Origin of the sequence: Stenotrophomonas sp. MMGLT7, assembly GCF_021168555.1 — a bacterium.
In the GTDB taxonomy this organism is placed as follows: Bacteria; Pseudomonadota; Gammaproteobacteria; order Xanthomonadales; family Xanthomonadaceae; genus MMGLT7.
In genome coordinates this window covers 111,744-568,909 of sequence record NZ_JAJOZS010000001.1, presented here as the reverse complement: position 1 = coordinate 568,909, position 457,166 = coordinate 111,744, and the positions used below count along the sequence as shown (strand labels likewise).

Sequence of the window (457,166 nt, the reverse complement as noted above, 5' to 3'; positions counted from 1 at the left end):
GGAATGTGCCAGCGTTTCGTTCGAAACCAGCTGGTTCAACCATGCCTCGCGCGCGGCGATCGCGCGGCTGGGGGCGAAGCAGGACGGCGTGCTGCGGGCGCACAAGCGCCACGCCGACGGCAGCCTGCGCGATACCGTGGTCTTTTCCATCCTCGCCGCGGAATGGCCGGCGGCCAAGCGCCACCTGCAGTTCCGCCTGGAGTCGCATTCATGAGCAAACGCTTCACCCTGGGCATCGTCGGTGCGCGCGGCCATACCGGCGCCGAGCTGATCCGGCTGGTCGCCGACCATCCCGACATCGGGCTGGCCTTCGTGTCTTCGCGCGAGCTGGCCGGCCAGCGCGTGGCCGAGTACAGCGACGCCTACGCCGGGCCGCTGCGCTACGAGAACCTCGATCCGGCCGCGGTCGCCGCCAAGGGCGCCGACGCGGTGATCCTGGCGCTGCCCAACGGCAAGGCCGCCGACTACGTGGCGGCGCTGGACGCGGCCGCGCCGCAGACGCTGGTCGTGGACCTGTCGGCCGACTACCGCTTCGATCCGGCCTGGTACTACGGCATGCCGGAACTGACCCGCGACCGCTACACCGGCCAGAGGCGCATCAGCAACCCGGGCTGCTACGCCACCGCCATGCAACTGGCGATCGCGCCGCTGCTGGACCAGCTGGCCGGGCCGCCGCAGTGCTTCGGCGTATCCGGCTACTCGGGCGCCGGCACCACGCCCTCGGACAAGAACAATCCCGAACTGCTGCGCGACAACCTGATGCCGTACGCGCTGACCAACCACGTGCACGAGCGCGAGGTGTCGCTGCACCTGGGCGTGCCGGTGGAGTTCATGCCGCACGTGGCCGCGCATTTCCGCGGCATCACCATGACCGTGAACCTGTGGCTGCGGCAGCCGTCCACGCGCGAGGCGGTGATGCAGCGCTACCGCCAGCGCTATGCCGGCGAGCCGCTGGTCGAGGTGGTGGACGAGGCGCCGTGGGTCAGCCGCATCGCCGGCCGCCACGGCGTGCAGGTCGGCGGCTTCACCATGGGCCCGGACAACAAACGCGTGGTGGTGGTGGCCACGCTGGACAACCTGCTCAAGGGCGCGGCCACGCAGGCGCTGCAGAACCTCAACCGCGCCCTGGGGCTGGACGAACTGACCGCGATCCCGCATTGACTTTCAGGGATTCGGGATTCGGGATTCGTAAAAGCAACTCCTGCCAGTCGCGGCATACCCGCTTTTGCCAATCCCCAATCCCCAATCCCCAATCCCGAATCCCCCTTCCCCGAGACCTCCGGCAATGAGCAACCTCCTCTGGCAGAAACCCGGCGTCGCGGTAGACGCCAAGATCCAGGCCTTCCTGGCCGGCGACGACGTGATCCTGGATCGCGAGTTCTTCCTGCACGACATCGCCGCCAGCAAGGCGCACGCCGAAGGGCTGCAGCACATCGGCATCCTCTCGGCCGACGAGCTGGCCGGCCTGTTGCGCGAGCTGGATGCGCTGGCCGCGGACTTCCGCAGCGGCGCCTTCGTGCTCGACGAGCGCTACGAGGACTGCCACTCGGCGATCGAGTCGCGCCTGACCGAACGCCTGGGCGATGCCGGCCGCAAGATCCACACCGGCCGCAGCCGCAACGACCAGATCCTGGTGGCCACGCGGCTGTGGCTGAAGCAGAAACTGGCGCGGGTGGCGGAGCTGTCGCGCGAGATCGCCCGGGTCGCACTCGATCGCGCCCAGGCCGAAAGCGCGCTGCCGCTTCCCGGCTATACCCACATCCAGCGCGCCGTGGTGTCCTCGGCCGGCATGTGGTGGGCCGGCTGGGCCGAGGCCTTCATCGACGATGCCATCCGCGCCACCGACACGCTGAAGCTGGTGGATGCCAACCCGCTGGGCACCGCCGCCGGCTACGGCGTCAACCTCAGGCTGGATCGCGAACACACCACCGCCGCGCTCGGCTTCGCGCGCATGCAGGTCAGCCCGATCTACGCCCAGCTCTCGCGCGGCAAGTTCGAGCTGGCGGCGCTGGAGGCGCTCGGCAGCGCCACCCTGGACCTGCGCCGCATCGCCTGGGACCTGTCGCTGTACACCAGCGCCGAGTTCGGCTTCGTCGCGCTACCGGCGCAGTACACCACCGGCAGCTCGATCATGCCCAACAAGCGCAACCCGGACGTGATCGAGCTGATGCGCGCCGCCCACGCCAGCGTCGCCGCCGCGCGTACCGAGATCGAGCAGCTGCTGTCGCTGCCCTCGGGCTACCAGCGCGACCTGCAGTCCAGCAAGGGCGCCATCGTCCACGGCTTCGGCCGCGGGCTGGCGGCGCTGGAACTGCTGCCGACGCTGCTGTCCAACCTGGACTGGCGCGAGGACCGGCTGCGCGCGGCGATCGACTCGGGCATGTACGCCACCGACGTGGCGGTGGAGGCGGCCGTGGCCGGGGTGCCGTTCCGCGAGGCCTACAGGGCCGCCGCCGCCGGTGCCGAGCATGCCGGCGACGGCCGCACCCCGGAAGGCAGCCTGGCCGCCCGCGTCTCGCCCGGCGCGGCCGCCGACCTGCGGCTGGACGCGCTGCGCGCGCGCTGGCAGGCGCTGGCATGATCCGGCTCGTCTGAAATGGCATCGTCGTCTCCGTGGAGGGCCTGTCTCCGCGAAGGCCTGTCCCTTGATCACACAAGCGGAAACAGCCTGTTCCCTTCTCCCGCTTGCGGGGGAAGGTGGCGCGCAGCGCCGGATGGGGGAGCTTTTGCTGTTGCTGTTGCTTTCCCATGCTCCAAACAGCCCCCATCCGCCCTTCGGGCACCTTCCACCCCGAGGGTGCCCAGCCCCGCAAGCGGGAGAAGGGAACGGCCTGTGATCGAGACAGGCCTGCGCGGAAGCGACGAGCACAGGGAACTGCGGCGGCGAACCATCCCCAAGAAGGACATATCACGATGACACACTACCTGGTCCTGGCCATGCGCAAGCCCGACTTCGACGACGCCGTGGTCGCTCCGCACCGGGCCTTCCTCGACGACCTGCGAGGGCGCGGCCTGCTGGAGATCACCGGCGGCTTCAGCGACGGCAGCGGCGGCGCCTACGTGCTGAAGAACGTGGCCAGCCTGGCCGAGGCGCGGGCGATCGCCGCGGCCGATCCGCTGGCGCTCCACGGCAGTTCCGATCTTGTCGTCCACGAATGGAACACCCGCTGATGAAGCATCGGTCGATGCAGCAGGCGCCGCTGCGATGAACGCCCAGCTCCCGGCGGCATTCGCCGAGCAGCCGCTGCCGCCGTGGCGGCGCGCCGTGCTCAAGGTCGGCAGCAGCCTGCTGGCGGCCGACGGCGGCGGGCTGTCGCCGCGCTTCGCGCTGGGGCTGGCGCAGTTCGTCTCCTCCAGCCTGCTGTCCGGGCGCGAGGTGGTGGTGGTGTCCTCCGGCGCGGTGGCGGCCGGGCGCGCGATCGTGCCGAAGGCGGCCGAGGCCGGCGCCGCCATCGCCGCGCGCCAGGCGCTGGCCGCGCTCGGGCAGGCGCAGCTGATCGCGCTGTGGCAGCGCTTCTTCGAACGGCCGGTGGCGCAGGTGCTGCTGACCCACGACGACCTGCGCAACCGCCGCCGCTACCTCAACGCCCGCGCCACCCTCAACGAACTGCTGCGGCTGGGCACGCTGCCGGTGGTCAACGAGAACGACACCGTGTCGGTGGACGAGCTCAAGCTCGGCGACAACGACAACCTGGCCGCCATCGTCGCCGCCCTGGTGGATGCCGACGCGCTGTTCATCGCCACCGACATCGATGGCCTGTACACCGCCGATCCGCGCGTGGACGCGCGGGCGCGGCCGCTGGACGAGGTGGCCGCGCTCACGCCCGACATACTGGCGATGGCCGGCGGCAGCGGCAGCCGCGCCGGCACCGGCGGCATGCGCACCAAGCTGGAAGCCGCGGCCAAGGCCGGTGCCGCCGGCATCGATACCTACCTATTCAACGGCCGCAGCGCCGACGTGGTGCGGGCGCTGGCGCACGACCGCCTGCGCGGCACCCGCATCCATGCCGCGCACAGCCGCATCGCCGCGCGCAAGTACTGGCTGCGGCATGCGCCGGTGGAGCCGGGCGCGATCGTGGTCGACGCCGGGGCGATGCGTGCGCTGCTGGAGAAGGGCGCCTCGCTGCTGCCCGGTGGCGTGGCCGGCGCCGAGGGCGAGTTCCGCCGCGGCGACATGGTCGAGGTGGTATGCCGCGATGCCGGCGGCGAGCGCCGCATCGCCCACGGCATCAGCCAGTACTCGGCGCAGGACGTGCGCCGCATCGCCCGCCACCACTCGCGCGACATCGAGGCGGTGCTGGGGTACAACTATGGCGAGAACGTGATTCACCGCGATGACCTGGTGCTGTTGTGAGGACGGGATTGGGGATTCGGGATTGGGGATTCGCAAAAGCTGGTTGTGTCCCGACCTTGAAGATCTAGCCTTTCCCGAATCCCGAATCCCGAATCCCGAATCCCGAATCCCGAATCCCGAATCCCGAATCCCGAATCCCGAATCCCGAATCCCGAATCCCCAATCCCCAATCCCCAATCCCCAATCCCCAATCCCCAATCCCCAATCCCCAATCCCCAATCCCGCCCTATGACCGACATCAAGACCCTCGCCCTGCAATGCCGTGACGCCGCCCAGGTGCTGGCGCAGCTGTCGGCCGCCGACAAGCGGGCGCTGCTGCAGGCAATGGCGGCGGCGCTGGAGGCGGACGAGGCCGCGATCCTCGCGGCCAATGCGCGCGACCTCGACGCCGCGCGCGGCAAGGGCGTGGGCAGCGCGATGCAGGACCGGCTGGCGCTGGATCCCAAGCGGCTGGCCGGCGTCGCCGCGGCACTGCGCGAGGTCGCGGCGTTGCCCGATCCGGTCGGGCAGGTCACCCGCGACGACGTGCGTCCCAACGGCATCCGCGTGCGCAAGGTACGCGTGCCGCTGGGCGTGATCGCGATGATCTACGAGGCCCGGCCCAACGTCACCGCCGACGCTGCGGCGCTGTGCATCAAGGCCGGCAACGGGGTGATCCTGCGCGGCGGCTCGGAGGCGATCCATTCCAATACCGCGATCGCCGCTGCGCTCAAGCGCGCGCTGGCGGCGGCTGGGGTGCCCGAGGCGGCGCTGACCCTGGTCACCGACCTGCGCCGCGAGACCATGCTGGAACTGCTGCAGTTGAACGACATCGTCGACCTGGCGATCCCGCGCGGCGGCGAGGGCCTGATCCGCTTCGTCGCCGAGCATGCGCGGGTTCCGGTGATCAAGCACTACAAGGGCGTGTGCCACCTGTTCGTCGATGCCAGCGCCGACGTGGCGCTGGCGACCCGGCTGCTGGTGGACGGCAAGGTATCGCGGCCGGCGGCGTGCAACTCGCTGGAGACGCTGCTGGTGCATCGCGACGTGGCCGCGGATTTCCTGCCCGGCGCCATCGCCGCGCTGCGCGGGCACGGCGTGGAAGTGCGCGGCGACGAGGCCACGCGCGCGCTGGTGGCCGACGTCGCGCCGGCCGGCGACGACGACTACGCCGCCGAGTTCCTCGACCTGGTGATCGCGGTGCGGGTGGTGGACGACCTGCAGCAGGCGATCGCGCATATCCGCCACTACGGCTCCGACCACACCGAGGTCATCGCCACCAACGATGCCGCCAGTGCCGATGCGTTCGTGCAGGCGCTGCGCTCGGCGGTGGTGCTGGTCAACGCCTCCTCGCGCTTCTCCGACGGCGGCGAGCTGGGCCTGGGCGCGGAGATCGGCATCTCCACCACGCGCCTGCACGCCTATGGGCCGATGGGCCTGGAGGCGCTCACCGTCGAGCGTTTCGTCGTGCACGGGGAAGGACAGACCCGCAACATCCCCTAGCTCGGGGCCACGCCCATCGCCCGGGTCGGGTCGGCTTGCGCCGCGTCTGCAGGAACGACTGTAGGGGCGGTGTAGGAGCGACTTCAGTCGCGCAGGGGCTTACCGGGAAGGCCCCTCCCCACGGAAGTCGCGCCGACACCCCACCTACACAGGCAGCGGCGCTGTAAAGTCTGACGTCTGTTTCCTGGAGCCCGTCGATGCGCCTTCCTTGCCTCTGTCTCGCCCTTTTGCTGTCGCTTGCGTTCGCCGATGCGGGCGCACAGACCGCGCCGACGACGCCGGACATCTCCGGCAAGCCGTTCGTCGCGCCGGAGCAGGACTTCGACTACGACAAGCGCGAGGTGATGATTCCGATGCGCGACGGGGTCAAGCTCTACACCGTCGTCGTCGTGCCCAAGGGCGCGCGCCGCGCGCCGATCCTGCTCACCCGCACGCCCTACGATGCGGCCGGCAACGCCTCGCGCAACTACTCGGGCAAGCGCAGCGCGATCCTGCCGGTGGGCGACGAGGTGTTCGTCGAGGACGGCTACATCCGCGTCTACCAGGACGTGCGCGGCAAGCACGGCTCGGAAGGCGAGTACGTGATGAACCGGCCGCTGCGCGGCCCGCTCAACGACACCGAGGTGGACCATTCCACCGATGCCTGGGACACCATCGACTGGCTGGTCAAGCACGTGCCCGAGAGCAACGGCAAGGTCGGCATGATCGGCTCGTCCTATCCCGGCTTCACCGTGGTGATGGCGCTGGTGAACCCGCATCCGGCGCTCAAGGCCGCCGCGCCGCAGAGCCCGATGATCGACGGCTGGATGGGCGACGACTGGTTCAGCTACGGCGCCTTCCGCCAGACCATGCTCGACTACTTCGTCGGCCAGACCTCCAAGCGCGGGCGCGGCGGCAAGGTCGCGCACGGCGGGCTGGACGACTACGCCAACTTCCTGCGCGCCGGCTCGGCCGGCGGCTTCGCGCGCCAGGCCGGCCTGGAGCAGCTGCCGTTCTGGCACAAGGTCTCCGAGCACCCGGCCTACGACGCGTTCTGGCAGGGCCAGGCGCTGGACCGGATCATGGCCGCGCAGCCGCTCAAGGTGCCGACGATGTGGATCCAGGGCCTGTGGGACCAGGAGGACATGTGGGGCGCCATCCACACCTACGCGGCGATGGAGCCCAAGGACCGCGGCAACGACCGCAACTTCCTGGTCATGGGCCCGTGGCGCCACAGCCAGGTCAACTACGACGGCAGCCGCCTCGGCGCACTGGCGTGGGACGGCGACACCGCCTACAAGTTCCGCCGCGACGTGCTCAAGCCGTTCTTCGACCAGTACCTCAAGGACGGAGCGCCCAGGGCCGACACCCCGCCGGTGCTGATCTACAATACCGCGCTGGATCGCTGGGACCGCTACCAGGCCTGGCCGCAGAGCTGCGAGAAGGGCTGCAGCGCGAAGGCCAGGCCGCTGTACCTGGCCCCGGGCTCGGGACTGTCGTTCGCCGCGCCGGGCGGGCAGGGCAGCAGCCCGTACGAGGAATACGTCTCCGATCCGGCCAAGCCGGTGCCGTACCGGCCGCGGCCGATCGACCCGGCCGACCGCGCCGGCTGGCAGGCCTGGCTGGTCGGGGACCAGCGCTTCGTCGATGGCCGCCCCGACGTGCTCACCTTCGTCAGCGAGCCGCTGACCGAACCGCTGCGCGTGGCCGGGATTCCCCAGGCCAACCTGTTCGCCTCCACCAGCGGCAGCGACAGCGACTGGGTGGTCAAGCTGATCGACGTCTACCCGGACGAGTACCCGGCGCGGCCGGAGATGGGCGGCTACCAGCTGCCGCTGTCGCTGACGATGTTCCGCGGCCGCTACCGCGAGAGCTTCGAGCATCCCAAGGCGATCGCGGCGGACAAGCCGCTGCCGTACCGCTTCGGCATGCCGGCGGTGAACCACGTGTTCCTGCCCGGGCACCGGATCATGGTGCAGGTGCAGTCCACGCTGTTCCCGCTGTACGACCGCAACCCGCAGACCTTCGTGCCCAACATCTTCTTCGCCAGGCCGGAGGACTACCGCAAGGCGACGCAGCGGATCTGGCATGCGCCGCAGGCGGCCAGCTACATCGAGCTGCCGGTGATGTGATGCCGCCGGCCCGCGACCCGTGCCGCCATGAAAGGCGGCATCGGCGCGGCGCCGGTCGCCGGGTCGTTCATGCCTGGTTTGGACGGGGGATTCGGCGGGTCGATGCGGCTTGCCGGCCGCCCCGTGCAGGCCTGCCAACGCCCACCGACACGCGGTCTGCCGCCTGACATCGGCGATTCCCGGTGCGCGGCCCTGGCCGCGGCCCGACGCCGTCGCCCGCCTCGCGGCAGTCCGTGCGTCCCGCCGCCGGGCCTTGACCTCGCCGGCGAGCGCCCTAAGGTGAAAACGATGGGCGTGAGAGACGGCAGGATAGACGCGGCCAAGTTCGTGCTGGTCGTGATGGTGGTGATCGGTCACGTCGTCGAGCGTGGCCAGGTGGATCCTGGGCAGCTGGTGTATCGATGGATCTACCTGTTCCACATGCCGGCCTTCATCTTCCTCTCGGGCCTGGTCAGTTCCGAGCTGGTCGATGGCCGTCGCGGCGGGCGGCTGGCGGCCTTGGTGGTGTTGCCTTACCTGTTCCACCAGGGCATGGCCCAGGGCCTGGATGCGTGGCTGTCCGGCCGCGCGTTCGGGTATGCGCCGGGCACGCCCTACTGGGCGCTGTGGTACCTGATGAGCCTGTGCTTATGGCGCCTCGCACTGCCGGTGGCGATGGGCACCGGCGCGCCGCTGCTGCTCGCCTGCGTTGCCGGCCTGGGCGCCGGTTTCGTGGCCGATTTCGGCTACGCCTGGTCGTCGTCGCGGACGCTGGTGTTCTTCCCCTTCTTCGTCCTCGGCCACCTGTACGCCCGGCAGGGCGGGGTGCGGCTGCCGGGGCAGTCGCTGCTGCTCGGTGGCGCCGGATTGGCCGGAGTCGCGGTGATCGCCCTCCTTTGCCGGGATGTGCCGCTGGCCTGGCTGTATGGCGCCGAGCCGTACGCGACGTTCGCGGCGTCGGCACCGGCCGGGATGCTGCTGCGGGCGCTGCAGCTGATCGCCGGCGTGATCGGCGCGTTCTCGCTGTTCGCGCTGGTGCCGGCCGCCGCCCCGCTGGTGAAGCTGGGCCGGCACACCATGGCGATCTTCATCATCCACATCTACCTGTTGATGCTGATGCAGGCCGGCGGCTGGCTGGATCGGCTGCAGCAGCTGGCGGACCTGCCGGCGGCCCTGGCCGTGGTGGCCCTGGCCACGGCGGTCAGCCTGGTCGCGGTGGCCTTCGGCAGGCTGGTGCCGTGGGTCTTCGATTTCAGCTGGCTGCTCGATGCGCTCGGCCGGCTCGCACAGGGACGTGCCGGCCGGCGGGCGCAATCGCCGCACAGCGGTTCGAGGTAGGTCGCGCGGCACGTGCCGGCGCGGCGACGGCGGACGATGGGAGCGCCGCTTGCGGTGCCCCCGCGAAGCGGAGCCGGCCGCGTCCCGTCGCGGCTCATGGTTGGCATGTCGGGCAGCGTTGCGGTCGAGCAAGCAGCGGCGCTTCCCGCACTCGGATGCACCGGACCACGCCTCTCGTGCAATCGCCGCTCGCGCCTGAGCGGGAACGGCGACAGCGCAGCGATGTGGCCCAGGTGTCCTAGAACGTATGCTCCGGCCCGGGGAAGGTGCCGGCCTCGACATCGGCCGCGTAGGCACGCGCCGCCTGCTGGAGCAGGCCATGCATGTCGGCATACTGCTTGACGAAGCGGGGCAGGCGGCCGCTGCGCAGGCCGGCCATGTCCTGCCAGACCAGCACCTGCGCATCGCAGCCGTTGCCTGCGCCGATGCCGACGGTGGGAATGGACAGCGCTGCGGTGATCTGCGCCGCCACGTCGCCGGGGACCATTTCCATCACCAGGCCGAATGCGCCGGCGGCCTCGAGCGCGAGGGAGTCGTCGACCAGGCGCTTGGCGTTGTCTCCCTTGCCCTGCACCCGGTAGCCGCCGAGCTGATGCTCGGACTGCGGCGTGAAGCCGATGTGCGCCATCACCGGGATGCCGTTGCTCGCCAGCTTCTCGACCTGCGCAAGCATCTCGGCGCCGCCCTCCAGCTTCACCGCATGCGCGCCGCCTTCCTTCATGAAGCGGACCGCCGTGTGGAAGCACTGTTCCGGGGAGGCCTGGTAGGAGCCGAACGGAAGGTCGGCGATCACCAGCGAGCGGCGGGTCGAACGCGACACCGCGCGCACCAGCGGGATCAGCTCGTCAACGGTTACCGGAATCGAGGTCTCGTAGCCGTAGACGTTGTTGGACGCCGAATCGCCGACCAGCAGCACGGGGATCCCCGCCTCCTCGAAGATCGCGGCGGTGTACATGTCGTAGGTGGTGAGCATGGCCCACTTCTGCCCACGCTCCTTCATCTGCCGCAGGTGCGGGATGCGCACCTTGGCTCCGGGAGCGATGGCGGCGGGGCCGTTGCCGTACGGTGCGGGTTGTTCGTTCATGGTCGTCTTCGATGGATGGATGTTCGGTTTCAGCGGATGAGTGGCCGGCGCGCGGGGGCGCGGCGATCGCACCATTATCGCGCCGTATGCGCGTTGGCCGAGCGTTGCGGCAGCAGCCTACGCGGCGCGGCGCGGCGCAAAGCACCCGGTCGCGATCGCCGATGAGGCCTGCAGCAACGGCGGCCGCCGGCTTTGGCCAGGGATCATGCCGCTGCCGCCTGCGTCCCGGCGTGCTTCACGCGCGCCGCCTGCGGGTTCCTGCCGGCGGTGGAGGGGTTCGGCGCGCAGGGCCGTTCTGCGTCAGCGGGTAGCCGGCAAAGGGTTTCACGTCTTCCATCAGGAAGCTGGAGACCACCTTCTCCACGCCGAAATCGTGTTCCGTCATCTCCCGCAGGATGCGTTTCCAGTCGTGGATGTCGCTGACCACGACCCGCAGCATGTAGTCGTAATGCCCGCTGATGCGCAGCGATTCCACGATCTCCGGCGTGTTCCTGGCCCACGTGTCGAAATCCACGAAGCGGCCCACCGAATGCCGCTCGAAGGACAGCTGCGCGATCACGATGGTGGCGGCGCGGATCCGGTCGATCGCGACATGGGCGCGGTACCCGGTGATCAGGCCCCTTGCCTCCAGGTCGCGGATCCGGCGCAGGCAGGCGCTGGGCGACAGCGCCACCCGCTCGGCCAGCAGCCGGTTCTTGATCTGGGCGTCCTCCTGCAGGGCCTGCAGGATCTTCAGGTCGATCCGATCGAGCGAATCCTTGTGGGCCATGTCGTGAACTCGGGCGCAGCGCGTTCCCGGAAGTGTCGCCCGCGCGTGTGCATGCGACAACAGCCTGTGCGCAGCGAGGACCGGCGGCGCGGCGGAAACGCGCGTGGCGTATTCACGCGTGGAAACGTCCTGCCGGCGCGTTTGCATGCGTCGCGACGCCCGATTGTTGCGCCATCGGTCGGGATTTCCTTTCAAAAACATGCGGATAGGAGAACTCGCGGCGACCGCGGCGCCACTGGACAGCGCACGCGTGTCGGCTTTTCATGAAAGGGACGGAGCCGGACGGAGCGGCGGGGCGGCCGCAGACGCCTGGCGTGCCGGCGGAACGCCGCCCGAGGGCAGCGGGCGGCGCCGCGCGACGGGGTTGCATGGCGATGGCTCGCCGGTAGCGACAGAACCTTGGCCGTCGTTGCGGCATGCGCTGGAATGGCGGGTGCTGTTGGTGGTCCTCGACCGGAATGGTGTGGAACGCGCGGGCGGTAGCGGCCGCGGACATCGCTGCCGCAGGAAGCAGGCAGCCTGGTGGCGCCCGGCACAGGCAGGACGACCATGCGCCGGGCAGGCATAGAGGAGAGAAGCCTTCGTGATCCTCGACGATCGCACCATCGAAGAAATGCTTGGCTGTGCCGGGCGGCCGGCGGAAGTGACCCGCTGGCGCAGTACGGCGGTACATGAGGGCTGGCGCGAACCGCTGGTTTCCGGGCAGGGATTCCGGCATCGCTACGACGAAGCGATGGGCGACGGCGGCTGGGTGTTCCACCAGCTCAACGACGCCTTGTCGATGGCGCTCGTCGATTTCCGTGCCGCGCGGCCGCTGTCGCGGCTGCACCGCCACGACGACCACCTGGTGTTCTGCGCCTGGATCGAGGGGCGAAGCACGATTTCCGCCGGCGGCGGCCTGGCCGACGAGGAGCTCGCGCACGGGTTCTGCACGTTCTATGGCCTGCCCAGCGGCGAGGCCGTGCGCACCGTGTACGAACCGAACCGGCCCTTGCGCTGGGTCTCGATCTTCCTGCGGCGCGACCGCGTCAAGGAGGTGCTCGGCCTGGACGCGGCCGCGTTGCCGGCGATCTTCCGCGACTACATCCTCCAGCGTACGCCCACCGGCCTGCGCCACGTGCCGCTGGGCAACGTCGCCAGCATCGCGGCCACCCAGGCCTTCGAGTGCACCTACCAGGGCGAACTGCGGCGGCTTTACCTGATCGCCAAGGCGATCGAGATCGTATGCGCGGTGATCCAGTCGCACGTGGAAGACGACGATGCCGACGGCCCGGCGCTGCGGCGCGCCGATGTCGAGAAGATCGGCTTGGCCAGGCAGGTCATCGAGCAGAACCTCGACGATCCGCTGAGCGTGTCCGAACTCGCGGCCGTGGTGGGCATGACGGTCAAGAAGCTGCAGCACGGGTTCCAGCTGCTGTACCGCGGCAGCGTGGGGCAGGTCTACAAGCAGGTCAGGCTGTCGCGGGCGATGGTGCTGGTGAGGAAGAGCGACAAGCCGATGATCGACATCGCGATCGAATGCGGCTACGAATGTCCCGGCAGTTTCACCCGGGCGTTCAAGCTGGCGTTTGGCTCGTGCCCGACGCTGGTCCGGGCCACGGCGACGCGCGGCGTGCCGGTGGCGGAACGGCCGCATGGCCGGGCCGCGCATGCACCGGCATCCGCCGACGAGGCGCTGGTGAACTAGCCGCGCAGGGCCGCCCGCTGCCTTGCCGGGGAGGGGCGGGCCTGCGGCCGGCATCGTCCCTGCGCCATGATCGATGCATCGATCTTCCATCCATCATCTTCGAGAAGCCGCATGACCCCGAGGCATTCGATCATCGCCATCGCCCTTGCCGCCTGGGCCGTCACGGTGGACGCGTCCGCGTCTGCCTTGCCGGTACCCGATGGCGAACATGCCGTGGGCATGGCCAGGGCGGAATTCGTAGACCCGTCGCGCACACTCGATGCCAGTGACCCGGCCAGCGGACCGCGGCGGCTGCCGGCGACCGTGTGGTATCCCGCGGATGCGCCGGCCGCGGGCGAGGGCGCCGCCTACCTGGAGGACGCCGTCGCCGCCACCACGTTGCCGGCCATCGCCCGCAACTTCGGCTATGCCGGGGACGAACTGCACGGCGTCGCCGCCGCACGCACGGCGGTGCGCCCGGGCGCGCCGCCGGCGCGGGACCGGCGGGGGTTCCCGGTGGTGGTGTACAGCCACGGCCTGTTCCTGTACCCGGAGCAGAACAGCGCGCTCGCCGCGCGTCTGGCGAGCCATGGCTACATCGTCGTGTCGATCGCGCACCCCGGCGATGCGGCGGACGTCCGCCTGCAGGATGGACGCGTGGCGGCGACCCGCATCGGCGGCACGGACGACGATCCGCGCTTCGCCGAGGCCTGGAAGGTCCTGGCCGGAGGCGCCGACCTGGCCGTGCGCCGCGAAGCGCTCGACGTCTATGCGGAGGCGTTCCCCGGCACGCGCATCGGCCGCTCCTTCGCGCAGTGGCGCGACGACACCCTGGCCGTCGCCGCCGCCATCCTCGACCGCAGCGAACCGGGCCCCCTGCGCGAGGTGCTGGCGAGCGCGGACCGTGGACGTCTCGTCTTCGCCGGCATGTCGTTCGGCGGCGCCACCGCGGCCACCAGCTGCCGCCTGGTGGCCGCCTGCCGGGCGGCGGTCAACCTCGATGGGCAGAACTTCGACCCGGCGCTCTACGACCGCCCGGTGGAACGGCCGTTGCTGCTCATGCTCAGCGACTGGCCGCGCTATGGCCTGCTCGAAGGGCAGCCGCGGGAAGCGGACTTCAGTCCGAACGACCTCGCCTACGAACTGTGGAAGGACGCGGGCGAGGACGCCGAGGTGGTGCGCGTGCGCCTGCAGGGCAGCCGCCACCTGGGATTCACCGACCTCGTCGCCCTGCTGGACGGTCCCAAGCGGCAGGAACGGGTGGGCGAGATCGAGGGCGAGGTGGCGCTGTCGGCGACCGGCGACCTGGTCCTCGCCTTCCTCGACACCTACGTGCGCGGCGCCGATGCCGCCGGCATCGAGCGCGCGATCGGGCGTCATCCCGCGCTCGTGCGCCACGTGCCGCAGCGCATGAGGCGCTGGGCCGGCGAGACGGACCCGGCGCGGTAGCTGCGGGAGCGTTGCCGCGATCGGTGCGAACGTCCGTGGATCCGTGCCGTCGCGTCCGGTGGTCCGGAGGACTGCCGGGATGGGCAAGCCGGGATGGGGCGCTCCTTCTTCCGCAGGAGCGACCGTAGGAGCGACTTCAGTCGCGATGAGGCTCTACCGGTAAGGCCCATCGCGACTGAAGTCGCTCCTACAGTTACCCCTGTTGCTGCGCCAACGGACCTGCATCGATTCGAGATCGTCGCTGCGTACTCAGAATCGCCAGTTCAGGTTGAGGGCGTACTCGCGCGGCGCGCCGTAGTAGCTGACCGAATACAGGCTGCCGATGTACTTCTCGTCGGTGATGTTGTTGAGGTTGGCGCGCAGCGTGAGGTCGGGTGTGATGTCCCAGGCCGCGAAGGCGTTGAGCACCGCGTAGCCGCCCTGGCGCACCAGGTAGCCGCTGTAGCTGTCGGTGTTGGAGATCCTGCTCTGCCAGCGGCCGCCGACGCCGAGCGACAGCGCCGTGTAGCCGGGCACGCGCGTACTGAGCATCAGGTTGGCGGTGCGGCGCGGCACCCAGGCGTAGGTGTCGCTGCCGTCGTCGCCGTCCATCTTCAGCTGGGTGTAGCCGAACAGGAGCTCGGCATGCTCGCCGAGCTTTCCGCTCGCCTCGAACTCGAAGCCCTTCGACTCGATGTCGACGCCGGTGTAGTAGCCGAAGGCGTAGCCGTCCATGAACCGGGTGCCGCCGTAGGTGGCCAGCCCCTCCTGCCGGGCACTGAACCAGGCCAGCGTGGTCAGCAGGCGCCGGTCCAGCCATTCGGCCTTGACGCCGGCCTCGTAGTTCACGCCCTTGCTCGGATCGAGATAGCCGCGATCGTAGCCGACCTGCTCCTGCGGCTGGAAGATGTACGAGTAGTTGACGTAGCCGAGCACGGTGTCGGTGAAGTCGAAGGTCAGGCCGGCGTAGGGGGCGAGGTTGCGCTCGGTCTGGTCGAAGGACACGTCCGTGTTGTCGACGCCGTCGCGCTGGTACTCGGCCCAGTTGAAGCCGACGATGGCCTTGAAGCGCTCGCTCAGCGACAGCCGCGCCGCGCCGAACACGCGCGTCAGCCGCTGGTTCAACGTGGTGTAGACGGTGCGTGCGCCCCACGCCGGCTCGGGGATGGCGTCGCCGGCATAAGGGAAGCCGGGCAGTGCGCGGAAGGCGGGGCCGCCGAAGTCGGTCGGGTTGTACCATTCCGTTCCCTCGCTCCTGGCCGTACTCGCCCCGAGCATCGCCTCGTGCTCGCGGCCGAACAGGTCGAAGTGGCCATTGAGGGTGATGTCGCCCAGGTGCGCGGTCGTCCTGTACGGGCTCTTGTAGGCCCAGCCGACGAGGCCCGCGCCGGTCGCCGGGTCCAGGCCGGTGGGGGAGTAGGCCATGAACAGCTGGGAGTCGTGGTCGTAGAGGCGGTAGTTGTAGGACGCCTTCAGTTGCCAGCGGTCGCCGAGCCGGTGGCTGTAGTCGACGAAGCCGGCATGGGTGGTCGAGTTCCAGTACGTCCAGTCCTGTGTGGTCGAGGCGCTGCGGTCCCATCCGATCTGGCTGCCGTCGCTGGCCGAGAAGGTCAGCGCCCCCCACATGTTGCCGCTGGTGTCGGCCTTCTGCCAGGAATAGCCGAGCGCCAGCGTGCCGTTCTCGCCGACCTGGCCGTCGACCACGCCATAGAAGTAGCTGCGGTCGCTCTCGAAGCCGCGCAGGTAGGAGTCGCTGTCCTCGCGCGCGGCCACCACGCGGCCGGCCCAGGTGCCGTCCTCGGTGAACGGCGTCGAGTAGTCGGCCTCGAAGCGGCGGCGGTTGTCCGAGCCGAAGGTGATGCCGGCCTGCCCCTGCGCCTGGTTGGTGGGGCGCTTGCGCACGTAGTTGATCGTGCCCGAGGCGTTGCCGACGCCGGTGAGCAGGCCGTTGGCGCCGCGGATCACTTCCAGCTTCTCGAAGCCGAAGGCGTCCATGGCGTTGGTGACCACGCCCCAGCCGTTGGGCAGGCCCACGCCGTCGATCTGCGTGTTCTTGATCTCGAAGCCGCGGGCGAGGAAGTGCGTGAGGTTGGTCGAGACCTGCTCGACCTGGATGCCGGTGGCCAGGCGCAGGGCGTCGTTGAGGCTGTCGGCGCCGAACTGGTCCATCTGCTCCTTGCTCACCACGCTGATCGACTGCGGGGTCTCCTTGATGTCCAGGTCGAGGTTGGTCGCGCCGTTGCTGACGCGGCTGGCGCGCTGGCCGACCACCAGCACCTTGTCCAGGTCGGTGGCCTGCGTGGAGGCGGACGTGCCGGTGCTCTGCGCATGCGCGCCCGTGGCGGCCAGCAGGCCCGCGGTCAGCAGGGAAAGGGAGGGCAAGCCTGTTGCGCGTTGACAAGAAGTGGTCATGGGATTCCTGGGGCGAATGGCTGGCGGGCGTTGCAGGAAGGGCGAAGCTGGGCGAGGCGGAACCAGGCCGGCTGCGGACGCGGGCCGGCACCGCGGCTCCGTCCCTGGTGCTGTCCCGGGCCGGCACCGCTGGCGGCCCCGCATGGCGGCGGACGACGCCGGGCGCGCGGGGGAGGCCGCGGCTGTCACGTTCGAGCGGGCAGGCGGGTCCGTGTGATCCTCGCGTTCCCGGGCATCCCGGACGGCGAGTGCGCGCCTGCCTGCTTGACGATGAACTTGACGCAGCCGGCGCGGGCTTGCTTAGCGGATCGGAGTGGGTCCTTATCCATTCGATGCCGGCGGCCGCGCACCGGCCTCGCACGCGGCGATGTCGCCGCGCAGATGCCGTGCCGCCATGGCGAAGCCGAACACCGACACGACCGAACCGGCCATCGCCGCGAGCATGGCGTAGCGCAGCGAGTCCTCGCCCAGCGCCGGCCTCCACAGGTCGCTGGCCATGCCGACGAATTGCGGGCCCAGGCCGAGGCCGACGATGTTGTCGATCAGGATCAGGGTCGCGACCGCGGTCGCACGGCTGCGCAACGGCACCAGCCGCTGGACGATGGTGATCGTCGGGCCGATGAAAGCGGCGGTCAGCGACAGCGGCACCACCGCGGCCGCCAGTGCGATGCCGGTGTCGTTCGCGAGGAAGCACAGCGGCGCCAGCGGCAGCGGCGCCAGGGCCGCGATCGCCGGCACGTAGGAATACCAGCGTTGGTCGTTGCGCCCGAGGCGGTCGGCGAAGTGGCCCGCGGCATAGGTCGCCAGGCCGCCGCATACGCCCATGATCAGGGCCATGGCGATGCCGATGCCGCTGGTGGACATGCCATGGCTGCGGGCGAGGAACAGCGGGAAGAAGCTCCCCAGCGCGTAGGCGGTGAAGCAGGTCGAACATGCGCCGAGCGCGGTGTAGCGGAATGCGCGGCTGCGCCACAGCTGCCGCATCACCGTGGCGAGGGCGGGCGCGTCCGAGTGCGGCGCGGCGCCATCGTTGCCGCCGCGCGGCGGGTCGCGCACCGTCGCCAGCAGCACCACGGTCAGCGCCAGGCCGGGCAGGCCGGCGACGATGAAGGCCACGCGCCAGCCCCAGGCCTGGGCGATCGCGCCGCCGGCAGCGAACGCGACGAGCACGCCGAGGTTGGCGCCGGTGGCGTAGATGGCCTGTGCCCGTCCGCGCCGTTGCGGTGGATACAGGTCGGTGATCATGGTCTGCGAGGCCGGACCGGTGCCGGCTTCGCCCACCCCGGTCAGGATGCGGGCCACCGCCAGTTGCCAGAACTGGGCCACCAGGCCGCAGGCGATCGTCATCGCCGAGAACAGCGCCAGCGAGGCCGCGATCAGCCGGCGGCGGTTGACCCGGTCGGCCAGCAACGCCAGCGGCAGGCCCATCGTCGCGTAGAAGAAGGCGAACGTCGGGCCCACCAGCAGGCCGAGGAAGGTGTCCGACAGGTCGAACTCCGCCTTCACCTGCGGCAGCAGGATCGCCATGACCTGGCGATCGATGAAGTTCACCAGGTAGATCGAGGTGAGGACGCCGAGGGTCCAGTTGCGGCCGCCGACGAAGCGGCCGGTGCTGTCGGCGCTCACGTGCGCAGTTCCTCGACCAGGCGGTCCATGAACGCTTCGGCCGCTTCGAGCTGGCGGGTCTCGATGTATTCGTCCGGCTGGTGGGCCTGGGCGATCCGGCCCGGGCCGCAGATCACGGTCGGCAGTCCGGCGCGTTCGAACAACCCCGCCTCGGCGACATAGGCGGCGACCTCGCGCTCGGTCGTGCCGGCCAGTCGCGACACCAGCTCCAGCGCGGGTGCGTTGCCGGCCCCGGTCAGCGGCGGCACGTCGGACAGGATCTCGGTGGCGATGCCGCAGTCCGGGAAGCGCGCGCGGATCGCCGATTGCAGTTGCCGGGCGTAGGCGTCCACCTCGTCGTACACCGCGCGCGCTTCGCCGGGCGATGCCGAGCGGATGTCCCAGACGAAGGAGCACTCCCGGGCGAGGATGTTCGGCGCGGTGCCGCCGTGGACCAGGCCGATCGTGACCGTGGCATGCGGCGGCTCGAAGCCGGTCGCGGCCGCCGGGGCCGCGGCCAGGCGGTCGGCGATCTCGACGATCCGTCCCATCAGCCGCGTTGCCACGATGTTCGCGCTGACCCCGAGATGGGTCTGGCTCGAATGCGCCTCGTGGCCGAGCACGGTGGTGCGCAGGCCCATGATGCCCTTGTGGCGGTCCACGATCCGCATGCCGGTCGGTTCGCCGACGATCGCCAGGGCCGGCCGCGGTACCTTGGCCAGGAGCGCCTCGATCAGCGACGGCGCGCCGAGCAGGCCCACTTCCTCGTCGTAGGACAGCGCGAAATGGACCGGCCGTCGGAGCCCGGCGGCGAGCATCGCCGGCACCCGCGACAGGCCGGCGGCGAGGAAGCCCTTCATGTCCGCCGTGCCGCGGCCGTGCAGCCGGCCGTCGCGCTCGTGCAGCGTCCAGGGGTCGGTGCTCCAGGCCTGCCCGTCGACCGGCACGACGTCGGTGTGCCCGGACAGCACCACGCCGCCGGCGACCTCGGGACCGATGGAGAACAACAGGTTCGCCTTCCCGCCCGCCGCGTCCGCGACCCGCATCGAGCGCACGCCCAGCGCATCGAGCCATGCCTCGACCGCCTCGACCAGGGCGAGGTTGGAATGGCGCGACGTGGTGTCGAAGGCGACCAGCCGCGCGAGCCATTCGCGCGCGCTGGGGGAGGCGGCGGAGTCGATGGTGGCCAAGGTCCGTCCTGTCGCTGGGGAGTTCCCCGAGCCTAGCCGCGCGCCGCCGCGATGGACATGCCGATCGGGACGCCGGCTTAGCCGAAACATGCCCGCTCCGGGCGCGGCAGCGGCGGCCCAGGCGCCGCGCACGGACGCGTGGCCAGGGCGGACGGGCCCGTTCGGCACAGTCGGGGAGCGGGATGGCGAAGCGGCCGGCCTGGGGCGTGGACAGCATGGGGCCGCGATGCCCGATCGACCGCGCTGGCCAGCCCATGGCGTGGCCTCGCCCGTCGTCCGAGCTTCGTCGCCTTCTTCCCAATGCATCCGGATCATGTCCCATCCTTCCCCGTTCCAGCCGCTTTCCCCGCGTGACGTCGCCGACCTCGTCGCGGAACAGCCGCTCGCCTGGATCGTCTCCGGCCCGGCCGGCGCGCTGTCGGCCACGCCGCTGCCGGTCCAGCTCGAGTGCGACCCGGATGGGCGCCCGCTGCGCCTGCTCGGGCACTTCGCCCGCAGCAACCCGCACTGGCCGGCGTTCGCCGAACATCCGCGCGCCAGCGTGCTGCTGATCGGCCCGCACGGCTACGTCTCGCCGTCCTGGTTCGGCGATCGCAGCCGCGCGCCGACCTGGAACTACGCCGCGGCCGTGTTCGAGGTGGACATCGAACTGCGCGATTCGCAAGGGGATGCCGAACGGCTGCTGCGCGGCCTGGTCGGCGACATGGAGCAGGGGCGTCCCGGCGCATGGCGGATCGAGGAGATGGGGGAGCGCTACTTCGCGTTGCGCCAGGGCATCGTCGGTTTCCATGCGCACGTCCGCAGCGTCCGTGCCACCTTCAAGCTGGGCCAGGACGAGCGCGACGACGTGTTCGACGACATCCTGCGCGGGCTCTGGAGCACGGGACACCATGGCCTGGCCGCGTGGATGCGTCGATTCGACGGAGGCCGCGGTGCCGACGCCATCGCGGCCATCGCGCCGCGTGCCAGGCCGATCGATCCGGAAATCGCCGGCTTCATCGACAGCGTGATCGCCGAAGGCCGGCGGATCACCGCGGGCCGCACGCTGGACTGGCCGGCCCGCCGCGAGATCGTGGAACAGGTGCGCCGCCCCTGGCGCGAAGGCGGCCCGGCGATCGCGCGCAGCGCGGAAATCCTTGCCGATACCCGCCACGGACCGGTTCGCCTGCGCATCCACGATCCCGCGCCCGGCACCTCCAAGCCGACGCTTGGCTACCTGCATGGCGGGGGCTGGGCGATGTTCAGCCTGGACACCCACGACCGCGTGATGCGCGAGCTGGCGGCGCGTGCCGGTGTCGCCGTGGTCGGCATCGACTATGCGCTGTCGCCCGAGGCGCGCTACCCGGTGGCACTGGAACAGGTGGTCGACGTGGTCCGCTGGCTGCAGCGGCACGGTGCGGCGCACGGGCTCGACGCGGGCCGGCTGGCGCTCGGCGGCGACTCGGCCGGCGGCAACCTGAGCACGGGCGCCGTACTGAAGCTGCGCGACCTTGGCGAGGGGCACCGCGTCGGCGCCGTCCTGAGCTACTACGCCGGCTTCGCGCCCGACTGCTCGCCGCATTCGCGCCGCCGCTACGGCACCGACCAGGACATGCTGACCGCCGGCGAGGTCGATGCGTTCTGGAACCACTACCTCTCCCGGCCCGCCGATCGCGACGATCCCTATGTCCACGGCCTGCTTGCGGAACTGGAAGGGCTGCCCCCGTACTTCATCGGCGTCGGCGAGTGCGATGTGCTGAGCGAGCAGAACATGGCGATGGCCGGCAAGCTGCTCGCATCCGGCGTGAGCGTCGATGTGAAGCTGTACCGCGGCGCGCCGCACAGCTTCATCGAGGCGGTGTCGGTGTCGTCCATCGCCCGGCAGGCGCTGGACGATGGCGCCGCGTTCCTGTGCCGTGTGTTCGGCCTTGCCCCCGTGGTTTCCGCAGCCGCTGGCTGAGCCAGTCCGCCGGGATGCACCGGGGACACATTGGCGAAGGGGAGGAGCCATCGCCGCGATCCCGGGCTGGCGTCGCGGCCGGGGCAGCGGCGACGGCCGGGCGGGCACGCACCGGCGCGCCGGCAGGAGGGGCGTGCATCCGATCGCCGCCGTGCGGCAACGAAAAAGCCGGCGCAAGGCCGGCTTCTTCGTAAATCGTTGAATCTGTTGGTCGGGGAGACAGGATTCGAACCTGCGACCTCTACGTCCCGAACGTAGCGCTCTACCAGACTGAGCTACACCCCGAAGGAGCCGCACATGATACGGGGTCGATCATGCGTCGGCAAGTTCCAGACGAGAAAAATTTCAGTCCGGGTAGCGGGCGTTCTGTTCGCGCGCCTCGAACCACATGCCGTTGAGGATCGCGGCCAGCGAGGCCAGGCCGGTACCCAGAATCCAGGCGAAGTACCACATGGTCAATCTCCTTTGATCTGTATGCAGCTCCGTCTGCAGGAGCCCGCGCATCCATGCGCGGGATTCGAATGACGATCAGAATGACGATCAGTAGGCGTTGGGGTTTTCGCCCATCTCGCCGGCGGTGACCTTGCCCTTGAGCACGCGGAACACCCACGTGGTGTAGGCCAGGATGATCGGCAGGAAGACGATCGTGCACAGCAGCATGATCCACAGCGTCAGGTGGCTGCTGGAGGCATCCCACAGGGTCAGGCTGGAGCCCGGCTGGCTGGAGGAGGGCAGCAGGAACGGGAAGATCGCGAAGCCGACGGTGAAGATGATGCCGGCGATGGCCAGGCCCGAGCAGATGAACGCCAGTCCGCCGCGGCGCTTGACCAGCAGCACCGCGCTGAGCAGCAGGCCGAGCACGCCGACGACCGGTGCCAGGATGGTCAGCGGCATGGTCTGGTAGTTGTGCAGCCAGCCCCCGGCCGCACCGATCTGCGCCGTCTTCAGCAGCGGGTTGGTTTCGGCATCGGTCGCCGCCATGGAGGTGACCTCGTAGCCGGGCAGGCCCAGCGCCACCCACACCCCGCCCAGTGCGAACAGCACCACCGCCACGATCGCCGAGATGCTGCCGTAGCGGGCGGCGCGGTCGGCCACCGGGCCGTCGAGCTTGATCACCAGCATCGCCGCGCCGTGGGCCACCAGCATGGCCACGCTGAGCAGGCCGGCCAGCAGCGCGAACGGCATCAGCAGCCCGAAGAAGTTGCCGGTGTAGAAGATGCGCATGCTGTCGTCGAAGTGGAACGGCACGCCCAGCACCACGTTGCCCACCGCCACGCCCATGATCAGCGCCGGGATGAAGCCGCCGACGAACAGCGCCCAGTCCCAGTTGTTGCGCCAGCGCGGGCTGGTCAGCTTGCCGCGGTACTTGAAGCCGACCGGCCGCAGGATCAGCGCGAACAGGATCACGAACATCGCCAGGTAGAACCCGGAGAAGCTCACCGCGTACAGCGGCGGCCAGGCGGCGAAGATCGCGCCGCCGCCCAGGATCAGCCACACCTGGTTGCCTTCCCATACCGGGCCGATGGTGTTGACCACCAGCCGGCGTTCCTCGTCGTTCCTGGCCACGAACGGCAGCAGGGTGCCGACGCCGAGGTCGAAGCCGTCCATCACGGCGAAACCGATCAGCAGTACGCCGAGCAGCAGCCACCAGATCACGCGCAGCGTGGTGTAGTCGAGCAGAATGAAGTCCATGTTGGTTCTCCTGGCGGCCGGTTACGGCTGGCCGCCGGCCAGTGCGTCGTTGACGGGGGCAGTGCGCAGCTGCGGCTGTGGCTGCGAGGGCAGCGGCGGTGCCAGTTCGTCCGGGCCCTTGCGGATGGACCTGAGCATCAGCTTGATCTCGATGATCAGCAGCGTGGTGTAGATCGCCACGAAGCCGGCCAGCGACAGCAGGATCTCATGCAGGGCCAGGCCCGAGGCCGCGTAGAAGGTCGGCAGCACGCCGTCCACCGCCCACGGCTGGCGGCCGTACTCGGCCACGAACCAGCCGCACTCGATGGCGATCCACGGCGCCGGCAGCGTCCACAGCGCCAGCTTGAGGAACCAGCGCTTGTCCTCGAAGTTGTGCCTGCAGGAGAAGTAGAACGACACCGCGAAGAAGGCGATCAGGTAGAAGCCCAGGCCGGCCATGACGCGGAAGGTCCAGAACAGCGGCAGCACACGGGGCACCGTGTCCAGCGCGGCCTTGGAGATCTCCTCCGGGGTGGCGTTGAGGACGTCGTCGCGGTAGCGCTTGAGCAGCAGGGCATGGCCCAGGTCCTGCCAGTGGCGGTCGAACACCTCGCGTGCCTCGGTGTCCTGCTTGTCGGCGCGCAGGCGCTGCAGCGCGCCGTAGGCCAGCTGGCCGCCGCGGATGCGGTGCTCGGCGCGGTCCACCAGCTCCAGGATGCCGGGGATCGGCTGGTTCAGCGAGCGCGTGGCGATCAGGCCCATCAGGTAGGGGATCTTGATCGCGTAGTCGTTCTTGCCGGTCTCCTGGTTGGGGATGCCGAAGGCGGTGAAGTCGGCAGGCGCCTGCTCGGTCTCCCACATCGCCTCGATCGCGGCCAGCTTCATCTTCTGGTGCTCGCTGGCGGCGTAGCCGCTCTCGTCGCCCAGCACCACCACCGACAGCGAGGACAGCAGGCCGAACGCGGCCGCCACCGCGAACGAGCGGCGGGCGATGTCGCGGTTCTTGCCGCGCAGCAGGTAGAACGCGCTGATCGACATCACGAACACCGCGCCGGTCACGTAGCCGGCGCTGACGGTATGCACGAACTTGGCCTGCGCCACCGGGTTGAGCAGCACCGCGGCGAAGTCGACCACCTCCATGCGCATGGTTTCGGGGTTGAACACCGCACCCACCGGGAACTGCATCCAGCCGTTGGCGATCAGGATCCACAATGCCGACAGGTTGCTGCCCAGGGCCACCAGCCAGGTCACCGTCAGGTGCTGCACCTTGGACAGCCGTCCCCAGCCGAAGAAGAACAGGCCGATGAAGGTCGCTTCCAGGAAGAACGCCATCAGCCCCTCGATGGCCAGCGGCGCGCCGAAGATGTCGCCGACGTAGTGACTGTAGTACGACCAGTTCATGCCGAACTGGAACTCCATGACGATGCCGGTACCGACACCCATGGCGAAGTTGATGCCGAACAGCACGCCCCAGAAGACGGTCATGCGGCGCCAGACATCCTTGCCGGTCATCACATACACGCTCTCCATGATGGCGAGCAGGAAGGACAACCCGAGGGTAAGAGGGACGAAGAGGAAGTGGTACATCGCGGTCAGTGCGAACTGCAGCCGCGACAGTTCAACGACTGTCGAGTCGATCATGGCTGTTACCTTGGGTTAAGGCCTACGGTGGGTGGAGCGCATCATCGGCGCTGATGCTGCGCCCGGCCTTGATCCAGATCAATGGTAAACGCCCCTTTGCCGCCGATACTGCGACGATAGGTCGCGTATGGCCCGTCGAAAATGAAAAGATGATGCCGTCGCCCATCGCTATCGGAACCTGCATTTGAGCCCGCCCGAGGAAACGCCGGAACTTCGACGCCAACGCGCGCAGTGGCTTGCAGGTCTGGGGTGGCGTGCGGCGGGCCGGCGACGCCTGGCCGGCCTGGCCATCGCGCTGTCCGGCGCCCTGCTGATCGGGCAGGCGGCGGCGATCGCCTGGCTGGTGCAGGCCTTGCTGGTGGAGCGGCGCCCGCTGGACCAGTGCGTGGCCGCGTTCGTCGCGCTGGCCGCGGTGATGGTGCTGCGCAGCATGCTCGGCGCCGCCTGGCAGTCGGCGGCCGGCGACGTCGCCGATGCCGCGCGCCTGGAATTGCGCCGCCGGGTCTACCGGCAGCTGCTGGGCAAGGGGCCGCTGTGGCTGCGCGGCCAGCGTACCGGCGAGCTGGGCGAGCTGCTGCTTGCCCATGGCGATGCGCTGGAGGGCTACTACTCCGGCTACCAGCCGGCGCGCACCGAGATCATGGTGGTGCCGTTGCTGATCATCGTCGCGGTGGCCTGGGCGAACTGGGTGGTGGCGGTGATCTTCGTCATGACCGCGCCGCTGGTGCCGCTGTTCATGATGCTGGTGGGCTGGGGCGCGGAGGCGGCCGGGCGCCGGCAGTTGCGCGAGATGGCGCGCATGGGCGGGCATTTCGCCGATCGCCTGAAGGGACTGGGCCTGCTGCGCCTGTACGGGCGCGGCGAGGCCGAGCTGGAAGGGGTGGAGCGCGCCGCCGAAGGCGTGCGCGAGGGCTCGCTGCGGGTGCTGCGCATCGCCTTCCTGTCCTCGACCGTGCTGGAATTCTTCGCCTCGGTGAGCGTGGCCATGGTGGCGCTGTACCTGGGCCTGAGCTACCTGGGCATGATCTCGCTGGTGACGATCATGCCGACGCTGGGCATCGGCGTGTTCTGCCTGCTGCTGGCGCCGGAGTTCTATGCGCCGTTGCGGCGGCTGGCCGCGCACTACCACGACCGTGCCAACGCGCTGGCGGCCGCGGCGGAGATCGAGCGGCTGCTGGGGGCGCTGCCGGTGGCCGAGGGCGCGCCGTCGCCGCCGGTGCCGGCCACCGCGATCGAACTGGAGCCGGCCCAGCTGCACGCGCCGCTGCTGGCCGCCCGCGACCTGTGGCTGCGCCCGCAAGGCGCCGGCCACGACGTGGTGCAGGACCTGTCCTTCGAGCTGCAGTCCGGACAGCGGCTGGCGCTGGTCGGTCCCAGTGGCAGCGGCAAGAGCACGCTGCTGGAGGCCATCGCCGGCTGGCTGCCGCCGCGCCAGGGCAGCCTGGTGCACCGCCCGGACCTGCGCATCGGCTATGCCGGACAGCGCCCCTACCTGTTCCAGGGGACGATCGCCGAAAACCTGCGCCTGGCCGACCCGCAGGTCAGCGACGCGCGCCTGCAGGCGGTGGCCGAGGCCGCGCAGGTGATGCGCTTCGCCCGGCGCCTGCCGCACGGGCTGGACACGCAGATCGGCGAGCGCGGCTTCGGCCTGTCGGGTGGCGAGGCACGGCGCATCGGCCTGGCGCGGCTGCTGCTGCGCGACCCCGAGCTGCTGCTGCTCGACGAGCCCACCGCCTTCCTCGACGCCGATACCGAAGCCGACCTGTTGGCCGCGCTGGCGGTATTCGCGCGCGGCCGCAGCGTGATCGTGGCGACCCACAGCCCGGTGGTGATGCGCTGGGCGGATACCGAGCTGCGTCTGGCGGCCGTCGCCGCGGCCGACGCGGCGAAGGAGGTGCCGGCATGAGCACGCGCGATGGGCTGGCCGGTGTCTTCCTGCGCCACCGCCGGCGCCTGCTAGCCTCGGCGGCATTGGTGCTGGCGACGATGCTGGCCGGAGTGGGCCTGCTCGGCCTGTCCGGCGGCTTCCTCACCGCCGCGGCGCTGGCCGGCGCCGCCGGCATGGCGGCCGGCTTCAACTTCTTCTCGCCTTCCGGCGGCATCCGTGCGCTGACCTTCGCGCGCATCGTGTCGCGCTACGGCGAGAAGCTGATCGGCCACGACGCCACCTTGCGCATCGCCCGCGACCTGCGGGTGTGGTTCTTCCGCCGCGCGCTGCCGCTGGCGCCGGCCAAGCTGGGCGCGACCCGCACCGGCGAGCTGCTGGCACGGCTGATGGGCGACATCGGCGAGGTCGATGGCCTGACCGTGCGCGCGCTGGCACCGCTGGCCGCGCTGGCCGGCATCGGCCTGGTCGGCATCGGCGCCGCGGCCGTGATCCATTGGCCCGCGGCGGTGCTGCTGGCGCTGCTGGCGCTGGCTATCGGCTTCGCCGTGCCGGCGCTGGTGGCGGCGAGCGGGCAACTGCGCGAGCGCGAGCGCGCCGCGCGTCGCACCGAACTGCGCACGCTCGCCTACGAGGGCCTGGAAGGCGCCGCCGACCTGCAATCGCTCGACGCCCAGCCGGCGTGGATCGCGCAGGTGGACGCGGCGGCGGTGGCGCTGGCGGCGACCGACCGCCGCCAGCGTCGCCGCCTGGTCGCCGGCCAGGCGGTGCACGCGCTGCTGGCGGCCGTCGGCCTGCTGGGCATGCTGTGGCTGGCGCTGTCGGCGGCCGCGCGGGGGATCATCGAGCCGGCGATGGCGGCCGTGCTGGTGTTCATGACCATCGGCCTGCTGGAGGTGTGGGCCGGCGCCGGCCTGGCCTGGCAGTCGCTGCAGTCCGGGCGGGTGGCCGCGCGGCGCCTGCAGCAGATCGCCGGGCAGTCGCCTGGCGTGGCCGACCCGTTGCGACCGGTACCGCTGCCCGCAACCGGCGCGGTGCGTTTCGAGCAGGTGACGTTCGCCTGGCCCGGCAGCACGCGCAAGCTGCTCGACGGCCTGGACCTGGAGATCGCGCCGGGCGAGCGGGTGGCCATCCATGGCGACAGCGGCTGCGGCAAGACCACGCTGTCGTCGCTGCTGCTGCGGCTGTGGGACCCGCAAGCGGGCATCGTGCGCTACGGCGGCGTGGACCTGCGCCAGGCGGCCCAGGCCGATTGGCACCGGCACCTGGCCTGGCTGCCGCAGGGCGCGCCGGTATTCGCCGGCAGCGTGCGCGAGAACCTGCGCATCGGCGACCCGGCGGCCAGCGACGAGGCGATGTGGCAGGTGCTGGCCGAGGTCAGGCTCGACGGCTGGGGACGCCAGCTCGGCGGCCTGGATGCCTGGGTCGGCGAGAACGGCGCGACCATGTCGGCCGGGCAGGCGCGGCGGCTGGCACTGGCGCGGGCGCTGCTGCGCAACGCGCCGCTGATGGTGCTGGACGAGCCCACCGAAGGCCTGGACGTGGACACCGCGCAGGCGCTGATGACCGACCTCGCCACCGCGCTGGGCGATCGCAGCCTGCTGCTGATCAGCCACGACGAACTGCCCGCGGGCGTGGTGCATCGCAACTACCGGCTGCAGGGCGGCAGGCTGGCGGAAATGCCGCTTGCCTGACGTAGCCGCGGCGGACACAATCGCCTCGTGCACCGGACTTGGGGAAGGCCGATGAAATGGGGAATGCCGCTGCTGGCGGTGACGTTGTTGCTGTCGGCCACGGCGTCCGCGGCGGAAGGGGAACAGGCGCGGCCTGTGGCCTTCTGGACGCATGCCAAGGCGGAGCTGGACGCTGCCGGGCATGTCACGATCACCAGCCTGGACGAGCGTCTGCCGGAGGAGCTGCGTGGTTCCATCGCAAGACAGGCGTCGCAATGGCACTTCGAGCCGGCGCGCCGGGACGGCATTGCGGTTGCGGGCACGACCTATCTAACGATGAAGGCCTGCCTGGCTCCCGCGGCGGACGGCAACGTGCGCCTGGCGCTGAGCTATCGAAGCAACGGCCCCCGGCTTGATGTGCAGTCGGCGCCGGCGTATCCGACGGAGGCCTTCAGGGCGGGGATCAGTGCGAGCCTGGTCGCCCGTTACCGCGTACGTGCCGATGGTCGCGCCGAGTTGCAGGACATCCAGCATCGCCGGCGTCTCCCGGCCACTTACCGCCGGTTGTTCGATGCCTCGGCCAAGCAGTGGCTGGCGCAGATACGCTACCTGCCGGAACAGGTCGAAGGCCAGCCGGTTTCCACGCAGATGGAGACACCGCTGGAATTTACCATTGGCCCGGCGGCCGGTTCGATGGCACAGGCCGATCGCCTGTTTCAGAAGGAGCAGGAGCAAAGGCAGGCTCGCGAGGCGCAATCGCCCGAGTGCCTGGCCGCCGGCCAGGCGCTGCCCGAGGTGCCGGTCGCCCTGGATTCACCGATCCGGGTATCTGCCGGCAGCTGATCGCAGCGGTGTACCCGGTGGCGACGTGCCGGTGTAGACAATCTCCGCAGCAGTCCTGCGCGGCGGGATTCACAGCGTGGCGAGAAAATCCCCCACCGCCGGGCCGAAGCGCTCGAAATCCACCAGGAACGCGTCGTGGCCCTGGTGCGAATCCAGGCCGATGAAGCGGGCGTCGGCGCCGCCGCGGGCCAGGCCCTCGGCGATCTGCTGCTGCTGCTCGACCGGGAACAGGATGTCGGTGCTGGCGCCGAGGGCCAGCGCCTTGTCCACGTCGATCAGCGCCAGTCCGGCCAGTACGTCGCCGTCGGCGTACTCGGCCAGGTCGAACCAGTCCATCGAGCGGCTCAGGTACAGGTAGCAGTTGGGGTCGAAGCGGCGCACGAAGCGGCGCGCGTGGCCTTCCAGGTAGCTCTCGACCTGGAATTCCAGGCCGAACGGGTCGTCGTCGGCCTGATCAGAATCCAGCCGCACGCGGCCGAAGCGGCCGTCCCATTCCAGCGCGGAGCGATAGGTGATCACGCCCAGCTTGCGCGCCATGCGCATGCCCGATTCCGGATAGGTGGCCTCGTCGTAGCGGCCGCCGTTCCAGTTCGGGTCCAGCCGGATCGCCTCGCGCTGCAGCGAGCGGATGGCGATGGAGAACGGCAGCGCCTGCGCGCTGCCGGAGATGTTGATGTGGCTGCGCGCCACGCCGGGATGGCGCAGCAGGAAGGCCAGCGCGGTCATGCCGCCCATCGAGTTGCCGATGATGCAGGCCAGTTGCTCGATGCCGAGCGCGCGCACCACTTCGCGCGCGGCGTCGGCCACGTCCTCGATCGACAGTTCCGGGAACTCCAGCCGGTAGGGCTCGCCGGTGGCCGGGTCGGTCGAGGCCGGGCCGGTGGAACCCTTGCAGCTGCCCAGCGAGTTCACGCAGACCACGAACCAGCGGTCGGTGTCGATCGGCTTGCCCGGTCCGAGCATCCTTTCCCACCAGCCCGGCTCCGGGTTGCCGGCATGGCTGGCGGCATGCGCGTCGGGCGACAGCCCGGTGACGATCAGGATGGCGTTGTCGCGTGTGGGGGCGAGTTCGCCCCAGGTTTCGTAGGCGATGCGCGCGCCGTGCAGGGCGCCGCCGCGCTTCATCGGGAACGGCGAGGGCAGCGGCAGGAAAAGGCTGCCGGGTGGGATGAATTCGGTCATCGGCGGATTCTACCGGGCCGGCCGGCACGGAGTGGGGCGGCTGGCGGCACGGCTCATGCTCGGAAAGATTGAATCCGTTGTCCCCGCGAAGGAGGGAACCCCGTGACTTTCGCGGCGAGCGGCCAGCGACGGAATCCCACGGTAGCCCATCCTTCAAGGCACGGGTGCCGGATTCTCACCTTCACCACCGCATTCCGGGTTCTCCCTTCTCCCGCTTGCGGGGGAAGGGGGCGCGCAGCGCCGGATGGGGGTGCTTTTGCTTGGCTTCTCGATGCTCCAGACTGCCCCCATCCGCCCTTCGGGCACCTTCCCCCGCAAGCGGGGGAAGGAACTGCTGTCTACTCCTGCCCGTCAGGCGGGATCAACGCGCCTCCGCGCCCAGCACCAGCCGCACCGCCTCCTGTGCCGGCAGCGCCACGCGTAGCGGTGCCGTCTCGATGTCGCCTGGCTGCCGCTGCGCGCCGCCGCTGGCGGAAATGCGCGCCAGCACCTCGACCTCCGTCAACGCGGACAGCTTCTGCGTCGGCATCGGGCTGTCGGCGTCGTCGAGCGTCACCTGCAGCGGCAGCTCGCCCAGCGTGTGCCTCTCCACGGCGACCGGCATCGGTGGGCCGCCGGGGATGCGGGCGATGACGAAGACGCTGGCGTCGGCCGGCAACGCGTCGCGCCCAAAGCCCGGGGCGAGCGCGACGTCCACTTTCAGTCCGTTGCCAGGGGAGGGGGCGGAAGCGGCCGGCAGCGGCGCCAGGCCGGCATCGGCGCGGGCGGCATCGATCTGCGGCCGCAGCGCTTCGGCGGTGGCCGAGTCCACCCGTGGCAGCAGCGCCTCCCACGTCGCGGCCGCGGCGGCGGCGTCGCCGCGCTGGCGCTGGGCGATGCCCAGGAACCACGCCGCGCGCTCGCTGTCCGGCGCCAGCGACAGCGCGTGCTGCAGCCAGGCGACGGCCTGGTCGTCGAAGCGGTGCTGCGGGTCGGCCTGGGCGCGGACCTGCGCGGCCTCGACCAGCCAGGCCGGGTTGTCCGGTGCCAGCGCGACCGCACGTGCGTAGGCCTGCGCGGCGTCGGGCAGCCGCCCCAGCGAGGCCTGCGAGCGGCCCAGCAGGGCCCAGCCGTCGGCGCGCAACGGGTCGCGCGCCAGCGCAGCCTGTAACTGGGCGACGCCTTCCTCCAGGTTGCGCGGCGCGGTGGTGGCCGTGCGCGGGTCCATCGCCTGCGGCGTGCCCACCGCCAGGTACAGCAGCGGCGTGGCCAGCGTCGCCAGCGCCACCAGGGCGGTGTAGGTGCGCCGCGAACCGCCACGCCACAGCGGCCACAGCAGCGCGCCGACCACCAGCAATGCGGCGAGCGCGGCCAGCAGCGGCGCCAGCGTGCTCACCATTCCTGTTCCTCGTCCGGCGCCGTCGTCGTCGCGGCATCGCGGCCGCGGCGGCGGACCACCACCACCAGCACCGCCGCTCCGGCCGCCAGCAGCAGGCCGGGACCGAACCACAGCAGCCAGGTGCGCGATTCCACCTGCGGCCGGTACAGCACGAACTCGCCATAGCGCTCGACCAGGAACTGCTTGATCTGCGCGTCGCTCCTGCCCTGCTGCATCAGCGCCAGCACCTCGCGGCGCAGGTCGTGGGCGATCAGTGCATTGGAGTCTGCCAGCGACTGGTTCTGGCACTGCACGCAGCGCAGCTCGGAGGCCAGCACGTGGAAGCGGGCCTCCTCGGCGGCGTCGCGGAACCGCAGCGGCGCCGGATCGACGGCCGGCTGTGCGGTGGCCGCGCCGGCGGCCGCGAGCAGCAGGCAGGCCAGCCAGCGCAGCTTCATTGCGGCGCGGCCCGGTGCGGGACGATGCCGGCGTCGTGTTCGGCCTTGGCCAGCGCCGGCAGCAGCTGCCGCTCGATGATCTCGTCGGTCACCGCGCCGCTGTACTTCCAGCGGACGATGCCCTGGGCGTCGACCAGGAAGGTCTCCGGCGCGGCGGTGATGCCCCAGTCGATCGCGCTGCGGCCGTCCTGGTCGGCCACCACCAGGATGTAGGGATTGCCCAGCTTCTCCAGCCAGTCCAGCGCGTCGGCGCGCTCGTCCTTCCAGTTGTAGCCGATCACCCGCACCCGCTTGGTCAGGGCGAAGCGGCTCAGCACCGGGTGCTCGTCGCGGCAGGCCGGGCACCAGCTGCCCCAGACGTTGAGCACGTAGGGCGCGCCGCGCAGGTCGCTGGCGTGCACGGTGATCGACGGGTCGTGCAGCAGCGGCAGTGCGAATTCCGGCGCGGGCTTGCCGATCAAGGGCGAGGGCAGGGCGTCGCGGTCGGGACGGCCTGAGCGCAGCACGCCCCAGGCCAGCAGGACCAGCAGGGCCAGCAGCGCCACGGCGCCGGCGACGAGGGCGGTGCGCGACAGGCGGCGCGGGGAGGGTGTGGACATCAGGGGGTCTCCGGTAGCCGACGGAAGCGCCGGTCGGCGGCGGCGACGAATCCGCCCAGTGCCATCAGCAGCGCACCGAGCCAGATCCAGCGGACAAAGGGTTTGACATGCACGCGCACCGCCCAGGCGCCATCGCCCAGCGGCTCGCCCAGGGCGACGTAGACATCGCCGAACAGGCCGGGCCGGATGCCGGCCTCGGTCATCACCTGGCCGCCGCTGGCATAGGCGCGCTTTTCCGGATGCAGCAGCGCGATGGCCTTGCCGTCGCGCAGGACCTGCACATGGCCGCGGTCGGAAAGATAGTTCGGGCCGCGGGTCTCGTCCACGCCCTCGAAGCGGAAATCGTAGCGTCCCGCGGCCAGCGTCTGCCCCGGTGCCAGCGCGACCTCGCGCTGCACGCTTTGCGCTTCCACCAGCAGCGCGCCGACGACGAATACCGCGATGCCGCCATGGGCCAGCATCATGCCCAGCATCTCCGCGGTCAGCGGCCGCGGCGCGGCCTGGCCGCCGCCGCTGCGCAGCCGGCTCCAGGCGAAGCGCGCGGTGCCCAGCGCCACCCACAGCGCGGCGGCCACGCCCAGCGCGGTCTTCCATGGCCCTTGCGGCGCGGCGAACCAGGCGGCGACGCCGCCGAGCACGGCCAGTCCCGCCCACGGCGCCAGCATCGCCAGCAGCCGCGAGGGCTGGTCGCGCTGCCAGCGGGTCAGCGGCCCGAACGGCAGCAGCATCACCAGTGGCGCCATCAGCAGCACGAACAGGGTGCCGAAGTACGGCGGCCCGACCGATATCTTGCCCAGCCCCAGCGCGTCGGCCAGCAGCGGGTACAGCGTGCCCAGCAGCACCATCGCGCAGGCGCAGGCCAGCAGCAGGTTGTTGGCCAGCAGCAGGGTCTCGCGCGAGGCGGGGGCGAAGCCGCGGCGCGGGTCGTCGCGGCGTTCCAGCCCCGGCGCGCGCCAGGCGTACAGCGCCAGCGAGCCGCCCACCACCAGCGCCAGGAAGATCAGGATGAACACGCCGCGCGAGGGATCGGCGGCGAACGAATGCACGCTGGTCAACACGCCCGAGCGCACCAGGAAGGTGCCCAGCAGCGACAGCGAGAACGCGGCGATGGCCAGCAGCAGGGTCCAGCCGGCGAAGCTGCCGCGCTTCTCGGTGACCGCCTGCGAGTGCAGCAGCGCCGCGCCGACCAGCCAGGGCATGAAGCTGGCGTTCTCCACCGGATCCCAGAACCACCAGCCGCCCCAGCCCAGTTCGTAGTAGGCCCACCAGCTGCCCAGGGCGATGCCCAGCGTCAGCAGCGCCCAGGCGACGTTGGTCCAGGGGCGCGTCCAGCGCAGCCAGCGCGCATCGACGCGGCCATCGAGCAGGGCGGCGATGGCGAAGGCGAACGGCACCACGAAACCGACATAGCCGGCGTAGAGCATCGGCGGATGGATCACCAGCCCCGGGTCCTGCAGCAGCGGGTTGAGGTCGTGGCCCTCGGCCGGCGCCGGCAGCAGCCGCGCGAACGGGTTGGAGGTGAAGATCAGGAAGGCCAGGAAGCCGACGCTGACCAGCGCCATGGTGCCCAGCACCCGCGCCAGCACCTGCGCCGGCAGCGCACGCGAGAACAGCGCCACCGCGCCGGACCACAGCGCCAGGATCAGCGTCCACAGCAGCAGCGATCCCTCGTGCGCGCCCCACACCGCCGAGTAGCGGTACATCAGCGGCAGCAGCGAGTTGGAGTTCTCGGCCACGTAGCGCAGCGAGAAGTCCTGCACCAGGAAGGCATGGGTGAGCACGGCGAAGGCGCCGGCCACCAGCGCCAGCTGGGTCCAGGCGGCCGGGCGCGCCACCGCCATCCACGCCGCCTCGCCGCGCCGGGCGCCGGCCAGCGGCAAGACCGCCTGCGCCAGCGCCACCAGCAGCGCCAGGATCAGCAGCAGATTGCCGAGTTCAGGGAGCATGGGGCGAGAAGCCGGGATTGGGGATGACCAGCCATTCGGCTGTGGAAAGCGGGGAGTCGGGATTGGGGAAGGCAAATGCGAAAAGCCGCAGCGTCGCGCCTTTCACGAATCCCCAATCCCCAACCCCGAATCCCCGCTTCACTGCGCCACCGGCACGTCATGCTTGAGGTGCGCGGCGCCCATCTTGTCGGCCACTTCCTTGGGCATGTAGGTCTCGTCGTGCTTGGCCAGCACGTCCTCGGCCACGAAGATGCCGTCCTGCATGCGGCCGGTGGCGACCACCGCCTGGCCCTCGCGGAACAGGTCCGGCAGGATCCGGTCGTAGACCACCGGCAGCTGCGCATCGCCGTCGTCGACGCGGAAATGTGCCCGCAGCGAGCCGCTGGCGCGGTGGAACGAGCCCTTCTCGACCATGCCGCCGAGGCGGAAGCGGGCGTGGCCGCCGGCGTCGCCGCGCAGCACTTCCGAGGGCGTGTACAGGTAGGCGACGTTGCGCTGCAGCGCCATCGCCACCAGCGTGGTGGCCAGTCCGGCGGCCAGCACCAGGGCCAGCACCAGCCACAGGCGTCGGCGCCGCTGCGGGTTCATCGCACCAGCTCCGTGTCCGTGGGCGCCGGCCGCCGCCCGCGCACGCGGCGGCCGCGCTGGCGCGCCGCGCGCAGGGCGCGGCGGATCTGCAGCCGCGTCGAGACGAAGTCCCAGGCCAGCACCGCCACGAACACCGCGTAGGCGCCGATGACGTAGGGCAGGTAGCTCATCGGCGTTCCCCTGCCAGCGCCGCCACCCAGTCCTTGCCGGCTTCGCGGCGCAGGTTGTCGGCGCGGGCACGCGCCAGCAGCGAACCGGCGAACCAGAACTTGGTGGCGACGACCATCAGCCACAGCGGCAGCAGCATGCTGGGGTCTATGCTCGACTGGCCGAACAGGCGGATGGTCTGGCCCTGGTGCAGCGAGTTCCACCACACCACCGACCAGCGGATCACCGGCAGCAGCGCCACCCCGACGATGGCCAGCAGTCCGGCCGCGCGGGCGGCGTTGCGGCGGTCGTCGATCACCTGGTACAGGCCGATCACGCCAAGGTACAGGAACAGCAGGATCAGCTCGGTGGTCAGGCGCGGGTCCCAGTCCCACCAGGTGCCCCACATCGGCTTGCCCCAGATGCTGCCGGTGGCCAGCGTGATCAGGGTGAAGGCCGCGCCGATCGGTGCACAGGCCATGGCCAGGATCTCGCACAGCTTGATCCGCCACACCAGCGCGATCGCCGCGTACAGCGCCATCAGCCCGAACACGAACAGGCTCATCCACGCGCTCGGCACGTGGATGTAGAGGATGCGGAAGCTGTCGCCCTGCTGGTAGTCGGCCGGCACCACGAACAGTGCCTGCCACAGGCCCAGGCCGAACAGCACCAGCGCGGCGGCGTAGCACCACGGCGCCCAGCGCGCCGCGAACCGCTCGAAGTACGGCGGCGAACCGAGCAGGTGGAACCAGCGGACGACGGGATTCATTCTTCAGTGGCTAGCGGGAGCGGGCGGGCCGATGGCGTTGAGGAGTCGGTCGAACGAGGGCATCAACTCAGTGAAATCCGGATCGCGGCGGCGGTGGCCAACGGGGCCAGCACCAGTGCGACCACCAGCCCGGCGCCGAGCAGCAGCAGCGCGCCGGAGGCGTCCAGGCCCTGCGCGCTGGCGGCGACGCTGCCGGCACCGAACACCAGCACCGGCACGTACAGCGGCAACGCCAGCAACGCCACGAGGATACCAGAGCGCCGGGTGTTGACCGTCAGTGCCGCCACCACCGCGCCGAGCAGGCTCAGCAGCGGCGTTCCCAGCGCCAGCGAGGCCAGCAGCACCGGCAGTTGCGCATGCGGCAGGTGCAGCAATTCGCCCAGCAGCGGCGCCGCCACGATCAGCGGCAGCGCGGTCACCGCCCAGTGCAGCAGCACCCGTACCAGCACCAGCCAGGCCAGCGGCACCGGCGCCAGCAGCCACTGTTCCAGCGAGCCGTCCTCTGCATCGCCGCGGAACATCGAGTCCAGCGCCAGCAGCCCGGCCAGCAGCACCGCCACCCACAGCGCCGCGGCGGCGACGGCGGCCAGCTGCCGCGGCTCGCGCCCCAGGGCGAGCGCGAACAGCACCACGATCAGCAGCGCGAACAGCAGCGGTTGCAACGCGTCGCCGCGTCGCCGCCAGACCAGCCGCAGGTCCTGCGCCGCCAGCGCGCGGGTGGCCTGCCACAGCGAAGGCGTAGGCGAGGGGATGCTCATGCCGCCGCCTCCAGCGTCAGCAGGCGGGTGCGCACCGGCGGCGCGGCGTAGGCGCCGTGCGTGGTCACCAGCGCGGCGCCGCCGCTGCGCAGGTGCGCGGAGATCATCCGGTTCACCAGGGTGATGCCTTCCAGGTCCAGGTTGGCGTAGGGCTCGTCCAGCAGCCACAGCGGCGCCGGCGACAGCCACAGGCGGGCCAGGCCCAGGCGCTTCTTCTGCCCCGCCGACAGCTGGCGCACCAGTGCCTGCTCGTAGCCGGCCAGGCCGGCGATGGCCAGCGCGCCGCCGGGCATCTGCCGCGCGCGGCGCCCGTGCAGGCCGCACAGGAAATGCAGGTTCTCCAGCGTGGTCAGGTCGGCCTTGAGTGCCGGCAGGTGGCCCAGGTAGGCGATGAAGCGCTGGCGGTCGCCGCGCAGCAGCGGATGCCCGTCCATCTCCAGCACGCCGGTTTCCAGGTGCAGCAGCCCGGCCAGCACCCGCAGCAGGGTGGTCTTGCCGGCACCGTTGTCGCCCTGCACCAGCAACGCCTCGCCGGCATCGATGTGGAAGTCGAGCGGGCCGAACACCGGCTCGTCGTTGCGCGAGAAGGCCAGCCCGCGTGCGGCGAGCAGCGGCGGAGCGGAGGACAGCGGATCGTTCATGGCGGGCGCCCGTTGGCGCGGGGAGAGAAAGCTGGCGGGCAGGGCGCGCATTGTATCGGCCCGGCGGCGGGCCGGCGTGTGTGCCACCTGGAGATTTCCCTTCTCCCGCTTGCGGGGGAAGGTGCCCGAAGGGCGGATGGGGGCTGTTTGCCGCATAGGAAAGTCACAGCAAAAGCCCCCATCCGGCGCTACGCGCCACCTTCCACCCCGAGGGGGCCCAGCCCCGCAAGCGGGAGAAGGGAGTGGTAGTGCTATCCCTGCGCCGCAACCGTCCCGGCCGCCGCGGGAACGCTGTTTTGCGGCGCGCATGCCGCCGCCCCGCCAGGGTTTGCGTACACTCGTCCACCCGTTGTCCGATCCTCGCCCGATGCAACCACAGACCAAGCTGCCCAAGGTGGGCACCACCATCTTCACCGTGATGTCGCAACTGGCCGCCGAGCACGGCGCGGTCAACCTGGGGCAGGGATTCCCGGACTTCCCGGTGCCGCAGCGGCTCATCGACGAGCTCGACCGCGCCATGCGCGCCGGCCACAACCAGTATCCGCCGATGACCGGCGTGGCGGCACTGCGCCAGGCCATCGCCGAGAAGTCGCTGCGCGTGTACGGCGCCCAGGTGGACCCGGACACCGAGATCACCGTCACCAGCGGCGCCACCGAGGCGCTGTTCAACGCCATCCACGCGGTGGTGCGGCCCGGCGAGGAAGTGATCGTGCTCGACCCGGCCTACGACAGCTACGAGCCGGCGATCGAGCTGGCCGGCGCGCGCACCGTGCACGTGCCGCTGGACCCGCAGACCTTCGCCGTCGACTGGGGGCGGGTGCAGGCGGCGATCACCCCGCGCACGCGGCTGCTGCTGATCAACAGCCCGCACAATCCCACCGGCGCGATGCTCGCCCACGACGACCTGGTGGCCATCGCCGACCTGCTGCGCGGCACCGACATCTTCCTGCTCTCCGACGAGGTCTACGAGCACATCGTCTACGACGGCGCGCGCCACGAGTCGGTGCTGTGCCATCCCGAGCTGCGCGAGCGCGCCTTCGTCGTCTCCAGCTTCGGCAAGACCTACCACTGCACCGGCTGGAAGATCGGCTACGCCATCGCCCCGCCGGCGTTGAGCGCGGAGTTCCGCAAGGTCCACCAGTACAACACCTTCACCAGCTTCGGCCCGGCCCAGCACGCGTTCGCGGCGATGATCCGCGACGAGCCGGAGCACTACGAGCAGCTGGGCGCGTTCTACCAGGCCAAGCGCGACGCATTCCGCCAGCAGCTGCTGGGCACCCGGCTGCGGCCGCTGCCGGTGGCCGGCGGCTACTTCCAGCTGGTGGACTACTCGGACATCAGCGACCTGCCCGATGCAGAGTTCGCCGTATGGCTGACCCGGGTCCACGGCGTGGCGGCGATCCCGCTGTCGCCGTTCTACGAGACCCCGCCTGCCGGCCAGCGCCTGGTCCGGCTGTGCTTCGCCAAGAACCAGGGCACGCTGGACGCGGCGATCGAGCGGTTGCGGCGGCTCTGATGAGTGGTGGGATTGGGGATTGGGGATTCGCAGAAGCGGTTGTTTCCTGGCGTTGAAGCGTTAGCCTTCCCGAATCCCGAATCCCGAATCCCGAATCCCGAATCCCCAATCCCCAATCCCCAATCCCCAATCCCCAATCCCCAATCCCCAATCCCCAATCCCATGCACGACCTCCGCATCTCGCTAGTCCAAGGCGACACCCGCTGGCACGATCCGGCCGGCAACCGCGAGCACTACGCCGGGTTGCTGGCGCCGTTGGCCGGCACCACCGACTTGGTGATCCTGCCGGAGACCTTCACCAGCGGCTTCTCCAACGACGCCATCGGCAAGGCCGAGGGCATGGACGGCCCCACCGTGGCGTGGATCGGCCAGCAGGCGCGCGCGCTCGGTGCGGCGGTGACCGGCAGCGTGCAGTTGCGCACGGCGGAAGGCGTGTTCAACCGGCTGCTGTGGGCCACGCCCGATGGCGGCCTGCAGCACTACGACAAGCGCCACCTGTTCCGCCACGCCGGCGAGCACGAGCGCTACGCCGCCGGCCGCGAGCGGCTGACGGTGGAATGGAAGGGCTGGAGGATCAATCCGCAGGTCTGCTACGACCTGCGCTTCCCGGTGTTCTGCCGCAACCGCTACGACGTGGAGCGGCCGGGGCAGCTTGACTTCGACCTGCAGATATTCGTCGCCAACTGGCCCTCGGTGCGCGCCTGGCCGTGGAAGACGCTGCTGCGCGCGCGCGCCATCGAGAACCTGTGCTACGTGGCGGCGGTCAACCGCGTCGGCGTGGACGGCAACGGCCTGCATTACGCCGGCGACAGTGCGGTGATCGACTTCCTCGGCCATCCGCAGGTGGAGATCCGCGAGCGCGAGCAGGTGGTCACCACCACCATCTCCGCCGCGGCGCTGGCCGAGCACCGCGAACGCTTCCCGGCGATGCTCGATGCCGATGCATTCGAGCTGGGACGCGCCAACGCCGATCGCTGAACGCGGACGTACCGGCCGTCGCCGTGTTGTCGCCGGCTGCACGCCGGTATTGCTAGTTTCTCCGCCAGTTCAGGAGGATCGACAATGACCAAGACACTCATCATGGCCGCCATGCTGGCCGCCGCCGGTATCGCCGCCCCGCAGGCCAACGCCGCCAATCCGGTGGCCTCCGGCCCGATCGGCTGCGACCTGCACTTCAACCTGTCCGGCTGGTCGGTGATCTACAAGACCGCATCGGGCACCGGCACCATCGTCTGCGACAACGGCACCCGCATCCCGGTCAAGATCTCGGCCAAGGGCGGTGGCCTGACGGTGGGCAAGTCGAAGATCGTCAACGGCCGTGGCCGCTTCAGCGGCTCGCGCGCGGGCGAAGACCTGCTCGGCACCTACGCCGGCGCCGAGGCGCACGCCGGCCTGGCCAAGTCCAGCACCGCGCAGGTGATGACCAAGGGCGACATCTCGCTGTCGCTGGCCGGCACCGGCGAGGGCGTGGACCTGGGCATCGGCTTCGGCGCGTTCACCATCGAACGCCGCTGAGCCGACCCGCCAGCAACACCAAGGACGGCCGCAGCGATGCGGCCGTTTCTTTTAGGTGGCTGTCTATGATCGGTGCGGATGCTTGTCGCAGCCGCGCTAAGCGAAGTGCACTCGTGTCATCGGGTTGCGGTTTCGCCAGCGATTCACCATGTGGTTCCTGCCAGCCGCGAGTGGCGAAGATCTTCCCGGGCCCGGAGGGCGCCGCCCATGGAGGGGCGGCCTGCCGTGATCGAGCATGTTCCGACCGAGCCACGGAGGACGAGCCGGAAAATCCCGATAGACCGTCAGACGAAGGCTCTTGGCCTTGCAGGGAAAGCGTTCTTCCTTTGGTTCCGTTTCTCTTGGCGCTTTCCAAAAGGGTGAACCCGGCCGCGACAGCGGACGGAAGCTTTTGCTTCCCCTTTTTCTCGACAGTCAGGGGACTCTACGCTCCGATGACGCAGGTCAGCCGCATCGGGCCGGCCTGCGATGCCTCGCGCCCGGAATCAGCGGCTGCGGTTGCCACCACCCGGCGGGCGCCGGTTGCCGCCGGCCGGCCGGGCCGGGCCACCGGCTCCGCGCGGACCCGACGGACGCGGGCCGCGATTGCCGGCCGGACGGCCGGCCGGCTTGGCGCCGTAGGGCGAGAACCCGGGATTGGCGTGGTCGGACGGGAACACCGGGGCGTTGCCCGGATGCCCGTAGGGATGCGACTTGCGCTGCTGGCCCTGCGCGCCGCCAGCGGCAGCGCCGCGACCGGCCGGCTTGGGCTTGCCGTACGGGCGCGCCTGGCCCTGGCCGGCGCCGCGAGCGCCCGGGCCGGCGTTGCGATGGCCGCTGGGGCCGGTGCTCACGCCCTCGGGCACGTACCAGCTGCGGAAGGCGGCGGGGTTGCCCTCGGGCAGCGCGCGGTCGCCCTTGGGCTTGCGCTGCTTGAACGGCTTCTGCGACTGCTTGGCCGCGGCTTCGCCGCTGACCGTTAGCCCGCCCTTGAAGCCGCCCTTGCCACGGCCGCGGCCGCGGTCCTCGCGGAAGTTGTCGAAGCGGCGCAGCTCGCGGCCTTCGTCGGCGGCGGTGGTCTGGCCGTTGACGTAGGCGTTGCTGCGGTTGCCGTCGCGCGACACGCGCACGGTGGTCTTGGCGGCCCGGCGCTGGCCGATCACCGGCTGCAGCGTCAGTGCCGACGGAGTGCCTTCCTCCAGCTTCAACGCGGTGCGCAGCGCCTCGACCTGGGCGACGGGCAGCTCGACCGAGTGGCCGCGCAGCAATTCGCGCGGCAGCGACACGTCGCCGTAGCGGGTGCGCTTGAGCCGGCTGACCTGGCAGCCCTGCGATTCCCACAGCCGGCGCACCTCGCGGTTGCGGCCTTCCTTGACCACCACGCGGAACCAGTCGTGCGAGTCGGTGCCGCCGATGCGCTCGATCTCGTCGAACTTGGCCGGGCCGTCCTCCAGCGCGACGCCGCGGGCGAGGCGGTCGACCAGGCTGTCCGGCACGCGCTCCTCGCCCTCGGGGGCGCGCACGCGCGCCACGTACTCGCGTGCGACCTCGAAGGAGGGATGCATCATCGCGTTGGCCAGCTCGCCGTCGGTGGTCAGCAGCAGCAGGCCGGTGGTGTTGATGTCGAGGCGGCCGATGGCAATCCAGCGCGCGCCCTTCAGCGCGGGCAGCGACTCGAACACGGTGGGACGGCCTTCCGGGTCCTCGCGCGTGGTCACTTCGCCTTCGGGCTTGTTGTAGACCAGCACGCGGGCCGGCTCGCTCAGCGCGCTGGCGACGAAGCTGCGGCCGTCCAGCTCGACGCGGTCGCCGCTCTTGACCGACATGCCGGTCTGCGCGATCTCGCCGTTGACCTTGACCAGGCCGTCGGCGATGCGCTGCTCCAGCGCGCGGCGCGAACCCAGGCCGGCCTGGGCCAGCACCTTGTGCAGGCGCTCCTCCAGCTTCGGGTGCTCCGGCGCGGCATCGCGCTTGAGCGAGAGCTTGTTCAGGGACAGCTTGCGGGGGGTGTCACTCATTTACTTGGCTCCGGCCGGCAGCGTTTGCTCGCCGGCCTCAGGGTGGATATCGGTTTCGTCGTCGGCCGCGTCTGCCGGTGTGGCGTCGCTGCCTTCGTCGTGTTCATGCACATCTGCCGCAGGTTCTCCCGGTGCGGCTTCGGGTTCGTCCTCGCGGACGTCGTTGTCGTGGCCGGTGTCGCCGGCGGGCGGCTCGTCCGCGGCGGCCGCTTCCGTGTCGTCCGTACCGGTATCGTCTTGCGGCTCCGGCTCCGGCTCCGGCTCCGGCTGTCCGTCGGCCGCGGCGCCCGCCGCGATCCGGCCGGCCGGCTGGCCATCGCTGTCCAGCGGCAGCTGCGGCTCCAGTTCGCCGATGTCCTTGAGTTCGGACAGCGGCGGCAGGTCGTCGAGCCGGCGCAGGCCGAAGTAGTCCAGGAAGCCCTTGGTGGTGCCGAACAGCGCCGGCCGGCCCGGCACGTCGCGATGGCCCACCACGCGGATCCATTCGCGTTCTTCCAGGGCCTGGATGATGTTGCTGCTGACCGCAACGCCGCGTACCTGCTCGATCTCGCCGCGGGTGATCGGCTGGCGGTAGGCGATCAGCGCCAGCGTCTCCAGGGTGGCGCGGGTGTAGCGGGTCTTGCGCTCGGTCCACAGCCGCGCCACCCAGGGGTGCACGTCGGCGGCGACCTGGTAGCGGAAGCCGGAGGCCACTTCCACCAGTTCCACGCCGCGGCCTTCGCAGGCCTCGCGCAGCTGCTGCAGCGCCTGCTCGATGCTGCCCGGCGGGGCGGGCTGGTCTTCCGGGAACAGCCCGTACAGCTGTGCCAGCGTCAGCGGCTGGCTGGAGGCCAGCAATGCGGCCTCGACGATGCGGTTGATGAGCGTTTGATCCATGCGGTCCTGCGGCTCAGGTGGGGTCGTTGGCGGCGTCGCCGTCGTCGAACTCGCTGGAGAAGTGCAGCGGTTCGTTGGTGTTGCCCAGCGCCAGCGACTTGACGTATATCGGCGCCAGCGGTGCTTCCTGGACGATGTCCAACAGTTGCTCCTTGGCCAGTTCCAGCATCGCCAGGAAGGTGACCAGCACGCCGAGCTTGCCCTCCTCGGCGGTGAACAGCGACTCGAAGCGGTGGAAGCTGCCGTCCTCCAGCCGCCCCAGCACGTCGCCCATGCGCTGGCGCACGCTCAGGGCCTCGCGCTTGATGGCGTGGCCGCTGAACAGCTCGGCGCGCTTGAGCACGTCGTACAGCGCCAGCAGCATCTCCTTCAATTCCACCGGCGGCGGCAGCTTGACCGCGGCGCGGTCGGGCACGAAGGCCTGCACCGGCGCGGTGTCGCGCTCCAGCCGGGGCAGGGCGTCGATGTCCTCGGCGGCCTGCTTGAAGCGTTCGTACTCCTGCAGCCGGCGTACCAGTTCGGCGCGCGGGTCGGCCTCCTCGCCTTCCTCGCTCGGCGGCCGCGGCAGCAGCATGCGCGACTTGATCTCGGCCAGGATCGCGGCCATCACCAGGTACTCGGCCGCCAGTTCGAAGCGCAGCTCCTGCATCACGTTGATGTAGTCCACGTACTGCCGGGTAATCTCGGCCACGGGGATGTCGAGGATGTCCAGGTTCTGCCGGCGGATCAGGTACAGCAGCAGGTCCAGCGGGCCCTCGAAGGCATCAAGGATGACTTCCAGCGCGTCCGGCGGGATGTACAGGTCCTGCGGAATCTGCAGCACCGGCTGCCCATGCACCACCGCCAGCGGCATTTCCTGCTGCTGCGGCGCATTGGACTGGCTTGGCGGATTCGCGTCTTGCGCGAGTTCGGATGTCATCGGTTCGACGTCAGGGGTGCTGCGGTAGCCGGAAACCGCCCCGGAGGCTTCCGGCGGCGCATCGGGCGATCTTCGTTGCTTCCATCCCGAGTGGAATGGGTTCCCACATCAACAAACATGCGCACCGCACGGGTCATGCGGTCGCGGAACAGCGAGAAGGTGGTCTGCGCGTCACGGGTGGGGGCAGCGAATCGATCGTCGGGGTGGGCTGTACGCCATGTGGCCGACGGGCCGCTGCAAATCCGGTTGCGCGAATATGACCAAGGGTAATGCCTGCGGGCGGGCGGTGTCCAGCGGCCGCGCGATAGAATCGTTGCGGCATTCATTCTCAACACCGGCAAAGGAGCAGACGACGTGTGGTACGTGATCGAGGGTTATGACGGACAGGATGTGCTGGACGCGCGCCGCGAGGCGCGGGCGGCGCACCTGGCGCGGCTGCATGCGCTGCAGGATGCAGGACGCCTGCTGCTGGCCGGGCCGTGTCCGGCGATCGACGCCGAGGATCCGGGCGCGGCGGGCTTCAGCGGCAGCGTGGTGGTGGCCGAGTTCGAGTCGCTGGAGGCGGCGCGCACCTGGGCCGATGCCGATCCCTACCTGTCTGCCGGGGTCTACGTGAGAGTGCAGGTAAGGCCGTTCCGCAAGGTCCTGCCATGACCGCGGCCGATCCCGGCACGCGGGTGGAGCGCATCCGCCAGGCACTGCAGGCGGCGTTCTCGCCGGTGGCGCTGGAGGTCGTGGACGACAGTCATCGCCACGCCGGCCATGCCGGGGCACGCGATGGGCGCGGGCACTTCAACGTGGCGATCGTCAGCCCGGCGTTCGCCGGCATGTCGCCGCTGGCCCGGCATCGCGCGGTATACGCCGCGCTGGGGGAAATGATGCAGAGCGACATCCACGCCCTGTCCATCCACGCCGAGCCGCCGCCCGCCAGCTGACGCGTCCCAGTGTCGCAGCGCCGGTTTTCCTGTCGCACGTCAGGGCGTTGCACCTCGGGTTTGACGTAAGATGCGCGCAATTTGACGTTGTGCGGCAGCTTGATTCTCCCCGTATTCCCGCTTCGAACCATTGAAGGGACAGGGTTTTCATATACCCCGAAGGTAGGGGTTCCGATCGCGCATGTAAGCGTTTACAGTCCGCGTCGTTCCTGTTCGCTACCGTGGAGGGCGGCGGTGTGAGGAAAGCGGGAGTCACCATCAAGGACGTGGCGCGCGAGGCGCGTGTCTCAGTCGCCACGGTGTCGCGGGCCATGAACGGCCACGAGAACGTGGCCGAGGCCGTGCGCCTGCATGTCATGGCCGTGGCCGAGCGCCTGCGCTATACCCCGCATGCCGCCGCGCGCAGCCTGAGCAGCCGCAGTACCCAGACCATCGGCGTGGTGCTGCCGGAGCTGCATGGCGAATTCTTCTCCGAACTGATCCGCGGCATCGAGACGGCGGCGCGGGCGCACGACTGGCACCTGCTGGTGTCCAGCTACCATGGCGCGCCGGAAGCGCAGGGCCGCGCGCTGCGCTCGATGCGCGGGCGCGTGGACGGCCTGCTGGTGCTTTCGCCGTATGCGGACCAGCCCGGCTTCCTCACCGACAACCTGCCGCAGTCGCTGCCGGCGGTGCTGATCAACACCCAGCTCGACGAGGGAGCCAGCTATCCGGTGCTGAGCGTGGACAACCATGCCGGCGCGGTGGCGATGACCGCGCACCTGCTGGCGCTCGGGCACCGCGACATCGCCTTCATCGGCGGGCCGGAGATCAACTTCGATGCGCGCGAGCGCCGCCGCGGCTTCCGCGAAGTGATCGCCGGCCATGCCGGCGAGGGCGCGCGGGGACGCGAACTGGCGGGCGATTTCACCGAGGCCTCCGGCCACCGCGCCGGCCAGGAGCTGCTCGCATCCGGCGACCTGCCCGATGCCGTGTTCGCCGCCAACGACATGATGGCGCTGGGCTGCCTGTTCGCTCTCACCCATGCCGGCAAGCGCGTGCCGCACGACGTGGCGCTTGCCGGATTCGACGACATCCCGCTGGCGCGTCTCGTTGATCCGCCGTTGACGACCATGCGGGTCAATATCGCCGACCTCGGCGAACAGGCCATGCGCCGACTGCTGGAGCTGATCCAACACGATTCCACCGAAGGCGAGCGCCGCGACCTGATGCCCGAACTGATCGTGCGGTCATCGAGTGCCGCGCACGTCCCCGCCGCGAGCCGGCCCTGACCATACCCAGAGCGGCGCAGCCGCCGAACCCTACCTCCAACGATTCATGGCCAATGCCTGGCCGACCACCCGAGCAACCGCAACATGAAATGCAAGCCACTACCCTGGGAGGGGAATGTCATGAACCACGATGAAAACTCGAATCACCGCAGACATCCCGCCCGCCGATTGCTGAGCTGCGCCCTGGCCAGCTGCCTGCTGCTGGGCGCGGCGCCTGCCTTCGCGCAGAGCACCGCGGCCACCATCCGCGGCCAGGTCAGCCTCGATTCGGCGCCGGCCGCGGCCGCCACCGTCACCGCCACCAACCTCGCCACCGGCCTGACCCGCAGCGTGCAGTCCGGCGCCAACGGCAACTACTCCGTCGCCGGCCTGCCGCCGGGCAGCTACCGCATCGACGTCAGCGCCGACGGCAAGACCCGCTCGCAGAACGTGACCGTGCAGGTCGGCCAGGTCGCCACGCTCGACCTGGGCGTGGGCGGCGTGGCCGAGACCGGCGCGACCGGCCCTGCCACCACGCTGGATACGGTGCAGGTCCTGGCCCCGACGGTGGTGGAGACCAAGACCTCGGAAGTGGCCGCCTACGTGAGCACGCGCCAGATTGAGGCGTTGCCGCAGACCTCGCGCAACTTCCTGGCTTTCGCCGACACCGTGCCGGGCATGCGCTTCGAGACCAATCCGAGCGATGGCTCCACCAAGCTGCAATCGGGCGCGCAGAGTTCGAGCAACATCAATGTCTTCATCGATGGCGTCGGCCAGAAGAACTATGTGCTGCAGGGCGGCATCACCGGCCAGGATTCAAGCCGCGGCAACCCGTTCCCGCAGCTGGCGATCGGCGAGTACAAGGTCATCACCTCCAACTACAAGGCCGAGTACGACCAGCTGAGCAGCGCCGCGGTTTCCGCGGTGACCCGTTCCGGCACCAACGAGTTCCACGGCAGCTTCTTCTGGGATTACAGCAACACCGACCTGCGTGCGACCAAGGAAAGCGAGAAGACCCAGGGCCAGAAGGAACGCTCCAAGGACGAGCAGTACGGTTTCGCGTTCGGCGGCCCCATCGTCAAGGACGTTGCCCACTTCTTCGTGACCTACGAGGGCAAGGACTATACGTCGCCCAAGGACGTGTTCCCGGGGCAGGGCTACGACGTCTCCGAGCTGCCGGCGTTCCTGCAGTCGTCGGTGCGCAACAGCACCGTGCCGTTCCACGAGGACCTGTACTTCGGCAAGATCGACTGGTCGATCAACCAGGACAACCTGCTCGAGCTGACGGTCAAGCGCCGCGAGGAGAAGGGTCTGGGCAACGTCGGCGACCAGAACACCGAGTCGTATGCGACCGACACCAGGGTGAACGAGACCCGCATCGACCTGCGCTGGCAGCTGACGGCCGGTGACTGGCTCAACGACGCCCATGTGACCTACGAGAAGGCCTTCTGGGCGATGGAGCCCAACAGCTTCGGCAATGGCTACGTGCTGACCGACGGCACCAGCAATACCGGGAATCTGATCCTCGCGACCGGCTCCGGCTCGGGCGGCTACCAGGACAAGGGCCAGGACGGCTATTCGTTCCAGAACGACCTGACCTTCTCCGGCTGGGACAACCACACGCTGAAGATGGGCGTGAAGTACAAGCAGGTGAAGCTCAATACGCTGGAGCAGCAGCCCTACAACCCTCAGTACTACTACGACATCAACGAAAGCACCGAGATTCCGTACTACATCAGCTTCGCTTCCGGCTTCAGCGGCACCAGCGGCGGCCAGCTGGAGTCCAAGAGCAAGCAGTTCGGCATCTATATCCAGGACGACTGGCAGGTCACCGACAGGCTGACGCTGAACCTGGGTCTGCGCTGGGACTACGAGAAGACGCCCAGCTACCTGGATGCGGTGACCGACCCGGACGTGGTGGCGGCCATCTACAGCCAGGATCCCAACGCCGCCGCAGGCCAGACCTACGCCGACACGCTGGCGCTGGGCGGCATCAATATCTCCGACTACATCAGCACTGGAAGCAATCGCAAGGCTTTCAAGGATGCCTGGCAGCCGCGCCTGGGATTCTCCTATGACCTTTCGGGCGACGAGCGCCACGTGCTGTTCGGCGGCGCGGGCCGTTCCTACGACCGCAACCTGTTCGACTACCTGGCGCTGGAGCAGACCAAGGCGACCTTCGGCAGCTATGGCTACCAGGTCGACACGGCCCTCCATTCCTGCACGGTCGGCAGCGGCAGGTGCTTGGCCTGGGACGAATCGCTGCGTGACCAGGCCACGCTCGAGGCGCTGGTGGCGGGCAACTCGGCAACCGGACGCGAGGTCGACCTGCTGGCGAACAATCTGAAGGTCCCGTATTCGGACCAGTTCAGCATCGGTATCCGCGATACCTTCCAGATGTTCGGGTACGACTGGAACAGCTCGGTGACGCTGCAGCGCATCGTTTCCAAGGACGGCTTCGCCTACCTGCTGGGCAACCGGCTCCCGGATGGCAGCTTCTTCGCCGATGGCACGATCTCCGGGTCGCCCTGGGGCTACGGCATCCCGGGCTACGGTTCGCTGATCCTGGGGACGAACGGAATCGAGACGCGCAACAACTCGCTGCTGGTCGGGTTGGAAAAGCCCTATACCTCGTCTTCGCCGTGGAGCCTGAACGTGGCCTACACCTACAGCGACGCCAAGGAGAACCGCCAGTTCGGCGAACACTATGCGCTGGACTACGCGACGCTGGCCGACTACGGCTGGTTCACCTCCGGCGGGCTTGCGCGTCATCGGCTGGTCGTCAGCGGGGTGGCCGACGGCCCCTGGGACACCACGTTCTCCGGGAAGCTGACGCTGGCCACGCCCGAGTACTACTACACCACCTACTGCCCGAACGACGACAACACGCAGTGCCGCATCCGCCAGTACCATCCGGATCACGCGCTTGGCTTCAAGCAGCTGGATCTGGCGGCGCAGAAGGTGTGGGACACCGGTTCCAACCTGAAGCTGAAGATGCGGCTGGACCTGCTCAACGTCTTCAACTGGAAGAATTTCGACAGCTACAGCGTGGACTGGGATGCGGACAGCTACACAGGCTACAACCAGTACGTCACCCGCACGGCCAAGCTGTCGCTGGGGCTGGACTGGTAAGCCGCCCGGACCGCACCTCCGATGCCGCCGCCTAGGCGGCGGCATCGCGCCCGCGACATGCCCACCGGGCATGCGTTTGCGGACATCGCAGGCGTGGCGCATTGCTACGTTATTATGTAATCGTTTCCACGGGGTCCGATCCTGATGGCTTTCCGATCCACCCGCTTGTTTCCCATGTTGCTGGCCCTCGCCGGCATGTTCGTGCTGGCGTCTTGCCAGGATCGCCAGCCGTCGCAGGAAAGCAGAAAGATCCAGGTGATCCTCATCGAAGCCGAGCTTCCCCCCAGGCCGGTAAAGCCCGAGCTGCCACCGCTGTTCTCCGACATCGAGCGGCGTACCTTCCAGTTCTTCTGGGATACCACCAACGAGGTCAACGGGCTCACCCCCGACCGTTTCCCGTCGCGGCCGTTCGCATCCATCGCCTCGGTGGGCTTCGCCCTGACCGCTTACCCGATCGGGATCGAGAACGGCTGGGTCAGCCGCAACCAGGCGGTGGACCGCACCCTGACCACGCTGCGCTTCTTCCGCGACCTGCCGATGGGGCCGCAGCGCACCGGCAGGGCCGGCTACCGCGGTTTCTACTACCACTTCCTGGACATGCAGGACGGTCGCCGCTACGACAGCTGGGTGGAGCTTTCCAGCGTGGACACCGCGCTGCTGCTGATGGGCGTGCTGTTCGCGCAGTCCTACTACGACGGCGACGATGCGCGCGAGAAGGAGATCCGCCAGATCGCCGACACCCTGTACCGGCGCGTGGACTGGACCTGGCTGCAGCAGCGCAAGCCGCTGATCTCGATGGGCTGGTTCCCGGAAAGCGGCTTCATCGAGCACGACTGGATGGGCTACAACGAGGCGATGATGACCTACATCCTCGCCCTGGGCTCGCCGACGCACCCGGTCAGCCCCGATGCCTGGACGGTGTGGACGCGCACCTACAATAACGACTGGGGCGTGTACCAGGGGCAGGAGTACCTGTCCTTCGGCCCGCTGTTCGGCCACCAGTACAGCCATGTCTGGATCGATTTCCGCGACATCCAGGACCAGTACATGCGCGAGCGCGGCATCGACTACTTCCTCAACAGCCGCCGCGCCGCGCTGGCCCAGCGCGACTACGCCATCGACAACCCGAAGCAGTGGAAGGGCTACGGCGAGAACGTCTGGGGCCTGACCGCCAGCGACGGCCCGCAGAACACCCAGCAGGCCTACCGCGGCGAGATGCGCGAGTTCCGCCACTATTCCTCGCGCGGCGCGGGCCTGCGCGAGAACTTCGACGACGGCACCATCGCGCCTACCGCGGCGGTGTCCTCGATCGTGTTCGCGCCGGAGGTGGTGATCCCGGCCACGCAGGAGATGCACAAGCGCTTCGGCGACTACATCTACTCCAGCTACGGCTTCCTGGACTCGTTCAATCCCAGCTTCGACTACGACATCCCGCTCAAGACCGGGCGGCTGGTGCCGGGCAAGGGCTGGGTGGCCAGCGACTACATCGCCATCGACCAGGGGCCGATCCTGACGATGATCGCCAACTACCGCAACGAGTTCGTCTGGAACGTGATGAAGAAGAACCGCTACGTCCGCCGCGGCCTGGAACGGGCCGGCTTCAGCGGCGGCTGGCTGACCCCGGAAGGCGAGGAGCCGCCGCTGCCGCAGAAGGACGAGCAGGCCGCCGCGGCGCGCGCGATCGGCATCGCGGAGTCGCGCGCTGCCGCCGCCGAAGCGCAGCAGAACGTCCAGCAGCGGCAGAAGCCGGAATAGGCATGCGCAGCCTGAGAACGATGCTGCTGACCGTCCTGTGCCTGGGGGCGGCGGGATGCGGGCGTCCGTCGCCCGGCGAGACCATCCGCTTCTGGGCCATGGGCCGTGAGGCGGAGGTGGTGACCGAACTGGTCGCCGATTTCGAGAAAGAGAACCCGGGCATCCGCGTCGACGTGCAGAACATCCCGATGACGGCCGCGCACGAGAAGCTGCTGACCGCCTTCGCCGCCGATGGACTGCCGGACGTGTGCCAGCTGGGCAACACCTGGCTGCCGGAGATGGCGGTGCTCGACACGCTGGAGCCGCTGCAGCCCTACGTGGCGCGTTCGCAGGTGGTCGACCCGGCCGACTATTTCCCCGGGGTCTGGGACACCAACGTCGTCGACGGCACGCTCTACGGCGTGCCCTGGTACGTGGACACGCGCCTGCTGTTCTACCGCAAGGACATCCTGCGCGAGGCCGGCTACGCCGAGCCGCCGAAGACCTGGGCGGAGATGGAGCAGGTGCTGGCAGCGGTCAAGCGCCACGTCGGCCGCGACCGCTACGCGATCCTGATGCCGCTCAACGAGTTCGAGCAGCAGCTCTCCTTCGCGCTGCAGCAGGACGACCCGCTGCTGCGCGACAACGACAACTACGGCAACTTCCGCAGTCCCGGCTTCCGCAAGGCGCTGGCGTTCTACGACAACATGTACCAGCAGGGCTGGGCGCCCAAGGTGTCCGAGGCGCAGATCTCCAACGTCTGGTACGAGTTCTTCAACGGCTACTACGCCTTCTACCTGTCCGGCCCCTGGAACGTGCGCGAGTTCCGCCTGCGCCAGCCGGCAGGCATGGACGGCAAGTGGGGCACCGCGCCGCTGCCCGGGCCGGACGGTCCCGGCGCAGGCATCGCCGGCGGTTCCAGCCTGGTGATCTTCAGGTCGTCCGAGCACAAGCAGGCGGCGTGGAAGCTGATCGAGTACCTGTCGCGGCCGCAGGTGCAGGCGCGCTTCCACGCGATCATCGGCGACCTGCCGCCGCGGCGCAGTACCTGGAAGTATCCTTCGCTGATGGACGACGAGCTGGCGCGCGCGTTCGGCGACCAGCTGGAGCGGGTGAAGGCCACGCCCAAGGTGCTGGAGTGGGAGCGGATCGTGCAGGAGATGCGCCTGGTGACCGAGCGGGTGGTGCGTGGCGGCGAAACCCAGGAGCAGGCCGTGCAGGAACTGGACAAGCGCGTCGACGAGATCCTGGCCAAGCGCCGCTGGATCTACCGGCAGGAGCACGGCCAGCCGGCCGTGGATGACAGGCAGTCCGCCGCCGCGGCGGCCGGAGGCGTGCGATGAAGCGCGGCTCCCTGGCCGGCTGGATCTTCGCCGCGCCGGCACTGCTGGTGATCGGCATGTTCTTCGGCGTGCCGGTGCTGGCGGCGCTGGTGCTGAGCCTGACCGACTTCGACCTGTACGCGCTGGCCGACAGCAGCCATCTGCGCTTCGTCGGCCTGGGCAACTATCTGGAACTGCTGCGGACGCCGTTGTTCTGGAAGTCGCTGTGGAACACCACCTACTTCGTCATCGTCGGCGTGCCGCTCTCGATCGCGGTGTCGCTGGGCGCGGCGCTGCTGCTCAATGCCAAGGCCGCGCGCTTCAAGCCGCTGTTCCGCACCGCGCTGTTCGCACCGGTGGTGACCACGCTGGTGGCGGTGGCGGTGATCTGGCGCTACCTGTTCCACATCAAGTACGGCCTGGTGAACTGGGCGCTGGGCCACGTCGGCATCTCGCCGATCGACTGGCTCGGCGATCCCAACTGGGCCATGCCGACGATCATGCTGTTCGCGGTATGGAAGAACTTCGGCTACAACATGGTGATCCTGCTGGCAGGCCTGCAGGGCATCCCGCAGGACCTGTACGAGGCCGCGCGCATCGATGGCGCGTCCAGGTGGAAGCAGTTCCTGCACATCACCCTGCCGCTGCTGGGGCCGGTGCTGATGCTGGTCGGGGTGATCACCATCTCCGGCTATTTCCAGCTGTTCGCCGAGCCCTACGTGATGACCCGCGGCGACCCGCTGCAGAGCACCGTCAGCGTGCTGTACTTCATGTTCGAGGAAGGCTTCAAGTGGTGGAACCTGGGGCGCGCCTCGGCGGTGGCGTTCCTGTTGTTCCTGATCATCCTGGCGGTGACCACCGTCATGCTGCGCTTCGGTCGCAGGAAGGGGCTGGTATGAGCCGCGGACATGCCTATCGGGAGCCGGGGCAGTCGCGCTGGAGCGGGTGGCTGGTGAACGGCGCGCTGCTGGCGTTGTCGCTGGTCAGCCTGGCACCGCTGCTGTGGATGCTGTCGGTGTCGTTCATGCCGACCGGCGAGGCCAGCCGCTTCCCGCCGCCGCTGCTGCCCTCGGCGACGACGCTGGACAACTACCGCGAGCTGCTGGCGCGTACCGGCATGGCGCGCAACTTCGCCAACAGCCTGCTGGTGTCGCTGTCGATCACGCTCGGCTCGCTGCTGGTCAACACGATGGCCGGCTACGCCTTCGCCAAGCTGCGCTTCGCCGGCAGGGAACGCATCTTCCAGGTGCTGCTGGCGGCGCTGGTGATCCCGGCGCAGGTGGCGATGCTGCCGCTGTTCCTGCTGATGAAGCAGCTGCACCTGGTCAACAGCTTCGGCGGGGTGATCGTGCCGGCGCTGGCCACGGTGTTCGGCATCTTCCTGGTGCGGCAGTACGCGCGCAGCATCCCCGACGAACTGCTGGAGGCGGCGCGCATCGATGGCGCCGGCGAGTTGCGGATCTTCTTCCAGATCGTGCTGCCGATGCTCAAGCCGGTGCTGGTGACGCTGACCATCTTCACCTTCATGGCCTCGTGGAACGACTTCATGTGGCCGCTGATCGTGCTGACCGACCAGGAGCACTACACCCTGCCGGTGGCACTGGCCACGCTCTCGCGCGAGCACATCATGGACGTGGAACTGATGATGGCCGGCGCTGTGGTGACGGTGATCCCGGTGCTGGCCTTGTTCCTGCTGCTGCAGCGCTACTACATCCAGGGCCTGCTGCTGGGGAGCGTGAAGGGGTGAGGGCGTACGCTGGCCCAGAAGCAAAGGCTTCCGTCCGCTGCGCGGCCGGGTTCATTTCTTTTGGAAAGCGCCAAAAGCAACGGAACCCAAGAAAAACGCTTTCCCTGCAAGGTCACGAGCCTACGCGTGAAGGGCTATCGGGATTTTCCGACTCGCCCTCCGTGGCTCGGTCGGAACATGCTCGATCACGACCAGAACGCTCTGACGTTGCCCCCTCCCTTGCGAAGCGGGGGAGGGTTGGGGAGGGGGGCGTTGCCGTCCTCCTTGGCTGGATGCGACTGCCGGGGAATCAGGTGGGAGCCTGCGAGCCGATGGTTCACGCTTCCGTGAACGCCCGGCCGCGCCGCAGCGACTAGGCGCCTGCGGCGATGAACGAGTCGCCACGTGCCCGGATGTGACCGCGCAAGGCCGGCATCTGCAAGAATCGATGACAGCACCAGCAACACCCGGAAACGACCGGATGGACAGGAAGGCGAAGACGATGCGATCGACCAGGTACAAGCATTGGAGGAGGTGGCAGCCGATCGCGCTGCTGTCGGCATGGGCCCCGGCCGCATTTGCCGCCGCACCGGCCATGCTCGACGACTTCAACGACGCCTCGGCCTGGGAGGTGGTGGTTTCCAACCAGGTCAGCGGCCAGCTGCGCCAGGCCGGCGGCAGCGGCGGCGGCCGCGGGCTGTGCCTGGACTACGATTTCAACGGCGTATCCGGCTATGCCGGCATCCGCCGCAGGCTGCCGCTCCAGTATCCGGACAACTACCAGTTCAGCTTCGACATCCGCGGCGATTCGCCCGCCAACGACCTGCAGTTCAAGCTGATCGACGACAGCGGCGACAACGTGTGGTGGGTCAACCGGCCCGGCTACGCGTTTCCCAAGAACTGGACCCCGGTGCGCTACCGCAAGCGGCAGATCGACAAGGCCTGGGGGCCGGATCCGGACAAGACGCTGCGCAGCAGCGCGCAGGTGGAGTTCACCGTCTACAACAAGGTCGGCGGCAAGGGTTCGGTGTGCTTCGACCGGCTGGCGCTGCAGGCGTTGCCGCCGCCGGACGACTCGCCCTACACCGCGCTGGCCAGCACCGATACCGCGCCGGCGCTGGAGCAGCGCATCGCCGACGGCAAGCCGGAGACCTTCTGGCTCAGCGCCGGGGTCAAGCAGCAGACGGTGACGCTGGACCTGGGCAAGGCGCGCGAGTTCGGCGGCGTCGTCATGCAATGGGTGCCGGGGCTGGAGGCCTCGCGCTACACGGTGAGCGGTTCGATCGACGGGCGCAGCTGGCGCAAGCTGCGCGAGGTCGTCGCCGGCGCCGGCGGCACCGACTGGCTGGCATTGCCGGACAGCGAGGCGCGCTACCTGCGCTTCGACCTGGCCGGAGGGCCCAACTGGCGCTACGGCATCAAGGAGATCGAGCTGCAGCCGCTGGCCTTTGCCGATACCCCCAACGACTTCGTCAAGTCGGTCGCGGCGCAGCAGCCGCGCGGGCTGTTCCCGCGCGGGTTCAGCGGCGAACAGCCGTACTGGACCATCGTCGGCCTGGACGGCGGCAGCGAACAGGGCCTGCTCGGCGAGGACGGCGCGATCGAGGTGGCACGCGGCGGCTTCAGCATCGAGCCGTTCGTGCTGCTGGACAACAAGCAGCGCATCAGCTGGGCCGACGTCAGCAGCGAACAGACCCTGCTGGACGACTACCTGCCCATTCCCAGCGTCAACTGGCACCACCAGCAGCTGGACCTGAAGGTCACCGCGTTCGTGCAGGGCCAGCCGCAGCAGGCCCAGCTGGTGGCGCGCTACCGGCTGGAGAACACCGACAAGCAGCCGCACGACTACACCCTGGCGCTGGCGGTGCAGCCGTTCCAGGTCAATCCGCCGAGCCAGTTCCTCAACACCGTCGGCGGGGTCAGCCGCATCAACGCGATCGCGCTCGACGGCGGCCGCGTGGACGTCAACGGCAAGCCGCGGGTGTTCGCCGTGCAGCCGCCGGACGAGGGCTTCGCCAGCGCGTTCGACAGCGAAATGGCCACGATGCACCTGGGCCGGGGCACGCTGCCCGACCGGCGCAGCGTCGAGGATGCCACCGGGCTGGCGTCGGGCATGCTGCTGTACCGCTGGCGGCTGGAGCCCGGCCAGTCGCGCGAGGTGGCGCTGGTGGTGCCGCAGACCGGCAGCGCGCAGCCGCCCGCCGGCTTCGATGCCGAGCAGGCGCAGCAGCAGGTGGCGCAGATGTGGCGCGGCAAGCTCGACCGCGTGCGCCTGCAGGTGCCGGGCGAGGGCAAGCCGCTGGCCGATACCCTGCGCACGGCGCTGGCGCACATGCTGATCTCGCGCGTCGGCCCGCGCCTGCAGCCGGGCACGCGCTCGTACTCGCGCAGCTGGATCCGCGACGGCGCGATGATCTCCGAGGGCCTGCTGCGGCTGGGGCGCGAGGACGCGGTGCGCGAGTACCTGCAGTGGTACGCGCCGTTCCAGTTCGCCGACGGCATGGTGCCATGCTGCGTGGATGATCGCGGCAGCGACCCGGTGCCCGAGAACGACAGCCACGGCGAGCTGATCTTCAACATCGCCGAGTACTGGCGCTACACCGGCGACCGCGCCTTCCTCGAAGGCATGTGGCCGCACGTGCAGGGCGCCTACGAGTACATGGAGCGGTTGCGGCTGAGCGAGCGCACCGAGGCCAACCGCGCGCTCAACGCCGCCTTCTACGGGATGATGCCGGCCTCGATCAGCCACGAGGGCTATTCGGCCAAGCCGATGCACTCGTACTGGGACAACTTCTGGGCGCTGCGCGGCTACAAGGACGCGCTGGCGATCGCGCAGGCGCTGGACCAGCCCGAGCAGGCCGAGCGCATGCTCGTCTCGCTGCAGGAGTTCCGCCAGGACCTGGCCGACTCGCTGGCCGCGGCCACCCAGGCCCATGGCATCGGCTACCTGCCAGGCTCGGCCGAGCTGGGCGACTTCGACCCGACCTCGACCACCATCGCGCTGGCGCCGGGCGGCGAGCAGGGCAGGCTGCCGCAGGCGCTGCTGGAAACCACCTTCGAGCGCTACTGGCAGCAGTTCGAGCAGCGCCGCGACGGCAGCCGGGAGTGGAAGGACTACACCCCGTACGAATGGCGCAACGTATCGGCGTTCGTGCGGCTGGGCTGGCGCGACCGCGCCTGGGACGCGGCGCAGTTCTTCTTCAAGGACCGCGAGCCGCAGGCCTGGAACCAGTGGGCCGAGGTGGTCTCGCACACGCCGCGGCAGCCGTTCTTCCTGGGCGACCTGCCGCATGCCTGGGTAGCCTCCGACTTCGTGCGCTCGGCGCTGGACATGTTCGCCTACGAGCGCGAGAGCGACGAAAGCCTGGTGCTGGCCGCCGGCCTGCCGGCGCGCTGGTTCGACGGCGCCGGCGTGGCGATCCGCGACCTGCGCACGCCCTACGGGCGGCTGGGCTACTCGATCCAGCGCAACGAGCGCGTGCTGACGCTGACGGTCGCCGCCGGCCTGCTGCCACCGCCCGGCGGGCTGGTGCTGCCATGGCCGTACCCGGGCCGGCCGGGCCGGGCGCAGGTCAACGGCGAAACGGTGGACTGGCAGAACGGCGAACTGCGCATCGGCCAGGTGCCGGCGACGGTGGTCATCGACCTGCCGGCTGCGGCCCTGCGCCGCGGAGGCAAGGACTGAGATGGGCGGCGGCGATCCGGTCGCGCGCAACCGCGGCGCACGGCCATCGCGCGGGTGGTGGCGGGCGACGGCGTGGATGCTGGCCGGGTGGCTGGCGCTGGGCGGCCTTGCGACGCCGGCGGCCGCCCAGGACATGGCCCTGGTGACGCTGAACCTGCACCACGATCGCAACGACTGGCCGGGCCGGCGCGAGTACATCGCCCGCGAACTGGAGGCGCTGCAGCCGGACGTGGTCGCGCTGCAGGAAGTGCTCGAGCACGAGGGCCTGCCCAACCAGGCCGCGTGGCTGGCGCAGCGGCTGGGCTACGACTACGAGTTCGCCTCGGTCGACCCCATCGGCGCGCCCAAGCGCTACGGCAACGCGCTGCTGACCCGCCGCCCGATCCTGGCGCGGCGGCAGCGCTGGCTGCAGCCGCTGGACGACTACCGGATGGCGGCGCAGCTGCGCATCGACATCGACGGCCGGCCGGTCAACGTCTACGTCACCCACCTCAACGAACGCGCCGACGCCCATGGTCGCAGCACGCGCACGCGCCAGGTCGCCGACCTGCTGCGCTTCGTCGCCGACACCGCGGGCCAGGAGCCGGTGGTGATTGCCGGCGATTTCAACAGCAGCGCCGACGCCGACGACCTGCAGGCGCTGCGCAGCGGGTATGGCGACGGCTATGGCAGCGTGCACCGCGACAGCCGCGACGGCACCCTCAACATGGAGATCTACCAGAAGCCGGCCAGGATCGACCACGTGTTCTTCCAGCAGCGGTGGCTGCTGGCGCGCGAGGCGCGGATCATCTTCACCCAGCCGGACGCGCAGGGGCGCTGGGCATCGGACCACTACGGGGTATGGACGCGGCTGCAGTTCGCGCCGGCGGAAGGCCGGCAAGCCGCGGACGCAGGACGCTAGGGCGGTTTCATCCACGCATTCTGCCGGAGCACGCTCCGGATCTCCTTCCCCCGCGTGCGGGGGAAGGTGCCCGAAGGGCGGATGGGGGCCGTCTGGAGCATGGGAAAGCCACAGCAAAAGCACCCCATCCGGCGCTGCGCGCCACCTTCCCCCCCCGCACGCGGGAGAAGGGAGCTGGAACAGCTCTACGCCCCGCGGGCCTGCCGCACGATGGCCGCGGCCGCGGCCGCGCTGGCCTTCACCTGGTCCCAGCGGCCTTCGGCCAGCCAGTTCCTCGGCACCATCCACGAGCCGCCGACGCAGACCACGTTGGGCTGGGCGAGATAGTCGGCGGCATTGGCCTCGCTGATGCCGCCGGTGGGACACAGCTTCAGTTCCGCCAGCGGTCCGGCCAGGCCCTTGACCATGGCCAGCCCGCCCACCGCGGCGGCCGGGAACAGCTTGCACACGCGGAAGCCCTGCGCGGCCAGCGACAGCAGTTCGGTCGGCGTGGCGGCGCCGGGCACGGCCGGGATCGGCGCATCGCCGAGCAGCGTCGCCAGCGCCGGCGGGGTGCCGGGGGTGACCAGGAAATCGGCGCCGGCGTCGATCGCCTGCAGCATCTGCAGCTCGCTGAGCACGGTGCCGGCGCCGATGACGATGTGCGGCAGCGCGCGCTTGAGCTCGGTCAGCGCCTCGATCGCCACCGGCGTGCGCAGGGTCAGCTCGATCGCCGGCAGCCCGCCTTCGAGCAGGGCGTCGGCCACGCGATGGGCCTGTTCCACGGTATCGACGGTGACCACCGGCAGGATGCCGGCGTCGTGCAGCAGTCTTTCGGCCTGGTTCTGGTGTTCGGCGAGGGTCATGGCGTTCTCGGGATTCGGGATTGGGAATTCGGGATTCGAAAAGGCGGGTTCGGGCGATCCGGATCGGGACGAAGCGCTCCTGCCAATCCCCAATCCCGAATCCCCGATCCCGGCCTCTCAGGCATCCTTGGCCTCGTGCGGCGCCTGGGCGGCATCCGGATCGCCGCCGAGCTCGTACTCGGCATCGTATTCCCAGATGCCGCCGTCGGCGGCGGGCGGGCCGCAGGAGATGGACAGGGCGCCCTGGTCGGCCGGGCCGACCACCAGGCGGTTCATCGCGAACAGGTTGCGGCCCAGGTCGTTGCCGGCCGGGGCGGTGTTGGGCGCCAGCTCGCGTGCGGCCCACTCGGCCGCATCGACCAGCACCTCCAGGGTGCCGGCCTCGCCGTCCAGGCGCACGATGTCGCCCTCGCGGACGCGTGCGATCGGGCCGCCGCGCGCCGCTTCCGGGGTGACATGGATCGCCGCCGGGATCTTGCCCGAGGCGCCGGACAGGCGGCCGTCGGTGACCAGCGCCACGCGCCGGCCCTGGTTCTGCAGCAGGCCCAGCAGCGGCGCCAGCGAGTGCAGCTCGGGCATGCCGTCCGCGCGCGGGCCCTGGTAGCGCACCACGGCGACGAAGTCCTGCGGCAGCACGCCGGCGGCGTGCAGCTTGTTGAGCACCTGCGGCGCATCGACCACCACCGCCGGGGCCTCGATGAAGCGGTACTGCGGCTTGACCGCCGACAGCTTGATCAGCGCGCGGCCGAGGTTGCCGTGCAGCAGCCGCAGGCCGCCCTGGGCCTCGAACGGGTTGCCGGCCGGGCGCACCACCGCCTCGTCGCCGCTGGCGTCGGCGGCCGGCGCCCAGCCCAGTGCCGATCCGGCCAGGCGCGGCTCGTTCGCGTAGGCGCGCATGCCGTCCGGCGAGATGGTGGCCAGGTCGTCGTGCATCAGCCCGGCGTCCATCAGTTCGCGGAACACGAACGGCGTACCGCCGGCGGCGGCGAAGCGGTTCACGTCGGCCTCGCCGTTGGGATACACGCGCGCCAGCAGCGGCACCACCTGCGAGAGCTTGTCCATGTCGTCCCAGGTCAGGACGATGCCGGCCGAGCGCGCCACCGCGATCCAGTGGATGGTGTGGTTGGTGGAGCCGCCGGTGGCCATCAGCGCGACGATGGCGTTGACGATGGCGCGCTCGTCGATCAGCCGGCCGATCGGGCGGAAGTCCTCGCCGAGCGCGGTCATCGACAGCGCGCGCTCGACGGCGCCGCGGGTCAGCGCCTCGCGCAGCGGCGTATCCGGGTTGACGAAGGAGGAGCCGGGCAGCTGCAGGCCCATCGCCTCCAGCAGCACCTGGTTGGAGTTGGCGGTGCCGTAGAAGGTGCAGGTGCCGGGCGCGTGGTAGGAGGCCGATTCGGCGGCCAGCAGCTCGGCGCGGGTGGCTTCGCCGGCGGCGTAGCGTTCGCGGACTTCGGCCTTCTGCTTGTTGGGGATGCCCGGGGTCATCGGGCCGGACGGGATGAACACCGCCGGCAGGTGGCCGAAGGCCAGCGCGCCGATCAGCAGGCCGGGCACGATCTTGTCGCAGATGCCCAGGTAGACGGCGGCGTCGAACATGTCGTGGCTCAGGCCGACGGCGGTGGCCTGGGCGATCACGTCGCGCGAGAACAGCGACAGCTCCATGCCGGCGCGGCCCTGGGTGACGCCGTCGCACATCGCCGGCACGCCGCCGGCGACCTGGGCGGTGGCGCCGACGCTGCGGGCGATGTCGCGGATCAGCTGCGGATAGCCCTCGTACGGCTGGTGCGCCGAGAGCATGTCGTTGTAGGCGGTGACGATGCCCAGGTTGGGCGTGGCGGCGCCGCGCAGCCGGCCCTTGTCGGTCGGGCCGCAGGCGGCGAAGGCGTGGGCCAGGTTGCCGCAGCTCAGGCGCGTGCGCGACGGGCCGTCGCGCATCGCGGCCTCGATGCCGGCCAGGTAGGCCGCGCGCGACGGTGCGCTGCGCCGGCGGATGCGTTCGGTGACGGCTTGGATATCGGGATGCAGGCTCATTGGCGTTCGGCTATGAGGGAAACGGGATTGGGCATTGGGGATTGGGGACTAGGGAAAGCGGCTCTAACGAATCCCCAATCCCGAATCCCCAATCCCGGCTCTACGCGCACCAGTGCACGCGCAGTTGCGGGCCGGGCAGGTCCATTGCCACGCGGATCGGGTACTCCATCGGGTCGTGGCCGTCGAGCGCGGCTTCCAGCACCTCCAGCTTGTCCTTGCCGCGCAGCAGCAGCATGCGGTTGTCCGCACGCGCCAGGCCGGCCGGGGTGAGGGTGATGCGCAGCGGCCACTTGTTGGCGCCGGCGCAGCCGGTGGCGTCCAGCGAGGCATACAGGAGCTGGCTGGACATCACCTTCGGCAGGCTCAGCGAGCCGGGGAACAGCGATGCGGTATGGCCGTCGCCGCCCATGCCGAGCACCGCCAGGCACGGCGCCGCGGCGTGCTGGGCGTGCACGTTGGCGGCATGCACGCATTCGGCCAGCGGCAGCCCGGGGCGCACCAGCGGCTCGAAGTGCGCACCGTCGATGTGCCGCATCAGGCTGTTGCGCACCAGCCAGGCGTTGCTGTCGCTGTCGTCGGGGGAGAGCCAGCGCTCGTCCACCAGGCCGACCTCGAGCCTGGACCAGTCCAGTTGCTCGTTGTCGGCCAGCGTTTCGTAGACCGGCCTGGGCGTGGTGCCGCCGGACAGCAGCAGGCGCGCGTGGCCGCTGCGCTGGATCTCCTTGCCGAGCAGGGCGGCGATCTCGGCCGCCACGCCTTCGGTCCAGTCCTCCGCATCGCGGTAGCGGACCAGGGAAATGCGCGAGCCGGTGTGTGCCGAAGAGAGAGGTGGCGACGGGGTCATGGTCAGAAGCCTCCTTCCTGGTTGCGCGCCAGGTCCACGGCATAGCCCGCGGCGCCGAGCAGCCCGGGATGGGGATGCACCACCGCCATGGAGGGCACCCGCGACATGTTGGGCGAGAACCGGCCCTTGTTCTCGAAGCGCTGGCGGAAGCCGGAATGCTGTAGCGAGTCCAGCATGCGCGGCACCAGCCCGCCGGTCAGGAACACGCCGTCCCAGCCGCCCTGCACCAGCACCAGGTCGCCGGCGATGGCGCCGAACACGGCGCAGAACACGTCCACCGTGCGCATCGCCAGCAGGTCGCCCTGGGCGGCGCGGGCGGTGATGTCCACCGGCTGCAGCGAGCCGGGATCGAAGCCGGCGATCTCGCTCAGGGCGCGGTGGATGTTGACCAGGCCGGGGCCGCACACCAGCCGTTCGTTGGAGACTCGGCCGTACTGCAGCGACAGCACCTGCAGGATCTGGATCTCCTCCGGCGTGCCCGGCGGGAAGCTGGCGTGGCCGCCCTCGGTCTCCAGCGGGTAGCAGCGGCCGTCGCGGATCACCAGCCCGCCCACGCCCAGGCCGGTGCCCGGTCCGATCACGCTGTAGTTGCGCGGCTGGTCCAGCGGTGCCGGCGACCATTCGGCGCCGCCCACCTGCACCACGTCCTGCGCCTGCAGCAGGCCGATCGCCATGGCCTGGGCGGCGAAGTCGTTGATCAGCACGACCTGCTCGAAGCCCAGCATCGAGCAGGTGCGCGAGCGCGAGATCACCCACGGATGGTTGGTGATCCGGGCCTCGTCGCCATCGACCCGGCCGGCCACCGCGAACACGCCATGGCGGGTGGTCTCGCCGGTCTGGTCGAGGTAGTGCTGGGCGGCGTGGCCGAGGGAGGGGAAGTCGACCACGGCGAATTCGCGCACGCTGTCGATCAGCAGCGGGTTGGCCGCGGTGACGTCGGCCAGCGCGAAGCGGGCATTGGTGCCGCCGATGTCGGCGATCAGGACGGGGTGAGTGTCGTTGCTCATGCCGGTCTGTACCCGTCGTGCTTGCCGACCTCGAACGCGGTGGGCAGGAACGGACGCGCCTGCTCCGGCCCCCAGCTGCCGGCGGGATAGGGCTGCAGCGGCAGCTGCGCCTGCTGCCAGGCATCGCTGACGCTGTCGATCCAGGCCCACGCCGCCTCCACCTCGTCGTCGCGCACGAACAGCGCCGGGTTGCCGTTGAAGGCGTCCAGCAGCAGGCGCTCGTAGGCGATGCGGCGATGCAGGCCGGTCGGCACCGACAGCTCCAGCTCCAGCGGCTGCAGTTCCAGCGCGCCCCATTCCGGGCCGGCCAGGCTGCTCATCAGTCCCAGCTCGATGTTCTCCTGCGGCTGCAGCTGGAAGGTGAGGCGGTTGGGCGTGGCGGTGGCGCGGTCCGGGCGCTCGAACAGCCAGTGCGTGACCGGCTTGAGGGTGACGACGATGCGGGTGGAGCGCTCGGCCATGCGCTTGCCGGTGCACAGGTGGAACGGCACCCCGGCCCAGCGCCAGTTGTCGATGTGCGCGGTGACGGCGACGAAGGTCTCGATCCCGCTGTCGTCCGGCGGCTGGTAGCCCTGCACCGGCTCGCCGTTGATGGTGCCGGCGGTGTAGCGGCCGCGCACGCTGTCGTGGGCGGCGTGCGCGGCATCGAGCGGCCGCAGCGCGCGCAGCACCTTGACCTTCTCGTCGCGGATGCGGTCGGCCTCCAGCGAGGCCGGCGGCTCCATCGCCACCAGGCACAGCAGCTGCAGGATATGGCTCTGCAACATGTCGCGCAGGGCGCCGGAGCGGGCGTAGTAGGCGTTGCGGCCGTCCACGCCCTCGCTCTCGGCCACCAGGATCTCGACCGACTCGATGTGGTTGCGGTTCCACACCGCCTCCAGCAGGGTGTTGCCGAAGCGCAGCGCCAGCAGGTTCTGCACCGCCGCCTTGCCCAGGTAGTGGTCGAGCCGGAACACCCGCTCCTCGTCGATCAGCTCGGCGATCGCGTCGAGGATCTCGCGCGCGCTGTGCGAGTCGTGGCCGATGGGCTTTTCCAGCATCAGCCGGTGCGGCGCGGCCAACGCGCCGCCCAGGGCCAGGCCGCGGCAGGTGCTGATGTACAGCGCCGGCGGGATGGCCAGGTAGCTGACGCAGCGCCGGTCCGCCAGCTCGCGCACCGCCGCGGCGATCGACTCGGGACTGCGCAGGTCGACCGAACGGTAGTCGACGCGTTCCAGCAGCGATCGGACCAGTTCCTCGCCGGCCTGCGGCATGGCCTGCTTCAGGCGCGGCCCGAGGATGGCGTGGAAGGCGGCGGTGTCGTGCCCGGACAGCGCCATCGCGCGGACCTTGAAGTCCTCGGGCAGCAATCCGTCGCCAAGCAGCCGCAGCAGCGAGGGGAACAGGTAGCGCTGCGCTAGGTCGCCGGTGGCGCCGAACAGCAGGAGGGTGTTGTGCATGGACCGCGTATCGGTTTCTGGTGACATCGTTGTCAGGGGTGTTGTCGTTGGCTTATCGAGTGTAAGCGAGGTTGTCGTGCGCTGGGCGCAAGCTGCGCGCAGCTTGCGAGAGGGCCGGCGAGGGGGGAGGGAGAGGATCGAGCGGTATCCGGGGGATGCCTGCTGAAAACGCTTACATGGCACAATAGCCTACAGTAGTCGCTGGCGCCGGCGTTTCCCGCCGCCGCCGGCACAGGTTGCCATCGGGAGGGCCGGCGGCAGCATCTCCCGCCGGCCGGAATCCAGATACATGGCAAACGTACAGCTCGACAATCTCCGCAAGGTCTACGACAACGGCCAGGTCGCCGTGCACGACGCCAGCTTCGAGGTCGCCGACGGCGAGCTGATGGTTCTGGTGGGGCCTTCCGGCTGCGGCAAGTCCACGCTGCTGCGCATGATCGCCGGGCTGGAGGAGATCAGCGGCGGCACCCTGAGCATCGGTGGCCGGGTGGTCAACGACGTGGCGCCGAAGGATCGCGACATCGCCATGGTGTTCCAGAGCTACGCGCTCTATCCGCACATGACCGTGGCCGAGAACCTCGCCTTCGGGCTCAAGCTGCGCGGCTGCCCGCGGCCGGTGATCGAGCAGCGCATCGCCAACGCGGCGCAGGTGCTGGGGCTGGAATCGATGCTGGGCAAGCTGCCGCGCGCGCTGTCGGGCGGCCAGCGCCAGCGCGTGGCGCTGGGACGGGCGATGGTGCGCGAGTCGTCGGTGTTCCTGCTCGACGAGCCGCTGTCCAACCTCGACGCCAAGCTGCGCCACAGCGTGCGCACCGAGATCGCGCAGCTGCACCGCAAGCTCGGCACCACGATGATCTACGTCACCCACGACCAGGTCGAGGCGATGACCCTGGGCCAGCGCATCGTGGTGCTCAACGAAGGCAGCATCCAGCAGATCGACACGCCGATGGCGCTGTACGAACGGCCGCTCAACCTGTTCGTGGCCGGCTTCCTCGGCAGCCCGGCGATGAACATGCTGGAAGGACGGCTGGAGCGCGCTGAGGGATGGCAGCTGCTGCTCGACGGCGACGTACGCATCCCGCTGGGCGATGCGCGCCTGCCGGACGCCTGGGCCGGGCGGCGGTCGACGGTCGGGGTGCGGCCGGAGCACCTGCAGCCTGCCGTGGCCGGCCAGGCGGGCTTCGCGGCGCGGATCGAGGTGATCGAGCCGGTCGGCAACGAGATCTTCGTCAACCTGTCGCTGGGCGAACAGCCGCTGGTGATGCGGGTGTCGCCGCGCGCGTTGCCGGCGGTCGGCGACAGCATCGAGGTGGCGGTGGATGCCGCCGCGCTGCATTTCTTCGATCCGGAGACCGGCCTGCGCCTGGAACAGGATTGAACGCCGGTCCGCGTGCCGGATAGGGCAGGGCGCTCGGCTCGATTGGCAATCGCATGTGCGCATATGTATGCGGATCGTTTGGCAATCGCATGTGCGCATATGTAGGTAGGAGCGACTTCGGTCGCGATGGGGCTTTCTCGATAAAGCCCCATCGCGACTGAAGTCGCTCCTACAGGTCGCTGCGCGCGGCTCGCTCGCCGGCCGCGTCTCAGCGCGCGAGGCCGGCGAGCACCGGGATTGTCGTGGCCGCGGCGCCGTCCACCACCAGGTCTCCGGCTTTCCTCTCCAGCGGCAGCACTGCCAGCGCCAGCGTTCCGGCTGCGCTGGCCACCGTGCCGATGACCTTGCCGGCTACGCTGACCTGGCTGCCGGCAGCCGCGGCCGCACTTTGTACCTGCAGCAACTGGGTGGCGCGCTTGGCCTTGCCGAGGAAATGCGTGCGCGCCACGATCTCCTGCCCGGGATAGCAGCCCTTGTGGGTGCTGTAGGCGGACAGGCGGTCCAGCCCCAGCTGCTGCGGCGTCCATTGCTCGCGCTGCGATTCTTCCAGGCGCGGCAGGCCGAGCCGCAGATCGGACTGGCGCCATGTGCCGGCGAAATCGCCCGAAGCGCCCTGTCGTGGCGCGCCGGCGACGATCCTCAATGCACGCGGCATGGCGTCCACGCCCACGTCCAGCTCCCAGCCCTGTTCGATCGCGGCCGCCGCCGCGCCGGCGGCTCGTTCCGGTTGCGCCAGGCGCGCGCTTGCTGCCAGGTCGGCGCGGACCTCGATCGCGAGCTTGCGCCGGAACACGAAACGCTTCAGCTGCGCGGCCATCCACTCCGCCGCGCCGTCGGGCAGCAGCATCAGCAACTCGTCCTCACGCGTGCGCAACAGCGCGAAGATCGCGATCACGCGGCCCTTCGCGGTCAGCCAGCTGCTCCACTGCCAGTGCATGACGGGCAGCGCCGCGACGTCGCTGGAAAACTGCGCCTGGGCGAAGGCGACTGCGTCCGGACCGTGCAGGCCGACCGCCTGCAGTCCGTCCAGGGCAAGGAACGGTGGGGCATCAAGGTGTGACATATTGTCATCCGCTGCACTGCGGGATTACACTTTCGAGGTTGTTGAGACCCATGATGATAGGCCAAACAACCCCAACACCCGAGCCCGATTCCGATACGCAGCGTCGCGACGATCGCAAGACCGAGCACACGCCTGCCCCCAAGGAAATCGGCGGACGCGGCGGACCGGAGCCGACGCGGTATGGTGACTGGGAAAAAAACGGACGCTGCATCGATTTCTGATCAGCATTGAGCCAATGCGGCCTGCGGCCGCCCAGCCGAGACAACGAGCCCAGCGAATGGCGACCCGAGAACGTCCTCTCTCCCCGCACCTTCAGGTGTATCGCTGGCAGATACAGATGGCCACCTCGATCCTGCATCGAGGCACCGGCATCGTTCTGTCCCTTGGCGCCCTGGTCATCGCTGCAGGCCTGCTTGCGCTGATGCTCGGCCCCGACCACTGGAACTGCTTCGCCGCGCTGGCCGGCGCCTGGTACGGGCAGGTGTTCCTGTTCGGCTGGAGCTGGTGCTTCGCCTACCACCTGTGCAACGGCATCCGCCACATCGTGCAGGACTTCGGCCATGGCTTCAGCATTCCCGCCTTCGTTCGCAGCGGCTGGCTGTCGGTGATCGGCAGCCTGGCGATCACCGCCGCGATCTGGATCTACGTGCTGGCCGGAGGTGGCGCATGAGCAGGTACCGTACCCCGCTGAAGGACGTGCGCGGACTGGGCACGGCCAAGGCCGGCACCGAGCACTTCGTGCTGCAGCGCCTGACCGCGACCGCGCTGGTGTTCCTGACGATCTGGTTCCTGGTGTTCGTGCTGGGCCTGATCGGCAGCGACTACGCCGGCGCCAGCGCCGCGGTGGCCAAGCCGTGGAACGCCATCCTGCTCGTGGGCTTCCTGGTGGCGATGTTCTGGCACGCGCAGCTCGGCCTGCAGGTCGTGCTGGAGGACTACATCCACAATTCGCTCCTTGCCCTGGCACTGCAGGTCACGGTGAAGTTCGTCGCCGTCGTCGGCGCGCTCGCCGGCGTCTTCGCGGTGGTCCGCATCGCGCTTGGCGGCGCCTGACGCTTCAGGCGTCCCTATAGGAATCCAGCTTAGATGTCCGCATACAAGATCACCGAACACAAGTACGACATGGTCGTGGTGGGCGCCGGCGGCGCCGGCCTGCGCGCGACCTTCGGCCTGGCCCAGAAGGGCCTGCAGACGGTGTGCATCACCAAGGTCTTCCCGACCCGTTCGCACACCGTCGCCGCGCAGGGCGGCATCTCCGCCGCGCTCGGCAACATGGGCGAGGACGACTGGCGCTACCACTTCTACGACACCATCAAGGGCTCGGACTGGCTGGGCGACCAGGACGCGATCGAGTACATGTGCCGCGAGGCGATCCCGGCGATCATCGAGCTGGAGCACTACGGCGTGCCGTTCTCGCGCACCGAGGAAGGCAAGATCTACCAGCGCCCGTTCGGCGGCATGACCACCAAGTTCGGCGAGGGCCCGCCCGCGCAGCGCACCTGCGCGGCGGCCGACCGCACCGGCCACGCCATGCTGCACACGCTGTACCAGCAGTCGCTGGCACACAACGCGCGCTTCATGATCGAGTACTTCGCGCTCGACCTGATCTTCGACGAGGAGGGCGTGTGCCGCGGCGTGCTGGCGCTGGACATGGCCGAGGGCACGCTGCACCTGTTCCGCGCCCACGGCGTGGTGCTGGCCACCGGCGGCTACGGCCGCGCCTACTTCAGCGCGACGTCCGCGCATACCTGTACCGGCGACGGCGGCGGCCTGGTGATGCGCGCCGGCCTGCCGATGCAGGACATGGAGTTCGTGCAGTTCCATCCCACCGGCATCTACGGCGCCGGCTGCCTGATCACCGAGGGCGTGCGCGGCGAGGGCGGCATCCTGCGCAACAGCGACGGCGAGCGCTTCATGGAGCGCTACGCGCCGCACTACAAGGACCTGGCCTCGCGCGACGTGGTCAGTCGCTCGATGACCATCGAGATCCGCGAGGGCCGCGGCGTCGGCGAGCACAAGGACCACATCCTGCTCGACCTGACCCACCTGGGGCCGGAGGTGATCCACGAGAAGCTGCCCGGCATCGCCGAGAGCGCGCGCATCTTCGCAGGCGTGGACGTGACCACGCAGCCGATCCCGGTGATCCCGACCGTGCACTACAACATGGGCGGCATCCCGACCAACTACCACGGCGAGGTGGTGCGCAAGGTCGGCGACGACCCCAATGCGGTGGTGCCCGGCCTGTACGCGGTGGGCGAAGCGGCCTGCGTGTCGGTGCACGGCGCCAACCGCCTGGGCTCGAACTCGCTGCTGGACCTGGTGGTGTTCGGGCGCGCGGTGGCCAACCGCTGCGCCGAGACGATCAAGCCCAACCAGTCGCACAAGGTGCTGCCGTCCGACACCTGCGACCAGGCGCTGGCGCGGCTGGACAAGCTGCGCAACGCCAACGGCTCGACCCCGACGGCGGTCATCCGCGACAAGATGCAGCGCACCATGCAGGCCGACGCGGCGGTGTTCCGCACCAGCAAGACGCTCAAGGAAGGCTGCGAGAAGATGGCCGACATCTTCGCCATGTACGAGGACGTCAAGGTCTCCGACCGTTCGCTGGTATGGAACTCGGACCTGATCGAGACCTACGAGCTGAACAACCTGCTGCTCAACGCGGTGGCGACGATCAACTCGGCCGAGCAGCGCCACGAGAGCCGCGGCGCCCACGCCCACGAGGACTATCCCGACCGCGACGACGTCAACTGGCAGAAGCACACGCTGGTGTCGGTGGACGAGAAGGGCAACTGCAGCTTCGACTACCGGCCGGTGCACATGTACACGCTCACCAAGGACGTGGACGTGGTGCCGCCCAAGCCGCGCGTGTACTGACCAAAGCCGGGATTGGGGATTCGTAATTCGGGATTCGCGCAAGCGGTTCCTCCTGCACGAATCCCGAATCCCCAATCCCAAATCCCGGATTTAAAGCCATGGCAGAGTTCACCCTCCCCAAGAATTCCAAGATCGGCAAGGGCAAGCATTACCCTGCCAAGGGCGCCACCAACGTGCGCACCTTCAAGATCTACCGCTGGAGTCCGGACGACGACCAGAACCCGCGTACGGACACCTACGAGATCGACCTGGACAAGTGCGGGCCGATGGTCCTGGACGCGCTGATCAAGATCAAGAACGAGATCGACTCGACCCTGACCTTCCGCCGTTCCTGCCGCGAGGGCATCTGCGGTTCGTGCGCGATGAACATCGACGGCACCAACACGCTGGCCTGCACCCGCGCGATCAGCGACTGCAAGAAGGCCGAGGTGCCGATCTACCCGCTGCCGCACATGGAAGTGGTCAAGGACCTGGTGCCGGACCTGACCCATTTCTACGCGCAGTACGCCTCGATCAAGCCGTGGATCCGCACCCAGACCCCGGCGCCGCCGGATCGCGAGCGGCTGCAGTCGCCGGAGGACCGCAAGCAGCTCGACGGCCTGTACGAGTGCATCCTGTGCGCGTGCTGCTCGACCAGCTGCCCGAGCTACTGGTGGAACGGCGAGCGCTACCTCGGCCCGGCGATCCTGCTGCAGGCCTACCGCTGGATCGTCGATTCGCGCGACGAGGACACCGGCGCGCGCCTGGACGACCTGGAAGACCCGTTCAAGCTGTATCGTTGCCACACCATCATGAACTGCGCGCGGACCTGCCCGAAGGGCCTGAACCCGGCGCTGGCGATCGCCGAGATCAAGAAGCTGATGATGGCGCGCCGCGCCTGACCGGCGACCCGGCCGAGCCGTCCGGCGACGGCCTCGACGCAGCGGCACCGGCCCGATGGCGCGGTGCCGCTGTCGTTTCCGGGCCACGGCGTCTGGCGACCGCTTTGCTTACCGGAAGACAAGAGAAATGGACCAGATCACCGAGCTGAAGAAACTGCGCTGGCGCTGTCGCCGCGGCATGCGCGAGCTGGACCAGCTGTTCGGGCGCTACCTGGACCGGCGCTGGGCGCAGGCTCCCGACTCCGAGCGGGCGGTTTTCCTACGGCTTCTGGATTGCGAGGACGATAAGTTGTGGCGCTGGTTCATGGGCTACGAGGCCTGTCCCGATGCGCAACTGCAGGAACTCATCGCCGACATCGGCGCCATGCCGGCTTGAATGGCGGCCGTCGCGCTGGCTGCTGGCGGCGCTGTCGGCGATGACGCTGCTCGCGCCGGTGTCGCTGTGGCTGTCGGCGCTGCCGCGGCCGGCGGCGTGCCTGCTGGCACCGCCGGCGCTGGCCTGGGGCGCGTGGCTGCTGCTGCGCGAATCGCGGCGGCCCAGGTGCGAGCTGGTGATCCCGGCCGGCGCACAGCCGGCGTCGGTCGCCGGTAGCGGGGTCGCCGACCTGCAGGTGCGCTGGCGCGGCCCCGTCGCCTTCGTCGGCTGGCGCCGGGCCGATGGCCGGCGCGGACGGCTGGTGTTCTGGCCGGACACCCTTCCGTCGCCGGCGCGACGTGAACTCCGTCTGGCTGTCGCCGCACGCCGCGCTTCGTCGCGGGCGCCAGCGGTGGCACCATAGCGCATCGGTTCCAGCGGTCCCTCCATGTTCAAACCCATTCCTGTCGCCATCGGCCTGCGCTATCTGCGTGCCAAACGGCGCAACGGCTTCATCTCCTTCATCTCGATGGCATCGATCCTGGGCATCGCCCTGGGCGTGATGGTGCTGATCACCACGCTGGCGGTGATGAGCGGCTTCCAGAAGGAGATCCGCGACCGCCTGCTGCAGATGGCCGCCCATGCCACGGTCAGCGCCGAGGGCGCGCCGATGCACGACTGGCAGCACGCGGTGCAGGTGGCGATGAGCGATGCGCGCGTGGCCGGCGCCGCGCCCTACATCGAGATCCAGGGCATGCTCAGCGGTCCCCGGGTGCAGGGGGCGATGGTGCAGGGCATCCTGCCGTCGGAGGAATCCAAGGTCTCGGTGATCGCGCAGAAGATGAAGCAGGGCAGCATCGACAGCCTGACGCCGGGGTCGTTCCATATCGTGCTCGGGCAGGAACTGGCGCTGTGGCTCGGCGTGCGCGTCGGCGACAGCGTGGTGGTGACCCTGGCCGACATACAGGGCACGCCGGTGGGGGCGATGCCGCGGCTCAAGCGCTTCACCGTCAGCGGCATCTTCGAGGCCGGCTACAACGAGATCGACCGCGGCCTGGCGGTGGTCAACATGGACGACCTGCAGCGCGTGCTGAAGATGGACGGCGTCACCGGCGTGCGGCTGAAGCTGCACGACATGGACCGCGCCTTCGAGGTCGCCCGCGACCTGGCGCTGAACCTGCAGGGCGCCTACCGCGTCAGCGACTGGACCCAGGAGAACGCCAACCTGTACCACTCGCTGAAGATGGAGAAGACGGTGATGGGCATCCTGCTGTCGCTGATCATCGCCATGGGCGCGTTCAACCTGGTGTCCTCGCAGGTGATGCTGGTGACCGACAAGCAGGCCGACATCGCCATCCTGCGCACGCTGGGCCTGTCGCCGGGCGGGGTGATGCAGGTGTTCATGGTGCAGGGCACGCTGATCGGGGTGATCGGCACCGTGCTGGGGGTGGTCGGCGGCATCGTGCTGACGCTGAACCTGGAGCGCATCCTCGAACTGATCGAGTCGATCTTCAACGTCCAGCTGCTGCCGGAGGACGTGTACTACATCACCGGCCTGCCGACCGACATGCAGACGCCCGACGTGGTGGCGATCACCATCGTCGCCTTGCTGATGAGCTTCCTTGCCACCTTGTACCCGGCCTGGCGTGCGGCGCGCACCCAGCCGGCGGAGGCTCTGCGCTATGAGTGAAGGCCGGGAACCGGGAATGGGAAACAGGGAATCGGACGTGCAGGAACGCAAGCAGGCCGATGCGGTCATCCGCGCCGAACGGCTGGGCAAGACCTACGCCGAGGGCAAGTTGAAGACGCCGGTGTTCGATGGCCTCGATTTGAGCGTGGCGGCGGGCGAGACCGTGGCCATCGTCGGCGCCTCCGGCGCGGGCAAGAGCACGCTGCTGCACCTGCTCGGGGGCCTGGACGTGCCTACCGCCGGCGAGGTGTTCGTCACCGGCCAGCGCATGTCGGCGCTGAGCGATGGCGCGCGCGGGCGCCTGCGCAACAGCGCGCTGGGCTTCGTCTACCAGTTCCACCACCTGCTGCCGGAGTTCACCGCGCTGGAGAACGTGATGATGCCGGTGCTGCTCGGCGGCGCCGACATCGCGCAGGCGACCACCCGGGCGCGCGCGCTGCTGGAGGCGGTGGGCCTGTCGCACCGGCTGGAGCACAAGCCGGGCGAGCTGTCCGGCGGCGAGCGCCAGCGTGCCGCGGTGGCGCGCGCGCTGGTCAACAATCCGGCCTGCGTGCTCGGCGACGAACCGACCGGCAACCTGGACGACAAGACCGCCGAGACCGTGTTCGGGCTGATGCTGGAGCTCAACCGCGCCCACCGCACCAGCCTGGTCCTGGTCACCCACGACCGCAGCCTGGCGCGGCGCCTGGACCGCGTGCTGGAACTCCACCAGGGCCGTCTGCGGGTCCTGGCCAGGGACGCGGTATAGCCGCCTGTACGGGCGATTGCACGAGCGGCCGGATCGTACGAGCGACCGTAGGAGCGACTTCAGTCGCGATCGGGCTCTACCGGTAAGGCCTCATCGCGACTGAAGTCGCTCCTACGGTTGTTCCAACAAGTCGTTCCAACAGGTCGTTCGCGAGGCAGGTCGTTCCCGGGACAGGTCGTTCCCCGGGGCAGGTCGTTCACATGGTTCGTCCACATGGGCCGGGCGGGGCCGGGCGAAGCGGCGCAGTGCGCTGCCTTTGATTGAGGTCAATGCGACCCTGCGACGCAGACGCGAGCATGCTGCCCCATGGACGACTCACCCCCTTCTCCGGCCGATGCGCTGACCTGGCATTTCGACGCCGAACTGCTCCGCCGCTACGATCGCCCGGGCCCGCGCTACACCTCGTATCCGACCGCGCCGCATTTCCATGACGGCTTCGGGGTGGCCGACCTGGAGCGCGCGGCGCGGCTCAGCCGGCAGGCCCACCCGCTGCGGCGGCTGTCGCTGTACGTGCACGTTCCCTACTGCCGCAATCCCTGCTTCTACTGTGGCTGCAACCGGATCATCACCCGCGATGCGCGCCGCGGCCTGACCTACCTGGAGCGGGTGCTGAGCGAGGCCGAGCTCGTCGCCCCGCTGTTCGCCGGGCGCGAGGTGGTGCAGCTGCACCTGGGAGGCGGCACCCCGAACTTCCTGGCGCCGCCGCTGCTGGCGGAACTGCTCGAGGGCCTGGCCCGGAACTTCCACTTCAGCCAGGCGCTCGAGCGCGATTTCTCGATCGAACTCGATCCGCGCACGGTGAACCCCGACGACATCGGCCGCCTGGCCGAGATGGGATTCAACCGGGCGAGCCTGGGCGTCCAGGATTTCGATCCGTCGGTGCAGCAGGCGATCAATCGCGAGCAGGGCGTCGAGCAGACGCTGGCGATCATCGAGGCCTGCCGCCGCCACGGCATGCGCTCGGTCAACGTCGACCTCATCTACGGGCTGCCCAGGCAGGGGCTGGAAGGGTTCGGGCGCACGCTCGACACGGTGATGCAGGTGCGTCCGGACCGGCTGGCGGTCTACGGGTACGCGCACCTGCCGCACATGTTCAAGGCGCAGCGGCAGATCTGCGATGCCGACCTGCCGGACGCCGAGACCAAGCTGGCGCTGCTGGGCCTGGCGGTCCACAAGCTCTCCCATGCCGGCTACCAGTACATCGGCATGGACCACTTCGCCTTGCCCGGGGACGACCTGGCCGTGGCCCAGCGCAACGGCGGCCTGCACCGCAATTTCATGGGCTACACCACGCACGCCGATACCGACCTGGTCGGCCTGGGGGTGAGCGCCATCAGCCACGTCGGCGACAGCTACAGCCAGAATCCGCGCGACCTGCCGGCGTGGGAAGATGCGCTGGACGCGGGCCGGCTGCCGGTCTGGCGCGGGCTGCTGCTCAGCGAGGACGACCAGGTGCGGGCCGACCTGATCCAGCAGTTGATGTGCCAGGGGCGGGTGGATACCCATGCGTTCGGGCGCGCGCACGGCATCGACTTCGCCGGCTACTTCGCGCAGGAACTGCAGGACCTGCAGCAGCTCCGGCACGACGGCCTGGTGCAGTGCCGGGACGGCGTGATCAGTGCGACCGTGCAGGGCAGGCCGCTGCTGCGCCTGATCGCGATGTGCTTCGACAGCTACCTGCGCGAGCCGGTGCAGCCGGCGCGCTATTCCAGGGCGATCTGAGCCCCTGTCCAACGTCTCCCGCAGGAGGACCTGTAGGAGCGACTTCAGTCGCGATGGGCTTCACCGGTAAAGCCTCTCGCGACTGAAGTCGCTCCTACAACGGACTCTTGATGGAGCCGGGGACTACAGCTCGGCCAGGCCGGGCGGGTTGGTCTCCGAGCGCGGCACCGCTTCCTCGGTCAGGTTCCAGCGCTGCAGCACCTTGGCGTAGGTGCCGTTGTCGATCTGGCTGTTGATCGCGCGGGTGATGGCCTCGGCCAGGCCGCTGCCCTTGCGCGTGGTCACCGAGATCGCCGCGGACTGCGGCCAGCCGCCGGGGAACAGCCCGACCCGGCGCACCTTGCCGTCGCGCGCGGCGTAGGCGCCGGTGGCGTTGGGCTCGAAGCTGACGTCGGCGCGCCCGGTGATGACCGCCAGCCGCCCGACCACCGAGTCGTCGAAGTACTGGTACTCCACCGGCGGAAGCCCCGCGGCGATGTTCTGCGCATCCCAGTGGCGCAGGATCTGGTCCTGGTTGGTGCTGGCGCCGACCACCACCTTCAGCCCGGCCACGTCCCTGGGCTGCTTGATCTCCTTGATCGGGCCATCGGTGCGGGTGTAGATGCCCAGCAGGTCGTAGCGGTAGCTGGAGAAGTCGAACTTCTGCTTGCGTTCCTCGGTGACGGTGACGTTGGAGATCACCGCGTCGTACTTTCCCGATTCCAGGCCCAGCGGCCAGTCGGCCCAGGCCACGGCCACCAGGTTCAGGCGCAGGCCCAGGGCGTCGGCGATCAGCCGCGCGATGTCCGGCTCGACCCCGATCACGGTGTTGCCGTCGGCAGCGTAGTCGCCCAGCGGCAACGCGCCGGGGTGGGTGGCGATGGTCAGCGCCCCCGGGGTGACGAACTTGAAGTCCGCCGGCAGCAGGGCGATCGCGGCCGGATCCCGGTCGGCGTGGATCGGCGGCACGTCGGCGGCGTCGGGCTTGGGCGCGGCACCGGGGGCATCGCGGTGCTGGCGCGAGTACAGGATGGCGGCGACGCCGGCGGCGAGCACCAGGACGATGACGGCGATGTTGAAGGTGCGGCGGCGGGGGGCGGTCATGCGGGAATCCTTGTGGGGTGGTCCGGGGGCGACTCGTACGGGGATACGGATTCGTGGCCGGGAGATCCGCAGGAGCGACTTCGGTCGCGATGGGCTTTACCGGTAGAGCCCCATCGCGACCGAAGTCGCTCCCGCGGGTCGCTCCTGCACGAGGCTGGTAGGCCTACAGCACCTTGGCCAGGAACTCGGCGGTGCGCGGATGCGTCGGCCGGGCGAACAGCTGCTGCGGCGGGCCGGCCTCGACGATCCGTCCCTGCTCCATGAACACCACGGTGTCGGCGATGCGGCGGGCGAAGCCGATCTCGTGGGTGACGATGACCAGGGTGGTGCCCGAGCGCGCCAGTTCCTCGATCACCGCCAGCACCTCGTTGACCAGCTCCGGGTCCAGCGCCGAGGTCGGCTCGTCGAACAGCAGCACCTTCGGCCGCAGCGCCAGCGCGCGCGCGATCGCCACGCGCTGCTGCTGGCCGCCGGAGAGCTGGCGCGGATAGGCGCCGGCCTTGTCGGCCAGCCCGACCCGGGCCAGCAGCGCATGGGCCTGGCGTTCGGCGTCGGCGCGGCTGGCGCCGCGTACCGCGATCGGCGCCTCGATCACGTTCTCCAGCACGGTCAGGTGCGGGAACAGGTTGAAGTTCTGGAACACCATGCCGATGTCGGCGCGGCGGCGGCGGATCTCGGCCTCGCGCAGTTCGTGCAGGACGTCGCCATCGCGGCGGTAGCCGACCAGTTCGCCGTCCACGGCGACGAAGCCGGCATCCACGCGCTCGAGGTGGTTGATGGTGCGCAGCAGGGTGGACTTGCCGGCGCCGGACGGGCCGATGATCGCGGTGACGCTGCCGGCCGGCAGGTGCAGGCTGACGTCGTCGAGCACGCGGTTGTCGCCGTAGTGCTTGGTGACGCCGTGGATCGCCACCGTGCCGCCGCGGCCGCCGAAGCCGGAGTCGGCGCCATCGGTGGCGACCGACGCCGGTGCCGCCGGCGCGGCGGGCGGGCGCCGCCGCGGCCACGGCAGCAGCCGCCCCGGCTGCTCGCGCAGCGCGCCGCGGGCGAAGCGCCGCTCGATGCGGATCTGCGCCAGCGACAGCAGGGTCAGGATCACCAGGTACCAGACCGTGGCCACCATCAGCAGCGGCACCACCTCCAGGTTGCGGCGGTAGATCACCTGGACGGTGTAGAACAGCTCCGGCAGCGCCAGGATGTAGACCACCGAGGTGGCCTTGGCGAGGTTGATGATGTCGTTGAAGGCGCCCGGCAGGATGGTGCGCATCGCCTGCGGCAGCACGATGCGGCGGACCTGGCGCGTGCGCGGCAGGCCCAGTGCCGCCGAGGCCTCGAACTGGCCCTGGTCCACCGAGAGGATGCCGCCGCGGATGATCTCGGCCGAGAACGCGGCCTGGTTCAGCGACAGCCCCAGCACCGCGGCGGTGAACTGGCTGATCAGCTGCGTGGTCGGGTAGGAGAACAGGGTGATGCCGGTGAACGGCACGTCCAGGCGGATGGTCGAGTACAGGTAGCCCAGGTTGTTGAGCAACAGCAGCAGCACCAGCAGCGGGATCGAGCGGAACAGCCACACGTAGCCCCACGACACGCCCGCCAGCAGCGGCGAGCCGGACACCCGCGCCAGCGCCAGCGCGGTGCCGATCAGGAAGCCGATCAGCGTGCCCAGCGCGGTCAGCAGCAGGGTGCGGCCGAGCCCGGCCAGCACCGGTTCGGCGAAGAACCACTCGGCGAACACGTCCCAGCCCCAGCGCGGGTTGCCGAGCACCGATTGCAGCACCGCCAGGATCAGCAGCAGGGCGACCACGGTACCGATCGCCTGCAGCGGATGCCGCGCCGGCACGATGCGCAGTCCGGCCGGCGTGGTGGCGGGCGCGGCGCCGGCGCGCGGGAGCTCGGGGAGGGTGCGGCTGTTCATGGCGTGCGTGCCTCGAGGGGGGATTGCCGCGCGGCGGCCTGCGGCGGCGTCTGCAGGCGCTTTTCGAATGGCAGGTGGACCACGGTCTCCGGATCGGCGTCCGGGTCGAACAGGGCGGTGTAGCCATGGCTCAGGTACAGGCCGACCGCCTCGGGCTGGCGGAAGCCGGTGGTCAGGTAGACGCGCGCGTAGCCCTGGCGCGCGGCCTGGCCCTCCAGTTCGACCAGCACGCGCCGGGCGATTCCCTGCCGGCGCAGCAGCGGGTGGGTCCAGATGCGCTTGAACTCGGCCGTGCCCGGGTCGCGGTGACGCATGAAGGCGCCGCCGCCGATGGCCTGGCCGTCGCGCAGCAGCAGCACGAAGGCGCCGTCGGGCGGGGCGAAGGCGGCGGGCGGGTAGCGCGTCAGCTCGTCGCGCGCGCTGCCGCCGATGCGGCGGATCACGTCGCGGTAGCGGTTGCCGTACTCCTGTTCCAGCCCGTCGAACAGCGGCTGCGCCAGCGGGTCCAGCACCGAGGTGTAGACGAAGCGCTCGCTCATGCCGGCGCTCCGGCGGCCTGCCGCGCAGCGTCCGGCTCGGCCAGGAAGGTCTCGGCCAGCCGCGCCCAGTAGCTGGCGGCCGGGGCGATGACGGCGTCGTCGAACACGTAGCGCGGGCTGTGCAGCGGCGCGCTGTCGCCATTGCCGACGAACACGAAGCTGCCCGGGCGGCGCTGCAGCAGGAACGCGAAGTCCTCGCTGGCGGTGCGCGGCGCCAGCCCCGCCACCACGCCGTCGCTGCCGAACTGCGCCAGCGCCACCTCGCGCGCGAACGCGGTCTCGGCGGCGTGGTTGAGCACGCTGGGGAAGCCGAGCGGGAAATCGATCTCGACGCCGGCGCCGAAGCCGGCGGCGACCGCTTCGGCCAGCGCCGGGATGCGCCGGCGCAGCGCCTGGCGCACCTCGGGCAGGAACGCGCGCGCGGTCAGCTTCAGCTCGACGCTGTCCGGGATCACGTTGGCGGCCTGGCCGCCGTGGATCGAGCCGACCGTCACCACCGCCATCTCGCGCGGATCGACGTTGCGCGAGACCAGGCTCTGCAGCGCGGTGACGATGTGGGCGGCGGTGAGCACCGGATCGACGCCGGTGTGCGGCTCGGCGCCGTGCCCGCCCTTGCCGGTCACGCGGATCCGCGCCCAGTCCACCGAGGCCATCGCCGGGCCGTCGACGAAGCCGAAGCGCCCGGCCGGCACCCCCGGCCAGTTGTGCAGGCCGAAGATCGCATCGACCGGGAAACGCTCGAACAGGCCGTCGTCGAGCATCCGGGTGGCGCCCTGGCCGATCTCCTCGGCCGGCTGGAACACCAGGTGCACGGTGCCGTCGAAGCGTCCGTGCCTGGCGAGATAGTGCGCGGCCGCCAGCAGGATGGTGGTGTGGCCGTCGTGGCCGCAGGCGTGCATCAGGCCGCGGGTCTGGCTGGCGTAGGCCAGGCCGGAGTCCTCGCTGATCGGCAGCGCGTCGAAGTCGGCGCGGATGCCGAGCCGGCGCCCGCCGTCGCCGCGGCGCAGGGTCGCGACCACGCCGGTACCGCCGATGCCGGTGGCGACCTCGAAGCCCCAGTCCGACAGCAGGCCGGCGATGCGCGCGCTGGTGCGATGCTCCTCGAACGCCAGTTCCGGGTGCCGGTGGAAGTCGTGGCGCAATGCGATCGCCTGCTCCTCGGCGAACGCGGCGATCTGCGGCAGCACCCCGGCGGCGGTGGAGGGGATCTTCGGCAATGCGCTCATCGCGGCACCCCCATCAGCCGGCCTTGCGCGGCGCGGCGGGTGCGGCGGCGTAGCGGCTTTGCTTGCGCGGCAGCCCGAGGTGGTCGCGCAGGGTGCTGCCCTCCAGCTCGCGGCGGTAGTAGCCGCGCGCCTCCAGCACCGGCAGCACGTGCTCGACGAAGTCGTCCAGGCCCTGCGCCTGCACCGGGAAGCCGAGGATGAAGCCATCGCTGGCGCCGGCGTCGAACCAGCGGATCAGCTCGTCGGCGACCTGCTCGCCGGTGCCGATGAACTGCGGCCGCGGACTGACCGATTCCTGCGCCACCTGGCGCAGGGTCAGGCCGCGCTCGCGGGCGTCGCGCTTGATCTTGTCGGTGGTGGACTTGAAGCTGTTGGCGCCGATCCCGCCCAGTTCCGGGAACGGCGCGTCCAGCGGGTACTGGCCGAAATCGTGGTGGTCGAAGAAGCGGCCCAGGTAGGCCAGCGCCTCGTCGATGTCGGCCAGTTCGGCGATCTGCCGGTACTTGGCCTCGGCCTCCTCGGCGCTGCGGCCGACGATCGGGCCGATGCCGGGGAGGATCTTCACGTCGCCGGCGCTGCGCCCGTGCGCGATCGCCGCGTTCTTGACCTTCTGGGTGAAGGCGCGGGTCTCCTCCAGCGACGGGGCGTGGGTGAACACGGCGTCGGCGTACTTGCCGGCCAGGCCGATGCCGTCGTCGGAGGAGCCGGCCTGGAAGATCACCGGCTGGCCCTGTGGCGAGCGCTGGATGTTCAGCGGGCCCTCGACCTGGAAGAAGCGGCCCTTGTGGTCGAGGCGGCGGAACTTGCCCTTGTCGAAGAACTCGCCGCTGGCGCGATCGCGCGGGAAGGCATCGTCGTCCCAGGAGTCCCACAGCCCCTGTGCCACTTCCAGGTACTCGTCGGCGATGCGGTAGCGCAGCGCGTGGTCCGGGTGCGGGCGGCCGTAGTTGCGCCCCGAACCTTCCAGCGGCGAGGTCACCACGTTCCAGCCGGCGCGGCCACCGCTGATCAGGTCCAGCGAGGCGAACTGGCGCGCGACCGTGAACGGGTCGCTGTAGGAGGTGGAGACGGTGCCGGCCAGGCCGATCTTCGAGGTCGCCGTGGCCAGCGCCGACAGGATGGTCAGCGGCTCGAAGCGGTTGAGGAAGTGCGGGATCGACTTCTCGTTGATGTACAGCCCGTCGGCGACGAAGGCGAAGGCGATGCCGTTGGCCTCGGCCTTGCGCGCCACGTCGATGTAGAACTGCAGGTTGACGCTGGCATCGGCCGGGTTGGACGGATGCTTCCAGGCGTTCATGTGGCCGCCCGGGCCGTGCAGCATGATGCCGAAGGGGATGGGTCGGGGCGTGGTGCTCATCGGAAAATCCTCTTGGGTTCGATCGGGGCCTGCGCGGCGTTCACTGTTCTCGTCATCCCCGCGAATGCCGGAAACCGGGGACGTTGGTGCGGACTGCGACCAGGTTCCCTTCTCCCGCTTGCGGGGCTGGGCACCCCCGCAAGCGGGAGAAGGCCTGGGGAATTCCGAATGTGCCGAAGGAACAGGCTTGCCCGGAGGCGGCGCGGTCGCGATGGCCAACGCCGCCGCGCATCGCGTTCACGCCGCTGCCGCCGCATGCGGCGCGGGCGCGAGCAGCTGCAGCGACGCCAGGCGCGCGGCGAAATCGGCCACCGGCGCGTCGATCACGAATTCCTCCACACCGAAGCGCCGGTGCAGCAGGTCGAGCTGCCCGCGCACGTAGTCGCCGTTGCCGGACAGCACGCTGGGGCGGGTCTCCTCCAGCCGGTAGTCGCTAACCCCGGCCTGGCGCGCATATTCGGCGGCGGCCTCGGGGCTGGGCAGGTTGACGCTCTGGCCGTCGCCCAGGTGCAGCTTGTAGACGCGCAGCGTGCTGACATGGCGGGCGGCGGCCTCGGCGCTGTCGGCGGCGAACGCCACCACCGCCAGCAGCGGGGCCAGCGCACTGCCGCGCCGGTAGGCATCGAAGGCGCGCTCGATGTGGGCGTGGTCGCCGTCGAAGTGGCCGGCGTAGACGAAGCGCCAGCCCAGCTGCGCGGCCAGTTCGGCGCTGTCGGTGCTGGCGCCGAGCAGGAAGCGCTGCGGGCCCTGCTCGGGCAGCGGCGTGGCCACCGCGTCCGCATGCGCATGCCCGGCCGGCAGCGTGCCGGACAGGAAGCCGTCCAGGTCCGCCACCTGCCGGGCGAAATCCAGGGGGCTGCTGCGGCCGTAGGCCAGCGCCCGGGTGGACGCCAGCAGCCCGCCCGGAGCCTTGCCCACGCCCAGGTCCACCCGGTCCGGGGCCAGGTTGGCCAGCAGGTTGAACACCTCGGCGACCTTGTACGGCGCGTAGTGGCGCAGCATCACCCCGCCGGTGCCGACGCGGATGCGGCGGGTCTGCGCCAGCACGAAGGCGGCCAGCACCTCCGGCGCCGAACTGGCGAGTTGCGGCGCGGCATGGTGCTCGGCGAACCAGTAGCGGTGGTAGCCGAGCCGCTCGGCGTGCTGCGCCAGCGCGACGCTGTCGCGCAGCGCGTGGGCGGCGCTGCCGCCGTGGGCGATGTAGCTCTTGTCGAGGACGCTTAGCAGGTAACCCATGGTGCTGTTCCAGTCGGGGAGGGGGAGCGTGGTGCCTGCCGGCCTGCCGTCATCGGCCAGCGCGGCAGCACCCGGCTCATGGATGCGGCACCGGGGTGCCGTAGAGTTCGGACAGCGTGGCGAGGATGCGGTCGCTGCCGGACACGTACTGGCGCGATGCGTGCTCGCCGCTGGCGTGCGGGCTGCTGATGCCGGACGGCAGCACCAGCTTGGGCAGCGACTGGTCGCTGTCGCCGACGATCCCGATGACCTCGCGGCGCGGGCGCGGGAAGCCGACGTGGCGGATGTCCAGGCGCTCGCGCAGCTCCGCGACGCCGGCGATCACGCCTTCCAGCAAGGCGCTGTGGCGGCAGAAGAAGCGCTGCCCGCGAAGGTCGGGATCCTCGAATTCGTGTTCGAGCAGGAAGAGGATCGGCTTGGAGGTTTTCTTGTCCGGCATGGGAGCCACGCATCCTGGGAAACGGTGGTGAATCGGGAAAGGCGTGATTGCGATCGTATGCAACGCGCTCCACGCCATCGCACCGGAACTCGACAATGTGCGGTCACATCCGGCCAGGAAAATGCTTGTTGGGTATAACGAAACTCCCCTGGGTTATCGCGGCCGCAACGCGGGGAGCATCGCCGCGGGCCGGGGCCGGGAGTGTCGCCGCGAGGGAAGCCGGAGGCATGGCCGCGCTGGCCTGCCGGCCGGCCTTCAGGCGGCCGGCGCCGCGCCGGGCTTCCAGCCCAGTGCCGGGGCGATGCGCCGGACGAAGTCGCTGATGATCTGCCGGTACTGCGGATAGGTGAACTCGTAGGGCAGTTCCAGCCGCAGCTCGCGCACCTCGGGCAGCACCGGGTCGGCCAGCAGGCGCTCGACGATCTGCTCGGAACTGCCCACCAGGTCCGGCGCGAACAGGGTGCGGCGTTCGCCCTGCGGCGCCAGCGTGCGTGCGTGGCGACCGGCGGCGAACTGCAGGTAGTGCGCGCGGGTGGCCGCGTCGGCGCCGTCCAGCGGCACGATCACCCGGCCCAGGGCGATGCGCGGCGGTCGCGGCTGCTGCCAGTGCCGGCGGTACAGGTCCAGGTGCGCGCGCTGCACCTGGTGGAAGTCGTCGCCGTTCTCGCCGCTGTTGAGGTTGCCGATCAGCAGGTTGAAGCCGTTGCGGCCGGCCCACTCCACCGAGCGGTTGGAACCGCCGCCGTACCAGAGCCGGTCCACCAGGCCGGGCGCGAATGGCTGCAGGCGCGCCCGGTACTGGCCGGCGGCGTTGCTGGCGAACGCGTCTTCGCCGCCGATCGGTTCGCCGCGCAGGTTGTCGGCCAGGCGCAGCGCACGCGCGTGCGAGAAGTCGATGGTGGACGGGTCGCCGTCGAACAGGCGCGGGCCGAGCAGCGCGCCGAACGGCGGCGAGCCGACGCTGACGCCGACGTTGAGGCGGCCGTGCGCGAGTACGTCCACCAGCGACAGGTCCTCGGCCAGGCGGAACGGGTTCTCGTAGCCGAGCTGGATCACCGCGCTGCCCAGTTCGATGCGCCGGGTACGCTGGCTGGCGGCGGCCAGGAACGGCGCCGCCGCGCCGATGCCCGGCTCCAGGTGGCGCTGGCGCACCCAGGCACCGTCGTAGCCGAGCGCCTCGCCGTGGGCGATCAGGTCCAGGGCCTGTTCCAGGCCCTCGGCCGGGCGCTCGGGGGCGAAGTTGCCGGGGGTGAGGAAGGCGATGCGGTCGATCTGGATGGGGGCCATGCGCGTCTCCGCCGCCGCCTGCATCGCGGCGCCTCGCTTGGTTTGCTCAGGCGATCCGGCGCAGGCTGGGCACCCGCACCGCGCCCAGCACGGTGGCCGCGCGCTCGGCGGCCAGGGCGATGCGGTCGCGCAGCAGCGGGCTGGCGATGCGCTCGCCGTCGAAGTCGGCCGGGGTGGCGTAGACGCCGATCGGCAGGGTCAGCGCCTGCAGGAAGCTGAACAGCGGGCGCAGCTGATGGTCGATCACCAGCGCATGGCGTTCGCTGCCGCCGGTGGCGGCCAGCAGCACCGGCGTATCGACCAACGCCTCGATCTCGACCAGGTCGAACAGGTGCTTGAACAGGCCCGGGTAGGAGCCGCGGAAGACCGGCGCGGCGGCCAGCACCAGGTCGGCCGATTCGATGCGCCGCAGCTGTTGCTCGACCTCGGCGGGCAGTTCGTCGCGGGCCAGTGCGCCACCCAGCGGGCGGGCGATGCGGCCCAGTTCCACGACATGGCTGTCCAGCGCCAGATGGTGCCTCAGCTGTTCGAGGATGGCCCGGGCCAGCAGCAGGGTGCGCGAGGAAGGCGAGGTGCTGCCGATCACGGCGACGACTTTCAGCGGAGTGGGCATGGCGGTTCCAGGAGCGGGGTGGGCTAAGGTGGGAGACCGGCGGTCGCGTATCTCCCGCAACGCATGCCTGGCCACGGGGGCCGTGCATGCGTGCCGTGCGAACAACGCCTATTCAAGGTCCTCTCGCCGTCGCCGGCCATTGTCATCGCGACAGCGGCTGGCAACATCGCGCCAGCCACATGAACTTTGGGAATCTGCAAAGAACCGTTACGCCGTGTCGCGGCAGCTGGCCGGGGTCGGGCGTCCAGGCCGAACAGGCCTGCTCGCGGCAGGTCCCTCGTCCCGGCGAGGCAACGGACACCCGCCGCCGATCGGGTTCGTGCTACGGCAGCGGCTGCGACAGCAGCGCGTGCAGCGTGCGCACGCCTTCGAGGTAGTTGCCGATGCGCATGTTCTCGTCGGCCACATGCTGGTTGTTGTCGGCGTTGACCAGCGGGACCAGCAGGATCGGTGCGCCAAGGCCCTCGGCCAGCGGCTGGCTGGGCACGCCGCCGCCCATCAGCGGGATGCGCACCGGCTCCTGCCCGGACCCGGCGCGTACCGCCGCCTGCGCCCATTGCCCGATCGGGGCGTCCAGCGGCGTCTGCAGCGCCTCGCCGCCAGCGCCGGCGTGGATCGATGCCAGCAGCGGATAGCGCGCGCGTTGTTCGGGCGTCGGCTCGCCTTCGACCAGGTGGTAGCCCTGCGCCTGCACGTAGGCGCGCACCAGTTCCACCTGCCGTTGCGGCGGCGGCGTGCCGGGCACGGTGCGCAGGTCGAGGCTGGCCGCGGCGCTGGCGGGGATGACGGTGCGGCGGCTGTCGATCGCGCCGGCACTCATCGCGTTGATGTTGAGCGTGGGGTAGTTCATCGCTTCCTGGTAGTTGGCGCCGACCTGCTCGGCGGCGGCGATGCCGATGCGTCCGCGGATCTCGCCGGCATCGTCGGGGACCGCGGCCAGCACCGCGCGATCCGGCGCCACCCCGTCGTAGAAGCCGGGGATGAGCACGCGTCCCTGCGCGTCCTTCATCCCGGCCAGCAGCCGCGCCAGGGCGAACGCCGGATTGGGGGCGTAGTTGCCGTAGTGGCCGCTGTGCAGTTCCTCGCGCGCGCCGTAGACGGTCAGCAGCAGGCCGGTGCCGCCACGGTGGCCGAACACCAGGGTCGGGCGGTTGCTGCGATGCATCGGCCCGTCCAGCATCACCACCGCGTCGGCCTGCAGCAGCGCGCGGTTGCGCGCCACCACCTGCGCCAGCGAGGGCGACCCGGATTCCTCGCGCGAATCGAGGATGACCTTGACGTTGATCGCCGGCTCGCGTCCCTGCGCGCGCAGCGAGTCCATCGCCGCCAGCAGCATCACGATCGGCGCCTTGTCGTCGGCCGCCGAGCGCGCGAACACGCGCCATTCCGGGTCAGGCGCCCCGGCCTGCAGCAATCGTTGCAGCGGCAGTTCCCGCCAGCCGCCGTCGGCATCGCGCTGCTTGAGCACCGGCGTGAACGGATCGCGCTGGCTCCATTGCTGCGGGAACACCGCCTGCCCGTCCATGTGCGCGTAGAACAGCACGGTCTTGCGCTGCGGCGCGGGGTGCGGCCATTGCGCGAACACCATCGGCGCATCGTCGGCGGCGAGCAACTGCGCCTGGAAGCCATGGCCGGCGAAGGCGTCGCGCGCCCATTCCGCGTTGCGTGCGATCTCGGCGCTGCTGCGGGCGGCGACGTTCGGCAGGCGCAGGAACTCCAGCCACTGCGGCAACGATGCGCGTGCGGCCTGCGCGATCGCGTCGTCGTTCGTGGCCGCCTGCCGGGCCGACGCGGGCGAGGCGAGAAGCACGAGGCACAACAGCGTGCCGAGCACGCGATGCGGTTTGTGTGGGGCGGTATGGCAGGTGGCGTTCATGGCGGCATTGCTCTCCCGGATATTGTTCGAAGCCTCCCGTAGGAGCGACTTCAGTCGCGATGGGGCTTTCCCGGCAAAGCCCCACTGAAGTCGCTCCTACGGTCGTCCATGCCGTTCCCGTGCCGCAGTGATCGATCGGCATGTCCCGCGCATATCGGGATATTGCACCCCGGCGCGCTCAGAACCGATAGTTGATCCGCCCGTACCAGTAGCCGCCGACGGTGCCGAGCACGTCGCCGTACTCGTAGGTGGAGGTATAGCTGGCGCGGTCGCTGGCGCTGCGGTAGCGCTCGGGCACCTTGCGGGTGCGCTTGTCGAACAGGTTGTTCACGCCCAGGTCCGCGCTCCAGCCGCCGCCGAAGTCGTAGCTGCCGCCGATGTTGGTGACCAGCACCGGGGCGAGCTGGTACTTGTAGCCATTGGTCAGGCGCTTGATCGGGCCGTGGTAGGTGAAATCCAGGTTCAGCGCCCACGGCCCCCGGTTCCAGCCGATCCCGGCGACCTGGGTGTACTTCGGCGTGCGGTGGCGCAGCGCGTACTCGCTGGATTCGGTCAGCAGGTCGATGTTGGGCAGCCCCTGCAGCACCGCCGGAACCTCGCGGACCCGGGTGATGTCGGTCTTGCCGACATTGGCGGCGTAGTTCCAGCGCAGCCGGCCCCAGCGGGTGTCCCGGCCGCCTTCCAGCGTCAGCTCCAGGCCGCGGGTGCGGGTGTCGCCGATATTGGTGAAGTAGCTGACGTAGTAGGCCTCGCCATCGAGGATGGAGATGCCGGCGCCGGCCAGCAGTGCGTCGATGGTGGCCTGCTGCGCCGCGCTCAGCGGCGTGCCGTTGTAGTCGGTGACGTTGTCCGGGTCGAGCGCGTTGTAGCCGATCTGGCTGGACTGGCCGAGCTGGTTGCGGATGTCGATCTGGTACAAGTCCAGTGCCGCGTGGAAGTCCCGTGCCGGGTCGAGGGTGAAGCCGACGCTGTAGTTGCGGGCCTTCTCCGGCTTCAGGTCGCTGGCTCCCAGCGTCCGCGCCGCGGCCGAGTCCACCCGCGCCACCAGCGTCGTGCCGCACGGGCAGTTGCCGGTCACCTGGTAGTACTGCGCGCCCAGGCCGGGGGCGTGGAAGCCGTTGCTGACGGTGGCGCGCACGCCGAACGCGTCGTTGAAGTCGAAGCGGGTGGACAGGCGCCCGGTGGAGACGTCGCCGAAGTCGGAGTGGTCCTCCCGGCGCGCGGCCGCATCGAGGAACCAGCGCCGGGTCAGGTTGGCCGAGGCGCCGACATAGGCGGCCTTGCTGTTGCGGGTGGCATCGACCGCGTCGGCGGGCGCGTAGCCGACGAAGGCGGCGGCGCCGTAGCCGGTGTACGACTCCCACTGGCCCGGCGCGCGGCGGTACTGCTCGTGCTGGTATTCCAGGCCGAGGCTGAGGTCCAGCGGCGAGGCGAGGCGGGCGATGTCGAACGAGCGGCGCAGGTCGAGGTTGTCGATCAGCTGCCGGTAGTCGACCTTGCCGTCGTAGAAATCGGTGGGCGCGCCGGGATAGTCCAGCGAGAAGTTGGCCGAGTCGTTGGTGTAGGTGCGGATGGTGTCGCGGTTCCAGGTGACGCTGAAATCGTAGTCCCAGCCGCCAAGCAGGCCCTTGACGCCGGCGCTGCCGGTGTACTGCTGTTCCTTGGTCTCCAGTACCGGGGAGAAGCCGTCCGGCCATACCGCCAGCACGCCAGGCGCATCGTAGGTGCCGAAGATCGTGGCCGGCAGGCGGAAGTTCTGGATGGCGCTGGCGGTGCGGTCGCTGGCGGTCGCGGTGACGTAGAAATCGGCGTTCTCGCCGAGGCCGTGGCCGGCGTTCAACGCGAGCGACTTCAGCGCGTAGTCGGTGGAACTGTAGATCTGGTTGGCCCTGGCATCGCGGCCGGCTTCGGCGGGGTGGACGCCGGCGCCGGCCGGCAGGCTGTTGTAGGTGCCCAGCGCGACCAGGTTGCCGTCGGCATCGACCGCCGGGTAGCTGAGGTAGCCGTCCGCGTAGGTCCGCGGGCGGATCGCGCTGTGCTGGCGGCTGCCTTCCGCCGACAGGTTGACGAAGCCGTCGCCGCCCCAGGGCAGGCCGAGGTTGGCGCGCGCGGTGGTGCGGCTGCCGTCGCCGTCGAAGCTCTGCCCGCTCTCGATCGAGGCGCCGCCGCCGCTGGCCTGCGACCTGAGGATGACGTTGATGACGCCGGCGATGGCATCGGAGCCGTAGATCGCCGAGGCGCCATCGCGCAGCACCTCGACGTGGTCGATCGCCGCGACCGGGATCAGCCCGAGGTCGGCCCAGGAGTGCCCCGGGAAACCGCCGCCGTTGGCGCCGCTGACGTAGGCGCTGGCATTGCGGCGCTTGCCGTTGACCAGCACCAGGGTGTAGCCGGGCGAGAGATTGCGCAGCTGGTAGCCGCGGATCAGGCTCTCCTGGTCGCTCTGGTAGCCGCCGACCTGGCTCAGCGACGGCAGCGTGCGCTGCAGCGCCTCCAGCAGCGTGGCCTGGCCGCTGGCGGCCAGGTCCTGGGCCGAGATCACATCGATCGGGGTGGAACTGTTCTTGACCGTGCGGGTGCTGGAGCGCGAGCCGGTCACCAGCACGGTGTCGAGCGTGGAGGCACCTGCGGCGGCGGCATCGGGCTGGGCCGCCGAGGCCGCCGGCACGGCGAGCATGCCGGCGATCAGCACTGCCAGCGGAAGGCGACGCGGGAGAACGGGAGGGGCGCTGCGGCGGAGGACTGCGGTCGGGGTCATCGGGCGGGTTGCTCTCGCACTTGCTTTCGGGGAGCCCCATTCAAGTTTGTCCGGAGCGGAGCGGCCATCGCCGATCGCGACAGCCGCTGGCAACATCGCGCCAGGCACATGAATTATCGGAATGTGCAAACAGCCAAGCCTGTCGTGGCGGCGCGGGCGGAGCGGCGGCATCGCGGCGGTAGTATCCGGAGCATGTCCAGTCCAGCCAATGCGTCCAGCGCCTCTGCGCTCGTGGTGATCGTCGCCTACGAACATCTCGGGCTTTTCGAATTCGGCTGTGCGGTCGGCATGTTCGCGTCGGTGCGCCCGGAGCTCGAGGTGGACTGGTACCGCAGCGCGGTCTGCGCGTGCGAACCGGGTGCGCTCAAGGCGCTGGGCGGAGTGCGGGTCGAGGCGCCGCACGGGCTGGAGCTGATCGACGAGGCCGACATCGTGGTGATCCCGGGATGGCGCAACCCGGAGGAGCGCCCGCCGCAGGCGCTGCTGGACAAGCTGCGCGGCGCCCATGCGCGCGGCGCGCGGCTGGCATCGATCTGTTCCGGCGCGTTCGTGCTGGCATGGGCCGGCCTGCTCGACGGCCGCGGCGCCACCACGCACTGGCGCCTGACCGACCTGCTGGCCAGCCGTTTCCCGAAAGTGCAGGTGCGGGCCAACGTGCTGTACGTGGACACCGGCCAGATCATCACCTCGGCCGGCTCGGCCACCGGCATGGACATGATGCTGCACATGGTGCGCAAGGACTACGGCACCCGCGTCGCCAACCTGGTGGCGCAGCGGCTGGTGCTGGCGCCGTGGCGCGACGGCGATCGCAGCCAGATCGTGACCCGGGCGATCCCGCACGGCGAGCCGAGCCGGCTGGCACGGCTGATGGAATGGATCCGCGACAACCTCGACCAGGAGCACACGCTCAAGTCGCTTGCCGAGCGCGCATTGCTGAGCCAGCGCACGCTGCAGCGCCAGTTCCTGGAGGCCACCGGGCTGTCGCCGATCGACTGGGTGATCCACGAGCGCGTGGTCTATGCCAAGGAACTGCTGGAGACCACCGACCGGCCGCTGCAATGGATCTCCGAGCAGGCCGGGTTCGGCTCGCAGGAATCGTTCCGCCGGCACTTCCGCGCGCTCGCCGGCTCCAGTCCGGCCGCCTACCGGGCGACGCTGCGGATCGGCTGACGTGGCGGCGCGGCAACGCCGCCATCCGATAACGCCGCCATCCGATGCCGCCGCCATCCGATGCCGTCATCTCCGTAGGAGCGACTTCATTCGCGATGGGGCTTTACCGGTACAGCCCTCGCGACTGGAGTCGCTCCTACGGCCGTCGCGACGGCGCATCGTCCGCGGTGGCGCCGTCCCCGGCTGGGCGGGGACGGCGCGTGGTTGGTGCCCGAGGCCGGAATCGAACCGGCATGACCGCGAGGTCGAGGGATTTTCTTGCCACTTCGGCTTTCGCCGCCGGCGCCTGCGCCGTTCGTGGTCTGGAGCACGCCTTCACCCTAGCCGCGAGGCCGTAGGTGCCCGCCGTCTGCTCTCTACACCTTCCCGGCCGCTACCGCACCGGGCTTGGCTCGGCGTTGGCTCGGATGCCAGGGCATCCAGGGCGTTCGCCGACTTTGACGGGCTTCACCTCGGGGGTTTCCCCCGGAGGGCTCAAATCGTTCAAGTCCCTTGTGTCTACCAGTTTCACCACTCGGGCATTGCGATAGCGTGCCTGATCGCGGCGCGGATGGGAATGCCCGCAGCGGCCGCAGGCCGGCCGCGTGCGGCAATCGGCGCACCGCCGCGGGCGCCTGCCGCTATCGGCCAGCTGCGCACGGCGACTATCATGCGGGCCATTCGCCGCCCGTGCGGCCGAAGGATACAAGGACAGCAATGGCGCTTTCTCTACGCGACGATCCGACCGGGCCGCGCATCGCGGTGATCGGCCAGGGATACGTCGGGTTGCCGCTGGCGGTGGAGTTCGGCAAGTCGCTCGATACCCTGGGCTTCGACATCGATGCCGCGCGCATCGCCGAACTGGAGTCCGGCCACGACCACACCCTGGAACTGGACGATGCCGAGCTGGCGTCCGCCGCGCACCTGCGCTACAGCGCCGACGTCGCCGAACTGGGCGATCGCAACGTCTACATCGTCACCGTGCCCACGCCGATCGACGCGCACGAGCAGCCGGACCTGCAGCCGCTGCGCAGCGCCACCGCGCTGGTCGCCGGCGCGCTCAAGCGCGGCGACCTGGTGGTCTACGAATCCACCGTCTATCCGGGCACCACCGAGGAAGTCTGCGTGCCGTTGCTGGAGCAGGGCTCGGGGCTGCGCTTCAACCAGGACTTCTTCTGCGGCTACAGCCCCGAGCGGATCAACCCGGGCGATCGCCAGCGGCGCCTGGTGGACATCCGCAAGATCACCTCCGGCTCCACGCCCGAGGCGGCCGCCGCCGTGGACGCGCTGTATGCCGGCATCATCGTCGCCGGCACCTGGCCGGCACCGTCGATCCGCGTGGCCGAGGCGGCCAAGGTGGTGGAGAACATCCAGCGCGACGTCAACATCGCGCTGGTCAACGAGCTGGCGCTGATCTTCGACCGCCTGGGCATCGATACCCAGGACGTGCTGGAAGCGGCCGGCACCAAGTGGAACTTCCTGCCGTTCCGGCCCGGGCTGGTGGGAGGGCACTGCATCGGCGTGGACCCGTACTACCTGCTGCACAAGTCCGAGAGCGTGGGCTACCACCCGGACCTGATCCACACCGCGCGGCAGGTGAACAACCGCGTCGGCAGCCACGTCGCCGCGAAGGTGCAGTCCCTGCTTTCCGACAAGGGCGTGGCCATGGAGCAGGCGGCGATCCTGGTGCTGGGCGTCACCTTCAAGGAGAACTGCCCGGACCTGCGCAACAGCCGTGCGCTGGACCTGGTGCAGGCCTTCGCCCAGGCCGGTGCCAGTGTGCACGCCTGCGATCCCTGGGCCGATGCCGATCTGGCCGCGCGCCTGAGCGGTGGCGCGCTGCGGCTGGAGCCGCAGGCCGGGCACTACGACGCCGTCGTGCTCGCCGTTGCCCACCAGCAGTTCCGCGAGCTGACGGCGGCGCAGATCCGCGCCCTTGGCAAGCCCGGCGCGGTGATCTACGACGTCAAGTCGGTGTGGCCGCGCGAGGTGGTGGACGCCAGGTTGTGAGGACCTGCCTGCCTCCTCGGCGCAGGGGCGGTGTCAACCGCTCCGCCGCCGAGGTGATCGGCGGCAACGAATCTGTCGAACCTGTTGTAGGAGCGACTTCAGTCGCGAGGGCTCTACCGGTAAGGCCTCATCGCGACTGAAGTCGCTCCTACAGTCGCTCCTATAGTTGTTCCTACGGCCGCCCGTACATGTCTTCGCATCGTCTCATCGCTGCGCGAAGGCGCCCGACAGCCACTCCACCGCACCGTTGCCGGCGCGCAGTCCGCTGGCGAAGCAGGCGGTCAGCAGGTAGCCGCCGGTAGGCGCCTCCCAGTCCAGCATCTCGCCGGCGCAGAACACGCCGGGCAGGGCGCGCAGCATCAGCGCCTCGTCCAGCTCTTCCAGGCGCACGCCGCCGGCGCTGCTGATCGCCTCGGCGACGGGGCGGGGGCGCTGCAGTCGCAGCCGCAGCTGCTTGAGCGTATCGACCACCGCCTCGATGTCCTGGCCGGCGTCCCTGCCGAGCCGCTCGAACACCAGTGCCGCCTTGACCGCCGACACGCCGGCCTGGCGGCGCAGGTGCTCGCCGAAGCTGCGGCCGTGGCGCGGCTTGCGCAGGTCGGCGAGCAGGCGCTGGCGCTCGCGTCCCGGCACCAGGTCCAGTTCCAGCGTCGCCTCGCCGTCGCGCTCGATGGCCTCGCGCAGGTCGGCCGAGGCGGCGTACACCAGGCTGCCTTCGATGCCGCTGGCGGTCAGCACGCATTCGCCCTGCTGCACGTGCACCTGGCCGTCGCCCGTGCGCCAGCGGGCGAGCACCGGCTTGAGCGGCGCGCCGGCATGCTGGCGCGCCAGGTGTTCGCTCCAGCCGATGTCGAAGCCGCAGTTGGCCGGCCGCAGCCGTGCCACCTCGATGCCGCGCGCGTGCAGCAGCGGCTGCCAGGCACCGTCGGAGCCCAGCTGCGGCCAGCTGGCGCCACCGAGCGCCAGCACCACGGCATCGGCCCGGGCGACGTGCTCGCCGTCGGGCGTGGCGAAGCGCAGCCCGCCGTCCTCGCTCCAGCCCTGCCAGCGGTGCAGCACGTGGAAGTCCACCCCGGATTCGCGCAGGCGCCTGACCCAGCCGCGCAGCAGCGGCGCGGCCTTGCGGTCGCCGGGGAAGATCCTTCCCGAGCTGCCGACGTAGGTGTCCACCCCCAGCCCGCGCGCCCATTGCCGCAGCGCGTCGGCATCGAAGTCGGCCAGCCAGCGCGACACCTCGGCCGCGCGCTCGCGATAGCGCGAGACGAACAGTTCGAACGGATCGGAGTGGGTGAGGTTCAGCCCGCCCTTGCCGGCGATCAGGAACTTGCGTCCCACCGAGCCCTTGCCCTCGTACACGTCCACCGCCAGCCCGGCGCCGCGCGCGGCCTCTGCGGCCATCAGCCCGGCCGGGCCGCCGCCGATCACCGCGACGCGGCGCGGCGCGGGAGAACTCGAATCCATGCGGGCGAGGATCAGTGCGGCTCGATGCCGAGCAGCTCGACATCGAACACCAGCGATGCGTTGGGCGGGATCGCGCCGCCGGCGCCGCGCGCGCCATAGCCGTAGTCGGGCGGAAGCATCAACGTGCGCTTGCCGCCCACGCGCATGCCGGCCACGCCCTGGTCCCAGCCGCGGATGACCTGGCCGCCGCCGAGCACGAAGCTGAAGGGCTGGCCGCGGTCGAGCGAGCTGTCGAACTTGCCGCCGTGCTTGTCGGCGGCGTTCTCGTCGTACAGCCAGCCGGTGTAGTGCACGCTCACCTTCTGCCCGGCGCTGGCCTCGGCACCGTCGCCGACGCGCGTGTCGATCTTCTCGAAGGCGGAGATGCTGCCGCCGGGCGGCGGGCCGGGGGGCTGGCAGGCGGCCAACAGGCCAAGGGCGATGATCGACAGCAGGCGGCGCATGCGGAGTTCCGGTCGGACAGGGCGTGCAAGATTACCGCAGGCGACACGCCCCGGCGTCCTGCCTCTATCATCGTGCGATGGCGAAACTGCTGCTCAACCTGCGCAACGTGCCGGCCGACGAACTGGAGCAGGTCTGCTCCCTGCTCGACTCGCACCGGATCGGCCACTACCGCACGCGTCCGAGTCCATGGGGCATATCCTCCGGCGGCGTGTGGCTCGAAGACGACGGCGACTATCCACGGGCGCGGCGCGTGCTCGACGGCTATCAGCTGCAGCGCCGGCAAGCGGCACGCAGCGAGCGCGAGGCCGCCCTGCGCGAAGGCCGCGCTGAGACCTTCGCCACGCTGCTGCGGCGCCGGCCGCTGTACGTGCTGGCGACGCTGCTGGGCATGGTCTTGATCGTCGCGCTGGTGCTCGGCCTGCCGTTCCTGATCCTGGCGCGCTGAGGCCGCCGCCCGCGGTGTCCTAGAATGTGCGGATGATCGTCAACGCCGCCGCCTACCATTTCGTCACCGTCTCCGATCCCGACGCGCTCGCGGCCCGGCTCGAGGACATGGCCGGGGCCGCGCGGCTGCGCGGCACCGTGCTGGTGGCCGGCGAGGGCATCAACCTGTTCCTGGCCGGCCCGGAGCAGGGCATCGAGGACTTCTTCGCGCAGCTCCGCCAGGACTCGCGCTTTGCCGACATCCGCGTCAAGTACAGCCACAGCGGCGCGGTCCCGTTCGCCACGTTGAAGGTGAAGGTGAAGCCTGAGATCATCAGCTTCCGCCGCGAACATGCCGATCCGCGCGGCCGCCGGGCGCCGCTGGTGGACCCGCCGACGCTGCGGCGCTGGCTGCGGCAGGGCCATGACGACCAGGGCCGGCGCGTGGTGATGCTCGACACTCGCAACCGCCAGGAGGTCGAGTACGGCACCTTCGCCGGCGCGCTGACGCTGCCGATCGCCAGGTTCACCGAGCTGCCGCAGGCGCTGCAGCCGCACCGCGATGGCCTGCGCGACGCCACCGTGGTGAGCTTCTGCACCGGCGGCATCCGCTGCGAGAAGGCCGCGTTGTGGATGCAGGCCGAGGGTATGGACAACGTGCTGCAGCTCGACGGCGGCATCCTTGGCTACTTCGAGCAGGTCGGCGGCGAAGGCTACCGGGGCCGCTGCTTCGTGTTCGACCAACGGGTGGCGCTGGATCCGCAACTGCAGCCACTGGTCGATGCGGCGCAGCCGGACTGAGCGGACCCGTTCGGAAAAGCCTGACGCCACGTCCGTCGATCTCCCGATGGCCGGGCCGCGCGGCATGGTGCATCGTTGCGGTCACGCCCGGGGACGTGTGGCAGATCCCGTCACCCGGGCGCAGCGGGAAAGGGGTATCGTCGGTTTCGATTGCAAGCGGCTGTGTGCCCGGTAACGGCATGGGAGCGTTGTCCGGGTTGTCCTGAATTGTTCGCGCGGCTAGGCTGGCGCCGCCGCATTGTCTGATGGGGTGACACGGATGACTGTGAGGGTGTTCCTGGTCGATGACCATGCGCTGGTGCGCACCGGCATGAAGATGATCCTTTCCGGCGAGACCGACATCGAGGTGGTCGGCGAGGCGGATTCGGGCGAGGCGGCGCTGCCGCAGATCCGCAGGCTCAAGCCGGACGTGGTGTTGTGCGACCTGCATCTTCCCGGCGTCAGCGGGCTGGAGGTGACCGAGCGGATCCTGCGCGGCGGCGATGGCACGCGCGTGGTCATCGTCTCGGTGCACGAGGACGGCCCCTTGCCCCGGCGGCTGCTGGAAGTGGGCGCTTCCGGCTACGTCGGCAAGGGCGGCGATGCGCAGGAACTGCTGCGCGCGGTACGCGATGTCGCCCTGGGGCGGCGCTACCTGGGCAGCAACATCGCACAGAACATCGCCCTGGCCAATCTCAAGGGCGAGGGATCGCCGTTCGACGCGCTGTCGCCGCGCGAGCTGGAAGTGGCCCTGCTGCTCACCCAGGGATTGCGCCAGGAGGACATCGCCAGGCGCCTGTGCCTGAGTGCCAAGACCATCAACACGCACAAGGCGCGCCTGTTCGAGAAGGTCGGCATCCAGGACAACATCGCCCTGGCACGGCTGGCGACGCAGTACGGCCTGCTGGATCCCGCGCGGCCGATGAACTGATACCCGCGCCGGACCGGCGCGCACCTGGGGATGGGGCGGGCCACCGCCGTCGTAAGGGGACAACGGCAGCCTCGATGGCTTCCGGGGGGAGGACGCCATGTCATGACCGGCGCTGTTGCCACAACCCTGGACGGCGGCTCGAGCCGGATCCCGGGACTTCGCGATGGTGCCGCATCGGGGGAGCATGCGGTGCCAGTCCCTGCGCAGCGAATGCAGGTGCAAGAGGGGCGGGGAAAAGTCTTGTTCGCGTCGGATGATGCTGCCTGCAGCGGCTGCGAAGGCGGGCCACGGCGTGACCCAAGCATGTGCGGTGCACCCGGGTCATCGACCGTACCGGAAGCGTTGCGTTTGCCCGGGATGCGGGTCTGCATCGGCAACCCGCCTACTTCCCCTCGGCACGGTCGGGGAAAAAAAGACCTGATCAGCGCTAACCGTCAGTTGTGGTGCCAAATCGACCGGCGTTCCCGCGAACGCGCATGCTGTCCGGGGAAAACTCAGGATCGGACAGTTGTCGGCTGAAGTGGCGTGGCTCGCGCTCGGAAGAATGGAACGCGTCGTCCCCGCGCAAGCGGGGACCCAGCGACTTGCGCGGTGAGATCAATCAGCTACGCAATCTCCCGGTAGCTCCACCTTTCAATGCACAGGCACTGGATCCCCGCTTGCGCGGGGACGACCAGCACGCGGATGGGCGGCCCACGGTCCGGGTCCCGCCGTCGCCAGCGAGGTCGCAAGGCTGCTGCCGCAAGCCTTCGCCGGCCAGGCAGGAAAAACTTCCCCAGTAGTACGCGAAAGCGGGGACCCCGCGACTCGAGCCTGTGCCGCGGCAAGGCACTGGATCCCCGCTTTGGCGGGGATGACGCCTGGTGGAAATGGAGGGGCTGACGCTCGACGCCAATCAAAAAAAAAGAAGCGGCCATCGGCCGCTTCTTTTCATTGCGATCCAGCCTGGCGATCAGCCGGCCTTTTCCTTGTGCTCTTCGTCCTTGCGCTTTTCGTCATCCGGACCATGGCCGTGGTCCTGCCTTTCGGCGGCCTCGGCCTCTGCCCCGGGATCCGCAGGGCCGGTGGCGACGAACAGGCCGGGTTCCGCAGCCACGGGTTCCAGGCTCGCTTCGGTCTTCTGCGCCGGTTCGTCGTCGTTCGCCTCGACCGCGGGCACGGAAGGCGCCTGCTGTTCCGGCTGGATGGTCGCGCTTGCGGGTGCCGCCGCCTCCTGCGGTTCGGTCACGGGCAGGGCGTCGAGCAGGTTGGTCTGCACCGGGATGGCCGGCTTGACCACTTCCGTCTCCGCAGCGGCTTGCGCGACTTCCGCGACCGGCTCCGCCGCCACTTCCACGGCGGGTGAGGCGGGCGCGGGCGCCTGGTCGTCGACGCGTTCGGCGCTGACATCGGCCGGCGCGGCGGCAGGCGTATCGGCCAGTGGCGCTGCAGCCGTGTCGACGGCCGCGACCGGTTCGGCCTGGGCCACGTTCGGCGCTTTCTCGACGGCAACCGGCTTCGGAGCCTCGGAAGCCTCCTGTTCCGGCGCAGCTACTTCCGCGGCGGTTGCGACGCTGGCTGCGGCCTGCTTCCTGTGCGGCCTGGCGTGCTGCGGCTTCGCTGCCTCGGCGTGCGGCCTGGCCTGCGCGGCGGGAGCCTGCTCGGCGGGACGGCTGCCATCGGAAGCCGCGGCCTCGTCGTCGAAGTCGAACTCCGGCTGGCTGCGGCGCGGCGCGCTGGCCTCGGCATCGCCCGTATCCGGCTCGCCGTCGCTGTCGGCATCCGCATCATCGGCGGCGCCGAGCGTGCCGGCATCGGTCTCGGCCTGGGCGTTCTCGCCGGCACCGCGACGACGGCGACGACCGCCGCGACGGCCACGGCGGCGACGGCCTCCGGCTTCGCCGCCGGCATCGGTGGCCGCATCCTCGGGGTTCTGCTCCGGGACTTCGGCCGCCTGCAGCGGCTGGTTCGTGTCCTCGGCCTGCAGCGGCTGTTCCTTCTCCTTCGCCGGCTCCTTCGCCGGCGCCGCATCCACCTGGGCGTGCTCGACGGCGGCAACGACCGCGGTCGCGGCCACGGCTGCGGTGGCGGGCACGGTGGCAACTGCCGTATCCGGCTGGGCCGGAGCCGCCTTGGCGATGTCGTCCTGCGGCTGGCGCGGGGCGCGCTGCGGCTTCTCGGCACCACCGTCCTGGGCCACGTTCTGTTGCTGCCGCGGCGGACGCGGCGGCTTGGGGGCCTTGGGCTGCTGCTGGCCCTTGGGCTCCTGGCGCTGCTTGGGCTGCTGCGGACCGGCCGCGGCAGCCTGACCTCCGTTACCGTTGCCGCCGCCGGGGCGACGGTCCTCGCGGCGCTCCTTGCCGCGGTTCTGCGAACCGGCCTGGCGGTCGTTGCGGCGGCCGTTGCGCTCGCCGCGCTCGTTGCGGCGGTTGCTGCTGCCATTGCCATCCTGCGGGCGCGGGCGCTGTTCCTGGCTGTCGGGCGCGGCCACCGGCTCGGGAGTGCCGAAGATGCGCTTGAGCCAGCCCACCACGCCGCCGGCTGCGGCGGGGGCCGCGACCGGCGCGGCGGCGACCGGCGCAGGTGCCACCGGTTCCGGTGCCTCCTCGCGCAGCGGCGCGGGCGCGCTGTGCTTGACCTGGGTGACCGCCGGGGCCGGCGGGATGTTGAGCTGGGCCTTGGTCAGGGCGTGCACCGGCAGCTTGCGCGGGGTTCCGCGCTGGTAGCTGGGCTTGCTGCTTTCCTCGCCGAGCTCGTTCTCGCGCAGGCGGGTGACCTCGTAGTGCGGGGTCTGCAGCTGCTCGTCGGCGACGATGACGATCGGCGCGTCGTGGCGCTTCTCGATCTCGCTGAGCGCACGGCGCTTCTCGTTGAGCAGGTAGTTGGCGATCTCCACCGGGGCCTGCACCAGCACCTGCCCGGTGTTCTCCTTCATCGCGTGCTCCTCGGCGACGCGGATGATCGACAGCGACAGCGACTCGATGCTGCGCATGCGGCCCTGGCCCTCGCAGCGCGGGCACACGATCTGGCTGGACTCGCCCAGGCTCGGGCGCAGGCGCTGGCGGCTCATCTCCAGCAGGCCGAAGCGCGAGATGCGGCCGATCTGCACCCGCGCGCGGTCGTACTTGAGCGCGTTCTGCAGGCGGTTCTCGACCTCGCGCTGGTGCTTGGACGAGGTCATGTCGATGAAGTCGATCACCACCAGCCCGCCCAGGTCGCGCAGGCGCAGCTGGCGTGCCACTTCCTCGGCGGCCTCCAGGTTGGTCTGGAACGCGGTTTCCTCGATGTCGCCGCCCTTGGTGGCGCGCGCCGAGTTGACGTCGACCGCGGTCAGCGCCTCGGTCTGGTCGACGACGATGGCGCCGCCGGAGGGCAGGCGCACCTCGCGCTCGTAGACCGCCTCGATCTGCGACTCGATCTGGAAGCGGTTGAACAGCGGGATGTCGTCGCGGTACATCTTCAGCTTGCGCAGGCTCTGCGGCATCACCTGCTGCATGAACTCCTGGGCGGTGGCGTACAGCTCGTCGGTGTCGACCAGGATCTCGCCGATGTCGGCGCGCAGGTAGTCGCGCAGGGCGCGCACGATCAGCCGCGACTCCTGGTAGATCAGGAACGGCGCCGGCTTGCTCAGCGCGGCCTCGGCGATGGCGCGCCAGATGCTCAGCAGGTAGTCCAGGTCCCACTGCAGTTCCTCGGCATCGCGGCCGACGCCGGCGGTACGGATGATCACCCCCATGTCGTCGGGGATGTTCAGCTTGTCCATCGCCTCCTTCAGCGCGGCGCGGTCGTCGCCCTCGATCCGGCGCGAGACGCCGCCGGCGGTGGGCGAGTTGGGCATCAGCACCATGTAGCGGCCGGCCAGCGAGATGAACGTGGTCAGGGCGGCGCCCTTGTTGCCGCGCTCCTCCTTGTCCACCTGCACCACCACTTCCTGGCCCTCGCGCAGCAGCTCGCGGATGCCGGCCTTGTGGGCGTCGACGCCGGCCTGGTAGTAGTCGCGGGAGATTTCCTTCAGCGGCAGGAAGCCATGGCGGTCGGCGCCGTAGTCGACGAAGGCGGCTTCGAGGGAGGGTTCGAGCCGGGTGATGCGGCCCTTGTAGATGTTGGACTTCTTCTGTTCCTTGGACGGCTGTTCGATGTCGATGTCGTACAGGTTCTGGCCGTCCACGATGGCCACGCGCAGTTCTTCGGCCTGCGTGGCGTTGATCAGCATTCGCTTCATTGTGATGCGTTCCTCGCGCGCTGCTACCGCGCGGAACGCCATGGCGTATCGCCTCTGGTCACGGTTCGCCGCCCTTCGCGCGATGCGCGGTCAGGGCGGTTTGGGTTTCCAGCGCTACGACACCACGGCAAGCCGCGGGAGCGCTCTCTGTTCATGTTTTTGGGGTGTTACGGGCCGGCGGCAGCTTCCAGCCAGGCTGGGGCGCCGCACGGGACGTGTTCAGCGCGGACGCTTGCGGCGTCCGGCGATGGCCGGGCATGCCGGTGAGCCGCTAACATGGCCGCCCCGGGGGCGGTGGTCGCGCACTGTGCCGGAATCGAAGGAAGACCGGGCTTCTGGCCTGTGGCAACTTCCAACGAAATCAAACCCTTATCTCGCCCGCCGAGTGTAACAGAATAAAGAGCCCGATGACCGAACCCACCCCTCCCAGCAATCCCCGGTCCGGCAAGGTTCCGGTTCGCATCGTCAAGGTTCCCGACGATCGCGGCGGCCAGCGCCTGGACAACTTCCTGCTGGGCCAGCTCAAGGGGGCGCCGCGCAGCCTGGTGTACAAGCTGGTGCGCAGCGGCCAGGTGCGGGTCAACGGCGGCCGCGCCAAGGCCGAGCGCAAGCTCGAGGCCGGCGACGAGGTGCGGGTGCCGCCGGTCCACCTGAACGAGGAGGCCGAGAAGGCGGGGCCGCCCCAGGCCTTCCTGGCGAAGCTGGAAGCCGCCATCGTTTACGAAGATGAACGGTTGTTGGCGCTGAACAAGCCGTCCGGCGTGGCCAGCCACGGCGGCAGCGGCATCAGCTTCGGCGCCATCGAGACCCTGCGCGCGCTGCGCCCGAACCAGAGCCTGGAGCTGGTGCACCGGCTCGACCGCGACACCTCCGGCCTGCTGGTGGTGGCCAAGAAGCGCTCGGCGCTGACCGAACTGCAGGCGCTGCTGCGCGAGGGCCACGGCGCCGGCATCGCCAAGCGCTACCTGACCCTGCTGGTCGGGCGCATGCCCGACGGGGTGATGTCGGTGGATGCGCCTCTGCTGGTGGGATTGCGCCAGGGCGGCGAGCGCCATGTGCAGGTGAATGCCATCGGCAAGCCGTCGCTCAGCCATTTCCGCGTGCTGGAACGGCGCGGCGGGCATTCGTACTGCGAGGTGCGGATCGAGAGCGGGCGCACCCACCAGATCCGCGTGCATGCCCAGCACATCGGCCATCCGGTGGCGGGCGACGACAAGTACGGCGATCCGGAGGTCAACAAGCGCCTGCGCGGGCAGATCGGCCTGAAGCGGTTGTTCCTGCACGCCGCCTCGCTGGAATTCGCGCTCGACGGGGGCAGGTCGCCCTATCTGCTCAACGCGCCGCTGGCGCCGGAGCTGTCCGAGGCGCTGGACAGGCTCTAGGGGCGGGATCGGGGATTCGGGATTGGGGAATGGACAGAAGCCACGCGCCTTTGCGAATCCCCAATCCCGAATCCCCAATCCCGGCCCATCACCACTTGAACATCACCAGGCTCAGCGCCAGCGTCGCCATGCCGGTGACCAGGCCGTAGACGGTCTCGTGGCCGCGTGCGTAGCGCTTGGCCGCCGGCAGCAGTTCGTCCAGCGCCAGGAACACCATCACCCCGGCTATAAGGCCGAACACCAGCCCGAACACCGCATTGGACAGCACCCCGGCCAGGGCGACGTAGCCGATCACCGCGCCGATCGGCTCGGCCAGCCCGGACAGCAGGCTGGCGCCGAACGCATAGAGCTTGTTGTGGGTGGCGAAGTACACCGGCACGGCGATGGCGATGCCTTCGGGAATGTTGTGGATGGCGATGGCGAAGGCCAGCGGCATGCCCACCGAGGGGCTCTCCAGCGTGGCGAAGAAGGTCGCCAGCCCTTCGGGGAAGTTGTGCGCGGTCACCGCCACCGCGGTGAGCAGGCCGACGCGGCGCAGGTAGCCCTGGCTGCCCTTGTGGAACAGCGGGTCGCCCGGATCCAGGCTTTCGTGCGGGTTGGGGATGAAATGGTCGATGGCCACGATCAGCAGGACCCCGCCGAGGAAGGCCAGGGTGCCGAAGGTGAAGCCCAGCCTGTCGCCGTAGTCCAGTGCGAACGAGGCGATGGCCTTGTTGAGGATCTCCGACAGCGAAACGTAGACCATGGCGCCGCCGGCGAAGGCCAGCCCGAAGGCCAGCAGGCGCGGGTCGGGACGCTTGGAGAACAGCACCATCAGGCTGCCCAGCGCGGTCGCCAGGCCGGCGGCGAGGCTCACGCCCAGTGCGATCAGCACGCCGTGGTTGAAGAGATCGGACATGCTGCGGTTCCGGATCGTGATGGAGGGGCGGGAGCCTGCCGGCGGGTAGAGCCCCGCCATGCGCCCCGCCGGGGGCGCATGGTGTCAGGTCGTGGTCAAGGCAGTGCCGCGATCAGCCGCCGCGGCGGTTGCGCTCGTCCAGGGAGAAGCATTCGTCGGGGCGCGGCTCGGGCGGGTTGAAGGTCACCGGCACCTGGATCTTCTGCTCCACCGGCTTGCCGTTGCGGGTGGCGGCGTTGAACAGCCAGTCGTGCACGCGGGTCTGCGCGGCCTGGTCCAGCGCCGGCTGGCCACTGCTGGTCTGCACCTGCACGCTGGTCGGCTTGCCCTCGATACCGACTACCACGTCGAGCACCACCGTGCCGCCGGTGCCGGCGCAGGCCAGCTCGACCGGGTAGTTCGGCGGCGGCGTGTTCACCGCGCCCACCTGGGTCGGCGCTGCGGCCGGCGCCGTGTCGGCCGGGGCATCGGATTTGCCGCAGCCGGCGAGCGGCAGGGCCAGGATGGCGCACAGGGGCAGCAGGAGACGGGTTTTCATGGCATCACTCCGTGAGGGCAGAGGCTTTGGCGGCGCAGATGAAGTCGTTCTCGCTCAGGCCGCCGGCGTCGTGGGTGGAATAGCGCACCACCACGTGGTCGTAGTGCACGCCGAGGTCGGGATGGTGATCCTCGCGATGTGCAGTCCACGCCAACGCGTTCACGAAGGCCATCGTCTCGTGGTAGTTGCCGAAGCGGAACGTGCGGCTGATCGCCGCACCGTCCTCCACGAGTTCCCAGCCCGGCACCTGCGGCAGCAGTTCTGCCAGGCGGGCGCCGCTCAGGCGCGATTCGCGGCCCTTGCAAGGCAGACAGTGAGCCTGGACCAGCGGAATGAGATCGGTCATGCGGTCCTCCCGGGGGCGGCCCCAGGGTGGGGCGGCGCGATGGTTGCGGCGAGCGGTTGCGGTTGCAGTGAGCGGTTAACATCCAAGTGGCTAGAATAACCCGCATGATCCAGATATCCGACCGCGCCCAGACGCATTTTCGCCGCCTGATCGAACGCGAGGCCGTGCCCGGCATGGGCGTGCGCCTGAGCGCCGTCGATCCGGGAACGCCGCGCGCCGACGCGCGCCTGGAATTCGCCGAGCCGGCCGACCTGGCCGGCGACGAGTGGGCGGTGGACTGCGAGGGCTTCACCCTCTACATCCACGCGGCCAGCGTGCCGTGGCTGGACGGGGCGGAGATCGACTTCGTGACCCAGGCCACCGGCAGCCAGCAGCTGACCATCAAGGCGCCGAAGATCAAGGGCGAGGCGCCCGGCGAGGCGGCGTCGCTGGTCGAGCGCGTGCACTGGGTGGTGGAGAACGAGATCAACCCGCAGCTGGCCTCCCATGGCGGCCGCGTGGCGGTGCAGGAAGTCGCGGCCGACGGCACCGTGCTGCTGCGCTTCGGCGGCGGCTGCCAGGGTTGCGGCATGGCCGACGTCACCCTCAAGCAGGGCATCGAGAAGACCCTGATGGGCCGCGTCCCCGGCGTGACCGCGGTGCGCGACGCCACCGACCACGACCGCGGCGCGGCGCCCTACATCCCCCGCGACAGCGCGGCCTGACCCCCGCCTTTCGCCGGTGACCGCCCGGGCCGAAGACATCCTGCAGGCGCTGCTGGCCCGCCGCCCCGCGCCGCTGCTGGAACGCCGGACCGGCCTGCCTCATGGCTGGGCGATCTGGCTGGATTCGTTGCGGCCGGTCCAGGTGCCGTTCGATGGCAACGAGGTGGCGCGGGAGATGGCATCGCACGCGCCGGCCGGGCGCGAGCGCGGTTCGGGAGCGGTGCTGGGGTTCTGGCAGGCCTTTCGCCGGCTGTGGTGGCAAGGATGGGAGCCGGCACCGGCCGACCAGCGCGGACTGCGCCGGCTGGCCGCGCTGGCCAGTTTCCTGCTGCACGTGTTGCTGGCGCTGGCACTGCTGTGGATCGCGCACGTCCACTGGGCGGTGCCGCCCGACGATGCAGACGATTCCGGCCAGAGCGGACGCATGCAACTGCGGTTCGTCGGCCGCGGCACGCAGCAGGAGCAGGGCGGCGGCCAGGGCGAGGCCCCGCCCGCAGCCGCCACCGGCGCCGCGGCGCGGCGGCAGGCCGTCCCGCGCAGTGCCGCTCCGGCGCAAGCGCAGCCGGGGCCGGCCGCACCTTCTCCCGAGCCGCCGGCCGATACGCCTGCGCCGGAGTCGCCGGTCGCCGAGCAGCCGCCGACGGCCGCCGCCGCGCCGCAGCCCTTGCAGGTGACCGAGGCTCCGGTACCGACCTCGGACTTCGTGCTGCCGCCGCCACCCGCGATGCGCGCCGCGCCCGCGGTCGTGCCCGCGCCGGCGACGACGCAGCTGCAGGTGATCGAGCGCGAGGTGCGGCCGGTCGAGGATGCGCCGCCTGCACCGCCACGCATCCAGCCGCGCGAGGTCGTCGTGCCGGCCCCGTCGGTGGCGACCGAAGTGCGCGAGCGCGAAGTGACAACCGTGCCGCGCGCCGACGTGCAGGTGCCGCAGGTACGCCAGCGCGAGCCGGAAACGGCGCTGCGCATGCCCGAGCTCGAGGTGCGCCAGGCGGAACTGCCGGCGCCGGAGATTGCGTCCACGTCCACTTCCACGTCCGCGTCCGCGGCGGCCGATAGTGCCGAGGCCGCCGCTTCCCCCGCATCGGCCCAGGCTGCGCCGGCGGCTCCGGGCAGCACGCCGGCGGCCTCGGCAGGCAGTGGCAGTGGCCAGGCCCCCGCGCCTCCTTCCGTTGCGCCGGGCGCGCCGGGCACGGCATCGGCCCCGGGCCAGGCCGGTCCGCGTGCGGTCGATCGCAGCGGCGGCTGGGACAGCGCGGCCCGCGCCGACGACTGGGGCGCGGCCGCCCGCAGCCAGCGGGGCGATGCCGGCGCGTCGGCGCGGCAGGGCGAGGGCCTGTTCGATGCGGACGGCCGCGCGCGCGTCCCGGGTGCGGGCCAGGCCGGAAGCGGCTCGCAGGGCCGTGGCGCGCCCGGCGGCGGCGCCGATACCTGGACGCGCGACCGCATCGCCGAGTCCGGTACCTGGCTCAAGCGTCCGCCCTACGACTACACCCCGACCAGCCTGGACCGCTACTGGGTGCCGAACGAGTCGCTGCTGGAAGAGTGGGTGCGCAAGGGCATCAAGAAGATCGAGATCCCGATCCCCGGCACCAGCGCCCGCATCAGCTGCGTGGTGTCGCTACTGCAGTTCGGCGGCGGCTGCGGCCTGACCAATCCGAACATGAACGAGCAGCCGGCCACGGCGCGGCCGCCGCCGGACGTCCCGTTCAAGAAGGAGCTGCAGGAAGACAACGGCAGTGAGCGCTGAGGGTGGGGATTCGGGATTGGGGATTGGGGATTCGAGAAAGCGGGAGCCAGGCTTTTGCCAATCCCGAATCCCCAATCCCCGATCCCGGCCTCACTTGACCCCCTGCAGGTCGCGCAGCTGCGAGGACTGCGAGGCGAAGTACGCGGCCAGGTCGGCGATGTCCTGGTCGCTGAGCGCGGCGGCCTGCGGCGTCATCAGCGGATGCTGGCGATCGCCGGATCGATAGGCCTGCAGCGCATGGGCGAGGTAGTCGCCGTACTGGCCGCCGATCTTCGGGTAGGTCGGGTCCAGCGGCTTGTTGCCGTCTGCGCCATGGCAGTCGACGCAGCTCTGGCCGCTGGCCTGGCCCTTGACCTGCGCGCGCTGCTGGCCCTGGGCGACGCGCCCGGCGGGCAGGCCGGCCGAGGACGAGGCCGGGCGGTCGCCGCCGGCATCGTGCGATTCCTCTTGCGATGGGCTGCAGGCCGCCAGCCCCAGGGCGGCGAACAGGACGAGGACGGGACGCGACAGGTACGCGACGTTCGACATGGCGTGTCCCTTACTTGAGATTGGAGAGGTAGGCGGCGAGGTCGGCGATGTCCTGCTCGGAGAAGCTCTGCGCCTGTGCCTGCATGGTCGGGTGCCGGCGCTTGTTCTGCCGGTACTCGGTGAGCGCCTGGGTCAGGTACTGCGCCGACTGGCCGCCGATCCGGGGCACCCGGTAGCTGGGGTAGGCGTTCTTGTAGCCGGTGATGCCGTGGCAGCCCTGGCAGGTGTAGGCCAGGACGCGGCCGTTGTCGAAGTTGCCGGTGACGGCGGGGGCAGGAGCGGGAGCGGCGAGCGCCGGGGGCGTGGGAGCGGCGATGGCGTCCCACGGCGCCAGCGACATGACCAGGGCGAGACAAGCGGCTAGCGGCTGCGTGCGCATGGTTTCGTGTCCGGAATGTAGGGCCGTTCCGGCGTGGGGGGAACACGGAACGGGACCGAGTATAGCCGCGCCCCCGGCCGCGCATAAACGCGCGCTGCGGCATGCCCGTGCAGGCGCGGCATGACCTTTGGCGCATGGATCTATCGTTATGGTGGGGTAGTTTCCTACAACACCTGATCACGAGCGCCATTACCATGCAGATGCCGCCATCTTCCTTTCCCGCCGGCCGTGGCCGCGCTGCGTACGCCGCGCTGCTGCTCGCCGCCGCGCTGCTTCTGGGAGGCTGCAAGTCCGGCGATGCCCAGCCCAAGGATGCCGCCGCCAGTGCCGCGCAGAACGCTGCAGAAGCGGTGCCGGTGGAGGTGGCCAGGGCGTCGCGCCGCACGGTGGCGGCCAGCTACACCGGCACCGCGGCGCTGGAGCCGCGCGCTGAGTCGCAGGTGGTGGCCAAGACCTCCGGGGTGGCACTGGCGGTGCTGGTGGAGGAAGGGCAGCCGGTGGCCGCCGGCCAGCCGCTGGTGCGGCTGGACCCGGACCGGGCGCGGCTGGCGGTGGCGCAGAGCGAGGCGCAGCTGCGCAAGCTGGAGAACAGCTACCGCCGCGCGCAGCAGCTGATCGGCCAGCAGCTGATCAGCAGCGCCGACGTGGACCAGCTCAAGTACGACCTGGACAACGCCCGCGCGCAGTACCGGCTGGCGACGCTGGAGCTGTCCTATACCACGGTGGTGGCGCCGATCGCGGGCGTGATCGCCTCGCGCTCGATCAAGACCGGCAACTTCGTGCAGATCAACACGCCGATCTTCCGCATCGTCGACGACTCGCGCCTGGAGGCCGCGCTCAACGTGCCCGAGCGCGAGCTGGCCACGCTCAAGCCGGGGCAGCCGGTGACGCTGCTGGCCGACGCGCTGCCGGGCCGCTCCTTCGCCGGGCGGGTCGACCGGGTGGCGCCGGTGGTGGACTCGGGCAGCGGCACCTTCCGCGTGGTGTGCGCCTTCGACGAGGATGCGCAGGCATTGCAGCCGGGCATGTTCGGCCGCATCCGCATCGACTACGACCAGCGCGCCGACGCGCTGGTGGTGCCGCGGCTGGCGCTGCTGGACGACGGCGAGCCGGCGGTGTTCCGGGTGCGCGAGGGCAAGGTCGGCCGCGTGCAGGTGAAGCTGGGCTATGCCGAAGGGCCATGGGTGGAGATCCGCGACGGCCTGGCCGAGGGCGACCAGGTGGTCACTGCCGGCAAGGTCGCGCTGCGCGACGGCTCGGCGGTGCAGGTGATCGGCCAGCCGCTGCCGGCCAAGGCGGTAGCGGCGGCGGAAGGCGCGAAGGCGGGCGGCCGATGAGCGGCGCCGGCCTGCCCTCCGGGCACGGCGAGGCGCCGCCGCCGGCGCGCGGCGGACTGGTCGAGTTCGCCACCCGCCGCCGCGTCACCATCGCCATGATCACGGTGACGCTGCTGCTGTTCGGCTTCATCGCTCTGGGCAACCTCAAGGTCAACCTGCTGCCGGACCTGAGCTATCCCACGCTGACCGTGCGCACCGAGTACACCGGCGCGGCGCCGGCCGAGATCGAGACGCTGATCACCGAGCCGGTGGAGGAAGCGGTGGGCGTGGTCAAGAACCTGCGCAAGCTCAAGTCGGTCTCTCGCACCGGCCAGAGCGACGTGGTGCTGGAGTTCGCCTGGGGCACCGACATGGACCAGGCCGGGCTGGAGGTGCGCGACAAGATGGAGGCGCTGGAACTGCCGCTGGAAGCCAAGGCGCCGGTACTGCTGCGCTTCAACCCGTCCACCGAGCCGATCATGCGCCTGCTGCTGTCGAGCACGTCGGCCGCGGCCGGCGACGCCGACGCGGTGCGCGAGCTGACCCTGCTGCGCCGCTACGCCGACGAGGACCTGAAGAAGAAGCTCGAACCGGTGGCCGGGGTGGCCGCGGTCAAGGTCGGCGGCGGGCTGGAGGACGAGATCCAGGTCGACATCGACCAGCAGAAGCTGGCCCAGCTCAACCTGCCGATCGACAACGTCGTCACCCGGCTCAAGGAGGAGAACGTCAATATCTCCGGCGGCCGACTGGAGGAGGGCTCGCAGCGCTACCTGGTGCGCACGGTCAATCAGTTCGCCGACGTCGAGGAGATAGGCAACCTGCTGGTCACCACCCAGGGCGGCAACGGCAACGCCGCCGAAGCGGCGCTGCAGCAGATGTACGCGATCGCCGCGGCCACCGGCTCGCAGGCGGCGATCGCCGCAGCGGCCTCGGCGCAGAGCGCGTCCTCGTCCAGCACCGCCAGCATCGCCGGCGGCATGCCGGTGCGGCTGCGCGACGTGGCGCAGGTACGCCAGGGTTTCAAGGAACGCGAGGCGATCATCCGCCTGGGCGGGCGCGAGGCGGTGGAACTGGCCGTCTACAAGGAGGGCGACGCCAACACCGTGGCCACCGCGGCGGCGCTGCGCAAGCGGCTGGAGCAGATCGAGGCGCAGATCCCCGGCGACGTCGAGCTGACCACGCTGGAGGACCAGTCGCGCTTCATCGAGCACGCCATCGCCGACGTCAAGAAGGACGCGGTGATCGGCGGCGTGCTGGCGATCCTCATCATCTTCCTGTTCCTGCGCGATGGCTGGAGCACCTTCGTCATCAGCCTGTCGTTGCCGGTGTCGATCGTGGCCACGTTCTTCTTCATGGGCCAGCTGGGGCTGAGCCTGAACGTGATGTCGCTCGGCGGACTGGCGCTGGCCACCGGGCTGGTGGTGGACGACTCGATCGTGGTGCTGGAGAGCATCGCCAAGGCGCGCGAGCGCGGACTCGGGATTCTTGATGCGGCCATCGCCGGCACCCGCGAGGTCAGCATGGCGGTGGTGGCCTCCACCCTGACCACGATCGCGGTGTTCCTGCCGCTGGTGTTCGTCGAGGGCATCGCCGGGCAGCTGTTCCGCGACCAGGCGCTGACCGTGGCCATCGCCATCGCGATCTCGCTGGCGGTGTCGATGACGCTGATCCCGATGCTCAGCTCGCTCAAGGGACGGCCGCCGCTGGCCTTCCCCGAGGAACCGCCGCATCCGCAATGGCAGCCGCGCCAGCGCTGGCTCAAGCCGGTGGCGGCCGGGCGTCGCGGCCTGGGGACGGCGCTGCGCGGCATGTTCTTCGGCGCCACCTGGCTGCTGGTGCGGCTGTGGCGTGCGCTGGTGGCGGTGGTGGCGCCGGCGATGCGCAAGGCCAGCGACATCGCCATGGCGCCGTATGCCCGCGCCGAGCGCGGCTATCTCAAGTTGCTGCCGGCGGCGCTGCGGCGGCCGTGGCTGGTGCTGGGCTGCGCCGCCGCCGCGTTCGCCGCGACCCTGCTGGCGCTGCCGACGCTGGGCGTGGACCTGATCCCGCAGCTGGCGCAGGACCGCTTCGAGATGACGGTGAAGCTGCCGCCGGGTACCCCGCTGCGGCAGACCGACGCGCTGGTGCGCGAGCTGCAGCTGGCGCACGCCAAGGACGCCGGCATCGCCTCGCTGTACGGCGTGTCCGGCAGCGGCACGCGGCTGGACGCCAATCCCACCGAGAGCGGCGAGAACATCGGCAAGCTCACCGTGGTGATGGCCAACGGCGGCAGCGCCAGGGTCGAGGCCGAGCAGACCGAGAAGCTGCGCGCGAGCATGCGCAGCCATCCCGGCGCGCAGGTGGACTTCGCCCGGCCGGCGCTGTTCTCCTTCTCCACGCCGCTGGAGATCGAGCTGCATGGCCAGGACATGGAGGGCTTGCAGGCGGCCGGACAGAAGCTGGCGGCGCTGCTGCGCGGCAATGCGCACTACGCCGACGTCAAGTCCACGGTGGAGCAGGGCTTCCCCGAGGTGCAGATCCGCTTCGACCAGGAACGCGCCGGCGCGCTGGGGCTGACCACGCGGCAGATCGCCGACGTGGTGGTGAAGAAGGTGCGCGGCGACGTCGCCACCCGCTACAGCTTCCGCGACCGCAAGATCGACGTGCTGGTGCGCGCGCAGGAAAGCGACCGCGCCAGCGTCGATGCCATCCGCCGGCTGGTGGTCAATCCCGGCAGCAGCCGGCCGGTGACGCTGGAATCGGTGGCCGAGGTGGTCGCCACCAGCGGCCCCAGCGAGATCCACCGCGCCGACCAGGCCCGGGTGGCGGTGGTGTCGGCCAACCTGCGCGGCATCGACCTGGGCGGCGCCATGGCCGAGGTGCAGGCGATGGTCGCCGCCGATCCGCTCGGCGCCGGCATCGGCATGCACATCGGCGGCCAGGGCGAGGAACTGGCCAGCTCGGTGAAGTCGCTGCTGTTCGCCTTCGGCCTGGCGATCTTCCTGGTCTACCTGGTGATGGCCTCGCAGTTCGAGTCGCTGCTGCACCCGTTCGTGATCCTGTTCACCATCCCGCTGGCGCTGGTGGGCGCGGTGCTGGCGCTGCTGCTGACCGGCAAGCCGGTGTCGGTGGTGGTGTTCATCGGCCTGATCCTGCTGGTGGGGCTGGTGACCAAGAACGCCATCATCCTGATCGACAAGGTCAACCAGCTGCGCGAGGCCGGGGTGGCCAAGCACGAGGCGCTGGTGGAGGGCGCGCGCTCGCGCCTGCGGCCGATCGTCATGACCACGCTGTGCACGCTGTTCGGCTTCCTGCCGCTGGCGGTGGCGATGGGCGAGGGCGCCGAGGTGCGCGCGCCGATGGCGATCACCGTGATCGGCGGCCTGCTGGTGTCCACGCTGCTGACGCTGCTGGTGATCCCGGTGGTGTACGACCGCCTGGACCGCCGTGCCGATGCCTGGTACGCCGAGCGCGGCCGCCGCGCCGCGCGCCGCTTCGCCGCCGCCGCCGGACAGGCGCCGGGCGCACTGGAGTCGGCATGAACGTCGCCGAGTTCAGCATCCGCCGCCCGGTCACCACCATCATGTGCTTCGTGTCGATGATGGCGATCGGGCTGATCGCCGCGTTCCGGCTGCCGCTGGAGGCGCTGCCGGACATCTCCGCGCCGTTCCTGTTCGTGCAGCTGCCCTACGGCGGCTCCACCCCGGACGAGGTCGAGCGCAACCTGGTGCGTCCGGCCGAGGAGGCGCTGGCGACGATGACCGGCATCAAGCGCATGCGCTCGGTGGCCAATGCCAGCGGCGCCAGCATCTTCCTCGAGTTCTCCGACTGGGACCGCGATATCGCCATCGCCGCCTCCGACGCGCGCGAGCGGCTGGACGCCATCCGCGACCAACTGCCCGACGACCTGCAGCGCTACCACGTGTTCAAGTGGTCCAGCAGCGACCAGCCGGTGCTCAAGGTGCGACTGGCCGGCGGCAGCGACCTGACCGGCGCCTACGACATGCTCGACCGCGAGTTCAAGCGCCGGCTCGAGCGCATTCCCGGCGTGGCCAAGGTGGAGATCTCCGGCGCGCCGCCGAACGAGGTGGAGATCGCCATCGCCCCGGACCGGCTGGTGGCCCACGGCCTGGCCCTCAACGACCTCAAGGAACGGCTGGCCAAGCTCAACTTCTCGGTCTCGGCCGGGCAGATCGACGACCACGGCCAGCGCGTGCGCATCCAGCCGGTGGGCGAGCTGCGCGACCTGCAGGAACTGCGCGAGCTGGTGATCGACGCCAAGGGCCTGCGCCTGGGCGATGTCGCCGACATCCGCTTCAAGCCCACGCGCATGGACTACGGCCGCCGCCTGGACGGGCGCCCGGCCATCGGCCTGGACATCTACAAGGAGCGTAACGCCAACCTGGTGGAGGTCTCGCGCGCGGCGCTGGCCGAGGTCGAGCAGATCCGCCGGCAGCCGGCGCTGGGCGACGTGCAGGTCAAGGTGATCGACAACCAGGGCAAGGCGGTGACCTCCTCCCTGGCCGAACTGGCCGAGGCCGGCGCGGTGGGCCTGCTGCTGTCGGTGACGGTGCTGTTTTTCTTCCTGCGGCACTGGCCCTCGACGCTGATGGTGACGCTGGCCATCCCGATCTGCTTCGTCATCACCCTGGGCTTCATGTACTTCGCCGGAGTCAGCCTCAACATCCTGACGATGATGGGCCTGCTGCTGGCGGTGGGCATGCTGGTGGACAACGCCGTGGTGGTGGTGGAGAGCATCTACCAGGAGCGCGAGCGCATGCCCGACCGGCCCGCGCAGGCCTCGCTGGTGGGCACCCGCAACGTCGCCATCGCGCTCAGCGCCGGCACCCTGTGCCACTGCATCGTGTTCGTGCCAAACCTGTTCGGCGAGACCAACGACATCAGCATCTTCATGGAGCAGATCGCCATCACCATCTCGGTGTCGCTGCTGGCCTCGTGGCTGGTGGCGGTGAGCCTGATCCCGATGCTGTCGGCGCGGATGAAGACGCCGGCGCTGGTGCGCTCGGAGACCGGCGCGATCGCGCGGCTGCAGCGCGGCTACGCGCGCCTGCTGGCGTGGTCGCTGGCCCACCGCGGCTGGAGCGTGGCCGGGATCGTGCTGGTCACCGCGCTGAGCCTGGTGCCGATGAAGCTGACCAAGGTCGACATGTTCGGCGGCGACGGCGGCAGCGAGGCGCGCATCGGCTACCAGTGGAAGGGCTCCTATACCCGCGAGCAGATGTCCGACGAGGTCGGCAAGGTCGAGGACTACCTGCAGGCCAACCGCGAGCGCTTCCACATCGTCCAGGTCTATTCGTACTTCAGCGAGCTGGAGGGCGGCGCCACCGTGATCACCTTCGATGCCGCAAGGATCGACAACCTGCCGGGCCTGCTGGACCAGCTGCGCAAGGACCTGCCGCGCTCGGCCCGCGCTGACCTCAGCGTCGGCAACCAGGGCGGGCAGGGCGGCGCGCAGGGCGTGCAGGTGCAACTGGTGGGCGATTCGCCGCAGACGCTGCAGGAGATCGCCCGCGAGGTGGTGCCGGTGCTGGCGCGCAACAGCCGGTTGCGCGACGTGCGCGTCGACAGCGGCGACCGCACCAGCGAGCTGGCAGTGCGGGTGGACCGCGAACGCGCGGCCGCGTTCGGCTTCAGCGCCGAGCAGGTCGCCGGCTTCGTCGGCCTGGCGCTGCGCGGCTCGCCGCTGCGCGAGTTCCGCCGCGGCGACAACGAGGTGCCGGTATGGGTGCGCTTCGCCGGCGCCGAGCAGACCTCGCCGGAGGACCTGGCCGGCTTCACCGTGCGCACCGACGATGGCCGCAACGTGCCGCTGCTGAGCCTGGTGGACGTGTCGATCCGCCCGGCCGCCAGCCAGGTCAACCGCACCAACCGCCAGACCACGCTCACCCTCAGGGCCAACCTGGGCGACAAGGTGACCGCGCCCGAGGCGCGCAAAGCCATGCAGGACACGCTCGAGGCGATGAGCTTCCCGGCCGGCTACCACTACAGCTTCGATGGCGGCGACTACCAGGACGACAACGCGGCGATGCAGCAGATGCTGTTCAACCTGGTGATCGCGCTGGTGATGATCTACGTGGTGATGGCGGCGGTGTTCGAGTCGCTGCTGTTCCCGGCGGCGATCATGAGCGGGGTGGTGTTCTCGATCTTCGGCGTGTTCTGGCTGTTCTGGATCACCGGCACCGCGTTCGGGATCATGGCCTTCATCGGCATCCTGGTGCTGATGGGCGTGGTGGTGAACAACGGCATCGTCATGATCGAGCACATCAACAACCTGCGCCGGCGCGGCATGGGCCGCAGCCAGGCGCTGGTGGAAGGCTCGCGCGAGCGGCTGCGGCCGATCATGATGACCATGGGCACCGCGATCCTGGCGATGGTGCCGATCTCGCTGACCACCACGCAGATGTTCGGCGACGGCCCGCCGTACTACCCGATGGCGCGCGCCATCGCCGGCGGGCTGGCGTTCTCCACCGTGGTCAGCCTGCTGTTCCTGCCGACGATCTACGCGATCCTGGACGACCTGAGCACCGGCACCGCGCGGATCGTACGCCGCGCACGCGGGGCGGTGGCCGCGCCGGCAATGTAGGCGTGGCACGCCTACGCCGTTTCTACACCGCTCCTGCGCAGGAGTCGTCGGCACGACAGGCCGGGGCCACGCCCCGGACGACTCATGAACCCCGGGGCCGCGCCTCGGCCGCGACCTGCGCCGTGGTCAGCCGTGCAGCTTGCCGAAGATGCGGAAGCCCGCCAGCCATACGCCCAGTATGCTGCCGAGGTTGGTCAGCAGGAACGTCAGCACCACCCGCGAGACGCGGTTGCGGTACCAGCCGCGCAGCGTCTGCGCATCGTCGCGCAGCGCCAGGAAGTCGCCGTAGGCCGGCTTGCGCATGTTCACCTCCACCAGCGCGGCGAACGCGCCGGTGGGGATGCTCAACCGGAACGGCTTGAACGGCGCCACCACGATCGCGGTGAGGATGCTCAGCGGGTGCGAGCCGGCGGCCAGGCAGCCCAGCCCGGCCAGCCCGCCGGTGTACAGCGCCCACACGCCCAGCAGCTCGGTGCCCACGCCGAGGCCGCCGCGCCAGAAACCCAGCGCGATGCCGCACAGGATCACCGCCATCAGCCCCAGGGTGAACCAGGGGATGTTCTTCTTCGGCTTGACGTACTCCAAAGATTCGCGCAGCGGGCCAGCCGCCTCGGTATCGTGCTCGAGGTGCCTGGCCAGCCCGGCCAGGTGGCCGGCGCCGACCACCGCCAGGACGTTGCGCACGCCGTCGGCGCCGGGCGGCACGTGCTCCTCGCGCAGCCGCGTGGCCATGTACTGGTCGCGCTCGGCGATGATGGTCTGGTACAGCGCCGGGCTCTCGCTGGCGAAGTCGCCGAAGCTCGATTCGAGCATGTCGCCCTGCTTGAGCTTCTCGATCTCGTCCGCGCCGACCTCCTCGGAGGCGAACAGCCCGCCCAGCAGCGCCGCGCCGAGCTTGACCTTGCCGAAGAAGCCCAGCCGGCCGGCGGCGCGCTTGAAGGTCAGCCCGACCTCGCGGTCGATCAGGTGCACCGGCAGGCCGCGTTCGCGCGCGGCCTCGACCGCGCGCTTGAGCTCGGCCCCCGGCTCGATGCCGAGCTGCTCGGCCAGCCGCCGCTGGTAGGCGGCCAGCGCCAGGTTGGCCGCGAACAGCGCCACCCGGCCCTTGCGGATCACCTGCACCAGGTCGAGCCTGGCCAGTGCGTCCGGATCGCTCAGCGCCTGCAGCCGCTGGGCGTCCAGTTCCACCGCCACCGCGTCGTAGTCGCCGCTGGCGATGGCGTGCTCGACCGCCGCCACGCTGGCCTGGGACACGTGCGCGGTGCCGAGCAGGGTGTAGCGCACGCCGTCGCGCTCGACCACGCGGATGGGCTGTCCGGCCAACGCCTCGGGCGCGGCCGGGGAAACGGGGGAATCGGTCATCGGTTCGTTGGTTCGGAAGGGGGGTGTGCGGCGCCGTCGCCGAGCGCGCGCTGCATCTGCACGGTGTCCAGCCAGCGGCCATGCTTCCAGGCCAGGGCGGGGAACACCCCGATCAGGGTGAAGCCGAGGCGTTCGTGCAGCTTGATCGAGGCGGTATTGGCGGGCTCGCCGATCACCGCCACCATCTGCCGGTAGCCGCGTGCCTCGCATTCGGCGATCAGGCGCAGCATCAGCGCCTTGCCGACGCCGCGGCCCTGGGCGGCATCGGCGACGTAGACCGAGTTCTCCACGGTCCACTGGTAGGCGATGCGCGAGCGATAGCTGCCGGCGTAGGCGTAGCCGACCACCTGGCCGTTCAGTTCGGCGGCCAGGTACGGATAGCCGGCGGCCAGCACGCGGCGCATGCGCTCCGCCATCTCGGCCTCGTCCGGCACCTCGTACTCGTAGGTGTTGACCCGCTCGCGCACTTCCACGGCGTAGATCGCGGCGATGGCGGGGACGTCGGCCTCGGTGGCCGGGCGGATCAGCAAGGACATGGACAGGGGCCTCAGTCGATGTAGCGCTTGAGCAGGTCGCCGTAGGCGTCGATGCGGCGATCGCGCAGGAATGGCCAGATCCGCCGCACCTGCTCGCTGCGGCCCAGGTCGACCTCGCACGCCAGCACGGTGGCGTCCGGTCCCGCCTCGGCGATGAATTCGCCCTGCGGCCCGAGCACGTGGCTGTTGCCCCAGAAATCGATGCCGGCCGCACCCAGCGGCGAAGCTTCGTGGCCGATGCGGTTGCAGCTGAGCACCGGCAGGCCGTTGGCCACGGCGTGGCCGCGATGGCTCAGCACCCACGCATCGCGCTGGCGGTCCTTCTCGGCCTGGCCGTCCTGCGGGTCCCAGCCGATCGCGGTCGGGTAGAGCAGCAGTTCGGCGCCGGCCAGCGCCATCAGCCGCGCCGCCTCCGGATACCACTGGTCCCAGCACACCAGCACGCCGAGACGGCCCACCGAGGTGTCGATCGGCCGGAAGCCGATGTCGCCCGGAGTGAAGTAGAACTTCTCGTAGAAGCCCGGATCGTCGGGGATGTGCATCTTGCGGTACTTGCCGAGCAGGGTTCCGTCCTTTTCCAGCACCACCGCGGTGTTGTGGTAAAGGCCGGCGGCGCGGCGCTCGAACAGCGAGCCGACGATCACCACGCCGTGCCGGGCGGCCAGCGCGCCGAGGCGCTCGGTGCTGCGGCCGGGGATCGGCTCGGCCAGGTCGAACTCGTCGACCGACTCGTGCTGGCAGAAGTACGCGCCGTTGTGCAGTTCCTGCAGCAGCACCAGCCGCGCGCCCTGGGCGGCGGCCTCGGCCACGCGCGCTTCGATCACGGCCAGGTTGGCCTCGGCATCACCGTGGTTGCGCTCCTGGATCAGGGCGACGGGGAGGGTGCGTTGGGTCATGGGGATGGAATGGAAGGCGTGAAAGCGGGCATGTTACCGCGCGCAACCTCTACGCCCGCTGTAGAAGGCCCGGTAGAGCCGGGCCTGTGCTTGCATCCCCATTCGGGGAACTCGGCCGGGGTGTTCCCGGTGCCGCCCCAGCCGGGGGGATGCAAGCACAGGCTCGGATCTACTGGGAGCGGCGGACTCAGGCCGTGGCCAGCAGTCCGACGGGAAGCTGCATGGTCAGGCAGTGCAGGCTGCCGTTCTGCCAGATCAGCGGCCGGCACGGCACCTGCACGATCTCGCGGCCGGGAAAGGCCTCGGCCAGCACGGCGCGGGCCTGTTCGTCGGCCGGGTCGCCGTAGCCGGGCATCAGCACCGCGCCATTGACGATCAGGAAGTTCGCGTACGAGGCGGCCAGCCGGCGGCTGTTTCCCTGTTCATCGGTGTCGAGCACCGGCTGCGGCCACGGCAGCGGGAACAACCGGTAGGGCGCGCCGTCGCGGGTGCGCAGCGCCGCCAGCTCGCGGCCCATCGCCTGCAGCTCGGCATGGTGCGAGTCGGCCGCGTCGTCGCAGGCCTGGTAGACGATGGCATCGGTCGCGGCGAAGCGGGCGAGGGTGTCGATGTGGGCGTCGGTGTCGTCGCCCTCCAGGTAGCCGTGGTCGAGCCACAGCACGCGGTCCTGGGCCAGCCAGTCGGCCAGCCTGGCGCTCAGGTCCTCGCGCGAGGCGTGCGGATGGCGCTCGTGCAGGCATTGCCAGGTGGTGAGCAGGGTGCCATCGCCATCGGTGTCGATGGCGCCACCCTCCAGCGCGAAATCGATGCTGTGCACCTGCGCGTCGGCGAACAGCCCGGCCTCGGCGAGCGTGGCGACCAGGCGGTCGTCGCGGCTGGCCTCGAACTTGCCGCCCCAGCCGGTGAAGCGGAAATCCAGCAGCCGGAAGCCGCCATCGGCGCGCCCGAGCGAGATCGGGCCGGAGTCGCGCAGCCAGGTATCGTCGTACTCGGCAACGACGAAGCGCACGCGCGCCATGTCCACCCGCGCCGAACGCAGCCGTGCCTCGGCATAGATCTGCAGGTCGTCGTCGGCCACGCAGATCACCAGCGGCTCGAAACGGGTGATCGCCGCGGCCAGCGCCACGTAGGTGTCCTCGACCTCGGCCAGCCGTGCCGCCCAGTCGGTCTCGGCGTGCGGCCAGGCGACCAGGATCGCGGATTGGGGCTCCCATTCGGCGGGGAAACGGAATCTGTCGGTCATCGCCAACGAATACTCACGGTAATGCCCGGCCAATGCCGGGCTGTTCATTCAAATCCCCGCACAGTGACGTGCGGGCTCTTGCGAAGGGATTCGCACCTGCGGGCTGTTGCGAGGGACTCGCATCAGAGCGGCTTGGGCCCGATCTCGCCGGCATGGGCCTGGTTGGCCACCACGTCGATCACCTTCTGGCGCTCGAAGTACACGGTGAACTCCGGGTACACCCAGCGGTCGATGGCCGGCCACTGGCGCTTCTGCCCGCCGCGCGGATCGAGTTTCTGCTGCGGGGCGCCGAAGCGTGATTCGACCTCGGCCATGCTCAGCCCGCGTGCCGGCACGGCGGCGGGCCTTTCCTTGACGCGCTGGACCAGCAGCGTTTCCGCCGAGGCGGCGTGGCCGGCCAGCATCAGCACCAAGGCCACGGCAAACGGACGAAGCTTCATGTCGGCGACTCCCCAGGATCCAGGATGCGATTACAACAAAAAAGCCAACGGAAAACCGCCGCGCAGGTCATGGCGTGGCGATCGTCCAGCGGCCGCGATGTCGCGGAGGCGGACGTACCCGCGATGCCCGGAAACGAAAAAACCGCCCAAGGGCGGTTTCTCCGGGTCTTGCCGCTCGCGGGCTGGGATCAGCGCTGGCGAGCCTTGAAACGCGGGTTCGACTTGCAGATCACGAAGACCTTGCCGCGGCGGCGGACCACCTTGCAGTCGCGGTGACGGGTCTTCGCCGACTTCAGGGAGGACAGGACTTTCATGACACACCTCGGGCGTAAACTGTGGATTCGGACGGGCGACGAGGTCTGGGTTTGCCAGCCAGGGCGCATTAAGCCGGCGATTATAGCGCCGCTTTCGCGCCAGGTTCAAGCACCCCTGCGGGATACCTGCAGGCGGGCGCTACAATGCCCGATTCACGCCTGGAAGGAATGCGCATGTCCGAGTTGTCGCCCGTGTTGACCATCGATGGCCCTTCTGGGGCCGGCAAGGGGACCGTCAGCCGGATCGTCGCACGCCACCTGGGCTGGCATTACCTGGATTCGGGCGCGCTGTACCGTGCCGTGGGCGTGGCGGCCAGCTGGGCGAACCTGGACATCTCCGACGCCGCGGCGCTGGTGCGCTGCACCTTCGACACCCACGTCGAATTCGTCGAGTCGGCGTCCCGCGGGATGCGGGTGATGCTCAACGGCGTGGACGCCACCGACGAGCTGCGTCTGGAGACGACCGGCGCGGTGGCCTCGGCGATCGCTGCAATCCCCGAGGTCCGCGCGGCGCTGAAGGAGCGCCAGCGCGCCTTCCGCCGCCCGCCGGGGCTGGTGGCCGACGGCCGCGACATGGGCACGGTGATCTTCCCCGATGCCCCGTACAAGGTGTTCCTCACCGCCAGTGCCGAGGAGCGGGCCGAAAGACGGCATAAGCAGTTGAAGGAAAAAGGGGTTTCGGTTATATTCTCGGACCTGCTGCGCGAGATCATGGCCCGTGACGCCCGCGATGCCCAGCGTGCCGTGGCGCCCCTGAAGCCGGCCGAAGACGCCGTCCTCGTCGACACCACGGGCATGGGCATCGATCAGGTCGTGGCGTGCGTGCTGGAACTGCTGCCCACGGCGGCGGATTGAGCCGTGGCAGGGAGGGGGTGGTTTCGACCGCCTCTTGAAGGATGGTAGTTGCAGGAAAATCGTAGTTGCAAAGGCTCCGTTGCGCATCCGCGCAGCGGTTTTCCCACTTCACACCCCGGCTCTTTCGAGGGTCGACTAACAGGGTGGGCAGTATGCGGTCGGCAATGAGCAGGCCCGCTGTCCGTGTGTTCAACCGAGTATCTATCACATGACCGAATCTTTTGCCGAACTGTTCGAAGCCAGCCAGGCCAACCTGGCCAAGCTGAAGCCCGGCGCCATCGTCACCGGTACCGTCGTGGAAGTCCGCGGCGACGTCGTGGTGATCAACGCCGGCCTGAAGTCCGAAGGCATCGTGCCGATCGAGCAGTTCCGTAACGACGCCGGCGAGATCGACGTCGCCGAAGGCGACCAGGTCAAGGTCGCCCTCGACTCCATCGAGAACGGCTTCGGCGAGACCGTGCTGTCGCGCGAGAAGGCCAAGCGCGCGATGGTGTGGGACGAGTTGGAAGAGGCGTTGGAAAAGAACGAGACCATCACCGGCCGCATCAGCGGCAAGGTCAAGGGTGGTTTCACCGTGGACATCAAGGATGTCCGCGCGTTCCTGCCCGGTTCGCTGGTGGACGTGCGCCCGGTGCGCGACCCCGCCTACCTGGAAGGCAAGGAGCTGGAGTTCAAGCTGATCAAGCTGGACCGCAAGCGCAACAATGTCGTGGTCTCCCGCCGTGCGGTGGTCGAGAGCGAGCATTCGGAAGAGCGCGAGCAGCTGATGGAGAAGCTGCAGGAAGGCGCGATCCTCAAGGGCGTGGTCAAGAACCTGACCGACTACGGCGCGTTCGTGGACCTGGGCGGCATCGACGGCCTGCTGCACATCACCGACATGGCCTGGAAGCGCGTGCGCCATCCGTCCGAGGTGGTCAACGTCGGCGACGAGCTGGACGTGCGCGTGCTCAAGTTCGACCGCGAGCGCAACCGCGTCAGCCTGGGCCTGAAGCAGCTGGGCGAGGATCCGTGGGACAACATCGCCCGCCGCTACCCGGCCAACAGCCGCGTGTTCGGCAAGGTCTCCAACGTCACCGACTACGGCGCGTTCGTCGAGATCGAGCCGGGCGTCGAGGGCCTGGTGCACGTGTCCGAGATGGACTGGACCAACAAGAACGTCAACCCGTCCAAGGTCGTGCAGGTCGGCGACGAGGTCGAGGTCATGGTCCTGGACGTGGACGAGGAGCGTCGCCGCATCTCGCTGGGCATGAAGCAGGTCGCCGCCAACCCGTGGGAGACCTTCGCCGCGATCCACAAGAAGAACGACAAGGTGTCCGGCCAGATCAAGTCGATCACCGACTTCGGCATCTTCATCGGCCTGGACGGCGGCATCGACGGCCTGGTGCACCTGTCCGACATCAGCTGGAACACCACCGGCGAGGACGTGGTCCGCAACTTCAAGAAGGGCGACACCCTCGAGGCCGTCGTGCTGGCGGTCGATCCGGAGCGCGAGCGCATCAGCCTGGGCGTCAAGCAGCTCGAGCAGGATCCGTTCGGCCAGTACATGGCTTCGCACCCGAAGGGCTCGAAGGTCGAAGGCACGGTCACCGAGGTCGACGCCAAGGGCGCCACGGTCGAGCTGGCCGACGGCATCGAGGGCTACGTGGCCGCGCGCGACATCGCCAACGAGCGTGTCGACGACGCGTCCCAGCACCTGAAGGTGGGCGACAAGATCGAGGCCAAGTTCGTGGGCATGGACCGCAAGGGCCGTACCCTGCAGCTGTCGATCAAGGCCAAGGACGACGCCGAGATGCGCGAAGTGCTGGAGGAATACCAGTCCGCTTCGGGCGGCACCACCCAGCTGGGCGCGCTGCTGCGTGCGCAGCTAAACGGCAACAAGTCCGAGTAATCGTTGCCGATCCGCCAGGCGGCCCGGGGAATCCCGGGCCGCTTCGGCCTGTCCCACCTCCCAGAATTTCCCATGACCAAGTCAGAGCTGATCGAAATCCTTGCGCGTCGTCAGGCGCACCTGAAGGCGGACGATGTGGATCTGGCGGTCAAGTCGCTGCTCGAGATGATGGGCGGCGCGCTTTCCTCCGGGGATCGGATCGAGATCCGCGGCTTCGGAAGCTTCTCCCTGCATTACCGTCCCCCGCGGCTCGGACGCAACCCCAAGACGGGCGAGTCCGTGGCGCTAGCGGGCAAGCATGTCCCGCATTTCAAGCCGGGCAAGGAACTGCGCGAGCGCGTCAGCGACATCGTGCCGGTCGAAAGCGACCCGGCCTGAGGTCACTCGGACGCACCCTGAGCCCGATCGCGGGCCAGTCGGCTAAGCTTGCAATCCCCGTTGTCGGAGTCGTGCCATGAACCTTTTTCGTCTTCTGGTGCTGCTGGCGTTCCTGCTGGTCGGCCTGGTCATCGGTGCATTGAATTCCGAGCGCCTGGTGATCGACCTCGGCGTCACCAGCATCACCACCAGTTCCGGTATCGCCATCATCGTCTCGCTGCTCGCCGGCGCGGTGCTCGGCGCGGCGATCGTGCTGGCCGGGGTGGTGGTCCCGCTGTATGGCCGCTTGCGGCAGGCCAACAAGCTGGCGCGTACCGCGCCGGCCGACGTCAAGCCGGCCGTGGTGGTCCCGCCGCCGCGGGATGGAGTCTGATCCCGATGGAATTCCTGAACGAGTGGTTCTGGTTCTTCCTGTTCCTGCCCCTGGCCGCGCTCAGCGGCTGGGTGATCGGGCGCAGGGGAGGGCAGCGGCATGGCGACAACCAGGTCAGCCGCCTGTCCAGCACCTACTTCCGTGGCCTGAACTACCTGCTCAACGAGCAGCCCGACAAGGCCATCGAGCTGTTCCTGCACATCGCCGAGCTGGACAAGGAGACCTTCGAGACACAGGTCGCGCTCGGGCACCTGTTCCGCCGCCGCGGCGAGGTCGATCGGGCGATCCGCTTGCACCAGGGGCTGGTACAGCGTACCGACCTCAGCGACCAGCAGAAGGTGATCGCGCTGCTGGCGCTGGGCGAGGATTACATGAAGTCGGGGCTGCTGGACCGCGCCGAGACCGTGTTCACCGACCTGGCCAAGATCGACCAGCGCGCACCGCAGGCGCTCAAGCACCTGATCGGCATCTACCAGGCCGAGCGCGACTGGGAAAAGGCCATCGACAATGCCACCCGCTTCGAGGAGGTCACCGGCGAGCCGATGGGCAAGCTGATCGGCCAGTTCGAGTGCGAGCTGGCCGACCGCTACCGCGGTGCCGGCAAGCCCGACCTGGCGCGGCAGGCGGTGGCCCGCGCCTACCAGGCCGACGCGACCTCGGTGCGCGCGGGCATCCTGGAGGGCCGCATCGAGGTGGATGCCGGCAACGCAGAGGCGGCGGTGCGCGCCTTCGAGCGAGCCGCCCGCCACGATCCGGACTACCTGCCGGAGATCCTGCCGGCGATGATGGACTGCTATCGCAAGATCGGCGACCAGGCCGGCGCGCGCGCCTTCCTGTCCGAGATGGCCGAGCACTACCGCGGCATCGCCCCGGTGCTGGCGCTGACCCAGTTGATGGAAGAGCAGGAGGGCGTGGGGCCGGCGCGCTCCTACCTGGCCCGCCAGCTCAAGGACCGGCCCTCGGTCCGCGGCGAGTCCGCGCTGATCGACCTGACCCTGGCCGAAGGGGCGGATCCGTCGGCCACGCTGCAGGATCTTCGCCACATCACCGACCAGTTGCTGGTGCGCAACCCCAGCTACCGCTGCACGCGCTGCGGCTTCGGCGCGCGTACCCACCATTGGCAATGCCCCAGCTGCAAGGAGTGGGGGACGGTCAAGCCGCTGCTCAACTACGCGGTGGTGTGATGTGATGCCGGTGTGGGCCGCGTGGATCGCGCTGCCGTTGTTCGGCGGCGCCGCCGGAACCTGGCTGGCCCGCCGCTACGCGTTGCGCCGGAACCTGCTGGACCAGCCGGGGCTGCGGCGCAACCACCAGGTCGCCACGCCGCGCGGGGGCGGGGTGGCGATCGTGGCGGTGCTGCTGGCGGCGTGCGCGTGGCTGGCCGTGGCCTGGCCCGGGCAGCGGCTGCCGCTGGCCGGTTTCGCGACAGGCCTGGCCCTCGTCGCCGGCATCGGCTGGTGGGACGACCATCGGCCGCTGTCGCCCTGGTTGCGGCTGGCCGTCCACATGCTGGCGGGCGCATTCCTGGCCGCCGTCGTCCTGATGCAGGGCGGATCCTGGCTGGCCGCCGTGCTGGCGTGGGGGCTGGCCGTGTCCATGACCAACATCTGGAACTTCATGGACGGCATCAACGGGCTGGCGGCCAGCCAGGCCGCGCTTTGCCTGCTGCCGCTGGCGATCGTGCTGGGCGGGCCGTGGCAATTGCTGTGCCTGGCTGCGATGTCCGCGATCCTGGGCTTCCTGCCGTTCAACTTCCCCCGTGCGCGGATCTTTCTCGGCGACGTGGGGAGCGGGGCATTGGGATTCGCCCTGGCCTGGATGCTGGCTGAAGGATTCATCGCCAACGCTTCGCCGTGGCCGCTGCTGATGCCGTTCGCGGCCTTCTTCGTCGACGCCGGCCTTACCCTGCTTTCGCGGTTGCTGAAGGGCGAGCAGTGGTGGAAACCGCATTCACAGCATGTCTACCAGCGGCTGTTGCAATGTGGCCACGGTCATCCAGGCGTGACTTCGTGGTACGGCGCATTTACGATTGCCGCGGTCGGACTGTGCTGGTTGTCAATGCACGCCACAGGGAACAGGGGCTGGGTGGTCGCGTGGTTCATCTTCACGTCGGTAGCCTGGTGGGTAGTACGCAATGGATGTGCGAAGCACATAGGGCAACACTAGAGTGGCCAAAAGATTCCGGCACGCATTGACCGTGCAAACGATTCCGCGGGTTGCCGTGGTCCTGCATGACCTGTTCATGGTCTGGTTGTGCTGGCAGCTGCTGCACGCGGCGCGCTACTCCATGCTCAGCCAGCCGCACCCGCTGCCGCTGTGGAATACCGACACCACGCTGGTGCTGGTGGCCCAGGGCCTGGTCTTCTGGCGCATGGGCCTGTACCGCGGGCTCTGGCGCTTCGCCAGCGTTCCCGACCTGTGGAACATCTTCAAGTCGTGCCTGCTCGGGTTGCTGGCCATCGTCGTCGTGCTCGCCTACAAGCGCTTCGACGGCGTGCCGCTGTCGGTTCTGGCGGCCTATCCGCTCGCGCTCGCGGCGTTCCTGGGCGGTCCGCGACTGCTGTACCGGGCGTGGAAGGACTATCAGCTGGCCAGCATCGGCCAGCTTTCGCAGCGCGTGCTCGTGCTCGGTGCCGGCAGTTCGGCGGAAATGCTGGTGCGCGACCTGCGCCGGTCGGGCGTGTACCGGCCGGTCGGCCTGCTCGACGACGCCGCCCACCTGGCCGGCGCCAACATCCATGGCGTCCCGGTACTGGGACGGCTGGACCATGCCTCGGTCATCGCCAAGGAGACGAGCGCCAACCTGCTGGTGATCGCCATTCCTTCGCTCGATGCGGCGGGGATGCAGCGGGTGCTGGCGATCTGCGAGGCCACCGGGCTGCCGTTCCGCACCGTGCCGCGCCTGACCGACGTGCTCGAAGGGCATTCGCTGCCGGGCGAGCTCCGCGAGGTCGCCATCGAGGACCTGCTGAACCGCAAGCCGGTCACGCCGAACTGGAAGCTGATGCGCGAATGGCTCTCGGGCAGGACCGTGCTGGTGACCGGCGCGGGCGGCTCGATCGGCTCGGAGGTGTGCCGCCAATGCGCGCGCCAAGGGACTACCAAGATCGTCCTGCTGGAGATCGACGAACTCGCGCTGCTGACGATCCATGCCGACCTGCGCCGGGCCTTTCCCGACCTGGAGATCGAGTGCGTGCTCGGCGACTGCGGCGACCCGGCGGTGGTGCGGCACGCCCTGCGCATTTCCGCGCCCGACGCGGTGTTCCACGCGGCCGCCTACAAGCAGGTGCCGCTGCTGGAGAGCCAGCTGCGCGAGGCGGTGCGCAACAACCTGCTGGCGACCGAGAACGTCGCGCGCATCTGCGGGGAAGTGGGCGTGGAGACCTTCGTGCTGATCTCCACCGACAAGGCGGTCGAGCCGGTCAACGTGCTGGGCGCCACCAAGCGCTACGCGGAGATGATCTGCCAGAGCCTGGCCGCCGGTTCCACCGGCACCCGCTACGTGACGGTCCGCTTCGGCAACGTGCTCGATTCGGCCGGCAGCGTGGTGCCGCTGTTCCGCGAACAGATCCGCCAGGGCGGGCCGGTCACAGTGACCGATCCCGAGGTCAGCCGCTACTTCATGACGATACCGGAAGCCTGCCAGTTGATCGTGCAGGCCGCGGCCCTGGCCGCGCCGGGCGCCGTCTATACCCTGGACATGGGCGCGCCGGTGCTCATCCGCCTGCTGGCCGAGCAGATGATCCGGCTGGCCGGCAAGCGCCCGGGCAAGGACATCGCCATCGTCTACACCGGCCTGCGCCCGGGCGAGAAGCTGCACGAGACGCTGTTCTACGCCGACGAGGACTGCAAGACCACCTCCCATCCCAAGGTGTTCGAAGCCGGCGTACGGCCGTTTTCGCACGAGCAGGTGCTGCAGAGCATCCCGCGCCTGCGCGAGGCGGTGGCGCGCTACGACCTGCCGGCGCTGTCGCTTATCCTCCAGTCGACGATGCCGGACTTTTCGCCGCTTCAACCGGACGGACACGTCAGATCGGCTACCGTGGTTCCCTTTCCTGCAAGAGAGGCTAGAAGACACTGATGAGCAAACGTATTCGCAAGGCGGTTTTCCCGGTCGCAGGCCTGGGAACCCGGTTTCTCCCTGCAACCAAGACGGTGCCCAAGGAAATGCTGCCGATCATCGACCGGCCGCTGATCCAGTATGCCGTCGACGAGGCGATCGAGGCGGGGTGCGATACGCTGATCTTCGTGACCAATCGCTACAAGCACGCGGTTGCCGACTACTTCGACAAGGCCTACGAACTGGAGCAGAAGCTCGAGCGCGCCGGCAAGATCGAGCAGCTCGAACTGGTGCGGCACGTGCTGCCGCATGGCGTGCGCGCGGTGTTCGTGACCCAGACCGAGGCATTGGGGCTGGGGCACGCGGTGCTCTGTGCCAAGGCCATCGTCGGCGACGAGCCGTTCGCGGTGCTGTTGCCGGACGACCTGATCTGGAACCGCGGGGACGGCGCGCTCAAGCAGATGGCCGATGCGGCGGAGAAGAGCGGGGCCAGCATGATCGCGGTGGAGGACGTTCCCCGCGACCAGACCGGGAGCTACGGCATCGTGGCGACCGAGGCGTTCAACGGGCAGCAGGGAAGGATCTCCGCCATCGTCGAGAAGCCCGATCCCGCCGACGCCCCGAGCACGCTGGCCGTGGTCGGCCGCTACGTGCTGAGCCCGACCGTCTTCGACCTGCTCGAGAGCACCACGCCGGGCGCCGGTGGCGAGATCCAGCTCACCGATGCCATCGCCCGCCTGCTCAAGCAGGAACCGGTGGATGCGTTCCGTTTTGCCGGGACGCGTTTCGACTGCGGCACCCATATCGGCCTGATCGAGGCGACGATCCGCTATGCCCTCGACCACGAGAAGCTGAGCGAGGCTGCCCGCAAGATGATCCAGGATGCGCTGGACGAGGTCCCGCCGGCGGCGGCCTGATCCGCGCGCACACCTGGAACGGTCCGGCCAGCCGGATGGGCATCGGTCCATCCGGCCGGCCGGCTTACGGCCCCGGGACAGCGGTATCGGGGCGGCGGAGCTGCCGCAGCGATGATGCCGCCGGAACTCGAGCAGGTGGAGGAGCCGGCGCCGCTGCCCACGCCGCCAACCGTCCTCGCGGCCTCGCACGACGCCGCGCGATTGGGTACCATTCGGCCATCACCGTTCACCGGACAAGGTGGCCCGCGACAATCGCCGGCCGAGCGTGCGACATGAGCACTACCTCCTTCCACTGCTGACACGCAGCACGAGACGTCCTGTCCCAGGCGCCTTCGTGGCGCTTATTTTCTGTCCGCCCTGAACAAGGGCCCGGCCCGCCCGCGGCCGGACTTCCCAATGCAACAGCGCTGGCCCCCGGCCAGATATCGAGTTCTTCCTGCCCATGATCACCATCACGCTCCCCGACGGCAGCCGCCGTGAGTTCGAAAACCCCGTTTCCGTCATGCAGCTTGCGCAGTCTATCGGCGCCGGCCTGGCCAAGGCCACCGTGGCCGGCGAGGTGGACGGCCGGCTGGTCGATGCCAGCGACGTCATCGACCACGATGCCGGCGTCCGCATCATCACTCCCAAGGACGAAGAGGGCGTGGAGATCATCCGCCACTCCTGCGCGCACCTGGTCGGCCATGCGGTCAAGCAGTTGTACCCGGACGCGAAGATGGTGATCGGGCCGGTCATCGCCGAGGGCTTCTACTACGACATCTACAGCGAGACGCCCTTCACGCCGGAGGACATGGCCGCGATCGAGCAGCGCATGCGCGAGCTGATCGACCAGGACTACGACGTGGTCAAGAAGATGACCCCGCGCGAGGAGGTCATCCGCATCTTCCAGCAGCGCCACGAGGACTACAAGCTGCGGCTGATCGCCGACATGCCCGAGGACGTCAAGGCGATGGGGATGTACTACCACCAGGAATACGTGGACATGTGCCGCGGCCCGCACGTGCCCAACACCCGCTTCCTCAAGGCGTTCAAGCTCACGCGGATCTCCGGCGCCTACTGGCGCGGCGACGCCAGCAACGAGCAGCTGCAGCGCATCTACGGCACCGCTTGGGCGGACAGGAAACAGCTCGACGCCTACATCAAGCGCGTCGAGGAGGCGGAGAAGCGCGACCACCGCCGCATCGGCAAGCAGCAGGACCTGTTCCACCTGCAGGACGAGGCGCCGGGGCTGGTGTTCTGGCACCCGAAGGGCTGGTCGATCTGGCAGGTGGTCGAGCAGTACATGCGCCGCGTCTACCGCGACAGCGGCTATGGCGAGGTGCGCTGCCCGCAGATCCTGGACGTGTCGCTGTGGCAGAAGTCCGGCCACTGGGACAACTACCAGGAGAACATGTTCTTCACCGAGTCGGAGAAGCGCACCTACGCGGTCAAGCCGATGAACTGCCCCGGCCACATCCAGGTGTTCAACCAGGGCCTGCACAGCTACCGCGACCTGCCGGTCCGCTACGGCGAGTTCGGTTCGTGCCATCGCAACGAGCCCTCCGGTGCGCTGCACGGCATCCTGCGCGTGCGCGGCTTCACCCAGGACGACGGCCACATCTTCTGCACCGAGGACCAGATCGAGTCCGAGGTCACCGCCTTCCACCAGCAGGCGCTGAAGGTGTACGCGGATTTCGGCTTCGATGCCGACAACATCCAGATCATGATCGCGCTGCGCCCGGAAAAGCGCCTGGGCGACGATGCCACCTGGGACAAGGCCGAGGACGCGCTGCGCTCGGCATTGCGCCACTGCGGGGTGGCCTGGAAGGAGTTGCCGGGCGAGGGCGCCTTCTACGGCCCCAAGATCGAGTACCACCTCAAGGATGCCATCGGCCGCACCTGGCAGCTGGGTACCGTGCAGGTCGATTTCATGATGCCGCAGCGCCTGGGCGCCGAGTACGTGGACGAGAACAGCCAGCGCCGGCATCCGGTCATGCTGCATCGTGCCATCGTCGGCTCGATGGAGCGCTTCATCGGCATCCTGATCGAGCATTACGCCGGCGCCTTCCCGCTGTGGCTGGCGCCGCAGCAGCTGGTGGTGATGAACATCACCGACGCCCAGGCCGATCATGCCGAGGCGGTGCGGAAAACCCTTGCGAATCAAGGCTTCCGGGTTTCCGCCGATTTGCGGAACGAGAAGATCGGCTATAAGATTCGCGAGCATACGCTCCAGCGGGTACCTTACCTGCTGGTGGTCGGTGACCGTGAGAAGGAAAACGGCGCCGTCGCCGTGCGCACGCGATCGGGGGAGGACCTGGGGACGATGTCGATTCCCGCTCTTGTCGAGCATCTGCGTGCCGAACTGGCCGTGTAAGCCTGTCCCGGCCTTTCCGCTGATCCGGAAGGGCCGGTTCGATTCCCCTGGGAGATTGCAATATCAGTACACCTGACAACAAACAGAACCGCAGGAACCATGAAATCCGCGTGCCGCGCGTCCGCGTGATCGGCAGCGACGGAGAGATGGTCGGCGTGCTGTCGCGCGACGAAGCGCTTTCGATGGCAGAGGAGGAGGGCCTGGATCTGGTCGAGATCCAGCCGCAGGCCGATCCGCCGGTCTGCAAGATCATGGACTTCGGCAAGTTCAAGTTCGAGCAGCAGAAGAAGGCCAACGAGGCCAAGAAGAAGACCCGCCAGGTCGAGATCAAGGAAGTCAAGTTCCGTCCCGTCACCGACGAGGGCGACTACCAGATCAAGCTGCGCAAGATGCGCGGGTTCCTGGAGGATGGCGACAAGATCAAGGTCAACATCCGCTTCCGCGGTCGCGAGATGAGCCACCAGGAGCTGGGGCGCGAGATGGCTGCGCGCATCGAGGCCGACCTGGGCGAGGACATCGTCATCGAGTCGCGTCCGCGCCTGGAAGGGCGGCAGATGGTGATGATGATCGCGCCGAAGAAGAAGTAGTCCGCGTTGCCCGGCCGGCGGCCGGGCTTCCATGACGGGGCCGGGAGGCGTGTTCCGCTCCAGGCCCTGCTTCCTGTCTGCGGCTTGTCCGCGGCGGCCGTCTTCGTCGCCCCGGATTTCGTGCCGGGCACGGGGCCGCGTGTGCGCCCAGGGCCTCGTGGCGGGAGCGAAGTGGATGATTTGCAAGGCGTTGCCGGTGCGGGCATAATACGCGCCCGGTTCTGCCGGGTAGCCGGTGTTCCGGCACAGGACAGGCTTGATCCTTTCGAGGCAGGCTTAAGAGCAGGCGAGGGCATGGACGGAAAGCGTGGCGAAGGCCACCGCCCTGGTCAGTGACAAAAACCATCCAAGGACATTGCAATGCCCAAGATCAAGACCAACCGGGCGGCGGCGAAGCGTTTCTTCAAGACCGCCTCCGGCAAGTACAAGGCTGGCCACGCCAACCGTAGCCACATCCTCACCAAGAAGTCGACCAAGCGGAAGCGCAACCTGCGGCAGACGAACCATGTTCGTGCCGAGGACGCGGGCCGTCTGGACCGCATGCTTCCCTATCTCTGAGGACTGAACCATGGCACGAGTAAAGCGTGGCGTGCAGGCGCGCCGCCGTCACAAGAAAATCCTGACCCTGGCGAAGGGCTACTACAATGCCCGCCGCAAGGTCTTCCGCGTCGCCAAGCAGGCGGTCATCAAGGCGCAGCAGTACGCCTACATCGGCCGCAAGCAGAAGAAGCGCAATTTCCGTTCGCTGTGGATCACCCGCATCAATGCGGCTGCCCGCATCAACGGCCTGAGCTACAGCCGTTTCATGAACGGCCTGCTCAAGGCCGGCATCACCCTGGACCGCAAGGTGCTGGCCGACATCGCCGTGCACGACGCGGCGGGTTTTGCCGCGCTGGCCGAGAAGGCGAAGGGCGCGCTGGCGGCATAATGCAGGTCCCTCTGCAGCGGCCCGCACATCCATGTGCGGGCTGTTGAAGAAAAGCAGAGAGGTTGCAGACATGCAGGGGAAGGGCGCGAGTCCTTCCCCTTTGTTTTTTGCGGTGGCGGTTTCAGGCACCGGTATGCGGCGACACCGGACCGCCACAATGGGGCTGAACAATGAGTGATGTCGAATCCCTGACGCGTCAGGCGCTCGCGGACATTTCGTCGGCGCAGGCGCCGGAGGCGTTGGAATCGCTGCGGGTATCGCTGCTGGGCAAGAACGGCAGCATCACGTCACAGCTCAAGCAGCTGGGGGCCCTGCCTGCCGAACAGCGCAAGGCGGCAGGCGAGGCGATCAACCGCGCGCGCGACGCCGTGTCCACGGCGCTGGCCGAGCGCCGGGCGGTGCTGGATGCCGAGGCGCTGGACAAGCGCCTGGCCGGCGAACGCATCGACGTGACGCTTCCCGGCCACCTGGCCGAACGCGGCGGGCTGCATCCGGTGACGCGTACGCTCGAGCGCATCGTCGAGATCTTCGCCCGGCTCGGCTACGAGCTGTCCGACGGCCCCGAGATCGAGGACGACTGGCACAACTTCGAGGCACTGAACTTCCCGCCGCACCATCCGGCGCGGGCGATGCACGACACCTTCTATTTCGGCGACGGCCGCCTGCTGCGCACGCATACCTCCGGGGTGCAGGTGCGCTACATGGGCGACCACCGCCCGCCGCTGCGCATGATCGCCGCCGGCAAGGTCTACCGCAGCGACAGCGACCAGACCCATTCGCCGATGTTCCACCAGGTCGAGGGCCTGCTGGTGGACGAGCACGCCACCTTCGCCGACCTCAAGGGCACGCTGAGCGAGTTCGTGCGCGCGTTCTTCGAGCGCGACTTCCAGATGCGCTTCCGCCCCAGCTACTTCCCGTTCGTGGAGCCGGGTGCCGAGGTCGACATCGGCTGGCAGCAGCCCGACGGCAGCATGCGCTGGCTCGAGGTGCTGGGCTGCGGCATGGTCCATCCCAACGTGCTGCGCAGTGCCGGAGTGGATCCGGAACGCTATGGCGGCTTCGCCTTCGGCCTGGGCGTGGAGCGCTTCGCGATGCTGCGCTACGGGGTCAACGACCTGCGCGCCTTCTTCGAGAACGACGTGCGTTTCCTCAGGCAGTTTGCTTGAGCCGTGGGATCGGGGATTCGGGATTGGGGATTCGTCAAGGCGATCCCGACCCGGGGACCTGATCCTGGCGCGAATCGGCCTTATCGAATCCCCAATCCCGAATCCCAAATCCCGGCACCACGATGAAATTCTCTGAAAACTGGCTGCGCAGTCACGTCCCCACCCAGGCCTCCCGCGACGAACTGGTGGCCACGATGACCGCCATCGGCCTGGAGGTCGAGGACGTCGAGGTGCTGGGCGAGACGCTGCAGGGGGTGGTGGTGGCGCGCATCGTCGAGGCGGTGCGCCACCCCGAGGCCGACCGCCTGCAGGTGTGCAAGGTGGATGCCGGGCAGGGCGAGCTGCTGCAGATCGTGTGCGGCGCGCCCAACGCGCGCGCCGGACTGGTGGCTCCGCTGGCGCTGGTCGGTGCGCAGGTCGGCGAGTTGAGGATCAAGCCGGCGCGGCTGCGCGGGGTGGAGTCCAGCGGCATGCTGTGCTCGGCACGCGAGCTGGGCCTGGACAGCGACGCCTCCGGCCTGCTGGAACTGCCGGCCGATGCGCCGGTGGGCCAGCCGCTGGCCGAGTACCTGGGCCTGCCCGACGCCAGCATCGAGATCAAGCTCACGCCCAACCGCGCCGACTGCTTCAGCGTGCGCGGCATCGCCTTCGACGTGGCGGCGGCGTGCGGCAGCGAGGTGGTGCCGTTCGACGCGGCGCCGGTGCCTGCCGCGATCGCCAACACGCTGCCGGTGCGGCTGGATGCCGGCTCACGGGCGCCGCGCTATTGCGGGCGGGTGATCGAGGGCGTGGACGCCGCCGCGGCGACGCCTGTGTGGATGGCCGAGCGGCTGCGCCGTGGCGGCATCCGCCCGGTCTCGCTGCTGGTGGACGTCACCCAGTACGTGATGCTCGAACTCGGGCAGCCGATGCATGCCTACGATCGCGCCACCCTGCAGGGGCCGGTGGGCGTGCGCCAGGCGCGCGCAGGCGAGCAGGTGAAGCTGCTCGATGGCCGCGACGCGCTGCTCGACGAGGGATTCCTGGTGATCACCGATGCCGACCGCGCGGTGGCGCTGGCCGGCATCATGGGCGGGCACGACACCCGCGTCACCGATGCCACCACCCAGGTGTTCCTGGAGGCGGCCTACTTCGCGCCCGCCGCGATCATGGGGCAGGGCCGCAAGCTGGGCCTGCACACCGATGCCAGCCACCGCTTCGAGCGTGGCGTGGACCCGGCGCTGGCGCCGGTCGCCATCGAGGTGGCGACCCGGCTGGTGCTGGAGCTGGCCGGCGGCAAGGCCGGGCCGGTGGAGATCGTCGAGCTGCCCGAGTACCTGCCCGAGCCGTCGCCGATCGTGCTGCGGCGCGCGCGCATCCTCCGCGTGCTCGGCATCGAGATCGCCGATGCCGAGGTCGAGCGCATCCTGCGCGCGCTAGGGATGCAGGTCGACGCGCTGGCCGAGGGCTGGCGGGTGGTGGCGCCCAGCCGCCGCTTCGACGTGGCGATCGAGGAGGACCTGATCGAGGAACTGGCGCGCATCCACGGCTACGAACGGATCCCGACCACGCTGCCGGGCGGGGCAACCCGCATCGCCATGCCCACCGAGACGCGGCTGGACGAGGCGACCGTCCGCCGCCAGCTGGTGGCGCGCGACCTGCTGGAGACGATCAACTACGCCTTCGTCGATGCCGCCGTGCTGCGCAGGTGGCAGCTGGATTCGGCGCTGGTGGAGCTGGCCAATCCGCTCAGCGCGGAACTGGCGGTGATGCGCCCCTCGCTGCTGCCGGGCCTGGTGGCGGCGCTGGCGCGCAACGTGGCGCGCCAGGCCGGCCGCGTGCGCCTGTTCGAACTGGGCAAGGTGTTCGCATTGGAACGTCCGGCCATGGATGGCCGGGTTCTTGCGGAGCGATCCGCATCTGCCGGCGCGGCGCCCATCGAGACCCTGCGCATTGCCGCCGCGGTGTGCGGCGATGCGGTCGCGCCGCAGTGGGGCGAGCCGACGCGCAAGGTGGACTTCCACGATCTGAAGGGCGACCTGGCGTCGCTGGCCGCCGCGTCCGGCGCCGAGCTGGAGTACCGGCCGTCGGCGCCCGGGTTCGCCCATCCGGGGCGCTCGGCCGACATCTATCGCGACGGGACCAGGATCGGCTGGATCGGCCAGTTGCATCCGGGCCTGGCGCGCGTGCTGGAACTGGACGTGGACGTGGTGGCCTTCGAGCTGGACCTGCTGCCGTTGAGCGAGCGTGCACTGCCGCGGGCCGCCGAGCTTTCGCGCTATCCGTCGGTGCGCCGCGATCTGGCATTCGTGGTGCCGGAGGCGGTGTCCTGGGCCGCGCTTTCGGCCAGCGTGCGCCAGGCCGCCGGTCCGGTGCTGCGCGAGGTCCGGCTGTTCGACCGCTATGTCGGCACCGGCGTAGAACCGGGCTTCAAGAGTCTGGCTATGGGCTTGATTTTGCAGGACAACTCGCGCACCCTGACCGACCGCGACGTGGATTCCGTGGTGACCGAGGTGGTGGCGTTCGTCGAGCGCGAGCACGGCGCCAGGATCCGCGGTTGAGACGGATGAAAAAGCGGTTTTCGAGGAATGGGCAGGCATGGCGTTGACCAAAGCGGAGATGGCGGAACGGCTGTTCGACGAGGTCGGTCTGAACAAGCGTGAGGCCAAGGAGTTCGTCGACGCGTTCTTCGACGTGCTGCGCGAAGCGTTGGAGCAGGGGCGCCAGGTCAAGTTGTCCGGCTTCGGTAATTTCGACCTGCGCCGCAAGAACCAGCGGCCGGGTCGCAATCCCAAGACCGGCGAGGAAATTCCGATTTCCGCCCGCACGGTGGTGACCTTCCGCCCGGGCCAGAAACTGAAGGAGCGGGTGGAAGCCTATGCTGGATCCGGGCAGTAATCGCGAGCTTCCGCCGATCCCGGCGAAGCGCTACTTCACCATCGGTGAGGTCAGCGAGCTGTGCGACGTCAAGCCGCACGTGCTGCGCTACTGGGAGACCGAGTTCCCCAGCCTGGAGCCGGTCAAGCGCCGCGGCAACCGCCGCTACTACCAGCGCCACGACGTGCTGATGGTGCGGCAGATCCGCAGCCTGCTGTACGAACAGGGCTACACCATCGGCGGCGCGCGCCTGCGGCTGGAGGGCGATGGCGCCCGCCAGGAGTCGGCGCTGAGCAACCAGATCATCAAGCAGGTGCGCATGGAGCTGGAAGAGGTCCTGCAGCTGTTGCGGCGTTGATCCCGGATCGCTAGGAAAGCACGCGGCAAACCGGCTATAATCGCCGCCCGTCCACGCGACGGGGATCCACCTCTCGGGGTATAGCGCAGCCTGGTAGCGCACTTGTCTGGGGGACAAGTGGTCGTCGGTTCAAATCCGGCTACCCCGACCAATTCATCCTTCCGTGGCCTCTTCCATGGAATGACAAAGGACCCCGGGAGACCGGGGTTTTTTGTTGCCCGGCCGCCTCGTTTCCGGTCCGTGCCGCCTGCCCGCGGAAGGTTGCCGGCCAGGCCCCGTGGACCCTGGTTTCTTCGGTCCGGCCAGGTCGGCCATCCCGATCATGCGCGAAATCCCTGGTGGATCCTCAAGAACGAAGCTCTTTCGGGAGCAGGCGGGACGCGAGAGCAAGACCAAACAGGGCGAAACCGGTCCTTGGGCACGTGCCCGATCCTCTCAAGGAGGCGACGGTTCCATGATCGGGCATCGATGGTACTTTGGACCTGAGCGCCGCCTCGGCGATTCCGTGCCCATTCTCGCTGCAACCATGCCTTCCCCAATGCTTCCCATCGACGAAGACGATCTTGCCGAAATGAGGCGGCACAATCGAAGGCTGGCCCTGGCCCCCCGTTTCGGCATCCGCAACCGGTTCGCGCCGATGCTGATCCAGTCGCTCTTGCGGCTTTCGCAACTTGGAAGCGATCGCACGGCGAGGAAAGCCGGCCTGTCGGTCGAGCAACGACGCATCAGCAGCGGCGACAACGAGGTCGGCGTGCGCGTGCTTCGTCCCGGCGGCAGCGTGCGGGGCGTCGTGCTGGACATCCATGGCGGCGGATGGGCGATCGGCAATGCGCGAATGAACGATGCGCTGAATGCCGCGATGATCCGAGCGTGCGAGGTGGCCGTGGTCTCGGTGGACTACCGGCTCGCGGGGCGGGCGCCGATCCGGGAGATCATGGGGGACTGCCTGGCCGCGGCGCGCTGGCTGCTGGATGGTGGCATCGCCGAGTACCGGGACCTTCCGGTCGTCGTCGTGGGCGAATCCGCCGGCGGCCACCTCGCGGCGGCTACGCTTCTGCAACTGAAGCGATGGCCCGGCCTGTTCAACAGGCTGGCCGGCGCGGTGCTCTATTACGGCGTCTACGATCTGGCGGGCAGCGCCAGCGTCAGGCGCGCAGGGGCGGACACGCTCGTGCTCGACGGGCCCGGCATGGCCGCCGGCCTGCAGGGCCTGACACCGGGAATGAGCGCCGCCGAGCGCCGCCAGCCTCCGCTGTCGCCCCTTTATGGCGACCTCGATGGCTTTCCCCCGGCATTGATGTTCGTCGGCGAACGCGACCCGCTGCTGGACGATACGCTGCAGTTAGCGGAGCGGTGGCGCGAGGTGTCCGAGGTCGAGCTGCATGTCCTCCCGGAGGCGCCTCACGGTTTCATCCACTTCCGCACTGGCATGGCCGCCAAGGTGCTGGCCGCCGCCCATGACTGGATCCGGGCGCGGCTCGACGAGACCCGCTGATGGGCGACCAGCTCGCGGCGTGTCCGGCCTGTGCGGCTTCCCCGTCTCGTTCTACCCAGCCCGGAGTCCTGCAGCTGTCGATGCATGGCACGGTTTTCAATGCCGCCCGCAGTTTCGCGAACAGGGCGGCGAGGGCGGGAAAGGTGCCAGATCGGTACGGGAACTCGGTTTCCTGGGCCGCCGGACGCGCTTGCGGCCCGAATCCGGAAGAGGCCCGGAGCGGCGCGCATGGCGGATGATGGTATTGGCTGAAACCTTCATGCGTCATCTTGTCGCGGGTGGCATGATGGCCCTGCCGGGCAGCGATTCCCCCGTTGCCCGCCTGCCGGGCGCGTGTACCGCTAACTCCCCAGACAGCCGGGTACATCCCAACGCGCTGACGCCCCGAAAGGGCATCGTCGAGACCGGCCCCTGTGGTGTTCACGGCCTTGCCTCGTTTCCGCGCCGGCCACAGACCGGCAACTCATGGCTTAGCATCGACGCATGTCCATCGACGCCGACGACATCGTCCAGCAGCTGCGATTGCAGCCACATCCGGAAGGCGGCCATTTCCGCCGCATCTATGAATCCACCGCACGGGTCCAGGCACTCGGCCGCGAACGCCCGGCATTGACCGCGATCCAGTACCTGCTCGAAGCCGGGCAGGTCAGCCAGTGGCACCGCATCGATGCCGAGGAGTGCTGGCATTGGCAGCGCGGCGGCGCGATCGAGTTGCGGACCTGCGACCCGGCGACCGCGCGATTCCATGCGGTGGTGCTGGGCAGCAACGCACAGGCCATGCACGTGGTGCCGACCGGCGTATGGCAGTCGGCGCGCCCGCTCGGCGGATGGTCCCTGGTGGCATGCACGGTCTCGCCCGGCTTCGTGTGGGAGGGCTTCGAACTGCTGCAGCCCGGAAGCGAGTGGGCGGCGCGGCTGGCCGCGTTTCCTGCCGGCGGCGCGACGGCGAACCCCTAGCAGCGTGGGCGGCAGAGGTCGTCCGCGCCGAAGGCCAGCCCGAAGCCGGGAACGCCTTTGCGGTACCTGATGGCGTCGAGTGTCAGCCCCTGCATTTCTACCAGACGTCATTCCCGCGAAAGCGCACTGCTGTCCGGAGAAAACTCAGGATCGGACAGTCGTCGGCTGGAAGTGGCGTGGCTCACTTTCGCAAGAATTGAACGTCGTCCCCGCGCAGGCGGGGATCCAGTGCGTGTGCCTTGAAAGGTGGAGCTACCGCGAGATTGCGTGGCTGATTGATCTCACCGCGCAAGTCGCTGGGTCCCCGCCTGTGCGGGGACGACGAGCACACGGATGGCGGCCCACGGTCCGAGCCCGCTGTTGCCGGCAAGCTCGCAAGGCTTCTGCCGCAAGCCTTCGCCGGCCGGACAGGAAAACTTCCCCCAGGCAGTGGTACGCGAAAGCGGGGATCCAGTGCCTTGCCGCAGCACAGGCTCACGTCGTCTGGCCCCCGCTTTACCAGCCATTCGGCCGTGGAAAGACACTTCGCGGGGACGATGGTCGATTGGGCACGACAACTGACTGTTGGCGCTAATCGGGTTCGGCATGGCGAACTCTGCCTGCGGAGCCGCCCGCTGGCAGAAGAATGCCTGCTGCTGGCGTAGGGAGCGTCGCCGCCAAGCGCGGCGGCGGCGCGGCGCCCGGATCAGCTCGCCGCGGCGACCGCCGGTTCGCTGGACGAGCGCGGCCAGCGCGCCTGGATCGCCGCGCGGATGCCGGCTGCGTCCAGGCCGGCCTCGGCCAGCAGGTCCTCGCGGCTGGCGTGGTGCTGGAAGGCGTCGGGCAGCCCGAGGTGCAGCACCGGCAGCAGCACGCCCTCGGCGTCGAGCAGCTCGGACACCCCCGAGCCGGCACCGCCGGCCACGACGTTGTCCTCGAGGGTAACGAAGCCCTCGTGGCTCATGGCCAGCGACAGGATCATGTCGCGGTCCAGCGGCTTCACGTAGCGCATGTTGACCACGGTCAGGCCCAGTTCGCGGCCGACCTGCTCGGCCGGGGCGACCATGGCGCCGAAGGCCAGCAGGGCCAGGCGGCTGCCGCCCTGGCGCAGCTGCGCCTTGCCGATCGGCAGCACGTCCAGCGAATCGCCGGCGGCGATCCCGGGGCCGGTGCCGCGCGGGTAGCGCACCGCGGCAGGGCCCTGGTACTCGAAGCCGGTGCTGAGCATCTGCCGGCACTCGGCTTCGTCGGCCGGGGCCATCACCACCATGTTCGGCACGCAGCGCAGGAAGCTGAGGTCGAGGTTGCCGGCGTGGGTGGCGCCGTCCGGGCCGACCACGCCGCCGCGGTCGATCGCGAACAGCACGTCCAGTTCCTGCAGCGCCACGTCGTGCACCAGCTGGTCGTAGGCGCGCTGCAGGAAGGTGGAGTAGATCGCCACCACCGGCTTGGCGCCATGGATGGCCATGCCGGCGGCCAGGGTCACCGCGTGCTGCTCGGCGATGGCGACGTCGAAATAGCGCTGCGGGTATTCCTTGGAAAAGCGCACCAGCCCGGAACCCTCGCGCATGGCCGGGGTGATGCCCATCAGCCGCGGTTCGGCCGCGGCCATGTCGCACATCCAGTCGCTGAAGACGTCGGTGTAGGTGGGCTTCTTCGCCCCGGCCTTGGCCACCAGGCCCAGTGAGGGATCGAACGGGCCGACCGCGTGGTAGCCGATCTGGTCGTCCTCGGCCAGTTCGTAGCCCTTGCCCTTGGTGGTGATCACGTGCAGCAGCTGCGGGCCCTTGAGGGTCTTGAGGGTCTTGAGCGCACCGAGCAGCGCGGGCAGGTCGTGGCCGTCGATCGGGCCCGTGTAGTGGAAGCCCATCTGCTCGAACAGCGTGGACGGCACGAACATGCCTTTCCAGTGTTCTTCCCAGCGGCTGACGAAGCGCGCGGTGGGGTTGTTCTTCTTGTCGCCGAGGATCTTCTTGCCGCCCTCGCGCAGTGCGTTGAGGGTGCGGCTGCCGGACATGCGCCCGAGCATCTTGGTCACCCCGCCGACCGCCTCGGAGATCGACATGCGGTTGTCGTTGAGGATCACCAGCAGGTTCGGCTGCGGCTCCATGCCGCCGGCGTGGTTGAGCGCCTCGTAGGCCATGCCGGCGGTCATCGCACCGTCGCCGATCACCGCGACCACCTTGCGCTCGTCGCCGGCGCGCTGCAGCGCGATCGCCATGCCCAGCGCAGCGGAGATCGAGGTGGAGGAATGGCCGACGCCGAAGGTGTCGTAGTCGCTCTCCTCGCGCTTGGGGAACGGCGCCACGCCGTCCTTCTGCTTGACCGTGTGGATCTGGTCGCGGCGGCCGGTGAGGATCTTGTGCGGATAGGTCTGGTGGCCGACGTCCCACACCAACTGGTCGTGCGGGGTCTGGAACAGGTAGTGCAGGGCGACCGTCAGCTCGATCACGCCCAGCCCAGCGGCGAAATGGCCGCCGCTCTTGCCGACCGACTCGATCAGGTAGGCACGCAGTTCGGCGGCGATGGCGTCTAGCTCGCCCTCGTCGAACTCGCGCAGGTCGTCCGGGGTCTGGATGTGCGCAAGGCGCGGATAGCGGGCGGAGTCGATCATGGGCATGCCGTTTTTGCTGAAACGGCATTTTCCTCCCCATGGAGGAAGCGGGCAAGCAAGCCCGTTCAGCTATCGGCGCGGCGCGCGTCCAGCGTTGCGCCGCCGGCCATCGCCAGCTTGGAGCGCTTGGGCAGCTGCGCCTTCAGGAACGCCATCTGGTCGGCGAGGATATTGCGGTTGGACAGGATCAGGTGCTCGACCCAGCTGGGCCGGTAGGGCACCGCCAGCAGTGGCATGTTGGCCTGCTGCGGGGTGCGGTTGGCCTTGCGCGAGTTGCAGTGGAAACAGGCGGTGACCACGTTTTCCCAGACGTCGCGGCCGCCCTTGGAGATGGGCATCACGTGGTCGCGGGTGAGGTGGGGCCGGCTGAACTGTTGCCCACAGTACAGGCACAGCTGCATGTCGCGGGCGAACAGGGCGGTGTTGTTGAGCGTGGGCGTGGGGTCGAGCGCGCGCGAGCGCGCCTGGCCGCGGGCGGCGATGATCGGGTGCAGCTCCAGCGTGCTGCGGTGGCCGGTCAGCCGCGACAGGCCGCCGTGCACCTGCAGGCAGGGCTCGCCCAGGGTCCAGGCCACCGCGTCGCGGGCGTACAGGCAGGCGGCGTCCTGCCAGTTGATCCAGTCCAGGACGCGGCCATGCGCATCCAGCGACAACAGCCGTACCGGGCTGGTCGAAGGCGAGAGCAGGGGGGACGCGGGGGAGAACGGGGCTGATGCAGCACCCGTATCGATCAGACCAATCGGTGTTGTGTCTGTCTCCATCGGGAAAACAGCTTATACCCGAATGGTGACGATTTGGGTACCGGAGCGAATGCCTCGTCCGCGCACGGCCCCGCCGGGTTCGCGGGCGACGATGCGGGCGGTCCCGGCGGCGGCTTTGGCTGGCGACTGCGATGTCCCGGTCCAGTTGTCGCCACCGCGAAGGCGGGGGCCAGCGACTTGAGCGTGTGCCGCGGCTAGGCGCCGGGTCCCCGCCTTCGCGGGGACGACGGCCGGCTGGGTAGGGCAACTGACCGTCAGCGCTGTCGAGAAAACGAAAAACGGAGCCTAGCCGGGTGCGCCGAAGTGGGCGTCGGCCATGGCCATCAGCGCTGCGGCGCCGCTGTCGATGCTGGCTGCGTGGGCGAGCGTGCGCGGCAGGACGCGGGCGAAGTAGAAGCGCGCGGTCTCGCGCTTGGCCTGCTTGAGTGCCTCGCCGTGGCTGGACGCGTCGGCCGCGGCCACGCTGCGCGCCCACCAGTAGGCCAGCACCACGTAGCCGGAGTAGAACAGGTAGTCGTAGCTGGCCGCGCCGATCTCCTCCGGGTCCTGCGCCGCGCGCTGCAGGATGCGCTCGGTCAGCTGTGCCCATTCGCCGGCCTTCGCGCGCAGCGGGCCGATGAACTCGGCCAGCGCCGCGTCGCCCTCGTGGGCCCTGGCGAAGTCCTCGACCTGCGCCAGGAACAGCTTGAGCCCGGCGCCGTGGCTGGCCGCGGTCTTGCGCCCGATCAGGTCCAGTGCCTGGATGCCGGTGGTGCCCTCGTAGAGGGTGGTGATGCGTGCATCGCGCGCCAGCTGCTCCATGCCGTGCTCGCGGATGTAGCCATGGCCGCCGAAGCACTGCAGCGCGTTGTAGGTGTTCTCGATGCTCCACTCGGTCTGGCAGGCCTTGGAGATCGGGGTGAGGAAGCTGACCAGCGTGTCGGCCTGCTCGCGTTCGGCAGGGTCCGGCGAATGGTGGGCGATGTCGACCAGGGTGGCGGCATGCAGCGCCAGCAAGCGGCTGCCCTCGACCAGCGACTTGATCGTCAGCAGCATGCGCCGCACGTCCGGCTGCACGATGATCGGGTCGGCCGGCTTGTCCGGGTGCCTGGGGCCGGACAGAGAGCGCGACTGCAGGCGCTCGCGGGCGTAGCGCAGCGCGTTCTGGTAGGCGCGCTCGGACAGGCCGATGCCCTGCAGGCCGACGCCGAGGCGGGCGGTGTTCATCATGGTGAACATCGCCTGCAGGCCCTTGTGCGGCCTGCCCACCAGGTAGCCTTCGGCACCATCGAAGTTCATCACGCAGGTGACCGAGCCCTTGATCCCCATCTTGTGCTCGATCGAGCCGCAGCGCACCGCGTTGCGCTCGCCGACGCTGCCGTCGCGCGCCACCTTGTACTTGGGCACGACGAACAGCGAGATGCCCTTGGCGCCGGCCGGCGCGTCCGGCAGCTTGGCCAGCACCAGGTGGACGATGTTGTCGGTGAGGTCGTGCTCGCCGGCGGTGATGAAGATCTTGGTGCCGGTGATCGAGCAGGTCCCGTCCGCGCCGGGCTCGGCGCGGGTCTTGAGCAGGCCCAGGTCGGTGCCGCAATGCGGCTCGGTCAGGCACATGGTGCCGGTCCAGCGGCCCTCGACCAGCGGCTTGAGGAACACCTCCTGCTGCCACGGCTCGCCATGCTGCTTCAGCGCCTCGATCGCACCGTGCGAGAGCAGCGGGAAGTTGCCCCAGGCCAGGTTGGCGGCGTTGATCATCTCGTTGAGCGGCACGCCCAGCGTGTGCGGCAGGCCCTGTCCGCCGAACTCGGCCGCGCTGGTCAGCCCGGTCCAGCCGCCCTCGACGAACTGCTCGAAGGCCTGCCTGAAGCCCGGCGGCGTGGTCACCGCGGCGGTGGCGGGGGCGAAGCTGCAGCCGATCTCGTCGCCGATGGCGTTGAGCGGGGCCAGCACGGTGCCGGTGAAGCGGGCGGCCTCGTCCAGCACCGCGTCGATCACGTCGGCGCTGGCGTCGGCCAGGCCGAGGCGGGCGAACAGCGGCTCCACGTCGAGCACGTCGTACAGGGCGAAGCGGATGTCGGCAAGCGGGGCGGAGTAGCTGCTGCTCACGGGAACGCTCTCAGTCGCGGCGGCGCCGCGGATGGGGAAGGACGGAAGGACTGCGGGTTCAGCGCAACACGCCGTCGAGCCCCGGGGCCGGGGTCAGCGTGTTGCGGGTATCGACCTCGAACGTGCGCTGCTTCTTGTCCTGCGGGGTCGCGGAGATCGTGCCTTCGAGCCGATAGCCGATCGAGCGGCGTCCGGCCAGCGCGTCGGCCAGCACGATGCGGGCGGCCGACGAGGGCTGCACCGGCAGCGCGACCACGTCGGCCGACTCCGGGCCGATGGTCAGCGCCGGCGCCAGCTTCAGCGTGCCGGCCTGCTGGTCGGCCAGCGTGGCCTTGAGCTCGATGCCGTCGAAGCGCATGGGGATGCTGCTGTAGTTCTGCAGGCGCAGTTCCAGCTGCCAGCTGCCGTCGGCCCTGACCGTGAGCTGCTGGATGCTGGCGGCGGGCTCGGACACGCGCTTGACCATGCCGTGGCCGCAGGCGCCCAGCAGCAGGATCGACAGCACGAGCAGGGAACGGAGGATCGGGATTCGATGGCGCATGGCACTTCCTTGGAACGTGATCGCGGCGAAGAATACTACGGCGTATGGCAACCCGGGCCATGCTGCGGGAGCGGCGGCGGGCGCCGGGGCAGCGGGTACGGGCAGCATCAAAATGGGAGCGGCAATGGAATCGATGTACCTCGTGGTGGCCCTGGGCGCGGTGGTGGCGGGCTTCGTGCAGGGCCTGTCCGGCTTCGCCTTCGGGCTGGTGGCGATGTCGTTCTGGGCGTGGGCGCTGGACCCGCGATTGGCGGCCACGCTGTCGGTGTTCGGCGCCCTGCTGGGACAGGTCGTGGCGGCGGTCACGGTGCGGCGCGGCTTCGACCTCAAGCGCCTGTTGCCGTTCGTGCTCGGCGGGCTGGCGGGCATCCCGCTGGGCGTGGCGCTGCTTCCCCACCTCGACATGGACCGGTTCAAGGCCGTCCTCGGTGCGTTGCTGGTGCTGTGGTGTCCGGCGATGCTGCTGGCCCGGCGCCTGCCGAGGATCAGCGCCGGCGGCCGCGTCGCCGACGGCGCCGTCGGCCTGGCCGGCGGTGTCCTGGGCGGTATCGGCGGCTTCACCGGCACGCTGCCCACGCTATGGTGCACGCTGCGCGGCTACGACAAGGACAGCCAGCGCGCCGTGATCCAGAACTTCAACCTGTCCATGCTGCTGGTGACGATGGGCACATACCTGGCCACCGGCATCGTCACGCGCGAGATGCTGCCGTTGTTCGCGGTGGTGGCCCCGGCCATGCTGGTGCCCACGCTGCTCGGCGCCAGGCTGTACAAGGGCATCAGCGAGGCCCGCTTCCGGCAGATCGTGCTGGGCCTGCTCACGGCTTCCGGCGCCGGCTTGCTTGCCTCTTCGGTTCCGCGGTTGCTGGAGCGCATGGCCTGACCGGGGGGACGCGGGCAGGGGGATCGCGGGCCTGGGGCGGGCGCTCGACCGAGCCGGTGCCGGCGGGATGGCGGGCCTTGCCGCGGCGGCGCGGAGGCCGCCGCGGAAGCGGGCCGGGAAAAAGTTGGCCAGGGAGTGGCGGAACCCCGATGCTCGTGCATCTGACTTCATCGAGGGGACCTGCTTCGCTTCCATCCACAACTCGCAATGGGGTAAAGACTAAATGCGTCCATCCAAACCGCTGCCTCTGACCCGGGCCATCCGCAATGGCCTGGCTGCCGCGACGCTCTGCCTGGCGCTGCCCGCAGTGGCGCAGCAGGCCAGCTTCGACATCGAGGCCGGCCGCATCGAGGACGTGCTGCCGGTGTTCGCGCGGCAGGCCGGCATCCAGATCATCGCGCCGGCGAACGACGGCCGCGAGCGCCAGGTCCGGGTGGACGCGCTGAAGGGGCAGATGCCCACCCGGCAGGCGTTGCATCGCCTGCTGGAAGGCACCGGGCTGTCGGTGGCCGCCGACGATGGCCGCACCGTCACGCTGCGCGCCAGCGGGCCGCTGCTGGCCTCGCGCGCGGGCCTGGTCGGGATGGCGCCGGCGCAGGCGGCCGAGCCGGAACCGCCGGCCGCGGTGGCGCCGGCCGCAGCGAATTCCTCGCAGCAGGTGAGCACGCTCGACCAGGTGTCGGTGGTGGGCACCCAGATCAAGGGCGGCAGCGCCTCGACGCTGCTGCCGGTCACCACGCTGGACACGCAGCAGATCGAGGCCATCGGTGCGGTGTCCGGCGACGACCTCTACCGCGCCATCCCGCAGATGGGCGACGTGAGCTTCAGCGGCACCAACGGCGGCAACAGCTCCAACTACGCGCGCGGCGACATCGCCTCGGTCAACCTGCGCGGCCTGGGCGTGGGCAACACGCTGGTGCTGATCAACGGCCGCCGCACCGTGGTGCACCCGACCAGCCAGGCCGACGACCAGCTGGTGCCGGTGCTGACCTACAACGCCAACGCCATCCCGGTGGACAACCTGTCGCGGGTGGAAGTGCTGCTGGACGGCGCGGCGGCGATCTACGGCACCGACGCGGTGGCCGGCGTGGTCAACAACGTGCTGCGCGACGACGTCGACGGCGGCAGCATCAGCGTGCAGCGCGGCGTGGGCGAGGGCACCGACCAGCGCGACTTCCGCATCAACGGCCTGGTCGGCAAGAACAGCAAGGACCTGCGCGGCAACGTCTCGCTGGCCTTCAGCTACTACCAGACCACCGGGCTGAACTCGCTGGACCAGGACTGGACCGGCAGCGCCGACCGCCGCCCGGATTTCGTCGGCACCGGTTTCGAGGGCTACAGCACGCTGGACAACCGCAGCACCACCAGCAGCTGGGGCAACTTCACCACCGGCACCCGGGTGACGCAGGACGGCAGTGCGATCACCAGCGCGGCCGGCGCCTTCCACGTGCAGCCGGACAGCAACGCCGCCTGCGCCAGCGACATCGCCGACGGCCTGTGCATCGGCACCGGCGCCAAGGCCACCGCGGGCGCGGACCGCAACCTGCGCTCGGACGCGCAGACGCAATGGCCGCTGTCGGTGCGGCCGGACGTGCACCGGCTCAACCTGTTCCTGACCTCCAAGTACGACCTGGACAACGGCATCACCTTCTTCAGCGAGCTGGGCCTGTACCGCTCCGAGTCCAGCAGCCTGCAGAGTCCGGTCAACAGCATCAGCTCGCTGCCGGTGACGGTGCCGGCGTCCAACTACTGGAATCCGTTCGGCGCCACCTACCTGTCCGACGGCACGCTCAACCCCAACCGGCTGTCCGGGCTGAACGTCGGTGCCGACGGCGTGCCGGTGACGATCTCCAGCTACGCCTTCGAGCGGCCGACCCGGATCGAGGTGACCAACACCCAGCTGCGCGGCCTGGTGGGCCTGCGCGGGCAGGCGCTGGGATTCGACTGGGAAAGCGCGCTGCTGTACTCCTCGGCCAAGGTGCGCGACGAGCAGGACGCGGTGAGCATGACCCTGTTCCAGCAGGCCCTGGCCGACGGCAGCGCCAGCGCCTACAACCCGTTCTGCGGCGGCTGCAACGACAGCGAGGCGCTCGACGGCTTCTACGTCAAGGCCAAGCGCAAGACCGAGACCACGCTGGCGCTGTGGGACTTCAAGGTGTCGCGCGCGGACCTGCTGTCGACCTGGGCCGGCGACATCGGCATGGCCGCCGGCGTGGAAGTGCGCAAGGAGACCCAGCGCGACAACCGCGACGAGCGCGTGGACGGCAGCCTGACCTACACCGACAGCGTCACCGGGATCGGCTACGACAGCGACATGTACGGCGTCAGCCCGAACCCGGATACCTACGGCGAGCGTACCGTGGGCGGGCTGTTCGCCGAGTTCTCGGTGCCGCTGGTGTCGCCGGCGATGGAGGTGCCGCTGGTGCGCTCGCTGGATCTGCAGATTGCCGGGCGCGCCGAGCACTACGACGATTTCGGCAGCGTGGCCAAGCCCAAGCTGGCGCTGGGCTGGGAACTGTTCGACGGCTTCAGCCTGCGCGCGTCCTGGGCCAAGGGCTTCCGCGCGCCGAACCTGGAGCAGGTGAACGCCTCGGTGATCACCCGTTCCAACAGCCGCACCGACTACATCCAGTGCGAGGCCGACCTGCGCAACGGCAGCATCGGCAGCTTCTCGGACTGCTCGCGCAGCGCCTCGACCTCGGCGCGCCGCGCCGGCAATCCCGACCTGAAGCCGGAGACCTCGGAGAACTTCAGCGCCGGCGCGGTCTGGCAGCCGCGCTTCATCCCCGAGCGGTTCGGCCGCCTCACCCTGTCGATGGACTACTACAAGTACGAGCAGCAGGACATCATCGGCCTGTTCGGCGAGGGCAACGCGCTGATCCTGGACTACGCGATGCGGGTGCAGGGATCGAGCAATCCCAACGTGGTGCGCGCCGAGCCCACGCTGGACGACATCGCCCGCTACGAAGGCACCGGGCTGGCGCCGGCCGGGCGCGTGCTGTACGTGAACGACCAGTACGTCAACCTGCAGCCGCAGACCGTGCGCGGCGTCGACCTGGGCTTCAACTGGAGGTCGCCGCAGACCCGCTACGGCCGCTTCAACCTGGCGCTCAACGCCACCCACCTGATCGAGTTCTACCGCGACGTCTCGCCCGATATCGCGGTGCTGATCGCCGCGCGCGATGCCGGCGTCATCGATGCCTCCACCTACATCGCCGGCGGCGGCAACCTGATCGGCCAGGACGGCAAGCCGGAGTGGAAGGGGTCGGCGACGCTGACCTGGAACCACCGCGGGCTCACCGTCGGCGGCAGCGCCCGCTACGTGGGCCGCTTCACCGACACCGGCCTGAGCGATGCCGACGGCAACTACTGGCAGGTCAAGGCGCAGACGCTGGGCAACGCCTTCGTCAGGTACGACTTCGGCGACGAGGGCTGGTACGGCGGCTACTCGCTCAAGCTGGGGGTGAACAACCTGGCCGGGCGGCGCCCGCCGATCTCCTCGGACACCTATGGCTACGTGTCCTCGGTGTACCAGCCGTATCCGCGCTACTGGTACCTCAACGTGACCAAGGCGTTCTGATGGCGGCGGCGTTGCCACCGCGGCGCGGCCATGGCCGGGAGGGGCCGGCATGAGCGCGGCGTTGCCGTCGGGCCGCGCCGCCTGGCTGGCCGAGCACGTGCTGCCGTTCGAGCCGGAGCTGCGGTACTGGCTGGCGCGGCGGGTGCCGCTGCGGCAGGACGTGGAGGACGTGGTGCAGGAGACCTACGCGATCCTGGCCGGCCTGCCCGACGTCTCGCACGTGCGCCAGCCGCGCGCCTACCTGTACACGGTGGCGCAGTCGGTGGTGCTGCAGCAGCTGCGGCGCGCGCAGGTGGTCTCGATCGAGGCGATGGGCGACATCGAGCAGCTGCAACTGCCTGGCGAGGATGCCTCGCCGGAGCGTCAGGCCTCGTCGCGGCAGGAACTGCGGCGGGTTTGGGAGCTGATCGGGCAACTGCCGGACAAATGCCGGCAGGCATTCCTGCTGCGGCGGGTGGAAGGCTGCTCGCAGCGGGAGATCGCCGAGCGCATGCGCATCAGCGAGAACACGGTAGAGAAACATATCTGCAAGGGCATCAGGTTATTGATGGACGCGATGAAGACGGATGCCGCAATGGACGACATGCAGGCGGGCGCACGGGCGCCGAGGGACGGACGACATGCAGGCAGGCGATAACAACGGCATCGACAGCCGCGCCGCGCAGTGGACCGCGCGCGAGGACCGGGCGCCGCTGTCGGCGGCGGAACTGGCCGAGCGCGACGCCTGGCTGGGCGCCGACCCGCGCCATTTCGGCGCCTATGCGCGCGCCCACGCGGTGTTCGCGCGGACCGGTCGCGCCCGCGCGCTGGCGCCCGCTGCCGGTACCGCCGCGGCGCCGGTGCCGCGGCGTGCGGCGCGGCGGGTGCTGGGCTGGGGCATGGGGCTGGCGGCGGTGCTGTCGCTGGCGGCGCTGGGCCTGCAGCGGCTGGCCGACGACACGCGCGACTACGGCACCGGCCGCGGCGAGGTGCTGCGGGTGGCGCTGGAGGACGGCTCGGCCGTGACCCTGGATTCGGACACCCTGGTGCGGGTGAAGTACGGCCGCGACCGCCGCGACGTCTCGCTGCTGCGCGGCGAGGCGCTGTTCGACGTGGCCAAGGATCGCCAGCGCCCGTTCGTCGTGCGCGCGGCCGACACCTCCGTCACCGCGGTCGGCACCAGTTTCGCGGTGAGCCTGCTGCAGCGCCGCCACAGCGGCGTGGAGGTACTGGTGCGCGAAGGCACGGTGGACGTGGCCGACACCGGCGGCGGCGTCGCGCCGGCACGGCTGATGGCCAACTACCGCGCGCTCTCCGACCGTGGCCGCGGCATCCGCGTCGAACCGGTGCAACAGGCCGACGTGCACCAGGCGCTGGCCTGGCGCGAGGGCATGCTCGCGTTCAACGGCGACACCCTGTCGGTGGCCGCGGCGCAGTTCCTGCGCTACAGCGACGTGCGCATCGTCATCGACGATCCGCGCATCGGGGGCCGCCGCATCGTCGGCCTATACTCGGCCACCGACCCGGCCGGTTTCGCCCGCAGCGTGGCCGTGAGCCTGGGGCTGGTGGTCGAGCGGCAGGGCAACGTCATCCGCCTGCTGGAACCGCCGCAGGCGGCCTCGCCCACCCGCGCCTCGGACCATGCGGCCGAGCCCGCCGCTGCCCCCCATTCCCTGCAGTAGGAGATCCGATGAACGAGCTGCCGTCCCTGTCCACGCCGCGCGTGCGCCTGCTGCGCCGGCTGTGGCCGTGCCTGTTGCTGGCGCTGCTGCTGCACGTCGCCGTCGCTAGCGCCGCGCCGCTGCTGATCCGCGGTGCGACCGTGTTCGACGGCACCGGGCGGGCGCCCTATGCCGCCGATGTGCTGGTCGACGACGCCGGCCGCATCGCCAAGGTCGCACCGGGCCTGCCGCGCGAGAAGGGCGTGCAGGTGGTCGATGCGCGCGGGCTGGCGCTGCTGCCCGGCCTGTTCGACCTGCACACCCACTGGACGCCCAACTTCAAGCCGTCGGCGCTGCCGCAGATCGCCAATGCCTACCTGGCCCATGGCGTGACCACGGTGAACGATTTCCACCAGGCGCCGGAGGCCTATGCACCGCGGCGCGCCTGGCTGCAGACGATCGATGCGCCCAGCGTGCGCTTCACCGCGCGCATCAGCACGCCGCTGGGCCACGGTGCCGACTGGGCCGACGAGGCCACCACGCGCTGGGTCAACTCGCCGGAGGCCGCGCGTGTCGCGGTGCGCGAGGTGGCGGCCTACCGTCCCGACCTGATCAAGGTGTTCAACGACGGCTGGCGCTACAACAACGCCCCGGACAACAGCAGCATGGACGAGCCGACGCTGACCGCGCTGGTGGACGAGGCGCACCGGAACGGCCTGCGCGTGTATACCCATACCGTCACCCTGGCGCGGGGCAAGCAGGCCGCGCGCGCCGGCGTGGACGTGATCGCCCACAGCATGCTCGACGCCCGCGCCGACGACGAGCTGGTCGCGCTGATGCGCCAGCACGGCACCTACTACGCGCCGACACTGGCGGTTTACGAGCCGCTCAAGCCCGGGCAGAAGCCGCCGGCCGATGCCGACGACCCGGTGCTGCGCCAGCGCCGGGCCAACTTCGCCAACGCCCTGGCCAACGTCGCCGCGCTGCATCGCGGCGGCGTGCCGGTCGCGCTCGGTACCGACGCCGGCATGCCCGGCACCCCGCACGGCGAGGCCACGCTGCACGAGCTGGAACTGCTGGTGCGCGCCGGCCTCACCCCGGCCGAGGCGCTGCAGGCGGGCACCGCGACCAGCGCCCGCGCGGCGGGACTGGACGATCGCGGCACGCTCGAGCCGGGCAAGCGCGCCGACCTGCTGCTGGTCTCCGGCCGGCCCTGGCAGGACATCGGCGACATCCGCAACGTCCGCCGCGTGTTCGTGGCCGGCAAGCAGATGTACGGCCCCGGCACGCGGGTGCCGCCGGGCAATCGCGAGACCTCGCTGCCGCCGCAGGCAGTGGCGGCGCTGGTCGACGATTTCGAACGCGGCGATGGCCGCACCGCCCTCGATACCCTGCGGACCGACGAGGCCGACGGCGGCAACGACCGTACCGTGCAGGTCACCGAGGTCGTCGACCGCGAGGGCGGCGGACGCGCGCTGTCGATGCAGGCGCGGCTGTCGTACAAGCCCGATGCCTATGCCGGGGTGGTGCTGCCGCTGACGCGCGGATCGGTGGCGCCGGCGGACCTGCGCGGCTATCGCGGCGTGCGCTTCGACGTGCGCGGCGACGTCTCGCGGCTGCGGGTCGAGTTCCGCGGCCTGGACAACCGCCGCTGGAGCACCGAGGTGGCCTCCGGCCCGGCGTGGCGCACGATCGAGATCCCGTTCGCGCAGCTGCAGGGGCAGCCGCCGTACCGGCAGCAGGGACCGGGCCCCGCCTGGCGCGGCGACGACGTGCTGCAGGCGCTGTTCGTCGCCCAGGGCGAGGCCGGCGACAAGGTCTGGTTCGAACTCGACGACGTGCGGTTCTACTGATGGCGGCCGCACGGGTGCACCGGGGCGGCGGTATCGGTCCGCGCATCGGGCTGCTGGCCGTCTGCGCCGCATGGCTGGCCGCGCCGGCGGCGTTCGCGGCCGAGCCTGCCGCCGCGCCCGCCCGCGACCGGCAGGTGCTGGCGGCGGTGGACGCCTATGCCGGCCAGCAGGCGCGGATCGTGCAGGCGCTGTGGGCGCAGCCCGAGCTGGGCTACCTGGAGACGCAGTCGTCGCACCTGCTGCAGCAGCGCCTGCGCGAGGCCGGCTTCCAGGTGCAGGCCGGCGTTGCCGGCATCCCGACCGCCTTCGTCGCGCGCGCCGGCCAGCGCGGCAAGGGCCCGGTGATCGCGCTGCTGGCGGAGATGGACGCGCTGCCGGGCATGGCGCAGGCGGCGCAGCCCGAGCGCATGCCGATCGCCGGCCAGGACGCCGGCCAGGCCTGCGGGCACAACCTGTTCGCCGCCGCCGCGGTGGGCGCGGCGCAGGCCATCGCCACCTGGCTGCGCCAGAGCGGCAGCGACGGCGAGATCCGCGTCTACGGCACGCCGGCGGAGGAGGGCGGCTCGGGCAAGGTCTACATGACCCGCGCCGGCCTGTTCGACGACGTCGATGTGGTCCTGCACTGGCACCCGGCCGACGCCAACTCTGCCGCGCAGGGCACCAGCCTTGCCAACATCAGCGGCAAGTTCCGCTTCCACGGCCGCGCCGCGCATGCGGCGATCTCGCCCGAACGCGGCCGCTCCGCGCTCGACGGCGTGGAAGCGCTGGACTACATGGCCAACATGATGCGCGAGCACGTGCCCGACGGCACCCGCATCCACTACGCCATCACCGACGGCGGCCGCGCCCCCAACGTGGTGCCCGATCGCGCCGAGGTCTACTACTACGTGCGCCACACCGACCCGGCGGTGGTGCGCGACGTGTTCGAGCGCATCGGCAAGGCGGCCGAGGGCGCCGCCCTGGGCACCGGCACGCGCGTGGAGTTCGAGCAGACCGGCGGCGTGTTCGCGCTGCTGCCCAACGACACCCTGGGACGGGTGGTGGATGCCGCGCTGCGCGAGGTCGGCGGGGTGGCCTACTCGCCGGCCGAGCAGGCGTTCGCCGAGCGCCTGCAGCAGAGCCTGGAGCGGCGGCCGCCATTGCAGCAGGCCGCCGCCATCGAGCCGTATGGCGTCGATGGCCGGGGCGGGGCATCGACCGATGTCGGCGACGTCAGCTGGAACGTGCCGACCGCGGGATTCAGCGTCGCCACCTGGGTCCCGGGCACGCCGGCGCACAGCTGGCAGGCGGTGGCCGCCTCCGGGGCCGCGGTCGGCGAGAACGGCGCGTTGAACGCGGCGCGCGTGCTGGCCCTGGCCGCGACCGCGCTGTATCGCTCTCCGCAGACCGTGGCGCAGGCGCGGCAGGAGTTCGAGCGCCGCCGCGGGCCGGACTTCCGCTACCGCCCGTTGCTGGAACGCGATACGCCGCCGCTGGACTACCGGCGCGTAGAGGAGCGTTGAGCCGCATTGCCGCAGGCCGGTTCAGGCCCCGCGCCTGACGGCCGCGAGATCCCGGCCGCCGCGTGGGCCGGGATCGCCGAGGGGAGGGCGCCCGAGGTCTTTCACGTCTGCGCAACCCGGGCGTAGGGAGCATGGGGACCGATCCAGATGCCGAGCAGGAGAGCAGCATGGGCGAAACCCCGCAACAACGCCGTCCCGCCGATACGGAGAAGATCTCGCTGACCGAGGAATGGGAGCTGAAGTGGTGGGCGAAGGAACTCGGCGCCTCGCCGGAGAACCTCAAGGCCGCGGTCGAGGCGGTGGGCAATGCCACCACCCAGGTCCGCCAGTACCTCAATCCGAATCCCTGATGGCGGCCCTGGCGAACGATGATGCAGTGATCCCGCCATCGCTGCCGCCATGACCACGCGCACGGCCCTGCTGGTCGTGGACATGATCGGCCGTTTCGATTTCGAGGAGGGGCCGGCGCTGCGCCGGCGGGCGTTGCCGATGGCACGCCGGCTGGCGAGGGCCGTCGCCGACCACCGCCGCCGCGGCCAGCCGGTGATCTACGCCAACGACAATTTCCAGGACTGGCAGATGGATTTCCGCCAGCTGCTGGAGCAGTGCCTGCGCCCCGGCTCGGCGGGCGCGGCGATCGCGGCGCTGCTCAAGCCCGAGCGCGGCGACTACTTCGTACTCAAGCCCAAGCATTCGGCATTCCTGGCCAGCCCGTTGCCGGTGCTGCTGGACAAGCTGAAGGTGCGGACCCTGGTCGTGGCCGGCGTGGCCACCGACTCCTGCGTGCTGGCCACGGCGCTGGACGCCAACATGCGCGAGTTCGAGGTGCACGTGCCCAGCGACTGCACCGCGGCGGCCACGCTCGATCGCCACCGCCGTGCCCTGGCGCTGCTGCGCGCGTCCTCGGCGGCGAGGACCGACCCGCTCCTCGCCTGATCCCGGGCGATCGCGAGGCCGGGCGGAATGATTCACGGGCAATCGAAGCATACCGGCGTGGTCCATCCTGGGCACGGCCGCTGGCCTTGCCCGGGTCACGGGATTTCCGGCGCCGATCCGCCGTCTCCGGATCCAACGCGGACGCGCCCAACGAAAAAGGGCCTGCATCGCTGTAAGCCCTATGGATTCAATGGTGGCCGGGGACGGAATCGAACCGCCTACACGGGGATTTTCAATCCCTGAAATGAAGTTTTGGGAAGGCCCGGAAAAACTGGTTGTCCGGTAAAGAAAACCCAGTAACGGCGCGGTTTTTGTTGACTATAAGGGGACATAGGGGTACATAGGCGGTACACGGCTACTGCATGAGTTGCCGGACAACTGCCGGACAAAAATAGCCTCTATGGCCAAGCTCCATTTCACCGATGCCGCCATCCGTGCCTTGCCTCCGTCGGCCGGTGCCAACCGCATCGACTACGCCGAGAACGATGTCCGCGGCTTCGCCATCCAGACGACCTACACCGGCGCCAAGCGCTTCCTGCTGGTCTACGTGGCCAAGGCCACCGGCCGGGAGCGCCGCCTGGTGCTGGGCGAGTTCGGTCCAGCCCCGAAGCTGTCGGTCAGTGCGGCCCGTAAGCTGGCAGCCGAGAAGCGGGCGATGGTCGATCTTGGCCGCGACCCCTGGCTGGAAGCAAAGGAGACACGTGCCAAGGCCGAGGAGCAGGCCGAACGACAGGCCGCAAGCTTCGGCAACCTCCTGGGCGCCTACGTCGAGTACCTGAAGGCTGGAGGCAAGGCCAGTTGGCGAGACGTGGAGCGGGCGATCGAGCGGCACATCACCCCTAGGAAGAAGCTGGCCGGAAAGCCGGCCGAAGGGATCTCCGTGGACGACGTGATGCCGGTCTTCCACGCGCTCGCGAAGGAAGGGAAGCTGCGCGAAGCCGAGAAGCTAAGGGCCTACGTGCGCGCCGCATACACCGCCGCTCGCAAAGCAAGAAACGACGCGACGTTGTACGCCTTCTCCGGCTTCAGAATCCACGCCAATCCGCTGCTGGACTTGGACGTCAGCCGGCCCAAGGACGCGGTGGAGAAGGCCGCCGCGGCTGCCAAGGAACGCAAGTGGGCATTGTCCGAGGCACAGCTGCAGGCGTACTGGCGCAGGATCGCTGCGGACGAGACCACCACCGGGGCGCTGCTGCGCCTGCATCTGCTCACCGGTGGCCAGCGTGTCGAGCAACTGGCACGCGCCACGACATCCGACTACGACCGGGACGCCAAGACCCTCACCCTGCGCGATACGAAAGGCCGCCGGGCTGTTGCCCACGAGCACATCGTCCCCCTATTGCCCGACGCCCAGAAGGCGCTGGCGGCGCTCCAGGGCGATGCAGGGGCCTTCCTGGTCAGCCTGGACGGTGGCGCCGCGCCCGTGAGCTACCACAAGGCATGGGAGGCCTTGCAAGCCGTCTCGCGCCAGATGAGGAAGGCCGGCGAGGTGGATCGGCTGTTCACCCCGGGCACCATCCGCAAGACCGTGGAAACGCGCCTGGCGGCGAAGGGAGTATCCGACGAGGTGCTGGCCCGGCTGCTATCGCATGGCCTCGGCGGGCTACAGGCGCGGCATTACAACGCCCATCGCTACGACGAGGAGAAGCGCGCCGCGTTGAAGAAGCTGCGCGCGCTGTGCGAGCAGCCCAAGGGCAAAGTGATCCCGTTCAAGAAATCCGGCTGATGCCGGTATCAAACGGCGCGGCCGAGTGCAGCAACACTCGGCCACGCCTTCCACAACCGAAAGGAGACTTCGACCATGGCAAGTGAAAGTGTATCAACCAGGCCCAACACCGAATCCGGAAGCCCGCACGATCTGTGGCTGATGCAAGAGATGCTTACCGTTGGCCTTACTCGAGATAGCAAAGGCTTCCCACCGGAAGCCGATCATTGCGTCGAAATTAATCGCATGATCCAAGGTCTTGCCCGCGCCGCGAGATCCGTCGTCTATCAGGCAGGAACGGACACGACGCAGGACGCCCAATTCGCCATGCAGCCGATTGACGAGATCGCAGCCGCGATCATTCTGTTGTCGCAGCTATCCGAGGCTGTTCGTATAGAAGCATCGAAGGGGAACTGACCATGACGACCGATATGACGATGCCCGCGAGTGGCAATGCCTTCGTACAGCAAAAGGGTGATTCGCACTCTCCCGTGATCCAACCTGGTGAATGGGTTGAGATCGACCCGGACGTGACAATGTTCAATGGCTCAGGAGTCTACCTGACAGACTGGAAGCACTTTGAGCCCAGGCCGAACTACCCGCGGCGATGCCCGCAACTGCGCCGTCTTGCTTACATCGATGGAGAGCTTCATTCCGTGCCATACAATCCCGTCATTCCATCTTTCAAGGTCAATGTCGATGACCTGCTGATTGGCGGAAAAGCTGTGGGGTACTGACCATGACACTTTCAAAGATGGAAATGGCCGCGCTTGCCTCGGAACTGACAGCTGTCATCGATTCAATGCCACCACAGCCGGTGGAACTCGTGCTGGCGACAGGCCAAATTTTTTCTGTGGAAGCGCTGAACTTGGCTCGCATTTACGACAATGCCACCAACGGTCAGAGAGATGCACTGAACCAGATTGCAAGTGCGTTCCAGGTTGTTCGGAACCACCGAGAAGGAAGCTGATAGTGGCTGCCAAGAAGCCCACGAAGAAAGCCCCCGCTGAGGCGGGGGTCATGCGAGTTTCGCTACGAGATCACCTTCCTCGCATGCGGTCGCGTCTTGAGCTATTACCAGCTATTCCAGAACGCCAGCGCGCCATCGATCTTGTGGACTTCATCGAGTCACACTGGGAGCAGTACGGGAATATGGACCAGCGCAAGACCCAGATCTTGGGTTGTGCGCTTTTTGTGGGTGAAGTAGAGCATCTGGTGAGGATCGATGCACTCCTGGCCGCCGATCACGACCGACGGCAGAGGCAGGCGGCGGGCGGGAAAAACAAGAGCGTTCCCATGTGGCATTCACGATGCGTAAGCATGGCCAGATCGTATCTGGCCACCGGTACTGAGCGGCACGAACTCGCAGGAAAGCTCAGCCGTAACTTCCATCGCGATCCCAAGACAATCCGAGCAGTCTTGAAAAAAGCGGGCATCAGGTAGTTGACTTCCGGATGTGGATTGAACCTGCAGGCACCCCATCAATGAGGTGCCTATGCAAGGCCAAACGCTGTTATCTGCTCGGCTCACCACTGCGGAGCTGGCGTCCGAACTGAATCGGTCCCCCGAGACCGTCACCCGCTGGCGCCGACTGCGCATCGGGCCGCCATACCTTCGCATCCAAGGTCGCGTTCTCTACGACCGCGCCACCGTCGAGAAGTGGTTGCAGGACCAGAGCGTCCAGGTAGGTGCCGAATGAGCCAGGCGCCAGATGCTCAAGCTGCGTTTGCGGCCAAGGTCCAGGAACTTGCACAGGACATCGCCGATCCGCGGCGCGCCACGACGTTGAAAGCGATGGCGGCCACACCGGCGGGCCGGGAGGAGCTGCAGCATCGCCTGGCCGAGTTTCGCCGCTGGAACGCGGATGCCGCGCTTGTGGCCCGCAGCAGCGCCAAGGTTATAGCCGCCTTCGAGAAGGCCCTGCGTGGGCGCCGCTGGGGGATCCGTGCATGATGGCCCAGACACAACGAAGCCCGGCTGACGGGCCGGGCTCCAACAGCGCTTGGGGAAGCGGACTGCCAAGGAATCCTAGCGAGGTTGCGGCGCGACTGCAACGCCGGCTATCGGCATTCTCGTTGGCGATGAACGTCGTATGCCGGGAAGTGGAAGCCGTGCAGCGGATGGTTTCCACGCTGTCAGCCGGCTTCGACCTTTCGGATGACGATCGCCATGAACTCGACCGGATTGCCTTGCGGCTGTTTGATGCAGCAGAGGTGCTCGGCGCATGAGCGAGGCCGAAGAGGCCGCCGTAGCGTCGCGGCTTGGCGTCGTAGACCTGGCAGGCTTCATGCAGGCCAGCCCGTCGTCGATCGGCTACGCACTACACCCCATCGTGCCGCGCGCGGTGGTCACGCTGCTGGCCGGCCACGGCGGTGCCGGCAAGAGTAGCTGTGCCCTCATCCTCGCCGCCCACGGCGCCTGCGGCGAGTCCTGGCTGGGCATCCACCCCGATGGCCAGGTCCGCACCGTGTTCCTGTCTCTGGAAGACCCTGGCGACCTGGTGCGCTACCGACTCCGGCGCATCGTCGAAGCCTACCGTCTCACTCCCGCCATGATCGAGGCGAACTTGAAGATCCTCGACGGCACCGGCGGCGATGCCTCGCTGGTGGTCGAGACGAACGACTACGGTGTTCGGCACTTATCGGCCACGCCCCTCCTGGCCGAGCTGGAGGCCGCCTGCGCCAATGCTGACCTGATCATCGTGGACAACGCTAGCGACGCCTACAGCGGCAACGAGAATGAGCGGCGCAGCGTCCGTACCTTCCTGCGCCACCTGACCGACATCGCGCGCAGGAATGAGGCCGGAATGGTCCTGCTGGCCCACATCGACAAGCAGGCCGCGCGCACCGGCAGCAACGGCAACACCTACAGCGGCTCCACCGCCTGGCACAACTCCGCTCGCAGCCGCTTGGCGCTGCTGGTGCAGGAGGACGGTGGTGTCGAGCTGGTCCACGAAAAGAACAACCTGGGCAAGTGTGCCGATCCCATCCACCTGCAGTGGAACGAGCAGGGTGTGCTGGTGCCGGCCAGCAGACTCGAATATGAGCAAGCTGCATCCGACGACTGCGAAGCCGCGCTCCTGGTGCTGCTGGAGGCTCGGGAAGTTGAAGTCAAGGTCAAGACCAGCACGGTCGGATCCGTTACTGCTTGGCACTCGGTCCAACACCTCGCCGTGGCCGCAGAGGCGTTCCCCAGAGACAAGGGAGGCAACCGCCGCTTCCATACCGCCTTGGCCTCGCTGGCCAAGGATGGGCTGATCGTCAAAGAGACCTATCGGGACCAGAACAGAAATCAGCGAGAGGCGTGGCATTTGACGCAGACGGGCGTTAACCGCGCTCAGGAAGTGCGCTGCGCTGTCCCCCCATACCCCCCAGCGCATTCAACGCGCGGCTGATGCCGCGTTGAATATGCATTGGCTAATTCGACGCACATTCAACGCATTCAACGAAGCACTGGGTAGAGGTCGGGAGGGAAAGTTCAATCGAACCGACCCCGGACACCGGCCGCCTAACCTTTTTTTTGCATCGTCAATTCGGAAATTCCAATTTTGTGAGAAGCCAATGACCAATCAAACCTTGAAGATCGCGCTGACCAAGCGCGCGCTGGCAAAGCAATTGATGCGTGCTGGTACACCGAAACGCGAAGCCGAGCAGGTGGCCGCACGTCTGCCGCAGAAAAACCGCTGGAAGAAGTTGCCGCTGCATGTCCGCGCGGAGATTGCTTGGAAAGCTGTGACCATCCCGGAGGCATCGCGATGACCAACACGACTGAACGCATCGACCGTGTCGCGCGCGCCTTCAACGCCGCTGCGGCTGACCTGGCCGAGGCCATGCTGGCCGAGCTGCAGGCGGCTGATCCTGTTCTGGCCGCAAAGGTCGCGCAGGCGCTGGAGCAAGGCGAGCGCATGCTGGTGGCTTGGGAGATCAACCCGGCAGCACCGGCGATCTGGTGGTCCACGATCGACGACTACCAACACCTGAAGCGGATCATGACGCTCCCGGGCGCGGTGCCGGTGAAGCATTGAGCAACGCGGCGCGCCAGCTGGAGCTTGGTCAGGCCTCGCCACGCTGCGAGGTCTGCGGCGTCCCGGTCTCGATCAAGCCCACGGGGCGTCCGCGGCAGTACTGCAGCAATCGGTGCCGGCAGAAGGCAGCCAGGTCGCGGCACATCATCCAGATCCTGGTGAGCATCGAGCGCATGAAGGCCGATCTGGGAATCGAGATAGCGATCGACTGGTCGGACGAAGACCATCGCGTGGCGTAACGAAACGCCTGGAATCGCGTAACGAAAGCATTCCAAGAATTCCTGTGTCGCGGTCAACTGTGTCGGCACCACGACATGGGCTTCGAACATGGCCGAAGAGAGTTTCACCGATCAGCACATACGCCGAGGGCTTGAAGCGCACGGCGTCAACAATCAGCAAATCAATATGGTCCTGGCTGCGCATGCGCGCCTTCGTGCTCAGGACGAGAATGGGAGAACACCACGCATGAGTCAGGACATCCAGAGCATCAACGCCAGCCTCCAGGAGGTTGGCAAGAACATCAAGGCCTACAAGGAAAGCACCGAGGCACAGGTGGGTGAATTCTCTGCTCGCCTTGGCACCGTAGAGCAGATGGTCGCCAAGATCGAGCAGGAGGGGCCGCGTGGCGCCGGCGGTGGTTTCGGTGGCCCGAGCATCGGCGCTTCCGCGCTCGAGCGGATCCACGACGACGGTGGTTTCCAGGCTGCCTCCGAGCAGGCCGCACGCGGCATGAAGGTCAGCCGCTTCGATGCCCGGGTGAACGTCGATGGTTCTATCCGCGCTGCACTGACCAACACCGGCCGCGGCGGTTCCGGCGATACCGCATATCCGACCTGGAGCGAGCGCCGTCCGGACATCTACGGCCCGGTGATCCCGGCCCCGCGCCTGCTGGACGTTCTCCCCAGTCGCCCGACCAGCTCGGACAAGGTGGAGTTCATCCAGTTGGCGGTGACCGGCGATGCCGCTGAGCAGGAGACCGAGGGCGACCTGAAAGCCGAGCTGGACTTCGATGGAGAGAAGCTGGAGGCCGAGATCGTCACCATCGCCGGCTGGACGGCGGCCTCCAAGCAGGTACTGGCCGATGCCGCCGGCTTGCAGGCTGCCATCGACAGGACGATCCGCCTGAAGGTGCTGAGCCGGCTGGAGAACCGCCTCATCAACGGCACTGGCGGCAGCGGCAAGATCAACGGCCTGCTGAATCAGGCAACCACCTTCCTGCCCACCATCGGCACCAGCGCCGCGGACATCATCGGCGAAGGCCTGATGCGGTTGCAGAACAGCGGCTACGCGCCGAACCTGGTGGTGCTCAACCCGCTGGACTTCTTCAGCGACATCCAGATCGTGAAGAACCCGACCACCGGCGAGTACATGTTCGGCGATCCCGCCAGCCCGCAGGGGCCGAACCTGTGGAACACCACGATCGTCCGCACGCCGGCGATGCCGCAGGGGCAGGGCCTGGTACTGGACACTGCGGTGACCACGGTGCTGGACCGCGAGCAGATGAGCATCGCGCTGAGCAACAGCCATGCGGACTTCTTCATCCGCAACCTGATCGCCATCCTGGGTGAACTGCGTGCCGGCCTGGAGGTGCTCGATCCCGGTGCGATCTACAAGTTCGAGCTGCCGGCTCCTGCCAGCGGTCCTTGATTCGGTGTAGTAGCTGGCTGCGGTGCACCGAAGGACCTCCTTTACATCCGCACCAGTCTGGACAAGCCGCGAGTGTCCAGGTGAGGAAACAACGACGGCCGCCGGGGCGTGCAACCTGGCCAAGGGGTCTAGATCGCTTGGGCAGCTTGAGATGGGGTTCGCAGCATGAAGGGGTATGCGAAATCTTCAAACCGCTTCGAGCCCGGACACCGGCCGCCCCCTCACGCAGAGATTTTTTCCCAGTTGGAAAAATTCAAATTGGCGGAGAAATCGACAGGAAACACCTGTTTTTCAGCTGTGATCAGACGATTTGATTTGCTGAAAAAGCGGCCCTGGATGGGATTTATGGACAGAAATCGAAATTTCGCCGGCGGCCTCCGTCGGCCATAGGAGACACCATGGCTACAGCCGGATCGATCGTGATCGACCTGCTCCTCCGCACGGGGAGTTTCCAGACCGACACCGCGCGCGCCGAGAAGTCGATGCGCTCGATGAAGCTCACGGCGCAGGACGTGGGTAAGGCCGTCGGCAACGCACTGGCCATCGTGGGATCGGCGGCGGCGGCCGGTGGCGCTGCAGTGGCCGCCATGACGGCTGAGGTGATGCGCAGCACCCAGGAGCTGGATCGCTTGGCCCAACTGGCGAACACCAGCTTCACCGCCTTCCAGGGATGGGCGGCCGGCGCGCAGTCGGTGGGTGTGGCCCATGACAAGCTGGCCGACGTGCTGAAGGACGTGCAGGACAAAGTCGGCGACTTCCTCCAGACCGGAGGCGGCCCTCTGAAGGACTTCTTCGACAACATCGCGCCGAGAGTAGGCCTGACGGCCGACCAGCTTAAGCGCATGTCCGGTGCCGATGCACTGGGAGCCTATTTCAACGCGCTGGAGAAGGCCAATCTGTCGCAGAGCGAGATGGTCTTCTACATGGAGGCCATCGCCTCCGACTCGTCGCGCTTGATCCCGCTGCTCAAGAACGGCAGCGCCGGATTCCGGGAGTGGGCGGACGAGGCCCAGCGCATGGGAGCGATCATCGACGACGACACGGCGACAGCTATCCGCAGCCTGCAGCGGGACACGACGAAGCTGGATCTGCTGTTCGACGGATTGAAGGTCCAGATTGCTAAGGGGGTGGTGCCGGCGCTGGATGAGCTGACCAGCCTGCTGAAGGACGACCAGAATCTGAAGGCGCTACAGGACACCGCTGATGGCATTGCAGCGATCGCGCGCGCGGCGCTCGAGGCCACTAGCGCCATCGCCCAGTTGACCGGCAAGTACACGGGCTGGCTGCGGAGCAAGGGCTTCGTGCCCGTAGACCAAGATGATTCAATCGCCGATCTGACGGCGCGCCGGGACGCGCTGCAGCAGATGGCCGATCGCTGGACTGGCGTACTGGGCGGCGAGGAAACACGGCAGAAGGTCTTGGACGAGGTGGACAAGATCAACGGTTGGTTGAAAGCCGCTCCGTTCCGCACCAGCGTCAAGGTCAACCTGATCGAGAATGGCGAGGCCCTGCCGGACTCTGTGCTGGCGCCGCGCGCCTATGAGGCGGCTGCGAAGGCCACGAAACCAAGCAAAGCGCCCAGGGAAAAGGAGGTGGACCTGGAGAGGCTGCGGGATCAGATCCTGGCAACGGATGACCTCGACCGCGCAATGATCGCAGCGGACGCGACCGCGCTGCAGTGGGGCGACCGCATCGACGACATGGTGGCGCAGATGTCTGGGCCGGCAGCAGTCGCACTGCTGGATTACACCCGCGGCGTTCAGGAGGCGAATGCCGCGCTCAGGACAGGCGTCATCTCGCAGGAGGACCACAACCGCTACGTGGCTGCGATGTCCGAGCAGTATGCGAAGGCATCCGAAGCTGCGGAGAAGGCCGGGGGAGCGATGTCCACCTATGCCGACCAGGCAGCGCGGAACATGCAGGACTCGTTCGCCGATTTCTTGTTCCGCCCATTCGATGAAGGCCTGTCGGGACTGATCAAGAACTTCGCAGAGACGCTTGAGAAGATGGCGGCGCAAGCTGCATCGGCCAAGGTGTTTCAGATGATCGGAAGCTGGGCGAGCAGCTACACCGGAGCTGGTTCTGGCTGGATCAACGCGATCGGCAGCTTGATCGGCGGCAAGCGCGCAGCGGGCGGCCCCGTATGGGGGGGGGGCATGTTCGAGGTGGGCGAGGGAGGCCGCCCTGAGCTGCTCAAGGACGCCAGCGGGAAGACCTACCTGATCCCCGGCAACAACGGCCGGGTCAGCCCCGTGACCTCCGGAGTATCCGCTGGCGACATCGCGGGCAACGCAAGCATCGGTGGGGATACCTTCCAACTGCAGTTCAACGTCAACGGAAGCATGACGGACCGTGAGCGGGCGATGATGGAGCAGGCGACGAAGCGGGCGATCGTCCAGGCCAAGCGCGAGATCGCCACGGAGCTGGCGACCGGCCGCGGCAACGTGTCGAAGGGCTTGTCTGCTGGCTGGACTACCAAGCGGCAGGTGGCGTGATGGTTATCTTCGGATGACCGGCTCACGCCGGACAACTGTCGGACAAAGAAAAAGGCGCCGCGAGGCGCCTTCGTCGTAACTGCTTGAAATATATGGTGGCCGGGGACGGAATCGAACCGCCGACACGGGGATTTTCAATCCCCTGCTCTACCAACTGAGCTACCCGGCCACTGCGCAACTCGGTGTGACCGGTGCGAGGACGCGCATGATAACGATGCCTCCGGATTTGGGCAAGCGTTTGCCGCCGCCGATCAGTCGGAGGACCGCAGGCAGGTGCCGTCGCGTCGGTGGGCGCGGACGCATCGGTAGGATTTTTCCTACAAGGGGATGGCGGGCACCCCGACTGCGCTGCGGCGCTCGGCGATGCACCATCGCCCTCAGCTTGCGCACAGGCCCGCCGGCCGGCCCGCGACGCGGATAGGGAGAGAGCGGGAAACACGGAGACCACCATGGAACGGTTGCTCATCCACATCGAACGTACCGTCAGCGGCTGGCAGGTGAACGAGTCCGGCCGCACCCGCTACTCGTCCTTCGTCAGGGAGCAGGCGCTCGAGGCCGCCGACAGCATCGCGCTGGGCCGCCACTTCAGCACCGGCACCCCCGTCGCGGTGGTCATGGACGTGGGCGCGCGCGAGTCGGTGCTGCTGTTCCAGCACGGCTGACCGGTTCCCGCGCAAGGCTGCCGGGCGCGGAACCTTCACGCCGGGCGCCCGCACGTTGCATAAGCTTGCCGCAGCTTTTCTGCCGCGGGAGTGGCGACGATGCGTCATCTGCAACTGGCCTTGCTGTGCCTGATCTTCCTTGCCGCCGCTCCGGCCCGCGCGGCCACCGATGTCGTTTCCGTGCCGGAGCTGGACATCGGGCGCTATGCCGGGCAGTGGCACGAGATCGCGCGCCTGCCGATGTCGTTCCAGAACAAGTGCGTCGGCGACGTCACCGCGTCCTATACCCTGCGCAGCGACGGCCTGGTGGGCGTGCACAACGCCTGCCGCGTGGCCGGCGGCGGCATCGAGTCGGCCGAGGGCAGGGCGCGGCGCATCCCGGGCAAGCCGGGCCAGCTGGAGGTGAGCTTCGTCCCGCAGTGGCTGACATGGCTGCCCCTGGTCTGGGCCGACTACTGGGTCATCGCGCTGGACCCGGACTACCAGTGGGCGGTGGTTGGGGACCCGAAGCGCAAGTACCTGTGGATCCTCTCGCGCTCGCCCTCCATGGACCGCGCGCTGTTCGGGCAGCTCAGGCAGCGGGCCGAGGCGATGGGCTACGATCTCGACGCGCTGATCGTGTCCGCTCCGGTGCAGTAGCCGCGCCGGCGGCGCGTGTTCGGCGGCGGTTTCGCCAGCCGGTCGCATCATGCCGGCACGGCATTCACCAGGAGAAGACCATGAAGACCTGCTTGACGGCGATGGCAATGGCGGCGGCGCTGGTGGCCTGCGCCACCGGTACGGGGCTGTCGGATACGGATCGGCTGGCGCTGTATCGCGCGCATGCCGGCGAGCCGGTGAAGGACTTCCAGTACTTCAACAGCCTCAACGGCTGGACCGAGCTTGGAGACAGCGCGCTGGCGGTGTGGACCAAGCCCTCGGAAGCCTATCTGCTGGAGCTGTCCGGGTCCTGCCTGGACCTGAGCTATTCGCCGGCGATCTCCATCAGCAACCAGTTCGGCCGGGTGGCGGCGCGCTTCGACAGCGTGCGGGTGATCGGGGCCGGGCCGGGGCCGCACATTCCCTGCCGCATCCAGACCATCCGCCCGCTCGACGTGAAGGCCATCAGGGCCTCGGAGAAGGAACTGCGCGAAGCGCGCGTGCAGGAACGCGAGGCCGGCGCCACCGAGTGAGTGGCGTCTCCGGTTGCGGGAGTGCCTGGCACACCGGGAGCCTTGCGTTCCAGGCATTCGCCGTCCCAGCGACGGAACTTCGTACGACCGTGGTGCGCCTGCGCCGGGACGGCGCGTTCAGGCGTCCGGGGCGACGTAGCCGGCGGGCTTCTCGGCGTCGCCGGCGAACAGGAACTTCTGCAGCTCCGCCTCGAGGAAGGCGCGGTGCTTGGGATCGCGCGGCGACAGCCGGTTCTCGTTGATCAGCATGGTCTGGTGCGCCAGCCACGCCGCCCAGCCGGCCTTGCCGATGTGCGCGAACACGCGCTTGCCCAGTTCGCCGGGATAGGGGACGAAATCCAGGCCTTCGGTTTCGCGTTGCTGGTACTGGCAGAAGACGGTGCGGGACATGGCGGTTCCTGTGCGGGGCGCGGTCAGAGGTTGTCGAGCAGCTTGCGGATGGGCGCCGGCAGGCCGAGGGTGGGCAGCTGCGCGCGGGCGATCCAGCGCAGCGCGTCATTGTCGCGTACCGCATCGCGCAGGGCGACCTTGCGCAGCCGCATCGGCTGCAGGTGCAGGCGGTAGTGGCTGAAGGTGTGGACGATGAGCGGCATCGCCTCGGCGTCGTCGAAGTCGCGGCCCTCGGTCTCGCGTGCCAGCCAGTGGCGCAGCTCGGTCTCGGTGTCGGCCTGCGGCAGCGTCCACAGCGAGGCCCAGATGCCGGTCGGCGGCCGCCGCTGCAGCAGGATCTCGCCGGCGGCGTTCTCCAGCAGCAGGGCGATGGCCTCGCGCTCGGGCAGGACCTTGCCCGGCCTGGGCGTGGGCAGGGCGTCGGTGAGGCCGTCGCGCCGCGCCACGCAGGCGTCCTGCAGCGGGCACAGCACGCAGGCCGGATTGGCGCGGGTGCACAGGGTGGCGCCGAAGTCCATCTGCGCCTGGGTGTAGTCGGCCAGGCGCCCGCCCGGCGGCTCCTGTACGTGGGCCTCGGCCAGCGCCCACAACTGCTTCTCGATCGCCGGCAGGCCGGGGTAGCCGGCGATGCCGTGGTAGCGCGTCAGTACGCGCTTGACGTTGCCGTCGAGGATGGGCGCGCGATCGTTCCAGGCCTGGCTGAGGATGGCGCCGGCGGTGCTGCGGCCGATGCCGGGAAGCGCGTGCAGCGCGTCGAAGTCGTGCGGCAGGTCGCCGCCATGCCGCTCCACGCACAGCCGCGCCGCCGCATGCAGGTTGCGGGCACGGGCGTAGTAGCCCAGCCCGGCCCAGTGCGCCATCACCGCGTCGGTGGAGGCGGCGGCGAGGTCGGGCAGGGTGGGGAACGCCGCGACGAAGCGCTGGAAGTACGGGATGACCGTCGCCACCTGGGTCTGCTGCAGCATGATCTCCGACAGCCATACCCGGTACGGCGTGCGCGGATGCTGCCACGGCAGGTCGTGGCGACCGTGGCGGTCGAACCAGGCCAGCAGGCGGGCGGCGAAGGTGTCGGGAGGCTGGCTCATGCTGGCTTGGAGACGTAGGGGAGCGCCATCGAGCGCCGCTGTGCGCGGTAGGGCGCTGTAGGAGCGACTTCAGTCGCGATAGGGCTTTCCCGGTAAAGCCCCATCGCGACTGAAGTCGCTCCTACGGGGAGGCGAGGGCGAAGGCGTGTGGTTCAGGCGCCCAGAGCCTCCGGCAGCAGCGCATCGACGAAGGCTTCCGGGTCGAACACGCGCAGGTCCTCTGGTCGCTCGCCGATGCCGGCGTAGCGGATGGGGATGCCGAACTCGCGCGCCAGCGCGAACACCACGCCGCCCTTGGCGGTGCCGTCGAGCTTGGTCACCACCAGCCCGGTGACGCCGGCCACGGCATGGAACTGGCGCAGCTGCGACAGCGCGTTCTGCCCGGTGGTGCCGTCGATCACCATCAGCACCTCGTGCGGCGCGGCCGGGTCGATCTTGCCGAGCACGCGGCGGATCTTGCCGAGTTCGTTCATCAGCCCGGTCTGGGTGTGCAGGCGGCCGGCGGTGTCGGCGATCAGCACCTCGGTGCCGCGCGCCTTGGCGGCCTGCAGCGCGTCGAAGGCGACCGAGGCGGCATCGGCGTTCTGGCCCTGGGCGACCACCGCCACCCCGTTGCGCTGGCCCCACGCCTGCAACTGCGCCACCGCGGCAGCGCGGAAGGTGTCGCCGGCGGCCAGCATCAGGCTGTGGCCCTCGTCCTTGAAGCGCTTGGCCAGCTTGCCGATGGTGGTGGTCTTGCCGACGCCGTTGACGCCGACGGTGAGCACCACGAAGGGCTTGGCGGCGCGGTCGATGACCAGCGGCCGGGCTATCGGCTGCAGGATCGCGATCAGGTCGGCGCGCAGCGCGGTCAGCAGGGCGTTGGCATCGGTGAACTCGCGCGCCTTCATGCGCTTGCGCAGGTCCTCGACCAGCGCGGTGGTGGCCGGCACGCCGACATCGGCGGTGATCAGCGCGGTCTCGATCTCGTCGAGCAGGTCGTCGTCGAGCTTGGGGTTGCGCGAGAACAGGCCGCCGAAGCTGCGGGCGAAGCTGCTGTTGCGCAGGCGCTCGCGCCAGCCGGTCTTGCCGGCCGCGGCGGCGGGTGCGACTGAGGCGTCGTCGGCTTCCGGAACCGCGGCCGGCGCGGGATCGGCGATCGCGGCGATCGCCGGCGGCGGCTCGGGCGCTGGCGCGGGTGCCGGTTCGGGCAGCGATTGCAGCGCGGTCGGCGGCGGTGGCGGTGCGGTCTCGGCAGCGGCGTCCGGGAGCGCGGCGATGCCCTGGGCGACGCCGGCGGGCTCGGCGACCTGCGGCGCGAGCGGCTCGGCCGGCGCTTCGGGCGCCTGCTGCGGTGCCGGCGCGGGCGCTGGGGTAGAGGCGTCGGCCGGCGCCTGCGGGAAGGCCGCGGCCAGTTCTTCGACGCTGTAGCGCTGCTGGGGCTTGGCGACCTCGCCCGAGGTTTCGTGGGGCTTCTTGCGGCGGAAAATACTGAGCATGAAGGGCGATCTGCTGAGAGGGCGACATGCTAACACCGCACCCGCCCGAGCCTTGACGCGCCGACGACGGCGGATGCGCCGGAAGGCGAATCCCCACGACGTCCTGCTGCCTCCTTCATTGCATTTGGGAATTCAGGGATCCCCTTCTCCCGCTTGCGGGGGAAGGTGGCGCGCAGCGCCGGATGGGGGGCTTTTGCTGTTGCTTCCCGATGTTGCAGACAGCCCCCATCCGCCCTTCGGGCACCTTCCCCCGCAAGCGGGAGAAGGGAAATTGCGGGGATGCCGGCGATCATGCCGAATGCGGCATCGGCGGCTTCCGCTCCAGCCGAGCTTGCTCGGCTGGAGCGTTCCCGGTGAAGCCCCAGCCGAGCAGGCTCGGCTCTACTGGCCCTTGAGCGCGCGGTAGTCGCGCGGGGTCATGCCGACGGTGGCCTTGAACTGGCGTGCGAACGCGCTCTGGTCGGCGAAGCCGCAATGCTGGCCGATGCTGGCGATGCTGTCGTCGCCGTGCAGCAGGCGCATCGCCGATTCGATCCGCAGCTTGGTCAGCAGTTGCTGCGGGGTGACCTGGAACACGCGGCGGAAATGCCGCTCCAGCTGCGCCACCGACAGCCCGGCCAGGTCGGCCAGGGTCTGCACGCGCACGTTCTCGCCGAAGTTGGCCTGCATGTACTCCATCACCTGGCTCAGGCGCTCGTAGGCCGAGTGCTTGCTGTCCGGCTGGCCGAGGTCGCGCGAGATGCCGATCACGCCGGTCACCTCGTCGTCCTCGCACAGCGGGCGCTTGAAGGTCAGGCACCAGCCGGGCAGGCGGTTGGAATACAGGTGCACCTCCAGCTGGTTGTCGATGATCTCCCCGCACAGCACCCGGCGGTCCTGCATCAGGTAGCTGCCGCCCAGCGGCAGCGGGAACACGTCCAGCGGCGAGCATCCGATCACGTCGTTGCGATGCTTGCGGCCCAGCCGGCGCACCAGCGTCAGGTTGCAGTGGGTGTAGCGTCCCTCCCTGTCCTTGATGAAGAACACCACGTCCGGCAGGGCGTCGAACAGGGTCTGCATCTCTTGCGCGGGAAGGCTGGGGTTCATCGGCATCCGGACCTGGGCTGGCGGGGCGGGCGAGCGTTGCGGGAGGCACATTTCTGCTGCGCGGCAAGGGGCATTGCGCTACGTGGGAAGGGGCGGGGAGCGTGGGTGGCAGAAGCCGTCCGAGCTCCCGGGCTGCAGCGATCGTAGCGCAAAGCTGCGGCCGCCAAACACGCCCGGGTTTGTGCCGATTTCCGCATCGACCGCCGGCATTCGGCGCTATTCGCGCTTCTCACGCGGATGGGAGCATGGGCAATGCAGACGATTGCCGTGATCGATTCCCACACCGCAGGCGAACCGACCCGCGTGGTCGTATCCGGCTTTCCCGACCTCGGCGAGGGCGACCTGGCCCGCTGCCGCGAGCGCTTCCGTGCCGAATTCGACCACTGGCGCAGCGCCATTGCCTGCGAGCCGCGCGGCTCGGACACGATGGTCGGGGCGCTGCTGCTGCCGGCACGCGATCCGGCGGCCTGCACCGGGGTGATCTTCTTCAACAACGTCGGTTATCTCGGCATGTGCGGCCACGGCACCATCGGCGTGGTGCGCACGCTGGCCGAACTGGGCCGGATCGGCAGTGGGCGGCACCGGATCGAGACGCCGGTCGGCACGGTCGGGGTGGAACTGGCCGGCGACGGGCGCGTATCCGTCGACAACGTCGAGAGCTACCGCCATGCCCGCGACGTCGAAGTGCAGGTGCCGGGCCACGGCACGGTGCGCGGCGACGTGGCCTGGGGCGGCAACTGGTTCTACATCACCGAACAGGCGCCGTGCGCACTGGAGTTGGCCAACCAGCGCGAGCTGAGCGCCTACACCGAGGCGGTGCGGCTGGCGCTGGAGGCGGCCGGCATCGCCGGCGAGGGTGGCGGCGAGATCGACCACATCGAGGTCAACGGCCCCGCCCCGGACGGCAGCGGGCAGGCGCGCAACTTCGTGCTGTGCCCGGGGCTGGCCTACGACCGTTCGCCATGCGGTACCGGCACCAGCGCCAAGCTGGCCTGCCTGGCCGCCGACGGCAAGCTCGGCGAGGGCGAGACCTGGGTGCAGCAGGGCATCCTCGGCAGCGCCTTCGAGGCCAGCTACCGGCAGGGAAGCCGCGGCATCCTCCCGCGCATCACCGGAACCGCGCATGTCACCGCGCATTCGCAGCTGTCGATCGATCCGGCCGATCCGTTCGCCTGGGGCATCCGCGGCTGATGGCGAGCCACGACCTCATCGTCGTCGGTGCCGGCATCGTCGGTGCGGCCTGCGCCGAAGCGGCCGCGGGCGAGGGCCTGCGGGTGGCGCTGGTCGAGCCGGGGCCGATCGGCGGCGGTTCGACCGCGGCGGCGATGGGGCACCTGGTGGCGATGGACGACGATCCGGCCGAACTGGCGCTGTCGGCGTACTCGCTGCGGCTGTGGGAGCGCTACGCCGAACTGAAAGATGCAGAGTTCAGCCGCTGCGGCACGCTGTGGGTGGCGCGCGACGACCGCGAGCTGGCGGCGGTGCCGGCCAAGATCGCGCGGCTGGCCGCCGCCGGCGTGCATGCCGAGCCGGTCGATGCGCAGCGTCTCTACCAGTTGGAGCCGCAGCTGCGGCCCGGCCTGGCCGGTGGCATGCGGGTGCCGGGCGAGGCGGTGGTGTATCCGCCGCGGATGGCACGCCACCTGGTCGGCGTGGCCTGCAGCGCCGGGGCGACGCTGTACGCCGGCCGCCGCGTGGTCGGACTGCTTCCGCACGGCGCGCTGCTGGACGACGGCCAGCAGCTGTCCGGACCGGTGCTGGTGGCCAGCGGCGTGGCGCTGCCGGAACTGCTGCCGGAGCTGCCGCTGCGCCCGCGCAAGGGCCAGCTGGCGATCACCGACCGCTACCCGGGGCTGGTGCACCACCAGTTGCTGGAACTGGGCTATGCCGATTCGGCGCATGGCGACGCCGACAGCAGCGTCGCCTTCAACGTGCAGCCGCGGCCGACCGGGCAGATCCTGATCGGCTCCTCGCGGCAGTTCGGCGCCGCCGACCGCGGGCTGTCGCTGCCGCTGCTGCGGCAGATGCTGCAGCGCGCATTCGAGTTCCTGCCGGTGCTGCGCGAGCTGCAGGCGATCCGGGTATGGAGCGGGCTGCGTCCGGCCACGCCGGACGGGCGTCCCTACCTGGGCGCGGTGCCGGGGCGGCGCGACGTATGGGTGGCCGCCGGGCACGAGGGCCTGGGGGTGACCACCGCGCTGGGCAGTGCGCGGCTGCTGGTCGACGGCCTGCTCGGGCGGACCGCGGCGATCGATCCGGCGCCTTACGCGCCCGGCCGGGTGCCGGCGGGGGCGGCGGCGTGAGCGCCAGCGTGCGCCTGACCGTCGATGCGCGGCCGGTGGAAGTGCCGGCCGGAGCCAGCGTGGCCGCCGCGGTGGCGCGTGCCGGCGAGCGCTTCCGTCGCTCGCGCGGCGGGGAACCGCGTGCGCCGCTGTGCGGCATGGGCGTGTGCTTCGAGTGCCGTGTGCGCATCGACGGCGTGGCGCAGTTGCGCGCATGCATGACGCCGGTGCGCGAGGGCATGCAGGTGCATACCGATGAGTAGCGCATGACACGCTCGTCCGTGCGCGACTACGACGTGCTGGTGATCGGCGCCGGCCCCGCCGGACTGGCGGCGGCGCGCACCGCCGCCTCGCATGGCGCGCAGGTCGGCCTGGTCGATGCGCAGCCACGCGCAGGCGGGCAGGTGTGGCGGCACGACGTGATGCACGCCGCGCCGGTAGCCGCGCGGCGCGCGATCGGCGCGGTCGCGCAGGCGGGCGTCGACTGGCTGGCGCAGGTTCAGGTGGTGATGTCGGGGCAGTGCCCGTCGTCGTCGCAACCGGGCTGGCTGCTCGCCGACGGGCCGCAGGGAGCCTTGCGACTGCGCTACCGCAGGCTGGTGCTGGCCACCGGCGCGCGCGAACTGCTGCTGCCGTTCCCTGGCTGGACGCTGCCCGGGGTGACCGGCGCCGGCGCCGCGCAGGCGCTGGCCAAGCAGGGCTGGCCGCTGGCCGGCAAGCGGGTGCTGGTGGCCGGCAGCGGGCCGCTGCTGCTGGCGGCCGCGGCGACGCTGCGCCGTCACGGCGCGCAGGTACTGGGCATCCACGAGCAGGCTTCGATGCGCGCGCTGGCGGGCTTCGCGCTGCAACTGCCGCGCTGGCCGGGCAAGCTGGCGCAGGCATTGGCGCTGGGTCCCCAACTGGCTGGGATCGGCTACCGCAGCGGCAGCGTGGTGGTCGCCGCGCATGGCGACGGGTGCCTGCGCGAGGTCGAGATCGACGGCGCGCGCGGACGCGAGCGCATCGCCTGCGGCCAGCTCGCGGTCGGCTACGGGCTGGTGCCGAACACCGAGCTGGCGCAGCTGCTGGGCTGCCGCATCGAACACGCCGGCGCGCATCCGCAGGTGGCGGTGGATGCGCAGCTGCGCACCAGCGTCGAGGACGTCTTCGCCGCCGGCGAGGCCGTCGGCATCGGCGGGCGCGACTGCGCGCTGGTCGAGGGCGCGATCGCCGGGCACATGGCCGCCGGCGCGGTTGCCGCCGCCGATGCACTGCAGGGCCGGCGCCGGCATGCGCGCGCGTTCGCCGCGCTGCTGCGGCGCCAGTTCGCGCTCGACCCGCGCATCCACGCGCTGGCGCAGGCCGACACCCTGGTCTGCCGCTGCGAGGACGTGGCGCTGGGCGAGCTGCAGGGCTTCAGCGACGCGCGCGACGCCAAGCTGGCCACGCGCTGCGGCATGGGCGCCTGCCAGGGCCGCATCTGCGGCACCGCGCTGGCCGAGCTGGGCATCGGCCGCACCGACTCCTTGCCCGACGGCGGCCGCCGGCCGCCACTGTTCCCGGTGCGCCTCGCGGCGCTGGCCGGGCTCCCGACAGACGATTCCTTCAACGACGATCCGCAAGGTACTCACCCATGAGCAACGCTTCCTTCTGGAAGGGCGTCCTGCCCGCCATCACCACCCCGTTCAAGGCCGACGGCAGCGTCGACCACGCGTTCCTGGCCGCGCACGCCAGGCAACTGGTCGATGCCGGTTGTACCGCGATCGTGCCGCTCGGCTCGCTGGGCGAGGCCGCCACGCTGTCGTTCGACGAGAAGGTGGCGATCGTGCAGACCCTGGTGCAGGCGGTCGGCGAGTGCGTGCCGGTGGTGCCGGGCATCGCCGCGCTGTCCACCGCCGAGGCGGTGAAGCTGGCGCAGGCGGCCAAGGCGGCGGGCGCGGGCGGGCTGATGGTGCTGCCGGTGTACGTCTACACCTCCGACTGGCACGAGGCCAAGGCCTACGCCAGCGCGGTGCTCGGCGCCACCGACCTGCCGTGCATCCTCTACAACAATCCGGTGGCCTACCGCACCGACATCCTGCCGGCGCAGATCGCGCAGCTGGCGGGCGAGTTCCCCAACCTGCAGGCGGTGAAGGAGTCCTCCGGCGAGATCCGCCGCTTCGCCGCGATCAAGGAGCTGCTGGGCGAGCGCCTGGTACTGCTGGTCGGCATGGACGACGCCATCGTCGAAGGCCTGGGCATGGGCGCCGAAGGCTGGATCGCCGGCCTGGTCAACGCCTATCCGGCCGAGTCGGTGAAGCTGTTCGAGCTGGCCCGGGATGGCGGCTACAAGGCGGCGGCGGACCTCTACAACTGGTTCCTGCCGCTGCTGCGCCTGGATACGGTGCCGAAGTTCGTGCAGCTGATCAAGCTGGTGCAGGCCAGGGTCGGCCTCGGCAGCGAGACGGTGCGCGCGCCGCGGCTGCTGATCGAGGGCGCCGAGCGCGAGGCGGTGCTGGAGGTGATCGATCACGCCATCGCCAGCAAGCCGGAGCTGTGATCTCAAGCCCCTCTCCCCTTGGGAGAGGGGTTGGGGTGAGGGGCGCCGCAAGGAACCTGGAGCGGCAGAAACGATGAACGCGTCGCCACGCGCCAGCCAAGGTGAACCATCGCAAAAGCCATATCCGGATCGTTCATCATCCTGGCGCGTGGCGACGCGTTCGTCACTTTGGGTTTCCGCGGCTTTCCTGCGGCGCCCCTCATCCGCCCCTTCTGGGCACCTTCTCCCGAAGGGAGAAGGAAATCCTGCGTATCGAGGCACCTGTGATGAACGACGCAATCCAACCCATCCTGCTCGCCGGCCGCTGGCAGCCAAGCCTGGAACCGGCCGGAACCTTCCGTGCCGCCGACCCGACCACCGGCGAGGCGATCGGCCCGGCGTTCCCGGTCAGCGGTGCCGCCGACATCGAGGCCGCCGTCGCCGCGGCCAGTGTCGTGGCCGCCGAACTGGCGGCCACACCGCCCGCGCGCATCGCCGCCTTCCTCGATGCCTATGCCGATGCGCTCGACGCCGATGCCGATACCCTGGTGGCGCTGGCCCACGCCGAGACCGCGCTGCCGTCGCCGACGCGGCTGCGCGGCAACGAGCTGCCGCGCACCAGCGGCCAGTTACGCCAGGCCGCGCAGGCGGTGCGCACCTACGCCTGGACCCAGCCGGTCATCGATACCGCCGCCGGCCTGCGCGCGCACCTGGCGCCGCTGGCCAAGCCGGTGCTGGTGTTCGGCCCCAACAATTTCCCGTTCGCGTTCAACGCGGTCGCCGGCAGCGACTTCGCCTCGGCGATCGCCGCGCGCAACCCGGTGATCGCCAAGGCGCATCCGCTGCATCCGGCCACCAGCCAGCGCCTGGCACAGCTGGCGCACCAGGCGCTGCTGGATGCCGGCCTGCCGCCGGCGGCGGTGCAGTTGCTGTACCAGTTCGACAACGCGCTGGGCCTGGAGCTGGCCGGCGATGCGCGCCTGGGCGCGATCGGCTTCACCGGCAGCCGTGCCGGCGGGCTGGCGCTGAAGGCCGCCGCCGATGCCGCCGGCATCCCGTTCTACGCCGAGCTGTCCAGCGTCAATCCGGTGTTCCTGCTGCCCGGCGCGCTGGCCGAGCGCGGCGCGGCGCTGGCGCAGGAATTCTTCGCCTCGTGCACGCTGGGCAGCGGCCAGTTCTGCACCAATCCCGGCGTGGTGGTGGTGCCGCGCGGAAGCGATGGCGACGCCTTCGCCGGCGCCGCCACCGAGCACTTCGCCGCGGCCGCGCCGATGGTGCTGTTCTCGCGCGGCGGGGTGGACCACCTGCGGCGGGCGGTGGCGACGCTGCGCCAGGCAGGCGCCGAACTGCTGGCCGGCGGCGATGCCGGCGAAGGCGCCGGCTTCCGCTACGCGCCGACCCTGCTGAGCGTCGATGCGGCGGATTTCCTGGCACGGCCGCGGGCGCTGCAGACCGAGGCGTTCGGTCCGGTGGCGCTGCTGCTGCGGGTTGCCGACACCGACGAGATGGCCGCGGTCGCGCGCGCGTTCGAGGGCAACCTGACCGGCACCCTGTACCGCGCCGCCGACGGTTCCGACGATGCCGCGTGGCAGGCGGTCGCGCCGCTGCTGCGCGCCCGCGTCGGCCGCCTGATCAACTCCAAGATGCCGACCGGCGTGGCGGTCAGCGCCGCGCAGAACCACGGCGGGCCGTTCCCGAGCACCGGCCATCCAGGCTTCACCGCGGTCGGCATGCCGGCCGCGATCCATCGCTTCGCCGCGCTGCACAGCTACGATGCGGTGCCCGACGCGTTGCTGCCGCCGGAACTGCGCGACGCCAACCCGGGCGGGGTGCAGCGCCTGATCGACGGGCAGTGGACCAGCGCCGACGTGCAGGTGCAGGCATGAGCGAACAGATCGGCCACCTGAGCCTCGCCGAAGCGCAGGCGCAACTGCAGCCGTGGACGCAACTCGCCCCGGCGATTTCCTCCGCCGAGTACCAGCAGCGCATCGAGCACGCCCGCGCGCTGCTGCGCACGCTCGGCGCCGACGCACTGCTGGTCAACGCCGGCACCTCGCTGCGCTACTTCGCCAGGGTGCCGTGGGGCGCGAGCGAGCGGCTGGTCGCGCTGCTGGTCACCGCACAGGGCGATCCGCTGATCTTCTGCCCGGTGTTCGAGGAGGGCTCGCTCGACGCGGTGCTGGCGATCCCCGCGGCCAAGCGCCTGTGGGAGGAACACGAGGATCCCTGTGCGATGGTCGCCGCGGCGATGGCCGAGCGCGGCGCGCGCACGCTGGCGCTGGACCCGGGCGCGGCATTCGCGGTCCACACCGGTCTGAGCAGGCACCTGGACGCGCAGGCCATCGTCGATGCCGCGCCGGTGATCGACGGCTGCCGCATGTGCAAGTCGCCGGCCGAGCTGGCGCTGATGCAGCAGGCCTGCGACATGACCCTGCTGGTGCAGCGGCTAGCCGCCGGCATCGCCCGCGAAGGCCTGGGCACCGACGAGCTGGTGCGCTTCATCGACAGCGCGCACCGCGCGCTCGGCGCCGACGACGGCTCGACCTTCTGCATCGTGCAGTACGGCCACGCCACCGCGTTCCCGCACGGCATTCCCGGCGTGCAGCACCTGCGCGAAGGCGAACTGGCGCTGATCGACACCGGCTGCACCGTGCAGGGCTACCACTCCGACATCACCCGCACGTGGGTCTACGGCAAGGCCAGCGACGAGCACAAGCGGATCTGGGAGCTGGAGCAGGCCGCGCAGGCTGCGGCGTTCGCCGCGGTGCGCCCGGGCGTGGCCTGCGAGGACGTGGACCGTGCCGCGCGGCGGGTGCTGGAGGCGGCCGGGCTCGGTCCGGACTACCGCCTGCCGGGGCTGCCGCACCGCACCGGCCACGGCTGTGGCCTGGCGATCCACGAGGCGCCGTACATGGTGCGTGGCGACACCCGGCCGCTGCGACCGGGCATGTGCGCCAGCGACGAGCCGATGATCGTGGTGCCCGGCAGGTTCGGCGTGCGCCTGGAAGACCATTTCCACGTCACCGAGGACGGCGCGCAGTGGTTCACGCCGCCGTCGCCGGCGATCGACCGGCCGTTCGCGTGATGGCGTGGGGCTGCCCTCATCCGCCCCTTCGGGGCACCTTCTCCCGCAAGCGGGAGAAGGGAGCGGCATGCCTTTTCCTTCTCCCACTTGTGGGAGAAGGTGGCGCGCAGCGCCGGATGAGGGCAGCCCCACCGACAAACCAGAAAATCCCCGGAGCGAGCGCATGCCGTTGACCCGATCTTTCGCCCTATCGCTGCTGTCCGCCGTGCTGCTGTCGGCCTGCGCGCCATCGCAGCCGCCGACCGCCGCCGCGCCCGCCGCGACGCAGTCGGCCTCGCCCGAGCCGGCCGCGCAGGCCTTCGACGCGCTGCTCGAACGGCAATGGCAGCACCAGCTCGAACACAACCCGGAAATGGCCAGCATCATCGGCGACCGGCGCTACAACGACCGCTGGAGCGACTACTCGCTGGCGGCGGTGGAGGCCGAGCGGGCGGCTGCCGAGGGATTCCTGAAACAGTTCGAGGCGGTGGACGCCAAGGCGCTGGACGAACAGCGCCAGCTCAGCCTGCAGATGATGCTGCGGCAGCTGCGCGACCAGTTGCAAGGCATCGCGCTGAAGACCTACGCGATGCCGATGGAGCCGGTCGGCGGCATCCAGCTGTCGCTGGCCGGCATGGGCGATACGTTCCCGTTCAAGAACGCCAAGGACTTCCAGGACTACATCGCGCGCCTGCAGGCCATTCCCGCGCTGCTGGACCAAGTGGTCGAAGTCTCGCGGCAAGGGGCGAAGGACGGGCTGACCCAGCCGCGCTACCTGCTGGAGAAGCTGCCGGCGCAGATCGGCAAGATCGCCGAGCCGGCCGGCGCCGACAGCCCGTTCGCCTCGCCGCTGCACAAGCTCGACGCGGCAGTGCCCGATCCGGCGCAGCGCGACGCGCTGCGCCGGCAGGTGATCGCCGCGATCGACCAGCAGGTGCGCCCGGCCTACGCCAAGCTGGCTGCCTTCGTGCGCGACGAGTACGCCGCCAAGGGCCGCGAGCACGAGGGCGTGTGGTCGCTGCCCGACGGCGAGAAGCGCTACGCGTTCGCGATCCACACCCAGACCACCAGCGACAGGACGGCCGAGCAGATCCACCAGATCGGCCTGCAGGAAGTCGCGCGGATCGAGGCCGAGATGACCGCGATCGCCAAGGCCCAGGGCTATCCCGACCTGGCCAGCTTCCGCAAGGCGGTGGACGCCGACCGCAGCCACTTCGCCAGCTCCAGCGAGCAGATCCTCGATCTTTACCGCGGCTACATCGCCGGCATGCAGCCGGAACTGCCGAAGCTGTTCGGCCACCTGCCGGAGACGCCGCTGGTGGTGCAGGGCATGCCGGCGTTCCGGCGCGAGGCGCCGGGTGCGGAGTACTGGCAGAGCAACCCGGAGGGCAGCAGGCCGGCGATCGTGATGGTCAACGCCAACGACGCCAGCGAGCGCACCCTGATCAACATCGAGACCACCGCCTACCACGAGGGCGTGCCGGGCCATCACCTGCAGATCTCGCTCGCCCAGACCCTGCCGCTGCCGCCGTTCCGCCAGCAGGCCGGCTACAACGCCTTCATCGAGGGCTGGGCGCTGTACGCCGAGCGCCTGGGCAAGGAGGTCGGCTTCTTCAAGGACCCGTACAGCGACTACGGCCGCCTGTGCGGCGAACTGCTGCGCGCCAACCGGCTGGTGCTCGACACCGGCGTGCACTACAAGCGCTGGACGCGGCAGCAGATGGTGGATTTCTTCCACGCCCATCCATCCGACGACGAGCCCAGCATCCAGGCCGAGACCGACCGCTACATCCTCTGGCCGGGGCAGGCGCTGGGCTACAAGATCGGCCAACTGGAGATCCTGGCGCTGCGCGCGAAGGCCGAGCAGGAGCTGGGCGACCGCTTCGACATCCGCGCCTTCCACGACGCGATCCTCGGCGGCGGCGCGATGCCGCTGGACCTGCTCGACCAACGCATCGATGCCTGGATCGCCCAGGTCAAGGCCGGCGCGGCGCCGGCTCCGCAACCCGAGGAGAAAGCAAAAGCATGAACCGACTGCGCGTTCTGCCTGCCGCCCTGATCGCCATTGCCGTTGCGGGAGGGACGCTGGTCCCGACCGGTGTACGCGCAGACCCCATCGGGGCTGAAGCCCCTCCTGCAAAGGACACGCCGCCCGCGCGCTTCAAGGCGCTGTACGAGCGCGAGTGGGCCTGGCGCCAGGAGCAGGAAGCCGGCGCCGACGACGAGGACGGCCCGGGCGCGGCCGCCGACCACCTGCCGAAGGTGGACCCGGACACGCAGGACGCGCGCACGGCGTACTGGCAGCAGGTGATGGCCGAGCTGGACGCCATCGACCGCGGTGCCCTGGACGCGCCGACCCGCATCGACTTCGACGTCTACCGCAACCAGATCGCCACGCTGCTCGACCAGCAGAGGTACCGCGCCTGGGAGATGCCGTTCAACAGCGACACCGCGTTCTGGAGCGACCTCGGCTTCACCGCGCGAGGGACCTTCCGCAGCGTCGAGGACTACCGCCGCTACCTGGCGCAGCTGGCCGACATCCCGCGCTACTTCGACCAGCAGGTCGCCAACATGCGCGCCGGCCTGGCGCGCGGCTTCAGCCAGCCGCGGGTGACGCTGGCCGGGCGCGACCAGTCGATCGCCGACGTCGCCGGGGCCGGCGGCGAGGACAACCTGTTCTACACCCCGTTCAAGGACATGCCGGCCTCGATCCCCGCGGCCGAGCAGGCGCAGCTGCGGCAGCAGGCGCTGGCGGCGATCGAGCGCAGCGTGATCCCGGCCTACGCAGGGCTGCTGGCATTCATGCGCGAGGAGTACCTGCCCAAGGCCCGCACCACGCTGGCGGCCGAGGCGCTGCCGGACGGCAAGGCCTACTACCGCGCGCAGATCCGCGAGTTCGTCACCGAGGACATGGACCCCGAGCAGATCCACCGGATCGGCCTGCGCGAGGTCGCGCGGCTGCGCGGGGAAATGCAGCAGGTGATGGCCGAGGTCGGCTTCAAGGGCAGTTTTTCAGACTTCCTGGCGTTCCTGCGCACCGATCCGCAGTTCTACGCCAGGACCCCGCAGCAGCTGCTCGAACACGCCGCCTGGATCGCCAAGGTGATGGACGGCAACCTGGGCCGGTACTTCGGCCGGGTGCCGCGCCAGCGCTTCACCATCAAGCCGGTGCCCGACGACCTGGCGCCGTTCTACACCGGCGGCCGCGGCGGCCTGGATACCTACTGGCTCAACACCTGGAACCTGCCGTCGCGGCCGCTGTACGTGCTGCCGGCGCTGACCCTGCACGAGTCCTCGCCGGGCCACTCGCTGCAGATGTCGCTGGCGGCCGAGACCGCCGAGCTGCCGGAGTTCCGCCGCTACGGCTACCTGTCGGCCTACGGCGAGGGCTGGGCGCTGTACTGCGAGTACCTGGGCCAGGAGATGGGCATGTACACCACGCCCTACGAGCGCTTCGGCTACCTGACCTACCAGGTGTGGCGCGCGGCACGGCTGGTGATCGACACCGGCGTCCACCACGAGGGCTGGAGCCGCGAGCAGGCGCTGGCCTACCTGCGCGACAACGCCGCGCTGAGCGAGCACGAGATCACCACCGAGGTCGACCGCTACATCGCCTGGCCGGGCCAGGCGCTGAGCTACTACCTGGGCGAGCTGAAGATCATCGAGCTGCGGCGCAAGGCCGAGCAGGCGCTGGGCGCGAAGTTCGACATCCGCAATTTCCACGACGCGGTGCTGTCGCTGGGCTCGGTGCCGCTGCCGGTGCTGGAGGCGCGCATCGACCAGTTCATCGCCGAAGGCGGCAAGTCGCCGTGGGGCGAGGCCGCGACCGGCCGCTGAGAATCCGCCGCATGGCAGGCTGTTTTTGTAGGAGAAACTCCGGGCGGCCAGGATTTCGCCCTTCCCCCGCGTGCGGGGGAAGGTGCCCGAAGGGCGGATGGGGGAATGCCGCGAGCGTGTAAAGCACCCTCATCTGGCGCTGCGCGCCACCTTCCCCCGAAAAGGGGGCCGTGAGTCCCGCACGCGGGAGAAGGGCTCGCTTGAATGGCAATACACCCTAGGCCACCCGGAGTCGCACCCGCTGCGGCTCGTACTGTCGAACGTTACCTGCTGGGGAAATCCATGACTGCACAAGGCAAGTTCCACAAGCGTCTGAGCCTGACCGACCTGACCTTCATCGGGCTCGGCTCGATCTTCGGCTCCGGCTGGCTGTTCGCCGCCAGCCACGTCGCGGCCATGGCCGGTCCGGCCGGCATCGTGTCGTGGTTGGTCGGCGGCATCGCGGTGTTCCTGCTCGGCCTGGTCTACTGCGAGCTGGGCGCGGCGCTGCCGCGCGCGGGCGGGGTGGTGCGCTACCCGGAGTACTCACACGGCCCGCTGCTCGGCTCGCTGATGGGCCTCATCACCCTGATCGCGTTCTCCAGCCTGATCGCCATCGAGGCCGAGGCCAGCCGCCAGTACGCCTCGGCCTGGTTCCCGGGCCTGAACCAGCCCGGCGGCAGCCATCCCAGCGTGTGGGGCTGGCTGTTCCAGTTCGCGTTGCTGCTGCTGTTCTTCGGCCTGAACTACTTCAGCGTCAAGACCTTCGCCAAGGCCAACAACGTCATCAGTGTGTTCAAGTTCCTGGTGCCGCTGCTGGTGATCGTGCTGCTGCTGACGCACTTCAAGAGCGAGAACCTGCACGTGCAGGGCTTCGCGCCGTTCGGCGCGGCCGGGGTGGAGGCGGCGATCTCGGCCGGCGGCATCATCTTCGCCTACCTCGGCCTGACCCCGATCGTGTCGGTCGCCAGCGAGGTCCGGCAGCCGCAGCGCACCATCCCGATCGCGCTGATCCTGTCGGTGACGCTGTCCACGGTGATCTACGTGCTGCTGCAGCTAGCGTTCCTGGGCGGCATCCCCACCGAGCAGCTGGGCAACGGCTGGACCGGCATCGACAAGCAGTACTCGCTGCCGTACCGCGACATCGCGATGGCGCTGGGCATGGGCTGGCTGGCGGTGCTGGTGGTCTGCGATGCGGTGGTCTCGCCCAGCGGCACCGGCAACATCTACATGAACGCCACCCCGCGCGTTGTCTATGGCTGGGCCCGCAGCGGCGGTTTCCTGCCGGTGCTGACCCGGGTGGACGCCAAGTCCGGCATCCCGCGCCCGGCGCTGTGGCTGAGCCTGGCGCTGTCGGTGTTCTGGACGCTGCCGTTCCCGTCGTGGGAGACGCTGATCAGCGTGGTGTCCGCGGCGCTGGTGCTCAGCTACGCGGTGGCGCCGGTGAGCGTGGCGGCACTGCGCCGCAGTGCGCCGGGCCTGCCGCGGCCGTTCCGGGTGAGCGCGTTCGGCGTGCTCGGGCCGCTTTCGTTCGTGGTCGCCGCGCTGATCGTCTACTGGTCCACCTGGCAGACGCTGTCGTGGCTGCTGGGATTGCAGGTGCTGCTGTTCGCCGGCTACGTGCTGCTGCGGCTGCCGTCGCGCGCGGCGCGGCCACGGCTATTGCGGCAGGTGCGCGGCTCGCTGTGGCTGATCGGCTTCTACGTGCTGGTGATGGGCGTATCGTACCTGGGCACCTTCGGCGGCATCGGCGCGATCGCGCATCCCTGGGATACGCTGGCGATGGCCGTGATCGCCTTCGGCGTCTACTACTGGGGCGCATGCAGCGGGCTGCGCAGCGAGGAACTGGCGCTGGAAGAGGACGATGGAGAGTAGAGCGGAGCTTGCTCCGCTGGGGCTCTACCGGCGCGGGAAGAAGATGATGGAGTAGAGCGGAGCTCGCTCCGCTGGGGGCTCTACCGGCAATGGCCCAGCGGAGCGAGCTCCGCTCTACGGAGACTGCCGCGATCGGAGGGCATATGAGGAAAATCGTCGCATCGCTGCTGCTGGCCTGGCTGGGCACCGCTCACGCCGCGCCGGCACCCGCCGACTACGCGCGCTCGCTCGGCCTGCGCGAGGCCTGGAGCGGGCTGACCCGCGACGTCGCCTTCCCGGCACAGTGGCGCGACGACGGGCGCTTCCACTACCGCAAGACGGTGGAGGGCGGCTTCGCCTTCGTGCTCGGCGGCCCGGCCGGCGGCGCGCCGCAGCCGGCGTTCGACGCGGTGCGGCTGGCGCAGGCGCTGTCGAAGGCCAGCGGCCACGACTACGCGCCTCTGCGGTTGCCGTTCGAGCAGTTCGACTACGCCGCCAGCGGCAACGACCCGCATGGCGCGATCCGCTTCGACATCGACGACACGGCTTGGCGCTGCACCTGGGTGTCGCGCCAACGCCCGAATGCCGCCCCCGCACTTGCCCTCGACTCGCGTCGCAGCGTTGCGGACCTTGCCAGGACGGCCAGTCCTGGCGGCGGTCCGCGCCTTGCGCCGCGAGCCGATGGCGGTGCGCAAGATCGACATTCGAGCGTTGACGCGACACCAGCCGACTACACCTGCGCGCCGGAACCCCGGCAGCGTCGTCCGCGCGGCTTCGGCGTGGTGCGCGACCTGCGCGTGCCCGCCGACAACCGTCCGCGGCCCTCCCCGGATGGGCAGTGGGAGGCCTATGCCGATGGCTTCGATGTGGCATTGCGCCACGTCGCCGACGGCCGCGTCCTGCGCCTGTCCAGCGATGGGCGTGCAGGGGACTTCTACGATCCCGAGACCATCGCCTGGGCACCGGATTCGCGCCATTTCGCGCTGTACCGGGTCAAGCCGGGCTATCCGCGGCTGGTGACGCGGGTCGAGTCCTCGCCCCCGGACCAGCTGCAGCCGAAGCTGCGCACCCAGCTCTATCCCAAGCCCGGCGATGCGGTGGACATCGAGCGGCCGGTGCTGTTCGGCGTGGATGGTGCGCGCCGCGAGATCGACGACGCGCTCATCGCCAATCCCTACGAGCTGTCGCCGATCCAGTGGCGCGCCGACGGCGCCAGCTTCAGCTTCCAGTACGTGCAGCGCGGCTTCCAGCGCGTGCGCGTGGTCGCGGTGGACGCGGCCAGCGGCAGGGCGCACGCGGCGGTCGATGAGGCGGCGAAGACCTTCGTCCATGCCGACCGTACCTTTGCCCACGAGGTCGATGGACTCGGCAAGGAGATCGTGTGGATCTCCGAGCGCGACGGCTGGCGCCACCTGTACCTGTTCGACGGCGCCAGCGGCCGGGTGAAGAAGCAGATCACCCAGGGCGACTGGATCGTGCGCGACGTGCTGCGGGTGGACGACGCCCGGCGCCGCATCTGGTTCAGCGCCAGCGGCATGGACGCGGGCAAGGACCCGTACTACCGGCAGCTGTTCGTGGTGGACTTCGACGGCGGCAACCTCGTCCGCCTGACCCATGAGGATGCCGACCACGACGTGGCGATCTCGCCGGATGGCCAGTGGTACATCGACGTGTACTCGCGCCCGGACCTGGCGCCGGCGGCCGAGCTGCGCCGCATCGACGGCAGCCTGGCGCGCACGCTGGAGCGCGGCGACATCTCGCGCCTGCTCGCCGCCGGCTGGAAGCCGCCACAAAGCTTCGTCGCCAAGGGCCGCGACGGCCGCACCGACATCTGGGGCATGGTGGTGCGCCCGCGCGACTACGACCCGGCCAGGAAGTACCCGGTGATCGAGAACATCTACGCCGGCCCGCACGATGCCTTCGTGCCCAAGGCCTTCTGGCCGTTCGGCTACCACTCCGGCGGCGACAAGCAGATCGGCATGCAGGCCCAGGCCGACCTGGGCTTCATCGTCGTGCAGATCGACGGCATGGGCACCGCCAACCGCTCCAAGGCGTTCCACGACGTGGCCTGGAAGAACCTGGGCGATTCCGGCTTCCCCGACCGCATCGCCTGGCATCGCGCGCTGGCCGCGCAGGACCCGTCCTACGACATCACACGCGTCGGCATCTACGGCGCCTCGGCCGGCGGCCAGAGCACGCTCGGCGCACTGGAGCGGCATCCGGACTTCTACAAGGTCGGCGTGGCCTACGCCGGCTGCTACGACAACCGCATGGACAAGATCAGCTGGAACGAGCAGTGGATGGGCTGGCCGGTGGACGCCAGCTACGCGCGCGCCTCCGGCGTGGACAACGCCGCCAAGCTGCGCGGCGACCTGCTGCTGATCGTCGGCGAGCAGGACAGCAACGTCGACCCGGCCTCCACCGCGCAGGTGGTGGACGCGCTGATCCGCGCCGGCAAGGACTTCGACCTGCTCAGCGTGCCCGGCGGCGAACACAGCGTCGGCCGCTCCAGCGGCCCGATCGACTACGTGCAGCGGCGCCAGTACGACTTCTTCGTGCGGCACCTGCTGGGGGCGGCGACGCCGCATTGGAATTCGGCCGGAGTGCCGTAGGTCGGCCCAAGCGGCCGACGCGCGCACCGGAGCCGGAGCCGTCGAGCGTCTGCTGGCGCAAGATCCGGGCATGGATTAGTGTCTCCGGCGGGGGAGGCCACGCAACAGGAAAACGACAATGCCCGAACTATCGAACTGGCTGGCCTTCGCTGCCATCGCCCTCGGCATGGTGCTGACGCCCGGCCCGAACATGGTCTATCTGATCTCGCGCACGCTGTGCCAGGGACGGATGGCCGGGTTCATCTCGCTGGCCGGCGTCGCGGCGGGCTTCGTGTTCTACATGGTCTGCGCGGCGCTCGGCATCACCGCGCTGGTCATGGCCGTGCCCTATGCCTACGACGCGCTGCGCATCGGCGGCGCGGCCTACCTGCTGTACCTGGCCTGGCAGGCGCTCAGGCCGGGCGGACGCTCGCCGTTCCAGGTGCGCGAGCTTCCCAAGGACAGCCCGCGCCGGCTGTTCGCGATGGGCCTGGCCACCAACCTGCTCAATCCCAAGATCGCGGTGATGTACCTGTCGCTGCTGCCGCAGTTCATCGATCCGCGGGCGGGCAACGTGCTGGCGCAATCGATCGTGCTCGGTACCACCCAGATCGCCATCAGCGTGGCGGTCAATGCGCTGATCACCTTCCTCGCGGGCGGCATCGCCGCGTTCCTGGCCGCGCGTCCGTTGTGGACGCTGCTGCAGCGCTGGCTGATGGGCACGGTGCTGGCGGCGCTGGCAGTACGCATGATGGCCGACGCGCGTCGCTGATTCACAGCTTCCGGTGCTGGCCCGATTCCTCACATGCGCCGGTGGCGGCCGACAGGACGCCATCGCCACCCGTGCACGAAGCCGGCGGCTCATCGCGAAGGTCGGCGACGATGGATCGAAGGACATTACTGCGGCAGGGGCCTGCCGCCTTGCGTCCGCAGGCGTCGGCTTAGCTGCGCGCATTGAATTTTCCCGCGACCCGGCCGATAAACGTCGTGCACAGTTGTTGCGGCTGACTGTAGGCAGCTACTGACCCGCCCAGCTGGCGCGTATACCGTAGAGCGCAGCTTGCTGCGCTGAAGCCATCCCTCCGTCACTGCAGGAGCCGTCCCATGAGCATTGCAAGCATCGCGGCCTCCGGCATGAACGCCGCCGCCCTGCGCCAGCAGGTGGCTGCCGGCAACATAGCGCGGCTGGGCGTCACCGATTCCGTCCGCCAGGGCGTCACAACCAGCACATTGGCCGGAGGCGGCGTCTCGGCCAGCGTGACGGTGGAGCCGGTCGATGCATCGGCCCCGGTGAGCGATCTGGTCGATAGCCTGGCTGCCAGTAGCGACTTCAAGGCCAACGCCAAGGCGTTGGCGCGTGCGGATGAGATGGTGGGTAGTTTGTTGGATGTGGTGGCTTGAGGGTGGCTGTGGGTAGTTGAGGCGAGGCTATCCATTTGCGACACAAAGCGACGGTCGTCTTGATCCCCTCCATCTCATATTTCAGAACAGCGCCAGGGTCGTGTATGCGCCGGCTCTCGTATGTTCCAGCTAGCAATTGGCCTGCCAGTCCTTGTGACGCCATTGGCTGAGGTGACTGCTCTGGGCCGGCTCTCAACGGCTTGCACAGCCACAGCACTGTTATCCCCTTGAGAGGACAGTAGACGGCCCGCCTCGCCTGCGCTGGCGAGATTCGTGGCGTTCCTTCGGGCGTGCAAGACGGTAAACTTGGCCAAACTTTGGAAGATTTCGCCGTGCGAAGCCAAGCGAGCCGCCTGACATGAATCAACCTGATAGCGAAATCCTCACGCTGGATGAAGTGGCGGTCTACCTCAAGGCTGGGAAGAAGACGGTTTACCGGCTGGCCCAGCAGGGGGAGATACCGGGATTCAAGCTGGGCGGCACTTGGCGGTTTCGTCGCAGCGAGTTGGATCGCTGGATTGCCGCGCAGATAGCCGAGAAAACGCAGGACAAGACATGAGCGCCCCGCAGAACTACAGCAGCCAGGTGGCCACGCCCCGAGGGAGGGCTGCGCGCCCATGAATGCCGTAGAGATCGAACAAGCCATCACCGACCTTGCGGAGCAGCCATTTGACCCCGCAGAGTTCCCCTACGCCTTCCTCGAAGCCTTTGGCAACAAGGCGACGACCATCAAGCGCCTGCGCGCGGGGGCGTCGAACAAGTCCGATCTCGGTGGTGTTCTCCAGACCGGCAACATCCACATTCTGACCTGCGACGCAGGGCGGGTGACGCAGACGCTGGCCGCCCTCAAGGCCAGCCCGGCGACGACGAAGGCCAAGGCGAAGTTCATCCTCGCCACGGACGGCGCGGACTTCGAGGCCGAGGACCTGACCAGCGGCGAGACCGTCGCCTGCGCCTTCAAAGACTTTCCCGATCACTTCGGCTTCTTCCTGCCGCTGGCGGGCATCAGCACCGTCCGCCAGATCAGCGAAAACGCCTTCGACATCCGGGCCACCAGTCGCCTGAACCGCCTGTACGTCGAACTGCTGAAGGACAACCCCGAATGGGGCACGGCGGAGCGCCGCCACGACATGAACAACCTCATGGCGCGGCTGATCTTCTGCTTCTTTGCTGAGGACACCGACATCTTTGTCGGTAAGGGCCGCTTCACTGAAACAGTCGCGCAGATGAGCGCCAAGGACTCGTCCAACACGCACGAAGTCATCGCCACGCTGTTCCGCACCATGAATACTAAGCGCGAGGACCGGGCCGCCGCCAAGGTTCCCCGATGGGCCGAAGACTTCCCCTACGTCAACGGACAGTTGTTCTCTGGCGGCGACGAAGTGCCACGATTCAGCAAGATCGCCCGGTCCTACCTGTTGCACGTCGGCGCGTTGGACTGGACCAAGATCAACCCTGATATCTTCGGCTCAATGATTCAGGCCGTCGCTGAGGACGAGGAGCGCGGCGAGCTGGGGATGCACTACACCAGTGTCCCCAACATCCTGAAGGTGCTGAATCCGCTATTCCTCGACGACCTGCGTTCTAAGCTGGAAGAGGCGGGCGATAACCCGCGCACCTTGCTCAACCTGCGCAAGCGCATCGCCAGGATCAGGGTTTTCGATCCGGCTTGCGGTTCGGGAAATTTCCTGGTCATTGCCTACAAGGAAATGCGCGCTATCGAGGCCGAGATCAACCGGCGGCGCGGTGAACCGGATCGCGCATCAGAAATCCCAGTCACCAACTTTCGCGGGATCGAGCTACGCGACTTCCCAGCGGAGATCGCCCGCCTTGCGCTGGTCATCGCCGAGTATCAGTGCGACGTGCTCTATCGCGGGCAGAAGCTGGCCTTGGCCGAGTTCTTGCCCCTGCGCAACGAGAACTGGATCACTTGCGGTAACGCGCTGCGACTGGACTGGTTGAGCATCTGCCCGCCGACTGGAACCGGCGTGAAGATGCAGGCCGATGACTTGTTCGGCTCTCCGCTCGATCAATCTGAGATCGACTTCGAGAACGAAGGTGGCGAGACCTATATTTGTGGCAACCCGCCCTACAAAGGTAGCCAGACGCAGACCAAAGAGCAGAAGGCTGATTTGGCTTCGGTGTTTGATCCTTGTGGCATTTCATCCAAACAAATTGACTATGTTGGCGGCTGGTTCATGAAAGCCGCCGCCTACGCGCAAGCCACGCCCACGGATTCAGCTTTCGTCAGCACCAACTCCATCTGCCAAGGCCGCATCGTTCCGATCCTGTGGCCGGAAATTTTCAAACGCGGCTCCCACATCCGCTTCGCGCACACCAGCTTCAAATGGACGAACCTCGCTGCGCACAACGCGGGCGTGACGGTCGCCATCGCCGGCCTTTCCACGGACACAAGTAAGAAGCGCCGGCTTTACGACTTGGACCGCGATGGCGAAACCACCGTGCGCGAGGCGACAAACATTACGCCGTATCTGACCGTTGGCGAAAATGTGGCTGTGGAGGCGCGACGCGGCAGTATTTCGGCGCTGCCTGAAATGGTGTTTGGCAACATGCCGATTGATGGCGGCAATTTGCTACTTTCGTCGCAAGATGTAAACGATCTACATCTTGCCCCTCATATCAAAGAGCGATTCGTACGCCGGATTTACGGCTCCGCGGAATTTATCCGGGGATTGGTTAGATTCTGTTTTTGGATAAATGACGAAGATTCAAGCCAAGCATTGGAAGTGGATTCCATAAGGAAACGAATAGATAGTGTTCGGGCAGGGCGAATAGAAAGCCCGCGCGCCGACACAGTAAAACTGGCTGATACCCCGCATCGTTTTGGTTGGATTTCTCAGCGAGGAACTGAAAGTGCAATCATCGTTCCAAGTGTTTCGTCTGAAAGCCGCGAGTATTTGCCGGTCGGCTATCTGCCGCACGGAAGCATCGTCAGCAACCTTGCCTTCGCCCTCTACGACGCCCCGCTCTGGAACATGGCGCTCATTGCCAGCCGCCTGCATCTGGTCTGGATCGCCACCGTCTGCGGCAAGTTGAAAACAGATTTCCGCTATTCCAACACTCTCGGCTGGAACACCTTTCCAGTCCCTACGCTGACCGAAAAGATGAAGGCCGACCTGACACACTGCGCTAAGGACATCCTACTGGCGCGGGAGCATCACTTCCCCGCGACCATCGCGGACCTGTACGACCCCGAGAACATGCCCGCCGACCTGCGGGCGATGCATGAGCGCAACGACGAAGTGCTGGAGCGCATCTACATCGGCCGTCGCTTCAAGAACGACACCGAGCGGCTGGAAAAGCTGTTTGACCTCTATACCAAGATGACGGCCGAGGCCGCGAAGATGGCCCCGGCGAAGAAGGTCACGAGGAGGAAGGCATGAGCCGCCCCAACCCCGTTCGTCCGGCATACGATTTTTCTTCCGCCTCCGATCCCGTTGTCCTGCTTCGAGGTGGGGCGGAAGTTTGCATGCGAGATGACCACTTTTCCGGCGAGGCTGAGCTGTTGCTGCGCTTTGCACCTGCTCCGCGCGTTCTCTTTCGTGCAAGAGCCTCGATGGCAGAGAGACCGGAACTCCCTTTATTTTTTGACGATTGGAAAGAGGCATCATTTTCGTTCAATGGTCAGAATATCAATGGGTTCCGGGGAAGATGGAAGGGAAATGCCGATACCTTGGAACTGGATTGGCACCCTGAATCCGAGCCGGTGGCGTTGCGCGATATGCGGCCCAAGACCTCGGCTGCTGCAATCTTTCATTTGTTCAATTTCCTAGATTTCCGTGGTGGACAGCATCAAGCTGCTGCGCCTATGGGATGCGCTTTATTGGTGCTGGAATCGGAAGAGTGGAAGATCTCTCTTCAGGAACTTCCTGATCATGCGACACGCAAAGCTTTTGCTCGGATAGAAGGCGAAGGCGGCTGCTTTTTGACTCATATGGTGAAGATGGAGCGCAATGATGGCGAGCCATTCTCCGGCGAAGATGCCAACGCGCAGTGTTTTCTCCTTGCCAACTTTCTTTCGTTCGTCAAAGGAGGGCGTTGCTGGCCCGTATGTGGTGTGGGTCTCGATGCGGTAGGCGAGAAGACTTGGGAGACCTTTGCTTCCCCGCGCATCAGTTGCCCGCCTTATTCGTGGTTCAACCCATTCAAGGCGAGTCAGGCTGAACACATGTTCCCGCTGTTCGCAAAGCGCTGGCAGCAGTCAGAGGAGTGGAAGGACTGTCTGCGCTCGGCCGTCTACTGGTATGCACAGGCCAACACGAGTGGCGGCTCGCCAGGCATCGACGCGGCTATCATCCTGGCGCAATCAGCCTTGGAACGATTGGCATACCATTACCTTGTGGTGGATCGCAAGATGATTTCTGGCAAGGGTTTCGATGACTTGCGTGCTTCCGACCGGCTGCGAATGCTTTTCACCGTCTGTGGTATTCCGAACGAGATCACGGATACCACGCCGTACATCCGTCAGGCGAATGACACCTTCAGAAAAGAGTCCAAGTGGGTGGATGCGCCGCACGCCATCACAGACATCCGAAATTCTCTGGTTCATCCCGTTAGCAAGAAGAAAGTGCACGGTTGTTTCGTGGATGCATGGAAGTTAAGCCTGTGGTACCTGGAGCTGTCTTTGCTGGCCTTGTGCGGCTACGACGACACCTACACCAGTCGGTTGACGGCGAAATGCGTGACCGAATCAGAGACAGTGCCATGGGGAAAGAAAGCATGAGCGACAAGATCAAGTCCGTACCGTCCGTTTCCGTCACCTACGCCCGAAACGGCGCATCGACCAAGGCCAATGCTCTTGGGATGCGGCCCATGCAGGAGCGGGCCTACGAGAAGCGGGGCGAGCAATACCTGCTCATCAAGTCGCCGCCCGCATCGGGCAAGAGCCGTGCGCTGATGTTCGTGGCACTCGACAAGCTCACGAACCAAGGCTTGAAGCAGGCCATCATCGTCGTGCCCGAGAAATCCATTGGGGCCAGCTTCAATGACGAACCGCTGTCGAAGTACGGCTTCTGGTCCGACTGGCTGGTCGAACCCAAGTGGAACCTATGCAACGCGCCGGGCAACGACAACGGCGGCAAGGTCAAGGCGCTGGGCGCATTCCTCGAAGGCGACGACAAGGTGCTGGTCTGCACCCACGCGACCTTCCGCTTCGCAGTCGATGCCTACGGCGTGGAGGCGTTCGACGACCGTCTGATCGCGGTCGATGAGTTCCACCACGTTTCAGCGAACCCGGACAACAAACTCGGCTTGCACCTCGGGCAGTTCTTCGCGCGGGGCAAGACGCACATCGTCGCCATGACCGGCTCCTATTTCCGGGGCGACGCCGAGGCCGTGCTTGCTCCGCAGGATGAGTCGAAGTTCGATACCGTCACCTACACCTACTACGAGCAGCTCAACGGCTACGAGTACCTCAAGCAACTCGACATCGGCTACTTCTTCTATAGCGGGCCTTACGTCGATGACATCCTCAACGTGCTCGATCCCGCCGAGAAGACCATCATCCACATCCCCAACGTCAATTCGCGTGAAAGCACGAAGGACAAGATCAAGGAGGTGGAGCACATTCTCGGCGAGCTTGGCGATTGGCAAGGTGCAGACCCTGCCACTGGTTTCCAGCTAGTCAAACGCCTCGATGGCCGCGTGCTGCGTATTGCTGACCTGGTGGACCCCACCAGCCAGGGAAAGATACAGGAAAGCCTTCGCGCGGCAGAAATGAAGACGGATCGCAACTATGTGGACATCATCATCGCGCTCGGCATGGCGAAGGAAGGTTTCGACTGGATTTGGTGCGAACATGCGCTGACCGTGGGCTACCGCGCCAGCCTGACCGAGATCGTTCAAATCATCGGCCGAGCTACCCGCGACGCGCCGGGTAAGACCCGCGCGAGGTTCACCAACCTGATTGCCGAGCCGGATGCGGCGGAGGAAGCCGTCACCGAGGCCGTCAACGATACGTTGAAGGCCATCGCAGCAAGCCTGCTGATGGAGCAGGTGCTGGCTCCGCGCTTCGAGTTCAAGCCCAAGAACCCCGACAGCGGCCCGACGCCGGGTTTTAACTACGGCGAGGGTGGCTACGACTCGGATCGCTGCAATGTCGGTGTCAATGAGCAGACAGGGGCGTACCAAATCGAGATCAAAGGCCTCGCCGAGCCCAAGAGCAAGGAGGCGGCGCGAATCTGTCAGGAAGACTTGAACGAAGTCATCGCGGCCTTCGTGCAGGACAAGCCCACCATCGAGCGCGGCCTGTTCGATGAGGAGTTGGTGCCCGAGGAACTGACGCAGGTTCGCATGGGCAAGATCATCAAGGACAAGTATCCCGAGCTTGACGCCGAAGATCAGGAGGCCGTGCGTCAGCACGCCATCGCCGCCCTCAACCTGACGCAACAGGCCAAGCGGCTTGTCATCGAAGGGGAGAGCGACGGATCGCCCAATACCGCCTTGATCGACGGTGTGCGCCGCTTTGCGATGGATGTGCGCGAGCTGGACATCGACCTCATCGACCGCATCAACCCCTTCGGGGAAGCCTATGCCATCCTCGCCAAGACCATGAGCGAGGACAGCTTGAAGCAGGTTGCGGCGGCTATCTCGGCCAAACGCACGAGCCTGACGCCGGACGAAGCGAAGGAGATGGCCGTTCGCGCCGTTCAGTTCAAGAAGGAGCGCGGACGTATTCCTGCACTCGATTCCCAGGATGCCTGGGAGCGACGCATGGCCGAAGGCGCGGCCGCCTTCATGCGCTTCAAGGCGGAGGGACGCTATGAGTAACTCCGATCTTGACGAACTCGCTGCGGAGCTTGCCGAGTTCGCACCGCCTGAGAAGAAGGCCGGACGGCCGGCCAGTGAGGAGCGCGTCATCGCGGGCTTCGAGGAAATCCAACGCTTCACCGAAAAGCACGGTCGTGCGCCGCAGCACGGGGAAGACCGCGACATATTCGAGCGCCTTTACGCCGTGCGTCTGGACCGTTTGCGCGCGATTCCGGACTGCCGTGCCCTGCTAAAACCGCTGGACCATCAGAGCTTGCTTGCCGGGGCGCCTACCGTTGCCGATTCGGCAGATGAAGCCATCGACATCGACGACCTGGCTGCCGAACTGGCGGATGTTGCTGGCGCGGACGACATCACGGTCTTGCGCCATGTCCGTACCAGCGCCGAAAAGCGCGCTGCCGAGGAGGTTGCGGATCGCAAGCCATGCGAGGATTTCGAGACTTTCCGGCCTTTGTTCGAGCGCGTGCAGGCGGAAGTCAAGACCGGCATGCGCCAGTCCCAGCCCATCGAAGCGGGCCGCCGTGCGATTGAGACCGGGGATTTTTTCGTTCTCGATGGCCTCACACTTTACGTCGCCGAGGTCGGCGAGCCGCTGAAGACGACGGCCAGGGAAGTGGATCGACGCCTGCGCCTCATCTTCTCCAACGGCACCGAAAGCAATCTGCTGCTGCGCTCGCTCCAGCGCGCGTTCTACGACGACCCCGCCGCGCGGCGGCTGGCCGCTCCCGAGAGCGGGCAACTTTCCTTCGGTGGCGAGCTTGAGGCCGATGATGTCGAAAGCGGCACGATCTACGTCCTGCGCTCCCTTTCCGATCATCCCTATGTCGCGCAGCACCGCGACATCATCCACAAGATGGGCGTGACTGGGGGCAAGGTGGAGACGCGTATCGCCAACGCCGAACACGACTCCACCTACCTGCTGGCGAAGGTCGAAGTGGTAGCAACCTACAAGCTCGCGGGCATCAACCGCACTCGGATGGAGAACCTGTTCCACAGGCTGTTCGCGCCCGTGCGTTTGAACATCACCATCAATGACCGATTCGGTCATCCTGTGCAGCCCGAAGAGTGGTTCCTCGTTCCGCTGTTCGTGATCGACGAGGCCGTCGCGCGCATCAAGGATGGCAGCATCACCGGCTATATCTACGATCCCAGCGCCGCGAAGTTGGTGAAGGCATAGGACAGCCCAAATGCATGAATAGCCCTGGTCGCCTGCCAGGAGGAGGCCGTATGACGAAGTCATATCAGGAACAGAACAAGCTCTTTTGAAGACGACGGAGATTAGTAGCGTGTCAACGTCCACTCATGGTCGAAAGGTGACGCTGATAAGCCGCTAGCTCGAGTCGGTCAGCTACTCACGAATCGCCGATTCAGGCGTTACGGTGACCACCAGTTCCCCTTCGCGCACGGCGATCTGCAGCTTGCTGCCGATGCTGAAGCCCAACTTTTCCAGCCAATGACCGCGCAAACGCAGTGCGGGCACTCGCTGAGTGCTGGTGGCGTAGTAGCCATAGCCGACGGTGCAGTGTTGCGGTGGGCGAGGGCGGTGCGGCTTGCGGGGTTTGCGGGCGGCTTCGGCGGCGTTGAGGGCGGCCGCTTCTTCGGGCGGCAGCAGAGAGAAGCGGGGGGATTCGTCCCAGGGCGGTGCCGCGTCCGGCGACTGTGGTTTCGGCGCGCGCTTGCGCGGCTTGGCGGCGGTGCGGGATTGCGGTTTGCGCATGGCATGGCCCTCCTTGGGACACAGGAACCCGACGCCAACGGCGACGGGATGTCGGGAGGTTAGAAACCGCGAACAGACGGCGGGCGTATTTCCCCGAAGGGTGTTGTATTAGCCGCCCTCCCGACGCAGGCATCGCGTCGGTTGCACCTGCAGGATGCAGGCACAAAAAACCCACCGGTTTGTCGGAGGTGGGTACCGCTGTTCGAGGAGTTTCTACGCTCCGTGGTTGAAGACTGCCGCGTAGGAAGGGGGCTGTCAATATCCAATCGCGGCCTCAACGGCCTGCCGCTGTGCCCAATTCCGCATGTGCGCCATCAGTGGCCGACAAGACGCAACCGGTGGCGATTGCGCACGATGCAGGTTGCTCCTGACGAGGTCGGCGACGATGGATCGCAGAACATTCCTGCGGCAAGGGATCACCGCTGCGGCCGTGGCCGGCAGCTTGCCGGCATTGGCCGGCACGGCCACCAGTTCCAGCACCAGCGTTGCATCGACACCACGACTGAGTCCGGCTCCGCCGGAAGGCTTCGCCGCACACACGCGGATCTGCGCATTCCCGCACCTGCAACAGCAGTGGACCGTCTACGAAGACCTGCGCACGCCGCAGGGCGAGCTGCTGCTGGCCAGCGACGCCGGCGTGCTGGTGCTGGGCAAGCGCACCGAGGCGGTATGGGGCAGCGAGGCGCCGCCATACTTCGGCCTGCCGCTGTCCGAGGTGGCGATGGCCGAGGCCGACCTGCTCGCCGACCGCCTGCTGCGCGACGGCGACCCGGACGAGGCGCAGGTGCGCGACGTGGCGCCGCCGCCGGCCTCGCGGTTGGCCCACGGGCGCCTGCCGTGGACGACCTTCGTCGGCACGGTGCAGGGCAACGACACGATGCAGGTCTACCCGGACGGGCGCAGCCGCAGCTACCGGGCGATCCAGTACTTCCCGGAGCTGGCCGACGTGGAGAAGGTGGCCCATCGCGAGGAAGGCCTGCTCGGCGGCTGGCTGCCGGCGGTGCACAAGGTGGTGCCGGCGGGCGAGGGCCGCTGGTACGACCTGCTGGTGTTCGCCGACGTCGGCGCGCCCGACCGCTTCGTGGTGCAGACCTGGCACCGCGCGGTGCTGGTGGAGGGCGGCCAGCCGGTGAAGACGGTGTACGGCTACAGCTATCCGGAGTTCCCGCCGCGCCGCGCCAGTGCCAGCGCCGAGGATTTCTACCGCGGCCTGCTCGATTTCGCCGGGCAGTGGCAGGCGCGGCTGGCCGATGTCGCGGCGCTGCGCCTGCCCGACGCCAGCTGGGCGGACATGGCGCGCTTCGCGTTCGCGCGCGAGCTGGTGGTGCGGCCGGGCGGGGTGTACCCGAAGTACGGTGCGGTGGACCGCGACTACTCCGGCAACGAGTACGACGGTTTCCAGGACACCTTCACCAGCGCGCTGTACGCCAACCTGGAGTGGGGCCGCTTCGCCCAGGCCGCGGCGGTGCTGGACAACTACCTGTCCGAGTACACGCAGGCCGACGGCATGGTCAACATGCGCGGCCCGGAAGTGGGGCAGTTCGGCCTCACCCTGTCGCTGCTGGCGCGCTACCTGCGCTATACCGGCGACGGCGCGCTGCTGCGCAGGCACCTGGGCAAGATCGAGGCGACCGCGCAGATCCTGGTGGAATTGCACGACGCCAGCCTGGCGCTGCCGCGCGGCGACCGCGGCCACGGCCTGCTGCACGGCTGGAACGAGTCCGACGCCTGCCTGTACCCGGATCCGTCGCTGTGGTGGAAGCCGTACTGGGCCAACAGCGCGCTGGCGATCCGCGGCTGGGAGGACATCGCCGCGGTGTGGCCGGCGCTGGGCGGGCGCAGTGGCGCGGCGGCGCAGTGGCGCAGACGTGCCCGGCAATTGCGCGGTCGCTTGCTGGAAGGCATCCGCGCCAACGTCCGCCGCGACTTCGACCCGCCGTACCTGGGGCCGCTGCCCGGCACCACCGAGACCTTCCGCCAGGCGATGTCGCAGGAGGATCCGAGCAAGAGCGAGCAGCTGTGGTCGCACCGGGTCTACGCCGAGCTGCTGCAGGCCGACGTGCTGCCTGCGGACCTTTCCAACCTGGTGATCGACTGCCTGCGCGGCCACGGCGGCACCACGCTGGGCATCGTCTCCAACATCTGGAAGCCGACGCCGGAGGGGCGCGACATCCTCGGCTTCATCTCCTACGGCTACGCGCAGCAGCTGCTGCGGCTGGACCGGATCGAGGAGTACCTGCTGTTCCTCTATGCGCACCGCTACCAGGCGCATACGCGAGGCAGCTGGACCGCGGGCGAGGTGGCCGGCATCACCGGCGGCATGCCCTTGTTCTGCATGCCGGCGCAGATGACGGTGCCGCTTCTGCTGCGCTGGATGCTGGTGTCCGACCAGGACGAGGAGCTGTTCCTCGCCCGGGCGCTGCCGCGTGCGTGGCTGGGCAGCGGCGAGGCGGTCGCGATCGAGGGCGCGCCGACGCCGTGGGGCAGGGCCGGGCTGCGCCTGCAATGCCATGCCGCGGAAGGGCGCATCGACGGCGAGGTGCAACTGCCCGAGCGCAAGCCGCAGCGCACCTGGCTGAGCGTGCGCGTGCCGGCGGGCGCAACCCTGCGCAGGGCGACGGTCGCCGGACGCGAGGTCGCGCTGCAGGGGCCGCACCGCGATCGCGTGGAGGTCGTCGCGGCGCCCGGTGCGCGCGTGGCGATCCGGGCCTGGTACGCCTGAGGGCTTGAGACAGCGGCGCGCGGCCGGCGCCGGCCGCGCGTGGCGGCGGCGCGCAGTACGAGCAATGCGGTCGTTGCCTCGGTTCCGGTACGGACTGCCTAGCCGGAGGCAGGGCTGCGCTCCGCGCCATGGCTGTGCGTCACCGGATGATCGGGAACTCCCTGGTCTTCACCCCGTGGGCAGTGCCACGCATGCCCGGCGGCGGCGTCCGATTTCTTCCCAGGCTTCCGATGCCGGTGGCTGGACGCTGCCGGCGTGTCGTGCTGCGGCCGGGGTTGCGCTGCGTGTCGTTCGCTGACACGTATAGACATATATAGGCAAATATCCGCATCCAGCGGCAGCGTTTTGCACAAGACGCTGCCGCGAAGCGCGTGGAATCCTGCGATGGCGCCGTGTCGTTGGCACCGCGCTTCGCACCGTGCGGGGAGCACGGCAGGCATCGGACAAACGGTTGCCGTCGCCCTTGCACGGGGGCGCTGGCGGAGTGCGGCCGATGCATTTCAACCACATCGCAGGAGAGAGACGTCCGATGAAAGATGCCCGAATCCGCATGCGCGTTTCCGAATCGTGTCATCCCCGCCGCGTCCTGTGCATCGCCATCCTGGCGACGCTGGTGATGGCACCGCCGCTGGCGGCGCAGGAGCCGGCGCCGCCCGCCGGCGATGGCGCCGACCCGGCCACGACGCTGGACGGCATCGTCGTCACCGGTTCGCGCATCGGCCGCAGCGACGCGCTCGACGGCCCCACGCCGCTGGCGGTGATCGGCGCCGAGCAGATCCGCGCGTCGGGTTTCACCGAGATCGCCGACGTGGTCAACCAGCTGCCGAGCCTGGCGGTCACCCAGACCAGCCAGACCGGCAACCTGGCCGGCAATCCCGGCATCAATGCGCTGGACCTGCGCGGCATGGGCACCCAGCGCACGCTGGTGCTGGTGGACGGCCGCCGCCAGGTGCCGTCGATCCCGGGAACCTCGGCGGTGGACGTCAGCAACATCCCCTCCAGCCTGGTCGAGCGGGTGGAGATCGTCACCGGCGGCGCCTCGGCGCTGTACGGTGCCGACGCGGTCACCGGCGTGGCCAACTTCATCCTCAAGAAGGGCTTCCAGGGCGTGGACGCCAGCGCCCGCTACGGCAGTTCCAGCCGCGGCGACATGAACAACTACAGCGCCGACGTGCTGGCCGGCAGCAACTTCGCCGACAGCCGCGGCAACTTCACCGTGTACGGTTTCTACGAGCGCGAGCTGGGCAGCGTCTCCGGCCAGGACCGGCCGTGGACCGCGGCCGGCTACCCGCTCTACGTCCGCAACAACTCCGGCCAGCGCTACTGGATCAGCGACGGCAACCGCAGCATCTACGATGCCCGCGACGCCCAGCTCATCCTTGGCGGGCGCCACTACGCCACCACCGCGGACGGGCGCCTGCGCGATCCGGTGCTCGGGCCCGGCGGCTACGTCAACGCCGAGCCGGTGGACTGGACGTTCCCCAGCGATGCGCTGGGCAACCTGCTCACCGACGGCGGCGAGTACGTCGGCCGCTACGACAACTGGTACCTCTCGGTGCCCTCGGACCGGCTCTCCAGCCGTGCCTCGCTCGACTTCGATTTCAGCGACGCGCTGCGCCTGTTCGCCAACGCCACCTTCTCCAAGACCCGCTCCTACGGTTCCTCGCAGGCGCTCAACGCCTACGGCTACGACATGGTGCCGGCCGACAGCCCGTTCATCACCGACGAGATGCGCGCGGCCAACGGCGGCGAGATCGAGGACGGCGTGTACTTCGCCCGCAACTTCGACAACGAGCTGGGGCCCTCGCGCAGCAAGTACGACCGCCAGCTGTTCCAGGGCGTGGTCGGCCTGCAGGGCGACTTCGCCCTGCGCTCGCGCGACTGGAACTACGCGGCCTACTACTCCTATGGCCGCACTCGCGAGCGCATCATCGACCTGGACGTGGTGTCCTACGACCGCTTCTACCTCGGCCTGGACTCGACCACCGCCGCCGACGGCGGCGCGATCTGCCGCAGCACGCTGGACGATCCCGGCGACGGCTGCGTGGCGATCGACCCGTTCCGGCGGCTGACCCCGGAGATGATCGACTACCTGCGCTACGACTCGGGCTGGTCCATCACCACCCTGACCCAGCAGGTGCTGTCGGCCTACGCCGCGGGCGGGATCGGCGACCTGCCCGGCGGCGAGGCCAAGGCGGTGCTGGGCGGCGAGTACCGCAAGGAGCGCAACGACATCGGCGCGATCCCGCAGTACGACCCGGGCAATGCCGCCTACGATCCGGGCCTGGGCACGACCCAGCTGCCGCTCGTGGGCGAGTACTCGGTCAAGGAGATCTTCGGCGAGCTCCACCTGCCGCTGCTGGCCGACCGGCCGTTCGCGCAGCGGCTGGCGCTGGACGCGGCGCTGCGCCTGTCCGACTACAGCACCGCCGGCCGCACCGTCACCAACAAGGTCGGCCTGGAGTGGGCGCCGGTCCGCGACATCACCGTGCGCGGCACCTACGGGCGGGCGGTGCGCGCGCCCAACATCGGCGAGCTGTACACCGCCAGCCGCATCGGCGGCAGCTGGATCACCGATCCCTGCAACAGCGAGAACCTGCGCGACCGCGGCAGTCAGAGCCCGTACACCGCCGGCAACTGCGCCGCCATCGCCCCGTCCGACCCGGACACCTATTGGCTCTACCGCGACGTCATCAGCCGCGGCAACCAGGACCTGGACAACGAGACCGCCAGGACCCTCACCGCCGGCATCGTGCTGCGGCCGCGCTTCCTGGAGGACTTCACCTTCGCGGTCGACTACTACAGCATCGACCTGCGCGGCGCCATCGACGGCTTCTCCGCCCAGGCCATCGTCGACAACTGCGTCGATGCGCCGACGCTGGACAACGCCTTCTGCGGCTTCGTCACCCGCGATGCCGAGGGCAACCTGGAAAGCGTGGTGACGCAGAAGCTCAACCTGTCGCGCTACCTGACCCGCGGCGTGGATTTCTCCGCGCGCTACCGCCACGACCTGGCCTCGCGCTGGGGCGCCGCCGCCGGCGCGCTGACCTTCGACCTGAACTACAGCCGCCTGATCCGCCAGGACTACACCTTCGACCCGGACCAGCCCGACGAGGTGTCGCACTACGCCGGCAGCTTCGGCATGCCGCAGTGGAAGGGCGTGCTGCGCACCACCTGGTCCAACGACCGCGCCGGCGCGACCTGGTCGCTGCGGCACCTGTCGAAGATGCGCAGCAGCAGCGAGGTCACGTCGGCGCAGTACCAGAAGGTGTGGACCGGCAATGTGTTCTACAGCGACTTCTCCGGCTACTTCCGGCTGGACCCGGGCATCGAGCTGTTCGCGGGCGTGACCAATGCTTTCGACCGCGCGCCGCCGCGCGTGCCGGGGGCCGAGGCCGGCGGCGCGAACTTCGAGCTGGGCTACATGTCCGGCCTGTACGACGTGGTCGGGCGGATGCTCTATGCGGGCGTGCGCGTGAATCGCTGACGCGGCGAGGCGCCGCCACGGCAAGGTGGCCCCAACGCCCATGCCTTTCAAGGTCTTTGTGCCAGGACGCCACGGCTTCCCTACGTGCAGCGGCATAGCCCAGGGATCCCGCGGCAGGTCAGCGCCCGCTCCATGTTCGAGCGGCGACGATCTCTCCAGACCCGCAGGGCGCCGCCCATGGATGGGCGGCGTTTTCCGCCCGAGCCACGGAGGGCGAGTCGGAAAATCCCGATAGTCCATCAGCCGCAGGCTCTTGATCTTGCGGGGAAAGCGTTTTTCTTTGGTTCCGTTTCTTTTGGCGCTTACCAAAAGAAATGAACCCGGCCGCGTCAGCGGACGGAAGCCTTTGCTTCTGCTTGCCGATCCCCGACGCCGGCGATGCATCCTGTCCCGGGGACGCTGTACGTATCGGCAAGAGATTGAAAGGCATGCCGCCAGGCATGGCAACGATCTGCAGCCCGCCTGTGCGGGCTGCTTCTTCGTGTCCGCGGTGCCGGCACGAAACCATGCAGCTTTCCGCACGCCTGATCGTCAAATGCGACAAGACGTCGCGGCGGCATAGCGGCACATTGTGACCGCGTGATGAAGAAATCGTTGCCTGCCGGATGCTGGCGCGCGAGAAAGCCGGACGCCCATGACGGGCAGGGGATCCGGTCGCGGTAGTGCCGCCGGCGTGGATCGCCGGCCGCGTCGCATGGCCGGATAACCGGGTGCGGCGCGGGTTGCATGTAGGACGCCGTCGCGGCCGCGACGGCGGGTAGCGCCGATTCGTTCCGATCCGCCGGCACTGGCCGGCGTGGGCACGTTTTGCCCAGTCATTCCCATCGCCCTGTCGTCGAGGAGTCCCGCAATGCCATCGCCCGTGTCCGCTCGTGCCCGTATGTCCCGCAGTTGCATTCCCGCCGTGCCGTGCCGGCGACCGCTCGGCATCGCGGTCGCCTCGGCGCTGGCGCTGGGCACGATGGCGCCGGCCTTCGCCCAGCAGGCTGCCGCGCCGGCCGACTCCACGCAGACCCTGGACAGCGTGGTGGTGACCGGCTCGCGCCTGCGCCGGGTCGATACCGAGACCGCGAACCCGGTGGTGACCGTCAGCGCCGAGCAGATCGCGGCGACCGGCAAGGCCACCGTTGGCGACCTGCTGCAGGAGTTGCCGTCGATCGCCGGCAACGCCACCAATCCCAATACCAACAACGGCGGCGGCACCGGCGCGTCCACCATCTCGCTGCGTGGCCTCGGCGAGAAGCGCACGCTGGTGCTGGTCAACGGCATCCGCCTGGCCTACAACGACGTCAACGCGATCCCGGCCAGCATGATCGAGCGCATCGAGGTGCTCAGCGACGGCGCCTCGGCGGTGTACGGCTCGGACGCGATCGGTGGCGTGGTGAACTTCATCCTACGCGAGCGCTTCGAAGGCGTGCAGTTCAGCAGCGACTTCGGCACCAGCGGCGAGCGCGACGGCAACCGCCGCAATTTCTCGCTCACCGCCGGCAAGGCCTGGGAGCGCGGCAGCCTGGTGGGCGGCCTGTCCTACCACGACATCGATGCGGTCTCGGCCGCGGCGCGCGATTATTCCAAGGACGCGCTGTACCTGATCGATGGGCAGTCGGTGGCGCAGGGTTCCTCGGCCACGCCCGGCGGCTCGATCAACTTCAACGACGGCTCCGCCACCTCCAATGCGCTGGCCGCGTCCAACGGCTGTTCGCGCGTCACCCTCAACCCGGGCGTCAGCGGCGCCACCGGTGCCGGCGACTTCCACTGCTACGACGCCACCGCCGATTCCTACAACTACCAGCCGTACAACCTGCTGCAGACCCCGCAGAAGCGCACCAACGCCTTCCTGCTCGGCAGCTACCGGCTGACCGACAACGTCGAGGCCTACGTCAACACCTGGTTCAGCAAGACCGAGTCGTCCTCGGTGATCGCGCCGGTGCCGATCTTCGCCAATGGCGACAATTTCCTGGTCTCGGCCGACAGCTACTACAACCCGTTCGGGGTGAACTTCGGCACCGACCGCAGCACGGATACCTCGTACAACGACCTCAATACCCGCGCCACCGTGCTCGGCGACCGCCGCTACCAGTACGACACCTACAACTTCCAGATCAGCCCCGGCCTGCGCGGCGGCTTCGGCGACAGCTCCTGGCGCTGGGACGCCAGCTTCAACTACGGCAAGGTCAAGCAGAAGTCGATCAACTACGGCTTCCTGGACTACGCCAAGTTCAACCAGGCGGTGGGACCGTCGTTCCTGGACAGCGACGGCACGGTCAAGTGCGGCAGCGCCGGCGCGGCGATCGCCGGCTGTACCCCGATCGACATCTTCAACCTCAACGATGCGTCCAACCTGGCCACGCTGGAGGGCATGATCGTCAACCCGATCGTCACCAGCGTCTATACCGTCAAGCAGTTCGAGGCCAACGCCAACGGCGAGCTGTTCGAGCTGCCGGCCGGCACCGCCAGCCTGGCCGCCGGCATCTCCTACCGCAAGGAGAGCACCAGCACGCGCGCCGATCCGCTGTGGACCGGCGACGAGAACGGCCTGTGCGGGGTGATCGAGTTCTGCGCCTCGGTGCTGGGCGGCAGCTTCAACGTCAAGGAGGCCTACGCCGAGGCGCTGTTCCCGCTGCTCAAGGACCTGCCGCTGGTCAGCTCGCTCAATGTCAGCATCGGCACGCGCTTCTCCGACTACAGCTCGGTGGGCAGCAAGACCAACAGCAAGCTGTCGCTGGAGTACCGCCCGGTCGAGAACCTGCTGCTGCGCGGCACGGTATCGCAGGTGTTTCGCGCGCCCGACATCAGCGAGCTGTACGCCGGCGTGGCCGGCGACGCCGCCACCGCCAACGATCCGTGCAACGGCTACACCGGCGGCAACGACGTGGCCTGCGCCAACGTGCCCACCGACGGCAGCTACCAGCAGGCCGATGGGCAGATCTCCGGCAAGGCGTCCGGTGCCGCGGTCGCCGGCTACCAGCTCAAGCCGGAGACCGGCAAGTCCTACGACGTGGGCATCGTCTACGACCCGGAATGGGCCGACGGCCTGTCGCTCAGCGCCGACTGGTGGCGCATCGACCTGGAGGACACCATCACCACGGTGTCGGTGCAGACCGTGCTGAACCAGTGCTACGCCAACCCCGCCAGCGCGTTCTGCGCGCTGATCCACCGCAACGGCAACGGCACCATCAACTACGTGGCCGAGCCCACCGTCAACCTGGGCAAGCTGTGGGCCCGCGGCATCGACTTCAACCTGAACTACCGCCTGCCGCAGACGCCGTGGGGCAGCTTCACCACCAGCCTCAACGGCACCTACCTCACCCGCTACGACATCCTGCCCGACACCACCGACCCGAGCACGGTCACCATCCACAACGCCGGCAAGTACACCTATTCGTACGGCAACTTCCCGCGCTGGCGCGGACTGGCCACGCTGGGCTGGACGCTGGGCGACTGGAGCGCGTCCTGGCGCATCCGCTACATCGGCAATACCCAGATCGGCAGCAGCGACCTGGAGCAGGGCCTGTCGGCCGACTACGACCAGGCCGGGGTGGTGCGCAAGATCGGCGCCTACGTCTACCACAGCGTGCAGCTCGGCTACGAGTTCCAGCCCTGGCACACGCGGCTGGAGCTGGGCGTGGACAACATCGCCGACAAGCAGCCGCCGCTGTACTACGCCAACAACGTCACCAACGCCAACACCGACGTGGCCACCTACGACCTGCTGGGCCGCTACTACTGGGCGCGGGCGACGGTGAAGTTCTGATGGGGGACGGACCCGCCGACATCCGGTCGCCGGCCGGCGAGGGCGCGAGCATGGAGGACGCACCCGCCGGGAGGACGACGTTGTCGCGGCGGCGGTTCCTGGCCTGGAGCGCGCTGGCCGTCGCCGCCGGCTTCACGCGCTTCCCCGCCGAGGCGCAGGCGGGCCGCGCCGGCAGGGTCCGGGCGGTGCCGCTGTCGCAGGTGCGGCTGACGCCCTCGCTGTTCGCCACTTCGCTGCAGGCCAACCAGCGATATCTGATGCGGCTGGAGCCGGACAGGTTGCTGCACAACTTCCGCCTGTATGCGGGGCTGCAGCCGAACGCGGCGCCGTACGGCGGCTGGGAGGCGGACACCATCGCCGGCCACACGCTCGGCCACTACCTCAGCGCGCTGGCGCTGCTGCACGCGCAGACCGGCGACGGCGAGGCCCGCGAACGCGCCGGCTACATCGTCGCCGAGCTGGCGCGCTGCCAGGCCCGCGCCGGCGACGGATACGTGGCCGGCTTCACCCGCAGGAACGCCGCCGGCGAGATCGAGAGCGGACGCGCGGTGTTCGAGGAGGTGGCGCGCGGCCGCATCGACGCATTGCCGTTCTACCTCAACGGCAGCTGGGCGCCGCTGTATACCTGGCACAAGCTGTTCGCCGGCCTGCTCGACGCGCACCTGCACTGCGGCAATGCGCAGGCGCTGCAGGTGGCATCGGCGCTGGGCGGCTACCTCGACAGCGTGCTGTCGCTGCTGGACGAGACGCAGATGCAGACGCTGCTGTCGTGCGAGTCCGGCGGGCTCAACGAATCCTTCGTCGAGCTGCACGCGCGCACCGGCGATTCGCGCTGGCTGGCCCTGGCGCGGCGCCTGCACCACCATGCGGTGATCGATCCGCTGCTGGCGCAGCGCGACGAGCTGGCGCACCTGCACTCCAACACCAACATCCCCAAGCTGGTCGGGCTGGCGCGCGAGTTCGAGGTCGGCGGCGACGCGGCGTCGGGCGCGGCGGCGCGGTTCTTCTGGAATACCGTCACCGTCCAGCACAGCTACGTGATCGGCGGCAATGGCGACCGCGAGTACTTCCAGCAGCCGGACAGCATCTCGCGCTTCCTCACCGAGCAGACCTGCGAGCACTGCGCCAGCTACAACATGCTCAAGCTGACCCGGCACCTGTACCAATGGACGCCGCAGGCGAGCTACTTCGACTACTACGAGCGCACGCTGTGCAACCACGTGATGGCGCAGCAGCACCCGGACACCGGCATGTTCACCTACATGACGCCGATGCTGGCCGGCGAGGCGCGGGCCTGGTCGACACCCTTCGACGACTTCTGGTGCTGCGTCGGCACCGGCATGGAGGCGCACGCGCAGTTCGGCGACTCGATCTGGTGGCACGACGACGACACCGTGTTCGTCAACCTGTACATCCCTTCGACGGTACGTGACGTCGCCGGGCTGTCGATGACGCTGCACAGCGGGCTGCCGTTGCGCGGCGACATAGTGTTGAGGGTCGACGCGGTCGCGGGGCCGGGCGAACGCACCCTGGCCCTGCGCATTCCCGGTTGGGCGTCCGGCCACGTCCTGGCATTGAACGGAGAGCCGCTGGACGCCGAGGCAGTGGACGGCTACGTGCGCGTGCGCCGCAGTTGGCGTGCCGGCGACACGCTGGCGCTGGCTCTGCCGCTCGAGCTCAGGCTGGAAGCCTGCGGCGACGATCCGGCCTGGGTGTCGGTGATGCGCGGGCCGCTGGTGCTGGCGGCCGACCTGGGCGCCGCCGAGGATCCCTGGCACGGCGCGGTGCCGGCGCTGGTGGAGGAGGGCGATCCGCTGCGGCATTTCCGTGCCCTGCCGGAGCCGGGTGAATATGCCTATTCGGGTGGCGGCGATGCGACGAAGGCGTGGACCTTCTCGCCGTTCCACTCGCAGTACGGGCGCCGCAGTGCCGTCTACGTCGAACGGCTGGACCCGGCCGGCTGGCAACGACGCCAAGCCGCGCTGCGTGCCACCGAACAGGCGCAGGTACAGCTGGACGAGCGGGCGCTGGACCGGGTGGAGCTGGGCGATCCGGAATCGGAGACGGCGCATGGCCTGGGCAGCGAAAGCTCGTACGCGCTGAGCTATCGGCGCCGCAAGGGCCGCGATGCGCGCAGCGGCGGCTTCATCGAGTTCGCCCTCGGCAACGCGGCGCGTGCACGCGTACTGCGGCTGCGCTACTGGGGCGACGAGACCCGGCGCCGCTTCCGCATCCTCGCCGACGGCGAGTCGGTGGCCAGCGAGCGGCTCGACGGCGGGCGCGGGCTGGATTTCGTCGACGTCGACTATCCGCTGCCGGCGGCGGTGGCCGGGCGCGAGCGGCTGCGGGTCCGGATCGAGCCGGAGACGGGGTATTCGGCCGGGCCGGTGTTCGGGTGCTGGCTGTTGGAAGCGCAGGCCAGCTGAAAAGGACGGAGCGGGTGGCGCAGCGCATGGTGTGGGCCATGCCGGCCCGCACCATGCGCGTAGGGCTCAGTTGAACACCATGCCGCCGTCGATCAGCAGCGACTGCCCGGTCATGTAGTCCGAATCCGGACCGGCCAGGTAGGACACGCAGGCGGCCACGTCCTCGGGCTCGGACAGGCGGCCCAGAGTGATGCGCTTGGCGAACTGCTCGGTGCCGTAGCCCAGCGGCTTGCCGGCGGCCTCGGAGATCTGCTTGTCGATCTCGGCCCACATCGGGGTCTTGACGATGCCGGGGCAGTAGCCGTTGACGGTGATGCCCAGCGGCGCCAGGTCGCGCGCGGCGGTCTGGGTCAGGCCGCGCACGGCGAACTTGCTGGACGAGTACACCGCCAGCTCGGGGTTGCCGATGTGGCCGGCCTGCGAGCAGCCGTTGATGATCTTGCCGCCATGGCCCTGCGCCTTGAACGCGGCCACCGCGGCCTGGATGCCCCAGACCACGCCCTTGTAGTTGATGGCGAACACGCGGTCGATGATCTTCTCGTCGATCTCCTCGATCGGCGTGGTCGGCGCGATGCCGGCGTTGTTGACGATGACGTTGAAGTCGCCGAGCTGCTTCCTGGCTTCCTCGACGGCGGTGAACACCTGGTCGCGCTTGGACACGTCCGCAACCAGCGCAATGGCCTTGCCGCCGGCCTTCTCGAGGTTCGCGGCCGCCTGCTTGGCGGTCTCCGGATTGTAGTCGACGACGGCGACGGCAAAGCCGTCCTTGGACAGACGTTGCGCGATGGCAAAGCCGATACCCTGTCCGGCACCCGTGACCAATGCGACTTTCTTGCTCATACGAACTTCTCCTGCGATGTGGGGGAGTACGCCACGAGTCGCAGTCGAGAGCCGCGATCCATGGCTTCGAGGGCAGGTTACCGAGCAGGTAGGGCGCGCGGCGGTGATCTAGATCAATTGTTATCGGAGGATGAGCAGCCGGGCATTCGTTCGGGATCGTCCGGGCACGCCTGTAATTCCTTTTGGATTCAGTTGTTTGGCTCAATTTCCCTTCTCCCGCTTGCGGGGGGAAGGTGGCGCGCAGCGCCGGATGGGGGCTTTTGCTTTTTTGCTTTCCCATGCTCCAGGCAACCCCCATCCGCCCTTCGGGCACCTTCCCCCGCAAGCGGGAGAAGGGAGCCGCAAGCGGGGGAAGGGGGCTGCCTGTCTCCTTCTGATCTTGTGGACAGACAGGCGAGGCAGCGGGTGCAACGCCGGTACAACGCAAGAGCCCGGGCGACGGGCCCGGGCTCTTGCGATCTCGACTGCGGTTCTGGCCCGGGGGCTCAGGCCGACAGCTCCAGCAGCAGCTTGTTGAGCCGCTTCACGTAGCCGGCCGGGTCCTTGAGGCTGTCGCCGGCGGCCAGCGCGGCCTGGTCGAACAGCACCCGCGCCAGTTCCTCGAAGCGGCCGCCGTCGGCCTCGGCGTCGAGCTTCTCGATCAGCGGGTGGGTCGGGTTGAACTCGAACACCGGCTTGCTGTCGGGCACCTTCTGCCCGCTGGCTTCCAGGATCTGCCGCATCTGCACGCCCAGGTCGCCCTGGCCGATGGCCAGGATCGCCGGCGAGTCGGTCAGGCGGTGCGACACGCGCACCTCGGACACCTCGTCGCCGAGCACCGCCTTGATGCGGCTGGCCAGGGCCTCCTTGGCCTTGGCGGTCTCCTCCTGCGCCTTCTTGTCCTCTTCCGAGTCCAGCTTGCCCAGGTCCAGGTCGCCGCGGGCGACGTCGACGAAGCCCTTGCCGTCGAACTCGGTCAGGTAGCCCATCAGCCACTCGTCGATGCGGTCGGTCAGCAGCAGCACTTCGATGCCCTTCTTGCGGAACACCTCCAGGTGCGGGCTGTCCTTGATCTGCGCGTAGCTCTCGCCGGTCAGGTAGTAGATCTTGTCCTGGCCTTCCTGCATCCGGCCCACGTAGTCGGCCAGCGCCACGTCCTGCGCACCGTCGCTGCCGTGGGTGGAGGCGAAGCGCAGCAAGCCGGCGATCTTCTCGCGGTTTGCGTAGTCCTCGGCCGGGCCTTCCTTCAGCACCTGGCCGAAGTTGCCCCAGAACGTGGCGTAGTCCTCGGGCTTGTCCTTGGCCAGCTTCTCCAGCATGTCCAGCGAGCGCCGGGTCAGCGCCGACTTCATCGAGTCGATCACCGGGCCGGACTGCAGGATCTCGCGCGAGACGTTGAGCGACAGGTCGGCCGAATCCACCACGCCCTTGACGAAGCGCAGGTACAGCGGCAGGAACTGGTCGGCCTGGTCCATGATGAAGACCCGCTGCACGTACAGTTTCAGGCCGCGCGCGGCCTCGCGCTGGTACAGGTCGAACGGCGCGCGCGCCGGCACGAACAGCAGCGAGGTGTACTCCAGCTTGCCCTCGACCTTGTTGTGGCTCCACGCCAGCGGGTTGCCGAAGTCGTGGGCGATGTGCTTGTAGAACTCCTGGTATTCCTCGTCCTTGATCTCGGCCTTGGGCCGGGTCCACAGCGCGCTGGCGCGGTTGACGGCTTCCCATTCCGGCTCGGCGGGCGTGTCCGCGCCTTTCTCGGGCTTGGTCTCGCCGTGCTGCTCCTTGGGCATCTCGATCGGCAGCGCGATGTGGTCGGAGTACTTCTTGACGATGCCGCGCAGCTTCCAGCCGTCGGCGAAGTCCTGCTCGCCGTCCTTGAGGTGCAGCACGATGCGGGTGCCGCGCTGCGGCTTGTCCACGGTCTCGACCTCGAACTCGCCCTCGCCGCGGCTGGACCAGTGCACGCCCTGGTCGGCCGGCAGCCCGGCGCGGCGGCTGTATACGTCCACCTGGTCGGCGACGATGAAGGCGCTGTAGAAGCCGACGCCGAACTGGCCGATCAGGTGCGAGTCCTTCTTCTGGTCGCCGGACAGGTGGGCCAGGAAGTCGGCGGTGCCGGACTTGGCGATGGTGCCGAGGTGGGCGACGGCCTCCTCGCGGCTCATGCCGATGCCGTTGTCGTCGATGCTGACGGTGTGGGCGTCCTTGTCGAACTCGATGCGGATGCGCAGCTCGCTGTCGTTCTCCAGCAGCTCGGGCTTGACCAGCGCCTCGAAGCGCAGCTTGTCGGCCGCGTCGGCGGCATTGGAGACCAGCTCGCGCAGGAAGATCTCCTTGTTCGAGTACAGCGAGTGGATCATCAGCTGCAGCAGCTGCTTCACCTCGGTCTGGAATCCAAGGGTCTGTTTCTGGGTTTCCACAGTCATCGTCGGCGTGCTCCGTGATTTGAAAGGCCGCGAGTCGCTTCGCGGCGCTGGCTCCGGGGTGTGGGCAGCGGCCGGCCATTTCAAGCCGCGGCGGTGCGGCGGCGGGGCATTCGCGGCGGCGGGCTATCATTCCGCCCCTTCCAGACCGTCGTTGCCCGCATGCCCGTCCTGTCTCCCCGCAACCTCCACCCGGCGCGCGCCCGCCGCGGGCGCCGCGCATGAAGCGGCCGTCGCGGCCGCCCGCCGCGCCGGCCTCGGGCCAGGTGCGCATCATCGGCGGGCGCTGGCGCAACACCCGGCTGCCGGTCGCCGACCTGGCGGGGCTGCGGCCGACCGGGGACCGCGTGCGCGAGACCCTGTTCAACTGGCTGATGCCGAAGCTGCCGGGGGCCAGGGTGCTCGACCTGTTCGCCGGCAGCGGCGTACTGGGACTGGAGGCGGTATCGCGCGGCGCCGCCAGCGCGGTGCTGGTGGAGCGCGACCCTGGCCAGGCGGCGCGACTGCGCGAGGCGGTGGGCAGGCTGGATGCCGCCACCCTGATCGAGGTGGTACAGGGCGATGCACTGGCCTGGCTGGCCGGCGTGCCCGCTGCCGGCTTCGACATCGCCTTCCTCGACCCGCCGTTCGCCGCCGGCCTGCTGCCCGCGACGCTGCCGGCCCTGGCGCCGCGGCTGGCGCCGGGCGCCTGGGTCTACGTCGAGGCACCGGAGGAGCCGGCCGCACTGCCGGCGGGCTGGACGCCTCACCGCCAGGGCCGCACCCGCGAGACCTGCTACACGCTGTATCGCACTTCTTAGGCCGGTCTCCAGCGGCCGCCGTGCACGGGGCGGCCCGATCCGGCATCGGGCGGGGCAGGGCGGCCTGGCCCGCCCCCTGAGTCGCCGGCCGCCGCGATGAGTGCCATAGGGCGGACCCGAGTCCGCCACCGCACGCCGCCGCGGATCCTGCGCTGCACTGGCAGCATCGTCCCGGGACCGGGCATGGCGGGCCACCGCGATCGCAGGTATGCGGTCCCGGCCTTGCCCGGGCAGGATCGCTGCGCCGGGCGCCGCCTGCCTCAGCCCAGCTTGTCGGCCAGCACGCGGCGGATCTCGCTCTCGACCGTGCCCTTCATCGCCGACAGCAGGAAGCCCAGCTCGGCGGTGACGCGCACCTGCTTGGGCAGCAGCTCGATCGCCCCGTCCACGCCGGTGCGCTCGAACCGCAGGTTGTCGCCTTCCCAGTGCGATTCGATGCCGAAGCGCTCCTTCAGCGTGTCGGCGGCCTGCTGCATCGCCTTGCGCGCCTGTGCGGGCGTCTTGTCGTGCGGGTGGACGATATCGATGCTGGACATGCGCGGGTTTCCTGGCGGTTGCGGCTGGGCGTGCATTGTCCCCATCCGCCGCGGCGATACCAAGCCCGTCGCGGCGATCTTCTGCACACGCGGCCAACCTGCTAGGCTCGCCGCGTGCGCGAATTGCAAATCCACTTCAGTAACCGGCAGCAGCCGGACCGTTCCCTGCAACCCGGATTGCACCGGATCACCCGCCACGCCACCGGCGTGGTGAGGCTGGGCGAGGAAGCCCCGGGGGCCTTGCTGCTTGCGCAGTTCTGCCTGGACCAGCGCGGCCTGTGGCTGCAGGTGGCCAACGGCAGCCGCGGCATCCACGTCAACGGCCGCCCGGTCCGGCGCATGGCGCTGCTGCGCGCCGGCGACGCGGTCTACGCCGACGGGGTGGAGATGGTGATCCGCAGCGCCTGCACCCCGGTGGAGCGCATGCCCGACGCGGACGAGGCGGCCAACGACGGCACGATCCACACCCTGCTGCGCGGCCTGGGCGGGCTGCACCACGGCCGCAGCTTCACCCTGGACCGGCCGCGCATCGTCGGTCGCGGCCGCGAGGCCGACATCCGCGTCGACGATCCGTCCTTCGCCGAGCGCCATGCGCGGCTGGAGTGCCATGGCGAGCGCGTGCTGCTGCGCGACCTGGGCTCGGCCGAGGGCAGCCTGGTCAACGGCGTGCCGGTACGCGACTGCTGGCTGCAGCCCGGCGACCAGGTGGTGTTCGACGCCCAGCGCTTCGTGCTGGAAGTCCCGCTGGTGCCGCACGATGCCGCCGCGGACGCGGGTGCGGCGCCGGCGGTCGCCACCGAGCCGGACCCGGCCCCGCGCCAGGAGATCGCGGCCACGGCCCGGCGCTGGCCGTGGCTGCTGCTGAGCGCGCTGCTGCTGGCGGCGGCGATCAGCGGCCTGCTGTGGTTCGGCGCGCGCTGAGCGGCGCATGCGGCCGTGCAGACGGCATCGATGCATCTGCAACCAATGCCATGCCTGGTGCGCTGCGGCATACTAGGCGTCTTGTCCAGAGTGGTGCGACATGACACGCGCTTTCAATTTCAGTGCCGGTCCGGCGGCACTGCCCGAGCCGGTACTGCGCCAGGCGCAGGCCGAGATGCTGGAATGGCACGGAGTCGGCGCCTCGGTCGTCGAGATCAGCCACCGCAGCGCCGACTTCGTCGAGATGGCCGCGCAGATCGAGGCCGACCTGCGCACGCTGATCGGCATCCCCGACGACTACGCCGTCCTGTTCCTCGGTGGCGGCGCCACCACGCAGATGGCGCTGCAGCCGCTCAACTTCGCCGCGCCCGGGCAGGCGGTGGACTTCGTGGTCAGCGGCCACTGGAGCAAGATCGCGATCAAGCAGGCCCGGCCCTACGTGGACGTGCGCGTGGCCGCCGACGGCGAGTCCGGCGGCTTCCGCGACCTGCCGCCGCGCGCGCAGTGGCAACTCTCGGCCGATGCCGCCTACGTGCACATCACCGCCAACGAGACCATCCACGGCGTCGAGTATCCGGATGCGCCGGACGTCGGCCAGGTGCCGCTGTTCGCCGATTTCAGCTCGTCCATCGCCTCGCGGCCGATCGACGTGTCGCGCTACGGGGTGATCTATGCCGGCGCGCAGAAGAACCTGGGCCCGGTCGGCATCACCGTGGTGATCGTGCGCCGCGACCTGCTCGAACGCGCCGGCCAGCCGCGCGCGGACATCTTCACCTACGCCTCGCACGCCGCGCGCGACTCGATGCTCAACACGCCGCCGACCTGGAACTGGTACGTGCTCGGGCTGACGGTGAAGTGGATGCTGGGCGAGGGCGGGGTGGAGGAGTTCGCCCGTCGCAACGCGGCCAAGTCGCGGCTGCTGTACACGGCCATCGACGGCTCCGGCGGCTTCTACCGCAACGAGGTGGCGCCGGTGGCACGCTCGCGGATGAACATCCCGTTCTTCCTGCCCAGCGCCGAGCTCGACGGGCTGTTCGTGGCCGAGTCCAAGGCCGCCGGGCTGCTGGCGCTGAAGGGCCACAAGGCCATCGGCGGCATCCGCGCCTCGCTGTACAACGCGGTGCCGCTGGAGGCGGCGCAGGCGCTGGTGGCGTTCATGGACGATTTCCGCAGGCGCCACGGCTGAGCCGGGTCCGCCGTCACGCGGCCGGCCGCGACAGGCACCGTAGCGCGATCGACGCAGGCAGAAACACAGCAAGGAACAGATGACACATGGCCGCAAAGCCGGGTAAACCCAAAGCGCCGCCCAGTGCCGGCAAAGCCAAGCGCAAGGCCGCCGCGCCGGCGCCGCAGCTGTCCGACGTGCGCGCCAAGATCGACGAGATCGACCGCACCATCCAGGCGCTGATCGCCGAGCGTGCGCGCTTCGCCCACCAGGTCGGCAAGGCCAAGGGCAAGCTGGCCGCGGCGGTGGATTACTACCGTCCCGAGCGCGAGGCGCAGGTGCTGCGCATGGTGGTGGACCGCAACGAGGGCCCGCTCAGCGACGAAGTGCTGGTGCACGTGTACCGCGAGATCATGTCCGCCTGCCTGGCGCAGCAGGAGCCGCTGAAGATCGGCTACCTCGGCCCGGAGGGCACCTTCAGCCAGCAGGCGGTGCTCAAGCACTTCGGCCGCTCGGCGCTGGGCGTGCCGATGGCCACGATCGAGGAGGTGTTCCAGGAGGTCGAGAGCGGCAACGCCGACTTCGGCGTGGTGCCGGTGGAGAACTCCGGCCAGGGCACCATCCAGATCACCCTGGACATGTTCCTGACCTCCAACCTGAAGATCTGCGGCGAAGTGGAGCTGCAGGTGCAGCAGTACCTGATGTCGCGCAGCGGCCGCATCGACGACATCGAGCGCATCTACGCCCACCCGCAGTCGTTCATGCAGACCGCTGGCTGGCTGCGCGGCAACCTGCCCAAGGTCGAGAAGATCCCGGTGTCGAGCAATGCCGAGGGCGCCCGCCGCGCCCGCAATGCCGACGACGCGGCGGCGATCGGCGGCGAGAGCGCGGTCCATGCCTATGGCCTGAAGAAGGTCATCATGAGCCCGATCCAGGACGACAAGGACAACACCACCCGCTTCCTGGTGGTGGGCCGCAACATCTTCCCGCCGTCCGGCCACGACCGCACCTCGGTGCTGGTGTTCATCCACGACAAGCCCGGCGCGCTGTTCGACGTGCTCAGCCCGTTCGCGCGCCATGGCATCAGCATGAACCGCATCGAGTCGCGGCCCTCGCACCAGGCCAAGTGGGAGTACGCCTTCTTCATCGACCTGTCCGGCCACGTCGAGGACGAGGAGATGAAGCGGGCGCTGGCCGAGCTGGAGGCGCATTCGGCGCAGATCAAGGTGCTGGGCTCCTATCCCGTCGCCATCCCGTGACCCCATCCTTCCCCGCCTGCGGGGGAGGTGCGCGAAGGACGGAGGGGGCGTTCGCCCCCGAGGCAGCACCCTCCCGCCGGGAGCGCGACACCCGCAAGAGAACGCAATGACAAGCACGCAGTACTGGATCGCAAGCAAGGGCAGGGCGCTGCACGGCAACCTGGACATTCCCGGGGACAAGTCGGTCTCGCACCGGTCGGTGATGTTCGCCGCGCTGGCCGACGGCGTCTCCCGCATCAGCGGTTTCCTCGAGGGCGAGGACACCCGCGCCACCGCGGCAATCCTGTCCCAGCTCGGCGTGCGCATCGAGACCCCGAGCCCGTCGCGGCGCATCGTCCACGGCGTCGGCCTGGACGGGCTCAGGCCGGCGTCCGGCGCGCTGGACTGCGGCAACGCCGGCACCGGCATGCGACTGATGGCCGGCATCCTGGCGGCGCAGGCGTTCGACACGGTGCTGGTCGGCGATGCCTCGCTGACGCGGCGGCCGATGCGCCGGGTCACCGAGCCGCTGGCGCAGATGGGCGCGCGCATCGATACCGCCGACAACGGCACCCCGCCGCTGCGCATCCACGGCGGCCAGGCGCTGCACGGCATCGACTACGCCTCGCCGGTGGCCAGCGCGCAGGTCAAGTCGGCGGTGCTGCTGGCCGGGCTGTACGCCAGCGGCCAGACCTCGGTGAGCGAGCCGCACCCCACCCGCGACTACACCGAGCGCATGCTCTCGGCCTTCGGCGTGAGCGTGGAGTTCTACCCTGGCTACGCGCGCCTGCGCGGCGGGCAGCGGCTGCGCCCGGCCGACATCGAGGTGCCGGCCGACTTCTCCTCGGCGGCGTTCATGATCGTGGCCGCCTGCGTGGTCCCGGGGTCGGAACTGAAGCTGAGCAAGATCGGCCTCAACCCGCGCCGCACCGGCCTGCTGGCCGCATTGCGGCTGATGGGCGCGGACATCACCGAGTCCAACCACAGCGAGCAGGGCGGCGAGCCGGTCGCCGACCTGACGGTGCGCCATTCGCCGCTGCGCGGCGCGCGCATCCCCGAGGAAGTGGTGCCGGACATGATCGACGAGTTCCCGGCGCTGTTCGTGGCCGCCGCCGCCGCCCAGGGCCAGACCGTGGTGCGCGGCGCCGCCGAGCTACGGGTGAAGGAATCCGACCGCCTGGCGGCCATGGCCAGCGGCCTGCGCACGCTCGGCGTGCAGGTGGACGAGGCGCCGGATGGCGCGGTCATCCACGGCGGCCCGCTCGGCGGCGGCAGCATCGACAGCCACGGCGACCACCGCATCGCCATGGCGTTCGCGGTGGCCGGCCAGCTGGCCACCGCACCGGTGCGCATCGACGACGTGGCCAACGTCGCCACCTCGTTCCCGGGATTCGACGCGCTGGCGCGCGGCGCCGGCTTCGCGCTGGAATCGCACTGAGCCCCGATTGGCCCAGACGCAGGGAAAGCCCGGCAAACCGTAGGAGCGACTTCAGTCGCGATGGGGCTTTCTCGGTACAGCCCCATCGCGACTGAAGTCGCTCCTACGGGCAAGGCGCGAGCAAGGCGCGAGCGCTGGGCCGGGCGCCGCTCACACCCCGAGATGGATGTCGGCGCTGTTCTTGATCTCCTCCATCACCGCGTAGGTGCGCGTCTCGCGCACGCCCGGCAGCTGCCACAGCACGCGCCCGGCCACGCGCCGGTAGTCCTCCATGTCGGCCACGCGCAGCTTGAGCAGGTAGTCGAAGCCGCCGGCTACCAGGTGGCATTCCATCACCTCCGGCTGGTCCTTCACCGCGGCCTTGAACTGCTCGAAGATGTTGGGCGTGGTGCGGTCCAGCAGGATCTCCACGAACACCAGCATCGAGGCACCGAGCTTGTGCGGGTCCAGCCGCGCGCGGTAGCCGAGGATGTAGCCCTCGCTGGTCAGCCGCCGCACCCGCTCCAGGGTGGCGGTGGGCGAGAGATGCACCAGTTCGGCCAGCCTGACATTGGTGATGCGCCCGTCCTTCTGCAGCAGGGCGAGGATTCTTCGGTCGGTGCGATCAAGCTCGGGCGGCGGGAGATTCATCCACCAATGATAGGGCTTTCAATGGAGGAAAATCCCGCTTGATACAGATCAAGATGCGGGATCTCCAGTCATCGTCAACATAGGTGGTCAGATATGCGGTTGCCCAGTCCGTACCGGCCGGAAGCCGAGGTGCTCGAATCGTTGCTGCAGCGCCTGCAGGGCCTGGACTGGGATGCCGCCAGCGGCGATGCGGTCGGCTGGATCGAGCGCGTGCGCGGCGCCAAGCCGTCGTCGTGGGCGATGGAGAGCCTGCTGCGCGAGTTCCCGCTGTCCACCGCCGAGGGCCTGGCGCTGATGCGGCTGGCCGAGGCGCTGCTACGCGTGCCCGACGCCGAGACCGCGATGACGCTCACCGCCGACCAGCTTGGCCGCGCCGACTTCTCCGGGGCCTCGCAGTCGTGGCTGGCCACGCTGTCCACCCAGGCCATCGGCCTGTCCAAGAAGATGCTCGGCGAGGATGGCCAGAAGAGCGGCTTCTTCGCCCGCATGGGCGCCAAGGCGGTGGTCGCCGCGACCGTTCGCGCGGTGCAGCTGATGGGCCGCCAGTTCGTCATGGGCGAGACCCTGGAGGAGGCGCTGGACGATGCCCGCAAGCAGCGCAAGGGCCGCGCCGGCCTGCGCTTTTCCTACGACATGCTGGGTGAGGGCGCGCGTACCGAGGCCGACGCGCTGGCGTACATGCGCAAGTACCACCACGCCATCGCCACCCTGGCCGCCGCGCGCGGTCCCGGCGCGCCGGTGGAGGAGGTGGACGGCATCTCGATCAAGCTCTCGGCCATCGATGCGCGCTACGAGGCCGCCCAGCGCGAACACGTGATGGAGGTGCTGGTGCCGCGGGTACTGGAACTGGCGCAGGCCGCGGCCACGGCCGATCTCAACCTGACCATCGACGCGGAGGAGAGCGAGCGGCTGGAGATCTCGCTGGACGTGTTCGAGGCGGTGGCGCGGCAGCTGGCCGCCAGCCATCCGCGCTGGCAGGGCTTCGGCCTGGCGATCCAGGCCTACCAGACCCGCAACCTGCAGACGGTCGAGGAGATCGTGCGCATCGCCCGCGCGCTGGGCATGCGCTTCATGGTGAGGCTGGTCAAGGGCGCCTACTGGGACTACGAGATCAAGCGCGCGCAGGAACTGGGCCTGCCGGCGTTCCCGGTGTTCACCCACAAGCACCACACCGACGCCTCGTACCTGGCCTGCGCCAAGGCGATGCTGGCGGTGCCCGACGCGATCTATCCGCAGTTCGCCGGCCACAACGCCGGCACCATCGCCGCGGTGCTGGCGATGGCGCGCCAGGCCGGGGTGCCGTTCGAGCTGCAGCGCCTGCACGGCATGGGCGAGGCGGTGCACGCGCAGGCGCATGCGCAGTACCCGGACGTGGGCCTGCGCGTGTATGCGCCGGTCGGCCCGCACAAGGACCTGCTGGCCTACCTGGTGCGCCGCCTGCTGGAGAACGGCGCCAATTCCTCGTTCGTGCACCAGCTGGCCGACGAGGCCATCCCGCCGCGCGAGCTGGTGCTCTCGCCGCTTTGGTGTGAGCCGGAGAGCGCGGTGACGCTGCCGCTGGACATCCTTGGCGGCCGCCGCAACACCGCCGGCACCGACCCGGCCTGCGAGGCCATGGCCGATGCGCTGCTGGGCGCCTATGAACAGGTGCAGCTGCCGGTGCCGGCCGTCACTGCCGGATCGGCCATCGACGGCATCGTGCAGACGCTAGCGGCGGGACGGAAGCGCTGGAACGCCGAGCCGGTCCAGGTCCGCGCCGCGGCGCTGGAGAAGGCCGCCGACGCGCTGGAACGCGACCTGGCGCAGTGGTGCGCGCGGATCGTGCGCGAAGGCCGCCGCACCTGGGGCGACGCCGTGTCCGAGGTGCGCGAGGCCGCCGACTTCTGCCGTTACTACGCGCAGCAGGCGCGCACGCTGATGGCGCCGCAGCTGCTGCCGGGCGTCACCGGCGAGCGCAACACCTATGCGCTGGGCGGGCGCGGCGTGTGGGCCTGCATCTCGCCGTGGAACTTCCCGCTGGCGATCTTCACCGGGCAGGTGGTGGCGGCGCTGGTCACCGGCAATGCGGTGGCGGCCAAGCCGGCCGAGCAGACCCCGGGCGTGGCCGCGGCGATGATCGCGCTGCTGCACGAGTGCGGGGTGCCGCAGGACGTGCTGGCCGGCGTCTACGGCGACGGCGAGAGCGTGGGCGCGGCGCTGGTGGCGCATCCGCGCATCGCCGGCGTGGCCTTCACCGGCTCGACCGCGGTGGCCAAGGGCATCGCCCGCGCGCTGGCGGCCAAGGACGGCCCGATCGTGCCGCTGATCGCCGAGACCGGCGGGCTGAACGCGATGATCGTCGACTCCACCGCGCTGCCCGAGCAGGTGGTCGACGCGGTGGTGCAGAGCAGCTTCCGCAGCGCCGGCCAGCGCTGTTCGGCGCTGCGCGTGCTGTGCGTGCAGGAGGACATCGCCGACGGCGTGCTGGAGATGCTGGCCGGCGCCATCGGCCTGCTGCAGGTGGGCGATCCGGCGCAGCTGAGCAGCGACCTGGGCCCGGTGATCGACGCCGACGCCGCGGCGACGCTGCGCCGGCAGGTCGGCGAGCTGGAACGGCGTGCACGGCTGGTCGCGCGTGCGCCGTTGCCGGCCGGCGCCCATGCCGACGCCATCGCCCCGGTGGCCTTCGAGATCGACAGCCTGGAGCAGGTGCGCGAGGAGATCTTCGGACCGGTGCTGCAGGTGCTGCGCTGGTCCGGCAGCGTCGAGGCACTGGTCGAGCGGATCAACGCGCTCGGCTACGGCCTGACCCTGGGCGTGCAGACCCGCATCGACACCCGTGCGCAGGCGATCGCCGAGCGCGCCGAGGTCGGCAACGTCTACGTCAACCGCAACATGGTCGGCGCGGTGGTCGGGGTGCAGCCGTTCGGAGGCGAGGGCCTGTCCGGCACCGGTCCCAAGGCCGGCGGCCCGAACTACCTGCCGCGCTTCTGCAGCGAGTACAGCGTCAGCGTCAACACCACCGCCGCCGGCGGCGACGTCGACCTGTTGATGCGCGGCGGTTGAGGCGGCGGGCGCCGGCATAGGTAAGCGCGGCAATGCCGCCAACAATGCCGGCAACCTGTAGGAGCGGCTTCAGCCGCGATGCTCCTGGCGTTTCGCGACCGGGGCCGGAAGGCATCGCGGCTGAAGCCGCTCCTACGGGGCGTGGGTCAGTACAGCACGCGGGTCCGCAGCGTGCCGGGCACCGTGGCCATGGCCGCGCGCAGCTCGGCCACCTGTTCCTCCGAGGCGGTCACGTCGATCACCACGTAGCCCAGCTTGGGGTCGGTGCGCAGGAACTGGCCGTTGATGTTGACCTGCTGCTGCGAAAAGATCTCGTTGATGCGCGAGAGCACGCCGGGCACGTTGCGGTGGATGTGCAGGATGCGGCGGCTGCCCTCGTGCTCGGGCAGGGTGACCTCGGGGAAGTTGACCGCCGACAGGGTGCTGCCGTTGTCGCTGTAGCGCACCAGCTTGGCCGCCACCTCCACGCCGATGTTCTCCTGCGCCTCCAGCGTGGAGCCGCCGATGTGCGGGGTCAGGATCACGTTGTCGTGGGCGGTGAGCGGGGAGACGAAGACGTCGCCGTTGCCCTTGGGCTCGACCGGGAACACGTCGATCGCCGCGCCGCCGATGTGCCCGGACGTCAGCGCCGCGTCCAGCGCGTCGATGTCGATCACGCTGCCGCGCGAGGCGTTGATCAGGTGCGCGCCCGGCTTGGCCCGGGCCAGCTCGGCGGCGCCGATCATGTTCCTTGTGGCCGGGGTTTCCGGCACGTGCAGGGTGATCACGTCCGAGCGCGCCAGCAGCTCGTCCAGGCCGGGGGCCGGCGCGGCATTGCCCAGCGCCAGCTTGGTCTCGATGTCGTGGTAGATGACCTGCATGCCCAGCGACTCGGCCAGCACCCCGACCTGGGTGCCGATGTGGCCGTAGCCGATGATGCCCAGGGTCTTGCCGCGCACCTCGTGGCTGCCCTCGGCCGACTTGGACCAGCCGCCGCGGTGGCACTGCGCGCTCTTCTGCGGGATGCCGCGCACCAGCATCACGGCCTCGGCGACGACCAGCTCGGCCACGCTGCGGGTGTTGGAGTAGGGCGCGTTGAACACCGGGATGCCGGCCTGCTCGGCCGCATCCAGGTCGACCTGGTTGGTGCCGATGCAGAAGCAGCCCACCGCTATCAGGCGCTTGGCGTGCGCCAGCACCTCGGCCGAAAGCTGCGTGCGCGAGCGGATGCCGACGATGTGCGCGTCGGCGATGCGGGCGATCAGTTCGTCCTCGGGCAGCGACTTGGCGTGCAGCTCGATCTGCGAGTAGCCGGCGGCGCGGAAGGTTTCGACGGCGGACGGGCTGACGCCCTCCAGCAGCAGCACACGGATGTCCTGCTTCGGGAACGAGGTCTTCTTGGTGGTCATGTGGAGTCGGTAGCGATGGGAGAATCGGCTGCGGCCACCATCCCCGGGGCGCGGATGCCGGCTGCACGCGCCAGGCATGCCGGCGCGGAAGGTCTGCAAGTATCGCGCCTGGGCGGCGGCGTGGCGACTGCGGTTGCAGATGAATCCATCGGCTGGACGCCATCGGGCATCGCTGGCACGCTGGCGCCCCGCACCCCGACTGCTTCCCCGGCCACGCCCCATGACCGATCCGCGCCTGCAAGCCCTGTCCGCCGCCGTGCCGTCCTTGCGGCTGAAATCCGATCCGGCCGACCTGGAGCACTACGGCCGCGACTGGACCCGGCGCTGGACCCCGGCGCCGCTGGCGATCGCGCTGCCGGCCAGCGTCGAGGAAGTGCAGGCCGCGGTGCGCTGGGCCAACGCCAACGACGTGGCGATCGTGCCCTCCGGCGGCCGTACCGGGCTGTCCGGCGGCGCGGTGGCCGCCAACGGCGAGCTGGTGCTGAGCCTGGAGCGGATGAACAAGGCGCTGGCATTCGATGCCGTGGACCGCACGTTGACGGTGCAGGCCGGGATGGCGCTGGAGGCCGTGCACGACGCCGCGCTGGAGCACGGGCTGATCTACCCGGTGGATTTCGCCGCGCGCGGCTCGTGCTCGATCGGCGGCAACATTGCCACCAATGCCGGCGGCATCCGCGTGATCCGCTACGGCACCACCCGCGACTGGATCGCCGGGCTCAAGGTGGTCACCGGCGCCGGCGAACTGCTGGAACTCAACAATGCCCTGGTCAAGAACTCCAGCGGCTACGACCTGCGCCAGCTGATGATCGGCTCCGAAGGCACCCTGGGCATCGTCGTGGAGGCCACGCTCAAGCTCGCCGACCCGCCGCCGCCGAGCAACGTGATGCTGCTGGCGCTGCCCTCGTTCGAAGTGCTGATGCAGGTGTTCGCCGCGTTCCGCTCGCGGCTGCGGCTGGAGGCGTTCGAGTTCCTCACCGACCGCGCCATCGCCCATGTGCTGGCGCACGGCGCGCAACAGCCGTTCGACACGGTCCATCCCTACTACGTGGTCACCGAGTTCGCCAATGACGCGGCCGGCGAGACGGCGGCGCTGGCCGCGTTCGAGCACTGCATGGAGCAGGGCTGGGTCAGCGACGGGGTGATCAGCCACAGCGATGCGCAGGCCGCGCAGCTGTGGCGCCTGCGCGAGGGCATCACCGAGTCGGTGGCGCGCTACGTGCCGTACAAGAACGACATCTCGGTGCGCATCTCGGCGATGCCGGCGTTCCTGCAGGAGACCGAGGCGCTGCTGGGGCAGGCCTACCCGCATTTCGACGTGGTCTGGTTCGGCCACATCGGCGACGGCAACCTGCACATCAACGTACTCAAGCCGCAGGACATGGCGCAGGACGAGTTCGTGCACCAGTGCGAGCACGTCACCAAGCTGCTGGCGCAGGTGCTGGAGAAGTACCGCGGCAGCATCTCCGCCGAGCACGGCATCGGCCTGGTCAAGAAGCCGTACCTGTCGTGCACCCGCAGCGCGGCCGAGATCGCGCTGATGCAGGGCATCAAGCGGGTGTTCGATCCCAAGGGCCTGCTGAACCCCGGCAAGCTGCTGGATCCGTGAGCAATGAATCGCTAACAATCCCCCGCTAGCCTTGGTCAAGTTTCCCGTCCGGAGTCCATGAAGTGAAAAAGCATCCGCTGCTGTTGTGTTTCCTGCTGGCCGTATCGGCTCCCGTGTCCGTGTTCGCCTCCAGCTTCGCGGGTACCTCGGCCGGGGCCAGTTCGGCCGGCAGCTCGGCGTCCTCGGACAGCACTTCCGGCGACGACAAGGTGGTGATGGCCGCGCGCAGCGATGCGGCCGGCTTCGTCGCCAGCGACGGCCGCCTGCGCGGTGCCCAGCTGGAGGCGGCGCTGCGGCTGCTGCGCGAGCGCGATGTCGCCGCCCGCGACGCCAGCGACCTGGAACTGGCGCAGGCCATCCTCGCGCGCTGATGCACGCTCCCCGGTCGCCGCGTGCGCGGTGGCTGCCCGCCGGACTGCTGGCCGGGCTTTTCGCGCTGGGCGGGGCCGATGCCACCGAGTTCCGCATCGACCCGCACGGCCTATCGCCGCAGCAGGTGCAGGCCACCCGCGAACTGCTGCAGGCTTCGCTCGACCTGCTGCCGCCGTACTGGCGGCAGTCGCTGCCGCAGCGGCTCGACGTGCAGTGGCGCGACGACCTGCGCGAGCAGGTGCAGGCGCGGGCACTGAGCCGCGGCATCGTGCTCGACCGCGACCTGCTGCAGCGCTGGAGCGCCGGCGATCGCAGTCCCGGCGGCGACGGCCGCGTGCCGCTGGCGGCCGTCGTCCACGAGCTGGCGCACTTCCACGACCGCTCGCCGCGGGGCGGGCTGTCGCGCGATCCGCGCCTGCTCGACCAGGCCGGATGGCTGCGCGGGCGCTGGCACCGGGCCGGCGCCAACACCCTGAGCGACCGCAGCCCCGACGACTACGAGCGGCACAGCTCGGCCGAGTTCGTCGCGGTCAACCTCGAGTACTTCGTGCTCGACCCGCAGTACCGTTGCCGGCGGCCGCAACTGCATGGCTACTTCGCCGCTCATTTCGGCATGCCCGGACAGAGCGGCGGATGCCCGGCCACGCTGCCGTTCGTCCAGGCCGGCAGCCGCGACGGCGAGGCGCTGCTGCAGCTCGATCCCGAGCGCATCTACGCGGTGGACTACCTGCTGGCCGAGCCCAACCGCCGGCCGATGAGCCGCTGGGGCCACAGCATGCTGCGGCTGGTGATCTGCGCGCCGGGCCGCCCGCGCGGGCCGGACTGCCGGCTGGACCTGAGCGAGCACCGGGTGATCTCGTTCCGCGCCTTCGTCGACGACGTGCAGGTCTCCAGCTGGCGCGGCCTGACCGGGGACTACCCGTCGCGGCTGTACGTGCTGCCGCTGCAGCAGGTGGTGGACGAGTACACCCGGGTCGAGCTGCGCGGGCTGCGCTCGCTGCCGCTGCGGCTGGACCGCGGCGAGATCGCCGCCATCGCCCGGCGCGCGGCGCAGCTGCACTGGAGCTACGACGGCCGCTACTACTTCCTCGGCAACAACTGCGCGCTGGAGACCTGGCGGCTGCTGCACGACGCCTCGCCGCGGCTGGCGGCGCTGCCGCTGGCCAGCATCCGCCCCAACGTCCTGGCGCGGCGGCTGCAGCGCGCCGGCGTCGCCGATGCCTCGGTGCTCGACGATGCCGCGCAGGCGCGGCGGCTGGGCTACCGCTTCGACTCGGCCAGCGACGACTACCAGGCGATGTTCGAGGTGGTCCGCGCCGCGTTGCCGGTGCGGCAGGGCGATGCCGAGCAATGGCTGGCCTCGCCGCCGGCGCGGCGCGGGCAATGGATCGAGCGCGCCGACCTGCGCGCCGCCGCGGCCATGCTGCTGCTGGAGCAGGCGGCCTGGCAGAAGCAGCAGGCGCGCATGCGCGAGACGCTCAAGCGGCGCCTGCTGCGTGCCGGTGGCGATACGGATGCGGTGGCGGCGGAATTCCGCGCGTTGCTGCAGCAGGAAGGAATGCTGGCGCAGCCGGCGGCGCTGCTGCAGGCTGCCGGCTATGGCCTGCCGCAGCCGGCCGAACTGGCTTCGCGGGAGACCGCGATGCGCGCGCAGCAGGTCCGCGATGGCTGGCGTTCGCTGCGTGGGCAGGCGGAGGAACTGCTGCCCGGGACGGAGCGCGCGACGCTGGCCGGCATCGACGGCAACCTGGAGGCGATCGGCCAGCGCCTGCGCCGGCTGCACACCGAATCCGGTGGACTGGAACTGCCACGCGACCCGAGCGACCCGCAGGGGCGACCGTAGGAGCGACTTCAGTCGCGTTGGGGCATTACCGACAAATGCCCCATCGCGACTGAAGTCGCTCCTACGGTGTTACTACAGGCCTTCCGGCGGGACGCGCCTCAGTCGGCGCGGCCGGCGAATTCGCCGGTGACGGTGTTGACCAGCACGCGCTCGCCGGTGCCGATGTACTCGGGCACCATGATCTCGATGCCGGTGCTGAGCTTGGCCGGCTTGGGGCGCTTGGTGGCGGTGCCGCCCTTCAGCTCCGGCGGGGTCTCGACCACTTCCAGCGCCACGCTCTGCGGCAGCTGCACCGCCACCGGCTGGTCGTCGATCACCTGCACGTAGAGGCCCGACAGGCCATCGGTGATGTAGCCGGCATCGTCGCCGACCACGTCGGCATCGAGCGTGTACGGGGTGTAGTCCTCGTCGTCCATGAACACGAACGCCTCGCCGTCCTTGTAGGAGAACGTGGCCTGGCGCCGCAGCAGCTCGACCTCGGGCAGGTTGTCGTCGGCGTCGAAGCTGGCATCGAGCTTGTTGCCGCCCGGCACGCTGTACATGATGAAGCGGAAGCGGACGTTGCCGCCGCGGCCCTGCGGCGAGCTGCGCTCGATGTCGCGGATCTGGTAGACGCCGTTGTTGTACTCGACGACGTTGCCCTTCTTGATGTCGCTGGCTTTCATAGGGATTCGGGATTGGGGATTGGTGAAAGGCGGGGCAGGGAGCGGGACGGGCCTCGCTGTTGCGAATCCCCAATCCCGACTCCCCAATCCCGGCTACTTGGGCTCCAGCCGCACCGCGCCGTCCAGCCGGATGGTCTCGCCGTTGAGGTAGCGGTTGCGCAGGATGAAGGCGACGGTGTCGGCGAATTCCTCCGGCCGGCCCAGCCGCGAGGGGAACGGGATCGAGGCGCCGAGCGATTGCTGCACGGCCTCGGTCATGCCATCGACCATCGGCGTCCAGAACACGCCCGGGGCGATGGTCATCACGCGGATGCCGAAGCGCGCCAGCTCGCGCGCCATCGGCAGGGTCATGCCGACCACGCCGCCCTTGGATGCCGAGTACGCGGCCTGGCCGATCTGGCCCTCGTAGGCGGCCACCGAGGCGGTGTTGACGATCACCCCGCGCTCGCCGTCCTCGCCCGGCGCGTTGTGCTGCATCCGTTCGGCCGCGGCCTTGGCCACGTTGAAGCTGCCGACCAGGTTGACCAGCACGGTGCCGCGGAAGGTGGCCAGCGGCATCGGGCCCTGCTTGCCGAGCACGCGGCCGGCACCGAGGATGCCGGCGCAGTTGATCGCCGCGTCGAGCCCGCCGAGGAATTCGTGCGCCGCGGCGATGCTGGCGGCCACGCCTTCTTCGTCGGTGACGTCGGTACGCAGGTAGAGGGCGTTGTCGCGGCCGAGCTCGGCGATGGCGGCCGCGCCCTTGTCGTCGTTGACGTCGAACAGGGCGACCTTGCCGCCGTGTGCGACCAGGTGCCGCGCCACCGCCAGGCCCAGGCCGGAAACGCCGCCGGTCACCACCGCGCGGGTATGCGAAAGCTCCATTGCCCACCTCCCGGTAAAGGGCGCGATTCTAACCGATCGACTGCGCCGGGCCGGCGGCGGGCCGCGCTGGCGAAGCGCGGCATGGCGCGTCGCGGGCCGGCTCACGCGCTGCCGACGCGCGCAAGCATCCACGGTCATGGGGCGCCGGCCGGACGGGGCCGACCTGCGGTGGCGTCACGCCGGGCCCAGCGCCTTGCCGGCGCGGCTGCCGGTGTCGCGGCCGAGCAGCGCGGCCAGCCAGCGGCCGGTGGCGGCGAGCGCGCCGAGGTCGATGCCGGTATCCATGCCCATGCCGTGCAGCATGTACACCACGTCCTCGCTGGCGACGTTGCCGCTGGCGCCCTTCGCGTACGGGCAGCCGCCGGTGCCGGCGACGGCGGCATCCACCACCCGCACGCCTGCTTCCAGGCAGGCGAGGATGTTGGCCAGCGCCTGGCCGTAGGTATCGTGGAAATGCACCGCCAGCGCCTGCACCGGCACTTCCTGCGCCACCGCCCGCAGCATCGCGCGGGCCTTGCCGGGCGTGCCCACGCCGATGGTGTCGCCCAGCGACACCTCGTAGCAGCCCAGCGCGTGCAGCCGGCCGGCGACGCGGACCACGTCGGCGATCGGCACCTCGCCCTGGTACGGGCAGCCGAGCACGGTGGAGACGTAGCCGCGCACGCGCACGCCGTCGGCGGCCGCCAGCGCCAGCACCGGCCGGAAGCGCTCGATCGACTCGTCGATGCCGGCATGGATGTTGGCGCGGTTGAACGCCTCCGAGGCGGCGGTGAACACCGCGACCTCGGTGGCCCCGGCGGCGCGTGCGCGCCGGTAGCCCTGCTCGTTGGGCACGAGCACCGGGTAGGCGATGCCGGGCGCGCGCTCGATGCCGGCCATCACCGCGGCGGCGTCGGCCAGCTGCGGCACCCAGCGCGGACTGACGAAGCTGGTGGCCTCGATGCTGCGCAGGCCGGTACGCGATAGCCGGTCGACCAGCGCGATCTTGTCCGCGGTGGCGACCTGCCGCGTCTCGTTCTGCAGGCCATCGCGCGGCGCCACCTCGACCAGCCTCACCGAGTCAGCCATGGCGGCGTTCTCCCTTGTCGTTCCCGCACGTGGTCATGTCCTCGCAAGGGGGCAGGGATGGCGCGCGGAGCGCCGCCATGCTTCGGGGCCGGTCGCCACCCCTGCGCGAGTGGCATGCGGGCAGGGCCATCGCCTCCGCTTCAGGCCGGCCGATGGCAGACCGCCTCGATGTTGTTGCCGTCCGGATCGAGCACGAAGGCGGCGTAGTAGCCGGCGTGAGTAGTGCGGCCTCGGTCCCGGCGCGCCGTTGTCGCGGCCGCCGGCGGCCAGGGCGGCGCGGTGGAAGGCATCGACCTGGGCGCGCGAGTCCGCGGCGAAGGCGACGTGGGTACGGCCGCCGCGCCCGCCGTCCTGGCCGGAACCGATCCAGAAGTACGGCTTGCCGTCGTTGCCGAAGCCGGCGTGGTCGCCGCTGCCGGTCTGCCCGGCGCCGACCTCCATCACCACCTCGATCCCCAGCGGCGCCAGTGCGGCCTTGAAGAACGCCAGGCTGTGGCCGAAATGCGTACATTGGAATCCGACATGGTCGAGCATTGATCTCACTCCCTGGCCGCCCATGCGGGCGGGCGTTTGTCGAGGAAGGCCGACAGGCCTTCGCGGCCCTCGGCGGAGGCGCGCAGGTGGGCGATCAGCGCGGCGTTGTCGCGGTCCTGCGCGTGGCCATCGCCGCCTGCGGCGGTCTTGCGGACCAGCGCCTTGGCCATGGCGGCTGCCTGCGGTGCGACCGCGAGCAGCAGTTCCACCTGCCGCGCGACGGCCAGGTCCAGCTGGCTGGCCGGCACTTCCTGGTGCACCAGGCCGATCTGCAGCGCGGTGCCGGCATCGAAGGGCTCGGCGGTGGCGAACCAGCGCCGCGCCTGGCGCGCGCCGATCGCCGCCACCACGTAGGGCGAGATCACCGCCGGCAGCAGCCCCAGCCGGCTCTCGCTGAGGCCGAAGCGCGCCTGCGGCGAGGCGATGGCGATGTCGCAGCACGCCACCAGCCCGACGCCGCCGCCGAAGGCCGCGCCGTGGACGCGGGCGATGGTGGGGCGGGGCAGTTCGTCCAGGGTGCGCATCAGCCGCGCCAGCGCCAGTGCGTCGGCCAGGTTCTCGTGCTCGCCGGCATCGGCCATGGCCCGCATCCGCTGCAGGTCCGCGCCGGCACAGAACGAGGCGCCGGCGCCCGCCAGTACCACCGCGCGGATGCCGTCGTCGCCGCCGGCATCGAGCAGCGCCCGGGTCAGCGCCTCGATCAGCGTCGGGTCGAGGGCGTTGTGCAGGACGGGCCGGTTCAGCCGCAGCGTCAGCACCGGGCCATCGCGTTCCAGCAGCAGCGGGTCGCTCATCGGCACTCCCCCAACGTGAATCGCTCGATTCTAGCCGGCCCGGCGTGCGCCGCCATGACGCATTGCCGCGATGCTAGAATTGATAACCATTCTTGATGGATAGAGTCGTCCGTGACGTTGTCCGAATTGCCTCTGCGCCGTATCGCCACCGTCGAGTCCGTTCAGGATCTCCAGCCCAACGATGTCATCGCCCGCCGCCTGCGCGAGCTGGGTTTCGTCGACGGCGAACAGGTGCAGGTGCTGGCATTCGGGCCGGTCGGGCGCGAACCGCTGCTGGTGCAGGTGGGCTTCACCCGCTTCGCGCTGCGGCGCAGCGAGGCCGCCCGCATCCGCATCCGCGAAGCGGCGGGGGCGGCGGCATGAGCGGCGCTCCCCTGCGCCTGGCGCTGGTCGGCAATCCCAACTGCGGCAAGACCGCGCTGTTCAACCAGCTCACCGGCAGCCGCCAGAAGGTGGCCAACTACAGCGGCGTGACCGTGGAGCGCAAGGAGGGCCGGTTCCGCGCCCCGTCCGGGCGCGAGTTCGTGGTGCTGGACCTGCCGGGCGCCTACAGCCTGCAGCCGGCCAGCCTTGACGAGGCCATCACCCGCGACCTGTGCCGCGGTTTCTACCCGGGCGAATCGGCGCCCGACGTACTGGTGTGCGTGGTCGATGCCACCAACCTGCGCCTGCACCTGCGCTTCGCGCTGGAGCTGCGCGGGCTGGGCCGGCCGATGGTGGTGGTGCTGAACATGGTCGATGCCGCGCAGCGGCGCGGCATCCGCATCGACCGCGCCGCGCTGGAGCGCGAGCTGGGCGTGCCGGTGGTGGAGACCGTGGCGGTCCGCCGCAACGGCGCGGCCGACCTGGTCGAGTACCTCGACGCACGCGGACCGGGCCTGGCCGGCCCGGCGCCGGCGGGCGAACCTGCGCCGGAGCCGGCCGCGGCCGGCGCACTGCATGCGCAGGTGAACGCGATCCTCGATGCGGCGGTGGTCATGCCGAGTCGCACCTCGCGGCTGGACGACACCCTGGACCGCTGGCTGCTGCACCCGCTGTTCGGGTTGCTGGCGCTGGCGGTGGTGATGTTCCTGATCTTCCAGGCGGTCTACGCCTGGGCCACGCCGCTGATGGACATGATCGACGCCGGCACCTCGATGCTGGGCGAGTGGGTCGGCGGGGCGCTGCCGGAAGGTCCGCTCAACAGCCTGCTGGTGGACGGCATCATCGCCGGCGTCGGCGGCGTGATCATCTTCCTGCCGCAGATCCTGATCCTGTTCGCCTTCATCCTGGCGCTGGAGGAGTCCGGCTATCTGCCGCGCGCCGCGTTCCTGCTCGATCGCATGATGGCCTCGGCCGGCCTGTCCGGGCGCTCGTTCATCCCGCTGCTGTCCAGCTTCGCCTGCGCGGTGCCGGGGATCATGTCCACCCGCAGCATCCAGGACCCGCGCGACCGCCTGGCGACGATCCTGGTGGCGCCGCTGATGACCTGCTCGGCGCGGCTGCCGGTGTACGCGCTGCTGATCGGCGCGTTCGTGCCGCAGCGCACCGTCGGCGGCATCTTCAACCAGCAGGGCCTGGTGCTGTTCGGCCTGTACGTGGCGGCGATCGCCAGCGCGCTGCTGGTGTCGTGGACGATGAAGCGCTGGCGCCGCGACAAGGGCGAGCACCCGCTGATGCTGGAACTGCCGTCCTACCGCCTGCCGCATCCGCGCGACCTGGCGCTGGGGCTGTGGGAGCGCGGCATGATCTTCCTCAAGCGCGTCGGCGGCATCATCCTGGCGCTGACCATCCTGCTGTGGTTCCTGCTGTCGTTCCCCGGCGCGCCGGAGAACGCGACCCTGCCGGCGATCGACTACAGCTTCGCCGGCCGCATCGGCCACGCGATGGCGGTGTTCTTCGCGCCGCTGGGCTTCAACTGGCAGATCTGCATCGCGCTGATCCCGGGCATGGCCGCGCGCGAGGTGGCGGTGTCCTCGCTGGCCACGGTATACGCGCTGTCGGCGGCCGACGACGATGCCGCCGCGCAGGCGCTGTCGCCGCTGATCGCGCAGGACTGGAGCCTGGCGACCGCGCTGTCGCTGCTGGTCTGGTACATCTACGCGCCGATGTGCGTATCGACGCTGGCGACGATCAAGCGCGAGACCAATTCCTGGAAGCAGATGGGCTACGCCGCGTTCTACCTGTTCGCGATGGCCTACCTGGCCTCGCTGGCGACCTACCAGGTCGCCGTGCTGCTGGGAGCGGGGTGAGCCATGTCGCTGACACTGCAGTACGTGCTGATCGCGATGTTGGTGCTGGCCAGTGCCTGGGTGGTGCTGAAGAAGCAGTTTCCCGGCACCACCCGGCGCGTGCGCACGGCGCTGGCGCTGCCGCTGCTGCGGCCCGGCCGGGCGCCCTGGCTGCAGGCGCTGGGCCGCCGGCTGGCACCGCCGCCGCAATCCGGCGGCGGCTGTGGCGGCTGCGACAGCTGCGGCCCGGGGGAAGGGCGCAAGCACTGACAGCGGGTCGCGGAACCCCGGGGCGACCGTGCAGGAGCACCCTGTAGGAGCGACTTCAGTCGCCATGGGGCCTCACCGGTAAAGCCCCATCGCGACTGAAGTCGCTCCTACGCCGCTCCTACGTCGCTCCTGCACGCGATCGCGGGCGGGATCGGCATTCGGTGGGGCCGGAACCGGGCACTGCCCGCACACCCCGCTTTCGCGGCGGATCGGGTACCTTGTCGGCCCGTTCCGTAGATCGCTGGGCTGCCGCGCATGAACACCTCTCCCCTCAAGCTGCTGATCCATGGTGCTTCCGGCCGCATGGGCCGGGCGTTGCTGCGGCTGGCCGCGGAGGACGAGGCGACCACCGTGGTCGCGGCGGTGGTGCGGCGCTCGCCGGCGCAGCGCGTGCTCGACGAGGTGCCGTACTTCGCCTCCAGCGAACTGGCCGGGGTGCCGGCGTTCGACGTGGCGATCGACTTCAGCCTGCCCGAGGGCTTCGATCCGCTGCTGGCGCTGTGCGTGGAGCGGGCGGTGCCGCTGGTCTCCGGCACCACCGGGCTCGGCGACGGCCAGCGCGCGGCGCTGGATGCCGCCGCGGCGCGCATTGCGCTGGTGTGGGCCTCCAACTTCAGCCTCGGCGTGGCGGTGCTCACCGACCTGGTGGAGCGCGCGGCCGGCACCTTGCCGGGCTGGGACTGCGACATCGTCGAATCCCACCACATCCACAAGAAGGACGCGCCCTCGGGCACGGCGCTGACGCTGGGCGAGGCCGCCACCGGCAGCGGCGCGCAGCCGCGCTACGCCAGCCTGCGCGCCGGCGACATCGTCGGCGAGCACCTGGTGCAGTTCACCGGCATCGGCGAGCGCATCGAGCTGGTGCACCGTGCGACCAACCGCGACATCTTCGCCCGCGGCGCCCTGCATTCGGCCAAGCGGCTGCGCGGCAAGGCGCCGGGCCACTACCGGGTGCGCGACCTGATCGGCTGAGCGGGCCGGGCGGATCGGGCGACTGAATGCGGGTCGCCCGGAGGCTGGCGCGTCCCGCCCCTCGTCGGTACAATTCCCGCTCGCCTGTTACCCATCGCCACGGACCGGAGAAGCGCCGCGTCCGCGGTTTCTTGCAGCCGCAAGCTTGCTGGGACAGGGTTCCAATCCATCCCCCAAGGCGAACCTTTCGTGACCCAACCCGCAATCCTTGTCCTCGAAGACGGCACCGTGTTCGAGGGTGAATCCGTAGGCGCCAGCGGCCTGTCCGTCGGCGAAGTGGTGTTCAACACCGCCATGACCGGCTACCAGGAGATCGTGACCGATCCGTCCTATGCCCGGCAGATGGTCACGCTGACCTATCCGCACATCGGCAACACCGGCTGCACCGAGCAGGACGACGAGGCCCGCAAGGTGTGGTCGGCCGGCCTGATCGTGCGCGACGTGCCGCGCCGGCCGAGCAACTGGCGCAGCCAGGTGTCGCTGCCGGACTGGCTGCTGGCGCGCGGCGTGGTCGCCATCGCCGGCATCGACACCCGCAAGCTGACGCGCCTGCTGCGCGAGCGCGGCGCCCAGAACGGTGCGCTGATGGCCGGCGAGGTCGATGTCGACAAGGCGCTGGAGGCGGCGCGCAAGTTCCCCGGCCTGAAGGGCATGGACCTGGCCAAGGTGGTCAGCACCGATCGCGCCTACCCGTGGCACGAGGGCGAGCTGGACCTCGATACCGGCAGGTTCGTGCAGGCCGCGCCGAAGTACCGGGTGGTTGCGTATGACTACGGGGTCAAGCTCAACATCCTGCGCATGCTGGCCGAGCGCGGCTGCGACATCACCGTGGTGCCGGCGCAGACCCCGGCCGCCGAGGTGCTGGCGATGAACCCGGACGGCGTGTTCCTGTCCAACGGCCCGGGCGACCCGGAGCCGTGCGACTACGCCATTGCCGCGATCAGGGAATTCATCGCCCGCAAGCTCCCCACCTTCGGCATCTGCCTGGGCCACCAGCTGCTGGCGCTGGCCGCCGGCGCCGCCACCACCAAGATGGTCAACGGCCACCATGGCGCCAACCACCCGGTGCAGGACCTGGACAGCGGCCGGGTGATGATCACCTCGCAGAACCACGGTTTCGCCGTGGACGAATCGACGCTGCCGGGCAACGTGCGGGTCACCCACCGCTCGCTGTTCGACGGCACCAACCAGGGCATCGAACTGACCGACGCCCCCGCCTTCAGCTTCCAGGGCCACCCGGAAGCCTCGCCTGGACCGCACGATGTCGCACCGCTGTTCGACCGTTTCGTCGCGCTGATGGAGAACAACTGAGATGCCAAAGCGCACTGACATCAAGACCGTCCTGATCATCGGCGCCGGCCCGATCGTCATCGGCCAGGCCTGCGAGTTCGACTACTCCGGCGCCCAGGCCTGCAAGGCGCTGCGCGAGGAGGGCTACCGCGTGGTGCTGGTGAACTCCAACCCGGCCACGATCATGACCGACCCGAACATGGCCGACGCGGTGTACATCGAGCCGATCAACTGGCAGACGGTCGAGAAGATCATCGCCAAGGAGAAGCCCGACGCGCTGTTGCCGACCATGGGCGGGCAGACCGCGCTGAACTGCGCGCTGGACCTGGCCGACAACGGCGTGCTGGAAAAGCACGGCGTCGAGCTGATCGGCGCCAAGCGCGAGGCCATCCGCATGGCCGAGGACCGCGAGCTGTTCCGCGTGGCGATGGGCGAGATCGGGCTGGAATGCCCGAAGGCGCAGGTGGCGCGCAGCTTCGACGAGGCCGTGGCGATCCAGGCCGAGGTCGGCTACCCGACCATCATCCGTCCTTCCTTCACCCTCGGCGGCTCCGGCGGCGGCATCGCCTACAACCGCGAGGAGTTCGAGGAGATCATCAAGCGCGGCCTTGAGCTGTCGCCGGTGCACGAGGTACTGGTCGAGGAGTCGGTGCTGGGCTGGAAGGAGTTCGAGATGGAGGTGGTCCGCGACACCGCGGACAACTGCATCATCGTCTGTTCGATCGAGAACCTGGACCCGATGGGCGTGCATACCGGCGACTCGATCACCGTGGCCCCGGCGCAGACCCTGACCGACAAAGAATACCAGCGCCTGCGCGACGCCTCGATCGCGGTGCTGCGCAAGATCGGCGTGGATACCGGCGGTTCCAACGTGCAGTTCGGCATCAACCCGGCCAACGGCCGCGTGGTGGTGATCGAGATGAACCCGCGCGTGTCGCGTTCCTCGGCTCTGGCCTCCAAGGCCACCGGCTTCCCGATCGCCAAGGTCGCCGCCAAGCTGGCGGTGGGCTACACCCTGGACGAGCTGCGCAACGAGATCACCGGCGGCAAGACCCCGGCCTCGTTCGAGCCGGCGATCGACTACGTGGTCACCAAGATCCCGCGCTTCGCGTTCGAGAAGTTCCCGCAGGCCGACGCCCGCCTGACCACGCAGATGAAGTCGGTGGGCGAGGTGATGGCGATGGGCCGCACCTTCCAGGAATCCATGCACAAGGCGCTGCGCGGGCTGGAGACCGGCAAGGTCGGCTTCGACCCGACCGGGCTGGACCTGTCCAGCGCCGACGACCTGGCCACGCTCAAGCGCGAGCTCAAGGCGCCCGGTCCCGAGCGGCTGTTCTACGTGGGCGATGCGTTCCGCGCCGGGCTGAGCGTGGAGGACATCCACGCGCTGTCGTTCATCGACCCGTGGTTCCTCGACCAGATCGAGGAGATCATCCAGGCCGAGCAGCAGCTGGCCGCCGACGGCATCGATTCGCTCGACGCCGCACGCCTGCGCCGGCTCAAGCGCGCCGGCTTCTCCGATGCCCGGCTGGCGCAGCTGGCCGGCACCAACGAGGCCGCGGTGCGCGCGCTGCGCCGCGCCCACAAGGTGCGCCCGGTGTACAAGCGGGTGGATTCGTGCGCGGCCGAGTTCGCCACCGGCACCGCCTACCTGTACTCGACCTACGAGGACGAGTGCGAGGCCGCGCCGACCGGCCGCGACAAGATCATGATCCTCGGCGGCGGCCCCAACCGCATCGGCCAGGGCATCGAGTTCGACTACTGCTGCGTGCACGCTGCGCTCGCCCTGCGCGAGGACGGCTACGAGACCATCATGGTCAACTGCAACCCGGAGACCGTGTCCACCGACTACGACACCTCCGACCGCCTGTACTTCGAGCCGCTCACGCTCGAGGACGTGCTGGAGATCGTCGAGCTGGAGCAGCCCAAGGGTGTGATCGTGCAGTACGGCGGGCAGACCCCGCTCAAGCTCGCCCGTGCGCTGGAGGCCAACGGCGTGCCGGTGATCGGCACCTCGCCGGACTCGATCGACCTGGCCGAGGACCGCGAGCGTTTCCAGCAGCTGGTGGACGCGCTGGGCCTGAAGCAGCCGCCGAACCGCATCGCCCGCAACGCCGACGAGGCGCTGGTGCTGGCGCGCGAGATCGGCTACCCGCTGGTGGTGCGCCCGAGCTACGTGCTCGGCGGTCGCGCGATGGAGATCGTCTACGGCGAGGCCGACCTGGCGCGTTACGTGCGCGACGCGGTCAAGGTATCCAACGACTCGCCGGTGCTGCTGGACCGCTTCCTCGACAACGCGGTCGAGGTGGACGTGGACCTGATCGCCGACAAGGACGGCAACACCCTGATCGGCGGCGTGATGGAGCACATCGAGGAGGCCGGCGTGCACTCGGGCGATTCCTCGTGCTCGCTGCCGCCGTACTCGCTGTCGGCGGCCACCCAGGACGAGTTGCGCCGGCAGGTGGTCGAGCTGGCCAAGGCGCTGCACGTGGTCGGTCTGATGAACACCCAGTTCGCGATCCAGACCGACGACGACGGCAACGACACCGTCTACCTGCTGGAAGTGAACCCGCGCGCCTCGCGCACGGTACCGTTCGTGTCCAAGGCCACCGGCGTGGCGCTGGCCAAGATCGCCGCGCGCTGCATGGCCGGCAGCACGCTGGCCGAGCAGGGCGCCACCAAGGAAGTCGTGCCTGACTACTACTCGGTGAAGGAGGCGATCTTCCCGTTCGCCAAGTTCCAGGGCGTGGACCCGATCCTCGGCCCGGAGATGCGCTCCACCGGCGAGGTGATGGGCGTGGGCCGCTGCTTCAACGCCGCCTTCGCGCGCGCGCAGGAAGCCGGCGGGATCAAGGCGCCGCCGGTCGGCAAGGTGTTCCTGTCGGTGCGTGATCCGGACAAGAAGCGGGTGCTGCCGGTGGCGCAGCTGCTGGTCGAGCGCGGCTACGACCTGGTGGCCACCCGCGGTACCGCGGCCTGGCTGCAGCAGCACGGGCTGACGTGCGATGTGGTCAACAAGGTGGTCGAGGGCCGCCCGCACATCGTCGACCTGATCAAGAACGGCGAGATCGTCTACATCGTCAACACCACCGAGGGCCGCGCCGCGATCAACGACTCGTTCTCGATCCGGCGCGAGGCGCTGCAGCAGCGCGTCACCTACTCGACCACGGTCGCCGGCGCCCGCGCGCTGGTGCATTCACTCGAATTCCGCGGCAGCGGCCCGGTCTGGGCGCTGCAGGAACTGCACAAGGAGCTGCAATCATGAGAGCCCCCATCACCGCCAAGGGCGCACAGCGCCTGCGCGAGGAACTGGAACACCTGAAGTCGGTCAAGCGCCCGGAGATCATCACCGCGATCGCCGAGGCACGCGAGCACGGCGATCTCAAGGAGAACGCCGAGTACCACGCCGCGCGCGAGCAGCAGGGCTTCGTCGAAGGCCGCATCAAGCAGCTCGAGGGCGAGCTGTCGCATGCCGAGGTCATCGACATCTCCAAGCTCAACGCCGGCAGCAAGATCGTGTTCGGCGCCACCGTGGTGCTGGCCGACGTGGAAACCGACGAGGAGAAGAAGTACCAGATCGTCGGCGACCTGGAAGCGGACATCAAGCAGGGCCTGATCGCGGTGTCCTCGCCGGTGGCGCGCGCGCTGATCGGCAAGATGGAAGGCGACACCATCGCCATCGAGGCGCCCGGCGGCCACCGCGAGTACGAAGTCGTCAGCGTCGAATACCTCGACTGACCGGCGATGAGCGCCGCCACCCTGCTGCTGCCGGCACGCAAGCGGCTTGCCGGACAACGGCTGTCGCCCGCGGTGGCGAAGGCGCTGGGCCGTGCCGAGCGCGGCAGCACCGAGGCGGGGGAGCGGGCGCAGTTGCTGCGCCACTTCCAGCTGCTGCCGCGGCACTGGCCGGTGGCGGCGCTGACGCGCCAGCTCGATGCCGGCGACGCGGCCGGATCGGCGTGGGTACGCGCCGACCCGGCCTGCGTGGTGCCGGACATGCAGGGCGCGCGGTTGATGGGGTACGGATCGTCGCTGGACGTCGACGAGCACGACATCGCTGCGCTGCTGCCGGCGCTGAAGCCGCTGTTCGGCGATGCCGGGCTGCTGCTGGATGCGCCGGAGCCGTCGCGCTGGTACCTGCGCGCTGCGCCGGGGCTGGAGCTGCCCGAGTTCGTCGAGCCGGGCGAGGTGCTCGGCGCCGACCTGTTCGATCACCTGCCGCAGGGCGTCCCCGGACGCCGCTGGCGGGCGCTGCTGACCGAGGCGCAGGTGCTGCTGCACCAGCATCCCTGGAACCAGCAGCGGGCCGCGCGCGGCAAGCCGGCGATCAACTCGCTGTGGTTCTGGGGTGGTGGCGAACTGCCGCACGCGGTGACCTCGCAACATGCACAGGTGCGCAGCCGCGAACCGCTGCTGCGTGCGCTGGCGCTGGCCAGCGGCGCCGACGGCGACGGCACCCCGGCGGTCGATGCGCTGGTGGACCTGCGCCACCTGCGCTCGCTCGAACAGGTGGACGGCGAGGCGATAACGCCGCTGCTGGCGGCACTGGCGCGCGGCGAGCTGCAGCGGCTGGTGCTGGACTTCCAGGACGGTGCGCACTTCGTCATCGAGCGGCGCCAGCGCTGGCGCTTCTGGCGGCGCCCGCTGGCCGGCGTGGATGCATGACGTCGTGCCCATGACGCCAGATCCATGACCTCGGCCATCCGCATCACCCGTCGCCGTGCCTTGGCGCAGGGGCAGTGGCCGGACAGCGTGCCGCCGCTGCTGCGGCGCCTGTACGAACTGCGCGGCGCCACCTGCGTCGAGCAGGCGCAGCCGCGCCTGGCGCAACTGCTGGCACCGGCGCGGATGGGCAACATCGATGCCGCGGTGCGGCTGCTGGCCGAGGCGATCGCCGCGCAGCGGCGCATCCTGGTGGTCGGCGACTTCGACTGCGACGGCGCCACCGCGTGCGCGGTCGGCGTGCGCGGCCTGCGCATGCTCGGCGCCCGCCACGTGATGCATGCCGTGCCCAACCGCATGGTGCACGGCTACGGCCTGTCGCCGGCGCTGGTGGAGGAACTGGCCGCGCTGCAGCCCGAACTGCTGGTCACCGTGGACCACGGTATCGCCTGCCACGCCGGCGTCGCCGCCGCCAAGGCGCGGGGCTGGCAGGTGCTGGTGACCGACCACCACCTGCCGGGCGAGCACCTGCCCGCGGCCGACGCGATCGTCGATCCGAACCTGTCCGGCGACGGCTTCCCGAGCAAGGCGCTGGCCGGCGTCGGGGTGATCTTCTACGTGCTGCTGGCGCTGCGCGCGCGGCTCTATCCTTCCGGCCGTGCCCCGATCGCGTCGGCAGCGGGCCCTGATCGCGAGGCTCGGGGAGCGGCCATCCCCGAACGTCCCGACCTGACTTCGTTGCTGGACCTGGTGGCGGTCGGCACCGTGGCCGACCTGGTGCCGCTGGACGTCAACAACCGCGCCCTGGTCGCCGCCGGCATGCGCCGGCTGCAGCAGGGCCGCGGCTGCGCGGGACTGAACGCGTTGATCGAGGTCAGCGGACGCGACGCCTCGCGCCTGTGCGCCAGCGACATCGGCTTCGCGCTGGCGCCGCGGCTCAACGCCGCCGGGCGCCTGGAGGACATGGCGCTGGGCATCGAACTGCTGCTGTGCGACGAGCCGGGACGGGCACGCGAGATCGCCGCGCTGCTGGAGCAGATCAACGCCGAGCGTCGCGCGGTGCAGCAGGTCATGACCGACGAGGCCGAAGCCGCGGTCGCCCGGGCCATGCTCGCCGCCGACGGCCACGCGCCGCTGGTGGCCTGCCTGTTCGATGCGCAATGGCATCCGGGCGTGATCGGGCTGGTGGCCTCGAAGATGAAGGAGCGCCTGCACCGGCCGGTGCTGGCCTTCGCCCCGGCCGAACCCGGCAGCGAGCAGTTGCGCGGCTCGGCGCGCTCGATCGCCGGCTTCCACATCCGCGATGCGCTGGCGGCGGTGGATGCACGCTGTCCCGGGCTGATCGGCAAGTTCGGCGGCCATGCCATGGCCGCCGGCCTGAGCCTGCCGGCGGCGTCGCTGGAGGCGTTCCGCCAGGCGCTGCACGCGCACGCGGCGCAGGCGCTGGACGAGTCGCTGCTGCAGGCCGAACTGGCCAGCGACGGCGAGCTGTTGCCGGAGGAGTTCGACTTCGTCCACGCCGAGGCGCTGCGCCAGGCCGGTCCCTGGGGCCAGGGCTTTCCCGAGCCGCTGTTCGACGGCTGTTTCGAGGTCGCGCAGTGGCGCCTGCTCAAGGAGCGCCACCTGAAGCTGGTGCTGCGCTGCGCCGGGCGCAGCGAGCCGCTCAACGCCATCCACTTCAATGGCTGGAAAGGACGGGAACCGGCCGCGCGGCTGCGCATCGCCTATCGCCTGGTCAGCGACGACTACCGCGGAGGCGGGGCGATCCAGCTGATCGTGGAGCATTGCCAGGACGCGTGAGGGCCGCGCCGGGCGCGGCGGGTGGCGAGATGCCGGCGGCCGCCGGGGTCAGCCTCCGGCGCGTGCGTCCTTGCCGTAGCAGGCGCGGTCCATGTCGCGCAGTTCCACGCTGAACTGCACCCGCACCCCGGCCGGATACGCCTGTTCGCGCAGCACCTGCATCAGCGCGGCGCTGATGGACTGCTTGGCCTCGGGCGTGCGCCCGGACAGCAGGCAGACGGTCACGTGCACGAAGCCATGCGCGGACCGGTCCACGTCGGCGGTGCCGATCACCCAGTCCTGCAGCGCGTGCGCGCGCCCCTTGATGTCCAGCGGCGTCGCCACCTGCCCGGAGGCGAACAGCGCCTGGTTCAGCTGCCCCAGCGCCTGCGTCGCGTCGAAGCCGGGAAGGTTTGCGCTGTATTCCATGATCACGTGCGGCATGTCGGCCTCTCGTATTGCGGCGATTCGGGGCGGGGCGCGGTGATTCTACGCGCGGCCGCCGGCGCAGGAGCGTGCGCGGCGGGACGGCGATAGTGCGGTAGCGCCGTCGTCGCGGCCGCCGGGCTGGCGGAACATCCGCCGCTTGGGTATGCCGATGGGATCCCTGGCACACGCGGGTGGCTCGCGCACGGGAGCTGCCGCCTGGTCTGCGAGAGCGTGGCCGACGAGAACATCGTCCGGGTGCTGGCGCTGTTTCACGCGGCGCGCCGGTGGCCTCCTGCAGGGGCTTGAGCAATCGGCTTCAACCCGAACAGCGGCCGCAGCCAGCCGACGCGGCGGATCAGCTCGTAGGCGCCGAGGCACAGCGCATAGGTGGCGACGACCAGCGCAATGCCCTCGGGCAACGGCGGAATGGCCAACGGCTTCAGGTTGTGTGCCAGCACCACGATGACGGTCTGGTGGAGGATGTAGAGGGGGAACACCGCGAGCGTCAGGTAGCGCAGCAGCGGGCTGTCGGCATCGCGCCAGCGGTAGGCGAAGCCGAGGATGGCGGCGATCGCGCACCACTGGTCGGCCGCCCAGGCCGCGCGCAGCAGCATCCGCAATGCCTGCGGTGGCGGGTTGTGGTCGTCGTAGCCGGCGAAGTACCAGCAGAACACCAGCAGGCCGTAGCTCGCCGCGGCGATGCCCAGTGCGCTCCAGCGCAGGCGCTGCAGGGCTTGCCATGTCCCGGTGGCGAACGCCATCAGGAAGCCGATCAGGAACACCGGCAGGTACTGGGCATGGCTGTACCAGTCGTCCGTCAGCGCATGGGTCTGTTCGAAGCGCGAGACCAGCAGCAGCCGGGCGGCGGCAAGCAGCGCCACCGGGACCAGCAGTACCCGCCATCCCGACAGGGCGCTTTCGGCCATTTCCCGCAGCCGCGCCATCGCCGTGCCCGGGAGCAGCCGCCAGAGCAGCCATGTCAGCGCGGTATAGGTCCACAGGTAGGGCAGGAACCAGAGATGGTTCCAGGTGGGCAGGCGCAGGCAATCGCCGTCGCTGCCGCAGAAGCCGTGGTAGCCGCTCAGGTACTTCGCATAGAACGCGGCGTAGGATTCGAAGTAGCCGCCGGGGAGCTGCTCCACGACCTGGTAGTAGGACTGCGGAGGCACGACCACCGCCATGCCGAACAGCAGCGGCAACAGCAGCTGCCGCGAGCGTCGGCGGAAGAATCCCGTCGGGGCCTTGCCCAGCATGAAGGCGGTGGCCACGCCGGAGATCAGGAACAGCAGCGACATGCGCCAGGGACTGGTGAGCAGCATGAACGGTTCGAGCGCCGGGCCGGCATGCGGGCTTTTGACGTGGAAGTCCCAGGTCACGTAGTACATGCCGACGTGATAGAGGACCAGCAGGCAGAAGGCGATGACGCGGACCCAGTCGAGATCGTGGCGGCGTTGCATGACGCTGTTCCGTTGCGAGGATGGCCGTCAGCTTCTGCCGCGCTGATGACCCCGGCCAGCGCGAAGTGACCATTTGCGGGGCGCCTGGGACGAGCCGCGGGCAAGCGGGGACGAGCCGGGACGGGACGCGGCGGCCGGCGACGTAGAATGCGCCGGATGAGCCCGCCCAAGACGTCCGCCTACGAACGCATCCTGCCGTGGAAGCGCCAGATCGAGATCGGTTTCTGGGTCGTGTACCTGCTGTCGAACGCAACGATCAACAGCATCACGGTGGTCATGGACATCCGCCAGGCCGGCCTGCACTACGCCGATTGGGAGCCGGTGGTCTGGGAGTGGTCGAGCAGCCTGCTGTGGCTGGCGCTGATCTGGCCCATGGTCTGGTTCACCCGCCGCTTCCCGCTGCACTGGGACACCTGGCAGCGGCAACTGCCGCGCTACCTGTTGGCCAGCGTGGTTTTCTCGCTGGTACACGTCGCCGGAATGATTGGCCTGCGCATCCTGGCCTATCGTTGGATGGGCCGCGACTACGACTTCGGCGACTGGTGGGACACGTGGTCCTACGAGTACCTCAAGGACGCGCGCAGCTTCTTCGTGCTGGTCGTCTTCATCGAGGCCTGGCGGCTGCTGGTCCTGCGTTTGCAGGGCGAGGCCAGCATGCTCGACGTGCCCGACGAAGGCCCGCCGGTGCAGCCGATCGACCGCCCCGAGCGCTTCCTGGTGCGCAAGCTCGGCCGCGACTTCCTGGTCGCCACCACCGACATCGAGTGGATCCAGGCGGCGGGCAACTACGTCAACCTGCACGTGCGCGGGCACGACTACCCGCTGCGCAGCACCATGGCCGCGATCGAGGCGCGGCTGGACCCGGCGCGCTTCGTGCGGATCCATCGCAGCTACCTGGTGAACCTGGAACGGATCGCCTCGATCGAGCCGCTCGAAGGCGGCGAGGCGCGGGTACACCTGCGCGACGGCGCGCGCCTGCCGTGCAGCCGCAACTACCGCGCCCGGCTGAATGCCGTGGTCTGAAGCCGGCGAACCTACCCGCGATCGCACAGGCGTGGGATGCCGCGATGCAGGAGCTGCAGATAGCTTGGTTTGCTCGCCTCAGCCCGGCGGCCGCCGCGGCAGGCGGAACCCGACCTGCACGCGGCCTTCGCCGCAGCGGGCGAAAACGCTGCCGCCATGCAGCTGGACGATGGCCTTGACGATGGCCAGGCCCAGCCCCTGGTGCTGGTCGCTGCTGGTCCGCGACGGGTCGGCGCGGTAGAAGCGGTCGAACAGGTGCGACAGCTGTTCCTGCGGGATCGGACCGCCGGGATTGCTGACCGTCACGACCGCCTCGTCGTCGCTGTCGGCAATGGTCACCAGCACCGTGCCACCGGGCTCGCCATGCCTCAGCGCGTTGTCGATCAGGTTGGTCATCGCGCGCGCATACAGCGAGTCCTCGACCCGCACGCGGGCATCGCCGACGATCTCCAGCCGGGTCCCCGCGTCATCCAGCAGTATCTCCAGGAACTCGGCGGCCTTGCGGGTCTCCTCGCGCAGCGACACCTCGATCGGGTCGCGGGCGCTCTCGCCGCGATCGGCGCGGGCCAGGAACAGCATCGCGTTGACGATGCCGCGCAGCCGTTCCAGTTCCTCAAGGTTCGACTGCAGCACCGTCTCCAGCGCCGCGCTGTCGCGCGGCCGCGACAGCGCCACCTGGGTCTCGCCGATCAGGTTGCCCAGCGGCGTGCGCAGCTCGTGGGCGACATCGGCGTTGAAGGCCGACAGCTTCAGGTAGGCGTGCTCCAGCCGCGCCAGCGCCTGGTTCAGTGCCAGCACCAGGCCTTCCAGCTCGGCCGGCAGGGCGTCGTCGGGCAGGCGTCGTGCGAGGTCGCGGGCATCCAGCCGCCGCGCATGCTCGGACAGCCGGTCCACCGGCGCCAGCCCGTGCCGGGCGATGCGCCAGCCCAGCGCGAACACCGCCAGCATCGACAGCAGCAGCACCATCGCGATGGCGGCCGTCACAGCGACCACGGTGGCCTCGACGTCGCTCATCGCCGCGGCGATCACCAGCCGCACCGGCGGCCGCTGGCCATCGGCGGGCAGGTCGTGGACGAGGGTCACGAAGCGCCTGCCGTCGAGCTCGGCGCGGGCGTAGCGCTCGCCGTTGCCGCCCTCGGCGAACGCCTGCGGGCGGATCTGCAGCCGCTGCAGCACGTCCTCGCCTATGCGCCAGCGCGGGTCGTCGCTGGCGGCCAGGAAGTACAGGCTGCCGTCGTCGGGGCTGAAATCGGCCAGCTTGGCGGCGAAGTGGCGCCAGCGTTCGAGGTCGTCTACATGGCGTACCAGGCGCTCGACGATGACGTGGCGCGCATGCAGTTCCTCGCGCTTGTGCCGCTGCAGCTCGTGGTACATGAACAGGAACAGCGCCAGCGCGGCGATGCTCAGCACGGCGGTGACGGCCAGCCCGAACATCCACGCCAGCCGCGACGCGATCGAGCGCGGTTTCACGGGGCCTCGTCCTCGCGCGGCTCCAGTACGTAGCCCATGCCGCGCACGGTGTGCAGCAGCTTCGGCTCGCCCGGCTCCTCCAGCTTGGCGCGCAGGCGCTTGACCGCCACCTCGACCACGTTGGTGCTGGTGTCGAAGTTGATGTCCCAGACCGCCTCGCTGATGACCGTCTTGGACAGGATCTGCGAGCGGCGGCGCGCCAGCAGCGCCAGCAGGGCGAACTCCTTGGCGGTCAGGTTCAGGCGCCGGCCGCGGCGGATGGCGCGGCGGGTGATCAGGTCCAGGTGCAGGTCGCCGACCTGCATCTGCGTGGTCTCGTGGTTGCGGCCGCGGCGGGTGATGGCATGCAGCCGCGCCAGCAGTTCCAGGAACGAGAACGGCTTGACCAGGTAGTCGTCGGCGCCGGCGCCCAGGCCGGCCAGGCGGTCCTCGATCGGGTCGCGCGCGGTCAGCACGATCACCGGCGTGTCGCGCGAGGCGCGCAGCGAGCGCAGCACCTGCATGCCGTCCATCTTCGGCAGCATCACGTCCAGCACGATGGCGTCGTAGTCGCAGGTCAACGCCAGGTGCAGGCCGTCGGGACCGTTGTCGGCATGGTCGACCGTGTAGCCCTGTTCGCCCAAGCCGCGGGTCAGGTAGCCCGCGGTCTTGGCTTCGTCCTCGACAATCAGGATCTTCATAGCGGCCATGGTACGACGTGGCTTGGGCGATTCGAGTGCGATGCCGCCCGCGGGTCGGCGGCGGTCATTGCTCGCGCAGGACGTCCAGGCGCGAGAACGATTGCGATACCGGCATGACCTCGATGCGGTTGACGTTCACGTGCGGCGGCAGGTTGGCGGCCCAGTAGATGCTCTCGGCCAGGTCCTCGGCCGTCAGCGGATCGGCGCCGCCGTAGGTGCGCTGCGATGCCGCCTGGTCGCCGCCGGTACGGACCAGGGTGAACTCGGTTTCCACCAGTCCCGGCAGGATCACCGTCACCCGGGTGCCGGTGCCACGCAGGTCGCTGCGCAGCCCCATCGAGAACTGCTCGACGAAGGCCTTGGTGCCACCGTAGACGTTGCCGCCGGCATAGGGGTAGCGCCCGGCCACCGAGCCGATGTTGATCACGTGCCCGCGCCGCTCGATCAGTTGGGGCAGCAGGCGGTGGGTGAGGGTGGCCAGCGCGGTGATGTTGGTGTCGATCATGACGCGCCAGTCCTCCAGGTCGGCCTGCTGCGCCGGCTCCGTGCCGCGTGCCAGCCCGGCGTTGTTGACCAGCAGGTCGATCTGGCGGAAGCCTTCGGGCAGCGCCGCCAGCGCCCGCTCCATCGCCTGCGCGTCGCGTACGTCGAACACCGCCGGGTGGACGGTGTCGCGGCCGAACTCCTCGACCAGCGGCTGCAGCCGTTCGGCCCGGCGGCCGGTGGCGATCACCTTCCAGCCCTCGGCGGCGAAGCGGCGCGCCGTCGCCGCGCCGATGCCCGAGGTCGCGCCGGTGACCAGCACCGTGCGCTGCGGCGGGCCGGGGGCGGGTTGCGGCGACGGCGCGGCCGCCGTATCGGCGGCCTGCGCGGCGAGCGCGGGGCCGGCGGCAAGCAGCAGGAGGGCCAGCAGCAGGGCCGGTACGGTACGCGGAGCAGGGTGGGGACGCATGGAACCTCCTGGGATGGCGAGAGGGGAGGGATCAGGACCGGGCGGGGGACGGGGCGGGGCGGTCGGGCTCCTGGAGCTGCTCGCGACGGCGCTGCGCACGGCCCAGCAGCGCGCCATTGCCGGCCCACACCAGTGCCAGGGCGCTGCCGATCAGCATCGCCGCGGCGGGATGGTTGCCGAGCATGTCGATGCCATGCTTGACCCAGCCGCTGACGGCGTCGCCGCCGCGATAGACGACGGTGTCGATGAAGTTCTTGGCCTTGTACTTATGTTCCGGCTGCACCACCGTGTAGAGCATCTCCCGGCCCGGTCGCACCAGCGCGTACTCGCCGGCGCGGCGCACCACCATCACCACCGCCAGCACCGCGAACACCGGCGCCAGCGCCAGCCACAGGAAGCCGGCGGCCACGACCAGCGGCACCGCCACCAGCAGCACCCCCACGCCCAGCTTCTGCGCGATGCGGCCGGTGAGGAACAGCTGGGTCAGGATCGCCAGCGACTGCACCACGATGTCGATGATGCCGAACACCTGGGTCTGCCGGGTCTTGTCCGGGAACGCGGCTTCCACCAGCTTGGCCTGCTCGAAGTACAGGAAGGTGTTGGCGGTGGCCAGCAGCACCACGAAGGTGGCGATGCCCAGCAGGTAGGGCGAGCGGAACACCGCGGTGGCGCCGGCGAACGGATTGCCGCCCAGCGGCCTGCTGCGCGCCGCCTGTTCTTCCGCGCCCGGCGGATGGCGGTCGCGCCAGCGCTGCAGCCAGATGCCGGCCGCCGCGCTGCCGGCCAGCATCAGCGCCGACAGCAGCAACAGGCCGGCATGGCCTATCGGGACCACCAGCACGGTGCCGAGCAACGGCCCGACCAGCCCGCCGAGGCTGGCGCCGCCGGCCATCAGCGCGAACAGCCGCTTGGCTTGCGAACTGACGAAGATATCGGCCAGCACGCTCCAGGCCAGCGAGATCGTCAGCATGTTGAACACCGACAGCCACACGTAGAACATGCGTGCGGCCCAGATGCTGTCCGGCCGCGCCGCCAGCACCGCGGCGAACGCCAGCAGGTTGAGCACGAAGAAGCCGTAGGTCCACAGCTGGATCCGCCGCCTGCGCACCTGCGAGGCCAGCCAGCCGAACAGCGGCAGCGCGACCAGGGTGGCGACGAAGGTCGCGGTGAACAGCCACTGCAGGTTGCGCACGCCGCCGGCGATGCCCATGGTCTCGCGCACCGGCCGCAGCATGAAGTAGCCGGCGAACAGCAGGAAGAACATCAGCAGTGCGGCGGCCACCGCGCCGGCCTCGTGCGGCCTGACGTTGAACAGGCGCGCCAGCAGCGGCGCGCGCCCGGATTCAGGCGACGGCACGGATCACGTCCTGCTGCTGGGCAGGACTGAGCATGGGGCCCAGGCCGGCCTTGAACTGGTCGAGCTGGCGGTCGGGACGGCTGGTGGCGGGGATCACCGCGGTCACCGCCGGTGCGCTGAGCGCGAACTTGAGGAAGACCTGCGACCAGGAACCGACCTGGGCCTCTCCGGCCCAGGCGGGCAGGGGCTTGCCGGATACCTTGGGGAACAGCCGGCCGTCGTCGAAGGCGCGGTTGATCAGCACCGCGATGCCCTTGTCGCGCGCCAGCGGCAGTACCGTCTTCGCCGCCTCGGTGGCGTTGGGCGAGTAGTTGATCTGGATGAAGTCCAGCGTCTGCGTGCGCATCACCTGCTCCAGCTCGGGCAGCCCGGAAGCGACATAGTGGGTGACGCCGACATAGCGGGTCTTGCCCTGCGCCTTGAGTTCCTGCGCGTAGGGCAGCTGGCGCTTCCAGTCGCGCAGGTTGTGCACCTGCAGCAGCTCCACCTTGTCGGTGCGCAGCCGCCGCAGCGATTCCTGCCACTGCGCCACCGCGGCCTCGTGGCTGTCGGCGGCGATCTTGGTGGCCAGGAAGCAGCGCGGGCGCCAGTTGCCCTCGGCCAGCAGGGTGCCCAGCACCTCGTCGGCGCCGCCGTAGTTGGGCGAGGTATCGAACACCGTGCCGCCGCCCTCGAAGAACTCCTTCAGCACCAGCTTCAACTGCTCGTACTTCTCCGTGCCGGGCGTGGCCTCGAAGCTGCCCGAGGTGCCGGCGCCGATCACCGGGATCTGCTCGCCGCTGGACGGGATCGCGCGGCGGGCGATGCCGCCGCCTGCGGCCGCGGCGGCCTGGCCGAACCCGGCGGCGAAGGCCGGGCCGGCGGCGGCAGCGAGGCTGGCCATGGCCAGCGATGACAGGGTCGTGCCCAGGAACTGACGGCGGCTGTGCATGGCGGTCTCCGTGAACAGTTGTCGATGGAAACCGATCCTAGCGTCGTTGCCGTCGGCCGCCGCTGACGGCAGCCTGACAATCGTGTCATCTGCCGCGGCCCCGGCTACGACTGCATCGCCGATTGCACAGGGGCGGGCCATGGCCCGCCGTCGCTGGCCGCGACGGACGCCGCGATGGCGGGATGCAACCGCGGGGGACCCCGGCGCGGACCGCCCCGATCGCGCGCAGCTGCTAGAATTGCGGGCCTTTCGTTCCACACGCCCGTTACCGCAATGATCGAACTGAATCCCATCCGCCAGCGCATCGCCGATCTCCACGACCGGATGGTCTCGCTCCGGGGGTATCTTTGACTACGATGCCAAGCGCGAGCGCCTGGAGGAAGTAGTCCGCGAGCTGGAGAACCCCGACGTCTGGAACGATTCCGAGCGCGCCCAGGCGCTGGGCCGCGAACGTTCCGTGCTGGAGAAGTTCGTCAACGGCATCGCCGAAGTGCAGGACGGCCTGGCCGAGGCCGGCGAACTGCTCGACCTGGCCGAGAGCGAGCAGGACGAGGAGACCGCGCAGGCCGTGGTCGCCGACGTCGACCGCCACCAGCGCCACGTCGAGAAGCTGGAGTTCCAGCGCATGTTCTCCGGCGAGATGGATTCGGCCAACGCCTTCGTCGACATCCAGGCCGGCGCCGGCGGCACCGAGGCGCAGGACTGGGCCGAGATGCTGCTGCGCATGTACCTGCGCTGGTGCGAGTCGCGCGGCTGGAAGACCGAGCTGCTGGAAGTGTCCGGCGGCGACGTGGCGGGCATCAAGTCGGCTACCTTCCGCGTCGAGGGCGAGTTCGCCTATGGCTGGCTGAAGACCGAGATCGGCGTGCACCGGCTGGTGCGCAAGTCGCCGTTCGACTCGGACAACCGCCGCCACACCAGCTTCACCTCGGTGTTCGTGGCCCCGGAGGTCGACGACAACATCGACATCCAGATCAACCCGGCCGACCTGAAGACCGACGTCTACCGCTCCTCCGGCGCCGGCGGCCAGCACGTCAACAAGACCGAGTCGGCGGTGCGCATCCACCACATCCCCTCGGGCGTGGTGGTGGCCTGCCAGACCGAGCGCAGCCAGCACGCCAACCGCGACCGCGCGATGAAGATGCTGGCGGCCAAGCTGTACGAGCTGGAGATCCAGAAGCGCAACGCCGAGAAGGATGCGGTGGAGGCCACCAAGTCCGACATCGGCTGGGGCAGCCAGATCCGCAACTACGTGCTCGACCAGAGCCGCATCAAGGACCTGCGCACCGGCATCGAGCGCAGCGATACGCAGAAGGTGCTCGACGGCGACCTGGACGAGTTCGTCGAGGCCAGCCTGAAGGCCGGCCTGGAGGCCGGCTCCAAACGCGCCGACGCGTAGGCAACGCCGGGATTCGGGATTGGGGACAGGGGATTCGTGAAGCGAGGCGAATCCGCGGCCCTTCTCCGAATCCCGATCCCCAATCCCGAATTCCCCCAAGAACCGCCATGACCGACCAGACCCCCGCACCGCAGACGCCCGCCGCCGACGAGAACAGCCTCATCGCCGAGCGCCGCGGCAAACTCAAGGCGCTGCGCGAGCAGGGGATCGCCTATCCAAACGACTTCCGCCGCGAGGACTTCGCCGGCGAACTGCAGGCCGAGTACGCCGATGCCGGGCAGTGGACGCACGACGCTCTGGAAGGCTCGCCGCGGCGGGTGCGGATGGCCGGCCGGCTGATGGCCAAGCGGGTGATGGGCAAGGCCAGCTTCGCGCAGATCCAGGACGAATCCGGGCGCATCCAGCTGTTCCTGCAGGCCAACGCACTGGGCGATGCCTACGATGCCTTCAAGGGCTGGGACGTGGGCGACATCGTCGGCGTGGAGGGCGGGCTGACCCGCACCAAGACCGGCGAGCTGTCGGTCAAGGCCGCCTCGCTCCGCCTGCTGACCAAGTCGCTGCGGCCGCTGCCGGACAAGTGGCACGGCCTGAGCGACGTCGAGCAGCGCTACCGCCAGCGCTACGTCGACCTGATCGTCAATCCCGAGTCGCGCGAGGTGTTCGTCAAGCGCTCGAAGATCATCCGCGCCATCCGCGCCTGGCTGGACGCGCGCCACTTCCTGGAAGTGGAGACGCCGATGATGCAGGTCATCCCCGGCGGTGCCACCGCCAAGCCGTTCGTCACCCACCACAACGCGCTCGACATCGACCTGTACCTGCGCATCGCCCCGGAACTTTACCTCAAGCGGCTGGTGGTGGGCGGCTTCGAGCGCGTCTACGAGATCAACCGCAACTTCCGCAACGAGGGCGTGTCCACCCGGCACAACCCCGAGTTCACCATGCTCGAGCTGTACCAGGCCTACGCCACCTACACCGAGATCATGGACCTGACCGAGGCGGTGATCCGCGACGTCGCCTCCCAGGTGCTGGGCACCACCGTGTTCCACTGGGACGGGGCCGACATCGACGTGGGCCCTGCTTTCCGCCGCTGGCGCATGGACGAGGCGGTACGCCACTACAACCCGGAGATCGCCGCCGCCGAGACCACCGACCGCGATGCGCTGGCGCGCCACTGCGAGCGGCTGAAGATCAAGACCAAGCCCTCCTGGGGCTGGGGCAAGCTGCTGCAGGAGATCTTCGAGGCCACGGTGGAGGACAAGCTGGTGCAGCCGACCTTCATCACCTCGCATCCGGTGGAAGTCTCGCCGCTGGCCCGTGCCAGCGACACCGATCCGGGCTATACCGACCGCTTCGAGCTGTTCATCAACGGCAAGGAGATCGCCAACGGCTTCTCCGAGCTCAACGACCCGGAGGACCAGGCCGCACGCTTCAAGGCGCAGGTGGCCGCTCTGGAGGGCGGTGACGACGAGGCCATGCACTATGACGCCGACTACATCCGTGCGCTGGAGTACGGAATGTCGCCGACCGGCGGCCTCGGCATCGGCATCGACCGGCTGGTGATGCTGCTGACCGGCAGCAGTTCCATCCGCGACGTGCTGCTGTTCCCCTACATGCGTCCGGAAGCCTGACCGCGTACACATCGCCATGACTTGACCGGCGCTATTTCTGCGTATGCTATCGACCCAGGCCAGGTCTGGCCCGGGCTGCAGTAAGGACCGGGTGGCAGCCGCCACCCGCGGAGCTGTGGGGAGAATGCAGATGCAGTACCTCAGCAGTGCATGGCCGACAGCCCCTTCCACGGACGATCGATTCGCGTGGATGGGGGGAGCACACAACAGCTTGAACATCGTCATCGTCGACGACCAGAAATCCGCCCGCACCATGCTGCGCGGTGTGATCGAGGACATTTCCCCGGAGCTGCACGTACACGATTTCGGCGAGCCGCAACAGGCACTGGACTGGTGCGAGGCCAGCCAGGTCGACCTGCTGCTGCTCGACTACCGCATGCCCGGCATCGACGGCCTGGAGTTCGCGCGCCGTTTCCGCCGGCTGCCCCGGCACCGCGACATCCCGATCGTGCTGATCACCGTGGTCGGCGACGAGCCGGTGCGGCAGGCGGCACTGGAAGCCGGCGTGATCGACTTCCTGGTCAAGCCGATCCGCCCGCGCGAGCTGCGGGCGCGCTGCAACAACCTGCTGCAGTTGCGCCAGCACAGCGAGAACGCCAAGCAGCGCGCGCTGTCGCTGGAGCAGCGCCTGTTGTCGAGCATGCACGAGGTGGAGGAGCGCGAGCGCGAGACCCTGTCGCGGCTGGCGCGGGCCATCGAGTACCGTGACAACGGGACCAGCGCCTACCTGGAGCGCATGTCGCATATCGCCGGGCTGATAGCCGAGCAGATGGGACTGTCGGAGGAGGAAGTGCGCATCATCGAAATGGCCGCAACGCTGCACGACATGGGCAAGATCGCCATTCCCGACTCGGTGCTGCTCAAGCCCGGCAAGCTCACCGAGGAGGAAATGGAGGTCATGCGCCGCCATCCCCGCATCGGCTACGAACTGCTAAGCGGCAGCCAGAACCGTTTCATCCAGGTCGGTGCGCTGATCGCGCTGCGCCACCACGAGCGCTACGACGGCAGCGGCTATCCCGATGGGCTGGCGGGCGAGGCGATTCCGTTGGAGGCGCGCATCGTCGCGGTGGCCGACGTGTGCGACGCGCTGCTGTCGGAGCGGCCCTACAAGCCGGCATGGACGATGGATGCGACCCTGGCTTACCTCTACGCGCAGCGTGGGCGCCTGTTCGATCCGCGTTGCGTGGATGCACTGCTGCGTGCGCGCAGGCGGTTGGAGGAAATCTGCGACCGCTATTCGACCGCTTCCGCGCGGCCCGGGCTCTGACATGCGTGATCTCCTGCTCGCTCTGTACCGCCGGCTCGCACGGCGCGAGGACAGCGAGCATGCGCAGACCGTGATCCGCATCGCGATCTTCTGCGCCGTCATCGCCGCGATGACGATCGCCGTGCCGCTCGGCCTGCTCGACCGCGACGTCTACCGGATTTCGGTGGCGATGAGCGCGTTGGGTGCTGCGATCGGGCTTGGGCTGCTGTGCTGGATTCTCCTCAATCCCAGGCGTTCGGACTTGCGCCGGGTCATCGGCATGGTCACCGACTACGGCCTGATGACCGTGGCGATGGCAAGCCAGGGCGAGCCGCTGGCCTGGCTGTACGTCATCCTCATGTGGGTCACTGTGGGCAATGGCCTGCGCTACGGCAACGCCTATCTGATCGGTGCGGTTCTGGCGGCCTGCACGGGCTTCGGCATCGTGCTCGCCAGCAGCGACTACTGGCGACAGAACATCGGGCTCGGACTGGGGCTGTGGCTCGGACTTGCGGCAATTCCCCTTTATCTGTCCGGGCTGTTGCGCCGGCTCACCCGCGCCACCGCGGAGGCGCGCCGCGCCAGCGAGGCCAAGAGCCGGTTCCTCGCCAACATGAGTCATGAGTTCCGCACTCCCCTCAATGGCCTGTCGGGCATGACCGACCTGCTGGCAACTACCAATCTGGACGCAGAGCAACGCGAATGCGTGGTCACCATCCAGGCATCGTCCCGGAGCCTGCTGGCGCTGGTGGAGGAGGTGCTGGATATCTCCGCGATCGAGGCGGGAAAGCTCCGCGTCAGCAAGCAGGACTTCTCGCTACGGGAACTGATAGACGCTGTGGGCTTGATCCTGGAGCCGCAGGCCAGAGCCAAGCGGCTCGATTACCTCGTCGAGGTCGGGTCGGACGTACCGGACCGGTTACGAGGCGATCCCAGCCATCTGCGGCAGATCCTGTTGAACCTGGCCGGCAATGCGGTGAAGTTCACCGACAGCGGACGCGTCGTCGTGCGCGTGGAGACCGTGCCTCCCGCGCCGTCCTCGCCTCGGGAAGATACGATCCGGCTGCGGCTGGAGATTGCCGATACCGGCATCGGTGTGCCGCAGGAAGCACGTGGCCGTCTATTCGAAGCCTTCGAGCAGGCCGATGTGGGCATGACTCGCCGCTACGAGGGAAGCGGCCTGGGGACGACCATCGCCAAGGGGCTGGCTGAAGCGATGGGTGGCGCCATCGGCTTCCAGGACAACTTCCCCAATGGCAGCCGTTTCTGGGTGGAATTGCCGTTCGAGGCGGGGGCGGTGGAAGTCCCGCAGGCCGAGACGCGGCGAGACGATACCCCTCCCTCCCTGGATGCGATGGCGCAAGGCAATGTGATCGCCTTCGCCGATCCCTTCCTGCGCCATCGCGCACGCGTGCGCAGCATGCATCTGCTGGTCGCCGACGACCACCAGGCGAACAGGATGGTGCTGCAGCGGCTGCTGCAGAAGGCCGGTCATCGGGTTACCTGCGTCGACGGCGGCGAGGCCGTCCTGGATGCACTCGCGGACAGCGATTTCGATGCGGCCATCGTCGATCTGCATATGCCGGGCATGAGTGGACTGGACCTGCTAAAGCAACTGCGGGTCATGCAGGCCGGCACGAGCACGATGCGCACGCCGGTACTGGTGCTCAGCGCGGACGTTACGCCCGACGCCATTCGGCGCTGCGAACAGGCCGGCGCGCATGCCTTTCTCGCCAAGCCGGTGGCGTCGATCCGGCTGCTTGACGTCCTTGCCGGGATCGCCGACCGGCGCAACACGCGCAGCGGCAGCGGCGTCGACCCCGTGCCAGTCCGGCCTGCACAGCCGGCTACGGAGGTCGATGGCGTGCTCGATCCCCGTGTGCTGGACGAACTGGCCGCGCTGGGCATGGGCGGAGAGTTCGAGCGCGAGTTCGTCCGCCAGTGTCTGGAGGATGCCGCCGAATGCATGCGCGGCATCGGGCTCAGCGGTGGGCCAGCAGACTGGAACGGCCTGCGCGACCACGCCCATGCGCTACGCGGCGTGGCCAGCAATCTCGGCTTGGCCAGGCTGGCGGCGCAAAGCCTGGAACTGATGCAGATGCCCGACTGGCAGCTTCGGGGCGAGTGGCGCCAGCGCCTGGCCACGCTCGAACAGTATCTGGAAGAGGGGCGCAGCGAATTGCACCGCCGTCTGCGCAATGGCGGGCTCGGCGTCACCGAAAGGCCGGGACCGGGCTGACCGGCCCGGCTCCGGTTGCGTTCACCTCACGCCGCTTCCTTGTCGGCGCGACGCATCTGCGCGCGCACCAGCCTATCCATCATCCGCAGCGACTTGTCGTCCAGCGCCAGCGCGGTATCGACCCATACTGTGGTGATATCGAGCAGTTCCTGGTGGGGCACGGTCTGTGCCAGGCGCCGTGCGGCGTTCATCGCCAGGCAGGCATGGGGTACCCGCTGTTCGCGCTGGATGATCTGCTGCACCGCCGCCACGCCATCGCCGCGCGGGACAAGGACATCGACCACGCCCAGGGCATGCATCTCCTGGGAACTGTAGATGCGTCCCTCTAGGATCATGCGCTCGGCCAACTGCGGCGAGATCCTGCGGCTGAGGAAAGAGTAGGCCCCCATGCCGGGGAACAGGCCGAACAGGACCTCCGGCAGGCCCATGCCGACACCTTCCTCGGCGACTATGGTATGGCAGGCCAGCGCCATCTCCATCCCTCCGCCAAGGGCGTCGCCCTGCACCAGCGCGATGCTGCGCACGTCGCCGCCCAGCCCTGTATGCAATGTGTGCACGCCATCGATGCAGCGACGGGCGTAGTCCAGCAGGTGGCCGCGATCGCGCTCGCGGATCAGCCGCGAGAACAGCTGCAGGTCGCCGCCAAGATTGAAGGCGGTGGCTTCTGATGCAAGCACGAAGTGGCGCAGCCTACCGGGCTGGCGTTCGGAGACGGGCTGGGTGATCGAAGCGGTGAAGTCCCACATCTCGTCTAGTAGTTCCGGACGAAAGCAGGGTCTGGAGCCATTGGGGGCATCGTGGTGCATGAACATCCAGTGGCTGTTGCCATCGCTGGAGGTCTCTGCGCGGATGGTGGAATAGGCGTTGCCGTTGCTGGGCAGCTTCTCGATCATGCTCATCGGAGGTTCCTCGGAGAATGCCCGCAGGGGAGGAGGACGTGGGCGGCGGGCATGGCGTGTCCCACGTGCCGATCCTAACTCGCGCCCGGCGCACGCAAAGAGACGGGGGCTTCCTTGCGGAAGCCCCCGTGTCGATCGACATGTTGCACGGCTCTGCGGCCGCACCGAGGTACTCAGTCCGGCGGCGTGTCGCGCAGCTCCCTGCGCAGGATCTTGCCGACGTTGGTCTTGGGCAGTTCCTTGCGGAACTCGACGATGCGCGGGTGCTTGTAGCCGGTCAGGTTGGCGCGGGCATGTTCCTTGACCTGCTCCTCGGTGAGGTTCGGGTCCTTCTTGACGATGACCACCTTGACGATCTCGCCCGACTTCTCGCTGGGCACGCCCACGGCGGCCACCTCCAGCACGCCGGGCATCATCGCGATGACGTCCTCGATCTCGTTCGGGTACACGTTGAACCCGGATACCAGGATCATGTCCTTCTTGCGATCGACGATGTAGAAGAAGCCCTTCTCGTCCATCCGCGCCATGTCGCCGGTGTGCAGCCAGCCCTCGGCATCGATCGCCTTGGCGGTCTCCTCGGGGCGGCGCCAGTAGCCCTTCATGACCTGCGGGCCCTGGAAGCACAATTCGCCGATCTCGCCGGTTGCCAGCACGTTGCCGCTGTCGTCCTTGATGCAGGCGTCGGTGGACGGGATCGGCAGGCCGATGGAGCCGTTGAATTCCTTCAGGTCCAGCGGGTTGATGCATGCGGCCGGGGAGGTCTCGGTCAGGCCGTAGGCCTCCACCAGGGTCACGCCGGTCACCTGCTTCCAGCGCTCGGCCACCGCCCGCTGCACCGCCATGCCGCCGCCCAGGGTGACCTTGAGCGAGGAGAAGTCGAGCCTGTCGAAGCCGGGGGTGTTGAGCAGGCCGTTGAACAGCGTGTTGACGCCGGTGATCGCGGTGAAGCGGATCCTGCTCAGCTCCTTGATGAAGCCGGGCATGTCGCGCGGGTTGGTGATCAGGTAGTTCAGCCCGCCGAGCTTCATGAAGACCAGCCCGTTCGCGGTCAGCGCGAAGATGTGGTACAGCGGCAGCGCGGTGACGACCACCTCGTTGCCTTCCTCGATCTGGCCGGTGGCCGAGATCCAGGCCGAGGCCTGCTGCATGTTGGCCACCAGGTTGCGGTGGGTGAGCATCGCGCCCTTGGCCACGCCGGTGGTGCCGCCGGTGTACTGCAGGAAGGCGATGTCCCCGCCGTCGATGTCCAGCGCCGGCAGCGTGTGCTTGCGGCCCAGCGCCAGCGCCTCGCGAAAGCGGATGGCGCCGGCGATGCGGTAGTCCGGCACCATCTTCTTGACGTACCTGAGCACGAAGTTGACCAGCGGGCCCTTGGGGAAGCCGAGCATGTCGCCCAGGCCGGTGGTGACCACCTGCCTGACCTGGGTATCGGCGATGACCTGCTGCACGGTGCCGCCGAAGTTGTCGACCACCACCAGCACGCTGGCTTCCGAATCGATCAGCTGGTGCTTCAGCTCGCGCCCGGTGTACAGCGGGTTGACGTTGACCACGGTCAGCCCGGCGCGCAGCACGCCGAAGATCGCGATCGGGTATTGCAGGCAGTTGGGCATCATCAGGGCGACGCGATCGCCCTTCTTGAGTTGCAGCTCGCCCAGCAGGTAGGCGGCGAACTGGGTGACCAGGGCGTCGGTCTCGCCGTAGGTCAGGACCTTGCCGAAACTGGAGTAGGCGGGGCGGTCGCGGAACTTGGCGACGGATGTCTCGAAAACCGCAGCGACGGATCGGAATTCGTCTACATCGATTTCCGCCGGGACACCGGCGGGATAACTCTGCAGCCACGGTTTTTGCTGGTTCATATCCCCCCCGAGGGATGACTGGAGCGTTCTGCGCGGGATGAAACGTGTCCGTGCGGGTGGCAGGATACCGTTACGGATAGAAAAGGCGAAGTGTGGATGATTCGGTATACGACCTTTGGATACTGCCGGTGGCTGCTGGTTCTCGCCGTGCTGGCGACGCTGCTGGCGGGCTGTTCGCGCGAAACGCCCGACATGCGTCTGCGCGCAAGCGTCGAGCAGATGCACTCGGCCCTGGGAGAGCGCGATCCCGCCGGTTTCATGGAATACGTCGCGGCGGATTTTTCCGGCAATGGCGGCATGGATCGCGCTGCGCTGCACAATCTCCTGCGCGCCCAGCTGCTCGCCAACGCCCGCCTCGGCGCGACGCTGGGGCCGCTGCAGGTGCAGTTGCACGACGATCATGCGACGGTGCGCTTCCACGTCGTGCTGACCGGCAGCGACAACCGCGTGCTGCCGGAGCGGGCCGGCGGCTATTCGGTGACCAGCGGCTGGCGCGACGAGGACGGCCACTGGCGCGCGTACTACGCCGACTGGCGCGCGGCGGACGAATGAAGGCCGTGGCGACCGCACTGTAGGAGCGACTTCAGTCGCGAAGGCTTTACCGGTAAAGCCCATCGTGACTGAAGTCGCTCCTGCAACAGCGCGATGCCTGGCGCTCCCTCGCCAGGCCGCGCATGCCTTGCTTGCTCTCAGGCCGCCCTGCGCGAGGCCAGCTGCCGCAGCACGTACTGCAGCAGGCCGCCGTGCTTGAAGTACTCCACTTCCTTCGGGGTAAGCAGCAGCACCTTGACCTGGAACTGGACGACATTGCCGTCGGCCTTGTGCGCGGTGACGGCGGCGCGCTTGCTGGCGCCGTCGTCCAGGCCGCCGATGTCGAACACTTCCGAGCCGTCCAGCCCCAGGCTCTGCGCGTTCTCGCCGTCGAGGAACTGCAGCGGCAGCACGCCCATGCCGACCAGGTTGGAGCGGTGGATGCGCTCGAAGCTCTCGGCGATCACCGCCTTGACCCCGAGCAGGTTGGTGCCCTTGGCGGCCCAGTCGCGCGAGGATCCGGTGCCGTATTCCTTGCCGGCGATCACCACCAGCGGCACGCCGTCGGCCTTGTACTTCACCGCCGCGTCGTAGATCGCCAGCTTCTCCGGCGTGCCGCCGCCGGCCGGGTAGTACAGGGTGTTGCCGCCTTCCTCGCCGCCGAACATGAGGTTCTTGATGCGGATGTTGGCGAAGGTGCCGCGCACCATCACGTCGTCGTTGCCGCGGCGGCTGCCGTAGCTGTTGAAGTCGGCCGGCTGCACGCCGCGCGACTGCAGGAAGCGTCCGGCCGGCGAGTCCTTCTTGATGTTGCCGGCCGGGGAGATGTGGTCGGTGGTGATCGAGTCGCCGAACAGCCCCAGCACGCGCGCGCCGTGCACGTCGTCGACGTGGCCGACCTGCATCGTCATGCCGTCGAAATAGGGCGGGTTCTTGATGTAGGTCGAGGCCGCATCCCATTCGTACAGCTCGCCGTCGGGCGAGTCGATGGCGTTCCAGCGGTTGTCGCCCTTGAACACGTCGGCGTAGTTCTGCTTGAACATCTCCGGGCCGATGGTCGCGGCGATGGTGTCGCCGATCTCCTTGTTGCTGGGCCAGATGTCGCGCAGGTAGACCGGTTCGCCGTCGCTGCCGGTGCCCAGCGGCTCGGAGGTCAGGTCGATGTCGGTGGTGCCGGCGATGGCGTAGGCCACCACCAGCGGCGGCGAGGCGAGGTAGTTCATCTTCACTTCGGGATGCACGCGGCCCTCGAAGTTGCGGTTGCCCGACAGCACCGAGGCCACCACCAGGTCGTCGCGCGCGATCGCCGCCGAGACGTCGTCCGGCAGCGGGCCGGAGTTGCCGATGCAGGTGGTGCAGCCATAGCCGACCACGTAGAAGCCGAGCTTCTCCAGGTCGTCGAGCACGCCGGCCTTGGCCAGGTAGTCGGTGACCACGCGCGAGCCCGGCCCGAGCGAGGTCTTGACCCACGGCTGGGCCTTGAGCCCGCGCGCGGCCGCGTTGCGCGCCAGCAGGCCGGCGCCCAGCATCACCGCGGGGTTGGAGGTGTTGGTGCAGGAGGTGATCGCGGCGATCACCACCGAGCCGTCGCGTACCTGCCAGCCGGCGCCGCTGTCGGGATCGGATTCGGCCTGCGAGGCCTTGGCGCCGACCGCGGTGCCGCCGCCGCCTTCGTTCTTGAGCCGGTCTTCCTGCCTGAGGTCGGCTACGCGCTTGCCGCGGGCATCGACGAACGGCTTGAGGTTGTCGCGGAAGTTGCGCTGCATGTCCTCCAGCAGCACGCGGTCCTGCGGGCGCTTGGGCCCGGCCAGCGACGGCTTGACCTCGCCCATGTCCAGCTCCAGCGTGGCGCTGTACTGCGCATGCGGGCTGTCGGCGTCGTGCCACAGGCCCTGGGCCTTGGCGTAGGCCTCGACCAGCGCGATCTGCTCCTCGCTGCGGCCGGACAGGCGCAGGTAGTGGATGGCCTCGGCGTCGATCGGGAAGATGCCGCAGGTGGCGCCGTACTCCGGCGCCATGTTGCCGATGGTGGCGCGGTCGGCCAGCGGCAGGTGCTGCAGGCCGTCGCCGTAGAACTCGACGAACTTGCCCACCACGCCGTGCTTGCGCAGCATCTGGGTGACGGTGAGCACCAGGTCGGTGGCGGTGGCGCCCTCGGGCAGGCGGCCGGTGAGGCGGAAGCCGACCACCTGCGGGATCAGCATCGACGAGGGCTGGCCGAGCATGGCCGCCTCGGCCTCGATGCCGCCCACGCCCCAGCCGAGCACGCCGATGCCGTTGATCATGGTGGTGTGCGAGTCGGTGCCGAACACGGTGTCGGGGTAGGCGAACGCAGTGCCGTCCCTGTCGGCGGTCATCACCACGCGCGCCAGGTTCTCTAGGTTCACCTGGTGGACGATGCCGGTGTTGGGCGGCACCACCTTGAAGTTGTCGAACGCCTTCTGTCCCCAGCGCAGGAAACCGTAGCGCTCCTTGTTGCGCTGGAACTCGATCTTGCCGTTGAGGTCGAGCGCATCGGCCTTGCCGAACACGTCCACCTGCACCGAGTGGTCGATCACCAGCTCGGAGGGGATCAGCGGGTTGATCTGCTCGGCGTTGCCGCCGAGCTTGACCACCGCGTCGCGCATCGCCGCCAGGTCCACCACGCAGGGCACGCCGGTGAAGTCCTGCAGCACCACGCGCGCCGGCATGAAGGCGATCTCGGTATCCGGCTCGGCCCGGGGATCCCACTGCGCGACCGCCTCGATGTGCTCCTTGCCGACAGTGATGCCGCCGTCCTCGTGCCGGAGCAGGTTCTCCAGCAGGATCTTCATCGAGTAGGGCAGGCGGGTGATGTCGAAGTGCTGCCCGAGCGTGGGCAGGCTGTAGTAGGCGTAGCGCTTGCCGCCGACTTCCAGCTCGCTACGGGTGGAGAACGAGTCGTTCATGGTGGAACTCCTATGGCATTGGGCTCTAGGGACTGCGACATTCTGACCGATTCACCGTGTAGGCCCGGTGTGGCGGACCAGACATGCGGGCTTGAGTATGAAAAATCAAGTATGTATCATGTATGCATACTTCGAGAGGGCACTTCCCCATGGAAGCCACCGTTGCCGAACGCGGCCAGATCACCTTGCCCAAGGCGGTGCGCGATGCGCTGGGCCTGACCAAGGGCACCACGCTCAAGGTCGAGCTGGACGGCGGGCGCATCATCCTGCGCAAGAACGTGGACGACGCCATTTCCCGTGCCCGGGGCCGTTTCAAGCTGCCGCCGGGCGTGACCACCGACGATGTGATGCGTGAATTGCGCGGCCGCGCCCCGGGCGATCCCATCGACGAGAACGGTGATCCTTGATTGCGATCGACTCCTCCGTCCTGATCGACCTGCTCGGCGAAGACGAAACCCGCGTCGACGCCGCCGAGGGCTGCGTGCGCGAAGCGCTGGCGCAGGGTCCGGTCGTGCTGTGCGAGGTGGTGGTCAGCGAGATCACCGCCGGCCTGGGATTCGGCGCGGACATCATGGACGTGGTCGAGGAAATGGGCATGCGCTACCTGCCGATCGAACGCCGCGCCGCGATCCGCGCCGGCGAGATGCAGCGCCGCTACAACCAGCGCCGCAAGGTCGCCGGTGCCGCCATTCCCGCGCGCACCGTCCCCGATTTCCTCGTCGGCGCCCACGCCATGCTCCAGTGCAGCGCGCTGATCACCCGCGATGCCGGCTTCTTTCGCGATTACTTCAAGGGCCTGAAGATCATCGTTCCCAAGCCCGCCTGATTCGACCTCTTACCGCTCAACAGCGTTTTCCCCGGAGACACCCCGCAATGTTGGAAGCCTATCGCCACCACGCTGCCGAGCGCGCCGCGCTCGGAATCCCGCCGCTGCCGCTGAGCGCGCAGCAGACCGCCGAACTGGTCGAGCTGATCAAGCACCCTCCGGCCGGCGAGGAGCAGTTCCTGGTCGAACTGATCACCCACCGCGTGCCGGCCGGCGTGGACGATGCCGCCAAGGTCAAGGCCTCGTACCTGGCCGCGGTCGCCTTCGGCAGCGAGAAGACCGCGCTGATCACCCCGGCCCGCGCCACCGAGCTGCTGGGCACGATGCTGGGCGGCTACAACATCCACCCGTTGATCGAGCTGCTCGACGACGCCGAGCTGGGCGCGGTCGCCGCCGAGGGACTCAAGCACACCCTGCTGGTGTTCGACGCCTTCCACGACGTGCAGGAGAAGGCCGAGGCCGGCAACGCCAATGCTCAGGCCGTGCTGAAGAGCTGGGCCGAGGCCGAGTGGTTCACCAGCAAGCCGGAAGTGCCGCAGAGCCTGACCATCACCGTGTTCAAGGTGCCGGGCGAGACCAACACCGATGACCTGTCGCCGGCGCCCGACGCCACCACCCGCCCGGACATCCCGATGCACGCGCTGGCGATGCTGAAGAACAAGCGCGACGGCGCCCCGTTCGTGCCGGAGGAAGACGGCAAGCGCGGCCCGATCCAGGCCATCGCCGAGCTGAAGGACAAGGGCCACCTGGTCGCCTACGTCGGCGACGTGGTCGGCACCGGCTCCTCGCGCAAGTCGGCGACCAACAGCGTGCTGTGGTGGACCGGCGAGGACATCCCGTTCATCCCCAACAAGCGCTTCGGCGGCGTGTGCCTGGGCAGCAAGATCGCGCCGATCTTCTACAACACCATGGAGGACGCCGGCGCGCTGCCGATCGAGCTGGACGTGTCGAAGATGGAGCACGGCGACGTCATCGAGTTGCGGCCGTACGACGGCAAGGCGCTGAAGGACGGGCAGGTGGTCGCCGAGTTCGAGCTCAAGTCCGAGGTGCTGCTGGACGAGGTGCGCGCCGGCGGCCGCATCCCGCTGATCATCGGCCGCGGCCTGACCGCCAAGGCGCGCGAGGCGCTGAAGCTGGCCCCGACCGAGCTGTTCCGGCTGCCGGTCAACCCGCCCGACACCGGCCGCGGCTTCTCGCTGGCGCAGAAGATGGTCGGCCGCGCCTGCGGCCTGCCGGAAGGCCAGGGCATGCGCCCGGGCACCTACTGCGAGCCGAAGATGACCTCGGTGGGTTCGCAGGACACCACCGGCCCGATGACCCGCGACGAGCTGAAGGACCTGGCCTGCCTGGGCTTCTCCGCCGACCTCGTCATGCAGTCGTTCTGCCACACCGCCGCCTATCCGAAGCCGGTGGACGTGAAGACCCACCACACCCTGCCGGAGTTCATCTCCACCCGCGGAGGCGTCTCGCTGCGGCCGGGCGACGGCGTGATCCACAGCTGGCTCAACCGCATGCTGCTGCCGGACACCGTCGGCACCGGCGGCGATTCGCACACCCGCTTCCCGATCGGCATCTCGTTCCCGGCCGGCTCGGGCCTGGTCGCCTTCGCCGCGGCCACCGGGGTGATGCCGCTGGACATGCCCGAGAGCGTGCTGGTGCGCTTCAAGGGCCAGATGCAGCCGGGCGTGACCCTGCGCGACCTGGTCAACGCGATCCCGCTGTACGCGATCAGGCAGGGCCTGCTGACCGTGGCCAAGGCCGGCAAGAAGAACATCTTCTCCGGCCGCATCCTCGAGATCGAGGGCCTGCCGGAGCTGAAGGTGGAGCAGGCGTTCGAGCTGTCCGACGCCTCGGCCGAGCGCTCGGCCGCCGGCTGCACGGTGCGCCTGAACAAGGAGCCGATCATCGAGTACCTCAACAGCAACATCACGCTGCTGAAGTGGATGATCGCCGAGGGCTACGCCGACGCGCGCACCCTGGGCCGCCGCATCAAGAAGATGGAGGAGTGGCTGGCCGACCCGCAGCTGCTCGAGCCGGATGCCGACGCCGAGTACGCCGCCGTCATCGAGATCGACCTGGCCGACGTGCACGAGCCGATCGTGGCCTGCCCGAACGACCCGGACGACGTGAAGACGCTGTCCGAGGTCGCCGGCGCCAAGATCGACGAGGTGTTCATCGGCTCGTGCATGACCAACATCGGCCACTTCCGCGCCGCGGCCAAGCTGCTGGAAGGCAAGCGCGACATCCCCACGCGGCTGTGGGTCGCGCCGCCGACCAAGATGGATGCCTCCGAGCTGACCAAGGAAGGCCACTACGGCACCTTCGGTGCGGCCGGCGCGCGCATGGAGATGCCGGGCTGCTCGCTGTGCATGGGCAACCAGGCGCAGGCGCGCGAGGGCGCCACCGTGTTCTCCACCTCCACCCGCAACTTCCCCAACCGCCTGGGCCGCAATACCAACGTCTACCTGGGCTCGGCGGAACTGGCAGCGATCTGCTCGCGGCTGGGACGGATCCCGACCAAGGACGAGTACATGGCCGACGTGGGCGTGATCAAGACCAGCGGCGACCAGATCTATCGCTACATGAACTTCGACCAGATCCAGGACTACCAGGACGTGGCCGACTCGGTCGCGGCCTGATCGCCGCGGGAATGCGGCAAGCGAAAAGCCCGGCGTCAGCCGGGCTTTTCGTTGTCGGGCGGTGCCGCATCCGGCCCGGGCCGCGCCTTCTCCTGTAGGAGCGACTTCAGTCGCGATGGGGCTCTACCGGGAAAGCTTCATCGCGACTGAAGTCGCTCCTACGGGGGCCAGGCATTCGTCCACGATGGGGGACTGGGCTATCCCGACGTCGCCGGCGACCGTTGCTCCAGCCATGTTTCCAGGTCCTCGACCGGCAACGGCGGCGAGAACAGGAATCCCTGCAGTACCTCGCAGCCCTGCTCGGCCAGGAAGTCGGCCTGCGATTGGCTTTCCACGCCTTCGGCGATCACGTGCTTGCGCAGGTTTCGGCCCAGGTTGAGCACCGACACGGTGACGGTGCGGGCGACCTCGCTGCTGTCCAGGTCGCGCACGAAGCTCATGTCCAGCTTGAGTTCGTTGATCGAAAGCCGGTACAGGTTGCCGAGGCTGGAATAGCCGGTGCCGAAATCGTCCAGCGAGAAGCCGAATCCCGCCTTCTGCATGGCCTTGAGGTTCTCGAGCACGTGCGGGCGCGGGGACAGCATCACGCTCTCGGTGATTTCCAGCGTCAGGTCGGCCGGCGTCAGGCCGTGGCTGCGCAGCACCTGCTGCAGGTCCTGCAGCAGTCCCGGGTTCTCGAAGTTGCTGGCCGACAGGTTCACCGCGACATGCGGAACCGGGATTCCGCGCTCGCGCCAGTTGGCCAGTTGCCGGCAGGACTGGCGCAGCACCCACAGCGTGATCTCGTCGATCAGTCCGCTCTGCTCGGCCAGTGGAATGAAGCGCGCGGGCGATACCCATCCCAGCAGCGGGTGCTGCCAGCGCAGCAGCGCCTCCACGCCGTAGAGCCGGTGCGGCGCATCGCTATGGACCTGGGGCTGGTAGTGCAGGTGCAGCTGTTCCTGGCGAACGGCATCGCGCAGCGAGTTCTCCATGGCGATGCGCTCCTGCGCCATGCGGTTCATCTCGTCGCTGAAGAAGCTGAAGCAACCGCCGCCTTCCTCCTTGGCGCGGTGCATGGCCAGGTTGGCGTTGCGCAGCAGCGTCTCGATGTCGCGTCCGTTGTCCGGGAACATGGCGATGCCGACGCTGGCGCTGGGGCGCAGCGTCATCTGCCCGACCACCAGCGGGGCGGAAACGGCGCCGAGCAGGCGTTCGGCGACGTTGGCCGCGCGGCCGGCATCGCAGTGCGGCAACAGCAGCAGGAACTCGTCGCCGACCTGGCGGCCGACCAGGTCGGTGCCAGATACGCTGGCCGACAGGCGCTTGGCGGTGTCGCGCACCAGGCCGTCGCCGGCGGCATGGCCCTGGGTCTCGTTGATGCGCTTGAGCCGGTCCAGGTCCATGAACATGACCGCCAGCGGCACGCTGGCGCCTTCGGCGTGCACCAGCGCCTGCTCGGCGCGGGCGCTGAACATCAGGCGGTTGGGCAGCTCCGTCAGTCCGTCGTAGAAGGCCAGCCGGTGCAGGCGTTCGCGGGTCTGCTCGCGTTCCAGTGCCAGCGCGCACACGTACCGGCACAGTTCGGCGAGGCGGATGTGCCAGTCGTCGGGCGCGCGGGGCTCGCGGTAGTACAGCGCGAAGGTGCCCAGCACCCGGCCGGAACTGGACTTGATCGGGGTGGACCAGCAGGCGCGCAGGCCGAATTCGAGCATCAGCGGGCGACACCGCTCGAACAGCGGGTCACTGGCGATGTCGGTGACCATGACCGGGCTGCCGCGCCAGGCAGCGGTGCCGCAGGCGCCGTGGCAGGGGCCGATCGGAATGCCGCCAAGCCTTTCGGAGAAGGTGGCCGGCAGGCCGGGAGCGGCGAGCGGATGCAGCACGCCCTGCGCGTCCAGCGACAGCACCGAGGCGACCGCAGACGGCACGATGCGCTCCACTTCGCGGCAGATCAGCTCCATGATCTCCTGCAGCGGCTTCTCGCGGACGATGGCTTCCAGGGCGCGATGGTGCAGGACCTCGTGCATCTTGCTCTGGGTGATGTCGGTCAGCACCCCCACGGTGTGGGTGATCTGGCCGTCCTCGTCCAGGATGCGATTGGAGATCACCGACGCCCACAGCGGCTCGCCGTTCTTGTGGTACAGCAGCATGTCGCCGCTGAAGGGCTGCAGCTGCTGTCCGAGGCGGCGCACGCGCGCCACGGTTTCCGGGTCGGTGTAGCGGCCGGGCAGCAGGTCGCTCGGCCTGCTGCCGCTGGCTTCCTCGGCCGAGTAGCCGAACATCCGCCGGAAGCCCTCGTTGGCATGGACGATCCGGCCGTCGCGGTCGCAGATGACGATGGCGTTGTTGCTGTAGTTGAGCGCCTGCGACAGCAGCCGCGCGTGGGCTTCCTGCTGCCGCTGTCCGCCGATGTCGCGGACCAGGCACAGGTGCAGCCGGTCCGCCCCGTGCACGACTTCGGAGGTGGTCAGCGAGATCGCCGGGGGCTGGCTGCCATCGGGCATGGCCGGTTCCAGCTCGATCGGGCCGTGGTCCGGGGCCTGGGTGCCGCCGAGCACGCGCTCGCAGGCCGCTGGCGGCAGCAGCGCCTGCAGCGGCTGCCCGACGACCTGCTCGCGTGGGCGCTTCCAGATGGCGGCCGCGGCCTGGTTGAACAGCGCCACCCGGCCCGTCGCGTCCACCAGCAGTACGCCATCCGGCGCCTGCTCCAGGCTTTGCAGAAGCAGGCTGGCGGCCTGCTCGGCATGGCCGGCGGGAAGCGGGGCGGGACTTTTCTGGGGTGGCGTGGAAGTGTCGACCATTCGCAGCTCTCCGCTTCGCCCGCCGGCTAGGGGCCGCTGCCGGCCAACGTCACCAGGCGCGAAGCGATCCTGTCCAGCGGCACCGTTTCCTTTGCCGCGCCGAGGCGGAAAGCCGCGCCCGGCATCCCCCAGACTACGCTCGTGGCCTCGTCCTGCACCAGGGTGGGCGCACCGGCCTGTTGCATTTCCAGCAGGCCGCGCGCGCCGTCGTCGCCCATGCCGGTCAGGATCGCGCCGATGGCGTTGGCGCCGGCCGCGCGGGCCACGGAGCGGAACAGCACGTCCACCGCCGGCTTGTGCCGGTTGACCGCCGGGCCGTCGTCGATGTGGCAGCGCCAGCGGGCGCCGTCGCGCACCACCTGCAGGTGCTTGCCGCCGGGAGGCAGGTAGGCGTGGCCGGGCAGGATGGCATCGCCCTGGGCCGCCTCGCGCACCGACATCGCCGAATGCCGGTCCAGCCGTTCGGCGAAGGCGGTGCTGAAGCTGCCGGGCAGGTGCTGGGTCATGACCACGGCCGGGGCATCGGCCGGCATGCCCTCCAGCACCACCCGCAGGGCTTCGGTGCCGCCGGCCGAGGCGCCGATGGCGATCAGGCGGTCGGTGGTGCGGAAGCCGATCGGCCGCGCCGGCACGACCGCGGCGGGCGCCGGCCGGCCTGCGCCGGGCGGGCGCACCGCCGCGCGTACCTGGGCACGCGCGGCGGCCTTGACCTTCTCGACGATCTCGGCGGCGTACTGTTCCAGCCCGCTGGCGACGGCGAGCCTGGGCTTGGCGATGAAGTCCACCGCGCCCAGCGCCAGGGCCTGCAGGGTGGTGTCGGCACCGCGCTCGGTGAGCGAGGAGATCATCACCACCGGGATCGGGTGCAGGCGCATGAGGTTGTCGAGGAAGGCCAGCCCGTCCATGCGCGGCATTTCCACGTCCAGGGTGATCACGTCCGGATCGAGCCGCTTGATCTTGTCGCGGGCCAGGAAGGGGTCGGCGGCGGTACCGACGACCTCGATGCCCGGGTCCTGCGAGAGGATCTCGGTCAGGATCTGCCGCACCACCGCGGAGTCGTCGACGATGAGCACGCGGCAGGGACCTGCGGCCATCATTCGAACAGCTCCACGCCGCCGGTGACCGGTGCCTTGGACAGGCGCGCACGCACGGCCGACTCGGCGGCGGCGAGCTCGGCCTCGTGGGCATGCGGCAGGCGCTGCACCACCACCCGTCCGGTCGCCGGGAAGAACCAGACCTTGCGCGGGTGGATGCCGCACAGGTCCTCGGCGATCACCGGGATGTGCTCGGCCTTCAGGTACTGGCGCACGAATTCGGCGTTGCGCGTGCCCACCGGGTTGCTGGTGAAGCCCTTGAGAACGTTGGCGCCGCCGAACACCTTGGCTTCCAGGCGGCGGCGGTTGGCGCCGCGCTTGAGCAGGTCGTTGATCAGCAGTTCCATGGCGTAGCTGCCGTAGCGCGCCGGGGCGCCGTCGCCGGCGTCGCCTTCCGGCAGCAGGAAGTGGTTCATGCCGCCGAGCTTGAGCAGCGGGTCGCGGATGCAGGCGGCCACGCACGAGCCCAGCGTGGTGGTCAGCGCGGTGTCGTCGTCCACCACCAGGTACTGGGTGGGCAGCAGCTTGGCGGCGATGGTCTGGAAGCGGCTGTCGCGGTAGCGCATGACGTCGTCCAGTGGCAGCGCGGTCCCGTTCATGCGCGTGCTCCGTTGTTGCGCCGGTACAGGGTGCGCCCGCACGGCTGGATCAGGTCGGCCGCGTGCAGGTAGTTCTCCGAGTGGCCGGTGTAGAGCATGCCGGCGTCGTCCAGGTGCGGGATCAGCCGGGCGAGGATCTCGCGCTGGGTAGGCTTGTCGAAGTAGATCATCACGTTGCGGCAGAACACCGCCAGGAACGGGCCGCCGACGTCGTAGCGCGGGGCCAGCAGGTTCAGCGCACGGAAGTCGATCAGCTCCCTGAGCGCGGGCAGCACCCGGCACATGCCCTCGTTGGCGCCGCTGCCGCGCTGGAAGTACTTCCTGCGGGTGGCCTCGTCCAGACCGGCGATGCGCTCCAGCGGGTAGACGCCGCGCGCGGCGGTCTGCAGCACCTGGGTATCGATGTCGGTGGCCAGGATCCGCACCGGCGGCTTGAGGCTGGCGAACGCCTCGCAGGCGCTGATCGCCATCGAGTACGGCTCCTCGCCGGTGGAGGCGGCGCACGACCACAGTTTCAGCGGTGCCGAGGCGGCATGGCGCTTCAGTTCTTCCTGCAGCCGCTGGAAGTGGTGCGGCTCGCGGAAGAAGGAGGTGAGGTTGGTGGTCAGGGCGTTGGTGAAGGCCTGCCATTCCTCGTCGCCGCTGTTTTCCAGCAGGTCGAGGTAGTCGCGGAACGAGCGCAGGCCGAGCGCGCGCAGGCGCCGCGAGAGCCGCCCGTAGACCATGTCGCGCTTGGCCGGGGCCAGCGCGATGCCCGCGCGCTGATGGATGAGTTCGCAGACGCGCCGGAAGTCGCGTTCGCCGAATTCGAACTCGCGTGATTCGGGACTGGAGACGGTCGAGGAGGTCAAGGCTGGTTTCCGGCGGATGTGTTCCCCGGCGTTATCGGCCGGTAGCCGATAAAGCTGAGCCGGTCGTCCGTATCGTTCAGCCCGGCGTCTGTTTCCTGGGGCCGCGTCCTTCCCGCAGCCGCCTCGATTCGAGAGAGGGCGCAGGCCTTTCCCTTCTCCCGCACGCGGGGGAAGGTGCCCCGAAGGGGCGGATGAGGGCGGGGGGAGAAAGCACGGGGCCGAACCCCTCGCATCGTTCAACCGCACGAAGCCTCGCCCATGGCCTCATCCGCCCATGGCATGCCGCTGCCGTGGCATGCCTCTCGCGCCGGCTTCGCCGTCCGCCTCGACATCCTGCCTCGCGGGGGCAGGCTCTTCTCCCGACGGGAGGAGGGACTGCTGGCGCTCCCGCCGCACCGTCAGGCCGCCTGCAGGACCGGCCGCTGCGCCGCTGGATGATCGTCCAGCGTGAAGAGCGAGACCGTTTCCTTCAGCTGCTCGGCCTGCTCGGCCATGGCACGGGCGGCGGCGGTGGCTTCCTCCACCAGCGCGGCGTTCTGCTGGGTGGTCTCGTCCATCTGGGTCACGGTCTGGTTGACCTGCTCGATACCGGCCGACTGCTCCTGCGAGGCCGCCGAGATCTCGGCCATGATGTCGGTGACTCGCTGCACCGAGGTGACGATCTCGCCCATGGTCTTGCCGGCCTCGTGCACCAGCGCCGAGCCGTCGGCGACCTTGCCGACCGAATCGTCGATCAGGCCCTTGATCTCCTTGGCCGCGTTGGCCGAGCGCTGGGCCAGGGTACGCACTTCCGAGGCGACGACGGCGAAGCCGCGGCCCTGCTCGCCGGCCCGCGCCGCTTCCACCGCGGCGTTGAGCGCGAGGATGTTGGTCTGGAAGGCGATGCCGTCGATGACGGAGATGATCTCGGCGATCTTCTTGGAGGAAGTCTCGATGGCGGACATGGTGGTGACCACCTGGCCGACCACCTCGCCGCCCTGCTGGGCGACACCGGCCGCGCCCTGGGCGAGCTGGTTGGCCTGGCGGGCGGACTCGGCGTTCTGGCGCACGGTGGAGGTGAGTTCCTCCATCGAGGCGGCGGTCTCCTCGAGGTTGGCGGCCTGCTGCTCGGTGCGGCGCGACAGGTCCTCGTTGCCGGCGGCGATCTCGGTGGCGGCGGTGTTGATGGCGCCGGAGGCCTGCTGGATGCGGCCGACGATGCCGGCGAGCTGGTCGGCGGTGGCGTTGGCATCGTCGCGCAGGCGGGCGAACACGCCCTGGAAGTCGCCGTGCATGCGCGCGGTGAGGTCGCCCTTGGCGATGGCGGCGAGCAGGGTGGAGAGCTTGCCCAGGTTGCTGTGGCTGACGTCCATCATCGAGTTCAGGTCGTTGACCATGAGCGCGAAGTCGTGGTCGAAGCGGGCGGCGTCGCCGCGCACGCTGAAGTCGCCGGCGGCCGCGGCCTGGGCCAGGCGCTTGATCTCGTTGTTGATGGACAGCAGGCTGGCCTTGGCGGCGTCCATGGACTGGTGCAGGACGGCGCGGCTGCCGGGCAGGCGCCGTGCGTCGCGGGACAGGTCGCCGACGGCGTACTCGTTGAGGATCTCGATGGCATCGACGATGGCATCCAGGTGCTCGAACATCATGGTGTTGATGCCTTGCGCCAGTTCGCCGTAGACGCCGGGGAAGTCCTCGGGGATGCGGTGGCTCATGTCCTCGCCGGCGTGCAGCCGGGACATGCGCGCGGTCTCCTCCGAGAACCGGCGCAGCATGTGCACCATCTCGTCGGTGGCCTCGAGCATCTGCCCGACCTCGTCGCGGCCATGCTGCGGGATGCGGACATCCAGTTCGCCGCGGGAAACGCCCTTGATCGCGGCAAGCGCACGTGCGACCGGCGCCAGCACCGAATTGCCGATGAGCCACCCCATTGCCAGGGTGAGCAGCACCAGCACGCTGCCGGCCGCGGTGATGATGCCGGTGAACACCAGCGCCTGCGCCTGGGTGTCGTCGAGGTAGACGCCGGTACCGATCACCCAGCCCCAGGGCGGGTAGGCGACCGCGTAGGACGTCTTCTGCACCGGACTCCCGCTGCCCGGCTTGGCCCATCGATAATCGACGAAGCCGCCGCCTTCGCCGGCGACTTTCACGAACTCGGGAAAGATGCGCTTGCCGTCCTCGCTGAGCACATCGGCGACCGGCTTGCCGACCAGGTCCTGCCGGGTAGGGTGCATCAGCATCCGCGGTTGCCGGTCGATCACGTAGAAGTAGTCGACGCCCTGCCTGGCCTGCATCGTGGCCAGTGCGTGCAGGGCCCGGCGCTTGGCGTCATCGGCGGTGATTTCGCCGCGCCCGGCTTGGGCGGCGTAGTCCTCGACCACGGCCAGCGCCATCTCGGTCTGGCTCTTGATGCCGTTCTGCCGCGTGTCGACGAGGTCGAGGAACTGCATGCGCGCGGCGATGACGGCCAGGACGATGATCCCGGCCGCGACGAACGCGGTCTGAATCAGGAACTTGCGCTTGAGCGGGATATCGGCAAGCGCGCGAGACAGGCGGGTAGGCAGGTTCATGGGGTGAACTCTTGCTTGGTTGATCCGATAGCGGCGCGGAACCGCCGGCGTTGAGCGGTGGCGGCTACGACTTTGGTCGTAGCGGCCGGCGCGGCCGCAAGAAAAAGGCCCCGATGCGGACATCGGGGCCTGGGAGCGCGGGCGGCACGGGAGCCGGGACGATCAGAACTCCTGCCAGTCCGCTTCGGCCAGGGCGGCCTCTGCCTTGGCGGTGGCGCGGGTGCTGCGCGCGGGCTTGCTTGCCGCGACGGTTTTCGGCGGCGCGGCCGCCGGCTTTTCCGCGGCCGCGGGGCGGGCGACCCTGGCCTGGTCGCCGGATTCGAGCCGGAAGATCGATACCGCGCTGGCCAGATGCCCTGCCTGTTCCTCCATGGCGCGTGCGGCGGCGGTGGCTTCCTCCACCAGCGCGGCGTTCTGCTGGGTGGTCTCGTCCATCTGCGTCACGGTCTGGTTGACCTGCTCGATACCGGCCGACTGCTCCTGCGAGGCCGCCGAGATCTCGGCCATGATGTCGGTGACCCGCTGCACCGAGGTGACGATCTCGCCCATGGTCTTGCCGGCCTCGTGCACCAGTGCCGAGCCGTCGGCGACCTTGCCGACCGAGTCATCGATCAGGCCCTTGATCTCCTTGGCCGCGTTGGCCGAGCGCTGGGCCAGGGTGCGCACTTCCGAGGCGACCACGGCGAAGCCGCGGCCCTGCTCGCCGGCCCGCGCCGCTTCCACCGCGGCGTTGAGCGCGAGGATGTTGGTCTGGAAGGCGATGCCGTCGATGACCGAGATGATCTCGGCGATCTTCTTCGATGAGGTCTCGATGGCGGACATGGTGGTGACCACCTGGCCGACCACCTCGCCGCCCTGCTGGGCGACCCCGGCCGCACCCTGGGCCAGCTGGTTGGCCTGGCGGGCGGACTCGGCGTTCTGGCGCACGGTGGAGGTGAGCTCTTCCATCGAGGCGGCGGTCTCCTCGAGATTGGCCGCCTGCTGCTCGGTACGGCGCGACAGGTCCTCGTTGCCGGCGGCGATCTCGCCGGCGGCGGAATTGATGGAGGTCGATGCCTGCTGGATGCGGCCGACGATGCCGGCGAGCTGGTCGGCGGTGGCGTTGGCGTCGTCGCGCATCTGCGCGAACACGCCCTGGAAGTCGCCTTCCATGCGCACCGTCAGGTCGCCGCGGGACAGGGCGCCGAGCAGGCGCGAGATCTGCTCGATGCTGGCGGCATTGGCGTCGAGCAGGCCATTGAGCTGGCGCGCCAGCTGCAGGAAGAAGCCGTCCTTGCCGTGCGGGTCGACGCGTCCGGACAGGTCGCCGGTGGCGGCGGCATGCACGATGCGGGCGATCTCGTTCTCCACGTTCACTTCCAGCGTGCGGTCGCGCCACTCGCAGACGTCGCCGACGAAGTTGCCGTCCTGGTCGCGGATCGTGGAGATGGTCTCGGCGAACACCGCCTCGCCGTAGCGCTCCTCGGTCGCCGACACGCCCTTGGCCTCCAGCTGCGCCAGCAGCGCGGCGACGCCTTCCTCGCTGAAGCCCAGGTAGGACACGGGCTGGCCGATCATGCCGCGCGGGTCGAACTGCGGCGAGCGGATGTGGATTTCCTGCAGGTACTGGTCCGCCAGGTTCTGGAAGGCGGGGTTGACGTAGACGATGTTGCGCTGGTCGTCGGTGACGAACATGCAGGTCGAGGAGTTGTCCAGCGCGGTGCGGATGCGCAGGTTCTCCTGCGCCACCTTCTGGTCGCGCTCGATGCGCTGGCGCAGGTCCTGCTGCATGCGCTTCATCGCCTGCAGCAGCTCGCCGATCTCATCCTCGCGATCGATCCTGATGGTGCCGTCCAGCTTGCCGCTGGCCACCTCGTTGGCGATCCCCACCGCGTAGCGCACCGCCTTGGCGATCTGGCGCGCGAACAGGAAGGCGATGCCCAGGCTGCCGAGGATGCCGATGGCCAGCATCAGCAGCACGGTCTTGCTGGAGCGCTCGTAGGTGACGTCGGCGTTCTGGTTGGCGGCCGTGGTCTGCTCGTCGGCCTGAGCGATCAGCCGGGTGATGTCGTCCGAGGCCGCGGTGTGCTGGTCGCGGCTGGTGCTCAGGTAGGTGTCGATGGCGTCGTCGAGCAGGCCCAGGTCGACCATCTCCTCGATTTCCTTGTAGCCCTTGTAGGCGGCGGCCCAGTGGGCGACGAACGCGTCGTAGTCCTTCTTTTCCTGCGGGGTGTCGATCAACGGCTTGTACTCGACCAGCGCGGCCTGGATCTGCTCCTGGACGTTCTCCGAGTAGGTCCTGGCCTCCTGCTTGGCGCTTTCGCTGGCGCGCAACAGGTTGCGGTACGACGAACTGCGGTACTCGCTGATGAGGGCTCGCAACTCGTTGGACAGCTTGACGTTGTTGAGCGTGTCGGTGGCCAGCGTGTTGGTCACCGAGTTGAGCGAGTGCAGCCCGTAGTAGGCGATGCCTCCCTGCACGGCCATCACCACCAGCACGATGCTGAAGGCCAGGATGAGCTTGGGGGCGAGTTTCAGGCGGTTGATCCATTTCATGGACTTGTTACTCCGTGGATGGCTTTGTTCCGTGCCGGCAGGCCGCGGGTCGGACAGGACGCCGCGGTAGGGGGTGAAGCCGGATTACTTCTTGATCGTCGCCAGCTTGAGGCTCGCAGGAGAGCTGACCTCGATCTCGGCACGGGAGGCATCGCGCTGGATCCTGCCGAGCACGCAGACGTCCTTGCCTTCCAGCGTTTCCGGTGCGAAGCCGAACTTGCCGCGGTCGCTGCCGGCGATGCGCGCCGAGAAGGTGTGGCGGGGGAACGCGCCGCCCATGTACAGGAACGTGGGTTCGCCCTCGCTGTTCTGCGCGTAGCGGGCCTTTTCCACCTTGCCGCAGACCATGCCGTCCTTGCCGACGAACTTGGTGGCCAGCTCGGCCGGGATCATTTCCTGCGACTGCGCGAAGACCGGGCAGGACAGGGCGGTCAGGACGAGCGTGAACAGCAGCGATGGCAGGTGCTTCATGGGGAGTCTCCGGAAATAGTCGATCGGCCCGGCCGCCGGTGCGACGGCCGGGTCCTGTCCCCTTGTATCGGCGATGTGAAGACCAACTTGACGAAGCTTTCCGCGAAGCCGTTCTCAGTTCCGCTCACGGCATGCGCGTGGCGCGGCTCAGGCGGCCTCTTCCACCGGCGTGACCTGGCCCAGGTCGGCGCTGTCGAGCAGGGTCTCGATGTCCAGCAGGATCAGCATGCGGTCGTCCTGGGTGCCGATGCCGGAGATGAAGCGGGTGTCCACCGCGGCGCCGAACTCGGGAGTGGGGCGGATCTGCTCGGCGTTCAGCGGGATCACGTCGGAAACGCCGTCCACCACGATCCCTACCACGCGGTCCTCGACGTTCAGCACGATCATCACGGTGAAGGCGTCGTAGCGCGCCTCCTTCAGCCGCAGCTTCAGCCGCAGGTCGATCACCGGCACGATGGTGCCGCGCAGGTTGATCACGCCCTTGATGTAGTCGGGGGCGTCCGGGACCCGGGTCACCGAGTCGTATCCGCGGATCTCCTGCACCTTGAGGATGTCCACGCCGTAGTGCTCTTCGCCCAGGGTGAAGCTCAGGAATTCGCCGCCCTGGTCGGCCGCGGCGGTGTTGTGGTTGTCGGTCATTGGAGGTCCCTGCGGATGGCTTGGAGGTCGGCGCCCGCACGGGGACGGGGTGCCGCTGCAAGCAGTAGCGGCCGGGAGCGGGCAAAGTTTAAGGCGGTGTCGCGACATGGGCCGCGTTCGCCGGCTGGCGGATGCGGCCGCAGTTCCGTCGCAGGGGGCGATGCGCGCGGTGTCCGGGGGGGCGCGAGGCATGGCACCGCGTCTGCCTGCATGCGTGGCCCGGGCAGTAGCGCACGCAGGATGACGGATGCCCCGGGTGCACCGCACCTGCCGGGCCTACAGGTTGCGTGCCGCCCGTGCGTGCGGCCGGGCGTGCAAGGGATCGGAGGCGGCGCCCGGCCTGCATCCAGGAGGGTTGCCGGCGAACGTGCGGCCTCAGAACAGCCCGCTCTTGCGCGCGTTGCGTTGCCGCTCGATGCGGAAGATGTAGCGCAGGATCGCCTCGTCGGCGCCCCGCGGCAGGTGCTCGAAGCGCATGCCCACCCGGCGCGTCTCCTGACCGTTGGCGAGTGTCTGGCCGAACTGGTTGCACACCGTCAGCGCCAGGACGATCGGGGGATGATCGGGCAGGTTGAGGACGCAGTCGGCATAGGTGCCGTGCGTGGCGAGGGTGGGGCCGTCGCAGGGCAGCGCCACCGCCAGGCCGCCACCGCTCATGTCCAGCACCCGCAGGGTGAGCTCGCGGACTTCGCCGCCGATGTCCTGCAGCCGGAACCGGCATGTAGGCGGGTGCGCCACCGGCGTTTCCAGGCGGTAGAACTCGCGCCGTTGCAGGTGATGGACGCTTTCGGGCAGGGGGACGCGAAACGCGGGATGGCCATCGCGCGTGTGCAGTTCCTGGCCGGCGACGTGGAAGCGCACCTTCACCTTGTGCAGCTGGGCGAAGCAGAGCAGGTGCTCGGCCAGTTCCGCGGTCAGGTTCACCGCCCGGCTCGGGCTGGCGTCCAGCCACAGGAAATCGTCGTCGTCCACTTCCAGCAGCACGCTGGGGAAGGCCTGGTCGCGTCCGCTGATATGGGCACTGACCAGCGAGCGCTGCTCGATCATGGCCGACAGCAGGCTACGGATCTGCAGCGGGTTGCGCAACAGGAACCGCTCGTCGCTGGCGTCCTTCTGCGACTGATCGGCGGGTGTTTGCACGAAGCCTTCGGACATGGGGCGGACTTGATCGGGACGGCTTGGGCCGCATCGGCGATGCGGCCCTGTCCCTTGATATCGGCCGGGTTCGGCAATCTTGAGAATCCGATGCCCAAACCGGTCCGGAGCCCTGCGTGCGGCACCGACGATGGGCCACGGCAACGGGCAGGCCCTCGCTCCGGACGGAGAAGGGCCTGCCCCTGGATCAGAACTCCTGCCAGTCGGTCTCCGTGGCCACGGCCAGCGCCGCCGGGCGGGGGCGCTGGGCGGTGGCCGGGCGTTGCGGGGCCGGCGTGGCGGCACGCGTCCTTGCCGTATCCTGCGATGGCACCCGTTCCGGCTGGCGGCCGATGCGGAAGATGGCGACGGCCTCGTTAAGCTGCTCGGCCTGCTCGGCCATGGCGCGGGCGGCGGCGGTGGCTTCCTCCACCAGCGCGGCGTTCTGCTGGGTGGTCTCGTCCATCTGGGTGACGGTCTGGTTGACCTGCTCGATACCGGCCGACTGCTCCTGCGAGGCCGCCGAGATCTCGGCCATGATGTCGGTGACTCGCTGCACCGAGGTGACGATCTCGCCCATGGTCTTGCCGGCCTCGTGCACCAGCGCCGAGCCGTCGGTGACCTTGCCGACCGAGTCGTCGATCAGGCCCTTGATCTCCTTGGCCGCGTTGGCCGAGCGCTGGGCCAGGGTGCGCACTTCCGAGGCAACCACGGCGAAGCCGCGGCCCTGCTCGCCGGCGCGGGCCGCTTCCACCGCGGCGTTGAGCGCGAGGATATTGGTCTGGAAGGCGATGCCGTCGATGACGGAGATGATCTCGGCGATCTTCTTGGAGGAAGTCTCGATCGCGGACATGGTGGTGACCACCTGGCCGACCACCTCGCCGCCCTGCTGGGCGACCCCGGCCGCGCCCTGGGCCAGCTGGTTGGCCTGGCGGGCGGACTCGGCGTTCTGGCGCACGGTGGAGGTGAGTTCCTCCATCGAGGCGGCGGTCTCCTCGAGGTTGGCCGCCTGCTGCTCGGTGCGGCGCGACAGGTCCTCGTTGCCGGCGGCGATCTCGGTGGCGGCGGTGTTGATGGCGCCGGAAGCCTGCTGGATGCGGCCGACGATGCCGGCGAGCTGGTCGGCGGTGGCGTTGGCATCGTCGCGCAGGCGGGCGAACACGCCCTGGAAGTCGCCGTGCATGCGCGCGGTGAGGTCGCCCTTGGCGATGGCGGCGAGCAGGGTGGAGAGCTTGCCGAGGTTGCTGTGGCTGACGTCCATCATCGAGTTCAGGTCGTTGACCATGAGCGCGAAGTCGTGGTCGAAGCGGCCGGCGTCGCCGCGCACGCTGAAGTCGCCGGCGGCGGCGGCCTGGGCCAGGCGCTTGATCTCGTTGTTGATGGACAGCAGGCTGGCCTTGGCGGCGTCCATGGACTGGTGCAGGACGGCGCGGGTGCCGGGCAGGCGCCGCGCGTCGCGGGAGAGATCGCCGACGGCGTACTCGTTGAGGACCTCGATGGCATCGACGATGGCATCCAGGTGCTCGAACATCATGGTGTTGATGCCTTGCGCCAGTTCGCCGTAGACGCCGGGGAAGTCCTCGGGGATGCGGTGGCTCATGTCCTCGCCGGCGTGCAGCTCGATCATCCTGACCGTCTCGCTCGAGAACCGGCGCAGCTGCTGCTGCATGCGGCCCATGGCCATCAGCAGGCGCCCGGTCTCGTCGCGGGCCTGCGTGCTGACGTCGTTGTCCAGATTGCCGTTGGCGATGGCTTCGGCCACGCGGGTGGCCTGGGCGAGCGGGCGGCTGAGGCTGCGGGTGATCAGCCAGGCCAGCAGGCCGCTGACCAGCAGCACCGCCAGTCCGCCGGAGACCAGCATCGTGCGGCCCATGTTTACCGAGGTACTGGCTTCCGCATAGGCGCTTTCGCTGGCCTGGATCTGGTGCGCCACGTACTCGCGGATCGCCGCCTGCCAGTGCTGCGTGGCCGGGTCGGCCTCTCCCATCATCGCGGCCAGCGCTTCCTGCGGCCTGTCTTCGGCGTCCAGCGCCAGCACCTTGTCGTTGGCCTCGATCGACTTCCCGCGCAACTGGTCGATGCTGTCGCGCAGGCGCAGGGATTCCCCGGCGGCCGGGATCGCGTAGAGGCGTTCACGCACATCGGCATAGCGCTTGCGTTCGACCTCGATGTTCCTGAGGAAGCTGCGGCCTTGTTCCTGGGTCTTCGGCAGCAGGATGTTGCGCAGGTTGAGTGCGATCTGCAGGTTGGTGTCCAGCATCTCGTTGGAGTACCGGATCGAGGCCATGTTGTTGTTGACGATGGAGTCGAGCCGCTGCCTGGCCTGCGTCAGGGTGATCACGCCGGCGATCACGAGCAGGATGGACAGGAGGATGAGAACGGTGAAGGCCGCGGTCAGCCGCTTGCCCACGTTGTAGCGTTGAAGAAAGTTGGTCATGGATTCCTGCGTACGAAGGAAGGTGGGGGTGGACGTAAAGCGCTGTCGTGTCCGTTCTGGTGTTGAGCCTGCGACCTTCCAGGTACGCGCGATTGAACGCCGGTCGTGATGCGGGAAACCAATGCATCCGGCACCGAGGTGGTGTTTCCTTGCTGGGTGGCGATGACGCGTGCCGCCGAAGCGCGGGGGGTGTAACGGCAGTGGGCGGCCGGGTCTTGATGCGTGTCGCATGCCCCCAGCCAGCGGAGAGTTATGTTGATGATGAATGGGTGAAAGGATGTGTCCACCGCAGTGGCATGTCGCCTCGCGCATGCCCGCGGATGCGCAGGCATGCCGCCGTGACTGTGCAGGGGGAAAGCGCTGCGTTCGTGCAGCGTGCGCAGCCGGTGCCCCGGAACGAAAAAAGCCCCGATGCGGACATCGGGGCTCACGATCATGACGGCACGCTGGAATGGTGCCGGACGGCGGTCAGAACTCCTGCCAGTCGGCCTCCGTGGCCACCGCCAGCGCCGCCGGGCGGGGACGGACCGGTGCGGCCGGGCGCCGTGGCACCGTTGCGGCGACCGCGGGCGTCCTGGGTGTTTCCTGCAGCGGCACCCGTTCCGGCTGGCGGCCGATGCGGAAGATGGCGACAGCCTCGTTGAGCTGCTCGGCCTGCTCGGCCATGGCGCGTGCGGCGGCGGTGGCTTCCTCCACCAGCGCGGCGTTCTGCTGGGTGGTCTCGTCCATCTGCGTCACGGTCTGGTTGACCTGCTCGATGCCGGCCGACTGCTCCTGCGAGGCGGCCGAGATCTCGGCCATGATGTCGGTCACCCGCTGCACCGAGGTGACGATCTCGCCCATCGTGGCACCAGCCTTGTGCACCAGCGCCGAGCCGTCGGCGACCTTGCCGACCGAATCGTCGATCAGGCCCTTGATCTCCTTGGCCGCGTTGGCCGAGCGCTGGGCCAGGGTGCGCACTTCCGAGGCGACCACGGCGAAGCCGCGGCCCTGCTCGCCGGCGCGGGCCGCTTCCACCGCGGCGTTGAGCGCGAGGATATTGGTCTGGAAGGCGATGCCGTCGATGACGGAGATGATCTCGGCGATCTTCTTGGAGGAAGTCTCGATGGCGGACATGGTGGTGACCACCTGGCCGACCACCTCGCCGCCCTGCTGGGCGACCCCGGCTGCGCCCTGGGCCAGCTGGTTGGCCTGGCGGGCGGACTCGGCGTTCTGGCGCACGGTGGAAGTGAGTTCCTCCATCGAGGCGGCGGTCTCCTCGAGGTTGGCCGCCTGCTGCTCGGTGCGGCGCGACAGGTCCTCGTTGCCGGCGGCGATCTCGGTGGCGGCGGTGTTGATGGCGCCGGAAGCCTGCTGGATGCGGCCGACGATGCCGGCGAGCTGGTCGGCGGTGGCGTTGGCGTCGTCGCGCAAGCGAGCGAACACGCCCTGGAAGTCGCCGTGCATGCGCGCGGTGAGGTCGCCCTTGGCGATGGCGGCGAGCAGGGTGGAGAGCTTGCCGAGGTTGCTGTGGCTGACGTCCATCATCGAGTTCAGGTCGTTGACCATGAGCGCAAAGTCGTGGTCGAAGCGGGCGGCGTCGCCGCGCACGCTGAAGTCGCCGGCGGCGGCGGCCTGGGCCAGGCGCTTGATCTCGTTGTTGATGGACAGCAGGCTGGCCTTGGCGGCGTCCATGGACTGGTGCAGGACGGCGCGGGTGCCGGGCAGGCGCCGTGCGTCGCGGGACAGGTCGCCGACGGCGTACTCGTTGAGGATCTCGATGGCATCGACGATGGCATCGAGGTGCTCGAACATCATGGTGTTGATGCCCTGGGCCAGTTCGGCGTAGACGCCGGGGAAGTCCTCGGGCATGCGATGGCTCATGTCCTCGCCGGCGTGCAGCCGGGACATGCGCGCGGTCTCCTCCGAGAACCGGCGCAGCATGTGCACCATCTCGTCGGTGGCCGCCAGCATCTGCCCGATCTCGTCGCTGCCGGACTTCTCCACGCGCACGCTGAGATCGCCGTGCGACACCGCCTTGACCGCCTCCAGCGCCCTGGAGAGCGGCCGGGTGATGGAGCGGGCGATCAGCACGCCGAACACGATCGACAGAACCGTCATGATCAGCGTGCCGAGCAGCAGCACCAGGGTGGTGGCACGGAACGCGGCCGTGCTGGCGCTGACCGTCTTTTCCAGTGCGGCCGACTGCCGGGCATACATCTTGTCGATGACGGAGAACATCTCCAGGCGGATCTTGCCGGACTGGTCGCGGGAGAACTGCAGTGCCGGATCGTGGTCGGGCAGCGTGTACAGCTCGCGCAGCCTGGCATTGGCGTCGAAGTAGCGCTTGCCGGCATCGGCCAGGGTCGCGTACTCCGCCGCGAGCTGCGAGTCGCCGCCGACCAGGGTGCCGAGCGCCTTTTCCGTCTTGTCGTAGTTGGCGCGGATCTCGTCCATCCGCGCGATGAAGTAGGCATAGCGCTCGGGGTCCTCGAAGTTGACGAACTGGCCGACTTCGTAGATGCGGAATTCGGCGCCGAAGCCGCGCAGCTCCGACAGGCGGCTCAGCACCGGGACCACATCCTCGTTGATCGATGCGGTCTGCTGCTGCATCTGTTGCATGCGCGAATAACCGACGAGGCCGAGCGTGGCGGTGAGCACGGCGCTGATGCAGAAGGCGAAGATCAGTTTTCGCGCTATCGGCCAATTCTTGAATTGGATCATGACGTTAATCTCGGAAAGGAGGCGATGGGGATGCGGGCACTGGCCGTGCGTAGGCCAGTTGGAACAACACGGTGCCTGGTCCAGCGGTCCTGCCGGCTTCTCCATGGCGCGCGGCACCGATCGCTTTCGCATCGGCGCCGCATCCTGATTGGTGACGATCTGGCTGATGCGCCCGGTGTCGGCGGAGCGCTCCCGCGCAACGGCGGAGTTGCGGCAGGGACCACCGGACCAGGTTCGAGGGAGACGGGCGGGGGAGAGCTTTCATGGGCGGAATCCCGATATCCCTTGTCATGTAGGCATATCGGCAAAGCCGGCGCGAGATTGATGACGGCGTTCCTTGACAGGCGCGCCCGTTACTGAACAAGTCAGAGATCGTTCAAGTGCGGCTGTCGCCGGGTCGTGCGGCCGTGCCGGCGAGGGGAACGCCGGTCGCCACGATCGTGGCTTGCCGTTAGTCCGGCGGCGGACCAGGGAATGCGTCGATCGGGAGCTCCGCAAAGCGTACGGCCCGCCTGGGGCGGGCCGTGTCTTTCGCATGCCGGAGTTGTCCGCCCACGGCCTCGTCCAGCCGTGCCGGACCTTTGCAGCCGTGGGCAGGTGCCGGGGTCAGGCGGCGTGCAGCACCGGCAGATCTTCCGACGGGTGATCGTCCAGCGTGAAGATGGAGACCGTTTCCTTCAACTGCTCGGCCTGTTCGGCCATGGCGCGGGCGGCGGCGGTGGCTTCCTCCACCAGCGCGGCGTTCTGCTGGGTGGTCTCGTCCATCTGGGTCACGGTCTGGTTGACCTGCTCGATGCCGGCCGACTGTTCCTGCGAGGCCGCCGAGATCTCGGCCATGATGTCGGTCACCCGCTGCACGCTGGCCACGATCTCGCCCATGGTCGTGCCGGCCTCGTGCACCAGCGCCGAGCCATCGGCGACCTTGCCGACCGAGTCGTCGATCAGCGTCTTGATCTCCTTGGCGGCATTGGCCGAGCGCTGGGCCAGGGTACGCACCTCGGAGGCGACCACGGCGAAGCCGCGGCCCTGCTCGCCGGCGCGGGCGGCTTCCACGGCCGCATTCAAGGCGAGGATGTTGGTCTGGAAGGCGATGCCGTCGATGACCGAGATGATCTCGGCGATCTTCTTCGAGGAGGTCTCGATGGCCGACATGGTGGTAACCACCTGGCCGACCACCTCGCCGCCCTGCTGGGCGACCCCGGCCGCGCCCTGGGCCAGTTGGTTGGCCTGGCGGGCGGACTCGGCGTTCTGGCGCACGGTGGAGGTAAGTTCCTCCATCGAGGCGGCGGTTTCCTCGAGGTTGGCGGCCTGCTGCTCGGTACGGCGCGACAGGTCCTCGTTGCCGGCGGCGATCTCGCCGGCGGCGGTGTCGATGGCGACGGAGGCCTGCTGGATGCGGCCGACGATATCGGTGAGCTGCTCGGCGCTGGCGTTGGCGTGGTCGCGCATCTGGCCGAACACGCCCTGGAAGTCGCCGTGCATGCGCTGCGTCAGGTCGCCGGCGGCGACGGCCTGCAGCAGCGCGGTGAGCTGGCGCAGGTTGCCGTCGGCCACGTCCATCATGGTGTTCAGGCCATCGATCATGATGCGGAAGTCGTACTGGTACCGGTCGGCGGCACCGCGCTGGGACAGGTCGCCGACCGCGACCGCATCGGTCAGGCGCTTGATCTCGTCGTTGATCGACAGCAGGTTGCTCTTCACCTTGTCCATGGTCTCGGTGAGGATGGCCTTCTCGCCCTGGTAGCGCGGCATGTCCTCGGACAGGTCGCCGATGGCATAGCGGCTCATGATCCGCACCAGTTCCAGCTTGGTGTCCACGTGCGCGCCGATCAGGCCGTTGATCTGCTGCACCATCTTGCCGAAATCGCCGGGGAAGCAGGTCTCGTCCATGCGGTAGCTGATCGCGCCGGCTTCATGTTTCTCGGCCATCCCGTGCAGGCCGGTCAGCACGGTCTGCAGTTCCGTCTGCATCAGCCGCATGCTGGTGAGCAGCTGCCCGATCTCGTCGCGGCCGCCGTCGGGGATGCTGTTGTCCAATTCGCCGCGGGCAATGGCGTCGGCGGCTTTCGTCGCCTGCTGCAGCGGGCGCGAGATCGAGCGCGAGATCAACCAGCAGATCGCGGTGACGGAGAGCCATACGATCACGAACAGCAGGGCGAGGTAGGTGATCTGCCTCCAGAACGCCGCATAGATGTCGTCGAGGTAGAGCCCGGAACCGATGATCCAGTTCCAGGCCGGCGCGCCGGCGACCTGGGTGAGTTTGGGCACCGGCACCGTGGATCCGGGCCTGGGCCAACCCTGCTCCAGCGTACCGCCGCCGTGCTCGCGCACCATGCGGATGAACTGCTGGTTGGTCGCCGAGTCGGTGACGGTTCCGACCAGCGAGTCGTCGACTCCGTTCATCAGCCGGCGCATGTGGGTCTGGTCGACGGGCTCGCTGACCCAGAAGTAGTCGTCCTCGCCATGGCGCATGTCGTGCAGCACGGCCAGGGCGCTCTGCTGAGCCTGTTCCAGCGGCAACTTGCCGCTGGACGCCAGGTCGGCGTAGTGCTTGACCACGTTGTGGGCATTGTCCATCACGCGCTGCAGCGCCTCGCCCCTTTCGTGGAACAGGGAAACCCGGCTGGTGTAGGCCGCATAAGCGCAGATCGTGAACAGTCCGAGCACGAACACCGTGTTGAGCAGGTGCAGCTTGGTGGAAATGTTCCTGTCCGCCAGCCAGCGCGTGAGCGTGGATCGTCCCCGCGGCTTTTCGTTACCGATTTTCATGGCATTCGCTTCGTTATGGATTCGGGAGCCGTGTCATGAGGAAAGCCGCGGCATGGCGGTAGGGGGCTGGCTCCGCACGGTTCGGTTGGCCAGGCTCCATGCCCACCCTTACCTATCGGCTGTGCGCCCGATAGGTTTAAGGTGGCAAAACGACGCAGAGCGTCCCATCCATGGCCATGCCGGGCATGCCAGGCCGTTGTCGATCGCCGGTTGCGAAGCGGCGGCGTGCGGCCCGCCATCGTCGCCAATGGCCCTGAACGATTGCGGCCGCACCCCGAGGGGCTGCGGCCGCAATCGACTGCACGAAGCGCAGGTGCTCAGAATTCCTGCCAGTCGTCTCCGGCCAGGGCGGCCACGGCAACGGGCTTCGGGACCCTGGGGGCGGTTGCAGCGGGAGCGGTGACGGTTTTCGCGACAGGCGCCGGCCGCGCTTTCACGGCGGGCGCAGGCGTGCGCGGCGCCGGGGCGGAATGGCCGATGTCGAAGAACGACATGAGCGTGGTCAGCTGTTCCGCCTGTTCCTCCATCGCGCGCGCGGCGGCGGTGGCTTCCTCCACCATCGCGGCATTCTGCTGGGTGGCCTCGTCCATCTGGGTCACGGTCTGGTTGACCTGCTCGATGCCGGCCGACTGTTCCTGCGAGGCCGCCGAGATCTCGGCCATGATGTCGGTGACCCGCTGCACCGAGGTGACGATCTCGCCCATGGTCTTGCCGGCCTCGTGCACCAGCGCCGAGCCGTCGGCGACCTTGCCGACCGAGTCGTCGATCAGGCCCTTGATCTCTTTGGCGGCATTGGCCGAGCGCTGGGCCAGGGTGCGCACTTCCGAGGCGACCACGGCGAAGCCGCGGCCCTGCTCGCCGGCCCGCGCCGCTTCCACCGCGGCGTTGAGCGCGAGGATGTTGGTCTGGAAGGCGATGCCGTCGATGACCGAGATGATCTCGGCGATCTTCTTCGATGAGGTCTCGATGGCGGACATGGTGGTGACCACCTGGCCGACCACCTCGCCGCCCTGCTGGGCGACCCCGGCCGCACCCTGGGCCAGCTGGTTGGCCTGGCGGGCGGACTCGGCGTTCTGGCGCACGGTGGAGGTGAGTTCCTCCATCGAGGCGGCGGTCTCCTCGAGGTTGGCGGCCTGCTGCTCGGTACGGCGCGACAGGTCGCTGTTGCCGGCGGCGATCTCGGTAGCGGCGGTGTTGATAGCGCCGGAAGCCTGCTGGATGCGGCCGACGGTGCCGGTGAGCTGCTCGACGGTGGCGTTGGCGTGGTCGCGCATCTGCGCGAATACGCCATGGAAATCGCCGTGCATGCGCATCGTCAGGTCGCCGTTGGCCAGCGCCTGCAGCAGTCCGCCTAGCTGGCGCAGGTTGCCGTCGGCGACTTCCATCATGGTGTTCAGGCCCTCGACCATGCGCCGGAAGTCGTACTGGTACTTGTCCGCGTCGCCGCGCAGGGACAGGTCGCCGGCGGCCATCGCGTCGGTCAGCAGCTTGATCTCCTCGTTGATGGAAACCATGCTGGCCTTGACCTTGTCCATGGTCTCGGAGATCACCGCCTTCTCGCCGGGATAGCGCGGCATGTCCTCGGACAGGTCGCCGATGGCGTAGCGGCCGACGATCCGGCTCAGCTCCATCGTGGTGTCGATATGCGAGCCGACCAGGAGGTTGGTCTCGTGGACCAGCTTGCCGTAGTCGCCGGGGAAGCGGCCCGCGTCGGCGCGATAGCCGATCCGCCCGTCGTCGTGCTCGCGTGCCATCTCCATCAGGGCGGCGTTGACCGCCTTGATCTGCTCCTGCATGCGCGCCAGGCTGCGCATCAGCCGCGCGGTCTCGTCGCTGCCCGAGGCATCCACGCTGTTGTCGAGGTTGCCGGCGGCGACGTTGTCGGCGACCTGCATGGCCCGGGCCAGCGGACGGGTCAGGCTGCGTGTGATCAGAAACGCGGCCAGGATGCCCAGCAGCAGGCTGGCGATGCCGAGCGTCAACGTCAGCGTGATGGTCCTGGCGTTGATTTCGCGCATCTTCTCCTGTGCCGTCGCGGCCAGCTTGTCCTGGTGCCCGATGCCGTCGGAAAGCGCCTGGTTCCAGGCGCGCATGGTCGGCACGGCCTGGCCGAAGGTCTGCTCCAGCGCTGCCTCCAGGTCGCCGGCGCGCATCAGCTCGCCGATCCTGGCATTGGCCTTGGAGGCGGTCTCGCGCTTGGCGACGATGTCTTCGCGCATCCTGAGGCCGGCCGCGTCCACCGGCAGCTTCAGGTACTCGGCCCATATGGCGTTGTAGCGCTTGATCAGCTCGGCGATCTGCGCATCGTAGCGCTCCAGTTCGCCGCCACGCGCCAGCAGCATCTCGCGGCGCAGGACGATCATGTTGTTGTTGATGTCGAGCAGCTGGTTGAACTGCTTCATCTTGACCATGTTGACGTCGGCGATCTGGTCGAATTGCTTGCCAGCCTGGCGATTGCCGTACAGCGAGATGCCCATGATCAGGGCGATCAGGAACAGCAGCAGGCCGAAGCCGATGGCCAGCCGCGTGCCGAGGTTGAAGCGTTGGAGAAAGTGCATTGTGCAGGCTTGTCCGGGCGGGGAGGAACCCAGGCTAGCGGCGGGTCGCAGGCGTTCTTGATGGATTACCGCAGCCATGCGACAAAAAGCGTCACTTCGCGCGTGCCCGGATTGCACTCGCGGCAGACCCGGTCCGCGCCGGACCGCGGTCCGGCGGACGCGGCGGCCCGGCTTGCCGGCGATGTCCGCTTCGCTCGTGTCGGCCCTGATGAGCGAGGCCGCATCGGCCGGCTGGCCGGCGGCCTGGATTCTGGCGGAAGGAGGGCGGGGAGCCGGCTCAGGCCGCCTGCGGCAGCCGCAGCGAGCGCACCAGCCCGCCGATGTCCACGATCAGCGCGACACGGCCGTCGCCGAGGATGGTCGCGCCGGAGACGCCGGCGATGCGCCGGTAGTTGTTCTCGATGTTCTTGACCACGACCTGCTGCTGGCCGACCAGTTCGTCCACTTCCAGCGCGATCTTCTGGCCGTCGCCCTCGACCACGACCACCAGCGGGTCGGCGCTGGGCTCGGCCGCATAGCCGTAGTACTCGTTGAGCGAGAGGATCGGCAGGTACTCCCCGCGCACCCGCAGCACGCGGCCCTCGCCGGCCATGGTGCGGATGTCCTCGGCCTGCGGCTGCAGCGCCTCCAGCACGTAGGCCAGCGGCAGGATCAGGGTTTCGCCACCGGCCGAGACGGTCATGCCGTCCAGGATCGCCAGCGTCAGCGGCAGCCGGATCAGCACGCGGCTGCCTTGGCCTGCCTGGCTTTCCAGCTGCACTTCGCCGCCCAGGCCCTGGATGTTGCGGCGGACCACGTCCATGCCGACGCCGCGCCCGGACAGGTCGGTGACCGCGTCGGCGGTGGAGAAGCCCGGCTGGAACAGCAGGTCCCAGACCTGGGCGTCGCTGGGGTTGTCGGGGATGGCCAGGCCGCGCTCGGCGGCCTTGGCCAGGATCTTGGCGCGGTTGAAGCCATGGCCGTCGTCGCTGACCTCGATGACGATGTGCCCGCCCTGGTGCGAGGCGGCCAGGGTGATGGTGCCGGTCTCGTCCTTGCCGGCGGCGCAGCGCTCCTCGGGCAGCTCCAGGCCGTGGTCGATCGAGTTGCGCACCAGATGCACCAGCGGATCGGCGATCTTCTCGATCAGGCCCTTGTCCAGCTCGGTGCCTTCGCCGATGGTGCGCAGGCGCACGTGCTTGCCCAGGCGCGCCGACAGGTCGCGCACCAGCCGCGGGAAGCGGCGGAACACTGCGTCCACCGGCAGCATGCGCACGCCGATCACCGCTTCCTGCAGGTCGCGGGTGTTGCGCTCGAGCAGGTCCAGGCCGGCGGCCAGGTGCTCGGCATGGGCCGGGTCGAGGCCGCCGGAGACCTGCTTGAGCATGGCCTGGGTGATGACCAGCTCGCCGACCAGGTTGATCAGCGCATCGACCTTGTCCACGCTGACGCGGATGGAACTCTCGGCCTCCTGGTGCGCGGCGCCGGCGGGCGCGGCTGCGACCGCTGCGGGCGTGGCCGCGACCGGTGCCGCGGCGGGCAAGGGCGGGTCCACCGCCAGGCTGGCCGGCGGCGCCTGCACCGGCATCGGCCGGATGTCCAGCTCGCAGTCGTCCACCACCCAGGCGAAGGTTTCCTCGATCGCGCTGCGCGGGACCTTGCCGATCAGGCCCAGATCCCAGGCCAGGTAGGCCTCCAGTGGGTCGATCTGCTCGAAGCCGGGCATGCGCTGCATCCGCGCGGCGATCTGCAGCGGGCCCAGGTGCTCCAGTTCGCGGATGATGCGCAGCGGGTCGTTGCCGCTCATGAACAGCGACGGCGCCGGGGTGAAGCCGATCTGCCAGCCGTCCGGCTCGTCGATCGCCGCCGGCGCCTTCGCGGCGACCGCCGCCTGCGGCTTGCCGGCCAGCACTTCCTGCAGCCGCGCCTTCACCGCCTGCACCGCGGTCGCGTCGGCGGCCTGGCCGTGCTCGACCTCGCGCAGCAGCGAGCGCAGCACGTCCACCGAGCCGAGCATCGCGTCGATGGCCACGCCCTCGACCTCGCGCTTGCCCGAGCGCAGCTCGTCCAGCAGCGTCTCCAGCACGTGGGTGACGCCGGCGATGACCTCGAAGCCGAAGGTCGCCGCGCCGCCCTTGATCGAGTGCGCGGCGCGGAACACCGAGTTGATCGTTTCCGGGTCGCGGTTGCCTTCTTCCAGCGAGAGCAGGCCGGTTTCCATCGCGTCCAGCCCTTCGCGGCTTTCCTCGAAGAAGGTGGCGTGGAAGCGTTGCATGTCCATGTTCATGGCACGGTCCGGAAGCGAAGTGGGCGGTACGGCGGCGCGGGCGTCAGCCCAGCACCTTGTTGACGGTGGCGACGAGCTGCTCCGGGTTGAACGGCTTGACCAGCCAGCCGGTGGCGCCGGCGGCCTTGCCTTCGGATTTCTTGTCGGCGGCGGACTCGGTGGTCAGCATCAGCATCGGCGTGAACTTGTAGTCCGGCAGCTGGCGCAGCGCGCGGATCAGCGCGATGCCGTCCATGTTGGGCATGTTGACGTCGGTGACCACGGCGTTGAAGCGCGCGCCCTGGGCACGGCCGAGCGCGACCTGGCCGTCTTCGGCTTCTTCGACGGCAAAGCCGGCAGAGGTGAGGGCGAAGGACACCATCTGGCGCATCGACGCCGAATCGTCCACCACCAGGATGCGTGCGCTCATGCAGCGTTCTCCACGGTTTTCAGGTTGTCGTTGGATGCGGGCAGGCCGAGTACGTCGCAGACGCCCAGCAGCCGTGCCGCATCGCGGAAAATGTCGTTGCAGGGCTCGATCTCGACCGTCCGCCCGGCCTCGCGCCGCGTCCGCACGAAGGCGCACAGCACCTGCACGCTGGCGGTGTGGATGCGGCGGACCTCGCCGGCGTCCAGTACCAGCTCGCCGTCCTCGGCCAGCAGCGGAGCGAGCTTGAGTTTCAGGTCGGAGCAGGTCTCGATGCCGAGATCCTCGCCGAGGGTGACTGTGCTCATGTTGGCTCCAAGGGGATGTTCCAGTGGCGTTAGCGGCACGCGGGCGGCGGACTTTAGCGGGTTGCCGGACGGCTCAATGCAGCAGCTGCGAGGCGTCGAGCAGGATGACCGGGTGCTTGCCGGTCCGCGCCACGCCGCGGAACAGGTTGTTGGAGATGCGGCAGATGCGGGCGTTGTCCGGCGGCTCGATCTGCTGGTCGGGCAGGCTGGTCACGTCCTCCACCGCCGACACCCGCAGCCCCAGCGATTCGCCGTCCTCCTCCAGCACCACGATCCGGGTCTGCAGGTCGCTGTCGATGGCGGCCGCGCCCAGGTGCAGGCCGAGGTCGATCACCGGCACCACCTGGCCGCGCAGGTTCATCACCCCGAGCATCGACGGCGCCGCGCCACGCAGCGGCAGCAGCGGCGCCGGCAGCACCACTTCCTGCACCTTCAGCAGTTCCAGCGCATAGGCCTGGTCGCCGCAGCGCAGCCGCAGCCAGCGGCTGCTGTGGTCGGTGCCGCTGCGTGGCGACGGTGCGGCCTCCTGCGGGCGGACGTCGGGCGGCGGCTGCCAGGCCGGGGCCGACGGCTGTGCGGCCGCAGGCCTGGGCATGGGCGTGGGCGCAGCGGCAGCCGCCGCGGCCATGGGCGCCGGCGACGGTGCCGGGGCGGTCGCTGGCGCCGCTGGCGGAGCCGCCGGGGCGGGCGCATGTCCGGGGGCCGGGGCTGGCGGTTGCGCGGCCGCCGAAGGGAAGGGCGGCGCCGCGACGGCGGGTTTCGCCGCGACCGTCGCTGCCGGCGTGGCGGCAGCGGCATCGAGCAGCAGCTCGCCCAGGTAGTCGTCCAGGACCGCGGTGGTGTTCATGCCGCCTGCTCCATCGTCACCCCGTCGCTGGCCAGCAGCCATTCCAGCGCGCGGCGGTAGGCCGACAGCCCACGTCCGGGGTACTCGCCGGGCACGCCGGGTACCGTCAGCGACTGCACGTTGCAGATGCGCGTGTCGATCGGCACCGCGTCTTCCCAGGCGCGCTCGCCATAGATGTCCTGCATCTGCTTGAGCGTCTCGTTGCCGGCGCGGGTGCGGCGGTCGTACAGGGTCGGCAGGATCGAGACCGGCAGCGGTCGCCGCCGCGAGCGCTCGACCATGTCGGCGGTGCGCACCATGCCGGCCAGGCCGTGCAGGGCCAGCGGTTCGGTCTGGGTGGGGATGACCAGCCGGTCGGCGGCGGCCAGCGCGTTGATCATCAGCAGGCCCAGGGTGGGCGGACAGTCGAGCAGGATGTAGTCGTGGCCGTTGCCGTGGCGGCCGAGCGCCTGCTGCAGCGCCAGGCCCAGGCCGGGCTGGTTGGCGCTGCGGCGTTCCAGCGTGGCCAGCGCGGTCTGCGAGCAGACGTAGGACAGGCCGGGGATGTCGCTGCCGCGCGCCAGCGTGGCCAGGTCCATCGGCGGCGCCGAGAACAGATCCAGCACGCCCTGCGGCGGCGGATCCAGCGGCACCCCGAAGGCGCGTGTCAGCGAGGCATGCGGATCCAGGTCGATCAGCAGCACGCGCTGGCCCTGCGCGGCCAGGGCGCGTCCGAGCGCCAGCGTGCTGGTGGTCTTGCCCACGCCGCCCTTCTGGTTGGCGATTGCCCAGATGCGCATCACTTCACTCCTTCTATGACAGCGGGTACCGGCGCTGCGCCGGCGGACGTCGTGGAGGCTTGCGGCGGGGGTGTCTCCAGCCCCGGTGCGCGGCCCTCGGCAAGCTGCGGCGCCGGCGCCGCCGTCCCCGCGTCGGCGAGGATGATCAGCACCACGCGGCGATTGCTGTTGCGCCCGGCCACGGTAGTGTTGTCGGCACGCGGCCGGAATTCTCCATAGCCGATCATCGCCAGCCGCGACGGCTGTACCCCCTGGTCGGCGAACAGGTGCACCACGCTGGCGGCACGGGCGGCCGACAGTTCCCAGTTGGACGGGAACTGGGCGGTGGCGATCGGCTGGTCGTCGGTGTAGCCCTCCACGCGCACGCCGTTGGGAACCTCGCGCAGCACGTCGGCCAGGGTGGAGAGCGTGGCCCGCGCCTGGGCGTCTAGCGCGGCCGAGCCGGTGGCGAACAGGATGTCGCTGTTGATCTCCACCTCCAGCCACAGCTCGGAGCGGCGCACGGTGATCAGCTTCCTGTCGATCAGCGGCGCCAGGGCCTGGTCGAGCTGGCGGGCGATCACCTCGAGCTGGCGCTGGGCCGCACCCAGGCGGTCGCGCTGCTGCAGCGAGATCGGCATGCGCATCTGCGCGGCCATCGACGGCAGCAGGGTCGGGTCGGGCATCGGCGAGGGCGCGGTCGGCCCGCTCCTGGCGCCGGACTTGATCGGCGCCGGACGGTCCCAGTCCGCTCCCTGCACCTGCTGGTTGCCGACCTGCACCGGGTTGATCGTGCGCGGCGCGCCGCCGAAGGCGGCTGTCAGGGCGTCGGCCATCACCCGGTACTTGGCCTGGTTGAGGGTGGAAATGGCGTACATCACCACGAAGAACGCCAGCAGCAGCGTCATCAGGTCGGCGTAGGGAATGGCCCAGGCCTCGTGGTTGGCGTGCTCGTCGTGTCGTCTCCTGCGTGCCATGGCGCCGGGCTCAGTGCAGGAAGCCGGCGAGCCGCGACTCGATGTTGCGCGGGTTCTCGCCCTGGGCGATGGCGATCAGGCCCTCGATGATCATCTCGCGCTCGCCGCTGCTGCCGTGGATCACCGTCTTGAGCTTGTTGGACATCGGCAGGAAGAACAGGTTTGCCGAGGCGATGCCATAGATGGTGGCGGTGAACGCGGCGGCGATGCCGTGGCCGAGCTTGGTCGGGTCGGCCAGGTTCTTCATCACCGCCATCAGGCCCAGCACCGCGCCGATGATGCCCAGCGTCGGCGCGTATATGCCCATGCCCTCGAACACCCGGGCGGCGGCCAGGTCCTGCTGTTCGCGGTTCTCCAGCTCGATCTCGAGCATGCGCCGCATGGTTTCCGGCTCCACGCCGTCCACCAGCATCTGCAGCCCCTTGCGCAGGAAGGGGTCGTCCTGCTGCTCGACCTGGCTTTCCAGGCCCAGCAGGCCCTGGCGGCGCGCGGTGTTGCTCCACTCCACGATCTGCTCGATCAGCGCCTCGCGGTTGCTCGCCGGCGGGCTGAACACCCACTTGACGATCCTGAAGGCATGCGCGAACACGGCTGGCGAGGTGTGCACCAGGATCGCGGCGATGGTGCCGAGGATGACGATCACGAATGCCGCCGGCGACCACAGCGAAGCCAGCCCGGCCCCCTTGAGGATGCTGCCGCCGACCAGCGAGACGATCGCCAGCACGATTCCGATGACACTGAGTCTATCCATGCATGCGGTATCGGCGTGGCCATCGCGGACTTGAGCCGCTGACCGGGCATTGCGCAGTCCGTCACGGAAGCCGGTCCGCCATCGCCGGCTGCCGCCTCGCAGCAGGCGCGCCACGCGGCCTCCGGGGCCCCGGCGGCGAGTGCCGTCCCGGGAAGGCCTCCATGCAGCGACGCGGCGGCCGTCCCGATCGCCAGGACCTGCGTTCATCCCCGCCATCCAGCCCAAAAAAAAAGGCCCCGGCATGTGCCGGGGCCCTTGCTTTGCTTCCTGCTACCGAGGTCAGCGGTCCACGCGCGGATGCGCCTGGCTTTCCTTCTGCACCTCCAGGAACTCCTTGGACTGCTCGTCGAGCTTGTCGCCCAGCATCCTGCGCACCAGCACGAAGAACAGCGGGATGAACAGCACGCCCAGCACGGTGGCGAACAGCATGCCGCCGATCACGCCGGTACCGATGGCGTGGCGCGAGTTGGCGCCGGCACCGGTGGAGATGGCCATCGGCAGCACGCCCAGGATGAACGCGAACGAGGTCATCAGGATCGGGCGGAAGCGCAGGTGCGCCGCCTCGATCGTCGCCTCGCGCAGGGTCTTGCCGGCTGCGCGCTGCTCCACCGCGAACTCCACGATCAGGATCGCGTTCTTGGCCGCCAGGCCGATCACCGTGATCAGGCCGATCTTGAAGTACAGGTCGTTGGGCAGCCCGCGCAGCAGCGAGAAGGTGATCGCGCCGAGTACGCCGATCGGCACCACCAGCAGCACCGAGACCGGGATCGACCAGCTCTCGTACAGCGCCGCCAGGCACAGGAACACCACCACCAGCGACAGCACCAGCAGCAGCGTGGCCGCGTTGCCGGCCAGGATCTCCTGGTAGGACATGCCGCTCCAGTCGTAGCCGAAGCCCTGCGGCAGGTCGTTGTTGACGATGTCTTCCATCACCTGCATCGCCTGGCCCGAGCTCGCGCCGGGGATCGGGTTGCCGACGATGTTGACCGCCGAATAGCCGTTGTAGCGGTCCAGCGACGGCGGCGCATAGCCCCACGTCGCCTTGACCACGTTGCTCAGCGGGATCATCTGCGGCTGCCCGTTGGCATCGGTGGCGCTGGAGCTGGGGGTGTAGAAGCTGTTCAGCGATTCCGGGCCGGTGCGGAACGGGGCATCGGCACGCATGTTCACGCGCTTGATGCGGCCCTCGTAGAAGAAGTCGTTGACGTACACCGGCGCCAGCATCAGCTGGATCGCGGTGTAGATGTCGCCGACCGCAAGGCCCATCGACTGCGCCTGCACGCGATCGACCTGCAGTTCAAGCTGCGGCGAGCTCTCCAGGCCGTTGGGGCGTACCGCGGTGACCACGTCGGACCTTTCCGCCGCCTTGCCGAGTAGGATGTTGCGCGCCTGGAGCAGGGCTTCCTGGCCGGCGCCGGTGCGGTCCTGCAGCCACATGTCGAAGCCGCCGAACTGGCCCAGGCCCTGCACGGTCGGCAGGTTGACCACGAACACCTGCGCGTCCTTGATGCCGTAGAAGGCACCGTTCATCTTCTGGATGAACTCGGTCGCCGTGCCTTCGCGCTCGTCCCAGGGCTTGAGCTTGATGAAGCCCATGCCCACGCTCTCGCCCATGCCGATGAAGCTGAAGCCGCTGACCTGCATCAGGCCCTCGAACTCCGGCTGCTTCTCCAGCACGGCGCGCATCTGCGTGAACACCTCGTTGGTGCGGGTCTTGGTGGCGCCGGGCGGCAACTGCACGACCGCCAGCGCGAAGCCCTGGTCTTCCTCGGGCAGGAAGCTGCCGGGCATGCGCGTGAACAGGAACCCGCACAGCGCCACCAGCACCACGAACAGCACCACCCAGCGCGGCGAGTGCTTGAGGATGCCGCCCACAGCGGAGATGTAGCGGTGGCTGAGCTTGTCGTAGTACTTGTTGAAGGTGCGGAACACCCAGTTCGGGTTCTCGTTGTGCGTGGGCTTGAGGAACGCCGCGCACAGGGCCGGCGTGAAGCTCAGCGCCAGCAGGGCGGAAAAGCCCATGGCCATGGCGATGGTGATCGCGAACTGCTTGTAGATCGCGCCCGCCGCGCCCGGCTGCAGGGCGCTGGGGATGAACACCGCCGCCAGCACCACGGTGATGGCCACCACCGCGCCGGTGATCTGGGTCATCGCCTTGTGCGTGGCCGGCTTGGGCAGCAGGTGCTCCTCGCTCATGATGCGCTCGACGTTCTCGATCACCACGATCGCGTCGTCGACCACGATGCCGATCGCCAGCACCATCGCGAACAGCGTCAACTGGTTGATGGTGAAGCCCACCAGCCACATGCCCAGGAAGGTGCCCAGCAGCGCGACCGGGATCACCAGGGTCGGGATGATGGTGGCGCGGAAGTTCTGCAGGAACACCAGCATCACCAGGAACACCAGCACGATCGCCTCCACCAGCGTCTGCACCACTTCCTTGATGGAGATGGTGACGAAGGTGGTGCTGTCGTACGGGGTGATCCAGGTGACGCCCTGCGGGAAGCTGGGCTGCAGCTCGTCCATCTTGGCGCGCACCGCCTCGGCCACGCTCAGCGCGTTGGCGCCGGGCAGCAGCTGGATCGCGAAGGCGCCGACCGGCTTGCCGTTGTACTGGGTGTCGAAGCCGTAGCCGCCGGGCCCGAGTTCCACCCGCGCCACATCCTTCAGGCGCACGGTGGCGCCGTCGCTGTCGCTGCGCAGGATGATCTGCTCGAACTGCTCGGGCGAGCTGAAGCGTCCCTCGGCCGATACCGTCGCCGAGAACACCTGGCCCTCGGGAGCGGGATCGGCGCCCAGCGCACCGGCGGCGAACTGCACGTTCTGCGCCGAGATCGCGCTGTACACCTGGCTGGCGGAAAGGTTGTAGCCCTGCAGCTTCTCCGGGTTGAGCCAGATATTCATGGCGTACTCGGCACCGAACTGCTGGGTGCTGCCGACGCCGGGGACGCGTGCGATCTGCTCCAGCACGCGGGCGCCGACGATGTCGCCGAGCGCATCGCGGTCGATCGCCGGATTGTCGGACTGCAGCGCCACCGCCATCAGGAAGCCGGCGTTGGCCTTGGCCACCACCACGCCCTGCTGGGTCACCTCGGTGGGCAGGCGCGGGGTGGCCAGCGCCACCTTGTTCTGCACCTGCACCTGGGCGATGTCCGCGTCGGTGCCGGTCTCGAAGGTCAGGGTGATGGTGACGCGGCCGCTGGAGGACGACGACGAGTTGAAGTACAGCAGGTGGTCGATACCGGTCAGCTGCTGCTCGATGACCTGGGTCACCGATTTCTCGGCGGTGTCGGCGCTGGCGCCGGGGTAGGTGGCCGTCACGGTGACCTGTGGCGGGGCGATGGAAGGGTAGGACTCCACGCCCAGGTTGAAGATGGCGATGACGCCGCTGAGCGAAATAAGGATCGCCACCACCCAGGCGAATACCGGGTGTTCGATGAAGAATTTAGGCATGGTCGGCTTCCGTCACTTCTGCTCGGGCTGGGCGGCGGCCGGGGCCTGGCCGGCATTGTTGCCTGCGGCCTGCGGCTGCCAGGGCGTGGGCTTGGCGACCGCGCCTTCCTGGACCTTCTGCACACCCGACACCACGACCTGGTCGCCGGCGGCCAAGCCGCTGCTGATCAGCCACTGGTTCTGCAACTGCCCGGACAGGGCCACGTTCTTGCGCGCCACCTTGCCGTCCTGGCCGACGACCAGCGCATAGGGACCGGCGGCGTCGCGCAGGATGGCCTGCTGCGGCACCAAGAATGCATTGTTGCGCTGGCCCAGCGTGGCCTGGAAGGACACGAACGAGCCCGGCAGCAGCGAGTGTTCGGGGTTGGGCAGCAGCGCCCGCAGCGATACCGCGCCGGTGCTGGGGTCCACGGTGGTGTCGGAGAAGTCGAGCAGGCCGGGGTGGGAATACTTGCTGCCATCGGCCAGCTGTACCTCGACCGTGGACTTGCCGGTGTCCTCGAGCGACACGCTGCCCTGGCTCTGCGCCTGGCGCAGGGCGGCGAGTTCGTCCGAGCTCATCGAGAAGTTCACGTACAGCGGGTCGATCTGGTCCACCGTGGTCAGCAGGGTGACGTCGCTGGAGCCGACCAGCGCGCCCTCGGTGACCTGCTGCTTGCCGGCACGGCCGGAGATCGGCGCCGTCACCCGGGCGTAGCCCAGGTTGATCTGCGCGGTCTGCACCGCCGCGCGCGCCTGCTGCAGCGAGGCGGCGGAGGTGCGCTCGCTGGCCTCGGCGGTGTCCAGGTCCGATTGCGAGACATACTGCTGCGGCGCCAGGCTGCGGGCACGGTCGGCGGCGACCTTGGCGTTGGTGTAGGTCGCCTGCGCCGAGGCCAGCTGGCCCTGGGCCGAGGACAGCTCGGCCTGCAGCGGCGCGGGATCGATCTGGAACAGCGCCTGGCCTTCCTTCACGTCGGTGCCCTCGGTGTACAGGCGCTTCTGCAACACGCCGGGGACGCGTGCTCGCACGTCCGCCGAGCGGTAGGGCGACAGCCGGCCCACCAGCTCGCGCTGCAGCGGCAGTGTCTGCGGCTTGGCCTCGATGACGCCCACTTCGGGCGGCGGCGGGGCGGCCTGTTCCTCTTTCTTGCAGGCCGACACGGCTGCGGCGACGGCGCAGGCCAGGACGAGTGTGCGGAGCGGGGAGGTCATCGGGGGAAACTCCATTCTTTTATTATTGATTCGACTGTGTGACGGCCGTGGCGGCGGCGGGCGCAAAGGCCCGCATGAAGCTGTCGACCGAGAATTCTGCCCAGGCCTGGATTGCCTGGTCGTCCATGCGATGGGGAATGCGAAAGCGCTGCCTTTCGAAATCCAGTCCCACGATCATGCTCAGCAGCAGTTCCGCCATGAAGTGCGGATCGTCATGTCTGAGCAGCCCGCGCGCGGAGGCGGCGGCGAGCCATTGTGCCAATTGCCGTTGCAGCGTGGTGACGCCGTTGCGATAGATCTCCTGCGCCGCGGCAGGAAAGCGCCGCGCCTCGGCGGCGATCAGCTGGCTGGCCTGGACGACCTCGGGGCGGTTGAGATGCCGCAGGTGGCCGCGGGCGAACGTCACCAGGCTGGCGCGGATGTCGCCATTGTCCGGCTTCAGCGGCGAGGTCAGCAACTGCAGGTGTTCGTGCAGGACCCGGCGCAGAAGCTCCTGCTTGGAGCCATAGCGGCTGTACAGCGTCTGCTTGGAGCAGCCGGCGCGCAGGGCCAGCGCCTCCATGCTCAGGTCCATGCCCTGTTCGGCCATGAGCTCGCGCACCGCATCGAACACGCGCTGATCGCGGTCGTTGGGCGCTTCCGGCACGGCGGGGGCAGGGGATGAGTGATTCATGAAGCGTGGACTATACCGTCCAGTTTAGAATTTAAACAGTGCCCTCGGCCACATCCGCGGGGACTCGTGGCGGCATCCGCCATCGCCGGCCGGCCGCGGTGCCCGCGCGGCGGCGATGGCCGCTGCCCGTGCTTGAACGGAGCAGCAACTGCGGCGCCTCGTTTGCGCTGTGCAGCACGGAGAAAAAGGAGCGCGGGGCTACAATTCAGGTTTTCCAATCGGGCACCTCGACGCTCCGTCATGAAACCCACCAAAGTCGTGAAACCGGCAAAAACCGCAGCCAGGAAGGTCTCCTCGAACAACGACCCGCTCCCAGCAGATTTCTCGCTCGAATCCATCTACGCCGCCCTGCGCAAGCGCTATCCGGCATCCCAGCAGCCGCAGGCGGTGGCGTTCGCCGCCGATTTCTACCGGCGCATGGAGGGCGACGAGTTCCCGCACCATTCGGTGGCCGAATGGGCCGCGATGGCGGCGGACATGCTCGAGTTCGTGCGCACCCGCAAGCCCGGCAGCGCCAAGGTCCGGGTGTTCAATCCCACCCTCAAGGCCGACGGCTGGGATTCGCCGCACACCGTGCTGCAGATCGCCAACGACGACATGCCGTTCCTGGTGGACTCGGTCAGCATGGTGCTGTCCGAGCTGGGGATCGGCGTGCAGGTGCTGGGGCACCCGGTCCTGCGCATTGCCCGCGACAAGGCCGGCAAGCTCGCCGCCATCGGCGAGGGCAAGTCCGAATCGCTGATGCTGCTGGAGATCGATCGCCAGCCGGCCGAGGAGATGGCGCGGATCGAGACGGCGGTGCGCAAGGTGCTCGCCGACGTGCGCGTGATCGTGCAGGACTGGAGCGCCATGCGCGAGAGGCTGCTGGCGCTGGCCGAGGACCTGGCCACCCGCCGCATGCCGGTGGACGACGCCGCCCGCCGCGAGGCGCAGGAGTTCCTGCGCTGGGCGGCGGCCGACCATTTCGCCCTGTTCGGCTACCGCGAGTACCGGGTGGAGAAGGACGGCCGGGTGGAGGTGCTGGCGCCGATCGAGAGCAGCGGCCTGGGACTGATGCGCGAGCGCGCCTCGGCGCGGCGGCCGGTGGAAAGCCTGGCCGCGCAGGGGCTGAGCCAGGGCGCCGGCGTGCACGATGCGCTGATCATCACCAAGACCAATGCCCGCTCGCACGTGCACCGCAGCGGCTACATGGACTACATCGGCGTGCTGGAGTTCGACGCCCGCGGCCGCATCGTCGGCGAGCAGCGCTTCCTGGGCATGTTCACCTCCAGCGCCTACACCCGCCGCCCGTGGGAGATCCCGCTGGTGCGCCAGCGCCACGACTACGTCATGAGCAAGTCCGGCCTGGCCCCCAGCAGCCACAGCGGCAAGACTCTGCGGCACATCCTGGAGACGCTGCCGCGCGAGGAGCTGTTCCAGTCAAACGAGGAGGAGCTGTACCGCACCGCGATGGGCGTGCTGAGCCTGCAGGAGCGCGTGCGCAGCCGCCTGTTCCTGCGCCGCGACAAGTACGGCCGCTTCATTTCCGCGCTGGCCTACATTCCGCGCGACCGCTTCAACACCGATGTGCGCCTGCGCATCGAGTCGCTGCTCAAGGAGGCCCTGCACGGCGAGTACATCGACTCCAGCGTGGTGCTGGGCGAGTCGCCGCTGGCGCAGCTGCACCTGATCGTCCGTCCCAAGCCGGGCGAGGTGCTGGAGTTCGACACCACCGAGCTGGAGTCGCGCCTGGCGCACCTGCTTCGCAACTGGCACGACGACCTGCGCGAGACGCTGGTGGCCCGCCACGGCGAGCGCGACGGCCTGCGCCTGGCGTCCGGCTTCGGCCGTGCGCTGCCGGCCGGCTACCTGGAGGATTCCACGGTCGAGGCGGCCGCCAACGACGTGGAGAACCTGGCCGCGCTGACCGGCCCGGACGACCTGCGGCTGAGCCTGCAGGCGGTCAGGCGCGACGGCATCGACGGCCTGCGCCTGAAGCTGTACCGGCAGCTGGACGACATCCCGCTGTCCGACGCGATGCCGATGATGGAGAACATGGGCCTGCGGGTGATCTCCGAGCGCCCGTACCGGCTGCAGGTCGGCCAGGCGCCGGTCTACGTCCAGGACTTCGAGGTCGAATCGGCCGCCGGCGCGATCGACGCCGCCAGCGTCGATGCCGCCTTCGGCGAGGCCTTCGCCCGGGTCTGGCACGGCGACGCCGAGAACGACGGCTTCAACCGGCTGGTGCTGGCGGCGGCGCTGCACTGGCGCCAGGTGGCGGTGCTGCGCGGCTACTGCAAGTACCTGCTGCAGACGGGGGTGCCGTTCTCGCAGAGCTACGTGGAGGCCACGTTCCTGCGCTACCCGCTGCTGGCGCGGCTGCTGGTGGAGCTGTTCGAGGCGCGCTTCGATCCGGCCACCGGCAGCGAGTCGCGCAAGCAGATCGCCGAAGGCCAGCAGCGCCTGCGCCTGCAGCTGGGCATCCTGGCCGCCGGCGACGAGGCCACGCTGAAGGCGCTGGAGCCGGTGATCGCCGCCCGCGGCGCCGACCGCCAGGCGCAGATGGACGCCGCCCGCGGCGCGCTGATCAAGCTGCTCGACCGCGTCTCCAGCCTGGACGAGGACCGCATCCTGCGCAGCTTCAAGGGGGCGATCGACGCGACCCTGCGCACCAGCTACTACCAGACCGGCAAGGATGGCCTGCCGGGCCACTGCATCGCCTTCAAGTTCGATTCGGCCAAGGTGCCTGACCTGCCCAAGCCGCGCCCGTACCGCGAGATCTTCGTCTACAGCCCGCGCGTCGAAGGCGTGCACCTGCGCTTCGGCGCGGTGGCGCGCGGCGGCCTGCGCTGGTCGGACCGGCGCGAGGACTTCCGCACCGAGGTGCTGGGCCTGGTCAAGGCGCAGATGGTCAAGAACACGGTGATCGTGCCGGTGGGGGCCAAGGGCGGCTTCTTCGTCAAGCGCCCGCCCGCCGGCGGCGACCGCGACGCCGTGCTGGCCGAGGGCATCGCCTGCTACAAGCTGTTCATCCAGGGCCTGCTGGACATCACCGACAACATCGTCGGCGGCGCGATCGTGCCGCCGCGCGACGTGGTGCGCCACGACCAGGACGATCCCTACCTGGTGGTCGCCGCCGACAAGGGCACGGCGACCTTCTCCGACATCGCCAACGGGCTAGCGCTGGACCATGGCTTCTGGCTGGGCGACGCCTTCGCCTCCGGCGGCTCGGTCGGCTACGACCACAAGGGCATGGGCATCACTGCGCGCGGCGCCTGGGAGTCGGTCAAGCGCCACTTCCGCGCGCTCGGCCGCGACTGCCAGAGCCAGGACTTCACCTGCGTCGGCATCGGCGACATGTCCGGCGACGTGTTCGGCAACGGCATGCTGCTGTCGCGGCACACCCGCCTGCTGGCCGCCTTCGACCACCGCCACATCTTCCTCGACCCGAGCCCGGATGCGGCCGTGTCCTTCGCCGAGCGCGAGCGCCTGTTCAAGCTGCCGCGCTCCAGCTGGGCCGACTACGACGCCAAGCTGATCAGCAAGGGCGGCGGGGTGTATCCGCGCACGCTCAAGGCCATCGAGGTCAGCGCGCCGGTGCGCGAGGCGCTGGGGCTGGGCGAGGACGTGAAGCAGCTCTCGCCCAACGAACTGATGAGCGCCATCCTGCGCGCGCCGGTGGACCTGTTCTGGAACGGCGGCATCGGCACCTACGTCAAGTCCTCCGGCGAAAGCCACGCCGATGTCGGCGACCGTGCCAACAACGCGCTGCGCGTCAACGGCGGCGAGCTGCGCTGCAAGGTGGTGGGCGAGGGCGGCAACCTGGGCCTGACCCAGCTCGGCCGCATCGAGGCGGCGCTGAACGGCGTGCTGCTCAACACCGACTTCATCGACAACTCCGCCGGCGTGGACACCTCCGACCACGAGGTCAACATCAAGATCCTGCTCAACGACGTGGTGCAGGCCGGCAAGCTGAGCTACGAGGCGCGCAACAGGCTGCTGGCGTCGATGACCGACGAGGTCGGCGACCTGGTGCTGTGGGACAACTACCGGCAGAACCAGGCCATCAGCCTGATGGAGCGCATGAGCGTCAAGCGCCTGGGGGCCAAGCAGCACTTCATCCGCACCCTGGAGAAGCAGGGCCTGCTGGACCGGCAGATCGAGTACCTGCCGTCCGACGCCGAGATCTCCTCGCGCAAGGCGCGCGGACTGGGCCTGACCCGGCCGGAACTGTCGGTGCTGCTGTCCTATTCCAAGCTGGTGGCGTTCCAGCAGCTGCTGGAATCGGACGTGCCCGAGGACCCGTACCTGTCCAAGGAGCTGCTGCGCTACTTCCCGCACCCGCTGCAGAAGAAGTACGCCGCGGCGATGGAGCGGCACCGCCTGAAGCGCGAGATCATCGCCACCGCGGTGACCAACGCCACCATCAACCGCATGGGCTCGACCTTCCTGATGCGGATGCAGGAGGACACCGGCCGCAGCATCGGCGAGGTCGCCAAGGCCTACACCATCAGCCGCGAGACGCTGGACGCGCGGGCACTGTGGGCGCAGATCGACGCGCTCGACGGCACGGTGCCCGAGAGCGTGCAGATCGATGCGCTGGAGGTGATCTGGAAGCTGCAGCGCTCGTTCGTGCGCTGGCTGCTGTTCCGCCCCGGCGCGATGCCGGGCATCACCACCGCGGTGGAGCGCTACCACGCCCCGTTCAACGAGATCCGCACCGCGTCCGGGGTGCTGTCCGATGCGCAGCGGCCGGTCTACGAGGCCAACGTGCAGGAGTGGAAGGACAAGGGCCTGCCGCCGTCGCTGGCGCAGCAGCTGGCGGAACTGCGCTACCTGGCTCCGGCCTTCGACATCATCGAACTGGCACGCACGCGCAAGCTCAGGCCGGTGGAGGTGTCCAAGGTGCATTTCCGCCTGGGCGACGCGCTGCAGCTGCCGTGGCTGTTCGAGCAGATCGACGCGCTGCAGGTGGACGGACGCTGGCACGCCATCGCCCGCGGCGTGCTGCGCGACGAACTGACCGCGCACCAGCGCACCCTCACCGGGCAGGTGCTGTCGATGCCCGGGAGCGACGCCGAGGACAAGGTGTCGCAGTGGATGCAGCGCGACGACACCAGCCTGCGCTTCACCCTGGCGATGCTGCAGGATCTGGCGACGCAGAAGACGCTGGACTACCCGACCGTGTCGGTGGCGGTGCAGCGCCTGGGGCAACTGGCCGCACACGGCGCGTAGCCGCATGATCGGGCCCGTCTTGCGGGCCCGGCCCGGCAGTCGGTTCTTCGTCGACTGCCGGGCGGCGTAGGGCGGGCCTCGGCCCGCCGCATGACGCACGCATGGCCGTCCGGGGCGCGCCGGCGTGGTGGGCCAAGTCCACCCAATGCAATCCGCGAAGATCTGCATGGGGTGGGGCCCTGGCCCGCCGCTGAGTGGGTCTGGAGGACAGGATCGGCCGGCATCCCGCGGTCCGGGGCCGCTCCCTGGTTCGTCCATCGGCCGCTGCGGTTATGATCGGCGCATGAGCCCCTTGCCGTCGCTTTCCGCCACTCCCCGCATCGCCTTCCTGGCCAGCAGCATCACCGTCGCCCAGCAGGCGCTGGAACAGATGCGCCTGCGCTACGGGCACCACAGCCCGCAGGATGCCGACGTGATCTGTCCGCTCGGCGGCGACGGCTTCATGCTGCAGACCCTGCACCGCTACGGCATGCTCGGCAAGCCGGTGTTCGGGATGAAGCTGGGCACGGTGGGCTTCCTGATGAACCAGTACCGCGAGGACGACCTGCCGCAGCGGCTGGCGCTGGCCGAGCCGGCGCACCTGCGCCCGCTGGAGATGCTGGCGCTGACCGAATCGGGCACCACCACCGGTTCGCTGGCCTACAACGAGGTGTCGCTGCTGCGGCAGACGCGGCAGGCGGCGCACATCCGCATCGACCTCAACGGCCAGACCCGGGTGGACGAGCTGATGTGCGACGGCGTGCTGGTGTCGACCCCGGCCGGCAGCACCGCCTACAACTATTCGGCCTACGGCCCGATCCTGCCGCTGGGTTCGCACGTGCTGGCGCTCACCCCGATCGCGCCGTACCGGCCGCGGCGCTGGCGCGGCGCCATCGTCAAGGCCGAGACCGAGTTCCGCATGCAGGTGCTCGATCCGTACAAGCGCCCGGTCAGCGTCACCGCCGACTCGCACGAGACCCGCGACGTGATCGAGGTGACCATCCGCGAGTCCCGCGACCGCCAGGTGACGCTGCTGTTCGACCCGGAGCACAACCTGGAAGAACGCATCATCAGCGAGCAGTTCACGGTTTGAGTGCCGGGATTCGTGATTGGGGATTCGGGATTGGCAAAAGCGGCATACTGGGCGTCTCTTGCATGGCGTCGCCAAGCCGATAGCCTTGCCCCAATCCCCAATCCCCAATCCCCAATCCCCAATCCCCAATCCCCAATCCCCAATCCCCAATCCCTGCCTATGTCCGACAACACGCCACGCCTGCTCACCGTTGCCGTGACTTCGCGCGCCCTGTTCGACCTGGAGGAGGGCCACGCGCTGTTCGAGCGCGACGGGGTGGACGCCTATGCCGACTACCAGCGCGAGCACGAGGACGACATCCTCGAGCCGGGCATCGCCTTCCCGGTGGTGCGCAAGCTGCTGGCGCTCAACGAGGGCGCGCCGGCCGATGCGCCGCGGGTGGAGGTGATCCTGCTCTCGCGCAACTCGGCCGACACCGGGCTGCGCATCTTCAACTCGATCGAGCACTACGGCCTGGGCATCGTCCGCGCCACCTTCACCTCCGGCGAGGCCACCTGGCCCTACGTCAAGCCGTTCGGCACCGACCTGTTCCTGTCGGCCAACCCGGAATCGGTGCGACAGGCACTGGCCAACGGCATCGCCGCGGCCACGTTGCTGCCGCCTTCGCCGGACGAGCGCGCCGCCGCCGCGGCCGCCGCGGTGGGCGAGATCGAGCGCGGCGCGCTGTCCACGCAACTGCGCATCGCCTTCGACGGCGACGCGGTGATCTTCGGCGACGAGAGCGAGCGCATCTCGCGCGAGCAGGGGGTGGAGGCGTTCGGCCGGCACGAGCGCGAGCGCGCCCGCGAGCCGCTCAGCGGCGGCCCGTTCCGCAGTTTCCTGGCGGCGCTGCACCAGCTGCAGGCCGCGTTCCCGGCCGGCGGGCAGTCACCGATCCGCACCGCGCTGGTGACCGCGCGTTCGGCGCCCGCGCACGAGCGGGTGATCCGCACCCTGCGCGAATGGGGCGTGCGCCTGGACGAGGCGCTGTTCCTGGGCGGCCGCCACAAGGGCCCGTTCCTGGAGGTGTTCGGCGCGGACATCTTCTTCGACGACTCCCAGCACAACATCGACAGCGCCCGCCTGCACGTCGCCGCCGGCCACGTGCCGCACGGCGTGGCCAACGATCCGCCCAAGGCATGAGCCGTCCGGCCGAAGGCAGGCGCCCCGACGCGGGGGCACGCGCCCGTGGCGGCGGGGAAGGCGCCGGCGGGCGGCCCTACGTCGTCCGCGGCTGGCGCCACACCGCGCTGCAGTTCGAGGGCGCGGTCACCCAGAGCCGGATGCTGACCTGGTGGCCGCACGTGCTGCAGGTCGGCTATACCCGCACCATGCTCGCCGGCCTGCTGTTCGACCCGCGGCCGCCGTGCATCGGCATCATCGGGCTGGGCGGCGGATCGCAGGCCAAGTTCTGCTACCGCCACCTGGCCGGCACGCGCATCGAGGCGGCGGAGAGCGACGCCGGCGTGCTGGCGCTGCGGCAAGAGTTCCGCATTCCCGACGACGACGCGCGGCTGAGCGTCGAACTGGCCGATGGCGCGCGCTGGATCGGCCAGCGCCAGGCCCGCTACGGCCTGCTGCTGGTCGATGCCTACGACGCACACGGCATCCCGCCGGCGCTGTCGACCCAGGCGTTCTACGACGCCTGCCGCACCGCGCTGACCGGCTCCGGGGTGATGGCGACCAACCTCTACGAGACCGACACCCGCCGGCACCTGGCGCGGATGCGACGGGCCTTCGACGGGCGCGTGCTGGTACTGGAAGAGCCGCGCATGAGCAACAAGGTCGCGTTCGCCTGGAATGGCGAGCGGCCGGCACGGGACTGGCATGCCGTGCTGGCGAACCTGCCGTGGCGGGCGCGCTGGCAGCTCGCCTCCGGCTTCTCGCGGCTGGCCGCCGCGCTGCAGAACCGCTGATCGCGCCGCAGGGCAGCGGCTTCGTCGTCCCCACGCAGGAGCGCCGGTAGGAGCGACTTCAGTCGCGATGGGGCTTTACCGTGAAAGCCCCATCGCGACTGAAGTCGCTCCTACAGCCGCTCCTACAAGAAGCTTCGGGGCAAGGGGAGCCTCCGCTGCACGGGACCATGTTCGCCCCGAATCCGCCTGAACGCTGGCGCGGCACTGGCAATCACGGGCCGGCGTCCTCATCTTGTAACGGGTTCACCCTGTGGAAGCACCGATGATCCCCTTGTCCGTCCTCGATCTCGCCCCGGTCTACGAAGGCAGCGATCCGCCGCGCGCCTTCGCCAACATGCTCGATCTCGCCCGCCATGCCGAAGGCCTGGGCTACCACCGCTACTGGCTGGCCGAGCACCACAACATGCCGGGTATCGCCAGTGCCGCGACCGCGGTGCTGATCGGCCATGTCGCCGGCGGTACCCGCACGATCCGGGTCGGGGCCGGCGGCATCATGCTGCCCAACCACTCGCCGCTGCAGGTGGCCGAGCAGTTCGGCACGCTGGCCTCGCTGTATCCGGGGCGCATCGACCTGGGCCTGGGACGCGCACCGGGTACCGACCAGGCCACCGCGCGTGCGCTGCGCCGCTACTTCGACGCCGCCGAGCAGTTCCCGCAGGACGTGATGGAACTGCTGCACTACTTCCAACCGGCGCAGCCGGGGCAGGCGGTCCAGGCCGTGCCCGGCGCCGGCGTCGAGGTGCCGGTGTGGCTGCTGGGCTCCAGCCTGTTCAGCGCCAAGCTGGCGGCCGCGCTGGGCCTGCCGTTCGCCTTCGCCTCGCACTTCGCCCCGGACGCGATGGACCAGGCACTGGAGGTCTACCGCCGCGACTTCAAGCCGTCGCAGTACCGCGACGCGCCCTACGCGATGCTGGCGCTCAACGTCGTCGGCGCGGACTCGCGGGACGAGGCGCGGCGCCTGTTCACCAGCCAGCAGCAGAGTTTCGTCAACCTGCGCCGCGGCCGCCCCGGCCGCATCCCGCCGCCGATCGACGACATCGAATCGTTCTGGCAGCCGCACGAGAAGGCCGGGGTCGAACGCGCGCTGGCCTGCACCGTGCTCGGCGACGGCGACGATCTCGCCGCCGGCATGGCCGCGTTCTGCGAGCGGCACCGGCCCGACGAGCTGATGCTCACCGCCAACGTCTACGATCACGCCGCGCGGCTGCGCTCGTTCTCCCTGGCGGCGCAGGCCTGGGGCTTGTCGGCGCAGGCCTGACCGATTGCTTCAGCGCGGCCGGCCCGGCGCCTGCGCGTTCGCTGCCTGCTGGCCGCCGGATGCAGGCGTGCCGGCTCCGGCCTGGGCGCGCGCGCTGTCCAGGACCCAGGCCGCGATCCTGGCGTCCGGCAGCAGCGCCTGCGTCGGCATCCTGTAGGCCAGGCCCTGCAGGCGCTCGCGCAGGCCCTGCTCGATGCCGCCGTAGGACAGCAGCAGCGGCACCACCAGCACCGCGTTGCCGGCCGCGGTCGCGTGTTCGACCTGCTGCCGCAGGCGCTGCGTGGCGGCGTCGCGGACCTCGGGGCCGGCATCGTCGCGCAGCGTGAGGCATTCGATCCCCGCGTAGCCGGTGGTGGCCCGCATCTGCTCCGCCAGCTGCTGCATGTCGCCCAGCCACAGCCGGTCCTCGGCGTCGCGCACCGGGCCGTGCGCCACCAGCAGTACCGTTTCGTGGGCGGGATCGCGGCTGATCGAGGCGGCGCGCTCGCCCAGGATCTGCGCGACGATGGGGTGGCGGTCGAGCGCCGGTGCCATCCGCACCGGGACCGGCAGGCTGATGGGCGTGACCGCCTCGGCCGACGCCGGCTGCGCAGATGGCGCGGCGGCCGGGTGGTGGTGCGGGTGTGCGGCCGCAGCGCCGGCGGGAGCGTCAGTGCCGTGCGCGCCATGAGGCGCGCCGTGCGCCATCGCGGCGAACATGGCCAGGTCTTCCGGGGCGTCCGCACGCAGGCCGAGCAGGTAGGCCGTACTGTCGATCACCGAACTGTGCGAACTGACGAACAGGGGTACGGCGACGATCTCGCCGACGCCGCGTGCCAGCAGGCGATCGGCCGCCTGCTGGATCGTCGCCCGGGTGGCCATGCCGAAGGCGACCTCGGTGGGCATGGTCTGGTCGGCCTGTGCGGCCACCCGGCGGACTTCGGTATTCCAGCGCTCGTCGTTGCTGCCATGGGCGAGCAGCAGGATGCCGGTCGTGGCCGGAGCGGCGCCGGTGTCGCCGGGACGGGACTGTGCGGTGGCGGCTGCGCTCGCCAGCAGGAGCAGGCAGCAGACCAGGATCGCCTGCAGAAAACTACGTCTGTTCATCGTCGGTCTCGTGAAGAGGACGGTCTCACGCGGAGACCATTGGACCGCCGATGGCGTCGGCTAGGGAGCGGTATACCCGGCGCATTCTAGCCATCGCCGGCGAACGACGACACCGGGAAAATCAAGAACGGAGCCGAACGCGGCCCTGGTTCCACGGCGGGCGGTTGCTCAGCCGGCGAAACGCGCCACCAAGTCGCGGCACAGGTCGACCAACTGGCCCGAGGCCAGCCCGAACACGACCACGCAGGCGACTCCGCCGGTCCAGCACAGCGCCATCAGGCGGCCATCGCGTTCGAGCAGCGCCAGCGCGTACAGCAGCAGGAGGGCGCCGAACAGATAGTTGGTCAGTGGGATCGGCAGCGAAAGCAGGATGCCGAGCAGCACCAGCAGCAGGCCGCTGAAGGCATGCGCCGGCGGCCAGTCCAGCAGCGGCTTCCAGCGCGGCTTGAGCATGCGGTCCAGCCACCGCAGCATCGGCGAGATCTTGCCGATGAAGCGGGTCATGGTGCTGCGGCGCGGCCCGCGGTTGCCGATGAACCCCGGCAGCCACGGCCTGCGCAGGCCGATCAGCATCTGCAGCCCGATCAGGACCACCAGCGGGCCGCTGATGGCGCCGCCGAATCCCGGGATCGGGATGAAGGCCGGCAGGATCGCCACGAACAGGAACACGCCGAAGCCGCTGTCGCGCAGGTCCGCCAGGATCACTTTCAGCTGCAGCACCTGGGCCGGAGCGCCCAGGGTGAAGGTCTCCAGCAGCGTGCGTATGCCCTCGTTGCGGTAGACCGGCCGCTCACCGGGGGCGGGGGCTTCACCCGGTGATGTCATCGGTCTGGTCTTCCGGCAGCCTGCTGAGCAGCAGCTTGTCGATGCGGGCGCCGTCCAGGTCCACCACCTCGATGCGCCAGCCGGCCCAGTCGAACGACTCGCCGGCGTGGGGGATGCGGCCGAAGTAGTAGATGCACATGCCGGCCAGCGTGTGGTAGTCGCCTTCCTGCGCCGGCGGCAGCTCGGCGCCGTCGAGAACCTCGCGCAGCTCGTCCACCGACAACGAGCCGTCGATCAGCAGCGAGCCGTCGGCGCGGGTGACCACCAGCGCGTCCTCGTCGCTGCCCTCGAACGCCTGCATGCGCCCGACCACCGCGCCCATCAGGTCGCTGATCGTCACCAGGCCCTGGATCTCGCCGTACTCGTCCACCACCAGCGCCATCGACTGCTGCTCCTCGCGGAAGATCTCCAGCAGCTTCATCGACTGGGTCGACTCGGACACGTACAGCGTCTCGCGCAGGCTCTGGAACAGGTGGCTGGCGTCGCCGTCCATGCGCGCGATCAGCGACTTGACCTCGAGCACGCCGACGATGTCCTGGTCGTTGCCGCGATAGACCGGATAGCGCGAGAACTGGTGCTCGCGCATGATCTTCAGGTTCTTCTCGGCCGGCGCCTCGGTGTCGAGCCAGGCGATGCGGTTGCGCGGCGTCATCAGGCTGTCGGCGGTGCGGTCGCCCAGCCGCAGCACGCGGTTCATCATGTTGCGCTCGTCGTCGTCGATCACGCCCTGCTCGTGGCTCTCGGCCACCAGCATGCGGATCTCCTCTTCGCTGACCGAGACCGACTCGTCCTTGCCCAGCCCCAGCAGGCGCAGCACCAGCTGGGTGGTACGCGCCAGCACCCAGACCGCGGGGGCGGCGATGCGCGCCAGCCAGCCCATCGGGATGGCGATGACGCCGGCGATGGCCTCCGAGCGGGTGAGCGCCAGCCGCTTGGGCACCAGTTCGCCGAAGATCAGCGTCAGGAAGGTGATCAGCGCCACCGCCACGGTCTTGCCGATGCCATCGGCATAGGCGGCCAGCGACGGCAGTAGCGCCGACAGCCAGCCGGCGAACACCAGGCCGATGGCCTCGCCGCCGAACAGGCCGGTCAGCACGCCGATCAGGGTGATGCCGATCTGCACCGTGGACAGGAAGTTGTCCGGCTTCTCGGCCAGCTTGAGCGCGTTGGCGGCGCGCTTGCTGCTCTGGGCCATCTGCTTGAGACGGCTCTTGCGCGAGGTCATCACCGACATCTCCGACATGGCGAAGAAGCCGTTGAGCACGATCAGGGCGAGAACGATGAGGAACTCAAGCACCGGCGCGGCTCCGGTGCGGCGACAGGAGGGCGGGAAGGGCGCTGGTGCCGGTCCGCAGGGCCGGGCAACTCGGGGGAGGTTTGGAGGATTCGTCCATAGGGTGCGCACGTCGGCGCAGCGGTATGTTAGCAAAAAGCCCGCCGCGCATCGCAAGCGCGCCGGCAGCGCCGGCCCGGATACCCACGACGGTCATCTAACCGTCATAATTCCGCCCCGGTGCCGTCCTCCCCGCGACGGCTGGACAGGCTTTACATGTTTTCGTTGCAGACCATCTTTGGCTCCGGCAAGCAGTTCTACACCCTGCTCGACGAAGCGGCCGACGCCGCCTACGACAGCGCCAAGGCGCTGCACGCGATGATGCGCGACTCCGACCGCCAGCCGGCGCTGGACGCCTTCAAGCTGGCGCGCCTGCGCGAGCGCGCGGCCTCGGACAAGATCAGCCAGGCGCTGGTGGACAGCTTCATGACCCCGATCGAGCGCGAGGACATCGAGGCGCTGGGCTCGGCCCTGTACAAGATCCCCAAGCAGGTGGAGAAGTTCGCCGACCGCTACTCGCTGGCCACCCGGCACCTGGAGCACATCGATTTCGCCCCGCGCGCGGCGATGCTGGAGCAGGCCGCCGGGGTGGTGGTGGAGATGGTCAAGGACCTGCGCCACATGAACCTGGACCGCATGACCGCGCTCAACGACAAGCTGCGCGCGATCGAGAACGAGGCCGACCGGCTGATGCTGGAGCTGTACCGCGACATCTATTCCGGTCGCCTGGACAACCTGCAGATGTTCCTGCTCAAGGAGTTCTTCGAAATCCTGGAGAAGGCCATCGACCGCTGCCGCGAGGCCGGCGTGGTGGCGTACCAGATCGTGCTCAAGAACTCCTGATGGACATGTTGCAGATTTCTTACGGCTCCCGCCGCGGAGTGCGCGGCGGCGCTCGCGCCGGTGTCCCCGGACTGTCCCTGCAGGCCGCCGCCGGCCTTGCCGGGTGGCAGGCCGCTTCGATCGCTTCGGGGAGGCCGCGATGCTGACCCTGGTCATCGTGGTGGTCCTGGCGGCGCTGGTGTTCGAGTTCATCAACGGCTTCCACGACACCGCCAACTCCATCGCCACCGTGGTCGCCACCAAGGTGCTGTCGCCGGGCTGGGCGGTGATGCTGGCCGCGGGCATGAACCTGGTCGGCGCGCTGACCGGCACCGCGGTGGCGCTGACCATCGCCTCGGGGCTGCTCAACACCGAGGTGGTCGACGCCACCCCGCAGGTGATCCTGTGCGCGCTGCTGGGCGGCATCATCTGGAACCTCATCACCTGGTGGAAGGGCCTGCCGTCCTCGTCCTCGCACGCGCTGATCGGCGGCCTGTGCGGCGCCGGCCTGGCGGCCGCGCACAACAACTGGGACGCGCTGATCTGGTCGGAGAACATCGGCAACTGGGCCAAGAACAAGGGCCTGCTGTGGAAGGTGTTCCTGCCGATGATCACCTCGCCGATCGCCGGCTTCATCCTCGGCGTGATCGTGATGATGCTGCTGTGGGCGATCATCGCCGCCATGGCCAGGATCGGCGGGCCGATCGGCCGGCTGTCGCGCCCGCGCTGGGTCAATGCCTTCTTCGGCAAGGCGCAGATCGCCTCGGCCGCCTACATGGGCTACGCCCACGGCCACAACGACGCGCAGAAGACCATGGGCATCATCGCCATGACCCTGATCGGCGCCGAGTCGGTGGGCGCGCTCGACGCGCTGCCGGGCTGGCTGTGGTTCCTGCATCCGGCCGCCCACGACAGCGGCGGCATCCCGATGTGGATCGTGCTGACCTGCGCGCTGGTGATGGCCGCCGGCACCGCCTCCGGCGGCTGGAAGATCATCAAGACGCTGGGCCACAAGATGGTCAAGCTGCACCCGATCCACGGCTTCGCCGCCGAGACCAGCTCGGCGACCATCCTCACCGTGGCCGCGCACTTCGGCATGCCGGTGTCCACCACCCACAGCATCTCCACCGCGATCATGGGCGTGGGCTTCGCCAAGAACCCGCGTTCGCTGCGCCTGGGCGTGATCGAGCGCATCGTCTGGGCGTGGATCCTGACGATCCCGGCGGCCGGCGCGGTGTCCTACCTGATCCTGAGGCTGTTCGAGCTGTTCGGCTGGACCTGAGCCGGTTCAAGATCCCGGCCTGGAGGCGACACATGCCGGGATCGTTCTTGCGGGAGCCACGTGGGCCGCGATGCCTGCTGGACCGAAGCTTCGGCGCCAGCGGCATCGCGGCTTACGCCGCTCCCACGGGGAACATCCAGGTTGATGCTTGGAAGAGGTTCTCAGTGCGTGGCGTACAGCGCCTGCACGTCGCGCCGGAACGTGGCCTGGCTGTCGGCGCGGTTGTAGAACATGTGCCCGCCGGGATAGTTGCGCACCTGCACGCGGTCCGGGTCGCTGCCCATCGCCGGCATCTGGTCGACGGTCAGCACCGAGCCCATGAACGGGCACGACAGGTCGTTCCAGCCGTGGGCGATCAGTACCCGCAGCCGCGGGTCGATCGCCACCGCCTGGCGCAGCTGGGTCACCGCGCCCTTGCGCAGCTCGTCGTTCCAGTCCCACAGCCGGTTCACCTCGTAGTTGAGGGCCTGGTAGCGCGCATCGACCTTCCAGCCCACCACGCGGGTGACGAAATCCACCATCGCGGTGGTGGTGGGGGCGATGATGCTGTCCAGCAGCGGGTCGTTGGCGCGCTGCTCCGGGTCGTTCGGGAACGGGTCGAAGGCGGTGACGTTGGCGTCGTAGCGGCTGCCCAGCTCGCCCCGGTCGCGGAACGCCTCGCGCAGGTAGGCCTGGGTCTCCAGGCGGCCGCCGGCGCGGCGCACGTAGGCCGCATCGAGCCCGGTCAGCTCGGTCACCCGGCGGATCATCGCCTCGCTGGCCTGCGGGTCGGAGCGGCCCTTCATCAGCGCCACCGCGTAGTCGCCGCGGGTGTAGTCGATCACCTGGCGCATGTTGGCGTCGGTGAGCCGGCCCTCGCGCTCCAGGTGCGCGGCGGCGATCGAGGGCAGGGTGAGCATCCACGCCAGCGGCGAGACGTCGCCGTTGTCGTCCAGGGTCGGGTTGAGATAGGGCGAGACCAGCACCACGCCGTTCATCGCCACGCCCAGCCGGGTCTGCAGGTAGTGGGTGATGCGCGGGCCGCGGAAGCCGCCGTAGCTCTCGCCGACCAGGTACTTGCGCGACTGCAGGCGCCCGTTCCTGACCAGCCAGTCGTAGATCGTGCGCGAGAGGTACTCGACGTCGGCCTTGGGGTTGTAGAACTGCTTCTTGGCCTCCTCCTCGCCGACCAGCGCGCGGCTGAAGCCGGTGCCGACCGGGTCGATGAACACCAGGTCGGTGAAGTCCAGCCAGGTGCCCGGGTTGTCGCGCAGCGTGGCCGGCGCCGAGGCGCTGTCGCCGGCGCCGCCGAAGGCGACCACCTTGGGCCCGATCGCGCCCAGGTTGAGGTAGACCGAGGACGCGCCCGGGCCACCGTTGAGGGCGAACGTCACCGGCCGGTCCCGGCCTTCGACGGTGTAGGCGGTGAACACCACCTCGCCGCTGGTCCTGCCCTTGTCGTCCTTGACCGGCAGGGTGCCGACGGTGGCGGTGTAGCCGAGCGTGCGGCCGTCGATGCGGGTGGACTGGCGCACCGAGGCATCGGCCGGCAGCGGCGCCGGTGCCGGCGGGCCGGCCTTGTCGCCGCCGGGCTCGTCCGGCGAGGGCGGATCCGCGGCCAGCGCGGCGGGGACGGCGAGCAGCAGGCCGGCAACCAGCGCGGCATTGCGGAGCAGGGATTTCATGCGATGCGTCGATTCTCCGGGGGAAGCGGCCGATGCTAGGGCGCGGCGCGCGTGCGCGGATGTGCCCAAAGCCATGGAACGACAATCGGCGGTCATGGCCTTCCGATTATGATGGGCGCCTTCACGGGATCGGGCCGGAGTCGTCGTTTGAGAGCGCTGCGTGCGGGATTGCTGGGCATGTCGCTGGCGCTGGCGGCGACGACGGCCACGCTGGCGGCCGGCAAGGTGCGCGACCCGGATGCGCTGTGGCGGATCGTCAGTACGCGCTGCAACGCGCAGGCGACGGAGCGGGCGCCGGACTGCGTGGCGGTCTGGCCGGAGCCGGGGCGGCGCTCGGCGGTGCTGAAGGACCACCACGGCCACTACCAGTACCTGCTGCTGCCGCTGCAGCGCGTGACCGGGATCGAGGACCCGCAGCTGCTGCGCCCGGGCACGCCGAACTACTTCGGCCTGGCCTGGCAGGCGCGCGGCTTCGTCGAGCGGGCGCTGGGGCGGCCGCTGCCGCGGCGCTACATGAGCCTGGCGCTGAACTCGCCGCACGGCCGTTCGCAGGAGCAGCTGCACGTGCACCTGGACTGCCTGCGCGCCGATGTCGCCGCGGCGCTGGCGCGGCAGGCGCCCGCGATCGGCGAGCGCTTCGCGCCGTTGCCCGAGCCGCTGCGCGGCCACGCGTATCTGGCGCGCTACCTGCCCGGCGAGGTGCTGACCGCCGACCCCGTGCACCTGCTGGCACAGTCATTGCCGCCGGGCGACAGCGTCGGCCGCTACTCGCTGGTGGTCGCCGGCGCCGAGGACGCGCGCGGGCCGGGCTTCGTGGTGCTGGCGACCCGGCTGGACCCGGCCGCGGCCAACTTCGCCAGCGGCGAGGAACTGCAGGACCATGCCTGCGGGGTGGTCACCGGGGCCACGCACGTGCTCGAAGGCGTGCGCTGAGACCGCGGCCATTGGCGCCGCCACCACGCCCCGTGATGGCGAACCGCCTGCGTCAGACCTCCAGCGAGGCCAGGTCGCCCTTGGTCTCCAGCCACTGCCTCCGGTCGCCGGCGCGCTTCTTGGCCAGCAGCATGTCCATCAGCGAGCGGGTCTGCTCGGTGTCGTCGTCCACCGTCAGCTGCACCAGGCGGCGGGTGTCGGGGTGGATGGTGGATTCGCGCAGCTGCTGCGGGTTCATCTCGCCCAGGCCCTTGAAGCGGGTCACGCTGACCTGGCCCTTGAGCTTGTCGCGCTGGATCTTCTCCAGGATGGCGCGCTTCTCGTCCTCGTCCAGCGCGTAGAACACCTGCTTGCCGACGTCCACGCGGAACAGCGGCGGCATCGCCACGAACACGTGCCCGGCCGAGACCAGCGCCGGGAAGTGGCGCAGGAACAGCGCCGACAGCAGGGTGGCGATGTGCAGCCCGTCGGAGTCGGCGTCGGCCAGCACCACGATCTTGCCGTAGCGCAGGCCGGTGATGTCGTCCTTGCCCGGGTCGCAGCCGATGGCGATGGCCAGGTTGTGCACTTCCTCGGAGGCCAGCACGCTGCCGGAGGCGACCTCCCAGGTGTTGAGGATCTTGCCGCGCAGCGGCAGGATCGCCTGGAAGTCCTTGTCGCGCGCCTGCTTGGCCGAGCCGCCGGCCGAGTCGCCCTCCACCAGGAACAGTTCGGTGCGCGACAGGTCCTGGCTGATGCAGTCGGCCAGCTTGCCGGGCAGGGCGGGGCCGGAGGTGACCTTCTTGCGGGTGATCTGCTTCTCGGTCTTGAGCCGGGCGCTGGCGCGGTCGATGGCGATCTGCGCGATCCTCTCGCCGACCTCCACGTTCTGGTTCAGCCACAGGCTGAAGGCGTCGTGCGCGGCGCCCTCGACGAAGCCCGCGGCCTGGCGCGAGGACAGCCGCTCCTTGGTCTGGCCGGAGAACTGCGGGTCGGCCAGCTTCAGGCTGAGCACGAAGGCGACGCGGTCCCATACGTCCTCGGGCGCCAGCTTGACCCCGCGCGGCAGCAGGTTGCGGAAGTCGCAGAACTCGCGCAGCGCATCGGTCAGGCCGCTGCGCAGGCCGTTGACGTGGGTGCCGTGCTGGGCGGTCGGGATCAGGTTGACGTAGCTTTCCTGCACCAGCTCGCCGTCGGGCACCCAGGCCACCGCCCAGTCGACGATCTCGTTCTCCTTCTTCTGGTTGCCGACGAACAGGCCGGCCGGCAGCAGCTCGCGGCCTTCCATCTCGCCCTTGAGGTAGTCGGACAGGCCGTCCTCGTAGTGCCAGCTGTCCTGCTCGCCGGTGGCCTCGTCGGTCAGCTTGACGGTCAGGCCCGGGCACAGCACCGCCTTGGCGCGCAGCAGGTGGCGCAGCGCGCGCACGTTGTACTTGGGCGTGTCGAAGTACTTCGGGTCGGCCCAGAAGCGCAACCGGGTGCCGGTGTTCTTCCTGCCGACGCTGCCGACGATCTCCAGCGGCGAGGCGGCGTCGCCGTCGCGGAACTCCATCCGGTACTCGTTGCCGTCGCGCTTGATGAACAGCTCGACCTTGGTCGACAGCGCGTTGACCACGCTGACGCCGACGCCGTGCAGGCCGCCGCTGAAGGTGTAGTTGCGGTTGTTGAACTTGCCGCCGGCGTGCAGGCGGGTGAGGATCAGTTCCACGCCGGGGATCTTCTCCTCCGGGTGGATGTCCACCGGCATGCCGCGGCCGTCGTCGGACACCTCGCAGCTGCCGTCCTTGAACAGCGTGACCTCGATCTGCCTGGCGTGCCCGGCCAGCGCCTCGTCCACCGCGTTGTCGATGACTTCCTGCGCCAGGTGGTTGGGGCGCGTGGTGTCGGTATACATGCCGGGGCGGCGTTTGACCGGGTCCAGGCCGGAGAGGACTTCGATGTCTGCAGCGTTGTAGCGGGCGTTCATTCGACTCTTTGGGAATACGTGCGAAGCGACGCGCAAGTGTGCGGGTTGGATCGGTTTTTTGCACGCGGCTTGCCGCCGGCGGCCGCGTCCGTTGCCTGTTCAGGCCGCAGGCGGGCGGGTCCGGCTAGGCTTTGCCGGTAGAAAGGTCCAGATCGCCCCGCCGATTTGCGGCAAACCCGGAACCACCCGGAAGGAGCAGTGTCATGAAACTTCGCAATCTGATCGCATTGGCAGCGGCCGCCACCGCCGTCGTCGCCATCCCCATGGCCATGGCGCAGAAGGCGCAGACCTCCGACGCGCAGCAGTCCGGCCAGCAGGCGCAGACGGCCAATCCCGAGGCCAAGGCGCAGTCCGAGGCCGACCAGCGCGCCAAGCGCCGCGCGGCCGCCGCCGCCGAGAAGGAAAAGGCCCTCAAGAGCGGCAAGTTGTCCCAGCGCGAGGAAGAGGAGGAGAAAGATCCGCGTCGCTGAGCGATAATGCCCGCTGAATCCCAGGGACGCCCCGGCGCAGGTCGGGGCGTCCTGCTTTTTGCGAGTCCCTCACGAGAGCACGGCACGTACTTGTGCCGGGGACCTTTCTTGCGGCTGGCCGCGGTGCTTGGGCATCGGGCCGGCAACCGTTAAACTATGGCTTTCCAGGAGGAGCCATGACCCCCCTGATCTTCGTAACCGGTGGCGTAGTGTCCTCGCTCGGCAAGGGCATCGCGGCCGCCTCGCTGGCGTCCATCCTCGAATCGCGTGGCCTGAAGGTCACGATGATGAAGCTGGACCCCTACATCAATGTCGACCCGGGCACGATGAGCCCGTTCCAGCACGGCGAGGTCTACGTCACCGACGACGGCGCCGAGACCGACCTGGACCTGGGCCACTACGAGCGCTTCGTGCGCACGCGCCTGAGCCGCAAGAACTCGGTCACCACCGGCCGCATCTACGAGAACGTGATCCGCAAGGAGCGCCGCGGCGACTACCTCGGCGCCACCGTGCAGGTGATCCCGCACATCACCGACGAGATCCGCCGCTGCATCGACGAGGCCACCGAGGGCTTCGACGTGGCGCTGGTGGAGATCGGCGGCACCGTCGGCGACATCGAGTCGCTGCCGTTCCTGGAGGCGATCCGCCAGGTGCGCACCGAGCGCGGCGCCGAGAAGGCGCTGTTCATGCACCTGACGCTGGTGCCGTTCATCGCCGCCGCCGGCGAGCTGAAGACCAAGCCCACCCAGCACTCGGTCAAGGAGCTGCGCTCGATCGGCATCCAGCCGGACGTGCTGCTGTGCCGTTCGGAACAGGCCATCCCCGACTCGGAGCGGCGCAAGATCGCGCTGTTCACCAACGTGCCCGAGCGCGCGGTCATCAGCGCCGCCGACGTCGACGTGCTGTACCGGATGCCGCTGGAACTGCACGGCCAGCAGCTCGACGAGATCGTCATCGACCAGTTGCGCCTGCGCGACAAGGTCGGCCCGGCCGACCTTTCCGAGTGGGAGGCGGTGGTGGACGCGGTGCGGCATCCGCTGGACGAGGTCACCATCGCGGTGGTCGGCAAGTACGTCGATCACCAGGACGCCTACAAGTCGGTCGGCGAGGCGCTCAAGCACGGCGGCCTGCGCCAGCGCTCCCGGGTCAACCTGAAGTGGCTGGAGGCGCAGGACCTGGAAGGCACCGACATGTCGGCGCTGGACGGCATCGACGGCATCCTGGTCCCCGGCGGCTTCGGCGACCGCGGCTTCGAGGGCAAGGTGCTCACCTCGCAGTACGCGCGCGAGCACAAGGTGCCGTACTTCGGCATCTGCTACGGCATGCAGGCGGCGGTGGTGGACTATGCGCGCCACGTCGCCGGCCTGGACGATGCCAACAGCACCGAGAACGACCGCCAGTCGCCGCACCCGGTGATCGGCCTGATCACCGAGTGGCGCACCGCCAGCGGCGAGGTCGAGAAGCGCGACGAGAAGTCCGACCTGGGCGGCACCATGCGCCTGGGGCTGCAGGAGCAGCGGCTCAAGCCCGGCACCCTGGCGCGCGAGCTGTACGGCAAGGACGTGGTGTCCGAGCGCCACCGCCACCGCTACGAGTTCAACAACCGCTACCGCACCCAGCTGGAGGACGCCGGGCTGGTGATCGCCGCCAAGTCGATGGACGACACCCTGGTGGAGATGATCGAGCTGCCGCGCGAGGTGCACCCGTGGTTCCTGGCCTGCCAGGCGCACCCGGAGTTCCTGTCCACGCCGCGCGAAGGCCATCCGCTGTTCGTCGGCTTCATCCGCGCCGCGCGCGAGCGCAAGGCCGGCGGCAAGCTGCTGAAGGAAGCGCGGGCGTGATTTTTCCTTCTCCCGCCGGGAGAAGGCGCGCCGCAGGGGCGGATGAGGGTACGCGTGGAGCCTGGTGCAATCGGACATCGCGAGGGATCCGCTGCGGTACCCTCGCCGCGACCCCTCTGGGGCTTCATACAACAAGGTGAAACGATGAAACTGTGTGGTTTCGAAGTCGGCCTGGACCGGCCGCTGTTCCTGATCGCCGGCCCATGCGTGATCGAGTCGATGCAGCTGCAGCTGGATGTGGCCGGCCGGCTCAAGGAGATCACCGGCAGGCTCGGGGTGAATTTCATCTTCAAGTCCAGCTTCGACAAGGCCAACCGCACCTCGGTCAACAGCTTCCGCGGCCCCGGCCTGGAGGAAGGACTGAAGGTGCTGGAGGCGGTGAAGCGGCAGATCGGCGTGCCGGTGCTGACCGATGTGCACGAGTACACGCCGATGAACGAGGTCGCCGCGGTGGTCGACGTGCTGCAGACCCCGGCGTTCCTGGTGCGGCAGACCGACTTCATCCGCAACGTCTGCGCCGCCGGCAAGCCGGTCAACATCAAGAAGGGCCAGTTCCTGTCGCCGTGGGACATGAAGCCGGTGGTCGAGAAGGCCAGGTCCACCGGCAACGAGCAGATCATGGTCTGCGAGCGCGGCGCCAGCTTCGGCTACAACAACCTGGTCAGCGACATGCGCTCGCTGGCGGTGATGCGCGACACCGGCTGCCCGGTGGTGTTCGATGCCACCCACTCGGTGCAGCTGCCGGGCGGGCAGGGCAGCAGTTCCGGCGGCCAGCGCGAGTTCGTGCCGGTGCTGGCGCGCGCGGCGGTGGCGGTGGGCGTGTCCGGGGTGTTCGCCGAGACCCATCCCGATCCGGCCAAGGCGCTGTCCGACGGCCCCAACGCCTGGCCGCTGGACAGGATGGAAGCGCTGCTGGAGACGCTGCTGGAACTCGATGCGGTCACCAAGAAGCACGGTTTCCTGGAAGCGGGCGTCACTGGGTGAAACCCCCGCCGTCCCGTTCCGCCGGACTGTCGAACCTGTCGCGGCGGCAATGGCTCGCCGCGCTGCTCAGCGCCGCGGCCTGCTACCAGGCCGCGCGCCTGTGGCTGCTGCCCGCCTGGGCACAGCGGCTCGCCGAGGGCCGTGTCGACGCCACCCACGCACTGCAGTCGCTGACGGCCGAGACCGCGGGTATGGCGCTGTTCGGGTTCGGCGCCACCGGCATCGCCTGCACTGTCTACAATCGCATCATGCTGGCGCGGATGCATCGCGCCGCGGCGCCTGCGCGCGAGCTGGCTTTCCTGGCTTCGCTCGGCCGCAACCGCCATTCTCCTTTCCACAACGACCCAATCGACCCAAGATGACCACGATCCGCAGCATCCACGCCCGTGAAATCCTCGACAGCCGTGGCAATCCCACGCTCGAAGCCGAAGTCACCCTGGAAGACGGTTCGTTCGGCCGCGCCGCCGTGCCGTCCGGTGCCTCGACCGGCACCAAGGAGGCGGTCGAGCTGCGCGACGGCGACAAGACCCGCTACCTCGGCAAGGGCGTGCGCAACGCGGTGGGCAACGTCAACGGCCCGATCGCGCAGGCGCTCAAGGGCTTCGACGCGGCCGACCAGGAAGCGCTGGACCGCCGCCTGATCGACCTGGACGGGACCGAGAACAAGGGCCGCCTGGGCGCCAACGCGCTGCTGGGCGTGTCACTGGCCAACGCCCATGCGGTGGCCGCCTCCAAGCGGCAGGCGCTGTGGCAGCACCTGGCCGAGACCGCCGAGGCCGACGTGTCGCTGCCGGTGCCGATGATGAACATCATCAACGGCGGCGCGCATGCCGACAACAACGTCGACTTCCAGGAGTTCATGGTGCTGCCGGTGGGCTTCACCTCGTTCTCCGAGGCGCTGCGCGCCGGCGCCGAGATCTTCCACGCGCTCAAGTCGGTGCTCAAGGGCCACGGCCTGAGCACCGCGGTGGGCGACGAGGGCGGCTTCGCCCCGGACTTCCGCAGCAACGTCGAGGCACTGGACACCATCCTGGAGGCGATCGGCAAGGCCGGCTACACCGCCGGCGAGGACATCCTGCTGGGCCTGGACGTGGCCTCGTCCGAGTTCCACGACAACGGCAAGTACAACCTGGTCGGCGAGAACAAGCGCCTGACCTCGGAGCAGTTCGTCGACTTCCTCGCCGACTGGACCGCGCAGTACCCGATCGTCACCATCGAGGATGGCCTGGCCGAGGACGACTGGGCCGGCTGGAAGCTGCTGACCGAGCGCCTGGGCGGCAAGGTGCAGCTGGTCGGCGACGACCTGTTCGTCACCAATCCGCGCATCCTCAAGGAAGGCATCGAGTCCGGCACCGCCAACGCCATCCTCATCAAGGTCAACCAGATCGGCACCCTGACCGAGACGCTGGAGGCCATCGCCATGGCCCATCACGCCAACTACGCGGCGATCGTCTCGCACCGTTCCGGCGAGACCGAGGACACCACCATCGCCGACATCGCCGTGGCCACCACCGCCACCCAGATCAAGACCGGCTCGCTGTGCCGCAGCGACCGCGTGGCCAAGTACAACCAGTTGCTGCGCATCGAGGAGGCGTTGGGCGACGGTGCCCGCTATGCCGGCCGCGACGCGTTCGTCTCGCTGAAGAAGTAAGGGCGGCGATGCGCGACTGGCGCTGGATCCTGCTGGTGCTGGCCGTCCTGCTGGCGTGGCTGCAGTACCGGTTCTGGTTCGGGCCGGGCAATTCCGGCGAGGTGATGATGCTCGAGAGCCAGGTGCAGCACCAGCAGCGCGACAACGACGGCCTGCGCCAGCGCAACGCGGCGCTGGCCGCCGAGGTCAAGGACCTCAAGGAAGGCGAGGCCGCGATCGAGGAGCGCGCGCGCAGCGAGCTGGGGATGATCAAGCCAGGCGAGAAGTTCTACCGCGTGGTCGAGGATGCCCCGGTCGCCGCTCCGACGCCGCCGTCGGGCCAGCCGCAACTGCTCGGCGAGGGGGAACAGCCCTGATGGCCTCGGTCTGGGCCGTGGTGCCGGCCGCCGGCCGCGGTACCCGCTTCGGCGGGCCGCTGCCCAAGCAGTACCTGCCGGCGGGCGGCCAGCCGCTGATCGCGCATGCGCTGCAGGCGCTGCTGTCGCATCCGGCGGTCGAGGGCGCGATGGTGGCGATCGGCGCCGACGATGCGGACTGGCCCGGCTGGCAGCAACTGGACGGCAAGCCGGTGGCGACCTGCGTCGGCGGCGACACCCGCGCCGCCTCGGTGCTGGCGGCGCTTGCGGCACTGCCCGACAGCGTGCGTGCCGACGACTTCGTGCTGGTGCACGATGCCGCCCGGCCCAATCTCGCCGCGGCCGACCTTTCGCGCCTGCTCGAGGTGGGGCGTGCCGATCCGGTCGGCGCGATCCTGGCGTCGCCGGTGCGCGACACCCTCAAGCGCGCCGGCACCGACGGCGGCATCGACGCCACCGAGCCGCGCGAGCGGCTGTGGCGGGCGCTGACCCCGCAACTGTTCCGCCGCCACCAGTTGCAACGGGCGCTGGCGCAGGCCGCGCAGGCCGGCATCGAGGTCACCGACGAATCGATGGCGATGGAGCGCCTGGGCCTGCGTCCGCTGCTGGTGGAGGGCGCCGAGGACAACTTCAAGGTCACCACGCCGGCGGACCTGGCGCGCTTCGAGTTCATACTTTCGCAACGCATGCCGTAGCGGCGGCGTTGCGCCGGCGGGGCGGCGTCCCCGTTCCGGCCCATCAAGGACCACAGGACGACACATGCACGATTTCCGCATCGGCCAGGGCTTCGACGTGCACGCCTTCGGCGACGGCGACCACATCATGCTCGGCGGCATCCGCGTCGCCCACGACCGCGGTGTGCTGGCGCACAGCGACGGCGACGTGGTCATCCATGCGCTGTGCGACGCGATGCTCGGCGCGCTGGCGCTGGGCGACATCGGCCAGCACTTCCCGCCGTCGGATCCGCGCTGGAAAGGCGCCGACAGCGCCTGCTTCCTGCAGCACTGCGACCAACTGCTGCGCGAGCGCGGCTGGCGCCTGGGCAATGCCGACGTCACCGTGATCTGCGAGCGGCCCAAGGTCGGTCCGCACGCGGCGGCCATGCGCGCGCGCCTGGCGCAGTTGCTGCAGGCCGACATCGACCGCATCAGCGTCAAGGCCACTACCAGCGAGAAGCTCGGCTTCACCGGGCGCGGCGAGGGCATCGCCGCGCAGGCCGCGGTGCTGCTGGCGCGCGCATAGGCTTTTCCTTCTTCCCTCGGGAGCAGGTGGCGCCGAGCGCCGGATGAGGGTTCGGCGAAGTCGGGAATGCCGCAGCCATCGCCGCTTCGCCGTACCCTCGAGCGCAACCCCCGCTGCGCGCCCCGGCCCACGCCGGCGGCGCGGGCGCTCCAAGGCACGCGCGCCGGTAGCGCGCAAGCCGTGCCTTTTCGCCCTGCTGGAGAGGGGCCTTGAAGCGAACGACCATGACCGACAATTCCATTCTTCCCAGGGCCTACGGCCCCTCCGTCCTGACCGCGACCATGCGTACCGTGCCGGAGGACTTCCAGGTCGACGAGCTGCCCGCGTTCGAGCCCAGCGGCGAGGGCGAGCACCTGCTGCTGACCATCCGCAAGCGCGGGGCCAACACCGCCTTCATCGCCAAGCGGCTGGCACAGTGGGCGGGCGTGCCCGAGATGGCGGTCAGCTATGCCGGCCTGAAGGACCGCCACGCGGTGACCACCCAGCGGTTCAGCGTGCACCTGCCCAAGCGCGTCGCCCCGGATCTGCAGGCGCTGCAGTCGGACGAACTGCAGGTTGTCGCCTCCAGCTGGCACAACCGCAAGCTGCAGCGCGGCGCGCTGGCCGGCAACCGCTTCACCCTGGTGCTGCGCGACGTCGAGGGCGACGTCCAGGCGATCGACCGGCGGCTGGCGCAGATCGCCGAGCGCGGCATACCGAACTGGTTCGGCGAGCAGCGCTTCGGCCGCTGTGGCGGCAACATCGCCGCGGCCCTGGCCATGTTCGGGGGGCGCCGCGTGCGCAAGGAGCAACGCTCGTTGCTGCTGTCGGCGGCGCGCTCGGACCTGTTCAACCGCGTGCTGGCGCAGCGGGTGGCGCGAGAGGACTGGGACAAGCCGCTGGACGGCGAGGTGTGGATGCTGGCCGGCAGCCGCAGCGTGTTCGGCCCCGAGCCCTGGAGCGATGCGCTGGCCGAACGCCTGGCGCGCTTCGACATCCATCCCAGCGGCCCGCTGTGGGGCGCCGGCGAGTCGCGCACTCAGGGCGAGGCCGCGGAAGTGGAGCGGACCGCCCTGGCCGACGACACCGCGCTGGCCCTGCGCCAGGGCCTGGAGCAGGCGGGACTCAAGCAGGAGCGCCGGGCCTTGCGCCTGCGGCCGCAGGGCCTGGCCTTCGCCTGGCTGGAGCCGGCGGTGCTGCAGCTCGGCTTCGCCCTGCCTGCCGGCTGTTATGCCACGGCCGTGCTGCACGAGCTGGGCGAGACCGTGCAGGCCGAGGCGCCGGCTGCGAGCGTGGATCCGCCGGCATCCTGAAAGGCTGTCGCGACGTCCCGTGGCCGAGGAGCCGTCATGGGGCTCCGGCCATGAGCCCCATGCAGGCCACACGGCAGCGCTCGTGCGCGAACGCAACCAGAAAGTCCATCCCGGGGGGCCGGCTTCGACCCTCGCCGACGGTCGGTGCGGCCGGGTCGCAGGGGCGCGACACGTTGCGGCGGCGGCTGCGACGGCCTCCATTTTCTGACTGGCGCCTGCGACATGCTGTCGCGCCCATGTGGGAGGAGCGCCGGAACAAAGCATAATCCTTCACGAGGAACGGGCTGCAGGGTCCGGGTCCACAGGGCAGTCGTACAGGGCGGGGAAGGCCTGCATTCCCATGGTCGCCGCCGGTCGATTGCCTCGCTTCGCAGACCACCCCAGGCAATGATGCACGGCACCGGCCGGCATCCCACCCAAGGAGCTTGCAATGAGCGAGAAGATACGGCTGGTGATCGATGGGCAGCAGGTCGAGGCCGACCCGCATGCGTCCATCATCCAGGCCTACGCGCGGGCCGGCAGCGCGCTGACCTCCAACGTCGGCTGCATGGGCCAGGGCGTATGCGGCTCGTGCCGCTGCCTGGTCCGGCGCGAGGGCGAACGCGACGTGCGCCCGGCGCTGGCCTGCGAGACCTCGGCCGAGGAAGGCATGCAGGTCAGCTTCGTCGATTACTTCACCCCCAACCATGTCCACTACTACGACCTGCAGCAGCTGGGCGACGGCTGGCGGCGGCTGGAGGAGATGTCCGAGCTGTTCCCCGAGGCTGAGCACTGCCGCCATTGTGGCGGCTGCGACAGCGCCTGCCCCAAGCAGCTGGCGGTGCAGCAGGGCGTGGCCAGCGCGGTGGCCGGCGACTTCGACGCGGTGGACTCGATATTCGACCAGTGCGTGATGTGCAACCTGTGCACGCTCGCCTGTCCGGAGAACATCCGTCCCAACCACCTGGGCCTGTTCGTGCGGCGCATGCGCGCGGTCACTGCGCTGCGGCCGTCGGACCTGCTGCGGCGTCTCAAGCAGATCGACACCGGGGAGATGCGGGTGGAGATCGCCGAGCCGGCGCAGGCCGGCCAGGGAGGCGCGTCATGAGCACTGCCGCGATCGATTACGCAGTGGCACTGGAACGGCTGCGTGCCGGCACCCCGGCGCTGCGCGAGGAGTCGATGCCGAAGCAGGAACTGCTGCGGCAGTTCCATCCCGACTACGGCGACCAGGCGCGGGTGCCGCTGCAGATCGGCGTCAACGCCGGCGACGACTGCCACCCGCAGCTGGCGCAGCTGCTGCAGCGGCGTCCGCTGATCGACGACGTGGACCTGGCCGGCGCCACCCCGCTGGTCACCGACGTGCTGGTGATAGGCGGCGGCGGTGCCGGTTGCGCGGCGGCGCTGGAGGCGGCGCAGGCCGGCGCCTCGGTGTTCCTGGCCAACAAGCTGCGCGTGGGCGACAGCAACACGGTGATGGCCGAGGGCGGCATCCAGGCCGCGGTCGGCGACGACGACAGCCTGCAGCAGCACTACGACGACACCCTGCGCGGCGGCCATTCGGTGGCCGCGCGCGAACTGGTGGCGCAGATGGTGACCGACGGACCGGACACGATCCGCTGGCTGATCTCGCAGGGAATGAACTTCGACCTGGAGTCCACGGCCTCGGCCAATGCCCGGCTGCTGCGCAAGCGCGCCGGAGGTACCACGGTCCCCCGCGTGCTCTGCCATCGCGACTTCACCGGGCTGGCGATGATGCGGGTGCTGCGCGAGGCGGTGGAGCTGGAGCGCAGGATCTCCGTGCTCAACCGCTGTCCGGCGGTTGAGCTGCTGTCCAACCCGCAGGGCGAATGCGTCGGCGCGGTGCTCTACGACCTGGAGCGGCGGCGCCTGACCATGGTGCGCGCGCACGCGGTGGTGATGGCCACCGGCGGCAGCGGCCGCCTGCACCTGCAGGGCTTCGCCACCTCCAACCACTACGGCGCCACCGCCGACGGCCTGGTGATGGCCTACCGCATGGGCGCGCGGCTGCGCGACCTCGATTCCTTCCAGTACCACCCGACCGGCATCGCCGCACCGCTGCACCTGGCCGGCAGCCTGGTCTCCGAGGCGGTACGTTCGGCCGGCACGTTCCTGGTCAACGGCCTGGGCGAGCGCTTCATCGACGAGCTGCAGCCGCGCGACGTGGTCGCCGCGGCGATCCTGCGCGAGTGCGCGCAGGGGCGCGGCATCGTCAGCGGCGGCGGGGTAGGGGTGTTCCTGGATACGCCGGGGCTGATCGCGCGCGAGCCGGAGATCCTGGGCCGGCTGATATCGCTGTCGCACATCGCGCACAAGTGCGGGATCGACCCGGCACGGGAGCCGCTGCTGGTGCATCCGACCCTGCACTACCAGAACGGCGGCGTGGTGATTGACGCCGACTGCGCCACCACCGTGCCCGGCCTGTACTGCGCCGGCGAGGTCAGCGGCGGCATCCACGGCCGCAACCGGCTGATGGGCAATGCGCTGCTGGACATCATCTGCTTCGGCCGCCGCGCCGGCGCTGCCGCCGCGAGCAGGCAGGGCCGCGTATGGCAGGGCCGCGGCGGCATCGAGCACGTGCACGACTGGCAACGCGCGCTGATGCGTGCCGGGCTGGATGCGGCGCCACGGGCCCCGATGCTGTACCCGGACTACGGACATTTCGATCTCCACCAGCACCGCGCAGCCACGGAGAACAGCCATGCATGAGGCCAACCAGCTACTGCTGCACCCCTCGCGCCAGGTCGGCGCCGATCTGTACGCCTGGTTCGCCGCCGGCGGCGGCGAGGGCCTGAACGCGGCGCTGGCCGATCCGGCGGCGATCATCCCGCTGCTGCGCGATGCCGGCCTGCGCGGCATGGGCGGCGCGGGCTTTCCCACCTGGCGCAAGTGGGAGGCGACCGCCGTGGCCGGAACGCCGGGCTGCGACCGCTACGTGGTGTGCAACGCCAACGAGGACGAGCCTGGCACCTTCAAGGACCGCCACCTGCTGCGCTGGACCCCGCACCAGGTGATCGAGGGCGCGCTGATCGCGGCGCTGGCGGTCGATGCCAATCATGTCGTGCTGTACGTCAATCCGCACCAGGAGCAGGCCATCGCCGAGGTGCGCAAGGCGGTCGGGCAATGGCGCGGCAGCGAACCGCTGGGGCGGCTGGAAAAGCGGCTGGGCCGGCCCCTGCAGATGGAGGTGGTGGCGACATCTGGCCGCTACATCGGCGGCGAGGAGACCGCGGTGATCTCCTGGCTGGAGGGCAACTTCCCGTTTCCGCGGCGCAAGCCGCCGTTCCCCGCCGAGTCCGGCGTCGCCGGCGCCCCGACCCTGCTCAACAACGCCGAGACCCTGGCCAACGTCCCGCACATCCTGCGCAACGGCGCCGACTGGTACCGGGCGCTGGGGCTGGGCGAGGCGGTGGGTACCAAGCTGTACTCGCTGTCCGGCGACGTGCTGCAGCCGGGCCTGTACGAGCTGCCGATGGGCACCTCGCTGCAGTCGCTGATCTTCGACCACGGCGGCGGCATGCTGGAGGGCAAGGCGTTCAAGGCGGTGTTCACCGGCGGCCCGTCCAATACCCTGCTGACCGCGGCGGACCTGGACGTGGCGCTGGACTTCGATTCGGTGCGCCAGCGCCGCTCGCGGCTGGGCACCGGCGCGATGATCGTGGTCTCCGAGGGCACCAGCATCGTGCGCAGGGTCGCCGAGTACATCGAGTTCTTCGCCGCCGGCTCGTGCGGCCAGTGCCCGCCGTGCAAGTGCGGCACCTTCCAGATGGCTCGCCTGCTCGACCGCCTGGACACCGGGCATGGCACCGTGGACGACCTGCGCGCGCTGCAGAACCTGTGCCGCATCCTGCCCGGCAGCGGCCGCTGCGGCCTGATCGACGGCGCGGTCACGGTGGTCGAGAGCTCGCTGCACACCTTCCCGCAGGAGTACGGCCTGGCCCGCGCCTGAGCGCGGGCACGGCAGCTCCTGCAACCCGGGCAGGCGCAGCGCATCCGCGATGGCGGTCACACGTTGGCCCCGTGTCGCCGGGTGCGCTGCGCTTGCCCGGGGGACGTTGTCCTCGCCATCCGCGCCGGTGCGGTGGGCGCTTCTCGGCAGTCGCAGTGATTCGCCACAGCCGAACGGCCGGTCACGGCTGATCGTCCAGGGACGTCCGCGCCGATCGCGGCAACGTCCATGCGTTACCGCATTCGCGGGAGCGGCGGTGGGTACTGTCCCGGACGACAGCATGCCTGCGTGGCCTGGCCCCGCTTCGCGAGGGATGGCTCTGACGGCTTCAGGCGTGCCACGCAACACCGGCCGGTGGTCTGCCAGGCCGGACACGGCCCACTGGGCAATCGATCACGCTAGTCCCGTGCCAGCAGCACCAGCATCGCGCCGGTGCCGCCCTGCGCCGGCGGCGCGGAATGGAAGGCCAGCACGTCGGCACGCTGGCGCAGCAGCCGGTCAACCAGGTTCTTCAGCACCGGCGCGCCGCCGTCCATCCCAGACTCAGCATGGCGTCGCCCCTTGCCGTGGATGATGCGCACGCAGCCATGGTCGTGCGCGTGCGCCTCGGCCAGGAACTGGCGCAGCATCGCCTCGGCCTGCGCGGCGGTGGCCCCGTGCAGGTCCAGTTCGTCCTGCACCGCGTACTGGCCGCGGCGCAGCCGCTGCAGCAGCCGGCCGGGCACGTGGTCGCGGCGATGGCTGGCGGTGTCGCCGCCGTCCAGCGGCGCGGCCGTGTGCAACAGCCGCGCGAACTCGCCCTGCGCCTCGGCCTCGTCGCGCTCGGCCATGCGTGCGTGCGGACGCGGTTTCGGGCGGCTGTCTTCCACGCGCTGCTGCGCCCGCATCGGCTTGACCGGGCCGATGGCGGCGCGGAACAGCTCGGCGTCGTTGTCGTCTGGATCGTGCGGCATGCCGACAGCCTAACGCGCGCGCGCCGCTGGGCAAAACATCGCCAAAAGGGGCAGGGGCGGCGATGCATCCGGTATCATGGCCGGGTTTTTCGAGGAGCACCATGCGCGTACTGGTCAGCAACGACGATGGCGTCGACGCACCCGGCATCAGGATTCTTGCCGAAGGGCTGCGCAACGCCGGACACGAGGTCACCGTGGTGGCACCGGACCGCGACCGCTCCGGTGCCAGCAACTCGCTGACGCTGGACGTGCCGGTGCGGCTGAAGCGGATCGACCACTACACCTGCTCGGTCGCCGGCACGCCCACCGACTGCGTGCACCTGGCGTTGACCGGCATGCTGGAGTACGAGCCGGACATCGTCGTCTCCGGGATCAACAACGCGGCCAACATGGGCGACGACGTGATCTATTCGGGTACCGTGTCCGCCGCCATGGAAGGCCGCTTCCTCGGCTTCCCGGCGGTGGCGGTGTCGCTGGTGACCTGCAAGCAGGAAGCACGCCACTACGAGACTGCCGCGCGCGCCGCGGTGGAGATCGTGGCGCGGCTGAAGGCCGATCCGCTGCCGGCCGACACCATCCTCAACGTCAACGTGCCGGACCTGCCGTGGCAGGAGGTGCGCGGTTTCGAGGTGACCCGCCTGGGCAACCGCCACCGTTCCGAGCCGTGCCTGCCGCAGAGCGACCCGCGCGGGCACACCGTGTACTGGATCGGCCCGTCCGGTGCCGAGCAGGACGCCGGCCCCGGCACCGATTTCCATGCCGTGCGCACCGGCCACATCTCCATCACCCCGATCCAGGTCGACCTGACCCGCTACCAGGCGCTGGAGAAGGTCGCCAGCTGGGTCGACGGCCTGACCGCCGCCCTGGACGCGCCGGCATGACCCCGCGGCTGCGCCTGCAACCGGAAGCGGTCGGCATCGGCATGACCTCCCAGCGCGTGCGCGACCGCCTGGTCGAGCGCCTGCGCGAGGGTTCGCATAACGGCGGCGGCATCGCCGACGAGGCGGTGCTCAACGCCATCCGCACCGTGCCCCGGCACCTGTTCATCGACGAGGCGCTGGCCTCGCGCGCCTACGAGGACACGGCGCTGCCGATCGGCCACGGGCAGACCATCTCGCAGCCGTGGGTGGTCGCGCGCATGACCGAGGCGGTGATGCAGTGCGCGCCGAAGAAGGTGCTGGAAGTGGGGACCGGCTCCGGCTACCAGGCCGCGATCCTCGCCGCGCTGGGGCTGGAGGTCTATACCGTGGAGCGCATCGGCGACCTGCTGCGGCAGGCGCGCAAGCGCTTCCGCCAGCTCGGCATGAACATCCGCAGCAAGCACGACGACGGCCGCATCGGCTGGCCCGAGCACGGCCCCTACGACGCGATCGTGGTGACCGCCGCCGCGCCGGCGCTGGTGGATGCGCTGATCGGGCAGCTGGCGGTCGGCGGCCGCCTGGTGGCGCCGGTCGGCGGCGCCGGCGTGCAGTCGCTGGTGCTGATCACCCGCAACGAGGACGGGAGTACCGAGCAGCAGGTTCTGGCGCCGGTCACCTTCGTGCCGCTACTGTCGGGCATGCTGGATTGAGCCGTGGCAATCGATACCGCGCGAGGACACCGAGGGTGATGGATTCGAGCAATGGAAGCGGCCAGGTCGCCGACCACGAGGGGGCCTCGCTCGGCGAACAGCTGTCGACGATCATCGACCACCTGCCCGAGGACAAGCTGAGCCTGGGCGAACTGCTGGACGTGTTCGGCGACGAAGGCCTGCTGCTGCTGACGATGCTGCTGACGCTGGTGTTCCTGATCCCGGTGTCGATCCCGGGCGTGAGCACGGTGTTCGGCGCGGCGATCCTGCTGGTCGGCATCAGCCGCGTGCGCGGACGCCCGCTGTGGCTGCCCGCCCGTCTCCGCAACCGTGCACTGCCCGCGGCGAAGCTGCGCCCGGCGCTGACCCGCGGGCTGGAGTGGGTGCGGCGGCTGGAGAAGGTCAGCCACCCGCATCGGTTGAGCGCCTTGGCGCGCGGCCGCGGCACCGAGCTGTTCAACAACCTGGCCTTCATCCTGGCCGCGCTGCTGCTGATGGCGCCGTTCGGGTTCATTCCCTTCAGCAACACGATCCCGGGCATCGCGCTGTTGTTCTACGCGATCGGCATGATCCAGCGCGACGGCGGGGCGATTATGCTGGGCCACCTGGCGAACATCGCCACCATCGTCTATTTCAGTGTCCTGATCGGCGGCGGCGGCGTCGCCGTGCACCAGCTGTTCCAGCGCGTCACCGGGTGATCCGGCGGCGGGCGGGTCCGGCGCCGGGTGTTGCAGAGAGTCGATGGGACCGGCGCAGGCCGGACATCTTATGGAGAGCGAGATTCGGATGAGCGTTGATCGATTGGACAAGCCGCTGCGGCTGATGGCATGGGGCCTCGCGCTGGCCGCGCTGAGCGCGTGCGGGACCGCCACCGTGGTGAGCAAGCAGGGGGGCGGGAGCTCCGCCGGCGGCTCGTCGGTGCCGGCGAGATCGGTTCCGCGCCCGGGCGCGAGCGTGGTGGTCAAGCGCGGCGACACGCTGTATGCCATCGCCCGCCAGCACAACATCACGCCGATGGACCTGGCCACCTGGAACAACCTGTCCTCGCCCAACACCATCTATCCCGGCCAGACCCTGCGGCTGTACCCGCCGGGCAGCAGCGCCGGCCGCGGCACGATCGCGGCGCGGCCGACGCAGGGCAGCCAGGCCACGCCGCCGCCCGCATCGCAGCCGGCGCCGGTTGCGGCGCCGGTGAGCAGCGGGTTCAGCTGGCGCTGGCCGGCCGACGGCGTCGTGGTCGGCAACTTCGTCGCCGGCGAGGCCACCAAGCAGGGCGTGGACATCGCCGGCGCCAGCGGCCAGGCGGTACGCGCCGCCGCCGACGGCGTGGTGGTGTATTCCGGCGCCGGCCTGGTCGGCTACGGCGAACTGATCATCGTCAAGCACAACGAGCAGTGGCTGTCGGCCTACGGCCACAACCGCAAGCGCCTGGTCAACGAGGGGCAGCGGGTCAAGGCCGGCGAGCAGATCGCCGAGATGGGCCGCAGCGGCGCCGCGCGCGACATGCTGCACTTCGAGATCCGCTACAACGGCAAGCCGGTGGACCCGCTGCTGTACCTGCCCAGGAAATGAGCGCCGCCTCGGCGTGACGAGCGGATCCCCGGCCCGGCGCAGCGCGCCGGGCGCTCCCCGGCGCCACGGTCCGATGGACCGTAGGCGGCGCCGGCTCGCCCGCTACAACGGCAAGCCGGTGGACCCGCTGCTGTACCTGCCCAGGAAATGAGCGCCGCCTCGGCGTGACGAGCGGATCCCCGGCCCGGCGCAGCGCGCCGGGCGCTCCCCGGCGCCACGGTCCGATGGACCGTAGGCGGCGCCGGCTCGCCCGCTACGACGGCAAGCCGGTCGACCCGCTGCTGTACCTTCCCGCAAGTAGGTCGGGTTGCGTCCCCGGTGCCCCGGGGAGCCGCCACCTTGCGCGTCGACCGGGTGGGACTGGCGCGCGGCTGCCGTGCACGCAGGGTAGGGGGCTGCCCACGTCTCATCGAAGGGCGGGATTGAGGAGTGGCAAAAGGCCTCGCCTCGCCTTTCCCCAATCACGAATCCCCAATCCCCAATCCAGACCCCGTCAGGCTCCAAGCAGAAACGCCGCGGCGACCCGCCGGCCTTCGCTTGCCAGCACGTTGTAGGTCCGCGCCGCGGCCGCGTTGTCCATGATCTCGATGCCGATGCCGCGGGTCAGGAACGCCGCCATCACCTCGACCGCCGGGAATACCTGGCGGGTGCCGGTGCCCAGCAGCACCAGTGCCGGCTGCAGTTCCAGCACCGGGATCATCTGCCCCGGTTGCAATGTCGCCGCGTCGGCGCCGACCGGCCACTCCTCGACCAGTTGGTCCGGCATCAGGATGAAGCTGCGCTGCAGCAACAGGTCGTTGACCCGGGCGCTGCGCCCGTCGGCGGATTTCAGCGCGTAGGTGTAGTCGGGGAGTTCCTGGGTCAACTGCATGCCGGGTACCCTGCGCTCAGCTGCGCGGCAGCACGATCTGGCGCTTTTCCTTGCTGGGACGGTACAGCACCGCCACGTGGCCGATGCGCTGCACCAGCGCGCTGCCGCTGCGCCCGACCAGGTCGGCGATCATGGCGTCGCGCACTTCGCGATCCTCAGCCCCGACCTTCACCTTGATCAGTTCGTGGCGCTCGAGCACTTCGTCCAGCTCGGCCAGGAACGCGGGGGTGATGCCTTTGCCGCCGATCTGCAGCAGCGCCTTGAGGTCATGGGCCTGGCCACGAAGGAAACGGTTCTGGGCCGAGGTCAAGACGATGGACATGCAGGATGGGACGGTAGCCAAGGGTGTTCAGGGTATCATGAGCACCCGTTCCCGCTGTACCGCCATGGCCACCCGAAGCAAGAGCAGCCAGCGCTGGCTCCGCGAGCATTTCGCCGATCCCTACGTGAAGAAGGCCCAGTCCGAGGGCATGCGCTCGCGTGCGGCGTACAAGCTCGAGGAGCTGCTCGAGCGCGACCAGCTGCTGCGGCCGGACATGGTGGTGGTGGACCTGGGCGCGGCCCCGGGCGGCTGGTCGCAGCAGGTGCGCAAGTCGCTGGGCGAGCGCGGGCGGGTGCTGGCGCTGGACATCCTGGAGATGCCGCCGCTGGCCGGCGTGGAGTTCCTTCACGGTGACTTCAGGCAAGAAAACGTCCTATCCCAGTTCGAAGCCATGCTCGGGGATCGGCCGGTCGACCTTGTGCTGTCGGATATGGCCCCCAATAAGAGTGGCATGGACGCGGTCGATCAGCCGCGGATGATGCACCTGGCCGAGCTTGCGATGGACTTTGCCGACAACCATCTCAGGCCCGGCGGGGCGTTCCTGATCAAGCTGTTCCAGGGCGTGGGTTTCGACGACTACGTCCGCGAGCTTCGGCGCCGTTACGACAAGGTGCTGATCCGCAAGCCGGCGGCCTCGCGCAAGCGTTCGCCGGAGGTGTATGCACTGGGCCAGGGCAAGCGCTCGCAGATGAAGTAAGCTGCCTCCCGTACTTTCGAAACCGATACAGCAGGACAAGGAAACCCCGGAGCCGATGAGGATGAACGACTTGACCAAGAATCTGTTGCTGTGGGTGGTCGTTGCCGTCGTGCTGATGGTGGTGTTCCAGAGCTTCTCGCCGCGGCTGAACAATGGCGCCGCCAACGATTCGGCCAGCTATACCCAGTTCCTGCAGGACGTGGACAACAACCGCATCAAGGCGGTGGAGTACACCGACGAGAGCAGCTACGCGGTCAACGCGATCCGCTACACCCGGACCGACGGTACCCAGGGCGTGGTCTACGGCCCGCGCGACGACAAGCTGGTGGACGTGCTCTACAGCAAGAAGGTGGAGATGACCCGGCAGAAGCCGGCCAACGGCCCCAGCTTCTGGTCGATCGTGCTCAATTTCCTGCCGGTCATCCTGATCATCGGTTTCTGGCTGTTCATCATGCGCCAGATGCAGGGCGGCGGTGGCGGCGCCAAGGGCGCGATGTCGTTCGGCAAGTCGCGTGCCAAGCTGCAGGGCGAGGACCAGATCAAGGTCACCTTCGCCGACGTGGCCGGCTGCGACGAGGCCAAGGAGGAGGTGTCCGAACTGGTCGACTTCCTGCGCGACCCGTCCAAGTTCACCAAGCTCGGCGGCAAGATCCCGCGCGGCGTGCTGATGGTCGGTCCGCCCGGCACCGGCAAGACGCTGCTGGCCAAGGCCATCGCCGGCGAGGCCAAGGTGCCGTTCTTCTCGATCTCCGGTTCCGATTTCGTCGAGATGTTCGTCGGCGTCGGCGCCTCGCGCGTGCGCGACATGTTCGAGCAGGCCAAGAAGCATGCCCCGTGCATCATCTTCATCGACGAGATCGACGCGGTCGGCCGCCACCGTGGTGCCGGCCTGGGCGGCGGCCACGACGAGCGCGAGCAGACCCTGAACCAGCTGCTGGTCGAGATGGACGGCTTCGAGGGCGGCGAGGGCGTGATCGTGATCGCCGCGACCAACCGTCCCGACGTGCTCGACCCGGCGCTGCTGCGCCCGGGCCGCTTCGACCGCCAGGTGGTGGTCGGGCTGCCCGACGTGAAGGGCCGCGAGCAGATCCTCAAGGTGCACATGCGCAAGCTGCCGCTGGCCGACGACGTCGTGCCGATGGTGATCGCGCGCGGCACCCCGGGCTTCTCCGGCGCCGACCTGGCCAACCTGTGCAACGAGGCGGCGCTGTTCGCCGCGCGCGGCGGCGAGAAGGAGGTCCGCATGGACCACTTCGACCGCGCCCGCGACAAGATCCTGATGGGCGCCGAGCGCCGCTCGATGGCGATGAGCGAGGAAGAGAAGACGCTGACCGCCTACCACGAGGCCGGCCACGCCATCGTCGGCCGCCTGGTGCCCGAGCACGACCCGGTCTACAAGGTCACCATCATCCCGCGCGGCCGTGCGCTGGGCGTGACCATGTACCTGCCGGAAGGCGACAAGTACTCGATGAACAAGGTGGCGATCGAATCGCAGCTGTGCTCGCTCTACGGCGGGCGCGTGGCCGAGGAGCTGATCTTCGGTGCCGACAAGGTCACCACCGGCGCCTCCAACGACATCGAGCGCGCCACCAAGATGGCCCGCAACATGGTCACCAAGTGGGGCCTGTCCGATCAGCTCGGCCCGATCGCCTACGGCGAGGAGGACGACGAGGTGTTCCTGGGCCGCTCGGTGACCCAGCACAAGAGTGTCTCCGACGACACCGCGCGCAAGATCGACGAGGTGGTGCGCGAGATCCTCGACAAGGCCTATGCCCGCACCACCGAGCTGTTGACCCAGAACCTGGACAAGCTGCACGCCATGTCCAAGCTGCTGCTGGAGTACGAGACCATCGACGTGCCGCAGATCGACGCGATCATGGAAGGCCGCGATCCGCCGCCGCCGGTAGGCTGGGGCAAGTCCTCGGGCAAGGATGGCGGCAACGACAACAACAACAGCCCGCGTCCGCTGCCGCCGATCGCCGGCCCGGCCGAGCAGACCTGAGCCGCGCGGCGAGCGTCCGCACAACGAGACGAGACTGACGGGCCGGGAGCGATCCCGGCCCGCCTCGTTGTCGAGGGGCCCGGCGGCACAAACATCCGGGGCGACAGGCTCCGCCATGCGAGCCCGGATCCATGACGATTGGCAGGACCGCGGCGGGGCTCCGGGCAAAGAAGCGGCGCGGGCATGGACGCGCACGGCAGGCCCAGCGGCCGGATGGCTCCCGCCCCCGGGTTCCCTGAAGCCGCAAACCACGGCCTTGCGCCGCCCTTAACCCACGATCCGGGCGAGAATGGCGGCCCGACCGCACTGGAGAAGATCGCGATGTCCGAGCCCGAGCAGGACAAATCCCCCTCGGCCCTGCCCGAGATCGTCATGGCCACCGCATTGGCGGTGATCATCGGCGTGTGGTCGGGAAACTACCTGCTGGGCGGCATCATCGGCTTCGCCGCCGGCTGCGCGCTGACCGCGTGGAAGGTCGTCCGCCACGAGAAGAAGGGGCGCTGAGGATGTTCGACATCGTGCCCGAGCTGGACTGCGGCGGACGGCGACTGCGCCTGGACCGCCCGCGGGTGATGGGGATCGTCAACGTCACCCCCGATTCGTTCTCCGACGGCGGCCGCCACGACACGACGGAAGCGGCGGTGGCGCACGGGCTGGGACTGGCTGCCGAAGGCGCCGACATCCTCGACATCGGCGGCGAATCGACCCGCCCCGGTGCCGCGCCGGTACCGCTGGAAGAGGAACTGCGCCGGGTGCTGCCGGTGATCGAGCGGCTGGCGCGCGAGACCGCGCTGCCGATCAGCATCGATACCTTCAAGCCGGAGGTGATGCGCGCCGCGGTGGCCGCCGGGGCCGGCATGATCAACGACATCCACGCGTTGCGGCAGCCCGGCGCGCTCGATGCTGCCGCCGCACTCGGGGTGCCGGTGGTGCTGATGCACATGCTCGGCGAGCCGGGATCGATGCAGGATGCACCGCACTACGACGACGTGGTCGGGCAGGTGCACCGGTTCCTGGCCGAGCGCATCTTCGCCGCCGAGATGGCCGGCATCGAGCGGCGCCGGATCGTCGTCGATCCGGGCTTCGGCTTCGGCAAGACCACCGCCCACAACTTCGCCCTGCTGGCCGGGCTGGATCGTTTCGCCGACCTCGGCGTGCCGGTGCTGGCCGGGCTTTCGCGCAAGCGCAGCCTGGGCGAGGTCACCGGCCGCAGCGAGCCGAGCGAACGCGTCGCCGCCTCGGTGGCCGCGCACCTGGTCGCCGCTCAGCGCGGGGCGATGCTGCTGCGGGTGCATGACGTCGCCGCCACGGTGGACGCGATCAAGGTATGGCAGGCGGTGGCCGCGGTGCCGGCGCCACGGCAGGCCGCTCCCGCAGCGGCGATCCGCTGGCCGGACGAGGACTGATGCCGGCCGATACCCGGCCACCTGCCATCGCCCTGATGGGGCCGACCGCCTCGGGCAAGACCGCGGTGGCGATCGAACTGGCCCAACGGCTGGGCGGGGAGATCGTCAGCGTGGACTCGGCGCTGGTCTACCGCGGCCTGGACATCGGCGCGGCCAAGCCCGACGCGGCTCTGCGCGTGCGCGCGCCGCACCATCTGCTGGACCTGCGCGATCCCTGGCAGGGCTACTCGGCTGCCGAGTTCGCCGCCGATGCGCGCACGGCCATCGCCGGCATCGTCGGTCGCGGCAGGCTGCCGATCCTGGCCGGTGGCACCGGCCTGTACTTCCAGGCGCTGCTGCGCGGGCTTTCGCCGATGCCGGGCGCCGATCCGGCCATCCGCGCGGCTATCGCCGCCGAAGCCGCCGAGCGCGGCTGGCCGGCGCTGCATGCGCAGCTGGCGGCCATCGACCCGGTCGCCGCCGCGCGCATCCATGCCACCGATCCGCAGCGCATCCAGCGGGCGCTGGAAGTGTTCCGCGCCAGCGGCAGGCCGATCAGTCACTGGCAGGCGCAGCCGTCGCCGGCACCGCCGCTGCCGGTGCGCGTGCTCAGGCTGGTGCTGGCACCGGCCGAGCGGGCGACGCTGCACCGGCGCATCGAGCGGCGCCTGGACGCCATGCTGGAGCTGGGCTTCCTGGACGAGGTGCGGGCGCTGCGCGCGCTCGACGCGATGCGGCAGGTGGCGCAGCCGCTGGACCTGCCGGCGATCCGCGCCGTCGGCTACCGCCAGGCATGGGAACACCTGGACGGCGCCACCACGTTCGACGAGTTCCGCGCGCGCGCCGTCCATGCCACCCGGCAGCTGGCCAAGCGCCAGCTCACCTGGCTGCGCGGCCAGTTGGATACGCTTTGGTTCGATCCAGCGAGCCAGCGGGCGGCCATCGATGATGCGATTTCGCGCTTCATGGCCGTCCCCGGCACAGCCGCGGGCGCCGCGGCCGTGTAACATCGGTATCCCGGGCGGGTGATGGGTGAGATCGGCCGGCCGGGCCCATTAGAAGAACAAGAATCGGAGTGAGCAATGTCCAAGGGGCAATCTCTGCAGGATCCTTTCCTCAATGCACTGCGCCGCGAGCGCGTGCCGGTCTCGGTCTACCTGGTCAACGGCATCAAGCTGCAGGGCACGATCGAGTCGTTCGACCAGTTCGTCGTGTTGCTGCGCAATACGGTGAGCCAGATGGTCTACAAACACGCCATTTCCACCGTGGTGCCGGCGCGCAACGTGCGCATGGGGCCGGGCGGTGGCCATGTGCAAACCACCAGCGAAGGCGATGCAACAGGCAATGACGAAGTTGATTGACCGTGGAGTGATCCGTGTTTGACCGTTCGCGCAAGGGCGAACATGCGCTGCTGATCCAGCCGTTTTCCGGTGGTCCGCTGCAGGAGGACGTGCTGGAGGAATTCTCCGACCTAGCGCGTTCGGCCGGTGCCACCATCGCCACCACGCTGACGGCCAGGATCGACCGGCCCAGCCCCTCCACGCTGATCGGCAGCGGCAAGCTGGAGGAAGTGAAGGCCGCCGCCGATGCCACCGGCGCGGACCTGATACTGGTCAACCACATGCTCTCGCCGGTGCAGGAGCGCAACCTGGAACGGCAGCTGGAGCGCCGGGTGATCGACCGGACCGGGCTGATCCTGGACATCTTCGCCCAGCGCGCCCGCAGCCACGAGGGCAAGCTGCAGGTGGAACTGGCGCAGCTGCGCCACCTCGCCACCCGGCTGGTGCGCGGCTGGACCCACCTGGAGCGCCAGCGCGGCGGTTCGATCGGCCTGCGCGGCCCGGGCGAGACGCAGTTGGAAACCGACCGTCGCCTGCTGCAGAAGCGGGTCGAGCAGTTGCAGAAGCGGCTGGACAAGGTGGAGGTGCAGCGTACCCAGATGCGCCGCGCGCGCGTGCGCAGCGAACTGCCGCGGGTGGCGCTGGTGGGCTATACCAACGCCGGCAAGTCCACCCTGTTCAACACGCTGTCCGGGGCCGAAGCCTATGCCGCCGACCAGCTGTTCGCCACGCTGGACCCGACCGTGCGGCGCATCGCCATCCCCGGCGGGCACGTGGTGCTGGCCGATACGGTGGGCTTCGTGCGCGACCTGCCGCACGAACTGGTCGCCGCGTTCCGCTCCACGCTGTCGGAGGCGCGCGAGGCCGACCTGCTGCTGCACGTGGTCGATGCCTCCGACCCGCTGCGCGAGGAGCGCATCGCCCAGGTGGACGAGGTGCTGCAGGCAGTAGGGGCCGGGGATATTCCGCAGCTGCTGGTGTTCAACAAGATCGACCGCATCGACGGCGCCGAACCGCGCCACGACGCGCAGGACGGCATCCCCGACGAGTCGCGGCGCGAGCGGGTGTGGATTTCCGCACGCGACGGCCGCGGCCTGGACCTGCTCGAGCAGGTGCTGGGACGGCGGCTGGGGCTGCAGCGCGTGCGCGGCAGCCTGCGCCTGCCTTCATCGGCAGGGCGGCTGCGTTCGCGCCTGCACCGGCTGGACGTGGTGCAGGGCGAGCAGGCCGACGAGGATGGATGGCTGCTGCAGGTGGACCTGCCGTTGATGGAAGCACAACGGCTCGCCGGCGAAGCCGATGGCGTCCCGCTGCGGGCGCTGCTGCCGGTGCAGGAGCCGGACTACTGACCGCCGCGCGGCGCCCGCATGCATGCGAGGCGCCGCCATTTCGACCAAAGTGCTAGGCGTGGCGCGCGGCAATGAACGCGCATTTTCGCCGTGCGGGATTACCGTGACCGCCTCCGCTGACCCGTGGCGGAATCCCACACTTTGCGAGTCATCCCCATGTTCGATTCCACGCCTGTTCCACTGCCGCACTACACCGCGGCGGAAAAGCGCCATCGTGTGTTCGCGATCGTGGCCGCTTCCTCGGGAAACCTGGTGGAGTGGTTCGATTTCTACGTCTACGCGTTCTGCGCGATCTATTTCGCCGGCGCGTTCTTCCCCAAGTCCGATCCCACGGTGCAGCTGCTGAATACCGCGGGCGTGTTTGCCGCCGGCTTCCTGATGCGTCCGGTCGGCGGCTGGCTGTTCGGCCGCATCGCCGACCGCTACGGCCGCAAGACCTCGCTGCTGATCTCGGTGGTGATGATGTGCTTCGGCTCGCTGCTGATCGCCTGCCTGCCGACCTACGCGAGCATTGGCGTCTGGGCGCCGGTCTTCCTGCTGGTGGCGCGGCTGCTGCAGGGCCTGTCGGTGGGCGGCGAGTACGGCACCACCGCCACCTACATGAGCGAGGTCGCGTTGCGCGGTCAGCGTGGCTTCTTCTCCTCGTTCCAGTACGTCACCCTGATCGGTGGCCAATTGCTGGCGGTGCTGGCGATCGGCCTCATTGAGGTGCTGCTCAGCGAGGACGAAATCCGCGCCTGGGGTTGGCGCATCCCGTTCGTCGTCGGGGCGGTCGCGGCGGTGATCGCGCTGCTGCTGCGCCGCACGCTCACCGAGACGCAGACCGAGGAGAAGCGCTCGGCGAAGGGTGCCGGCAGCCTGGGCAACCTGTTCCGCCACCACACGCCGGCGTTTCTCACCGTGCTTGGCTATACCGCCGGCGGCTCGTTGATCTTCTACACGTTCACCACCTACATGCAGAAGTTCCTGGTGAACACGGTGCACCTGCCGATCAAGGTCACCACCAATGTCATGACCCTGGCGCTGTTCCTGTACATGTGCATGCAGCCGCTGTTCGGGATGCTCTCCGACCGCATCGGCCGGCGCAACAACATGTTGCTGTTCGGTGCACTCGGGGCGCTGTCCACCGTGCCGATCCTGAGCATGCTGCAGCATGTGTCCAGCCCCTGGGCGGCGCTGTTGCTGATCGTCCTGGCGCTGGCCATCGTCAGCCTCTACACATCGATCAGCGGCATCGTCAAAGCCGAGATGTTCCCGCCGGAAGTCCGCGCCCTGGGCGTGGGGCTGGCCTATGCCATCGGCAACGCCGTGTTCGGCGGCAGCGCCGAGTTCGTGGCGCTGAAGCTCAAGTCGGTCGGCCATGAATCGGCCTTCTTCTGGTACGTGACGGCGATGATGGTGCTGGCGTTCCTGGTCAGCCTGCGCCTGCCGCGCAGGGCCTCGTACCTGCACGACGACCATTGACTGTGCGGCGGGGACGGTGCGACGCCGTTCCGGCCGGGCAGACAATCCGGCCGCAATCGGGCTAAATAGCCGCAGTCATGCGTGCAGGCCCCCCGATGCAGATTTCCTCCGACCACGAGCTCCGCCGCCTTTCCGAGACGTTGGGTACTCGACTGCGCGAGGCCCGCGCGCGCCTGGTGACCGCGGAAAGCTGCACCGGCGGCTGGATCGCCAAGGCGGCCACCGACATCGCCGGCTCCTCCGACTGGTTCGACTGCGGCCTGGTGGCCTACAGCTACGAGGCCAAGCAGGCCCTGCTGGGCGTGCATGCGCAGACGTTGGAGGATACCGGCGCGGTCAGCCGCGAGACCGCGATCGAGATGGTGTCCGGGGCGTTGGCGCACTCCGGTGCGACCATCGCGGTGGCCGTGACCGGCATCGCCGGGCCGGGCGGCGGCAGCGAGGACAAGCCGGTCGGTACGGTCTGGATCGCCTGGAAGCGGCGCGGGGGCTATGCCGAGGCGCAGCTGTTCCGTTTCCAGGGCGACCGCGATGCGGTGCGCCGCCAGACCGTGGCCGCGGCCGTGCACGGCCTGTTGCGGCTGCTGGCGGCATGATGCGCAATCCGATGGCGAGCTGACGGAGCCGAGATGGCATCGATGTGGGAGACATTGGGTACGGTCCGCGACCTCGGCCGCCTGCAGGAGATCGCCTCGGTCCTGATCCGCTACGGCTACGGCGACGTGGTACGGCGCATCGGCATGGCCGATGTGCTGGAAAAGGCCGGCCGGCTGCTGCACTGGACCCGCACCGAGGAGCTGCTGCGCATGTCCGCCCCGGTCCGGGTGCGCAAGGCGCTGCAGGAGCTGGGCCCGACCTTCGTCAAGCTGGGGCAGGTGATGGCCACCCGCGTGGACCTGCTGCCGCCGGAGTGGATCGACGAGCTGAGCGAACTGCAGAACGCGGTGCCGCCGCTGCCGTTCGAGGCCATCGCGCCGCAGCTCGAGCGCGACCTGGGCGGCCCGCCGCACACCGTGTTCGATCGCCTGGACGAAACGCCGCTGGCGGCCGCCTCGCTGGCGCAGACCCATCGCGCCTGGCTGCATGACGGTACCTCGGTGGTGCTCAAGGTGCGCCGTCCCGGCATCCGCGAGGTGATCGAGGCGGACCTGCGGCTGCTGGCGCGGCTGGCCGAGATCATCGAGGCGCAGGCGCCGGACCTCAAGCGCTACCACCCCACCGCGGTGGTGCACCAGTTCACCCAGTCGTTGCGGCGCGAACTCGACTTCGTCGCCGAATGCCGCAACGCCGAGCGCATCGCCGGCAATTTCGCCGGCCACGACGAGATCCTGATCCCGCGCGTGCACTGGCAGTGGACCTGCGAGACGCTCAACGTGCAGGACTTCGTCGACGGCATCCCCGGCCGCGACCTGGCCGCCGTGGACGCGGCCGGCCTGGACCGTGCGGAGCTGGCACGCATCGGCGCCGGCATCGTGCTGAAGATGGTGCTGGAGGACGGGTTCTTCCACGCCGACCCGCACCCCGGCAACATCTTCTACATGCGCGACGGGCGCATCGGCGTGATCGATTTCGGCATGATCGGGCGGATCTCCGAGCGCCGCCGCTTCCAGATCGCGCAGTTGCTCAACGGCATGGTGACCCAGGATGCCGAGTCGGTGACCGACGTGCTGCTGGAGTGGACCAACAGCGAGACCGAAGTGGACGAGGTGCAGCTGCAGCAGGACATCGGGGTGTTCGTCGACCAGTACCGCGGGGTGCCGCTCAAGGACCTGCACGTGGGCGCCATGCTCGGCGACGTGGCCGGCATCCTGCGCTCCTATGCCTTGACGCTGCCGGCCGACCTGGCGCTGATGATCAAGGCCTTCCTGAGCCTGGAGGGAATGGGGCGGCAGCTGGACCCTGATTTCGACATGGCCAGCGCCGCGCGGCCGTACCTGGAGCGGGCGATGCTGCAGCAGTACTCGCCGCACGTGCTGCTGCGGCGCGGCCGCCGCAGCCTGATGGCGGCGCTGGACCTGCTCGGCGACCTGCCGCGCGATGCACGCCGGCTGCTGCAGATGGCTCGCCGCGGGCGCCTGCAGATCCATGTCGAGACCAGCGCGTTGCAGGGCTTCGGCGAGCAGGTCAACCGCGCCGCCAACCGCCTGACCGTCGGCATCGTCACCGCGGCGCTGATCATCGGCTCCTCGATCGTGATGAACAGCGTGGGCGGCATCTCCAGCCGCTGGCTGCTGGCCATCGGCGTGGCCGGCTTCGTCGGCGCCGGGCTGTGCGGGGTATGGATCCTGTACTCGATCTGGCGCAGCAACCGGCACTAGCTTGCACTCGCTCCAATTAGTAGTAATACTACTAAACATGGATCTGACCGATACCCAGCAGGCCATCCTGGCCATGATCGCCGAGCGCATCGAATCCGATGGCGTGCCGCCCTCGCAGACCGAGATCGCCCGCGCCTTCGGGTTCAGGGGCGTGCGCGGCGCCCAGTACCACCTGGAGGCGCTGGAGCAGGCAGGCGCCATCCGCCGCCTGCCGGGGCAGGCGCGAGGGATCCGCCTGGCCGCCCCCGCGGTGCACGCGCATGTCGCTGCCGAGGTCGCGCAGGCGGCCGATGCACTGCGGCTGCCGGTGCTGGGCCGGGTCGCCGCCGGCTTGCCGATCGGCGCCGACATCGGTTCGGACGACTACGTGGTGCTGGACCGGGTGTTGTTCTCGCCGGCACCGGACTACCTGCTGAAGGTGCAGGGCGACTCCATGCGCGACGAGGGCATCTTCAACGGCGACCTGATCGGCGTGCATCGCACCGGCGACGCCCGTTCCGGGCAGATCGTGGTGGCGCGGATCGACGACGAGATCACCGTCAAGCTGCTCAAGATCGGCAAGGACCGCATCCGCCTGCTGCCGCGCAATCCCGACTACGCCCCGATCGAGGTGCTGCCGGACCAGGACTTCGCCATCGAGGGCCTGTACTGCGGGCTGGTGAGGCCCAACCGGTGAGGCCCGTAGGATCTCCTTATCCGATGCGGCGGGATTTCCCGACCGTCCGCCGGGCTTCCGGCTGCAGCCCTGAGCCGGCCTCCGGATCAATATTCCAATGGCCTGTCGCGCCGTCTCAGCCTGTGCGATACGCAACCCCTAAGCTGCACCCATACCGAATTCACTGACGAGGACGACCCAGATGGACGAGAACAAGAAGCGCGCCCTTTCCGCCGCACTGAGCCAGATCGAGAAGCAGTTCGGCAAGGGCTCGGTGATGCGCATGGGCGACCGCGTGATCGAGGCGGTGGAGTTCATCCCCACCGGCTCGCTGATGCTGGACATCGCCCTGGGCATCGGCGGCCTGCCCAAGGGACGGGTGGTCGAGATCTACGGGCCGGAGTCCTCGGGCAAGACCACCCTGACCCTGCAGGCGATCGCCGAATGCCAGAAGAAGGGCGGCACCGCCGCCTTCATCGACGCCGAGCACGCGCTGGACCCGATCTATGCCGCCAAGCTGGGCGTCAACGTCGACGACCTGCTGCTGTCGCAGCCGGACACCGGCGAGCAGGCGCTGGAGATCGCCGACATGCTGGTGCGCTCGGGCTCGATCGACATCGTGGTGATCGACTCGGTCGCCGCGCTGACCCCCAAGGCCGAGATCGAGGGCGAGATGGGCGACCAGCTGCCCGGCCTGCAGGCCCGCCTGATGAGCCAGGCGCTGCGCAAGCTGACCGGCAACATCAAGCGTTCCAACACCCTGGTGGTGTTCATCAACCAGCTGCGCATGAAGATCGGCGTGATGATGCCCGGCCAGAGCCCGGAGGTGACCACCGGCGGCAACGCCCTGAAGTTCTATGCCTCGGTCCGCCTGGACATCCGCCGCATCGGCTCGATCAAGAAGGGCGACGAGATCATCGGCAACCAGACCAAGATCAAGGTGGTCAAGAACAAGCTGGCGCCGCCGTTCAAGCAGGTCATCACCGAGATCCTGTACGGCGAGGGCATCAGCCGCGAGGGCGAGCTGATCGACATGGGCGTGGACGCCAAGCTGGTTGAGAAGGCCGGCGCCTGGTACAGCTACGGCGACGAGCGTATCGGCCAGGGCAAGGACAATGCCCGCAACTACCTGCGCGAGAATCCGCAGGTGGCCGCGCGGCTGGAGTCCGAGCTGCGCGAGAAGTTCCAGCCGGCCGAGGCTCCGCGCGAGGAAGGCGAGACCGACAAGGATTGAGCGGCTGCCCGGTCCGGTGACGGAGTCAGTGACGCCACCGGACCGGGCGTCCTCATGCATACCAGGAGGGAAGGTGCCAGGGACGGCGCAATAGAGCAGGCGAGACATGAGTGAGGAACAACCCGCGGGCAGGCGGCGCAAGCGCCAGGAGCAGACCCCGCTGCAGCGCGCCCTGGGGCTGCTGGTCCGCCGCGAGCATTCGCAGCGCGAACTGACCCGCAAGCTGCAGGCCAGGGGCGTGGAGGCCGAACAGGCCCACGCGGCCGTCGAACGCCTGGCCCAGGAAGGCTGGCAGGACGACGACCGCTTTGCCCGCTCGCTGGTGCGCATGCGCTCGGCATCCGGCTATGGCCCGCTGCACATCCGTGCCGAACTGGGAACCCACGGCCTGGACAGCGAGCTGATCGCCGATGCCATGGCCAGTTTCGACGGCGACTGGAAGCAGAATGCCCGCGATCTGGTATGCCGGCGTTTCGGCGAAGCCGGCCCCCAGGACCTGGCACAGCGCCGCAAGGCAGCCGACCTGCTGGCCCGGCGCGGCTTCGACGGCGACAGCATCCGCTACGCCAGCCGCTACGATCCTGAGGACTGAGTTGGCGCGGCCTGCTAATCTTGGCGGTCACGTTGTCCCGGCCGGCCTTCGCACCCATGTGGGGGAGAGGCCTCCGGGGCGCGCAAGCCCGCCAATTGCCAGTCAAATGAACGCACCTGCCAAAATCACCACCTCACAGATCCGCAGCGATTTCCTCGAGTTCTTCAAGGGGAAGGGCCACACCATCGTGCCATCGGCGCCGCTGGTGCCGGGCAACGACCCGACCCTGCTGTTCACCAACTCCGGGATGGTGCAGTTCAAGGACGTGTTCCTTGGCGCCGAGAAGCGCAGCTACAGCCGCTGCGCGGACGTGCAGCGCTGCCTGCGCGCCGGCGGCAAGCACAACGACCTCGACGCGGTCGGCTATACCGCGCGCCACCACACCTTCTTCGAGATGCTGGGCAACTGGTCCTTCGGCGACTACTTCAAGAAGGAGGCCATCGCCTGGGCGTGGGAACTGCTGACCACGGTCTGGGAGCTGCCGCCCGAGCGCCTGCTGGTCACGGTCTACCACAATGACGACGAGGCCTACGCGCTCTGGCGCGACATGATCGGCCTGCCGCCGGAGCGCATCGTGCGCATCGGCGACAACAAGGGGGCCCCTTACGCCTCCGACAATTTCTGGCAGATGGCCGATACCGGCCCCTGCGGCCCCTGCACCGAGATCTTCTACGACCACGGCGCGCACATCGCCGGCGGGCCCCCGGGCTCGCCCGACGAGGACGGCGACCGCTACATCGAGATCTGGAACCTGGTGTTCATGCAGTTCGACCGCCAGCCTGACGGCACCCTGGTGCCGCTGCCGGCGCCGTGCGTGGACACCGGCATGGGCCTGGAGCGCCTGGCCGCGATCCTGCAGCACGTGCACAGCAACTACGAGATCGACCTGTTCCAGGTGTTGATCCGCAAGGCGGCGGAACTGACCGGCACCTCCGACCTGGAGAACAAGTCGCTGCGCGTGATCGCCGACCACATCCGCGCCTGTGCCTTCCTTATCGTCGACGGCGTGCTGCCGTCCAACGAAGGCCGTGGCTACGTGCTGCGGCGGATCATCCGCCGCGCCCTGCGCCATGGCTGGATGCTGGGCGTGCGCCAGCCGTTCTTCTACAGGATGGTGGGCACGCTGTCCGAGCTGATGGGCCAGGCCTATCCGGAACTGCCGGCGGCCCGGGCCACGGTGGAGAAGGCGCTGCGGGCCGAGGAGGAGCGCTTTGCCGAGACGCTCGACGCCGGCATGAAGATCTTCGACGAGATCGCCGCGCACGCAGGCGACACCATTCCGGGAGGCGATGCCTTCCGCCTCTACGACACCTATGGTTTCCCGGTGGACCTGACGGCCGACATCGCGCGCGAACGCGGGATGGAGGTGGACATGGCCGGCTTCGAGGCGGCGATGGAGCACCAGCGCGAGACCGCGCGGGCGGCCGGCAAGTTCGGCGGCGGCACCACGCTTCCCGCCGAACTGGTCGCCAAGCTGGCGCCGACGGTGTTCCTCGGCTACGAATCGCTGGATGCCGACGGCATGAAGGTGGTCGCCATCCTCAAGGACGGCCGGCCGGCCGAATCGCTGGCCGCCGGCGAGGATGCCATCGTCTTCACCGACAGGACCCCGTTCTACGCCGAATCCGGCGGCCAGGTCGGGGATGTCGGCACGCTGGAGGGCGCCGCGGCATCGTTCCAGGTCGACGACACCCACAAGTTCGCCGGCCAGTTCCATGGCCATGTCGGCCGGCTGACGCGGGGAACCCTCCACCTCGGCGACACGTTGGCAGGAAACGTCGACGAGGCCCGCCGCGGCGCGATCGTGCTGAACCATTCGGCCACCCACCTGCTGCATGCCGCGCTGCGCGAGGTGCTCGGCACCCATGTGCAGCAGAAGGGCTCGCTGGTGGCGCCGGACCGCCTGCGTTTCGATTTCTCGCATTTCCAGCCGATCGCCGAGCAGGAACTGGCGCTGGTCGAGCGCAACGTCAACCGGGAAGTGCGTGCGAACCTGCCGGTCGAGGTGCTGCACATGGGCATGCAGGAAGCCCTCGATTTCGGCGCCATGGCGCTGTTCGGCGAGAAGTACGGCGAGAACGTGCGCGTGCTGAAGATGGGGGACTACTCGACCGAACTGTGCGGCGGCACCCATGTGCGCCGTACCGGCGACATCGGCCTGTTCAAGATCACCAGCGAGGGCGGCGTGTCGGCCGGTGTGCGCCGCATCGAGGCGGTGACGGGGCAGGGGGCGCTCGACTACGTGTCAGGCGAGGAGCGGCAGCTGCGCGAGGCGGCGTCCCTGGTCGGCGGCACTGCCAGCGAGGTGGCGGACAAGGTGCGTCAGCTCGGCGAGCGGCAGAAGAAGCTGGAGCGCGAACTGGAGGCGCTCAAGGCCAAGGTGGCGTCGGGCGCCACCGCCGATCTGGCCGGTTCGGCAGTGGAGGTCGGCGGCGTCCAGGTGCTGGCGGCCAGGCTGGAAGGCTTCGATGCCAAGGCGCTGCGCGAGGCCGTGGACCGGTTGAAGCAGCAGCTGGGCGATGCCGTGCTGCTGCTCGCCGGTACCCACGACGGCAAGGCGGCCCTGGTCGCAGGAGTGAATGGCAGCCCAATGGGCAAGGTCAAGGCGGGGGAACTGATCGCCCACGTCGCCGGTCAGATCGGAGGCAAGGGCGGCGGCCGCCCGGATCTCGCCCAGGGTGGTGGCGAGGACGGGCCCGCCCTTGCCCTTGCGCTCCAGCAGGTGCCGGACTGGGTGCGCCAGCGTCTCCACGGAACGTGAAGTACGCCACAAGCCTTGCTGGCTGGCACCTCCTGCCATTAACATCGACCGTCTTTCCCCTGACTCTCGCGCCTGCTAGGCGGGTCCTGCTTGGTGGGAACTCACCGGTCTCTGGAGATTTTGAAAAATGTTGATCCTGACTCGCCGTGTAGGCGAAACCCTGATGATCGGCGACTCGGTCACCGTGACCGTGCTCGGCGTGAAGGGGAACCAGGTGCGCATCGGCATCACTGCGCCCAAGGATGTAGCTGTACATCGCGAAGAAATCTACCAGCGTATCCAGCGCGGCGAGGAGCCGACTTCGTCCGGTTCCGCGGCCGATGAGAGCTCGGAGAACTGAAAAGGGTTTACCTGAGCACCCCCGAACCGGTATCCTTCGCGCCCGGTCGCGCGATTGAGTTGGACCGGCTGAAATCCCCGGAGTGATGCCCGAGCGGCTGAAGGGGCTCCCCTGCTAAGGGAGTATAGGGTCAAAAGCTCTATCGAGGGTTCGAATCCCTCTCACTCCGCCAGTTACGCAAAAAACCCTTGGTTTCAAGGGTTTTTTTGTGGTCGTTGCTTGCGATTGCATCTTCTGCCCGCTCCCTGGGACGGGCTGCGCCCATGCCGCCCTGCTGCTCTGGGCGAAGCCGCGGCTACGTGTGTCGGCAGTCCCCGGGTACGCGCGCTAGCCGGCCCGCATCTGCAATGACCCTGGGCCGCACCTTGAGGTGGATCACCGCAAGGTGGCAGTTGCCTGCTCGCTGATCAAGTGGTCATACGTGGCCACGCGGAGAGGCCTGTCATCCCTGTCGGGCGCCGGCCTTGGCGACCCGATCCAGCCACCAACGCCTGGAGCGGGCATGCGCACCGGGCCGCGTGCTCCGTCGCGCCGGCGCGATGCGCTCCCCATGCCAGTGATGCGCGTGCCGGCATCAGCCGCTGGTGATCGCGTTCCACATCCGGATGCTGTACTGGTTCTGGCGGATGAACTCGGCCATCTGGCGCTCGTTCATCGGGTGCTTGTAGGGGCGGCACTCGGCGATCACCAGTTCGAAGAAGACGAAGCCGTCGAAGCCGATCGTCTTCATCGCGTTGTGCTGCGCGACGAAGTCGATGTGGCCGGTACCGATGCCGCCCCGCCCGGAGTCCGATACGTGGTAGCTGTGCAGCAACGGCCCGACCTTGCGCAGCGGTTCGAGCATGTCGGCTTCGGCGATGTTCATGTGGAAGCTGTCGAGTACCAGCTGGAGGTTCTGCGCGCCGGATTCGCGATGGATGCGCAGCAGTTCGTCGGCCGTCTGTACCCAGGGCAGCTCGTAGTGGCAGCAGGCCTCGTAGGTCATCACCAGTCCCATGCGGCCGGCGATGGCATCGAGCCGCCGGGTCGCCTCGATGATGAACCGCATCGCTTCATCGTAGTCCTCGATGAACACGGTCCAGCTGGAAAGCCCCTGCAGCGTCGCCATCCCCGCGCCGATGTCGCGGGCGAACTGGAAGGTCCTGGCGAAGTGCTCGACCGCCTTTTCGACGGTGCCGTCGGCCGGAGATTCCGGCCGGATGGTGCCGGGCGGATCGTAGCTGAGGATGGTGATGCCGTGCCGGCTGGCGGCACGCGCCACTTCCGCCGCGTCCTGCTTCCTGAAGTCGCCGCAGTACTGCACGTAGTCGAAGCCGGTGGCCTTGATCCTGGCGAAAAGCTCGTCCGGATCGTCTATTCCATAGGTCCAGGTAATGACAGCGATCCTGGCCTTGCTTCTTGTCTCCACGCTTGTCTCCACGGCAGTGGTGTTGCCCGGTCTCGCAGGTGGCGCTGCCAACGCGGCAGCGGGTGCCGCCGCCAACACGGTGGAGGCGATGGCAGAGCGGGCCAGGAAGTCTCGTCGACTGGTCATCTGTGTGCTTCTCTCGTGCTTTGGGGGAGTTTCGACCACGGCATCGGCGAGTGCGACCATCGCCGGCGGCAGATGCATCGACTATACACACGGACGGACACGGCCATGCAGGGGACGAAAAAGAGGAGCAAGACGTCGCGTCGTAACGGCGCAGCGTCCAGTTCGGACTGCAGGCGCGGACGACCGCGATCGTCGGCGGCTGCACGGCCGGCGACGTGCGGGAGGATCCCGCCGCACCGAACGCCGCCAAGCGGACGACCGTGCCGGCTATCGCAGGAAGAATTCCACCGGCGTGGTCACCTCCACCGGATCGCCGGGGATGTCCGCCGAAGGCGGCGGCAGCGGGCTGGCGCGCTGCACCGTGGCGAGTGCCTCGGCATCGAGCGATTCGTGGCCGCTGCTGCGGGCGATGCGGGCCTGCAGCACCTGGCCCTGCCGGTTCACCGAGAACTGCATCAGCACGACGCCTTCCTGGCGTCGCCGCTGCGCCGGGCGAGGGTAGCGCTTGAAGCGTTCCAGGTGGCCCAGCACCTGCGCCTGCCAGGTGGCTCGCGCCTGGCCGGCACCGCCGGACGAGGACTGGCTGGCCGCGTAGCGACTGCCGGGCGGCGCCTGCACGCTCGGCGGGGCGCTGCTGCGGGCGACATCGATGTCGGCGCTCTCGTCGTTGTGCCGCTCGTCGGACTGCTGGGGCTCGGCGACCTCCGCCTGTTCCTGCCGGGGAACGCGTCGTGGCGTCGGCATCGGTGTCGGTTCGGCTTTGGGTTGCGCCTTGCGCCGTTCCTGCTGCGGGGGCCCCGGCGGCAGGTCGGTCGGCGGCGCGGGCGGGGCGGTCGGCAGCGGCGCCAGTTCCAGCATCACCGCTTCGGCGGAAGCAGGAAGCGGCGGGGATGGATCGTGCGATTGCCTCCACAGCACGCCGCCGATGACGATGGCATGCACCGCCAGTACCAATCCGAGGCTGCCGATCCAGCGTCGCAGCTCTGCGCTGTCGGCGATCTCCATCAGCCGGGCTGCTCCAGCCCCACCAGCGCCACCTTCAGGTAGCCGGCCTCGCGCAGGGCGTTCATCGTCGTCATCAGCTCGCCGTAGGGCACGCCCTTGTCGGCGCGCAGGAAGATGCGTTCATCGCGGTCGCCGTGGGTCTGTGCGTCCAGCCGGGTCCGCAGGTCGTCCAGCGTGACCGGGTCCTGGTTCAAGCTCAGCGACAGGTCTTCCTTCACCGTCAGGTAGACCGGCTCGCGGTCCCTGGGCTGCGGTTGCGCGGTACTGGCCGGCAGGTCGACGGGGACGTCGACCGTCGCCAGCGGCGCGGCCACCATGAAGATGATCAGCAGCACCAGCATCACGTCGATGAAGGGGGTGACGTTGATCTCATGGTTCTCGTCCAGGTCCAGGCCCTCGTCGCGGTCGCTCGTCTTGATCGCCATGGGCGCCTCCTTCAACGATCGCCGACGGCCGGGATGCCGGCCCTGGGCGCCTGCCGCCGATCCAGGTCGCGCGAGACGATCTGCTGGACGCCAGCCGACAGGTCGCCGAGGGTGCCCCTGAGCCCGGCGAGGCGGCGGCTGAAGTGGTTGTAGATCACCACCGCCGGGATCGCGGCCACCAGCCCCAGCGCGGTGGCCAGCAACGCCTCGGCGATCCCCGGAGCGACCACGGCGAGGTTGGTGGTGTTCGACCTGGCGATGCCGACGAAGCTGTTCATGATGCCCCACACCGTGCCGAACAGCCCCACGAACGGCGCGGTCGCACCGATGGTCGCGAGCAGGCCGGTTCCCTTGCGCAGGTGGCGGGTGTAGGCCAGTTCGACGCGTTCCAGGCGCGAGGCGAGGCGTTCCTTGATCCCGGCCTTGTCCTCCAGTCCCTCGGACTGCTGCAGTTCGGCGCGCGCCTCGGCGATCAGGTGCCGGGCGATGCCTTCGTCCAGGTGCGGATTGGCTTCGGTCTCGGACAGGAGCGCGGTTCGCGTCAGCACGGCATGCGCTGCGTGCAGTGCGTGGCCGATCCTGGCCAGCTCCCAACTCTTGGCGACCAGCACCGTCCAGGTCGCGACCGAGGCCGCGGCCAGGCCGATCATCACCGCCTGCACCACCCAGTCGGCGTGCAGGAACATCTGCCAGGGGCTGAGGTCGGCGGGCAGGGAGGCGTCAATGGGGGACATCGTCGTGTTCCGTTGGATGCGAGAGGAGGAGGGGGGAAGGAGCCGGTCGCGACAGGACATAGGCGGCACTGGCGGCGAAGAACAGGCCCACCCCCAGCGCCAGCTTCCAGCCAGGATGCGCGCCGCAGAAGAAAAGTGCGTAGCCCAGCGCCATGCCGGTGGCGGCGAATGCCTTGCCCTTGTGGCTGATCGCCCCCTGCTCGTGCCACAGCCGCAGCGGCGGCCCGTAGCGGGGATGGTTCAACAGCCACGCCTCCAGCCGCGGGGAGGAATGCGAGAAGCACCAGACCGCCAGGATCAGGAAGATCGTGGTCGGCATCACCGGCAGCAATGCACCGACCAGGCCCAGCGCCAGCATCGACAGGCCGAGGCAGAACCACAGATGGCGGGTCGGCTTCATGAGTACGCGTGCATCAGGCTGCCGCCGGCGGCATGCAGGTTTCCACGTGGCCGCGCACGCGATCGAATGCCTGGCGTGCCGCCTCGACCAGCGCCTGCTCGTGCGCCGGATCGAGGGAAGTGCGATCCAGTGCGGCGGTGAACTCGCGCCAGTGGCGCGCGCGCCCGTCCGGATGGCCGGCGAGGTGGCGTGCGCCGAAGTTCTCGTCCAATCCCAGCTTGGCCGCCAGCTTGAACAGGATCGCCGCACCGAGGTTGGAGCCTTCCGCCACGTACAGCCAGCCCAGTCCGCTGGCCAGCGTGTCGCCGTGGGCGTCGGGGAGCGCAGGCGCAACCGCCGCGGGGAGCGGCTTGCCCAGGTCGGCCAGGTCCGTCTCGATCTGCGCAAGCCGTCGCCGCGCCGCCAGCCCGGGCACCACGCCGGCGAGGACCGGGTTGCGGTAGTGGGCTTCCATGTCGACGTGGAAGAGGTACTGCACCTGCAGGAAGCGGGCGTAGTTCTCGCGGCTGGCGAACGGCTGCGCGGCCATGATGCGCTTGTCCAGGCGGTCGTGCGCCTCGTGGGTCGCCGCCTTCAGGCGCTGGCTGCGGGTGGATTGGGTGAGGATTTCATTCATGGCGATGGCTTGTTGGGGTGGGGGAGAGGGCGAGGAAAGACAATGGCGTTCGTACTGGCTAGAAGGAACGCTCGAACTTCAGGCTGATGGAGTTCTTGTCGTAGGCGTAGAGCCAATCGACGTTGCTCTTGATGCGGTTGTGGCGCAGCGTGAGCAGTGGAGTGAGGCCGGCGACGGCCAGGCGTGGCGCCTTGAGGATGAAGGTGTAGCCCTGCTCGTCGTCGTGGCGGCGCTCGCCCAGCGGTACGCTGTAGGCGCTGTAGTCGCGCCGGCGGTAGGAGGCGAACAATGTGCCGACGAAACCCGACGGGCCTTGCAGGGAAGCGCCCAGCCGCACGCCTTTCTGCAGGTAGCCATTGGCCTCCTGCGCGGCCGCGCTGTCCACCGCGTCGATGCCGCCGAACACCATCCAGCGCGGTCCCAGGCTGCGGAAGTAGGTGGCGTAGAGCGAGCGCGTGTCGCCATCGTAGTTGCGCGCGTAGTCCTGGTGCCGGTAGCGCAGGTCCTTGTAGTCGCCCTCGAGCTTGAGCAGCGAGCTGGGCGAGAGCGTCCAGCTCCATTCGGCGTGCATGCCCCAGGCGCCGTACAGCGCGGCATTGCCCAGCGCGTAGTACTCGAACGAGGGCGCCAGCGCGAAAGCATGGCGGCCGCTGCGATAGCTGTAGCCGGCCTGCGTGATCGAGTTCAGTTCGTTGTAGGCGCTGTTGTCGCGCCAGCCCTGGCCGAACAGCAGCGAGCGCAGGTACAGGCCGTGATGTCCGCGCAGCGGCAGGCGGCGGTCGAGGCTGGCGTCGTAGTCGTAGCCGGCGGAGGTGATCGCGTCGGGCATGCTGCGGCTGATGAAGCATTGCCCGCCCACGAGGTACAGGCATACGGAACTGGCCGAGGTGCGGTTGACGTTGTCGCTCCAGGCCGGCCCCAGCGCGAAGCTGCCATTCCAGCTCCGGCGTTCGGCCAGGGCCCGGCGGAAGGTGGCGATGCTGCTGCGCACTCCCTCGGTCTTGGGGTCGCCGGCATCGATGGAGGCCTCGATCGATGCGAACGCCTGCTCGGCTTCCCGGTCCTGCTGGTCCTCGAACAGCACCCGCGCCAACTCCAGCCGGCCCGGCAGGAAATCCGGCTTGAGCGCCAGCAGCGCCCGGTACTCGCGCTCGGCCTGGCGATAGCGGCCCTGGTTGCGGGCCACGGCGCCCTGCGCGTAGTGGACCAGCATCGGGTCGCGGTCCGGCAGTGTCAGGTACTCCTGCAGGAAATGTCGAACCGCCTCCCACTGGCGGTTCTGCAGGGACAGATACAGCGCACGGCCGACGTCGTTGGCGGTGTGCTGGACGGTGTAGGAGCGGCCATCGACGGTGATAGTCGGGCGCTCGGCATCCAGTTCGTCCTTGAGCAGTTCGCGTTCGCGCTCGGCAGCCTGGTGCTGGCTGCGTTGTTCGAGCAGGCGGCGGGTGTCGTCCTGCGACTGGGCTGCCGCACAGCAGGACACGGCCAGGAACGCATATCCCAGCGATCCGGCAAGGGCGCGCGGAAAACGCCGCGCAGAGGAGATGAGAAGCATCGACAGGCCATTGAGAGGATGAAGCAGGACTGGCTTGGCCTTGGCTTGTCCTGCCCGAATCACCTGGGGAAAATCCGCAATCGGCGGATCACTCGCGCCGCTACTGCTTGGCGCCGCCGAACGCGGTGTCGTACTGGACCCCGGCGAAATCGACGATGCCCGCCAATGCGGCCTGGTTGGCGTAGAACTGGCCCGATACCGCGCCGTCGGTGGCCACCGCCGTTCCCGACTGGCGTGCGATGGCGTTGCTGCCGGAGATGCTGGCATCGCCGTTGATGGTGGCCGTGCCGATGTTGACCGCGAAGCCGGCGGCGTTCTGGATCGACCCGGTCAGCCTGGCGGTGGCGAAGTTGGCGTTGAAGGTGCCGGTCAGCTGGTTGCCGGTGCTGTGGTTGTTGATGCCGACCACGCTGTAGCTGGCGGCGCCCGAGGTCGGGACGCTGGTGTCGGCCTTGTCGCCGATGAAGTACACGGTGTGGGTGGCAAGGCCATCGGCGGTGTCCTTGCGCGAGTACCACTCGCCGAACCAGACGTCCTCGCTGCCCACCTGGGCGAACGCGAACACGCCCAGGTTGTCGTGGCTGCTGGGGGCGCCGCTGTAAGGGAAGTTCAGCACCTTCACCGCGTCGGCACCGCCGTAGCTGGCCAGTCCACTGAAGTCCACGGGGTTGTTCAGGCCGGTCGAATTCACCGCGATGCCGGCCAGTCCGGCCTGGTGCGGACCGCCGTTGATCGTGGACTCGCCGACGTGGACGTAGCTCTCGTTGCTCGACTTGCCGACGAACGGGGCGGCATGCGCGCTGCCCAGCAGGCCGGCGACGGCCAGTCCGAGCATGGCGGCGGTGAGTTTGCTTGGGGTTTTCATGAGATTGCCCTTCTATGGTTGGGTTCAAACAAGGACGTCCGTGTCCGCAGGATTCACTTTCCTTGATCCGCGAGCGGGAATCAGAACTTCCCGGTCAAACTGAGTTTCAGCGTGCGTCCAGGCGCGGCCATCGTCGAACGCGTGGCCGGATCGACGTAGTAGCGGTCGGTGAGGTTGGTACCGGCCAGCTCGATGCTCAGGTTCTCGCGCAGCCGATAGCTGGCGTAGGCATCCAGCAGTACCGTCCTGCCCCAGGAGAACGGCACGTTGAAGGTGTAGACCAGCTGGCCGCCACTGTTCTGGATCGAGTTTTCCCGGTACCACTCCAGGTCCGGGTTCTCGTATTGCTTGTAGTAGGTGATGCGGCTGCCCAGCTCCAGGCGCCGGTCGATGAAGCGCCCGCCCAGCGACCAGGTTGCCGACAGCTCCGGCGCGCTCTGGGTCAGCAGGTAGCCGCCGACGAATCCGTAGTCGACGCAGTTCGGCACGATCTGGCCGCTGCCGATGACGTAGCCGTTGGTGCTGGACAACAGGGCCGCGGTGCTTTCGTCGCAGACCTCGTTCTCCAGGTTGTAGTTGATGCCCAGGTCGGTGAAGAACCGTCCGCTGTCGTAGCGGCCCTGGAACTCGATGCCGCGCAGGGTCTGCTTGTCGATGTTGTCGAACTTGAAGCTGGGGTCGCGTTCGATCACGTTGCGCGTCTTGTTGACGTAGTAGGCCAGCTTGACGTCGGCGATCACGTCGCCGCCGACGAGGTGTCCCAGGTCGTGCACGTACGCCAGCTCCCAGTTGTAGGCGTGTTCGGGCTCGACGCCCCACGGATTGACGGCCGCCGAGAAAGCGATGGTGCTCTCGAACATGCTCGGATAGCGAAGCGTCTCGCCGTAGCGGAAGTAGGCGCGGCTGTAGTCGCCGAAGTTGACCGTGGCCGAGAGGAACGGCACCCAGCCATGGTCCTTGCGCTTGCGCGCGGTAGCGTCCACGGTCTGCGTGACGGGGCTGGCGAGGCAGGTTTCGCCGGCGGCGGAGGCCAGGCCGTCCAGGCTGCCGTTGAGGCAGACGTTGCCGGCCTTGGTGTAGTTGCCGCCGGCATCCGGTTGCCAGGATTCCTGGTGTTGCGCCTGGTAGGTGGTGGGGACGTTCTCGAGCGCGGCAGCGGCGAACTGGTCGTACTCCTCCTGGGTGATGATCTCCAGCTCCAGCAGTTCCTGGTAGCCGGCGAGCTGGCCGGCGACGAGGGCTTCGCGCTCCTGCTGCGTGTAGGTTTCGTTGGTGCGATAGCGGACGTCGTAGCCGGTGACGACCGACTGCCGGATCTCGCCCGCGTGGGCATCGAGGAAATCGTCGAAGGCCCAGTACGAGGAATAGCGCGCGCCCGCGCTCACGGTCAGGAAGTCGACCGGACGCCACTCGAAGTCGAAGTTGGCCTGCCATTCCTCGCGCCGGCCGGCACGCGGGTACATGCGCCAGCCGTCGCTGACGCCGAAGTAGCCGTCGTCCGAGCGCAGCTTCTCGTGCTGGAAGCTCCCGCCGAGGGTCAGGTCGAGGGTGTCGGCGAGGTGGATCGTGTTGCTCAGGGTGATGCCATTGCGCGCGTTGGTCGCGTTGGCCAGCGCGGTGTTCCTGAGGATCGGATCGGCCACGCCCGGCGCGTAGTTCGGGAAGCCGCCGGCAGTGTAGGTGTCGCTGGTCGTGTCGGTGCGCCACAGGTTGGCGTACAGGTCGATCCAGCGGCTGTCCGCGGGCTGCCACCTGTACTCGAGGTTCCAGGCCTTGGCATCGACCCGGCTCAACGGCCATTGGATGGCCGCACGGTCCTCGGACTCGATGATGCGCGAGGGCATCACCTCGCCGTAGTGCGAGAGACTGTCGCGATAGCCCAGCTGCAGCGCCTGGTCGTCGGTCGGCCGCCAGGTGGCCTTGAACAGCCAGGATTCCATCTGGCTGGAGGTGTTGGCCACCTCGTCGCCGGGCAGCCAGTAGTTGGCCATCGACAGGATGTAGTCGTCGGCGGAGTTGCTTCTCGCCTTGGAGTAGTAGCCGCTGCCGTGCTTGCCGGCGTAGTAGTTGCCGCGATCGCGGTAGGCGTAGGCGGCGAGCAGGTCGAGGTTCTCGCTGGGCCGCCAGCCCAGCGCCAGCCGATAGGCATAGTCCTCGCCGGCGAACACGTCGTAGCCGCCGCCTCCGTGCTTGGGATCCACCAGCAGGGTGCGATCGGTGTATGGGATGTTCGGGGTGGCCTGCGGGAAGCCTTCGACCGTGCGGTAGTCCTCGCCGGTATGCAGCGTCGGCAGGCGTGGGGAGACCGCATTGCTGCTGCCCTCGACCTTGAGTTCGCCACCGAAGGTCTGGCCCTCGTCGAGGATGTCGTCCACGTCCAGCGTATTGACCACCATCGCGCCGCCGATGCCGGTGGTGACGTTGCGGGTCAGCGATGGTCCCTTGAGTATCTGCACGCCGCCGATCAGGAACGGATCGATGTAGTTGCGATTGCTGGCGCCGTTGTAGCCGCGCCAGACCGTCAGCGCCTGCTCGGTGCCGTCGATGGTCACCGGGACGCGCCCAGGCCCCTGGATGCCACGGATGTTGAGGTCCAGCGCGCCGCTGTTGCGGGCGTCGCCGCTGAACACGCCGGGTACGCCGCTGATCAGGTCGGACGGGGTCTTGCCCTTGTAGCGCTCGATCTCGGCCCGGCCGATGTAGGTGCTGGAGATGTCCAGGTCGTAGACGTCGTCGTAGCCGCGCTGGTCGCGTTCGGCGCCGCCGGCATCGTCGACGCGGCCGCCGCCGACGCTCAAGGCATCGGTGGTCACCGAGCTCCGTTGCTGGCCTGGCGCCGTCGCGTCCGCGCCGGCCTCCAATGCCACCGTGCCGCCACCCACTTGCCGAGCCACCAGGCCGGTGCCTGCCAGCAGGCGCCGCAACGCCTCGTCCGCGCCGAACGCGCCCTCCACCGCGCTGGCGCGCAGGTCGTCGGCGACGCGGGTGCGGAACACCACCTGCAGGCCCGAGATGCGGCCGTACTCGCGTGCCGCCGAGGCCAGCGGCTGCGCCGGGATGTCGTAACGGCGAACGTCGTCCTGCGCCGTTTCCTGCGCATGGGCCGGCGAAACGAGGGCCAGCGGCGCAAGCGCGGCGGCGATGCTGAGGGCGAGCAGGGCAGGGGCGACGGTGCGCCAGCGCGGTGGAGCGGATTGCATGGATACGGATTCCTCGGACCATCGGGTGGTGCCGCCATCGGGTATCGGGGCGGCCGCTGTGGATGGCTTGAGGAAACGGGTTTCGCTCTGGCTACTCTTCTAAAGACAAACGCAAATCGTTCTTGCCCACACCGGATGTCAGGCGGAGCCATGAATACGGGCTCGATGCCCGCATTTGTTTAATCCTCGTTCATTCCGGCGCAGCGACCGGGCCGCCGTGTATCCCCCAGGCGCAGCCTGCACCGATACGGGAATGATCGCGATGCGACCGATGTGGCAGCTTCCAGCTGCGGTCCGCGCCGGCGCCGGCCATCATCCCCGCCGCGGCGTCAGCATCAGCGCGCCGCCTGGCAGCCTGTGCACCTTCAGGCCGGCCTGGTCGGCCACCGCGTGGATGGCTTCGTCCGGCGTATCGGCGTGGAAGGTGGCGGTGATCGCCTCGGTGGCGGAGGATCCGGCGACGAACCAGACCGGGGCGCGGCGGTAGCGGGCGATCTCGGCGATGGCCTGCCTGGCCGGCACGGCGTCGAGCAGTATCTCGCCCTGGCGCCATGGCGCGATCTCGGCGACGGCCACCGGCCGGGGCGGCGGCAGCAGCGCACTGCCTTCGCGGTAGCGGATCTGCTGGCCCTGGACCAGTTGCACGCGCTCGCCGCCGGCCACCGCGGCGACTTCCACGCGGCCTTCGCCGACGGCGGTGGTCACGGCGTCGCCGTCCAGTGCCACCGCGAAGGCGGTGCCGATGTCGCGCACGTTCCCGCCCAATGCGGAGACGTGGAAGGGGCGGGACTCGTGGGCGACCTTGAACCAGGCCCGGCCACGCAGCAGGGCGATGCCGCGGTCGTCCTGGGAGAAGTGCAGGGCGACCGCACTGTCCGCATCCAGGAACACTTCGCTGCCATCCTCCAGAGTAAAGGCCTGCGGCTGCGCGCCGGCGCGCAGGTCGCTGCGGATCGCCAGCCAGCCGTGCGGGGCCAGGGTCACCAGCAGCACCAGCGCGGCGGCCATCGCCAGTGCCGGTAGCGGCCAGCGTCGCCGGCGAGCCGGGCGCGTGGTCATGGAGCCCGTAGCCGCCGGGCCGGCGGCGCCGAGTTCCGGCAGCGCCGCCAGCACCTCGGGGCCGGCCTGGTCCACCGTGCGCCAGAATGCCTGCTGCTGCGCATAGGCGGCACGGTGGCGCGGATCGGCCTCCAGCCAGGCCGCCAGCCGGCGCTGGTCGTGGGCGCTGAATTCGCCCGAGCCCTGGCGGAGTACCCACTTCAGGGCCTGCCTGGCATGACGAGGCGAGGGGAACGACGGTCGATTCATGGGTGGGGACCCGGCGCGCTGCCGAATGGTGGCTCTATTGTCATAAGACAGTTGCGGAAGGGACTTTGCCCACACCCGTTAGTGCTCAGGGGCAATGCCTGTGCTGGATGATCCGGGCGGCGCGCAGGACATGCCGGGCGACCAGCGACTTGGAGATGCCCATCCTCGCCGCGATCTCGCGCTCGGACAGTCCCAGGTAGCGGTTGAGGACGAAGGCGCGGCGGACCGGCTCGGGAAGCCCGAGGATGGTCTGGGCGATCTCGCGCAGCTGCGCCTGGGCGATGCCGACCTGCTCGCCGTCGAGGCCGGGCAACTCGTCCAGTACGGCGGCGTCTGCCAGCAGCCTGCGCTCGCGGCCCTCGGCCTGGCTGCGGTTGAGCGCATGGTGGTAGGCCATGCGGTACAGGTAGCCACGCGTGTCCTCGATCGGCGGATCGCCGGGCACGGCGCTGGCCTTCAGGTACATGTTCTGGAGCGTGTCCTCGGAACTGGCGGGGTCCAGATAGCGCCCCAGGAACCGGAACAGGGCATTGCGTTCGCGGATCAGCAACTCGACCAGGGCGACAGCATTGGGGGACATGACCACGTCCTAGAGCCGGACCCTGGGATGGGCGAGATGGCGGCAGTCCGGCGGGTCGCATTCTAGCGGATCGGGCGAATCGGCCACCGGACCGCGCGCATAAAAAACGCCGAGACAGGCTCGGCGTCTTTCTGAAACTGGTGCGCCCGGAGAGATTCGAACTCCCGACCGCCTGGTTCGTAGCCAGGTACTCTATCCAACTGAGCTACGGGCGCATTTTCAGTTCTTGAACAAGACGCCAACCGCCGTCTCCATTGCTTCACATGGTGCGCCCGGAGAGATTCGAACTCCCGACCGCCTGGTTCGTAGCCAGGTACTCTATCCAACTGAGCTACGGGCGCGCTGTGAGGAGCGGAATTATGCGGATCCCAACCGGATGCGTCAATCCTTTTGCGAGGTGTCGGCTCGGGCCGCGCGCGGGAGCAACCGTAGGAGCTACGTTGGAGCGACGTAGGAGCGACTTCAGTCGCGATGAAGCTTTACCGGTAAAGCTTCATCGCGACTGAAGTCGCTCCTACAGGTTCTCCTGCAGGCGCCGCTGTGCCGCAGTGATCGCCGCGGTCAGCCGGCGTCGCGCCGATACATCAGGCTCCACTGGCGGAAGCCTGCGTAGCCCAGGCCGACGCATCCGGTCAGCAGCGCCGGGGCCAGCAGGGCGTCGTAGTGGAAGTGCTCGTAGAGCCAGGCGCCGAGCACGCCTCCCAGCAGGAAGCCGGTGATGATCAACCCGCTGAGCGTGAGCCGGCGTACCGGCAGCGGCATGCCGCGCAGCAGGTGGCCCAGGCCGATGCCGAGGTCGGTGAACATGCCGCTGAGGTGGGTGGTGCGCACCACCGCACCGCTGAAGGTGGTGGCCAGGGCATTCTGCAGCCCGCATGCCATCGCCGCGGCCAGCGCTCCCCAGATCTGCTGCTGCTTGAACAGCGGGATGGCGGCGAACAGCAGCATCGACTCCAGCGACAGCACCACGCCGTAGCGGCGTCCCAGCTTGAGCGTGCTGTCCTGGATGATCATGCCGCTGAGCATGGCGCCCAGGCTGAAGGCGATCAGTACGCCCCACAGGTGCGCGATGGACGGCCCGTCGCGCTGCACCAGGGCAACGCCGAGCAGGCTGGTGGTGCCGGTGAGGTGGCTGACCGCCTGGTGCTCGAATCCCAGGTAGCCGACCACGTTCACCATGCCGGCGACGCACGATAGCGAGATCGCGCCCACCCACACCCATCGTGGAAGATTGGTTCCCATGTCCGGGCTCTCTGCCTACCCCTGATCCACGATTATCGGTCGCCGGCGCGGTTATCGCACACCGTCGACCTCGATCTCGGAGAACTCGCCCGTTTCCGGGTCGTAGAGCGCGCCCCAGAAGCCGGCAGCGCCGTCGCAGCCGCGCAGCGCCTCGCGCGCTGGATCGATGTCGGCATGGTCGGGCAGGCGGAACGCGTTGAGATACACCAGCTGCCGGCCGCCGGCGACGATGCCCACGTACTGGCGGTCGTAGCTCTCCGGCTCGGCGATGCGCGGGGCAAGCCGCTGCTGCCGCGCCTCCAGCTGCTCGACCTGCTGCCGGCTGGGCGCCCAGTAACCGGCGACGCGCCCGGGATGGTGCGCGGGGCTGTCGCGCGAACAGGTATCGAGTACCTGTTCGGCGACCGCCTGGCGGGTGATCACCCACGACTGGCCGGCCTTGATCCGGGTCGGCACGCTGTCCGGCTTCGTCGACAGGCCGCTGCAGGCCGCCGTGGCAACCGCCAGCAGGGCCGGCAACAGCAGGCGCGGTGCGTTCACAGCACCTCCGAGGCATAGTCGGCCAGGCGCGAGCGCTCGCCGCGGCGCAGGGTGATGTGGGCGCTGTGCGGCCAGTTCTTGAAGCGGTCCACCGCGTAGGTCAGGCCCGAGGTGGTCTCGGTCAGGTACGGCGTGTCGATCTGCTCGACGTTGCCCAGGCAGACGATCTTGGTGCCGGGGCCGGCGCGGGTGATCAGCGTCTTCATCTGCTTGGGGGTGAGGTTCTGCGCCTCGTCCAGGATCAGGTAGCGCGACAGGAAGGTGCGCCCGCGCATGAAGTTCAGCGAGCGGATCTTGATGCGGCTGGCCAGCAGGTCGTTGGTCGCCGCGCGGCCCCAGGCGCCGCCTTCCTGGTTGTGGGTGAGCACTTCCAGGTTGTCGGTCAGCGCGCCCATCCACGGCGTCATCTTCTCCTCCTCGGTGCCGGGCAGGAAGCCGATGTCCTCGCCGACGCTGACCGTGGCGCGGGTCATGATGATCTCGCGGTAGCGCTGCTGGTCCATCGTCTGCGCCAGGCCCGCGGCCAGCGCCAGCAGGGTCTTGCCGGTGCCGGCGGTGCCGAGCAGGGTGACGAAGTCGATCTCCGGGTCCATCAGCGCGTTGAGCGCGAAGTTCTGCTCGCGGTTGCGCGCGGCGATGCCCCACACCGCGTGCTGGCCGCTGCGGAAGTCCTCCACCAGCGTCAGCGTGGCGCGGCCGTCGGGTTCGACCTTGACCACGCGCAGTTCGATCTCGTCGGCGCCGGGCAGGTACAGGTACTGGTTCGGGTGCCAGTCCTCGTCCTCGGCGAGCTGGATCTCGTAGCTGGTGCGGCCGCGGTCGCTCCAGCTGCGCAGGTCCTTGTCGTGCTTCTGCCAGAAGTTCTCCGGCAGCTCGGTCGCGCCGGTGTAGAGCAGGCTGAAGTCGTCCAGCGCGCGGTCGTTCTCGTAGTCCTCGCTGGGAATGCCGGCGATCGCCGCCTTGATCCGCAGGTTGATGTCCTTGGAGACGAACACCACCGGGATCTCCGGCTCGTCGCGGCGCAGCGCCAGGATCGCGCCGAGGATGCGGTTGTCCGGCGCCACCGCGCCGAAGGAGGTCTTGTCCTCCTGCGGCACGGTGGTCTGGAAGCGCAGGTGGCCGATGCTCTGCGCGCCGCGCAGCTGCAGCCCGCTGGGGCGGCTGAGCAGCAGCCCGGAGGCGATCTTGTCGGCGCCCTGCGCCTCGATCAGCTCGTTCATGAAACGGCTGACCTGGCGCGCGTTGCGGCTGGACTCGGAGGTGCCCTTCTTGCCGTTGTCCAGCTCCTCGATGACCTGCATCGGCAGGTACACGTCGTGTTCCTCGAACTTGAACAGCGCGGTGGGATCGTGCATCAGCACATTGGTATCCAGCACGTAGATGCGCTTGCCTCGGGTCATCATGGCTTCCTGGTGAAGGGACAGGGCCGCGCCATCACGGCCTGCGGGGCAGGGTGATGGCGGGTGCGGGAAAGGGAGCGGGTCACTGCTTGCGCGCGGCCTGCAGCGCTTCGAGGACGGACTGGGCGTGGCCGTTCACCTTGACCTTGCGCCAGGCCTCGGCCACGGTGCCGTCCGGCGCGACCAGGAAGGTGCTGCGCTCGATGCCCAGCACCTTGCGGCCGTACATGTTCTTCTCGCGGATCACGTCGAAGGCGCGGCACAGCGCCTCGTCGCTATCGCTGACCAGCGGGAAGGCGAAACCCTGCCTGGCGCAGAAGTTGTCGTGCGAGCGGACCGAGTCGCGGGAGACGCCGAGCACGGCGGCGTCGAGCTGCCCGAAGCGCGGCAGCAGCGCATTGAACTCCAGGCCTTCGGTGGTGCAGCCGGGCGTGCTGTCCTTGGGATAGAAGTACAGCACCAGCCAGCGCCCGGCGTAGTCGGCAAGCGTCGCGCTGCCGCCGCCGGACAGCTGCAGGGGCAGCGAGAGAGTCTGTTTCGGGAGCTTGTCGCCAGGGCTCATGCTTGCCAATCCCTCCAACGTGTTTCACATGCTCCGGCCGTGGCCGGAGCGGCCGGCTGCCTTGCGGGCGTCAGAACTTCATCGGATCCATGATCGCGTCCAGGTTGAGGTGGTCGCAGAACTCGAGGAAGTCGTCGCGCAATGCGGCGATGTGCATGTTCGCCGGCACGCCGATGGTCACCTGCGCCGAGAACATCTCCGCACCGGTCTGCATGGCCCGGTAGCGGGTGCTCTGCAGGTTCTCGATGGTGATGCCCTGGCGATCGAAGAAATCGGCCAGCTGGAACAGGATCCCGGGCTTGTCGGCGGCGATCACCTCGACGATGTAGGGCAGCAGGTTCGACTGCGCCTGCTTGGCCTCGGTGCGGTACCAGATCAGCTTGAAGCCTTCCTCGCGCTCGAGCCGGGTGAGCATGGCCTCGAGCTTGGCGACCGAGTCCCACGAGCCGGTGGCCAGCGCGGTCACGGAAACGTCGCGGCCCACGGTGGACAGGCGCGCATCGACCAGGTTGCAGCCGCTGTCGGCGATGCGGCGGGTGACGGGCAACAGGGGAGACTCCGGATGCGTCGTGTAGGCGTTGATCAGGAGGTGGTTTTCGGTCGGCGAAGGCCGGGGTGTGGAGTCGGTCAAAGGGGGTTCCGGCATTGCATCAGGCTGAATGGCGGCCGGGCGGATACCCGTCGCTGCGTGCAGCATACTTGCCCGTGCTTTCGCGCCGCAAGTAACATGCTGTGGTCGTCCGGCCGCCTGCATGCGGTTGGCCATCAACGCCTCGGAGCACCCGTCACTTGGCCCTTTCCGGCATCATCACCGCGCTCGCCACGCCTTTCCGGGCCGATGGCACCCTGGACCTGGACGGCTGGGAGCGCCTGCTGCGCAGGCAGCTGGACGCCGGCGTACAGGGCGTGGTGGTTGCCGGTTCCACCGGCGAGGCCGCCGCGCTGGCGGACGAAGAGTTCGATCTGCTGCTGCGCAACGCGGCCGCCGTCGTCGGCGATCGCATCGCGCTGATCGCGGGCACCGGAATGTCGTCCACCGCCAGGACCGTGGCGCAGACGCGCCGCGCCGCCGCGGCCGGCGCGCGCTATGCGCTGGTGGTGACGCCGCCCTACGTGCGCCCCACCCAGCAGGGACTGCATGCGCACTTCGTCGAGGTCGCCGAACACGGCGGGCTGCCGGTCATCCTGTACAACGTCCCCGCCCGCACCGGCTGCGACATGCGGCCCGAGACCGTGGCCGGGCTGTGCCGGCATGCCAACATCGTCGGCATCAAGGAAGCCAGCAACGACCCGGCGCGCATGTCGGCGCTGCTGGCGCTGCGCGGCAACGACTTCGCCGTCTTCAGCGGCGACGACGGTAACGCAGTGCCGGCGCTGTTGGCGGGGGCCGATGGCTTGATCTCGGTCGGCTCCAACGCATTGCCGGCGACCTTCCTGCGTCTGTGCGACCTGGCCCGGCAGGGCTCGGACGCGGCAGCCCGGGCATTGGACGGCCGGTTGCGGCCGTTCTACGATTTTTGCGGCATCGAGCCCAACCCGATCCCGATCAAGGCGCTGCTGCAGCGCGCCGGTATCGGCCAGGGCCTGCGCCTGCCGTTGTTGCCGCTCTCGGCGGCCCATCACGCGATCGCCGATCGCCTTGCCGCCAGCGCGACCGCGCTGGAAGAACAATCCAGCCGCGAAATGCTCGCGGCCTGAAACCCCAGGAGATTCATAGATGCGTCATTCCGCTCCCATCGCTCGCGCCGTGTCGGTTGCGCTGCTGGCGACCGTCACGATCGCCGCCACCGGCGGCTGCAGCTGGTTCCACAAGGGCGCGCGCGGCGACTACGCGCTGCCGGCGGAAATGCGCCCGCTGGAGGTTCCGCCGGATCTGAACCTGCCCAACACCGCAGGCGCCATGCAGGTGCCCGCACTGGCATCGTCGGGCCAGCCTGCCGCCGCTGCGCGGGCACCGGCCGCCACCGGCAACGGCTTCACCGCCGCCGGCTCGCGCGACGAGGTGTTCGCCAAGGTCGGCGATGCGCTGGCCTCGATCCCGGGCGTCACCATCGCCAGCCGCGCGCAGCTGCTGGGATCGTTCGACGTCGGCTACGAAGGCGCCAACTTCCTGGTGCGCGTGGTCTCGGTGGAGGCCGGCTCCTACGTGTCGGCGGTGGACCCGCGCGGGCTTCCGGCCACCGACGCCGCTCCGGTCAAGCTGATCACCGAGCTGAAGGCGAAGCTGGGCGGCTGAGGCCGCACGCTCGTCGATCCGGCAATGCGGAAGGGGCGCCTGATGGCGCCCTTTCCGTTTGGCCTGTTCGCGCGGGGCGGCGCGGAGGGGGCCGTGATCGTGGCGTCGGCCGGCGGGCGCGTAGCGCGGACAAGCGAATGCGTCGCCGGGTTGCCGACCATCCCGGATGCGGTCGCCGTCGGGCAGGGGGACACCCGCTCGCCCCATGGACGCGAAAAGGGCGCCGCAGAGGCGCCCTTTTTTGTCTTCGGCTTCCGCCGTGCAGCGCCTCCCGTCGCCGGATCAGCGCTCGAGCAGCGGCAGCTTGCCGCCCTTGCCGTCCCACTCGGCGGCATCGGGCAGCGGTTCCTTGCGCATGGTCAGCACCGGCCACACCGCGGCCAGCTCGGCATTCAGCGCCACGAAGCCCTCCTGTCCGGCCGGCACGTCGTCTTCCGGATAGATGGCATTGGCCGGGCACTCGGGCTCGCACAGGGTGCAGTCGATGCATTCGTCCGGATCGATGACCAGGAAGTTCGGGCCTTCATGGAAGCAGTCGACCGGGCAGACTTCCACGCAGTCGGTGTATTTGCACTTGATGCAGTTTTCGGTGACGACGAAGGGCATGACGGCGTCCAGTGTTCAGCCGACAGATTCTAGAGCAGTCGACACGCGCAGGTGGCGCCGGCCAGCATCCATCGGTACCCGGCGGCAACGTGTCCGGCGGCCGGCGGCCGCCCTTGCGCGGGCAGTGGGATCGGAAACGAAAAACCCCGCTATTGCGGGGCTTTGCATGCATCGCTGCGATTGGCGCTCCCTAGGGGACTCGAACCCCTGTTTTAGCCTTGAGAGGGCCACGTCCTAACCACTAGACGAAGGGAGCGTTTGGCGCGAGTGATGCGGAGCGCGCTAGTATATGGAGCTAAGAGCCGTTCGGCAATCCCAGAAACACAATCGGAAGCGCCATCATCGAAACGCCAGTTCCATCGCCGTTCACGCTGCGGGTGATTCCGCGCGATCAGCACACCATTTCCCGCAAGGACATCAGCCCCAACGCACTGCGCGTGCTCTACCGCCTGCGCGATGCCGGCTTCGAGGCCTACCTGGTCGGCGGCGCGGTCCGCGACCTGCTGGTGGGCGGACGCCCCAAGGACTTCGACGTCGCCACCAACGCCACCCCGGAGGAGGTCAAGCAGTTGTTCCGCAACTGCCGCCTGATCGGCCGCCGCTTCCGCCTGGCGCACGTGGTGTTCGGCCGCGAGATCATCGAGGTGGCCACGTTCCGTGCCAACAGCGACGACGGCAGCGGCGATCGCGAGCTGGACAACGGCCGGCTGGTGCGCGACAACGTCTACGGCACCATCGAGGACGATGCGGTCCGCCGCGACTTCACCTGCAACGCGCTGTACTACGCGATCGAGGACTTCTCGGTGCGCGACTACGTCGGCGGCTTCGACGATGTGCAGGGCAGGGTGATGAAGCTGATCGGCGATCCCGAGCAGCGCTACCACGAGGACCCGGTGCGCATGCTGCGCGCGGTGCGGCTGGCGGCCAAGCTCGGTTTCGACATCGACCCGGCCAGCGCCAAGCCGCTGCCGAAGCTGGCCGGGCTGCTGGCCGAGGCGGCGCCGGCGCGCCTGTTCGAGGAGGTGCTCAAGCTGTTCCTGTCCGGCCACGGCGTGGCCAGTTTCGAAGGGCTGGAGCGGCATGGCCTGCTGGCGGCGCTGTTCCCCGAAAGCGCCGCCGCGCTGCGCGCCAACCGCAGCGGGGCGCTGCGCCGCATCGTGCTGCAGGGCCTGGGCAACACCGATGCGCGCGTGGCCGCCGAGGAGCCGGTGTCGCCGGCGTTCCTGTTCGCGCTGCTGCTGTGGCCGGCGTTCTGTCGCGAGTTGATGCGCCTGCAGGCGCAGGGCATGCAGGGCGACGAGGCCCAGCGCCGCGCGGCCGACCGGGTGACGCTGCACCAGCTGTCCACGGTGGCGCTGCCGCGCCGGTTCTCGCTGCCGATGCAGGAGATCTGGCTGCTGCAGTCGCGCTTCACCTCGCGCCAGCGCAAGCGGGTGGTGCGCACGCTGTCGCATCCGCGCTTCCGTGCGGCTTTCGATTTCCTGCTGCTGCGCCAGTCCGCCTCCAGCGAGCATGACGAGGATGTCGCGTTCTGGCGCGAGCAGCAGCACCAGCCGGGCTACGAGCCGGTGCCGGCTGCGCAGGACTTCGCCGCTGGGGAGGACGGCGCCGACGGTGCGCCGTTGCGGCGGCGTCGCCAGCGGCGTCGACGCAGTGGCGTATCCAAGCCCGGCGAGTAGCCGATGATCGACGCCTACGTGGGGCTGGGCGCGAACCTGGGCGACGCCATCGGCACCGTGCGCGCGGCGCTGGCGGCATTGCCGGCGCTGCCGCAGACGCAACTGGCGGCCGCGTCGCCGCTGTACCGCACCCCGGCCTGGGGGCGCGAGCGGCAGCCCGACTTCATCAATGCCGTCGCCCGGCTGCGCACCTCGCTGCCGGCGCAAGCGCTGCTGCAGCACCTGCTGGAGATCGAGCGCCGCTTCGGGCGCCAGCGCGAGCCCGGGCAGCGCTGGGGACCGCGCACCCTGGACCTGGACCTGCTGCTGTACGGCCGGCAGGTCATCGACGCGCCGGGCCTGCAGGTGCCGCATCCGCATCTGCACGAACGCGCCTTCGCGCTGGTGCCGCTGGCGGACCTGGCACCCGCCCTGGAGATTCCCGGGCACGGCGCGGTGCGTACCCTGCTGGCCACGCTCGATGCCGGCGAAATCGTGGCGATAGGGGGATAATCGCCGGCTCGCAGCCGGCCGGTGTGCGTCACGCCTACCGCCCGGCTACGCCGGAGATTCCCCTTCCAAAGGACTGTGCGGCAGGCAGCGTCATCCATGCCTGCCCGACGCCACGCGCGTCGCCCCCCTTTTCCCACCAGGAACACGCCTGAGCATCATGATCGAAACCGTCAACCAACTGTCCCGCCTGCGCGAAATCGTCGGCGGCTGGAAGCGCGCCGGATTGCGCGTGGCGCTGGTGCCCACCATGGGCAACCTGCATGCCGGCCACTTCTCGCTGATCGAGCTGGCCCGTGCCAATGCCGACCGCGTGGTCGCCAGCGTCTTCGTCAATCCGACCCAGTTCGGTCCGAACGAGGACTTCGCCCAGTACCCGCGTACGCCGGACGCGGACCGGCTCGGGCTGGAGGCGGCCGGCTGCGATGTCCTGTGGATGCCTGCGGTGGAGCAGATGTATCCGCTGGGCACCGACCACGCCACCCGGATGCGTGCGCCGGGGATCAGCGACGTGCTCGAAGGCGCCTGCCGGCCGGGCCACTTCGACGGTGTCTGCACGGTGGTCGCGCGTCTGTTCAACCAGGTGCAGCCGGACGTGGCCGCCTTCGGCCGCAAGGACTACCAGCAGCTGGCGGTGATCCGGCAGATGGTGGCCGACCTGGCGTTCCCGATCGAGATCCTCGGCGCCCCGATCGTGCGCGAGGACGACGGCCTGGCCCGCAGCTCGCGCAACCAGTACCTGTCCGCGCCCGAGCGCGCGCTTGCGGTCGAACTGCGGCGGACCCTGCTGCAGGTGCGCGATGAATGCGTGGCCGGCAAGCCGCGCGCGGCGGTGCAGGCCGCGGCGCTGGCGCGGCTGCAGGCGGCAGGGTTCGAGGTCGACTACTGCGAAGTGCGCCTGCCCGACCTGGCCGAGCCGACGCGCGACGACGACGGCCCGCGGGTCGCGCTGCTGGCCGCACGGCTGGGACGGACGCGGCTGATCGACAACATCGAGTTCCAGGTGCCTGCGCGGTAGCCGCCGCCCGGTGGCCGCCGCGGCCCGTGCTGGGCCGCGGCAGCGCAGCTGGCCGGCGATGCTTCGACCGGCCGGCCTGGCGCGGCGGACCTCGGCGGGCGTTCGCTGCAGGGAAGCGCCGCCACGCCGGGACGGCATTCATCCAGCGGACATCCCGCGGTGCTCAAATGCCCGCAGGACAAGGCTTGCCGGCGTCCGACCGGATCCGGTACCGCCGTCGCCCGGCCGTTGCGAGGCGGTGCCGGTGGTAAACTTGGCGTTTCTTTGCGCAGCTTCCAAGCACATGCAACTCACTTTGCTGAAAACCAAGATCCACCGCGCCGTGGTGACCCACTCCGAGCTGAACTACGAAGGCTCGATCGCGATCGACGACGACCTGCTGCGGGCCACGGGCATTCGTGAGTTCGAACAGGTGCACATCTGGGACGTGAACAACGGCGCGCGCTTCACCACCTATGCGATCCGCGCCGAGGCCGGCAGCGGCATCATCTCGCTCAACGGCGGCGCCGCTCGCCATGTGCAGGTCGGGGACGTCATCATCGTCGCCGCCTTCGCGGTCATGAGCGAGGCCGAGGCCACCGCGTTCAAGCCCAAGCTGGTATACGTGGACGCGCAGAACCGCATCACCCATACCAACGACACCATCCCGGCACAGGCTGCATGACCCAGAACGACGGATTCGACGCCCTCCAGTCCCACGCCCAGCGCCTGCGCGGCGCCGGCATTCCCGATCTCCTGCGCGACGAGCCGGGGAGGGAACACGGATACTCGGTGCGCGTCGGCCCGTTGTACTTCAATTTCGCCCGGCAGAAGTACGACCGCCAGGCGCTGCAGGCGCTGCTCGAGCTGGCGCGGTCGCGCGACGTGGCCGGTGCCTTGCAGCGGCTGTTCCGCGGCGAGCAGGTCAATGTCACCGAGCACCGCGCCGCCCTGCACACCGCGTTGCGCGGCGAGCTGACCGCGGCGCCGGTCGCGCAGCAGGCGGCGGCCAGCGCCCGCGAGGTGCGCGAGCGCATGCGTGCGCTGGTCGAGACGATAGAGAACAGCGACATCACCGACGTGGTGAGCGTGGGCATCGGCGGATCCGACCTGGGGCCGCGGCTGGTGGTCGATGCGCTGCGTCCGTTGCGCTCGGACCTGCGCGTGCACTTCGTCTCCAACGTCGATGGCGCGGCGATGCAGCGCACGCTGGCGCAGCTCGATCCGGCCCGGACCGCGGGCGTGCTGATCTCCAAGACCTTCGGCACCCAGGAAACCCTGCTCAACGGTCGCATCCTGTGCGACTGGCTGGGCGGCAGCGAACGCCTGTACGCGGTCAGCGCCAATCCCGAGCGGGCGGCGCAGGCCTTCGACATCGCTCCCGGACGGGTGCTGCCGATGTGGGACTGGGTGGGCGGGCGCTATTCGCTGTGGTCGGCGGTGGGCTTCCCGATCGCGCTGGCGATCGGCGCCGACCGCTTCGAGCAGCTGCTCGCAGGCGCCGCGGACATGGATGCGCATGTCCTGGAAGCGCCGGCGGAAGGCAACGCGGCCGTGCTGCACGGCCTCACCGAGGTGTGGAACCGCAATCTGCTCGGCCATGCCACCCATGCGGTGATGACCTACGACCAGCGCCTGGCGCTGCTGCCGGCTTACCTGCAGCAACTGGTGATGGAGAGCCTGGGCAAGCGGGTCAAGCTCGACGGCTCGCCGGTGGACAGCGACACGGTGCCGGTGTGGTGGGGCGGCGCGGGCACCGACGTGCAGCACAGCTTCTTCCAGGCGCTGCACCAGGGCACCAGCGTAGTGCCGGCCGACTTCATCGGCACCGTCCACAACGACGATCCGTACATCGAGAACCACCAGGCGCTGCTGGCCAACCTGCTGGCGCAGACCGAGGCACTGGCCAACGGCCAGCGCAGCGAAGACCCGCACCGCAGCTATCCCGGCGGCCGCCCCAGCACGCTGATCCTGCTGGATGCGCTGACGCCGGAGGCGCTGGGGGCGCTGATCGCGCTGTACGAGCACAGCGTCTACGTGCAGTCGGTGATCTGGGGCATCAATGCCTTCGACCAGTTCGGCGTCGAGCTGGGCAAACAGCTGGCCAGCCAGTTGTTGCCGGCATTGCAGGGAGAAGGCACGGCGGTCGCCGATCCGGTGACACGCGCCGTGCTGGAACAACTGCAACGGCGTTGAACGACCGGCCGCTGTTGCTCAGCATTGGCGGAGAGGCGAGCGAACTGTAGGAGCGACTTCAGTCGCGATGGGGCTTTATCGGTGAAGCCCCATCGCGACTGAAGTCGCTCCTACGGGAGATCGTGGACTGGCTCCAGGGCGACCGGCTCAGCGGGTCGGGTCGCGTTCCGGACTCGGCCGCTTGGCCAGCTTGCGCTGCAGCGAGCGCCGGTGCATGCCCAGCAGCCGCGCCGCCGCCGAGATATTGCCTTCGGTCTCGTGCAGCGCCTGCTGGATGTGCTCCCATTGCAGGCGGTTGAGCGGGGTCATCGCGCCGGGGACCGATTCTTCCTCGTCCTGCTCGTCGGGTCCTTCGCCATAGTCCTCGCCCAGTGCGCGCAGGATCGCCTGCAGGGTCGCGGGCTTGGGCAGGTAGTCGTCCGCCCCCAGCTTGATCGCCTCCACCGCGGTGGCGATGCTGGCATAGCCGGTGACCAGCAGGATCCGCATGTCCTGGCGCAGTTCGCGCAGTGGCCGGATCAACGACATTCCGGAGCCGCTGCCGAGTTTCAGGTCGATCAGGGCGAAGTCGGGCGGCTCCGCACGGGCCAGCGCCAGCGCGGTGACCGCGTCGGCGGCGATGGCGGTATCGAGCCCCTTGCGGGCCAGGCTCCGCTGCAGCGTGCGCAGGTAGAGCGGATCGTCGTCCACCAGCAGGCCGTGTCGCATCTGGTTCGTCATTGTCTTGTCTCCCATTCCTGTAGCGGCAATCGAAACCCGACGCGCGCCCCTTTCCCGGGCGCCGGGCGCATCCAAAGTTCGCCTCCGAGCCGTTCGACGGTGGCATGCGACAGGGCCAGGCCGACGCCCATGCCATCGGGCTTGCCGCTGCCGAACAGCGTGCCGGGCAGCAATGCCTGCGCCGTATCGAAGCCTGGGCCATAGTCGCGCACCTCGCCCAGCAACTGGCCATCCTCGATGCCCAGGGTGAGGTCGATGCGGGTCTGTCCGAGCCGCTGGCCGGCGTCGGCGGCATTGTTCAGCAGTACCTGCAACAGGTGGCCCACCGCCGGCTCCACCTCCAGCTGCAGCGGCGCATCGTCGTTGCAGCCGAGCTCGGCCATGGGCCGCACCAAGCGCCACTGCTCGAGCACGTGGGCCAGCGAGACGGCCGCCATGACGTTGCCGTCGTTGGCCGGGGCGGCCAGCGCCAGGACCTTCTGCCGGCACTGCGCGAGCAGGTCGTGCATGGTTTCCATGTCCTCGCGGAACGGCGCCGATTCGGGCTGTTCGGCGATGTCGTCCACCAGTAGCGTCATCGTCGCCAGCGGGGTGTTGAGTTCGTGCGCGACCGAGGCGGCGTGGGTGGCCAGGGCGACGATGCCCTCGTTGCGGGTGAAGCGGTCGCGCAACGTCGACAGTTCGCGTTCGCGCGCGCTCAGTGCCTTGGACAGCTGGGTCGAGAACACCAGCACCACCAGCGTGGTGATGAGGAAGTTGGCCGCCATGCCCCACATGTGCAGGCCCATCGGATCGTACGGGCCATGCGGCAGGGGAATGCCGAACAGCGCGCTGACCGAATAGCCGACCACGCACGCCACCGTCACCGCCAGCGTCCAGCGGGCGGGCAGCGCCAGCGCGGCCAGGGCGATCAGGATGACGAACAGCGACCCGAACGGGTTGGCGATGCCGCCGCTCCAGCCCACCATCCAGGTCAGCGCGGTGACGTCCACCAGGATGTGGCCGAAGGCGGTGGCGGGGGCGACGTCGCCTTGCCAGTGCCGGGTGCGGATCTGCACGTACAGGTTGAACAGCGCCAGGGCTGCGACACCGGACCACAGCGGCAATTGTGGCAATGCCAGGCCCATGGGCCAGGTTGCCACCAGGATGGTCGCCCCCTGGCCGGCGGTGGCCAGCCAGCGCAGGCTGCACAGGGTACGCAGGAAGGAGCTGTCTATGCCTTTCATTCAGGTTCATCGTATGCGTTCACGGCCGCACATGCCCTGCGACAGACTGTCGCAACACAGCCTATCCTGCCACTGCCCGAACGGCTGTGTTCGATTGCGCGGGAAAACACCGGCGACAGGCTAAAATGGCGGCCATGCACGACGCCGTTACCCGCCCGACTCCTCCCAGCAATGCGACCGCCTGGCCGCGCCGCATCACCCAGGCCGTCCGTATCGGCAATGTCACCGTAGGTGGCGGCCACCCGGTGGTGGTGCAGTCGATGACCAATACCGATACCGCCGACGTCGCCGCCAGCGCCAGGCAGGTGGCCGAACTGTGGCGCGCCGGCTCGGAGATGGTGCGGCTGACCGTCAACAACGCCGAGTCGGCTGCGGCAATCCCGCGCATCGTCGACAAGCTGGCGATGATGGGCGTCGAGGTGCCGCTGATCGGCGATTTCCACTACAACGGCCACCAGCTGCTCGCCGCCGAGCCCGCCTGCGCCGAGGCACTGGCCAAGTACCGCATCAACCCGGGCAACGTCGGCTTCGGCAAGAAGAAGGACCTGCAGTTCGGACAACTGGTCGAGTTCGCCATCAAGTACGGCAAGCCGGTGCGCATCGGCGCCAACTGGGGCTCGCTGGACCAGGCGCTGGCGGCGCAGCTGATGGACGAGAACTCGCGGCGCGAGACGCCGTGGGATGCGGGGCGGGTACTGCGCGAGGCGTTGATCCGCTCGGCTGTGGACTCTGCCGAGCGCGCGGTCGAGCTTGGCCTGGGGCGCGACCGCATCGTGCTGTCGGCCAAGGTATCCGGGGTGCAGGAGCTGATCGCGGTGTACCGCGACATGGCGGCGCGCTGCGACTTCGCCCTGCACCTGGGGCTGACCGAGGCCGGCATCGGCAGCAAGGGCATCGTCGCCTCGTCGGCGGCACTGGCGGTGCTGCTGCAGGAGGGCATCGGAGACACCATCCGCATCTCGCTGACGCCCGAGCCGGGGCAGCCGCGCACGCAGGAGGTCGTCGTCGCCCAGGAACTGCTGCAGACCACCGGCCAGCGCGCCTTCACCCCGATGGTCACCGCCTGCCCGGGCTGTGGCCGCACCACCTCCGAATTCTTCCAGGAACTGGCCAAGGTGGTGCAGAACCACGTGCGCGAGCAGATGCCGGTGTGGCGGGTCACCCATCCGGGCGCGGAGAACATGACGCTGGCGGTGATGGGCTGCGTGGTCAACGGCCCCGGCGAGTCGCGCCATGCCAACATCGGCATCTCGCTGCCGGGCACCGGCGAGGCGCCGTCCGCGCCGGTGTTCGTGGACGGGCAGAAGACGGTGACCCTGCGCGGCGAGCACATCGCCCAGGACTTCGTGGCGCTGATCGACCGCTACGTCGCGGAAAAGTATGTCCCCAGCGCCGGAGGATGACGGCGCTCCGGTAGAAGCGGCGGGCCTGCGCCATTGGATGCGGCGCAATGCCTGGCGCTTCGTATTGCTGTTCGTGGGCGTGCTGGCGCCGCTGGCGGTGTTCGCGGCGCTGGGCGACGAGGTGCACGAATTCGAGGACCTGTTCTTCGACGAGCCGGTGCTGTGGCGGATGCGGCAGCTGGCCTCGCCGGGCTGGGACGGCTTCTTCGCCGTGGCCTCGAAGATCGGCTACGAGGGCGTGATCCCGGCCGACATCGCCATCGTGCTGCTCCTGCTGCTCTGGCGGCGCTGGCGCGAATCGCTGTTCGCCGGGGTGGCGTTCGTCGGTTCGGCGCTGCTGAACATGGGCAGCAAGCAGTTCTTCCAGCGCGATCGCCCGTCGCTGTGGGATTCCATCGCTCCCGAGCACACCTTCAGCTTTCCCAGCGGCCATGCCATGGGGTCGATGACGCTGGCCGCGACGGTGGTGCTGCTGGGCTGGCACACGCGCTGGCGCTGGGCCATCGTGCTGGCGGCGGCCTTCTTCGTGGCCGCGGTCGGGCTGTCGCGCCTGTACCTGGGAGTGCATTACCCCTCGGATATCCTCGGCGGCTGGTGCGCGGGACTGGCGTGGGTGACCGGCGTGTACCTGGTGATCTTCCGCCGCCGCCACCCGTGGCGGCGCCGCCGCGGCTGACCGGCTGCGCCGGAAGCAGCCGCACGCTGCTGGCTGTCTCTCGTGGTTATTGGGTGGGACCGGGCAGCGGCCCGATCATCACCGCCATGGGCGGTTCACGTCACTCACTCGCCGGGCTTGGTACCGGTCACCGGCGCGCCGGTGGCGGCGCGGCGGGCGAGGGTGGCCTCGCGATGGGCGATGTAGGCATTGGCGCCGAGGATGATCGCCGCGCCCACACCGGTGGCCATGTCCAGTTGCTCGTCGAACAGCCACCAGCCGAACAGGATCACCAGCGGCAGCTGCATGAAGCTGATCGGCTGCAGCGCCGAGATCTCGCCCAGCTTCAGCGCACGCGTCCACAGCAGCTGCCCCAGCGTGCCGAACACGCCGGTCGCAACCAGCCACAGCCAGGCGATGCCCTGCGGCCAGGTCCACTGGAACAGCGCCGGGACGAGTGACATCGGCACCCAGAAGACATAGGTGTAGAACACCACGGTGTCGGGCGAGTCCACGCGCGCGAGCTGCTTGATCTGGATCGCCACCAGCGCGCTGAGCACCGCCGCGGTCAGCGCCACCAGCAGTCCCGGGGTGAAGCTGTCGCCTCCCGGATGCAGGATGATCAGCACGCCGATGAAGCCGGCCAGCACCGCCAGCCAGCGGCGCAGCCGCACGTTCTCGTTCAGCCACAGCGCGGCGGCGATGGTGACGAACAGCGGCGTCGAGTAGGACAGCGATATCGCCTGCGACAGCGGCAGGTTGCCGATGGCCCAGAAGCCGCACAGCATCGAGGCCAGGCCGATCAGCGTGCGGATGAAGTAGCGCGGCAGGTGGCGCGTGCGCGGCAGCGGCCTGCCGGGCCCGACCACCAGCGGCAGCAGCGCCAGCAGGCCGAAGGCGTTGCGGAAGAACGCGATCTCGGCCGTGCCTATGGTCGCCGACGACAACCTGATCGCCACCGCCATCATGCCGAACGCAAGGGTGCTGGCGAACATCAGCAGGGCTGCGCGCAGGGCCGTGGTCACCAGGTCGCTCCCACCAGCCTCGGCTCGGGCTCGATCACCACGCCGAAGCGCTCGCGCACCGATTCGGCGATGCGCCGTGCCAGCGCCAGCAGTTCGCGGCCGCTGGCGTTGCCGTGGTTGACCAGGACCAGCGCATGGTCGGCGGACACCCCGGCATCGCCGTCGCGATGTCCCTTCCAGCCGCAGGCCTCGATCATCCAGGCCGCCGACAGCTTGCGCTTGCCATCGTCGCTGCCCGGATGGACCGGCAGCCCTGGGTAGGCGTGCTGCAGCACCTGTACCTGTTCCAGCGGCAGCACCGGATTCTTGAAGAAGCTGCCGGCATTGCCGATGCGGTCCGGGTCGGGCAGCTTGCGGCGACGGATGTTGATCACCGCCTGCGCCACGTCCGCCGCCACCGGCTGGGTGACGCCCATCGCCGCCAGTTCCTCGCGGATGCCGGCGTAATCCAGCCGCAGCTCGGCCAGCAGCGGCAGCCGCAGCTCCAGCGCCACCACCAGGTAGCGGTCCGGTTCGTGCTTGAACAGGCTGTCGCGGTAGCCGAACCGGCACTGCTCGCGGTCGAGCCGGCGGAAGCGGCCTTCGACCCGGTCGTAGGCCTCCACCGCATGCACGAACTCGTCGACCTGGGCGCCGTAGGCGCCGATGTTCTGGATCGGCGCGGCACCGGCGGTGCCGGGGATCAGCGCCAGGTTCTCCAGCCCGGACAGGCCGGCCTGCAGCGAAGCCATCACCAGCTGGTGCCACGGCACCGCGGCGCCGGCGCGCACGATGGCGTGGTCGCTGCGATGCTCCAGCGTGCGTATGTCGCGGTTGCCGAACACCAGCACCACGCCATCGGGATCGCCGGCCAGCAGCACGTTGCTGCCGCTGCCCAGCGCCAGCAGCGGCTCGCCCGCGACGGCGGGGTGGGCGAGGGCGGCAGGCAGTGCCTGCGCCTCGTCCACCTGCAGCAGCAGCGGCGCGGTGGCTTCCACGTGGAAGGTGTTGAGCGGCTTCAGAGACGCGTTCTCGATCAGCGACCAGGCATGGCTCATGGCGTGGAAACCGTCCCTCGGCTCGATCCGTCGCGGCGGCGGCGCATGGCATCCACGCATTCGCGCACCAGCTCCGGGCCGCGGAACACCAGTCCGCTGTAGCACTGCACCAGCGCCGCGCCGGCAGCCATTTTGGCGGCCGCATCGGCGCCGGAGGTGATGCCGCCCACGCCGATCAGCGGGATGGACTCGGGAAGCCGCGCGCGCAGGCGCCGCAGCACCAGCGTGGACTGGTCCAGCAGCGGTGCGCCGGACAATCCGCCTGCTTCGCTGGCCAGCGGGCTGTCCTCGACCCCCGGGCGCGCGATGGTGGTGTTGGTCGCGATGACGCCGTCCACCGCAAGCTCGCCCAGCACCCGCGCGGCGGCATCGATGTCGGCATCGCCGAGATCGGGCGCCACCTTCACCAGCATCGGCACGCGCTTGCCGTGGCGGGCGGCCAGCCCTTCCTGCGCCTCGCGCAGCTGCGCCACAAGTTGCCTGAGTGCCTGCTCTTCCTGTAGCTCGCGCAGTCCCGCGGTATTGGGGGAAGAGATGTTGACCGTCACGTAGTCGGCCAGCGGATACACGCGTTCCAGGCAATGCAGGTAGTCGCGCGCGGCCTGCTCGTTGGGCGTGTCCTTGTTCTTGCCGATGTTGATGCCCAGCAGGCCGTGCCCGCGCCGGGCGCGCTCGACATTGCGCACCAGTTCATCCACGCCGAGGTTGTTGAATCCCATGCGGTTGATGATGGCCTGCTGCCGCGGCAGCCGGAACAGCCGCGGCCGGGGATTGCCGGGCTGCGGGCGCGGGGTGACGGTGCCGATCTCGACGAAGCCGAAGCCCAGCGCCAGCAGCGCATCGATGTGCTCGCCATTCTTGTCCATGCCGGCGGCCAGGCCGACCGGATTGGGAAACTCCAGGCCGAAGGCCTGCGTGGGCATGGGCGGCGGACGGCGGGCCAGCAGCGCCGAGGCGCCGAGGCGATGGGCCGCGTCCAGCCAGGCCAGGCTCAGGCCATGGGCCCGCTCGGGGTCCAGCGCGAACAGCAGGGGGCGGGCTAGGGCGTACATGCGCGATCAGTCCAGCGAGCCGGCGAAGGCGCGCGTACGGTACTCGAAGTCGACGTATCCATCGCGTGCATGATGCTGGAAAAGCCGCTCCAGCGCTTCGACCATGGGGGCATGGCGGAGATGGTCGGGCAGTGGCGCATAGGAAGACGACAGCAGCCGGCCGCGCAGCGCATCGAAATCCAGCCGCTGCACGTTGGGGAACTGCGCGATGCCGCGCAGCCCGGCACCGAACCAGTCGCGCATGGTCGCATCGTCCTGGTAGCGCTCGGCCACGGCGGTGTAGTCGACGCCGTACTCCAGCAGCAACTGCTCGTAGCCGGCCATGAATGGCGAACTGTCCAGCAGCCGCGAGTTCCAGTACACCAGTGCCAGCCCGCCGGCGTGCAGGATGCGGCGCCATTCGCACCGCACCGCGTGCGTGTCGAACCAGTGGAATGCCTGCGCGGCGCTGACCAGGTCGACGCTGCCATCGGCCAGCGTCGTCGCCTCCGCGGTCCCGTCCACCGGACGGAACCCGGCATCCGCGCCCAGCCAGGATTCGGCGGCCGCGCGCATGTCCGCGTTCGGCTCCACTGCCAGCACCGGATGCCCGGCCTCGAGGAACATCCGCGCGGAAATGCCGGTACCTGCACCGATATCGGCCACCAGCGCGTCCGGACGCACGCCCAGTTCGCCATGCACCCACTCGATCAGAGCCGGCGGATAGCCGGGCCGATAGCGCACGTAGTCGGCGACCCGGCTGCTGAAGCGGGTGACGGAAGACTGCGGCCCCTGCATCACGAATGCATGCTCGCAAGCCAGGCCATGCCGCCCAGGAACATGACCAGGAAGACGATGCCCACCACCCACAGGACCACCGACAGCCAGCCCAGTACCAGCCCGGCCAGCGCCAGGCCGTCGCCCTCCAGCCGTGCCGGTTCGCGGCGGATTTCCGCGCGGGCGAGATGGCCGGTGACGATCGCCACCACGCTGCCGATGAAGGGAAGCAGGGTCCAGCCGAGGATACCCAGGACCAGGCTGACGACGGCGAGCGTGCTGGTCTGGCGGACTTGGTTCATCGAAGCGCTCCTTGGGGGCATCGAGATCGGGGAGGGCAGAGCGGCCGGGCAGTCCCGGCTGCACGCGACTACAGGTCGAACCTGATGCCCTGCGCCAGCGGCAGCGAGTCGGAGTAGTTGATGGTGTTGGTCTGGCGGCGCATGTAGACCTTCCAGGCATCCGAGCCGGACTCGCGGCCGCCGCCGGTGTCCTTCTCGCCGCCGAAGGCGCCGCCGATCTCGGCGCCGGAGGTGCCGATGTTGACGTTGGCGATGCCACAGTCGCTGCCGGCGGCCGACAGGAAGGTCTCGGCCGCCTTCAGGTTCTGGGTGAAGATCGCCGAGGACAGGCCCTGCGGCACGCCGTTCTGCATGTCGATGGCCTCGTCCAGCGTCGAGTACTTCATCACGTACAGGATCGGCGCGAAGGTCTCGTGCTGCACCACCTCGTCGCTGTTCTTCAGGCCGGTGACGATCGCCGGCAGCACGAAGTTGCCGGGGCGGTCGAGCGCGGTGCCGCCGGTCTCGATCGTGCCGCCGGCGGCCTTGGCCTTCTCGATCGAGGCCAGGAACTGCTCGACCGCGCCGCGGCTGTTGAGCGGGCCCATCAGGTTGGCCGGATCGGTCGGGTCGCCGATCTTGCCCTCGACCTGCTTGTAGGCCTTCACCAGCGTGGCCAACACGGTGTCGTAGATCGATTCGTGCACGATCAGCCGGCGCGTGGTGGTGCAGCGCTGGCCGGCGGTGCCGACCGCGCCGAACACGATCCCGGGGATGGCCAGCTTCAGGTCGGCGCTCTCGTCGAGGATGATCGCGTTGTTGCCGCCCAGTTCCAGCAGGCTGCGGCCCAGCCGGCGCGCCACCTTCTCGGCGACGAGGCGGCCGACCTGGGTCGAGCCGGTGAAGCTGATCAGCGGCACGCGAGCATCGTCCACCAGCCGCTCGGACAGCCCGGTGCCGGCATCGTTGATCAGGAAGAAGATGTCCGGGAAGCCGGCCTCGGCCAGCGCCGCGTTGCAGATCTTCATCGTCGCGATCGCGGTCAGCGGGGTCTTGTTGGACGGCTTCCAGATGCAGATGTCGCCGCAGACCGCGGCCAGGAACGCGTTCCAGCTCCACACCGCGACCGGGAAGTTGAAGGCGCTGATGACGCCGACCAGGCCCAGCGGCTGGTACTGCTCGTACATGCGATGGCCGGGGCGCTCGGAGTGCAGGGTGTAGCCATAGAGCATGCGGCTCTGGCCGAGCGCGAAGTCGGCGATGTCGATCATCTCCTGGACTTCGCCGTCGCCCTCGGGCTTGCTCTTGCCCATCTCCAGGGCGACCAGCGAGCCGAGCGCGTCCTTGTTCCGGCGCAGCGCCTCGCCGCATAGGCGCACGGCCTCGCCGCGGCGCGGGGCCGGGGTGGTGCGCCAGATGCGAAAGGCGTGCTGGGCGCGGGCCACGATCTGCTCGTAGTCTTCGACGGTGGTGGCCTGGACCTGGGCGATGACCTGGTTGGTGGCCGGATTGAGCGGCTCGAGCACGCCGGCACCGGTGGCGGGCGACCACTGGCCCTGGCCCAGGTAGGTGCCGGAATTGGACGCGGACAGGCCAAGGGCCTTGAGCAGCTCTGCGGACATGAAGTCTCCTGGAGATGGCGCGGATGGAGTGGGCGACCGCAGCGGACCGCGGTGTTCACCAGACCGGTCATTCTACCAGCGCGTCTCGTCGCACTGGCCTGCGGGCGCGCGTCGTCGACCAGGGCGGAAACGAAAAAAGCCCCGGCGAACCGGAGCTTCCTGCGTATGGCGTCCCCACGGGGACACGCGCTAAACCCCCGGTTGGTGCTGCGCCACCGGGAACCGATCCACATCGTGGCCCCGTCGCGTTCCCGCTACCGCGCCGCCTGATCCGCCTGGCCAGCCTTGCCGCCGGCCATCCCCGTAGCGATCGAGACCCCCTGGAGCCGGCGTCGAGGCAGTCGGCGGGCATGCGCGTGGATACGGCTCCCCGCCACAATTCCTGAAATTCCAGGTGGCCATCGGAAACGGGTTACAAAGGTATCCGGCGCCAGAAGTGGCAGGATTTCCACGTAAATTCAAAGGGATATGGCGCTGTCTTGAGGGTTACATTCGGGTAATTTTGAAGTTTCCATGTAACCTCTTCATCAGGTTACCAACGTCGATTCACGACCCTTTGTGGATCAATGAGATAACCCGGAACCCACCGCCGAACAACCCGTAGTAACCGCACCGAGTTGCATCATCAAATCCATTGAAAACAATGGGTTGCCCGATGCTTCGCGGGGCTATGTAACCCTGTTACCCGTTTCCGATGGCGACCTGAAAAAATGGTCGGGCTGCCCCGGCTTCCACGGCTACCGAGAGAGGGCCAGGAAGCGGCTTTCTCGCAGGGTTCCGCAGGGGCCAACGCCCCGGGGAATTGCCGGGAAACGGCCGTGGCGGCGGCCCGCCAGTCCACCGCAGGGTCGCAGAAAAACCACCCTATGAAGCGGGCAGGCGTGGCGGGGCGACGACTGCGCGCGCCAGGGTCCAAATGGCGATAATTTCACCATTTATTAACATTTCGTTCATGTTCGGGCGATCCGCATGGAAAAGCCGCCTTTCGGCGGCTTCGTCGGGGCGGCGCCAGGGGACCGGTCAGCCGGCCGGCGCGGGCGGCTCGAACGGCGCGAACCGGATCACCTCCTCGCCGATCCAGTCGTTCACCTTGAGCATCCGGTGCTGCAGCGGCTCCAGTTCGAGCATCGCCCAGACCTGGGCCGCCTTGCCGATGTCGCCGAAGCCGCCGGCATTGGTCGGCACCACGCCCATCAGCTGCGGGGGCACGCGCAGCGCGGCAAGCATGTCGTCGCGGGTGATGTTCTTGATGCCGCTGAACTCGTCCTTGGCCGCCACTTCGCTGACGGGGATCAGCTGGATGCCGTCCTTCTTGCCGTTCGGCGAATGCAGGAACAGGTTGCGGAAGTTGCCCGGGCCGCGGGCGCTCTTCAGCGCTTCGCGCAGGGCGTCCACGTCGGCATCGTTCACCTGGGGATCGGACAGGTACAGGATGAAGCCGGCGTGGCTGCCGTTGTTGTAGTACTTGCGCCGGAACAGGGTAGCGCTCTCGTTGAGCAGGGCCGCCTGCAGGGCCGACAGCCACTCCGGGAGGCCATAGATCTCCTGGTCCACGTTGGCCTCGCGCAGCTGGAACACGCTGCCCCTGTCGAATTCGTACTCCTGGCCCCAGCCGGTGACCTGGAAGAAGCGGCCCGGTTCGATGCCGCGGCGCACGTACTTGGCCAGCGTTGGCGCCAGCACCAGCGGCGTGCCCAGCCGCGATGCCCTGCGCTCCAGGTAGGCCATGCCGAAGGTCAGCCAGTCGGTGGCGAATTGCTCGAAGGCCTCGCGCGACAGCAGCCGATGCGGCATGAAGGTACGCGCCAGCATGTTGCGCTTGAACATCAGCCCGGTCTGCAGGTACACGTTGCTGCGCGTGGTCTTGGCCAGGCCATCGAGCGACACCGGCGGTTCGTACCAGCGCCCGTTCTTCCAGCACTCCAGGTAGTCGAGCACCCCGCGGCTGTCCAGCACCGGCGTGGGGTCGCCGAAGGTGAAGGCTTCGATTCGCGCCGGCGCGCTCGCCGGCTGGTCGGTCATCATCAGAGGATCTCCATCGTGCTGCTGGTGCTGCCGTGCTGGCTTTCCAGCGGTTCGTTTTGCAAGGCGTGGAACAGCGCCCACGCCAAGTCGGCATGGCCGGTGGCCTGGTTCCTGCCGGCGGTGTAGGTCACCTGCCGGCCGTTGGCGGTGATGGTTTTCTGGATCGCCATCAGCGACTGCGACACATCCGTCCAGCCGGCGTCGTACTCCAGCCGCCCGCTCTTGATCACGTCGTAGGCCTTCAGCACCAGGCGCGTCTTCACTTCCGGCGAGTAGCTGAAGGTGGTCAACCCCGGGAAGAACTGGCGCACCAGCTGCGCCACGCCGGTGCCCATGCCGGTGGCGTCGATTCCGATGTAGGTCACCCAGTACCGTTGCGTGATCTTGCGGATGGCCTCGGCCTGCGCGGCGAAATCCATGCCCTTGAACTGGAACCGCTCCAGGACGCGGAACTTGTCGCCCGGTGCGATCGGAGCGCCCACCACCACCAGCCCGGCGCTGTCGCCGGATTCGGCCGGGTCGTAGCCCAGCCACACCGGCCGGTCGCCGTAGGGCCGGATGGCGAACGGCTTGTAGTCGGCCGCCCATTCGACCCACGAATCGACCATGCACGGCTGCAGCATGGTCAGCGGGAACACGCTGGCGCTGTCGTCGATGAACTGGCACAGGTACAGGTTGGCGAAGTCCTCGACGCTGTTCTCCAGTCGCAGCTCTTCGATGTCGAACAGGTCGCAGCCGCTGCGCTCGGCGTCCAGCACCGTCACGATCTGCCGCCAGATGCGGTCCTCGCACAGGCGCCCGCGGGCCAGGGCCTTGTGCGTCACGTCGATCTCGATGTGCTTTTCCTTCGGCCGGCCCTTGTTCAAGCGGGTGCCGTCCCAGAACGGATAGGCCTCATGGCTCATCGTGCTGGGCGTGCTGAAGTAGGTCTTGCGCCAGTGCTTGTGCGTGGCCATCGCGCTGGCCAGCTTGTTCAGCTCGGCGAACTTCGGCACCCAGAAGAACTCGTCGAAGTAGAAATCGCCGTGGTAGCCCTGCGCCGTGCGCGAGCTGGTGCTGACGAAGCGGATCTCGGCGCCGTTGTGCAGCTTGATCAGGTCATCGTTGGCGCGCAGGTCGCGGTCCAGCACCAGGCGCACGAAGTCCTGCATGTAGTTCTTGAAGATGAAGGACTGGTTCTTCGACGCCGACAGGAAAATCTTGTTGTGCCCCGTCTCCAGGGCGTCCACGAACGCTTCCCGCGCGAAGTAGAACGTCGCGCCGATCTGGCGCGATTTCAGCAGGGCACGGGTGCGCTGATTCTTCTCGCGGTGCCAGATGCGCTGGAAGTCGAAACAGCCGTCGAGGAAGGCATCCTTCAGCCGCTCGATCTCCTCCTCGCTGAAGTCGTTCTTCTTCGGCGGCTTCTTGGGGCCGGCATTGCGGTTGGCCACCGCCGGGTTCAGGTCGGCCTCGTTGCCGCCGCCCTGGTAGCGCTGGATGCGTGCCTGCCGTTCGAGCTGCCGGTGCAGCAGGTCGATTTCCTTGAAGTCGCCGCCGGTCTTGCTGTCCTTCAGGATCAACTGGATAAGACGGATTTCCAGCGCCCCGCCGATGCGCTCGATGTTGTCCGCGCGGTCCCATTCGTCGCGCGCCTTCCAGCTGTGTAGAGTTTTCTCGTTCTCCCAGGTGGCCTCGGCGATGTCGCAAACGCGCCAGCCCATCCAGTACAGGAACTTGGCCTGCCGGCGGGCATCTGCCTGGGGGAGTAGTTGGACGGTTTCGCTCACGCTGGCCAGCGTGAGCGAGGGAAGGGCATTCACACAGCCGCCATTCCTGTTGCCCGGTGTTTTACACGGCAGGCGAATTGCTGGACCTGTCCGCGCTGAACACGATGACTCCTGAAGCGCACGCGCAACCAGGACATCGAGGCAAGCATGAGCACCAAGACCGGCACGAAGGCCAAGAAATTCCGCAGCAAGTTCTTCCGCGTCGGTGTCGAGGGCGCCACCGTCGATGGCCGCACCATCGACCGCAAGTGGATCGAGGAAGCGGCGGCCAGCTACGACCCGAACACCTACGGTTCGCGCGTGTGGATCGAACATATCCGCAGTACGTCCGCGGGCGAGGATGCGCTGTTCCCGCCGGTCGGCGACGTGATCGCGCTCAAGGCCGAGGAAGTCACCATTGCCGGCCAGAAGAAGCTGGCGCTGTTTGCCCAGATCGAACCGACCAGCAAACTGCTCAACCTGGTCAACAAGCTGCGGCAGAAGATCTACACCAGCATGGAGCTGACGCCGAAGTTCAGCGACAGCGGCAAGGCCTATCTCACCGGGCTGGGCGTCACCGATACCCCGGCCAGCCTCGGCACCGAAGCGCTGGTGTTCAGCGCCCTGCGCAAGCAACACGAAGACAAGTTCTACAGCGCCGGCGAAGAGACCGAGATCGAGTTCGAGGAAGTCGCCGAAGAACCTGGCGCCTTCGACGCCTTCTTCAGCCGTTTGGAGAAGCTGCTGGGCAAGAAGTCCGACCCCGAACACAAGCCGGAGCCGAAGGGCGAGCCTGCCCACTTCACCGAGCTGGCCGGTCTGGTGCAGGAGTTCATGCAGGCCTCGCAAGGCGAAACCGCCGCGCTGCGCGAAGCGCAGGCCAAGACCGGCACCGACCTGGCCAATCTCGCCAGCGCCTTCAACGCGCTGAAGGAAACGCTGTCGCAGCAGCCCGCCAACCCGACTCAGCGCCCGGCCGCCACCGGCGGCAGCGGCCAGGCCCTGACCGACTGCTGATCCCACCCCCTCACGGCCCCCTCATTCGACTTCGGAGCAAGCCCCATGCGCAACACCACCCGCGTCCTGTACAACGCCATGCTGACGCAGATCGCACAGCTCAACGGCGTGGCGGATGCCGCCGTGCAGTTCAGCGCCACGCCCAGCGTGCAGCAGACGCTGGAAACCCGGATCCAGGAATCCAGCGCGTTCCTGTCGCAGATCAACATGATCGGCGTGCGCGAGCTTGCCGGCGAGAAGGTCGGCATCACCATCGGCAGCACCATCGCCAGCCGCACCGATACCAGCGGCGCCGGCGTGCGCAGCCCGATCAACGTCGCCGACACTGACGCCAACGGCTACCTGTGCAAGCAGACCAACTTCGACACTGGCATCCCCTATGGCCTGCTGGATGCCTGGGCCAAGTTCACCGACTTCCAGACCCGCGTGCGCGACGCCATCATCCGCCGCCAGGCGCTGGATCGCATCATGATTGGCTTCAACGGCCTGCAGGCCTCGGCCACTACCGACCGCGCCACCTATCCGCTGCTGCAGGACGTGAACATCGGCTGGCTGCAGCAGTATCGCACGCATGCCGACGCCCGCGTGCTCGATTCCGGGGCCGCCGCCAACGTGGTGAAGATCGGCGGCACCGCGCCGGACTACGCCAACCTGGACGCGCTGGTGATGGACGCGGTCAACAGCCTGATCGACCCGTGGTACCAGGACGACACCAGCCTGGTGGCCATCGTCGGCCGCGACCTGCTGAACGACAAGTACTTCCAGATGGTCAACCAGGACCTGCCGCCGACCGAGCAACTGGCCGCGGACATCATCAAGTCCAAGAAGCAGCTCGGCGGGCTGCCGGCGCTGCGCGTGCCGTTCTTCCCGACCGGCAAGATCCTGATCACCAGCCTGTCCAACCTGTCGCTGTACTGGCAGGAGGAGGGCCGCCGCCGCTACCTGAAGGAGGAGCCGGAGAAGAACCGCATCGCCAACTACGAATCGTCCAACGATGCCTACGTGGTCGAGGACTACGGTTTCGGCGCCCTGATCGAGAACATCCAGATCGGCGATGCCGTGGAAGAGGGCGGCGGTGGCGGCGGTTGATCCGCTGCCACCCATCCACTGACCGAGGACCGACCCCATGAGCATCGCTCGATCCAGTTTCCACGCCAAGCGCCAGGCCAAGCAGCAGGCGCTGGAAGACGCGCAGGCGAAAGCAGCCGACAAGGCAGCAGCCGCCGCCGAGGCCGTGCGCGTACAGCCGGCCATTGCCCAGCAGCCGATGCCCGCGCCGGTGAAGACCGCCGCGCAGCGCAACCGCGTGCGCCGGCAGGCCGCAAAGGAGGGTGTCACGGGTACCGCGCTGCGCGGCGACCTGACCCAGTACGAGCAGCACCTTGCCAAGCTGCACCAGGACCGGCTGCGGCTGAAGCAGGTGCAGTCCACCGCGGCCAAGGCCGAACTGAAGAAGACGCTGGTGGGCGAGTACGACGCCTATCTGGACGGCGTCCTGCTGGCCGACGCCGGTGCGCCGGATGACGTGCTGACCACGCTGCTGGTCTGGAACATCGACGCCGCCAACTATCCCCGCGCCCTGGAGCTGGCCGCCTATGCCTTCCAGCACAAGCTGGAAGCGGGCGACCAGTTCAAGCGCACCCTCGGCACCATCGTCGCCGAGGAATTCGCAGAGGCCGCGCTGGATGCGCTGGCCGCCGGCCAGGAACCCATGACCCCCGACCTGGAAGTGCTGGCTAAGGCGGCGGCGCTCACCGCAAACCAGGACATGCCCGACGAAGTCCGCGCCAAGCTGTTGCTGGCGCAGGGCCGCGCCGTACTGCGCCCGGCCAGCGATGACGCGCCGCCGCCGGCGGACGTGCTGCGTGGTGCGGTGGACAACCTGAAACAGGCCATCGCGCTGCACAGCAGCTGCGGCGGCAAGAAGGATCTGGAGCGCGCCGAGCGCTTCCTGAAGAAACTGGCCGGCTGACCCCGGCCACATCGAGCGTAGCCCGCGACCCCGCCGGCCCGGTGCCAATCCGCAGGACTCTCTCCCTTGCGCGTGCGGCACCGGTCACCGGCGACTTGGCGGACCGGAGAAGCGGACTTGAGCGGATTCATCGCCAACGGCAGCACCGCGGCACCCCAGACCATCGGCAACGATGGCTTCTGGCCGGACGTGAACCCCGCCGACGTGCGCACGCAGATGCGCATCGAAGGGGCGGTCAGCGATCCGCGCTTCGTCGCCGTGCTGGAAGCGGCGATCCTGTCCGTGAACCGCGAGCTGGATGCCTGGAAGGCGCAGCAGGTCGAGGCCGGCCACGCCGCCCTGGCCGACGTGCCCGCGCTGCAGATCAACGGCGCCTCGCGGCTGGTGCTCCTGTACCGGCGCGCCCTGGCCTGTTGCGCGGCCGCCGAGATCGCCGAGAACTACCGCAGCTACGACGCCACCGACAGCGCCAACCAGCGCTCCGACGACCTGACCCCGTCGATCGACGAACTGCGCCGCAACCAGCGCTGGGCGATCCGCGATTTCCTCGGCCTCGGCCGCGTCACCGTGGACCTCATCTGATGCGCGTGCTCGCCCAGCAACACGACACCGTCGATGCGCTGTGCTACCGCCACCTCGGCAGCACCGCCGGCGTGGTCGAACAAGTCCTCGAACTGAACCCCAGTCTTGCCGCACAGGGGCCGTTCCTGCCGCAGGGCACCGAAGTCGTGCTGCCCGACATCACCACCACCACCGCGTCCGCCCAGCAGGCGCTGGTACAGCTCTGGGACTGACCGTGACCGAACCCACCTCCACCTCCATCATCATCCCGCTGGCTACCGGCGTGGGTCTGGCCGCATTGCTGCCGGGCATCGATGGCAACGCTCTGGTCGGCGCGTTCGCCGGCGGCACGCTGTTCGTCGTCTCGGCCAAGACCCTGCCGCTGTGGCAGCGCTTCGTGTACCTAGCCATCAGCATCGTGGCCGGCTACTACGGCGCCGGCGAGCTGATCCAGCGCGGGTTCTTCCGATCCACAGGGGTGGTGGGCTTCATCGTGTCCAGCGTGGCGGTCACGGTGATGCTGGCGGCGATCGAGCAGTGCAAGCAGGTCGATTTCAAGGGCCTGCTCAAGAGCATCTTCAACCGTGGAGGATCGCCATGATCAACCTCCTGACCGCGCTGGCCTGCAGCGTCATCTGCCTGCGCCTGCTGACCTACACGCCGCGCCCCGGCGCATCGCATCGCCGCCACGCCGCATGGCTGGCCTGGATCCTGATCGTCTTCACCGGCGGGCAGGCGCTGCACATCGTGCTGGTCGGCCCGCACGCCCACGCCAGCCCCTGGAACCTGGGCGTGCTGCTGGTGCTGGCGGTGCTGTCCTGCCGCGCCCGCGGCAACGTCGCCCACATGATGAAGAAGGACTGATGGCCATGCCTGCACCTTTAACCGCCGCACTGCTGGCCGCGATCATGCAATGCCCGGACTCGCGTGCGCGGTACTGGCTGCCGCACCTGGTCGCGGCGATGCAGGAGTTCGGCATCGCCAGCGTCCGCCGGCAGGCGCATTTCCTCGCCACCATCGGCCACGAAAGCCTGGGCTTGGCCAAGGTCGAGGAAAGCCTGTTCTACCGCCTGCCACGCCTGCTGGAGGTGTTCGGCAGGCGCATTCCGGCCAGCATCGCGCCCAAGTACGCCTGCAACCCGCAGGCATTGGCGTGCCGGGTGTACGCCGGCCGCGGCGGCAACGGCGACGAAGCCAGCGGCGACGGCTGGAAGTTCCGTGGGCGCTCGCCTGGCCAGATCACCCATCGCGGCAACTACCGCCGCGTCGGCGAATTGCTCGGCCTCCCGCTGGAAGACGATCCCGACCTGCTGCTGCAGCCGGCCCATGGGGCACGCGCCTCGGCGGCGTTCTGGAAGGACAACGGCTTCAACCCGCTGGCCGACGACAACAACACGGTCGGGGTAGCCAAGAAGTGGAACCTGGGCAGCGCGACCAGCAAGGCGCGGCCCGAAGGGCTGGAAGACCGCATCTCGCGCACCGAGCGCGCCCTGAAGCTGCTGGGAGTCTGACCATGCCATCGCCACGCCTGATCGCCCTCATCGTCCTGCTGGTGCTGCTGGCCGCCATCGGCGGCGGCGCGTGGTGGCAGGAACACCGCGTGTCCACGGCGCAGGCCGCTGCCACGAAGGCCAAAGCCGACCTGGGGGCGGTGCAGAACGAACTGGCCGGTGTGCAGGCCGCGCTCCAGGCCGCTCAGCAGCAGCCGGCCATCATCACCCAGTATGTGGATCGCGTGCAGGTCGTGCGCGAGGCCGCCCGCGTCATCGCCAAGGAGATCCCCGTCTATGTCACGCCTGCTGCCGATGCTGCTTGCCCTGTCACTGTTGGCTTCGTGCGCATCCACGACGCCGCCGCCGCAGGCCGCGCCCCGCAACCGCCCCCCGGAGATCCTGATGCGCCCGCCGCCGGCGTTGCGCTCTCTGCCGTCGCCGACACCGTCGCCGGCAACTACGAAACCTGCAACGCCATCCGCGAGCAGCTGACCAGCCTGCAGGAGTGGGTGGGCAGCGAGATCCCGGCAACGCAGGCGACGCCATGAACAAGCTCGGCAGCCTGCGTGCAGCGCTTGCCGCCGCGGTGCCGGAGCTGGCCCGCGATCCAGACCGCATGCTGGTGTTCATCGACCAGGGCACCCTGGCCGGCACCTCGGCGCCGGGCCGGTCGTTCGAGTATCGCTACACGCTGAACCTGATCGTCACCGACTTCGCCGGCCACCCGGACAGCATCATGCTGCCGCTGCTGGACTGGGTGCGCGTGCATCAGGTGGATCTGCTGGAGAACTACGGCAACCACGACAAGATCACCTTTGAGGTGGACGTGCTGGCCAACGACAAGGTGGACCTGGACATCAAGCTGCCGCTGACCGAGAGCGTGGCCGTGGCCGGCACCGGCCCGGATACCGTCATCACCCACGTCGAGGAACCGCCGCACGCATGAGCGACGATCTGAGCCGGCTGGAAGGGTGGGTGGAGCCGCTTCTGCGCCGCCTGCAGCCCAGCCAGCGGCGCCAGCTGGCCATGGCCATCGGCCGCGAGCTGCGCCGCACACAGGCTCAACGCATCGGCCGGCAGCGTGCGCCCGATGGCAGCGCCTATCCGGCACGCCGGCAGGTCCGCGACAAGAACGGCCGCATCAAGCGCCGCAAGATGTTCCAGAAGCTGCGCCAGGCCAAGCACTTCAAGATCCGCGCCAGCGCAGGCGACGTGAGCGTCGGCTTCTTCGGCCGCGTCGCCCGCATCGCCGGCGTACACCAGGAGGGCCGGATGGACGCCGTGCGCCCGGGCGGCCCGCGCGTGCGCTACGAGCGCCGCCAGTTGCTGGGGTTCACCGACGCCGACGAGCGGCGCATCGCCGACCAGATCATGGAACACCTGGCCGGCGTGTAAGCGCAGCCGATACACGGGCCGCGCGTTTCGCGCGTGCGCGGGATCTCGGAACCTTGCGACATGAGCAGCTTCACGGCCGTCGATCTTTCCCGCCTCCCCGCGCCCAGCGCGGTGGAAGAGATCGACTTCGAGGTGCTGTTTGCCAAAGTCCTGGCCCAGCTGCGCACGCTCGATCCCACCTTCGACGCCTTGGTCGAGTCCGACCCGGCCTACAAGATCCTGCAGTTAGCGACCTACCGCGAGATGCTGCTGCGCCAGGAGATCAACGACAAGATCCGCTCCGTCCTGCTGGCCACAGCCGCCGGCTCGATGCTGGACCACCTGGGAGCGTTCTATGGCGTGGCCCGCATCGAGATAGAGCCGGGCGACAATAGCCAGGGCATCGCGGCCACGATGGAGAGCGACGACGACTTCCGCCGCCGCATCCAGATGGCACCGGAGGGCTTCAGCGTGGCCGGTCCGGAAGGCGCCTACATCTCCCACGGCCTGGCCGCGGATGCGCGGGTGCTGGATGTCGCGGCGACCAGCCCGCAGCCGGGATATGTCTCGGTGTACGTGCTGTCGCGCGAGGGCAACGGCGCGGCCAGCGAAGACCTGATCGCCAGCGTGGCGGCAGTGCTCAACGCCGAGGATGTGCGCCCGCTCACCGACAACGTCACGGTCCTGAGCGCGGCGATCGTCGAGTACGAGATCCGGGCCGAGCTGGTGATCTACTCCGGGCCGGACGCCGGCGTGGTGTCCACGGCCGCGCAGCAGGCCGCGCAGGCGTATGCCGACGACAATTCCCGCTTGGGCCAGGCAGTCAGCCTGTCCGCGGTCTACAAGGCGCTGCACCAGGAGGGCGTGGCCCGCGTCAACCTGCAACAGCCGGCGGCCAACCTGGACATCCTGGAGGGCGAGGCATCGCGCTGCACCGGCATCCACCTGACCGTGGTGTCGATCGACGATGCCTAGCCTGCTGCCGCCCAACGCCACGCCGCAGGAAACGGCAATCGCCAACACGCTGGCGCGGCTGTCGGACGTGCCGGTGCCCGTGCGCGCAACGGTCGATCCGGAGCAGTGCCCGGAGTCCATGCTTCCCTGGCTCGCCTGGGGCTACAGCGTCGATGCCTGGGATGCCGCCAGCCCGGCGTACGTCAAGCGATGGTCGGTGATGCAGTCGCTGCTGATCCATCGGCGCAAGGGCACCGTCGCGGCCTTGCGCGATGCCGCCGCGGCCATCGGCGTGCCGGTCGAGTTCGAGGAGTGGCACCGGCAGTCGCCGCAGGGCGCTCCCTATACTTTCCGCGCCCTGGTCAACTCCATCGCCACACCGCTGACCCAGACCGACATCCAGCGGCTGCTGGCCGCGATCGAGGCCAACAAGAACCTGCGCTCGCACCTGACCGAGCTGGTGCCCGGCGTGACCAGCTACTCGCAGGCCGCCGTCGCCAGCGTCACGGCGCATGGGCACGACCGTCAGGTGCGTGCGCGCTACTCCGACATCTCGCTGCTGCTGGAAGGCATCGAGAACGGCGAAGACATAACCGCGGCGGCCGTTGACCGCTTGCATCTCCACATCCACACCACCATGCCCCAGCAGGAACAGGCCACCCCATGACCCTGAACAACAAAGTCGATCAGTTCATTGCCGACAGCGATCTTGCGCACCGGATCGTGCATGGCGGCCCTGCGGATATCGTGCAGACCAAGGGCGGGCTGGTGAAAAGCTACGCCAATGCCATAGGCAGCTTGGCGCATGCCGACTTTACATTTGAGACGTGGGCGGAATTGAACGATGTCGTTGGCGAAGTCGGCAAGGGAGCGCAGGTATGGAGTGATGCCGGAACGCACACTGATCCAGTGACATTTTCGGAAGCTACACCGAATAGCGGCAGTTACGTGTGGAGTGCGGCGCCGGCAGGATGGAAGTGGGTGAGGTCCTATAGTTTGGCGTCGATAAGCGAGGATTTGGCTCAACTGAAGGAAATAAGCGGCAGCCAGACGATTGGGAAGCAATTGGAGCCGACTGTTGGTACTACTCAAAACCCAATTCGGACTTGGGTTCTCTCGGTACCGTTATCTTCGGATGGGGTACTTACTGCGATTCGCGTCTACGCGAGCGCTGCTGGCGAGATGAAGGTGCATCGTTTCAACAAGAATGGTGATGTTTTTACCCGGGTGGGCGCGTCGATCACGATTGCGCTGGTTTCTGGTCTCAACGAAATTCCGGTGCCTGAGTATTTTCCTGTCGAAGCAGGGCAGTACATCGGCTTCTACAGTCCGAGTGGCATTTTGCGTCACGTCAATGATGGCACCGACCCCGAACGTGACCCCGCGAACGGCTATTACGACTCCGGCAGTAACGCTTCCGATCCGGTTTCTTTTACCGATGCCTCTCCTCCCGGCAATGGTACCGTCACGCTCCAGGTCGGCTTTGATTTCATCAGTGGAGATGTTCTTCTGGCTGCTAAAAACATCGCGGTAAATCTCGCTATCAGCGGCAGCCAGACGATTGGGAAGCAATTGGAGCCGACTGTTGGTACTACTCAAAACCCAATTCGGACTTGGGTTCTCTCGGTACCGTTATCTTCGGATGGGGTACTTACTGCGATTCGCGTCTACGCGAGCGCTGCTGGCGAGATGAAGGTGCATCGTTTCAACAAGAATGGTGATGTTTTTACCCGGGTGGGCGCGTCGATCACGATTGCGCTGGTTTCTGGTCTCAACGAAATTCCGGTGCCTGAGTATTTTCCTGTCGAAGCAGGGCAGTACATCGGCTTCTACAGTCCGAGTGGCATTTTGCGTCACGTCAATGATGGCACCGACCCCGAACGTGACCCCGCGAACGGCTATTACGACTCCGGCAGTAACGCTTCCGATCCGGTTTCTTTTACCGATGCCTCTCCTCCCGGCAATGGTGCCGTCACGCTCCAGATCGGATTTGATTTCGTCAAACTCGACAGGGATTCAACTTTACCGGACATTGTTCGGAGTGTCGTTGGCACGTCTGATTCGAAGACCTCAGGTGATCTTAAAGAAATTACTGGCTATATCCTTGTGTGGGCTATCGGCCAGTCGAATACCTCTGGTCGCGCGATTGATAAATCTTCAATCGAATTCAATCCGGGGCAGGCCTACAAGTATGTACGCAGCACAACGAGTTTAGAGCTGCTCGCAGATCCAACTGGCAATGATTCGACTGCGGTTTCTGGTGGGGGACGGGGCTCATGGGGTCCGGCGTTTGCCGGTGAAATCCGCCGGCTGTCGAGTAGCAGAATTGGCACGATCATCGTCAATAGTGCCGAAGGGGGAAGTTCGCTGGTATCCAGCTGGGCAAGTGCTGGTAGGAGCTGGACGCAGGCTCAAACCGATCTTGCGAACGCTCTTGCCCGGGCTGCCGCATTGAATCTACCCATCATCGGTTGCTGTGTTTATATGCAGCAGGGGGAAACCGATGCCGACAATGCTGTTAGTGCCGAGAACTACATTTCCCTATTTAAAAATCTCAAAGGTCGCGTTGATTCCGTGATTGGCACGAAGACGCCGTTCCTTATGACTAGGATCGGCACGAAAGATACCGGGGACACGGCAGAATATGCAGCAATCCGTGCAGCGCAGAACAGCCTTGCCCTAACAGAAAATGGGGTGTTCCTCATTCACACCGGTGCTAAGTATTTTGCTGCACGAGGGCTGATGATGGATACATTTCATTACATGATTCAGGCTTATGAAGAGATTGGCACCCTTGCGGGCAACGCTGCCTTTGGGTGTGCGCTCGGCGTACGTCCGTTGGGGGTTGAGGATTGACAATGGCCACCTACCGCACCCTCCACACCCGCTACGGCCTGCAACGCCTCAACGCCGCCCGCCTGGGCGGCGCGTCGGTCGCAATTGCCGAGATGGCCTTCGGCGATGGCAACGGCAACCCGATCGATCCCGAGGATTTCGACGATGTCGCCACCGGTCTGGTGCGCGAGCGGTTCCGCACGTCGATCAATCGCGTGTACCAGGATCCGGAAGACCCGCTGCTGTACTACGCCGAGGGCATCGTGCCGGCCAGCGCCGGCGGCTTCGTCATCCGCGAGATCGGCATCTTCGACGCGGATGGCGGCCTGTTCGCCCTCGCCAACACCCCGGACAGCTACCAGCCGCTGGCCAGTGAGGGCGCCATCGGCGATGGCATCTATCGCATGGCGTTCGCCGTCGCCAACGCGGGCAACGTCACGGTGCAGCTTGATCCGAACACGGTGGTCGCCTCGCGCGCGTGGGTACTGAACTCGGTGACCGCCGAGGTGGTGCTGCCGGGCGGCACCACCGGGCAGGTGGCGCGCAAGCGCAGCAACGCCGATGGCGACATCGAGTGGGGTGATGCCGGCGAGGTGAACGTGCTGGTCAGCGCGATCGAGGAACGGCAGACCCTGGCCGCCGGGCAGACCGTGGTGGACCTGACCACGACGACGGTGCTGGGCCTGGCGGTCTACATCGACGGCGAACGTATCGCCCGCGGCACCGCCGCTGACGAGTGGCAGCCCGACGAAGACCTGCCCACGCGCCTCATCCTCGGCCAGGCCTACGCCGCCGGCACCCGGCTGATCGCCGCGCAGAACGAACCCGCCGGTAACCTGCCGAACCCGCTGGAGCGCAGCGCCAACCTGGCCGACGTGCCGGACAAGGGCGCCGCTCGCCAGAACCTGGGCATTTTCAGCCGCGCCGAGACCCGGCAGATGGCGCCCGCCGGCATGATCGGCATGTTCGGTGGCGCCAATGCGCCGACCGGCTGGCTGAAGTGCAACGGCGCGCAAGTGGCCAAGACCGCCTATCCCGACCTGTACGCGGCCATCGGCGACGCCTGGACGCCGCAGGGTTCCGCGCCGGCCGCCGGATCGTTCTTCCTGCCTGACCTGCGCGGCGCCTTCCCGCGCTTCCTGGACGACGGCCGCGGCCTGGATCCGGCCCGGGCGCTGGGCGCGCGCCAGGGCGACGAGATCCGCTCGCACAGCCATAGCGGCGCGACATCGAGTGCCGGTGCGCACAGCCACGATTCGAGCTACGGCGAGGAGGCCAAGTACGTCGCCGCAGCCCCCTTCGGCACCAGCGCCCATCGCCCCGGCAATCGCAACGCCGGCAGCAGGGGAGGCATCGACTACGACAACTACGGGTGGCAGACCTCGACCGATGGCGCGCACAGCCACACGTTCGACACCAGCGCAACAGGCGGCACCGAGACCCGCCCGGTGAACTACGCGCTATTGGCCTGCATCAAGTACTGACATGACCACGCGCACCGTCTACCTTATCGACGCGGCGGGACTGCTGGCCGGCACGCTGGAGGCCGAGGAATCGCCGATGCAGCCCGGCACCTGGCTGCTGCCGGCCGGCGCGATCGATACGCCGCCCCCGGCCGATGTCCCTGCCGGTCGGGTGCCGCGCTGGAACGGCGCGGCCTGGACGCTGGCCACCGCGCCGCGCAAGAGCACGTCGGCCGGATCGTGACGGTAGCCGTGCGGCCTACATGCCGCGCCGGGTGATCCAGGCCGCGCATGCTTCCACGATGCAGGCATGCGCGATTCCGACCTGCCACGCCGCGTCTCCAACCTGATCCGCATCGGCACCATTTCGGCCGTCGATCTGGGCGCCGCGCGCGTGCGCGTCGAAAGCGGCGACGTGCTGACCGACTGGCTGCCGTGGCTGGTGCCGCACGCCGGCGCCGGCCGCGTCGAGTGGTCGCCGCCGAGCGTCGGCGAGCAGGTGCTGGTGCTGTGCGCCGAAGGTGAGGCGGAAGCCGGCATCGTGCTGCGTGGGTTGTACTCCGATGCGGTGCCGGCGCCGGCCGCCGCCGCCGGCCTGCACCAGGTGCGCTTCTCCGATGGCGCGGTGGTCGAGTACGACGCGGAGGCGCACCTGCTCAACGCCACGTTGCCGCCCGGCGGCAGCGCGACCATCACCGCCGCCGCCGGCGTCACCATCAACGGCCCGCTGACCGTCAACGGCGACAGCACACTCAACGGCGACGTCGCTTGCAGCGCCACCGTGACCGCGCAGACCGACGTGATCGGCGCCGGCATCAGCCTGGTGAACCACAAGACCACCGGCGTCACGCCCGGCAGCGGTCTTTCCGGGGCGCCGCAGTGAGGGGCATGTCGGCCACCACCGGCCAGGCGCTGGAAGGCACCGCGCACCTGGCGCAGTCCATCGCCGACATCCTCACCACCCCCATCGGCACCCGGGTGATGCGGCGCGACTACGGCTCGCTGCTGCCCGAGCTTATCGACCAGCCGTTCAACGGCGCCACCGTCACCCGCATCTACGGCGCCATCGCCGGCGCGCTGATGCGCTGGGAGCAGCGCCTGCGCATCACCCGCCTTTCCATCGCCGCCGGCGCCGCCGCCGGCCAGTTCGCCGTGACCATCGAAGGCAACCGCACCGACGTACCGCCGGCCAGCGAGTTCACGCGCATCACCGTCCCCCTCAATTTCCGCTAGGAGCCGCGCCATGCCCGACATCTACCACCACGGCGTACTGGTCACCGAGGTCAACACCGGCACCCGTACCATCCGCACCGTTTCCACTGCCATCATCGGCCTGGTCGCCACCGCGGCCGATGCCGTTGCGGCCACATTCCCGCTCAACACCCCGGTGCTGATCACCGACGTGGCCACGGCCATCGCCGATGCCGGCACCAGCGGCACCCTGCGCCAGGCGCTGCAGGGCATCGCCGACCAGGCCAGCCCGGTGGCCGTGGTGGTGCGGGTGGAGGAGGGCGTCGGCGAGGACGCCGCGGCCACCACCACCAGCAACGTCATCGGCACCGACACCGACGGCAGAAAGACCGGCCTGCAGGCGCTGCTGGCCGCGCAGGCGCAGTTGGGCGTGAAGCCGCGCATCATCGGCGCGCCGGGCCTGGACAACCAGGCGGTGGCCACCGCGCTGGTCACCGTGGCGCAGAAGCTGCGGGCGATGGCCTACGCCTACGCCTGGGACTGCGCCGACGTGTCCGAGGTGGTGCTGTACCGGGAGAACTTCGGTGCCCGCGAGCTGATGCTGATCTGGCCGGAGTTCGTGGCCTGGGACACCACCGCCAACGCCGCCATCGCAGTATCCGCGGTGGCCCGGGCGCTGGGCCTGCGCGCCAGGATCGACCAGGAGCAGGGCTGGCACAAGACCCTGTCCAACGTGGCGGTCAACGGCGTCACCGGCATCAGCAAGGACGTGTCCTTCGACCTGCAAAACCCCAACAGCGACGCCGGCGTGCTCAACGCGGCCGACGTGACCACCCTGGTCAACATGAACGGCTATCGCTTCTGGGGCAGCCGCACCTGCAGCGACGACGCGCTGTTCGCCTTCGAGAGCGCCACCCGCAGCGGCCAGATCATCGCCGACACCATCGCCGAGGGCGTGGCCACCTTCGTGGACAAGCCGCTGCACCCGTCGATCGTCAAGGACATCGTCGAGAGCATCAACGCCAAGCTGCGCAGCCTGGTCAACCAGGGCTACCTGATCGGCGCCAGCTGCTGGTACGACGAAGCCAACAACCCGGTGACCGGCCTGTCGGCCGGCCAGCTGAAGATCGACTACGACTACACGCCCGTGCCGCCGATCGAGCAGCTCGGCCTCAACCAGCGCATCACCGACAGCTACTTCGCCGACTTCGCCGCCCGCGTGACCGGCAGCACCGGCTGATCGCCTTCCACCCTGATCCCACCACTTCGGAGATGCCGCGATGGCGCTGCCCCGCAAACTGAAAAACTTCAACGTCTTCGTCAACGGCGAGAGCTACATCGGCCAGGCCAAGACGATCACCCTGCCCACGCTCACCCGCACCATGGAGAACTGGCGCGGCGGCGGCATGTCCGGCCCGGTGAAGGCCGACTTCGGCCAGGAGCCCATCGAGTTCAAGGCCGTCTATGGCGGCTTCATGCAGGCCATCCTCAACCAGTACGGCGCCGTGGCGCACGACGGCGTGCAGGTGCGCTTCGCCGGCGCCTACCAGCGCGACGACACCGGCGCCGTGGACGCGGTGGAAGTGGTCGTGCGCGGCCGCCACAGCGAGATCGAGTTCGGCGACGCCGCCGCCGGCGAGGACACCGAGTTCACCGTCACCACCCAATGCAGCTACTACAAGATCACCGTCAACGGCGCCACCGTGGTCGAGATCGACCTGATCAACATGGTCGAGATCTACGCCGGCACCGACGTCATGGCGGCCATCCGCAACGCCATCGGCGCGTAGGCCCGAGCAGCACCGCCGCGGCCTGCGGCGCCGACCTTGCCAGGGCGAACCTCCTCGGCCCGGGACTGAAGGCGGAAGGCCGCACCGGAACACACCGAGGGCAAGGCGGTGCGTGACGGACCAACCCCAACCCCTGGAGACACCGCCATGAGCAAGACCGAAACCACCACCCCGGCAACCGCCACCGACACGGTCAACAGCCCGGCCACCACCGGCCAGCTGATCGCCGGCGACACCAACAGCGCCATCGTGCCGCTGGACAAGCCCATCCGCCGCGGCGAGCAGACCATCGAAAGCCTCACCCTGCGCAAGCCCGATGCCGGCAGCCTGCGTGGCCTGAAGCTGTTCGACGTCATCCAGATGGACGTGCTGGCGCTGCGGACCCTGCTGCCGCGCATCAGCAGCCCCACGCTGACCACCGCCGACGTGGACCAGCTTGATCCGGCCGACCTGCTGAAGGTGGGGACAGAGGTGGCGGCTTTTTTCGTCTCGAAGGAGGCGAAGGCCTCCCTCTGACCGTCGAGGAAGCGATGGCCGACGTGGCGGCCATCTTCCACTGGCCGCCGACCGAGATGGCGCACTGGTCCGTGGCCGAACTGATGACCTGGCGCGAGCGCGCCCGGCGCCGCAGTGGAGTTGATACGTGAATGACCTTCGCCTGCAGGTGGTGCTGGCCGCCATCGACAAGGCCACCGGGCCGCTGAAGAAGATCCTGTCCGGCAGCAAGGGCGTGTCTTCCGCGCTGCGCGAGCAGTACAGCGCGCTGAAGAAGCTGGAAGCCCAGCAGCGCGACATCGGCGCCTTCCGCACCCAGCACGATGCCCTGCGCCAGTCCAGCGCCGCGCTGGACGCGCAGCGGGCCAAGGTGCGCGAGCTGGCGCAGCAGCTCGCCGCGGCCGAGACGCCCAGCAAGAAGCTGACCAACCAGTTCCGCGACGCCCAGCGCGTAGCCGGGCTGATGAAGGACAAGCACCAGCAGCAGGCCCAGCAGCTGCAGGTGCTGCGCAACCGCATGGCCGAGGCCGGCATCAGCACCGCCAACCTGGGCACGCATGAGCGCCGGCTGCGCGGCGAGGTCACACAGGCCAATGCGGCGATCGAGCAGCAGCGCCAGCGCCTGAAGAACCTGGCCGAGGCCCAGCGCCGTGCCAGGTCGATGCAGAGCGCCGGCATGAGCGCAGCGGCATACGGTGCCGGCATGGCCTTCGCGGGCCAGCGGGCGCTGCGCGCTGCCGCGCTGCCGGTTGCCGAGGCGGTGCAGTTCGAGTCGGCGATGGCCGACGTGCGCAAGGTGGTGGACTTCGACACGCCGGAGCAGTTCAAGCAGATGGGCCGCGACATACAGGACCTGTCGATGCGCCTGCCGATGACGCAGGAGGGCATCGCCCAGATCGTCGCCGCCGCCGGCCAGGCCAACATCCCACGCAAGGAGCTGCTGCGCTTCGCCGAGGACGCAGCCAAGATGGGCGTGGCCTTCGACACCACCGCCGAGGACGCCGGCCAGACCATGGCCACCTGGCGCACCGCCTTCCGCATGGGGCAGGGCGCGGTGGTGGAGCTGGCCGACAAGATCAACTACCTGGGCAACACCGGCCCGGCCAGCGTGCAGAAGATCAGCGCGGTGGTGAACCGCATCGGTGCACTGGGCGACGTGGCCGGCCTGCAGTCCGGGCCGCTGGCGGCCATGGCCAGCACCGTCGCCGGCATGGGCATCGAGTCCGAGGTGTCGGCCACCGGCATCAAGAACCTACTGCTCACGCTGTCCTCGGGTGATGCCGCCACCAAGAAGCAACGCGCGGCGTTCGAGGCGCTGGGCATCGATGCGGTGGACATGGCCAAGCGCATGCAGAAGGATGCCGGCGGCTCGATCGTGTACGTGCTCGAGCAGCTACGCAAGCTGCCGAAGGAGCAGCAGGCCGCGACCATGACCCAGCTGTTCGGCCGCGAATCCATCGGCGCCATCGCCCCGTTGCTGACCAACCTGGAGCTGCTGCAGGAGAACTTCGCCAAGGTGACCGACCAGCAGCGCTATGCCGGTAGCATGTCGGCCGAGTACGCCAGCCGCGTGGCGACCTCGGCCAACGCCATGCAACTGGCCAAGAACACGGCGCTCGCGCTGGCCGCCTCCCTCGGCGAAACCCTGCTGGCCGATACCAAGAACCTCGCCGCCACCGTGGGCGGCCTGGTGCAGAGGGTCATCGGCTGGGTGCGCGAACATCCCAAGCTCACCCGCGTGCTGGTGCTCTCGGCCATCGCCGGCGCCGCACTGGTGACCGTGCTGGGCGGCCTGCTGGCCGTCGGCGGGCTGGCGGCCATGGCCATCGGCAACATCATGAACGTGGTGGCACTGCTGTCCGGCGGACAGGGGTTCGGCGCGCTGATCGGTCGAGGCCTGCAGCTGGCCGGCCGCGTGTTCCCGATGATGTTGAACGCCGGCCGGGCGCTGCTGGCCGTGCTGGGCGGTATCAGCTGGCCGGTGCTGGCCATCGGCGCGGCCATCGCGGTGGTTGCGGCCCTGGTGTGGAAGTACTGGGAGCCGATCAAGGCGTTCATGATCGGCGTCTGGCAGGGCATCGTCGCGGCCATCGCGCCGGCCCTGGCCGAGCTGAAGAGTGCCTTCGCACCGCTGGCGCCGCTGTGGGCGCAGCTCGGCGATGCCGCGGCCGCCGTGTGGGGCTGGATCCAGCGGCTGCTGACGCCGTTCAAGGCCACCAACGAGCAGCTGGCCGGCGCAACGCGCAACGGCCAGGCGTTCGGCGCGGTGCTGGGCAGCTCTATCGCGGGCGGGATACGGCTGGTCGCCGGCCTGGTCGGCATGCTGATGACCGTCTTCGTGAAATGGCCGCTGCAGCTGCGGCAGGTCGGCATCGACCTGGTGTCCGGCCTGATCGACGGAATTTCCGAGCGCTGGACCGCCGCCAAGAAGCTGGTCACAAACATCGGGGCCTCGCTGCGCGATAGCTTCAAATCCGTACTCGGCATCCACAGCCCGTCGCGCGTGTTCGCGCAGTTGGGCAGCTACACCATGCAGGGGCTGGCGCGCGGCCTGCAGGCGGGGCAGGGCGGGCCGCTGGCGGCCGTGGCGGGCCTGGCCAAGGGACTGACCCGCAACGCCGGCACGGCGCTCGCCGCGGGCGCACTGGCGTCGCCGGCGGCGGCCATGGATACCCGCACGCCGATAGCGGCCGCACCGCGCGCCGCCGCGGCCGCGCCGGCCGGCAACCACTACGAGATCCACATCCATGCCGCGCCGGGCATGGATCCGCAGGCCATTGCCCGAGCGGTGGCGATGGAGCTGGATCGCCGGGAGGCGGCCAAGGCTGCGCGCAACCGCTCGGCGCTGACCGACCACGACTGAGACCACCACGATGATGATGTGCCTGGGCACCTTCGTTTTCTCCCTGCCCACGCTGGTGTACCAGCAGCTGCAGCGGCAGATGCAATGGCGGCACGCCGCCACCGAGCGCGTGGGCGCGCGCGCCGCCAGCCAGTTCCTCGGCCCCGGCGAGGAAAGCATCGAGATGAGCGGCCTGCTGGCGCCGGAGCTGACCGGCACCCTGGTGTCGCTGGACGTGCTGCGCGACATGGCCGACGCCGGCCGCCCGTATGCCCTGGTGGACGGCACCGGCAACGTGTTCGGCGCCTACGTCATCCTGTCGATCAACCAGACCCAGAGCCTGTTCTACCAGGACGGCACGCCGCGGCGCATCGAGTTCCAGCTGTCGCTGCGGCGCGTGCCGGACGATGCCCTGGCCGAAGCGGCGGTGACCGGCGCATGAGCGCCACGGACTACCCGGTGCCGGCCTGGAAGGTGGTGCTGGACGGCCAGGACCTGACCGCGCGCATCGCCCCGCGCCTGATCGACCTGACCCTCACCGAGTGCCGCGGCGGCGAGGCCGACCAGCTCGACCTGGTGATCCACGACCACGACGGCCGCATGGCCCTGCCCAAGCGCGGCGTGACCTTGAGCGTGGCCATCGGCTGGCAGGGCGCCGGCCTGGTCAACAAGGGCACCTTCCGCGTGGATGAGGTGGAGCATGCCGGCGCGCCGGACATCATCACCATCCGCGCGCGCAGCACCGACCTGACCCGGCAGATGCGCAGCCGGCGCGAGCGCAGCTGGCACGCCAGCACGCTGGGCGCGGTGCTGCGCAACCTGGCCGGCGAGCACGGGTTGAAGGCCAGCATCGCCGCGGCGTTGGCCAGCATCGCCATCGACCACCTGGACCAGGTCAACGAGAGCGACGTGGCCCTGCTGACCCGCCTGGGCCAGCGCTACGACGCCGTGGCCACCGTCAAGGCCGGCACGCTGCTGTTCGCCCCGGTGGGCAGCGGCACCACGCCCGGCGGCACGGCGCTGCCGCAGGCGCGCATCACCCGCGCCGATGGCGACCGCCACCGCTACAGCGTGGAGGATCGCAACGAGTACAGCGGCTGCAAATGCTTCTGGAACGACCGCAAGCGCGCGAAGCGCAAGCAGGTGCTGGTGGGCAGCGACGACAACGCCTTCACCGTGCGCGAAACCTTCAAGAGCGAGGCGATGGCGCGGCAGCAGGCGCGATCGAAGTGGCAGCAACTGCAGCGCGGCGCCGCCAAGTTCATCTACCAGCTGGCACTGGGCCGCGCCGACCTGTACCCGGAGCAGCAGGTGACGGTGAGCGGCTTCAAGCCGGAGATCGACGGGCAGGCCTGGCTGATCGTGCAGGCCACGCATGGCATCAGCGGCGATGGTGGGTTCACTACTGCGCTGGAGATGGAGCGGGTGCTGTAATTTGAAAATGGCAGACCTAATACCGGCCATCTGGCTAAGAATCAGTTTTAGGTGGTTTCAGGCTTTTCTTTAGTCTTTCGGCAAGAGCATCTGCAGCTTTCTGCTGCGCTAGCTCTTCCCGTGCTTTATCTTCAAATCGTTGAATGTCACGCTGGGCCATATGTACCCATGTCAGCCAAAGAACAGCTGATGCGAGCATGGAGCCTAGCGATGCTTGAGCCATATACTTGGCCGCAACCGGAACGGCCACAAAGTTAGATATAAAGCCAATTACGGATGCCAGAAAAACAATGGCCATTAGCAAGTAAATGCGCAGTCCAATCAACCCCGCAACGTGACGAACCCTAGCGCGCTGCTCGACGCTAAGGCCTTCAACACGCTTCGCCTCATGGACCTTCCAAAGCAACTGGCTTAGCGTTCCTATTATCAGGACGCCCAACCCCCAAAGCCATCGCGTTATGTCGGATGCAACCGCTGAATACTCACCGTGCAGCATAAATCGCGCGGCGAGTGCGCCCGCCGCGTAGAGCAACACCACAATAGCGATGTTGAGGAACTTCCTCACGGATCTATGTAGCCCTTCTCGTTCAATTCTTTAAGCCAAGCAATCATATGCGCCATCATCGCGGTTTCGTCAATCAATCCTCCCTGTTGATGCGTTGCAACACCAACAGTTCGATGCAGCTTCAAGTCAGAACCCTTCAGTTCGCCATTACGTTCAAGTTCAATGGCGTAGTCACGTGGATCTATGTGACGCGTTGCTCTCCCAACTGCCCGCAAGAACTTCTGACCATCATCACTGGCTACACGTCGTCCTTTAACACGAACAGTCAGTTGCAGTTCGATATTGTCCTCTTCAAGCGATTCTTCAAGGGATAGCTTGTCGAAGATTTCAGCTCCTAGCAGGCTTCGCAGAGCGTCAAAAGCACCGCCTTTCAGTTCGTACTTGCTGACAGCATCCCCCTTCACTATCTCAGGGGCTGCGACTGCCTGTAGCTGAGTGCCTATGGTTACACCGCGAATGTTCTTTTGAGCTGCAGTCTTTCTTGCTTTTGTTGCTGCAGGATCATCCAATGTAAGCATTGTCCCCTTCGCAAGCGTTGTTGTCGCATTCGTAAGCAACCATGTCAGGTAATCCTCAAACTCACGCGAAGAAAGAGCCTTCGTCTGAACCAGCATTAAGTGATTGTCTACTATTCCAAAGTACCCAATAGACTCAAGGAATTCCCTCTTTTTGCCGTCGTCGGTTGTTTCTGCTGCAATAGTTGCGAGGTCAAATGCCGTCTTTCCATTTTCAAGCGTCATGACAGGCTGACGCATTCCGGGAAGAAAGCAAATGAACTGACCAAATAACAAGTCTTCTTGTGTCTGATAAAGGTTGATGCCAATATTCTCTGCATCATTAGCCATATTCATTAGGCGCTCACCAGCTAATGGTCGATCGTTCAGGGCTGATGCCAGCAGAGTGCGTAGTGTCGTTTTATGGCCCTGGATGGTCACTCGTTTGTACCAGATGGTTTTTGTTGTTCGATTCACTGAACTTTCCTTGCTTGAAATGGAGCGGACCATATAAGAAATTAATTATATGACATCATTCCGCATGGCGAATTCTGAGTCTATCGGTTCCGCGATGGCGGCATGACATTTATCTTTACCCTTACATGCCCTCGATAATCTGAATTCCCATTATTTGGAATCTCGATATTCATAAAATCATTGATCATCCTGTCAAAAACTTTGTTGGCACTATCATGGCAGTATTTAATCATTACCGATGCAGGATTTTCCATCGCTGCGTCAGAGGCGTATGTCATGAAGGACTTTTCGGGCAATAAAATGTCCTGGTAGTACCCGGCAGCTCGCTTATTTAAATCTTGAAGCTTTCCAAGTTCGCTATCGACTATAATCCCGAGACTTTGACCGTCCCCAAGCTTTTCAATGTTTATATGATTTTTAAGGGTGAGATGCCATCCAATACGCTCAGGATTTACGCCATCAGTCACATCGAATATTACATAGCAGCATAGTGGGACAAATGCCACGGAGTATTCCGGCGCTGGCGGAAGCATCTTTGCAGTTCGGCATGCGAATGTGACGCTTATTTTTCGCCCATTGACATCTCTACTATTTGTGTCTACTGCTATTATGTGAGTCGCTTGCGATACCAGCTGCTCCCACGCGTCGAAAACTGATGCTCCATTTATAGCGGGAACAGATGCCAGAACTTTGTTTTTCCCCGAATCCCTTTCATAAGAAATCTCAGAGCGCATGGTGTGTTTATCAGCCTGTGGGCTTGTAACTTTCCCCGTTGCCGGATCAAAGGAAACTTCTATCGATGTGACCTCGCCCCTGGTCGTCCACTGAATGTATTCAATTCGCTCTTTCTTCTTGTTTTTATTTCGCTTTTTTTTACTTCCCATTGTTATATTCTCAGTTGCGTGGCTTATAGCTCTTTTTACCCCCGGGCGTGAAGCAATACCGGCCGCCGCGCGGGCCGGTGCAGAGCTTGCCGCTACTGCAGGGGCAGGCGCCGTCGCTGCCACTGGCCTGCGCCGGGGCAAGGCGTTGAGCGCCGCGGTCGCAGTCGTTGCCTGTTTTCTTACAGATGGGCATGCCAGTGGCTTTCGATGACCACGTGTACGCCGTGATCGATCGCGGCCTCGATCTTCCGGCCGAAGGATGAGTGCATCCAGTCATCGGAGCCTTGATTGCCCACCACCAGGTAGTTGGTGAGGCCACTGATCGAACTGCTAACACGGCCACCACGCTCCTGGATGCAGGCGGTGACCTGTTTGCGGTTACCGAAGTCGAATACACCCGTCACGACGAACACCTGTTCCGGGAAAACGATGACTGGTTCCGGCCTTGTGATGGGCAGCGAGCTGGAGGCCTTGCCCGCAACAACTGCTTCTACGGTGGCGTTTTCGTTACTGGAAAGCCTGAGAAACAGGTCCGCCAGGTCATTGGATTCGTCTTCGTCCAGGACGCCATCGACCAGCGCGTCGGAGAGGCGGGAGTACAGAATGTCGAACGGATAGCTTCCAAGGAATTCGCGTTTGTCTTCCAGCCAGCGGGCGAGGAATTGCGCTTCCTGCTGTACCACCATGCCGTCTGCCAGCAGACCACGCACAAGGCCGATCAGCTCATCCGTCGTTCGATCCTTGCGACGACCGTGCGTGATCCCTGGTGCCGGTGCGGCCCCGTTGTCGCTACGGAAAAACATACAATCCCCCTTCCGTGTTGTCCCGACCTCGATGGTCGAAGTATTCGCATTGGAGACAGATCGGGCGCAGCATGATTAACCTGCGCCGTCGCGTCCCAGTGCCTGCTGGCAGAACGTGGCCGCAGGCACGACCATTTGTGACCGATCCGAGTTGCAGAACGCTGTCACCACCTCGCGGCCCATGCGGCCATTGAATTCGGCGCGAGCATGGCGCAGCAATTCCGATTCGGCGTTCTTGTTGTCTGTCCCCGCGACTTGGGTTGCCGCTGTGGCCGGAAGCGTCAAATGCACGATGTTCTGTTCGGCATCCCGGCCATCACCGCCGACAGTCCCGACGCGAAGAATGAAGGTGATGTCCTCATCAGCAGGCAATAGCTTCCGCTCGCCCATCTTCGTCAAAAGCCGCCGAGCATCCATGGCGAAGTTCTGGAATACCGCCGCTTCGTCCCAGCCATCACCCTTTAGGGTCAGCACCAATCGTGGCGGTGTCGCCATTGGCATGTGATCGACCGAAACAAGGCGATCGTCGAGTTTCTTCAGCGCCTTGTCGTCGGCGCCCTGAGGCCGGACATCTACAGGGTCCGCAGCTTCGTCCGTAGCTTGGGTGGCGGGAGTTGGTTGTGCCGGATTGCTTGGCGGCGCAAGCACCGCGCCCACGATGCCAAGCGCCACCAGCGCTGCAACGAACCCGAGGCCGTGCCACTTCAGGCCGCCCCAGTTCTTTTTCTTCCCGAGGTGCGCCATGACCACCCACGCGAACACGAAGGCGGCCAGCCCAAAAAAACCTTCCATAGTTTTCCCCCTGAATCGTTGCCTGTGTACCCAATAAGAACAGATTAACCCGCTTTTTTACGCGCTGAAAGCGCTACCTGTTGCTTCCCCGATTCCGCCAGCGCAGTGCTTGCCGAGTCCAGTGCGGTCTTCCCAGCTGTATCGCTGGCTCGGTAGTTGGCTAGCAGGGCTTCCTCGCGCGGACTAAGGCCGACCTCCCCGGCCCGTTGCCCCGTGATGATGTAGAGCACATCAACACCAAGCGCCGCCCAAGCTGCCAAAGCAGCGGTGTCTGGTGATCTTTCACCGGACTCGTAGGAATACAGCGTTTTCCGCGACTTGAGGCCAGCAGCCGTAGCGAACTGATCCTGATTCATGCCCAGCCGTGCGCGTTCCTCAGCCAGTCTTTGCCCTATGTCCATTTTTTTACTCATGAGTAGTTGACAACGAGTAGAAGACTACCCATAGTGCGACCCCAATGGGTACAGATTAACCCGAGGGGTAATCATGAAGAAGCAACAGGTTCGCGCCCGGCTGATGGAGAAAGGCCTGAGCTATCGGCAGTGGGCGAGGGAGCGCGGCTACGAGCCGCGCATGGTCACGCAGGTGATCAGCCGCTACGCCGGCGCCGCTGAGCTGCCGCGCGGCCGCTTGAGCTACCGGATCCTCAGGGAGCTTTCCCAGACCATTGGGAAGGAGATCACCCCCGGCGTGCTGCGCGCCGAAGAGCGGGCGTGAGGGCAGGGCGATGAACGACGGACGCAAGCGAGTCGTCTTCCGGTGCGAGGCCTGCGGCTGCGCGCTGAAGAAACGCAACAGCTACCTGAGCCACCAGTTCCTGCGCCACGACGTCTACGTGTGCGAGAACCCGCTGTGCAGCGCCAGCTATGCCGGCGTCAGCGAGCTGACGCATATCGCCAGCCCCAGCGGGGTGCCCGAGGCGGCGGCCAGCGAGCTGCCGCCTACGCCGGCCTACGTGCGCAACCAGGCGCAGGCGGCGTGGCGCGCCCAGCACGTCGATGCGCAGGCCGACCTGTTCGAGCCATCCGCCGATGCCGCGCCGCCGGCGCCGGCCACCGGATCCGAGGGGGAACCATGCAATCCGTGATCGAACTGGCCGGCCTGCCGGCCGAACAGCAGCGCTGCCTGCGCACCGCCGTGCTCTGCGATGGGTTGCGGTTCGACCCGCGTGCCGGCCGGTACATGGGATGGAACTGGAACGCCAAGGAAGGGCAGGGCGAATACAGCTACCGCGCGTCCATCGAGCCGTTGCTGCGGCGTGGCCTGCTGTCCAGCGGCCTGATCTGCATCTACCCCACGGACGCCGGCATCGAGCTGTACAACTGTGGCCGCGTGGCGCGGGAGCTGGCGGCATGAGCAGCATGACCCACTCCGGCAACTGGGACACCGCGCAGATACCGCGGCTGGTACGCGACAGCGGCGGCGGCAGCTACGTGGCGCCGCAGGAGAAGGCACGCGAGGCGCAGGCCGTGGCTAGCGACGTGGAGGCCTTCCTGGCCGCCGGCGGCATGGTGGAGGTGATCCAGCCGCCCGGCAGCGTAGGCGAGGCCCTGGCCGCCGATGAGCAGCGCTACCGGCGGCGCACCTCGGCCACACGCGACAAGCGGCTCAAGGGCGGCACACGCCAGAAAACCCAGCGGGGCCGTGCCTGATGTCCCGCTCCACCCGTTTCAACGCAGTTGTCCCCGGCGGCAGGCGCGCCAACGCCTGCCCGAGGCCCGATCGCTTCCCGGTTCGGAGAGAACCATGCCAAAAAGCAGGCTGGGAAGCGGTGCGGGCACCGGGGACAGCTGCATCTTATCGTGCGGTGGCCAGGCATGGATGAGGACATCCGCCGCCAGGTCGAGGACCGCATCCGCCTGGACTACGGCTTCAAGCCTGGCAAGCAGTTCCTGCGCGGCGGGCGCTGCCCCAGCTGCGGCAAGAAGGAGCTGTACACCAGCGCCGCCAATCCGTGGGTGCTGCGCTGCGGCCGCTTGAACAACTGCGGCGAGGAGTTCCCGGTCAAGGATCTGTACCCGGACATCTTCGACGATTGGTCCAAGCGCTTCGTGCGCAGCGACGCCAAGCCCAACGCGGCGGCCGATGCCTACCTGCAGTTCAACCGCGGCTTCGATCTGAAGCCGCTGAAGGGCTGGTACCAGCAGGAGAACTTTTTCGACCGGGCCAGCAACCAGGGCACGGCGACGGTGCGCTTTGCGCTGGACAAGGGCGGCTACTGGGAACGCCTGATCGACCGGCCGCACCGGTTCGGCAAGCAGAAGGCGCGCTTCAAGCCCGGGGACAGCTACCTGGGCCGGTGGTGGATGGCGCCGCCGACCAAGCAGCGCATGGTGGAAGCCGGGGAACTGTGGCTGGTGGAAGGCATCTTCGACGCCGTAGCGCTGATGCAGCACGGCACGGACGCGGCGGCGCTGCTGTCGTCCAACCACTACCCCGAGGACAGTCTGAAGGAGCTGGCCAGCCTGCGCGCCGGCAACCTGCCCACGCTGGTGTTCGGCCTGGACAACGACAACGCCGGCCGCGGCTTCGCCGTCAAGCACATCGCCAAGGCGCGCAAGCTGGGCTTTCCCTGCAAGGCGGCGCTGATCCCGCAGCCGTCCAGCGGCAAGAAGGTGGACTGGAACGACCTGCACCTGCGCAGCCACGCCATTGCCGATGCCGAGGACGCCGCCAGGCAGTGGCAGCGCGACATCGATGCGGCGCGCTACCAGGGCGCGCTGCTGCTGGCCAGGTCGCCCAAGGACAAGGCCATGTTGATCTACCGGCACACGGGCGACTATGGCTTCCACTTCGACTTCAAGAACCGGATGTACTGGTTCGCCATCAACGCGCAGGCCTTCGAGAAGCAGAAAAGCGAATTTCTCAAGGCCAACGACGAAGACGATTTCGACGACGACGCCCGGGACAAGCTGGTGGGCAACTGCAGCAGCGTGGAAGAGATCGCCAACTGCAGGTTCGAGGCGCTGTACTTCCAGAAGAACCCGCTGACCGACGAGAGCTGGTACTACTTCCGCGTCGATTTCCCGCACGATGGGCCGAGCGTCAAGAACACCTTCACCGGCAAGCAGACGATCAGCGCCGGCGAGTTCGAGGCGCGGCTGATCAGCTTTGCACCGGGCGCCATGTGGGAGGGCAGCGCCCGCCAGCTGAAGGCGATCATGGGCAAGCAGCTGTACGAGATCAAGACCGTGGAAACGGTGGATTTCGTCGGTTATTCCCGCGACCACAAGGCCTACGTGTTCAACGACTTCGCGGTGCGCGATGGCGAGGTGGTGGACGCCAACCCCGAGGAGTACTTCGAGCTGGGCCGCCTGCGGCTCAAGACCACCCAGAAGAGCATCGGCCTGACGGTCAACCGCGACGCGGAGGAGTTCAACACCCAGTGGGTGCAGTGGCTGTGGACGGCCTTCGGCACCAACGGCATGGTGGCGCTGGCGTTCTACTTCGGCAGCCTGTTCGCCGAGCAGGTGCGTGCGGCGCACAAGAGCTTCCCGTTCCTGGAGGCGACGGGCGAGGCCGGCGCCGGCAAGACCACGCTGCTGACCTTCCTGTGGAAGCTGCTGGGCCGGCAGGACTACGAGGGCTTCGACCCGAACAAGTCCACGCGTGCGGGCCGCAGCCGGGCAATGGGCCAGATCAGCAACATGCCGGTGGTGCTGCTGGAGAGCGACCGCGACACGCCGGACAAGGCGCATGCCAAGAGCTTCGACTGGGATGAGCTGAAGGACTTCTTCGGCGGCGGCCTGCTGGGCACGCGCGGCGTGAAGAACGGCGGCAACGAGACCTACGAGCCGCCGTTTCGCGGCAGCATCATCATCAGCCAGAACGCGGCGGTGGATGCCAGCGCGGCGATCCTGTCGCGCATCGTGAAGCTGCACTTCGTGCAGCCGACCGTGACCACCGAGAGCCGCATCGCGGCCGACAACCTCAACCAGGTGGCGGTGGAGCAGGTGAGCCATTTCCTGTTCAAGGCCATCCGAGCCGAGGGCAGGGTGATGGAAACCTTCGCCACGCAGGTGCGGCACTACGAGGACGTGCTGCGCCGCCAGCCCAGCCTGCGCATGGAGCGCATCATCAAGAACCACGCGCAGATGCTGGCCCTGCTGGACTGCCTGCTGCTGGTGGTCGATGTGCCGCAGGAGATCGTGTCCGCCACGCGCGTGGCGCTGGCGCACATGGCCGAGCAGCGCCAGCAGGCGATGAACGCCGACCACCCGCAGGTGGTGGAGTTCTGGGAGGTGTTCGACTACCTGCAATCCACGGCCGATGGTCCGGTGGTCAACCATGCCCGCGACCCGGCGCTGATCGCCATCAACCTGAACCACTTCCAGAAGAAGGCGATCGAGCACAACCAGCGCATCGCCGACCTCAACGTGCTGCGCGACCTGCTGCCCAACAGCCGCCGCCACAAGCTGCTCAAGGCCAACCACGCCGTGGCCAGCGCGCTGTTCACCGCGCACGACCCCAACGGCTTCGGCGACGCGCGCATTCCGCGCACGGTGAAGTGCTGGGTGTTCCAGAACAAATGACCCACCGGCCCGCCCGGTGCGCCAACACCGGGCGGGCCTCCCACCAACGGAGAGAACCATGCCCGCCACGACCGTACCGCCCAGCAACTCCACACCGCCGGTGGACGCCAAGACCGCCCGTTACCTGGCCTTCGCGCTCAACTCGATCGCCCACGCCACCACCACCTGGAATCACGCCAAGTGGCAGACCCTGCTGGCGCGGCTGGCCGCCAAGCACCTGTTGGCCTCGATGACCTTGAGCGACGTGGTCCACGCCATCGCCGAAACCGAGGCGGAAGAGCGCGCTGCGCGCCACTGATTCCGCTTCCCCCCGGGCCTGCGCGTTGCGCCAACAGCGCGCAGGTCTTTCCCACCGCAAGGAGAGAACCATGCAAGCCACCGTTCCCGCGGCGCAGGCCGCAACCCCCGATTCGACGCCGGCCATTGCCGGCCTGGACCTGGCCCGCCAGCCCGATTGCAGCGCGCTGGTGCAGATCCACGTCACCCACAACGTGGTCACCTTCACCGCCGTGCTGGACATGGGCGGCAAGCGCACCGAACAGCGCGAGTGGACGCGCCGCACCGGCCCCGGCAAGGGCTGGGTGTGCTCCCAGCAAGGCGGCCAGTTCATCGACACCGAGGATCACATCAGCCGCGAGCTGGCCGAGTTCGTCGATGGCATCGACTTCCCCTTCAGCGTGGCCAACATGCTCCCCGGCAAGAAGGCCAGCCCGGAGACCGTCGCTAAGGCGGTGCAGGAGGTGGGCCATGGCTGAGACCCTGCAGATCACCGTGCATGCCTCACAGGTTGCAAGGGCCTTCGGCATCGTCGGCGAGGGCATGCTGGAGTCGGTGCGCGAGTTGGAGAAGGCGCACCGGATCATCCGCCTGGCCCTGAATGCGATGGATGACGCCACGAAGGCACGCTGGTTCGATGGCATCACCGCCGCCGGGCTGGAAGGGGAGGGCCGAACCCGGGCCAACGAGCGCGAGAGGCTGCTGGCCCAATTGCTGGAGCCGGTCCCCACGCCCAAGCAAGCGGCGGTGGCACTGGATGCCGCTCGCCTGCGCAGCGCCCTGCTGCAGGGAGTCCTCGAACGCACGGAAGACATCGCCGTGCGCGCGGGGCAGGGCACGGCCAATGCCAGCGATGCGGGTTTCCTTGAGACCCAGTTGTCGCCGGCGCCCTGGATGACGTTCCAGGGCCGCGACCTCCTGCGGCTGATTGCCTCGCGGATCCGCGCCACGGGCGGCAACCGGGCCGACGCGATGTTCCTGGGGGAGTTTGCTCGCATGGTCATTACCCAGCTGGAAGCCGCCAAAGCCGCCGCCGTACGTGCGCAGGAGGCTGACCATGCACGCTGATACCGCACCGGTCACTTGGGGGCCGAAGGTTCTCACATCCAACGGCTGGTACATCGACAGCGAACAGCCGAAGGACCGCTTCAGCATCACCTGCACGCACGGCTTCGGCCGCGATCGCTTCGTCCTCGGCGAGGTGGTCAACACCGGCGGCAAGTACAACAACCGCCGCGTGGTGGGCGGCTTCGACTCGCTGCAGGCCGCCATGGACACAGCGGAGCGGGAGGTGGCCCATGGCTGAGTTCGAGATCCTCCACGGCGCCTTGTTCGCCGGCATCGGCGCAGGTTCCAAGGGCTTCAACGATGCCCGACCCGACATCGGCACCGCGCGCGGCCGCTTCCGCTGCCTCGGCGGCATCGACGTGGATCCGGCAGCGGTGGCCGACTTCGGCCGCATCGCCGGCGTGCCCGGCACGCTGCTGGACCTGTTTGACCGCGACCAGTACCGCGCCTTCCACGGCTGCGAGCCGCCAGCGGGCTGGCGCGAGGCGACCACGACCGACATCCACCGCGCCTTCGGGGGCGAGCGGCCGCACATCGTGTTCTTGTCGGCGCCGTGCAAGGGCTTCTCCGGCCTCATGGCCGAGAGCAAGAGCCGCACGGACAAGTACGTCGCCCTGAACCGCCTGACCGAGCGCGGCGTGATGCTGTGCTTGGAGGCCTACAAGGACGATCCGGTCGAGCTGTTCGTTTTCGAGAACGTGCCGCGGATCATGACCCGCGGCCGGCATCTGCTGGACCGGATCACCGCGCTGTTCCGTGCCTACGGCTACCACGTAGCCGAGACGACGCACGACTGCGGCGAGTTGGGCAACCTGGCGCAGAGCCGCAAGCGCTTCCTGATGGTGTCCCGCCACGCCGAGAAGGTGCCCCCGTTCCTGTACGAGCCGGTGAAGCGGCCGCTGCGCGCCGTGGGCGACGTGCTGGGCCGCATGCCGCTGGCCGGCGACGTGGAGCGCGCCGGGCCGATGCACCGCGTGCCGGCGCTGCAGTGGAAGACCTGGGTAAGGCTGGCGTTCGTCGAAGCCGGCAGCGACTGGCGCAGCCTCAACCGGCTGGCCATCGAGGACGGCATGCTGCGCGATTACCTGATCGTGCCGGAGCGTCGCGGCGGCTTCCTCGGCGTCCGCCGCTGGGAGGACCCGTCCGGCACCGTCGCTGGCGAAAGCCTGCCCAGCAATGGCGCTTTCAGCGTGGCCGACATGCGCCCTGCCGCCGGCGCCGCGCAGTACCAGCAGTTCGGCGTGATGCGAATGGCGGACACCGCCGGCGCGGTGATCGGCGTGAAGTCGCCCGGGCAGGGCACGTTCTCGATCGCGGATCCTCGCCATGGCGGCCCAGCCAAGCACAACAACGAGTTCCGCATCGTGCCGTGGGCCGGCGCGGCCGGCGCCGTCACCAGCGCGCACGGCACCGGACAGTGCGTGCAGGACATCCGTGCCGCCGGCGGCTTCGAGGGCGCCGGCAAGTACCGGGTGACCGGCTACGGCGAGCCGGCCGGCACGGTGATCGCGCGCAGCGACACCGGCCAGGGCGCCTATGCCGTGGCCGATCCGCGCCCGGCCAACCAGCGCCAGGCCGGCGACGCCTACGTCACCAACGGCCACTATGGCGTGGTGCCATGGAACGGCACCAGCGGCGCGGTCAGCGCCGCGGCGGGCCACGACAACGGCCGCTGGTCGGTCGCCGACCCGCGCCTGCCCGGCGAGCGCGAGAACCTGGTCTGCCGCATTACCAGCCTCGACGGCACGTGGCACCGGCCCTTCACCACGCTGGAGCTTGCCGCGCTGCAGTCGCTGGTCGACCCGGAAGAGAAGTTCGAGCTGGACGGCCTGTCCGACCAGGCCTGGCGCGAGCGTATCGGCAATGCGGTGCCACCAGCGGCGGCGCGCGCGATCGCCGAGGAGATGGGCCGCACCCTGCTGCTGGCCTGGACCGGCCAGACCTTCGCGCTGTCCAGCATGCCGATCTGGGTGCGCGACGTGGCGGTGGCCATGTCCCTGCCGGGGGAGGTGGCCCATGCGTGAGGTAACGGAACGCGACTTCCGTATGCCGGAGTTCCGCGACGCCGATCCGGCCGACTACGAGTTCCGCGGTGACGGGAAGATCGTGCGCAAGGATCGTTGGGAAACCGGCATCCACCAGATCCGCGCGGCACTTGGCGACCGAGTCCGCCCGGAGTTCGAGATCGACGAGGTTGTGGAGGCCGTACGCACGATAGTCGATCGCATGCCAGATGCGCCGGGAGGCCACATATGACCCAGCGCCAGATTGACCACGACACGCCCCTTCCGCCTTGCCGGCAGGGCCACGCACCGCGACACATCCACGACCTCCGCCGGCAGTCCGCCGGCGGTGGCCACCTGGTGGAATGCCGTTGCTGCAGCACGGCCAAGCACGCCACGTTCGAGGACGCCCTGCTGGAGTGGAAGCGGATCAACCGGATCCGCACGCCTCGGCCGCCGGCCAGGCCGGTGGCCACCGTGCTGCAGCTGCCGCTGCGCCTGCAGGGAGCCGGCAAAACGCTCCTATGACCAAGCGCCGCCCGCTGACCCTGCGCGCGGCGAACTCTCCTGATGCACGACTGCTGGCGGCGGCCCTGGGGCCGCTGCTGGCAGAGCGATTGAAGCAGGAACGGGCCGTCGAGTCGGGGGTTAAATCGGAAATTACGGCCGGTCGGACAGGGGGTTACACTCGATTTCCCAACGGGAACAAACAGCCGTCGCAATGAAGCGAGCCGCCGCGCTCTACCTGCGTTCCAGCAAGGACCGCAAGGACGTTTCGCCCGACGCCCAGCGCCGGGCCTTGCATGAACTGGCCGCCTCGCGCGGCCTTGCCGTCGCTGAGGAATTCGTCGATGCGGTGGAGAGCGGCAAGGATGCCGACCGCCCCGGCTTCCAGCGGCTGCTGGCCGCGGTGCGCAACCCGGCGCGTGGCTGGGACACCGTGCTGCTGCACGACACCTCGCGCCTGTCGCGCCGGCGCGTGATCTCGCTGATGTTCGAGGAGATCGACTGCAAGAACAACGGCGTGGCCGTCGTCTACAAGACCCTGCCGGACGTCGATCCGCTCACCGAGATGATGCTGAAGTCGATGCTGGTGGCCTGGGACGAGTACCACAGCATCTCCAGCAAGCAGAAGGGCTTGGCGGGCATGGGCGAGAACGTGCGCGCCGGCTTTCGCGCCGGTGGCCGCGCGCCGACCGGCTACATGCTGCGCAAGGTAGCCACCGGCGCCGTGCGCGAGGGCGAGGTGGTCACCAAGTCGGTGCTGGAGCCGGATCCGAAGACAGCGATGGCCATCGGCCAATACCTGCGCGACCGCGCGGCCGAGGTGCCGCGGCAGCGCGCCAAGATGCTGGCCAGGCTGACCGTGCCCGACACCACCCTGATCAGCCTGGAATGGAATGCCCTGACCTATGCCGGGCACACCGTCTGGAACGTACACGCCGAGCGCCAGGGCAGCAGCTACGTGGGCGGCAGCAAGCGCCGGCCGCGCAGCGAATGGGTGATCCAACGCAACACGCACGCCGCCCTGATCGACGATGAGGCGGCCGAACGGTTGCTGGGGCGCCTGGAGGCGCAGGCGGCTACGCGGACGGCCACCGGCGTGCGCCAGCGCGATCGCCACTCCGGCGCGCTGCTTGGCGGCCTGCTGTTCGACCCGGATGGCAAGAAGTGGTGGGTCGAGGCCGACCGCTACCGCTGCGGTAGCCGATCGATCTCGCGGGCCACGATCGACGCGCAGGTGCTGGACCAGGTGCTGACCGACATCACCTCGCCGGCGTTCGCGCCGGCGCTGGTGCATGCGACCCGGGCGGCGCTGGCCAGCGACAGCGCCCCGACCACGCGCCGGCAGCTGGCGGCCGAGATCGAGGCCATCGGCGGGAAGATCAGCCGCATGCTGGACATGGCCGCCGACCTGGCCGACCCGGCACCGGCCCTGCGCAAGATCGACGACCTGGAGCGCGACCGCGCCGGCAAGCAGCGCGAGCTGCAGCGGCTGGAAGCCGAGGCCGAGCGGGCAGGGTGGGTAGAGAAGGTGGGCGTGGCCGACGTGGCGCGCCTGCTGGCCGAGATCTCGGCCGAGGCAAAAGAAGCGGGCCGGAGCGATGTGCTCCGGCCCGTTGTTGCTTCCGTCGTCGAGCGGATCGAGGTGGACCCTCGAACCATGAGCGGCGCGGTTCACTACCGCGTCGCCGCCCCCGAGACGGGGGTTAAGTTGGCGTCCCCACGGGGATTCGAACCCCGGTCGCCACCGTGAAAGGGTGATGTCCTAGGCCTCTAGACGATGGGGACGCTTCAAGTTGCGGCAACTTGCCCAGGCCGGCCAGGCGCCTGGAAAGTTGGTGGAGCCAGCCGGGATCGAACCGGCGACCTCTTGCATGCCATGCAAGCGCTCTCCCAGCTGAGCTATGGCCCCACACGATGGGATGTACTGCCTTGTTTTACTCAAAAGCTCCGACGAGCGGAGCTTCATCAATGGCGTCCCCACGGGGATTCGAACCCCGGTCGCCACCGTGAAAGGGTGGTGTCCTAGGCCTCTAGACGATGGGGACGCTTTAACTTGTTCCCCTTCCTGGCAGGCCTAATGCCCGGAAAGTTGGTGGAGCCAGCCGGGATCGAACCGGCGACCTCTTGCATGCCATGCAAGCGCTCTCCCAGCTGAGCTATGGCCCCACGCGGCGGGAGGAGCGGAATAATAGCGATGGCCTTCGGGGCACGCAAGCTTTTTCGACAAAGTCCTCGGGAGATGCATGCATGTGGACATCCCGATGCGACATTGTTCGTTGCATGGCGCGCTGGTACGGCGACAGTCGCCTCGAGCAAGGCATTGGCGAAATGGAGCAGATGGCGGAATTCTGGCGGAGAGCGGCGGGGAACAATTGTCACCGCGGCTGCCGTGCACCATCATGGTTGCCCGAGAACGATGGCACCAACGACCGGCGACCGGCGATCGAACAAGCCGTATCGGATATAGGCTCGGGTGTAGTGGCTCTGATGGCTTGCCAACTTTTTCCGTGTTGGCAAGAAGGGGTTCGCTGGGAGAGGCAAGACTTGATCCACAGCCAGACCCACAGCAGCCGCCGCGCCGCGCCGCCGCGCCTGATTCCTGACATAATATACATTGGCTTACGCACTAAGCCTTTGATCTATCAGGGAAGCCAATAACTTCCTGCGCTTCGATCCGGGAGACGCCAGGCGAGGAACTCGCCACGTGATCTTGCCGAACACTCAGGGCACACATGCCCCAGCCGACCACACGTCGGACCATACAACGCCGCGACAGGTCGCGCCCGAAACGATGGTTTCGTGGAGGCGCGCATGACGTCACTTCCCGAACCTCTCGTGCCCCCCGAGGTGGACCTGCGAGGCATGCCTTTCATGCCTCTAGACGTTACGCGGCTTAGGGATAGCGGCTTTGCCATCGAGTCCAGCCCGGAGGAGTTCCGTGCCGGCATCCTCCTGTGGTGCGCCAGCTGGAATCAGTTTCCGGCGGCTAGCTTGCCCGACAACGACAAAGTTCTGGCCGCTTACGCCGGATATCCGGGGCAACTTCGGGCGTGGGCGCGCATAAAAGCAGGGGCTATGCGCGGTTTCGTCAGGTGCAATGACGGCCGTATGTATCACCCGGTCATCGCCGAGAAGGCGCTTGAGGCCTGGGCTGAGCGGTTGGATTTCCGCGAAATGAAGGCCAACGACAAGGCGCGGAAGGAGATCGAGCGCCGTGATCGCAAGGCCATGTTCGCCAAACTTCGGGCATTGGGGCACGTTCTCCCTTACAACACGCCAACGGGGAAGTTGCGCGAGCTTGTGGCCTCCGCTGAGGAGCAAACCCCAAGCAAGCCAAAGCGTCACAGGAAAGTCACTGTGACAGGTCACAAACAGGGCACTGTGACAGGTCACGCCCTGGTCACGGCTAAGACAGGGACAGGGACAGGGACAGGGACAGGGAGCTTTAAAGCTTCTAGCTCTTCCAACAATACGAGCGCTGACAAGTTCCAGAGGGTGGCAGCCGACATGGCGCGCGTGCTGCGTGCGATGGGCTGGAGCGATTGCGCTGATGGGCATCCGCTACTGGCACAGGCAGCCGCTGCAGGGCTCAGCGCCAAGAACATCCAAGCTGCAGCAGTAGGCAAGACCGGCAAGCCTCTGGCCTACGTCGTCGAGCGGGCGGCGGGGATGAAGCGGGATGCGGAGGGCAAAGACGCGGCCACGCCGTCGTCACCGGCTGTACCACCGGAGGTGGCAGAGGCCCGGGAGGCGCTGGCTGAGGTCGACGATCGCATCATCGCGGTCCGTCATGACCGCGATGTTCTGCACCGGCTGGAGCCCGACGAGGCCGACCGGCAACTCCAGGGCCTGCTCGAGGCGAGGCAGGAGCTGGCCGGGCACCTGGCGCAGATGGCGGGCGGTGCGTCGTGATCGCGCTCATCCAACCATTGCGGGCAATCACAGTTGTGACACCTTTCTGCCAGCCGTTCAGGCTTGCCCGGAAGCCTTGCGGTGCATGGCCCGAACCGCTGGGCGGGGTCAGCGGCAGCGGCGGCCTCGTTCAGAATTCCGAACCGGAGGCGGTTGGGCGTAAGCCATTGATTCCATTTGGGGCGGCTCGGTCGGGCCGCAACACGGGCGGCGGGGATGGCCGAGGGCCAGGCCACCCCCCCTTCGAATCGGGGGGGCCGCGCGCCGCCGCCGGTAGCTATTGGGGCCTCGAAAAATGGGAGGGGGTTCCAGGGGGCGCCGCCGCCGGGAGGTGCCTGTGAAGGCCGCCGCCGCGCCGCTCGCACCGCTGCCGTCCGCGGTGCTGGCCGAGCTGGAGCATCTGCCCAACGGGCCGCAGCTGCCGGCGTACCGGGCCACGCTGATGGCGAGCGAGCCGCTGTTCGCCGAGGTGATGCGGCGGGTCGAGGTCTATCCCATGGTGCCGCGCGCCCTGGCCGAGCTGTGGCTGTGGCAGGCGCACCTGGTCATCGACTGCGCATCGCGGCCCTCGACCACGGGACGGTCCTATGCCCGCACCGTAGGGCGGTTCCTGCGGTGGGCGACCTCGGTGGAGCTGGACTACGCCGTTGCGGGGATCGGCGACTTCGACCGCTGGCAGCGCTGGCTGGCGATGGAGTGCCGGAATGGGCCGGTCTGGCGGCGCCAGCAGGTGCAGGCGCTGCGGAACTTCTACGATTGGCGCCGTAGCCGCGGCCTGGCCCCGACCAATCCGGCCGCGGACCTCAGCGGGCCGCGGGTGAAGACCAAGCCCGCCCGCAAGTACACCGACGAGCACCTGCGAGGGCTGTTCCGCTCGGTCGCCGAATCGCCCGAGCCGCGGGCCACGCGCGACCGCTGTGCGCTGCTGTTGCTGCTGGCCACCGGCCTGCGCCGCGAGGAGCTATGCACGCTCACCCTCGAGCAGTTCGAGCTGACCCCGCGCACGGGGGTGGTGCGCATCCGTGGCAAGGGCTCGAAGGAGCGCGACGTGCCGTTCGAGGGGCCGTCGGTATCGGCCCTGCGCGATTGGCTGATGGCCCGCGATGCGCTGGGTTTCCCGGTGGAGCACGACGCGGTGTTCGTCTCGCTGTCGGCCGCCACGCGGGGCGAGCCGCTGGCGATGCGCAGCTACGAGACGCTGGTCGCCCACCACGCCAAGCGCGCCAAGCTGCGCGACTGGGGCATCCACCGCTTCCGCGTCACCTTCGCCACACAGCTCTACGACGAAGGCGCCGACATCGAGACCATCCGCGCCCTGATGGGCCACGAGAGCATCGAGACCACGCGCCGCTACCTGGCCGTGTCCGAGCGCGCCCGCCGCACGCGGCTAAGCGCAGACCGCCAGCACCGCGTGCTCGGCACCAAGCCCACCGGCACGCCGCTGTGGGCCCGTATTGCGGCAGGGGAGGTGATCAGTGATTGAGGGCATCACGTTCAGCGGGACGGGCGATCGCGTCACCGACCTGGAAATCAAGCTGCTGGCGCAGTACGAGGGGAAGTGGGCACTGGGCACGCTGGGCCGACGACTGATCGAGACACTGGGCGCGCAGGTTGGTGCTCAGGCCCTTGCGATCATGCTCGACGAGCTGGGGCCGGATCGGGTCTACATCGCCAAGCGCGAGCAGTTCTTCGGTGCGTTGTGGCGACAGCAGCGGGATGACCTGATCCGCAGCATGCGGGCCAATGGGTACGCCATAGGGGAGATCACGCAGATGCTGGGGATCGCACGATCGACGGCAAACCGCGCTATCAAATGTCCCACGTGTGTCCAGACGTGGGACATCACGAACCGGTAAAACCCCGCCATGACCCGCAGCCGCCACCGCCGCAAGCTCACCGAGGCCGAACTGGAACAGCGCCGCGCCGCGGCGCGCAAGTCCACCGGCCCGCGCACGCCCGAGGGCAAGGCGCGCAGCAGTCGCAACGGCTGGAAGCACGGGTTGACCAGCAAAGTCCACCTGGCGACGTTCGACAATGGCCTGCAGTCGCTGGTCGGCGCCATGGGCAAGCCCTGCCGCACCACCTGCAGCAAGTACCCGTGTTCGCTGGTCGACGACGGCATGACGTCGCCTGGCGGCAACTGCCTGGACAAGCAGGTCTACGTGCAGGCCTTCGGCGCCATCATCGACGCCATGGAGCGCGGCTCCATGGAGGGCATCAACGGCATCATGGCCAACGAAGTCGCCGCGGCGCTGCAGCTCATGCACGAGCTGCGCACGCTGGTGTCCAGCCAGGGCATGGTGGTGCCGGTGCCGATGATCGACGGCGAGGGCGGCCTGGTCCTGCGTGCGGACGGCAGCGAGGTGGTGGGCAAGTTCATCGCCAACCCCGGCTACGAGATGCTGATGAAGTCGCTGGAGCGCCTGGGGATCAACCTGCCCGAGTTGCTGGTCACGCCCAAGGCCAAGGCGCAGGCGAAGGTGGACGACGAGAAGGTCGATGCCATGCAGACCATCCTCGGTGGGATCTTCCAGCGCGGCGCCGCCGGGCGGCCGGCGCTGCCTAAGACCGGCGGCGACTGATGCGCCAGAGCGTGGACGTCGGCGTTCTGCAGGCACAGATGCTGGACCGCGGCGTCTACGACATCGACGAGTTCGATGCGTGGCTTGCCGAGCGTGGATGGGCCTGGAAGGTGCTGGAGCGGGGCGGATACGGCGTCACCGTGGACGAGGCGCTGGTGCTGTACACCTTCGAGGACCCGCTGCGCTGGGCGGAAACGTTCCTGTTCGAGCCGGACAGCGGCGAGCCGTACCGGTTCTGGGACTACCAGCGGCCGAGCATGCGCGCGTGGATGCAGGATGTTGTCCATCAGGACGGAGCCGAGTGCGGCAAGACCCGCGAGATCATCGCGCTGATCGCCTGGGCAGGCTGTACCGCCGTCGGTGGGCGCATCGCCAACCCCTGGTCGCTGGTGGCGGCGCCGCAGCAAACGCACCTGGACGAAATCATCCTGGCGCTGGAGGAACAGTTCGGCGTCGCCGATGGTGCCGGGCAGAAGACGCTGATCCAGCATTTCTGGCTCAAGCCGAAGAAGACGCCGCACGTGATGCACCGCTTCCTCGCGCCGAATCCGGTGCGCCCGGACAGGCCCAGCATCGCGCGGGCCTACTACCGCCCGGGCGGACATGATGGCGAGGCTTTCCGTGGCGTCCATGTCAATGCCTTCGGCCTGTTCGACGAGGCCGCCAAGGTCAAGAACAAGGTGATTTTCAGTGAATACTGGCGTGCCCTGAAGCCGGGCTGCCGAGCGCGCGTCTACTCCGTTCCCGACGGCGACCGCGGCAGCGAGTATTTCCGCCTCACGCAGACCGCGGTGGAGAGCTTGCCGCCCACCAAGCGGGGCTACCGCCTGTTCCGCTGGCAGCAGACTATGAAGCCGGCGCCGTTCTGGTCGCCCGAGCGCGAGGCCGACATGCTGCGCCGCTTCGGCGGCCGCAACACGCCGGGATACCAGCGCAACGTGCTGGGCGAACACGGCCAGGCCGAGAACCCCGTATGGCCCTGGGGCATTCTGCTGCCCAACGTGCTCGACCGGCCCGAGTACCGCGTCATCAAGCTGCACGCCGACCACGAGGCCGATCTGCTGCATGTGGAAGTCGCCGCGGTGGATCTGGCGATGGAGTCCGGGCGCAAGATCGGCAGCTACCGCACCCTGTACGACGATGCGCAGGCGCTGCGCCCGCTGCTCAAGGGCAGCGACGAGGGCCGGCGGACCGCGATGCTCGAGATCCTGCGGCCGTACGTGCAGGGTGCGGCACAGGGCGTGTTCTGGGCCGGCGCCGACCTCGGCGAGCGCAACGACCCAACCGAGATCGTGCTCAGCGAGGAAGTGGGCCACGAGCTGCGCGACCAGGTACGCATCAAGGCTGTCGGCTTCCCCTACCACCTGCAGGAGGAGCTGATCGCCGCGCTGGACGGGCTGTTCGGGCGGCTGCCGTTCTGGGGGGCCGACCTGGGCAGCGCCGGCACCACGGTGGTGAAGGACCTGATCAGCGTGGACCGCTTTGCCGAGTGCGGCTTCGAGGACCGGCTGGTGGGCTTCCATTTCCAGCAGTCGGTGGAGTGCATCGGCGAGGACGGCCAGGCGCTGCAGGAGGAGGACAAGCGCACCGGCGAGATCCGCACGCTCACCGCGCCGGCCAAGCACTGGGCCACGCAGTGCATCACGGCGCGCCTGCAGGCTGGCGGCTACGCCATGCCCTACGACACCGACGTGCTCAACGCCATGGCCACCCAGACCGCCCGCGAAGGCGCGAAGTGGCCCATCTACAGCAAACAGGACGACCACATTCCCGATTCCCGCCGCCAGCAGATGTTGCGCCGCCTGCGCTCTCTGCAGGACGAAGGCCTGGGCGTCGATGTGTTCGCCAGCAGCATCGTGCAGAGGAGCGCGGCGTGAGCTTGCGGGAACTATCTGCTGTAACAGGCTGTCGAGCCGCCCAGCCATTGGGTGATCGCGCTGCTGTTGACGAAAACGTATCGGTCCTTGTGTCCATCCACGATGATGTATGCGCCGCTCTCGGTCGCTGTGATCGTCACCTTGCGGGTGATGTTGTCGCCGTCCTTGGCGGTTCCCATCAGGCCGATCTTGTACAACTCGACAATCCCCTGGCGCTTGGTGGTGTCAAGGTCCGCCTGAATCTCATAGCCATTCCCCCAGATGCCGATCACCCGATAGCATGCCGTCATCTGCTTAGCGATGATGCGGTAGGCGTCGTCGTATGCGATTTCCGTGTGTTGTTCGGCGCGCGTCGCGCCCCTGTACTGCGTCGGCATGCTGATGCAGCCGGCAAGAGCCAATACCAGGCACGCCGCCAGGATCAAACGAAGCATCGGGTCCCCCTTGGACTCCATCGGGCGGCAAGTCGCCCAGCCGTAGGGTACTTGCGTTCCTGGGGAATCGGGATTAGTTTTACGTCCGCAGCGGCCAATTCCGCTGTCGGGTTTAGCAGCCCGATCCGAAGGCGCACCAGCGCCGCCCATGACCGGCGTTTTTTTGTGCCCGCTTCATGGCGGGCGGTGTGCGGACGCCGCAAGGCGTGCCGGTCCTTCGGCCGGTCTGCTAACCGCGCACCGTCCGCCACCTCGTTTAGCAGCGCGGTGACGGACTCCAACTTACCGAAGGAGTTCCGCATGACTGACCATGCCGATCTGCGCCGCGTGCGCGAAGACAAAGTCCTTTACCGCGCAGCCAGCATTCTGGAGCAGCGCTGGTCTGCCCGCGCCGAGCAGCCGCTGTTGAATTCCCCCGACGTGGCGCGTGACTACTTCCGGCTGATGCTGGCGGGCCGCGACCGCGAACACTTCGCCTGCGCCACGCTCGACGCCAAGTTGCGCCTGATCGGCGTCCACACACTCAGCGTCGGCACGGCCAGTACCTGCGACGTGAGTAACCGCGAGGTAGCGCGCTGCGCGTTGATGGACAACGCCTGCAGCGTGATCGTGGCCCACAATCACCCATCGGGCGATCCGACGCCCAGCAGGATCGACATCGCCGTCACCTACTCGCTGCGCGACATGCTGGCGACGATCGGTGTAGATCTACAGGACCACATCGTGGTTGCCGCCCGCGGCGCGGTGTCGATTGCGAATGACCTGCGCGCAACGCCCGGCCCGCTGGACGGCATGCGACGGTGGAACGACCGCAAGCAGCGACAGATGGAAGCCGCTCGCAAGGGCGCGGAGACGCGCCGCCGCAATCGGCTCGCGGCACAAGGAGCCGGGGCATGAGCCGGCGCGCGTCTCCGAGCCGCGGCAAGGGCGCTGTGCACACCCGCCAGTGCGATTGCTGCGGTCGCATCGTGCCGAGGCATGAGCGGCTTGGCACTGGCGCCTACGAGCCATTTGGTCCTGGCAGCCGCATGGTCTACGGGCTTTGCTCCGACTGCCAGCCGCGCCTCCCCGGCGATCTGCTGGCCGTTGCCGATCTCCAGTCGAACCTGACGCGGCGCTGCCCAGCTTCCATGCTTTCCGGGTTGGTTGCTGCTCTCGGCATGGGCATGGAGACGCCTCGGCAAAATAATACAGCCAAGCTTGGAGCCGTGATATGACGGCATTTAATGATGAAATGATAGTCGCAGCACTGGCTGCTGGTAAATACAGTGTCACTTGTACCGGCGCGGTCTACAACGAGGATTGGCGTGGCCGTGGCCGCCGGGTTGTGGTGGCGCAGCGTTGTGACGCTAATGGGTATTTCATCTGCAACTGGAAGTGGGCGGGGAAAAGAGCGCCGGTCCGCGTGCATCGTGTTGTGCTTCTAGCCTTCATGCCAAGGGCAGATTCTGCGGGATTTGATGTCAATCACATAGATGGTATTAAGGCTCACAATAGTTTTAGTAATCTGGAATGGGTGACTGAATCTAAAAATATCCGTCATGCTTACAAGCTTGGACTGCGCTCGCCGATTCGACTCTTAGGGGAGGAACATCCTCAGGCTAAATTGAAAGAGGGCGATGTCAGGAGATTGCACGAACTATCAAAAAATGGAGTTTCCTTGTCGGATTTGGCAGTCAAATTTGGCATAGGAAAAACGCAAGTGATAAGAATTATTAAAGGGCTGCGTTGGAACCATATCTACCAGGAATTTCACCCATGAACCTCAATCCTCGAAGCTGGTTCCGCGCCAAGTCCACCGACCCCACCCGAAATCAGAGGGGCGGCATCGCGGCCAGCACGCGCGACGTGCAGGCCATGGGGCTGTGGCAGGACACCATCGGCGCCTGGCAGCCGCGTACGGTATCGCCATGGCTGTACGAGGCGCTCAAGGAGGCCATGCCGATGCTTGATGCCGGCATCGGCCGTCTGGTGACACTGGACGGCATCCTGGCCGTGGAGGGCGGCAACGACAGGTTGGTAGCCGAGATCGAGGAATGGATGCGCAATGTCCCGGTCAACGACCTGGAATGCGGTTACCAGGCCATGTATGCCTGCCAGGGAGAAGAACTGATGGAGCAGGGGCATGGCATTGCCGAAATGGTGTTCGACAGCCGCGGGCGCGACGTCATCGGCCTGCGCGTGGCCGACAGCAAGGGCACCGCCTTCGTGCGCGAGCGCGACCGCATGCGGGTGTTCTACCGCGCGCCCAACACCTGCGGCGACCGCCGGCCGGACGGGCTATCCAACGTGGAGGCGATCCTGCAGGGACGCGTGCGCGCCAGCATCGGCGCCAGCATGCTGCTGGAAGTGGGCTACGTTGAGCTGGAGCCCGAGCAACTGGTGATCGCCGTGAACCGTCCGGAGGCGGACAACCCCTACGGCACGTCCGTGCTGCGCAGCATCCCCTTCGTCACGCAGATCCTGCTGCGCATGCAGAACGCGACCGGGCAGGTGTGGAGCCGCTTCGGCGACCCGAGCTTCCACGTCAGTTTCGCCACCAAGTCCAGCAAGATCACCAGCGAGATGGCGCAGAAGCGCGCCGAGCAGATCGTGGGCGACCTGGGCCGGGCGATGGAGAGCAAGGGCAAGGGCCTGAGCGTCGATCTTGCCACCGGCGTGGGCATGAACGATACCATCGCCATCGAGGTGATCGGTGCGGTCAGCGAGGCGCTGCAGATCGAGTTGCCGGCTAAGCACATGATCGAGCAACTGGTGGCCGCCTTCGGCATCCCGGCGTGGATGCTGGGCGTCAGTTGGGCTCAGGCCGCCGGCATCGCCGAGCCGCAGTCCGAGCTGGTGCTGCAGGATTCCAAGACCCGATTCGCGCGGCGTGTGCCTGGCCTGCGGCGGCCGATCGAGGCCATGCTGCGCGCCCGCGGCCGCACCTGGAAGCCGGGCGACTGGGACGTGGTGCAGCGCCTGCCGTCGCTGACCGACCAGGTCAAGCGCGCCCAGGCCGAGTTCCTGCTGGCGCAGGCGGCGCTGGTGCGCGGCAACACCGCCGCCGGCGCGGCCGACAATGCCGAGCGGCCGGCCGGGCTGGACAACGTGATGCGCACGGCACGCCCGCGCACTGCGCATGCCAGCCACACCCATCACCATGCCAAGGCCGCCGGCGAAGATGAAGACGAAGGCGAACCCTGGGCCGAGGATGACCTGGAACTGCCGCGCATCGAGCAGCAGACGCAATCCGGCCTGGTGCGAAGCTGGCACGAACTGCGCGAGGAAGTGCTGACCGCGCTGGGCCTGACGGCCACCGCGGCGGCGATCAGCGAATTCGTCTTCGACATGGCGCAACTGGCTGACCTGCTACTGCGCGGGCAGACGCGCGTCACCGGCATGGCGTCCCGATTGCTGTCCGGCTCGATGCGCAGCTACGACCGCGGCACGGCCAATGCCGGCATCGAGATCGCCACCGACTTCGGCGACGCGCGCGTGCAGCAGGCCATCGCCGCCGCCCGCACGCGCGTGAACACCGGCCTGCGCAACCAGGGCCTGACACTGGTGCGCAACGGCATGATCCGCGAGTACAGCACCGACATCGTCAGCGCGCTGGCGTCGGGCCAGTTCGACGGGCAGAACCCGCTGGCCGTCGCCGCCGCGCTGCGCGAGCGGTTCGATGCCGGAGACTACAACTGGGAACGGCTGGCACGGTCGGAGATCGTCGATGCGCAGGCGCGGGGAAAGCAGGAGATGTACCGCGCCAACGGCTACGAGATGTACGACATCGCCACCGCCACCGATGCCTGCCCGATCTGCAGCGGACTGGCCGCAGCCGGGCCGTACAGTCTTGCCGACGAGAGCGCACCGCGGCCGATGCGCGATACGCATCCGAACTGCCGGTGCAGCGTGCGCGCCGCGATGTAGCGATGATGTATCACACTCTGGTAGACGTGGAACACCACCCGCCTGAATCCTAGCTCCCGCACAAGCCCGGCGCGTCCGCCGGCATGCGTGGAGCAGGAAATGCCCGAAGACACCAAGCTCAGCGAAATCCAGAACCTGACCGCCGCCGAGGTGATCGAGCAGGTGGGCGAGTTGCCGGCGGATGAGCTGGCCGCGCTGCGCGAACTGGAGGCCGGCAGCAGCAATCGCAAGACGGTGCTGGAAGCCATCGACAAGGCCCTAGCGGCGCGCGCCACCAACCCCGCAGCAGTTGCCAAGCCTGCGTCCGCCAACACGCCCGACTGGCAGCGCGAGGACTATGCCGGCGGCCTGACTATCCCGCAGGCCGAATGGCGACGGCACAACATCAAGCCCGCCGGGGGCGTGCGCACCAAGTGAGCATGGAGCGCACCAAGACGCTGCAATTGCGCATCAAGTCGGCGGGCGATCCGTCGGCCGAGCAGTTGGCGCAGATCCGCCAGTACACCCTGGCGGATCTGCCGGCCGAGCAACTCTACGTGCGCACCTTCGCGCTGGCGCACAACGCCATCGACCGCGACCGCGAATGCTTCGACGAAGCACTGCTGGCCGACTACGCGCGCACGCTGCCGGGCAAGGGGCTTTTCATCAAGCACCCCACCAGTTGGGACGGCGATGGCGGCCCGGGCAAGGGCCGCTGGTTCGCGGCGCAGCTGGACCGCATGTCGCTGGACGAGGCTCGCACGCTGCTGCGCGAACCCGACCTGAAATTTCCGCCGGGTGCAGCAACCGCCGTGGTGCTGATGGCCTCGGCCTATCTGGTGCGCACCGCCGGCAATGCCGACCTGCTGGCCGAGATCGATGCCGGCGTGGTGGGCGATGTGTCCATCGGCAGCACGGTCAAGGACCGCGAACGGCTGGTGGACGAGCAGGGCAACGAACTCAACGCCTGGCGCCTGACCGGCCCGGGTGAAGCCCTCGAGGGCTCACTGGTATGGCTCGGCGCGCAGCCGGGCGCCCGCGCCGTCAAGGGCGCACGACGCGACAACGAACGCGACAACGAACGCGAGGAATCGAACGTGGACATCGAAAAGAAGCTGAAGGACGCCACCGATCAGGTCACCGACCTGACCACCAAGCTGGCGGCCGCCGAGCCGTCGCACGGCATCATGCAGGCAGCCCGCAAGGCCCTGGGCGATCACGCCCACCTGCTGGACAAGCCCGACGAACTGGCCGCCTCGGTGAAGGCCGCCGCGGCCTACCGCGAGGAACTGGTGGACAAGGTGGTCGCGGCCGAGCGCCAGGTCGGGCTGTGCGGCGACGACGACGAGTCCGTGGCCGCCGCCAAGGCCATCTACATGGGCGACCCGCTGGAGCGCCTGCAGGCCCGCGCAAAGCGTGCCGACACCGCGCTGATCAAGGGCGGGCGCATGCCCGGCACCAGCGGCGGCTCGCGTGCGGCCGATGCGCCGGAAACCGACGCCTCCAAGGCTGCCCTCGCCGACAACCCGGCGCTCGCCTGAGCGCCGTCCACCTGTAGGAGCACACGAGCATGTCCCTGAACATCGCCAGCCCGAGCGAACTGGTCAAGACCGTCGGCTTTGCCCATACCGCCGCCACCACCGTGCGCGTGCCGATCGCCATCGGCGGCAAGCTGCTGATCCCGCTCAACACCGCCGCGGCCAACGAGCACAACGCCTATGCCTACGAGACCGAGGTGGACAACGCCCCGGCCGAGACCGGCGTGGCCTGGGGCGTCAACGACGCCCTGTACTGGGATGCCGCCGGCGGCGTGCTCACCAAGACGGCCGAGGGCAACGCGCTGTTCGGCCACGCGCTGCAGCCCAAGGCCGCCGCCGCCGCCGTCAGCCCGCTGGTGGCCTTCGACGCCTACACCACCGCCTGATCCAAGACCGCCCGATCCAAAGGACCCCATTGCCATGACCGCCGTCGCCAAATACAACAACCTCGCCAAGCTGCCGAACCGCAGCGAACAGCAGCTCAAGGCGCTGGCCCAGGCCGTGGACCTGGAGCTGGCGCTGCCGGGCATGTACCTGGATCTGCACGGCGGCAAGTCCGCCAACAGCCCCATCGTCACCCTGATCAAGCAGGCGCCGGCCTCGCCCGAGCGCCCGCTGTGGTCGCAGGACAGCATCAAGGCCGCGCTGCGCGCCAAGTACGCCACGCCGGCAGACACGCCTATCTCCAGCGACGTGGCCGCGCGCATCGACCAGTGGTTCCACACCGGCATGCAGGACCTCGATACCGGCTGGACCAACCTGTACCGTCTGGTGGACATGCGCGGTGGCAACCAGGACACGTTCGAGATCGTGTCCGGCAGCTTCGGCATCACCTTCAAGCAGCGCGCCCCTGGCGAGAAGACCGAGATCTGGCGTCTGCCGCAGGAAACCGAGGTGCCTGTCAAGTTCGTGACCTACTCGGCTGGTGCGGGCGTGCTGGACGACTGGCTGCGCTACAACAAGTGGTGGAAGGTCGAGGAGATCATCACCGAATTCCGCGCCAAGTCCTGGATGCACCAAGCCGAGCAGCACTATGGGCTGATCACCAGCCTGGGGACCGGGATCAACTTCCCCCACATCGCTGGCGATGACCTGGGCACCGAGACGCTCAACGCGGCGGCAGCATACATCTACCGCAGCCAGCTCACCAGCGGCACCGGCGTCAGCGCCAGCACGCCGCTGTGGATCATCACCAGCCCGGAGAAGCGCGGCTACATCCTGCGCATGCTGGAGGCCACCCAGGGCAGCCTGATCATCGGCTACCAGAACGGCATCCCGCTGGCGGTCACCGTGGCCGGCGTGATCGCCACCACCTACGTCGCCGCCGATGACGCGGGTTACTACCTGGTGCTGCCGCAGCGTAAGGTCGCACGCGGCGTGTGGCTGGACCTGCAGATCGAGAAAGAGCGCGACATCTACAAGCGCGCCCAAGACTGGGTGGGCACCATGCAGTACAACGCGGCCGTCGCGGACGCCACGCAGGTGCGTCGCGTGCTGTTCCCGGCCTAACGGGAGGGGCGGCCCGGCGACGGGCCGCCACGGCCATGGCGGCGAAGATCAGCATCCAGGACATCACCGACGCCGGCTTCCGCGCGGCGCAGTTCGGTACGCCGGACGGCGAGGGCGCGCAGAGCTGGGACGGGGCGGGCGGCTACCTCGATCGCGTGATTGCGCGCGCCGAGCAGTGGTCGCGCGGCCGTTTCGGCGGGCGCTATGACGCCGTGGACGTGGACACGCCCGCCGGCGAGTACCTGCGCGCCGCAGAACTGTGCTGGGCCAGCGCGCAACTGTGGAAGCGCCGAGCGGCCTTCATCGACGCCAACGCCGTCAGCTCGCTGGAGGCGCTGGCCTACCGCGACCGCGAGCAGTTCCTGGACGCAGCCGAACGCGCGATGGCCTGCGCCGAGGAGCAGATGGCCCTGGCGATCGACCCCGACCAGCCCGCCGGCAGCGCGCTGGGCTTTGCCGTTGCCGTCACCGGGCCGTGGAAGCCCAGGGGGCTGGCATGCGGATGAACCTGACGATCAACGCGGCCGACGTGCAGCGCGTGCTGGGCTCAGCGGAAACGGCGATCACGCCCAGCCGCGACTGGCTGGTGCGGCATCTTGCGATGCAGGCCGAGACCGAGGCGCTCAAACGCGCGCAGGGTCCGAACAGCGCGCCGGCCGGCGCCTACCCGATCCCGGTGCGCACCGGGAAGTTCTTCGGCGCATTCGGCGTGGAGACACGGGCCGGCTCGGCTATCGTCTTCAATGCGTCCGAGTATGCGCGCCCGTTGCATGATGGTTTCCGGCCCTACGGCAACCCGCGCGCGACCCCGATCCCCGCGCGGCCGTACTTCTCCGATGCGCTGGATGCGGTGGACATCGACGCCGCTCATGCCGCGTGGGAGCACCGCTGGCTGGGCGCGGCCGACTGGGGCGCGATGCTGGCCGGAGGTGGCGCATGATCGCCGACGCCCGCGCCGCGCTGCATCGGCTGCTGCTGGAAGATCCGCAGTTCACCGCCGACATCGCCGCGCTCAACCTCGGCACCACCGGCAAGCCGGCCGTGCCGCAGGTGCTGCCCGGCAACCGCCGCTTCGAGCAGGTGCCGCAGGAGAAATACCCGTGCTGGCACGACGATGCCGGCGACCAGCAGGGCGGCGGTGCCGGCACCATCGACGGCGACAGCGCCGGCCTGACCATCGGCAGCCACTGCCAAGGCTGGGTGGGCGAGATCCTGCTGGCCCTGGTGTGGCACCAGCAGGACTACGACACGTCGGTGGCGCAGACCGATGGCGTGCACCCGGCGCTGGTGCGCCTGATGCTGCGCAACCCCTCGCTGGACGAAACCTGCACCTGGGCCTACCTGGCACGCACCGACAACGACCGCGGCGTTCGCCACCCCACCCATGTGGCGCAGTTCGTCGTGCGCGTCCACTACGACATCGAGCGGGGGCCGGCGTGATGCGTGCTCCCCGTGGAACCTTCCATGCCGGCCACCTGCCCGACACCGCACCTCCCGCCGCCCCAGCGGACGGGCAGGGCGCCGGCACCCAACATCCGCACCTGCAGGAGTAACCCATGGCACAGGCTACTGGCGCCCTCACCAAGATCACCGGCCTGACGCAGACCGCCCTGCGCGCCTTGCCGGCGGAACCTGCCGCCGAGGTGCTCTATGTCCAGACGCTGGACTTCAACGACAACCAGACCATCGAGCAGGACGCCACCCTCGGCGGCGGCTTCCGCGGCGAGCTGGAGGGCGAGGAAGGCCGCCGCGATGCCTCCGGCTCGGCCGTGGTCACGCTGGGCACCAGCATCGCCTTCTGGCTCAAGCACCTGATCGGCGTGCCGGCGACCACCGACCTGGGCACGGAGGAAGCGCCCGGGCCGTACCAGCATGTTTTTCGCGTCTCCGCCGAGCAGCCCATGCCGGTGGCGCAGGCGATCGAGCGCGATTTCACCTCGCGCATCGCCACGCCCGGGCGCTACGTGCGCAACACCGACGTGCGCATCGAGTCGGCCGCGTTCGCCTTCGCCACCACCTCGCCCTACCAGCAGGTCACCTTCAACCTGCGTGGCGCAAGCAAGCGCTCGCTGCCGGCCGCGCCGATGGATGCAACGCCGGCCGACTATGGCCATGCCGCGTTCGGCCTGGCCGGCCTGTCGCTGCTGCTGGACAACGGCGACACCGAGGTCTGCGTGGAATCGACCACGATGAACTGGAACAACGACCTCGATACCGACCTGTACTGCCTCAACGATGGCGGCGTGCGCCACGACTTGCCCGAGGGCACCGCGCAGATCACCGGCGAGGGCGTGGCCCAGTTCGACACCCCCGCGCTGCTGATCAAGGCCGAGGCCGACGAATCGCTGGCGCTGCGGCTCACCTTCACCCGCGGCACCGGCGCCGGCACCGCCGGCAACGAACAACTGGTGTTCGACATCCCGCTGAGCAAGTTCCTGGCGCCCACGCCGGGCGTCACCGGCCCGCGCGGGCTCAAGCAGAACTTCAGCTGGCGTGCCTACCGCCTGGGCGGCCAGGAAGTGGCCGTGAGCGTCACGCTCAAGTCGCCGCGCGCCATCGTCTAAGGAGAAACGCATGTTCCGATTTGCCGACCTGGGCCGCGAGTGGGTGCCGGTGGAGCTGCCGCAAGGCGAGGAGACCGCCACGGTCCACCTGCTGATGACGCTGATGACGCGCAAGGAACTGCGCGCGCGCGAGCGGCGGATTACCGAGCGCACGGGCGCGCGCCTTGTACAGGACGCACCGGCGGTCAAGAGCGTGGAAGAGTTGATGCGGGTGTTCGACAGCGTGGCCGACACCGAGGACGGCGATGCGACGTTGCTGGCCGAGCGTGTGCATGGCTGGAAGGGATTCGAAACCACGGCCGGCGAGCCGCTCGAGTTCTCGCCCGACCGCTTCGAGGCGCTGCTCGGTTTCGATCACTTGTTCAAGCCCATCCGCCAGGCCTACTTCCAGGCCAGCCGCGAGGGAGTGGCAAAAAACTCACAGCCTGGGCCCGGTGGATCGCCGGCGCGGGTCCAGGCCTGAAGAATGGGGAGCGGCTATGGGATTTCGAGAATCTCTACGGCGAATCCTTCACGCGGGAAGCCTGTTCGTCCTGTCCATCGGTCTGCCGCGACTGCCCGCAGCCGCGGTTGCTGCCCGAAGCCACGCCTGGGGCGATGGCGTTCCTTCGATGCCGTACCCAATGGAACTACGCGCCCAGTGGCGTCCCCACTGGGCTGCGCTACGGCGATTGCATGGCGATCTTGCGAGCGCTCGCCGGCGAGCTTGGCATCGCGCGCGGGGGCATGCCGCAGTTGTTGGCGGACCTGCAGGCGGTCGAGCATGCAGTGGTCACTGCCGTGGGCGAGTTGCGTGAGCGCGAGGAGCTGATGCGTGGCAAACCGTAGCACCCGCTTCCAGGTCGAGTTTGTCGCCACCGGCGACGGGCAGATCCGTGCGCAGATCCAGAACGTCACCAAGGACGTTGTGGATAGTGGCCGCCAGGCGAAGGAAGCCGGCTCCGAATGGGAGGCAGCGGGGAGGCGTATCGGCACGGCCATCGGCGCCATCGGCGCCGCCGCGATCGGTGGGTTGCTGTTGCTGGTCAAGAACACGCGCGATGCCTCGCAGGAGCTGCCGCAACTCGATGCCGTGCTGAGGTCCACCGGTAATGCCGCGGGGATGACCCGGGATCAACTGGTGCGGCTGGCAGAAACGCTCAGCGACAAGTCCACGTTCAGCACCGGCGAGATCGTCAATGCCGAGACGCGGTTGCTGTCCTATTCGGGAATCGTTGGCACCAACATCCCGCGCGCGATGCAGACCGTCATCGACCAGAGCGCGCGGCTGGGTATCAGCCTGTCGCAATCCGCAGAGACCATCGGCCGGGCGCTTGAATCCCCGCAGAAAGCCGCTGCCGCGCTGGCTCAGCAAGGATTCGGTGCCGCGTTCACGCCCGCCGTGCGACAGCAGATCAAGGAGCTGGACAACGCAGGCAAAGCCGCCGAGGCGCAGGCGGTCATCATGGGCATCCTGGAAGAGAGCTATGAAGGCGCCGCTGAGGCTGCCCGTGGTTCGCTCGATGGTGCGCTCAAGGCACTGGGCAACACGATCACCGACCTGCTGACCGGCGACACCGAAGGCGAGGGCGTGCGTGGGCTCACAACCGCGGTCAACGAACTCACCGACACGCTTGGGTCCTCGGAAACCAAGCAGGCCTTCGACTCGTTCGGCAGTTGGGTGCTCGGCATCACGACCGAGTTGGTGCAGGGCATCAGCATGCTCACCAACTGGATCGCAAAGGTTGCGGAAGCACGTGGACTGGCGGCCGGTGGGGATGTGTCCCAGTCGAGCGAAGATGGGCTGAATGTGCGGCTGGGCGTAGTGGCCCAGCAGCGCCGCTCGCTCGAGGGCTGGACGTCCAATGCGTTCGGCTTGCCGCTCACGAATGCGCAGAGCCAATTCCGTGGCGAGGAAATTGCCCGCTTGGCTCAGGAGCAGCAAGATCTGCAGCGGGAGATCACGCGCCGGCTGGTGGCGCAGAACTTCCAGGGAGTGACGTCGACGGTATCCAGCACCGCCGGCTCGGCCCTCACCGGCGACGTCAAGGTCGACCCGGAGGCGGCCCGGGAAGCCGCCAAGCAGGCCCGCGAAGCCGAACAGGCCGCCACCCGCATTGCCCGCGCGACCGAGCGCGTGCAGGCGGTCCAGGCAAGCTGGACGACTGAGTTGCAGAGCACCGGCAATCCGGTGCTGGACGAGTATGCGCGTCGGCTCGATTCGATCCGCAGCCAGGCCGTGGCGCTGGAGCGGGCGGGCTTGCCGTCTGCCGCCGTGGACGAGTTCACGGCGAGCCTGCGTCAACTGGCCGAACAAATCCGCGACAGGGAGCTGGCCGAGTTCCAGCAGGAATTCACCGCCGAAACCGATGCGATGGCGGCCAGCCTGGCGGGCCCGGCGGTGCAGGCCGCGATTGCCTACACGCAGGCCCTGGCCAAGGTGCAGGAGCAACTGGACGCGGGGGCCATTACCCAGCAGCAGTACGCCGACCGCGAGCGTCAACTGGCCGCCACCCGCGACCAGGCCGCCACCGAGATGATCCGCCAGATCGAGGAGGAGCGCGCGGCGCTGGGCATGACCGCCGAGGACTACGAGGTTTACATCAACCTCAAGCAAGCCGGCGTGGATGCCAACAGCGAGCTGGGCGAATCCATCGTCTCGCTCACCCGGCGGCTGCAGGACGAGCGCGAATCGGCCGGCTTCTTCACCGACATCCGCGATGCCACCACGTCGATGCTGGTGGATGCCGGCAGCAACCTGGGCAGCCTGGGCGACGTGGTGGAGGACTTCGCCGACCGCATCCGCCGCGTTGCGCTGCAGCTGTTCGCCGAGAAGGCGGTGCAGTGGCTGTTCGGCTCGCTGTTCGGCGGTACCGGTGCAACGGCCTACACCGGCACCAGCGCCAGCGCCGGCAGCACCCTGGGATTCGGCAACAACGTCTCCGGCCTGACCGGCAGCAACTGGTTGAGCTATGGCGGTGGCCGCGCCACCGGCGGCTCCGTGGACGGCAGCCGCATCTACGAGGTCAACGAGCAGGGCGCACCCGAACTGCTGCGCGTGGGTAGCCGCACCTTCCTGATGCCCGGCGCCGACGGCGTGGTGATGCCGGCCTCGTCCGCCGCCGCCGGCGGCGCGGGCGGTGCCACCGCGCCGACGGTGATCCTGAACATGCGCGACGCCGATGGCGGCACCCTGCAGGGCGAAGTCACCAGCCAGCGCTGGGACGGCAATGCGCTCAACCTGGACCTGATGGTGTCCCAGTCGATCGCGCGCGATGCCGCCAGCAACGGCGCCGGCATCCGCACGCAGCAGCGGGTACTGGGCCTGCGCCGGCAGGGGGTGAAGCTTGGATGAGCTGCCCTGGTTCCCGGCCAGCCTGCCGCCGCCGCTGGTGGATGGCTACAACGAAAGCGGCGACGACGGCGTGCTGCGCTCGGACTTCGACGGCGGCACCAAGACCCGTCCCAGGGTCACCGGCGTGCCGCCGACGGAGGTGGCCTGCGTGCTGGCGTGCAGCCAGGCGCAGAAACAGATCATCGAGGATTTCTACTACGTCACCGTGGGGCGCAACGGCCGCTTCTGGTGGCCGGACTTCACCAAGCCGCTCAACGCGCAGAACGTGGGCGTCTACAGCTTCAGCGGTCGCCCCACGTTCAGCGCCAAGCAGCCGGCCCGCTTCCGCGCCTCGCTGCCGCTGCTGCGGCACAACCGGGTGAGCGGCGTGTTCCTGCTCGACTTCTACGACGAAACGGTGTGGCCGACGACATGAGCGAACTGCTTACCGACACGATCGCCCAGGCCGTGCTGGCCCAGGACACCCGCGAGACCCCGCTGGCGCGGGTGCGCTTCAACCTGCCTGACGGGCAGGTGCTGCGCTACGTCAACAACAACGAGCCGATCGAGGGCAGCGACGGCACCTACGCCGTCGCCCCATTCGAGGTGTCGCTGCCGGCCGACACCGATGACGGCGACAACGGCGTGACCATGCGGGTGGACAACATCGACCACGAGGTGTCGCGGACGATCCGCGCGCAGGAGGGCATCCCTACTGCCGAGATCGAGGTGGTGATGGCGGCCGCGCCGGCCACGCCCTTCGTCGGCCCGTACCAGCTGCAGGTGCAGCAGGCCACCACCGACGAACTGTCCATCGAGCTGGACATGGGCGCCGAGGAAGATTTCCTGAACCAATCGATCCCCGCGCAGAGCGTCACCCCATCGAACTCGCCCGGCTACTGGGGGGCGGCATGAGCCTGGGCGACTACGTCGGTATCCCCTACGAGGGGCGCATGTTCTGCCGCACGCTGGCCGCGCGCGTGCTGGCCGAGCAGGGCATTCCGTTCCCGCCCGTCCACCGGCCGCAGGACGCGGCGCACTGGCGGCGCGTGGCGCGTGGGCGCCGCTTCGACGTGGTGGTGCTGCGCCGGCCCGGCGGCGAGTTCCATGTGGGCGTGTGCCTGGGGGACGGGCGCTTCCTGCACGTGGAGGAGGGCAGCCGCAGCGGTTGCGACGACCTGGCCTCGCCGCTGTTCGCGCCGGCCATCGAAGGCATCTACCGGTACGAAGGCCCACGGCAGGGCGAGGAGGCGGCATGCAGCACTTGATGGTCCAGCCGCACCCGCTGGCGCCGCCGGTGGCCGTGGAGGTGCCGGCCGGGCTCACCCTGCGGCAGATGCTGCAGCAGGCCGCGGGCAACCGCCCGCTGCGCGATGGCTTGGTGGTGCAGGTCAATGGCGAGCCCGTGCCCGAGGAGTGGTGGGACCGCCTGCATCCACGCCCGCAGGCTCGCATCCTGGTGTCTGCACCGACGGCGACCAACGGCGGCAACACCCGGGCCATACTGGCGGCCGTTGCGATGATCGTGGTGTCGATCTATGCGCCACAGTTGGGGGCCTACCTCTCAACGACAGCCATTGGCGGCTCGGCAAAACTGTGGACCGCCGGCATCATGCTGGCGTCCACGCTGGCCGTCAGCGCGTTGGTTGCGCCGCACAGCGCTGCATCCAGCTCAACCAGCGGGCAAAGCTGGCGCTCGCTCACCGGCACGCAGAACGCCTACAACCAGTGGGGCGTGATCCCCTGCGTGGTCGGGCAGACCCGCATCTATCCACCGCACGCCTCGCTGCCGTACAGCGAGCAGGTGGGGGAAAAGAGCTACCACTACTACCTGTTCGAGCTGGGGCATGGTGACTTGGAGTGCTCGGACATCCGCATCGGCAGCACCTCGATCGACGAGTTCGACGAGGTGACCTACGCGGTCACGCGCACGCCCACGATCTACCAGAACGACGTCGACGAGCAGGCCGTCAGCCTGACAATGGACGACGAGGGCGACACCAATGTGCGCACCACCTCCCCGCGCACCCAGCGGATCACCGCGGTGCTGCTGTACCCGGGCGGCCTGTACGGGCAGGGCACGAGCGGCAAGAAGTTCCAGCTCAATACAATCTGGTCGATCAAGTACCGGCCGACCGGGACCGAGACTTGGCTGGACATCCCATCGCCCAGCCTCAGCGGCCTGCGCGCCTACGGCAGCTACTACAGCGCCGACGCGCTGAACGAGAACGCCGTGTCGTTCGGCATTGCCTGGGACGTCGACGAGGGGCAATACGACGTGCAGGTGACGCGTGTCACCAATTCGCGCGGGGGCAGCGCCAATACCTACATCGACAGCGCCATGTGGTCGGTCCTTCGCTCGGTACGGATGGTCGAGCCCACCACCACCGGTACCAACAAGCTGGAGATGCGCATCCTAGCGACGGACAAGCTGTCCGGCACCATCGACTCGCTGTCGCTGCTGGTCGGCCAGAAGATCAAGACCTACGACGCCGACGCCGGCACGTGGACCGAGCCCGCCGTGGTCACCAACACGGCCTGGGTGGTGTACTGGCTGCTCACCGAGTGCCCGGCGCTGGTCAAGCATGCGGCGTCGAGCCGCATGAAGCTGGACAACTGGGTAGCCTATGCCGAGTTCTGCGCCCGGCATGGGCTGGAGGCACGCGACGTCCTCGACAGCAGCAGCACCGTGCTGGACTACGCCCGGAAGCTGCTGGCCGCCTCCATGGCCGACTTGGGCTTCGATACCCATTACTACGCGGTCTACGACGATTTCGACGACGACAGCGTGCCCAGTTGGACCTTCCTGCCGCTGGAGGTAAAGAGCTTCAAGGCGGTGCGAACCTTCACCGAGTTGCCGCAGGCACTGCGGGTGCAGTTCGTCAATTCGGCCGCCGACTACATCGACGACGAGGTCATCGTACTGGCGGATGGCTACAGTTACCGTGGCGTCGATGCGCGCGGCAATCCCAGCAGCGCCCCCGAGCCTACGCGCTACGAAACCCTGCAAATGGAAGTGGCCTGCATCCCGCAGCAGGCCTGGGCCTATGGCCGGTTCCACCACGCGCAGGCGCGCTACCGGCCGGAATCGATCAGCTTCGACAGCGACATCGCCGGCTACGGCGCCAAGCGCGGCAATCTGGTGTACGTGGGCCACGACACGGTGGAGTGGGGCGTGGGCTTCGGCGCCATCGAGCGCTTCGCTTTCGCCTCGTGGGCAGCGCTGGCGGGCATGACCGGCAAGCTCGGCCAGCGCGTGCCGGTGCTGGGCGATAAGGGCACGCATACCGACCCGGTGAGCGGCGCCCAGGTGGACAACGCGGGGATCTATGCCTATGCCAGTGCCGGTTGGCGCCGCGTGCGCGACCTGAGCCCGGGCGAGGCCGGGGCCACGCTTCCGGCTGGCACACAGGCCGTGGTGTGGCTCAACAACGAGATCGAGACCGAGGCCGGCATCGCGTACAAGCTGCAGGTGCGCAATGGCGCTGGCCGGCTCGAATCGATCGGTTGCATCCCGCACAGCACGCGCAGCCGGGCGTTCTACCTGAGCGCACTGCCGACCGGCCTGGCGATCGGCTACTACACCGCGCTGGGCACCGCCGGCAACGAAGTGGCGCGCGTGCTACTGACCGGGCGCACGCACGGCAGCAACCTGTCCACGGCGTTCACCGGCGTGCGCTACGACAGCCGGGTGCGGCCCTACTGGATGAACCCGCCGGACAGCATCATCTCCGAGGTTTCCGGCACCGAGTACGGCGTGCCGGCCGCGCCGGAAGTGCTGTCCATCGTCTCCAACACCACCAGCGACGACAGCGACGATGCCGGCATCAGGACGGCTACCGTGCGCGTGTCGGTGCGATCGAGCAGCGGCTTTGTCGCGATGGAGGCCGCGTGACCGCCGCGACCCTGTTCTGGGATCTGCGCTACCGGCCTGCCGGGACGGACGGGGCGTGGAAGCAACAGCGCTTCCCCGTCGCCGCGGGGGTGTCCGTGCCCGCGCTGCCGCGCGGCGAGCAGTACCAGGCGCAGATCCGCGCCGTGGCCGCCAGCGGGAAGTGCTCGGCATGGGTGGACTGCGATTTCACCGTCGGCAACACCAACCGCGTCGGCGCGGCCGCCCTCCCCAACATCGCAAATCAGCAATCGATGTGGGACATCGACACCTCGGTCACCTACGCCGCGGTCAGCCCCGAGGACGGCACCAGCACCGCCACGATCAGCGTCTCCGCCGGCACGCTGGTGATCGGCAGTCAGCGCATCACCTACGGCGCGAGCAGCGCCACGATCGACGGCACCGCCGGCGAGCAGGTCCGCATTTACCTCTACTACGAAGATCCCAATCTGCTCGGCGGCACGCTGCCCCTGCACCTGACCACTGACATCGTCGAGTCGGCCAGCGCCGACGGCCGCGTGGCTATCTCGTTCCTCGATCTCACGTTCCCCGCCGCTGGCAGCTCCGGCAGCGGCGGCGGCGGGATCGGCGGCGGTGGCGGCAGCGGCGGGGCGGGCTCCTGCGTCGTCGTCGATTCCTGGCTGCCCTGTGGCCGCCAGGCGGGCGACATCGGCGTCGGCGACGTGCTGCAACTGTGCGACCCGGAAAGCGAGCAGCCGGCGGTGGGCATCGTCGAGTTCGCCGCGCGCCGCCGCGTGCCCTGCGTCGAGATCGAGACCGCCGGCGGCGTGGTGCTTCGCTGCTCGCGCACGGCGCCCATCCCCGTGCGCGACGGCTACGCCCTGGCGCCGGATCTGCTGGGCCGCCACGTGCCAACCATGCAGGGCGGTGTGATCGCGTGGCAGGCCGTCACCCGCGTGACCGACATCGGGCTGCAGGACGTGCAGCACATCACCGTCGGCGACCGCTGTTTCTGGGCGGGCGCCCGGCCGGGCGCCTACATCCTTCATCACAACGCGAAACAGGCACAGGAAGTCCAAATCCAATGAGCTACAGCAAGCGAGATGACATCCCGGTGCAGGCCGGCGAACAGGCAGTGGAGCTGGACGACGGCGCCTTGGTGGCCGTGCGGTGCGTGCAGTCGATCGACGGCAGCCGCCTGCGCTTCCACGCCACGGCCCGCGCGATCGATGCCGCCGGCGCCGCCGTGGTCGATGCCGCCGGCACGCCCGTCGCGCGCGAGCTGCAGCACAGCGACCCGGACACCACCCGCGCCACCGCCGTCGCCCGCGATTGCCTGCTCGCCGTGCTCGGCGAGCCGCCGGCGACGGTGCAGTGGGGCGCGCAGTACCTGCTGGACGTCAGCATCCGCCAGGCGCTGGCCCTGGCCAACATCCACCCCGGCGCGGCGGATGCCGCTGCGCTGCTGTAATTCAAGGAGCGACGATGAGCACGATCCCTAACGACATCTATCCCGCGGCGGACCTGCCGCCGGCCACGCCGGGAATCGGCGACAGCATGATCGGCGTGGACGAAGCCGGCCGTGTACTGCGGCGGTTTCCGCTGGCGGCGCTTCCGGTGACGGCGCCGCAGCAGGCGGCATTGGATGCGATGCAGGCTGAGGTGGATGCGGCCGTCGCTGGTCAGACGGCGGGGTATGAAGGGCGGGCGACGGTGGCTGATCTTCCGGCGCCGGGAACGCCCAACCGGCTGATCCTCGTCGGTAGCGACCCGAATCCGGATAACAACGGCACCTGGCGGGATACCGGCTCCGCGTGGGTTAAGGCCGATGATCGGGTTTCGGAGTTGCAAGCCGAAGTCGCTGGAAAGGCCGACAAATCGGACCTAGGTATCGTGCAAACGATTGGCCGGTCGGTTCCTCCGGTTGACGCGCCGAACGTAATGAGCAATACCGCCTGCGCAATCTGGAATGAGCAGATTCAATCTGCATCACTGCTCTATCGCATTGATGTATTCGCCAAGGCGGCTGGTACGCTAACGATTGCGGCATTCAGTCGCAGCGGGTGGGTGTTCACACGTAAATCCCTTGTGACCGTGCCGGTTTCCGCCGGGCTTAACACGATATCATTGCCCGATATCCCGCAGTTCAGTGTTGATGCTGGAGATTATATCGGCTTCAATCCAGGGGCTGGCGTCGTAGCGAGCGTTCCCGGAACGGGAGATAGTGGCGGCTATTTCCTTGGAACCTACGGCGCCACTGTCACTGACATTGATAGCGCTATTACGATCAATAACATAATCCAAGTCGGCGTTTCTTTCGCTTATTTGCCATCGGATGGTGTGATTGCTGCGCGTATCGCCGAAGTTGAGTCAGAAGTTACTGCAATCGGACTTGGCGAGATCGTGACCGTAGGCAAGACGTTGCCCCCAACGGTCGGCAGTACCGCAAACCCCACCCGGACATGGGTGTTGAACCGTCCCTTGCCGGCCGATGCTCGGCTTATGACGGTGAGGGCGTATGCTAATTCTGCGTGCGAGATGAGGGTTCACCATTTCAGCAAGAGTGGCAACACTTTCACTCGGGTCGGTGAATCCTCGCTTGTCAAGTTGAGTGCCGGGGTCAACGAAGTTAACGTGGCCGACGTGCCTTATTTCGAAGCGGGGCAATATGTAGGCTTCTATGAGCCGACCAATTCGCTTCGCCATGATTCTACTGGCGCCGACCCTGAGGTCGGTTCGTTCGGTTATTACGACAGCGGATCAAACAGCAGCGATCCTGCATCGTTCGAGGATTCGAACAGCGCCGGAGCTCCGGTCACGCTCCAGATCGGGTTCGACTTCGGCGAAATATCGAGGCAATCGACGATCGGACGGATTGTCGATAATCTCTCGGATGCTATTGGCTCCTCTGACACGTCAGTCGGAGTGGATATCCCATCCGGATATATCCTCATTTGGGCAATCGGGCAGTCAAACACGTCGGGCCGGGCAATTCTGCTGTCGGGTATCGAGTTTGATGCTGGGCAGGCGTACAAGTACGTGCGCAGCACAACGAGTCTGGAGGTCCTTGCAGACCCGACTGGCAACGACTCGACGGCGGCATCTGGGCGCGGGTCATGGGGGCCGGCATGTGCTGCCGAGATTCGGCGACTGTCGAATGGCAACATCGGGACGATCATTGTCAACAGTGCCGAGGGTGGAACCTCTCTTGTCAACAGCTGGAACGCGACTGGCGGGGCGTGGGTGACCGCGCAGACTGATCTTACAAACGCGCTTTCTCAGGCGGCATCGCTCAACCTGCCTATTGTTGGATGCTGTGTATACATGCAGCAAGGTGAGACGGATGCGGACAACTCTATAACCGAGGCTCAATATATTAACTTGTTCCGGAATTTGAAAAACAATGTTGATGGGGTTATCGGCGAGAAGGTCCCTTTTCTAATGACGCGCATCGGCACGAAGAACACCGGAGATACACCTGAATATGCTGCAATCCGGTCGGCGCAGAACAGCGTGGCACTCACCGAAGCTGGGGTGTCGCTTGTGCATACTGGGACGAAATATTTTGCTGGCCGCGGCTTGATGATGGATACTTTCCATTATGTGCTGGCAGGGTATGAAGAAATCGGTGCCGCAGTCGGTAATGCAGCGTTTGGGGTGGCGCTGGGAGTTCGGCCGGCTGGATTTGCAGACTGATTTGGGTCAGGAAATCCTGACCCCGCATCGGCCTGATCCCCGATAGCCCCGGCCGATGCGCCGGGGCATATTGGCCCAACCAGCAACGCGTGCGGCCGCCAAGGATTGGCAGGCAGATCACCGCGCGGGCCCCGCGGCGAGTCCAGCGGGGCTGCTGGGTCTTCTGCGGGCTCGGGTCACCAGTTGCTCGACACGTGGGCCTTAAGCGAGCTTTGCCGATAACAATCGAGCTTGCGGCAGTCTAGCGAAAGAACTTACAAGGAGCATTATCACATGAAGTTTGCAGCAATCGTGATTTTCTCGGTATTGGGAGTCACTTCAGTTTTTTCGGGTTCCGTACAGGCACAAAGCACAGATCTGGAGTCAGAAGCCGTATCAAAGGCAAGCGCAACCAGTTATGCGCTACCGATAGGGGTAACCCTGGTGCAGTTGAATAGGTATTTCAAGCCAAGGGGAACGAAGCGCCTTTCGCACCTCAATCTTCCACAGAACTGGGGGCAACTGGGCTGGCGACATGAAGGAACATTGGGTTTTATATCAACGACGCCGTTCGCTGCATCTCATCCAATTTATTCCTGTTTCGTAGCTGGACAAGAAGACTTTTTTACTTCGCTAGACGTCAATTGCGAAGGGCACCAGCCCTTCTCTGGAGGGCACCTTGTTGGATACGTTAGCTCGGTTCCCGTGGAAGGGGCATTGCCAATTTACAGGTGCCGCATCGAATGGCGGAAGGCCCATATGGATAGTTTCGATCCCCATTGCTACGGCGAAGTTGGATCGAATAATGATGGGCTTATAGGTTACGTATTCTAAGTCATGTATTACGAAGGTCCAGCGCCTGTGGCGCTGGACCTGAAATGTGGTCAGCTCAAATCGCAGCCGCTCGGAAGCGCCCATGTGGCGCTCGGCAGTTGATTCTTGACGCTGCTCGACACGTTGATTCCCACATGGCTGGAGCCGAGCAGTTCTTCGAGATCGGCGATCGTCACCAGGTAATCGTCCAGGCTGCCCAGGCCCGTTTCGTTGGGGATGATCCAGCTGATCGCCTTCGTTGCGCCTGTATCTGGGTCGGTCGTGACGATGGTCTTCCAGAAGTACTCCGGCGTTTTGATCCCGTGGCTGCTGACAAAATAGTCGTTCGAGGCGTCGCCATAGACCACGCCGCCGTAGACGGTGACCGGCCTGATGTCGCGATAGCACTCGGCGACGTTCTCGGACTGCACCCATATGCCCTGGTTGAAGCCGCTGACCTGGGGCACGATGTTGGACATCTGATTCGCGGTTCGGATATACGTTGAGTTGTAATCCATGTGGTTGCTCGTGACCAGGTGGCCGCGGTCATAGCCGGAGCGGACACTGGCGTAAGAGGACGTCGTCTTCTGGCCGGCGCAGCCGCTAGGCAGGCTGGCATCGAGCGTGAAACTAGAAGGTCTGGCCGCCGATCCGTTATCGAATGAAAGGGTGTACTCGTATCGGATCGCGGTCGAGTTGGTGCAGTCGTAGTCAAGCAGATATCCGCCTTTGTCGAGCCTGATGACTTGGGCGTGTGCGGTGGCGCTGAAAGCGGTGAGGACAAGGGCAACGAGGAAGGTTCCGAATCGCATAGCAACATCTCCATTTGCAGTGCAAGAGGGCACACGTCGCCAGCAAGCGCGGCTGCGGGCCATCGCTTGGGAAAGGACGTGCGTAGTGCGGGAGCCGCGCCCCTTTTGTCACGCGGTGACACGCGGCGGAACAAGGTATCTAACGACGCGCGTCGCCGGTCAACCGCTTTCGTCGGGCTCTGTGACCGCGTTCGCGGCTATCACATCCGTCAAGATCGAGACATGCTTGTGCAACGATTCCTGGGTTCGTGCATCTGAATTGGTCAGGCGGCGTCTCACGAGGTGCGACGGGCGCAGCGAGCATGCCGGCATGGACCTTGATCCCCGCCTGAGCTGGCATCCGCGCTGGCAGTACGACACTCATGCAACGGCCCTGCACCTGGATGGTGTCATCGTCGCGATGCTGCTGGATCGGGTCGACGGCGACTGGTTTGCCCGGCTGGAATGCCAGAAGTTGCGTATCGACGAGCCGCTGGTGACACGCCGCTGCAGCAGCTTCGAGGCCGGCCGGCGAGGCTGTGAGGTATGGGCGATGCGCCATCTCGACCGCTTGCTCACCGAGGTCGCCGAGGTCAAGGCGAGGCGGCCGAAGCACTGCGGGGCCGGGCAGGCGATGCACGAGTGAGGCCGACGGCCGCTGTTACTCGATCGGTGCGATGCCGTCCTCGATCGCCGCGCAGGCGAGCAGCAACATGTGCCGTATTATCTGCTTAAAGTCCAATTAGGATTTCACGATGCACAAACTCAGCCTTGTCGTTCTGCTACTACTGAGCGGCTGCACCAGCTATGGCGAGTTGCAATCCCAGCCGGCCAAGGCCACCCTGCATTCGGCTAGGCCTCCGGCGGAATTCGCGGGCTGCGTGATGCCAAAGATCCGCGAATTGTGGCCAGTGGTCGAAGCGCTGCCGGATGGCAATGCGACGGTGTATGTGTACCCCATCGAGCGATCGACAACGATCGGCGCCACCATTCGCGTCGCCCCGGCTGCCGACGGTGGCAGCGACATCGAGTTCCGCGATATCAGCATCCGCAAGCGGGAGAGCGTGGAAGTCCCTGTGTTGCGATCATGCCTGTAGCTGCGCACCGAGGATGCCCCACACTCTGGTAGACGTGGGACATCCCCGCATCCTGCAATGGCGGCATGGATGCCACCAAGTCGCTGCTGCCGCTGCCCATTTTTCCCGCCACCGCGCTGGCGCGGGTGATCC

At 68.7% G+C, this 457,166-nt stretch carries 398 protein-coding genes, 11 tRNA genes and 6 pseudogenes (2 of these 415 cut by a window edge); 258 read left to right on the top strand and 157 right to left on the bottom strand.

The genetic code is table 11. The annotated features are described in order from the left end of the window. The 8 genes from LRX76_RS02610 to LRX76_RS02575 all read left to right on the top strand — a co-directional run. Positions 1-214, top strand: the 3' end of a protein-coding gene (locus tag LRX76_RS02610) for a GNAT family N-acetyltransferase (protein ID WP_231801614.1). 401 nt of this gene lie to the left of the window's left edge; only the last 214 of its 615 coding nucleotides appear in the window; the start codon falls outside the window, past its left edge; it ends in the stop codon at positions 212-214. Further along, positions 211-1,161 (top strand): N-acetyl-gamma-glutamyl-phosphate reductase, encoded by a 951-nt coding sequence (argC, locus tag LRX76_RS02605; protein WP_231801612.1) that lies wholly within the window; start codon positions 211-213, stop codon positions 1,159-1,161. Before LRX76_RS02610 ends, argC begins: the two co-directional genes overlap by 4 nt. 124 nt (positions 1,162-1,285) lie before the next feature. Further along, positions 1,286-2,581: an argininosuccinate lyase gene (gene argH, locus LRX76_RS02600; RefSeq protein WP_231801610.1), complete on the top strand. Its 1,296-nt coding sequence runs from the start codon at positions 1,286-1,288 to the stop codon at positions 2,579-2,581. 332 nt (positions 2,582-2,913) lie between these two features. After that, positions 2,914-3,171 (top strand): YciI family protein, encoded by a 258-nt coding sequence (locus LRX76_RS02595; RefSeq protein WP_231801608.1) that lies wholly within the window; start codon positions 2,914-2,916, stop codon positions 3,169-3,171. Positions 3,172-3,205: 34 nt separating this feature from the next. Continuing rightward, entirely contained in the window at positions 3,206-4,354 is a 1,149-nt protein-coding gene (proB, locus tag LRX76_RS02590) for a glutamate 5-kinase (protein WP_231801601.1), read from the top strand. A 228-nt stretch (positions 4,355-4,582) separates the two neighbouring features. Beyond that, the gene (locus LRX76_RS02585) at positions 4,583-5,836 is read left to right on the top strand and encodes a glutamate-5-semialdehyde dehydrogenase (RefSeq protein ID WP_231801589.1); all 1,254 of its coding nucleotides are present in this window, start codon (positions 4,583-4,585) and stop codon (positions 5,834-5,836) included. 197 nt (positions 5,837-6,033) lie between these two features. Next, complete coding sequence (locus LRX76_RS02580) at positions 6,034-7,947, top strand: CocE/NonD family hydrolase (protein WP_231801579.1); 1,914 nt, start codon at positions 6,034-6,036, stop codon at positions 7,945-7,947. Positions 7,948-8,235: 288 nt separating this feature from the next. Then, positions 8,236-9,264, top strand: a complete 1,029-nt coding sequence (locus LRX76_RS02575) for an acyltransferase family protein (protein WP_231801569.1) — start codon at positions 8,236-8,238, stop codon at positions 9,262-9,264. Positions 9,265-9,502: 238 nt separating this feature from the next. On the opposite strand, the gene panB is transcribed toward LRX76_RS02575, so the two are convergent. Then, positions 9,503-10,348, bottom strand: coding sequence for a 3-methyl-2-oxobutanoate hydroxymethyltransferase (gene panB / locus LRX76_RS02570; protein WP_231801567.1), 846 nt, complete (start codon positions 10,346-10,348; stop codon positions 9,503-9,505). 235 nt (positions 10,349-10,583) lie between these two features. After that, positions 10,584-11,264, bottom strand: coding sequence for an Lrp/AsnC family transcriptional regulator (locus LRX76_RS02565; RefSeq protein WP_231801565.1), 681 nt, complete (start codon positions 11,262-11,264; stop codon positions 10,584-10,586). Between the two features lie 436 nt (positions 11,265-11,700). Here LRX76_RS02565 and LRX76_RS02560 point away from each other — a divergent pair, with 436 nt between their 5' ends. Beyond that, positions 11,701-12,804, top strand: a complete 1,104-nt coding sequence (locus tag LRX76_RS02560; RefSeq protein WP_231801563.1) for an AraC family transcriptional regulator — start codon at positions 11,701-11,703, stop codon at positions 12,802-12,804. Between the two features lie 111 nt (positions 12,805-12,915). Further along, positions 12,916-14,232 (top strand): hypothetical protein, encoded by a 1,317-nt coding sequence (locus LRX76_RS02555; RefSeq protein WP_231801561.1) that lies wholly within the window; start codon positions 12,916-12,918, stop codon positions 14,230-14,232. 249 nt (positions 14,233-14,481) lie between these two features. Here LRX76_RS02555 and LRX76_RS02550 read toward each other — a convergent pair whose 3' ends face one another. The 3 genes from LRX76_RS02550 to argE form a co-directional block, all read right to left on the bottom strand. Further along, positions 14,482-16,593, bottom strand: a complete 2,112-nt coding sequence (locus LRX76_RS02550) for a TonB-dependent siderophore receptor (protein ID WP_231801559.1) — start codon at positions 16,591-16,593, stop codon at positions 14,482-14,484. A 351-nt stretch (positions 16,594-16,944) separates the two neighbouring features. Next, positions 16,945-18,249 carry an MFS transporter gene (locus LRX76_RS02545; protein WP_231801557.1) on the bottom strand — a complete coding sequence of 435 codons (1,305 nt, stop codon included), beginning with the start codon at positions 18,247-18,249 and terminating at the stop codon, positions 16,945-16,947. Further along, positions 18,246-19,418 carry an acetylornithine deacetylase gene (argE, locus tag LRX76_RS02540; protein ID WP_231801555.1) on the bottom strand — a complete coding sequence of 391 codons (1,173 nt, stop codon included), beginning with the start codon at positions 19,416-19,418 and terminating at the stop codon, positions 18,246-18,248. The genes LRX76_RS02545 and argE overlap by 4 nt, the downstream gene beginning before the upstream one ends. 313 nt (positions 19,419-19,731) lie before the next feature. Here argE and LRX76_RS02535 point away from each other — a divergent pair, with 313 nt between their 5' ends. Then, positions 19,732-21,357: an alpha/beta hydrolase fold domain-containing protein gene (locus LRX76_RS02535; RefSeq protein WP_231801553.1), complete on the top strand. Its 1,626-nt coding sequence runs from the start codon at positions 19,732-19,734 to the stop codon at positions 21,355-21,357. Positions 21,358-21,565: 208 nt separating this feature from the next. Here LRX76_RS02535 and LRX76_RS02530 read toward each other — a convergent pair. The 4 genes from LRX76_RS02530 to LRX76_RS02515 all read right to left on the bottom strand — a co-directional run bounded on the left by LRX76_RS02530 (position 21,566) and on the right by LRX76_RS02515 (position 24,669). Further along, positions 21,566-21,642, bottom strand: a tRNA-Pro gene (locus tag LRX76_RS02530). Positions 21,643-21,702: 60 nt separating this feature from the next. After that, the gene (gene cydX / locus LRX76_RS02525) at positions 21,703-21,810 is read right to left on the bottom strand and encodes a cytochrome bd-I oxidase subunit CydX (RefSeq protein ID WP_231801551.1); all 108 of its coding nucleotides are present in this window, start codon (positions 21,808-21,810) and stop codon (positions 21,703-21,705) included. Between the two features lie 87 nt (positions 21,811-21,897). Continuing rightward, entirely contained in the window at positions 21,898-23,049 is a 1,152-nt protein-coding gene (gene cydB, locus LRX76_RS02520) for a cytochrome d ubiquinol oxidase subunit II (protein ID WP_231801549.1), read from the bottom strand. Between the two features lie 21 nt (positions 23,050-23,070). Then, positions 23,071-24,669 (bottom strand): cytochrome ubiquinol oxidase subunit I, encoded by a 1,599-nt coding sequence (locus LRX76_RS02515; RefSeq protein WP_231801547.1) that lies wholly within the window; start codon positions 24,667-24,669, stop codon positions 23,071-23,073. Between the two features lie 184 nt (positions 24,670-24,853). Here LRX76_RS02515 and cydD point away from each other — a divergent pair, with 184 nt between their 5' ends. From cydD to LRX76_RS02500, 3 genes are all read left to right on the top strand, one after another. Next, positions 24,854-26,575 (top strand): thiol reductant ABC exporter subunit CydD, encoded by a 1,722-nt coding sequence (cydD, locus tag LRX76_RS02510; RefSeq protein ID WP_231801545.1) that lies wholly within the window; start codon positions 24,854-24,856, stop codon positions 26,573-26,575. Next, positions 26,572-28,248, top strand: coding sequence for a thiol reductant ABC exporter subunit CydC (gene cydC, locus LRX76_RS02505; RefSeq protein WP_231801535.1), 1,677 nt, complete (start codon positions 26,572-26,574; stop codon positions 28,246-28,248). The genes cydD and cydC overlap by 4 nt, the downstream gene beginning before the upstream one ends. A 63-nt stretch (positions 28,249-28,311) precedes the next feature. After that, positions 28,312-29,070 carry an energy transducer TonB gene (locus LRX76_RS02500; RefSeq protein WP_231801525.1) on the top strand — a complete coding sequence of 253 codons (759 nt, stop codon included), beginning with the start codon at positions 28,312-28,314 and terminating at the stop codon, positions 29,068-29,070. A gap of 69 nt (positions 29,071-29,139) precedes the next feature. Here the strand turns inward: LRX76_RS02500 and LRX76_RS02495 are convergent, their stop codons facing one another. The 10 genes from LRX76_RS02495 to ccmA all read right to left on the bottom strand — a co-directional run bounded on the left by LRX76_RS02495 (position 29,140) and on the right by ccmA (position 37,515). Further along, the gene (locus LRX76_RS02495; protein ID WP_231801523.1) at positions 29,140-30,252 is read right to left on the bottom strand and encodes a homoserine O-acetyltransferase; all 1,113 of its coding nucleotides are present in this window, start codon (positions 30,250-30,252) and stop codon (positions 29,140-29,142) included. Positions 30,253-30,613: 361 nt separating this feature from the next. Beyond that, positions 30,614-31,630 (bottom strand): tetratricopeptide repeat protein, encoded by a 1,017-nt coding sequence (locus tag LRX76_RS02490; protein ID WP_231801521.1) that lies wholly within the window; start codon positions 31,628-31,630, stop codon positions 30,614-30,616. Beyond that, a complete protein-coding gene (locus tag LRX76_RS02485) occupies positions 31,624-32,067 on the bottom strand; it encodes a cytochrome c-type biogenesis protein (RefSeq protein ID WP_231801520.1) in 444 nt (147 codons plus the stop codon). Before LRX76_RS02485 ends, LRX76_RS02490 begins: the two co-directional genes overlap by 7 nt. Further along, complete coding sequence (locus tag LRX76_RS02480; protein WP_231801518.1) at positions 32,064-32,666, bottom strand: DsbE family thiol:disulfide interchange protein; 603 nt, start codon at positions 32,664-32,666, stop codon at positions 32,064-32,066. Before LRX76_RS02480 ends, LRX76_RS02485 begins: the two co-directional genes overlap by 4 nt. Beyond that, positions 32,666-34,612, bottom strand: coding sequence for a heme lyase CcmF/NrfE family subunit (locus LRX76_RS02475; RefSeq protein WP_231801517.1), 1,947 nt, complete (start codon positions 34,610-34,612; stop codon positions 32,666-32,668). Before LRX76_RS02475 ends, LRX76_RS02480 begins: the two co-directional genes overlap by 1 nt. A 138-nt stretch (positions 34,613-34,750) precedes the next feature. Beyond that, on the bottom strand, positions 34,751-35,200 hold the full coding sequence (gene ccmE / locus LRX76_RS02470) for a cytochrome c maturation protein CcmE (RefSeq protein ID WP_231801515.1): 450 nt from the start codon (positions 35,198-35,200) through the stop codon (positions 34,751-34,753). Further along, a complete protein-coding gene (gene ccmD, locus LRX76_RS02465; protein WP_231801513.1) occupies positions 35,197-35,370 on the bottom strand; it encodes a heme exporter protein CcmD in 174 nt (57 codons plus the stop codon). Before ccmD ends, ccmE begins: the two co-directional genes overlap by 4 nt. Continuing rightward, complete coding sequence (locus LRX76_RS02460; RefSeq protein ID WP_231801512.1) at positions 35,367-36,116, bottom strand: heme ABC transporter permease; 750 nt, start codon at positions 36,114-36,116, stop codon at positions 35,367-35,369. The genes ccmD and LRX76_RS02460 overlap by 4 nt, the downstream gene beginning before the upstream one ends. Before the next feature lie 62 nt (positions 36,117-36,178). Beyond that, entirely contained in the window at positions 36,179-36,874 is a 696-nt protein-coding gene (gene ccmB, locus LRX76_RS02455) for a heme exporter protein CcmB (RefSeq protein WP_231801511.1), read from the bottom strand. Next, entirely contained in the window at positions 36,871-37,515 is a 645-nt protein-coding gene (ccmA, locus tag LRX76_RS02450; RefSeq protein WP_231801510.1) for a heme ABC exporter ATP-binding protein CcmA, read from the bottom strand. Before ccmA ends, ccmB begins: the two co-directional genes overlap by 4 nt. A gap of 367 nt (positions 37,516-37,882) precedes the next feature. On the opposite strand from ccmA, the gene LRX76_RS02445 reads away from it, so the two are divergent. The 3 genes from LRX76_RS02445 (at position 37,883) to LRX76_RS02435 (ending at position 40,546) form a co-directional block, all read left to right on the top strand. Beyond that, complete coding sequence (locus tag LRX76_RS02445) at positions 37,883-39,031, top strand: pyridoxal phosphate-dependent aminotransferase (RefSeq protein WP_231801509.1); 1,149 nt, start codon at positions 37,883-37,885, stop codon at positions 39,029-39,031. 162 nt (positions 39,032-39,193) lie between these two features. Continuing rightward, positions 39,194-40,009, top strand: coding sequence for an amidohydrolase (locus LRX76_RS02440; protein WP_231801508.1), 816 nt, complete (start codon positions 39,194-39,196; stop codon positions 40,007-40,009). Between the two features lie 84 nt (positions 40,010-40,093). Continuing rightward, positions 40,094-40,546, top strand: a complete 453-nt coding sequence (locus LRX76_RS02435; RefSeq protein WP_231801506.1) for a hypothetical protein — start codon at positions 40,094-40,096, stop codon at positions 40,544-40,546. A gap of 485 nt (positions 40,547-41,031) precedes the next feature. Here LRX76_RS02435 and LRX76_RS02430 read toward each other — a convergent pair whose 3' ends face one another. The 3 genes from LRX76_RS02430 to LRX76_RS02420 are packed head-to-tail and all read right to left on the bottom strand — an operon-like array spanning position 41,032 to position 44,338. Next, positions 41,032-42,543: a pseudouridine synthase gene (locus LRX76_RS02430; protein WP_231801505.1), complete on the bottom strand. Its 1,512-nt coding sequence runs from the start codon at positions 42,541-42,543 to the stop codon at positions 41,032-41,034. After that, a complete protein-coding gene (scpB, locus tag LRX76_RS02425) occupies positions 42,544-43,419 on the bottom strand; it encodes an SMC-Scp complex subunit ScpB (protein ID WP_231801504.1) in 876 nt (291 codons plus the stop codon). It lies immediately after the preceding gene. A gap of 13 nt (positions 43,420-43,432) precedes the next feature. Then, a complete protein-coding gene (locus tag LRX76_RS02420; protein WP_231801498.1) occupies positions 43,433-44,338 on the bottom strand; it encodes a ScpA family protein in 906 nt (301 codons plus the stop codon). Positions 44,339-44,692: 354 nt separating this feature from the next. Here LRX76_RS02420 and LRX76_RS02415 point away from each other — a divergent pair, with 354 nt between their 5' ends. The 10 genes and pseudogenes from LRX76_RS02415 (at position 44,693) to LRX76_RS02370 (ending at position 59,023) form a co-directional block, all read left to right on the top strand. Then, the gene (locus tag LRX76_RS02415; RefSeq protein WP_231801496.1) at positions 44,693-44,992 is read left to right on the top strand and encodes a YciI family protein; all 300 of its coding nucleotides are present in this window, start codon (positions 44,693-44,695) and stop codon (positions 44,990-44,992) included. Then, the gene (locus tag LRX76_RS02410) at positions 44,989-45,273 is read left to right on the top strand and encodes a BolA family protein (RefSeq protein WP_231801494.1); all 285 of its coding nucleotides are present in this window, start codon (positions 44,989-44,991) and stop codon (positions 45,271-45,273) included. Before LRX76_RS02415 ends, LRX76_RS02410 begins: the two co-directional genes overlap by 4 nt. A 236-nt stretch (positions 45,274-45,509) precedes the next feature. Further along, entirely contained in the window at positions 45,510-46,544 is a 1,035-nt protein-coding gene (locus tag LRX76_RS02405; protein WP_231801492.1) for a LacI family DNA-binding transcriptional regulator, read from the top strand. 120 nt (positions 46,545-46,664) lie between these two features. Further along, positions 46,665-49,655: a TonB-dependent receptor gene (locus LRX76_RS02400; protein ID WP_231801490.1), complete on the top strand. Its 2,991-nt coding sequence runs from the start codon at positions 46,665-46,667 to the stop codon at positions 49,653-49,655. A 195-nt stretch (positions 49,656-49,850) separates the two neighbouring features. Then, a complete protein-coding gene (locus tag LRX76_RS02395) occupies positions 49,851-51,410 on the top strand; it encodes a glucoamylase family protein (protein WP_231801821.1) in 1,560 nt (519 codons plus the stop codon). Between the two features lie 2 nt (positions 51,411-51,412). Beyond that, positions 51,413-52,669: pseudogene (locus tag LRX76_RS02390) on the top strand (sugar ABC transporter substrate-binding protein); the annotation flags it as partial. Positions 52,670-52,728: 59 nt separating this feature from the next. After that, complete coding sequence (locus LRX76_RS02385) at positions 52,729-53,610, top strand: sugar ABC transporter permease (RefSeq protein ID WP_231801487.1); 882 nt, start codon at positions 52,729-52,731, stop codon at positions 53,608-53,610. Continuing rightward, entirely contained in the window at positions 53,607-54,458 is an 852-nt protein-coding gene (locus LRX76_RS02380; protein WP_231801486.1) for a carbohydrate ABC transporter permease, read from the top strand. The genes LRX76_RS02385 and LRX76_RS02380 overlap by 4 nt, the downstream gene beginning before the upstream one ends. A gap of 574 nt (positions 54,459-55,032) precedes the next feature. Next, positions 55,033-58,122, top strand: a complete 3,090-nt coding sequence (locus tag LRX76_RS02375) for a discoidin domain-containing protein (protein ID WP_231801819.1) — start codon at positions 55,033-55,035, stop codon at positions 58,120-58,122. A gap of 76 nt (positions 58,123-58,198) precedes the next feature. Further along, positions 58,199-59,023, top strand: coding sequence for an endonuclease/exonuclease/phosphatase family protein (locus LRX76_RS02370; RefSeq protein ID WP_231801485.1), 825 nt, complete (start codon positions 58,199-58,201; stop codon positions 59,021-59,023). Positions 59,024-59,208: 185 nt separating this feature from the next. Here LRX76_RS02370 and eda read toward each other — a convergent pair whose 3' ends face one another. The 5 genes from eda to zwf all read right to left on the bottom strand — a co-directional run bounded on the left by eda (position 59,209) and on the right by zwf (position 65,192). Continuing rightward, positions 59,209-59,868: a bifunctional 4-hydroxy-2-oxoglutarate aldolase/2-dehydro-3-deoxy-phosphogluconate aldolase gene (gene eda / locus LRX76_RS02365; protein ID WP_231801483.1), complete on the bottom strand. Its 660-nt coding sequence runs from the start codon at positions 59,866-59,868 to the stop codon at positions 59,209-59,211. Positions 59,869-59,985: 117 nt separating this feature from the next. Next, positions 59,986-61,902 (bottom strand): phosphogluconate dehydratase, encoded by a 1,917-nt coding sequence (edd, locus tag LRX76_RS02360; RefSeq protein ID WP_231801482.1) that lies wholly within the window; start codon positions 61,900-61,902, stop codon positions 59,986-59,988. A gap of 100 nt (positions 61,903-62,002) precedes the next feature. Next, positions 62,003-62,746 carry a 6-phosphogluconolactonase gene (pgl, locus tag LRX76_RS02355; protein ID WP_231801480.1) on the bottom strand — a complete coding sequence of 248 codons (744 nt, stop codon included), beginning with the start codon at positions 62,744-62,746 and terminating at the stop codon, positions 62,003-62,005. A 2-nt stretch (positions 62,747-62,748) separates the two neighbouring features. Beyond that, entirely contained in the window at positions 62,749-63,753 is a 1,005-nt protein-coding gene (glk, locus tag LRX76_RS02350) for a glucokinase (protein ID WP_231801470.1), read from the bottom strand. After that, positions 63,750-65,192, bottom strand: a complete 1,443-nt coding sequence (gene zwf, locus LRX76_RS02345; protein ID WP_231801468.1) for a glucose-6-phosphate dehydrogenase — start codon at positions 65,190-65,192, stop codon at positions 63,750-63,752. The genes glk and zwf overlap by 4 nt, the downstream gene beginning before the upstream one ends. 289 nt (positions 65,193-65,481) lie before the next feature. Between zwf and ugpC the strand changes: the two genes are divergently transcribed. Then, positions 65,482-66,570: a sn-glycerol-3-phosphate ABC transporter ATP-binding protein UgpC gene (gene ugpC, locus LRX76_RS02340; protein WP_231801466.1), complete on the top strand. Its 1,089-nt coding sequence runs from the start codon at positions 65,482-65,484 to the stop codon at positions 66,568-66,570. Positions 66,571-66,778: 208 nt separating this feature from the next. On the opposite strand, the gene LRX76_RS02335 is transcribed toward ugpC, so the two are convergent. After that, complete coding sequence (locus LRX76_RS02335) at positions 66,779-67,633, bottom strand: folate-binding protein (RefSeq protein ID WP_231801464.1); 855 nt, start codon at positions 67,631-67,633, stop codon at positions 66,779-66,781. A gap of 277 nt (positions 67,634-67,910) precedes the next feature. Here LRX76_RS02335 and sdhC point away from each other — a divergent pair, with 277 nt between their 5' ends. From sdhC to hemN, 9 genes are all read left to right on the top strand, one after another. After that, a complete protein-coding gene (gene sdhC / locus LRX76_RS02325) occupies positions 67,911-68,303 on the top strand; it encodes a succinate dehydrogenase, cytochrome b556 subunit (protein WP_231801462.1) in 393 nt (130 codons plus the stop codon). After that, positions 68,300-68,686, top strand: a complete 387-nt coding sequence (gene sdhD / locus LRX76_RS02320) for a succinate dehydrogenase, hydrophobic membrane anchor protein (RefSeq protein WP_231801460.1) — start codon at positions 68,300-68,302, stop codon at positions 68,684-68,686. Before sdhC ends, sdhD begins: the two co-directional genes overlap by 4 nt. Positions 68,687-68,719: 33 nt before the next feature. Continuing rightward, positions 68,720-70,510 (top strand): succinate dehydrogenase flavoprotein subunit, encoded by a 1,791-nt coding sequence (sdhA, locus tag LRX76_RS02315; protein ID WP_231801457.1) that lies wholly within the window; start codon positions 68,720-68,722, stop codon positions 70,508-70,510. A gap of 98 nt (positions 70,511-70,608) precedes the next feature. Then, positions 70,609-71,391 carry a succinate dehydrogenase iron-sulfur subunit gene (locus tag LRX76_RS02310; RefSeq protein WP_231801445.1) on the top strand — a complete coding sequence of 261 codons (783 nt, stop codon included), beginning with the start codon at positions 70,609-70,611 and terminating at the stop codon, positions 71,389-71,391. 127 nt (positions 71,392-71,518) lie between these two features. Further along, positions 71,519-71,767 (top strand): succinate dehydrogenase assembly factor 2, encoded by a 249-nt coding sequence (locus LRX76_RS02305; RefSeq protein WP_231801443.1) that lies wholly within the window; start codon positions 71,519-71,521, stop codon positions 71,765-71,767. Then, positions 71,718-72,170, top strand: a complete 453-nt coding sequence (locus LRX76_RS02300) for a hypothetical protein (RefSeq protein ID WP_231801441.1) — start codon at positions 71,718-71,720, stop codon at positions 72,168-72,170. The genes LRX76_RS02305 and LRX76_RS02300 overlap by 50 nt, the downstream gene beginning before the upstream one ends. A 24-nt stretch (positions 72,171-72,194) precedes the next feature. Further along, positions 72,195-73,436 carry a lipoprotein-releasing ABC transporter permease subunit gene (locus LRX76_RS02295; protein WP_231801439.1) on the top strand — a complete coding sequence of 414 codons (1,242 nt, stop codon included), beginning with the start codon at positions 72,195-72,197 and terminating at the stop codon, positions 73,434-73,436. A 16-nt stretch (positions 73,437-73,452) separates the two neighbouring features. Then, positions 73,453-74,184 carry a lipoprotein-releasing ABC transporter ATP-binding protein LolD gene (gene lolD / locus LRX76_RS02290; protein WP_231801431.1) on the top strand — a complete coding sequence of 244 codons (732 nt, stop codon included), beginning with the start codon at positions 73,453-73,455 and terminating at the stop codon, positions 74,182-74,184. Positions 74,185-74,490: 306 nt separating this feature from the next. Further along, positions 74,491-75,906 carry an oxygen-independent coproporphyrinogen III oxidase gene (gene hemN / locus LRX76_RS02285; protein WP_231801427.1) on the top strand — a complete coding sequence of 472 codons (1,416 nt, stop codon included), beginning with the start codon at positions 74,491-74,493 and terminating at the stop codon, positions 75,904-75,906. Between the two features lie 123 nt (positions 75,907-76,029). On the opposite strand, the gene LRX76_RS02280 is transcribed toward hemN, so the two are convergent. The 11 genes from LRX76_RS02280 to LRX76_RS02225 all read right to left on the bottom strand — a co-directional run bounded on the left by LRX76_RS02280 (position 76,030) and on the right by LRX76_RS02225 (position 90,154). Then, positions 76,030-76,989 carry an ABC transporter substrate-binding protein gene (locus tag LRX76_RS02280; protein WP_231801425.1) on the bottom strand — a complete coding sequence of 320 codons (960 nt, stop codon included), beginning with the start codon at positions 76,987-76,989 and terminating at the stop codon, positions 76,030-76,032. Positions 76,990-77,152: 163 nt separating this feature from the next. After that, positions 77,153-78,904, bottom strand: a complete 1,752-nt coding sequence (locus tag LRX76_RS18730; RefSeq protein ID WP_269450678.1) for an amino acid ABC transporter permease/ATP-binding protein — start codon at positions 78,902-78,904, stop codon at positions 77,153-77,155. Beyond that, positions 78,901-79,443 (bottom strand): GNAT family N-acetyltransferase, encoded by a 543-nt coding sequence (locus LRX76_RS02265; RefSeq protein ID WP_231801423.1) that lies wholly within the window; start codon positions 79,441-79,443, stop codon positions 78,901-78,903. The genes LRX76_RS18730 and LRX76_RS02265 overlap by 4 nt, the downstream gene beginning before the upstream one ends. Further along, the gene (locus LRX76_RS02260; protein ID WP_231801421.1) at positions 79,440-80,669 is read right to left on the bottom strand and encodes a M20 aminoacylase family protein; all 1,230 of its coding nucleotides are present in this window, start codon (positions 80,667-80,669) and stop codon (positions 79,440-79,442) included. The genes LRX76_RS02265 and LRX76_RS02260 overlap by 4 nt, the downstream gene beginning before the upstream one ends. 13 nt (positions 80,670-80,682) lie before the next feature. Continuing rightward, positions 80,683-82,026, bottom strand: a complete 1,344-nt coding sequence (locus tag LRX76_RS02255; protein WP_231801419.1) for an LLM class flavin-dependent oxidoreductase — start codon at positions 82,024-82,026, stop codon at positions 80,683-80,685. 237 nt (positions 82,027-82,263) lie between these two features. Next, positions 82,264-83,262: an MsnO8 family LLM class oxidoreductase gene (locus LRX76_RS02250; RefSeq protein ID WP_231801417.1), complete on the bottom strand. Its 999-nt coding sequence runs from the start codon at positions 83,260-83,262 to the stop codon at positions 82,264-82,266. A 76-nt stretch (positions 83,263-83,338) separates the two neighbouring features. After that, the gene (locus tag LRX76_RS02245) at positions 83,339-83,701 is read right to left on the bottom strand and encodes a DUF3088 family protein (protein WP_231801408.1); all 363 of its coding nucleotides are present in this window, start codon (positions 83,699-83,701) and stop codon (positions 83,339-83,341) included. 255 nt (positions 83,702-83,956) lie between these two features. Beyond that, complete coding sequence (locus tag LRX76_RS02240; RefSeq protein ID WP_231801406.1) at positions 83,957-84,988, bottom strand: LLM class flavin-dependent oxidoreductase; 1,032 nt, start codon at positions 84,986-84,988, stop codon at positions 83,957-83,959. 46 nt (positions 84,989-85,034) lie between these two features. Beyond that, positions 85,035-85,601 (bottom strand): FMN reductase, encoded by a 567-nt coding sequence (msuE, locus tag LRX76_RS02235; protein ID WP_231801404.1) that lies wholly within the window; start codon positions 85,599-85,601, stop codon positions 85,035-85,037. A gap of 322 nt (positions 85,602-85,923) precedes the next feature. Continuing rightward, complete coding sequence (locus tag LRX76_RS02230; RefSeq protein ID WP_231801402.1) at positions 85,924-87,477, bottom strand: M20/M25/M40 family metallo-hydrolase; 1,554 nt, start codon at positions 87,475-87,477, stop codon at positions 85,924-85,926. Between the two features lie 178 nt (positions 87,478-87,655). After that, positions 87,656-90,154, bottom strand: a complete 2,499-nt coding sequence (locus LRX76_RS02225) for a TonB-dependent receptor (RefSeq protein WP_231801400.1) — start codon at positions 90,152-90,154, stop codon at positions 87,656-87,658. Between the two features lie 273 nt (positions 90,155-90,427). On the opposite strand from LRX76_RS02225, the gene ftrA reads away from it, so the two are divergent. Beyond that, entirely contained in the window at positions 90,428-91,405 is a 978-nt protein-coding gene (gene ftrA / locus LRX76_RS02220; RefSeq protein WP_231801398.1) for a transcriptional regulator FtrA, read from the top strand. 696 nt (positions 91,406-92,101) lie between these two features. Next, positions 92,102-93,394: a nucleotide sugar dehydrogenase gene (locus tag LRX76_RS02215; protein ID WP_231801396.1), complete on the top strand. Its 1,293-nt coding sequence runs from the start codon at positions 92,102-92,104 to the stop codon at positions 93,392-93,394. A gap of 204 nt (positions 93,395-93,598) precedes the next feature. Here the strand turns inward: LRX76_RS02215 and LRX76_RS02210 are convergent, their stop codons facing one another. Both LRX76_RS02210 and LRX76_RS02205 read right to left on the bottom strand, forming a co-directional pair. Further along, positions 93,599-94,855 carry a TIGR03862 family flavoprotein gene (locus LRX76_RS02210; protein WP_231801386.1) on the bottom strand — a complete coding sequence of 419 codons (1,257 nt, stop codon included), beginning with the start codon at positions 94,853-94,855 and terminating at the stop codon, positions 93,599-93,601. Between the two features lie 11 nt (positions 94,856-94,866). Further along, positions 94,867-95,298: an FKBP-type peptidyl-prolyl cis-trans isomerase gene (locus tag LRX76_RS02205; RefSeq protein ID WP_231801384.1), complete on the bottom strand. Its 432-nt coding sequence runs from the start codon at positions 95,296-95,298 to the stop codon at positions 94,867-94,869. 77 nt (positions 95,299-95,375) lie between these two features. Here LRX76_RS02205 and LRX76_RS02200 point away from each other — a divergent pair, with 77 nt between their 5' ends. The 3 genes from LRX76_RS02200 (at position 95,376) to LRX76_RS02190 (ending at position 97,433) form a co-directional block, all read left to right on the top strand. Then, positions 95,376-95,744 (top strand): DUF6164 family protein, encoded by a 369-nt coding sequence (locus tag LRX76_RS02200; protein WP_231801382.1) that lies wholly within the window; start codon positions 95,376-95,378, stop codon positions 95,742-95,744. A 32-nt stretch (positions 95,745-95,776) separates the two neighbouring features. Beyond that, entirely contained in the window at positions 95,777-96,523 is a 747-nt protein-coding gene (locus LRX76_RS02195; RefSeq protein WP_231801380.1) for a sulfurtransferase, read from the top strand. Positions 96,524-96,782: 259 nt separating this feature from the next. Beyond that, positions 96,783-97,433 carry a response regulator gene (locus LRX76_RS02190; protein WP_231801378.1) on the top strand — a complete coding sequence of 217 codons (651 nt, stop codon included), beginning with the start codon at positions 96,783-96,785 and terminating at the stop codon, positions 97,431-97,433. 952 nt (positions 97,434-98,385) lie between these two features. Here the strand turns inward: LRX76_RS02190 and rne are convergent. Further along, positions 98,386-101,625 carry a ribonuclease E gene (rne, locus tag LRX76_RS02185; RefSeq protein WP_231801793.1) on the bottom strand — a complete coding sequence of 1,080 codons (3,240 nt, stop codon included), beginning with the start codon at positions 101,623-101,625 and terminating at the stop codon, positions 98,386-98,388. 416 nt (positions 101,626-102,041) lie between these two features. Between rne and LRX76_RS02180 the strand changes: the two genes are divergently transcribed. Then, positions 102,042-103,016, top strand: coding sequence for an RluA family pseudouridine synthase (locus tag LRX76_RS02180; protein WP_231801371.1), 975 nt, complete (start codon positions 102,042-102,044; stop codon positions 103,014-103,016). Positions 103,017-103,104: 88 nt separating this feature from the next. Here the strand turns inward: LRX76_RS02180 and zupT are convergent, their stop codons facing one another. The 3 genes from zupT to LRX76_RS02165 all read right to left on the bottom strand — a co-directional run bounded on the left by zupT (position 103,105) and on the right by LRX76_RS02165 (position 104,798). After that, the gene (zupT, locus tag LRX76_RS02175) at positions 103,105-103,914 is read right to left on the bottom strand and encodes a zinc transporter ZupT (RefSeq protein ID WP_231801370.1); all 810 of its coding nucleotides are present in this window, start codon (positions 103,912-103,914) and stop codon (positions 103,105-103,107) included. Between the two features lie 112 nt (positions 103,915-104,026). Continuing rightward, positions 104,027-104,452: an energy transducer TonB gene (locus LRX76_RS02170; protein ID WP_231801369.1), complete on the bottom strand. Its 426-nt coding sequence runs from the start codon at positions 104,450-104,452 to the stop codon at positions 104,027-104,029. Between the two features lie 4 nt (positions 104,453-104,456). Next, on the bottom strand, positions 104,457-104,798 hold the full coding sequence (locus tag LRX76_RS02165; protein ID WP_231801368.1) for a 4a-hydroxytetrahydrobiopterin dehydratase: 342 nt from the start codon (positions 104,796-104,798) through the stop codon (positions 104,457-104,459). 104 nt (positions 104,799-104,902) lie between these two features. On the opposite strand from LRX76_RS02165, the gene LRX76_RS02160 reads away from it, so the two are divergent. Together LRX76_RS02160 and LRX76_RS02155 are read left to right on the top strand one after the other, a co-directional pair. Further along, the gene (locus LRX76_RS02160) at positions 104,903-105,502 is read left to right on the top strand and encodes an NfuA family Fe-S biogenesis protein (protein ID WP_231801367.1); all 600 of its coding nucleotides are present in this window, start codon (positions 104,903-104,905) and stop codon (positions 105,500-105,502) included. A gap of 16 nt (positions 105,503-105,518) precedes the next feature. Next, positions 105,519-107,249 (top strand): transmembrane repetitive protein, encoded by a 1,731-nt coding sequence (locus tag LRX76_RS02155; RefSeq protein WP_231801366.1) that lies wholly within the window; start codon positions 105,519-105,521, stop codon positions 107,247-107,249. 90 nt (positions 107,250-107,339) lie between these two features. Here the strand turns inward: LRX76_RS02155 and LRX76_RS02150 are convergent, their stop codons facing one another. Further along, positions 107,340-107,777 (bottom strand): cytochrome c, encoded by a 438-nt coding sequence (locus LRX76_RS02150; RefSeq protein WP_231801365.1) that lies wholly within the window; start codon positions 107,775-107,777, stop codon positions 107,340-107,342. A gap of 10 nt (positions 107,778-107,787) precedes the next feature. Then, a complete protein-coding gene (locus LRX76_RS02145; protein WP_231801364.1) occupies positions 107,788-108,156 on the bottom strand; it encodes a c-type cytochrome in 369 nt (122 codons plus the stop codon). A 200-nt stretch (positions 108,157-108,356) separates the two neighbouring features. On the opposite strand from LRX76_RS02145, the gene LRX76_RS02140 reads away from it, so the two are divergent. From LRX76_RS02140 to LRX76_RS02130, 3 genes are read left to right on the top strand one after another with little or no spacing between them, the layout of a single operon-like run. Continuing rightward, positions 108,357-109,493 carry an efflux RND transporter periplasmic adaptor subunit gene (locus LRX76_RS02140; RefSeq protein WP_231801363.1) on the top strand — a complete coding sequence of 379 codons (1,137 nt, stop codon included), beginning with the start codon at positions 108,357-108,359 and terminating at the stop codon, positions 109,491-109,493. Then, positions 109,490-112,993 carry an efflux RND transporter permease subunit gene (locus tag LRX76_RS02135; RefSeq protein ID WP_231801362.1) on the top strand — a complete coding sequence of 1,168 codons (3,504 nt, stop codon included), beginning with the start codon at positions 109,490-109,492 and terminating at the stop codon, positions 112,991-112,993. Before LRX76_RS02140 ends, LRX76_RS02135 begins: the two co-directional genes overlap by 4 nt. Continuing rightward, positions 112,990-116,055 carry an efflux RND transporter permease subunit gene (locus LRX76_RS02130; RefSeq protein WP_231801359.1) on the top strand — a complete coding sequence of 1,022 codons (3,066 nt, stop codon included), beginning with the start codon at positions 112,990-112,992 and terminating at the stop codon, positions 116,053-116,055. The genes LRX76_RS02135 and LRX76_RS02130 overlap by 4 nt, the downstream gene beginning before the upstream one ends. A 126-nt stretch (positions 116,056-116,181) precedes the next feature. Here LRX76_RS02130 and LRX76_RS02125 read toward each other — a convergent pair whose 3' ends face one another. The 6 genes from LRX76_RS02125 to ykgO form a co-directional block, all read right to left on the bottom strand. Next, a complete protein-coding gene (locus LRX76_RS02125) occupies positions 116,182-117,417 on the bottom strand; it encodes a TraB/GumN family protein (RefSeq protein WP_231801358.1) in 1,236 nt (411 codons plus the stop codon). Continuing rightward, complete coding sequence (locus LRX76_RS02120; protein ID WP_231801357.1) at positions 117,414-117,953, bottom strand: GNAT family N-acetyltransferase; 540 nt, start codon at positions 117,951-117,953, stop codon at positions 117,414-117,416. Before LRX76_RS02120 ends, LRX76_RS02125 begins: the two co-directional genes overlap by 4 nt. Before the next feature lie 11 nt (positions 117,954-117,964). Beyond that, positions 117,965-118,849 carry a carbon-nitrogen hydrolase gene (locus tag LRX76_RS02115; protein WP_231801356.1) on the bottom strand — a complete coding sequence of 295 codons (885 nt, stop codon included), beginning with the start codon at positions 118,847-118,849 and terminating at the stop codon, positions 117,965-117,967. A gap of 187 nt (positions 118,850-119,036) precedes the next feature. Next, the gene (locus LRX76_RS02110; protein WP_231801355.1) at positions 119,037-120,092 is read right to left on the bottom strand and encodes an agmatine deiminase family protein; all 1,056 of its coding nucleotides are present in this window, start codon (positions 120,090-120,092) and stop codon (positions 119,037-119,039) included. Between the two features lie 122 nt (positions 120,093-120,214). After that, positions 120,215-120,532, bottom strand: coding sequence for a hypothetical protein (locus LRX76_RS02105; RefSeq protein WP_231801354.1), 318 nt, complete (start codon positions 120,530-120,532; stop codon positions 120,215-120,217). Between the two features lie 188 nt (positions 120,533-120,720). Beyond that, positions 120,721-120,846, bottom strand: a complete 126-nt coding sequence (ykgO, locus tag LRX76_RS02100) for a type B 50S ribosomal protein L36 (RefSeq protein ID WP_005913193.1) — start codon at positions 120,844-120,846, stop codon at positions 120,721-120,723. A gap of 174 nt (positions 120,847-121,020) precedes the next feature. Here ykgO and cmk point away from each other — a divergent pair, with 174 nt between their 5' ends. From cmk to LRX76_RS02005, 19 genes are all read left to right on the top strand, one after another. Next, a complete protein-coding gene (gene cmk / locus LRX76_RS02095) occupies positions 121,021-121,701 on the top strand; it encodes a (d)CMP kinase (RefSeq protein WP_231801353.1) in 681 nt (226 codons plus the stop codon). Between the two features lie 208 nt (positions 121,702-121,909). Beyond that, the gene (rpsA, locus tag LRX76_RS02090; protein ID WP_231801351.1) at positions 121,910-123,589 is read left to right on the top strand and encodes a 30S ribosomal protein S1; all 1,680 of its coding nucleotides are present in this window, start codon (positions 121,910-121,912) and stop codon (positions 123,587-123,589) included. Between the two features lie 72 nt (positions 123,590-123,661). Continuing rightward, on the top strand, positions 123,662-123,967 hold the full coding sequence (locus LRX76_RS02085; RefSeq protein ID WP_231801349.1) for an integration host factor subunit beta: 306 nt from the start codon (positions 123,662-123,664) through the stop codon (positions 123,965-123,967). A gap of 76 nt (positions 123,968-124,043) precedes the next feature. Continuing rightward, a complete protein-coding gene (locus tag LRX76_RS02080; protein ID WP_231801343.1) occupies positions 124,044-124,340 on the top strand; it encodes a hypothetical protein in 297 nt (98 codons plus the stop codon). A 5-nt stretch (positions 124,341-124,345) separates the two neighbouring features. Further along, complete coding sequence (gene lapB / locus LRX76_RS02075; protein ID WP_231801341.1) at positions 124,346-125,524, top strand: lipopolysaccharide assembly protein LapB; 1,179 nt, start codon at positions 124,346-124,348, stop codon at positions 125,522-125,524. Positions 125,525-125,528: 4 nt separating this feature from the next. After that, entirely contained in the window at positions 125,529-126,506 is a 978-nt protein-coding gene (locus LRX76_RS02070; protein WP_231801339.1) for a glycosyltransferase family 4 protein, read from the top strand. A 76-nt stretch (positions 126,507-126,582) separates the two neighbouring features. After that, positions 126,583-128,421, top strand: coding sequence for a nucleoside-diphosphate sugar epimerase/dehydratase (locus tag LRX76_RS02065; RefSeq protein WP_231801791.1), 1,839 nt, complete (start codon positions 126,583-126,585; stop codon positions 128,419-128,421). Further along, entirely contained in the window at positions 128,421-129,317 is an 897-nt protein-coding gene (gene galU / locus LRX76_RS02060) for a UTP--glucose-1-phosphate uridylyltransferase GalU (protein ID WP_231801337.1), read from the top strand. Before LRX76_RS02065 ends, galU begins: the two co-directional genes overlap by 1 nt. Positions 129,318-129,759: 442 nt before the next feature. Further along, complete coding sequence (gene thrS, locus LRX76_RS02055) at positions 129,760-131,670, top strand: threonine--tRNA ligase (RefSeq protein WP_231801335.1); 1,911 nt, start codon at positions 129,760-129,762, stop codon at positions 131,668-131,670. A gap of 47 nt (positions 131,671-131,717) precedes the next feature. Beyond that, positions 131,718-132,257, top strand: a complete 540-nt coding sequence (infC, locus tag LRX76_RS02050; RefSeq protein WP_231801789.1) for a translation initiation factor IF-3 — start codon at positions 131,718-131,720, stop codon at positions 132,255-132,257. Positions 132,258-132,617: 360 nt separating this feature from the next. After that, a complete protein-coding gene (gene rpmI, locus LRX76_RS02045) occupies positions 132,618-132,815 on the top strand; it encodes a 50S ribosomal protein L35 (protein ID WP_231801324.1) in 198 nt (65 codons plus the stop codon). Positions 132,816-132,825: 10 nt separating this feature from the next. Next, the gene (rplT, locus tag LRX76_RS02040) at positions 132,826-133,185 is read left to right on the top strand and encodes a 50S ribosomal protein L20 (protein ID WP_003484828.1); all 360 of its coding nucleotides are present in this window, start codon (positions 132,826-132,828) and stop codon (positions 133,183-133,185) included. Positions 133,186-133,355: 170 nt separating this feature from the next. Further along, positions 133,356-134,351, top strand: coding sequence for a phenylalanine--tRNA ligase subunit alpha (gene pheS / locus LRX76_RS02035; RefSeq protein ID WP_231801321.1), 996 nt, complete (start codon positions 133,356-133,358; stop codon positions 134,349-134,351). Positions 134,352-134,473: 122 nt separating this feature from the next. Next, positions 134,474-136,891 (top strand): phenylalanine--tRNA ligase subunit beta, encoded by a 2,418-nt coding sequence (gene pheT / locus LRX76_RS02030; protein ID WP_231801319.1) that lies wholly within the window; start codon positions 134,474-134,476, stop codon positions 136,889-136,891. A gap of 37 nt (positions 136,892-136,928) precedes the next feature. Then, positions 136,929-137,228, top strand: a complete 300-nt coding sequence (locus LRX76_RS02025; protein WP_012915599.1) for an integration host factor subunit alpha — start codon at positions 136,929-136,931, stop codon at positions 137,226-137,228. Beyond that, positions 137,209-137,565, top strand: coding sequence for a MerR family transcriptional regulator (locus tag LRX76_RS02020; RefSeq protein WP_231801318.1), 357 nt, complete (start codon positions 137,209-137,211; stop codon positions 137,563-137,565). The genes LRX76_RS02025 and LRX76_RS02020 overlap by 20 nt, the downstream gene beginning before the upstream one ends. A gap of 74 nt (positions 137,566-137,639) precedes the next feature. Then, a tRNA-Pro gene (locus tag LRX76_RS02015) sits at positions 137,640-137,716 on the top strand. Positions 137,717-138,103: 387 nt separating this feature from the next. After that, on the top strand, positions 138,104-139,060 hold the full coding sequence (locus LRX76_RS02010) for an alpha/beta hydrolase (RefSeq protein ID WP_231801317.1): 957 nt from the start codon (positions 138,104-138,106) through the stop codon (positions 139,058-139,060). A gap of 483 nt (positions 139,061-139,543) precedes the next feature. Beyond that, entirely contained in the window at positions 139,544-140,017 is a 474-nt protein-coding gene (locus LRX76_RS02005) for a cupin domain-containing protein (RefSeq protein ID WP_231801314.1), read from the top strand. 685 nt (positions 140,018-140,702) lie between these two features. Here LRX76_RS02005 and dxs read toward each other — a convergent pair. From dxs to LRX76_RS01985, 4 genes are all read right to left on the bottom strand, one after another. After that, the gene (gene dxs, locus LRX76_RS02000) at positions 140,703-142,610 is read right to left on the bottom strand and encodes a 1-deoxy-D-xylulose-5-phosphate synthase (protein WP_231801312.1); all 1,908 of its coding nucleotides are present in this window, start codon (positions 142,608-142,610) and stop codon (positions 140,703-140,705) included. A gap of 65 nt (positions 142,611-142,675) precedes the next feature. Beyond that, the gene (locus tag LRX76_RS01995) at positions 142,676-143,371 is read right to left on the bottom strand and encodes an HNH endonuclease (RefSeq protein ID WP_231801306.1); all 696 of its coding nucleotides are present in this window, start codon (positions 143,369-143,371) and stop codon (positions 142,676-142,678) included. A 285-nt stretch (positions 143,372-143,656) separates the two neighbouring features. Next, the gene (locus LRX76_RS01990; RefSeq protein ID WP_231801305.1) at positions 143,657-145,456 is read right to left on the bottom strand and encodes an acyl-CoA dehydrogenase C-terminal domain-containing protein; all 1,800 of its coding nucleotides are present in this window, start codon (positions 145,454-145,456) and stop codon (positions 143,657-143,659) included. Positions 145,457-145,514: 58 nt separating this feature from the next. Beyond that, entirely contained in the window at positions 145,515-145,997 is a 483-nt protein-coding gene (locus tag LRX76_RS01985; protein WP_231801304.1) for an LEA type 2 family protein, read from the bottom strand. A gap of 124 nt (positions 145,998-146,121) precedes the next feature. On the opposite strand from LRX76_RS01985, the gene LRX76_RS01980 reads away from it, so the two are divergent. The 22 genes from LRX76_RS01980 to LRX76_RS01880 all read left to right on the top strand — a co-directional run bounded on the left by LRX76_RS01980 (position 146,122) and on the right by LRX76_RS01880 (position 166,259). Further along, positions 146,122-146,877, top strand: coding sequence for a sulfite exporter TauE/SafE family protein (locus tag LRX76_RS01980; protein ID WP_231801303.1), 756 nt, complete (start codon positions 146,122-146,124; stop codon positions 146,875-146,877). A 223-nt stretch (positions 146,878-147,100) separates the two neighbouring features. Next, entirely contained in the window at positions 147,101-150,457 is a 3,357-nt protein-coding gene (locus tag LRX76_RS01975) for a TonB-dependent receptor (RefSeq protein ID WP_231801302.1), read from the top strand. A gap of 49 nt (positions 150,458-150,506) precedes the next feature. After that, on the top strand, positions 150,507-151,094 hold the full coding sequence (locus tag LRX76_RS01970; RefSeq protein WP_231801301.1) for an RNA polymerase sigma factor: 588 nt from the start codon (positions 150,507-150,509) through the stop codon (positions 151,092-151,094). Continuing rightward, positions 151,078-152,118, top strand: a complete 1,041-nt coding sequence (locus tag LRX76_RS01965) for a FecR domain-containing protein (RefSeq protein ID WP_231801299.1) — start codon at positions 151,078-151,080, stop codon at positions 152,116-152,118. The genes LRX76_RS01970 and LRX76_RS01965 overlap by 17 nt, the downstream gene beginning before the upstream one ends. A gap of 8 nt (positions 152,119-152,126) precedes the next feature. Then, positions 152,127-153,950, top strand: coding sequence for an amidohydrolase family protein (locus LRX76_RS01960; RefSeq protein ID WP_231801295.1), 1,824 nt, complete (start codon positions 152,127-152,129; stop codon positions 153,948-153,950). After that, positions 153,950-155,452, top strand: a complete 1,503-nt coding sequence (locus LRX76_RS01955; protein WP_269450677.1) for an amidohydrolase — start codon at positions 153,950-153,952, stop codon at positions 155,450-155,452. The genes LRX76_RS01960 and LRX76_RS01955 overlap by 1 nt, the downstream gene beginning before the upstream one ends. A 167-nt stretch (positions 155,453-155,619) precedes the next feature. Further along, complete coding sequence (locus tag LRX76_RS01950; RefSeq protein WP_331716748.1) at positions 155,620-155,802, top strand: DUF3606 domain-containing protein; 183 nt, start codon at positions 155,620-155,622, stop codon at positions 155,800-155,802. Positions 155,803-155,851: 49 nt separating this feature from the next. Next, positions 155,852-156,388 (top strand): isochorismatase family cysteine hydrolase, encoded by a 537-nt coding sequence (locus LRX76_RS01945; protein WP_231801291.1) that lies wholly within the window; start codon positions 155,852-155,854, stop codon positions 156,386-156,388. Between the two features lie 400 nt (positions 156,389-156,788). Beyond that, complete coding sequence (locus LRX76_RS01940; protein WP_231801289.1) at positions 156,789-158,114, top strand: integrase family protein; 1,326 nt, start codon at positions 156,789-156,791, stop codon at positions 158,112-158,114. A 75-nt stretch (positions 158,115-158,189) separates the two neighbouring features. Beyond that, positions 158,190-158,510: a hypothetical protein gene (locus LRX76_RS01935; RefSeq protein ID WP_231801287.1), complete on the top strand. Its 321-nt coding sequence runs from the start codon at positions 158,190-158,192 to the stop codon at positions 158,508-158,510. A gap of 2 nt (positions 158,511-158,512) precedes the next feature. After that, a complete protein-coding gene (locus LRX76_RS01930) occupies positions 158,513-158,830 on the top strand; it encodes a hypothetical protein (RefSeq protein ID WP_231801285.1) in 318 nt (105 codons plus the stop codon). A gap of 2 nt (positions 158,831-158,832) precedes the next feature. Next, positions 158,833-159,063: a hypothetical protein gene (locus tag LRX76_RS01925; RefSeq protein ID WP_231801283.1), complete on the top strand. Its 231-nt coding sequence runs from the start codon at positions 158,833-158,835 to the stop codon at positions 159,061-159,063. Between the two features lie 2 nt (positions 159,064-159,065). Beyond that, positions 159,066-159,536, top strand: coding sequence for a hypothetical protein (locus tag LRX76_RS01920; protein WP_231801282.1), 471 nt, complete (start codon positions 159,066-159,068; stop codon positions 159,534-159,536). A 52-nt stretch (positions 159,537-159,588) separates the two neighbouring features. Next, the gene (locus tag LRX76_RS18860; RefSeq protein WP_343237800.1) at positions 159,589-159,792 is read left to right on the top strand and encodes a helix-turn-helix domain-containing protein; all 204 of its coding nucleotides are present in this window, start codon (positions 159,589-159,591) and stop codon (positions 159,790-159,792) included. Beyond that, complete coding sequence (locus LRX76_RS01915) at positions 159,789-160,046, top strand: hypothetical protein (RefSeq protein WP_231801281.1); 258 nt, start codon at positions 159,789-159,791, stop codon at positions 160,044-160,046. Before LRX76_RS18860 ends, LRX76_RS01915 begins: the two co-directional genes overlap by 4 nt. Before the next feature lie 128 nt (positions 160,047-160,174). Then, positions 160,175-160,321, top strand: a complete 147-nt coding sequence (locus tag LRX76_RS01910; protein WP_231801279.1) for a hypothetical protein — start codon at positions 160,175-160,177, stop codon at positions 160,319-160,321. After that, positions 160,318-161,487, top strand: coding sequence for an AAA family ATPase (locus LRX76_RS01905; RefSeq protein ID WP_231801277.1), 1,170 nt, complete (start codon positions 160,318-160,320; stop codon positions 161,485-161,487). The genes LRX76_RS01910 and LRX76_RS01905 overlap by 4 nt, the downstream gene beginning before the upstream one ends. 181 nt (positions 161,488-161,668) lie before the next feature. Then, the gene (locus LRX76_RS01900; RefSeq protein WP_231801275.1) at positions 161,669-161,851 is read left to right on the top strand and encodes a hypothetical protein; all 183 of its coding nucleotides are present in this window, start codon (positions 161,669-161,671) and stop codon (positions 161,849-161,851) included. After that, positions 161,848-162,117 carry a hypothetical protein gene (locus LRX76_RS01895; protein ID WP_231801273.1) on the top strand — a complete coding sequence of 90 codons (270 nt, stop codon included), beginning with the start codon at positions 161,848-161,850 and terminating at the stop codon, positions 162,115-162,117. The genes LRX76_RS01900 and LRX76_RS01895 overlap by 4 nt, the downstream gene beginning before the upstream one ends. Then, on the top strand, positions 162,114-162,356 hold the full coding sequence (locus LRX76_RS01890) for a DNA gyrase inhibitor YacG (RefSeq protein WP_231801271.1): 243 nt from the start codon (positions 162,114-162,116) through the stop codon (positions 162,354-162,356). The genes LRX76_RS01895 and LRX76_RS01890 overlap by 4 nt, the downstream gene beginning before the upstream one ends. Before the next feature lie 88 nt (positions 162,357-162,444). Next, entirely contained in the window at positions 162,445-163,764 is a 1,320-nt protein-coding gene (locus LRX76_RS01885) for a phage major capsid protein (RefSeq protein WP_231801269.1), read from the top strand. A gap of 419 nt (positions 163,765-164,183) precedes the next feature. Continuing rightward, positions 164,184-166,259, top strand: coding sequence for a hypothetical protein (locus LRX76_RS01880; protein ID WP_231801267.1), 2,076 nt, complete (start codon positions 164,184-164,186; stop codon positions 166,257-166,259). A gap of 93 nt (positions 166,260-166,352) precedes the next feature. Here the strand turns inward: LRX76_RS01880 and LRX76_RS01875 are convergent. Beyond that, positions 166,353-166,428: transfer RNA gene (locus LRX76_RS01875), tRNA-Phe, on the bottom strand. A 280-nt stretch (positions 166,429-166,708) separates the two neighbouring features. Here LRX76_RS01875 and LRX76_RS01870 point away from each other — a divergent pair. The 3 genes from LRX76_RS01870 to LRX76_RS01860 all read left to right on the top strand — a co-directional run bounded on the left by LRX76_RS01870 (position 166,709) and on the right by LRX76_RS01860 (position 168,093). Next, complete coding sequence (locus tag LRX76_RS01870; RefSeq protein ID WP_231801265.1) at positions 166,709-166,921, top strand: hypothetical protein; 213 nt, start codon at positions 166,709-166,711, stop codon at positions 166,919-166,921. 99 nt (positions 166,922-167,020) lie between these two features. Beyond that, entirely contained in the window at positions 167,021-167,560 is a 540-nt protein-coding gene (locus LRX76_RS01865) for a lipocalin family protein (RefSeq protein WP_231801262.1), read from the top strand. 80 nt (positions 167,561-167,640) lie between these two features. Then, entirely contained in the window at positions 167,641-168,093 is a 453-nt protein-coding gene (locus LRX76_RS01860) for a DUF6491 family protein (RefSeq protein WP_231801260.1), read from the top strand. Between the two features lie 117 nt (positions 168,094-168,210). On the opposite strand, the gene LRX76_RS01855 is transcribed toward LRX76_RS01860, so the two are convergent. The 4 genes from LRX76_RS01855 to LRX76_RS01840 form a co-directional block, all read right to left on the bottom strand. Further along, positions 168,211-168,483, bottom strand: coding sequence for an oxidative damage protection protein (locus tag LRX76_RS01855; protein ID WP_231801257.1), 273 nt, complete (start codon positions 168,481-168,483; stop codon positions 168,211-168,213). 23 nt (positions 168,484-168,506) lie between these two features. Then, entirely contained in the window at positions 168,507-169,568 is a 1,062-nt protein-coding gene (gene mutY, locus LRX76_RS01850; protein WP_231801255.1) for an A/G-specific adenine glycosylase, read from the bottom strand. 152 nt (positions 169,569-169,720) lie between these two features. Then, positions 169,721-171,046 (bottom strand): signal recognition particle-docking protein FtsY, encoded by a 1,326-nt coding sequence (gene ftsY, locus LRX76_RS01845; protein WP_231801253.1) that lies wholly within the window; start codon positions 171,044-171,046, stop codon positions 169,721-169,723. Positions 171,047-171,427: 381 nt separating this feature from the next. Next, positions 171,428-172,132: an AraC family transcriptional regulator gene (locus LRX76_RS01840; protein ID WP_231801249.1), complete on the bottom strand. Its 705-nt coding sequence runs from the start codon at positions 172,130-172,132 to the stop codon at positions 171,428-171,430. Positions 172,133-172,384: 252 nt separating this feature from the next. Here LRX76_RS01840 and LRX76_RS01835 point away from each other — a divergent pair, with 252 nt between their 5' ends. The 19 genes and pseudogenes from LRX76_RS01835 to LRX76_RS01745 all read left to right on the top strand — a co-directional run bounded on the left by LRX76_RS01835 (position 172,385) and on the right by LRX76_RS01745 (position 197,603). Further along, positions 172,385-173,323: a proline racemase family protein gene (locus tag LRX76_RS01835; RefSeq protein WP_231801246.1), complete on the top strand. Its 939-nt coding sequence runs from the start codon at positions 172,385-172,387 to the stop codon at positions 173,321-173,323. After that, entirely contained in the window at positions 173,323-174,435 is a 1,113-nt protein-coding gene (locus tag LRX76_RS01830) for an FAD-dependent oxidoreductase (protein WP_231801244.1), read from the top strand. Before LRX76_RS01835 ends, LRX76_RS01830 begins: the two co-directional genes overlap by 1 nt. After that, positions 174,432-174,677 (top strand): (2Fe-2S)-binding protein, encoded by a 246-nt coding sequence (locus LRX76_RS01825; RefSeq protein WP_231801242.1) that lies wholly within the window; start codon positions 174,432-174,434, stop codon positions 174,675-174,677. The genes LRX76_RS01830 and LRX76_RS01825 overlap by 4 nt, the downstream gene beginning before the upstream one ends. Positions 174,678-174,680: 3 nt before the next feature. Then, positions 174,681-174,761: pseudogene (locus LRX76_RS01820) on the top strand (hypothetical protein); the annotation flags it as partial. Further along, positions 174,741-176,030, top strand: a pseudogene (locus tag LRX76_RS01815) (FAD-dependent oxidoreductase). The pseudogenes LRX76_RS01820 and LRX76_RS01815, both read left to right, overlap by 21 nt. Beyond that, entirely contained in the window at positions 176,027-176,932 is a 906-nt protein-coding gene (locus LRX76_RS01810; protein ID WP_231801240.1) for a dihydrodipicolinate synthase family protein, read from the top strand. The pseudogene LRX76_RS01815 and the gene LRX76_RS01810 overlap by 4 nt, the downstream one beginning before the upstream one ends. Before the next feature lie 266 nt (positions 176,933-177,198). Then, entirely contained in the window at positions 177,199-178,797 is a 1,599-nt protein-coding gene (locus LRX76_RS01805) for an aldehyde dehydrogenase family protein (RefSeq protein WP_231801238.1), read from the top strand. Beyond that, on the top strand, positions 178,794-179,996 hold the full coding sequence (locus tag LRX76_RS01800) for a Xaa-Pro peptidase family protein (protein WP_231801228.1): 1,203 nt from the start codon (positions 178,794-178,796) through the stop codon (positions 179,994-179,996). The genes LRX76_RS01805 and LRX76_RS01800 overlap by 4 nt, the downstream gene beginning before the upstream one ends. A gap of 163 nt (positions 179,997-180,159) precedes the next feature. Continuing rightward, positions 180,160-182,004 (top strand): DUF885 family protein, encoded by a 1,845-nt coding sequence (locus LRX76_RS01795; RefSeq protein ID WP_231801226.1) that lies wholly within the window; start codon positions 180,160-180,162, stop codon positions 182,002-182,004. Continuing rightward, a complete protein-coding gene (locus LRX76_RS01790) occupies positions 182,001-183,812 on the top strand; it encodes a DUF885 family protein (protein WP_231801224.1) in 1,812 nt (603 codons plus the stop codon). Before LRX76_RS01795 ends, LRX76_RS01790 begins: the two co-directional genes overlap by 4 nt. A 282-nt stretch (positions 183,813-184,094) precedes the next feature. After that, positions 184,095-185,666, top strand: coding sequence for an APC family permease (locus tag LRX76_RS01785; protein ID WP_231801222.1), 1,572 nt, complete (start codon positions 184,095-184,097; stop codon positions 185,664-185,666). Between the two features lie 143 nt (positions 185,667-185,809). After that, positions 185,810-188,257 (top strand): S9 family peptidase, encoded by a 2,448-nt coding sequence (locus tag LRX76_RS01780; RefSeq protein ID WP_231801220.1) that lies wholly within the window; start codon positions 185,810-185,812, stop codon positions 188,255-188,257. Between the two features lie 118 nt (positions 188,258-188,375). After that, on the top strand, positions 188,376-189,008 hold the full coding sequence (locus LRX76_RS01775; protein ID WP_231801218.1) for a LysE family translocator: 633 nt from the start codon (positions 188,376-188,378) through the stop codon (positions 189,006-189,008). Positions 189,009-189,340: 332 nt separating this feature from the next. Beyond that, positions 189,341-189,637 (top strand): hypothetical protein, encoded by a 297-nt coding sequence (locus tag LRX76_RS01770; RefSeq protein WP_231801217.1) that lies wholly within the window; start codon positions 189,341-189,343, stop codon positions 189,635-189,637. Between the two features lie 358 nt (positions 189,638-189,995). Then, a complete protein-coding gene (locus LRX76_RS01765) occupies positions 189,996-190,196 on the top strand; it encodes a helix-turn-helix domain-containing protein (protein WP_010378957.1) in 201 nt (66 codons plus the stop codon). A gap of 58 nt (positions 190,197-190,254) precedes the next feature. Further along, complete coding sequence (locus LRX76_RS01760; RefSeq protein ID WP_231801216.1) at positions 190,255-193,041, top strand: DNA methyltransferase; 2,787 nt, start codon at positions 190,255-190,257, stop codon at positions 193,039-193,041. Beyond that, positions 193,038-194,381, top strand: a complete 1,344-nt coding sequence (locus tag LRX76_RS01755) for a hypothetical protein (protein ID WP_231801214.1) — start codon at positions 193,038-193,040, stop codon at positions 194,379-194,381. Before LRX76_RS01760 ends, LRX76_RS01755 begins: the two co-directional genes overlap by 4 nt. Then, the gene (locus tag LRX76_RS01750; RefSeq protein ID WP_231801212.1) at positions 194,378-196,426 is read left to right on the top strand and encodes a DEAD/DEAH box helicase; all 2,049 of its coding nucleotides are present in this window, start codon (positions 194,378-194,380) and stop codon (positions 196,424-196,426) included. Before LRX76_RS01755 ends, LRX76_RS01750 begins: the two co-directional genes overlap by 4 nt. Further along, positions 196,419-197,603, top strand: a complete 1,185-nt coding sequence (locus tag LRX76_RS01745) for a GIY-YIG nuclease family protein (RefSeq protein WP_231801210.1) — start codon at positions 196,419-196,421, stop codon at positions 197,601-197,603. The genes LRX76_RS01750 and LRX76_RS01745 overlap by 8 nt, the downstream gene beginning before the upstream one ends. A 171-nt stretch (positions 197,604-197,774) precedes the next feature. Here the strand turns inward: LRX76_RS01745 and LRX76_RS01740 are convergent, their stop codons facing one another. Next, complete coding sequence (locus tag LRX76_RS01740; protein ID WP_231801208.1) at positions 197,775-198,143, bottom strand: SymE family type I addiction module toxin; 369 nt, start codon at positions 198,141-198,143, stop codon at positions 197,775-197,777. 385 nt (positions 198,144-198,528) lie between these two features. On the opposite strand from LRX76_RS01740, the gene LRX76_RS01735 reads away from it, so the two are divergent. The 4 genes from LRX76_RS01735 to LRX76_RS01720 all read left to right on the top strand — a co-directional run bounded on the left by LRX76_RS01735 (position 198,529) and on the right by LRX76_RS01720 (position 210,532). Next, on the top strand, positions 198,529-200,865 hold the full coding sequence (locus LRX76_RS01735; RefSeq protein WP_231801206.1) for a Tat pathway signal protein: 2,337 nt from the start codon (positions 198,529-198,531) through the stop codon (positions 200,863-200,865). A gap of 550 nt (positions 200,866-201,415) precedes the next feature. Continuing rightward, positions 201,416-204,352, top strand: coding sequence for a TonB-dependent receptor (locus LRX76_RS01730; RefSeq protein WP_231801204.1), 2,937 nt, complete (start codon positions 201,416-201,418; stop codon positions 204,350-204,352). 880 nt (positions 204,353-205,232) lie between these two features. After that, positions 205,233-208,106: a TonB-dependent receptor gene (locus LRX76_RS01725; RefSeq protein WP_231801203.1), complete on the top strand. Its 2,874-nt coding sequence runs from the start codon at positions 205,233-205,235 to the stop codon at positions 208,104-208,106. Positions 208,107-208,156: 50 nt separating this feature from the next. After that, on the top strand, positions 208,157-210,532 hold the full coding sequence (locus LRX76_RS01720; protein WP_231801776.1) for a glycoside hydrolase family 127 protein: 2,376 nt from the start codon (positions 208,157-208,159) through the stop codon (positions 210,530-210,532). A gap of 66 nt (positions 210,533-210,598) precedes the next feature. Here LRX76_RS01720 and LRX76_RS01715 read toward each other — a convergent pair whose 3' ends face one another. Further along, the gene (locus LRX76_RS01715) at positions 210,599-211,372 is read right to left on the bottom strand and encodes a (S)-acetoin forming diacetyl reductase (RefSeq protein WP_231801201.1); all 774 of its coding nucleotides are present in this window, start codon (positions 211,370-211,372) and stop codon (positions 210,599-210,601) included. A 485-nt stretch (positions 211,373-211,857) separates the two neighbouring features. Continuing rightward, a complete protein-coding gene (gene htpG / locus LRX76_RS01710; protein WP_231801199.1) occupies positions 211,858-213,777 on the bottom strand; it encodes a molecular chaperone HtpG in 1,920 nt (639 codons plus the stop codon). A 218-nt stretch (positions 213,778-213,995) separates the two neighbouring features. Between htpG and rsmD the strand changes: the two genes are divergently transcribed. After that, positions 213,996-214,574 carry a 16S rRNA (guanine(966)-N(2))-methyltransferase RsmD gene (gene rsmD, locus LRX76_RS01705; RefSeq protein WP_231801197.1) on the top strand — a complete coding sequence of 193 codons (579 nt, stop codon included), beginning with the start codon at positions 213,996-213,998 and terminating at the stop codon, positions 214,572-214,574. 260 nt (positions 214,575-214,834) lie between these two features. Here the strand turns inward: rsmD and LRX76_RS01700 are convergent, their stop codons facing one another. Further along, a complete protein-coding gene (locus LRX76_RS01700; protein ID WP_231801182.1) occupies positions 214,835-215,110 on the bottom strand; it encodes a polyhydroxyalkanoic acid system family protein in 276 nt (91 codons plus the stop codon). Between the two features lie 114 nt (positions 215,111-215,224). On the opposite strand from LRX76_RS01700, the gene LRX76_RS01695 reads away from it, so the two are divergent. From LRX76_RS01695 to aroA, 4 genes are all read left to right on the top strand, one after another. After that, entirely contained in the window at positions 215,225-216,031 is an 807-nt protein-coding gene (locus tag LRX76_RS01695) for an FHA domain-containing protein (RefSeq protein WP_231801180.1), read from the top strand. A gap of 100 nt (positions 216,032-216,131) precedes the next feature. Further along, on the top strand, positions 216,132-217,217 hold the full coding sequence (serC, locus tag LRX76_RS01690; RefSeq protein WP_231801176.1) for a phosphoserine transaminase: 1,086 nt from the start codon (positions 216,132-216,134) through the stop codon (positions 217,215-217,217). Between the two features lie 86 nt (positions 217,218-217,303). Further along, the gene (gene pheA / locus LRX76_RS01685) at positions 217,304-218,455 is read left to right on the top strand and encodes a prephenate dehydratase (RefSeq protein WP_231801174.1); all 1,152 of its coding nucleotides are present in this window, start codon (positions 217,304-217,306) and stop codon (positions 218,453-218,455) included. A 106-nt stretch (positions 218,456-218,561) separates the two neighbouring features. After that, complete coding sequence (gene aroA, locus LRX76_RS01680; RefSeq protein WP_231801172.1) at positions 218,562-219,872, top strand: 3-phosphoshikimate 1-carboxyvinyltransferase; 1,311 nt, start codon at positions 218,562-218,564, stop codon at positions 219,870-219,872. Positions 219,873-220,022: 150 nt separating this feature from the next. Here aroA and LRX76_RS01675 read toward each other — a convergent pair whose 3' ends face one another. Further along, positions 220,023-220,502: an Lrp/AsnC ligand binding domain-containing protein gene (locus tag LRX76_RS01675; RefSeq protein ID WP_231801170.1), complete on the bottom strand. Its 480-nt coding sequence runs from the start codon at positions 220,500-220,502 to the stop codon at positions 220,023-220,025. Between the two features lie 93 nt (positions 220,503-220,595). Between LRX76_RS01675 and LRX76_RS01670 the strand changes: the two genes are divergently transcribed. Next, positions 220,596-223,547: an L-glutamate gamma-semialdehyde dehydrogenase gene (locus LRX76_RS01670; protein WP_231801158.1), complete on the top strand. Its 2,952-nt coding sequence runs from the start codon at positions 220,596-220,598 to the stop codon at positions 223,545-223,547. Positions 223,548-223,693: 146 nt separating this feature from the next. Here LRX76_RS01670 and serA read toward each other — a convergent pair whose 3' ends face one another. After that, positions 223,694-224,935 carry a phosphoglycerate dehydrogenase gene (serA, locus tag LRX76_RS01665; protein WP_231801156.1) on the bottom strand — a complete coding sequence of 414 codons (1,242 nt, stop codon included), beginning with the start codon at positions 224,933-224,935 and terminating at the stop codon, positions 223,694-223,696. Positions 224,936-225,155: 220 nt separating this feature from the next. Here serA and LRX76_RS01660 point away from each other — a divergent pair, with 220 nt between their 5' ends. The 3 genes from LRX76_RS01660 (at position 225,156) to LRX76_RS01650 (ending at position 228,756) form a co-directional block, all read left to right on the top strand. Continuing rightward, positions 225,156-226,541, top strand: a complete 1,386-nt coding sequence (locus tag LRX76_RS01660; protein ID WP_231801154.1) for an FAD-binding oxidoreductase — start codon at positions 225,156-225,158, stop codon at positions 226,539-226,541. Between the two features lie 77 nt (positions 226,542-226,618). Next, positions 226,619-226,912: a DUF2388 domain-containing protein gene (locus LRX76_RS01655; RefSeq protein WP_231801774.1), complete on the top strand. Its 294-nt coding sequence runs from the start codon at positions 226,619-226,621 to the stop codon at positions 226,910-226,912. Beyond that, positions 226,912-228,756, top strand: coding sequence for a DUF4105 domain-containing protein (locus tag LRX76_RS01650; RefSeq protein WP_231801152.1), 1,845 nt, complete (start codon positions 226,912-226,914; stop codon positions 228,754-228,756). Before LRX76_RS01655 ends, LRX76_RS01650 begins: the two co-directional genes overlap by 1 nt. Before the next feature lie 98 nt (positions 228,757-228,854). Here the strand turns inward: LRX76_RS01650 and yeiP are convergent, their stop codons facing one another. From yeiP to LRX76_RS01625, 5 genes and pseudogenes are all read right to left on the bottom strand, one after another. Next, the gene (gene yeiP, locus LRX76_RS01645; RefSeq protein ID WP_231801150.1) at positions 228,855-229,421 is read right to left on the bottom strand and encodes an elongation factor P-like protein YeiP; all 567 of its coding nucleotides are present in this window, start codon (positions 229,419-229,421) and stop codon (positions 228,855-228,857) included. Positions 229,422-229,514: 93 nt separating this feature from the next. After that, entirely contained in the window at positions 229,515-230,285 is a 771-nt protein-coding gene (locus tag LRX76_RS01640) for an SDR family NAD(P)-dependent oxidoreductase (protein ID WP_231801145.1), read from the bottom strand. Positions 230,286-230,459: 174 nt separating this feature from the next. Beyond that, positions 230,460-231,353: a hydroxymethylglutaryl-CoA lyase gene (locus LRX76_RS01635; protein ID WP_231801137.1), complete on the bottom strand. Its 894-nt coding sequence runs from the start codon at positions 231,351-231,353 to the stop codon at positions 230,460-230,462. A 140-nt stretch (positions 231,354-231,493) separates the two neighbouring features. Next, a pseudogene (locus tag LRX76_RS01630) lies at positions 231,494-231,887 on the bottom strand (VOC family protein). 5 nt (positions 231,888-231,892) lie between these two features. Then, on the bottom strand, positions 231,893-232,681 hold the full coding sequence (locus LRX76_RS01625) for an enoyl-CoA hydratase-related protein (RefSeq protein WP_231801135.1): 789 nt from the start codon (positions 232,679-232,681) through the stop codon (positions 231,893-231,895). A gap of 111 nt (positions 232,682-232,792) precedes the next feature. Here LRX76_RS01625 and LRX76_RS01620 point away from each other — a divergent pair, with 111 nt between their 5' ends. The 9 genes from LRX76_RS01620 (at position 232,793) to recJ (ending at position 243,885) form a co-directional block, all read left to right on the top strand. Further along, complete coding sequence (locus LRX76_RS01620; RefSeq protein ID WP_231801133.1) at positions 232,793-233,044, top strand: FeoA family protein; 252 nt, start codon at positions 232,793-232,795, stop codon at positions 233,042-233,044. Further along, positions 233,041-234,912, top strand: a complete 1,872-nt coding sequence (locus LRX76_RS01615) for a ferrous iron transporter B (RefSeq protein ID WP_231801131.1) — start codon at positions 233,041-233,043, stop codon at positions 234,910-234,912. Before LRX76_RS01620 ends, LRX76_RS01615 begins: the two co-directional genes overlap by 4 nt. A 3-nt stretch (positions 234,913-234,915) precedes the next feature. Further along, the gene (locus LRX76_RS01610; RefSeq protein ID WP_231801130.1) at positions 234,916-235,161 is read left to right on the top strand and encodes a DUF6587 family protein; all 246 of its coding nucleotides are present in this window, start codon (positions 234,916-234,918) and stop codon (positions 235,159-235,161) included. 255 nt (positions 235,162-235,416) lie between these two features. Then, positions 235,417-236,133: a 4-hydroxy-tetrahydrodipicolinate reductase gene (gene dapB, locus LRX76_RS01605; protein ID WP_231801128.1), complete on the top strand. Its 717-nt coding sequence runs from the start codon at positions 235,417-235,419 to the stop codon at positions 236,131-236,133. Between the two features lie 189 nt (positions 236,134-236,322). Continuing rightward, positions 236,323-237,444 carry a glutamine-hydrolyzing carbamoyl-phosphate synthase small subunit gene (carA, locus tag LRX76_RS01600; RefSeq protein WP_231801114.1) on the top strand — a complete coding sequence of 374 codons (1,122 nt, stop codon included), beginning with the start codon at positions 236,323-236,325 and terminating at the stop codon, positions 237,442-237,444. A gap of 1 nt (position 237,445) precedes the next feature. After that, on the top strand, positions 237,446-240,688 hold the full coding sequence (carB, locus tag LRX76_RS01595) for a carbamoyl-phosphate synthase large subunit (protein ID WP_231801112.1): 3,243 nt from the start codon (positions 237,446-237,448) through the stop codon (positions 240,686-240,688). After that, on the top strand, positions 240,685-241,161 hold the full coding sequence (gene greA, locus LRX76_RS01590; protein WP_231801106.1) for a transcription elongation factor GreA: 477 nt from the start codon (positions 240,685-240,687) through the stop codon (positions 241,159-241,161). Before carB ends, greA begins: the two co-directional genes overlap by 4 nt. A gap of 6 nt (positions 241,162-241,167) precedes the next feature. Further along, positions 241,168-242,088: a phosphoglycerate mutase gene (locus LRX76_RS01585; protein ID WP_231801105.1), complete on the top strand. Its 921-nt coding sequence runs from the start codon at positions 241,168-241,170 to the stop codon at positions 242,086-242,088. 24 nt (positions 242,089-242,112) lie between these two features. After that, a complete protein-coding gene (gene recJ, locus LRX76_RS01580) occupies positions 242,113-243,885 on the top strand; it encodes a single-stranded-DNA-specific exonuclease RecJ (RefSeq protein ID WP_231801104.1) in 1,773 nt (590 codons plus the stop codon). Between the two features lie 48 nt (positions 243,886-243,933). Here the strand turns inward: recJ and LRX76_RS01575 are convergent, their stop codons facing one another. Together LRX76_RS01575 and LRX76_RS01570 are read right to left on the bottom strand one after the other, a co-directional pair. Continuing rightward, positions 243,934-244,293 carry a 5-carboxymethyl-2-hydroxymuconate Delta-isomerase gene (locus LRX76_RS01575; protein WP_231801099.1) on the bottom strand — a complete coding sequence of 120 codons (360 nt, stop codon included), beginning with the start codon at positions 244,291-244,293 and terminating at the stop codon, positions 243,934-243,936. A 269-nt stretch (positions 244,294-244,562) separates the two neighbouring features. Then, positions 244,563-245,750 carry an acyltransferase family protein gene (locus tag LRX76_RS01570; RefSeq protein ID WP_231801098.1) on the bottom strand — a complete coding sequence of 396 codons (1,188 nt, stop codon included), beginning with the start codon at positions 245,748-245,750 and terminating at the stop codon, positions 244,563-244,565. A gap of 156 nt (positions 245,751-245,906) precedes the next feature. Here LRX76_RS01570 and LRX76_RS01565 point away from each other — a divergent pair, with 156 nt between their 5' ends. Beyond that, positions 245,907-246,773, top strand: coding sequence for a LytTR family DNA-binding domain-containing protein (locus LRX76_RS01565; protein ID WP_231801097.1), 867 nt, complete (start codon positions 245,907-245,909; stop codon positions 246,771-246,773). Between the two features lie 78 nt (positions 246,774-246,851). On the opposite strand, the gene LRX76_RS01560 is transcribed toward LRX76_RS01565, so the two are convergent. The 5 genes from LRX76_RS01560 to LRX76_RS01540 all read right to left on the bottom strand — a co-directional run bounded on the left by LRX76_RS01560 (position 246,852) and on the right by LRX76_RS01540 (position 252,163). Further along, on the bottom strand, positions 246,852-248,243 hold the full coding sequence (locus tag LRX76_RS01560; RefSeq protein ID WP_231801096.1) for a heavy metal sensor histidine kinase: 1,392 nt from the start codon (positions 248,241-248,243) through the stop codon (positions 246,852-246,854). Continuing rightward, positions 248,240-248,923: a heavy metal response regulator transcription factor gene (locus tag LRX76_RS01555; protein ID WP_231801095.1), complete on the bottom strand. Its 684-nt coding sequence runs from the start codon at positions 248,921-248,923 to the stop codon at positions 248,240-248,242. The genes LRX76_RS01560 and LRX76_RS01555 overlap by 4 nt, the downstream gene beginning before the upstream one ends. A gap of 64 nt (positions 248,924-248,987) precedes the next feature. Beyond that, positions 248,988-249,875, bottom strand: a complete 888-nt coding sequence (locus tag LRX76_RS01550) for an SDR family NAD(P)-dependent oxidoreductase (protein WP_231801084.1) — start codon at positions 249,873-249,875, stop codon at positions 248,988-248,990. Positions 249,876-249,906: 31 nt separating this feature from the next. After that, a complete protein-coding gene (locus LRX76_RS01545; protein ID WP_231801072.1) occupies positions 249,907-251,232 on the bottom strand; it encodes an MFS transporter in 1,326 nt (441 codons plus the stop codon). After that, positions 251,219-252,163, bottom strand: coding sequence for an aldo/keto reductase (locus tag LRX76_RS01540; protein ID WP_231801070.1), 945 nt, complete (start codon positions 252,161-252,163; stop codon positions 251,219-251,221). The genes LRX76_RS01545 and LRX76_RS01540 overlap by 14 nt, the downstream gene beginning before the upstream one ends. A gap of 273 nt (positions 252,164-252,436) precedes the next feature. Between LRX76_RS01540 and prfB the strand changes: the two genes are divergently transcribed. The 4 genes from prfB (at position 252,437) to LRX76_RS01520 (ending at position 258,675) form a co-directional block, all read left to right on the top strand. Further along, positions 252,437-253,562 (top strand): peptide chain release factor 2 gene (gene prfB / locus LRX76_RS01535; RefSeq protein WP_231801068.1). Its coding sequence is split into 2 segments (ribosomal slippage): positions 252,437-252,511 and positions 252,513-253,562, totalling 1,125 coding nucleotides; the frame shifts between segments, so codons are not numbered across the junction. A 107-nt stretch (positions 253,563-253,669) separates the two neighbouring features. After that, complete coding sequence (gene lysS, locus LRX76_RS01530; protein ID WP_231801066.1) at positions 253,670-255,190, top strand: lysine--tRNA ligase; 1,521 nt, start codon at positions 253,670-253,672, stop codon at positions 255,188-255,190. Between the two features lie 190 nt (positions 255,191-255,380). Beyond that, positions 255,381-256,457 carry a two-component system response regulator gene (locus LRX76_RS01525; protein WP_231801065.1) on the top strand — a complete coding sequence of 359 codons (1,077 nt, stop codon included), beginning with the start codon at positions 255,381-255,383 and terminating at the stop codon, positions 256,455-256,457. A 1-nt stretch (position 256,458) separates the two neighbouring features. Further along, positions 256,459-258,675, top strand: a complete 2,217-nt coding sequence (locus LRX76_RS01520; RefSeq protein ID WP_231801064.1) for a response regulator — start codon at positions 256,459-256,461, stop codon at positions 258,673-258,675. A 26-nt stretch (positions 258,676-258,701) separates the two neighbouring features. On the opposite strand, the gene LRX76_RS01515 is transcribed toward LRX76_RS01520, so the two are convergent. Together LRX76_RS01515 and LRX76_RS01510 are read right to left on the bottom strand one after the other, a co-directional pair. Beyond that, positions 258,702-259,574, bottom strand: a complete 873-nt coding sequence (locus LRX76_RS01515; RefSeq protein WP_231801059.1) for a crotonase/enoyl-CoA hydratase family protein — start codon at positions 259,572-259,574, stop codon at positions 258,702-258,704. 173 nt (positions 259,575-259,747) lie between these two features. Next, a complete protein-coding gene (locus LRX76_RS01510) occupies positions 259,748-261,430 on the bottom strand; it encodes a long-chain fatty acid--CoA ligase (RefSeq protein ID WP_231801057.1) in 1,683 nt (560 codons plus the stop codon). A gap of 147 nt (positions 261,431-261,577) precedes the next feature. Here LRX76_RS01510 and LRX76_RS01505 point away from each other — a divergent pair, with 147 nt between their 5' ends. Next, complete coding sequence (locus tag LRX76_RS01505; RefSeq protein ID WP_231801056.1) at positions 261,578-261,982, top strand: nuclear transport factor 2 family protein; 405 nt, start codon at positions 261,578-261,580, stop codon at positions 261,980-261,982. Between the two features lie 137 nt (positions 261,983-262,119). Here LRX76_RS01505 and acnA read toward each other — a convergent pair whose 3' ends face one another. Next, positions 262,120-264,888, bottom strand: coding sequence for an aconitate hydratase AcnA (gene acnA, locus LRX76_RS01500; protein ID WP_231801055.1), 2,769 nt, complete (start codon positions 264,886-264,888; stop codon positions 262,120-262,122). A 149-nt stretch (positions 264,889-265,037) separates the two neighbouring features. Between acnA and LRX76_RS01495 the strand changes: the two genes are divergently transcribed. From LRX76_RS01495 to acnB, 3 genes are read left to right on the top strand one after another with little or no spacing between them, the layout of a single operon-like run. Continuing rightward, a complete protein-coding gene (locus tag LRX76_RS01495) occupies positions 265,038-265,295 on the top strand; it encodes an AbrB/MazE/SpoVT family DNA-binding domain-containing protein (RefSeq protein ID WP_231801051.1) in 258 nt (85 codons plus the stop codon). Further along, a complete protein-coding gene (locus tag LRX76_RS01490; RefSeq protein WP_231801048.1) occupies positions 265,292-265,714 on the top strand; it encodes a type II toxin-antitoxin system VapC family toxin in 423 nt (140 codons plus the stop codon). The genes LRX76_RS01495 and LRX76_RS01490 overlap by 4 nt, the downstream gene beginning before the upstream one ends. 47 nt (positions 265,715-265,761) lie before the next feature. Continuing rightward, entirely contained in the window at positions 265,762-268,353 is a 2,592-nt protein-coding gene (gene acnB, locus LRX76_RS01485) for a bifunctional aconitate hydratase 2/2-methylisocitrate dehydratase (protein WP_231801047.1), read from the top strand. 197 nt (positions 268,354-268,550) lie between these two features. Here acnB and LRX76_RS01480 read toward each other — a convergent pair whose 3' ends face one another. The 23 genes and pseudogenes from LRX76_RS01480 to LRX76_RS01370 all read right to left on the bottom strand — a co-directional run bounded on the left by LRX76_RS01480 (position 268,551) and on the right by LRX76_RS01370 (position 303,105). Beyond that, complete coding sequence (locus LRX76_RS01480) at positions 268,551-271,136, bottom strand: EAL domain-containing protein (RefSeq protein ID WP_231801035.1); 2,586 nt, start codon at positions 271,134-271,136, stop codon at positions 268,551-268,553. A 26-nt stretch (positions 271,137-271,162) separates the two neighbouring features. Then, positions 271,163-272,233: a chemotaxis response regulator protein-glutamate methylesterase gene (locus LRX76_RS01475; protein WP_231801033.1), complete on the bottom strand. Its 1,071-nt coding sequence runs from the start codon at positions 272,231-272,233 to the stop codon at positions 271,163-271,165. Beyond that, positions 272,230-272,829 carry a chemoreceptor glutamine deamidase CheD gene (cheD, locus tag LRX76_RS01470; protein ID WP_231801032.1) on the bottom strand — a complete coding sequence of 200 codons (600 nt, stop codon included), beginning with the start codon at positions 272,827-272,829 and terminating at the stop codon, positions 272,230-272,232. Before cheD ends, LRX76_RS01475 begins: the two co-directional genes overlap by 4 nt. After that, on the bottom strand, positions 272,826-273,680 hold the full coding sequence (locus tag LRX76_RS01465) for a CheR family methyltransferase (RefSeq protein WP_231801030.1): 855 nt from the start codon (positions 273,678-273,680) through the stop codon (positions 272,826-272,828). Before LRX76_RS01465 ends, cheD begins: the two co-directional genes overlap by 4 nt. Positions 273,681-274,078: 398 nt before the next feature. Next, the gene (locus LRX76_RS01460; protein ID WP_231801028.1) at positions 274,079-276,226 is read right to left on the bottom strand and encodes a methyl-accepting chemotaxis protein; all 2,148 of its coding nucleotides are present in this window, start codon (positions 276,224-276,226) and stop codon (positions 274,079-274,081) included. A 162-nt stretch (positions 276,227-276,388) separates the two neighbouring features. Further along, complete coding sequence (locus LRX76_RS01455) at positions 276,389-278,761, bottom strand: methyl-accepting chemotaxis protein (RefSeq protein ID WP_231801026.1); 2,373 nt, start codon at positions 278,759-278,761, stop codon at positions 276,389-276,391. A gap of 84 nt (positions 278,762-278,845) precedes the next feature. Next, positions 278,846-279,154, bottom strand: coding sequence for a hypothetical protein (locus tag LRX76_RS01450; protein ID WP_231801772.1), 309 nt, complete (start codon positions 279,152-279,154; stop codon positions 278,846-278,848). Positions 279,155-279,379: 225 nt separating this feature from the next. Continuing rightward, positions 279,380-279,871: a chemotaxis protein CheW gene (locus LRX76_RS01445; RefSeq protein ID WP_231801025.1), complete on the bottom strand. Its 492-nt coding sequence runs from the start codon at positions 279,869-279,871 to the stop codon at positions 279,380-279,382. A 375-nt stretch (positions 279,872-280,246) separates the two neighbouring features. After that, positions 280,247-281,026 carry a flagellar brake protein gene (locus tag LRX76_RS01440; protein WP_231801024.1) on the bottom strand — a complete coding sequence of 260 codons (780 nt, stop codon included), beginning with the start codon at positions 281,024-281,026 and terminating at the stop codon, positions 280,247-280,249. A 187-nt stretch (positions 281,027-281,213) separates the two neighbouring features. After that, complete coding sequence (locus LRX76_RS01435) at positions 281,214-283,442, bottom strand: methyl-accepting chemotaxis protein (protein WP_231801019.1); 2,229 nt, start codon at positions 283,440-283,442, stop codon at positions 281,214-281,216. A 468-nt stretch (positions 283,443-283,910) separates the two neighbouring features. Further along, the gene (locus LRX76_RS01430) at positions 283,911-286,145 is read right to left on the bottom strand and encodes a methyl-accepting chemotaxis protein (protein ID WP_231801015.1); all 2,235 of its coding nucleotides are present in this window, start codon (positions 286,143-286,145) and stop codon (positions 283,911-283,913) included. Positions 286,146-286,751: 606 nt separating this feature from the next. Further along, entirely contained in the window at positions 286,752-288,914 is a 2,163-nt protein-coding gene (locus tag LRX76_RS01425) for a methyl-accepting chemotaxis protein (protein WP_269450671.1), read from the bottom strand. Between the two features lie 317 nt (positions 288,915-289,231). Beyond that, entirely contained in the window at positions 289,232-291,472 is a 2,241-nt protein-coding gene (locus LRX76_RS01420) for a methyl-accepting chemotaxis protein (RefSeq protein WP_231801013.1), read from the bottom strand. Between the two features lie 277 nt (positions 291,473-291,749). Beyond that, positions 291,750-293,738 carry a chemotaxis protein CheA gene (locus LRX76_RS01415; protein WP_231801003.1) on the bottom strand — a complete coding sequence of 663 codons (1,989 nt, stop codon included), beginning with the start codon at positions 293,736-293,738 and terminating at the stop codon, positions 291,750-291,752. A gap of 43 nt (positions 293,739-293,781) precedes the next feature. Continuing rightward, positions 293,782-294,147 (bottom strand): response regulator, encoded by a 366-nt coding sequence (locus tag LRX76_RS01410; protein ID WP_231801001.1) that lies wholly within the window; start codon positions 294,145-294,147, stop codon positions 293,782-293,784. After that, positions 294,144-294,452: an STAS domain-containing protein gene (locus LRX76_RS01405; RefSeq protein WP_231801000.1), complete on the bottom strand. Its 309-nt coding sequence runs from the start codon at positions 294,450-294,452 to the stop codon at positions 294,144-294,146. Before LRX76_RS01405 ends, LRX76_RS01410 begins: the two co-directional genes overlap by 4 nt. 73 nt (positions 294,453-294,525) lie before the next feature. Beyond that, positions 294,526-295,137: pseudogene (locus LRX76_RS01400) on the bottom strand (chemotaxis protein CheW); the annotation flags it as partial. Between the two features lie 158 nt (positions 295,138-295,295). Next, a complete protein-coding gene (locus LRX76_RS01395) occupies positions 295,296-296,078 on the bottom strand; it encodes a ParA family protein (protein ID WP_231800999.1) in 783 nt (260 codons plus the stop codon). Further along, the gene (gene motD / locus LRX76_RS01390; protein WP_231800997.1) at positions 296,078-297,034 is read right to left on the bottom strand and encodes a flagellar motor protein MotD; all 957 of its coding nucleotides are present in this window, start codon (positions 297,032-297,034) and stop codon (positions 296,078-296,080) included. Before motD ends, LRX76_RS01395 begins: the two co-directional genes overlap by 1 nt. 10 nt (positions 297,035-297,044) lie before the next feature. After that, positions 297,045-297,785, bottom strand: a complete 741-nt coding sequence (locus LRX76_RS01385; RefSeq protein WP_231800992.1) for a flagellar motor protein — start codon at positions 297,783-297,785, stop codon at positions 297,045-297,047. Positions 297,786-298,064: 279 nt separating this feature from the next. After that, positions 298,065-301,238: a multidrug efflux RND transporter permease subunit gene (locus LRX76_RS01380; RefSeq protein ID WP_231800990.1), complete on the bottom strand. Its 3,174-nt coding sequence runs from the start codon at positions 301,236-301,238 to the stop codon at positions 298,065-298,067. 78 nt (positions 301,239-301,316) lie between these two features. After that, positions 301,317-302,432, bottom strand: a pseudogene (locus tag LRX76_RS01375) (efflux RND transporter periplasmic adaptor subunit); the annotation flags it as partial. 22 nt (positions 302,433-302,454) lie between these two features. Further along, positions 302,455-303,105, bottom strand: coding sequence for a TetR/AcrR family transcriptional regulator (locus LRX76_RS01370; RefSeq protein WP_231800988.1), 651 nt, complete (start codon positions 303,103-303,105; stop codon positions 302,455-302,457). A gap of 336 nt (positions 303,106-303,441) precedes the next feature. Between LRX76_RS01370 and LRX76_RS01365 the strand changes: the two genes are divergently transcribed. The 5 genes from LRX76_RS01365 to LRX76_RS01345 all read left to right on the top strand — a co-directional run bounded on the left by LRX76_RS01365 (position 303,442) and on the right by LRX76_RS01345 (position 312,544). Then, positions 303,442-308,319 (top strand): NAD-glutamate dehydrogenase domain-containing protein, encoded by a 4,878-nt coding sequence (locus LRX76_RS01365; protein WP_331716747.1) that lies wholly within the window; start codon positions 303,442-303,444, stop codon positions 308,317-308,319. Positions 308,320-308,602: 283 nt separating this feature from the next. Further along, a complete protein-coding gene (locus LRX76_RS01360; protein WP_231800984.1) occupies positions 308,603-309,391 on the top strand; it encodes an NAD kinase in 789 nt (262 codons plus the stop codon). A 159-nt stretch (positions 309,392-309,550) separates the two neighbouring features. After that, positions 309,551-310,513, top strand: a complete 963-nt coding sequence (locus LRX76_RS01355) for a 5'-nucleotidase (RefSeq protein WP_231800982.1) — start codon at positions 309,551-309,553, stop codon at positions 310,511-310,513. Next, positions 310,510-311,286 carry a transferase gene (locus LRX76_RS01350; protein WP_231800980.1) on the top strand — a complete coding sequence of 259 codons (777 nt, stop codon included), beginning with the start codon at positions 310,510-310,512 and terminating at the stop codon, positions 311,284-311,286. Before LRX76_RS01355 ends, LRX76_RS01350 begins: the two co-directional genes overlap by 4 nt. Positions 311,287-311,548: 262 nt before the next feature. Beyond that, the gene (locus tag LRX76_RS01345; RefSeq protein ID WP_231800978.1) at positions 311,549-312,544 is read left to right on the top strand and encodes an LLM class flavin-dependent oxidoreductase; all 996 of its coding nucleotides are present in this window, start codon (positions 311,549-311,551) and stop codon (positions 312,542-312,544) included. Positions 312,545-312,553: 9 nt separating this feature from the next. Here LRX76_RS01345 and LRX76_RS01340 read toward each other — a convergent pair whose 3' ends face one another. From LRX76_RS01340 to LRX76_RS01330, 3 genes are all read right to left on the bottom strand, one after another. Further along, positions 312,554-313,630, bottom strand: a complete 1,077-nt coding sequence (locus tag LRX76_RS01340) for a CbiX/SirB N-terminal domain-containing protein (protein ID WP_231800976.1) — start codon at positions 313,628-313,630, stop codon at positions 312,554-312,556. A 168-nt stretch (positions 313,631-313,798) separates the two neighbouring features. Further along, the gene (locus LRX76_RS01335) at positions 313,799-314,455 is read right to left on the bottom strand and encodes an exopolysaccharide biosynthesis protein (protein ID WP_231800974.1); all 657 of its coding nucleotides are present in this window, start codon (positions 314,453-314,455) and stop codon (positions 313,799-313,801) included. Continuing rightward, complete coding sequence (locus LRX76_RS01330) at positions 314,439-315,752, bottom strand: hemolysin family protein (RefSeq protein WP_231800972.1); 1,314 nt, start codon at positions 315,750-315,752, stop codon at positions 314,439-314,441. The genes LRX76_RS01335 and LRX76_RS01330 overlap by 17 nt, the downstream gene beginning before the upstream one ends. 252 nt (positions 315,753-316,004) lie before the next feature. On the opposite strand from LRX76_RS01330, the gene LRX76_RS01325 reads away from it, so the two are divergent. After that, positions 316,005-316,631, top strand: coding sequence for a pit accessory protein (locus LRX76_RS01325; RefSeq protein WP_231800970.1), 627 nt, complete (start codon positions 316,005-316,007; stop codon positions 316,629-316,631). Between the two features lie 139 nt (positions 316,632-316,770). Next, entirely contained in the window at positions 316,771-317,892 is a 1,122-nt protein-coding gene (locus LRX76_RS01320; protein WP_231800968.1) for an inorganic phosphate transporter, read from the top strand. 161 nt (positions 317,893-318,053) lie between these two features. On the opposite strand, the gene LRX76_RS01315 is transcribed toward LRX76_RS01320, so the two are convergent. After that, positions 318,054-319,556, bottom strand: coding sequence for a S10 family peptidase (locus LRX76_RS01315; RefSeq protein ID WP_231800966.1), 1,503 nt, complete (start codon positions 319,554-319,556; stop codon positions 318,054-318,056). A gap of 147 nt (positions 319,557-319,703) precedes the next feature. Here LRX76_RS01315 and LRX76_RS01310 point away from each other — a divergent pair, with 147 nt between their 5' ends. Next, positions 319,704-320,489 carry a CDP-diacylglycerol diphosphatase gene (locus LRX76_RS01310; protein ID WP_269450668.1) on the top strand — a complete coding sequence of 262 codons (786 nt, stop codon included), beginning with the start codon at positions 319,704-319,706 and terminating at the stop codon, positions 320,487-320,489. 52 nt (positions 320,490-320,541) lie between these two features. On the opposite strand, the gene parE is transcribed toward LRX76_RS01310, so the two are convergent. After that, on the bottom strand, positions 320,542-322,434 hold the full coding sequence (gene parE / locus LRX76_RS01305) for a DNA topoisomerase IV subunit B (RefSeq protein ID WP_231800964.1): 1,893 nt from the start codon (positions 322,432-322,434) through the stop codon (positions 320,542-320,544). 203 nt (positions 322,435-322,637) lie between these two features. On the opposite strand from parE, the gene LRX76_RS01300 reads away from it, so the two are divergent. The 12 genes from LRX76_RS01300 (at position 322,638) to LRX76_RS01245 (ending at position 334,219) form a co-directional block, all read left to right on the top strand. Continuing rightward, positions 322,638-322,904, top strand: a complete 267-nt coding sequence (locus LRX76_RS01300; RefSeq protein ID WP_231800962.1) for a hypothetical protein — start codon at positions 322,638-322,640, stop codon at positions 322,902-322,904. Between the two features lie 176 nt (positions 322,905-323,080). Next, positions 323,081-324,745: a CTP synthase gene (locus tag LRX76_RS01295; protein ID WP_231800960.1), complete on the top strand. Its 1,665-nt coding sequence runs from the start codon at positions 323,081-323,083 to the stop codon at positions 324,743-324,745. A gap of 144 nt (positions 324,746-324,889) precedes the next feature. After that, on the top strand, positions 324,890-325,729 hold the full coding sequence (kdsA, locus tag LRX76_RS01290; RefSeq protein ID WP_231800958.1) for a 3-deoxy-8-phosphooctulonate synthase: 840 nt from the start codon (positions 324,890-324,892) through the stop codon (positions 325,727-325,729). Then, the gene (locus tag LRX76_RS01285) at positions 325,726-326,091 is read left to right on the top strand and encodes a hypothetical protein (protein ID WP_231800957.1); all 366 of its coding nucleotides are present in this window, start codon (positions 325,726-325,728) and stop codon (positions 326,089-326,091) included. The genes kdsA and LRX76_RS01285 overlap by 4 nt, the downstream gene beginning before the upstream one ends. Then, positions 326,088-327,380, top strand: coding sequence for a phosphopyruvate hydratase (eno, locus tag LRX76_RS01280; protein ID WP_231800956.1), 1,293 nt, complete (start codon positions 326,088-326,090; stop codon positions 327,378-327,380). Before LRX76_RS01285 ends, eno begins: the two co-directional genes overlap by 4 nt. 8 nt (positions 327,381-327,388) lie before the next feature. Beyond that, complete coding sequence (gene ftsB / locus LRX76_RS01275) at positions 327,389-327,736, top strand: cell division protein FtsB (protein ID WP_231800955.1); 348 nt, start codon at positions 327,389-327,391, stop codon at positions 327,734-327,736. Then, positions 327,733-328,431, top strand: coding sequence for a 2-C-methyl-D-erythritol 4-phosphate cytidylyltransferase (gene ispD, locus LRX76_RS01270; RefSeq protein ID WP_231801768.1), 699 nt, complete (start codon positions 327,733-327,735; stop codon positions 328,429-328,431). The genes ftsB and ispD overlap by 4 nt, the downstream gene beginning before the upstream one ends. Before the next feature lie 64 nt (positions 328,432-328,495). After that, the gene (gene ispF, locus LRX76_RS01265) at positions 328,496-328,978 is read left to right on the top strand and encodes a 2-C-methyl-D-erythritol 2,4-cyclodiphosphate synthase (protein ID WP_231800948.1); all 483 of its coding nucleotides are present in this window, start codon (positions 328,496-328,498) and stop codon (positions 328,976-328,978) included. Between the two features lie 224 nt (positions 328,979-329,202). After that, positions 329,203-330,270 (top strand): tRNA pseudouridine(13) synthase TruD, encoded by a 1,068-nt coding sequence (gene truD, locus LRX76_RS01260; RefSeq protein ID WP_231800943.1) that lies wholly within the window; start codon positions 329,203-329,205, stop codon positions 330,268-330,270. Between the two features lie 430 nt (positions 330,271-330,700). Next, positions 330,701-331,357: a 4Fe-4S dicluster domain-containing protein gene (locus LRX76_RS01255; RefSeq protein ID WP_231800941.1), complete on the top strand. Its 657-nt coding sequence runs from the start codon at positions 330,701-330,703 to the stop codon at positions 331,355-331,357. Next, positions 331,354-332,979, top strand: a complete 1,626-nt coding sequence (locus LRX76_RS01250; protein ID WP_231800939.1) for an FAD-binding protein — start codon at positions 331,354-331,356, stop codon at positions 332,977-332,979. Before LRX76_RS01255 ends, LRX76_RS01250 begins: the two co-directional genes overlap by 4 nt. After that, a complete protein-coding gene (locus LRX76_RS01245; protein WP_231800936.1) occupies positions 332,972-334,219 on the top strand; it encodes an NADH-ubiquinone oxidoreductase-F iron-sulfur binding region domain-containing protein in 1,248 nt (415 codons plus the stop codon). Before LRX76_RS01250 ends, LRX76_RS01245 begins: the two co-directional genes overlap by 8 nt. Before the next feature lie 398 nt (positions 334,220-334,617). Here the strand turns inward: LRX76_RS01245 and LRX76_RS01240 are convergent, their stop codons facing one another. After that, positions 334,618-335,172 (bottom strand): Smr/MutS family protein, encoded by a 555-nt coding sequence (locus LRX76_RS01240; protein WP_231800934.1) that lies wholly within the window; start codon positions 335,170-335,172, stop codon positions 334,618-334,620. 101 nt (positions 335,173-335,273) lie between these two features. Here LRX76_RS01240 and surE point away from each other — a divergent pair, with 101 nt between their 5' ends. From surE to LRX76_RS01220, 4 genes are all read left to right on the top strand, one after another. Further along, positions 335,274-336,053 (top strand): 5'/3'-nucleotidase SurE, encoded by a 780-nt coding sequence (gene surE / locus LRX76_RS01235; protein ID WP_231800930.1) that lies wholly within the window; start codon positions 335,274-335,276, stop codon positions 336,051-336,053. Beyond that, entirely contained in the window at positions 336,050-336,742 is a 693-nt protein-coding gene (locus LRX76_RS01230) for a protein-L-isoaspartate(D-aspartate) O-methyltransferase (protein WP_231800928.1), read from the top strand. Before surE ends, LRX76_RS01230 begins: the two co-directional genes overlap by 4 nt. A 38-nt stretch (positions 336,743-336,780) precedes the next feature. Continuing rightward, entirely contained in the window at positions 336,781-337,440 is a 660-nt protein-coding gene (locus tag LRX76_RS01225) for an exopolysaccharide biosynthesis protein (protein WP_231800926.1), read from the top strand. 70 nt (positions 337,441-337,510) lie between these two features. After that, entirely contained in the window at positions 337,511-338,314 is an 804-nt protein-coding gene (locus tag LRX76_RS01220) for a peptidoglycan DD-metalloendopeptidase family protein (protein WP_231800924.1), read from the top strand. 493 nt (positions 338,315-338,807) lie between these two features. Here LRX76_RS01220 and LRX76_RS01215 read toward each other — a convergent pair whose 3' ends face one another. Both LRX76_RS01215 and yhbY read right to left on the bottom strand, forming a co-directional pair. Then, positions 338,808-339,185: an Mth938-like domain-containing protein gene (locus tag LRX76_RS01215; RefSeq protein WP_231800922.1), complete on the bottom strand. Its 378-nt coding sequence runs from the start codon at positions 339,183-339,185 to the stop codon at positions 338,808-338,810. A 16-nt stretch (positions 339,186-339,201) separates the two neighbouring features. Continuing rightward, the gene (gene yhbY / locus LRX76_RS01210; protein WP_231800920.1) at positions 339,202-339,507 is read right to left on the bottom strand and encodes a ribosome assembly RNA-binding protein YhbY; all 306 of its coding nucleotides are present in this window, start codon (positions 339,505-339,507) and stop codon (positions 339,202-339,204) included. Between the two features lie 64 nt (positions 339,508-339,571). Here yhbY and rlmE point away from each other — a divergent pair, with 64 nt between their 5' ends. From rlmE to LRX76_RS01130, 16 genes are all read left to right on the top strand, one after another. Further along, positions 339,572-340,204 carry a 23S rRNA (uridine(2552)-2'-O)-methyltransferase RlmE gene (rlmE, locus tag LRX76_RS01205; RefSeq protein WP_231801766.1) on the top strand — a complete coding sequence of 211 codons (633 nt, stop codon included), beginning with the start codon at positions 339,572-339,574 and terminating at the stop codon, positions 340,202-340,204. A gap of 61 nt (positions 340,205-340,265) precedes the next feature. Continuing rightward, positions 340,266-342,206: an ATP-dependent zinc metalloprotease FtsH gene (gene ftsH / locus LRX76_RS01200; RefSeq protein WP_231800903.1), complete on the top strand. Its 1,941-nt coding sequence runs from the start codon at positions 340,266-340,268 to the stop codon at positions 342,204-342,206. 183 nt (positions 342,207-342,389) lie between these two features. Continuing rightward, complete coding sequence (locus tag LRX76_RS01195; protein ID WP_231800897.1) at positions 342,390-342,710, top strand: hypothetical protein; 321 nt, start codon at positions 342,390-342,392, stop codon at positions 342,708-342,710. Positions 342,711-342,712: 2 nt separating this feature from the next. Then, positions 342,713-343,612, top strand: a complete 900-nt coding sequence (folP, locus tag LRX76_RS01190) for a dihydropteroate synthase (protein WP_231800895.1) — start codon at positions 342,713-342,715, stop codon at positions 343,610-343,612. After that, positions 343,612-344,598, top strand: a complete 987-nt coding sequence (gene miaA, locus LRX76_RS01185) for a tRNA (adenosine(37)-N6)-dimethylallyltransferase MiaA (protein WP_231800893.1) — start codon at positions 343,612-343,614, stop codon at positions 344,596-344,598. Before folP ends, miaA begins: the two co-directional genes overlap by 1 nt. A gap of 75 nt (positions 344,599-344,673) precedes the next feature. Continuing rightward, positions 344,674-344,952: an RNA chaperone Hfq gene (hfq, locus tag LRX76_RS01180; protein ID WP_231800891.1), complete on the top strand. Its 279-nt coding sequence runs from the start codon at positions 344,674-344,676 to the stop codon at positions 344,950-344,952. A 14-nt stretch (positions 344,953-344,966) separates the two neighbouring features. After that, positions 344,967-346,280: a ribosome rescue GTPase HflX gene (gene hflX / locus LRX76_RS01175; protein WP_231800889.1), complete on the top strand. Its 1,314-nt coding sequence runs from the start codon at positions 344,967-344,969 to the stop codon at positions 346,278-346,280. A 156-nt stretch (positions 346,281-346,436) separates the two neighbouring features. After that, positions 346,437-347,744 carry an MFS family transporter gene (locus tag LRX76_RS01170; RefSeq protein ID WP_231800884.1) on the top strand — a complete coding sequence of 436 codons (1,308 nt, stop codon included), beginning with the start codon at positions 346,437-346,439 and terminating at the stop codon, positions 347,742-347,744. A gap of 95 nt (positions 347,745-347,839) precedes the next feature. Next, entirely contained in the window at positions 347,840-348,340 is a 501-nt protein-coding gene (locus LRX76_RS01165) for a CinA family protein (RefSeq protein WP_231800881.1), read from the top strand. A gap of 42 nt (positions 348,341-348,382) precedes the next feature. Beyond that, on the top strand, positions 348,383-350,062 hold the full coding sequence (gene ubiB, locus LRX76_RS01160) for a 2-polyprenylphenol 6-hydroxylase (protein ID WP_231801764.1): 1,680 nt from the start codon (positions 348,383-348,385) through the stop codon (positions 350,060-350,062). A gap of 37 nt (positions 350,063-350,099) precedes the next feature. After that, positions 350,100-350,738 carry a transcriptional repressor LexA gene (lexA, locus tag LRX76_RS01155; RefSeq protein WP_231800879.1) on the top strand — a complete coding sequence of 213 codons (639 nt, stop codon included), beginning with the start codon at positions 350,100-350,102 and terminating at the stop codon, positions 350,736-350,738. Between the two features lie 181 nt (positions 350,739-350,919). Continuing rightward, positions 350,920-351,951, top strand: a complete 1,032-nt coding sequence (gene recA / locus LRX76_RS01150) for a recombinase RecA (protein ID WP_231800877.1) — start codon at positions 350,920-350,922, stop codon at positions 351,949-351,951. 106 nt (positions 351,952-352,057) lie between these two features. Continuing rightward, entirely contained in the window at positions 352,058-352,543 is a 486-nt protein-coding gene (gene recX, locus LRX76_RS01145; protein WP_231800873.1) for a recombination regulator RecX, read from the top strand. Between the two features lie 106 nt (positions 352,544-352,649). Beyond that, entirely contained in the window at positions 352,650-355,304 is a 2,655-nt protein-coding gene (alaS, locus tag LRX76_RS01140; protein ID WP_231800872.1) for an alanine--tRNA ligase, read from the top strand. 127 nt (positions 355,305-355,431) lie between these two features. Further along, positions 355,432-355,644: a carbon storage regulator CsrA gene (gene csrA / locus LRX76_RS01135; RefSeq protein WP_231800871.1), complete on the top strand. Its 213-nt coding sequence runs from the start codon at positions 355,432-355,434 to the stop codon at positions 355,642-355,644. Between the two features lie 79 nt (positions 355,645-355,723). Further along, positions 355,724-355,816 (top strand) — tRNA-Ser (locus LRX76_RS01130). Between the two features lie 402 nt (positions 355,817-356,218). On the opposite strand, the gene LRX76_RS01125 is transcribed toward LRX76_RS01130, so the two are convergent. From LRX76_RS01125 to LRX76_RS01040, 18 genes are all read right to left on the bottom strand, one after another. Beyond that, positions 356,219-357,052 carry a sugar phosphate isomerase/epimerase family protein gene (locus LRX76_RS01125; protein ID WP_231800870.1) on the bottom strand — a complete coding sequence of 278 codons (834 nt, stop codon included), beginning with the start codon at positions 357,050-357,052 and terminating at the stop codon, positions 356,219-356,221. A gap of 393 nt (positions 357,053-357,445) precedes the next feature. After that, complete coding sequence (locus tag LRX76_RS01120) at positions 357,446-358,183, bottom strand: energy transducer TonB (protein WP_231800869.1); 738 nt, start codon at positions 358,181-358,183, stop codon at positions 357,446-357,448. Continuing rightward, positions 358,183-358,608: a TonB system transport protein ExbD gene (exbD, locus tag LRX76_RS01115; RefSeq protein ID WP_231800868.1), complete on the bottom strand. Its 426-nt coding sequence runs from the start codon at positions 358,606-358,608 to the stop codon at positions 358,183-358,185. The genes LRX76_RS01120 and exbD overlap by 1 nt, the downstream gene beginning before the upstream one ends. Positions 358,609-358,619: 11 nt before the next feature. Further along, on the bottom strand, positions 358,620-359,342 hold the full coding sequence (gene exbB / locus LRX76_RS01110; RefSeq protein ID WP_231800867.1) for a tonB-system energizer ExbB: 723 nt from the start codon (positions 359,340-359,342) through the stop codon (positions 358,620-358,622). Continuing rightward, positions 359,329-359,742, bottom strand: a complete 414-nt coding sequence (locus LRX76_RS01105; RefSeq protein WP_231800855.1) for a YbaN family protein — start codon at positions 359,740-359,742, stop codon at positions 359,329-359,331. Before LRX76_RS01105 ends, exbB begins: the two co-directional genes overlap by 14 nt. A 13-nt stretch (positions 359,743-359,755) precedes the next feature. Next, positions 359,756-360,358, bottom strand: a complete 603-nt coding sequence (locus LRX76_RS01100) for a biliverdin-producing heme oxygenase (protein ID WP_231800853.1) — start codon at positions 360,356-360,358, stop codon at positions 359,756-359,758. A 58-nt stretch (positions 360,359-360,416) separates the two neighbouring features. Continuing rightward, a complete protein-coding gene (locus LRX76_RS01095; RefSeq protein ID WP_231800851.1) occupies positions 360,417-361,844 on the bottom strand; it encodes a surface lipoprotein assembly modifier in 1,428 nt (475 codons plus the stop codon). A 172-nt stretch (positions 361,845-362,016) separates the two neighbouring features. Further along, a complete protein-coding gene (locus LRX76_RS01090) occupies positions 362,017-362,781 on the bottom strand; it encodes a Slam-dependent surface lipoprotein (RefSeq protein WP_231800849.1) in 765 nt (254 codons plus the stop codon). 80 nt (positions 362,782-362,861) lie between these two features. Then, a complete protein-coding gene (locus tag LRX76_RS01085) occupies positions 362,862-365,981 on the bottom strand; it encodes a TonB-dependent receptor (RefSeq protein WP_231800847.1) in 3,120 nt (1,039 codons plus the stop codon). A gap of 312 nt (positions 365,982-366,293) precedes the next feature. Continuing rightward, positions 366,294-367,289 (bottom strand): FecR domain-containing protein, encoded by a 996-nt coding sequence (locus LRX76_RS01080; protein WP_231800845.1) that lies wholly within the window; start codon positions 367,287-367,289, stop codon positions 366,294-366,296. An 85-nt stretch (positions 367,290-367,374) separates the two neighbouring features. Beyond that, the gene (locus LRX76_RS01075) at positions 367,375-367,869 is read right to left on the bottom strand and encodes an RNA polymerase sigma factor (RefSeq protein WP_231800841.1); all 495 of its coding nucleotides are present in this window, start codon (positions 367,867-367,869) and stop codon (positions 367,375-367,377) included. Positions 367,870-368,007: 138 nt separating this feature from the next. Then, positions 368,008-368,084, bottom strand: a tRNA-Arg gene (locus LRX76_RS01070). A 49-nt stretch (positions 368,085-368,133) separates the two neighbouring features. Beyond that, a tRNA-Arg gene (locus tag LRX76_RS01065) sits at positions 368,134-368,210 on the bottom strand. Positions 368,211-368,430: 220 nt separating this feature from the next. Next, positions 368,431-369,111 carry a YoaK family protein gene (locus LRX76_RS01060; protein WP_231800839.1) on the bottom strand — a complete coding sequence of 227 codons (681 nt, stop codon included), beginning with the start codon at positions 369,109-369,111 and terminating at the stop codon, positions 368,431-368,433. 51 nt (positions 369,112-369,162) lie between these two features. Beyond that, positions 369,163-369,651 carry a hypothetical protein gene (locus LRX76_RS01055; protein WP_231800837.1) on the bottom strand — a complete coding sequence of 163 codons (489 nt, stop codon included), beginning with the start codon at positions 369,649-369,651 and terminating at the stop codon, positions 369,163-369,165. Then, positions 369,648-371,051 carry a PhoH family protein gene (locus LRX76_RS01050; protein WP_231800833.1) on the bottom strand — a complete coding sequence of 468 codons (1,404 nt, stop codon included), beginning with the start codon at positions 371,049-371,051 and terminating at the stop codon, positions 369,648-369,650. Before LRX76_RS01050 ends, LRX76_RS01055 begins: the two co-directional genes overlap by 4 nt. Positions 371,052-371,133: 82 nt before the next feature. After that, positions 371,134-371,613, bottom strand: coding sequence for a peroxiredoxin (locus LRX76_RS01045; RefSeq protein ID WP_231800831.1), 480 nt, complete (start codon positions 371,611-371,613; stop codon positions 371,134-371,136). A 70-nt stretch (positions 371,614-371,683) separates the two neighbouring features. Continuing rightward, positions 371,684-372,259 (bottom strand): glycine cleavage system protein R, encoded by a 576-nt coding sequence (locus LRX76_RS01040; RefSeq protein WP_231800830.1) that lies wholly within the window; start codon positions 372,257-372,259, stop codon positions 371,684-371,686. 143 nt (positions 372,260-372,402) lie between these two features. Here LRX76_RS01040 and dapA point away from each other — a divergent pair, with 143 nt between their 5' ends. Continuing rightward, positions 372,403-373,311, top strand: coding sequence for a 4-hydroxy-tetrahydrodipicolinate synthase (dapA, locus tag LRX76_RS01035; RefSeq protein WP_231800828.1), 909 nt, complete (start codon positions 372,403-372,405; stop codon positions 373,309-373,311). 19 nt (positions 373,312-373,330) lie between these two features. Next, complete coding sequence (locus LRX76_RS01030; RefSeq protein ID WP_231800825.1) at positions 373,331-373,849, top strand: hypothetical protein; 519 nt, start codon at positions 373,331-373,333, stop codon at positions 373,847-373,849. 282 nt (positions 373,850-374,131) lie between these two features. Here the strand turns inward: LRX76_RS01030 and fdxA are convergent, their stop codons facing one another. Then, a complete protein-coding gene (gene fdxA / locus LRX76_RS01025) occupies positions 374,132-374,455 on the bottom strand; it encodes a ferredoxin FdxA (protein WP_231800823.1) in 324 nt (107 codons plus the stop codon). Between the two features lie 181 nt (positions 374,456-374,636). After that, positions 374,637-374,711 (bottom strand) — tRNA-Glu (locus tag LRX76_RS01020). A 70-nt stretch (positions 374,712-374,781) separates the two neighbouring features. Here LRX76_RS01020 and pcnB point away from each other — a divergent pair. From pcnB to pgi, 5 genes are all read left to right on the top strand, one after another. Next, positions 374,782-376,134, top strand: coding sequence for a polynucleotide adenylyltransferase PcnB (pcnB, locus tag LRX76_RS01015; protein WP_231801753.1), 1,353 nt, complete (start codon positions 374,782-374,784; stop codon positions 376,132-376,134). A 3-nt stretch (positions 376,135-376,137) separates the two neighbouring features. Then, entirely contained in the window at positions 376,138-376,626 is a 489-nt protein-coding gene (gene folK / locus LRX76_RS01010) for a 2-amino-4-hydroxy-6-hydroxymethyldihydropteridine diphosphokinase (protein ID WP_231800821.1), read from the top strand. 157 nt (positions 376,627-376,783) lie between these two features. Then, positions 376,784-377,641 carry a pantoate--beta-alanine ligase gene (gene panC, locus LRX76_RS01005; protein WP_231800819.1) on the top strand — a complete coding sequence of 286 codons (858 nt, stop codon included), beginning with the start codon at positions 376,784-376,786 and terminating at the stop codon, positions 377,639-377,641. A gap of 283 nt (positions 377,642-377,924) precedes the next feature. Next, a complete protein-coding gene (gene panD / locus LRX76_RS01000; protein WP_231800814.1) occupies positions 377,925-378,305 on the top strand; it encodes an aspartate 1-decarboxylase in 381 nt (126 codons plus the stop codon). After that, complete coding sequence (gene pgi, locus LRX76_RS00995; protein WP_231800812.1) at positions 378,302-379,816, top strand: glucose-6-phosphate isomerase; 1,515 nt, start codon at positions 378,302-378,304, stop codon at positions 379,814-379,816. The genes panD and pgi overlap by 4 nt, the downstream gene beginning before the upstream one ends. Before the next feature lie 147 nt (positions 379,817-379,963). On the opposite strand, the gene LRX76_RS00990 is transcribed toward pgi, so the two are convergent. Next, positions 379,964-380,536: a response regulator transcription factor gene (locus LRX76_RS00990; RefSeq protein WP_231800807.1), complete on the bottom strand. Its 573-nt coding sequence runs from the start codon at positions 380,534-380,536 to the stop codon at positions 379,964-379,966. Next, on the bottom strand, positions 380,533-381,762 hold the full coding sequence (locus LRX76_RS00985; RefSeq protein ID WP_231800805.1) for an ATP-binding protein: 1,230 nt from the start codon (positions 381,760-381,762) through the stop codon (positions 380,533-380,535). The genes LRX76_RS00990 and LRX76_RS00985 overlap by 4 nt, the downstream gene beginning before the upstream one ends. 134 nt (positions 381,763-381,896) lie before the next feature. Between LRX76_RS00985 and ispG the strand changes: the two genes are divergently transcribed. After that, positions 381,897-383,165: a flavodoxin-dependent (E)-4-hydroxy-3-methylbut-2-enyl-diphosphate synthase gene (gene ispG, locus LRX76_RS00980; RefSeq protein WP_231800801.1), complete on the top strand. Its 1,269-nt coding sequence runs from the start codon at positions 381,897-381,899 to the stop codon at positions 383,163-383,165. Continuing rightward, positions 383,143-383,841, top strand: coding sequence for a phosphatase PAP2 family protein (locus tag LRX76_RS00975; RefSeq protein WP_231800797.1), 699 nt, complete (start codon positions 383,143-383,145; stop codon positions 383,839-383,841). Before ispG ends, LRX76_RS00975 begins: the two co-directional genes overlap by 23 nt. Positions 383,842-383,945: 104 nt before the next feature. On the opposite strand, the gene LRX76_RS00970 is transcribed toward LRX76_RS00975, so the two are convergent. The 8 genes from LRX76_RS00970 to LRX76_RS00935 all read right to left on the bottom strand — a co-directional run bounded on the left by LRX76_RS00970 (position 383,946) and on the right by LRX76_RS00935 (position 393,396). Then, entirely contained in the window at positions 383,946-384,848 is a 903-nt protein-coding gene (locus LRX76_RS00970; protein WP_269450685.1) for a DMT family transporter, read from the bottom strand. Beyond that, entirely contained in the window at positions 384,842-385,882 is a 1,041-nt protein-coding gene (murB, locus tag LRX76_RS00965; protein ID WP_231800796.1) for a UDP-N-acetylmuramate dehydrogenase, read from the bottom strand. Before murB ends, LRX76_RS00970 begins: the two co-directional genes overlap by 7 nt. Then, on the bottom strand, positions 385,879-386,934 hold the full coding sequence (locus LRX76_RS00960) for a quinone-dependent dihydroorotate dehydrogenase (protein WP_231800787.1): 1,056 nt from the start codon (positions 386,932-386,934) through the stop codon (positions 385,879-385,881). Before LRX76_RS00960 ends, murB begins: the two co-directional genes overlap by 4 nt. Positions 386,935-386,940: 6 nt before the next feature. After that, positions 386,941-387,711, bottom strand: coding sequence for a class I SAM-dependent methyltransferase (locus tag LRX76_RS00955; RefSeq protein WP_231800785.1), 771 nt, complete (start codon positions 387,709-387,711; stop codon positions 386,941-386,943). Then, on the bottom strand, positions 387,711-387,992 hold the full coding sequence (locus tag LRX76_RS00950) for a DUF4190 domain-containing protein (RefSeq protein WP_231800783.1): 282 nt from the start codon (positions 387,990-387,992) through the stop codon (positions 387,711-387,713). The genes LRX76_RS00955 and LRX76_RS00950 overlap by 1 nt, the downstream gene beginning before the upstream one ends. A 68-nt stretch (positions 387,993-388,060) precedes the next feature. Further along, positions 388,061-389,593, bottom strand: coding sequence for an aldehyde dehydrogenase family protein (locus tag LRX76_RS00945; RefSeq protein ID WP_231800781.1), 1,533 nt, complete (start codon positions 389,591-389,593; stop codon positions 388,061-388,063). Between the two features lie 1,020 nt (positions 389,594-390,613). Then, positions 390,614-391,618 (bottom strand): phage portal protein, encoded by a 1,005-nt coding sequence (locus tag LRX76_RS00940; protein ID WP_231800779.1) that lies wholly within the window; start codon positions 391,616-391,618, stop codon positions 390,614-390,616. After that, positions 391,618-393,396: a terminase family protein gene (locus LRX76_RS00935; RefSeq protein ID WP_231801739.1), complete on the bottom strand. Its 1,779-nt coding sequence runs from the start codon at positions 393,394-393,396 to the stop codon at positions 391,618-391,620. Before LRX76_RS00935 ends, LRX76_RS00940 begins: the two co-directional genes overlap by 1 nt. A gap of 138 nt (positions 393,397-393,534) precedes the next feature. Between LRX76_RS00935 and LRX76_RS00930 the strand changes: the two genes are divergently transcribed. The 25 genes from LRX76_RS00930 (at position 393,535) to LRX76_RS00810 (ending at position 412,787) form a co-directional block, all read left to right on the top strand. After that, positions 393,535-394,383: a GPO family capsid scaffolding protein gene (locus tag LRX76_RS00930; RefSeq protein ID WP_231800777.1), complete on the top strand. Its 849-nt coding sequence runs from the start codon at positions 393,535-393,537 to the stop codon at positions 394,381-394,383. A gap of 45 nt (positions 394,384-394,428) precedes the next feature. Further along, positions 394,429-395,472 carry a phage major capsid protein, P2 family gene (locus LRX76_RS00925; RefSeq protein ID WP_231800775.1) on the top strand — a complete coding sequence of 348 codons (1,044 nt, stop codon included), beginning with the start codon at positions 394,429-394,431 and terminating at the stop codon, positions 395,470-395,472. 37 nt (positions 395,473-395,509) lie between these two features. Further along, a complete protein-coding gene (gene gpM, locus LRX76_RS00920) occupies positions 395,510-396,355 on the top strand; it encodes a phage terminase small subunit (protein WP_231800769.1) in 846 nt (281 codons plus the stop codon). Between the two features lie 117 nt (positions 396,356-396,472). Further along, positions 396,473-396,937: a head completion/stabilization protein gene (locus tag LRX76_RS00915; RefSeq protein WP_231800767.1), complete on the top strand. Its 465-nt coding sequence runs from the start codon at positions 396,473-396,475 to the stop codon at positions 396,935-396,937. Then, complete coding sequence (locus LRX76_RS00910) at positions 396,937-397,149, top strand: tail protein X (RefSeq protein ID WP_231800765.1); 213 nt, start codon at positions 396,937-396,939, stop codon at positions 397,147-397,149. Before LRX76_RS00915 ends, LRX76_RS00910 begins: the two co-directional genes overlap by 1 nt. Positions 397,150-397,151: 2 nt before the next feature. Continuing rightward, a complete protein-coding gene (locus LRX76_RS00905; RefSeq protein ID WP_231800764.1) occupies positions 397,152-397,517 on the top strand; it encodes a putative holin in 366 nt (121 codons plus the stop codon). Beyond that, positions 397,514-397,780 (top strand): phage holin family protein, encoded by a 267-nt coding sequence (locus LRX76_RS00900; protein WP_231800763.1) that lies wholly within the window; start codon positions 397,514-397,516, stop codon positions 397,778-397,780. The genes LRX76_RS00905 and LRX76_RS00900 overlap by 4 nt, the downstream gene beginning before the upstream one ends. A gap of 5 nt (positions 397,781-397,785) precedes the next feature. Further along, positions 397,786-398,427 (top strand): glycoside hydrolase family 19 protein, encoded by a 642-nt coding sequence (locus tag LRX76_RS00895; protein ID WP_231800759.1) that lies wholly within the window; start codon positions 397,786-397,788, stop codon positions 398,425-398,427. A gap of 2 nt (positions 398,428-398,429) precedes the next feature. Beyond that, the gene (locus LRX76_RS00890) at positions 398,430-398,957 is read left to right on the top strand and encodes a hypothetical protein (RefSeq protein WP_231800757.1); all 528 of its coding nucleotides are present in this window, start codon (positions 398,430-398,432) and stop codon (positions 398,955-398,957) included. Further along, positions 398,954-399,355, top strand: a complete 402-nt coding sequence (locus tag LRX76_RS00885) for a phage tail protein (RefSeq protein WP_231800755.1) — start codon at positions 398,954-398,956, stop codon at positions 399,353-399,355. The genes LRX76_RS00890 and LRX76_RS00885 overlap by 4 nt, the downstream gene beginning before the upstream one ends. Continuing rightward, positions 399,352-399,804: a phage virion morphogenesis protein gene (locus LRX76_RS00880; protein WP_231800753.1), complete on the top strand. Its 453-nt coding sequence runs from the start codon at positions 399,352-399,354 to the stop codon at positions 399,802-399,804. Before LRX76_RS00885 ends, LRX76_RS00880 begins: the two co-directional genes overlap by 4 nt. Before the next feature lie 60 nt (positions 399,805-399,864). Further along, a complete protein-coding gene (locus LRX76_RS00875; RefSeq protein ID WP_231800751.1) occupies positions 399,865-400,758 on the top strand; it encodes a baseplate J/gp47 family protein in 894 nt (297 codons plus the stop codon). Beyond that, positions 400,751-401,404: a phage tail protein I gene (locus tag LRX76_RS00870; RefSeq protein ID WP_231800740.1), complete on the top strand. Its 654-nt coding sequence runs from the start codon at positions 400,751-400,753 to the stop codon at positions 401,402-401,404. Before LRX76_RS00875 ends, LRX76_RS00870 begins: the two co-directional genes overlap by 8 nt. Then, entirely contained in the window at positions 401,401-403,593 is a 2,193-nt protein-coding gene (locus tag LRX76_RS00865) for a sialate O-acetylesterase (protein WP_231800738.1), read from the top strand. The genes LRX76_RS00870 and LRX76_RS00865 overlap by 4 nt, the downstream gene beginning before the upstream one ends. A 2-nt stretch (positions 403,594-403,595) precedes the next feature. Further along, positions 403,596-405,056 carry a phage tail protein gene (locus LRX76_RS00860; protein ID WP_231800736.1) on the top strand — a complete coding sequence of 487 codons (1,461 nt, stop codon included), beginning with the start codon at positions 403,596-403,598 and terminating at the stop codon, positions 405,054-405,056. Position 405,057: 1 nt separating this feature from the next. Further along, positions 405,058-405,279: a hypothetical protein gene (locus tag LRX76_RS00855; protein WP_231800734.1), complete on the top strand. Its 222-nt coding sequence runs from the start codon at positions 405,058-405,060 to the stop codon at positions 405,277-405,279. Between the two features lie 66 nt (positions 405,280-405,345). Continuing rightward, entirely contained in the window at positions 405,346-405,918 is a 573-nt protein-coding gene (locus LRX76_RS00850) for a phage baseplate assembly protein V (RefSeq protein WP_231800732.1), read from the top strand. Then, complete coding sequence (locus LRX76_RS00845) at positions 405,915-406,268, top strand: GPW/gp25 family protein (protein ID WP_231800726.1); 354 nt, start codon at positions 405,915-405,917, stop codon at positions 406,266-406,268. The genes LRX76_RS00850 and LRX76_RS00845 overlap by 4 nt, the downstream gene beginning before the upstream one ends. A gap of 10 nt (positions 406,269-406,278) precedes the next feature. Beyond that, positions 406,279-407,466 (top strand): phage tail sheath subtilisin-like domain-containing protein, encoded by a 1,188-nt coding sequence (locus tag LRX76_RS00840; RefSeq protein ID WP_231800713.1) that lies wholly within the window; start codon positions 406,279-406,281, stop codon positions 407,464-407,466. A 40-nt stretch (positions 407,467-407,506) separates the two neighbouring features. After that, positions 407,507-408,016, top strand: coding sequence for a phage major tail tube protein (locus LRX76_RS00835; protein ID WP_231800709.1), 510 nt, complete (start codon positions 407,507-407,509; stop codon positions 408,014-408,016). Between the two features lie 147 nt (positions 408,017-408,163). Further along, the gene (locus LRX76_RS00830; protein ID WP_231800708.1) at positions 408,164-408,532 is read left to right on the top strand and encodes a phage tail assembly protein; all 369 of its coding nucleotides are present in this window, start codon (positions 408,164-408,166) and stop codon (positions 408,530-408,532) included. A 14-nt stretch (positions 408,533-408,546) separates the two neighbouring features. Further along, positions 408,547-408,663, top strand: a complete 117-nt coding sequence (locus tag LRX76_RS00825) for a GpE family phage tail protein (RefSeq protein ID WP_231800707.1) — start codon at positions 408,547-408,549, stop codon at positions 408,661-408,663. Further along, on the top strand, positions 408,660-411,374 hold the full coding sequence (locus LRX76_RS00820) for a phage tail tape measure protein (protein WP_231800706.1): 2,715 nt from the start codon (positions 408,660-408,662) through the stop codon (positions 411,372-411,374). Before LRX76_RS00825 ends, LRX76_RS00820 begins: the two co-directional genes overlap by 4 nt. Before the next feature lie 10 nt (positions 411,375-411,384). Further along, the gene (locus tag LRX76_RS00815) at positions 411,385-411,795 is read left to right on the top strand and encodes a phage tail protein (protein WP_231800700.1); all 411 of its coding nucleotides are present in this window, start codon (positions 411,385-411,387) and stop codon (positions 411,793-411,795) included. Next, positions 411,792-412,787 (top strand): phage late control D family protein, encoded by a 996-nt coding sequence (locus LRX76_RS00810; RefSeq protein ID WP_231800697.1) that lies wholly within the window; start codon positions 411,792-411,794, stop codon positions 412,785-412,787. Before LRX76_RS00815 ends, LRX76_RS00810 begins: the two co-directional genes overlap by 4 nt. A 34-nt stretch (positions 412,788-412,821) precedes the next feature. On the opposite strand, the gene LRX76_RS00805 is transcribed toward LRX76_RS00810, so the two are convergent. The 6 genes from LRX76_RS00805 to LRX76_RS00780 all read right to left on the bottom strand — a co-directional run bounded on the left by LRX76_RS00805 (position 412,822) and on the right by LRX76_RS00780 (position 417,215). After that, the gene (locus LRX76_RS00805) at positions 412,822-413,352 is read right to left on the bottom strand and encodes a hypothetical protein (RefSeq protein ID WP_231800696.1); all 531 of its coding nucleotides are present in this window, start codon (positions 413,350-413,352) and stop codon (positions 412,822-412,824) included. Then, complete coding sequence (locus LRX76_RS00800) at positions 413,349-414,323, bottom strand: hypothetical protein (RefSeq protein WP_231800694.1); 975 nt, start codon at positions 414,321-414,323, stop codon at positions 413,349-413,351. The genes LRX76_RS00805 and LRX76_RS00800 overlap by 4 nt, the downstream gene beginning before the upstream one ends. A gap of 80 nt (positions 414,324-414,403) precedes the next feature. Beyond that, positions 414,404-415,207 carry a hypothetical protein gene (locus LRX76_RS00795; RefSeq protein ID WP_231800689.1) on the bottom strand — a complete coding sequence of 268 codons (804 nt, stop codon included), beginning with the start codon at positions 415,205-415,207 and terminating at the stop codon, positions 414,404-414,406. A gap of 179 nt (positions 415,208-415,386) precedes the next feature. Beyond that, entirely contained in the window at positions 415,387-416,010 is a 624-nt protein-coding gene (locus LRX76_RS00790; protein ID WP_231800686.1) for a BRCT domain-containing protein, read from the bottom strand. A 75-nt stretch (positions 416,011-416,085) separates the two neighbouring features. Beyond that, positions 416,086-416,802: a hypothetical protein gene (locus LRX76_RS00785; protein WP_231800684.1), complete on the bottom strand. Its 717-nt coding sequence runs from the start codon at positions 416,800-416,802 to the stop codon at positions 416,086-416,088. 44 nt (positions 416,803-416,846) lie between these two features. Continuing rightward, a complete protein-coding gene (locus tag LRX76_RS00780) occupies positions 416,847-417,215 on the bottom strand; it encodes a helix-turn-helix transcriptional regulator (RefSeq protein ID WP_231800682.1) in 369 nt (122 codons plus the stop codon). Between the two features lie 73 nt (positions 417,216-417,288). On the opposite strand from LRX76_RS00780, the gene LRX76_RS00775 reads away from it, so the two are divergent. From LRX76_RS00775 to LRX76_RS00720, 12 genes are all read left to right on the top strand, one after another. Then, on the top strand, positions 417,289-417,519 hold the full coding sequence (locus LRX76_RS00775; RefSeq protein WP_231800680.1) for a hypothetical protein: 231 nt from the start codon (positions 417,289-417,291) through the stop codon (positions 417,517-417,519). A gap of 10 nt (positions 417,520-417,529) precedes the next feature. Further along, a complete protein-coding gene (locus tag LRX76_RS00770) occupies positions 417,530-417,889 on the top strand; it encodes a hypothetical protein (protein ID WP_231800678.1) in 360 nt (119 codons plus the stop codon). Next, positions 417,877-418,158: a hypothetical protein gene (locus tag LRX76_RS00765; protein WP_231800676.1), complete on the top strand. Its 282-nt coding sequence runs from the start codon at positions 417,877-417,879 to the stop codon at positions 418,156-418,158. The genes LRX76_RS00770 and LRX76_RS00765 overlap by 13 nt, the downstream gene beginning before the upstream one ends. Then, positions 418,155-418,454 (top strand): hypothetical protein, encoded by a 300-nt coding sequence (locus tag LRX76_RS00760; protein ID WP_231800674.1) that lies wholly within the window; start codon positions 418,155-418,157, stop codon positions 418,452-418,454. The genes LRX76_RS00765 and LRX76_RS00760 overlap by 4 nt, the downstream gene beginning before the upstream one ends. Positions 418,455-418,619: 165 nt before the next feature. Further along, positions 418,620-421,334, top strand: a complete 2,715-nt coding sequence (locus LRX76_RS00755; protein WP_231800672.1) for a toprim domain-containing protein — start codon at positions 418,620-418,622, stop codon at positions 421,332-421,334. 58 nt (positions 421,335-421,392) lie between these two features. Beyond that, positions 421,393-421,632, top strand: coding sequence for a hypothetical protein (locus LRX76_RS00750; RefSeq protein ID WP_231800670.1), 240 nt, complete (start codon positions 421,393-421,395; stop codon positions 421,630-421,632). Between the two features lie 70 nt (positions 421,633-421,702). After that, complete coding sequence (locus LRX76_RS00745; RefSeq protein ID WP_231800668.1) at positions 421,703-422,089, top strand: hypothetical protein; 387 nt, start codon at positions 421,703-421,705, stop codon at positions 422,087-422,089. After that, on the top strand, positions 422,082-422,678 hold the full coding sequence (locus tag LRX76_RS00740) for a hypothetical protein (protein ID WP_231800665.1): 597 nt from the start codon (positions 422,082-422,084) through the stop codon (positions 422,676-422,678). Before LRX76_RS00745 ends, LRX76_RS00740 begins: the two co-directional genes overlap by 8 nt. Then, positions 422,668-422,916 carry a hypothetical protein gene (locus tag LRX76_RS00735; protein WP_231800663.1) on the top strand — a complete coding sequence of 83 codons (249 nt, stop codon included), beginning with the start codon at positions 422,668-422,670 and terminating at the stop codon, positions 422,914-422,916. The genes LRX76_RS00740 and LRX76_RS00735 overlap by 11 nt, the downstream gene beginning before the upstream one ends. Further along, positions 422,909-424,702, top strand: a complete 1,794-nt coding sequence (locus LRX76_RS00730; protein ID WP_231800661.1) for a DNA cytosine methyltransferase — start codon at positions 422,909-422,911, stop codon at positions 424,700-424,702. The genes LRX76_RS00735 and LRX76_RS00730 overlap by 8 nt, the downstream gene beginning before the upstream one ends. Further along, on the top strand, positions 424,695-424,934 hold the full coding sequence (locus LRX76_RS00725; RefSeq protein WP_231800659.1) for a hypothetical protein: 240 nt from the start codon (positions 424,695-424,697) through the stop codon (positions 424,932-424,934). Before LRX76_RS00730 ends, LRX76_RS00725 begins: the two co-directional genes overlap by 8 nt. Continuing rightward, positions 424,931-425,209 (top strand): hypothetical protein, encoded by a 279-nt coding sequence (locus LRX76_RS00720; protein ID WP_231800657.1) that lies wholly within the window; start codon positions 424,931-424,933, stop codon positions 425,207-425,209. Before LRX76_RS00725 ends, LRX76_RS00720 begins: the two co-directional genes overlap by 4 nt. Before the next feature lie 154 nt (positions 425,210-425,363). On the opposite strand, the gene LRX76_RS00715 is transcribed toward LRX76_RS00720, so the two are convergent. The 5 genes from LRX76_RS00715 to LRX76_RS00695 all read right to left on the bottom strand — a co-directional run bounded on the left by LRX76_RS00715 (position 425,364) and on the right by LRX76_RS00695 (position 427,354). Next, the gene (locus tag LRX76_RS00715; protein WP_231800654.1) at positions 425,364-426,863 is read right to left on the bottom strand and encodes a hypothetical protein; all 1,500 of its coding nucleotides are present in this window, start codon (positions 426,861-426,863) and stop codon (positions 425,364-425,366) included. 34 nt (positions 426,864-426,897) lie between these two features. Then, a tRNA-Glu gene (locus tag LRX76_RS00710) sits at positions 426,898-426,973 on the bottom strand. A 48-nt stretch (positions 426,974-427,021) separates the two neighbouring features. Then, positions 427,022-427,097 (bottom strand) — tRNA-Ala (locus LRX76_RS00705). A 60-nt stretch (positions 427,098-427,157) separates the two neighbouring features. Then, positions 427,158-427,233 (bottom strand) — tRNA-Glu (locus LRX76_RS00700). Positions 427,234-427,278: 45 nt separating this feature from the next. Then, positions 427,279-427,354 (bottom strand) — tRNA-Ala (locus tag LRX76_RS00695). A 645-nt stretch (positions 427,355-427,999) separates the two neighbouring features. Here LRX76_RS00695 and LRX76_RS00690 point away from each other — a divergent pair. From LRX76_RS00690 to LRX76_RS00670, 5 genes are all read left to right on the top strand, one after another. Further along, complete coding sequence (locus LRX76_RS00690; protein WP_231800653.1) at positions 428,000-429,100, top strand: DUF1376 domain-containing protein; 1,101 nt, start codon at positions 428,000-428,002, stop codon at positions 429,098-429,100. A gap of 337 nt (positions 429,101-429,437) precedes the next feature. Then, positions 429,438-430,583: a tyrosine-type recombinase/integrase gene (locus LRX76_RS00685; protein WP_231800652.1), complete on the top strand. Its 1,146-nt coding sequence runs from the start codon at positions 429,438-429,440 to the stop codon at positions 430,581-430,583. Continuing rightward, positions 430,576-430,956 (top strand): hypothetical protein, encoded by a 381-nt coding sequence (locus LRX76_RS00680; protein ID WP_231800648.1) that lies wholly within the window; start codon positions 430,576-430,578, stop codon positions 430,954-430,956. Before LRX76_RS00685 ends, LRX76_RS00680 begins: the two co-directional genes overlap by 8 nt. Before the next feature lie 9 nt (positions 430,957-430,965). Continuing rightward, entirely contained in the window at positions 430,966-431,682 is a 717-nt protein-coding gene (locus LRX76_RS00675; RefSeq protein WP_231800645.1) for a hypothetical protein, read from the top strand. Then, positions 431,682-433,559 (top strand): hypothetical protein, encoded by a 1,878-nt coding sequence (locus tag LRX76_RS00670; RefSeq protein WP_231800642.1) that lies wholly within the window; start codon positions 431,682-431,684, stop codon positions 433,557-433,559. The genes LRX76_RS00675 and LRX76_RS00670 overlap by 1 nt, the downstream gene beginning before the upstream one ends. An 11-nt stretch (positions 433,560-433,570) precedes the next feature. Here the strand turns inward: LRX76_RS00670 and LRX76_RS00665 are convergent, their stop codons facing one another. Continuing rightward, positions 433,571-433,993: a hypothetical protein gene (locus tag LRX76_RS00665; RefSeq protein ID WP_231800639.1), complete on the bottom strand. Its 423-nt coding sequence runs from the start codon at positions 433,991-433,993 to the stop codon at positions 433,571-433,573. A 300-nt stretch (positions 433,994-434,293) separates the two neighbouring features. On the opposite strand from LRX76_RS00665, the gene LRX76_RS00660 reads away from it, so the two are divergent. From LRX76_RS00660 to LRX76_RS00555, 22 genes are all read left to right on the top strand, one after another. Beyond that, a complete protein-coding gene (locus LRX76_RS00660; RefSeq protein WP_231800638.1) occupies positions 434,294-434,890 on the top strand; it encodes a JAB domain-containing protein in 597 nt (198 codons plus the stop codon). Between the two features lie 316 nt (positions 434,891-435,206). Further along, positions 435,207-435,755, top strand: a complete 549-nt coding sequence (locus LRX76_RS00655; protein ID WP_231800637.1) for an HNH endonuclease — start codon at positions 435,207-435,209, stop codon at positions 435,753-435,755. After that, the gene (locus LRX76_RS00650) at positions 435,752-437,902 is read left to right on the top strand and encodes a hypothetical protein (RefSeq protein ID WP_231800636.1); all 2,151 of its coding nucleotides are present in this window, start codon (positions 435,752-435,754) and stop codon (positions 437,900-437,902) included. Before LRX76_RS00655 ends, LRX76_RS00650 begins: the two co-directional genes overlap by 4 nt. A gap of 99 nt (positions 437,903-438,001) precedes the next feature. Next, positions 438,002-438,319 carry a hypothetical protein gene (locus LRX76_RS00645; RefSeq protein WP_231800635.1) on the top strand — a complete coding sequence of 106 codons (318 nt, stop codon included), beginning with the start codon at positions 438,002-438,004 and terminating at the stop codon, positions 438,317-438,319. 2 nt (positions 438,320-438,321) lie between these two features. Continuing rightward, positions 438,322-439,422, top strand: coding sequence for a hypothetical protein (locus LRX76_RS00640; protein WP_231800632.1), 1,101 nt, complete (start codon positions 438,322-438,324; stop codon positions 439,420-439,422). A 29-nt stretch (positions 439,423-439,451) separates the two neighbouring features. After that, positions 439,452-439,805 (top strand): DUF2190 family protein, encoded by a 354-nt coding sequence (locus LRX76_RS00635; RefSeq protein ID WP_231800630.1) that lies wholly within the window; start codon positions 439,452-439,454, stop codon positions 439,803-439,805. Positions 439,806-439,839: 34 nt separating this feature from the next. Further along, positions 439,840-440,928, top strand: coding sequence for a hypothetical protein (locus LRX76_RS00630; protein WP_231800628.1), 1,089 nt, complete (start codon positions 439,840-439,842; stop codon positions 440,926-440,928). Between the two features lie 35 nt (positions 440,929-440,963). Continuing rightward, the gene (locus tag LRX76_RS00625; protein WP_231800626.1) at positions 440,964-441,434 is read left to right on the top strand and encodes a hypothetical protein; all 471 of its coding nucleotides are present in this window, start codon (positions 440,964-440,966) and stop codon (positions 441,432-441,434) included. Then, the gene (locus LRX76_RS00620) at positions 441,431-441,868 is read left to right on the top strand and encodes a hypothetical protein (RefSeq protein ID WP_231800624.1); all 438 of its coding nucleotides are present in this window, start codon (positions 441,431-441,433) and stop codon (positions 441,866-441,868) included. Before LRX76_RS00625 ends, LRX76_RS00620 begins: the two co-directional genes overlap by 4 nt. After that, on the top strand, positions 441,865-442,368 hold the full coding sequence (locus LRX76_RS00615) for a hypothetical protein (protein ID WP_231800622.1): 504 nt from the start codon (positions 441,865-441,867) through the stop codon (positions 442,366-442,368). Before LRX76_RS00620 ends, LRX76_RS00615 begins: the two co-directional genes overlap by 4 nt. 116 nt (positions 442,369-442,484) lie before the next feature. Next, positions 442,485-443,492, top strand: a complete 1,008-nt coding sequence (locus LRX76_RS00610; RefSeq protein ID WP_231800620.1) for a phage tail tube protein — start codon at positions 442,485-442,487, stop codon at positions 443,490-443,492. Positions 443,493-443,502: 10 nt separating this feature from the next. Further along, a complete protein-coding gene (locus tag LRX76_RS00605) occupies positions 443,503-443,955 on the top strand; it encodes a hypothetical protein (protein ID WP_231800608.1) in 453 nt (150 codons plus the stop codon). Positions 443,956-444,167: 212 nt separating this feature from the next. Next, positions 444,168-444,320, top strand: coding sequence for a hypothetical protein (locus LRX76_RS18800; RefSeq protein ID WP_331716733.1), 153 nt, complete (start codon positions 444,168-444,170; stop codon positions 444,318-444,320). Beyond that, a complete protein-coding gene (locus LRX76_RS00595) occupies positions 444,307-446,826 on the top strand; it encodes a phage tail length tape measure family protein (protein WP_231800602.1) in 2,520 nt (839 codons plus the stop codon). Before LRX76_RS18800 ends, LRX76_RS00595 begins: the two co-directional genes overlap by 14 nt. Continuing rightward, complete coding sequence (locus LRX76_RS00590; protein ID WP_231800600.1) at positions 446,819-447,241, top strand: hypothetical protein; 423 nt, start codon at positions 446,819-446,821, stop codon at positions 447,239-447,241. The genes LRX76_RS00595 and LRX76_RS00590 overlap by 8 nt, the downstream gene beginning before the upstream one ends. After that, complete coding sequence (locus tag LRX76_RS00585) at positions 447,238-447,720, top strand: DUF1833 family protein (protein WP_231800598.1); 483 nt, start codon at positions 447,238-447,240, stop codon at positions 447,718-447,720. Before LRX76_RS00590 ends, LRX76_RS00585 begins: the two co-directional genes overlap by 4 nt. Further along, the gene (locus LRX76_RS00580) at positions 447,717-448,073 is read left to right on the top strand and encodes an NlpC/P60 family protein (RefSeq protein WP_231800591.1); all 357 of its coding nucleotides are present in this window, start codon (positions 447,717-447,719) and stop codon (positions 448,071-448,073) included. The genes LRX76_RS00585 and LRX76_RS00580 overlap by 4 nt, the downstream gene beginning before the upstream one ends. Further along, positions 448,061-450,700: a hypothetical protein gene (locus tag LRX76_RS00575; RefSeq protein ID WP_231800590.1), complete on the top strand. Its 2,640-nt coding sequence runs from the start codon at positions 448,061-448,063 to the stop codon at positions 450,698-450,700. The genes LRX76_RS00580 and LRX76_RS00575 overlap by 13 nt, the downstream gene beginning before the upstream one ends. After that, positions 450,697-451,746, top strand: coding sequence for a hypothetical protein (locus LRX76_RS00570; RefSeq protein WP_231800588.1), 1,050 nt, complete (start codon positions 450,697-450,699; stop codon positions 451,744-451,746). The genes LRX76_RS00575 and LRX76_RS00570 overlap by 4 nt, the downstream gene beginning before the upstream one ends. Then, positions 451,743-452,129 (top strand): hypothetical protein, encoded by a 387-nt coding sequence (locus LRX76_RS00565; protein ID WP_231800587.1) that lies wholly within the window; start codon positions 451,743-451,745, stop codon positions 452,127-452,129. Before LRX76_RS00570 ends, LRX76_RS00565 begins: the two co-directional genes overlap by 4 nt. A 14-nt stretch (positions 452,130-452,143) precedes the next feature. Continuing rightward, positions 452,144-454,354 carry a sialate O-acetylesterase gene (locus LRX76_RS00560; RefSeq protein WP_231800585.1) on the top strand — a complete coding sequence of 737 codons (2,211 nt, stop codon included), beginning with the start codon at positions 452,144-452,146 and terminating at the stop codon, positions 454,352-454,354. Between the two features lie 273 nt (positions 454,355-454,627). Then, complete coding sequence (locus LRX76_RS00555; RefSeq protein WP_231800583.1) at positions 454,628-455,167, top strand: hypothetical protein; 540 nt, start codon at positions 454,628-454,630, stop codon at positions 455,165-455,167. A gap of 50 nt (positions 455,168-455,217) precedes the next feature. Here the strand turns inward: LRX76_RS00555 and LRX76_RS00550 are convergent, their stop codons facing one another. Beyond that, a complete protein-coding gene (locus tag LRX76_RS00550; RefSeq protein ID WP_231800581.1) occupies positions 455,218-455,958 on the bottom strand; it encodes a DNA/RNA non-specific endonuclease in 741 nt (246 codons plus the stop codon). Between the two features lie 310 nt (positions 455,959-456,268). On the opposite strand from LRX76_RS00550, the gene LRX76_RS00545 reads away from it, so the two are divergent. The 3 genes from LRX76_RS00545 to LRX76_RS00535 all read left to right on the top strand — a co-directional run. Next, positions 456,269-456,583, top strand: coding sequence for a hypothetical protein (locus LRX76_RS00545; protein WP_231800579.1), 315 nt, complete (start codon positions 456,269-456,271; stop codon positions 456,581-456,583). 109 nt (positions 456,584-456,692) lie between these two features. Beyond that, complete coding sequence (locus LRX76_RS00540; RefSeq protein ID WP_231800577.1) at positions 456,693-457,034, top strand: hypothetical protein; 342 nt, start codon at positions 456,693-456,695, stop codon at positions 457,032-457,034. A 65-nt stretch (positions 457,035-457,099) separates the two neighbouring features. Then, positions 457,100-457,166: the 5' portion of a hypothetical protein gene (locus tag LRX76_RS00535; RefSeq protein WP_231800575.1), read on the top strand. It continues 482 nt past the right edge of the window; 67 of the gene's 549 nt are visible here — the first part of the coding sequence; its start codon is at positions 457,100-457,102; its stop codon lies beyond the right edge, outside the window.

Coding starts and splice junctions, on each gene's coding strand:
- LRX76_RS18860 (WP_343237800.1), top strand. CDS start 159,589: ATGCAAGGCCAAACGCTGTTATCTGCTCGGCTCACCACTGCGGAGCTG.
- LRX76_RS00760 (WP_231800674.1), top strand. CDS start 418,155: ATGAGCAGCATGACCCACTCCGGCAACTGGGACACCGCGCAGATACCG.
- LRX76_RS00730 (WP_231800661.1), top strand. CDS start 422,909: ATGGCTGAGTTCGAGATCCTCCACGGCGCCTTGTTCGCCGGCATCGGC.
- LRX76_RS01840 (WP_231801249.1), bottom strand. CDS start 172,132: ATGAACCCCAGCCTTCCCGCGCAAGAGATGCAGACCCTGTTCGACGCC.
- LRX76_RS00725 (WP_231800659.1), top strand. CDS start 424,695: ATGCGTGAGGTAACGGAACGCGACTTCCGTATGCCGGAGTTCCGCGAC.
- pheS (WP_231801321.1), top strand. CDS start 133,356: ATGAGTGATGTCGAATCCCTGACGCGTCAGGCGCTCGCGGACATTTCG.
- sdhA (WP_231801457.1), top strand. CDS start 68,720: ATGTCCGCATACAAGATCACCGAACACAAGTACGACATGGTCGTGGTG.
- LRX76_RS00650 (WP_231800636.1), top strand. CDS start 435,752: ATGAACCTCAATCCTCGAAGCTGGTTCCGCGCCAAGTCCACCGACCCC.
- LRX76_RS00830 (WP_231800708.1), top strand. CDS start 408,164: ATGAGCAAGACCGAAACCACCACCCCGGCAACCGCCACCGACACGGTC.
- glk (WP_231801470.1), bottom strand. CDS start 63,753: ATGAGCAACGACACTCACCCCGTCCTGATCGCCGACATCGGCGGCACC.
- LRX76_RS01475 (WP_231801033.1), bottom strand. CDS start 272,233: ATGATGGCCGCAGGTCCCTGCCGCGTGCTCATCGTCGACGACTCCGCG.
- murB (WP_231800796.1), bottom strand. CDS start 385,882: ATGAGCCATGCCTGGTCGCTGATCGAGAACGCGTCTCTGAAGCCGCTC.
- motD (WP_231800997.1), bottom strand. CDS start 297,034: ATGGCACGCAGGAGACGACACGACGAGCACGCCAACCACGAGGCCTGG.
- hfq (WP_231800891.1), top strand. CDS start 344,674: ATGTCCAAGGGGCAATCTCTGCAGGATCCTTTCCTCAATGCACTGCGC.
- LRX76_RS02575 (WP_231801569.1), top strand. CDS start 8,236: ATGGGCGTGAGAGACGGCAGGATAGACGCGGCCAAGTTCGTGCTGGTC.
- aroA (WP_231801172.1), top strand. CDS start 218,562: ATGACAAGCACGCAGTACTGGATCGCAAGCAAGGGCAGGGCGCTGCAC.
- LRX76_RS02195 (WP_231801380.1), top strand. CDS start 95,777: ATGATCGTCAACGCCGCCGCCTACCATTTCGTCACCGTCTCCGATCCC.
- LRX76_RS02565 (WP_231801565.1), bottom strand. CDS start 11,264: ATGCAAACGCGCCGGCAGGACGTTTCCACGCGTGAATACGCCACGCGC.
- LRX76_RS01745 (WP_231801210.1), top strand. CDS start 196,419: ATGAGTAACTCCGATCTTGACGAACTCGCTGCGGAGCTTGCCGAGTTC.
- LRX76_RS01550 (WP_231801084.1), bottom strand. CDS start 249,875: ATGCGTCCCCACCCTGCTCCGCGTACCGTACCGGCCCTGCTGCTGGCC.
- LRX76_RS01750 (WP_231801212.1), top strand. CDS start 194,378: ATGAGCGACAAGATCAAGTCCGTACCGTCCGTTTCCGTCACCTACGCC.
- LRX76_RS01615 (WP_231801131.1), top strand. CDS start 233,041: ATGAGCGGCGCTCCCCTGCGCCTGGCGCTGGTCGGCAATCCCAACTGC.
- LRX76_RS01755 (WP_231801214.1), top strand. CDS start 193,038: ATGAGCCGCCCCAACCCCGTTCGTCCGGCATACGATTTTTCTTCCGCC.
- LRX76_RS02105 (WP_231801354.1), bottom strand. CDS start 120,532: ATGAAGCTTCGTCCGTTTGCCGTGGCCTTGGTGCTGATGCTGGCCGGC.
- LRX76_RS00900 (WP_231800763.1), top strand. CDS start 397,514: ATGATCAACCTCCTGACCGCGCTGGCCTGCAGCGTCATCTGCCTGCGC.
- LRX76_RS01080 (WP_231800845.1), bottom strand. CDS start 367,289: ATGAATCGACCGTCGTTCCCCTCGCCTCGTCATGCCAGGCAGGCCCTG.
- LRX76_RS01930 (WP_231801285.1), top strand. CDS start 158,513: ATGACGACCGATATGACGATGCCCGCGAGTGGCAATGCCTTCGTACAG.
- LRX76_RS01785 (WP_231801222.1), top strand. CDS start 184,095: ATGACTGCACAAGGCAAGTTCCACAAGCGTCTGAGCCTGACCGACCTG.
- LRX76_RS01775 (WP_231801218.1), top strand. CDS start 188,376: ATGCCCGAACTATCGAACTGGCTGGCCTTCGCTGCCATCGCCCTCGGC.
- LRX76_RS00550 (WP_231800581.1), bottom strand. CDS start 455,958: ATGCGATTCGGAACCTTCCTCGTTGCCCTTGTCCTCACCGCTTTCAGC.
- LRX76_RS00630 (WP_231800628.1), top strand. CDS start 439,840: ATGACCGCCGTCGCCAAATACAACAACCTCGCCAAGCTGCCGAACCGC.
- mutY (WP_231801255.1), bottom strand. CDS start 169,568: ATGAGCCAGCCTCCCGACACCTTCGCCGCCCGCCTGCTGGCCTGGTTC.
- LRX76_RS00690 (WP_231800653.1), top strand. CDS start 428,000: ATGACGTCACTTCCCGAACCTCTCGTGCCCCCCGAGGTGGACCTGCGA.
- LRX76_RS01255 (WP_231800941.1), top strand. CDS start 330,701: ATGAGCGAGAAGATACGGCTGGTGATCGATGGGCAGCAGGTCGAGGCC.
- LRX76_RS02490 (WP_231801521.1), bottom strand. CDS start 31,630: ATGGTGAGCACGCTGGCGCCGCTGCTGGCCGCGCTCGCCGCATTGCTG.
- LRX76_RS01985 (WP_231801304.1), bottom strand. CDS start 145,997: ATGCGCCATCGAATCCCGATCCTCCGTTCCCTGCTCGTGCTGTCGATC.
- LRX76_RS00790 (WP_231800686.1), bottom strand. CDS start 416,010: ATGTTTTTCCGTAGCGACAACGGGGCCGCACCGGCACCAGGGATCACG.
- LRX76_RS00640 (WP_231800632.1), top strand. CDS start 438,322: ATGGAGCGCACCAAGACGCTGCAATTGCGCATCAAGTCGGCGGGCGAT.
- LRX76_RS01885 (WP_231801269.1), top strand. CDS start 162,445: ATGGCCGAAGAGAGTTTCACCGATCAGCACATACGCCGAGGGCTTGAA.
- LRX76_RS02295 (WP_231801439.1), top strand. CDS start 72,195: ATGTTCAAACCCATTCCTGTCGCCATCGGCCTGCGCTATCTGCGTGCC.
- LRX76_RS02225 (WP_231801400.1), bottom strand. CDS start 90,154: ATGCTCGCCGTGCCGGCGGCCTCGGCGGCCCAGCCCGATGCCGCCGCC.
- LRX76_RS01120 (WP_231800869.1), bottom strand. CDS start 358,183: ATGGAGATCGCCGACAGCGCAGAGCTGCGACGCTGGATCGGCAGCCTC.
- LRX76_RS01105 (WP_231800855.1), bottom strand. CDS start 359,742: ATGAAGCCGACCCGCCATCTGTGGTTCTGCCTCGGCCTGTCGATGCTG.
- LRX76_RS02305 (WP_231801443.1), top strand. CDS start 71,519: ATGGACCAGATCACCGAGCTGAAGAAACTGCGCTGGCGCTGTCGCCGC.
- LRX76_RS02380 (WP_231801486.1), top strand. CDS start 53,607: ATGAGCCGCGGACATGCCTATCGGGAGCCGGGGCAGTCGCGCTGGAGC.
- LRX76_RS02215 (WP_231801396.1), top strand. CDS start 92,102: ATGGCGCTTTCTCTACGCGACGATCCGACCGGGCCGCGCATCGCGGTG.
- pgl (WP_231801480.1), bottom strand. CDS start 62,746: ATGACCCCGTCGCCACCTCTCTCTTCGGCACACACCGGCTCGCGCATT.
- LRX76_RS01640 (WP_231801145.1), bottom strand. CDS start 230,285: ATGGAGCTTTCGCATACCCGCGCGGTGGTGACCGGCGGCGTTTCCGGC.
- LRX76_RS18800 (WP_331716733.1), top strand. CDS start 444,168: ATGGCGATCTTGCGAGCGCTCGCCGGCGAGCTTGGCATCGCGCGCGGG.
- LRX76_RS01995 (WP_231801306.1), bottom strand. CDS start 143,371: ATGGAGACAGACACAACACCGATTGGTCTGATCGATACGGGTGCTGCA.
- LRX76_RS02200 (WP_231801382.1), top strand. CDS start 95,376: ATGGCGAAACTGCTGCTCAACCTGCGCAACGTGCCGGCCGACGAACTG.
- LRX76_RS01525 (WP_231801065.1), top strand. CDS start 255,381: ATGGGGGGAGCACACAACAGCTTGAACATCGTCATCGTCGACGACCAG.
- LRX76_RS02130 (WP_231801359.1), top strand. CDS start 112,990: ATGAACGTCGCCGAGTTCAGCATCCGCCGCCCGGTCACCACCATCATG.
- LRX76_RS01345 (WP_231800978.1), top strand. CDS start 311,549: ATGATCCCCTTGTCCGTCCTCGATCTCGCCCCGGTCTACGAAGGCAGC.
- sdhD (WP_231801460.1), top strand. CDS start 68,300: ATGAGCAGGTACCGTACCCCGCTGAAGGACGTGCGCGGACTGGGCACG.
- LRX76_RS01975 (WP_231801302.1), top strand. CDS start 147,101: ATGCGTCCATCCAAACCGCTGCCTCTGACCCGGGCCATCCGCAATGGC.
- LRX76_RS00960 (WP_231800787.1), bottom strand. CDS start 386,934: ATGTACGCCCTAGCCCGCCCCCTGCTGTTCGCGCTGGACCCCGAGCGG.
- LRX76_RS02025 (WP_012915599.1), top strand. CDS start 136,929: ATGGCGTTGACCAAAGCGGAGATGGCGGAACGGCTGTTCGACGAGGTC.
- LRX76_RS00575 (WP_231800590.1), top strand. CDS start 448,061: ATGCAGCACTTGATGGTCCAGCCGCACCCGCTGGCGCCGCCGGTGGCC.
- LRX76_RS01455 (WP_231801026.1), bottom strand. CDS start 278,761: ATGAAATGGATCAACCGCCTGAAACTCGCCCCCAAGCTCATCCTGGCC.
- cydC (WP_231801535.1), top strand. CDS start 26,572: ATGAGCACGCGCGATGGGCTGGCCGGTGTCTTCCTGCGCCACCGCCGG.
- lolD (WP_231801431.1), top strand. CDS start 73,453: ATGGGAAACAGGGAATCGGACGTGCAGGAACGCAAGCAGGCCGATGCG.
- LRX76_RS02485 (WP_231801520.1), bottom strand. CDS start 32,067: ATGAAGCTGCGCTGGCTGGCCTGCCTGCTGCTCGCGGCCGCCGGCGCG.
- LRX76_RS01965 (WP_231801299.1), top strand. CDS start 151,078: ATGCAGGCAGGCGATAACAACGGCATCGACAGCCGCGCCGCGCAGTGG.
- LRX76_RS02125 (WP_231801358.1), bottom strand. CDS start 117,417: ATGACCGATTCCCCCGTTTCCCCGGCCGCGCCCGAGGCGTTGGCCGGA.
- LRX76_RS01585 (WP_231801105.1), top strand. CDS start 241,168: ATGAGCGCCGCCACCCTGCTGCTGCCGGCACGCAAGCGGCTTGCCGGA.
- LRX76_RS01540 (WP_231801070.1), bottom strand. CDS start 252,163: ATGCACAGCCGCCGTCAGTTCCTGGGCACGACCCTGTCATCGCTGGCC.
- LRX76_RS01300 (WP_231800962.1), top strand. CDS start 322,638: ATGAAACTTCGCAATCTGATCGCATTGGCAGCGGCCGCCACCGCCGTC.
- LRX76_RS00745 (WP_231800668.1), top strand. CDS start 421,703: ATGCAAGCCACCGTTCCCGCGGCGCAGGCCGCAACCCCCGATTCGACG.
- LRX76_RS01760 (WP_231801216.1), top strand. CDS start 190,255: ATGAATGCCGTAGAGATCGAACAAGCCATCACCGACCTTGCGGAGCAG.
- LRX76_RS01050 (WP_231800833.1), bottom strand. CDS start 371,051: ATGACCCGAGGCAAGCGCATCTACGTGCTGGATACCAATGTGCTGATG.
- LRX76_RS01860 (WP_231801260.1), top strand. CDS start 167,641: ATGAAGACCTGCTTGACGGCGATGGCAATGGCGGCGGCGCTGGTGGCC.
- LRX76_RS00890 (WP_231800757.1), top strand. CDS start 398,430: ATGCCATCGCCACGCCTGATCGCCCTCATCGTCCTGCTGGTGCTGCTG.
- rpsA (WP_231801351.1), top strand. CDS start 121,910: ATGACCGAATCTTTTGCCGAACTGTTCGAAGCCAGCCAGGCCAACCTG.
- ccmB (WP_231801511.1), bottom strand. CDS start 36,874: ATGAGCATCCCCTCGCCTACGCCTTCGCTGTGGCAGGCCACCCGCGCG.
- LRX76_RS00975 (WP_231800797.1), top strand. CDS start 383,143: ATGTCCCCAGCGCCGGAGGATGACGGCGCTCCGGTAGAAGCGGCGGGC.
- LRX76_RS01635 (WP_231801137.1), bottom strand. CDS start 231,353: ATGGCTGACTCGGTGAGGCTGGTCGAGGTGGCGCCGCGCGATGGCCTG.
- panD (WP_231800814.1), top strand. CDS start 377,925: ATGCAACTCACTTTGCTGAAAACCAAGATCCACCGCGCCGTGGTGACC.
- LRX76_RS01405 (WP_231801000.1), bottom strand. CDS start 294,452: ATGAGCACAGTCACCCTCGGCGAGGATCTCGGCATCGAGACCTGCTCC.
- LRX76_RS02440 (WP_231801508.1), top strand. CDS start 39,194: ATGCACGACCTCCGCATCTCGCTAGTCCAAGGCGACACCCGCTGGCAC.
- alaS (WP_231800872.1), top strand. CDS start 352,650: ATGAACGCACCTGCCAAAATCACCACCTCACAGATCCGCAGCGATTTC.
- LRX76_RS00865 (WP_231800738.1), top strand. CDS start 401,401: ATGACCCTGAACAACAAAGTCGATCAGTTCATTGCCGACAGCGATCTT.
- LRX76_RS01355 (WP_231800982.1), top strand. CDS start 309,551: ATGTCCGACAACACGCCACGCCTGCTCACCGTTGCCGTGACTTCGCGC.
- LRX76_RS01945 (WP_231801291.1), top strand. CDS start 155,852: ATGACCACGCGCACGGCCCTGCTGGTCGTGGACATGATCGGCCGTTTC.
- LRX76_RS01765 (WP_010378957.1), top strand. CDS start 189,996: ATGAATCAACCTGATAGCGAAATCCTCACGCTGGATGAAGTGGCGGTC.
- LRX76_RS01220 (WP_231800924.1), top strand. CDS start 337,511: ATGGAGAGCGAGATTCGGATGAGCGTTGATCGATTGGACAAGCCGCTG.
- carB (WP_231801112.1), top strand. CDS start 237,446: ATGCCAAAGCGCACTGACATCAAGACCGTCCTGATCATCGGCGCCGGC.
- ccmD (WP_231801513.1), bottom strand. CDS start 35,370: ATGAGCTACCTGCCCTACGTCATCGGCGCCTACGCGGTGTTCGTGGCG.
- LRX76_RS01980 (WP_231801303.1), top strand. CDS start 146,122: ATGGAATCGATGTACCTCGTGGTGGCCCTGGGCGCGGTGGTGGCGGGC.
- LRX76_RS02480 (WP_231801518.1), bottom strand. CDS start 32,666: ATGTCCACACCCTCCCCGCGCCGCCTGTCGCGCACCGCCCTCGTCGCC.
- LRX76_RS00665 (WP_231800639.1), bottom strand. CDS start 433,993: ATGCTTCGTTTGATCCTGGCGGCGTGCCTGGTATTGGCTCTTGCCGGC.
- LRX76_RS02070 (WP_231801339.1), top strand. CDS start 125,529: ATGCCGGTGTGGGCCGCGTGGATCGCGCTGCCGTTGTTCGGCGGCGCC.
- kdsA (WP_231800958.1), top strand. CDS start 324,890: ATGAAACTGTGTGGTTTCGAAGTCGGCCTGGACCGGCCGCTGTTCCTG.
- LRX76_RS00940 (WP_231800779.1), bottom strand. CDS start 391,618: ATGATGACCGACCAGCCGGCGAGCGCGCCGGCGCGAATCGAAGCCTTC.
- recJ (WP_231801104.1), top strand. CDS start 242,113: ATGACCTCGGCCATCCGCATCACCCGTCGCCGTGCCTTGGCGCAGGGG.
- LRX76_RS02135 (WP_231801362.1), top strand. CDS start 109,490: ATGAGCGGCGCCGGCCTGCCCTCCGGGCACGGCGAGGCGCCGCCGCCG.
- LRX76_RS01950 (WP_331716748.1), top strand. CDS start 155,620: ATGGGCGAAACCCCGCAACAACGCCGTCCCGCCGATACGGAGAAGATC.
- LRX76_RS01675 (WP_231801170.1), bottom strand. CDS start 220,502: ATGAATCTCCCGCCGCCCGAGCTTGATCGCACCGACCGAAGAATCCTC.
- panB (WP_231801567.1), bottom strand. CDS start 10,348: ATGAACGAACAACCCGCACCGTACGGCAACGGCCCCGCCGCCATCGCT.
- LRX76_RS01165 (WP_231800881.1), top strand. CDS start 347,840: ATGCAGATTTCCTCCGACCACGAGCTCCGCCGCCTTTCCGAGACGTTG.
- LRX76_RS01085 (WP_231800847.1), bottom strand. CDS start 365,981: ATGCAATCCGCTCCACCGCGCTGGCGCACCGTCGCCCCTGCCCTGCTC.
- LRX76_RS01030 (WP_231800825.1), top strand. CDS start 373,331: ATGCGTCATTCCGCTCCCATCGCTCGCGCCGTGTCGGTTGCGCTGCTG.
- LRX76_RS02150 (WP_231801365.1), bottom strand. CDS start 107,777: ATGTCGAACGTCGCGTACCTGTCGCGTCCCGTCCTCGTCCTGTTCGCC.
- thrS (WP_231801335.1), top strand. CDS start 129,760: ATGATCACCATCACGCTCCCCGACGGCAGCCGCCGTGAGTTCGAAAAC.
- LRX76_RS01350 (WP_231800980.1), top strand. CDS start 310,510: ATGAGCCGTCCGGCCGAAGGCAGGCGCCCCGACGCGGGGGCACGCGCC.
- fdxA (WP_231800823.1), bottom strand. CDS start 374,455: ATGCCCTTCGTCGTCACCGAAAACTGCATCAAGTGCAAATACACCGAC.
- LRX76_RS02165 (WP_231801368.1), bottom strand. CDS start 104,798: ATGACCGATCTCATTCCGCTGGTCCAGGCTCACTGTCTGCCTTGCAAG.
- serA (WP_231801156.1), bottom strand. CDS start 224,935: ATGACCACCAAGAAGACCTCGTTCCCGAAGCAGGACATCCGTGTGCTG.
- LRX76_RS01370 (WP_231800988.1), bottom strand. CDS start 303,105: ATGAATCACTCATCCCCTGCCCCCGCCGTGCCGGAAGCGCCCAACGAC.
- proB (WP_231801601.1), top strand. CDS start 3,206: ATGAACGCCCAGCTCCCGGCGGCATTCGCCGAGCAGCCGCTGCCGCCG.
- LRX76_RS02410 (WP_231801494.1), top strand. CDS start 44,989: ATGACCGCGGCCGATCCCGGCACGCGGGTGGAGCGCATCCGCCAGGCA.
- LRX76_RS00990 (WP_231800807.1), bottom strand. CDS start 380,536: ATGACGAACCAGATGCGACACGGCCTGCTGGTGGACGACGATCCGCTC.
- LRX76_RS01970 (WP_231801301.1), top strand. CDS start 150,507: ATGAGCGCGGCGTTGCCGTCGGGCCGCGCCGCCTGGCTGGCCGAGCAC.
- LRX76_RS02245 (WP_231801408.1), bottom strand. CDS start 83,701: ATGCCGGACAAGAAAACCTCCAAGCCGATCCTCTTCCTGCTCGAACAC.
- LRX76_RS01895 (WP_231801273.1), top strand. CDS start 161,848: ATGACCAACACGACTGAACGCATCGACCGTGTCGCGCGCGCCTTCAAC.
- LRX76_RS02190 (WP_231801378.1), top strand. CDS start 96,783: ATGACTGTGAGGGTGTTCCTGGTCGATGACCATGCGCTGGTGCGCACC.
- LRX76_RS00795 (WP_231800689.1), bottom strand. CDS start 415,207: ATGGGAAGTAAAAAAAAGCGAAATAAAAACAAGAAGAAAGAGCGAATT.
- LRX76_RS02255 (WP_231801419.1), bottom strand. CDS start 82,026: ATGAGCACCACGCCCCGACCCATCCCCTTCGGCATCATGCTGCACGGC.
- folP (WP_231800895.1), top strand. CDS start 342,713: ATGTTCGACATCGTGCCCGAGCTGGACTGCGGCGGACGGCGACTGCGC.
- LRX76_RS00855 (WP_231800734.1), top strand. CDS start 405,058: ATGACCACGCGCACCGTCTACCTTATCGACGCGGCGGGACTGCTGGCC.
- LRX76_RS01915 (WP_231801281.1), top strand. CDS start 159,789: ATGAGCCAGGCGCCAGATGCTCAAGCTGCGTTTGCGGCCAAGGTCCAG.
- LRX76_RS02595 (WP_231801608.1), top strand. CDS start 2,914: ATGACACACTACCTGGTCCTGGCCATGCGCAAGCCCGACTTCGACGAC.
- LRX76_RS02085 (WP_231801349.1), top strand. CDS start 123,662: ATGACCAAGTCAGAGCTGATCGAAATCCTTGCGCGTCGTCAGGCGCAC.
- LRX76_RS01410 (WP_231801001.1), bottom strand. CDS start 294,147: ATGAGCGCACGCATCCTGGTGGTGGACGATTCGGCGTCGATGCGCCAG.
- csrA (WP_231800871.1), top strand. CDS start 355,432: ATGTTGATCCTGACTCGCCGTGTAGGCGAAACCCTGATGATCGGCGAC.
- LRX76_RS00625 (WP_231800626.1), top strand. CDS start 440,964: ATGGCGGCGAAGATCAGCATCCAGGACATCACCGACGCCGGCTTCCGC.
- LRX76_RS00950 (WP_231800783.1), bottom strand. CDS start 387,992: ATGAACCAAGTCCGCCAGACCAGCACGCTCGCCGTCGTCAGCCTGGTC.
- LRX76_RS01670 (WP_231801158.1), top strand. CDS start 220,596: ATGCGGTTGCCCAGTCCGTACCGGCCGGAAGCCGAGGTGCTCGAATCG.
- LRX76_RS01100 (WP_231800853.1), bottom strand. CDS start 360,358: ATGAATGAAATCCTCACCCAATCCACCCGCAGCCAGCGCCTGAAGGCG.
- dapB (WP_231801128.1), top strand. CDS start 235,417: ATGAACACCTCTCCCCTCAAGCTGCTGATCCATGGTGCTTCCGGCCGC.
- LRX76_RS02230 (WP_231801402.1), bottom strand. CDS start 87,477: ATGAACGCCACCTGCCATACCGCCCCACACAAACCGCATCGCGTGCTC.
- LRX76_RS00765 (WP_231800676.1), top strand. CDS start 417,877: ATGCAATCCGTGATCGAACTGGCCGGCCTGCCGGCCGAACAGCAGCGC.
- LRX76_RS01460 (WP_231801028.1), bottom strand. CDS start 276,226: ATGAACCTGCCTACCCGCCTGTCTCGCGCGCTTGCCGATATCCCGCTC.
- LRX76_RS01660 (WP_231801154.1), top strand. CDS start 225,156: ATGACCGATCCGCGCCTGCAAGCCCTGTCCGCCGCCGTGCCGTCCTTG.
- LRX76_RS02120 (WP_231801357.1), bottom strand. CDS start 117,953: ATGTCCTTGCTGATCCGCCCGGCCACCGAGGCCGACGTCCCCGCCATC.
- LRX76_RS01800 (WP_231801228.1), top strand. CDS start 178,794: ATGAGCGAACAGATCGGCCACCTGAGCCTCGCCGAAGCGCAGGCGCAA.
- exbD (WP_231800868.1), bottom strand. CDS start 358,608: ATGGCGATCAAGACGAGCGACCGCGACGAGGGCCTGGACCTGGACGAG.
- LRX76_RS02180 (WP_231801371.1), top strand. CDS start 102,042: ATGACCGAACCCACCCCTCCCAGCAATCCCCGGTCCGGCAAGGTTCCG.
- LRX76_RS02010 (WP_231801317.1), top strand. CDS start 138,104: ATGCTTCCCATCGACGAAGACGATCTTGCCGAAATGAGGCGGCACAAT.
- recX (WP_231800873.1), top strand. CDS start 352,058: ATGAGTGAGGAACAACCCGCGGGCAGGCGGCGCAAGCGCCAGGAGCAG.
- LRX76_RS01420 (WP_231801013.1), bottom strand. CDS start 291,472: ATGCACTTTCTCCAACGCTTCAACCTCGGCACGCGGCTGGCCATCGGC.
- LRX76_RS01735 (WP_231801206.1), top strand. CDS start 198,529: ATGGATCGCAGAACATTCCTGCGGCAAGGGATCACCGCTGCGGCCGTG.
- LRX76_RS00850 (WP_231800732.1), top strand. CDS start 405,346: ATGCGCGATTCCGACCTGCCACGCCGCGTCTCCAACCTGATCCGCATC.
- LRX76_RS01835 (WP_231801246.1), top strand. CDS start 172,385: ATGCAGACGATTGCCGTGATCGATTCCCACACCGCAGGCGAACCGACC.
- LRX76_RS01565 (WP_231801097.1), top strand. CDS start 245,907: ATGAGCCCGCCCAAGACGTCCGCCTACGAACGCATCCTGCCGTGGAAG.
- acnA (WP_231801055.1), bottom strand. CDS start 264,888: ATGAACGACTCGTTCTCCACCCGTAGCGAGCTGGAAGTCGGCGGCAAG.
- LRX76_RS01905 (WP_231801277.1), top strand. CDS start 160,318: ATGAGCGAGGCCGAAGAGGCCGCCGTAGCGTCGCGGCTTGGCGTCGTA.
- LRX76_RS01450 (WP_231801772.1), bottom strand. CDS start 279,154: ATGATCCCGGCCGAGCTGGCCACCAAGTTCGTCGGCAAGGACGGCATG.
- LRX76_RS01195 (WP_231800897.1), top strand. CDS start 342,390: ATGGACGCGCACGGCAGGCCCAGCGGCCGGATGGCTCCCGCCCCCGGG.
- ykgO (WP_005913193.1), bottom strand. CDS start 120,846: ATGAAAGTCCTGTCCTCCCTGAAGTCGGCGAAGACCCGTCACCGCGAC.
- LRX76_RS01790 (WP_231801224.1), top strand. CDS start 182,001: ATGAACCGACTGCGCGTTCTGCCTGCCGCCCTGATCGCCATTGCCGTT.
- zwf (WP_231801468.1), bottom strand. CDS start 65,192: ATGCACAACACCCTCCTGCTGTTCGGCGCCACCGGCGACCTAGCGCAG.
- LRX76_RS02400 (WP_231801490.1), top strand. CDS start 46,665: ATGAACCACGATGAAAACTCGAATCACCGCAGACATCCCGCCCGCCGA.
- parE (WP_231800964.1), bottom strand. CDS start 322,434: ATGAACGCCCGCTACAACGCTGCAGACATCGAAGTCCTCTCCGGCCTG.
- LRX76_RS01955 (WP_269450677.1), top strand. CDS start 153,950: ATGGCGGCCGCACGGGTGCACCGGGGCGGCGGTATCGGTCCGCGCATC.
- LRX76_RS01225 (WP_231800926.1), top strand. CDS start 336,781: ATGGATTCGAGCAATGGAAGCGGCCAGGTCGCCGACCACGAGGGGGCC.
- LRX76_RS02240 (WP_231801406.1), bottom strand. CDS start 84,988: ATGGCCCCCATCCAGATCGACCGCATCGCCTTCCTCACCCCCGGCAAC.
- LRX76_RS02300 (WP_231801441.1), top strand. CDS start 71,718: ATGCGCAACTGCAGGAACTCATCGCCGACATCGGCGCCATGCCGGCTT.
- LRX76_RS02515 (WP_231801547.1), bottom strand. CDS start 24,669: ATGATCGACTCGACAGTCGTTGAACTGTCGCGGCTGCAGTTCGCACTG.
- LRX76_RS00620 (WP_231800624.1), top strand. CDS start 441,431: ATGAACCTGACGATCAACGCGGCCGACGTGCAGCGCGTGCTGGGCTCA.
- LRX76_RS02460 (WP_231801512.1), bottom strand. CDS start 36,116: ATGAATCCCGTCGTCCGCTGGTTCCACCTGCTCGGTTCGCCGCCGTAC.
- LRX76_RS02145 (WP_231801364.1), bottom strand. CDS start 108,156: ATGCGCACGCAGCCGCTAGCCGCTTGTCTCGCCCTGGTCATGTCGCTG.
- LRX76_RS01960 (WP_231801295.1), top strand. CDS start 152,127: ATGAACGAGCTGCCGTCCCTGTCCACGCCGCGCGTGCGCCTGCTGCGC.
- edd (WP_231801482.1), bottom strand. CDS start 61,902: ATGAGCCTGCATCCCGATATCCAAGCCGTCACCGAACGCATCCGCCGG.
- LRX76_RS02435 (WP_231801506.1), top strand. CDS start 40,094: ATGACCAAGACACTCATCATGGCCGCCATGCTGGCCGCCGCCGGTATC.
- LRX76_RS00825 (WP_231800707.1), top strand. CDS start 408,547: ATGGCCGACGTGGCGGCCATCTTCCACTGGCCGCCGACCGAGATGGCG.
- LRX76_RS02495 (WP_231801523.1), bottom strand. CDS start 30,252: ATGACCGAATTCATCCCACCCGGCAGCCTTTTCCTGCCGCTGCCCTCG.
- acnB (WP_231801047.1), top strand. CDS start 265,762: ATGTTGGAAGCCTATCGCCACCACGCTGCCGAGCGCGCCGCGCTCGGA.
- LRX76_RS02475 (WP_231801517.1), bottom strand. CDS start 34,612: ATGCTCCCTGAACTCGGCAATCTGCTGCTGATCCTGGCGCTGCTGGTG.
- LRX76_RS01780 (WP_231801220.1), top strand. CDS start 185,810: ATGAGGAAAATCGTCGCATCGCTGCTGCTGGCCTGGCTGGGCACCGCT.
- rsmD (WP_231801197.1), top strand. CDS start 213,996: ATGAAGCGGCCGTCGCGGCCGCCCGCCGCGCCGGCCTCGGGCCAGGTG.
- LRX76_RS01625 (WP_231801135.1), bottom strand. CDS start 232,681: ATGAGCGACCCGCTGCTGCTGGAACGCGATGGCCCGGTGCTGACGCTG.
- LRX76_RS02250 (WP_231801417.1), bottom strand. CDS start 83,262: ATGGGTTACCTGCTAAGCGTCCTCGACAAGAGCTACATCGCCCACGGC.
- LRX76_RS00675 (WP_231800645.1), top strand. CDS start 430,966: ATGACCCGCAGCCGCCACCGCCGCAAGCTCACCGAGGCCGAACTGGAA.
- yhbY (WP_231800920.1), bottom strand. CDS start 339,507: ATGTCCATCGTCTTGACCTCGGCCCAGAACCGTTTCCTTCGTGGCCAG.
- miaA (WP_231800893.1), top strand. CDS start 343,612: ATGCCGGCCGATACCCGGCCACCTGCCATCGCCCTGATGGGGCCGACC.
- rne (WP_231801793.1), bottom strand. CDS start 101,625: ATGCTGATCAACGCCACGCAGGCCGAAGAACTGCGCGTGGCCATCGTG.
- zupT (WP_231801370.1), bottom strand. CDS start 103,914: ATGTCCGATCTCTTCAACCACGGCGTGCTGATCGCACTGGGCGTGAGC.
- lysS (WP_231801066.1), top strand. CDS start 253,670: ATGACCGACCAGACCCCCGCACCGCAGACGCCCGCCGCCGACGAGAAC.
- LRX76_RS01940 (WP_231801289.1), top strand. CDS start 156,789: ATGGCCAAGCTCCATTTCACCGATGCCGCCATCCGTGCCTTGCCTCCG.
- LRX76_RS01250 (WP_231800939.1), top strand. CDS start 331,354: ATGAGCACTGCCGCGATCGATTACGCAGTGGCACTGGAACGGCTGCGT.
- LRX76_RS02160 (WP_231801367.1), top strand. CDS start 104,903: ATGATCCAGATATCCGACCGCGCCCAGACGCATTTTCGCCGCCTGATC.
- rlmE (WP_231801766.1), top strand. CDS start 339,572: ATGGCCACCCGAAGCAAGAGCAGCCAGCGCTGGCTCCGCGAGCATTTC.
- LRX76_RS02580 (WP_231801579.1), top strand. CDS start 6,034: ATGCGCCTTCCTTGCCTCTGTCTCGCCCTTTTGCTGTCGCTTGCGTTC.
- LRX76_RS01810 (WP_231801240.1), top strand. CDS start 176,027: ATGAGCAACGCTTCCTTCTGGAAGGGCGTCCTGCCCGCCATCACCACC.
- ftrA (WP_231801398.1), top strand. CDS start 90,428: ATGTCCAGTCCAGCCAATGCGTCCAGCGCCTCTGCGCTCGTGGTGATC.
- serC (WP_231801176.1), top strand. CDS start 216,132: ATGACACGCGCTTTCAATTTCAGTGCCGGTCCGGCGGCACTGCCCGAG.
- LRX76_RS00810 (WP_231800697.1), top strand. CDS start 411,792: ATGAGCGCCACGGACTACCCGGTGCCGGCCTGGAAGGTGGTGCTGGAC.
- ftsY (WP_231801253.1), bottom strand. CDS start 171,046: ATGCTCAGTATTTTCCGCCGCAAGAAGCCCCACGAAACCTCGGGCGAG.
- LRX76_RS01795 (WP_231801226.1), top strand. CDS start 180,160: ATGCCGTTGACCCGATCTTTCGCCCTATCGCTGCTGTCCGCCGTGCTG.
- LRX76_RS00545 (WP_231800579.1), top strand. CDS start 456,269: ATGGACCTTGATCCCCGCCTGAGCTGGCATCCGCGCTGGCAGTACGAC.
- LRX76_RS01510 (WP_231801057.1), bottom strand. CDS start 261,430: ATGAACCAGCAAAAACCGTGGCTGCAGAGTTATCCCGCCGGTGTCCCG.
- LRX76_RS18730 (WP_269450678.1), bottom strand. CDS start 78,904: ATGAACAGCCGCACCCTCCCCGAGCTCCCGCGCGCCGGCGCCGCGCCC.
- LRX76_RS02420 (WP_231801498.1), bottom strand. CDS start 44,338: ATGACATCCGAACTCGCGCAAGACGCGAATCCGCCAAGCCAGTCCAAT.
- LRX76_RS00580 (WP_231800591.1), top strand. CDS start 447,717: ATGAGCCTGGGCGACTACGTCGGTATCCCCTACGAGGGGCGCATGTTC.
- LRX76_RS01910 (WP_231801279.1), top strand. CDS start 160,175: ATGAACGTCGTATGCCGGGAAGTGGAAGCCGTGCAGCGGATGGTTTCC.
- yeiP (WP_231801150.1), bottom strand. CDS start 229,421: ATGAAAGCCAGCGACATCAAGAAGGGCAACGTCGTCGAGTACAACAAC.
- eda (WP_231801483.1), bottom strand. CDS start 59,868: ATGACCCTCGCCGAACACCAGAACCAGGCCGAAAGACTGCTGCACGAC.
- LRX76_RS02310 (WP_231801445.1), top strand. CDS start 70,609: ATGGCAGAGTTCACCCTCCCCAAGAATTCCAAGATCGGCAAGGGCAAG.
- LRX76_RS01075 (WP_231800841.1), bottom strand. CDS start 367,869: ATGTCCCCCAATGCTGTCGCCCTGGTCGAGTTGCTGATCCGCGAACGC.
- LRX76_RS01435 (WP_231801019.1), bottom strand. CDS start 283,442: ATGACCAACTTTCTTCAACGCTACAACGTGGGCAAGCGGCTGACCGCG.
- rpmI (WP_231801324.1), top strand. CDS start 132,618: ATGCCCAAGATCAAGACCAACCGGGCGGCGGCGAAGCGTTTCTTCAAG.
- LRX76_RS02385 (WP_231801487.1), top strand. CDS start 52,729: ATGAAGCGCGGCTCCCTGGCCGGCTGGATCTTCGCCGCGCCGGCACTG.
- ftsH (WP_231800903.1), top strand. CDS start 340,266: ATGAACGACTTGACCAAGAATCTGTTGCTGTGGGTGGTCGTTGCCGTC.
- LRX76_RS00555 (WP_231800583.1), top strand. CDS start 454,628: ATGAAGTTTGCAGCAATCGTGATTTTCTCGGTATTGGGAGTCACTTCA.
- sdhC (WP_231801462.1), top strand. CDS start 67,911: ATGGCGACCCGAGAACGTCCTCTCTCCCCGCACCTTCAGGTGTATCGC.
- LRX76_RS01480 (WP_231801035.1), bottom strand. CDS start 271,136: ATGGTCGACACTTCCACGCCACCCCAGAAAAGTCCCGCCCCGCTTCCC.
- LRX76_RS02585 (WP_231801589.1), top strand. CDS start 4,583: ATGACCGACATCAAGACCCTCGCCCTGCAATGCCGTGACGCCGCCCAG.
- LRX76_RS02260 (WP_231801421.1), bottom strand. CDS start 80,669: ATGAGCGCATTGCCGAAGATCCCCTCCACCGCCGCCGGGGTGCTGCCG.
- LRX76_RS01385 (WP_231800992.1), bottom strand. CDS start 297,785: ATGGATAGACTCAGTGTCATCGGAATCGTGCTGGCGATCGTCTCGCTG.
- LRX76_RS01650 (WP_231801152.1), top strand. CDS start 226,912: ATGCACGCTCCCCGGTCGCCGCGTGCGCGGTGGCTGCCCGCCGGACTG.
- LRX76_RS02375 (WP_231801819.1), top strand. CDS start 55,033: ATGCTCGACGACTTCAACGACGCCTCGGCCTGGGAGGTGGTGGTTTCC.
- LRX76_RS01715 (WP_231801201.1), bottom strand. CDS start 211,372: ATGAGCAAGAAAGTCGCATTGGTCACGGGTGCCGGACAGGGTATCGGC.
- panC (WP_231800819.1), top strand. CDS start 376,784: ATGATCGAAACCGTCAACCAACTGTCCCGCCTGCGCGAAATCGTCGGC.
- LRX76_RS01925 (WP_231801283.1), top strand. CDS start 158,833: ATGACACTTTCAAAGATGGAAATGGCCGCGCTTGCCTCGGAACTGACA.
- LRX76_RS01495 (WP_231801051.1), top strand. CDS start 265,038: ATGGAAGCCACCGTTGCCGAACGCGGCCAGATCACCTTGCCCAAGGCG.
- LRX76_RS01060 (WP_231800839.1), bottom strand. CDS start 369,111: ATGGGAACCAATCTTCCACGATGGGTGTGGGTGGGCGCGATCTCGCTA.
- LRX76_RS00770 (WP_231800678.1), top strand. CDS start 417,530: ATGAACGACGGACGCAAGCGAGTCGTCTTCCGGTGCGAGGCCTGCGGC.
- LRX76_RS01770 (WP_231801217.1), top strand. CDS start 189,341: ATGAGCATTGCAAGCATCGCGGCCTCCGGCATGAACGCCGCCGCCCTG.
- ftsB (WP_231800955.1), top strand. CDS start 327,389: ATGCGCGACTGGCGCTGGATCCTGCTGGTGCTGGCCGTCCTGCTGGCG.
- LRX76_RS02280 (WP_231801425.1), bottom strand. CDS start 76,989: ATGACCGCCCCCCGCCGCCGCACCTTCAACATCGCCGTCATCGTCCTG.
- LRX76_RS01575 (WP_231801099.1), bottom strand. CDS start 244,293: ATGGAATACAGCGCAAACCTTCCCGGCTTCGACGCGACGCAGGCGCTG.
- LRX76_RS01555 (WP_231801095.1), bottom strand. CDS start 248,923: ATGAAGATCCTGATTGTCGAGGACGAAGCCAAGACCGCGGGCTACCTG.
- LRX76_RS02535 (WP_231801553.1), top strand. CDS start 19,732: ATGTCCCATCCTTCCCCGTTCCAGCCGCTTTCCCCGCGTGACGTCGCC.
- LRX76_RS01740 (WP_231801208.1), bottom strand. CDS start 198,143: ATGCGCAAACCGCAATCCCGCACCGCCGCCAAGCCGCGCAAGCGCGCG.
- LRX76_RS00605 (WP_231800608.1), top strand. CDS start 443,503: ATGTTCCGATTTGCCGACCTGGGCCGCGAGTGGGTGCCGGTGGAGCTG.
- LRX76_RS00885 (WP_231800755.1), top strand. CDS start 398,954: ATGAACAAGCTCGGCAGCCTGCGTGCAGCGCTTGCCGCCGCGGTGCCG.
- cydX (WP_231801551.1), bottom strand. CDS start 21,810: ATGTGGTACTTCGCCTGGATTCTGGGTACCGGCCTGGCCTCGCTGGCC.
- galU (WP_231801337.1), top strand. CDS start 128,421: ATGAGCAAACGTATTCGCAAGGCGGTTTTCCCGGTCGCAGGCCTGGGA.
- LRX76_RS00735 (WP_231800663.1), top strand. CDS start 422,668: ATGCACGCTGATACCGCACCGGTCACTTGGGGGCCGAAGGTTCTCACA.
- LRX76_RS02265 (WP_231801423.1), bottom strand. CDS start 79,443: ATGAGCGAGCGCTTCGTCTACACCTCGGTGCTGGACCCGCTGGCGCAG.
- LRX76_RS01215 (WP_231800922.1), bottom strand. CDS start 339,185: ATGCAGTTGACCCAGGAACTCCCCGACTACACCTACGCGCTGAAATCC.
- LRX76_RS01700 (WP_231801182.1), bottom strand. CDS start 215,110: ATGTCCAGCATCGATATCGTCCACCCGCACGACAAGACGCCCGCACAG.
- LRX76_RS00755 (WP_231800672.1), top strand. CDS start 418,620: ATGGATGAGGACATCCGCCGCCAGGTCGAGGACCGCATCCGCCTGGAC.
- LRX76_RS02555 (WP_231801561.1), top strand. CDS start 12,916: ATGACCCCGAGGCATTCGATCATCGCCATCGCCCTTGCCGCCTGGGCC.
- LRX76_RS01380 (WP_231800990.1), bottom strand. CDS start 301,238: ATGCCTAAATTCTTCATCGAACACCCGGTATTCGCCTGGGTGGTGGCG.
- LRX76_RS01725 (WP_231801203.1), top strand. CDS start 205,233: ATGTCCCGCAGTTGCATTCCCGCCGTGCCGTGCCGGCGACCGCTCGGC.
- ispG (WP_231800801.1), top strand. CDS start 381,897: ATGCACGACGCCGTTACCCGCCCGACTCCTCCCAGCAATGCGACCGCC.
- LRX76_RS02020 (WP_231801318.1), top strand. CDS start 137,209: ATGCTGGATCCGGGCAGTAATCGCGAGCTTCCGCCGATCCCGGCGAAG.
- LRX76_RS00785 (WP_231800684.1), bottom strand. CDS start 416,802: ATGGAAGGTTTTTTTGGGCTGGCCGCCTTCGTGTTCGCGTGGGTGGTC.
- LRX76_RS01445 (WP_231801025.1), bottom strand. CDS start 279,871: ATGACCGACAACCACAACACCGCCGCGGCCGACCAGGGCGGCGAATTC.
- eno (WP_231800956.1), top strand. CDS start 326,088: ATGACCACGATCCGCAGCATCCACGCCCGTGAAATCCTCGACAGCCGT.
- LRX76_RS00880 (WP_231800753.1), top strand. CDS start 399,352: ATGAGCGACGATCTGAGCCGGCTGGAAGGGTGGGTGGAGCCGCTTCTG.
- argC (WP_231801612.1), top strand. CDS start 211: ATGAGCAAACGCTTCACCCTGGGCATCGTCGGTGCGCGCGGCCATACC.
- LRX76_RS00945 (WP_231800781.1), bottom strand. CDS start 389,593: ATGTCCGCAGAGCTGCTCAAGGCCCTTGGCCTGTCCGCGTCCAATTCC.
- LRX76_RS02005 (WP_231801314.1), top strand. CDS start 139,544: ATGTCCATCGACGCCGACGACATCGTCCAGCAGCTGCGATTGCAGCCA.
- LRX76_RS01720 (WP_231801776.1), top strand. CDS start 208,157: ATGGAGGACGCACCCGCCGGGAGGACGACGTTGTCGCGGCGGCGGTTC.
- LRX76_RS00645 (WP_231800635.1), top strand. CDS start 438,002: ATGCCCGAAGACACCAAGCTCAGCGAAATCCAGAACCTGACCGCCGCC.
- LRX76_RS01865 (WP_231801262.1), top strand. CDS start 167,021: ATGCGTCATCTGCAACTGGCCTTGCTGTGCCTGATCTTCCTTGCCGCC.
- rplT (WP_003484828.1), top strand. CDS start 132,826: ATGGCACGAGTAAAGCGTGGCGTGCAGGCGCGCCGCCGTCACAAGAAA.
- LRX76_RS01295 (WP_231800960.1), top strand. CDS start 323,081: ATGACCCCCCTGATCTTCGTAACCGGTGGCGTAGTGTCCTCGCTCGGC.
- LRX76_RS00840 (WP_231800713.1), top strand. CDS start 406,279: ATGCCCGACATCTACCACCACGGCGTACTGGTCACCGAGGTCAACACC.
- LRX76_RS00540 (WP_231800577.1), top strand. CDS start 456,693: ATGCACAAACTCAGCCTTGTCGTTCTGCTACTACTGAGCGGCTGCACC.
- surE (WP_231800930.1), top strand. CDS start 335,274: ATGCGCGTACTGGTCAGCAACGACGATGGCGTCGACGCACCCGGCATC.
- LRX76_RS00670 (WP_231800642.1), top strand. CDS start 431,682: ATGCGCCAGAGCGTGGACGTCGGCGTTCTGCAGGCACAGATGCTGGAC.
- recA (WP_231800877.1), top strand. CDS start 350,920: ATGGACGAGAACAAGAAGCGCGCCCTTTCCGCCGCACTGAGCCAGATC.
- LRX76_RS02395 (WP_231801821.1), top strand. CDS start 49,851: ATGTTCGTGCTGGCGTCTTGCCAGGATCGCCAGCCGTCGCAGGAAAGC.
- LRX76_RS01325 (WP_231800970.1), top strand. CDS start 316,005: ATGTTTTCGTTGCAGACCATCTTTGGCTCCGGCAAGCAGTTCTACACC.
- LRX76_RS01870 (WP_231801265.1), top strand. CDS start 166,709: ATGGAACGGTTGCTCATCCACATCGAACGTACCGTCAGCGGCTGGCAG.
- dxs (WP_231801312.1), bottom strand. CDS start 142,610: ATGATCGACTCCGCCCGCTATCCGCGCCTTGCGCACATCCAGACCCCG.
- scpB (WP_231801504.1), bottom strand. CDS start 43,419: ATGGATCAAACGCTCATCAACCGCATCGTCGAGGCCGCATTGCTGGCC.
- greA (WP_231801106.1), top strand. CDS start 240,685: ATGAGAGCCCCCATCACCGCCAAGGGCGCACAGCGCCTGCGCGAGGAA.
- LRX76_RS00610 (WP_231800620.1), top strand. CDS start 442,485: ATGGCACAGGCTACTGGCGCCCTCACCAAGATCACCGGCCTGACGCAG.
- LRX76_RS00720 (WP_231800657.1), top strand. CDS start 424,931: ATGACCCAGCGCCAGATTGACCACGACACGCCCCTTCCGCCTTGCCGG.
- LRX76_RS01830 (WP_231801244.1), top strand. CDS start 173,323: ATGGCGAGCCACGACCTCATCGTCGTCGGTGCCGGCATCGTCGGTGCG.
- LRX76_RS00740 (WP_231800665.1), top strand. CDS start 422,082: ATGGCTGAGACCCTGCAGATCACCGTGCATGCCTCACAGGTTGCAAGG.
- LRX76_RS00815 (WP_231800700.1), top strand. CDS start 411,385: ATGATGATGTGCCTGGGCACCTTCGTTTTCTCCCTGCCCACGCTGGTG.
- ccmA (WP_231801510.1), bottom strand. CDS start 37,515: ATGAACGATCCGCTGTCCTCCGCTCCGCCGCTGCTCGCCGCACGCGGG.
- gpM (WP_231800769.1), top strand. CDS start 395,510: ATGAGCATCGCTCGATCCAGTTTCCACGCCAAGCGCCAGGCCAAGCAG.
- LRX76_RS00870 (WP_231800740.1), top strand. CDS start 400,751: ATGCCTAGCCTGCTGCCGCCCAACGCCACGCCGCAGGAAACGGCAATC.
- LRX76_RS01170 (WP_231800884.1), top strand. CDS start 346,437: ATGTTCGATTCCACGCCTGTTCCACTGCCGCACTACACCGCGGCGGAA.
- lexA (WP_231800879.1), top strand. CDS start 350,100: ATGGATCTGACCGATACCCAGCAGGCCATCCTGGCCATGATCGCCGAG.
- LRX76_RS00780 (WP_231800682.1), bottom strand. CDS start 417,215: ATGAGTAAAAAAATGGACATAGGGCAAAGACTGGCTGAGGAACGCGCA.
- ugpC (WP_231801466.1), top strand. CDS start 65,482: ATGGCAAACGTACAGCTCGACAATCTCCGCAAGGTCTACGACAACGGC.
- LRX76_RS02110 (WP_231801355.1), bottom strand. CDS start 120,092: ATGACCGACAGATTCCGTTTCCCCGCCGAATGGGAGCCCCAATCCGCG.
- LRX76_RS01360 (WP_231800984.1), top strand. CDS start 308,603: ATGAGCCCCTTGCCGTCGCTTTCCGCCACTCCCCGCATCGCCTTCCTG.
- LRX76_RS00985 (WP_231800805.1), bottom strand. CDS start 381,762: ATGAAAGGCATAGACAGCTCCTTCCTGCGTACCCTGTGCAGCCTGCGC.
- LRX76_RS00655 (WP_231800637.1), top strand. CDS start 435,207: ATGACGGCATTTAATGATGAAATGATAGTCGCAGCACTGGCTGCTGGT.
- LRX76_RS02445 (WP_231801509.1), top strand. CDS start 37,883: ATGCAACCACAGACCAAGCTGCCCAAGGTGGGCACCACCATCTTCACC.
- LRX76_RS00565 (WP_231800587.1), top strand. CDS start 451,743: ATGAGCTACAGCAAGCGAGATGACATCCCGGTGCAGGCCGGCGAACAG.
- folK (WP_231800821.1), top strand. CDS start 376,138: ATGATCGACGCCTACGTGGGGCTGGGCGCGAACCTGGGCGACGCCATC.
- LRX76_RS00660 (WP_231800638.1), top strand. CDS start 434,294: ATGACTGACCATGCCGATCTGCGCCGCGTGCGCGAAGACAAAGTCCTT.
- pgi (WP_231800812.1), top strand. CDS start 378,302: ATGACCCAGAACGACGGATTCGACGCCCTCCAGTCCCACGCCCAGCGC.
- hemN (WP_231801427.1), top strand. CDS start 74,491: ATGGACGACTCACCCCCTTCTCCGGCCGATGCGCTGACCTGGCATTTC.
- LRX76_RS01440 (WP_231801024.1), bottom strand. CDS start 281,026: ATGTCCGAAGGCTTCGTGCAAACACCCGCCGATCAGTCGCAGAAGGAC.
- LRX76_RS01610 (WP_231801130.1), top strand. CDS start 234,916: ATGTCGCTGACACTGCAGTACGTGCTGATCGCGATGTTGGTGCTGGCC.
- LRX76_RS01425 (WP_269450671.1), bottom strand. CDS start 288,914: ATGAAAATCGGTAACGAAAAGCCGCGGGGACGATCCACGCTCACGCGC.
- argH (WP_231801610.1), top strand. CDS start 1,286: ATGAGCAACCTCCTCTGGCAGAAACCCGGCGTCGCGGTAGACGCCAAG.
- LRX76_RS02115 (WP_231801356.1), bottom strand. CDS start 118,849: ATGACCCAACGCACCCTCCCCGTCGCCCTGATCCAGGAGCGCAACCAC.
- LRX76_RS01415 (WP_231801003.1), bottom strand. CDS start 293,738: ATGAACATGGACATGCAACGCTTCCACGCCACCTTCTTCGAGGAAAGC.
- LRX76_RS02080 (WP_231801343.1), top strand. CDS start 124,044: ATGAACCTTTTTCGTCTTCTGGTGCTGCTGGCGTTCCTGCTGGTCGGC.
- LRX76_RS00895 (WP_231800759.1), top strand. CDS start 397,786: ATGCCTGCACCTTTAACCGCCGCACTGCTGGCCGCGATCATGCAATGC.
- pheA (WP_231801174.1), top strand. CDS start 217,304: ATGGCCGCAAAGCCGGGTAAACCCAAAGCGCCGCCCAGTGCCGGCAAA.
- LRX76_RS01570 (WP_231801098.1), bottom strand. CDS start 245,750: ATGCAACGCCGCCACGATCTCGACTGGGTCCGCGTCATCGCCTTCTGC.
- LRX76_RS00955 (WP_231800785.1), bottom strand. CDS start 387,711: ATGCAGGGGCCGCAGTCTTCCGTCACCCGCTTCAGCAGCCGGGTCGCC.
- LRX76_RS00635 (WP_231800630.1), top strand. CDS start 439,452: ATGTCCCTGAACATCGCCAGCCCGAGCGAACTGGTCAAGACCGTCGGC.
- LRX76_RS01805 (WP_231801238.1), top strand. CDS start 177,199: ATGAACGACGCAATCCAACCCATCCTGCTCGCCGGCCGCTGGCAGCCA.
- LRX76_RS02430 (WP_231801505.1), bottom strand. CDS start 42,543: ATGAGTGACACCCCCCGCAAGCTGTCCCTGAACAAGCTCTCGCTCAAG.
- LRX76_RS01515 (WP_231801059.1), bottom strand. CDS start 259,574: ATGAGCATGATCGAGAAGCTGCCCAGCAACGGCAACGCCTATTCCACC.
- ispF (WP_231800948.1), top strand. CDS start 328,496: ATGCACGATTTCCGCATCGGCCAGGGCTTCGACGTGCACGCCTTCGGC.
- LRX76_RS00585 (WP_231800598.1), top strand. CDS start 447,238: ATGAGCGAACTGCTTACCGACACGATCGCCCAGGCCGTGCTGGCCCAG.
- LRX76_RS02210 (WP_231801386.1), bottom strand. CDS start 94,855: ATGGATTCGAGTTCTCCCGCGCCGCGCCGCGTCGCGGTGATCGGCGGC.
- LRX76_RS01340 (WP_231800976.1), bottom strand. CDS start 313,630: ATGAACAGACGTAGTTTTCTGCAGGCGATCCTGGTCTGCTGCCTGCTC.
- LRX76_RS00775 (WP_231800680.1), top strand. CDS start 417,289: ATGAAGAAGCAACAGGTTCGCGCCCGGCTGATGGAGAAAGGCCTGAGC.
- LRX76_RS01320 (WP_231800968.1), top strand. CDS start 316,771: ATGCTGACCCTGGTCATCGTGGTGGTCCTGGCGGCGCTGGTGTTCGAG.
- LRX76_RS00560 (WP_231800585.1), top strand. CDS start 452,144: ATGAGCACGATCCCTAACGACATCTATCCCGCGGCGGACCTGCCGCCG.
- LRX76_RS01090 (WP_231800849.1), bottom strand. CDS start 362,781: ATGAAAACCCCAAGCAAACTCACCGCCGCCATGCTCGGACTGGCCGTC.
- LRX76_RS00615 (WP_231800622.1), top strand. CDS start 441,865: ATGATCGCCGACGCCCGCGCCGCGCTGCATCGGCTGCTGCTGGAAGAT.
- LRX76_RS00910 (WP_231800765.1), top strand. CDS start 396,937: ATGCGCGTGCTCGCCCAGCAACACGACACCGTCGATGCGCTGTGCTAC.
- LRX76_RS01045 (WP_231800831.1), bottom strand. CDS start 371,613: ATGAGCCCTGGCGACAAGCTCCCGAAACAGACTCTCTCGCTGCCCCTG.
- LRX76_RS01430 (WP_231801015.1), bottom strand. CDS start 286,145: ATGATCCAATTCAAGAATTGGCCGATAGCGCGAAAACTGATCTTCGCC.
- LRX76_RS01230 (WP_231800928.1), top strand. CDS start 336,050: ATGACCCCGCGGCTGCGCCTGCAACCGGAAGCGGTCGGCATCGGCATG.
- exbB (WP_231800867.1), bottom strand. CDS start 359,342: ATGTCCCCCATTGACGCCTCCCTGCCCGCCGACCTCAGCCCCTGGCAG.
- LRX76_RS02065 (WP_231801791.1), top strand. CDS start 126,583: ATGGTCTGGTTGTGCTGGCAGCTGCTGCACGCGGCGCGCTACTCCATG.
- pheT (WP_231801319.1), top strand. CDS start 134,474: ATGAAATTCTCTGAAAACTGGCTGCGCAGTCACGTCCCCACCCAGGCC.
- LRX76_RS02170 (WP_231801369.1), bottom strand. CDS start 104,452: ATGAAAACCCGTCTCCTGCTGCCCCTGTGCGCCATCCTGGCCCTGCCG.
- LRX76_RS01730 (WP_231801204.1), top strand. CDS start 201,416: ATGCGCGTTTCCGAATCGTGTCATCCCCGCCGCGTCCTGTGCATCGCC.
- LRX76_RS01335 (WP_231800974.1), bottom strand. CDS start 314,455: ATGACATCACCGGGTGAAGCCCCCGCCCCCGGTGAGCGGCCGGTCTAC.
- LRX76_RS01245 (WP_231800936.1), top strand. CDS start 332,972: ATGCATGAGGCCAACCAGCTACTGCTGCACCCCTCGCGCCAGGTCGGC.
- LRX76_RS02205 (WP_231801384.1), bottom strand. CDS start 95,298: ATGCGCCGCCTGCTGTCGATCATCGCCCTTGGCCTGTTGGCCGCCTGC.
- ubiB (WP_231801764.1), top strand. CDS start 348,383: ATGTGGGAGACATTGGGTACGGTCCGCGACCTCGGCCGCCTGCAGGAG.
- LRX76_RS00860 (WP_231800736.1), top strand. CDS start 403,596: ATGGCCACCTACCGCACCCTCCACACCCGCTACGGCCTGCAACGCCTC.
- ccmE (WP_231801515.1), bottom strand. CDS start 35,200: ATGAACCCGCAGCGGCGCCGACGCCTGTGGCTGGTGCTGGCCCTGGTG.
- LRX76_RS02140 (WP_231801363.1), top strand. CDS start 108,357: ATGCCGCCATCTTCCTTTCCCGCCGGCCGTGGCCGCGCTGCGTACGCC.
- LRX76_RS00930 (WP_231800777.1), top strand. CDS start 393,535: ATGAGCACCAAGACCGGCACGAAGGCCAAGAAATTCCGCAGCAAGTTC.
- msuE (WP_231801404.1), bottom strand. CDS start 85,601: ATGCCCACTCCGCTGAAAGTCGTCGCCGTGATCGGCAGCACCTCGCCT.
- cmk (WP_231801353.1), top strand. CDS start 121,021: ATGTCCGAGTTGTCGCCCGTGTTGACCATCGATGGCCCTTCTGGGGCC.
- LRX76_RS00875 (WP_231800751.1), top strand. CDS start 399,865: ATGAGCAGCTTCACGGCCGTCGATCTTTCCCGCCTCCCCGCGCCCAGC.
- truD (WP_231800943.1), top strand. CDS start 329,203: ATGACCGACAATTCCATTCTTCCCAGGGCCTACGGCCCCTCCGTCCTG.
- LRX76_RS01315 (WP_231800966.1), bottom strand. CDS start 319,556: ATGAAATCCCTGCTCCGCAATGCCGCGCTGGTTGCCGGCCTGCTGCTC.
- LRX76_RS00925 (WP_231800775.1), top strand. CDS start 394,429: ATGCGCAACACCACCCGCGTCCTGTACAACGCCATGCTGACGCAGATC.
- htpG (WP_231801199.1), bottom strand. CDS start 213,777: ATGACTGTGGAAACCCAGAAACAGACCCTTGGATTCCAGACCGAGGTG.
- LRX76_RS01935 (WP_231801287.1), top strand. CDS start 158,190: ATGGCAAGTGAAAGTGTATCAACCAGGCCCAACACCGAATCCGGAAGC.
- cydB (WP_231801549.1), bottom strand. CDS start 23,049: ATGGACTTCATTCTGCTCGACTACACCACGCTGCGCGTGATCTGGTGG.
- LRX76_RS01240 (WP_231800934.1), bottom strand. CDS start 335,172: ATGCCGCACGATCCAGACGACAACGACGCCGAGCTGTTCCGCGCCGCC.
- LRX76_RS00835 (WP_231800709.1), top strand. CDS start 407,507: ATGGCGCTGCCCCGCAAACTGAAAAACTTCAACGTCTTCGTCAACGGC.
- LRX76_RS02370 (WP_231801485.1), top strand. CDS start 58,199: ATGCTGGCCGGGTGGCTGGCGCTGGGCGGCCTTGCGACGCCGGCGGCC.
- LRX76_RS00750 (WP_231800670.1), top strand. CDS start 421,393: ATGCCCGCCACGACCGTACCGCCCAGCAACTCCACACCGCCGGTGGAC.
- LRX76_RS01040 (WP_231800830.1), bottom strand. CDS start 372,259: ATGCCGGAACCCCCTTTGACCGACTCCACACCCCGGCCTTCGCCGACC.
- cheD (WP_231801032.1), bottom strand. CDS start 272,829: ATGAACGGGACCGCGCTGCCACTGGACGACGTCATGCGCTACCGCGAC.
- lapB (WP_231801341.1), top strand. CDS start 124,346: ATGGAATTCCTGAACGAGTGGTTCTGGTTCTTCCTGTTCCTGCCCCTG.
- LRX76_RS02335 (WP_231801464.1), bottom strand. CDS start 67,633: ATGTCACACCTTGATGCCCCACCGTTCCTTGCCCTGGACGGACTGCAG.
- LRX76_RS02500 (WP_231801525.1), top strand. CDS start 28,312: ATGCCGCTGCTGGCGGTGACGTTGTTGCTGTCGGCCACGGCGTCCGCG.
- LRX76_RS01395 (WP_231800999.1), bottom strand. CDS start 296,078: ATGCGCATCTGGGCAATCGCCAACCAGAAGGGCGGCGTGGGCAAGACC.
- LRX76_RS01520 (WP_231801064.1), top strand. CDS start 256,459: ATGCGTGATCTCCTGCTCGCTCTGTACCGCCGGCTCGCACGGCGCGAG.
- LRX76_RS01855 (WP_231801257.1), bottom strand. CDS start 168,483: ATGTCCCGCACCGTCTTCTGCCAGTACCAGCAACGCGAAACCGAAGGC.